Source organism: Streptomyces sp. ITFR-16 (genome assembly GCF_031844705.1).
In the GTDB taxonomy this organism is placed as follows: domain Bacteria; phylum Actinomycetota; class Actinomycetes; order Streptomycetales; family Streptomycetaceae; genus Streptomyces.
This window is the reverse complement of the sequence record NZ_CP134609.1, coordinates 2,169,644-2,631,016: the sequence shown is the minus strand read 5'-3', so window position 1 is coordinate 2,631,016 and position 461,373 is coordinate 2,169,644. Positions and strand designations below refer to the sequence as shown.

Sequence of the window (461,373 nt, the reverse complement as noted above, 5' to 3'; positions counted from 1 at the left end):
CGTGGCCGTACGCAGCACCGACAGGTAGGCACCCGCAGCGGGCAGCCGGACCTCTACGAAGTCCTGATTCCCGGGCTCGCCTGCGATCTGGGACACCCTCACCTCCAAGGTGGCACAAACTCATTCGAGGATCCGGGAAGAGTGCCCGGAGCCATGCGGTACGTCTTCGGTTCTTGGTCCGGCGACGCTATCGCGATCCATGATGCCGTGTCGCCGGGACCCCGCCCTGCGACTGTCACTCATGGTAAGCCCATGAGCACACACGGTGGCTAGAGGTCTGCGGCGGTCAATTACGAACAACAGGCGCCGGTTTGACGTACCCAGGCGTCAGACGATCGAACCGTCCTCGAAGCACCAGCGCCAGCTCTCGCCGGCCTCGAAGCTCCGCATCACCGCGTGACCGGTCTCCTTGAAGTGCCCCGTCGCGTGCTGGAGGGGTGAGGAATCACAGCAGCCGACATGGCCGCAGATCAGGCAGAGTCGCAGCTGCACGGGGTGGGTGCCGGCCGCCCGGCATTCGAGACAGGTCTCACTGAGGGGCGCGGGCTCGGGGCGCGGCAGGTCTGATACATGCGGGCACTCACTCATGATGGCCAGGTTACGACGGATGCGAGGACCGTGAGATGGACGCATTGCCACTGGTGGCACTGGTCGCGGCCAGTGCGGCGATGGCGGGGCTCGCCCGCCGCACGCCGGTGCCGGCCCCCCTTCTGCTGGTGGCCATGGGGCTGATCGGCTCGTACGTGCCGGGGGTGCCGACGTACACGCTGGACGCCCACATCGTGCTGCCGCTGCTGCTGCCGCCCCTTCTGTACACGGCCGCAGTCGACAGCTCCTACCTCGACCTGCGGGCCAATCTGCGGCCCGTGGCGCTCCTCTCGGTCGGCTATGTGCTGTTCGCGACCGTCGCGGTGGGGTGGCTGGCCTACCGGCTGGTGCCCGATCTGCCGCTCACCGCGGCCCTGGTGCTGGGCGCCGTGATCGCCCCGCCGGACGCCGTCACGGCGGCGGCCATCGCCCGCCGGGTCGGGCTGCCCGCCCGGGTCACGACGATCCTCCAGGGCGAGTCCCTGGTGAACGACGCCACCGCGATCACCGCCTACAAGGTGGCACTCGCCGCCGCCGTGGGCGAGGGGATGAGCTGGGGCGCGGGGATCGGCGAGTTCTTCCTCGCCTCGGTCGGCGGCGTCGGCGTCGGCCTGGTGCTCATGGTGCCGCTGCACTGGCTGCGCACCCACCTCAAGGAGCCCCTGCTCCAGAACACCCTGTCGCTCCTGATCCCGTTCGTGGCGTACGCGGCGGCCGAGCGGGTGCACGCCTCCGGGGTGCTCGCCGTGGTCGTCGTCGCGCTCTACCTGGGGCACCGCTCCTGGCAGGTCGACTTCGCCACCCGGCTCCAGGAGGCGGCGGTCTGGAAGATGGTCGCCTTCATCCTGGAGTCCGCCGTCTTCGCCCTGATCGGCCTCCAGCTGCCCTTCGTGCTGAAGGGGCTCGGTACGTACGCCGTCGCGGACGCCCTCTGGTACGCGGTGGCCGTGTTCCTCGCCGTCGTCGTGGTCCGCTTCGTCTGGGTCTATCCGGCGACCTATCTGCCCCGGTGGCTGTCGCGGCGCATCAGGGAGCGCGAGACCGAGACCGACTGGACCGCGCCGCTGATCGTCGGCTGGGCCGGGATGCGCGGGGTCGTCTCGCTCGCCATCGCCTTCTCCATCCCGCTGGTCATGACCGACGGGGAGGACTTCCCGGCCCGCAACCTGGTGCTGTTCCTGACGTTCACCACGGTCATCGGCACCCTGGTCGTCCAGGGGCTCACCCTGCCGCTCCTGGTGCGTGTCCTGAAGCTCCCGGGCCGCGACCGGCAGGCGGAGACGCTGGCCGAGGCGCAGGCCCAGAGCGAGGCGTCCACGGCCGCCGAGGCGCGCCTGGAGGACCTGCTCACCGACGAGCGCAACTGTCTGCCCCAGCCGCTCACGGACCGGCTGCGCACCGTCCTGGAGCGCCGCCGCAACGCGGTGTGGGAGCGGCTCGGCGCGGCCAACCCGGTGACGGGGGAGTCGGCGGACGACACCTACCGGCGGCTGGCCGGCGAGATGATCGAGGCCGAGCGCGAGGTCTTCGTGCGGCTGCGGGACGAGCGCAGGATCGACGACGAGATGATGCGGACCCTGCTGCGCCGCCTCGACCTGGAGGAGGCGGCGGCCTACCGGGAGGAGTCGGACGGCTGATCCCCGGCGGGGGCGTCAGGCCGTCCGGTGACCACGGCCGCGACGGTGGTGCCGGCGGGGAAGGCGCCCTCACCGGCCAGCTCGGTGAGCGCGTAGAGCAGTTTGGCCACATAGAGCCGCTCGACCGGCAGCCCGTGGCGGTCCTCGAAGTCGTCCGCGAAGGCGTGCAGCGCGGGGGTGGTACGGGCGTAGCCGCCGAAGTGGAAGCGCTCCTCCAGCGACCAGTCGCCGGCCGGGCCGCCGAACGCCTCCCGCTGCAGCTTCCGCACCGCGTCGCCCAGGAAGCCGCCGCGCAGGACCGGGACGCCCAGGGCGCGCTGCCCCGGGCCCAGCCCGGCGGCGAGCCCGGCGAGGGTGCCGCCGGTGCCGCAGGCCACCGCAGCCACGTCCACCGCGCCGCGCAGCTCCTCCCCGAGCGCTGTGCAGCCCTGTGCGGCCAGGGCGTTGCTCCCGCCCTCCGGGATCACCTCGCACTCCCCGTGGACGCTCAGCAGCCCCGCCAGGACCCCGGGATCGGTCTTGGCGCGGTAGGTCCCCCGGTCCACGAAGTGCAGCCGCATGCCGTCGGCCGCGCACCGGGCGAGCGAGGGGTTCAGGGGGCGGTGCGCGAGCTCGTCGCCGCGCACGACGCCGATGGTGCGAAATCCCAGCAGCCGCCCTGCCGCCGCCGTGGCCCGCAGATGGCTGGAGTACGCCCCGCCGAAGGTCAGCACGGGGCGCCCGGCCGCCGCGCGCAGGTTCGGGGCGAGTTTGCGCCACTTGTTGCCCGGCAGCTCCGGGTGGATCAGGTCGTCGCGCTTGAGCAGCAGCGTCACGCCGTGACGGGCGAAGCGCTCGTCCTCGGCCGGCCGCAGGGGCGACGGGAGCACCGGCCGCAGCCGGGAGGGGCCGGGGGCGTCGAAGGGCGTGGAGGACATGCCTCCATTGTGGACGCGGCCGGGGCGGGCGCCGGGCCCGGCTACTTCAGGCGGTCGTGGATCCGGGCGCGCATGGAGGTCATCGAGAACCCGCGCGGGTCGACCTTGCCGGGCTGCCACTCCAGGTGCCCGATGACCGAGCGGGAGTTCCACTTGTGGTGGCGGCAGACGGCGGCCGCCGCCTTCTCGATGGCCTCCAGCTGGACGTCCGGCCAGGGGTCCTTGCCGTCGCCGAGGTTCTCGCACTCGAAGCCGTAGAAGTGCCGGTTCCCGTCGGTGTTGGCCTCGTTGTCCGAGGGCAGGCGCTTCTCGGCCACGACCGCGCGCAGGACGTCGTCGTCGCCGAGCCCCGCGTGGTTGGCGCGCCCGTAGCCGACGAGGTGGACCCGGCCGTCCTTGGCGATGACGCCGTGGCACAGGGGGCCCGGGAGGTCGGGATAGCCGTCCCGGCAGATGCGGACGGTGGCATCGGTCCCCTTGGTCACCGTGTGATGGATCATCACGCCGTTGACGGGGCCCCAGGCGCCCTTGTGGTTGCGGTTGTGGGTGCGCCAGTCGCCCACCTGGACGACGGTGAGCCCCTCCTTCTTCAGGGCGGCGAGGAACGCGCTCGCGGACATGGGTGAGGACATGGCCGGCTCCTTCGGTGCGTGGGGGGAGTGGTCCGTACAGCTCTTCCAGACGATGTACCCGACGCGGGGGACCCCGGACCAGTTATGGGACAACTCCGGTGCCTTGTTCGGGTGCTGTGCGAGCCGATCCGGTCAACTCCCCGGACAACGGCCGGGGGCGGCCGCAGGCGGACGGCGGATCGGGCCGTACCTCACAGGGATCGCGCAGCGTGGTGCCCAGCCCAAAGCCCGATTAGTCACACTCTTTTGTGTAATGGCGTGCCCCGTCCTCCTGCTGAAAGGCTTCTTCTCGCAGGTCAGCCGATGAATTGAGAGGACGTCAGATGTCCGTTGGTGAAGAGGTTCAGAACGCGCAGGTGCCGCCGCAGCAGAGTCTTGGCACGGCAGCCGCGCGGAACCTCGCGACGACCACCAAGTCCGCTCCGCAGATGCAGGAGATCACCTCGCGGTGGCTGCTGAAGATGCTCCCGTGGGTGCAGGTGCAGGGCGGCACATACCGGGTGAACCGCCGGCTGAGCTACTCGGTCGGGGACGGCCGGGTGACGTTCGTGCAGACCGGGGACCGGGTCTCCGTGATCCCCGCCGAGCTCGGTGAACTCCCCGCGCTGAGGGACTTCGGGGACGAGGAGGTCCTCGCCGAACTGGCCAGGCGGTGCGAGCAGCGCGACATTCCCGCCGGGCAGCTCCTGGCCACGGCCGGTGAGGCGGCGGACCGGGTCTTCCTGCTGGCGCACGGCAAGGTGGAGAAGATCGGCACCGGCCCCTACGGGGACGAGACGGTGCTCGGGGTCCATGCGGACGGGGCCTACTTCGGCGACCACTCCCTGATCGAGGGCGACGCGCTGTGGGAGTACACGGCCCGCGCCGTCACCGCGTGCACGGTGCTCACGCTGAGGCGGGCCGATGTGCTCAACCTCGCCGAGCGCGCCGACTCGCTGCGCTCCCATCTCGCCGGGCTGCTGGCCATCCCGCACCAGCGCACCAACAAGTACGGCGAGGCGGAGATCGACCTCTCCGCGGGCCATGTCGGCGAAGCGGTCGTGCCGCACACCTATGTGGACTACGACGCGGCGCCCCGCGAGTACGAACTGAGCGTGGCCCAGACCGTCCTGAAGGTCCACAGCCGCGTCGCGGACCTCTACAACCAGCCGATGAACCAGACCGAGCAGCAGTTGCGGCTCACGGTCGAGGCGCTGCGCGAGCGCCAGGAGCACGAGCTGATCAACAACCGCGAGTTCGGCCTGCTCAACAACTGCGACTACGGCCAGCGGCTCCAGCCGCACGACGGGGTGCCCAGCCCCGACGACATGGACGAGCTGCTCTCGCGCCGGCGCGGGTCCAAGCTCTTCCTGGCCCACCCGCGCGCCATCGCGGCCTTCGGCCGTGAGTGCAACAGGCGCGGTCTGGTGCCCGAGAGCGTGGACATCGGCGGACACCATGTGCCGGCCTGGCGCGGGGTCCCGATCTTCCCGTCCAACAAGATCCCGGTCACCGACGCCCGCACCACGTCGATCATCTGCATGAGGACCGGCGAGGCCGAGCAGGGCGTCATCGGCCTCCAGCAGACCGGTATCCCGGACGAGATCGAGCCCAGCCTGTCGGTCCGCTTCATGGGCATCGACGAGCAGGCGATCATCTCCTACCTCGTGACGGCCTACTACTCCGCGGCCGTCCTGGTCCCGGACGCCCTCGGTGTCCTGGAGAACGTCGAGGTCAGCCGCTGGCGGTGAGTTCCGGGGCCCGGACCGGCGAGGTCCGGGCCCCGTGCCGCAGCGTGCGCGACCACAGCAACCCAGCAACCACCCACGTCCCCGGCCCGGCGCGCGAGCGACCGGCGGCCGGGACGGCAACGACCGGGGTGACCGATTGACCATGACCCGCACAGATGCCGCGACCGAGGGCAACGAGGCCGCGGCGCTTCTGGAGTACACCCGGACCCTCGTCGATCCCCACCTGCGCGCCGCGGTGGCCTCCCTGCCCGGATCGATCCGGCGCGTCGCGATGTACCACTTCGGCTGGGAGCACGCCGACGGAAGCCCGGCCGCGGGCGGAGCGGGCAAGGCGATCAGGCCCGCGCTCGTCCTGGCCGCCGCCCGGGCGCTCGGCGGTGACCCCGAGGACGCCGTGCCGGCCGCCGTCGCCGTGGAGCTGGCCCACAACTTCACCCTGCTGCACGACGACGTCATCGACGAGGACCGCACCCGCCGCCACCGGGCCACGGCCTGGACCGTCTTCGGCGTCCCGGACGCGGTGATCGCGGGCGACGCCATGCTGGCGCTCGCCCAGCGCATCCTCGCGGAGGACGCCCGGCCGGTCTCCTCCCGCGCCTCGGCCCGGCTCTCGACCTGTGTCATCGAGCTGTGCGCGGGCCAGCAGGCCGACTGTGCCTTCGAGGAACGCGGCCCGGACGAGGTCACGCTCGACGAGTGCCTCACCATGGCCACGGCGAAGACCGGGGCGCTGCTCGGCTGTGCCTGCGCGCTGGGCGCCCTCTACGCGGGCGTCGAGGAGCGGGCCGTCGGCGCCATGGACGGCTTTGGCCGGGAGGCCGGGCTCGCCTTCCAGCTGATCGACGACCTGATCGGCATCTGGGGGGATCCGGCGCAGACCGGGAAGCCGGTCGGCGCCGACCTCAGCGCCCACAAGAAGTCGCTGCCGGTGGTCGCCGCCCTCACCGCGGGCGGCCCGGCAGCGGCGGAGCTCGCCGCCCTCTACCGGGGCCCGATGAGCACGGCGGCCGAGGTGAGCCGCGCGTCCGGGGCCGTCGACCGGGCCGGCGGCCGCGACTGGGCACAGAGCTGCGCGGCGGACCGGATGGCGCGTGCGGTGCACCATCTGTCCCGGGCCGTGCCCGACCTGTCCGCCGCGGGGGACCTGCTGGCCCTCGCGGAGTTCGTCACCCGCCGGACGCACTGAGCGGGGAAGGAGGCAAAGGCAGGAGGGGAGAGGGCGGCCCCGCCGCGTTCGTACGGCCTCGGCATCCAGTAGTACGCCGGTCGAGGGCGGACGGGCGGGGCGGGGCCGCCCTCGTGCGCGATCGGCCGAGGCCGCACCGCTCATCGGTCGAGGTCACAGGGGCCGCCCGGATAAACCGAGGGCGGCACCGGCGGTGTCCGAGGCACGGGCTACAGTCCGTGCCCATGACAGATGAGTCGTGGGCAGGGTGGTACCGGGACCGACAGGGCTCCGATGCCGTCATCCTCACCACCGACGGACAGCAACTCCGCCTGCGCATCAGGGGCGTGGACTTCGAGGGCGAGAGCTTCGACGCCCTCGTCCCGGTGGCCGGCACACCGCCCGAGAGCGGGATGTTCACCCTCGCCGAAGGGGCGCTCAACGACTGCGTCCTGGAGTGGGACCTGCCGTTCCCGGTGAACGCGGACGGGACGGCCCATCAGGCGACCCTCAGCTGCCTGCTGTCGCTGCGCAGGCCTGATCCGTATCTCTACCTGGAGCTGCAGTTCGGCGGGGCGGCCTTCCGGTCCCACCGGGCCGAGAGCGACTTCGGGTCCGCGCTCGCCACGATCCAGCGGGCGCTGCCGCCGGGCGTCCGGCTCCGGACGTGCATCGCCTGCGCCTTCTCGGACTACTTCCCGGCGCCCGGCCGCGGGCTCTCCGGCGGACTCGCCTGCTTCCGGGGCGCCAAGGAGGCCTACCGGGGCACCGCCGGCGAGGACGACGTCCTGGATCTGTGGGACCGGCGCAGCGGCTTCGTCCAGGAGGTCTGGAGCTGCCGCGAGTTCGAGCCACGCCCGGCCGAGGGCGCGGGCACCGGCCACCGGGGCGCCTTCCCGCTCGAAACGGCCTGACGGCAACAGCCCCGCAGAATCGCACATCTGACGGCACCGCACACCGACAGCACACAGCCCGCCCGGCCCTGGGCGGGCTGTTTCGTTGCCGCGCCTCCGTTGTTCTACTAGCATGCGAACAATGGAGGTTTTCATGAACCGGAAGAACACCGGCCGCACGGCCCTCGCCGCGCTGCCGTTCCTGCTCGCCCTCGCCGTCGACCTGATCCTCTTCGCCGTACGCCGTGACCGGCTGCCCGCCCAGCTGGCCAGCCACTTCGTGGGCAACGGCAGGGTGGACGACCACGCCGGACAGACCTCGTACGTCGTCGTCACCACGCTGCTGCTCGCCGGAATGGGGCTGCTCTGGACGCTGATGGCGGGCAAGGGCGCCTTCCCGGGCCCGGCCCATCGCAAGGTGCTGGCCTCCGGTTACGCCGTGGCCGGATTCCTCGGCTACCTCATGGCGGTCGTCCTGCTCATCAACGTGGACGCCGCCGAGGACGCCCAGGGCCGGGCCCAGGACGTCTCGTTCCCGATGTGGCACCTGGCCGCGGCCGCGGGAGCGGCCGCCCTCGCCTTCGGCCTGGGGCTGCTGCTCGCCGCACTGGCCCCCGTACCCGAGACGGGCGGGACGGGTGCGGCGGCGGAGGAGGGGGAGCGGATCGAGCTCGCCGCCGGCGAGGTCGCCGGATGGGCGCGCGGCGCCGGGACGTGGTGGACGCCGCTCGCCGCGCTCGTGGTGCTGGGCGCCGGTGTCGCCCTGCTGTTCACCGCGGGCTGGGTCTCCGCCCTGCCGGCCCTCGTCGTCGGCCTGCTCCTGGCGAGCTTCGCCCGCCCGTACGTGACCGTCGACCGGCGCGGCATCACCGTCTCCGGGATGCTGCCCTGGCCGCGCGTCCGGGTCCCGCTCGACCGGATAGAGGCGGCCACCAGCCGCGACATCAGCCCGCTCGCCGAGTACGGCGGCTGGGGCTACCGGATCCGTCCCGGGCGCACCGGTGTCATGATCCGTTCGGGCGAGGGCATCGTGGCCCGGCTGGCAGGCGGCCGGGACTTCGCCGTGACCGTCGACGACTCCGCGACCGGTGCCGCGCTCCTCAACACCCTGATCGACCAGCACCGAACGGACAAATGACCATGCTCTTCCGGGTGGATCCCACCTCCACCGTGCCGCTCGGCGACCAGATCGCGGCGTGCGTGCGCCGCGCCGTCGCCGACGGTGCGGCGCTCCCCGGGGAACGGCTGCCCGCCGCCCGGGTCCTGGCCGAATCGCTCGGCGTCAATGTGCACACGGTGCTGCGCGGCTACCAGCGGCTGCGCGAGGAGGGGCTGATCGAACTGCGCCGGGGGCGTGGCGCGGTCGTCGCGGCCGCCGCCTCCCCGCACCGCGCCCGGCTGCTGGAGCGGGTGCGCGAGACGGTCGGGGAGGCCCGTGGGCTCGGGATGTCGGCGGACGAACTGCTGACCCTCGTCCGTACCGAGTTCGGCGCCGGCTGAAGGCCGGTGGGCCACCCCGTCCTGCGAGGCGGCCCACCGGAGGGATCAGGAACCGCTACGGGCGAGAGCCGCCGCGAAGCCGTTCTGCCAGAGGGAGTTCACCCGGCTGCGCTCGTTGGAGTCCGGGTAGGGGTTGGTGCAGGACGGGCCGGGGCCGCCGCCCGACATCAGCTCGCTGCACGGGCCCGAGTAGTGGTCCGGAAGACCGAGGACGTGTCCGGTCTCATGGGTCGTGACGCGGGTCGAGTCGTACTGCTGGTTCTGCGCGTAGTCCAGGAAGATGTAGCCGTTGCCGTGCCCGTCCGTGCTCGCGTACGAGCCACTCGGGTCGTTGCCCTCGTAGTACGAGAAGTCGGCGTTCGAGCCCTCCTGGAGCCGGACGTTGGAGACCGAGCTGTTCCAGATCTGCGCGCTGTTGGCTATCTGGGTGCGGAAGCTCGGGGCGTTGGCCGTGCTGTAGACGATGGTGACGGCCTGCACGCCCGGGTTGGCGGCGCGCTTCTCGGCGACGGACTTCGCGACCGCCTCGAAGAAGGCCTTGTTCGACGCCTCGCTCTCGTGCGATCCGGCGTGCGAGGTGTACGCCACGTGCGCGGATGCCGAGGTGGGGGCGGCGGCAGGCGCGGCGGTGGCGAGGGCGGGGGCGGTGCCGAGGGCGGCGGCGAGCCCGAAGCCGAGGCCGATCACGGCCGACATGACGGTCCTGGGGTGTCTCATGTGGGGGGTCTCCTACCAGTTACCTGTCAGGGAACCCGTCCGATGATCGGACTCGGACGGGGACGGTACGGAGAGAGTGTCGGGGAATCCGGGACCGGGCGGATGATGTCAACCTGCGATAGCGCCGCCCTATCACCCGCGAGTCCCCGCCGGACGTCCGCGCGCTGTCCGGCGCCCCAACAGCCGGGTAATTGCAGGGCTTTGGTGGGGTTGGGTCGTCTGGTGCGGGTGGGCCGGCCGCCCTACTCTCGGCAGCATGGAGCTTGAGGTGAGGCACCTCAGGGCGCTGTGCGCCATCGCCGACACCGGAAGTCTGCACCGGGCGGCCCGAAGACTCGGCGTGAGCCAGCCCTCGCTCACCACCCAGCTGCGCCGGATCGAGAACACGCTCGGCGCCGAACTGTTCAGCCGCGGGCGCACCGGCTGCCGTCCCACCCTGCTCGGCCGCGCCGTCCTGAGCCGGGCCCGCCCCCTCGTCGACGGCATGAGTGCCCTGGTCACCGACGCGAAGGCGGAGGCCGAAGCCGCCCGGGCCGAAGGGCCGCGCCTGCGGATCGGCAGCACCGCCAGCCGGGTCATCGGCGGCTGGCTGCGCCGGCTGCGGCTCCGGCTGCCCGGTACGGACATCTCGCTGCGGGTCGATGTGTCGGCGCACGCGCTGCTGCGCGCGGTCGAGGCGGACCGGCTCGACGTCGCCTTCGTGCACGAGGTGGAGGGCAGCCCGCTGTCCGTCCCGGACGGGCTGGAACAGCGCGTACTCCTGGACCGCGAACCGCAGTTCATCTCCATGGCCCGGGACCACCCGGCCGCCGCGCTGCCCGTCGTCGACCTGCACGACCTGGCCGCCGACCGGTGGATGGTCGACCCCACCGTGGACGGTGAATGGGACGGGCTGCGCCGGGTGTTCGGCGCGGCCGGGGTCGCGCCGCCCGTGCTGCACGGCGACTACCTCACCGCGGCGTCCCTCGTCGTCCTCGGCGAGGCGGTGGCGCCGTGCCAGCCGACCTCGGGCCCGCGCGACGACATGGCGATCCGCCCGCTGCGCGACGACCCGCTCGCGGTCCGGCTGCTGCTGGTCTCCCGGCCGGGCGCCGACATGGCGGCGGTGTACGGGGATCTGGAGGCCGCCTACCGGGAGGCGGCGCGGCAGGCGGCCGGATACCACCAGTGGCTGCTGCGCCACCGCAGCCCGCTGGCCCGCGCCTGAAGCCTCCTGGACGGGGCTCCGCGAGTTCCCGATTCCCGTTCGCCCGTGGTGGATTCCGCCAGAAGCGAGGAACGGTCCGGACCGGGCCGTGAGCGGGCAGAGTCGGTGACATGAGGCTTCTGATGCTGGGTGGTACGCAGTTCGTCGGCCGGTCCGTCACCGAGGCCGCGCTCGCGCGCGGCTGGGAGGTCACGGTGTTCCACCGGGGCCATCACGCGCCCCCGCCCGGCGCGGCCGAACTGCTGGGCGACCGCACCGCGCCCGGCGGCCCGGCCGTACTGGCGGAGGCCGGGGAGCCGGACGGCGGCGGCCTCGCCTGGGACCTGGTCGTCGACACCTGGAGCGGCGCGCCCTCGGCCGTGCGCGACGCGGCCCGGCTGCTGGCGGACCGGGCGGCCCGCTACACGTACGTCTCCAGCCGGTCCGTGTACGACTACCCCGCGCCGGCCGGGCTGCCCGAGGACGGCCCGCTGGTGGCGGGCGCCTCGCCCGACGCCGGTGACGACCAGCCGTACGCGCTGGCCAAGCGGGGCGGTGAGCTCGCGGCGCTGGACGCCTTCGGCGACCGGGCGCTGCTGGCCCGCGCGGGGCTGATCATCGGCCCCCTGGAGAACGTCGGCCGGCTGCCGTGGTGGCTCGGCCGGATAGCCCGGGGCGGCCCCGTGCTCGCACCCGGAACGCCGGACCTGGACCTCCAGTACATCGATGTGCGCGACCTCGCCGGCTGGCTGCTCGACGCGGCGGAGCGCGGGCTGCACGGCCCGTACAACCTGGTCAGCCGGCCGGGGCACACGACGATGGGGGAGTTCCTCGAAGCCTGCGTACGGGTCACCGGTTCGGACGCCGAGCTGCGCTGGACCGACACGGACCGCATCCTGGCGGCGGGGGTCGAGCCCTGGACGGACCTGCCGGTCTGGCTGCCGCCGGGGGAGCTGTACGACACCCTGCACCAGGGCGATGTCAGCCGGGCCCACGCGGCGGGGCTGCGCTGCCGTCCGGTCGAGGAGACGGTCGCCGACACCTGGGCATGGCTGTGCGCACTGGGCGGTGAGGCCCCGCAGCGGCCCGACCGGCCCCTGAAGGGCATCGATCCGCAGACGGAGGCGAAGCTGCTGGCCGGCTGAGGGGCAGTCGGCGGACGGGCGCCGTCCCACCGGCGTGGCACGGCCAGTGAATCCTGAGTAAAGCTGCATATTGCGCTGTATGGGAACGAATACGCGCAGAAGCGGCACAACGCGCCGCGTGGCGGTGACGGTGGCGGCAGCGGCGGCCATGGTGGGGGTTCTCGCGCCCACCGCTGCCGCCGACCCGCTGCCCGGCGGTCTCGGTCCGTGCCTCGGCGACGACTGCCCGGCGACCTGGCCGGACCCGAACAACGGCCCTGTCACCCATCACGACAGCAACATCAACATCTTCGTCGGCGGCGACTATCTCGTCCGGGAGGCCGCCGCCGAGGCCGAGGGGAAGATCGTCACCCTCGGGCGGTTCGACATGATGAAGCGCGAGGGGGCCTCGCAGATCTACAACGTCGGTGTCGCCGGCGTGGGATCGCGGGTCCCGCCGCCCGACGGCTCGGACTATCTGACCGTGGGCGGCGATCTGACCGTCCAGAGCGGAAAGCGGCTGCTGGCCGAGGAAGGGCTCAACAGCGGGGTGGTGCGCTACGCCCAGGGCCTCAGCGGGACGGTGATCCCCACCACCGTCCACGACGCCGGCGCCACCGCTCCGTACACCGCGCTGCGCGACCAGCTGACGGCGGCCAGCCACTGCTACGCGTACGACGACAACGCGGACCACCGGCGTCCGGTGACCGGCACGACGGAGAACTCCGGCTCCGAGACCGTCTTCACCGGCGACGGCACCTCCGCCCTCCAGGTCTTCGCCGTCGACGCCGACCTGGCCACGGCCGCGGGCGGCCAGCAGGGCATCGTGTTCCGGGGCATCCCGGACGGCGCGACCGTCCTGGTCAACGTCTACGGCGACACCCGCACCATCAGCACCTACATGGGCTCGCTGCCGCAGTCCGGCCTTCGCGAGCACCTGATGTGGAACTTCCCCGACGCCACCGCGGTCGGGCTGAAGGGCACCGGCCAGTTCCAGGGCAGCGTGCTGCTCGGGCAGCAGGCGAGCACCACCACCCTGGCGATGAGTGGTGCCAACGGCCGCTTCTACACGGCCGGTTCGCTGACCCACACCTCGGAGGGCGCGTCGGGCGGCCAGGAGATGCACGCCTACCCGTTCGACGGCGACCTGCCCGGCTGCGACGAGCCGTCGCCGACCCCGACCCCCACCGACTCGCCCACCCCGACCCCCACCCCGACGGACTCGCCCACGCCGACGCCGACGGACACCCCCACACCCACGCCCACGGACTCGCCCGGACCGTCCCCGTCGCAGACGACCCCCGGCCCCGAGCCCACGCCCGCCCCCACCCATTCCTGGCCGCACCGACCGCACCCCGGGGGAGAGCTCCCGGACACCGGTTCGCGCGGCGGCGAATGGGTGATCGGCGGGATCGCGGCGGCGCTGCTCGTCGCGGGATCGGCGGCAACGATGCTGGCCCGCAGGACGCGCAGGCGCGGCTGACGCCCCGTCCGCACTAGTTTGGGCCCCATGGCCGAACTGCTGCACCTCACCGAACGCCCACTGTGGGAGGCGGCCCGCGGGACCGGGACATACGAGATGTCCACCCGCGGCCGCACCCTGAGCGAAGAGGGCTTCATCCACTGCTCGCTGCCGCACCAGCTCCCCGGTGTGGCCAGGATGCTGTACGGCGCCGGCGACCACGACCTGGTGGTGCTGGTCATCGACACGGACCGGCTGCCGGCGCCCGTACGGTACGAGCCGGCCGCGCCCGGCGGCGAGGAGTTCCCGCACATCTACGGACCGGTTCCCGTCGAGGCGGTCGTGGACGTGCGCCCCTGGCCACACAAGGAAGGCGACCCCGAATGAGCACCACCGGTTCCGCGGCAGACCCCCACCCCCTCATCGCCGTCACCGGCGCGAGCGGGGCGCTGGGCGGCCGGGTCGCGAGGCGGCTTACCCGCGCCGGAGTCCCCGTGCGGCTCCTGGGCCGGGACCCCTCCCGGCTGCCCGAGCTGCCAGGCGCCGACCCCGCGCCGCCCGCCCCGTACGGCGACGGCGAGGCCATGCGCCGCGCCCTGGCCGGGGCGCACACCCTGTTCCTCGTCTCGGCCCACGAGAGCCCCGACCGGGTGCGCGAGCATGTGACGGCCGTGGACGCGGCGGTCGCCGCGGGCGTCGAGCGGATCGTCTACGTCTCCTTCGTCGGGGCCGCGCCCGATGCCACGTTCACCTTCGCCCGGGACCACTGGGACACCGAGGCGCACATCCGTACCACCGAGGTCCGCCACACCTTCCTGCGCGACAGCTGGTACCTCGCGGGCATCCCCGCGATGACCGGCGCCGACGGCGTGCTGCGCGGGCCGGCCGGCGACGGCCGGGTGGCGGCGGTGGCGCACGAGGACATCGCCGACGCCGCGACCGCCGTGCTGCTCGCGGACACCGACCCCACGGGCCCCTCCCACGACGGGCGGACGTACGACCTGACGGGCCCCGAGGCGTTCACCCTCGCCGAGGCGGCCGAGGAGCTGAGCCGGGCCACCGGACGGACCGTCACCTATGTGCCGGAGACCCGGGAGGAGGCGTACGCCTCACGGTCCGGATACGGCGCCCCCGACTGGGAGGTGGCGGGCTGGGTGACCTCGTACGAGGCCATCGCGACCGGCGAGATGGCCACCGTCTCGGACGCCGTGCCGAGGCTCACCGGCCGGCCCGCCAAGAGCCTGGCCGGCTATCTGCGCGAACACCCCGACAGCTGCCGCCACCTCCTCCTGCCGGGCTGACGGCCGTGCGCACGGAAACACCGTGGGGCCCCTGGGACCCACCGCCGCCGGCCGAGGCCGTCCGGCTGCTCGCCCCGCTGGGCACGCCGTGGTGGATCGCCGGCGGGTACGCGATCGAGCTGGCCGTCGGCCGCGCCTTCCGGGACCACGGCGACATCGACGTACTGCTGCTGCGCCGCGACCAGCAGGCGATCCAGCGCGTCCTGCCGGACTGGGAGTGGTGGGCGGCCGATCCGCCCGGCACGCTGCGGCCCTGGCGCCCCGGCGAGATCCTGCCCGCCGGGGTCCACGACCTCTGGTGCCGGCCGGGCCCGGACGAGCCGTGGCGGGTGCAGTTCATGCTCGACGACGTGGCGGGCGGGGACTGGGTGTTCCGCCGCGACCCCCGGATCCGCCTCCCGCTGGACCGGCTCGGCCGGGTCTCCGGGGACGGGATGCCCTACGTCGCCCCCGAGGTGCAGCTGCTCTACAAGTCCCGGTCCCGGCGGGCCAAGGACGAGCGGGACTTCGAGGCGGCGCTGCCGGTTCTCGACGAGGACGCGCGGTCCTGGCTGACCGAGACGATCACCCTGGCGCAGGGCGCGCAACACCCCTGGGCGGCCCGGCTGCGGGCGCTGCGGGAGGGCTGAGCGGGGCTCAGCGCACGTACGCGCCCGCCTTCGCCGCGACCGTCGCGGCCAGGGCTGCGCGGTCGGCGGCGGCCTCGTCGAGCGGGTCGCCGCTGGCGAGCAGGCGGTAGTAGAGCGGCGCCGAGACGGCACGGACCACCTCGTGCGGATCGGTGCCTGCGGGGGCCTCCCCGCGCTCGACGGCCTCGGTGACACAGCCGGCCCACTCCTCGATGCGGATCGCGTAGAAGCGGTGCAGCGCCTGCGCGGTGCGCGGGTCGCAGGTCGCCGCCGCGATCACGGACCGGAACAGGGCGCCCTGGCGCGGGTCGGTGAGCGTCTTCAGCACGAGCCGGGCGTTGGCCCTCAGATCCTCGTCCAGCGAACCGGTGCGGCTGCGCGGCGAGGACTGCTCCGCCATGTCGTCGAGCAGGTCCGCGATCAGGCCGGTCGGGGTGGACCAGCGCCGGTAGACGGTCGTCTTGCCGACCTCCGCGCGGCGCGCGACATCGGCGAGGTCGAGGCGGTCGAAGCCGTGTTCGGCCAGTGCGTCACCCGCCGCGCGCAGCACGGACTCCCTGACCCGGGCGGTGCGCCCACCGGGCCGGACGGTGCCGGGTTCCACGTTCTCGGATGTCATAACGGGTCTCCAGTTCCATTAATGCGCCCTGCTCTGCTACGGTCGTCCCATCTTAACGGAACCACAGAACCATTAAAGCGTTCTGTCCGAGGAGGCCGACCATGTCCGCGCCCAGCAGCACCCCTTCCCGTACCGCCGGTACCGCCCCCGAACGGCCGCCCGCACCCCGGATGACCGGCCGGCAGAAGACCGTCCTCGCCCTGCTCCTCGGCGCCCAGTTCATGATCGCCGCGGACTTCTCCATCCTGAACGTCGCGCTGCCCGTCGTCGGCGAGGGACTCGGTTTCGCGCTGCGCGACCTCCAGTGGATCGCCACCGCGTTCGCCCTGGCCGCCGCCGGGTTCACGCTCCTGTTCGGCCGGATCGCGGACCTCGTCGGCCGCAAGCGCCTGTTCATCGGAGGCATGGCCGTGCTCGGCCTCTCCTCGGCCCTCGGCGGACTCGCGACCTCCCCCGAGGTCCTGCTCACCGCCCGGGTCCTCCAGGGCCTTGCCACCGCGGCCGTCACCCCGGCCGGACTCGCCCTGCTCACCACGGCCTTCAAGGAGGGACCGCTGCGCGAACGCGCCCTGGGCCTCAACGGCGCCCTGATGTCCGCCGGGTTCACCGCCGGCGCGATCCTCGGCGGACTCCTCACCGACCTGCTCTCCTGGCGCTGGGCCTTCTTCGTCAACGTCCCCGTCGCCGCGCTCGTCGTCGCCCTGGCCCCGTCCGTCGTCACCGACTCGCGCCCGGCCGCGCGCCCCCGGCTCGACGTCCCCGGAGCCGCGACCGTCACCGGCGGCCTCCTGCTCCTGGTCTACGGGCTGACCCAGGCGGGCGCGACCGGCTGGACCACGCCCACCACCCTGGCCGCGCTCCTCGCGGGCCTCGCCTCGCCCTGCTCATCGGCTTCTGGTTCGTCGAGAAGAGGGCGGCCGCGCCGCTCGTCCCCGTACACATCCTCAGGCGGCGCAGCGTCATCTGGGGCAACGCCACCGGGCTGATCGCCTTCGTCACCGAGACCTCGCTGGTCTTCCTGCTGACGCTCTATCTCCAGGAAGTCCTCGGCTACTCGCCGCTCGCCACCGGGCTGGCCTTCGGCGTCCTCGGCATCGGCACGGTGCTCGGCGGCACCCTCGGCGGGCGCGCGGTGGGCCGTTACGGCACCCGCGCGACCATCGTCACCGGCGGCGTCGTCCAGGCGCTCGCCACGCTCTCCCTGGTGGCGCTCGGCACCTCCGGCGGCTGGATCCGGCTCCTGCTCGCCGCCACGTTCGTCGGGGGCGTCGGCAACATGCTGATGATCGTCGGCTTCATGGTCACCGCGACCTCCGGTCTCCCCGACGAGGAACAGGGCCTGGCCACGGGCCTCGCCACCATGACCCAGCAGGTCGGCATCACCCTCGGCATCCCGGTCATGAGCGCCGTCGCCACCGCCCGGATGACCGCGCTCGGCGACACCGGTCCGCAGGGTGTGCTGTCCGGAGTCTCGGTCGCGGTCCTGGTCAACTCCGCGCTGGTCCTGGCCGGGGCGCTGCTCGCCGGTACGTTCCTCGCCCGGCGGCGGACGGATCACCCGGCGTGACACTCGTGAGCGGCGTCGCCGCCCTGGTCGACGAGGTCCTCGTACACCCCGGTCTTGAAGTTGATCAGGTCCAGGGATTCGGTGAGCCCCGCGATCCGGGCGGCGACGCGCGCCTGGTGCTCCCGCATCAGCGCGAGCCGCTCCCGCTCGTTGCCCGCGCCCTCCCTGACGAGTTCGGTGTACCTGCGGAGCACGGGCAGGGGCATGTCGGAGGCGCGCAGGATGATGCAGACGGTCAGCCAGTCCACGTCGTCCTCGCTGTAGACGCGGCGCCCGCCGGCCAGGCGCCGCACGGGGCGGAGGAAGAGCCCCTCGCTCTCGTAGAAGCGCAGTGCGTGGACGCTCAGCCCGGTGCGCTCGGCGACCTGCCCGATGCTCAGACTCGCGGTGATCTCAGCCATGCGGGCCAGCGTAAACGGCGGTTGACCTAGAGCCGGGTCCAGCTCCTAGGGTCCCCCGTGACCGACCCGGTCCACTCGGCAAGGGGCACACCACCATGCGCTATCGCACACTCGGCAGAACCGGCATCGAGGTCAGTACCCACTGCCTCGGGACCATGATGTTCCAGAAGGGCTTCAACTCCGACCACGAGGACTGCGTCCGCATCATCCACGCGGCCCTGGACCGGGGGATCAACTTCGTCGACACCGCCGACATGTACGGCCGGGGCGAGTCGGAGGAGATCGTGGGCAAGGCGCTGCGGGGGCGCCGGGACGACGTCGTCCTCGCCACCAAGGTGCACTTCGCGATGGGCGAGGGCCCCAACTGGGGCGGCAACTCGCGGCGCTGGATCCTCAAGGCGGTCGAGGACAGCCTCCGGCGGCTGGACACCGAGTGGATCGACCTCTACCAGGTCCACTTCCCCGACCACAGCACCGACATCGAGGAGACGCTCGGGGTGCTCACCGACCTCGTGCGCGAAGGCAGGATCCGCGCCTTCGGCTGCTCCAACTACCAGGCCGACGAGATCGTCGAGGCCCACCACGTCTCCGAACGCCGCGCCCTCGGCCGCTTCCGCACCGCCCAGCCGCCCTACTCGGTCCTGGCCCGCGGCATCGAGACCGCACTGCTGCCCGCCTGCGCGCGCCACGGCATGGGGGTCCTGACCTGGAGCCCGCTGGCCTTCGGCTTCCTCACCGGCAAGCACCGCAAGGACCGCCCGGTCGACCTGGACAGCGGCCGCGCCGCGATCCGCCCGGCCTTCTTCGACCCCGCGATCGCCGGCAACGCGGCCAAACTCGACGCCGTGGAACAGCTGATCGACCTGGCCGGGGACATCGGCTGCACCCTCCCGCAACTCGCCGTGGCCTTCACCGTGACCCACCCCGCGGTCACCTCGGCCATCCTCGGCCCGCGCACGCTCCACCAACTGGAGGACCTGCTCTCGGGCGCCGCCCTCACCCTGGACGACGCGGCCCTCGACCGCATCGACGAGATCGTGCCCCCGGGCACGAACCTCTACAACCCGGCCACGGCCCTCCCCCCGAGGTCCCTGACCGAGAAGACGTTGCGCCGCCGCGCGCCGGGGGAGCGGGCGGCGGCCTGAGGGGGCGGGGGGCCGGAACACAAAAGAAGACCGCACCCGGTCCGTCAGGACCGGGTGCGGTCGGATGGGTGGCGTGACCCGTGCACGCACGGGCCGGCCGGGCCCACCGGAGATCAGGCCTTCTTGGTCTCCCAGAAGATCTTGTCGATCTGGGCGATCAGGTCCAGCGCCTTCTGGCCCGTAGCCGGGTCGTTCGAGCCCTTGGCCGCGGAGAGCGCCTTCAGGGTGTCGTTGACCAGCTGGTGCAGCTCCGGGTACTTCTCGAAGTGCGGGGGCTTGAAGTAGTCGCTCCAGAGCACCGAGACGTGGTGCTTCGCGAGCTCGGCGCGCTGCTCCTTGATCAGGATGGCGCGGGTGCGGAAGTCCGCATCCTCGTTGGCCTGGTACTTCTCCTGCACGGCCTTGACGGACTCCGCCTCGATGCGGGCCTGGGCCGGGTCGTACACGCCGCAGGGGAGGTCGCAGTGGGCGCTGACCTTCACCTTGGGGGCAAACAGGCGGGAAAGCATGGAGCTGTCCTTCCTCGTGATCGTCTTCTCAGGTGGGACATTACTCCGTGAGAAGCCTGAATTTGCGGGTGCCCCCAGGGGCTTAGGCCAAAAGTCCGGGGTGAGGATGGGACCAGTGGCCGAATGTACGGAACCCTGGGAGGGACGGTGTACAGGACGGACCGGGGAGGTGCCGGAGAGATGCGGGAGGTGCCGGAGGTGCCGGAGCTGACCGATGAGCAGCCCGCGCGGGGGCTGGCGGCGCGTGTGCCGTTCCAGGTGGTGGAGGTGACGGGGCCCTCGATGGTGCCCACGCTCTACCACGGGGACTGGCTGCTCGTGCAGTACGGGGCGCCGGTGCGCCCCGGTGACGTGGTGATTCTGCGCCATCCGTTCCAGCAGGATCTGCTGGTGGTCAAGCGGGCCGTGGAGCGGCGGGCCGGCGGCTGGTGGGTGCTCGGTGACAACAGCTTCGCCGGCGGTGACAGCACGGACTACGGGACGGTGCCCGAGGAACTGGTGCTCGCCCGGGTACGGGCCCGCTACCGCCCGCTGACGAAGGATCAGCGCTCGGTGCGCGGGGTGGTGGCCTGGGCGTTCTCCGCGCTGCGGCCGGTGTCGGCGGCGCGCTCGGTCTCCAGGCGCTTGCGGGCCCGGTAGGCGGCCACGTTGGCGCGGGTCGCGCAGCGGTCCGAGCAGTAGCGGCGGGACCGGTTCGTCGAGGTGTCGAGGTAGGCGTTGCGGCACGGCGCCGCCTCGCACAGACCGAGCCGGTCCACGCCGTACGAGGTGAGGTGGAAGGCGAGGCCCATCGCCGCGATGGCGGTGTAGCCCGCCGTGGCGTTGGACGGATGGTCGGCCAGGTGCATGTGCCAGTCCGGCTTTCCGTCCGCGTCCCGGAAGTCGTGCCCGGAGATCTGCGGGCTGACCGGGAACTCCAGCAGCAGCGAGTTGAGCAGGTCGACCGCGAGGGTCTCGTCGCCGGTGTCGGCCGCCTCGAAGACGGCGCGCAGCCGCGCCCGTACCGACCGGAAACGTGTCACATCGGCGTCGGTCGCCCGTCGTGCCGCCTGCCCATTGGCGCCGAACAGCTCGCGCACCGCGTCGACCGAGGTGAGGGCGTCCTTGTTGCGGGCCGGCTCCTCGGTGTTGACCAGGCGCACGGCGTAGTCCGAGTAATAGGCCAGTTCCACTTGTAGTCCTTACGGCGTCGGTCTAGGGTCGATGCTGCGATGAAGTAATGGGCTGTTGTGGGTCCAGGGTATTACATGGGAGGGATTCGGGTGACGGAGACAGCGACGGGCGCCGACTGGCGGGCCTGGCAGGAGAGCTGGGACCGGCAGCAGGAGTGGTACATGCCCGACCGTGAGGAGCGCTTCCGGGTCATGCTCGACATGGTCGAGGCCTTCACCGGCCCCGAACCGCGGGTGCTCGACCTCGCGTGCGGTACGGGAAGTATTACGGACCGGCTGCTGCGCCGGTTCCCGAAGGCCACCAGCACCGGCGTCGACCTCGACCCCGCGCTGCTCGCCATCGCCCGGGGCACCTTCGACGGCGACGAGCGGGTCACGTTCGTCACCGCGGACCTCAAGGACCCCGGCTGGACGGCGAAGCTGCCGCACGACACGTACGACGCCGTCCTCACCGCGACCGCCCTGCACTGGCTGCACAGCGAGCCACTCGCCGCGCTCTACGGACAGATCGGCGGTCTGGTCGGGGAGGGCGGGGTGTTCATGAACGCCGACCACATGATCGACACGGACACGCCCCGCATCAACGCCGCCGAACGCGCCCACCGGCACACCGCCATGGACCGGGCCAAGGCCGCCGGCGCCCTGGACTGGGCCGCCTGGTGGGCGCGGGCCGCCGAGGACCCGGTGCTCGCCGGGCCGACCGCCGAGCGGTTCGCGATCTACGGCGAGCACGCGGACGGCGACATGCCGTCGGTGGCGTGGCACGCCGCCACCCTCCGCGCCTCCGGGTTCGCCGAGGCCCGGCCCGTCTGGGCCTCGCCATCGGACAGCCTGGTGCTCGCCGTGAAGTAGGGGAAGCGGGAGCAGGCAAGTCGTAGGAGGGCGGCCGTCGGCCGCCCTCCATTTTTTTCTTCTGCCCCCGCCGCAACCTCCCCCGCCCCCCACCGCACTGGAAGGGTGAGACGGTCCGCGCCCGCGGACCCGGAGAGGGGCGCCGAGGATGCGGAGTGAGGACGAGGCCGCGCTGCACGCCTTCGTCGAGAACAGACGCACCGCGCTGTTCCGCAGCGCGTATCTGCTCTGCGGCGACCGGCACGAGGCCGAGGACCTGGTCCAGGCCACCCTGGTCAAAGTGGTGCTCGGCGGACGGCGGCACGGACGGCTCGACAACATCGAGGCGTACGCACGCAAGACGCTGGTCAACACCTTCATCGCGGCCCGCCGCCGGTTCTGGCGGCGCGAGCAGGCGTACGGCGAACTGCCCGACCGGGCCGTCCACGCGCCGGACACGGACACCGGCCTCGCGGTACGGGCGGCACTCGCCCGGCTCACCGCCCGGCAGCGGGCCGTCCTGGTGCTGCGCTACTGGGAGGACCTGAGCGTCGAGGCCACCGCCCGGCTGCTCGGGATGCGGGAGAACACGGTCAAGAGCCACGCGGCTCGGGGGTTGGCGGCGCTGCGCGCCGAGATGGCGGAGGAACTGGTATGAGCGACGTGCGTGAACTGCTGGGGCGGGCCGCGGAGGACGCGGGCAGCCCCGTGATCAGTACGGAGGCGGTCTACGCCAAGGCGGCCCGGGTGCGGTGGCGGCGCAGGGCGGCGGTGTCGGCGGCCGCGGTCTGCGCGGTCGCGGGGGGCGCGTTCGTCGTGCCGGCGCTCTCCGGGGAACAGCCCTCGCGGACCTCGTCGGTGGCGGCGCCCGCCGAACTCCCCGGCCCCACCGGGCGGGCCGCGCGGCTGGCCGGGCTGCTGCCCCGCGGCGTCGGCTCCATCGAGCAGGTGTCGCTCGCCGTGATCATCAAGCAGGTGACACCCGGGCAGGCGAAGGAACACCTCTACGGCCCGCTGGACGGGCAGTACGCGGTCCGCCGGGACGGCGGGGTCGGCTATCTGACCGTCGGCCTGATGTCAGCGAAGGCGGTGGGCACGAAGCTCGGGGGCAGCCTGCGCGACGAGAACCTCTGCGCGCGGAACAGCGGGGAGCCGCAGCGTGAGGACTGCGTCCGCGAGGAGCTGCCGGACGGACGGGTGCTGACCATCTGGAGCGACGCGATGGACTACGGCGACGGCACCCCGCAGTGGGGACCCCAGCTGACCGCCCGGCTCACCCTGAAGGACGGCGGACTGCTGGCCGTGAACGACAGCACCGGCTTCGAGGCCGCCACCGCGCAGGGTCCGCTGCTCAGGACCCCGCCGCTCACCCGGGCCCAGCTGCGCACGCTGATGCTCAGCCCGGAGCTGGTGCGGGGAAAGTAGGGCGAACGCGCGGGAGGGCGGTACGGGCCACGTGGGTCCGTACCGCCCTCCCGTACGCGCAGGGTCTAGAGGACCTTCGACAGGAACGACTTCGTCCGGTCGTGCTGCGGGTTGCCCAGCACATCGCGCGGGTGGCCCGACTCGACCACCACGCCGTCGTCCATGAAGACCAGCGCATCGCCGACCTCACGGGCGAAGCCCATCTCATGGGTCACGACGATCATCGTCATGCCGTCCTCCGCGAGGCCGCGCATGACGTCGAGGACGTCACCCACCAGCTCCGGGTCGAGCGCCGATGTGGGCTCGTCGAACAGCATCAGCTTCGGCTCCATGGCCAGCGCCCGGGCGATGGCCACCCGCTGCTGCTGTCCGCCGGACAGCTGCGAGGGGTAGTTCTTCGCCTTGTCGCCCAGCCCGACCCGGTCGAGCAGCTTCTCCGCGCGGGCCCGGGCGACCGCCCGGGACTCACGCTTGACCTGCACGGGGGCCTCCATGACGTTCTCGATGGCCGTCATGTGCGGGAACAGGTTGAAGCGCTGGAAGACCATGCCGATGTCCCGGCGCTTCAGGGCGACCTCGCTGTCCTTCAGCTCGTAGAGCTTGTCGCCCTTCTGCCGGTAGCCGACCAGCTCGCCGTCGACGTACAGCCGTCCGGCGTTGATCTGCTCCAGGTGGTTGATGCACCGCAGGAACGTCGACTTGCCGGAACCGGACGGGCCGATCAGGCAGAAGACCTCGCGCGGGGCGACCTCGAGGTCGATGCCCTTGAGGATGTGCGCGGCGCCGAAGGACTTGTGGACGCCCTCGGCCTTCACCATGGCGGTCATGCCATGCCTCCCTTCGGGCGGCCCAGCGACAGCATGTTGGCCTTGATCTTCTGCAGCGGGGTGGGCGGCAGGCTGCGGCTGGAGCCGCGGGCGTAGTACCGCTCCAGGTAGTACTGCCCGACGCTCAGGACCGAGGTCATGATCAGGTACCAGGCCGCGGCGAGGAAGTACATCTCCACCGGGGCCCCGGAGCTCTGCCCGATGTCCTGGGCGTACTTGAACAGCTCGTAGAACTGCACGGCCGCCACCAGCGACGTGGTCTTGAGCATGTTGATGACCTCGTTGCCCGTGGGCGGCACGATCACCCGCATGGCCTGCGGGATCACGACGCGGCGCAGGGTCTTGCCGTGGCTCATGCCCAGCGCGTGCGAGGCCTCCGTCTGGCCCTCGTCGACCGAGAGCAGGCCGGCGCGGCAGATCTCCGCCATGTACGCGGCCTCGTTGAGGCCGAGGCCGAGCAGCGCCGTCAGCAGCGGCGTCATGAAGCTCGACCAGTAGTCCTTGTAGATCGGCCCGAGGTTGATGTACTGGAAGACCAGCCCCAGGTTGAACCACACGAACAGCTGGACCAGGACCGGGGTGCCCCGGAAGAACCAGATGTAGAACCACGCGATCGACGAGGTCACCGGGTTCTTCGACAGGCGCATGACGGCCAGCAGGATGCCGCCGACCACGCCGATGACCATCGACAGGGAGGTCAGCAGCAGAGTCTGGCCGACGCCCTTGATGATGCGGTCGTCGAAGAAGTAGTCCGGGACCGCGCCCCAGTTGATCTTGCCCTGGCTGAAGGCGTAGATGATCGCGACGAGCGCGGCGATGGCGACGACCGCCGAGACGTACCGGCCGTAGTGCCGGACCGGGATGGCCCTGATGGCTTCCGGTCCTGCCGCCGGGGCGGCGGGGGGTGCGGGCGGCTCGTCGGCCGGGCCCGTCTTCTTCTCGATGTCAGTCACGGCTGATGCCTTTCAGCGCCGGATCCGGTCAGGATCCGCCGTTCAGCTTGGCCTCGGTGACCGCACCGGCCTCCACGCCCCACTTGGCGATGATCTTCTCGTACTCGCCGCTCTTGATGATCGCGTCCATGGCCGCCTTGACGGCCTTGGTGAGCTGGTCGTTGCCCTTGGCGACGGCGATGCCGTACGGGGCCGCCTCGACCTGGTCGCCGACGATCTGGAAGTCCTTGCCGCCGCCCGAGGTCTTCACCGCGTACGCGGCGACCGGGAAGTCGGATGAGCCGGCGTCGGCACCGCCGGAGCGCAGCCGGGTCTGGGCCTCCAGGTCGTTGTCGTACGCCTCGATGGCGATCTTCTTGCCGCCCGTACACTTCTTCGACTCGGCCTTGGCCAGGTCGTGCGAGACGGTGTTGCGCTGGACGGCGATCTTCTTGCCGCAGAGGTCGGCCCAGGTCTTGATGCCCTGGTCGTCGCCCTTCTTGGTGTAGATCGAGACGCCGGCGGTGAAGTAGTCGATGAAGTCGACGCCCTCGCCGACCTTCTTCTTCGTCTCCGGGTCGATGCCCTCCTGGCGGTCCTTGGTGTCGGTCATCGCCGACATGGCCAGGTCGTAGCGCTTGGAGCGCAGGCCCGTGATCAGGGTGTCGAAGGTGCCGTTCTCGAACTGGAACTCCACCCCCAGCTCCTTGCCCAGCGCGTCGGCGAGGTCGGGGTCGATCCCGACGGTCTTGCCGGACTTGTCCTTGAACTCGACCGGCGGGTACGCGATGTCCGAGCCGACCTTGATGACGCCCTTGGACTTGATCTCCGCGGGGAGCAGGTCGGCGGGGGAGGTGGTTCCGGTGGAGGCGCCGGCGGTCGTCTTCGCTGCGTCCGGGTCGTTGTTCTTCGTCTGGTCGCCACAGGCGGTCAGCAGCATGGTGCCGGCGACCGCGATGGCGCCGACCGCTGCAATCCGGGACTTAGCGGTCGTACGACGAATGGTGCGTGCGGTCATGATCGGGTTCCTCCGGCAGATGAGGGTGGTGTCGCCAGGCGGGTTGGCACACGGCGTCGGGTGTCGCCGCCTTGTGTGATTACGGCATCTTGCCATTCGGACTAGCCCATTCAGGGGGCCTGTCATGTCAAAATCGGGTAACGGGCGATCCCCGAACCTCTCGAGGCCGGTACATCAAGGCCGGACCTTCTGTGGGGTTTCCTTCTGCCGGCCGGAGATTCTCCGGCGGGTCTCAAGTGATGGACGCTATTCAGTTGTGTGGCTGACTTGTCCAGATATTCGACTATGAGTCACGTCACCGAGCTGATATGGACTCGTCCGTGACCCGGTCCGTCCGGTAAGAAAGACGTTTACACCCCTCATCCGGGGCTCAGGGCGCGTGTGCGGCGCGCCCGCGCGTACGTACCTCACCCCTGCCGGGGCGGGCCAATCGCCCAGTGCGGGGAACGGACGCGGTGCCCGCCCACCCCTCCTCAACCAGGAGTGGCCACCCTCAAACGATGAAGACTTAAGGGGTCAACACCATGGCAGCGGAGATCGTCAATCCTCGCAGCGACAGCAGCACAGACAGCACCACCGACGAGCCGTTCGATCCGGCCTTCGCGCTCCACCGGGGCGGGAAGATGGCCGTGCAGGCCACCGTCCCGATCCGGGACAAGGACGACCTGTCCCTCGCGTACACGCCCGGCGTGGCGAAGGTGTGCAGCGCGATCGCCGAGCACCCCGAGCTCGTCCACGACTACACCTGGAAGTCGCAGGTCGTCGCCGTCGTGACGGACGGCACCGCGGTCCTCGGCCTCGGCGACATCGGCCCCGAGGCGTCCCTCCCGGTGATGGAGGGCAAGGCGATCCTGTTCAAGCAGTTCGGCGGCGTCGACGCCGTGCCGATCGCCCTCGCGACCACCGACGCGGACGAGATCGTCGAGACCGTGGTCCGGCTCGCCCCGTCCTTCGGCGGTGTGAACCTGGAGGACATCTCGGCGCCGCGCTGCTTCGAGATCGAGCGCAAGCTCCAGGAGCGGCTCGACATCCCGGTCTTCCACGACGACCAGCACGGCACCGCCGTGGTCACGCTCGCCGCTCTGCGCAACGCCGCGAAGCTGTCCGGGCGCGAGCTCGGCGATCTGCGGGCCGTGATCTCCGGTGCCGGCGCGGCCGGGGTCGCCATCGCCAAGTTCCTGCTGGCGGCCGGGCTCGGCGATGTCGCGGTCGCCGACCGCAAGGGCATCGTGAGCCGGGACCGCGAGGACCTGACCGAGGTCAAGCGGGAGCTGGCGGAGCTGACGAACAAGGCCGGGATCTCCGGGCCGCTGGACACCGCGCTGGCCGGCGCGGACGTCTTCATCGGCGTGTCCGGCGGTACGGTTCCGGAGCCTGCGGTCGCCTCGATGGCGCCCGGCGCCTTCGTCTTCGCCATGGCCAACCCGAACCCCGAGGTGCACCCCGACATCGCGCACAAGTACGCGGCGGTCGTGGCGACGGGGCGGTCGGACTACCCGAACCAGATCAACAACGTGCTGGCGTTCCCCGGGATCTTCGCCGGGGCGCTCCAGGTGCGGGCGTCGCGGATCACCGAGGGCATGAAGATCGCCGCGGCGAACGCGCTGGCGGACGTGGTGGGCGACGAGCTGGCCGCGGACTACGTGATCCCCTCGCCGTTCGACGAGCGGGTCGCTCCGGCGGTCACGGCGGCCGTCGCGGCGGCGGCGCGGGCGGAGGGTGTGGCCCGGCGGTGATGTGAGGGGGCGCGGGGGTCCGGGCTGAGCCTTTCGGGGGCGCTGCCCCCCCCGGGCCCCTTTGCGGGGGCGCCGCCCCCGCACCCCCACTCCTCGGTCGCCGGAGGGGCTCGATTCCGTCCGTCCGGTCACGCGCGGTGTGGGTCACACCCGCAGACGGTTACGCGAGCGCGGGGCGCGCCCTATCGTCGGGCCCATGTTCGCCGCCTACGCATCCCGCCTCGACCGCGACCACCCCCTCAACGGCCTGGAGCTGGGCGAACGCCCCGCTCCCGGTGCGCGACCGGGCTGGACCACCGTCAACGTCCGGGCCGCCTCCCTCAACCACCACGACCTCTGGTCGCTCCGCGGCGTCGGTCTCGCCGAGGACAAGCTGCCGATGATCCTCGGCTGCGACGCCGCCGGGACCGACCAGGACGGCAACGAGGTCGTCCTGCACTCCGTCATCGGCCAGACCGGGCACGGCGTCGGGCCGGACGAGCCCCGGTCCATCCTCACCGAGCGCTATCAGGGCACCTTCGCCGAACAGGTCACCGTGCCCAGCTGGAACGTGCTGCCCAAGCCGAAGGAGCTCACCTTCGAGCAGGCCGCCTGTCTGCCCACCGCCTGGCTGACCGCGTACCGCATGCTCTTCACCAACGCCGGGGTGCGGCCCGGGGACTCCGTGCTCGTCCAGGGCGCCGGCGGCGGGGTCGCGACCGCCGCGATCGTGCTCGGCCGGGCCGCCGGGCTGCGGGTCTACGCCACCAGCCGCGACGAGGCCAAGCGCAGGCGGGCCGTCGAACTCGGCGCCGTCGAGGCGTTCGAGGCCGGGGCCCGGCTGCCGCACCGGGTCGACGCCGTCATCGAGACGGTCGGCGCCGCCACCTGGTCGCACTCGGTCAAGTCCCTGCGCCCCGGCGGCACGCTGGTCATCTCCGGTGCCACCAGCGGCGACCGGCCCTCGCACGCCGAGCTGACCCGGATCTTCTTCCTGGAGCTGAAGGTCGTCGGCTCGACCATGGGCTCCAAGGACGAGCTGGAGGATCTGCTCGCCTTCTGCGCGACCACCGGGGTGCGGCCCGTCATCGACGAGGTACTGCCGCTGGACCGGGCCCGCGAGGGGTTCGAACGGCTCGCCAAGGGCGACCAGTTCGGGAAGATCGTGCTCACTGTCAACCAGGGTTGACGCCATCGGGGTGTCAATGTACGTTGACACCATGACCGAAGCAACGGATCTCGCCGAGCGCGCCGGCGACCGCGACCCCCGGGTGGGGCTGCGGGCGGTCGCCGCGCTGCGGCGGCTGCTGGAGCAGCTCGAAGCCGTACAAGTCAGAAGCGCCCGTGTTCAGGGCTGGTCGTGGCAGGAGATCGCGGCCGAACTGGGTGTCAGCCGGCAGGCCGTGCACAAGAAGTACGGGAGGCATTGATGTTCGAGCGATTCACCAGAGGTGCCCGCGCCACCGTGACCGGTGCCGTGGAGCACGCGGAGCGGACCGGGGCCGGCCACGTCACCGAGGAGCATCTGCTGCTCGCCCTGCTGGACCAGGAGGGCGGCCGGGTGCCGTTCGCCCTGGCCGCGCTGGGGATCACCGACCGCAGGGCGTCCGTGGCGGCCGCGCTGGCCGAGGCGCGCAGGCGCGGCGGCATGACCAGGGCGGACGCCGACGCGCTCGCGGACATCGGCATCGACCTCACCGCGATCGTCTCCCGGATCGAGGAGGCGCACGGCGAGGGCGCCCTGGTGGGCGACCGCGGTGGCCGGCGCCGACGGGTCGGGGGCCCCGGATTCACGCGGGAGGCGAAGAAGGCCCTGGAGAAGTCGTTGCGGATCGCGCTGGGCCGCGGCGACCGCTTCATCGGCGAGGAACACCTCCTGCTCGCCCTCACCGCGGTCCCCGGGGTCGTCGCGGATGTCCTCGCCGAGCACGGCGCGACCTGCGCGACGGTCGAGCGCGCCCTGTACGGGGAGGGCGGCGCGGGCCGGGAGCGCAAGGCGGGCTGAACGCCGAGCGGCCCGGGGGGCACTCCCCGGGCCGCATGCGCGAGACCGCCCCCAGGGTGTGTCGTCGAACCGGCGTCTGCCGGGCGACGCCATGCACGCACTCTCGCCGCACCGGCCCCGGACCCCGGTACGTCCAGTACAGGGGTCCGGGGCCGGCACGCCGAGAGCACTCACCTGACGCCGCCCGGCCGCCCTCCGGGCGACGACGCCAGTTCGACGACACGCCCTAGCGTGCGTCGTCCCCGCGCAGCAGCGCGCCGATGTGGGCCGCCGCCGTCGCCAGATGACGGCGGGCCTCCGCGAGCTGCTCCTCCGTCACCCCCCGGTCCCTGGCCGCGTCGCGGATGTCGTCGCGGAACCGGTCGAGCAGCCGGTCCAGATCGCGCGCCGGGTCACCGGTGCCACCCGCGTCCTTGCCCCACTCCGGGTCGGCGTCCGCGGCGTCCGGCTTGATGTACGGCGCCCAGCTTCCGGTACGGGCGAAGCCTCCCAGCTGGCCCGTGATCTCGGCGAGCCCCTCCCGTACGCCGGTCGGCCAGTCGCCCCGGGCGAAGTGCTCCTGGACCTGGCGGGCGGCGTTCTGCATCTGCTCGCGCGCCCGCTCCTGGGCCTCCTTGGCCTGGCGGCGGGCCTGCTGCGCCTCCTCACGGGCGCGGCGGGACTCGTCCTTCGCGCGCCGGGCCTGCTCCTTCCACTCCTGCTTGGCCTTGCGCAGCTCCTCCTTCGCGGTGCGCCACGCCTCCTTGTCGCCCAGATCGCCCAGGTCGCCGAAGTCGCCGAGCCCGCCGAAGGGGGACTCCTTGCCGGCCTTGGCGCGAGAGCCGGGCGCGCCGGTGTGGCGGGACTCGTCGGCCGCGGCGCGCATCTCGCTGCGCAGCTTGCCCGCCGCGCCGCGCACGTCGTCGCGCATCTCGGCGGCCAGCTCGGAGACCGACTCCCTGATCTCCAGCTCCAGATCGGCCAGCTCGCCGGTGCGCCCGGCCAGCTCGTCGCGGCCGGCGTCGGTGATCGAGTAGACCTTGCGGCCGCCCTCGGTGGCATGGGTGACCAGCCCCTCGGCCTCCAGCTTGGCCAGCCGGGGATAGACCGTGCCGGCCGAGGGGGCGTACAGGCCCTGGAAGCGCTCCTCCAGCAGCCGGATCACCTCGTAGCCGTGGCGGGGGGCCTCGTCGAGCAGCTTCAGGAGGTAGAGGCGCAGGCGGCCGTGGGCGAATACGGGGGGCATGTCAGAGCACCTTTCCGGTCGGCTCGGCGTCGTGCGGTTCGTCCTCGGCGGCCGGGCGGCGCAGCAGCGCGATCGCTCCCGAGACCGTCGTCGCCCGCAGGGTCCCGGTGCCGGAACCCAGGGTGCCGGTGATCTTCTTCGCCCCCCACTGGCCGCTGACCCGCAGGTCCTCGAAGCCGTTGGAGACGGAGCCGCTCGTGGTGTTCGCCTCGACCCTCGCGTCGGCCGGGTGGGGGAGGCGGATGGCGATCTCGCCGGAGACCGTCACCAGCCGGACGTCGGTGGGCTTCCCCGCCGGGTCCAGGTCGAGCACCATGTCGCCGCTGACCGACTCGGCCTTCACCGACGGACCCGCGCCCTCGACCACCGTCAGATCGCCGGAGACCGAGTGGAAGCGCAGCTCGCCGGTGACGGACTGGGCCTCCACATTGCCGGAGACGGTCTCCGCGCCGACCGGACCGGAGAGGCCGGCGAGCGTGGTGTCGCCGGTGACGCCGCGCACGTCCGTACGGCCGCGGATGCCGGAGACGAAGGCCCCGGCGCCGACCACCCCGACCTCGACCGCCGAGCCGGCCGGGACGGCGAGCGAGACGTCCGCGCGCCGCTGCCAGCCCTTGCGGTCGAGCCACTTCAGAAGGTTCTGCCAGGCCAGGTCCTCGTACGCGACGGTGAGGACGCCGTCCTCCTGCGTCACGACCAGTGGCGGTCCCTCGATCCCGGACACCTCCAGCCGGGCGACCGGCTCGTCGGTGCCGACGACATTGACCGTGCCGTTGACGATGCGCACGTTGAGCGCCGTCACCGGTTCGTCGAAGGTCAGCTTCCGAGGCTCGGCGATGGCCCACGTCGACACAGGCATGGATCTGACCTCCCGGGGAGCGCGGATGACGCAACATATCGCGTCTCTTGGAGAACACGATATATCGCGGATCGTGGAAGTCAAGGCGGGTCACCCGGCGGGCGAAGGGGTGCCCGACCGGATCAAACGCATCAAATGCGGATGATCTGCCCTACGGTGTGAGTCATGGACGCGACATCACCCGTGGGTGCACTCCTGCTGTGCCGGGCCGAACCGAAGGCGGTGCGCCCGGTCGCCCAACTGCTGCGCGAAACGCTGCTGCTCGCGCCCGCCGGGGACGGCTGGAGCGTCCTCGTACCCGAGGGCCGGCCCTGGCGGGACGGGCGGCCCGGGCAGGCGGAGGGCGCCGAGCCCGTCGACCGGGTGCTGGGCGGCTGGGCCACCGCGCTCGCGGTCGGCTCCACCTGGCCGGTGCTCGCGCTGTGGTGGGACGGCGACCGGGCCGGATACACCCTCGCCTCGGGGTTCCGCCGCCCGGTCGGCTACGTCTGGCTGGCGGACGGCACCCCGGCGGGGGAGGACGAGGCGATGCGTACGTTCGCCGAGCGGCTCGGCCTCGACCCCGTGCTCGACGTCCAGTCGCTGGAGGCCCTGACCCGGCCCGAGCCGGAGACGGACGCCCGGGCCCGGCTGCGCGGGCTGCTCGCCGTGCTCACCCGCACCGGGCTGACGCTCCCGGACGGGCTCGACCCCGGTGAGCCCGCCGCCCGGCTGACCGAGGGGGCCGCCGCGCGCCCGGACGCCGGACGCGTGGAGTGGACCGGCTGGCGCGACGCCGTCGAGGCCGAACTCGGCGTGGTCGAGGACAGCCGCGTCGGGCCGTGGATGCGGGGCCCCCGGGCCCGCGCCCTGGCCGGTGCCCAGCTGGCCGCCGGACTTCCGCTCCTCCTGTGGGGAGCGGGCCGGCGCAGCGGAGGCTGGGCCGCCGCCGGGGCGCTGCTGATGGTGCACGGGGCGCTCGGCCTCGCGTACGACCGGATGCGGGACGGCGCACCCGGCGGCTGACGCGGGCCGGGAAGTGCCGGGACTACTCGTCCTCGTCGTCCTCGTCGTCCAGCCGGGCCAGCCAGGTGGCGAGGCGCTCGACCGGCACCTCGAAGTCGGGGTTCAGGTCGACGAACGTGCGCAGCTGCTCGGCGAGCCACTCGAAGGTGACCTCTTCCTCGCCTCGCCGCTTCTCCAGTTCCTCGATACCGCGGTCGGTGAAGTACATGGCCCGAGTTTATCGCCTGGTGACAGCCCTGCGACGGCCCCCCTGGGGCCCTCCCGGGACCTCCCCGGGGCCGGTGGGCGGCCCTCGGCGGGCCCCAGAACCGGTCCGGCGCGCCCCCGCGTCCTCGCTCATGTACCCCGCACCGGCCGTCTACGGCCGTTAATCTGCGGGTACTTGGGGAAACGGGGGGTGTCATGGGTGACAGTGAGGCCCGTATTACGCGCATTGAGATGCCGGACGGCACACCGGTCTGGGCGAGGATCTCCGGGGCCGAGGAGCTGGCGCGACCGGAGCCCGGCGCCGGACCGACGTACACGGACACCGGGTTCGGCGATCTGACCGACCGGGTGCAGGCGCGGGTGGAGAGCCTGCAGTCCGTGGTGACCAGCGTCGCGCGCTCGCTCGCCGTGCCGCTGCGCGCCGTGCGGCCGGACGAGGTGAGCGTCGAGTTCGGGATCGAGCTCACCGCCAAGTCCGGCAAGGTCGTCGGGCTGCTCGCGGACGGCGAGGCGAAGGGCGCCATCAAGATCACGCTCACCTGGAACGGGGAGGGCCCGCCCGTCGACCCGCCCGCGCCGACGCCCGTGCCCGTACCCGCGCAGGCGCCCGCGCCTCCCGTGCAGCCGCCCCCGGTCCCGTTCGCGCCCCCGGGTCCGCCGCCTCCCGCGCCGGCGCCCGCCCCGGCCCCCGCGCCCCCCTCGCCGGCCGGGGGCGCACCCGGCGGCCCTCCGTCCGCCGGGGCATCCCCCGGCGCACCGGCACACCCGGACGGTGCGGACGACACCGACGGCGGCGGGGCATGACCTCCGATGCCGAGGGGGGCGCAGAGGGCGGGCTCGGTCCCGCCCAGGCTGCCCTCATCGACCTCGTGCAGGACGCCACCGTGCGCATCCATCGCCCGCCGTCCGGGTATGCCCAGGACGGGCCGGGAGGGGACTTCCTGGGAAGCGGCTTCTTCGTCGCACCCAGCTGGGTCCTCACGTGTGCGCACGTGGCGACGAGGGGGGAGGGGGGCATGGTGAGCGTGTGGTTCAAGGAGGACCGCTACAGCACCGAACTGACCGAGGTGCCCGGCAAGGTCGTCGCCGCGATGCCCGACACCCGGCCGCCGGGAGCGGGCGGCTGGCCCGCCCCCGACCTGGCCCTCATCCAGCTCCAGCGGCCCGTCGACCACACCTGTGTCTATGTGACCGAGCGGTCCGACGCGATGCTCCGCAGCCGGGAGATCCACTGCGTGGGCTGGGCGCCCGGGCAGGGCGGGGGACTGCAGAACCGCAGCGGTGTCTGCGTGGTGAAGGGCGCCTACGGGGCCTCCGGTGACGCCGAGCAGGTGGTCAGGCTCGACGGAGACTGGGTCGAACTGGGCATGTCCGGCGGCCCGTTGGTCGACCTCGTCCGGGGGGAGGTGGTCGGGGTGATCAAGTCACGGCTCGACGGCCACCAGGGCGGCACGGCCGTGGGGATCGAGCGGCTGCGCACCCTGAAGGTGCCGTCCACCCCCGTCGAGGCCGAGACCGACGACATCTACCAGTCCGTCTTCCACGCCCACGACCGCTACCACGCGGACCGGCACAACAGCTCGGCCGGTGCCGAGCGGACCTGGACCGATGCCCAGAGCGAACTGCCGGTCCCGCCCGGCGGCATCCTCGGCCCCCGGCTGCGGGTGGATCTGCTGGGCCGGCTCGCCGAGCTCACCCCGCCGGCCAGCACCCGCAGCCTGCTCGTCCTGCTCGACACCCTGCCCGGGGTCTACTCCCGCGACCACCGGCCGGCCCCGCGCGGCTGGCGCGACGGGCTGGGCGCCCTGTACGACACCCGCGCCCGCGACCGCGAGGCCCGGTTCGAACTGATCGTGCGCTACTGCATGGGCGTCCTCGCGGCCGACCGCCCCTGCGGACAGCTGTCCGTCCGGAACGCCAAGGCGCTCTGGGGCTGGGTGAAGCGCATCGCCGAGGCCGAACTGCCCCGGGACCTGCGCCGCCGGCTCGACCTGGAGTGGGCCGACATCCGGCCGCGCCTGGAGCAGAACCGGCAGCAGGCAGCCCTGGCCCCGGCGGGCGAACCCGTCCTGTACGGCGCACGCGACTGTGTCGTGCTCCATGTCGACCTCCAGGGCTGGGCCCGCGACCAGTACGACTGGCGGGTCGCCGTCAACCGGCAGGCCGCCGAGGCCGAACCCGTCGACGAGGACAGCCGGGGCGCCCCGCTCGGCACCGTGCCCGACCGGCTCGCCGCCGCGCTCACCGAGGCGTTCCGGCGGTGCGACGAGCCGGGCAGCCCGGCCATGCTCCAGGTCGTCGTGGCCCCCGCGCTGTTCGGGCTGCCGGTCGACGACTGGGTGCTCCCCTCGGACGGGCAGCGCCTCGGAGCCGTACGCCCGGTCGTCCTGCGGACCTCGTACGAGGGTGCGGCCGAGGAGCGCCCGGCCCGCTGGGACGCCGGTCTGGAGCCGGGCATAAGGGCCGAAGTCGTCGACTGCGAGGACGATTTGCGGGTACGTGTACCGGAAGTGACGCGGCTGAGCACCCTCGCCCGGGAAACCGTTCCGGTCCTCTGCCGCCACGGCAGCCGGCCGGACTCCGACATCACGGCCGGGGTGGTGCGGCTGCTCGACACCGGCTTCGGCGTGGCCCTGCTCCAGCGGCGGGCGGCGGAGGCCGACCCGGTCTGCCGGGAGTTCCACCGGCGCGTGGCCGAGGCCGTCGCGGACGCCCGTACCCATGACCGGCTCCCGTGGAAGATCCACCAATTGAGAAGAGGGGTGAGCGCGGGACGTACGGAGATGTACTGGTCCGCGGGCGCGGCCCTCTATTTCGACGATCCGCACCATCCGCTGCCGGACCCCGGCTACTTCCTGGAGGCGCCGTGACCCGTGGAACACATCGCTCCGATGGCCGAATGGGCCTTCCCCTTACGGGAGTTACCCCCGATCGCTACGGTAAGGCACGTTCGACGGCGGCCGCCCCCGGCGGGCGAGTGACAACGAGGAACACGCTATGAGTGAACCCAGCGAGTGGCTCATCTACCGAGGAATCGGCGAACCCCACGACGAGGTGGCGCAACTGCCGCCCCCGCCGCCCTGGCGTGATTTCGCCGGTGGCCGCTCCGGCGCCTCCGGAGGGGACGGCGACGAGTCCGCCGACCGCCGGCTCGGCATCCCCGGGCGCATCGCGGAGGAGCACCGGCCGGGCGCCGAGGAACTCGAAATGATCAACGCGGCGCTGTATCTGCGGCGGCCGCTGCTGGTCACCGGGGTCCCGGGCGCCGGCAAGAGCACGCTGGCGCACTCGGTGGCGCGCGAGCTGGAGCTGGGCAAGGTGCTGCGCTGGCCCGTCGTCAGCCGCACCACCCTGCTCGACGGCCTCTACCACTACGACGCGATCGCCCGGCTCCAGGACGTGCAGATCGCCTCGCACGGGGCGGCCGGCGGGGCGGGCGCCGACTCGGCCCAGAGCGTGGGCAGTTACATCCGGCTCGGCCCGCTGGGCACCGCGCTGCTGCCCTCGGACCGGCCCCGGGTGCTGCTCATCGACGAGCTGGACAAGAGCGACATCGACCTGCCGAATGATCTGCTGAACGTGCTGGAGGAGGGCGAGTTCGCCATCCCCGAGCTGGAGCGGATCGCCGACCGGCTGCCCGACGGCGAGGCGGACGTCCTGGACCACGACGGCAACAAGGTACGGATCAAGGGCGGCCGGGTGCAGTGCCGGGCCTTCCCCTTCGTGGTGCTCACCAGCAACGGCGAGCGGGACTTCCCGGCCCCCCTGATGCGCCGCTGCATCCATCTGGAGCTGGGCCGCCCCGACCACAAGCGGCTGGCGTCCTTCGTCAAGGCCCACCTCGGCGAGGAGGCGGCCCGCTCCAGCGACGACCTCATCGCCCACTTCCTGGAGCGCTCCCGCAGCGAACTCCTCGCCACCGACCAGCTGCTGAACGCCATCTACCTCACCCACGCGGCGGCCCCGGCCGGCCGCGACCGGCTGGCCGACCTGCTCATCCAGCGACTCGACCGGCCGAGGTGAGGCGCTGATGCCCGGGGCCGACCGGACGCCCGCCGACGCGGCGGCGGGCGCGCTGCCCGGCGACGAGGAGGCCGTGGAGGTGTCCGGTGCGCCGGCCGGTGGCGGAGACGTCGTGGCGCTGCCCGGTGACGAGGAGCTCGTGGCGCTGCCCCGCGCGTTGCGTGGCGCAGCGGACCCGCACGACGAGGGACTGCTTCCGGCGCTCGTCGCCCGGCTGCGCGGGGCCGGGCTCGACACCGACGCCGAGCAGCTCTGCGACGCCCTCTGGCTGGCCAGGTGGACGCGCGGCACCGGTGCGCCGGAGGGCCGCGACGCGGTCCCCTCCGCCGGGATTCCGCAGGAGGCCACCGTCCCGGGGTCCACAGGTGCGGCGGACGTACGGGCGGACCCGGTCCCGGACACCCGCCGGGACGACCGGCCCGACGAGGCGCGCGCGGCGTCGGACGAGGAGCGGATCTCCCTGTACCCCTTACCGCGCGGCGCCCGCGGCGGCGGCGAGGAGGAGGACGCCGGCGAGCGCGACGGGAGCGAGGTCCGGGGCGGCGGAAGGCCCGGCGCCCGCACCGCCTCGGTCCTCCCGCTCGGGGTGCCCGCCGCCCCCGTCCTGCCGGCCCCCCTCGAACTCACCCGCGCCCTGCGCCCGCTGCAGCGCTACCACCCGGCCTCCGCCCCCTCCCGCAGCGTCCTGGACGAGACCGCGACCGCGGAGCGCAGCGCCCGCGCAGGCGGCCTGATCATGCCGGTCTTCCGTGGGGTCCGGCGCGGGGACGCCGTCCTCCAGTGCGTGATGGACGCCTCCTCGTCCATGCTGGTGTGGGACCGGATGTTCCGGGAACTCCAGCAGATCTTCGGCCAGTTGGGCGCCTTCCGGGACGTCCAGGTGCGCTATCTCCACCAGGGGCCCGACGGCGGCTGCGCGGTCAGCCGCAGCGCCGACCCCGCCGCCGCCCCCCTGCTCTCGGCGGACCGGCTCAACGACCCGACCGGGCGCCGTGTCACCGTCGTCATCAGCGACTGCGCCGGCCCGCTCTGGCGCAGCGGGCAGGCCCACCGGCTGCTGCACCAGCTGGCCCGGCTCGCCCCGGTCGCCGTCCTCCAGCCGCTGCCGCAGCGCATGTGGAGCCGCACCCGGCTGCCCGTCACCTTCGGCTCGCTGACCCGGGGCGAGGGCCCCGCCGGAGCGGCCCAGCTGAAGGTCACCGGGGACGCCGGAGCCGGCCCCGCCGCCCACCCCGGCGCCCTGGCCGTCCCGGTCCTGCCGCCCGTGGCGGACGCGCTCGCCGCCTGGGCCCGGCTGCTCTCGGGCACGGGCTCGGCGCGGATCTCCGGAGCGGTCGGCTGGGTACGGGCCGACCAGCCCGGGGCCCCCGCCCCGCGCCGGGACGGCGCGCCCTCCTCGCTGCAACTGCTCAGCCGTTTCCGCTCGGCGGCCTCCCCGGTCGCCGGACAGCTGGCCGTCTACCTCGCGGCGGCCCCCCTCTACCTGCCCGTGATGCAGCTCGTGCAGCGCACGATGCTGCCCCAGTCGGGCCCCTCCGAGCTGGCGGAGGTGCTGCTGAGCGGACTACTCCGACGCGCCGACGGCGCCGGGGGGCGCGGACAGTGGTACGCCTTCGAGCCCGAGGTCCAGGACGCCCTGCTCGGACCGCTCGGCCGTGACGAGGCTCTGCTCGTACTCAAGCACTGTTCGCAATACATAGAGCAGCGGTTCGGCAAGGGCGGGCCCAACTTCCCGGCCCTGGCCTTCGCCCAGCTCGGTGACGGCACGGCGCGCGCGTCCTCGTACCGGACGCCCGCCGGGCTCACCGGGCCCGGGCGCACGGACGAGTCCGCCGAGCCCGCCGAGAACACCGACGAAGCCGACGACAGTGAGGAGACCGAGGGGACCGGGGGGAACGAGAGGCGCGGCGGTCCGCGCGTCCCCCACGCCTTTGCCGAGGTCGCAGCCCGCGTACTGGAGCGATTCATGCCCGTGCCCCCCAGATTCGTCACCCGGGAGACGACGGTCCCCGGAACCCCGGCCCCCCTCGACCACCACGCCGTGCAGCGGGCGCGCGAACTCCTGCGCCAGTTCGAGGCCGACAAGATGGTGCAGCGCCTGATCGACGCCGTACAACTGCTGCGGGGCGCCGCCGAGAGCGGCTCACCCGCCGCCGACGACCCCGAGCTGTGGGCTCAGTACGCGCGCTGCGTGCTGCGGCTGTGGGAGGTGCAGGGCGGCGCCGACCTGCTCGGCGAGGCCGAGCACGCCGCCGAACGGGCCGCCGCCCGCCCCGGCGCGGTGCGCGAACGGGCCGTGCTGGCCAAGGTGCTGCACGCGGCGGCCGACGACCGGCGCCGGCGCGGCGACCGGCGCGGCGCGCTGGAGCTGCTGCGGCGCGCCGACCGCGAGTACACGGCGGCCTGCGCCGCCCCCGGTCTCGACCCCGCCGAGGCGCTGCGGCTCACCCTGGAGCGGGTGCGGGCCCTGGAGGCGCAGTGGCGGCTCGACGGCGACAGCGCCCTGCTGCAGAGCGCCTGCGGCATGCTGGAGGCCTTCGCCGACGCCTGGCCCGACCAGGAGAACCGCCCCGCCGTCCTGCCCCTGCAGCGCGGCCGCACACTCCTGAAGCTGGCCCGCGCCACCGAGGACGCCGAGCAGTCCCGGGAGTACGCACGCCGCTCGGCCCGGTCGCTGCGGACCGCCTTCGCCCAGGGCGGCCGGCACACCATGGGCACCGAGGTCCGCATCGTGCTGGACCTCGTGGACGCCCTGCTGGCCTCCGGCGCCGAGCCCGACGAGGCCGCGACCCTCACCGGCCAGGCGCTGGAGACCGTACGCGACCAGCGCCGGCGCGCCCAGCTGCAGATCCGGGCGGGCCGGGTACGGGTCGCCCGCTACGAACACACCGGCGACCCCGCACAGCTCGTGGCCGCCGCCGACTGGTTCGCCCGCGCGGCCCGGGGCATCCCCCGTGACTCCCGGGCCCACACCGATGTGCTCGCCGAGTGGGGCGCCACCCTGCTGCGCCGGGCCGAACTGCCGGACGGGACCGCGCACATCGGCGCCGCCGTGCGGGTGCTGCGCGACTGCCGGTCCGAGACCCCGGCGGGCGGGGCACTCCAGTCTGAGCGGCTGCTGCTGCTCGGCCGGGCCCTGATGCTGCGGCACCGGGCCACCGCCGACCGGGTCGACCTTCGGGAGGCCGAATACCTTTTCAAGCTGGCCGCCGAGGAGGCCGTCGCGCCGATGACCGCGGCGCGCTGCTGGCTGGAGCTGGGCAGGGCGCTGCTCCAGGCGGCCGGGGTGCTGGACCGCCCCGCCCGGCGCGACGAGGCGGCGGAGGCGTTCCGGTCGGCCGCCGAGTCCGCGGCCGAGGCCCAAGTGGAGCGGATGAGTCCACAACAGCTTCAGGAGGCAGTGGAGTTGGGTGCTACAGCCAACCACTGGCGGGGTATGACGTACGAGAGGGCGGGACGCCCCCGGGCCGCGCGGGACGCGTACCGGGCGGCCCGCCAGGAGTGGCGCAAACTGCCGGACGGCGGCGGCGCGGCGGGCGAGTCGACCGCCGAGCGGCTGGCCGTCCTGGAGCGCTGAGTGCTCAACGACGAGCACGACAGGGCGCTCCAAGACCGGTGACGGCCGGGCCACGGACGTCACCGGCCGAGGCGCGCGCGGCAGGACGGAGCGGGTCAGGGACGCGGGACGGCGGTGCGCACTCGACGGCGAGCGCGGCACGGCGGGACCGGTGCTGCAGTACGGGGAGGCGTGATGAGCGAGTCGACACGTAACGACGGGACGGGCGGGACCGGTGGGACCCCCGGTGCCACCGGAGAGCTGCCGGATCTGCTGGGCCTCGACCTGGAGGCGCTGCGGACACTCGACCACCCGGTGCTCGCCGAGGTGGTCGCGGATCTGCGGGGGCGGGCGGAGGAGCCGCAGGAGATGCTCTGGGGTTTCGACGCGGCCTTCTGAGATGGGCCACCCCACAGCACCGGGGCGCGGACCGGGTACCCGGCCGCTCCCGGCGCCCCCTGGTGTGCCCTTCGGGCAGTTCATCGTGAAGGTGCACGGGCGCTGCAACCTCGCCTGCCGTTACTGCTATCTGTACGAGGGCCCCGACCGGACCTGGCGTGCCCGCCCGGCCGCCGCGTCCCCCGAGGTCCTGGACCGGATCGCGGACCGGATCGCCGAACACGCGGCTGCGCACCGGCTGCGCCACATCGCCCTCGTGCTGCACGGCGGCGAACCCCTGCTCGCGGGCCCCGCCCGGCTGGCGGCCCTCGTCGACCGGCTGCGTGAGCGCGCGCCCGACGGCTGCACCGTCCACGCCGTCGTCCAGACCAACGCCACCCTGCTCACCGACGCGCGCGTCAGCACCCTGGCCCGGCACGGCATCCGCATCGGGATCAGCCTGGACGGCGGCCGGGCCGCCCACAACACCCAGCGCGTCGACCACGCCGGCCGCCCGTCCTGGCCCGCGGCCTCGCGCGGCGCCCGGCTCCTGGCCGACCACCACCCCGACGCGTACGCCGGCATCCTCACCGTCGTCGACCCGCGCACGGACCCCGTGGAACTGTACGAGTCGCTGCTCGAACTGCGCCCGCCGTCGGTCAACCTGCTGCTGCCGCACGGCAACTGGACCAGCCCGCCGCCCGGACTGCCGGACCTGACGGACACGCCCAGGGGCCCGGGATCCGGCCGCGCCACCCCGTACGGGGACTGGCTGTGCGCGGTCTTCGACCGCTGGTGGCCCGCCGCCCGGCGGGAGACGCGGATCAAGCTCTTCGAGGAGTGCGTCGGGCTGCTGCTCGGCCTGCCCTCGGCGACCGAGTCGCTGGGTCTCGACCCGCTCAACGCGGTGGTGATCGAGACGGACGGGTCGATCGAACTGGTCGACTCCCTCAAGTCCGCGTACGACGGCGCCACCGCCACCGGCCTCGACGTCTTCCGGCACACCTTCGACGACGCCCTGCGCCACCCCGGCGTCGCCGCCCGCCAGGCGGGCGCCGGCGCGCTTGCCACCGCCTGCCGCACCTGCCCGCTGCTGACCGTGTGCGGCGGCGGGCACTACGCCCACCGCTACCGCGCAGAGAACGGCTTCGCCAACCCCTCCGTCTACTGCGCCGACCTCGAACGGCTGGTGCGCCATGTCGCGGACCGGCTCGCCGACGCAACCGCAGGAGACCCCCCATGAACACCGCCGTCCCCGACCCCGTACTGCGCGAACTCGGCCGGACCGAGGGCGGACCCGCCACCCTCGGTCTGCTCGCCCGCGCCCAGGACACCCGGCGTCTGGTCCTGCTCAGGGCCGTGCTCGACGCGGCCGCCGCCGCGCCCGCGTCCGTGTGCCCGCCCCCGCTGCTCGACCGGCTGCGCGCCGACTGGGCCCTGCTCGAAGCCGCCGAGTTCGCCGACCGCGCGGCCGTGCGGACCGTGCTGTTCCATCCGCTGGCCGGCCCCTGGGCACAGCGGCTCCTGGGCGGCCTCACCGGCCACCGCCCCGCAGGCCCCGGGCTCCTCGACGACCTGGCGCATCTGACCGCACTCGCGGCCTCGGCGGCGATCCGGGCGGGGGAGCCCTGCACCGTCCGCCTCCGCCCCCGGGGCGGCCTGGCCTCTCTGCCCACCCTCGGAGCCGTCAGGGCCGGCCCCGGACCGGTCGAAGTCACCCATGCCGGCGGCGAGGTGACGATCCGCCCGGCCGAGGCCCCGCCCCTGACCGTGCGGGCCCAGCCGGACACCACCCTGACCTCGGCGGACCCCCGCTGGCTTCCCGTACTGGTGCTCCCCGGCGCACTGCCGGGTGCCCACCCGGTCCTCCTCGACGACGTCGACCCCTACGGCACGGAGGGCGACGGGCTCCCGGCCCACGGGCTGAGCGCCACCACCCCCGTCGACGATCCGGCACGCAAGGCCTGGGCCCAGTCCTGGTCCGGGGTGGAGCCCTTACTCCGGATCGGCGGCGGCCACCGCCTGGCCGAAGCGGCCGTGCTGCTGCGCTGCGTCGTCCCGCTGGGCACCCCGCCCGGCTCCGGGGACGAGGGCACCGCCCACTGCAGCGGAACCAGGCGCGAGGCATTCGGCGCCGTCCTCAGCAGCAAGCCCGCCACCTCCCTCTACTTCGCCGCGACCCTCGTCCACGAGCTCCAGCACACCAAGCTGGCTGCCCTCGCCGACCTCGTACCGCTGCACCACGAGGACGCCGCGCCGCGCCACTTCGCTCCCTGGCGCCCGGACCCCCGCCCCTTCGACGGGCTCCTGCACGGCACGTACTCGCATCTCGCGCTCGCCGACTACTGGCAGCGCTACGCACTCCACGCGCGGCGCGTCACTCACCGCGACCTGGCCTGGGCGGAGCACGGCCGCTGCCGGGAACAGGTCGGCGCGGCACTGCCGGTGCTGGCCGGATCGACGGGGCTGACCCGTGAAGGCCGGGCCGTGGTCAACGAGATGATCTCGGTCTACCACCGTCTGGACGATTCTCCGCCTCCCCCGGGGCACCTCGCGCGCGCACAGGCGTACGTGAGCACCGCCAAGGTGATATGGCAGCAGAGGAACGGCCTGCCGAGGCCGTGAGAAGCCTTGGAACACCTGCTGGAGCGGCCATGCTCCGAGGTATGTTGAGAAGGCTCGTATCGAGGCAGGGAGACGGTTGAATGCCGGTAACGCGTAAGCCAGTTGGACCAGCCGGAGAGCAGACCGTCACGATCAGTTTCGCCGGTTTCAACCGCGCCTGGGCGGCGTGGATCACGGACCGTCTGGAACGGCGTGGTGTGACGGTGCGCCAGCAGCGCTGGGACCCTCCGGTGGAGATCCCGCTGGAGGAGTCGCTACGGGACCTCAAGCTCGCCCAGGGCCGCATCCTGGTGATCCTCAGTGACTGGTACTTCCAGCTCGGCCCCCGCAGCCACGACGAGTGGAACCGGGCACTGCGCGCCGAGGTCGCACCGGACCCCGACCGGTTCGCGGCAGTCTGCGTCACCACGTCCGCGCTGCCCGGCGCCACCTCGGCCCTCGGCGCCGCCGACTTCACCAATGTCGGTGCCGACGAGGCCGAACGCCGCTTGCTGGCCCGCCTGGGACTGTCCGACGAACCGCTGCCCGAGTCCGCCCGGGCCCGGCCCGGCCCCCGCTACCCGGCCGAGACCCCCCAGGTGTGGGGCGGGGTGCCGCGCCGCAACATCCGCTTCACCGGACGCGAGGACTGCTCAGCAAGGCCTACCGGGCGCTCCAGGAGTCCGGAGCGGGCGCCGGCGTCGTCACCCTGCACGGCATGTCCGGTGTCGGCAAGACCCAGCTGGCCGCCGAGTACGTCTACCGCTTCGGCTCCGAGTACGACGTGGTCTGGTGGGTGCCCGCAGACCGGCGCGCGCTCTACCGGCAGAAGCTCGCCGAACTCGCCCCCGAACTGGGCCTGTCCACCGGCGCCGAGTACGGCGAACGGCTGCGTGCCGTCCGCGACTCGCTGCGCCGGGGCGACCCGCACTCCCACTGGCTGCTGGTCCTGGACGGCGCGGACGACCCCGACCAGATCTGGGACCTGGTCCCGACCGGTCCCGGGCACGTCCTGATCACCTCACGCAACCCCGAGTGGAGCGAGCACAACAGCGACCTCGTCGAGGTGCCCGTCTACTCCCGCGACGAGTCCGTCGCCTTCATCCGCCGCCGCGCGCCCCGGCTGACCCCGGCCGAGGCCGACCAGTTGGCCGAGGCGCTCGAGGACCTGCCGCTGCTCCTCGACCAGACCGCCGGCTGGCTCAACGACTCCGACCTGTCGGTCGACGAGTACATCGGCCTCCTGGAAGGCGGCATCGACCAGGACGTCGTCAAGGTCTCCGCGGACTTCCCGCTCGCCTTCCAGACCGCCTGGTCGATACTGCTGAACAAGCTCAAGGACACCGTCCCCGAGTCCGTCGACCTGCTGCGCCTGTGCAGCTTCTTCGCGCCCGGATCCATCCCGGTACGGCTGCTGAAGGAAATGCCCCCGGGAGAACTGCCGGAACAGGTCGCGGGCCTGATGAACGACCCCCTGCTGTGGAACAAGGCGATCGGCCAGCTCCGCCAGTACTCCGTGGTCCGGCTGGAGTCCCACGAGTCGGTCGTGGACGCGGCATCGTCCGGCGAATCGCTCTACATGCACCGCATGGTCCACCAGATCGTCGGCCACGACATGGCGCAGCAGGACCGGCAGGAGTTCATCGACGTCGTGCGCCGGGCCCTCGCCGCCGCCGACCCCGGCCGGCCCATCGACACCCGGCTCTGGCCCGCGTACGCCGAGATCACCCCCCACCTCAAGTGGGCCGACGTCCTCAAGAGCACCGACCCGGCCGTCCAGACGCTGGTCCTCAACTGCCTGCGCTACATGTACTTCTCCGGCGAGTACCGGGCCGGCATCAAACTCGGCGAACGCGCCCTGGCCGCCTGGCGCGAACTCCTCGGCGACAGCCACCCCAGGATCTGGGACGTCAGCTACCACTACGCCAACCTGCTCAGGGCCGTCGGCGACTACGCCGGCACCGAGGTCATCGAGCGCGCGGCGGTGGAGCATCTGCGCGCGGAGCGCGGCACCGACGACCTGGAGCATCTGCGGGCGGCCACCGGCCTGGCCGCCGACCTGCGGGGCCTGGGGCGGTACGACGAGGCGCTGGAGATCTCCTCCTGGGTCGTCACCGCGTACCAGGACCTGCTGGGCGACCAGGACTCGCGGACGCTCAACGCGCAGAACAACCTGGCCGTCACCCTGCGGCTGCTGGGCCGGTACCAGGAGTCCCTGGAGCTCAACCGGCGCACGCTGGACTCCCGGCGCCAGCTCCTGCGCCAACGGCACACCTGGACCCTGTCCTCGGAGATCCACTACGCCACCGACCTGCGCCTGCTCGGCCGCTACGGCGACGCGACGTCCCTGCAGAACCAGAGCGCGCAGGTGCACCGGCGCGTCCTGGGACCGGACAACCCGCAGACCCTGCGCGCCGAGTTCAACCTCGCGCTGTGCCACTACCGTTCGGGCGAGCGGACCAAGGCTGCCGCCCTGTTCACGCGGGTCCTGGAGCGGTGCGAACGGGTCCTCGGCGAGGGCGCCCCGCTGACGATGATGTTCGCGGCCGGCCAGAGCTGCTTCGCCCGGGAGCACGCCAACATCGACCAGGCCAGGGCCATAAGCGAGAAGGTCGTTGCCGGGTACGTGGACATGCTCGGCGAGGAGCACCCGTATACCGCCGGGACCCGGGCCAACCACGCCCTGATCCTGCGCAACGTGGGGGAGCGGGAGCACGCCCACGCGCTGCTGGAGGAGTCCCTGGCGGCCATGACCCGGGCCGTGGGGGAGAACCACCCCTGGACGCTCGGCTGTGCGATCAACGCGTCGGCTGTCCGCAATCTGGTGGGCGACCCGGAGTCCGCCGCCGCGCTGACGGACTCGGTCGTCACCCGGGCCGTCGAGGTGCTCGGCCGCACCCATCCGCTGACGCTCTCCGCCCGGATCGCGCACGCCGCCGATCTGCGCGGCCTGCGGGAGCGGCAGAAGGCCGAGAAGATCGAGGGCGAGGCGCTGGGCGACCTGGTCGCGACGCTCGGCGCCCAGCACGTCCACACGGTCTCGGCCCGCTCCCGCAACCGCCCGTACTGGGACTTCGAGCCGCTGATCGTCTGAGCGGCCGCACACCCCGCGACGCCGAGGGGCCCGCCCCGCGATTCACTCGCGGGACGGGCCCCTCGGCGTACGTACAGCGACCGGTCAGGCCTCGAAGACCTCTGCGACCAGCTGTGCCTGCTCGGCCTGGTGGCGCTTGGCCGAGCCGACCGCCGGGGACGAGCCGTGCGGCCGCGAGATGCGGCGCAGGCGCTCACCGTGCGGGATGTCGGCGCCGACGGCCAGGTCCAGGTGGTCGATCAGGTTGAGCGCGATGAACGGCCACGCACCCTGGTTGGCCGGCTCCTCCTGGGCCCACAGGTACTTCGCGGCGTTCGGGTACTTGGCGATCTCGGCCTGGAGCTCGGCACCCGGCAGCGGGTACAGGCGCTCCAGCCGGATGATCGCCGTGTCCGTGACGCCGCGCTTCTCGCGCTCGGCCTCCAGGTCGTAGTAGACCTTGCCGGCGCAGAAGACGACCTTGCGGACGGCGTTCGGGTCGACCGAGTCGTCGCCGATCACCGGGCGGAAGCCGCCGGTGGTGAACTCCTCCACCTTCGACGCGGCCGCCTTGAGGCGGAGCATCGACTTCGGGGTGAAGACGATCAGCGGCTTGTGGTGCGGGTTGTGCACCTGCCACCGCAGGAGGTGGAAGTAGTTCGACGGCAGGGTCGGCATGGCGACCGTCATGTTGTCCTGCGCGCACATCTGGAGGAAGCGCTCCGGGCGGGCGGACGAGTGGTCCGGGCCCTGGCCCTCGTAGCCGTGCGGCAGGAGCAGCGTGACGCCGGAGGTCTGGCCCCACTTCTGCTCGGCCGAGGAGATGAACTCGTCGACGACGGTCTGCGCGCCGTTGACGAAGTCACCGAACTGGGCCTCCCAGATGACCAGCGACTCCGGGCGGGCCAGCGAGTAGCCGTACTCGAAGCCCATCGCCGCGTACTCGCTGAGCAGCGAGTCGTAGACGTTGTAACGGGCCTGCTCGTCGGAGAGGTAGAGCAGCGGTGTGTAGTCCTCGCCGGTCACCTGGTCGACGAGCACCGCGTGGCGCTGGCCGAACGTGCCGCGGCGGGTGTCCTGGCCGGCGAGCCGGACCGGGGTGCCCTCCATCAGCAGCGAACCGATGGCCAGGGTCTCGCCCATGCCCCAGTCGATCGTGCCGTTCTCCACCGAGGCGGCGCGGCGCTGCATCTGCGGGAGCAGACGCGGGTGCACGGTGATCGACTCGGGGATGTTGACCTGGGACTCGGCGATCCGCTTGACGACCTCGGCGGAGACCGCGGTGGTCACGGCCACCGGGAACTCGGCCTGCGGGTCGGAGACATGCGGCTGCGCCGGCTGCGAGGTGGCCTCGCGGACCTCGGCGAACACCTTCTCCAGCTGGCCCTGGAAGTCCTGGAGCGCCTGCTCCGCCTCTTCCAGGGTGATGTCGCCGCGACCGATGAGGGACTCGGTGTAGAGCTTGCGCACCGAGCGCTTCTTGTCGATCAGGGTGTACATCTGCGGGTTGGTGAACTCCGGGTTGTCGCCCTCGTTGTGACCGCGGCGGCGGTAGCAGATGAGGTCGATCACGACGTCCTTGTTGAACGCCTGCCGGAACTCGAAGGCGAGCCGCGCGACGCGGACCACGGCCTCCGGGTCGTCACCGTTGACGTGGATGATCGGCGCCTCGATCATGCGCGCCACGTCGGTGGCGTACATCGAGGAGCGCGAGGATTCCGGGGCGGCGGTGAAGCCGACCTGGTTGTTGATCACCACGTGCACGGTGCCGCCGGTGCGGTAGCCGCGCAGCTGCGACATGTTGAGCGTCTCGGCGACGACGCCCTGGCCGGCGAAGGCCGCGTCGCCGTGGAGCGCGACGGGCAGGACCGTGAAGTCCGTGCCGCCCTTGTTGATGATGTCCTGCTTGGCGCGGGCGATGCCCTCCAGGACCGGGTCGACCGCCTCCAGGTGGGAGGGGTTGGCGGCCAGCGAGACCTTGATCTGCTCGCCGTCCAGACCGGTGAAGGTGCCCTCGGCGCCCAGGTGGTACTTGACGTCGCCCGAGCCGTGCATCGAGCGCGGGTCGAGGTTGCCCTCGAACTCGCGGAAGATCTGCGCGTACGACTTGCCCACGATGTTGGCGAGGACGTTGAGGCGGCCGCGGTGGGCCATGCCGATGACGACCTCGTCGAGGCGGGCCTCGGCGGCGGAGTCGATGACCGCGTCGAGCAGCGGGATGACGGACTCGCCGCCCTCCAGCGAGAACCGCTTCTGGCCGACGTACTTCGTCTGCAGGAACGTCTCGAACGCCTCCGCGGCGTTCAGCCGGCGCAGGATGCGCAGCTGCTCCTCGCGCTCGGGCTTGGGGCGCGGACGCTCCACCCGGTCCTGGAGCCACTTGCGCTGCTTCGGGTCCTGGATGTGCATGAACTCGATGCCGGTGGTGCGGCAGTACGACTCACGCAGCACACCGAGGATGTCGCGGAGCTTCATCATCGTCTTGCCGGCGAAGCCGCCGACCGCGAAGTCCCGCTCCAGGTCCCACAGGGTGAGGCCGTGCTCGGTGATGTCCAGGTCGGGGTGCTTGCGCTGGTGGTACTCCAGCGGGTCGGTGTCGGCCATGACGTGGCCGCGGACCCGGTAGGAGTGGATCAGCTCGAAGACCCGTGCTGCCTTGGTGACGTCGTCGTCGTGCGAGGCGTCGATGTCCTTGAGCCAGCGGACCGGCTCGTAGGGGATGCGCAGCGCCTTGAAGATCTCGTCGTAGAAGTCGTTCTCGCCGAGCAGCAGCTGGGACAGGATCCGCAGGAACTCGCCGGAGGCGGCGCCCTGGATGACCCGGTGGTCGTACGTCGAGGTCAGGGTCATGACCTTGGAGATGCCCAGCTTGTTCAGGGTGTCCTGCGAGGTGCCCTGGAACTCGGCGGGGTAGTCCATCGCGCCGACGCCCATGATGAGGCCCTGTCCGGGCATCAGGCGGGGCACCGAGTGGACGGTGCCGATGCCGCCGGGGTTGGTCAGCGAGGCGGTGACGCCGGTGAAGTCGTCCATGCCGAGCTTGCCGTTGCGGGCCCGGCGGACGATGTCCTCGTAGGCCTGCCAGAACTCGAAGAAGTTGAGCGTCTCGGCCTTCTTGATGGCCGCGACGACCAGCTGGCGGTCGCCGTTCGGCTTCACCAGGTCGATGGCCAGGCCGAGGTTGACGTGCTCCGGCTTGACCAGGGTCGGCTTGCCGTCCTTCACCGCGAAGGAGTAGTTCATCGCCGGCATGGCCTTGAGGGCCTGCACCATCGCGTACCCGATCAGGTGCGTGAAGGAGATCTTCCCGCCCCGGGCGCGCTTGAGGTGGTTGTTGATGACGATGCGGTTGTCGAAGAGCAGCTTCACCGGGACGGCGCGGACGGACGTGGCCGTCGGCAGCTCCAGCGAGGCGTTCATGTTCTTCGCGACGGCGGCCGAGGGGCCGCGCAGCGTCACGTACTCCGGGCCGGCCGGAGCCTCGGTCGCCTCGGCGGCCGGGGCCTTCGCGGCGGGCGCGGGCGCCGGAGCGGACTTCGCCGGAGCCGGTGCGGCGGCCGGAGCCGCCTTCACCGGGGCCGGAGCGGCAGCGGGCGCCGCCTTGGCCGGGGCCGGAGCCTGGGCCGCGGGCTGCGCGGGCGCGGCCGGAGTGCTGTTGTCGGTGGCGGCCGGCGGCGTGGCGGCCGGGGCCGCGGGCACCGCAGCCCCCGCGGCTGCGGCGCCGGGAACGGGCTTGTCCGCCGTGCCGGACGTACCCGGCTTGTAGTCGGCGAAGAAGTCCCACCAGGCGCGATCGACCGAATTGGGATCCTGGAGGTACTGCTGGTAGATCTCGTCGACGAGCCACTCATTGGGGCCGAAAGCGGCAGCCGGGTTGGGACCCGGGCTCACTTGGTCGGTCGAGATGCTCGAGTTACTGGGGGACTGAGACGACACGGCGGCAACCGCCCTCTTCCGCTTCACAAGGTGATGGACAGCGGAAATCAAGGCTACGCCTCCCCGGCCGTTCCATGCAGACCGGGCCGGGGTTCGTCGTGCAAGTCACATCGAAAGTCGGGTTTCGGCGCAGGAAATGGCGGGAAACAAGCTTGGTTCCGCTTCACTCCGGGTACGTGAAGCCGCAGCTGCGGCCCCTTGGACCGTACCCCTTGAACAGAACACGCAGAACGCGCCCTTCCGGTTCGAACCCTATGTCAACCTCGCGGCTGACGAATCCCCGGAAGAGTGACGCGGATGCGGCATCCGCGAGCTGATTCGGCCACACCGATCCGGCCGCCGTGCAGATCCACCGCCCAGCGGGCGATCGCCAGCCCCAGACCCGTGCCGCCATCGCTGCCCGGGCCGTGCGGGGAGGACACCTCGCCCCGGTTGAAGCGCTCGAAGACACGGTGGCGCTCGGACTCCGGGATGCCGGGGCCCTCGTCCAGGACCTCCAGCAGGAGGGACTCGGGCTGCGGGCCGCGCCGGGCGAGCACCGTGACCCGGCCGTGCGGCGGACTGTGCTTCACCGCGTTGTCGATCAGGTTGGCCACCACCTGGTGCAGCCGCTCGGCGTCCGCGTGCGCGGTCAGCTCCGGGGGCGAGACGTCCAGATGCAGATGGACGTCCTTGCGGGAGTGATTGCCGGAGCCGGAGGACAGCCGGCGGTGCGCGGCGGCGAGGTTCGCCTCCTTCAGCACCCCCGACAGATAGGGCCAGACCTCGAAGCGGTTGGCCTTCAGCGTGACGACGCCGTTGTCCAGCCGGGAGAGGTCGAGGAGCGTCTCCACCAGCCGGCCGAGGCGCTCCGTCTGTTTCAGGGCCGTGCGCATGGTCTCCGGATCGGCCGAGGACACCCCGTCCACGACGTTCTCCAGGACCGCTCTCAGCGCCGCGATGGGGGTGCGCAGCTCATGTGAGACATTCGCCACCAGCTCCTTGCGGTGCCGGTCCACGGCCGCCAGGTCGTCGGCCATGAGGTTGATCGTCTGCGCCAGGTCGCCGAGCTCGTCGCGCCGGTCGGCGCCGTTCACCCGTCTGGTGTAGTCGCCGTGCGAGATCGACCGGGCCACCGCCCGCATCTCGTCCAGCGGCGCGGTCAGGCCGTGCGCCACGAACTGGGTGATCAGCAGGGTCGCGATGACCGAGAACACCGTGATGAACCGCAGCTCGGTCCGCGTACGCAGGGCCACCATGAGCAGCCCCGTCGTGATGAAGACGGACACCACCACCAGCGTGCCCAGCTTGGCCTTGATGGAGAACGGCCGCAGCCCCCGCCCGGGCCCGGGCGCGGTCATGGCGCGGGGGTCTCCAGCGCGTAGCCGACACCGTGCACGGTACGGATCCGCTCCGCGCCGATCTTCCGGCGCAGCGCCTTGATGTGGCTGTCGACGGTACGGGTGCCCGAGGCGTCCGCCCAGTCCCAGACCTCGGCCAGCAGCTGTTCGCGCGAGAGCACCGCGCGCGGGGTGTTCGCCAGGCACACCAGCAGGTCGAACTCGGTGGGCGTCAGGTGCACGTCGTCGGCGCGCACCCGCACCCGGCGCTGCGCGTGGTCGATCTCCAGCTCGCCGAGGCGGAGTATGCCGCTGCGCGGGGTCACGGCCGCCAGTGCGGCCCGCTCGACCCGGCGCAGCAGGACGTGGACCCGGGCCGCCAGCTCACGCATCGAGAACGGCTTGGTCATGTAGTCGTCGGCGCCGACCCCGAGCCCGACGAGCATGTCGGTCTCGTCGTCGCGCGCGGTCAGCATCAGCACCGGCACCGGGCGCTGGGCCTGCACCCGGCGGCAGACCTCCAGGCCGTCGAAGCCGGGAAGCATGATGTCGAGCACCATCAGGTCCGGCTGCCAGGCCTCGGCCGCGTCCACGGCCGCCGGGCCGTCCAGCGCGGTCTGCACCAGGAAGCCCTCGGCCCGCAGACGGGCGGAGATGGCATCGACGATCGTGGCGTCGTCCTCGACCACCAGCACCCGGCGCTGGGCGCCCGGGGTGGCCGCGACACCGTTGTGGGTGGTGTGTGTCTGTTCCATCGCCCCGCCCCTGCCCGTTCTCACGGAGGCCATTCCCCCGGACGTACGGTTCTCGCTCGTGAATTTCGTGGGTGATCCCGCTATCGGTCAGCAGCGTAAAGGCAGCGGACGGCTCCCGGCTACGCAGGGTGCAAGGGCGTACGAACGGTTCGGGCGTACGCGGGAGGCGGAGTGTCGCGCTTGTGGGGGCTTGGCCCCCGGGCGTCCCGGGGGCCCGGATACCGGGCGGGGGGATACTGCCCCGCTTCCGGCCTCCTCTCACTCCGATCGAATTGCGAGATGGACCACGTCGGGCACACCTCGGGCAACGCCTACTTCTTCGGTCCTTACCCCATGGAATCCGGCATTCCGCAGGGCTTCCTCGAATGCGGCGGACGGTTGTGCGGACCACACCGCGAGCACCCCGCCCGGGGTGAGCCGCGCCAGGCAGTCGGCGAGCCCGGCGGGGGAGTAGAGATTCCCGTTGTCCTCGGTGACGGTCCAGTCCGGTCCGTTGTCGATGTCCAGACACAAGGCGTCGTAACGGTCCGTAGCCGTACGAAGGTGGGCGACGAGGTCCGTCGTGAGGATCGAGGTGCGGGGATCGGCCAGCGCCGGCCCCGAGATCCCGGCCAGCGGCCCGTCCAGGTGCCAGTCCACGATGGCCTGCTCCCGCTCGGCGACCGCGATCCGCCCCCACCGGGGCTCGGCGGCCGCGCGGGCGAGCGAGAAGCCGACGCCGAGCCCGCCGATCAGGACCGAGGGGGCGGTGCGGGCGGCGGGCAGCGCGGCGAGCGCGGCATCGATCAGCAGCCGCTCCGAGCGCCCGTCCGAGGTGTCCATCAGGAAGCACCCGTTGGCGATGATCTCGTAGTCCTCGCCCCGCCTGCGCAGGACGACCTCCCCGTACGGTCCCTCGCGGCGGTCCAGGGTGACGGGGGCGAGGGCGTCGGGGCCGAACGTGTGGGGCATGGCGCTGAGTCTCCGGTGGATGTCGGACGGTGTCCCCTTCATCCTGTCGCGTCCGCCCGCGCCCGGGCCAGCGGATACCCGGACCCGGACGGTGCCTCGAACACCACGTCCACCGCCGCCGTAGTGACGTCGGCGTCCGCGCTGATCGCCCAGGCGGCGACCCGGGACACCACGGCGGCGGGCACCGCCTCGCTGATGCCGGGGGCCGCCGGGACGTCGTGCGTGGCGTGGGCGTCGTACGGGAGCACGACCCGGTGGCCCCGGGCCAGGGCGGTGCGGGCCGTGGCCTGGACGCACATCTCCGACATGAGCCCGCAGACGGCCAGCGGCCCGACGCCGGCTTCCGTCAGTACCTCGCCCAGGGCGGTCTCCTGGAAGCCGTCGTCCCAGGTCTTGCGGATCACGCACTCGGCGGGTCCCGCCTGCACGGGGAGGTGGAGCGCCCAGCCGGGGGTGTGCGGCGCGTCGTCCGCACCGGGTTCGCCGTCGTTCTGGAGGTGCACGACGAGGGCGCCGGCCGCGCGGGCCCGGGCCAGCAGGTCCGCCGTGCGCTCCAGCAGCACGGCGGCCCCGGGCACGGCGCGGTCGCCGGTCACCCCGGCCTTCTGTACGTCCACGACGAGCAGGGCCTGTGCGGGGAGCGGGGAATCGGTCATGACGCCATCCTGTCCGGCGCGGGGGCCGTCCTCCACGGGGTTTCAGGCCCTGAGCCGCCCGGAAATCGCGGAGCGCCCTGCGGCGTTGCACCGGAGGAACGCGGTGGCCACCGGTTGATCGCTCAGAGCGAACACCCCTCGGGGAACATTGAGGGGCTCACGAGCATTGAGTCTGCATAGCTCAACTTGACTGCCGAAGGGGAGATCATGGCTACTGAGTCCAATGCGGTCACACCGCTCACCTTGCCTGTGCTGCCGCTCGACGACGAGGTCGTGCTGCCCGGGATGGTGGTGCCTCTGGACCTGTCCGACACAGATGTACGTGCCGCCGTCGAGGCCGCACAGGCCGCCGCCCGCGAGGGCGGTGGCAAGCCCGAGGTGCTGCTCGTCCCGCGCATCGACGGCACCTACACCGGGATCGGTGTCATCGGGACCGTCGAGCAGGTCGGACGGCTCTCGGACGGTGACCCCGGCGCGCTCATCCGCGGGCGCGGCCGGGTGCGGATCGGGGCCGGCACCAGCGGGCCGGGCGCCGCGCTCTGGGTGGAAGGGACCCGGGTCGACGTCTCCGTCCCCGAGCCGCTCCCCGGAGCCGCCGCCGAGCTGGTCAAGGAGTACAAGGCGCTGGCCACCAGCTGGCTGAAGAAGCGCGGTGCCTGGCAGGTCGTGGACCGGGTCCAGCAGATCGAGGACGTCTCGGCGCTCGCCGACAATTCCGGGTACTCGCCCTTCCTCACCACCGCGCAGAAGGTGCAGCTGCTGGAGACCGCAGAACCGGTGGCCCGGCTGAAGCTGGCCATCCAGTGGCTCGGTGAGCACCTCGCCGAGCAGGACGTCGCCGAGTCCATCGCCAAGGACGTCCAGGAGGGCGTCGACAAGCAGCAGCGCGAATTCCTGCTGCGGCGCCAGCTCGACGCCGTGCGCAAGGAGCTGTCGGAGCTCAATGGCGACCCGGAAGACGAGTCCGACGACTACCGGGCGCGCGTGGAGGCCGCCGACCTTCCCGAGCACGTCCGCGAGGCCGCGCTCAAGGAGGTCGACAAGCTGGAGCGCTCCTCCGACCAGAGCCCCGAGGGCTCCTGGATCAGGACCTGGCTGGACACCGTCCTCGAACTGCCGTGGACCGAGCGGACCGAGGACGCCTACGACATCAGGGGCGCCCAGGAGATCCTGGACGCCGAGCACGCCGGTCTCCAGGACGTGAAGGAGCGCATCACCGAGTACCTCGCGGTGCGCAAGCGGCGTGCCGACCGGGGGCTGGGCGTCGTCGGCGGGCGTCGCGGCGGCGCGGTGCTGGCCCTGGTGGGGCCGCCCGGCGTCGGCAAGACCTCGCTCGGTGAGTCCGTGGCGCACGCCATGGGCCGCAAGTTCGTCCGCGTCGCGCTCGGCGGTGTCCGGGACGAGGCGGAGATCCGCGGCCACCGGCGTACGTACGTCGGAGCGCTGCCCGGACGCATCGTCCGCGCCATCAAGGAGGCCGGTTCGATGAACCCGGTCGTCCTGCTCGACGAGATCGACAAGGTCGGCTCCGACTTCCGGGGCGACCCGGCCGCCGCCCTCCTCGAAGTGCTCGACCCGGCGCAGAACCACACCTTCCGCGACCACTACCTGGAGGTCGAGCTCGACCTCAGCGACGTCGTCTTCCTGGCCACCGCCAACGTCCTGGAAGCCATCCCGGAGGCGCTGCTCGACCGGATGGAGCTGGTCAGGCTCGACGGCTACACCGAGGACGAGAAGGTCGTCATCGCCCGCGACCACCTGCTCCCGCGCCAGCTGGAGCGGGCCGGTCTGGAGAAGGACGAGGTCACCCTCGACGAGTCGGCGCTGCGCAAGCTGGCCGGCGAGTACACCAGGGAGGCCGGCGTACGGAACCTGGAGCGGGCCGTCGCCCGGCTGCTGCGCAAGGTCGCGGCCCAGCACGAACTGGGCGACCGCGCGCTGCCGTTCACGGTGACCGAGGACGACCTGCGCGGTCTCATCGGCCGTCCGCACCACGTCCCCGAGTCCGCCCAGGACCCGGCCGAGCGCCGGACCGCCGTGCCGGGTGTGGCCACCGGACTCGCGGTGACCGGGGCCGGCGGTGACGTCCTGTTCGTGGAGGCCTCGCTGGCCGACCCGGAGACCGGGGCGTCCGGACTGACCCTCACCGGCCAGCTCGGCGACGTCATGAAGGAGTCCGCGCAGATCGCGCTGAGCTTCCTGCGGTCGCACGGCGCGGAACTGGAACTGCCGGTCGCGGACCTGAAGGACCGCGGCGCGCACATCCACTTCCCGGCGGGCGCGGTGCCCAAGGACGGGCCGAGCGCCGGTATCACCATGACGACGGCACTGGCCTCGCTGCTCTCCGGGCGGCTGGTCCGCACCGATGTGGCGATGACCGGCGAGGTCTCGCTGACCGGCCGGGTGCTGCCGATCGGCGGGCTGAAGCAGAAGCTGCTGGCCGCGCACCGCGCGGGCATCACCACCGTGGTGATCCCCAAGCGGAACGAGGCCGACCTGGACGACGTCCCGGCCGAGGTGCTGGAGACCCTGGAGGTCCACCCGGTCACCGACGTCCGCCAGGTGCTGGAGATCGCTCTCGCCCCGGCCGAGGCCCCGGCGGAGCGGAGGATCCCGGCCGCGGCGTAGGTGCCACGGCGTGACGGGCGTGGCACCACGGACACGGCCGGTGCGGACGGCCCGCCTCCCCCTCGCGGGGCGGCGGGCCGTTTCGCGTACCGCAGGTCCTACGGGCGGTAGATGGTCCCCGGGACGGGCTCGGCCGGAGCCATCAGCTGGGGCACCGTCACCAGGGTGTAGCCCTGCTTCTGCAGTGCGTCGATGATGCCGGGCACCGCGGGCACCGTGCCCTTGTAGATGTCGTGCAGCAGGATGATGCCGTCCCGGCTCGCCTGGTCGAGTATCCGCTTCTTGATCAGCGCGGAGTCGGTCGTCGAGTAGTCCTTGGCGGTGGCGCTCCACAGGATCTGGGAGAGCCCGAGGTCCTTGCTGATCCCGGAGACGGTGTCGTCCGTGCGGCCCTGCGGCGGGCGCATCAGCCGCGGCTTCTTGCCGGTGATCTCCTCTATGGCGTCCTGCGTCTTCTCCAGCTCGGCCCGTATCTCGGCCGGCTTCTTGTCCGTGAGGATCTCGTGCGACCAGGTGTGGTTGGCGACCTCGTGGCCCTCGGCCTCGATGCGGCGCACCGTGCCGGGGTGCTTCCTGACGTGGTTCTTGCCCAGCAGGAAGAAGGTCGCGTGGACCTTCTTCTCCTTGAGGATGTCCAGCAGGTGCGGGGTGTCCTCGGCCGGGCCGGCGTCGAAGGTCAGCGCTATGCACTTCGCCTTGCGGCAGTCCACGGAGCCGAACGAGCCCTTGGCGTCCGAGCCGGCGTCGGAGCGCGCGGAGCCGGGGGCGGTGGTCTCCATCGAGCACCCGCTCAGGGTCAGCGTGAGCGCTGTCACAAGGGCGACGGCCAACCCCGTACCGATCGACTTCCTCTTACTGGGCAAGGCGGGTCACTCCCTCGTACCTGAACGGCGCACGGCGTGTGCGACTGGAAGGACTATACATACGAGGTATACATCAGGTGTATAGGGGGGTGTGGAGTGACTCCGGGGCGCGAAGTGCCTGGTCAGGCGGTACGAACGAGGCGGAGCCCGGTGACGGGGTACGTCACCGGGCTCCGCCGGGTCGAACAAGCGGCCGGGGCTGCCGGCCGGGGGCCGCTAGCCGTTGGCCAGGGCCTGGACGCGGTCGAGGGCGCCGTTGAAGTGGTTGTGGTCGCCGACCGTGGGGCCGGTCGAGGTGTACTGCCAGATCGTGTAGAAGCCCCAGCCGGCCGGGAGTTCGCCGACGGTCGTGTTGTACCGGGCCACCCAGAGCGGGTTCGTGGCGGCGAAGCCCGCGTTGTTGCCCGTGCAGTCCTTCCACCAGCTGGTCGCGGTGTAGATCACCGCGTCCCGTCCGGTGCGGGCCTTGTAGGTGTTCACGAAGTCGCGGATCCAGGAGACCATCGCGGCCGCGGTCTTGCCGTAGCACTGGGCGCCGTACGGGTTCCACTCGATGTCGAGCACGCCCGGCAGGGTCTTGCCGTCCTTGGACCAGCCGCCGCCGTGGTCCACGAAGTAGTTGGCCTGGACGGCGCCGCTCGTGGTGTCCGGCGTGGCGAAGTGGTACGAGCCGCGGATCATGCCCACGTTGTAGGAGCCGTTGTACTGCTGCGCGAAGTAGGGGTTCGTGTAGTACGTCCCCTCGGTGGCCTTGGTGTAGGCCCACTTCACACCGCTGTTCCAGAGCGTCGGCCAGGCGACGTTGCCCTGGTGGCTGCTGACGTCCACGCCCTCGGTCTGCACGGCGCGGGTGTCGGCGGGCAGTCCGCCCCGGCCGTCGTGGGCGACGACGCCCATGCCCATCGTGGCGGTGCCCCGGGCGGGCTTCGTGGGATCGCCGCCGGACGCCTGCGCGGCGCCGGGGAGGGTGATGAGGAGGGAGAGGGCTGCGAGCAGAGTTCCCGCCGCGGCGAAGCGCGAACGGCGGGCTGTCTTGGAGCCGGATCTGTGCACGGGCATTGCGTGCCTCCGAGGCCTCAGTGGGGGGATCGCTGACCCGGGGGGCGCGGGCGCGCCCCGGGGTGGCATGCCATGGTGTGGACATGCCATGCCCTGACGCTACGCACGTAGACCCGGGTGGCGGAAGAGGGCCTGGGCTGTGCCGTTGGTCTACTCCTGCGAAATACTGGCGGAGCTGCGGCGATGACCAGCGGTGAAGGAAACTTTCAGCGGCGGGAAAGCTCATGAGGGGTGTTGACGTGCACGGGAGCGAAAGCGGGAGTGAACCCGGCGCAATCGGGGGAAGTGGTGTGGACCACGAGTTCCTGGCCCTGGAAAGGGAGTTGGCGGTCTTCCTGCGCCGCGCGCGGGCGAACTCCGGTGAGATGGCCCGCGAGGTGCACCCCGAGCTGGAGGCGGCCGCCTACGGACTCTTCGTGCGCCTCGAATCGGCCGGCCGTCAGCGGGCCACCGACCTCGCCTCGTACTTCGGCGTGGGCAAGGCCACCATGAGCCGTCAACTGCGCGCCCTGGAAACACTCGGACTGGTGGCGCGCGAGCCCGATCCGGCCGACGGGCGGGCCTTCCTCGTCCACCTCACCGACGAGGGGCTGGCCCGCTTCCGCAGCGTCCGCGATGCCCGCCGCGACCGCTATGTCCGCAAGCTCGCCGACTGGGACCGCGCCGAGGTGGCGGAACTGGCCCGGCTGCTGCACCACTTGAACGCGCGCGCGGAGGACTGAGCGACCGGCCCCCCGCCGCCTCACAGCTGGGCGTACACCGCCGTCGCGTCGTCGTGCGTCTTGCTCCGCCGCAGCCGGACACGGTCCGTGTCCGCGAGCTCCAGGGCCCGGACCCGGTCGATCAGCCCCTGCGGCCCCTCCTTGTGCAGCACGCCGAGACAGGCCGTCCAGTCGCCCTCGCCGAACATCTCCGTCCAGCGGCTCGCCCCGTCCGTCATCGCGGCGACCGCCCGCACCCCCGCGCGCGGCGTCCGTCCCGTCACCGCGCGCTCCGCCGCGGCCGGGTCGGCGGCGGCCGTGAAGAAGCCGCCCTCCTTGTTCCGCACCAGCGAGTCCGCGATCTCGTCGGAGGCCAGGGAGCCCGGCGGCAGCCGGTCGAGCCGGTCGTCCAGCAGGGCCCTGACATCGCCCGCCGGGGACTCGAACAGGAGCACCGAGTCGGACAGCACCAGGTGTTCGATCTCCTCGTCGTCCCAACGCACCAGGACCACGGTCGCCTGTGGCGTGCGTACGTGAGAAAGGTCACAGAGGGAACGGTGCGTGTCGGCGGTGCGCCGGATGGACTCCGCCAGAATCTCCTGCAAGGTCAGATCCCGGCGCGAACCCGACAGTTCGACCAGGGAGCCGCCCAGCCGCGCGGTGAACCAGGGAACCGAGTGCACACAGCCGTCGTCGCCCCGCGGCGGGGTGACCCCGTCGAGCAGGACGAGCCCTCCGCCCTGACCGGAGGCGGGCAGGACGGTGGCCGCCCAGTCCTCGTTCGGACGGCCGGGAACTCCGGCGGCGGTCGCGAGTTCGATGCGCATCCCGCCAGTCTGCACGATGCCTTCACGGAGCCTGCACGGCACCCGAATTGGCCCGTACCAGCAGGTCAGGAGCGCGGCTCGAGCGGAAGGAATCCCTCCGTCAGGCGTGCGGGCGGGCATCCTGCCAAAGCCTGGCCGGATGTTCCAGTCAGGCGCTCATGTGTGGCTCCGGAGCCCCGGGGGGAGACTTGTTCGCCAACTCCGGAGTGATGTTCACTCGTTCGAGTGGCGGAGCGGTTGATGCGGGCCTCCCTCTCAAAAGCACTGGAATGGTCAGAAGCCGTACCAGGGGTCGGGGCGCTCGTTCCGCGTGACCGTGCGTCACCTCTGCTTCAAGGGCGGACGAGTCGAGATTGCGAGCACCGGTGCAGAAGAAGCGGCCTCGGAGCAAGGGCGGCAACAACAGCGTTTCCGGGGCGGAGTCGTCGGCGCCGGCCGAGGGCGGGCGCCGCGTGCGCGTGCGCAGCCGGCTGGTCGCGGGCGTCGCGGTCGTCGGGATCACCGTCATCGCCGCCGGGGCGCCGGCGGCCCTCGGGGCCTCCGCCGAGCTGACCGATTCGCAGCGGCTGGTCACCCTCGCCGAGCTGAACCAGCAGGCCGTCTCGCTGGCCCACTCCCTCGCCGACGAGCGCGACGAGGTCACCGCGTTCATCGCCGGCGGCCGTGAGGGCGAGCCGGGGAGCCGGGGCGCCCGGGTGGACCAGCAGGTCGACGAGATCCGCGAGGCGGCCCCCGCCGACCTGCGCCGCGATCTGTCCACCATCCCCTCGCTGCGCCGGGACGCCGTCAGCGGCAAGGGCTCGGCGCTGGAGGCCCACCAGGCGTACTCCGAGGTCATCGCCAAGCTCCTGCACCTCGCCGACGAACTCGCGGAGAACACCCCGCCGCGCGCCGCCGAGGCGACCCGCACCCCGCTCGCGCTCGGCCGCGCCGCCGAACAGGCCTCCGCCACCCGGGGGCTGCTCCTCGCCGCGCTCGCCGTGCCCCGCCCGGAGCCGGCGCCGCCGCGGATCGACCCCTTCACCGGCCTGCCCGTGCAGACCCAGGACGAGGGCGAGACCAAGGAGGACCGCGCCCGCGACGAGCTGAGCGCCGCCGCCCAGCAGGCCCGGGTCGGCGAACTCTCCGCCCTCGCCGACTTCGACCAGGCCGCCGGCTCCACCGCCCGCGACAAGCTCGCCTCCACGGTCACCGGCCCCGAGGTCAACAGCGCGGAGAAGTACCTCGCCGAGCTCACCGACCGCCCCGAACTCTCCGACTCCGACCAGAAGGTCAGCGCCAAGAAGGTCGGGGCGGCGCTCTCCGCCCGCGTCGACCGGATGCGCAGTGTCGAGTCCGCGCTCGGCACCGCGCAGGTCCAGCGCCTGGAGCAGCTGCGCGACGACGACGTCACGGCGCTCGAACTGCGGATCGCGCTGCTCGGCGCCTGTCTGCTGGTCGCCGTCGGCGTCTCCACCGCCGTCGCCCGCACCCTGACCCAGCCGCTCGCCGTCCTGCGCATCGGCGCCGCCCGCCTCGCCGCCGAGCCCGCCACCGCCGAACCGGTCCGCTACACCGGCCGCAACGACGAGTTCGCCCAGGTCGTCCGCTCCCTCAACGCCCTGCACGGCCGCCTCCAGGGGCTGCTGCACGAGTTCAACGGACGGTTCGAGAGCCTGGAGACCGAGCGCGCCGAGCTGATCAACGGCCGCGAGACGCTCACCGTCCAGCGCGCCGAACTCCAGGTCCAGGCAGCCGATCTGACGTCCCAGCTGGAGAAGCTGAGGAACACGGTCCACCACACCTTCGTCAACCTCTCGCTGCGCACCCTCGGCCTCGTCGAGCGCCAGCTCGGGGTCATCGAGTCCCTGGAGGAGCGCGAGCAGGACCCGGAGCGGCTCGCCACCCTCTTCAAGCTCGACCACATGGCCACGGTCATGCGCCGCCACAGCGAGAACATGCTGGTCCTCGCGGGCGCCGAGCACGGCCACGGGCACCCGGGACCGATCCCGCTGGTCGACGTCCTGCGCGCCGCCGTCAGCGAGATCGAGCGGTACGAGCGGGTCACCATCCAGTCCCTGCCGCCGCACGCCCAGATCGCCGGCTTCGCGGCCGACGACCTCAGCCACCTGGTCGCGGAACTCCTGGAGAACGCCACCTCGTTCTCCCCGCCCGACTCCCATGTCCAGCTCTCCGGCTGGCTGCTGGAGACCGGCGAGGTGATGCTCTCCGTGCAGGACGAGGGCATCGGCATGTCCTCCGTACGGATGGGCGAGCTCAACACCCGCCTCGCCGACCCGGCCCTCTTCGAGGCCGGCGAGCAGAGCGCGGACGGGGCCGGCCTCGGCCTCCAGGTGACCTCGCTGCTGGCCGCACGCCACGGCGTACGGGTGCAGCTGCGCGAGCAGAAGGGCAGCGGGGTCACCGCCGTCGTCGTGCTTCCGCAGGCCCTGCTGCCGAAGGCGCCCCCGGCCGCGACCCCGCCGCCGGTCACGGCACCGGGCGACGCGCCCACGCTCAACCTGCCGGGCTCGGTCGCCGAGGCCAACTCCAACGCGCTGCCCCGCCGTACGCTCGCACCCGCCGGCGACCCGCTGATCGCGGCGGCCGAACAGGCGATCGCCGCGTCCGGAGCGGAGGCGCCCGCCGCGCCGGCCACCGAGGAGGCGCCCGTACCGGACGCCGCGCCCGTCCCGGAGACCGGGCAGGCGCCGCGGGACCAGCAGGCCGAGGACGCCCCGCAGGACGCGCCGCCCGCCGCGAGCGAGGCCGAGCGCGAGGCCGAGACCACGATGCAGGTCCGGCTGCCGAGGGTGCCCGAATTCGAGGACGTACCCGAGTTCACGCCCGTCCCCGCCTTCGGGGACGGCCCCGCCGCGGCCGCCGCCGGCCCGTACGCCATCGGCCCCGACCGCCATGAGCGCACCGCCGACGAGGGCCCGCGCCCGGACGCCGCGCCGGTGCCCGAGGACGCGCCCTCCGTGGCCGACGCCCTGCCCGGGCCGCGCCGCCCCGAGGCCGGGAGGGTCACCGACAAGGGGCTGCCCAAGCGGACCCCGCAGGTGGTCAAGCCGGCCGCAGCGCCCGTCGCCGAGCGCACGGGCAGCGTCGACAAGGAGGCCCTGCGCCGCCGGCTCGGCGGCTTCCACCAGGGCGCGAAGGACGGCCGCCGGGACGTCGAGGCGGAGATCGCCGAGGGCAGCGCCCCGGCCACAGGCACCACACGTACCGAGCACGCTGAGCCGGCCGGCCGCACGGACGGCCGTTCCGGAGAGACGGGGGACACAGTCGAGGAGGCACGCAGTTGACTGCGCCCAGCACATTCGGGCTGAGCACCGAGGCCCGGAACCTTCACTGGTTGCTGAGCAATCTGGTGGAGGAGGTGCCAGGGGTCCACTCGGTCACCGTCGTCTCGTCCGACGGACTGATGCTGCTCTCCTCCGACCCCGGCCACCAGAGCGCCCCGGCCCCCGGCCGGCAGGGCGGCCCCAAGGGCTCCAGCGCCGACCTGGCCACCATCGTCTCCGGCATCGGCAGCCTCACCGTCGGCGCCGCGAAGCTGATGGACGGCGGCGGCGTCAAGCAGACGATGGTCGCGATGGAGGAGGGCAGCGTCTTCGTCATGTCGATCAGCGACGGATCGCTGCTCGGGGTGCACGCCGCCCCCGACTGCGACATGAGCGTCATCGCCTACCACATGGCGCTCTTCGTCGGCCGTGCCGGACACGTACTCACCCCCGAACTCCGCAGTGAGCTGCGCAAATCGATGGAGAGCGCCCAGTGACCCCCGCCGCCGCCGAACCCGCCCGCAGGCTCCCCGTACGAGGGGCCGGCAAACGGCCCGCACGGGTCCGCCCGTACTCACTGACCGGCGGCCGCACCCGGTTCGGGCACGTCCTGCTCGTCGAGACGTTCGTCGCCGCGCTGGAAGCGCCCGACGAGCGCCGCGAACTGACCAACGGGAACCTGGCCTCCCGCGTCATGCCCGAGCTCCAGGCCATCGTCGAGATCTGCCGCCGGATGCGTACGGTCGCCGAGATCTCGGCCCTGCTGAAGATGCCGCTCGGTGTGGTCAGGGTGCTGCTCAGCGACCTGGCGGACCAGGGAAAGATCCGCGTGTACGGAACCGGTCACGGCACCGGCCAGCCCGACCGCGCGCTGCTCGAAAGGGTGCTCAATGGGCTCCGCCGTCTCTGAGTCGACGCTGTTCACCCCACGCGTCGCGGCCTCCAAGGACCCGGCCGAGGAAGCCCTCCAGCCCTGGCAGCTGGACCACACCAGGGCCCCGATCGCCACGAAGATAGTGGTCGCCGGCGGCTTCGGCGTCGGCAAGACGACCTTCGTGGGCTCGGTCTCCGAGATCACCCCGCTGAAGACCGAAGCGATGATGACCCAGGCCAGCGAGGAGACCGACGACCTCAGCGCGACGCCCGACAAGGTCACCACCACCGTCGCCATGGACTTCGGCCGGCTCACGCTCGACGACGACCTGGTGCTGTACGTGTTCGGCACCCCGGGCCAGCAGCGCTTCTGGTTCATGTGGGACGACCTGGTGCGCGGCGCGATCGGCGCGGTCGTGATGGCGGACACCCGCAGGCTCGCCGACTGCTTCCCCGCCCTCGACTACTTCGAGAGCTGCGGGCTGCCGTACATCGTGGCCGTCAACCACTTCGAGGGAACCCCCGGGTTCGAGGCCGAGGACGTCCGGGAGGCCCTGACGGTCCCGCCGCACATCCCGGTGGTGATCATGGACGCACGCAACAGGATCACCGTCGTCGAATCGCTGCTGGCCCTGGTCGGCCACGCCCTCGACGCCACCCCGGCATAGCCACACACAACGGAGAGACCGCGATGCGGAAGATACTCATAGTCGGAGCCGGTCAGTCCGGGCTCCAGCTCGCCCTGGGACTTCAGTCCAGAGGGTACGAAGTCACCCTCATGTCCAACCGCACGGCCGACGAGATCCGCTCCGGCCGGGTCATGTCGACCCAGTGCATGTTCCACACCGCGCTCCAGCACGAGCGGGACTACCAGCTGAACTTCTGGGAGTCCCAGGCCCCGCGCATCGAGGGCCTCGGCGTCTCGGTCGCCGCGCCCGACTCCTCGCGCGCCATCGACTGGGTCGGCCGGCTGGACGGCTTCGCCCAGTCCGTGGACCAGCGCGTGAAGATGGCCGGCTGGATGGAGACGTTCGCCCAGCGCGGCGGACAGCTCGTCATCCACGGAGCGGCCGTCTCGGACCTGGACTACTTCTCCCGCACCTACGACCTGGTCATGGTCTCGGCGGGCAAGGGCGAGCTCGTCTCCATGTTCGGCCGGGATGCGTCCCGCTCGCCGTTCGACGCCCCGCAGCGCGCGCTGGCCGTCGCGTACGTCCACGGCATGGGCCCGCGCCCCGAGCACCCCGACTTCGACGCGGTGCGCTGCAACCTGGTGCCGGGCGTCGGCGAGCTGTTCGTCATGCCGACCCTCACCACGTCCGGCCGCGCCGACATCCTGTTCTGGGAGGGCATCCCGGGCGGCCCGCTCGACGTCTTCCAGGGCATCAAGGACCCCTCCGAGCACCTCGCCACGACGCTGGAGCTCATGGAGCGGTTCACGCCGTGGGAGTACGCCCGTGCCACCAAGGTCGAACTGACCGACGCCAACGGCACCCTCGCCGGCCGGTACGCCCCCACTGTCCGCAAGCCGATCGGCCGGCTGCCCGGCGGCGGCCTGGTGCTCGGCGTCGCGGACGTGGTCGTCGCCAACGACCCGATCACCGGCCAGGGCTCCAACTCGGCCTCCAAGTGCGCCGACGCGTACCTGGACTCGATCATCGAGCACGGCGACCGGGAGTTCGACGCGGACTGGATGCAGGCCACCTTCGACCGCTACTGGGACACCGCCCAGCACGTCGTGAAGTGGACCAACGCGATGCTCGGGGTGCCGCCGGAGCACGTGCTGAACCTGATCGGGGCCGCCGGCCTGCTCCAGCCGGTCGCGGACCGCTTCGCCAACGGCTTCGACAACCCGGCGGACTTCGAGAACTTCTTCTTCGACCCGGAGAAGACGAACGCGTATCTCGCCTCGGTCGCGGGCCCGGCCGCCTGAGCCCCCGGCACCCGTGCACGCACCGGCCGTCCCGGCCGGTGCGTGTCACTCGGCGGGGGCCGCGCTCTCGGAGTACCCCTCGTCGGAGCCCTCGGAGGCACCCTGGGGGAGCTCCGGGGCCTGGTACGTGGCAAGCGGCGTGCTCTCCGGGTCGGGGCGCACGGCGCCCAGCAGGGGGTTCGACGCCAGCGGGGAGACCTTGACCCGGGCGCCCGGCCGGGGCGCCTGCACCACCAGGCCGTTGCCGATGTACAGCGCGACGTGCGTCGCCTTGGGGAAGTAGATCACCAGGTCGCCCGGGCGCAGCGCGCTGAGCGGGATCTTCCGCAGCTGCCGCCACTGCTCCTGCGAGGTGCGCGGGATGGTCCGGCCGGCGCTCGCCCAGGCCTGCGAGGTCAGCCCCGAGCAGTCGAACGAGCCGGGCCCCTCCGCGCCCCACACATACGGCTTGCCGATCTGCTCGATCGCGTACCGGACCGCCTCGCCGCCCTCCTCGGACGGCGGCCGGGCCGTGGAGAGCGCGCCGGAGGCGACCAGCGCGCCCTGGGCCTTGTCCATGCCCTGCTGTTCGAGGCGGGACAGCTCCGCGAGCTGGTCGGCGGAGAGCGTGGCGAGCAGGGCCTCGACGTCCTTCAGCTTCGTCCGGACCGCGTCGCGCTCCTTCTTCTGCCGCGCGGCCAGCACCTGCTGCTTGTCCAGCACCTTGCGCGACTCCTTCGCCAGCTCGTCGGCCCGCTTCTCGGCACCGCTGAGCCGCCGCACGGTCGCCGCCCGCCCGGCGGCGAGCCGCTGGATGACCTGCCCCTGGTCCAGGGCGTACTCGGGGTCGCGCATCAGGAACAGACGCAGGTACGAGGAGAGGTCGGAGCGGCCCTGGTACTGCTCGCGGGCCAGCCGCCCGGCCTCGTCGCGGCTGCGGGAGAGCGAGAGCCGGGCGGTGACGAGCGCCGCGTCGAGCTTCTTGGCCTGCGCGGTCCGCTTCCTCAGCTCGGCCGCCGTGCCGTTGTAGGTCTCGGTGGCCTCCTCCGCCCGCTGGTACAGCCCCTGCAGCTGGGTCAGCAGCGCGGCCACCCCGCCGGCCGGTGGACCGGGGGCGGGGGCGGAGGGGCCGGCGGGGCCGGGGGAGGGGGCGGCAACGGCGGCGGCCGGTGCGGTCACGACGACGGCGGCCAGCGCCGCCGTGCCGAGGGCGCGCAGCAGTTCACCCGACACGACATCACCTCCGGGAACGGGGTGAATCGTGCGACTACCCCATGAGTGAGCGCAATTCCTCCATACGCTCACCCGCCGTCGGGCGACGCAAGAACCGGCGGGCGTGGCGGCGGGCCGATTCCCCCTAAAGGCGGCGGGGCGGCCCGGCAGCCTGCCCGGTCAGTCCACCGGGAAGGCGTAGAAGACATGGCCGCGCCGGACGACCGCGGTCCTCCCGTAGGCCAGCACCTGGTAGGCGGCGGTGACCGTCGCGCCCTTCGGGTCCTGCACCCCGATGTCCTGGAACTTCCACAGCCGCCGCCCGTCGGCCGCCGCGAACGCGGTGACCTGCCCGGAGCCCGCCGCCAGCAGCGTGCCGCCCGCGCCGCTGACCGTGACCGCGGGGGCCCAGGTGCCGGGGACCGCCTCGGTGGACCGCCGCCAGCGCAGCTTGCCGGTCTCCCGGTCGACCGCGCCCACCTCCTGGTTGCGGTTGGTCGTGTGCAGCGTCGGACCGGCCACGACGGGCCGCCCGAAGAGCGATCCGCTGGCGCCGTTCAGCGTCCACTTCGGCTTGCCCCCGGACGTGTCGAACGCCTGGAGCCGGTCGCCGACCGGCGCGTACAGCACGCCTTCCTCGTCACCCGTGGCCGCCGTGTAGGGGGTGACGGCACCGAACGACTTGGTCCACTGGAGCTTTCCGGTCTCCCGGTCGAAGCTGCGGAAGGAGGCCTTGTTCTTGGCGGCCTTCACATCGGCGGGGGTGAGCGTCAGCCGCTCCTGGAGGACGACGAGGGCGTCGGGCCGGATCGCCATCAGGCGGTACACGGGGGCGACCGGGCCGCGCCCGGTGGGCACGGTGGTGCGCCACAGCTCCTTGCGCGCCACGATGTCGTAGGCGAACAGATACGACGTGACGACCTGCTTGTCCTTGCCGCGCTTCTTGCCCTTCTTGGGCTTGGGCGCCTTCACCGTGACCTCGTGCGATCCGGTGAACCAGACGGTCGGGCCGGACGAGCCGACGAGCGTGCGCACCGTCAGGCCCGGCGCGTCCTCGAAGCCGTCGGCGTACGGCAGCCGGTGGGCCACCCGGCCGTCCTTCGCCGAGAGCCACAGGAACTCGGACGGGCCCGCGACGAAGCAGAACTCCTCACCGGCGGCCACGGCCGCCTGGCCCTTGGCGCCGTCCGCGTTCTCCCAGACGCGGCGGCCGGTGCGCAGGTCGACGGCGGAGGCATGGGTCTCGTCGGTCAGCACCAGCAGCCGGTCGTTCCAGAGCGCGGCGGTGAGCGGCGAGGGTTCGGAGGCCGGGTGGGTGTAGATCCAGCGCGGCTGCGGCGGCAGCCCGGCGACGGTGGGCCCGCTCGCGCTCGGCGAGGGCTTGGCGTCGTCAGCGGCCTTCGTCTCGTCGTCGGACCCCAGCGCGAGGACCGCGCCGCCGCCGACCAGCAGTCCGGCCACCCCGGCGGCGGCCCCGAACAGCAGGGCCCTGCGGTCGACCTTCGCGGCCGGCGGCGCGGGCGGTGCCTGGTGGGGCAGCGGCGCCGGGGGCAGCGGGGCGGGCAGCGCCTGCGGGTTCACCGGCGCCGCGGGCAGCGGCAGCGGGGCGTACGGCTCCTCGCGCATCGCGGCCAGCTGGGTCGTCGGCCGGTCGGGCCGGGGCGCCTGCTGACCGACGGCTCCGAGCTGCGTGGTCCGGGTGTCGTGGTCGGGCGCGGCGGCGGGGGAGGCGGGCGCGGGGAGCGCCGGGAGGTTCTGGGGGACGGCGTCCTGGATGTCGGGGACGACGGGTGCGGCGGCCGGGGTCTGTGCCGCCGGGACCACGGCGTCCTGGATGTCGGGGGCGGGGTCCTGCCGGGCGTCGGGCGCCGCCGGTGCCGGGGCGACCGCGTCCCACACGGCCCCGTACGACGCCGCTCCCGTTGCCTTCGCGGACGCGGGCTCGTCGTAGTCCGGCGGCGACGCCGCCAGTTGGCGGGCCTGCGCGTCCTGTCCGGCCACGGCCGCCGACAGCCGCTCCGGGAGCCAGCCGCCCTTGGCGAGTCCGGCCGCGCCCTCCAGCGCCAGTTCCGCGGCCACCGTTCCGGGGGCGGGGCGGTCGGCCGGGTCCTTCGCCAGGCAGCGGGCGATCAGCCCGCGCAAGTCGTCGGGCACGGCGGTGAGTTCGGGATCCGCCTGGGCGATGCGCTCGGCGGCCTCGTCCACCGGGCCGTCCGCCAGCGGGGTGTTCCCGGTCGCCGCGTACGCGAGCAGCAGGCCGAGCACGAACAGGTCGGAGGCCGGTCCCGCCTCCTCGCCCGCGAGCTGCTCGGGCGTCAGATAGCCCAGCCGGACGGAGAGCCGGCCGCCGGGACGCGCCTCGGCCTCCGCCGCCGCGCCCAGCGGGCCGAACGCGGTGAGCCGGGGCCCGTCCTCGGCCAGCAGCACCGTCCTCGGGGCGAGCCCCTGGAGCACGGCCCCTGTGGCGTGCACCCGGGACAGGGTCTCGGCGATGCCCGCGCCCAGTATCCGCACGGCCCGCTCGGGCAGCGGCCCGGCGATCTCGATCGCCTCGGCGAGGGTCAGCGCCGGGACGTACCCGGACGCGGTCCACGGCCGTTCGTCGTCGGGGCCGTCCGTCGCGGCGCCGGTCCGGGTGTCCAGCTGGGCGCCCACCCAGCCGCCGGCCAGCCGCTCCGCCGTGCGCGACTCCGCCTCGAAGCGGCGCCGGAAGGCGGGCAGCGCGGCGAGCGCGGGCCGGGCGGCGTTGATCACGACGAGATCGTCGGGGGCCGCGCCGCGCGCGAGGTACTGCACCGCCGCGGCCGTCTCACGGAACCGCGCCAGCACCGTGTACGGGCCGAAGCGGCGTGGATCGTCCTGACGCAGCGCCTCCATGGCGCACCCCCCTTGTGACCGTCCCTCGGATCAGACCGTCGATCCTAGTGTCACGGCCGATCCCGTTCCCCGCCCGCCCCGGAGGAGTCACCCGCGCGGGGACCCGGTTTCGACCAGGGCCGGCGCGGGGTGCGGCGTTCCCGGCCGCCGGGGACGTACTCGTACACCCAGCCCCGCTGGATTCCCAGCCGCCTGGTGTGGCCGGCCGGGGCCCTGCGGTACGCGTGGACGGTGGGCGGGCCGCCGTCGGCGTCCGGCACCGGGACCTCGTACCACTTGGGCGGGTGGCCGGTCGCACCGACGAGGACGGGCAGGACCCGGCCGTCCAGCGGGCCGCCGGTGAAGGGGGTGTTCTCGCTTCTCACCCGGCCAGTCTGACCGATCAGTCCGGCGGCAGCAGATGCGAGGCCGCGCCGACCAGCGGGGCCAGCCGGTCCGCCAGCCGTCCGGCCGGGCCCGCCGCGGTCTCCAGGGGCAGCAGGGCGGCCACCGCGGCGGCCGTCTCCGGGTCCGTGGCCGCGGTGACGGCGAGCACTCCGATGAACTGGTCGACCAGCCAGTCGCGCAGATCGGCGGCGGCCGGCTGCTTGCCCTCGTCGAGCCAGATCAGGGAGGCCGCCTCGACCGCCGCGATCCAGGTGCGCACCATCATCCGCAGCCGGGGCGCGGGTTCGCTGTCCTCGCCCCGGCCCAGGTGCAGCAGGATCTGGTCGGCCGCCGCCCGCCGCACCTCGTCGACGATCGTGCTCGTACGGGAGGTCTCGGCGACGCTGCCGCCGCGCAGCAGGGCGCTGAAGCCGGCGTCGTGCTCGTCGACGAAGGCGAGATAGCGGTCCAGGACACGCGTCACCCGCTCCGTGGGCGGGCCCACGGGCGGTTCGGCGAAGCACAGGATCAGCTGCTCGGCGGCGGACCGGAGCGCCGCCTCGTACAACTGCTGCCGTCCGCCGGGGAAGTAGCGGTAGACCAGCGGGCGGGAGACCCCGGCGACCGTCGCGACCTCGTCGAGCGACACCTCGTCGGGGGCCCGGTGGGCGAAGAGGGTGAGCGCCGCACCGAGGAGCTGGGTGCGCCGTTCCTCGACGCTGAGCCTTCGGTACGCACGGCCCGGGGGCGCGGCTGCGGCAGGGGTCATACCCGCCAGCCTAAGCGCTGCCGCGCTCAGGCCAGCAGGCCCGAGCTCTTCCACAGCCTGCGGCCCACCCCGTTGAGCACGCCGATGTCGTCGAAGAAGTCCGTGAGCCGCTTGGCGCCCGACTGCATGACCTGTGCCCGGTGGCCGCTGGCCCGTACCTGGGCCACCGCCTCCCGGCGGTCCAGGCCGACGTTCTCGTACACCTGCGGGTTGACGAAGCAGACCGAGAAGACACGGGCGGCCTCCCCGCAGCTCACCCGGGTCAGTTCGCGCTCCCAGCGCGGTGCCGTCACCATCTGGCGGCGCAGCTCCTCACGGGCGTAGCGGACGTGCCGCGCCTCCTCGATCACATGGATGCGGGTGACCCCGCGCACCAGGGGCTGGACGCGCTCGTCGGGGAAGGTCAGCCGCTGCATCCAGTCCAGGATCTCCTCGCCGAGCAGGGTCGCGGCGAACGAACCGGGCGTCGTGGACACGGTCTTCAGCACGCGCGCCAGATTGTGGTACCTGCGCGGCACCGGGTAGCAGGGCGCCCCGCCCCAGGTGATCATCCGGCCGAACATCATCGAGTGCCGGCACTCGTCGGCGATCTCGGTGAGCGCGTAGCGGACGTGATTGCTGACCACGGGCTTGTCGTAGATGTGCCGCACCAGCAGCTGCATGAGGATGATCTCGAACCAGATGCCGAGCGAGGCCAGCGAGGCCGCCTCGTGCCGCGCCAGGTCGAGCCGCTGCTCCTGCGACATCCGCCGCCACATGGGGGTGTCGTAGAGGGAGAGCAGCTCGGGGGGCCAGAACCACTTGCCCTCCTCGACCGCCGCGTCCCAGTCGAGTTCCTTGTCCGGGTCGAAGGAGTGCTTGGCGGAGGACTCCAGCAGCCGTTCGGCGATCTGCTCGCGGTCGCGGAGCGGGCCGAGCGCGTCACGGAGCAGCTGTACGTCGCGAGCGGTCACGGTCGTCATGGCTGGAGGCACCTCACCCATAGGTTACCGGCGGTCACCCTTTATGAGACTGCCTGTCAGCAAGGCCGTCAATCCCTTGCGCACGACTTGTTGACCCGGCGTCTACCAACGTGTGAACCTGCCAACGGAACGCACCGCCACGGAACTTGAACGACCGCGCCAGGCGAAGGAGCCGTCCGTGTCGACACACGATCTCTACACCACCGCCCCCGACGAACCGCTCTGGCAGGTCCCCGCCAGCGGCGCGGCCCGCTTCAGCTGGGACTACGACGACGGACGCGAACGCCTCCTCGCCCTGTACCAGAAGGGCAAGGACAAGCAGTGGGACGGCAACAAGCGCATCGACTGGAGCCTGGAGGTCGACCCCGCCGACCCCCTCGGCACCCCCGACGAGGCCCTCACCCTGTACGGCACCCCGCACTGGGCGAAGATGACCGAGAAGGACCGGGGCGAGCTGCGCAAGCACTACACCTCCTGGCAGTTCAGCCAGTTCCTGCACGGTGAGCAGGGCGCGATGATCTGCGCCGCCCGCATCGTGGAGTCCGTGCCCGATCTGGACGCCAAGTTCTACTCCGCCACCCAGGCCATGGACGAGGCCCGGCACGCGGAGATATACGGCCGGTTCCTGCACGAGAAGGTCGGGATGCTCTACCCGGTCAACGACAACCTCCAGGGCCTGCTGGGCGACACCCTGCGCGACTCGCGCTGGGACATGCCCTACCTCGGCATGCAGGTCCTCATCGAGGGCCTGGCCCTCGCCGCGTTCGGCATGATCCGCGACACCACGACCAAGCCGCTGCCCAAGCAGATCCTGGCGTACGTCATGCAGGACGAGGCCCGCCATGTCGCCTTCGGGCGGATGGCGCTGCGCGACTACTACAAGCAGCTGAGCGACGCCGAACTGCGCGAACGCGAGGAGTTCGTCATCGAGGGCTGCTACCTGATGCGCGACCGCCTCAGCGGGGTCGAGGTGCTGGAGAACTTCGGCATCGGCAAGCAGGAGGCCAAGGAGCTGTCCGAGCACTCCGAATTCCTCCAGCTCTTCCGCAAGCTGCTGTTCAGCCGCATCGTCCCGTGCGTCAAGGACATCGGCCTGTGGGGCGAGCGGCTGCAGAAGGCGTACGTCGACATGGGCGTCCTCGAACTCGGCGACTCCAGCCTGGACCTGCTCATGGCCCAGGACGAGGAGATAGCCGAACAGCTCGACCGCGACCGCTTCGAGGCGGAGGAGAGCGAGCGCGTCGCGGAGGTCGCCGAGGCGATAGCGGACGGCGGGGCCGGCCCGGCGGTCGCCTGAGCCGGGCGGCGGCGGACGGGAGCGCCGCACTGCGTAGGGTCGGCCGCATGCCCGAGAGAGACGATGCCGCCGACCCGTCCGAGTCCCGGGCGCGCCGGGCCGCCCATCTGGAGGTCTCCACCCGGCTGTCGCTGATGAGCGACCGCAGCCTCGGTGAGGCCGTCGCCGGCGCCGCCCCGCTGGGCTCCGGCATCGGCGGCCGGTCGGCGGAGCTGCACGTGGACGGGGTGCGCGTCTTCGTCAAACGGGTGCCGCTCACCGACCTCGAACTGCGTCCGGAGAACGTCCGGTCGACCGCCAACCTCTTCGGGCTGCCGCTCTTCTACCAGTACGGGGTGGGCTCGGCCGGATTCGGCGCCTGGCGGGAGCTGGCCGCGCACACCCTGACCACCCGGTGGGTCCTGAGCGACGCGTATCCGGACTTCCCGCTGATGTACCACTGGCGGGTCCTGCCCGACACCCCGCCGCAGGGGTTCACCGACGAATTCGGCGGCATTGAGGGCGCGGTGGCCCACTGGGAGGGCTCCGGGGCCGTACGCGGCCGGCTGGAGGCCATCGGCCGCTCGTCGGCGAGCCTGGTGCTCTTCCTGGAACATGTGCCGCACACCCTCGGCGCCTGGCTGGGCGACCGCAGGGCCGCCGCGGCGAAGGGCGGCCAGGCACCGCCGTACGCCCGGCTGGACGCGTCGCTCGCCCGGGGCGCCGCCTTCATGAGCGCGCGCGGATTCGTGCACTTCGACGCCCACTTCGGCAACGTCCTGACCGACGGCCGCTCGATCCGTTTCGCGGACTTCGGCCTCGCGCTCAGCTCCGCGTTCGCGCTCTCCCCGCAGGAGTCCGCGTTCCTGGCCGGTCATCTCGCGTACGACCGCCACTACGTCGCCGGCCATCTGCTGCGCCACCATCTGTTCGACGAGGTGTGCGACGCCGCCTTCCTGCGCGCCTGGATCGCCGGCGACCGGCCCTCCGGTGTGCCGCCCGAGGCCGCCGCGCTCCTCGACCGCCACGCCGGACCCGCCCTCGTCCTGGACGGCTTCCAGCGCCGTCTGATGCAGGTGAGCAAACGGACGCCGTACCCCTCGGCGGACATCGACCGGGCCGCCTAGGGCGTGTCGTCGAACTGGCGTCTGCCGGACGACGCCATGCACGCACTCTCGCCGCACCGGCCCCAGACCCCGGTACGCCCAGTACAGGGGCCTGGGGCCGGCACGCCGAGAGCACGCACCTGACGCCGCCCGGCCGCCCTTCGGGCAACGACACCAGTTTGACGACACGCCCTAGGGCCTGTCCGGACCGGTCACCGTCCGCTCCATGCAGACCAGTTCCGGCCGCTCGTCCCACGACGCGGTGACGGCGAAACCGAACCGCTCGTAGAGCGACAGGGCCCCGGTCCGCCACCGCCACACCGACAGCCGCACGGTGTGCGCCCCGCCGCGCGCCGCCTCGTCGAGCGCGGCGCCGAGCAGGGCGGAGGCGACGCCCAGGCCACGGGAGGACGGGTCCGTCCACAGGCGCTTGACCTCCACCCGCCCGGCCGCGGGAGCGGTCACCACCAGACAGCCCACGGCGTCCTGACCGGCCCGCGCCACCAAGACGGTGTCCCCGGCGAACGCCGTCCCCGGGTCCTCGACCTCCGCCCGGTAGCGCTCGGGCAGCCCGGACACGTCCGCGACGGGCCGCCCCTTCTCCTCCTCCGTCCGCAGGTGGTAGCCGGCGAGCAGTGCGGACAGCCCGTCCGGTGCGGGGGCCGCGGGCGGCCGGCGGACGACGCGGATGCCGGGGCGATCGTTCATGGCACCAGGATCACATCCGTGTCCGGACGGGCGCGTTCCGGCCCATAACGGCTGTACGGCCCCGGCCCTCCGGCGGGAGGATGGCGCCATGGCCCCCACCGCTGTCGCAGCAGACCTCGCCGCCGCCCGCCGCAGCCTCGAAGGGCTGGCGCTCGGCGACGCGTTCGGCGAGCGCTGGTTCCCGCTCTTCCGGACCCCCGAGCAGGCGTACGAGGAGGTCAGGGCGCGGCGCACACCCCCGGAGCCCCGCTGGCCGTGGACCGACGACACGGCCATGGCCCGGGCGCTCCAGCGCGTCCTCGACGACCACGGGCAGGTCGACCAGGACCGGCTCGCGCTCTCCTTCGCCCTGGCCTTCGACGCGGACCAGGCGCGGGGCTACGGCCACGGCATGCACATGCTGCTGCCCGAGCTGCCGGCGTCACCGGGCGCCTGGCGGACGCTGGCGCCCCAGCTGTTCGAGGGCGGCAGCCTCGGCAACGGGGCGGCGATGCGGGTCGCGCCCCTCGGCGCGCGCTTCCACCGGGACCTGGACCACGCGGCCGCACAGGCGGTGCTCCAGGCGGAGGTCACCCACGCCCACCCCGACGGCATCGCGGGCGCGGTGGCGGTGGCGGTCGCCGCGGGTCTGGCGGCGCGGGGCGCGTTCACCCTGGACGCGGTCGTCGCGCTGACGCCCGCCGGGCCGGTGCGCGACGGGCTGGAGCGGGCGGCGGAACTGCCGTTCGCCACCGAGCCCGTGCACGCGGCCGAACTGCTCGGCAACGGGCGGCGCATCCGTGCCGACGACACCGTGCCGTTCGCCCTGTGGACCGCGGCCCGGCACCCGGACGACCTGGAGGCGGCGCTCTGGGCGACGGCCGAGGGATTCGGCGACGTCGACACGACCTGCGCCATCACCGGCGGGGTCGTCGGCGCGGCCGTCGGCGTCGGGGGAGTGCCCGCCGAGTGGCTCGCGCGCCGGGAGCCGCTGGACTGAGCCGCCGGCCCCAGGGCCTCGAAATGGTGTTCGCGTCCATGACGTAGCTTGGGCGCCATGACCACGCCGCCGCCCCAGCCGCCGCAGGGCCCGTACGGAGCGCCGCAGGGCCCCTACGGTCCGCCGCAGCCCCCGCAGAACCCTTATGCCCAGCAGCCGTTGCCCGGGCAGCAGCAGCCGTTCCCGGGGCAGCAGCCGGGCTCCGGGTATCCGCAGACGCCCCCGCCCCAGCCGTGGGGTGCGGTGGGTCCGGGCGGGCCCGGGTTCCCCGGGATGCCGGCCCCGCCGAGGAAGAACCGGACCGGGCTGGTCGTCGGGATCGTCGTCGGCGCCCTGGTGGTGGCCGGCGGCATCGCGTTCGGCGTCTCGCGGCTGATCGACTCGGCGGACGGCGGCGGGCTGCCGGGGGCCGGCTCCTTCCCCGAGGCCGAATACCGGCTGACCGTGCCGAAGACGCTGCTCGAAGACGAGTACACGCTGTTCAAGGACTCCTCGGCGACCGACGGGCGCGACATCGAGGAGACCTACGACCCGAGCATCCGCGATGCCAAGGCCGTCGTCGTCCAGTACACCTCGAAGAGCGGCGGCACCCTGGTCGTCTCGGGTCTGTGGGGCCGCATCAAGGGACCCGATTTCACCCGCGACAAGATCCTCGAAGGAGCCGCCGGCACCGACGGCATGACCGTCGCCGTGCCCGCCCGGGAGTTCAGGCCCGCGGGCTACGACATCACCGTGTCCTGCCAGGTCGTGCGGTCCAAGGAGGGCGCGGTCACCAGCACCCTGCCCATGTGCGCCTGGGGCGACGGCAACACCGCCTCCTTCGTCGCCGTCGTCACGGCCCGGACCGCGCTCCAGGACCCGGACGAGGTCGACCTGGACAAGGCCGCGCTGGACACCGCCAAGGTCCGGTCCGAGATGCGCAAGCCGATCGGCGCCACCGGGACCGGCTGACCACCCGGCCGCCGTCAGGGGCGCGGGAACCCGAGCGCCGCCTCGGCCGCCTCGGCCGCGGCGAGCAGCCAGGCGTCCGCGCCCCGCCGCGCCACGAGTTGGAGCCCGACCGGGCAGCCGTCCGCGGTGAACCCGGCGGGCACGCTCGCCGCCGGGTGCCCGCTCAGATTGAACGCCCAGGTCAGCGCGGTCGAGATCACCTCGCCCGGACCGTCGTGGCCGTGCGGGCGGTTGGGGGTGACGGGGGTGAGCAGCAGCGGGGTGTGCGCGAAGAAGGCGTCCAGCCTGCGGTCGTTCTCCCGCCGCAGCTCCTCGGCCGGCGGCGCCGCGGCTCCCTTCCGTACGGCCTGCCAGGCATCCGCCGGGTCCAGCAGCTCGCAGCCGCCGCCGGTGAGCCGCACCACCCCCGCCGCCTCCAGCCGCCGCACCGCCTCCCGCACCACGGAGGCGACCTCCGGGTCCACGTCCGCGAACCCCAGACCGGTGCTGTGGGCGGCGCGCACGGGCGCTTCGGGCGCCGGCTCGTCCACGTGAGCGTCCAGGACACAGCGCAGATAGGTCCGCGCCTGCGCGGCCGAGCGCGCCAGCACCCCGGCCGCCGCGAGGCCCGAGCGGTCGGGCGAGGGCAGCAGCCCGTGGGTCGTCTTCAGCCCGAACACCCCGCACCAGGCGGCCGGGATGCGCACCGACCCCGCCCCGTCGCTGCCGGTCGCCAGGGGCACCAGGCCCGCCGCGACCGCCACCGCCGACCCCGCCGACGAGCCGCCCGGAGTCCGGTCCGGCCGCCACGGGTTGACCGTCGGGCCCAGGGCGCCGAGCCCCCACGTCTGCCAGGCCGTGCCGGGGCCCGGCACGGAGGTCGAGCCGACCGGCACACCCCCGGCCGCGATCAGCCGGTGTGCGGCGTACGAGCGGATCCCGGCGCGCCCCTTCACCGCGAACGGCAGTCCGCCCAGCGGAAGCCGCCCGGCCGACGGCACCCGGGCCAGCGCCTCCTCGTGCCAGACGTCGAGGAACGCGCACAGCCGGGGATCCTTGCGCCCGATCGCCGCCAGCGCCTCGGCGGCACCCCTGAAAGCCGTCACCGGCTCAGTCTTCCAGCGCGGCCTCCATCACGGAACGGGCGATCGGCGCGGCGCTGCCGCCCCCGCTGATGTCGGCCCGGTCGGCTTCGGCGTCCTCGACGACCACGGCCACGGCGACGGCCGGCCGGGCGGAGCCGTCCGCCTGCGCCCAGGAGACGAACCAGGCGTACGGCAGGCCGGAGTTGTCGATGCCGTGCTGGGCCGTGCCCGTCTTCCCGCCGACCGTCGCCCCGTCGATCGCCGCGTTCGTCCCGGTGCCCTCCTGGACCACGTCGATCATCATCTGCCGCAGCCGCATCGCCGTCATCGGGTTCATTGCCCGGTGGTAGGAACGCGATCCGGTCGTACGGACGGTGGAGCCGCTGTGTGTGGTCGTACGGTCGACCAGGTGCGGGTACATCAGCTCGCCCCCGTTGGCCACGGCGGCGGCCACCATCGCCATCTGGAGGGGGGTCGCCGTGGTGTCGAACTGGCCGATCGAGGACTGCGCCAGCTGGTCGCGGCTCATGTCGGTGTCGAAGTTGCTCTTCGCCACCCCGGACGGGATCTTCAGCCCGGTGTCGTTGAAGCCGAACTTGCCGACCGCCTCCACCATGCCGTCCAGCCCGACCTGAACCCCGAGGTGCGCCATCACGGTGTTGCAGGAGACCCGGATCGCCTCGGCCAGCGACGCCTTGGCGCACCCCCGGGCCTCGTCGGGCAGAACGGTCGAGGTGCCCGGCAGGACGTAGGGGGAGGGGGTGTCGGTCGGCGCGTCCGGATCGGTGACGACCTCCGCGTCCAGCGCCGCGGCGGCCGTCACGATCTTGAACGTGGAGCCCGGCGGATAGGTCTGCCGGATCGCCCGGTTGAGCATCGGCTGGCTCCGGTCCGCGTTCAGCTCCCGCCAGGCGTTGGTGACGGACGAGCCGGTGCCGGAGAGCCGCCCGGGGTCGTACGACGGCGTCGAGACCAGCGCCAGGATCCTGCCGCTCGTCGGCTCGATCGCCGCGACCGCGCCCCGGCGGCCGCCGAGCCCCCGGTAGGCGGCCCGCTGCACCGAGTCCTCGACCGTCGTCGCCACGTCGCCGCCCGGCTGGCGGCTGCGGGTGATCTCGTTCCAGAAGGGGAGCGGCGCGAGCATGGGGTCGGTGCCGGAGAGGACGCCGTCCTCCGCGTTCTCGATCAGGGTGGTGCCGTACGTCTGCGAGGCGTACCCCGTGACCGGGGCGTACAGCGGGCCGTAGCGGTAGGTGCGCTCGTGGGCGAGCTGCTCGCCGGTGTCCTTCGAGCCGGTGACGGACCGGCCGTCGACCAGGATGTTGCCGCGCGGCTGGTCGTAACGGTCGATCGTGTTGCGGCGGTTGGCGGCGTTGTCGTCGAGCTCGTCGGCCTCGAAGACCTGGATGCGGGCGGCGTTGACCAGCAGCGCCACGAGCAGCAGCAGACAGAAGGCGGCGGCGCGCCGGATGTAGCGGATCACTGCTCGTCCTCCAGGGCGGTCGCGATGACACCGGTCTCCACCTGGTCGGGGTGGGGGCGGCGGGCGAGGTCGCTGACCCGGATCAGCAGCGCCACGATGATCCAGTTGGTGACCACGGACGAACCGCCCTGGGCGAGGAACGGCATCGCCATACCGGTCAGCGGGATCAGCCCCGTCACCCCGCCCGCGATCACGAACACCTGGAGCGCCAGGATCGAGGCGAGCCCGATCGACAGCAGCCGCCCGAACGGGTCGCGCAGCGCGAGCCCGGCCCGGTAGCCGCGCGCCACGAGCAGCGCGTACAGCAGGAAGACGGCGGTCAGCCCGGTCAGCCCCAGCTCCTCGCCGGCCGTCGCCAGGATGAAGTCGGACTTGGCGGCGAAGCCGATGAGGATGGAGTGGCCGAGCCCGAGGCCGGTGCCGAGCATTCCGCCCGCGGCGAAGGCGAACAGCGACTGGGCGAGCTGGCTGGGCCCCCGGCCGGCGTCGATGGACGCGAACGGGTCGAGCCAGTCCTGCACCCGGCTGTGGACATGCGGTTCGAACGACCCGACGACGAACGCGCCGACGGCCGCGAGCAGCAGCCCGACCGCGATCCAGCCGGTCCGGCCGGTCGCCACGTACAGCAGGATCACGAACAGGCCGAAGAAGAGCAGCGAGGTGCCCAGGTCGCGTTCCAGCACCAGCACGCCGACGCTGAGCAGCCAGATCGCCACGATCGGGCCGAGCACCCGCCCGGTGGGCAGCTGGAGCTTCCAGATCCTGCGGCCGGTGTACGCGAGGGCGTTGTGGTTCGCGGCCAGGTAGGCGGCGAAGAACACGGCGAGCAGGATCTTGGCGAACTCGCCCGGCTGGAAGGAGAATCCGCCGACCCTGATCCAGATCTTGGCGCCGTTCACCGCAGGGAAGAAGATCGGCACGATCATCAGGACGAGGGCGGCGGCGACCGACAGATAGGCGTACCGCTGGAGCACCCGGTGGTCGCGCAGGAACACCACCACCGCGATGAAGAACGCCACGCCGAGCGTCGACCAGATCAGCTGGGTGGTGGCGGCCTGGTCCCTCGGGGTCTCCAGGTCCAGCCGGTAGATCAGCACCAGGCCGAGGCCGTTGAGCAGCACGGCGATGGGCAGCAGCAGCGGATCGGCGTACGGGGCGCGGAAGCGGACGGCGAGATGGGCCAGGAGCGCGAGCAGCCCGAGCCCGCCGCCGTATCCGGCGACATCGGGCGGGACCGCGTCGTCGTGCGCCAGACCGACGGCGGCGTAACCGTAGACGGAGATGAGGACGGCCCCGATGAGGAGCGAGAGTTCCACGCCGCGCCGCCTGGGCAGGCGCAGCTCGGGCGGGGGTGCGTCCGCCGTCGATGCGGTCATGCCACGCAACGTAGCAAGAGGTGGGGGTTATTTCCCTTATGTCATAGCGCGGGGCGGTCATGGGGCGGTGCCGACGGAGGGTTTGGCGGCTCCTCGGCGCCCTCGTCCGGGCCTGCGTACTCCGGCAGGGTCAGCCGGGCCACCGCCCCGCCGTCCGGCGCGTTCCCGAAGACCAGCGCGGCGCCCATCACCTCCGCCTGCCCGGCGGCGATGGTCAGCCCGAGGCCGTGCCCCTTGGCCCCGCCCTCGGTACGGAAGCGCTGCGGACCGCCCGCCGTCAGATAGTCCGGGAAGCCGTCGCCGTGATCGCGTACGGTCACCACCGGCCCGTCGACCGTCAGCACCACCGGCGGCCGGCCGTGCCGGTGCGCGTTGGTGATCAGATTGCCCAGCACCCGTTCCAGGCGCCTCCGGTCCGTCTCGACGCGCACCGGCGGCCCGTCCCCGGCGGCCTCGACCCCGGTCTCGGTGCCGGAGGCGCGCACCACACCCCGGACGAGCGGCACCAGTTCGTGCACATCGAGGTCGACCTGCTCGGTGCGGGCGTCGAGCCGGGAGATCTCCAGCAGATCCTCCGTCAGGGCGCGCATGGCCCGCACCCGGTCCTGGACCAGCTCCGACGGGCGGCCGGGCGGCAGGAGTTCGGCGGCGGCCGACAGGCCGGTCAGCGGGGTGCGCAGCTCGTGCGCCACATCGGCGGTGAAGCGCTGCTCGGCCTGGAGCTTGCGCTGGAGCGTCGAGGCCATGGTGTCCAGCGCCCCGGCGACGATGGCGACCTCGTCCTGCCGGCGGGCGGGGTCGGCGGTGCGGGGGTCGTTGACCCGGGCGTCCAGATCGCCCGCGCCGATCCTGCGGGCCACCCGCGCGGTCTGGTGCAGCCGCCGGGTGACCCGGGTGACGGCGAACGCCCCGACCAGCAGCGTGGCGCCGATCGCCAGCAGCGAGGAGCCGATGATCGCGCCGTCCAGGCCGTTGATCGTGCGGGCGCTCTGGCTGTAGTCGATCCGGGTGGCCAGCGCGTGTCCGTCGGCCGGGGCGGCGGCCCACATCGTCGGCCGGCCGAGATGACCGGCGACCATCGTGCCCCGCTTCCCGTCCACGGCCAGGGCCCGCAGCGAGGAGGGCAGCCCCGGCGGATCGATCCCGGAACGCGGCGGAAGCGCCTCGCCCGCCTCGTAGGCCGCGGTGACCTCCGTCAGCCGGGCGAGCGCCTTCTCGCGGGCGTGGCCGACCGTCTGGCGGGTGACCGCGGTGTGGACCAGCACCCCGAGGAGCGCGGCGAGCACACAGCACATCACGGTGATGAAGACCGCTGACTTCCAGGTGAGCGTCGCGGTCCAGGCGGGCAGCCGCAGCCGGCGGCGCGGGCGCCCGCCCGCCCGGCGGCTCACCGGCGCTCCGCGGACACGGCGGCCGAGGGGGCCGGAGCGGTCCCGGCCGCCGACGAGGGCGCGGCGGTCCCGGCGGACGGCCGGGCGGTGGGCCGCGCGGGGGCGGCGGTGGAGGGGTGCTCGCCCGGGGTGCGCCGCCGGTCCTGGTCACCGCGCGGCGGCATGCGCAGGATCTCGTCCTGGGTGGGCAGCATGGCGCGCTGGCGGTCGTCCCAGGACCATGCCGTGCGGTACTCGTAGCCCGTGATGGCCGAGGGCGCCCGCATGATCAGGTCCCGGCCGGCCAGCTCCACGCTGATGACGGCGTCCGAGGTGGACATGATCCGGGTCAGCCCGCCGGACTCCGGCATGTAGACGCGTACGGACAGCTGGCGGTCGCCCAGCCGGAGGGCGAGGACCATCTCGTCCTTGCCGTCGCCGGTCAGATCGCGGTAGTAGGGCCGCAGCACCGGGCACTCCTTCGGTGCGGTCCGGCAGGCCTTGATGCGGCGGACGGTCTCGGCCGGGAGATCGGCCGTGCCGCTGGAGCGGTCGGGGCGCGCCGCCAGGCCCGCCTGCACCACCGCCACCGGGTTCAGCCGGTGCACATCGCCGCCGGGCACCGTGATGCCGGGGATGCGCGCGGTCTCGCCCTCGCCGTAGTCGTACGGGGCGGCGGACGCCGGCGGCAGCTCCGGCCACAGCAGGGTGGGGCCGATGGCCTCCGGGGCCGGTCCCGCGCTCCGCAGCTCGCCGCCGGTCCCGCAGCCGGCCAGCAGGGCGGCGCCGCCGGCGACGGTCAGGGCGGCCGCCGCCGCGCGACGGCCCACCCGGTGCTGCGGACGCATGGCTTCCTCCGATCCCGGCACAGGTCGAGCCGGCACCGCGCTCGTGCGCGGCCCGGCTCCGTCGACCTTATTCGGAAGGAAGTCTCTTATGCGTATTTAGTGTTTAGTTCTGGTACGGGTTCTGGCCCTGGCCCTGCGGGCCCGGGGCGTAACCCGGCTGCTGCGGGGCCTGGCCGAACGGGTTGCCGTCCTGCGACGCCACGTGCTGGGCCAGCAGCTGGTCCGCCTGCTCGCGGGGGATCTTCTGCTCACCGCCGCAGAACGTGCACTGGGTGGCGTACTTGGTCGATATCGGGAACAGCGGCACGAAGAACAGCGTGAACTTCGTCACCCGCTTGCGCAGGGTGTGGGCCGCCGGGTTCCCGCACCAGCCGCAGACCAGCGTCAGAACGGCCAATTGGTAGAGATAGCCTCGCGTACCAAAAATGATCATGATGTGGGTCCCTTCCCCGTATTCCCCAGCAGCGCCCGGCGGCAGAGCGCCAGCAGCTTCTCGTCCTCGTATGTGTCATGGCTGCCGTAGCCGCCGTCCATCGCGTTGTGACGGCGTACGGAGGTGAGCTCGGCCAGCAGCACATGTGCCGCGTCCGACCCTGCACCAGCAGCCCCCATCCGCGCCAGGCATTCGGCCACCCGAACCCTGACATGGCGGTTCTTCTCCCAGGCCGTCAGGAGGACCGGTACGGACTCCTCGGCCCGCCCGGAAACCTCCCACAGCGCGATCGCCGCGTCCACCCGCAGCCACAGCTCCTCGTGCCGCAGCAGCGCCCGCAGCCGGGGCGCGGTCACCGCCGCCCGCTCGCCCAGCCGGCCCAGCGCGCTCGCCGCCGTCCGCCGCTCGTGCGCGTGCTCCGCCTGAAGGCCCTCGATCAGCACCGGCAGCACCGTGTCCGCGTCGCCGTCGACCGCCCACAGCGCCTCGGCCGCCTCTGTGGCCCCCGCCGAGCCGGGCCGCCGCACCAGCGCCCGCAGCTCCGGCACCGCGCAGTGGGCCGCGGGGCCGAAGGAGGCCAGCGCCCGCAGCGCCGCCGTCCGCAGCCACTCGCCCCGGTACTCCGGAGCCCCCCGCAGGATCCGCAGCACCTCCGGCGCGGCCTCGCCCGCCCCCAGCGCCGTCAGCCCGGCCAGCAGCGGGCCGGCCCGGTCGTAGGCCCCCTCGTCGAGCCCGACCTCGCCCAGCCTGCGCCGCAGCGCACCGGCCAGCGGACGGGCCTCCTGGCCCATGAAGGCGATGGCGTACCCCACGTCGTGCGGCACCTCGGGGCGCTCCAGGGCCGCCGCGAGCGCGGGCAGCGCGCGGGCGTCGCCCAGCCGGGCCAGCGCCTTCACCGCGCTGCCGAGCCCCGGCGGGCCGCTCGCCCACTCCTGCACCCACGCGCCGGGATCCGCCGCGACCCGCGCCGCCAGCGCGTCCGCCGCCGGGGCGGCCAGCCCGAAAAGCTCCTCCAGAACGTGCGAGGCGGCCTCCGCGAGCGTCGGATCGGCCGACCCGAGCTGCTCGCCCACCAGCCGGACCAGCTCCGCGTAGGAACCCCGCCAGGCCCGTATGAGCCCGCTGCTCATCCGTACCGCGTCGATGCGCTGCCAGCGGTCGGGGCTGCACAGCTGATCGGTCAGCAGCGCCGTCCGCTCCGCGACCCGGTCGTCCAGCCCGACATGCAGGGTGCGCAGCAGATCGGCGGTCCAGGGCGCCGTACGTCCCGCGTTCTCCTCGGCCGACAGCGCCCGCAGCTGGCCCAGCAGCGTGACCGGAGCGGCCTCGGCGGGGGCCGGCTCGGGCGGCTCGACGGCACAGGGGCGGGCCTCCGGGGCGCCGGGGGCCGAGCGCAGCTCGCGCAGCAGCCCCGCCACCACCCGCACCACATCGCCGGGCAGCGACTGCGGGGCGCAGCGCGCCAGCTGGGCCAGGGCCGCGAGCCGCAGCCCCGGCGGATTGGCCTCGGCCGCCAGCCGGCTCAGCCAGTCCGCGACCTGCCAGGCCAGCGGGCCGTGGCGCAGCGCGACCCGCCCGGCGGCCTCGACCAGCGCGAGCCGCACCTCCTCGTCCGGCTCCACGGCCAGCCGCTCCCGCAGCAGGGCGAGCACCCGGTCCGGATCGCCGTGCAGCGTGGCCAGCGCCAGCGGGGCGGAGACCCGCACCCCCGGGTCCTCGTCGGCCAGCAGGGCGAAGAAGACCCCGGCGCCCGCCGAGACGGCCGCCGCCGCCATCGCGTAGTTGGCCGCGCCCTCGGCCTCGTCCTCGTCGATCTCCTCCTCGTCGTCCTCGTCGAGGTCGATGCCGCCGATGCTGGTCAGCAGCTCGACGATGCCGCCGCGGTCCGGGACCGCCGGATCGACGACCAGCTCCAGGAGGAAGGGGATGCAGGCGAGGGTGCACGCGTAGACGTCGCCCTGGTGGTGCACGGCCCCGTACATCCCGTCCAGGGCGCCCTCGCGCTCCGCCGGATCGGCGGAGGCCAGGCCCCGCAGCAGCCCCGGCACATCGTCCGCAGGCCCGTAGGCATGCTCCATCGAGGCCCAGTCGACCTCGTCGATCCCCGCGAACACGCCATCGCCTCCCCACCGACGCCCACGAAGCAGTGTCTGCGCAGAGTGTGCACCACCGCTCGGACATTCCACCCACCCCCTGCCGGCTTTTGCCCTTGCGCATGACAAAAGCGGCGGCGGTGCGGTACGGGCGGGGCCTTTGCCGGGCGTCGGGGCGCCCTCGCCGTCACCGGCGCCCGTCTCAGGTGCCCGGGACCGGCCGTCCCTGCCCCGGGTCGTCGAGCGGCGCGAGCAGATCGCCGTGGCGGGCCAGCCGCCCGGCCATGTCGCCGGCGAGGAAGACCAGCTCCCCGGGGGCACGGCAGCCCTCGATCTCCGCCCAGGTGACCGGCGCGGAGACGGTCGGCTCGGGCCGCGCGCGCAGGGTGTAGGGCGTGGCGGTCGTCTTCGCCGCGGCGTTCTGGCTGAAGTCCACGAAGACCTTGCCCGGCCGCAGCGCCCGCTTCATCCGGTGCACCACCAGCTCCGGCAGCTCCTGCTCCGCCTCCACGGCCAGGCCCTTCGCGTACGCCGACACCTCGGCCGATCCCGTGGGCTCCAGCGGCACCAGCAGATGCAGCCCCTTGGACCCGGACGTCTTCCCGTACGCGACCAGACCGTCCGAGGCCAGCCGCTCGCGCAGCCACAGGGCGACCCGGCAGCACTCCACAACCGTGGCGGGCGCCCCGGGGTCCAGGTCGAACACCAGCCGGTCGGCGATTCCCGGCGCCCCGGCCCGCCACTGCGGGGTGTGGAACTCCACCACCAGGTTGGCCGCCCACATCAGCGAGGCGAGGTCCTGGACGACCACCTGCTCGGCCTGCTCGCTCTCGCGGTGCGGGACCGGCGCGGTCCGTACCCAGGACGGCGTACCGGGCGGCGGGTTCTTGGTGAAGAACAGCTGCCCGTCCGGCCCGTCCGGATAGCGCAGGAAGGACAGGGGCCGGTCCCTCAGCTGGGGCAGCAGCACCGCGGCCGCCGCGGTCGCGTAGTAGTGCAGCACCTCGCCCTTGGTGGTGCCGGTGGCCGGATACAGCACCTTGTCGAGGTTGCTCAGGGTGAGCCGTCGCCCCTCCACCTCTGTGATCGGCGTCATACGATAAGAATCACACGCAAAACGGATCTGTACGGAACATGCGGATGTAAGGGGTGACCGGTGAGGTCCATATGGAACGGCGCCATCTCCTTCGGGCTGGTCAGCATCCCGATCAAGCTGGTCAACGCCACCGAGAACCACTCGATCCACTTCCGGCAGATCCATGTCGCCGACGGCGGCCGGATCCGCTACCGCAAGGTGTGCGACCTGGACGGGGAGGAGGTCACATCCGACGAGATCGGCAAGGCCTACGAGGACGCCGACGGCTCGATGATCCCGATCACCGACGAGGACCTCGGCTCGCTCCCGCTGCCGACCGCCAAGACCATCGAGATCGTCGCCTTCGTGCCGGCCGACTCGATCGACCCGCTCCAGATGGACGCGGCCTACTACCTCTCCGCCAACGGGGTCCCCGCGGCCAAGCCGTACACCCTGCTGCGCGAGGCGCTGAAGCGCAGCCAGAAGGTCGCCCTCGCCAAGTACGCCCTGCGCGGGCGCGAGCGCCTCGGCATGCTGCGGGTGGTCGACGACGTGATCGCGATGCACGGACTGCTGTGGCCCGACGAGATCCGGGCCCCCGAGGGCGTCGCGCCGGAGTCGGACGTGACCGTGCGCGACGCCGAACTCGACCTGGCGGACGCCCTGATGGACACGCTCGGCGAGGTCGACATGGACTCGCTCCACGACGACTACCGCGAGGCGGTCGAGGAGATGATCGCGGCCAAGGCCTCGGGCGAGACCCCGGAACCGGCCGCATCGGGCGACTCCGGCGGCGGCAAGGTCATCGACCTGATCGCCGCCCTGGAGAACAGCGTCAAGGCCGCGAAGGAGTCCCGGGGCGAGGGCGGGGACGAGGGCGAGGACGGCAGCGGGGACGAGGAGAAGCCGGTCGCCGGGGTCACCTCGATCGCGGACCGCAAGCCCTCGGGCGGCCGGTCCGCGAAGAAGTCCGCCTCCTCGCCCAAGTCCTCCGGCGGGAAGAAGTCCGCGGCGAGCGGGGGCCGCACGGCCGCCAGGAAGAGCACGTCGGGCAGCGGCCGTTCGGGCAGCGGTTCCGGCGGCGGCTCGGGCAGCGGTTCCGGCGCGAAGAAAACGGCGTCCAAGAGGGCTTCGGCCAAGAAGACGACGGCCAAGAAGCGGACGGCCTCGTCCTCCGCCCCGAAGAGCACTTCCCGCAAGCGCGCCTCGGCCTGACCAGGGCGGACGGCGCCCGGACCGCGCCCGGACCGCGAAGGACGGCCGCCGCGGGGCCATGTGCACCCGCGACGGCCGTCCGGTCCGTTCCCGTGTCCGCGATCAGCGCCTGCGGTACGAGCTCACATAGCCGGCCGCCGGAGTACCGACACCCGTCACGTCGTCGTAGCCCTTCACCGCCGCGAGCGAGGCGTCCTTGCCCAGGCTCCGCACCGACGTCTTGAGCCCGTCCGTCGCGTCGTACCCGTTGGCGAAGTCCACCCGGGCGACCGCGAGATCACGGTGCGCGCCCAGCGGGTGGTCCGTCACGTCGTGGTACGCCCTGGAGTGGTAGCGGGCGTAGATCGCCGGGTTGGCGAAACCGATGGGCCGGCCGCGCTGGGCCTGCTGCGCGAGGGCCTGGACACCGGCGATGACCGGCGCCGCCAGCGAGGTGCCGCCGATGCGGTACTCGTCGTAGCCCAGCGATCCGTCGGGCAGGGTCTGGGTCTGGCCCACCAGGAAGCCGGTGTTCGGGTCGGCGACGGCCGCGATGTCCGGGGCCGTGCGCATCCGGGTCTTCCCGTTCGCCTCGGCCAGCGCGTCCGGCACGATCCCGCGCTGGTAGAACGGCTGCTTCACGGTGGAGCTGGTGCCGCCGCCCGCGCCCGAGGTGTAGGCGCCGGGGAAGCCCGTCCAGCTCTTGCCGTCCGCCGCCAGCGGTGCGCTCTGCGTGCCCCAGCCGGTCTCCCACTGGTACGACTCGTGCTTGCCGACGGCCAGTGACGTACCGCCGACCGAGGTCACCCAGGCGGAGTTGGACGGGACGTCGATCTGCTTGGTGCCGGTGGACGCGACGTTGTCGCCGGCGTCTCCCGAGGAGAAGTAGAAGCCGATGCCCTCGATGGCGCCCATCTTGAACACCTGGTCGTAGGCGAGTGCCAGGTCGGGGGTCTGGTTGGCCTCGACGTCGCCCCACGAGTTGGAGACGATGTCGGCGAGCCGGTGGTCGACGACCTTGTTCAGCGAGTCCAGCAGGTCGTTGTCGTAGCAGGAGGCGCCGCCCACGTACACGATGTCCGCGGCGGGCGCGACGGCGTGCACGGCCTCGACGTCGAGCGTCTCCTCGCCGTACCAGCCGGAGGCGCCGCACTCCTCGGTCTTCGTGTAGTCCTTCGGCAGCACCTGGCTGAGCTGACCGCGCCGGTAGGGCGCGTCCCCGTTGCGCTTCGCGTACTCGGCGGCGTCCTTGGCGATGGTGGGGGAGGCGTACGCGTCGGTGATCGCGACCGTCACGCCCTTGCCGGTGTAGCTCCCGGCCCCGTACGCGCCGCGCAGCTGCTTGCCGGTGTAGCCCTTGACCGCGTACGGCACCTTGGAGCCGTACGCCGTCGGCAGCGACGAGGCGGTCCGGGAGCCGAAGTACGAGGAGAACGGGCCGGAGTTGCGGAACACCGCGTCCGGCGGCGGCAGCACCTCGTCATGGCTCGACCGGTGCGGGGCGTTGTCCAGACCGGAGACGGCGAGCACCGCATCGCCCAGCGCGGCCGGCACGGACGCCGTCGCGGACGGGGCGCGGTAGGTCCTGCCGCCCTTGCGGTAGTTGCGCAGCTGGGTGCTGAACGCCTTCTCGGCCGCGCCGGCCGCGCCGGTCGCCGAGACGTAGTGCTCGTTGGTGCCGGTCACGGTGAGCCCGCTGGACTCCAGCCACTGGCTGACCCGGTCGATCTGCTCCTGGGTCGCCCCGAACCGGGCCTTCGCCTGCGCGGCGCTCAGATACTTCCCGTACGAGGGCGACTGCGGGTCCGACACAGCTGCGGCATAGGCCGTCAGCCCCTTCGCGTCACGTCCGGCCAGGTGGACCCGGACGGCGACCTTCGTGCTGTCGGCCGTGGCCCCCTGGTCGGCCGTGGCGGTCGCCCAGGCCGGCTTGGTGCCCTGCAGCGCGTCCCGCCCGCCGTGGGCGGAGTCTGCGCTGGCGTCGGGTATCCCGAGGGCGAGCGCACCGGCGAGCAGCGGCAGTGTCACTGCCATGCTCAGCCCGGCGCGTCGTCCGGCGCGGCTGATTCTCAAGGTAACCCCCTGCGATGTGGGTCTCGCGTGCGGAGCATGTGCCGAATGATGTGCACATGTAATGCGCCACTCTGGCGAGGAACACCTCATGCATGGGGCATGCAATCACCAAGACTCGGCCAAGGGGCCTGAGGGCAGGGGTGATTCGCGCCGTATGACCCGGCGAAAGGGCCCCGTGCCCGCAGACACCCGCTGGATCCGGACGCCTGCGGACATACCGGCCCGTTGGGCGTGTGCGGTCCGTGCGGCTCGCTCAGCCCGTGCGGGCGGTCAGCGCGTGGAAACGGTGTCCGTCGTCCCACCCCCGAGCGACGTCGAGGTGGTCACATAGGTGCAGCCGGTGTACCGGTAGCCGGGCTGGATCCGCGAGCCGTCCGCGTAACTGCTCACGCCGGCGGCCGAACTCCCCGTGCTCCCGCGGTGCTTGTACAGGAAGTGGTACTCCCCGGCAGGCAGCCGCAGCGTCGCGTGGGGATAGTTCTTCCCGGTGTCCTTGCAGGCCCGCAGCGCCCCCGCCGTCCACGAGTACGCCGTGCAGCTCCCGCAGCCCCTGATGTCGACGCGGCCCGTGACCGGCCCGGTGTACAGCACCTCCACCCCGTCCGGGGCGTCGTTGGAGATGACGAGCTCCATCCGGGAGCCGCCCGGCGCGTGTTCGGGAGGCAGCCGCTTCCCGGCCGCCGCCCGGGTGTCGGCTATCTCGGCGGCGATCGCGACGTCCCGGGCCCGCGCCCGGCGCTTGTCGTTCCTGTACGTGTCGGCGAACCCGGTCAGCGTCTTGCGGGCCTCACCGAACTGCTTGTCCTTGAACTCGTCGAGCCCGCAGGCATAGACGCCGTTCCTGATGCCCCCGTCGGTGTCCTTGGCCAGCGCCGCCACCTTCCTGTCCGGCAACGCGGCGGTCGTCGTGCGCAGTCGGCGCAGCGCCTCGGTGGCCGTGCACGGACTGCCGCCGCGCACCGCCGCCGTACGCGAGGAGATCTCCTTCGAGACGGCGGGCCCGACCTTCCCGGCCTGCGGCGACTCGGGGAAGGTCCGCAGCAGCTCGCTCAGCGCCCCGCCGCTCGACCCTGCCGAGGCGTCCCGCAACTGCGAGACCCCGCACGCGTACATCGAATCGGCCAGCGGCTCGTCGGGATATCGGACCAGGTCGCCCAGCAGTCCCGGGTCGATCGAGTCCGGCACCGAGCGCAGATAGGTCAGCGGCTCGATCGCCTCGCAGTGCTTCTTCTCCCGGTACGGCGCCGCCACGGCCCGGTAGTACGCGTCCAGCCGGCCCGGCACGAGCTTCCCCGCCCGCGATCCGGCATGGTCCTCACCGAGCTCGCGATAGACGGCGAGCGCCGCGCGGTAGTCCTCCCGGCCCGCCCCGAAGGGCTTCGCCGACGCCGTCTCGACCGCCCGGTCGCCCTCGTCGAGCCGGTCGAGCAGCATCCGCTCGACCGCCTCGTCCCGCGCGGAGCCGTAGTACACCGCGCCGCCGGCCGGCACGGCCAGCAGCAGAAGCCCCACGGCGGCGGCCACCACCGGCCGCCACGATCCGCCCACCGGTGTGCGCCGGGCCGCCCACGCCCCGTCGGCGGCGGCAGCGGCCAGCACCACGAGATACCCGGTGACCAGGCCGCCGGGCACCCCGTCCGGATCGGCGGGCAGCGCCGCGAACAGCAGCCAGCCGGTCGCCGCCCAGCACAGGAGCGCCCGGAACCACCGCCGTATCAGGACATAACCCAGCCCGAGACCCGTGAGATTGAGCAGCGCGACCGCCACCGCCCGCAGCACCGACCCGGGCGGTGGCGGTCCCGCCGGCGGACCGGCAGGCACCTCCGGCGGGCCGTACGACGCACCCGGCGGCGGTCCTGGCGGTCCCGCCGGCGGCCACGGCGGCGGTCTGTCCGCCGGCTCTCCCGCCGACGGCGCGTACGCGGGCACGGGCGGCACCGCGCCGTTCGCCCCGCCCCCTGCGGACGCACCGCCTCCCGCCGCCGCATCCCCGCGCGGCCACTGATCCCCCGACTCCATCGGTCCCCCCAACCGTCGAGCCCACGTTCGTCCCGGACAATCTGCCCGCATCGCTTCCCGCCCACGCTTCCGCGAAGGGGCAATAACCTGGACGGAAGTTGACGCCCGGCCGCGCGAACCCGCGCCCGCGCACGCGTCACCCGGTAAAGTGCGAGACGCCGCGACTGGCGCGCGCCCCTGCCGGGGTGCTCAGTGGAATCGACCACGAGGGAGCGGCACACCCCGGGCGTGCCCGGGGGCGTCATCGCCGGAGAGCCGTCCGCCTGGGCATCCGGGTCCACGCCGCAGCAATGCGACCGACCCGGGAGGATCCCGTGACCGCGTCCGTACCCTCGCACCCCCGCCACCCCGCCCTGGCGGCAGCCGATCCGGAGCTCGCCGCGCTGGTGGCCGCCGAGGAACAGCTCCAGGCCGACACCCTGCGCCTGATCCCCAGCGAGAACTACGTCTCCGCCGCCGTGCTCGAAGCGTCCGGCACCGTGCTCCAGAACAAGTACTCCGAGGGCTACCCCGGCAAGCGGTACTACGAGGGCCAGCAGATCATCGACCAGGTCGAGACGCTGACCGCCGAACGCGCCAAGGCGCTCTTCGGCATGGACCACGCCAATGTGCAGCCCTACTCCGGCTCCCCGGCCAACCTCGCCGTCTACCTGGCCTTCCTCAAGCCCGGCGACACGGTGCTCGGGATGTCGCTCCCCATGGGCGGCCACCTCACCCACGGCTGGGGCGTCTCCGCCACCGGCACCTGGTTCAACGGCGTGCAGTACGGCGTGCGCCGCGACACCGGCCGTATCGACCTGGACGAGGTCCGCGACCTGGCACTCGCCGAGCGGCCCAAGCTGATCTTCTGCGGCGGCACCGCCGTCCCCCGCGAGATAGACTTCGCGGGCTTCGCCTCGATCGCCCGGGAGGTGGGCGCGGTCCTGGTCGCGGACATCGCGCACATCGCCGGCCTGATCGCCGGCGGCGCACACCCCTCGCCCGCCCCGCACGTGGACGTCGTCTCCACCACCACGCACAAGACCCTGCGCGGCCCGCGCGGCGCGATGCTGCTGAGCCGCGCCGAGCACGCCCGCGCCCTCGACCGCGCCGTCTTCCCCGGACTCCAGGGCGGCCCGCACAACCACACCACGGCGGCCATCGGCGTCGCACTCCGCGAGGCCGCCGCGCCGGACTTCCGTACCTACGCCCACGCGGTGGTGGCCAACGCCCGCGCGCTGGGCGAGGAACTCGCGGCCCGAGGCTTCGACCTCGTCTCCGGCGGCACCGACAACCATCTGCTGCTCATCGACCTCACGAGCAAGGACGTCCCCGGCAAGACGGCGGCCAAGGCCCTCGACCGGGCCGGCATCGTCGTCAACTACAACACCGTCCCCTACGACCCCCGCAAGCCCTTCGACCCCTCCGGCATCCGCATCGGCACCCCCGCCCTGACCTCCCGCGGCGTCCCCGCCTCGGAGATGGCCGCGGTCGCGGACTGGATCGACCGCGTGGTCACCGCCACCCGCACCGGCGACGAGTCCGCCGTCACGAAGGTCCGCACCGAGGTGAAGGCCCTGATGGACGGCTACCCGGCCCCGGGACTGACGTTGTCCTGACCGCAGGCGCGCGGCGGGGGCGGGCGGGGCGGCCGGACCGGCCCCCGCCCGTCGTCGCGCCTGCCGCGGCGACGCGGAAATACCTGTTCACGGACACCCCGTGGAAGCTGGTAGTGTTTCACCCGTCGCCAAGCAAGACAGCGATACGCCCCCGTAGCTCAGGGGATAGAGCATCGGCCTCCGGAGCCGGGTGCGCAGGTTCGAATCCTGCCGGGGGCACTTCCGGAATCAGAGACTCTGGCCAGCAGAAATGCTGGCCAGAGCCTTTTTGCGTGTGCGCGGGGCGCGCACTTTGCACCCCGCCCCGGCCGTTCGCACGCACATCCGGCCACCCTCCACCACCACCCGTCCGGGGACGGAAGTGGGCAAAAGCCGGACGCGGCCACTTCTGCCCGCCTACTCTCGAAGGGTGTCAGGCGCGTGCGGCCGTGTGCTTGTTGTCGACGACAACAAGGTCATCCGGCAGTTGATCAGGGTCAATCTCGAGCTGGAGGGCTTCGAGGTCGTGACCGCGGCCGATGGTGTCGAGTGTCTGGATCTGGTGCACCGGGTGCAGCCCGATGTGATCACTCTCGATGTCGTCATGCCCCGGCTGGACGGTCTGCAGACGGCCACCAGACTGCGCTCCGATCCCCGGACCGGCCATCTGCCGCTGGCGATCATCAGCGCCTGCACGCCGTACGAGGTGGACAACGGTGTCGCGGCGGGGGTCGACGCCTTCCTCGCGAAGCCCTTCGAGCCGAGCGAGCTGGTGCGGCTCGTGCGGCAGTTGATGGAGCGCGGGCGGCCGCCCGTACTCGACGGCAGGCAGGGCGCCGGGCGGGCGGAGAGCGCCGCCGGCTGACCGTATGGCGAAACCGGTTCGCGAAACGCCCCCCTCCCTCCCATACGCTTGTCCCGTGACCCCCGTCGATCTCTCCACGACCGTGCTGCACGCCGTGCGCCGCGCGGTCCATGAGAACGTTTTGCGCGCGCCCGTGCCCGCGCGCGTGCGAGTGGAGAGGACACGCCCCGGCGGGCGGGGCGACTACGCCAGCGCGGTCGCCCTCCAGCTGGCCGGACCCGCCGCACTCACCGGCCGGGAAGTGGCCGAAATCCTGCGGGACCGGATCGCCGGTGCCCCCGGGATCGGGCGGGTCGAGATCACCGGCCCCGGGTTCCTCAACTTCACGCTCGACGCCTCCGCCGACACCGCCGCGCACCGCGCCCTCCTCCACGACGTACGGGAGCGGGGACCGCGCTACGGACACAGCGACGCGCTCGCCGGGCACCCGCTGCAATTCAGCCATCCCCGCGAGGTCCGCGCCGCCGTCACCGCGGACGCCGTGCGCCGGCTCGTACGGGCCCAGGGCGCGCCCGTACGGATCAGCTGCGACGAGGCGGCCGACCCGGACTGGGCGCGGCTGGGCGTGAGCGTCGACGCCGAGGGGCGGCCGCCCACCCCCCTGACGGAGATACGGCCCGTCCCGGCCGGGGCCACCGCCGGCGAGCTGCTGGACCGGCTCGGGGCCGACGCCACCCGCTGGGGGCTGCTGCGGCCGGCCGGCCACGACCGGGCCCCCCTCGGTGACGACCTCCTCGTCCAGGGCGAGGCCAACGCGCTCTTCCGGGTCCGCTACGCCCACTCCCGCGCCCTCGCCCTCGGCCGCGGCGCCGAACGGCTCGGCTTCACCGCCGCCACCGGCAGGGACATCGAAGACCTCACCGGGGCCGGGGCGCCCGCGCTCCTCGCCCTCATCGGCGACCACCCCGCCGTCCTCGTCGCCGCCGCGCACCACCGCGCACCCGACCGGCTCGCCCGGCACCTCGAAGCGGTCGCGCTGGCCTTCTTCGACTTCCACGACTCCGTACCGACGCTCCCCCCGGGGGACGAGAAACCCTCGGCCGCCCACCGCTCCCGGCTGGCCCTCGCCGAGGCCGCCGGGACGGTGCTGGCCGGTGGCCTGTCCCTGCTCGGCGTCAGCGCGCCCCGACACCTCTGAGAGACCCGAGAGAGCAACACGATGAGCCGATCCGCACACCCCGCCGGGCCCCGCCACGCCGACGTCATGTCGGAGGGCCACTACACCGCCCCCGCCGAGGACCTCAACGTCCTCGACGAGAAGGTCTGGTCCCGTACCGTCACCCGCGACGAACACGGCGCGCTGACCGTCGGCGGCATCGAAGTCGCCCGGCTCGCCGAGGAGTTCGGCACCCCCGCCTACTTCCTCGACGAGGCCGACTTCCGCGCCCGGTGCCGCGCCTGGTCCGATGCCTTCGGACCGGGCGCCGATGTCTTCTACGCCGGGAAGGCGTTCCTCTCCCGGGCGGTCGTGCGCTGGCTGAAGGAGGAGGGGCTCAACCTCGACGTCTGCTCCGGCGGCGAGCTGACCACCGCGCTGGACGCGGGGATGCCCGCCGAGCGCATCGCCTTCCACGGCAACAACAAGACGGTCGAGGAGATCGAGCGGGCTGTCTCGGCGGGTGTCGGACGGATCGTCCTCGACTCCTTCCAGGAGATCGTCCGCGTCGCCCACATCGCGCAGCGGCTGGGCCGGCGCCAGCCCGTGCAGATCCGGGTCACCGTCGGTGTCGAGGCGCACACCCACGAGTTCATCGCCACCGCGCACGAAGACCAGAAGTTCGGCATCGCGCTGGCCGGGGGACAGGCGGCCGAGGCCGTGCGCCGGGCGCTCACGCTCGACGGGCTCGAACTCATCGGGATCCACTCGCACATCGGCTCGCAGATCTTCGACATGGCCGGCTTCGAGGTCTCGGCCCGGCGCGTGGTGCAGCTGCTCGCCGAGGTGCGCGACGAGCACGGCGTCGAACTGCCCGAGATCGACCTCGGCGGCGGCCTCGGCATCGCGTACACCTCCGAGGACGACCCCCGCGAGCCGCACGAGATCGCCAAGGCGCTCGGCGACATCGTGACCCGCGAGTGCGAGGCCGCCGGGCTCGCCACCCCCCGGATCTCCGTCGAGCCGGGCCGCGCCATCGTCGGCCCGACCGCCTTCACGCTGTACGAGGTCGGCACGATCAAGCCCCTGGAGGGGCTGCGGACGTACGTCAGCGTGGACGGCGGGATGTCGGACAACATCCGCACCGCGCTGTACGACGCCGAGTACAGCGTCGCGCTCGTCTCGCGGACCTCGGACGCCGAGCCGATGCTCGTCCGGGTCGTCGGCAAGCACTGCGAGAGCGGCGACATCGTGGTCAAGGACGCCTTCCTGCCGTCCGACCTGGCCCCCGGCGACCTGATCGCCGTGCCCGCCACCGGCGCGTACTGCCGCTCCATGGCGAGCAACTACAACCACGCCCTGCGCCCGCCCGTCGTCGCGGTGCGCGACGGACGGGCGCGGGTCATCGTCCGGCGCGAGACGGAGGAAGATCTTCTGCGTCTCGATGTCGGCTGATGCCGTATTTCCGGGACAACACCCCCGGACCCCCGTAAACATCTCAGGATCCGGACGGGTGGCAGGAACACCCGTCCGGTGAGTGAGACTGGTCCACACATCAGATGTAAAGGAAACGAGGTCGGATGATGCGTACGCGTCCGCTGAAGGTGGCGCTGCTGGGCTGTGGAGTGGTCGGCTCAGAGGTGGCGCGCATCATGACGACGCACGCCGACGACCTCGCCGCGCGCATCGGCGCGCCGGTGGAGCTCGCCGGTGTCGCCGTGCGCCGGCCCTCCAAGGTGCGCGAGGGCATCGACCCCGCACTGATCACCACGGACGCGACCGCCCTGGTCAAACGGGGCGACATCGACGTCGTCATCGAGGTCATCGGGGGCATCGAGCCCGCCCGTACGCTCATCAGGACCGCCTTCGAGCATGGCGCGAGCGTCGTCTCCGCCAACAAGGCCCTGCTCGCCGAGGACGGCGCCGCCCTGCACGCCGCCGCCGAGCAGCACGGCCGGGACCTCTACTACGAGGCCGCCGTGGCCGGTGCCATCCCGCTCGTACGCCCGCTGCGCGAGTCCCTCGCCGGCGACAAGGTCAACCGGGTCCTGGGCATCGTCAACGGCACCACCAACTTCATCCTCGACAAGATGGACACCAGCGGCGCCGGCTACTCCGAGGCGCTCGACGAGGCCACCGCGCTCGGGTACGCCGAGGCGGACCCCACCGCCGACGTGGAGGGCTTCGACGCCGCCGCCAAGGCCGCGATCCTGGCCGGCATCGCCTTCCACACCCGGGTGAAGATCGGCGACGTGCACCGCGAGGGCATCACCGAGGTCACCGCCGCCGACATCGCCTCCGCATCCCGGATGGGCTGCACCGTCAAGCTCCTCGCCATCTGCGAGCGCGCCGCCGACGGCGCGTCCGTCACCGCCCGCGTGCACCCCGCGATGATCCCGCTCAGCCACCCGCTGGCCTCCGTGCGCGAGGCGTACAACGCGGTGTTCGTCGAGGCCGAGGCCGCCGGGCAGCTGATGTTCTACGGCCCCGGCGCCGGTGGCGCGCCGACCGCCTCCGCGGTACTCGGCGACCTCGTCGCGGTCTGCCGCAACAAGCTCAACGAGGCTCCCGGCCCCGGTGAGTCCGCGTACACGCGTCTGCCGGTGAGCCCCATGGGCGAGGTCGTCACGCGGTACCACATCAGCCTCGACGTGGCCGACAAGCCGGGCGTGCTCGCCCAGGTAGCGACGGTCTTCGCCGAACAGGACGTATCGATCGATACGGTCCGCCAGCAAGGTCGAAATTCAGCCAGCGGCGACGAAGCCGGTGCCGAGCAGGGTGGCGGCGGGCGACGGGTGGGCGGCAGCGGCGAGGCTTCGCTCGTCGTCGTCACCCACCGCGCGCCCGATGCCGCCCTCTCCGGGACCGTCGAGGCGCTGCGCAAGCTCGACACCGTGCGCGGTGTCGCCAGCATCATGCGTGTTGAAGGGGAGTAAGGACCCATGACCACCAAGGGCACCCACCAGTGGCGCGGCATCATCGAGGAGTACCGGGACCGTCTCCCGGTCACGAGCACGACGCCCGTCGTCACGCTCCGTGAGGGCGGTACGCCGCTCGTACCCGCTCAGGTCCTTTCCGAGCGCACGGGCTGCGAGGTGCACCTCAAGGTCGAGGGCGCCAACCCCACCGGGTCCTTCAAGGACCGCGGCATGACCATGGCGATCACCCGGGCCAAGGAGGAGGGTGCGCAGGCCGTCATCTGCGCCTCCACCGGCAACACCTCCGCCTCCGCCGCCGCGTACGCGGTCCGCGCCGGCATGGTCTGCGCCGTCCTCGTGCCGCAGGGCAAGATCGCGCTCGGCAAGATGGGCCAGGCGCTGGTGCACGGCGCCAAGATCCTCCAGGTCGACGGCAACTTCGACGACTGCCTCACGCTGGCCCGCTCGCTGTCCGACAACTACCCGGTGGCGCTGGTCAATTCGGTCAACCCGGTCCGTATCGAGGGCCAGAAGACCGCCGCGTTCGAGATCGTCGACGCGCTCGGCGACGCCCCGGACATCCATGTCCTCCCGGTCGGCAACGCGGGCAACATCACCGCGTACTGGAAGGGCTACACGGAGTACGCCGGGGACGGCCTGGCCACGCACAAGCCGCGGATGTGGGGCTTCCAGGCCTCCGGCTCCGCGCCCATCGTGCGCGGCGAGGTCGTCAAGGACCCGTCGACCATCGCCACCGCGATCCGGATCGGCAACCCGGCCTCCTGGCAGTACGCGCTCGCCGCGCGGGACGAGTCGGGCGGCTTCATTGACGAGGTCACGGACCGTCAGATCCTGGCCGCCTACCGCCTGTTGGCCTCCCAGGAGGGTGTTTTCGTGGAGCCCGCGTCGGCCGCGTCCGTCGCCGGGCTGCTCAAGGCCGCCGAGGAGGGCAAGGTCGACCCCGGACAGAAGATCGTCTGCACGGTCACCGGCAACGGCCTCAAGGACCCGGACTGGGCCGTCGCCGGCGCCCCCCAGCCCGTCACGGTCCCCGTCGACGCGGTCGCCGCCGCCGAGAAGCTGGGCCTCGCCTAGGTCCTGGCGCCGACCGCCGTCTGCCGCGCGGCAGTGTTCCGGGACCCGGGACACTGCCGTGACGACGGACCGTCAGAAAGCCAGCTCAACCGCCCCTTTTCCGGGCGGAGAGCGCACCGGCGGAATGCGACACGCATCGTGCGCCTCCTGTGCGCCCTATGTCGCCACAGAACCTTCCTTCGATAAGCTGTACCCAACCAGCCCCGCCGCATATGCCGGGGTGTACGGGCCGCTGCGGCTCCCCCCATGAAGAATCCCCAGAACCCCGGAAGCCGCAGCTCCCCGAATTCCCCGCCGCCTCACAAGGAGAGTCGTCACAGCGATGGCCGGTCCCGCCTTCCGAGCCGCCGCCGTCCGGGTGCGCGTCCCCGCGACCAGCGCCAACCTGGGCCCCGGTTTCGACGCCCTCGGCCTGTCGCTCGGCCTCTACGACGACGTCGTCGTCCGCGTCGCGGACTCCGGACTGCACATCGACATCGCCGGCGAGGGCGCGGACACCCTGCCCCGCGACGAGAAGCACCTGCTCGTACGGTCCCTGCGCACCGCCTTCGACCTGCTCGGCGGACAGCCCCGCGGCCTGGAGATCGTCTGCGCCAACCGCATCCCGCACGGACGCGGCCTCGGCTCCTCCTCCGCCGCCATCTGCGCCGGCATCGTCGCCGCCCGCGCCGTGACGACCGGCGGTGACGCCCGCCTCGACGACGCGGCCCTGCTGGAGCTCGCCACCGAGATCGAGGGCCACCCGGACAACGTCGCGGCCTGCCTCCTCGGTGGATTCACGCTCGCCTGGATGGACGGCGGGTCGGCCCGCGCCCTCAGGATGGATCCCTCGGATTCCATCGTTCCGGTGGTTTTCGTCCCCGGCAAGCCGGTACTCACCGAGACGGCGCGCGGACTGCTGCCGCGCACCGTCCCGCACGTCGACGCCGCCTTCAACGCCGGCCGTGCCGCGCTGCTCGTCGAGGCCCTGACCAGGCGCCCCGAGCTGCTGCTCACGGCCACCGAGGACCGGCTCCACCAGGAGTACCGCGCCCCGGCGATGCCCGAGAGCGTGGAGCTCGTGAACCGACTGCGCGGCGACGGCGTCCCCGCGGTCATCTCCGGTGCCGGACCCACCGTGCTGGCACTGGCCGAGGACGGTGCGGCCGACAAGGTCGCACGGCTGGCGGGCGAGGGATGGGCGGCCAACCGGCTCACTCTCGACGCCCACGGCGCGAGCGTGCTGCCGCTCGCTCCATAGCGGAGAAGTGATTGCCGGTGCGTGAGAGGGGGAATGTTTGTTGGAGCCGGTAGTGTTAACCTCAAGTCTGCAATCGACGTCCATGAGGCGCGTTGCTTCGTGTCCCTTTCCGGGACCACCATTTCCTCCGGGAGCCTCCCCAACTGCCTGAGCAGCCTGCCTGAGCAGTTGCGAGCACGCTCCGGAACCGGCACGACACCCCTCGCTCGTCCAGGAGTGGGCCGAGCAGGGGGATGCTCGCGCCGGGCCCATGCACACGTTCATCTCTCCGCCGTACCTAACCGGCGGACCACCGCCCCGGCACGGTCCGCACCGAAGACCGCAGTCGGACAGCACAACCGGTCGCCGAGCCAGAAGGCCGACGTCCGCTCCAGGGAAGGACCCTTCGTGAGCGACACCACCGATCTGATGGGCGTGACTGCCGACAAGAGCGTCGACAGCGCCGCGCCCGCCGAAGGTGCTGCCACTGGCACCACCGCACGGCGCCGCCGCTCCGGCACCGGCCTTGACGGCATGGTCCTGGCCGAGCTGCAGCAGGTCGCGTCCGGCCTCGGTATCAAGGGCACCGCGCGGATGCGCAAGAGCCAGCTGATCGAGGTCATCAAGGAGGCCCAGGCGGGTGGCTCGTCCGCGCCCAAGGCCAAGGCCGCCGCCGCCCCCGCCGAGGGGACGGAGACCAAGCCGAAGCGCCGGGCCACCTCCAAGGCGCGCACCGGTGCAGGTGACGAGACGCCGGCCGCCGCGCCCGCCGAGAAGGCCGCCGCGCAGCAGCAGATCGACATCCCCGGCCAGCCGGCCAGCGACGACCAGCCCACGGGCGAGCGCCGTCGCCGCCGTGCGACCGCGCAGGCGGGCAGCCCGGAGAGCAAGCAGGACACCAAGGCGCAGGCCAAGGACCGCACGCAGGACGAGCCGAAGCACGAGGCCCCTGCCGAGGACCGCTCCGAGGCCAAGGCGGAAGCCGCCGCGGACAACGCCGAGGGCCGTCGTGGCGACCGCCAGGACCGCGGCCAGCGCGGTGAGCGGGGCGACCGCGGCGAGCGCCGTGAGCGTCAGCGCGACCGCCGCGGCAAGGGCGACGAGCAGGGCGGCGGCCAGGGCGGCCAGCGCCAGCGCCAGGGTGGCCAGGGCGGCGGCCAGGGCCAGAACCAGGGCCAGGGCGGCGGCGGACCCCAGGACGACGGCTTCGACGACGAGGGCGGCCGGCGCGGCCGCCGCGGGCGCTACCGCGACCGCCGGGGCCGTCGCGGACGCGACGACTTCGCGGGCGACGCGCCCCCGGTCACCGACGACGACGTCCTGATTCCCGTCGCGGGCATCCTGGACATCCTCGACAACTACGCGTTCATCCGGACCTCCGGCTACCTGCCGGGCCCGAACGACGTGTACGTCTCGCTCGCCCAGGTCCGCAAGAACGGCCTGCGCAAGGGTGACCACGTCACCGGTGCGGTGCGCCAGCCCAAGGACGGCGAGCGCCGCGAGAAGTTCAACGCGCTGGTCCGCCTCGACTCGGTCAACGGCATGGCGCCCGAGACCGGCCGCGGCCGTCCGGAGTTCCAGAAGCTGACCCCGCTCTACCCGCAGGACCGGCTCCGTCTGGAGACGGACTCCAACGTCCTGACGACGCGGATCATCGACCTGGTCGCCCCCATCGGCAAGGGCCAGCGAGGCCTGATCGTGGCCCCGCCGAAGACCGGTAAGACCATGATCCTCCAGGCCATCGCCAACGCGATCACGGTCAACAGCCCCGAGTGCCACCTGATGGTCGTCCTGGTCGACGAGCGTCCGGAAGAGGTCACCGACATGCAGCGGTCGGTGAAGGGCGAGGTCATCTCCTCGACCTTCGACCGTCCCGCCGAGGACCACACCACGGTCGCCGAGCTGGCCATCGAGCGCGCCAAGCGCCTCGTGGAGCTGGGTCACGACGTGGTCGTCCTGCTGGACTCGATCACCCGTCTGGGACGCGCGTACAACCTCGCCGCCCCGGCCTCCGGCCGCATCCTGTCCGGTGGTGTCGACTCGACCGCGCTGTACCCGCCGAAGCGCTTCTTCGGTGCCGCGCGCAACATCGAGGACGGCGGCTCGCTGACCATCCTGGCCACCGCGCTCGTCGAGACCGGCTCGCGCATGGACGAGGTGATCTTCGAGGAGTTCAAGGGCACCGGCAACATGGAGCTCAAGCTCGACCGCAAGCTCTCCGACAAGCGCATCTTCCCGGCGGTGGACGTCGACGCGTCCAGCACCCGCAAGGAAGAAATCCTGCTCGGCAGCGACGAGTTGGCGATCGTCTGGAAGCTGCGCCGGGTGCTCCACGCCCTCGACCAGCAGCAGGCGATCGAGCTCCTCCTGGACCGGATGAAGAAGACCCAGTCCAACGCGGAGTTCCTGCTCCAGATCCAGAAGACCACGCCGGCCCCGGGCAACAACGACTAGTCGAAGCCCGCTCGGCAGCGCTGCACAGGGCCGCCCCCGTCACCTCGGTGCCGGGGGCGGCCCTGTGCCGTACCCCGCGGCGGTCCGAGAGCTTCGCCACACGTACGGCAGCCTCCGCACACTGTCCGCATTGCTTGTACCGGGCAAGAAACCGCAGGTGAGCGAGGGGTCACCGGCTGTTCCCGCACTCCTCGCGGGAGCCCGGCGCTTACCCGGAGGCCACAGGCCGCTGTGAAACGCTGGAGTCCGGACCCGCACACCACTGCAGGGGGTAGCCGGGAGCAGCGAGGGAACGAGGAGAGCATGAGCGAGCAGAGCGGGAGCAGCAGCCGAATACGGGCCACCGGCAGACGCCGGAGGAAGCCGTCCCGCCGCCGCAGGGCGACCGTCATAGCCGCGTGGAGTCTCGCCGGCCTCGTCGTCGTCGGCGGATCGGGGCTCGGATACGCCTACTTCCACCTCAACGGCAATCTCAAGGCCGTCGACATCAACAACGCCCTCGGCAAGAACCGCCCGCACAACGTCGACAACGGCTCCGAGGACATCCTCGTGCTCGGCTCCGACTCCCGGTCCGGCGCCAACGCGGAGTACGGCGAGGACGAGGGCGGGGCCCGCTCGGACACCGCGATGGTGGTGCACGTCAACAAGGGCCACAAGAGCGCGAGTGTGGTCTCCATCCCGCGCGACACCCTCGTCACCCGGCCCGAGTGCACCGGCGACGAGAGCGGCCGGCCCGTGGCGGGGCAGCAGCGCGCCATGTTCAACACGGCCTACGAGGTCGGCGGCCCCGCCTGTGCGGTCAAGACCGTCGAGTCGATGTCCGGGATCCGGATGGATCACTACATCGAGGTCGACTTCACCGGTTTCAAGAAGCTGGTCGACAAGCTCGGCGGCGTCGAGATCACCACCAAGCAGGCGATCAACGACCCCAAGAGCCATCTGAACCTGGAACCGGGCACCCACCGCCTCGACGGCGAGCAGTCGCTCGGCCTCGTCCGTACCCGCAAGAGCGTCGGCGACGGCAGCGACCTCGGCCGCATCCAGCTCCAGCAGGCGTTCATCAAGGCGCTGATGCAGCAGGCCAAGAGCGTGGGCGTCCTGGACGGCACCAAGCTGTTCGGGATCGCGGATACCGCCACCAAGGCCATCACCACCGACTCCGACCTCGGCTCGGTCAAGAAGCTCGCGGGCTTCGCGAGCGGCCTCAAGGGGCTCGGCTCGGACGACGTCCACATGGTGACCCTGCCCGTCCAGTACGACCCCGCCGACCCCAACCGGGTCGTCCCGCTGGAGAAGGCCGGGCGGCAGGTGTGGACCGCGCTGCGCGAGGACCGGCCGATCCCGGCCTCCGCCACCGAGAAGTCGGCGGGCGACAAGGGCGACGCGGGGAAGATCGTCCAGTGATCAGGTCCGCCCGGGAATAGCCGGCCGTCCACCCCGGTTTTGGGAGATACGACCGGTCCTGGCAGACTGGTACGTCGGCCCCGGTTCACGGACGCGCAATCCGCGCGTACGACCCGGCGCCCTCCCGAACCTAGGAGACACCCTTGAAGCGCGACATCCACCCCCAGTACGTCGAGACGCAGGTCAGCTGCACCTGTGGCGCGTCGTTCACCACCCGGTCCACGCTGGACACCGGCGCCATCCGCGCCGACGTCTGCTCCGAGTGCCACCCGTTCTACACGGGCAAGCAGAAGATCCTCGACACCGGTGGCCGCGTGGCCCGCTTCGAGGCCCGCTTCGGCAAGGCCGCCGGCTCCGCCAGCAAGTAGCGAGCCGAATGCGCCGGTCCTTGGCGCCCTCTTCCCGGGGGCGCCGGGGCCGGCGTTTTTTTCCGGCCGGGGTACGGCGTCCCCGTATCCCGCCCGGCAGGCATCCGCCGGCCGGCAGGTACGACGAGCGAAGAAACCAGGAGCCCGAAGATGTTCGAGGCGGTCGAGGAACTGATCGGCGAACAGGCCGATCTCGAGAAGAAGCTCGCGGATCCCGCGGTCCACGCCGACCAGGCGAACGCCCGCAAGCTCAACAAGCGTTACGCCGAGCTGACCCCGATCGTCGCCACGTACCGCTCCTGGAAGCAGACCGGCGAGGACATCGAGACCGCCCGCGAGTTCGCCGCCGACGATCCCGACTTCGCCGCCGAGGTCAAGGACCTGGAGAAGGAGCGCGAGGAGCTCACCGAGAAGCTCCGCCTCCTGCTCGTCCCGCGTGACCCCAGCGACGACAAGGACGTGCTCCTGGAGATCAAGGCGGGTGCGGGCGGCGACGAGTCCGCCCTGTTCGCCGGTGATCTGCTGCGCATGTATCTGCGCTACGCCGAGCGCGTCGGCTGGAAGACCGAGATCATCGACTCCACCGAGTCCGAGCTCGGCGGCTACAAGGACGTCCAGGTCGCCGTGAAGACCAAGGGCGGCAACGGGGCCACCGAGCCCGGCCAGGGCGTCTGGGCCCGGATGAAGTACGAGGGCGGGGTGCACCGGGTGCAGCGCGTGCCCTCCACCGAGTCCCAGGGCCGCATCCACACCTCCGCCGCCGGTGTCCTCGTGACGCCCGAGGCGGAAGAGGTCGACGTGGAGATCCACGCCAACGACCTGCGCATCGACGTCTACCGCTCCTCGGGCCCCGGCGGGCAGTCCGTCAACACGACGGACTCCGCCGTCCGCATCACGCACCTGCCCACCGGTGTGGTCGCCTCCTGCCAGAATGAGAAGAGCCAGCTCCAGAACAAGGAGCAGGCCATGCGTATCCTGCGCTCGCGGCTTCTCGCGGCCGCGCAGGAGGCCGCGGAGCAGGAAGCCTCGGACGTCCGGCGCAGCCAGGTGCGCACCGTCGACCGTTCCGAGAAGATCCGTACCTACAACTTCCCGGAAAACCGCATCTCGGACCACCGCGTCGGCTTCAAGGCGTACAACTTGGACCAGGTGCTCGACGGTGACCTGGACGCCGTGATCCAGGCCTGCGTCGACGCCGACTCGGCCGCCAAGCTCGCCGCCGCCTGATCCCACCGCCCCGCCCCGCTCGTGAACCCGTACGGAGAACCGCGATGAACCTGCTGCTCGCCGAGGTGGCCCAGGCCACCCAGCGGCTGGCCGACGCCGGTGTTCCCTCACCGCGATTCGACGCCGAGGAACTCGCCGCGTTCGTGCACGGCGTCAAGCGGGGCGAACTGCACAACGTGCCGGACACCGACTTCGACGCCCGCTACTGGGAGACCATCGCCCGGCGCGAGGCCCGTGAGCCGCTCCAGCACATCACCGGACGCGCCTTCTTCCGCTATCTGGAGCTCCAGGTCGGCCCCGGCGTCTTCGTGCCCCGGCCCGAGACCGAGTCGGTCGTCGGCTGGGCGATAGACGCCGTGCGCGCGATGGACGTCGTCGAGCCGCTGATCGTCGACCTCTGCACCGGATCGGGCGCCATCGCCCTGGCCATGGCCCAGGAGGTGCCGCGCTCGCGTGTGCACGCCGTGGAGCTCTCCGAGGACGCCCTCAAGTGGACCAGGAAGAACGCCGAGGACTCCAGGGTCACCGTGCACCGCGGCGACGCCCTGACGGCCCTTCCCGAGCTCGACGGCCAGGTCGACCTGGTCATCTCCAACCCGCCCTACATCCCGCTCACCGAATGGGAGTATGTGGCCCCGGAAGCCCGCGACCACGACCCCGAGATGGCGCTCTTCTCCGGTGAGGACGGGCTCGACACCATCCGCGGCATCGAGCGCACCGCCCACCGTCTGCTGCGCCCCGGCGGCCTCGTCGTCATCGAGCACGCGGACACCCAGGGCGGCCAGGTGCCGTGGATCTTCACCGAGGAGCGGGGCTGGGCCGACGCGGCCGACCACCCCGACCTCAACCGGCGCCCCCGGTTCGCCACGGCCCGCAAGGCGATGCCGTGACCGGGGCCCGCCACCCGTACGACCCGTACCAGCCCTACCCGTACATGCTTGAGGAGGCCGGCTGATGGCTCGGCGATACGACTGCAACGACGCGACCGACCGTACGACGGGTCTGCGCGAGGCCGCGTCCGCCGTCCGCCGCGGCGAACTGGTCGTGCTGCCCACCGACACCGTCTACGGGATCGGCGCGGACGCGTTCAGTTCGGAGGGCGTCGCCGACCTGCTGGCCGCCAAGGGCCGCGGGCGCAACATGCCCACGCCCGTGCTGATCGGCTCCCCGAACACGCTGCACGGCCTGGTCACCGACTTCTCCGAGCAGGCCTGGGAGCTCGTCGACGCCTTCTGGCCCGGCGCCCTGACGCTCGTCGCCAAGCACCAGCCCTCGCTCCAGTGGGACCTGGGCGACACCCGGGGCACGGTCGCGATCCGGATGCCGCTGCACCCGGTCGCCATCGAACTGCTCACGGAGGTCGGCCCGATGGCCGTCTCCAGCGCCAACCTCACCGGACACCCCTCGCCCGAGGACTGCGACGCCGCCCAGGAGATGCTCGGCGACTCCGTCTCCGTCTACCTCGACGGCGGGCCGACCCCGGGCATCGTGCCGTCCTCGATCGTCGACGTCACCGGCAAGGTGCCGGTCCTGCTGCGCGCCGGCGCGCTCTCCGCAGAGGAGCTGCGCAAGGTGGTACCCGACCTCGAGGTGGCCAATTGACCGCCCCCGAGGGGCGTGGCATAGCGGGGCGAACCGACACTTTCCGCATCCTCCACGTCAGCACCGGCAACGTCTGCCGCTCGCCGATCACCGAGCGGCTGACGCGCCATGCCCTGGTGGACCGCCTGGGCGACCCGCTCCAGGGCGGACTGATCGTGGAGAGCGCCGGCACCTGGGGGCACGAGGGCGCCCCGATGGAGGCCAACGCCGAGGTGGTCCTCGCCGACTTCGGCGCGGACGCCAGCGGGTTCGTCGGCCGTGAGCTGCTGGACGAGCACGTGATCCGCGCGGACCTGGTCCTCACCGCCACCCGCGACCACCGGGCCCAGGTGATCTCGATGGGCCACTCGGCCGGGCTGCGGACGTTCACGCTCAAGGAATTCACCCGGCTGGTCCGGGCCATAGACCCCGCGACGCTCCCCGACGCCCGGGACGAGGGCGTCGTCGAGCGCGCCCGCGCCCTGGTCCGGGCCGCCGCCGCGCTGCGCGGCTGGCTGCTGGCCCCGACCGCGGAGGCCGACGAGGTGTACGACCCGTACGGCGCCCCGATCACGTTCTTCCGCTCCATCGGCGACGAGATCAACCAGGCCCTGGACCCGGTCGTCACCGCGCTGACCGGCGTATCGGCCCCGCACTGACCCGTGCGGGGCCGGCGGCCCTGCACGCCGCGCTGAGGGCCTCCCGGGCGCGGCCCGGGATCAGTGTCCGGACGGGTGTACGGCGGTGCGCAACAGCAGGCAGCAGGCCCGTCGCGGGCCTACATTGGAGCTGACGCCACCCCTCCCCAGGCCCGGAGCCCCCGATGCCGGTCACCAGCGCTGCCGCACCCCTCGCCGTCACCGACCTGCCGCAGGACTTCGGCGCCCTAGTCCGGGAGGACCCGGAGATCGCCGACGTGCTGCTGGGGGAGCTGCGCCGGCAGTCCGGCACCCTCCAGCTGACGGCCGCCGAGAACTTCACCTCGCCCGCTGTCCTGGCCGCGCTCGGCTCACCGCTCGCCAACAAGTACGCCGAGGGATACCCCGGCCGCCGCCACCACGGCGGCTGCGAACTGGCGGACGCCGCCGAACGCATCGCGGTCCGCCGGGCCACCGCCCTCTTCGGCGCCGAGCACGCCAACGTCCAGCCGCACTCCGGCTCGTCCGCCGTCCTCGCGGCGTACGCGGCGCTGCTGCGGCCCGGTGACACGGTGCTCGCGATGGGGCTGCCGTACGGGGGACACCTCACCCATGGCTCGCCCGCCAACTTCTCCGGCCGCTGGTTCGAGTTCATCGGCTACGGGGTGGACTCCGAGAGCGGACTGATCGACTACGACCAGATCCGCGCGCTGGCCCGCGCGCACCGCCCCAAGGCGATCGTCAGCGGCTCCATCTCCTACCCCCGCCATCTCGACCACGCGCTGTTCCGGGAGATCTGCGACGAGGTGGGCGCCTGTCTCATCGCGGACGCCTCGCACCCGATGGGGCTGATCGCCGGGGGAGCGGCGCCGAGCCCGGTCCCGTACGCGGACGTGGTCTGCGCGACCACGCACAAGGTGCTGCGCGGTCCGCGCGGCGGCATGGTCCTGTGCGGCGCGGAGCTGGCGGAGCGGATCGACCGGGCGGTCTTCCCGTTCACCCAGGGCGGCGCCCAGATGCACACGGTGGCCGCGAAGGCGGTGGCGTTCGGTGAGGCGGCGGCCCCGGCGTTCGCCGCGTACGCACATCGTGTCGTCGCGCACGCCCGGGTGCTGGCCTCGGGTCTTCAGGCCGAGGGCTTCGAGGTGACCACCGGCGGCACGGACACGCATCTGATCGTCGCCGACCCGGCTCCGCTCGGCACCGACGGCCCCACGGCGCGGGCCCGGCTGGCGGCGGCGGGTGTGGTGCTGGACACCTGCGCCCTGCCGTACGCGGATGCCCGGGGCATCCGGCTCGGTACCGCGGCCGTCACCACCCAGGGCATGGACGACCGGGACATGGCACGGCTCGCGGTGCTGATCGGGGCGGCGGTGCGCGGGGAGGGCGACGTGCGGGCGGAGGTACGGGAACTGGCGGCGCGGTTTCCGCCGTACCCCGGGTGACATCGCCCCTTGTGTCCGCAATGGCGCCGTCCCGTGCAACCATCGCGGGGACCTCTGTGTCCTCAACCATGAGGCCGACGTAGTTAAGGTGTGGGCTGAGATGGCCGGCGACATTTGTGGGGCAGCCCGTGCGTGATTACTTGCTGACACTCTGTGTCACGGCCGCGGTGACCTATCTGCTCACCGGTCCGGTGCGCAAGTTCGCCATCGCGGTCGGGGCGATGCCCGCGATCCGTGCGCGGGACGTCCACCGCGAACCGACACCGAGGCTCGGTGGCATCGCCATGTTCGGCGGGCTGTGCGCGGGGCTCATCGTCGCCAACCACCTGGCCAACCTCGACGGGGTCTTCGAGCTCTCCAGCGAACCGCGCGCGCTGCTCTCCGGGGCGGCGCTGATCTGGCTGATCGGTGTGCTGGACGACAAGTTCGAGATCGACGCCCTGATCAAGCTCGGCGGCCAGATGATCGCCGCCGCCGTCATGGTCCTCCAGGGCCTGACGATCCTGTGGCTGCCGATCCCGGGCGTCGGCACGGTCGCGCTCACCCCGTGGCAGGGCACGCTGCTCACGGTCGCGCTGGTCGTCATCACCATCAACGCGGTCAACTTCGTCGACGGTCTGGACGGTCTGGCGGCCGGCATGGTGCTCATCGCCTCCGCCGCGTTCTTCCTCTACACCTACCGGCTCTGGTACGGGCACATGATCGAGGCGGCAGCCCCCGCGACGCTCTTCACGGCGATCCTGATGGGCATGTGCCTCGGCTTCCTGCCGCACAACATGCACCCGGCCCGGATCTTCATGGGGGACTCCGGCTCGATGCTGATCGGCCTCGTCCTGGCGGCGGGCGCGATCTCCGTGACCGGGCAGGTGGACCCGGACACCATGAAGATCTTCGAGGGCAGCGAGCGGCAGGCGACCCACGCGATGCTGCCCGTGTTCATCCCGCTGCTGCTGCCGCTGACCATCATCGCGATCCCGGCGGCCGACCTGGTGCTGGCGATCGTGCGGCGCACCTGGAACGGGCAGTCGCCGTTCGCGGCGGACCGCGGCCATCTGCACCACCGGCTGCTGGAGATCGGCCATTCGCACAGCCGGTCGGTGCTGATCATGTACTTCTGGTCGGCCCTGATCGCCTTCGGGGCGGTCGGGTACTCGGTGCACTCGGCCTCGATGTGGATCGTCCTGGTGATCGTGGGGCTGAGCGCGCTGGGGCTGATCCTGCTCCTGATGCCCCGCTTCACACCCCGCGCCCCGCACTGGGCGGAACACTTCGTGCCGCCCCGCTACCGCCGTCGCAGGCGCCGCGGCGGGGACGGCGGCACGGAGCCGGCCAGGGCCGCGGAGGACCAACAGGGGGCCCCGGACACCCAGATGGGGCGGGAGGGCCACGAGCCCGCCGCACAGGCCCCGATTGCCGCGGGAGTCTCGGGCGTCAACGGGGCGACCGCGATCGGCCCCCGTTCGCGTTTCGCGGACCGGCGCAAGGCCGGATCCACGCGCCGGTGAGGTTCGCCGCAGGTCTCGCTGCCGAGCCGTGCCGGACCACTGCCTCGGAATGACCCAATCGGATGCGTGCGGCCACTACCCAGGCGGTCTGCCAGATTCCGGATCCACCTCACCAGCGATCTTCGCTTTCACAAATATCAACTCTGGTGAAGGCCTCTTTGGTGCAAGAGCGGTTTCGGCCATGAGGCCGTTCCCCATGCTTTGCTACAGCCACCACATCCGGGTCTCCGCGTACTAGAAATGCCTACGCAAGGGGGACCCGGCCCGCCGCTGACCATGGCGGGCCGTCCCTGCTCACTCGTGATGGAGGTAGCAGGATGATGAAGTTCCGTGCGATCGCGATTGCGACGGTGGCTCTCGGGGGCTCGCTGGGCCTGATGGGGGCCGAGGCCGTTGCGGCTCCGTCGGCGGCGACCGTGTCGGTGCGGGAGGCCGGTGCGGCGGCCGCAGTGCCGAGCTGCGTCAAGGTGACCAAGACCCACCAGGACGAGGGGTACAAGGCGTACAAGGTCAAGAACAACTGCAGCGGCACCAAGCACCTCAAGGGCATCTTCAAGTACGGCTACGACACGAGCTGCCACGCGGTGAAGAAGGGCAAGACCGACCTGCTCTCCTCCACGCAGCCCTGGGTGGGTTACGACAAGGTCGTCACCTGCTGAGCGGGTCGGCCGTGACCGCTCTCTGAGCTGACGGCGCCCCTGGGCAAGGCACTTGGCGCCTGCCCGGGGGCGCTTCTCGTCGTTCCCGCGGCCGGCCGCGGCCCGGGCGGAGTCGGCGTGTAACTCGTGGGGGGCGCACACGCCTGCATGATGTTGACGGAGCGAGTGGACCCCGAACGGGGTGCGGTGGGAACCGATTTCGCGGCGGACATAATTGCCCATTACAGGGTAATTAGCGGCAACAGGCGCTCACGAGCGCAGGTTCACACTCACGTGTGACAGCAAGCACACTTTCCAGGTAAAGACCTCATCAAATAGTTTGTGATACCGTTCACGAACCCGGTGACAGAGCCGAAGGACCTGAGTAGCACGGTCCATTGGCCCGAAGGCATCGACTCGGACCGGGCCTACGCTCGTCCATGACGACACACTGCCCACCCCCAGCAAGCGGAGCTGCCGCCATGCCGTCCAACGACGTCCGGACTCTCCTCCAGGCCGCCGTGCCCACCGCTGTCGCCGGCGCCGTAGCCGCCGCGGTCAGCGGCGGTGTCGCCGGTGGCAAGGGAGCCCTGGGCGCGGTCGTTGCGACGATCGTGGTCATCCTCTTCATGGGCATCGGACTGGCGGTCCTGCAACGGACCGCCAAATCCCTGCCGCACCTGTTCCAGGCCATGGGACTGATGCTGTACACGGCTCAGTTGCTTCTGCTCTTCATCTTTGTCGCCGCATTCAAGAACACCACGATGTTCAATCCGAAGGCCTTCGCGATCACTCTGGTCGTGACGACCCTCGTGTGGATCGGCGCGCAGGCGCGTGCGCACATGAAGGCCAAGATCCTTTACGTCGAGCCCGAGTCGGAGTCCGACAAGGGTGAGAGGCCCAGGAACACAGGGCCCCGGTCGTGAAGGGTAGGGGCGGGATAAGTGCGGGTCCGGGACCCTGCTATCGTCCGGTTCCAACTGCGGCACTGCGGGCGCGTGCATGTGAGCTGACGCCTGCTCGATCGCGAGGCTCACATGCCTGACCGCCGCTCACACATCCGAAACACCAGTCCAGTGCCGAACCGCGGCTGCGCGCCGCGCCGACACAACGAGGTTGCCGTACCTATGCGCCACGCTGAAGGAGCCCGCGGTGAGTGCTGACCCGACACAGGTGCTCGCCTTCGAGACCGATTGCCACATCTTCGACGGTTGTGGTTTCCCGGCACCCGGCCTGCACTCGTTCCTGTTCGAGCCCCTCTGGGGCGACGCGGACAGCAACCTGTACTTCAACAAGCCGATGCTGCTGGCCCTGCTCGGCTCGATCGTCATCGTCGGTTTCTTCTGGGCCGCCTTCCGCAAGCCGAAGGTCGTCCCGGGCAAGCTGCAGATGGTCGCCGAGACCGGATACGACTTCATCCGCCGCGGCATCGTCTACGAGACGATCGGCAAGCGCGAGGGCGAGAAGTACGTTCCGCTCGTCGTCTCGCTGTTCTTCTTCGTCTGGATGATGAACCTCTGGTCGATCATCCCGGTCGCCCAGTTCCCCGTGACGGCGATCATCGCGTACCCCGCGGTGCTCGCGATCATCGTCTACGTCTTGTGGGTCAGCCTGACCTTCAAGCGCCATGGCTTCGTCGGTGCTCTCAAGAACATCACCGGATACGACAAGTCACTCGGTCCGGTGCTTCCGCTGGCCATGCTCATCGAGTTCTTCTCGAACCTGCTGGTCCGGCCCTTTACTCACGCGGTGCGACTCTTCGCGAACATGTTTGCGGGACACACGCTCCTGCTGCTGTTCACCATCGCCAGCTGGTACCTGCTCAACGGCATCGGTTTCGCGTACGCGGGCGTCTCCTTCGTGATGACCATCGTGATGACGGCCTTCGAGCTGTTCATCCAGGCGCTGCAGGCGTACGTCTTCGTACTGCTGACCTGCACCTACATCCAGGGCGCGCTCGCCAAGCACCACTGAGCACCCGCACCCGTCCCACAGTCGTCCGGTGGCCAACCCCCACCGGTCCGTGAAAGAGAAGGAAGAACTGGCATGTCCCAGACCCTTGCTGCCGTCACCGGCTCCCTCGGCTCCATCGGTTACGGCCTCGCCGCCATCGGCCCCGGCGTCGGCGTCGGCATCATCTTCGGTAACGGCACCCAGGCTCTCGCCCGTCAGCCCGAGGCCGCGGGCCTGATCCGCGCCAACCAGATCCTCGGCTTCGCCTTCTGTGAGGCGCTCGCCCTCATCGGTCTGGTCATGCCGTTCGTCTACGGCAAGTAGAGATCTTCGGATCCCGACCAGCCCCCTAGACGAAAGGCACTGACGTGAGCCAGCTGCTTACGGTCGCGGCCGAGGAGATGGAAAATCCCCTCATCCCGCCGATTCCCGAGCTCGTCATCGGCCTCATCGCCTTCCTCATCGTCTTCGGCTTCCTCGCCAAGAAGCTCCTCCCGAACATCAACAAGGTTCTGGAAGAGCGCCGCGAGGCCATCGAAGGCGGTATCGAAAAGGCCGATGCGGCCCAGACCGAGGCCCAGAGCGTTCTTGAGCAGTACAAGGCTCAGCTCGCCGAGGCCCGCCACGAAGCCGCTCGTATGCGCCAGGAGGCGCAGGAGCAGGGCGCCGTGATCCTGCAGGAGATGCGCGCCGAGGGCCAGCGCCAGCGCGACGAGATCGTCGCCGCCGGTCACGCCCAGATCGAGGCCGACCGCAAGGCCGCCGCTTCCGCACTGCGCCAGGACGTGGGCAAGCTCGCCACCGACCTGGCCGGCAAGCTCGTCGGCGAGTCCCTCGAGGACCACGCCCGGCAGAGCGGCACCGTCGACCGCTTCCTCGACGAGCTCGAGGCGAAGGCCGAGGCAGTCCGATGAACAGCGCGAGCCGCGAGGCACTGGCTGCCGCACGCGAGCGCCTCGACGCACTGACCGACAGCACGTCGGTCGATGCGGCGAAGCTCGCCGAGGACCTGGCCGGCGTCACGGCGCTGCTGCACCGCGAGGTGTCGCTGCGCCGGGTCCTGACCGACCCGGCGCAGCCCGGCGAGGCCAGGGCCGAGCTGGCCGGACGGCTGCTGAGCGGCCAGGTGGGCGGCGAAGCCGTCGATCTGGTCTCCGGCATGGTCCGCTCGCGCTGGTCGCAGTCCCGTGACCTGGTCGACTCGGTCGAGGAGCTGGCGAACACCGCAGACCTCACCGCCGCCCAGCAGAACGGTGACCTCGACGACGTGGAGGACGAGCTGTTCCGGTTCGGCCGGATCGTCGCCTCGGACACCGCCCTGCGCGCCGCGCTCACCAGCCGGACCGCCACCTCCGCCGCCAAGGGCGAGCTGCTGCGCAGCCTGCTCGGCGGAAAGGCCCGGCCCACCACCGAGCGCGTCGTCGTGCGGCTTGTCACCCAGCCCCGGGGACGTAGCCTGGAAGCGGGACTCGAATCCCTGTCCAAGCTCGCCGCGGAGCGCCGGGACCGCTCGGTCGCGATCGTCACCTCGGCCGTGCCGCTCAGTGACCGGCAGAAGCAGCGCCTCGGTGCCGCTCTGGCGAAGATCTACGGCCGGCAGATGCATCTGAATCTCGATGTGGACCCCGAGGTCCTCGGCGGGATCGCGGTGCGGGTCGGTGACGAGGTCATCAACGGCACCATCGCGGAGCGCCTCGACGAGGCGACCCGTCGCATGGCCGGCTGACCGGCGCGGCGTACCAACAGAACAGAGCAAGACCAGCGGCCCGGTTGGGCCGTGCAGAAATTGCAGAAGATTCCTGGGGGTCGGCCCCCAGACCCCCTTAAGAAACTTCGGGCCCAACAAGGAGAGCAGGGAACCCAGATGGCGGAGCTCACGATCCGGCCGGAGGAGATCCGGGACGCGCTGGAGAACTTTGTCCAGTCGTACAAGCCGGACGCGGCCTCGCGCGAGGAGGTCGGTACGGTCAGCGTTGCCGGCGACGGCATCGCGAAGGTGGAGGGCCTGCCCTCCGCCATGGCGAACGAGCTGCTGAAGTTCGAGGACGGCACCCTCGGTCTCGCCCTCAACCTCGAGGAGCGCGAGATCGGTGCGATCGTCCTCGGCGAGTTCAGCGGAATCGAGGAGGGCCAGCCGGTGCAGCGCACCGGTGAGGTGCTCTCCGTCGGCGTCGGCGAGGGCTACCTCGGCCGCGTCGTCGACCCGCTCGGCAACCCGATCGACGGTCTCGGCGAGATCGCGACCGACAGCCGCCGCGCCCTCGAGCTGCAGGCCCCTGGCGTCATGGTCCGCAAGTCGGTGCACGAGCCGATGCAGACCGGCTACAAGGCCGTAGACGCCATGGTGCCCATCGGCCGCGGCCAGCGTCAGCTGATCATCGGCGACCGTCAGACGGGTAAGACCGCGCTGGCCGTCGACACGATCATCAACCAGCGCGACAACTGGCGCTCGGGCGACGTGAACAAGCAGGTGCGCTGCATCTACGTCGCCATCGGTCAGAAGGGCTCCACCATCGCCTCCGTGCGCGGTGCCCTCGAAGAGGCCGGCGCGCTCGAGTACACGACCATCGTCGCCGCCCCGGCGTCCGACCCGGCCGGCTTCAAGTACCTGGCGCCGTACACCGGTTCGGCCATCGGCCAGCACTGGATGTACGCGGGCAAGCACGTCCTCATCATCTTCGACGACCTCTCGAAGCAGGCCGACGCCTACCGCGCCGTGTCGCTTCTGCTGCGCCGTCCGCCGGGCCGCGAGGCCTACCCGGGCGACGTCTTCTACCTCCACTCGCGTCTGCTGGAGCGCTGCGCCAAGCTCTCCGACGACATGGGTGCCGGTTCGATGACGGGCCTCCCGATCGTGGAGACCAAGGCGAACGACGTGTCGGCCTTCATCCCGACCAACGTCATCTCCATCACCGACGGCCAGTGCTTCCTGGAGTCCGACCTGTTCAACGCCGGCCAGCGTCCGGCCCTGAACGTCGGTATCTCGGTCTCGCGTGTCGGTGGCTCCGCCCAGCACAAGGCCATGAAGCAGGTCTCCGGCCGGCTTCGCGTGGACCTCGCCCAGTACCGCGAGCTGGAGGCGTTCGCCGCCTTCGGTTCCGACCTGGACGCCGCCTCGAAGGCCTCGCTGGAGCGCGGTAAGCGCATGGTCGAGCTGCTGAAGCAGGGCCAGTACCAGCCGATGCCCGTCGAGGAGCAGGTCGTCTCCGTCTGGGCCGGCACCACCGGCAAGATGGACGACGTCCCGGTCGAGGACATCCGCCGCTTCGAGAACGAGCTGCTGGAGTACCTGCGCCGCGAGCGCAAGGACCTCCTGACCAGCATCGCCGAGGGCGGCAAGATGTCCGACGACACGCTGCAGTCGATCGCCGACGCGATCGCCGCCTTCAAGCAGCAGTTCGAGACCTCGGACGGCAAGCTCCTGGGCGAGGGCTGATCGATGGGCGCTCAGCTTCGCGTTTACAAGCGCCGCATCCGCTCCGTCACCGCCACGAAGAAGATCACCAAGGCGATGGAGATGATCGCCGCCTCGCGCATCGTCAAGGCGCAGCGCCAGGTGGCGGCGTCGACGCCGTACGCGACCGAGCTCACCCGTGCGGTGACCGCGGTGGCGACCGGCTCCACCACCAAGCACCCGCTGACCACCGAGGCCGAGACCCCGGTCCGGGCCGCGATCCTGCTCGTCACGAGCGACCGCGGTCTGGCCGGCGGTTACTCCTCCAACGCCATCAAGGCCGCGGAGAAGCTGACCGAGCGCCTGCACGGTGAGGGCAAGGAGGTCGTCACGTATGTGATCGGCCGCAAGGGTGTCGCCTACTACGGCTTCCGCGAGCGCAAGGTCGCGGAGTCGTGGACCGGCTTCACCGACAGCCCGACGTACGCGGATGCCAAGCGGGCGGCTGCTCCGCTGATCGAGGCGGTCACCCAGGAGACCGCCGAGGGCGGCGTCGACGAGCTGCACATCGTCTTCACGGAATTCGTGTCGATGATGACGCAGAACCCGGTCGACGACCGGATGCTGCCGCTCAGTCTCGGTGCCACGGAGCAGGAGGACGGCAAGGGCGAGATCCTGCCGCTCTTCGACTTCGAGCCGTCGGCGGAGGACGTCCTCGACGCCCTGCTTCCGCGGTACGTCGAGAGCCGTATCTACAACGCCCTGCTGCAGGCCGCCGCTTCCGAGCACGCTGCCCGCCGCCGCGCGATGAAGTCGGCCACCGACAACGCCGGTGAGCTCATCAAGACGCTCTCCCGGCTTGCCAACGCGGCCCGCCAGGCCGAAATCACCCAGGAAATCAGCGAGATCGTCGGTGGTGCCAGTGCGCTGGCCGACGCGACCGCGGGGAGTGACAAGTAATGACGACCACAGTTGAGACGGCCGTTGCCACGGGCCGCGTCGCCCGGGTCATCGGCCCGGTCGTCGACGTGGAGTTCCCCGTCGACGCGATGCCGGAGATCTACAACGCGCTGACCGTCGAGGTGGCCGACCCGGCCGAGGACGGCAAGCTCAAGAAGCTGACGCTCGAGGTCGCCCAGCACCTCGGTGACGGCGTGATCCGCGCGATCTCGATGCAGCCCACCGACGGTCTGGTCCGCCAGGCCCCGGTGACGGACACGGGCAACGGCATCACCGTGCCGGTCGGCGAGATCACCAAGGGCAAGGTGTTCAACACCCTCGGTGAGATCCTGAACAAGCCCGAGGCCGAGGCCGAGGTCACCGAGCGCTGGCCGATCCACCGCAAGGCGCCCAGCTTCGACCAGCTCGAGTCCAAGACCGAGATGTTCGAGACCGGCGTCAAGGTCATCGACCTGCTCACCCCGTACGTCAAGGGTGGAAAGATCGGTCTGTTCGGTGGTGCCGGTGTCGGCAAGACCGTGCTGATCCAGGAAATGATCTACCGCGTCGCCAACAACCACGACGGTGTGTCGGTGTTCGCGGGCGTCGGTGAGCGTACCCGTGAGGGCAACGACCTCATCGAGGAGATGGCCGAGTCCGGCGTCATCGACAAGACGGCGCTTGTCTTCGGACAGATGGACGAGCCGCCGGGGACGCGTCTGCGCGTCGCCCTGGCCGGTCTGACCATGGCGGAGTACTTCCGCGATGTGCAGAAGCAGGACGTGCTCTTCTTCATCGACAACATCTTCCGGTACACCCAGGCCGGCTCCGAGGTGTCCACCCTGCTCGGCCGTATGCCGTCCGCGGTGGGTTACCAGCCGAACCTGGCCGACGAGATGGGTCTCCTCCAGGAGCGCATCACGTCGACCCGCGGTCACTCGATCACCTCGATGCAGGCGATCTACGTCCCCGCGGACGACCTGACCGACCCGGCGCCGGCCACCACCTTCGCCCACCTCGACGCGACGACGGTGCTCTCCCGTCCGATCTCCGAGAAGGGCATCTACCCGGCCGTGGACCCGCTGGACTCGACGTCCCGCATCCTCGACCCGCGGTACATCGCGGCGGACCACTACGAGGCCGCCATGCGTGTCAAGGGGATCCTGCAGAAGTACAAGGACCTCCAGGACATCATCGCGATCCTCGGTATCGACGAGCTGGGCGAGGAGGACAAGCTCGTTGTCCACCGTGCCCGTCGTGTCGAGCGCTTCCTGTCGCAGAACACCCACGTCGCCAAGCAGTTCACCGGCGTGGACGGTTCGGACGTGCCGCTCGACGAGTCGATCGCCGCGTTCAACGCGATCTGCGACGGGGAGTACGACCACTTCCCCGAGCAGGCGTTCTTCATGTGCGGTGGCATCGAGGACCTCAAGGCCAACGCCAAGGAGCTCGGCGTCTCCTGAGCCCCCGGCTCACCGAGGGGGGGCGGGTGCGTCCCGTCCCCCTCACCACGCCCCGTAGAATTGACCCAACACCCGGCATGACCGCCGGGTGGTGACCCGAGGAGCCACCCTTGGCTGCTGAGCTGCACGTCGAGCTGGTCGCCGCGGACCGCAGTGTCTGGTCCGGCGAGGCCACCCTGGTCGTCGCGCGCACCACGTCCGGCGACATCGGCGTCATGCCCGGTCACCAGCCGCTTCTGGGTGTGCTGGAATCGGGCCCGGTGACGATCCGTACGAGCGACGGCGGGACCGTCGTCGCCGCGGTGCACGGCGGTTTCATCTCGTTCGCCGACGACAAGCTCTCGCTCCTGGCGGAGATTGCCGAGCTGGCGGACGAGATCGATGTCCAGCGCGCCGAGCGTGCGCTGGAACGTGCGAAGTCGGACACGGACGCCGCTTCCGAGCGGCGCGCCGAAGTGCGACTGCGTGCGGTGGCGGCACACTAGCCACCCCGCGAAACGGCTTTACCCTCAGCCGCGGCCCGAGCTGGAGACCTCTCCAGACCGTGTCGCGGCTGAGGCGATGCAGATGCAGGTGAAGTTCGGGCGGTATCCGTTTACTCGACGACGCGAGGAGGTCGGTGGAGATGTTCCTCGCGCTGTGGGTGGGCGGGCTGGTCGTCGCACTGGTCGCGGTGGGTCTCTTCGTCTTCGGTCTGCGCCGGCGGCTGATTCAGCGCTCCGGCGGGACCTTCGACTGCAGCCTGCGCTGGAATGTTCCGGCGGAGCCCGATCTCTCGGGCAAGGGCTGGGTGTACGGCGTCGCCCGGTACAGCGGCGACAAGGTGAACTGGTTCCGGGTCTTCAGCTACTCCCCGCGTCCGCGCCGGGTGCTGGAGCGCTCCGCGATCGAGGTCGTCGCCCGCCGGATGCCGGAGGGCGAGGAGGAGCTGGCCCTGCTCTCCGACGCCATTGTGCTCGGCTGTCTCCACCGGGAGACCCGCCTGGAGCTGGCGATGAGCGAGGACGCCCTCACCGGATTCCTCGCCTGGCTGGAGGCGGCACCGCCCGGCCAGCGCGTCAACGTGGCGTAGCGGCCGGCGCACATCGGCCGTACACGGACGAAAACCGGGGAGACAGGGGGCGGACCTGTCTCCCCGGTGCTTTTCGGGGGTTACACGCGATGCGGTGCGGTGGGGATTACTTCAGACCGTTGCTGATCGCGCCCACGAGTTCACCGTTGCTGGTGTCCCCGCTGAACTCCCAGAAGAACGCGCCTCCCAGACCCTGGTTCCTCGCCCAGGTCATCTTGGAGCCGATGGTGGCGGGGGTGTCGTAGCTCCACCAGTTGGTGCCGCAGTGCGCGTACGCCGTGCCGGCGATGGTGCCGGTGGCCGGGCAGCTGGTCTTGAGGACCTTGTAGTCCTCGATACCCGCCTCGTACGTACCGGGAGCGGCGCCGGTGGCGGTGCCGCCGGGCGCGTCCTGGGTGACGCCGGTCCAGCCGCGGCCGTAGAAGCCGATGCCGAGCAGCAGCTTCGACGCGGGGACGCCCTGGGCCTTCAGCTTGGCGATGGCGTCCGCCGAGTTGAAGCCGGCCTGCGGGATGCCGCTGTACGAGGTCAGCGGGGAGTGCGGGGCCGTCGGACCCTTGGCCTCCCAGGCGCCGAAGAAGTCGTACGTCATCACGTTGTACCAGTTCAGGGACTGTGCGGCGCCCGCGTAGTCGGCCAGGTCGATCTTGCCGCCGGCCGAACCGTCGGCCGTGATGGCGGCGGTCACCAGGTTGTTGCTGCCGAACTTCGCCCGCAGCGCGGAGGTGATGTTCTTCAGCGCGGCGGGGCCGCTGGTGTCACAGGTCAGACCGCAGGCGTTGGGGTACTCCCAGTCGATGTCGATGCCGTCGAAGACATCGGCCCAGCGGGGGTCCTCGACCAGGTCGTAGCAGGACTGGGCGAAGGCGGCGGGGTTCTGCGCGGCCTGGCCGAAGCCGCCGGACCAGGTCCAGCCGCCGAAGGACCACAGAACCTTGATGTGCGGGTACTTCGCCTTGAGCTTGCGCAGCTGATTGAAGCTGCCGCGCAGCGGCTGGTCCCAGGTGTCGGCGACGCCGTCGACGGACTTGTCGGCGGTGTAGGCCATGTCGTAGTCGGCGTAGGAGTCACCGATGGTGCACTTGCCGCCCTGGACGTTGCCGAAGGCGTAGTTGATGTGCGTGATCTTCGCGGCCGAACCGGAGGTGTCCAGGTTCTTGACGTGGTAGTTGCGGCCGTAGACGCCCCAGTCGGTGAAGTACCCGAGGTTGACCTTGTCGCCGCCCGGGCCGCCGGGGTCGGTGCCCCCGCCGCCGGTGGTGTGGACCTTGACCGCGCCACTGACCGGGCCGGTCTGGTCGGCGGTGTCACGGGCCTGCACGGTGTACGAGTAGTCGGTGCCCGCGGTGAGGCCGGTGTTGGTGTACGTGAGGCCGGTGACCGTGGCGACGACCGCGCCGTCCCGCAGGACGTCGTAGTTCTTGATGCCGTGGTCGTCGGTGGCCGCGGTCCAGCTCAGCTTCGCGGAGGTGTCCGTGATCGCGCTCGCGGTCGGGGTGCCCGGCGCGGAGGGGGCGTTGTCCCCGGGGACACTGCCGCCGTCACAGGAGGCGCCGTTCAGCTTGCAGCCGGAGGGGGCGCCGGAGCCGGTGCCGTTGAAGCCGAAGGACACGCTGGCGCCCGGGGCGACCGTGCCGTTCCAGCCGAGGTTCTTGGCGGTCCAGTGGGTGCCGGAGCTGGTGACGCTCGCGTCCCAGGCGGAGCCGACGGCGGTGCCGGCCGGGAAGTCCCACTCGATGGTCCAGGAGCTGAGGGAGGTGGTGCCGGTGTTCTTCACCGTCCACTGGCCCTCGAAGCCGGTGCCCCAGTCGGACTTCTTGAGGTACGTGGCGGTTGCCGAGGTCGCTGCTTCGGCCGGGGAGGCCATGCCGACCATCGCGGCGAGCGGAAGGAGCAGTGCGGTGAGGCCCGCGACGGCTCTGGATCTGGTGGCTTTCCCGGCCCCGAATCTGAATCGGGTCCGGCGGGGGGTCTCAGTGCTCAACGGTGCTCCTCGGGTGAGGTCCGGACAAACGGGGGTGGTCCGTGGACTGCAAACCCTGCGCCGCCCTGAGTCCGCCATTGTCATGGCGGGCTCACCGCAGTGTGTCCGGTGAGATTAGGAAGGTCTGGACCAATCGTCAAGAGGTCCAGACCAAAGATCGGAGCGCGGTGCGGTTAAACCTCAGACCCCCAACTCCTGCGCCAGCACCGCAGCCTGGACCCGGCTGCGCAGATCCAGCTTCCCCAGCAACCGGCTGACGTGCGTCTTCACCGTCGCCTCCGCCATCTCCAGCCGCACCGCGATCTCCGCGTTGGACAGCCCCTCGCCCAGGCACCCGAGCACCTCGCGCTCACGCCTGGTGAGCGCCTCCAGGGCCTCCAGCGCCGCCGCGTCGGGGGACGGGGACTGCCGTACGGGTCCCGACCCGGCGAACTCCGCGATCAGCCGGCGTGTCACCTGCGGCGCGATCAGCCCCTCGCCGCGCGCCACCGTGCGCACCGCGTCGAGCAGTCCGCGCGCCTCGGTGTCCTTCAGCAGGAAGCCCGACGCCCCGGCCCGCAGCGCGCCGAACACATAGGCGTCCAGATCGAAGGTCGTCAGCACCAGTACGTCCGCCAGCCGGTCCGCGACCACCTGCCGGGTGGCCGACACCCCGTCCAGACGCGGCATCTGAATGTCCATCAGCACCACGTCCGGACGCAGTTCGCGCGCGAGGCGTACGGCCTCCTCGCCGTCACCGGCCTCCCCGACGACCTCGATGTCCGGCGCGCTGCCCAGGATGAGCACCAGCCCCGCCCGTACCGCCGCCTGGTCCTCGGCGACCAGCACCCGGATCGTCATGGCCTCATCTCTCCTTCGTCCACGGGCAGTTCCGCCCGCACCCGCCAGATCCTCGTCCCGTCCCCGGTGGTGGGGACAGGACCCGCCTCGAACTCCCCGCCGAGCAGCGCCACCCGCTCCCGCATGCCGACCAGCCCCGCCCCCGAACCCGGCGCGCGCGGCCCGGCGCGCTCCCCGAGGACGCTGCTCACCTCCACCGCGAGCCGCCGCCCGGCGGGCCCGAGCCGCACCGTCACCGGGCCGGGCGCCGCGTGCTTGAGCGCGTTGGTGAGCGACTCCTGCACGATGCGGTACGCGGCCAGCTCGACCGGCGCCGGCAGCTCCGGGTCCCCACTCCGGGTGTCCTCCAGCGTGCAGGTCAGCCCGCTGGACTCGGCGTTGGTGCGGTGCTGCTCGATCAGGGCGTCCAGCGAGGCGAGGGTCGGTGCGCCGACCGGCTCCGGATCGGTGGACCCGGCGCGCAGCAGCCCGATCAGACGGCGCATTTCGGCCAGACCGTCGACGCTGTTCTCGCGGATCACCCCGAGGGCGTCGCGGGAGGTCCCCGGGTCGTCGATGGAGAGCGCCGCGGTGGAGTGGATGGCGATGGCGGAGAGGTGGTTGGCGACCAGGTCGTGCAGTTCGCGCGCCATCCGGGCCCGCTCGGCGGTCACCGCCTGGGTGCGGTCCATCCCGGCGAGCAGAGCGGTCTGGTCGGCGCGCAGCCGGGCGGTGTCGGCGGCGTCGCGGTGGTTGCGCACGCTGACCCCGGTGAGGGCGGGCACGAACGCGACGAGGGCGGTGACGATGCCGATGAGCAGGGCCTCGGGGCTGCGGAACCAGGCCAGGGAGCCGATGGTGACGGCGACCGTGATCAGGAAGGTGACCACCGGGATGCGGCGGGCGGCCGCCGGGGTTCCGTACAGCACGGCCGCGTACATGAGGTCGGTGTACATCACCACCGTCGCCAGGTTGCCGTGTGTGCACTGGTCCCCGATCAGCGCGACCGTGCCGATGGTCAGCGCGGTGCGCGGCGAGGTCCTGCGCAGCAGTTCCAGGGCCGACATCACGACGAGGGGGAGGAGGGCGAGGCGGGTGTCGTCGAGGACGTAACCGGTCCGCATGAAGAGCCCGAGCAGCCACAGGACCAGGCCGCCGAGCAGTCCGGAGACCGCGATGAGGACATCGTCGCGGTGGGGGCGGGACGGGGAGAACACCAGCACCCGTCCATCCAACACGTCCGGCCCGCCACCGCACCTCCGCTCGGTGGGTGATCCGCCACTACATCGAAGGATGCAGTCGGCTTTCGTCACCGGGGCCGATGATCCGCGGCGGTGCGGACGGGAGCCTGGAGGGGAGCGAAAGGAAACGGACCGTGATCGTCACACTGATCGTTCTCTGCGAGATCGCCTTCTGGGTGCTGCTCGCCGCGGGTCTCGCGCTGCGCTACGTGGCGCGCAGGCCCCGGCTGGGCCTGGCCGTACTGCTCTGCGAGCCGGTGCTGGAGCTGGTCCTGCTGGTGGTGACGGCCGTCGACCTGAAGAACGGTGCCGCGCCGGACTGGAAGCACGGGCTCGCCGCGGTGTACATCGGCTTCACGGTGGGACTGGGCCACTCCACGGTCAAGTGGGTCGACGCCCGGGTCGCCCATCGCTTCGCGGGCGGCCCGCCGCCGGTGAGGCCCCCGAAGTACGGGACGGCGCGGGCCGTGCACGAGTGGCGGGTCGCCGGCCGGTGGACCGTGGCCGCGGTGACGGCGCTGGCGCTGCTCCAGGCGGCGGTCTGGTACGTGGGCGGCGACGGGGACGTGGCGTCGCTGCGGTCGTGGCAGCAGACGATGCTGTTCGTGATCGGGATCAATCTGGTGATCGCGGCGAGCTATACGGTGTTTCCGAAGCGGGGCCCTCGGCGGGAGCGGGAGCGGGACACGACGGGGGTGTCGGGCCCGCCCGGGTGAGGGATGTCCTCGGTCGCCGGACGGGCTTGAACGTCTACCGTTCGCCGCCCGGGACCCACAGGACGTCGCCGACCTCCTTGTTGGCCACCCGGGCCAGGATGAAGAGCAGGTCGGAGAGGCGGTTGAGGTAGGTCGCCGTCAGGGCGTTCATCGCCTCGCCGTGCACCTCCAGCGCCGCCCAGGTGGAGCGCTCCGCCCGCCGCACGACCGTGCACGCCTGGTGCAGCAGCGCGGCGCCGGGGGTGCCGCCGGGCAGGATGAAGCTGCGGAGCTTCTCCACCTGCTCCAGGAAGTGGTCGCAGTCCGCCTCCAGCTTGTCGACGTAGGACTGCTCGACGCGCAGCGGCGGGTACTTCGGGTCCTCGACGACCGGGGTGGACAGGTCCGCGCCCACGTCGAACAGGTCGTTCTGTACGCGGACGAGGACCTTCACGATGTCCTCGGAGAGCTGCCCGAGCGCGATCGCCGTACCGATGACCGCGTTGGCCTCGTTGGCGTCCGCGTACGCGGAGATCCGCAGATCGGTCTTGGCGGTCCGGCTCATGTCGCCGAGGGCGGTGGTGCCCGTGTCGCCGGTGCGGGTGTAGATGCGCGTCAGATTGACCATGCGGCCAGCCTAGTTAGGCACCGGCCTTCTTGAAGACGCGTGTGCCCACTGTCACGGCGAGGGCCGCGAAGCCGAGCGAGACCAGGACCCCGTACAGCATGTGTGCGGTGGTGTACGCGCCCACGAACGCGTCCCGGACCGCGTCCACCAGGTAGCGGAACGGCGTGAAGTGCGACAGCACGTCCAGCCAGCCGGGGCCCAGGGTCATCGGCAGCATCAGGCCCGACAGGAGCATCGACGGCATGGTGAGCGAGTTGATCACCGGCCCGAACTCCTGCGGGGTGGTGACCCGCATGGCCAGCGCGTACGAGAGCGAGGCCAGCGAGACGGTCAGCAGGCCCACGAACACGAAGCCGATGAGCACACCGGGCAGCGGCGCCCGCAGCCCCATGAGTACGGCGGCGAGCACCAGCAGCACCGCCTGGAACATGAACAGCAGCGTGTCGCGCAGCACCCGCCCCAGCAGCAGCGCCGCCCGGCTGACCGGGGTGACCCGCATCCGCTCGACGACCCCGGTCGACTTGTCGATGATCAGGGCGAACCCGGTGAAGGAGGCGCCGAACAGCCCGAGCTGGAGCAGCAGTCCCGGCACCAGGATCTGCCAGGAGTCGCCCTCCCGGCCGAGCGGGAGACCGGTGAGCAGCGGGCCGAAGAAGAGCAGGTAGAGCAGCGGCATGAGGATGCCGAAGAGGATCTGGAACTTCGAGCGCAGGGTCTGCCGGGCGTACCGCCCGAAGACGAGCGCGGTGTCGTGGAGAAGCATCGGACTCGATTCCTAGACGGCGACGGGCGCGGTGTCGGCGGGGGCGGGGGAGCGGCCGGTGAGGGCCAGGAAGGCGTCCTGGAGCGAGGCGTCCGGCGAGCCCGCGTACCGGGTCTTCAGCGCGGCCGGGGTGCCCTCCGCCGCCACCAGGCCGTCGTCGACCACCACCAGCCGGTCGGCGAGCGCGTCCGCCTCGTCGAGGTAGTGGGTGGTGAGCACGACGGTCGTGCCCGACGCGTCGCGCAGCCGGCGCACCAGCTCCCAGAGGTCGGCGCGGCTGCCCGGGTCGAGGCCGGTCGTCGGCTCGTCGAGGAAGAGCACGGCCGGGCGGTGGGTGAGCCCCATCGCGATGTCGAGCCGCCGCCGCTGGCCCCCGGAGAGTGTGACGGTCTTCCGGTCGAGCAGGCCGGACAGGCCGAGGTCGGTGGCCAGCTCCCCGGCCCTGGCCACCGCGGCGGCCTTGCCGAGTCGGTACAGCCGGCCCTGGGTGACCAGCTCCTCCCGCACGGTGATGTGCGGGTCGACCCCGCCCGACTGGGCGACGTACCCGCACTTCTCCCGTACGCCCGCCGGGTCGGCGGCCAGGTCGCAGCCGGCCACGGTGGCCGCGCCGCCGGTGGGGGCGAGCAGCGTGGTGAGCATGCGCAGGGTGGTGGTCTTGCCCGCCCCGTTGGGGCCGAGCAGGCCGACGATCTCGCCGGCCGCCACCGTCATGTCGATGGAGCGCACGGCCTCCACCGGTCCTGCCTTGGTCGCGAAGGTCCGGGCGAGCCCGGACGTACTGATGATTGGCATAGCGACCACAAAAACAGAGTCACTGAAAAATTGCAATGACACCAAAGATTCAGAGGCCCCAGTGGAGCCCTAGGATGGGCGCATGGCTGAGGGACTCAGGGAGCGCAAGAAGCGGCAGACCAGGCAGCACCTCTCGGACGTGGCCACCGGTCTCTTCCTGGAGCGGGGCTTCGACGCGGTCACGATCGCCGAGATCGCCCAGGCCGCCGACGTCTCGGCGAACACGGTCTACAACTACTTCCCGACCAAGGAGGACCTCTTCCTCGACCGCAGCCGAGGCATCGTCGACCGCCTCTCGCGGTACGTCCGGGGCCGCGACAAGGGGGAGTCGGCGGCCGAGGCCGTCCTGCGGGAGCTGCGCATCCAGGTGGAGGGCGTCTCGCCCACCGTCGGCCTGATCGAGGGGTACGAGCGCTTCATGCGCGTCATCGAGGGCGCCGACGGCCTCAAGGCCCGCCTCTGGCACGTCCAGCAGGAGGCGCTCCTGCATCTGGAGGCGACCCTCCTGGAGGAGTCCGACGCCGCCCCGGGCGACGCCGCCCCGGTCCTGGTCGCCGGCCAGCTCTCCTGGGTGCACAGCACGCTCATGGCGTACATCGGCCGCGAGATGGTCGCGGGCCGCAAGGCCGCCGAAGTGTCCCGGGACGCCCTCGTCCTGCTCGACGACATCGAGGACCTGCTGGGCGAAAAGGTGCTCAACTACGCCCGGCGCGCCGCCGAATGACGCATCTCGGTGTGATGTCCGTCATTTGAGACGTGACGCGCATCTCTTCACCGCCCCAGCGCCCCTCACGGGTACTAACCTCCGCCGGAGAGCATCGTCAGAACCGTTGAGAAGACATAGGGGTGCCAACGTGGCCAGGAAGCTCGCCGTCATCGGAGCCGGACTCATGGGGTCCGGCATCGCGCAGGTCTCCGCCCAGGCGGGCTGGGACGTCGTGCTGCGCGATGTCACCGACGAGGCGCTGACCCGTGGCCGTGACGGCATCAAGGCCTCCTACGACAAGTTCGTCTCCAAGGGCAGGCTCGACGCGGCCGACGCCGGGTCCGCGCTCGCCCGGATCACCACGACCACCGATCTGGACGCCGTCGCCGACGCCGACATCGTCGTCGAGGCCGTCTTCGAGAAGCTGGAGGTGAAGCACGAGATCTTCCGGACCCTCGACAAGATCGTCCGGGACGACACCGTGCTCGCCTCCAACACCTCCGCCATCCCGATCACCAAGATCGCGGCCGTGACGGAGCGCCCCGAGCGTGTCGTCGGGGTGCACTTCTTCTCGCCGGTCCCGATGATGCAGCTCGTCGAACTCGTCCGCGGCTACAAGACCAGCGACGAAACCCTCGCCACCGCGCGGGAGTTCGCCGAGTCGGTCGGCAAGACCTGCATCGTCGTCAACCGTGACGTGGCCGGCTTCGTCACCACCCGGCTGATCTCGGCGCTCGTCGTCGAGGCCGCCAAGCTGTACGAGTCGGGTGTCGCGTCGGCCGAGGACATCGACATCGCCTGCAAGCTGGGTTTCGGCCACGCCATGGGCCCGCTCGCCACCGCGGACCTGACGGGCGTCGACATCCTGCTGCACGCCACGGGAAACATCTACACCGAGTCGCAGGACGAGAAGTTCGCCGCTCCCGAGCTGATGCGCCGGATGGTCGACGCAGGTGACATCGGGCGCAAGAGCGGGCAGGGCTTCTACACCTACTGATCGTTTTCGGTCCCGGTCCGTCTGATCTGCCGTCAATCAGGGCCCGGGGCCCGGGAGGCCGCCTCCCGGAAACCAGTGGATCCGCGAGGGTCCACGGCGGGCCCGGGTCACTCCACGGAGTGAATTCGGTATCGGTTCGCTTGCAGACGGCAACTTCCCTGTCGTTGCCGCAGTCAGTTGGGGCAGAGACAGTTTCAGACAGACGGACCGTGCCACGGAGCATTCCAGGGGAGCGCATATGCACATCAGGGGCGACCACGCCGAGCTGGTCGTCGGGGGCCGCCTCGACGTCCGAAGCGCGGCGGACGCCCGTACGGTCCTGCACTCGGCCCTCGACGACGGCGTCGGTGATCTGGTGCTCGACCTGACCGAGCTGGATTCGTGGGACGCCACCGGTCTCGGCGTCATCATGGGCGCGCACCGCCGGGCCGGCCGCGCCGGCCGGCGGCTGGTGCTGCGCGGGGTGCCTCCGCAGATGCAACGCCTTCTGGTGGCCACCCGGCTGCACCGCATCCTGGCCATCGAGGGCGGCATCGCCGCGGACTCGCTGCCACGCGTCTGAGCGCGGCGGGCGACGCGGGCCCCGCGGGACCGCACGGCCGAAGGCACACAATCCTCACGAGACCGTGATCTGTGGGGCGGCGCGCCACCCCGGATGTTCGTAGATACTGTGCGAAGGTTTAGGGTTCGGCCGTCTGCCGATTGACGGACCCACCCGGCGGACACCGGACCGTAGGCGACAGCTGGACGTGCGAGGCCGGGAGGGGCAACCGTGCTCGACGCGTCTTGGGGGCTTTGGCGATGGACCCGACACACCGGGGGCCGGAAGAGTTCGGCCACGACAACAACGGCTTCTCCGACGAGGCGGGCCGGCGTCGTCCTTCCCGCGACCCGCTGACCCCCGATTTCGGTCAGCAAACACCGCAGCAGGCGCGCATCGTCACGCTCATATCCGGCGACCTCCTGCTCACCGTCAACCCGGTCGACGGCAGCGAGGTCGAGGCGTGCCCGCCCGGCGAGCAGCCCCCCGCACCCGCCCGGCGCACCCCCGCCGAGCGCGCCGACCGCACCCGCGCCGCCGCACCCCCGGTCCCGCCCGGCCCGCCCCTGCCCCGGCTCCCCCTGCTCCGGCGCGAGGACGAACGCGAGCGGCTGGTCCGCCTGCTGGCCCGCGGCCGGTCCGTCCGGCTCACCGGACCGGCCGGTTCCGGCCGAACCGCGCTGCTGAACGCCGTCGCCGCGGACTGCGCGGAACTCGCGCCCGACGGAGTCGTCCGGCTCAACGGCCACAAGCGGACCGTCACCGATCTGCTCCACGGACTCTTCGACGCCGTCCACGACGCCCCGCTGCACCGCCCGGACCGGGCCCTGCTGCTGGAGAAGCTGCGCACCACCGGAGCCGTCGTCGTCCTCGACGACCTGGAATTCGGCGGCGCCGCCCTGGACGAACTGCTCGACGCCACACCCGAATGCGCCTTCCTGCTGGCCACGACCCCCGAGGTCGCCGCCCCCGGGACCGACTCCCACCTCGAAGAGGTCTTCCTCGCCGGGCTGGACCGCTCCGCCTCCGTCGAGCTGATGGAACGCGTCGTCGAGCGGCCGCTCACCGAGGAGGAGACCAACTGGGCGGGCGACCTCTGGTTCGAGTCCGAGGGCCTGCCGCTGCGGTTCGTCCAGGCCGGCGCCCTGCTGCGCCGGCGCGATCTGCTGCGCACCGACCCCACCGCGTACGACGAGTACGGCTATCTGGAGAACCGGCCCGCCGACGCACCGCCGCCGGCCGAGGACGCACCCGCCACCGAGAGCGCCGATGTGCCGCTGCCCAGCCTCGGCGAGGGGGCGGCCCCGGCCGCCCTGCTCGCCTCACGGCTGAGCGGCGCCGCGCGCGACACCCTGCGCTTCGCGGTGGCGCTCGGCGGCGAGGTCCCGCACCAGGCGCATCTGCCGGCGCTCGTGGGGGACACCCACGCGGACGCCGCGCTCGGCGAACTGGCCGGCTGCGGGCTGCTCTCCCCGGCCGGCTCCCGCTACCGGCTCGCCGCCGGGGTGGTCGCCCAGCTGGAGGCCGCCGGATACGGCGACGACGCCCCGGAGCGGGCCAGGACCGTGGCCCAGCACTACGCCTGGTGGGCCGGGCACCCCTCCGTCACTCCGGCCCGCGCGGCCGCCGAGGCCGACGCGATCCTCGCGGCGATGAGCCGGCTGGTGCCGGGGGAGGAGCCCGGCCAGACCAGCGTCGCCGTCCTGCTGGCCCGCAGCGCCTCGCCCGCCTTCGCGGCGGGGCTGCACTGGAGCGCCTGGGAGCGGTCCCTGCGGGTCGGCCAGGAAGCCGGCCGCATCGCGGGAGAGGTCGCCGAAGAGGCGTACTTCCACCACGAGCTGGGTGTGCTCGCGCTCTGCACCGGACATCTCGACCGGGCCAGGGCCGAGCTGGAGACCTCCATCAGCATGCGCGGGGCGCTCGCCGACAAGAGCGGCGCGGTGGCCGGACGGCGGGCGCTCGCCCTGGTCGAGGACCTCGCGGGACCCGTCGCTGCGGGCCCGGGCACCGATCCGCTCCCTGCCGGTCTCTTCGAGCCGTCGCCCGCGAGCGGTGTGCCGGCCGTCATCCCGGTCTCGATGCCGCGTCCGTACGCCGGTGACACCGCCGTCGTCTCCCTCCAGGGCTCGTCCCCGGACGACAAGGACGGGGCCGGCGGACGCTTGGCGTTCCTGGGCGGGGCGCGGCGCAACCTCGTCGCGGCCGGTGCGGGGGTGCTGCTCGCCGGAGTGCTCGGCACGGTGGTGACGCTCGGGCTGACGTCGAACGCCGACCCGCAGGGCGACCCCGGGGCCTCCACCGAGCAGTCCGTGACGGAGGGCGGCGACCCGGACGAGGAGCTGCCGGCCGAGGAGCCCGCGGACGACGGGGCGACCCCGTCGGCCACGAAGTCGGGCTCCCCGTCCGCGTCCACGCCGGGGCCCTCGGGAAGCGAGTCCGCGCCGGCGGGCGGGGCAGGGACGCCGTCCTCGTCGACCAGCGCGCCGGAGTCCGGTGCGCCGTCGCCGTCCAGGACGCCGTCGGGCCGGCCGAGTTCGCCGCACACGCCGTCCGGGAAGCCGACGCCGACGAAGTCGGCCTCGGCGCCGACGAGTGAGTCGCCGAGCCCGACCGATCCGGAGACGCCCGATCCGACGGAGTCGGAGACCGAGGGGCCGACGCCGCCGGAGACGTCCGACTCGGCCGGCGGGCCGACGGGGTCGGCGTCCGGGACGCCGGATGCGGCCTGAGCGGGGACGTGGCGGCGGGCGCCGTTGGGCCCGGGGGCGTCTTTGAGCTCGGGTACGTCCCGGCGGGCGTCCTTGTCCTCAATCGCCGGACGGGCTTGACTGTGCCGGCCCGAGCCTGATCGTGCCGGCCCGAGCCTGGTGGTGACGGGCGGGCCGGAGAGCCCGTCGGTCAGAACAGGCGGAGCTTGTCGTCCTCGATGCCGCGCATCGCGTCGTAGTCGAGGACCACGCAGCCGATGCCGCGGTCCGTTGCCAGCACGCGGGCCTGGGGCTTGATCTCCTGGGCGGCGAAGATGCCCTTCACCGGGGCGAGGTGGGGATCACGGTTGAGCAGCTCCAGATAGCGGGTCAGCTGCTCCACGCCGTCGATGTCGCCGCGCCGCTTCAGCTCGACCGCCACGGTCTGCCCGTCGGCGTCGCGGCACAGGATGTCGACCGGGCCGATGGCGGTGAAGTACTCGCGGCGGATCAGCGTGTAGCCCTCGCCGAGTGTCTCGATCCGGTCGGCCAGCAGCTCCTGAAGGTGCGCTTCCACGCCGTCCTTGATCAGGCCCGGATCGACACCCAGCTCATGGCTCGAGTCATGGAGGATTTCCTCCATGGTGATGATCAGTTTTTCGCCCGCCTTGTTCACCACGGTCCACACGCCCTCGGCGTCGCCGGTGCCCTCCTTCAGAGTGCAGGGCGGCGACATCCAGTTGAGCGGTTTGTACGCCCTGTCGTCGGCGTGAATCGACACGCTCCCGTCCGCCTTCACCAGGATGAGACGGGGAGCGGAGGGCAGGTGGGCCGTGAGCCGGCCGGCGTAGTCCACGGAGCAGCGGGCGATGACGAGACGCATGGTCGGCAACGCTACTCGACGACAGGTGGTCGACGCGATTCACCCACCCGTCACTCCCTTCACGTCCAGACCTGACGCTTTCTGTCTTGCCCCTCTTTGAACCCCTTCGTTATTGGCCGGTTGTGTTCCCAATCTCCTGGTGCGGCCCGGACTGCGCCCTTACCGTGGATGCAGGAGGTCGCCGCGCGTGCACGCTGCGTCGTCGTCCTTCTTCCCTGCCCGTAAGGCCCCGGCCCTCCGTCGGGGTCGCGAGAGGAGAACCCATGTCGCTCGACGTCTCACCGGCGCTGTTGGAACAGGCCGAGCGAGGCGAGGTCGACGAAGCCGACTTCGTCGACTGCGTCCGGACCTCCCTGCCCTTCGCATGGGAGATGATCAGCTCGTTGGTGGCTCAGCTGAAGGTCGACGGCGGGGAGTTCGCCGACAACCAGACGCCGCCGCCCAACGAGCAGGCACGTGGTCAGCTGCTGCGTGCGCTCGCGAGTGATGCGATACGCGGCGCGCTGCAGCGGCACTTCGGGGTGCGCCTGGCATTCCAGAACTGCCACCGCGTCGCGGTGTTCCCGCTGGACGCCTCGGTCGACGACCGACTGGCCAAGTTCACCTCGATGAGGGGCCAGTTGCTCAACCAGTCGCCCGAACTACGGGACTGCTGAACGCTTCTGCTGTCGTTCCGGGCCGCGGGAGGTGCAACTGGTCCGGGGCGGCAGCACCCGTCCGTACACCGTACGACCGGATCGTGTGGGTCATTCGAGGAGCGGAAGCACCTCGGTGCCCAGCCGCGCTACGTTCTCCTCCGTGGCCACGAGATCTCCGGAACCCTCCACCAGCAGCGCGAAGCGGGTGATGCCCGTACGCTCCGCGGTGGCCGCGAGACGATCCGCGGCGAGCCCCGGCGGGCCGACCGGATGAATCGAGCACAGCAGCTCCGTATAGCCGACCGGATCGCGCATCACGCGGTGCCGGCCGTCGACCGTCACATGCGCGTCGAGCCCCTGGCGCAGCCAGCCGGGCATCGCCTTCACCAGCGTCTCCGCAGCGTCCTCCGCGCGGTCGGCGATCTGCGCCACCCCCGCCGACACATGCGCGGCCCGGCGCACGCTGTCGGGGCAGTGGCCCGCGGCCAGCGCGCAGGACCGCCACAGCGCGACCATCTCGGCCTTCTCCTCGTCCCCGCAGTGCATCCCGAGCAGCATCGGCAGGCCGTGCTCGGCGGCGAGCCTCACGGTCTTCGGCGAGGTGCACGCGACGATCACCTCGGGGCCGGGGTCGCACTCGGTGCCGTCCCGGTCGAGCAGTTCGCCGGCCCGGGGGACGACCGCCACCTCCCGGAAGCCGTACCGCTCGCCGCGGCCCGCCACGCGGGGTTCGCGCAGCCAGTCGAGCAGGAGGCCCAGCGACTCGGGGAAGCCCTTCTCGTAGGCCTCCAGGCCGCCGCCGAAGACCTCCAGGTCGATCCAGGGCCCGCCCCGGCCGACGCCGAGGGTGAAGCGGCCGCCGCTGGTGAGGTGGAGCAGCGCGGCCTGCTCGCCCAGCGCCACCGGATGCTGGGTCGGCAGCACGCTCACCGCCGTGCCGACGCGGATTCTGCGGGTGCGGCCGAGCAGCAGGGCGGCCAGTGTCACGGCGGACGGGCAGACCCCGTACGGCACGAAATGATGTTCGGCCAGCCAGACCGAGTCCAGCCCGGACTCCTCCGCGACCTCGGCGGACCGGATCGCGCGGTGCAGCGCCTCACCCGGGCCCTGGCCCGGAAACTGGGCCGCCAGTACGAACGTTCCCACTCGCATCGCCTATTGCCTCCTTGCGGCCGACGCGGCTTTCCCCTACCGGCAACAACGTCTGACACGTGCCAAAGGCACGGGCCAGAGGCAAGTTGTTGCGATTTTCCGGTAACCCGTCCCGGCTCGGGCCCCGTGATGCGCGGTGCGGGACGTGTACCCCGGCCGAATGGCCCTACGCTGGACGGGAACTGCCCAGCCTGCCCCGTGAGGTGTCCCGTGTCCCCGCGCCGCAACCGCCCCCGAGGCGGCGAAAGTCCCACCGACAGCGCAGGCATGGCGGGGGAGCGGTACGGCGGGGGCGGGCGCTCGGAGGAGTGGCAGGGCGAGGAGTGGTCCGTACGCCCGGTGAGCGGTGCGAGTGCGGCGGGCAAGCGCTACCGGTGCCCCGGCTGCGACCAGGAGATCCCGTCCGGGGTCCCGCACCTGGTGGCCTGGTCCGAGTACGGCGGGATCGACGACCGCAGACACTGGCACAAGGCGTGCTGGAACGCGAAGGACCGCCGCACCACCCGGGTGCAGCGGTCCAGGAACGCGCCTCGGTACTGACTCGGTACCGAGGTGCCTCAGACGTCGCGCTGGTCCATCGCCAGATAGGCGCCGCCCAGGGCCACGACGGTCACCCCGATCATGATCCACAGCGGGTCCCAGCCGGACGGGCCGCCGGACGAGGTCACCGAGTTGTCGTAGAAGATGCTGAGCTGGTTGGGGATCGAGTACTCCAGCAGCCATTCCCGCAGCGACGACAGCGAGTCGGCGAACATGAAGATGGCCAGCACCAGCGGCAGCAGCACCACGCCGATCATGATCGTGATCGCCCCGGCCGAGTGCCGGATCAGCGCGCCGACCGCCAGCGAGAGCAGCCCCAGCGTCGCGATGTAGAGCCCGACGCCGACCGTGGCGCGCAGCCACTCCGCGCCCGTGGGCGCCTCGGCGTCCAGCATCGCCGTCTGGATCAGGGCGACCACCGAGGTCATCACCGTCGTCAGGACGAACGTCAGCAGGAAGAAGACGATCGCCTTCGCGCTGAGCACCCGGGCCCGGCTCGGGCACGCCGTCAGCGTCGTACGGATCATGCCCGTGCCGTACTCCGAGGCGATCGTCATCACACCGAGCGTGATCACGCAGATCGACCCGAGCAGCACCCCGAAGAAGCCGAGACTCAGCACAGGTGTGCCGCCCATGTCGGCGCTGGAGGCGTTGACCGCGACCGCCGAGAGCACCCCGATGGCGAGGAGCAGCACGATCTGCACGCCGAGCGTCCACATCGTCGAGCGCACGGAACGGATCTTGGTCCACTCGGAGGCGATCGCGTCGCCGAGGGTGGCGGGGCGCACCGGGATCGGTGAGGTGTAGCCGGCCTGCACGACCTGCCCGTACTGCTGGGGCGCGGGGGCCTGCTGGTACGCCTGCTGGGGGTGCGGCGCCTGGGGCGTCGGAGGCGTGGACGGCGTCGTCATCGGGAGTCCTCGCTGGTGTCGCGCTTGGTCAGGTCTGCGGGGGCCTCGGCGGGCGCCGCCGGGGCGGGAGCGGCGGGCGGGGCCGCGGGAGCGGGCGGTGCGGCCGCCGGGGCCGCAGGGGCCGGGGCGGTGGCGTACGGGTTCTGTCCGGGCGGCGGCGGGGCGTACCAGCCCTGCTGCGGCACATCGGGCACCTGCTGCTGCGGCGGGGCGTACCCCGGCTGCGGCCCGTACCCGCCGGGCGGCAGCTGCTCCTGCAGATGGGCCTTCTGGTCGACCGTCGAGCGGTAGTCCACGGCGCCCTGCGTCATCCGCATGTACGCCTCCTCCAGCGAGGCCTGGTGCGGCGAGAGCTCCCAGAGGCGGACGTCCGACTCATGGGCCAGATCGCTGATCCGGGGGAGCGGGAGACCGGTGATGCGCAGGGCGCCGTCCGGCTCCGACATGACCTGGCCGCCCGCCTCGGTGAGCGTGGCGGTCAGCTTCTCGCGCTGCTCGGACCCGTTGTCCGGGACCCGGACACGGGCGAAGTCGGCGGAGTTGGCCGAAATGAAGTCCGTGATGCTCATGTCGGCCATCAGCTGGCCGCGCCCGATCACGATCAGATGGTCGGCGGTCAGCGCCATCTCGCTCATCAGATGGCTGGAGACGAAGACCGTGCGGCCCTCGGACGCCAGCATCTTCATCAGGTTGCGGACCCAGAGGATGCCCTCCGGGTCGAGACCGTTGACCGGCTCGTCGAAGAGCAGCACCTGCGGGTCGCCCAGCAGCGCGGCGGCGATGCCCAGGCGCTGCCCCATGCCCAGCGAGAAGCCCTTGGAACGCCTGCGGGCCACGTCCTGGAGCCCGACGACGCCGAGCACCTCGTCCACCCGGGCGTCCGGGATGCCGGCGAGCTGGGCGAGCGAGAGCAGGTGGTTACGGGCGCTGCGGCCGCCGTGCACCGCCTTGGCGTCCAGCAGCGCGCCCACCTGGCGCGGCGCGTTCGGCAGGCTGCGGTAGTTGTGGCCGCCGATGGTCACCCGGCCGGCCGTCGGCCGGTCCAGGCCGAGGATCATGCGCATCGTGGTCGATTTGCCCGACCCGTTGGGACCGAGGAATCCGGTGACGGCACCGGGCCGCACCTGGAAGGAAAGGTTGTACACGGCCGTCTTCGCGCCATAGCGCTTGGTCAGGCCGACTGCCTCGATCATGCTCCAGCCCCATCGACTTATCTGTCGTCGGGGCCCAGGCCGTCCGGCCGCACGCCCCCCGTATGAGTGAGGAGGATATCCAGGCCTTGACGGTTCCGGCCAAGTCGTTACCCGGGCGAGTCCCCGCGCGGGCGGTGGGCCGGGCCCGCCGCCCCCGGGATCAGGCGTCCCGCTTCTTGAGGACGAGGAAGCCGCCGATCACCGCGGCCACCACCCAGGCGACCATGATCAGCAGCCCGGCCCACGGCCCGTAGGGCGCCGGGTCGCTGTTCATCGCGTCCGGCACCACCTGCATGATCTTGGACCCGGCCTGGTCGGGGAAGTAGCGGGCGACGCTCTTGGCGCCCGGGACCGCCGACAGGATCTGCGAGACCAGGAAGAAGAACGGCATCAGGATGCCGAGCGACAGCATGGAACTGCGCAGCATCGTCGCCACCGCCATCGAGAAGACCGCGATCAGCCCCATGTAGAGGCCGCCGCCGATGACCGCCCGCAGCACGTTGTCCGCTCCGATGTCGGTGCGGTGGTCGCCCAGCAGCGCCTGGCCGAGGAAGAACGTGACGAAACTGGTGGCCAGGCCGACCACCAGCGCCAGCACGCCGGCCACCAGCATCTTGCTGAAGAGGAAGGTGGCGCGCTGCGGCACGGCCGCCAGCGAGGTGCGGATCATGCCGGAGCTGTACTCCGTACCCACCACCAGGACGCCGAAGACCACCATCGCCAGCTGGCCGAGAATCATCCCGGAGAAGCTGAGGAAGGTGGGGTCGAAGGTGGCCCGTTCCGCCTCGGAGAGGTCGTCGAACTGGGCGTTCATCACCGCGCAGAGCGCCGCACCCATCGCCACGGTGACGACGAACGCGGAGATCAGTGTCCAGGTGGTCGAGGAGACCGTCCGGATCTTGGTCCATTCGGAGGTCAGGACCGCGGGTACCGATGCCATCGCCGTCACACCCCCGTTCCGGTGCCGGGACCGCCGGGGGCCTCGGGGGAGCCGCCGGGCGGGCGGTTCCACTGCTCGCCCCACTGCGGGCCCGCCGGCGGTGGCGCGGCCCCCCGCTCCGAGTGCGCGTGGTACTCCACCGAATCCGCCGTCATCTGCATGAACGCCTCCTCCAGCGAGGCCCGCTGGGAACTCAGCTCGTGCAGCACGAGTCCGTGCCGGGCGGCCAGCTCACCCAGCGCCTCGGTGGTGGCGCCGTCGATCTCCAGCGTGCCGTTGCCCGACTCGACCGCCACGATGCCCTCCTCGTGCAGGACATCGCGCAGCCGCTCCTGCTGCGGGGAGCGCAGCCGTACGTAACTGCGGGAGTTCTGGTGGATGAAGTCGGCCATCGAGGTGTCGGCGAGCAGCCTGCCCTGTCCGATCACGATCAGATGGTCGGCGGTCAGCGCCATCTCGCTCATCAGATGCGAGGAGACGAAGATGGTCCGGCCCTCCGAGGCGAGCGTCTTCATCAGGTTCCGGATCCAGTGGATGCCCTCGGGGTCCAGCCCGTTGACCGGCTCGTCGAACATCAGGATCTCGGGATCGCCGAGCAGCGCCGAGGCGATGCCCAGGCGCTGGCCCATGCCGAGGGAGAAGCCCTTGGACTTCTTCTTCGCCACCGCGGTCAGGCCGACGGTGTCGAGGACCTCCGCGACCCGGCTCTGCGGGATGCGGTTGCTCTGCGCGAGGCAGAGCAGGTTGTTGTAGGCGCTGCGGCCGCCGTGCATCGACTTGGCGTCCAGCAGCGCGCCGATGTACTTCAGCGGCTCGTCGAGTTCGCGGTAGTGCTTGCCGTCGATCCGCACCGAACCGCTGGTGGGGTTGTCGAGATCGAGCATCATCCGCATCGTGGTGGACTTGCCCGCCCCGTTGGGTCCCAGAAAACCCGTCACCATTCCCGGTCTGATCACGCACGACAACCGGTCGACGGCGACCTTGTTCCCGAAGCGCTTGGTGAGGCCATCAAGCTCGATCATGCGTTCACGCTAGAACGGCCGCGCGCCCGGCGCCACCACAAGGGCGGAACCGGGCGCGTGGGAGTTACTGCTGTGCTGCTGCCTGGCGTCAGCGGGTCTGCTGGGCCGGGACGCCGCGGGAGGCGGGCTCCTCGTCGGCGGGGGCACCGGCGGCGGCCACCGCGGCACCGGTCAGCGTCGCCAGCATCTCGCGGACGTTGGTCAGCTGCGCGTTGATCGAGTCGCGGCGGTTGGTGAGCGCCGCCAGCTCGCGCTCCGACTCGCTGCGGATCCGGTCGGCCTTCGCGTTCGCGTCGGCCACGATGTCCTCGGACTGGCGCTGAGCGGTCTCCACCGTCTGACGGGCGCGGCGCTCGGCGTCCGTACGGAGCTTCTCGGCCTCCAGACGGAGCTGCTCGGCGCGGTGCTCGATCTCGGCCAGACGCTTCTCGGCCTTGGCCTGACGGGACGCGAGGTCGCGCTCCGACTGGTCGCGGCGCTTGGCGAGGTTGGTCTCGAAGTCCGCGGCGGCCTGGGCGGCCTTGGCGCGGGTCTCCTCGAAGAGGGCGTCGGCCTCCTCGCGCTTCTGGGCGGCGTCCTTCTGCGCGTCCGAGCGCAGCGTGGTGGCCTCACCCTTGGCCTTCTCGACGATGCGGACGCCGTCGTCCTCGGCCTTGGCCTTGCGCTCGGCGGCGAAGGTCTCGGCGTCGTTGCGCACCTGCTGCGCGGCGGACTCGGCCAGCTCGCGGTGCTGCTCGGCGGCGCGACGGGCCTCCTCGCGCAGGTCCTTCGCCTCCTCCTCGGCCAGGCGGAGAATCTTCTCCACACGCGCGCCGAGACCGGCGTACGACGGCTCCGCGTCGTTCACCTGGGCCTGGGCGTTCTGCGTTTCGAGGTGGAGTTCCTCGATGCGCTTTTCCAGCGATGTGATGCGGGCGAGAGCACTATCACGGTCGGCGACGAGCTTGGTAATGCGGTCATCCACCTGACCGCGGTCGTAACCACGCCGCACGAGCTCGAAGCCGAAGGGGGAGGAAGGGTCACTCATGGGGTTCCTGTCGAAGTGAGACCGGTGAGGTGATAGAGGGAATCCTAGGGGCCAGAGCGGCGTGTCATCGAGCAGATGCCCGTTTGATCTGGAGAATGACACCCCTTTTGAGTGGCTGACCCCCGTAACCCTTGCCACTCGGAGGACTGAAGGTCCTTGCAGAACCACCCGGACAGGACCTACCCATCGGACGGCTTACCACTCGAACGAGTACCCGCCGCGGCTCCGGCCTTGACGCCGGACGGCGCCGCGCCCGCACTCTTGCCGCCCGCCCCGGGGGTCTCGAAAGACTCCAACGCCTCCAGCACGTCCTGGACACGGGAGATCTCCGTGTTGATGTCCTCGCGCCGGCGCACCAGGACGTCCAGCTCGCGCCGGCCCTCGTCGACCGTCCGCTTGGCCTCCGCCTCGGCGTCCGCCCGCAGCTTCTCGGCCTCGCGCACCAGGGTGGCCTTCTTCTGCTCGGCCTCCTTCAGCAGCGACTCGGCCCGCTTCACGGCGGCGATCCGGACCTTGCTCGCCTCCGAATTCGCGTCCGCCAGCAGCTCCTTGGCCTTGGCCGCGGCCTCCTCGCGCTGCTCGGTCGCCGCCTTCATCAAGTTGTCGACGCGCTCGCCGACCGTCTTGACCTGCTCGGCCGTCTCCCGCCGCGCCCGGTCGTGCAGCTCCTGGACCTCGGCCTCGGCCCGGGTCCTGAGCTCCTCGGCCCGCTCCCGGATCTGGGTGGCGTCCCGGCGCGCACCGACCAGTAGCTCGTCCGCGTCCGTCCGGGCCCGTTCCACCAGGGAGTTGCCCTCGACGGTCGCCTCGGAGGTGATCCGCACGGCCTCCTTGCGGGCCGCGCCGACCATCGTGTCGGCCTGCTCCTCGGCCTCGGTGGCGGCGCGCAGCGCCTCCTCCTGGGCCTTGTTGATGAGCTGGTCCGCCTGCTCGGCGGCGTCCGCCCGGCGCTTGGACGCCGACTCGCGCGCCTCGTCCAGCAGCCGGTCCGCCTCCTGCCGCGCCTCGGCCCGCATCTGCTCGGCCGCCGCCTCGGCGTCCGCGCGCAGCCGCTCCGACTCCTCGCGGGTCCGGGCCGCGTGCTCCTGCGCCGAACCGACGGTCGCCGCCGCCTCCGCCCGCAGCCGCTCGGCCTCACCGGCCGCCTCGTCACCGAGCCGGGCCGCCTGCTGTGCCGCCTCGGTACGGATCCGCTCGGCCTCGCCGCTCGCCTCGGAGACCAGCAGATCGGCCTGGGCCGCCGCCTCGGACCGCATCCGGTTGGCATCCTCGCGGGCCTCCGCCCGGCTGCGCGCGGCGTCCTGCTCGGCCGAGGCCAGGGCGTCGGACGCGTCGGTACGCATCCGCTGGCTGTACTCCGCGGCCTCGGCGCGCAGCCGCTCCGACTCCGTGATCGCCTCGGACACCGTCCGCTCGGCCATGGCCTTGGCGGCGTCGGTCTCCTCCTGCGCCACCCGGCGGACCCGGGCGGCGTCCTCGCCGGCCCGCTCCCGCTCCGCGTAGGCGTCGGCGCGGACCCGGTCCGCCTCCTCCTGCGCCTCGGCCTTCGTCCGCTCCGCGACATGCTCGGCGGTGGAGCGCAGCCCGGCGATCTCCGCCTCGGCCTGCTCCTGGAGCCCGCTGACCGCGTCCCGTACCTGCTGGGCGGTCTGCTCGGCCGCGGCGACCATCTCCGTCGCGCGGGCGTCCGCCTCCTCGACCAGGCGCTGGGCCTCGGCCTGCGCCTCCTCGACCCGCTTGCGGGCGGAGGCGAGAAGCTCCTCGCTCTGCTCCCGGGCCCGCTCGCGCTCCTGGTTCGCCTCGACCCGTGCCGCGTCGAGGGTCTCCTCGGCCTCGCGGCGGCGCCGGTTCGCCTCCTCCTGGGCGGCGGCCAGCGCCTCGGCGGCCTCCGTGCCCACCCGCTCGGCGGATGCCGCCGCCTCCGTCCGCAGCCGGTCGGCGGTCTCCTGCGCCTCGGTCCTGAGCCGCTCGGCCTCGGCGGCGGCCTCGCCGCGCAGCCGTACGGCGACGGCCTCGCCCTCGGCCCGCGACTGGGACGCGTCCGCCGCGGCCTCGTCGCGCAGCCGCTCCGCCTCGGCCTCGGCCTGCTCCTGGAGCGTGCGCAGCCGCTCGGCGGCCTCGGCGCGCAGCCGCTCCGACTCCTCGTTCGTCTCGCGCCGGATGCGCTCGGCCTCGGTGCGGGCCTCGCCCAGCGCCTGTTCGGCCGCGCCGACCCTGGTCTCCGCCTCGGTGTGCAGCCGGGCCAGCTCGTCGGCCGCCTCCGCCTGCCGGGCCGCGACCGCGCGCTCGGTCTCCTCGCGCAGCTCGGCCGCCGCCCGCTCGGCCGCGTCCGTCGTCGACTGCGCCTGCTCCTCGGACTCCGTACGCAGCTGCTCGGCCTCGGCGCGGGCCCGGTCGAGGGCCTCCTCCGCCTGCTTGCGCAGCGCGGCCGCGCGCTCGGCGGCCTCGCCCCGGACCCGCTCGCTCTCGGTGGTCGCGGCGCCGCGCAGCTCCTCCGCGTCGGCCTTGGCCTTCGCGAGCAGCTCCTCGGCGGTCTTCGCGCCCTCCTCGATCTGCTGGACGGCCTCGCGGCGGGCCTCGCCGCGGATCCGCTCGCCCTCGGCGACCGCCTCGGCCCGCAGCTGCTCGGCCTCGCCGCGCAGCCGGCGGGCCTCCTCCTGGAGCTCGACCGTCTTGGCCCGGTACTCCTTGGTGTCGTCCTTGGCCGCGCCCTTGAGCTGGTCGGCCTGCTCGGCGGCCTCGCCGCGCAGCCGGTCCGCCTCGGCCTCCGCCTCGCGGCGGATCCGCTCGGCCTCCTCGCTCGCCGCGCGGGTGGTCGACTTCGCGTCCTCGGAGGCCTTGGTCAGCACCTCCTCGGCGGCACGGGCCGCCTTGGCGAGCTGGGCCGCGGCGTCCTCGGCCGCAGCCGTACGCGCGGCGTCGGCCGCCTCCGAGCGGAGCCGGTCCGCCTCGGCGCGGGCGTCGGCGAGCGCCTGCTCGGCCTCCGCCCTGAGGGCCTCGGCGTCCTTGGTGGCCTCGCCGACCAGCCGGGCGATCTCCGACTTGGCGGTACGGGTGCGCTGCTCGTTCTGCGACTCGGCGCCGGCCAGCCGCTTGACCGCGGCCTCCTTCGCCTCGGAGAGGACCTTCTCGGCCTCCAGCCGGGCCTCGCGCAGCTGGGTCTCGGCCTCCTGCATGCGCTGCTCGGCGGCCCGGTTCAGCTCACTGGTCTGCTGACGGGTCTGCTCGGTCTCGGCGGTCGTCGAGGAACGCAGCTGCTCGGCGTGGGTGGTCGCCTCCTGCGCCTGGCTGGAGGCGGCGGTCAGCAGCCGCTCGGCGTCCTTGCGGGCGCGCAGCAGGATCGACTCGGCCTCGGAGCGGGCGGCCTCGGCCTCGGAACCGAGCCGCTGACGCGTCTCGTCGGCCAGCCGGGCGGCCTCCGCCCGGGCGGCGGCGAGCGCCTGCTCGGCCTCGGCGCGGGACTCCTCCAGGAGCCGGCGGGCCTGGGACTCGGTCCTGGCCCGCAGCTGCTCGGCCCACGCGACGTTCTCGTTGACATGGGACTCGACGGTCTGGCGGCGCTCCGCGAGCTCCTGGTCGAGCCGCTGGCGCCGCTGCACGGCCTCGTTGTGGAGCTCCGCCTGGAGCCGGGCCTGGTGCTCCGCGTGCTCCTGGAGGATCCGCTGCGTCTGCGCACGGGCGTCGCGCAGCTCGCGCTCGGCGTCGTTGCGCAGCTGCTCGGCCTGGATCTGGGCGTTGCGGAGCAGCTGCTCCGCCTGGTAGCCGATGTCCGCGCTGTCGTAGGCGGGACGGGTCGCCAGACTGCGCCGTGCCTCGTGCAGCTTGGCACGCAAGACCTCGACCTGGTAACCGAGGTCCTCGGCGTGCTGGACGGCCTTCTCCCGGTCGGTCTTCAGCCGGTCCATCTCGGCTTCGAACCGCGAGAGATGGTCGTCTTCAGCTCGGTGGCTCTCCTGGCGTTCGTAGCCCCGCACTGCGCGGTCCCATCCTTCCCCGAGCTCTCAACTTCTTCCCCACGCTCTCGACTTCGTTCGAGCAGGGGATGCGCCACTGAGCAGGGGGAGACCCCAACCCTGATCGCAACTCCGCACGAGTACCGTCCACCGGCGAACGGTCCCCCCGGGGAATGGTGACAGATCAACGGCTGAGGACGCGGCGCGGCCCCGACCCGGCCCCGGCCCGGAACCGCCCACTCTACCGGGCCGGGTATGGGTCAGGTCAGTGCTCCGGGCGGGACGTGACCAGTTCGGTCAGGACGCCGTGGCAGTCCTTGGGATGCAGGAAGGTGATCCGGGACCCCATCGAACCCGTCCTGGGCTCGTCGTACAGCACCCTGACGCCCTTCTCGCGGATGTCCGCGGCGTCCGCGTCCACGTCCGCCGTACCGAACGCGATGTGGTGGACGCCCTCCCCATTCTTGGCCAGCCATTTGCCCACGGCGGAGTCCTCGCGGGTCGGTTCCAGCAGCTGGAGGTAGGAGGCGCCGCCGTCGGACGTCTCGTTGATCTTGAGCATGGCCTCCCGTACGCCCTGCTCCTCGTTGATCTCGGAGTGGAAGACCTCGAACCCGTAGGTCGAGCGGTAGAACTCGACGGTCTTGTCGAGGTCGAAACAGGCGATCCCGATGTGGTCGATTCGCGTCAGCATGGGACCAGTGCAGCGCTCCGGGGATGGTTACGCAACGTGCGCGCGATCACACCCGCAGCCGGATGACGGGCAGGGTACTGCTCAGTACATTCAAGTAAACCCTCGTTCACTCCTATTCCAAGGGGCTGTGCCTCATGTCAGGAACGACCGGTACCACCTCCGTGATCGTCGCGGGCGCCCGTACGCCCATGGGCCGGCTCCTCGGCTCCCTGAAGAGCTTCTCCGGAGCCGACCTCGGCGGCATCGCCATCAAGGCGGCGCTGGACCGGGCCGGCATCGGCGGCGACCAGGTCGAGTACGTGATCATGGGCCAGGTGCTCCAGGCCGGGGCGGGGCAGATCCCGGCGCGCCAGGCGGCCGTCAAGGCCGGCATCCCGATGAACGTCCCGGCCCTCACCGTCAACAAGGTGTGTCTCTCCGGGCTCGACGCCATCGCCCTGGCGGACCAGCTGATCCGCGCCGGCGAGTTCGACGTCGTCGTGGCCGGCGGCCAGGAGTCCATGACGAACGCCCCGCACCTGCTCCCGAAGTCCCGCGAGGGCCACAAGTACGGCGCCATCGAGATGCTGGACTCCATGGCGTACGACGGGCTGACCGACGCGTACGAGAACATCCCGATGGGTGAGTCCACCGAGAAGCACAACACCCGTCTCGGCCTGGACCGCGCGGCGCAGGACGCGGTCGGCGCCCTGTCCCACCAGCGTGCGGCCGCCGCCCAGAAGAACGGCCTCTTCGAGGCCGAGATCACCCCGGTCGAGATCCCGCAGCGCAAGGGCGACCCGGTCCTCTTCGCCAAGGACGAGGGCATCCGCCCCGAGACGACCGCCGAGTCGCTCGGCAAGCTGCGCCCGGCCTTCGCCAAGGACGGCACGATCACCGCCGGCACCTCCTCGCAGATCTCCGACGGGGCCGCCGCGGTCGTCGTCATGAGCAAGGCCAAGGCCGAGGAGCTGGGCCTGGACTGGATCGCCGAGATCGGCGCCCACGGCAACGTGGCGGGCCCGGACAACTCGCTCCAGTCGCAGCCGTCCAACGCCATCCGGCACGCCCTGAAGAAGGAGGGCATCGGCGTCGAGGACCTCGACCTCATCGAGATCAACGAGGCGTTCGCGGCCGTCGCGGTCCAGTCCATGAAGGACCTCGGCGTGACCTCGGACAAGGTCAACGTCAACGGCGGCGCCATCGCGCTCGGCCACCCGATCGGGATGTCCGGCGCCCGGGTGGTGCTGCACCTGGCGCTGGAGCTGAAGCGGCGCGGCGGCGGCACCGGTGCGGCGGCGCTGTGCGGCGGCGGCGGCCAGGGCGACGCGCTGATCATCCGCGTGCCCGGCAAGTAGGTCCGGCAGGCGGGACGTAGTACATGTGGAGCACGCGGCGAACGGAGCGGTGATGGTGGACGTCCCCACCCTGGTGGAGCAGGCCCGTGCGGGCAGGCCGCGGGCCGTGGCCCGGCTCATCTCCCTGGTGGAGGGGGCCTCGCCGCAGCTGCGCGAGGTGATGGCCGCGCTGGCGCCGCTGGCGGGCAACGCCTATGTGGTCGGCCTGACCGGTTCGCCCGGTGTCGGCAAGTCGACATCGACGTCGGCGCTCGTCTCCGCCTACCGGCGGCAGGGCAAGCGGGTGGCCGTCCTCGCCGTCGACCCGTCCTCGCCGTTCTCCGGCGGTGCGCTCCTCGGCGACCGGGTCCGGATGTCGGACCACGCGTCCGACCCGGGCGTCTACATCCGCTCCATGGCCACCCGCGGGCATCTGGGCGGGCTCGCCTGGTCGGCCCCGCAGGCGATCCGGGTGCTGGACGCGGCGGGCTGCGACGTGATCCTGGTGGAGACCGTGGGCGTCGGCCAGTCCGAGGTGGAGATCGCCTCCCAGGCCGACACCTCGGTCGTCCTGCTCGCGCCCGGCATGGGCGACGGGATCCAGGCCGCCAAGGCCGGAATCCTGGAGATCGGCGATGTGTACGTCGTCAACAAGGCCGACCGGGACGGCGCGGACGCCACCGCCCGCGAGCTCAACCACATGCTGGGCCTGGGCGAGTCCCGCAAGCCCGGCGACTGGCGGCCGCCGATCGTGAAGACGGTCGCCGCCCGGGGCGAGGGCATCGACGAGGTCGTCGAGGCCCTGGAGAAGCACCGGGCGTGGATGGAGGAGCACGGCGTCCTCGCCGGGCGGCGCGCCGCCCGCGCCGCCCGCGAGGTCGAGACGATCGCCGTCACCCGGCTCCGCGAGCGCATCGGGAGCCTGCACGGCGACCGCCGCCTCGACGCCCTGGCCGAACGCATCGTGGCCGGCCGGCTCGACCCGTACGCGGCGGCGGACGAACTGGTGGCGGGGCTCACCGGCGAGGCCTGAGGCCCGTCCCCTGCCCGGCGCGGCGTGCGGGCCGCGCCGGGCAGGGGGCACCCCGCTGAGGCGGCGTCAGTTGTGCGCCAGGGCGGTGCCGTTCACGTACATCGCCGTGCCCGGCCCGGCCCGCCCGTGGCAGGATTGCCGCCGGTCACGTGTCATGCGCGCACCAGGGGGGAAGTGGCACATGCTGAGTCCGCTGCGGCGGCCGAGCTGCTCTTCGCCGACGGTCGTCTCGTGGCGGTCGGTGACGCCCTCGCCGTGCTGAAGGGCGCGGACGGCTCCCGGCTGGCCGGGGTCGCGGCCGGTGGGATCACCTGCCGTGACCCGGTCTTGAGGGCGAACCAGCTTCTCTGTGCCGGCTCGGACGGTCTGACGGTCGTGGTCGTGACGGATCCGGCGAGGCGGCGCACCCTTGCGCCCGGTGTGGATGTCGCCTACCGCCCCGCGGTCTCGCGGGACGGTATCGTCGTGGCGAGCAGCAAGCACATGGTCTACGCGTTCGGACTGGGCGACGGACAGATGCGCTGGTCGACGTGCGACTGCGGCGAGGGCCTAGAGACGGCGGGGGCGCCGTCCGTCGCCGGGCCCCATGCCGTGATCCTGCAGGGCTACGGGCCGGGCGCCGTCGCGATGGCGTCCGAGGGCGAGGCGAAGCGCGTCGGGACCGACTTGCTCACCGAATGGCCCGCCGAGCCGGGAGCGCCCCTCGACGACGTGTCGGGGATCTCCCTGATCGCCCAGGGGGACGCGCTCTATCTCTCCTTCGAGGACGGGACCGTCCTGTCCGCCTACGCCCCCTGACCCCTCACCTCAGTCGTCGTCCCCGCGGTCGTCGTCCGACGACCGGTCCGCCGAGACCGTGCCCGTCGCCGCGTCGACCCGCAGCCCGTGCTCCTTCGCGTCCTTGCCCCGGACGTCCACCTCCCAGTGGGTGGCCCCGCCGCGTCGGCCGTCGTGGCCGTCCAGTTCGACCGAGGTCACCGTCCCCGGGGTGGACCTCAGAGCGGCGGCGACCGCCTCGTCGAGCGTGACGGAGGTCTTCCGGGGCGCGTGGCGGTCGCGGTCGTCGTCGTGGTCGACGCGCTTGCCGAGCACCCTGCCGTCGTCCGCGTCCACCGTGACGTCGTGCCAGACCTTGTCGGAGCCGTACACATCCAGCTCCCAGACGAGCCCGCCGTCCTCGTCGTCGAGTTCGGCCTCGGTCACCGTGCCCGGGACGGCTGCCACGGCGGCGGCGACCGCGTCACCGACCGCCGTACGGGCGGTGGTGCCGCTCGCCGTGCCGCCGGCCGAACTGCTCCGGTCGTCGGCCCTGTCGTGGCCGTCGTCGTCCGCGAGGGCGACGGCCGTGGCGGCTCCGCCGCCGATGAGCACGGCCGCGGTGACGGCTGCGATGACGATCTTGCGCTTCATGAGGGTTCCTCCCGTATCGGATGGCTGTGGTGCGATGCGGTCCACCCTGCGCGCCTGATGCTGAACGCAGCCTGAAGCGACCTGAAGCCGTCTTCAGCTTCGGTTTGCGACCCTGAGCGCATGCGCCTGTTGATCGTGGAGGACGAGAAGCGGCTGGCGATCTCCCTGGCCCGGGGGCTCACCGCCGAGGGATTCGCCGTGGACGTCGTGCACGACGGCACGGAGGGCCTGCACCGGGCCTCCGAGGGCGTGTACGACCTCGTGGTCCTCGACATCATGCTGCCCGGGACGAACGGCTACCGGATCTGCGCCGCCCTGCGCGCCGCCGGTCACGAGGTGCCGATCCTGATGCTGACCGCGAAGGACGGGGAGTACGACGAGGCGGAGGGCCTCGACACGGGCGCCGACGACTATCTGACCAAGCCGTTCAGCTATGTCGTGCTGGTCGCCCGCGTCCGCGCCCTGCTGCGCCGGCGCGGCGGCTCCGGCTCACCGGTGGTCGCCGTCGGGGCCCTGCGGCTGGACACCGCCGCCCGCCGCGTCCGGCTCGGTGAGGACGAGATCGCCCTCACCGCCAAGGAGTTCGCCGTGCTGGAACAGCTCGCGCTGCGCGCCGGACAGGTGGTGAGCAAGGCCGACATCCTGGAGCACGTCTGGGACTTCGCCTACGACGGCGACCCCAACATCGTCGAGGTGTACGTGAGCACCCTGCGCCGCAAGCTCGGCGCGGGGGCCATCCGCACGGTGCGCGGCGCCGGCTACCGGCTGGAGGCGCTGTGAGATCCGTACGGGCCAGGGCCGCGCTCGGTGCCACGGTGGTGGTCGCCCTCGCGCTGACCGTCGCCGGGCTCGCCGTCCTCCTCGTCCTGCGGGCCAACCTCACCGACCAGGCGGGCCTCCAGGCCGAGGTGGCGGCCCGCGAGGTCGCCGGACAGCTCGCCCTCGACGTGCCGTTCGACCGGCTGGACATGGGCGACGAGGAGGACCACCCGGTCCAGGTGACCGACGAGGAGGGCAGGGTGGTGGCCGTCTCCAAGGACCTGGAGGCGGTCTCCGGCACCGGCACCGACCGCGTCACCCCCCGGCCCGCCCCGTCCCCGGCGGTGGGCGACGACGACGGGGACGGCGATCGGCACGGCGGCGAGGACCGGGACGATGACGACGACGGGGGCGCCGACCCGGGCCGGGGCGAGATCTCCACGGACGAACCGGACTTCTCCAACGGCACCGCCACCGTCGACGGCGACCGGGCCGGCTACCGCTTCGCGGCGGTCGAGGCGACGACCCGCGCCGGTCTCACGCTGACCGTCCACGCGGGCGCCCCGCTCGCCGCCGAGCGGCGGGCCGTCGCCAGTGTGCGCGGGGCGATGCTGACCGGGCTGCCCGTCGTGCTCCTGGTCGTCGCGGGCGTGACCTGGCTGGTGACCCGGCGGGCGCTGCGCCCGGTCGAGGGGATCCGGCGCGAGATGGCCGCGATCACGGCGTCGGAGGATCTGAGCAGGCGCGTGCCGGAGCCCGGTTCGCACGACGAGATCGCCCGGCTGGCCCGTACCACCAACGAGACGCTCACCGCGCTGGAGTCCTCCGTCGACCGGCAGCGGCGGTTCGTCGCGGACGCCTCGCACGAGCTGCGCAGCCCGATCGCCTCGCTGCGCACCCAGCTGGAGGTGGGCGCCGCGCATCCCGAGCTGCTGGACGTGCCGGGCGCGGTCGCCGACACCGTACGGCTCCAGGCGCTCGCCGCCGATCTGCTGCTGCTGGCCCGGCTGGACGCGGGGGAGCGGCCCGGCAGGGCGCGGGTCGATCTGGGCGCGCTGGTCCGCGAGGAGGCCGCGCAGCGCACCGGGGACCGGATCGCGGTCACGGTGTCCGTGCCGGAGGAGGGCGGGCCCGGGGTGACCGGGTCGCGCGGGCAGCTGGCCAGGGTGGTCGGCAATCTGCTGGACAACGCCGAGCGGCACGCGGAGGGTTCGGTGGAGGTCACCGTGCGCGCGGAGGGCGGCGGCGCCGTCGTCGCGGTCACGGACGACGGGGCCGGGGTCCCGGAGGCGGAGCGCGAGCGGATCTTCGAGCGCTTCGTGCGCCTGGACGACGCCCGCTCCCGGGACGACGGCGGGGCCGGTCTGGGCCTCGCCATCGCCCGGGACGTGGCCGCCCGGCACGGCGGCCGGCTGACCGTGACCGCCGGGGCGCAGGGCGGCGCGCGCTTCGAACTGTGGCTGCCGGCCGCGAGGCCGGACGCCGGCGCGCCGGACAGGCCCTAGGGCGTGTCGTCGAACTGGCGTCTGCCGGGCGGCGCCAGTTCGACGACAGGTCCTAGCCCCGCCGTCCCCGCAGATGCTCGGCCACCGGCGCCAGGGCCGCGTGGAGCTGGGTCAGGGCCTCCGGGCTCAGCAGGTCCATGAAGTGCTTGCGGACCGAGGCGACATGGTGCGGTGCCACCTTGCGCATCGTCTCCGCGCCCTCCTCCGTGAGGACGGCATACAGTCCGCGGCGGTCCGACTCGCAGTTCTCCCGGCGGACCAGGCCCGCGCTCTCCATGCGGGTGATCTGGTGCGAGAGCCGGCTCTTGGACTGGAGGGTGGCGCCGGCGAGGTCGCTCATCCGCATGCGCCGGTCCTCCGACTCCGAGAGATTCACGAGGATCTCGTAGTCGTTGTTGGTCAGGCCGAACGGCTGGAGATCCTTCTCCAGCTGGTGCATCAGCAGCCTGCTGACGTCCAGGTGGGTGCGCCAGGCGCACTGCTCAGCGTCGCTCAGCCAGCGGGTGGCCGTCTCGGTCTCCATATATGGATTCTACCTAAGATGTTGAAAGCCGGACGAAGTCGGGTGTGTGACGCCCGGCACGCGCGAGAAGCGCGGGGCGCAGACGTTCGATGTCACACTCCGCAGACTACCGCTCACAAACCGAAGCGACGCTGGAGGTCCCCCAGCTGACCGGGGGCGCGGGGGGTGGACCCCGGCTGACCCGCCCCCGGTACGCCCGCGCCCGCCTGCTGGGGCACTCCGCCCGTCGGCTGCTCGGCCATCAGCTGCTCGGAGGACTGGAGCAGCACCGTGCCCGCGCCCACGAACTCGAACTGGTGCTCCTCGCCCGAGGCGCCGCCGATCCCGGTCAGCGCCCGCAGCCCGCCCATCACGCCCGTCATGTAGCCGTGGTCGTAGTGGTGGCACGGCGAGGGGCAGTCCGCCCAGCCCACCAGCGCCTGCGGGTCGACCCGCAGCGGCGGCTCCATGAAGACCACCGCCCCGTTGGACGCGGCGACGAACTTCCCGGTGCCGATCAGCGTCAGGAACCCCGGCACGATCGACTGCTTCAGCGCCAGCGTCGGCTGGTACGCCAGCAGGTTGCCGGACCGGATCGTCAGGTTCCCGTCGTCCAGGTCGTAGGAGTTCACATCGAAGGCCCGGTCCGCGAGCAGCATCTTGCCGCTGCCCTCGGCCACCACCCAGTCACTGGCGTGCAGCGGCGAGTGGAAGCTCGAACGGACCAGGCGCTCGAAGCGGCCGTGCCCGATGCCGTTGAAGTCGATCCGCCCGTAGTAGGCGATCATCTTGCCCTTCTGCAGGAACCACTGGCTCCCCTTGAGCTCCACACAGAAGGTGTACGCGTTGACGTTGTCGTCCGACGGCAGCGTCATCGGATCGAAGATCACGGGCGTGCTCACAGCTTCTCCTCCGACGCCTGGACGTACACCGCACCACTGCCGCTCAGCTCCAGCTGGAACGCCTCGCCCGAGCCGCGCCCCACCATGTCGCGCCAGCCGATCGCGGTGGAGAGCTTGTTGCGTACGTCGCCGTGGTGCGCCACGTACGCCTGCGGGTCCACGTGCACCTCGCGGCCCGGGGAGATCGGCAGCTCGATGACCCCGCCGTGCGCCATCACCGCCACCGCGCCATGGCCCCTGAGTGTCGTGGTGAACAGGCCCTGCCCGGTCACCTGGCCGCGCACCATGCCCATCACTCCGCCCTGCGAGCCCATGAACATCGTGCCCTGCTCCAGGGTGCCGTCGAAGGCGAGCAGCCGGTCCGCCTCCACGTAGAGGGTGTCCCCGGTCAGCGTGATCACCTGGATGTGGTGGCCGCCGTGGCCGAACATCACCGTGCCGCTGCCCTCGACCGTCATCAGCGGGGTCGCCTCGTTCGCCATCCGGCGGCCGATCATCGACATCACCCCGCCCTGGCCGCCCTGGATGTTCGGGGTGAAGGAGACCTCGCCCCGGTAGGCGAGCATCGCGCCGCGCTGGCTGAACATCTTCTGGCCGGGGACCACCGTCGCCTCGACCATCTTGGAGTTGATCTCACGGAACGGCATCAGACATCGCCCCCGATGGTGTTCCGCTCGCTGGGCTGCACGTACACGAGCCCCTCGCCCTCGAAGCGGATCTGGAAGGACTCGCCAGAACCCTCGCCGATCAGCGTCCGGAAGTTCACCCCGGACTGGAAGTTCTGCTGGAGGTTGCCCTGATGGGCGATGTAGGCCCCCGGGTCGACGAACAGCGGGTACTGGGCGGAGACCCGCAGCACCACGGCGGTGCCGTCCGACATGATCGCCGCCTGTCCGGTGCCCTCCACGGTGGTGGTGAACAGGCCGTTGCCCGACGCCCCGCCGCGCAGCCCGGTGAACGTGGTCCCGGTGCGCAGCCCCGCGTCGGTGCACAGCAGGTTGCTCGCCTCGACGTACAGCTTGTCGCCGTGCAGCGAGACGAGGTTGATCTCGCTCGCGCGGTCGGCGAAGTAGCAGGTGCCCTGCCCGGTCACCTGCATCACGGTCATCTGCTCGCCGGTCAGCCGGCGGGTCACCATGCCGCGCAGTCCCTCACCGCCGCCGGTCATCTTCTTGAACGTCATCCGGCCGTCGTACGCGACCATCGAGCCGTTCTTCGCCTTGACGGCATCGCCGGTCAGATCGACGGCGAGCGTCTTGCTTCCCTGGAGTCGGAACATTGCCACCCGGCGAAGGTAGCGGCAGGTACCCGCGCCGGAACAGGGTCTCCGGCACGATCTCGCCCCTGAACCGGCCCTGATACGCATCCGGTACCGGACCCGGACGCAATCGGGACGTATTCCTTACGGAACGGGCAGGGCCGCCGTCGCTCCGGGCGCCGCCCCGCCGCCGGGCACCCCGGGCGGCGATGCCACAATGGGTGCCGCTTGTGCGTGTGTTCACAAGCAGTCATGATCCTCCCACCGAAGGTGCCCCCGTGGACATCAAGACCGCTACCGCCCTGCACCGGCTGCGCCTCATCTCGATTCCCGAGGCGCTCTCCTTCCCGGCGCTGATCATCTTCGGCTCGGTCCTGAGCCGGGTCTCCGACATCGACTTCCTGATGATGCCGCTCGGCATGCTGCACGGCGTGCTCTTCGTGATCTACGTCGTGCTGCTGCTGGACGTCTGGGCGAAGACCAAGTGGCCGCTCAAGCGCGTCGCCTTCTTCTTCCTGCTCTGCCTGCTGCCGTTCGGCGGGCTGTACGGCGACAAGGTGCTCAAGCGCTACGAGGCCGACGGCGTCATCGCCGCCCGGGCCCGCCGGGAAGGCACGGTCAGCGCATGATCGTCGCCTTCTCCGTCAGCCCGCTGGGGGTCGGCGAGGACGTCGGCGAGTACGTCGCCGACGCCGTCCGGGTCGTCCGCGAGTCCGGGCTGCCGAACCGCACGGACGCCATGTTCACCTCTGCCGAGGGGGAGTGGGACGAGAGTGGGGTCTCCCCCGCTCGAACGTAGTTGAGAGCTTGGGGAAGGACGTCGTCAAGCGCGCCGTCGCCGCCGTCGAGGCGCGCGCCGGACGGGTCTCCCTCGTCCTCAAGGCCGACATCCGCCCGGGCGTCACCGACGGCCTGACCTCGAAGGTCGAGACGGTCGAGCGCTATCTCGCGGACTGACCCATCACGGCCCGGGGCCTTCGCGGCCAGGAGGTTAGGCTAACCTAACTTCATGCTGGCTACAGTCCCGGGCCGTGAGCGCGGCGCGGCGCGCCCGGCGGTCGCGCTCCGCTGGGCCGAGCCGACGGCGGGCGGCGCCGAGGTGTCCGCGCCCTATCTGCTCACCACCGCCGTCTTCGACGGATCGCCGCCGGCCCTGCCGGTCGCCCCCGGGGTGCACACCCACGCCGACGGGCTCCTGGTCTGGCCGCACCACGGCTCGCTCACGCTGCACACGCGCGGCGCCGTGCGCCGCCTCGTGCCCGGCCAGGGGATCTGGCTGCCGCCCGGCACCCCGCACGACTCCTGGTCCGACCCGGGCAGCGTGAGCTGCTACACCTATGTGACCCGGGCCGCGATTCCGCCGCACTGGACCGGACTGCGCCCGCTGCGGGTGCGGCGCGCCCTCCAGGAGATGCTGCTCCACCTCGACGCCACCTCGATGCCCGACGACCTCAGGCTGCGCACCCAGCGTGTCGTCATCGAGCTGCTGGAGGAGGACCCGCACCCCGCCATCGACGTACCCGTCCCCGAGGACGCGCGGATCCGCGCGCTGGCCGACGACGTCATGCGCGACCCGGAGAGCGAACTCTCGCTGGAGGCGTGGGCGGCACGGCACGCGCTGAGCGTGCGCACCGTCAGCCGGGCCTTCGGACGCGATGTCGGGATGTCCTTCGCGCGCTGGCGTGCGCTGGTGCGGATGTCCGCCGCCACGACGCTGCTGGCGCAGGGGCGTCCGGTCAATCTGGTCGCCCACCGCTGCGGCTACTCCACAACGAGCGCGTTCTCCGCAGCCTTCCGCCGGGTGACCGGGGTCAGCCCCACCGGATATCTGCGCGAGCAGACGGTGCCGGCGCAGGGCGAGCGCTGAACGCTGATGTCGCCGCACCCCGCATGGCCGAATCTCGACACAGCATGGCCGGTCCGCGTCCCCCGGGAGTGTTCCCGCTCCTTAGCGTTCCTCTAGGTGAGGGTGCCCTAAGTTGAGTGCGGGGCCGACACGCGTGCCGCCCCGGCCGCCCTCCCCGTACACCCGCCGCCGCTCGACCGCGGGGCGCACAGATCCGAGGAGAACCATGTCCATATCCACTCCGGCCGGCCGCAGACCCGGCGTCGCCGTGCGCCTCGTGGGGCTGGTGGTCGCGGCCGTCGTCGTTTTGGCGGGCTGCGGCAGCGGCGGATCCGGGCCGGACACGGCGAAGGCGAAGACCGGAGCCGCCTCGGGCGCCTTCCCCGTGACCATCAAGCACGGCCACGGAAGCACCACGATCAAGCAGAAGCCCCAGCGGGTCGTGGCCGTCAGCTGGATGTCGCTGGACGTGGTCGCGGCACTGGGCACGGTCCCGGTCGGTGTCGATGAGCAGTGGGGCGGCGACAAGCAGGGCCACACCCCGTGGTTCCGCAGCACGGTCGAGAAGCTCGGCGGGCCGCTCCCGGAGACGCTCAACTACGGCGACGCGGGCGAGATCGACTTCGAGCAGATCCTCTCGCTGAAGCCGGACCTCATCGTCGGCCTGTACTCCGGCATCAGCGATGTCGACTACAAGCGCCTCTCCGAGATCGCCCCCACCATCCCCTATCTGAAGAAGCCCTGGGACGGCGGGACCTGGCAGGAGATGACCCGCACGATCGGCAGGGCGATGGGCGAGACGAAGAAGGCCGAGAGCCTCGTCACCGACGTCCAGGGCCGGCTGGCCGAGGTGACGAAGGAGCACCCGGAGTTCAAGGGCAAGACCTTCACCTACGGACTGGCCCTCACCCCCGGGTCCACCGAGGTCGGGCTGTATCTCAACTACGACGCCCGCGTCCGGCTGCTGACCGAGATGGGCTTCCGCAACACCCCGTCGATGAAGACCATCGCGTCCACCGCGAAGGGCACCAACTGGTACGGCGGCGTCAGCCTGGAGAAGCTCGACACGATCGAGTCCGACATCTTCGTCGCCTGGGCCAACGGCGCCGACGAGGTCCCGTACACCCTCAAGGACCCGCTCTTCTCGCGCTGGAAGCCGATCGCCGGAAAGAACTACGCCTTCGTGCAGGACGCGACGATGGGCATGGCCATCAGCGGCCCCTCGGTGCTCTCCATCCCCTGGGCGCTGAAGCGGTACGTGCCCATGCTCGCCGACGCCGTGGCGGGCAAGGGCAGCACCGGCGCGGGCTCCTGACCGACCTCCGCCGCTTCCCCCGGTGACGCCCTCTTCCAAGGACAACCATGACGACCGCCCCACCCAAGGGTGACCCCACCACCGGCACGGAGCGTGATCTGCCGGTCCCGCGCGAGGACGCGGGATCGGCCCGGCGCACCCGCTCCCGCCTGCTCATCCTGCTGACCGCGATCGGGCTGCTGCTCGTGGTCGCCGTCCTCAGCGTGATGATCGGCGCCCGTTCCATCGCCCCCGGCACGGTGTGGGACGCGCTGTTCCACTTCGACGACTCCGACGAGCACGTGATGGTGCGCGAGCTGCGGGTGCCGCGCACCGTGACCGGGCTGGTCGTCGGCGCGGCCCTCGGCCTCAGCGGCGCGCTGATCCAGGCGTTCACCCGTAACCCGCTGGCCGATCCCGGCATCCTCGGGGTGAACGCCGGCGCGAGCCTCGCGGTGACGTTCGCCGTCGCCGTGCTCGGCTACACCGGCGCCGGCCAGTTCATCTGGTTCGCGCTGGCGGGGGCCTTCGGGCTCACCGTGCTCGTCTACACGCTCGGCTCCGTCGGCGCCGACCGGGGCAGCCCGGCCAAACTCACCCTCGCGGGGGTCGCGTTCACCGCCGTGTGCGGCGGCTTCACCTCCGCCATGGCGCTCAAGAACACGACCACGTTCGACGTCATGCGGTTCTGGGGCGTCGGCTCCATCGGCGGCCGCTCGCTCGACATCCTCCCCGTCGCCCTGCCTCTGATCGGCGCCGGGCTCGTCCTCGGCCTGTGCAGCGCGGGCTCGCTGAACGCCCTGGCCCTGGGCGACGACCTCGCCCGCTCCCTGGGTACCCGGCTCGCCCTGACCCGGGTGGTCATGGTCCTGGCCGTCACCCTGCTGGCCGGGACCTCCGTCGCCGTCGCCGGGCCGATCTCGTTCGTCGGGCTGATGGTGCCCCACATCGTGCGCTGGTTCACCGGACCCGACCAGCGCTGGATCCTGCCCGTCACGGTCGTCGCCGCGCCCGCCTTCCTGCTGGCCGCCGACATCATCGGCCGCGTGATCCTGCCCTCCGGCGAGATGCGGGTCGGGCTCGTCACCGCGCTCGTCGGCGCCCCCGTCCTCGTCGCGCTCGTCCGGCGCCGGAAGGTGAGCACCCTGTGACCGCCGCACCCGCCCCCGCACCGTCCGCCGCACCCGCAACCCCTCCCGCACCGGGCCGGATCGACTTCGGCCGGACCGTCTGGGTCTGGCGGCGGGCCGGAGCGGCCCTGCGCGTCGACCGGCGGGCCGTCCTCGTCTGCGCCGCCATGGCCCTCGCCGTGGCCGCACTCGGCGTCCTCACCCTGGCCACCGGGTCCATCCAGCTCGCCCCGGCGCGGGTGCTGGCCGCCCTCCTCGACCCGGAAGCCGACCCCCGCGACCGGCTGGTGGTCGTGGACTGGCGGCTGCCCCGGCTGCTGTTCGCGATCGTCTGCGGCGCGGCGCTCGCCGTCAGCGGAGCCCTCTTCCAGTCGCTCACCCGCAACCCGCTCGGCTCGCCCGACGTGATCGGCTTCGCCTCCGGTTCGTACGCGGGCGCGAGCGTGGTGATGCTGGTGCTCGGCACCGCCGACTACCTCGCCGTCGCCTCGGGTTCACTGATCGGCGGGGCGCTGACCGCCCTCCTGGTCTATCTGCTGGCCTACCGGGGCGGGCTCGCCCCCTTCCGCCTGATCATCGTCGGCATCGCCGTCGGCGCCTTCCTCGGCTCCTTCACCTCGATGCTGCTCCTCTCCGTCAACCCGCAGCAGGCGATGCTGGCGGCGACCTGGGGAGCGGGCTCCCTCAGCGGACTCGGCTTCGAGCAACTGCGTTTGACCGCCGCCGTCTTCGTGGTCCTGCTGATCTGTTCCGCCGCCGTCGCACGGCCCCTGGTCCAGCTGGAGCTGGGCGACGACGCGGCCGTGGCCCTCGGTGTCCGCGCGCAGCGCACCCGGCTCGCGGCCACCCTCACCGGGGTCGCGCTCACCGCGCTCGTCACCGCGGCCGTCGGTCCGATCTCGTTCATCGCGCTCGCCGCACCCCAGATCGCCCAGCGGCTGACGCGCAGCCCCACCACGGTGCGGATCGTCCCGGCCGCGCTGACCGGTGCCGCCGTCCTGACCGGCGCCGACTTCATCGCCCAGCGCGTCGACCTGCCCGTCGGCATCGTCACGGTGTGCGTCGGCGGGGCCTATCTGGCCTGGCTGCTCGCCCGCCGCTACACGGGGCGGCGCACATGAACACCCCCGCCCCGGCCGCCCGTCCGCGAGGAGTACCCGTGACCAGCACGACGCAGACCACCCGGACCCCGGTCCCGGCCCGGCTGGAGGTGCTCGATGCGTCCATCGGCTACGGCCGGCGGCCTGTCTCGGAGCATCTCGACGTACGGATCCCCGACCGCTCGTTCACCGTCGTCATCGGCCCCAACGCCTGTGGCAAGTCGACCCTGTTGCGTGCCGTGTCCCGGCTGCTGAAGCCCACCGCGGGCCGGGTCGTCCTGGACGGCCGCTCCCTCGCGGACCACGGTTTCCGGGAGGTGGCCCGGACCCTCGGGCTACTGCCCCAGACCTCACCTGCGCCCGACGGGATCACCGTCGCCGACCTGGTCGCCCGGGGACGCCACCCGCACCAGAGGCTGCTGCGCCAGTGGACCGCGCGCGACGAGCAGGCCGTACGGGAGGCCATGGCGGCCACCGCCGTCACCGAGCTCTCCGGCCGGCCGGTCGACGAACTCTCCGGCGGCCAGCGCCAGCGCGTCTGGGTGGCGATGGTCCTCGCCCAGCAGACCCCCGTCCTGCTGCTGGACGAACCGACCACCTTCCTCGACATCGCCCACCAGATCGAGCTGATGGAGCTGTTCACCGATCTCCACCGCGCCGGGCACACCCTCGTCGCCGTACTCCACGACCTGAACCACGCCGCCCGTTACGCGACCCATCTCATTGCCATGCGCGACGGCCGGGTCGTCGCCGAGGGCACCCCGCGGGAGGTCGTGACCGAAGACCTCGTGCGCGAGGTCTTCGACCTGCCCTGCCGGGTCGCCCCCGACCCGGTCACCGGCACGCCCATGGTCATCCCCCTGGGCCGGCAGCGGGACGCCCGGTGAACGCGACCGCCACCGGACCCCACTCCGTCCCGGCCCTGTTCCGGCTCGCTCTGCTGCGCGACGGGCGCGGCCGCAGGCTCGTCCTGGTCACCCTCGCGTTCATGCTCCACCAGCTGTGCGAGGCGCTGGTGCCGGTCCTCATCGGCGTCGTCATCGACCGGGCCCTGGCCCCTTCGGACCGCACCGCGCTGTTCTGGTGGCTCGGGGTGCTCGGGGCGGTCTTCGTCGTCCTGTCCCTGTCCTACCAGCGGGCCTCGACCGCCATGGTGGACGTCTACGGCCACGGCGAACACGCCCTGCGCCAGCGGGTGATGGCCCGGCTGCTGGACCCGCGCTCCCTGCGCCACCGGCCGGGACCCGGCGAGGCACTCTCGCTGGTCTCGTCCGACACCTATCGGGTCGCCGGGGTCTCCTGGAGCGTCGTGCAGCAGGCCTCGACCGTCACCGCGATCCTCACCGCGTCCACCGCGCTGCTCCTGATCTCCGTCCCGCTGGGCCTGGGCGTCATCGCCGGCACGGTCCTGGTGCTCGTCGTGATGCGCCGGGTCTCGATGCCCCTGGAGGCCCGGGGACTGACCGAGCAGCGCGCGGCGGCACGGGCCGGCGAGGTCGCCACCGACCTGATCACCGGGCTCCGGGTCGTCATCGGCATGAACGCCCGGCCGGAGGCCGCCCGCCGCTACCGGGCCGCAAGCGAGGAGTCGCGGCGCGGCGCCGTCGCCACCGCGCGCGCGGTCCTGGCGTACGGCAGCTTCAGCCTGCTGCTGTCCGGGGTGTTCCTCGCCTCGCTCGCGACGGCGTCCGGATATCTCGCCCTGGACGGCAGCATCACCGTCGGGCAGCTCGTCACCGTCCTCGGACTCGCCCAGTTCCTCCAGGGCTCGCTGGCCCATGTCGGTACCTTCGCCTCCAACTGGATCCACAAGCGAGCCTCGGCCCGGAGGCTCGGCGAGCTGCTGGCCGAACCGCCGCTGATCCCGCCCGCCCGGGCCACCACCGCGCCGGCCGTCCCCGCCACCGCGGCCGTGCGCTGGCATCCGCCCGAGCACGGCGAACCCCTCGACCTGCGCCCCGGCGAACTCCTCGGCGTCGTCCCTCGCCACCCCGCCCACGCCCGGCAGCTCAGCGACCGGCTCGGCTACCGCGTCCCGCTCGGCCGCGGCGAACTCCTGATCGGCGGCGTCGACGCGGTCGACCTCGGCCCGGATCCGGTGCGCGCCCGGATCGCGGCACCGCCCCACCACGGCGCGGTGTTCTCCGGCACCCTGCGCGCCAACATCACCCCGTCCGGCGGCGGGGGCGACCCGGCCGTGCTGCGGGCCGCGATGCTCGACGACGTACTCGAACGGGTCGGCGGCGAGCGGGCCGAGGTCGGCGAGCACGGGCGCAGGCTCTCCGGCGGCCAGCGCCAGCGCCTGCTGCTGGCCCGCGCGCTGCACTCCGGCGCCGACCTCGTCGTCCTCGACGAACCCACCACCGCCGTCGACTCAGTGACCGAGCAGCGCATCGCCGAAGGGTTGCGCGCCCTGACCGCCACCACGCTCCTGATCACCAACAGCCGGATCCTGCTCGCCGCCTGCGACCGGGTCGTCGACCTCGGCGGCAACCGCCGCGAACCGAACGGAACCCCCAGGTGACCCCCGCACCCGGCACGCTGCCCGTCGCCGCCGGCCGCCGCACCCGCCAGGAGCTGATCCGCCGGCTCGGCGCCCACCGGGGCCGTCTCGCGCTCTCGCTGCTCACCCTGCTCGCCGGCACGGCCGTCACCCTCGCCACACCCCCGCTGCTCGGGGCCGTCGTGGATGCCGTCACGGACGGGGGCGGCCGGCGCCGCGTCACGGAACTCGGCGCTGCCCTCGTGGCTGTCGCCGTCGTCGGCACCGCGCTCGCCCACGCCGGGGGCCGGATGCTGGTCGTGCTCGTCCAGGGCGTGCTCGCGGCCCTGCGCGAGGACGTGTTCGAGACGGCGGTCCACCTGCCGGCGCGCGTCCTGGAGTCCTCGGACAGCTCCGACGTCGTCTCCCGGGTGACCCGGGACGTCGAGGCGACCTCGGAGGCCGCGTCCGACGTGCTGCCCGACGTCACCGACGCCGGCTTCACCATCGGCCTGAGCCTGGTGGGCCTCGCCGTCCTCGACATCCGGCTGGCCCTGGCCGGCCTGGTCTGCCTGCCCGTCCACATCCTCGCCACCCGCCGCTTCCTCGCCCGCTCGCACCTCGTGTACGCGGACATCCGCCGCCTGGAGTCCGCCCGGGGCCAGTGCGTCATCGAGGCGGTGCACGGTGCCGAGACGGTCCGTGCCTACCGGGCCCAGGAACAGCACCTCGGCGCGCTGGCCGCCCACAGCGAACGGGCCGTCGCCCGCCAGCGCGACGGCGTACGGCTGCGCAACCGGTTCACCGGCCTGCTCAACGCGGCGGAGTTCCTGGGCCTCGCCGCCGTCCTCGTCACCGGTTTCGCGCTCCTGCGCTCCGGGGCCGTCTCGGTGGGCGCCGCCACGGCGGCGGCCCTCTACTTCCACCGCCTCTTCGGCCCGGTCGGGGCGCTCCTGGGGAGCCTGGATGACATCCAGCGGGCGACGGCCGGGCTCTCCCGGCTCGTCGGCATCACCGACTTGGGACGCGAGGCCACCGGCGGGGCAGGGGGCGGGGAACGGGCGGCCGGGCGGGGACCCGCGTCCGTGGACGTCAAGGGCGTCTCGTTCTCGTACGACGGGACCCGCCCGGCCCTGCGCGAAGTCTCGGTGCGGGTGCCGCCGGGCACGAGCCTCGCGCTCGTCGGCGCCAGCGGCTCGGGCAAGAGCACCCTGGCCCATCTGATCGCGGGCCTCGGCGAACCTGACCGGGGCGAGATCACCACCGGGGGAGCGGAGGGCGGACCCGGCCCGTCGCGCTATCTGGTCACCCAGGAGACCCATCTGTTCGGCGGCACCCTCGCGGACAACCTGAGGATCGCCCGGCCCACCGCCACCGACGACGAACTCCGCCGGGCCCTGCGCGAGACCGGGGCCGGCTGGGCGCTGGAACCGCCGGCCGGCCTCGACACCGTGCTCGGCCCCGGCGGAACCCCGCTGGACGACGGGGCGGTCCAGCACCTGGCGCTGGCCCGCGCCCTGATCGCCGACCCGGACGTCGTCGTCCTCGACGAGGCCACCGCCCAGGACGGCCCGCACCGCCGCACCCCGCTGGCGACGGCCCTCGCACGCGTCACCCGGGGACGTACCAGCGTGATCGTGGCGCACCGCCTGGAGCAGGCGCGCGCCGCGGACCGCATCCTCATCCTCCGCGGCGGCGAGGTCGCCGAGCAGGGCACGCACACCGAGCTGCTCGCCGCCGGCGGCGAGTACGCCGCGCTCTGGCACGCGTACACGGGCCCTGCCACCCGCCCCCCGGTCCCGAACCAGCACACTCGTACCCACACGAAGGAGCAGCACCCATGACCATCCACCGCGCCGTGGTGGCCCGTGTCCGGCCACTCACCACGACCATGGCCCGCATCACGTTCCACGGCGAGGGGCTCGCCGCGTTCACGTCCACGGGCGTCGGCGACGAGTACGTCCGCCTGTTCTTCCCGCACGGGCCCGACCGCACCGATGTCTCGCTGCCCGAGGCCACGGACAACGGCGGCTGGCGGACCCCGGAGGGGCAGCCCGAGGCCCCCGTGCGCACGTACACCGTCCGGGCCGTCCGCCCGGAGGCCGGTGAGATCGACATCGACTTCGTGCTGCACGGCCACGGCACGGCGTCCGGCTGGGCCGCCGCCGCCCGGCCCGGCGACGTGATCGGCCTGAACTCGCCCACCGGCCTCTACAGTCCCCCGGCCGACCTCGGCTGGCAGGTCCTGATCTCCGACCTCAGCGGCCTGCCCGCCGTCGGACGCCTCATCGAGAACACCCCGGAGGGCGTCACCACCCGGGCCGTCCTGGAGGTGCCCGACGAGGCGAGCGTCCAGCCGCTCCCGGACCGGCCCGGCGTCCGGGCCACCTGGACCTACGGCGGCAACGGCCGAGGCCCCAGCCGGCTGGCCGAGCTGGTCGACGCCGCGATCCCGCCCGGCACGGACCTGACCGGCGGCTATGTCTGGGTCGCCGGCCGGACGGACGCCCTGCGGGCCGTGCGCCGCTATCTGCGCAAGGAGCTGAAGCTGCCCGCCGACCGCTTCAAGGTCGTCGGCTACTGGATGCCGGACGGCGACTCGTGGACCGAGCGCTACGAGGCGCTGCCCGCGTCCGTACGCGCCGAGCTGGCCTCCATGTGGGAGAACCCGGCCGGCGACCCCGAGGACCTGGCCATTCGGTACGAGGAGCGGCTCAGCACGCTGGGTCTGTGAGCTCCGGGGGCTGGTGCCCCGGTACGGCCAGGGCGATGCCGAGCGGTGTCCGCTCGTACAGCACCTGATGGCCGTACCGCCGCGACGTCAGCAGCCCCGCCGCCCGCAGCACCGACAGATGGGCGGAGACGGAGGACGGTGCCAGGCCCAGCCGGTGGGCGAGCGCGCCGGTCCCGGCCGGTTCGTCCAGCGCGCACAGCACATCGGCCCGCGCCCGCCCCAGCAGCCGCGCGAGCACGTTTGGGGTGCTGGCGCCCGGCTCCGTCCACAGCCCGCCGATGCCCCGGGCCGGATAGATGACCGCGGGCTGCCAGGGGTCCTCGAAACCGCTGACCGCGTCCGGCCAGGCGAAGACGGACGGCATCAGGACCAGGCCCTGCCCGCCGAGCACCCGGGAGTGCCGGGCGCGCGTCGGGGCGATGGTGAGTGTGGAGTCCGCCCAGCTCAGCTGGGGGCTCAGCTCCCCGAGCAGCCGCTCGAAGCCGACCGCCGCCAGCCGCCGCGAGTGGTAGGCCACATCGGCCTCCAGCAGGGCGCGCAGCCGGGGCCAGTGCGGCTCGACCAGCACCCGCCAGACCTCCTCCAGCAGCTCGGCCAGCTCCCGCACGCTCCGCGCGGGGTCGGCCAGCAGCGCCCGCCCGGCGGGGGAGTGCAGCACCTGCGGCCGGTCCGCGAGCGACCGCGCCAGATCCTCCCCGGCCAGCCCCGGATCGACCGCCCGCACCCCCGCGATCTCCTCCTCGAAGGAGGCGAGGGGGCCGATCGGCGGCGGACAGAAGAAGTCCGGACTGTGGCCGCCCTCCCGCATCAGCAGCCACAGCGGGCCGAGATCCAGCCCGGCCGCCGCGTCCCGGATCCGGCGCAGCCACGGCAGGTGGTACCCCTGCCGCTCGGGCCGCCCCAGCACCCGCACGGCCGCCTGCGTCTCCCACAGCGGCGAGACCGCGAAGCGGCAGTGCAGCAGATCGCTCTCGTCGAAATGCAGCTGTACGGGCATGGGAGCGGCCTCGCTCGCGAAGATTCGGCTGGGGCCGAAAGTCTACGGAAGGGCGGCCCCGCTCCTCCAGGCTGCGGCCATGCCGAGAGACACCGATCCCCTGGCGGGCGGCCCCCGCGACGCGACGGATCCACCCCGCGACCGGCCGGTCCCGCCCCGGACCCCGCCGCCCGCCCCGAGCGCCGCGCACCCCGCCCCCACCGGACCGGCCCCCCTCCCGGCCCCGGCCCCGGAGCGCGACGGTCCCCCCGACCCGAGCGAACCGCCCGCGCTCCGGGCCCCGGCGCGGAACACCGCACCCCGCGGCTACCGGGCCGTGTTCGGCGTACGCGAGTTCCGCGCGGTCTTCGCCGCGCACCTGCTCTCGCTGCTCGGCGTCGTCGTCAGCGAACTCGCGCTCACCGTCCTCGTCTACGACCTGACCTCCTCACCCCTGCTCAGCGCCCTCACCTTCGCGCTCGGCATGCTCCCGTACCTCGTCGGCGGCACCCTCTTCGCCGGGATCGCCGACCGCTACCCCGCCCGCCGGGTCCTGGTGACCTGCGACCTGATCTGCGCCGGCTGCGTCGCCGTGATGGTCCTGCCGGGCACCCCGGTCGCCGGACTCCTCGTGCTGCGCTGCCTGGTCGCCGCCGTCTCACCGGTCTTCACCGGGACGCGGATGGCCGCGCTCGCCGACATCCTGGGCGAGGGCGACCTGTTCGTCCTGGGCCGCTCACTGCTGCGGATCGTCTCGCAGAGCGCCCTGCTCGCCGGCTTCGGCGTGGGCGGGCTGCTGCTCGCCGCGGTCCCCCCGCGCGGCGCCATCGCCCTCACCGTCCTCACCTTCCTCTGCTCGGCCGCGCTGCTGCGCCTCGGCACCCGCGACCGGCCCGCCCGCACCGGCGGCGGACGGGGCGCCACCCTGCTGCGGGAGTCGCTCACCGGGGCCCGCCTCGTCCTCGGCCACCGCAGGATCCGGGCGCTGATGCTGCTCTTCTGGCTGCCCCCGGTGTTCGTCGTCGCCCCCGAGGCGCTCGCCGCCCCGTACGCCGACGAGATCGGCGCCGGCACCGCCGCGCTCGGGCTGCTGATGTGCGCGATGCCGGTCGGCCACATCACCGCCGAGCTGTACGCGGGCACCGCGCTGAGCCCCCGGGTCCGCTCGCTGATCGTGCTGCCGTGCGCGGCGGCCGGGCTGCTGCCCCTCGTGCTGTACGGCCTCCGGCCCGGTGTGCCGGTGGCGGCCGTCGCCCTGCTGCTGGCCGGGGCGGGCTCGGCGTACGTCATCGGCCTCGACCAGTGGTTCGTCGACGCCGTCCCCGACGAGCTGCGCGGCCGGGCCATGACCCTGCTCACGGCCGGGCTGATGACCCTCCAGGGCGTCGGCATGGCGCTGGCGGGGCTGGCCGCCGAGTTCTTCCCCGTCCACCAGGTGGTCGCCGGGGCCGGTGTGCTGGGCACGCTGTGCCTGCTCGCGCTCGTCGCGGAGGTCCGCAGGACCGCGCCCGCCCTCCCCGTTCGGACCGAAGTTCGAGACGGTGAGGACCGTCATGTTCCCCATGGGTAAGGTCGTGGCCGTGCCGAAGCCGCTCAGTCTCCCCTTCGATCCCATCGCCCGCGCCGACGAACTCTGGCAGCAGCGCTGGGGCCCCGTGCCGTCCATGGGGGCGATCACCTCGATCATGCGTGCGCAGCAGATCCTGCTCGCCGAGGTCGACGCGGTCGTCAAGCCGTACGGGCTGACCTTCGCGCGCTACGAGGCGCTGGTGCTGCTCACCTTCTCCAAGGCCGGTGAGCTGCCGATGTCCAAGATCGGTGAGCGGCTCATGGTCCACCCCACGTCCGTGACGAACACCGTGGACCGGCTGGTGCGCTCCGGTCTGGTCGACAAGCGCCCCAACCCGAACGACGGCCGCGGCACGCTCGCCTCCATCACCGACAAGGGCCGCGAGGTCGTCGAGTCCGCCACCCGCGACCTGGTCGCGATGGAGTTCGGCCTCGGGGTGTACGACGCCGAGGAGTGCGCCGAGATCTTCGCCCTGCTGCGGCCCCTGCGCATCGCCGCCCAGGACTTCGAGGAGATCTGAGGGACGCGGTTCCGGGTCCCGGCCCGCTGCAAGATCGCCCCGGACGTCCGGTTACGCTCGATGGCATGAAACGCAGTGTGCTGACCCGATACCGGGTGATGGCCTACGTCACCGCCGTCATGTTGCTCGTGCTCTGCACCTGCATGGTTTTCAAGTACGGCTTCGACAAGGGCGAGGGCCTGACCCTCGTCGTCTCGCAGATCCACGGCGTGCTCTACATCATCTACCTGATCTTCGCCTTCGACCTCGGCTCCAAGGCGAAGTGGCCGATGGGCAAGCTGCTCTGGGTCCTGGTGTCCGGCACGATCCCGACCGCCGCGTTCTTCGTCGAGCGCAAGGTCGTCCGCGACGTGGAGCCGCTGCTCGCGGACGCCCCCGCGGTGCCCGCCAAAGCCTGACCGCCGCCTGAGTACCGCCTGACCGAACCGCCCCGTGCCGAGCACCGGGCGGTTTGTCATCGACATTTACTAGGACGTCCTAGTAAATTGGTGGCATGGACGCTGACGCGATCGAGGAAGGCCGCCGCCGCTGGCAGGCCCGTTACGACAAGGCCCGCAAGCGTGACGCGGACTTCACCACGCTCTCCGGGGACCCGGTCGAGCCCGTCTACGGCCCCCGCCCGGGGGACACGTACGAGGGCTTCGAACGGATCGGCTGGCCCGGCGAGTACCCCTTCACCCGGGGACTCCACCCGACCGGCTACCGGGGCCGCACCTGGACCATCCGCCAGTTCGCCGGCTTCGGCAACGCCGAGCAGACCAACGAGCGCTACAAGATGATCCTCGCCGCGGGCGGCGGCGGGCTGAGCGTGGCCTTCGACATGCCGACGCTGATGGGCCGCGACTCCGACGACCCCCGCGCGCTCGGCGAGGTCGGCCACTGCGGGGTCGCCATCGACTCCGCCGCCGACATGGAGGTCCTCTTCAAGGACATCCCGCTCGGCGACGTCACCACGTCGATGACGATCAGCGGCCCGGCCGTCCCCGTCTTCTGCATGTACCTGGTCGCCGCCGAGCGCCAGGGCATCGACCCCGCCGTGCTCAACGGCACGCTGCAGACGGACATCTTCAAGGAGTACATCGCGCAGAAGGAGTGGCTCTTCCAGCCCGAGCCCCATCTGCGCCTCATCGGCGACCTGATGGAGCACTGCGCCCGCGACATCCCCGCCTACAAGCCGCTCTCCGTCTCCGGCTACCACATCCGCGAGGCCGGGGCCACAGCCGCGCAGGAGCTGGCCTACACCCTCGCCGACGGCTTCGGCTACGTGGAGCTGGGCCTGTCCCGAGGCCTCGACGTCGACACCTTCGCCCCCGGCCTGTCCTTCTTCTTCGACGCCCACCTCGACTTCTTCGAGGAGATCGCCAAGTTCCGTGCGGCCCGCCGGATCTGGGCCCGCTGGATGAAGGAGACGTACGGAGCGAAGACCGACAAGGCGCAGTGGCTCCGCTTCCACACCCAGACCGCCGGTGTCTCGCTCACCGCCCAGCAGCCGTACAACAACGTCGTACGGACCGCCGTGGAGGCCCTCTCCGCCGTCCTCGGCGGCACCAACTCCCTGCACACCAACGCCCTGGACGAGACCCTCGCGCTCCCCTCCGAGCAGGCCGCCGAGATCGCGCTGCGCACCCAGCAGGTGCTGATGGAGGAGACCGGCGTCGCCAACGTGGCCGACCCGCTGGGCGGTTCCTGGTTCGTGGAGCAGCTCACCGACCGGATCGAGGCCGAGGCCGAGAAGATCTTCGACCAGATCAGGGAGCGCGGCACCCGCGCCCATCCGGACGGCCGGCACCCGGTCGGGCCGATGACCTCCGGCATCCTGCGCGGCATCGAGGACGGCTGGTTCACCGGCGAGATCGCCGAGTCCGCCTTCCGCTACCAGCAGTCGCTGGAGAAGGGCGACAAGAGGGTCGTCGGCGTCAACGTCGCGCACGGCTCGGTCACCGGCGACCTGGAGATCCTGCGCGTCAGCCACGAGGTGGAGCGCGAGCAGGTCCGGGAGCTGGCCGTCCGCAAGCAGGGCCGGGACGACGCCCGGGTGGGCGCCGCGCTGGACGCGATGCTGGCCGCCGCCCGCGACGGCTCCAACATGATCGCGCCGATGCTGGACGCGGTCCGCGCCGAGGCGACGCTGGGCGAGATCTGCGGGGTGCTGCGCGAGGAGTGGGGCACCTACACGGAGCCGCCCGGCTTCTGACCGCCTCGCGCGGGGCCTGCGGCCGTCACCCGCCGGGGCGTGTCCGCCCTAGCCCGTGGCGGCCGCGCCCAGGCCCGCGAGCAGGAGCAGCGTGAAGCGCCGGGCCCAGTCGGCGTCGACGGGCTCGGCGCTCACGAGCGCCCGGTGCACCACCGCGCCGGCGATCACATCGAAGATCAGGTCGGCCGTCAGCTCCGCCGCGGCCTCGTCCGGCTCGACGGGCAGCTCACCGCGCTCCTGGGCGCGCCGCCTGCCCTGGAGGACGAGCCGCTTCTGCCGGTTCACGATCGAGTCGCGGATCCGGGTCCGCAGCGCCTCGTCCCGGGTCGACTCGGCGACCACCGCCATCAGCGCGGTCTGCGTCTCCGGCCGCTCCAGCAGCGCGGCGAACTGCAGCACCACCGCCTGCACATCCGCCGACAGGCTGCCCAGGTCCGGGAGTTCCAGCTCGTCGAAGAGGACCGCGACCGCGTCCACGACCAGTTCGTTCTTGCCCGCCCAGCGCCGGTACAGCGTCGTCTTGGCGACCCCCGCCCGCGTCGCCACGTCGCTCATCGTCAGCTTCGACCAGCCGAGGTCCACCAGCGAGGCTCTGGTCGCCTCGAGGATCGCCTCGTCGGCCTCGGCGCTGCGAGGGCGTCCCGTTCGCGCGGGTTTGGGGTGGCTGCGGCTCAGCATGCCGTGACCATACCCGCCGGTAAGGAGAACCGACCGGTCCCGTTCCCCGTGAGACAGATCACCGAACACTCTTGTGCAGGAGGGGCCGGGTCCAGTTACGCTACGGGTCGTAGCGTAAGAAACGACGGTCCGCCGTCGTAGCGCCACGAACGGACGACAGTCACAGGCGCCGGGTGGGGACCGGGCGCCGAACCGGGTCTTTCAGGGGCCCAGGGACCGCGATCGATGGGGATCGACCGCGGTTCGAACCGTGTCTGTCCGTGCACCTCGCACTCCGGCGAGGGCTGCGGACGGGCGCGGTTCACCCATCGCTTTCCGGAACAGCGTGCCGAGGGGGGAGGATGTACGTATGCAGCCTAGGAACATGTCCATGAGCGGCGTCGTCGACCTCGCCGCGGTGAAGGCGGCCGGTGAGGCCAAGGCCAAGGCGGAGCAGGCCAGGGCCGAGTCCGCCCGGCAGGGCGGCCCCGCCGGTGTCCCCGCTTCCTCCCTCGTGATCGACGTCGATGAGGCGGGCTTCGAGAGCGATGTCCTCCAGCGCTCCGCCGAAGTCCCGGTCGTCATCGACTTCTGGGCCGAGTGGTGCGAGCCGTGCAAGCAGCTGGGACCGCTGCTGGAGCGCCTGGCCCATGAGTACAACGGCCGTTTCGTGCTGGCCAAGGTCGATGTCGACGCCAACCAGATGCTGATGCAGCAGTTCGGGATCCAGGGCATCCCGGCGGTCTTCGCCGTGGTCGCCGGACAGGCGCTGCCCCTCTTCCAGGGCGCGGCCCCCGAGTCCCAGATCCGCCAGACCCTGGACCAGCTGATCCAGGTCGGCGAGGAGCGCTTCGGGCTCACCGGTATCGCCGTCGACCCGGAGGCGGCCGGCCCCGACGCCGGTGCCCAGGCGGCCCCCGAGGCCCCCGCCGGACCGTACGACGCGCTTCTGGAGGCGGCCGCGCAGGCGCTGGACGCCAATGACTTCGCCGGCGCCGTCCAGGCGTACAGGAACGTCCTGTCGGACGACCCGGCCAACAGCGAGGCCAAGCTCGGCCTCGCCCAGGCGGAGTTGCTGGCCCGGGTCCAGAAGACGGACCCGCAGCAGGTCCGCAAGGACGCCGCCGAGAACCCGGCCGATGTGGACGCCCAGCTCGCCGCGGCCGACCTCGATCTGGTCGGCGGTCATGTCGAGGACGCCTTCGGCCGGCTCGTCGAGACGGTCCGCCGTACGTTCGGCGACGACCGCGACCGGGTACGGGTGCGGCTGCTCGAACTCTTCGAGGTGATCGGCCCCGACGACCCCAGGGTCGGCGCCGCCCGGACCGCCCTCGCGCGCGTCTTGTTCTGATCTGACAACACGGCCGCGGCTCCCGGTGGGAGTCGCGGCCGTTTTCGCGTCGGGCGCTAAGAGAGGCCCTCGCTTTACCAAATCTTGATAAAACAAGCGGCTGTTACTCGCAGTAAATCGATCATCGAGATCTGTCCGCTTTAGCTCCCCCTTGGCGGTATTCGTCTGTCGGCCCGGGGCAACCCTGTGTGGCCGCTCGGTGCCGCCCGGTCGTGGCTCGGTTATCGGGCCGTTACTAGTGAGTAACGAACCCCCTTGTGTCACGGCCGCGAATGGACCACGATCGGCCACGCTCGGTCCAATGACGCCAGTCCGGCTGCCAGTCGGTGCGGCGGCTCCGTTGGGTCCCCACCGAGTGGGCCGGCGGCAGTGGCGCCGGTTCCGGACAGGGGGGTTCCTGCCGACCGGCAGGGCCTGTCCGAACAGGTTGCGCGAACGCGTGGCCAGTGGTTGTCGCTCGGGGGTGATCGCCGGTGATTCGGGCGCGGTTCAAGCCTCCGTCCGCAGGCGCTCTCCTTTCCGAGGACGTAGCACTTCTCCCATCCCAGGTCCGGCAGGATGCCAGACCGGAGATGTACGTCCGAGAAGGAGGAAAAGTATGAGTTCCCAGGTTCGCGGTGGCACGAGATGGAAGCGTTTCGCTGTCGTCATGGTGCCGAGCGTCATAGCCACCGCTGCGGTGGGTGTCGGTCTGGCGCAGGGTGCGCTCGCCGCGTCCTTCAGCGTGTCCGGCCAGGAGTTCAAGGTCAGCGCGGATGAGCTGGTCGGCCAGAACTTCGTCCAGTACGGCAGTGTCGCGACGGGCAAGGACCTCAAGGGCAAGGACCAGGCCGCTCCGGTCGCCGTGTCCGGGTTCAGCGAGGCCACCATCACCAACATGTGCCAGTCGGTCGTCACGCCCGACCTGCCCTTCGGGCTCGGCAGTGTCACGCTGCAGCTCACCGCCGGCACCGGCAAGGACAAGGTCTACGCCAAGGACCTGTACCTCGATGTCTCGAAGCTCGACGGTGACGCCGAGTTCACGAACATCGACATCGGCGTGGCCGCCGGTGGGCTGAAGAACCCGGGCATCCAGCCCGGCACCCAGGCCAACCCCTACGGGTTCTCGCAGCGGGCCGAGGTCGCCAAGCTGACGAAGGTGCGGCAGCAGGCATGGGCCACCACGGCAGGAACGTTCAAGCTGCCGAGCCTGTCGCTGCGGCTGCACAAGGGCGTCAAGGAGTGCTACTAAGCACTCGCCCGGGTGGCCGGGGGCCGCACAGCGGACCCCGGCCACCCACCCTTCTCTTTCTCACAGCAGTACCGGTTCCAGGGAGCTGTTTTCCATGAGCCCCGAATCCCAAGGGCAGAACGAGCACTACGTCCGCGTCCTCCGGCGACGCTTCCGCACCTGGCGGGGTAACCGGCCCTTCTGGGCGGGGCTGTTCACCATGGCGGGCGGTGTACCGATCGCGTACTTCCCGTACGCGAATATGCACCTCGGCAACATGACGCTGGCGATGTCCACCACCGCGGGTGCCGGATCGCTCATCATCGGTGTCCTGCTGATCACGCTGGGCCTGACCATGTGGTTCCACCACATCGTCCGGGTGTTCGCCGGCGTCGCGGCGATCCTGCTCGCGCTGATCTCCATACCCGTCGCCAACATCGGCGGCTTCCTGATCGGTTTCCTGCTGGCCCTGATCGGTGGCGCGCTGTCCATCTCCTGGGCGCCGGGCGAGGCGAAGCCGGAGGGGGCCGAGGCCGAGGAGGCCGCACCGGCCGAGCTCCTGCCCCTGGGGGCCGCCCCCGAACCGGAGGCGGACGGACCCCCGTTCGCCCAGGACGGGCAGAGCGCCGAGGGCGCGCTCCACGGAGCGGGCATCCCCGAGCAGCCGGCGCAGTACGACACGACAGTCGAGGTCGACGGCGGGAGGCATCGTGCGGGGTGACGACAGTCAGGTGAACGCCCTGGGCGAGGGCGGCACCCAGGAGCGAAGAGGACCGCGCCACGCGGCCCCCAGGAAGTCGCTGCTGACGAAGCTCCACATGCCCGCAGGCAAGAAGGCGTTCGCACTCGCGGCGATGCCCACGGCGGTGTTCGTCGGGATGGGGCTCACCCCCAAGCTGGCGATGGCCGACGACAACGCGGACATCCCCTTCGCCCCCGGCCCCTGTGTGACCCGCTCCGACGAGCCGAGCGAGTCGGCGGACCCGTCGCCCTCGGCGTCGAAGACGCCCTCCCCGTCGGCCAGTGCGACCAGCACGCCGGCGCCGGAGACGAGCGACAGGGCGACCCCGAAGCCGACGGCCACCCCGTCGGGCGGCGCGGACGACACGGCGGACAAGAGCACCACGAAGAGCACGCAGAAGGGCTCCGACGCGGCCCCGGCCGCGACGCCGAGCGCCACGCCCTCGCCGGCCAAGTCGACGAACCCGCTCGACCCGCTGGGCCTGGGCGACGCGCTCAAGGACCTCTTCGACGGACCGGACAAGGAGACGGCGAGCCCGTCCCCGAGCGCCACCACGGCCGCCCCGGAGCCGTCGAAGCCCGCCACGACGGCGCCCGCGGACAAGGCCGGCGACAAGGCGGACAAGCCCGTCGAGAAGGCCACCGGCGCGGCGAAGGACACGGCCGACAGGACGGCCGAGGCCATCAGGGACGCGGCGGACAAGGCCGGCAAGCCGGTCGAGGAGCTGGAGAAGGACGTCAAGGGACTCGACCCGAAGAAGGACGAGGACATCCCGGACGGCGCCAAGCCCTCCTTCCCCTGCCCGACCGCCGACCCGAAGGCGCTGGCCGCGGCCGATCTGGAGCAGGGCATCCCCCGCCTCCCGAACGACCCGTGGATCCTGGAGAGTTCGCTGCTCACCCTGAACGGGCTGGACTACAAGGGCATCGTCGAGGTGGAGAAGGGCGACGGCGCCACGAAGAAGGTGCTGAAGTTCACCGCCTCCTCCATCGACATCAAGGACCTCCACCAGCTGACGGTCGGCCCGCAGTCCGGCGTCACCGGCCATGTGAAGGCGCGGAAGGGCTCCACCTCGACCATCCGCAACGGCACGGTGACGATGTACACGGAGGAGCTGAAGGGCAACCTCTTCGGTCTCATCCCGATCACCTTCAGCCCGGCGACCCCGCCCCCGCTGAACGTCCCGTTCGCCTTCTTCACCAACGTGAAGGTGACTCAGGCGGGCCAGTTCGGCGGCACGCTGACGGTCCCCGGCCTGCAGAACTACTTCACCGAAGGCTCCGGCTGACGGTCGAGACCCCTCCGGGAGCCGCACAACGACGGTGGCCCGCACCTCCCTCGCAGGGGGTGCGGGCCACCGTCATGTGCGGGCCGGGCGCCGTCAGTCGCGGCCCTGGCCGCCCACGTGGTGGACGCGGACCATGTTGGTCGTGCCGGGGACGCCGGGGGGCGAGCCGGCCGTGATGACCATCGTGTCGCCGGCGTTGTAGCGGTCCAGCTTCAGCAGCTCCGCGTCGACCAGGTCCACCATCGCGTCCGTGGTGTCCACGTGCGGGACCACATGGGCCTCGACGCCCCAGCTGAGGGCCAGCTGGTTGCGGGTGGACTCGTCCGTGGTGAAGGCCAGGATCGGCTGCGCCGCGCGGTAGCGGGAGAGGCGGCGGGCGGTGTCGCCGGACTTGGTGAAAGCGACCAGCGCCTCGCCGCCCAGGAAGTCCGCGATCTCGCAGGCCGCACGGGCCACCGAACCGCCCTGGGTGCGGGGCTTCTTGCCCGGCACCAGCGGCTGGAGCCCCTTGGAGAGCAGCTCCTCCTCGGCGGCGACGACGATCTTCGACATCGTCTTGACCGTCTCGATCGGGTACGCGCCCACGGAGGACTCCGCGGAGAGCATGACCGCGTCGGCGCCGTCCAGGATCGCGTTGGCGACGTCGGACGCCTCGGCGCGGGTGGGACGGGAGTTGGTGATCATCGACTCCATCATCTGGGTCGCCACGATCACCGGCTTGGCGTTGCGCCGGCACAGCTCCACCAGGCGCTTCTGCACCATCGGGACCTTCTCCAGCGGGTATTCGACGGCGAGGTCGCCACGGGCGACCATCACACCGTCGAACGCCATGACGACGCCCTCCATGTTCTCGACGGCCTGCGGCTTCTCGACCTTGGCGATGACGGGGACCCGGCGGCCCTCCTCGTCCATGATCTTGTGGACGTCCTTGACGTCACTGGCGTCCCGCACGAAGGAGAGCGCGACCAGGTCGCAGCCCATCCGCAGCGCGAAGCGCAGGTCGTCGACGTCCTTCTCGGACAGGGCCGGGACGTTGACCGCCGCACCCGGCAGGTTGATCCCCTTGTGGTCGGAGATCACCCCGCCCTCGATGACGATCGTGCGGACGCGCGGGCCGTCGACGGAGACGACCTTCAGCTCGACGTTGCCGTCGTTGATCAGGATCGGGTCGCCCTTGGCGACGTCACCGGGCAGACCCTTGTAGGTCGTCCCGCAGATCGACTTGTCGCCGGGGACGTCCTCGGCGGTGATGACGAACTCGTCCCCGCGGACCAGTTCGACCGGACCCTCGGCGAACTTCGCCAGACGGATCTTCGGGCCCTGGAGGTCGGCGAGCACGCCGACCGCCCGGCCGGTCTCGGCGGCGGCCTTGCGGACCCGGTCGTAACGACCCTGGTGTTCCGCGTGGGAGCCGTGACTGAAGTTGAATCGGGCCACGCTCATGCCGGCCTCGATCAGAGCGACGAGCTGCTCATGGGAGTCGACGGCGGGGCCGAGGGTGCAGACGATTTTGGAACGGCGCATGAGGCGGATCCTATCGGTTTGTTTCACTGCGGAATATTCCGTCTGGTGGAAGATACAAAGGGGCGCGGGGGTGCTCAGTTGTCGACCAGTGCGAAGGTCTGTTCGGCGATCTCCAGCTCTTCGTCCGTCGGCACCACAGCGACCGCGACCCGTGCGTAATCCGGCGAGATCAGCCGCGGCACCCCGGACCGTACGGCGTTGAGATCCGCGTCCACCACCAGGCCGAGCTCCTCCAGACCGGCGATCGCAGCTTCCCGCACCGCGCTGGAGTTCTCCCCGACCCCCGCCGTGAAGACGACGGCGTCCACCCGGCCGAGCACCGCCGAATAGGCGCCGATGTACTTCTTCAGCCGGTGCACATAGATGTCGAAGGCCAGCGCGGCACGGGTGTCGCCCTCCTCGATCCGGCGGACGATCTCCCGCATGTCGTTGTCCCCGCACAGCCCCACCAGGCCGCTCTTCTTGTTGAGCAGGACGTCGATCTCGTCCGCCGACATGCCTGCCACCCGCTTGAGGTGGAAGGTGACGGCCGGATCGATGTCTCCCGAACGCGTACCCATGACCAGCCCCTCCAAGGGGGTCAGTCCCATCGACGTCTCCACGCACCGGCCGCCCGCGACCGCCGAGGCCGAGGCGCCGTTGCCCAGGTGCAGCACGATGACGTTGACCTCTTCGGGCGCTCTGCCCAGCAGCTCGGCCGTCTTGCGCGAGACGTACGCGTGCGAGGTGCCGTGGAATCCGTAGCGCCGGATGCGGTGCGCGTCGGCCGTCTCCACGTCGATCGCGTACCGCGCCGCGTACTCCGGCATCGTCGTGTGGAACGCGGTGTCGAACACCGCCACCTGCGGCAGATCGGGGCGCAGGGCCATGGCCGTGCGGATGCCGGTGATGTTGGCCGGGTTGTGCAGCGGCGCCACCGGCACCAGGCGCTCGATCTCCTTGAGCACCTCGTCGGTGATCACGGTCGGCTCGGTGAACCGCAGCCCGCCGTGGACCACCCGGTGGCCGATCGCCGCCAGCTCGGGGGAGTCCAGGCCGAGCCCGTCGGCCGCCAGCTCGTCGGCGGCCGCCTCCAGGGCTTCCTCGTGGTCGGCGATCCGGCCCTTGCGCTCCCGGCTCTCGCCCCCGCCGCCGGTCAGCGGGGTGTGGACGAGCCGGGAGGTCTCCTCGCCGATCCGCTCGACGAGCCCGGCCGCCAGCCGGGAGTGGTCGCGCATGTCGAGCAGCTGGTACTTCACGGAGGAGGAGCCGGAGTTGAGGACGAGCACCCGGCTCGCTCCCTCGGCTGCCGCCGCGCCTTCGGTGGTGGTCATGCGGGTCACTCCTCGCCCTGCGCCTGGATCGCCGTAATGGCCACGGTATTGACGATGTCCTGGACGAGAGCGCCCCGGGACAGGTCGTTGACGGGCTTGCGCAGCCCCTGGAGGACCGGGCCGACGGCCACCGCGCCCGCCGAGCGCTGCACGGCCTTGTAGGTGTTGTTGCCCGTGTTGAGGTCCGGGAAGATCAGGACCGTCGCCTGGCCGGCCACCTCGGACCCCGGCAGCTTCGTCGCGGCGACGCTCGGCTCGACCGCCGCGTCGTACTGGATGGGGCCCTCGATCCTGAGGTCCGGGTGGCTCGCGCGCACCCGGTCCGTCGCCTCGCGGACCTTGTCGACGTCCGCGCCCGTGCCCGAGGTGCCCGTCGAGTACGAGAGCATCGCGATCCGGGGCTCCACGCCGAAGCGGGCCGCGGTGACGGCGGACTGGACGGCGATGTCCGCGAGCTGCTCGGCGTTCGGGTCCGGGTTGACCGCGCAGTCGCCGTAGACCAGGACCTTGTCGGCGAGGCACATGAAGAAGACCGAGGAGACGATCGAGGCGTCCGGCTTCGTCCCCCCAGCGCCCGCCGCCCTGCCCGACGAGCTCTGCTCGGCCCCCTTCGTTCTGATGATCTCGAAGGCCGGGCGGATCGTCGCCGCCGTGGAGTGCACGGCCCCGGAGACCATGCCGTCGGCCAGCCCCTCCTGGACCATCAGCGTGCCGAAGTAGTTGACGTCCGAGACGACGTCGTGCGCCAGCTCGACCGTGACCCCGCGATGCGCGCGCAGCTGGGCGTACCGCTCGGCGAAGGACTGGCGCAGCTCGGAGGTCGCCGGGTCGATGAGCTGGGTGGCGGCGAGGTCGATGCCGAGGTCCGCGGCCTTCTTGCGGATCACGTCGGGGTCGCCGAGCAGGGTGAGGTCGCAGACGTCGCGCCGCATCAGGACGTCGGCGGCGCGCAGGACGCGCTCCTCGGTGCCCTCCGGCAGCACCACCCGGCGGCGGTCCGCGCGGGCCTGCTCCAGCAGTTCGTGCTCGAACATCATCGGCGTGACCCGGCCGCTGCGGGCGACCGAGATCCGGTCCAGGAGCGCCGCGGTGTCCACATGGCGCTCGAAGAGGCCGAGCGCGGTCTCCGCCTTGCGGGGGGTCGCCGCGTTGAGCTTGCCCTCCAGGGCGAAGAGCTCCCCGGCGGTGGGGAAGGAGCCGCCGGCCACCGAGACGACCGGGGTGCCCGGTGCGAGCCGTGCGGCCAGCGTGAGTATCTCCTCGCCAGGCCGCTCGTTCAGTGTCAGCAGCACGCCCGCGATGGGCGGGGTGCCCGCGCTGTGCGCGGCGAGCGAGCCGATCACCAGGTCCGAGCGGTCCCCGGGGGTCACCACCATGCAGCCCGGCGTCAGCGCCTTCAGCAGGTTCGGCAGCATCGCGCCGCCGAACACGAAGTCCAGCGCGTCCCGGGCCAGGCCCGCGTCGTCGCCGAGCAGCACCGTACCGTCCAGCGCGGCGGTGATCTGGGCGACCGTCGGCGCCGAGAGGGCCGGGTCGTCCGGCAGCACCGAGCAGGGCACCGGCAGGGTGGCCGAGAGGCGCTCGGCGATGGCGTCGCGGTCACCGGACGCCACCCGGTTCACGATCATCGCGAGGACGTCGCAGCCCAGCCCGGCGTACGCGCGGTACGCGTTGCGCGTCTCGGCCCGCACCGACTCCGCGTTCTGGTCCTGGCCGCCGACCACCGCGATCACCGAGGCGCCGAACTCGTTGGCGAGGCGGGCGTTGAGGGCCAGCTCGTCCGGGAGCTGGGTGGCGGCGAAGTCCGTACCGAGGACGAGCACCACCTCGTAGTCGGCGGCCACCCGGTGGAAGCGGGCGACGAGCCGGGAGACCAGTTCGTCGGTGCCCTGCTCCGCCTGGATCGCGGACGCCTCGTGGTAGTCCATCCCGTAGACCGTGCCCGGGTCCTGGGAGAGCCGGTAGCGGGCCCGCAGCAGCTCGAACAGCCGGTCGGGGTCGTCGTGCACCAGGGGCCTGAACACCCCGACCCGGTCCACCTGGCGCGTCAGGAGCTCCATGACGCCCAGGTCGACGACCTGGCGGCCGTCCCCCCGGTCGATCCCGGTCACGTACACGCTGCGCGTCACGCGTGCTCTCCCGTCATCTCTGGTCCGGTATCTTGTCCGGTTCGAGTGATATCGCCTGTTTGACGATACCTGCGGGGACCGAGAGGCCGCCCGCCGGACGAAAGCCCCAGGTCGCGGCCCTGGGCGCGGCCCCCGCCGCCCGCCGGCCGCCCATGGAGCAGCCGAAAGAGCGAGGTGCGGACCCGGCGTGGGACACTCGTCGTGACTCACGGTACGGGGGATTCGGAAGGTGCCCCGGCCCGCACGGCACAGGACGGCACCGGCAAGGCTCTAGTCGAGCAGGAGATACAGACACCATGCGCATCGGAGTTCTCACCGCAGGCGGCGACTGCCCCGGCCTGAACGCAGTGATCCGCTCGGTCGTGCACCGTGCCGTGGTGGGCCACGGGGACGAGGTCATCGGCTTCGAGGACGGCTTCAAGGGTCTCCTCGACGGTCACTTCCGCCCCCTCGACCTCAACGCGGTCAGCGGCATCCTGGCCCGCGGCGGCACGATCCTCGGCTCGGCCCGGCTGGAGCGCGACCGGCTGCGCGAAGCCGCGGAGAACTGCGCCGAGCTGAGCCGCCGTTACGGCATGGACGCCCTGATCCCGATCGGCGGCGAGGGCACGCTCACGGCCGCCCGGATGCTGTCGGACGCCGGGATGCCCGTCGTCGGCGTCCCGAAGACCATCGACAACGACATCTCGGCCACGGACCGCACCTTCGGCTTCGACACCGCCGTGGGCGTCGCGACCGAGGCCATAGACCGGCTGAAGACCACCGCCGAGTCCCACCAGCGCGTCATGGTCGTCGAGGTGATGGGCCGCCACGCGGGCTGGATCGCGCTGGAGTCCGGCATGGCCGGCGGCGCGCACGGGATCTGCCTGCCCGAGCGGCAGTTCCAGGTCGAGGACCTGGTCAAGATGGTCGAGGAGCGCTTCGCGCGCGGCAAGAAGTTCGCGGTCATCTGTGTCGCCGAGGGCGCGCACCCGGCCGAGGGCTCCATGCCGTACGCCAAGGGCGCGATCGACCAGTTCGGCCACGAGCGCTTCCAGGGCATCGGCAACCGCCTCGCCGTCGAGCTGGAGACCCGGCTCGGCAAGGAGGCCCGTCCGGTCATCCTCGGCCACGTCCAGCGCGGCGGCACGCCCACCGCGTACGACCGGGTGCTCGCCACCCGCTTCGGCTGGCACGCGGTGGAGGCCGCCCACCGGGGCGACTTCGGCCGGATGACGGCCCTGCGCGGCAACGACATCAAGATGGTGCCGCTCGCCGACGCGGTCACCCAGCTCAAGACGGTGCCGCTGGACCGGATGCACGAGGCCGAGTCGGTCTTCTGACCGCCCGGCCCCGGGTCGCGCGAGGGCCCCGCACGGCGGGCCCTCGCGCGGCCGGTGCTACACGTCGGCCGTCTGCCAGAAGCGCTCCACTATCCGCGCCAGGAAGGCACGGCCCTCGTCCCCGGTGCCGCCCGCGCGGTCCGTGCCCGTGCTGCTCCAGCTCAGGGTGGACACCATCAGGGCCTGGTAGTCCGAGTGCAGCTGTTCCAGGACGCCCTGCACCAGCCGCCGGTCCACCGGCGCCAGCTTCGCGACCGGCCGTACGTACGCCTGCCAGCGCGTCTCCACCGCCCGGCGCAGCAGCTCCGCCAGCTCGTCCTCGCGGCCCGTCGCCGTCACGAAGTCGGCGGGCGTCAGCCCGAGGGCCTCGCTCAGCGCCGCGGACTGGCGCTCGTTGCCCCGCCACCGGCCCGACTCCTCCATCCGCAGATACGCGGTGGTGGCCATGCCGACCCGGCCCGCCAGCTCGTCCGCCGCCAGCTCCCGGGAGACCCGGTGCTCGCGCAGGCTCCGCGCGGCCGTGAGCAGTTCGCCCGGGGCGCACCACAGCACCCCGGCCAGGGCGGTGATCTCGTACTCGGATGGGACTTCGAGCCCTCGTTCCCAGGAGGCCACCGTCTCGGCGCTGATCCGTAGTCCGTACTGGGCGCCGAGACCGTAGGCGACATGGCCGGGAGTCATCCCCAGGGCCTCGCGCAGTCTGCGCGCGGCGGGGGCGTTGAAAGGCGGGGTGGGGTGCACGGCCCCACCGTAAGAGGCCGGAGGCGGTCTGACTACGGTGTGTTCGCCCGAGACGACGGCTCGTAGGAACGTCCTAGGCTCAAAGTCGAACAAAAGGGTCGTTCATCGCTCTTCGGCCCTCCATCGGTAGTGCAATTCCGGCCGTCCGATCTGGCCGTACTGCGGACTGCGCACCGCCCGGCCCGCCGTCACCAGGTGCTCCAGATAGCGGCGCGCGGTGATGCGGGAGATCCCCAGCTCAAGCCCGGCGGCCGCCGCCGTCACCCCGTCCGGGGCCGCCCGCAGCGCCCGGGTCACCGCCTCCAGCGTCGGGGCGCTCAGCCCCTTGGGCAGCCGGGCGGGCTGCGGGGCGCGCAGCGAGGCCAGCGCCCGGTCCACCTCGTCCTGGCCGCTCGCCTCACCGGCCGCCGCCCGGAACTCCGCGTAGCGGACCAGCCGGTCGCGCAGGGTCGCGAAGGTGAACGGCTTCAGCACGTACTGGACGACGCCCAGCGACACCCCCTCACGGACCACGGCCAGATCGCGGGCCGAGGTCACGGCGATCACATCCGCCGCGTGCCCGGCCGCGCGCAGCGAGCGGAGCAGCTGGAGGCCGTGGCCGTCGGGCAGATAGAGGTCCAGGAGCAGCAGATCGATCCGGGCGCGCTCCAGCGCCCGCACCGCCCCGGCGCGCGAGTGCGCCACCTCGGCCACCGTGAACCCCGGGACCCGGTCCACGTACAGCCGGTGGGCGTCCGCCGCGACCGGGTCGTCCTCGACGATCAGCACCTGGATCACTGGGTCGCTTCCTTCCGTACGCCACTGGCCTCGGGCAGCGGCAGCCGCACCGTGAACTCCGCGCCGCCGTCCGGGCCCGGTGCCAGCGTCACGGTCCCGCCGTTGCGGTGGGCGGCCTGCCGGACGAGCGCCAGACCGAGCCCGCGCCCGGCGCCGTGTGTCGACCAGCCGCTGCGGAACACCTCGGCGGCGTCGGCCGGATCGACCCCGGCCCCGTTGTCCGCGACCCGCAGCAGAAGTTCGCCGTCGCAGGCGAGCGCGGTGACGGTGACCCGGGCGCGGGCGGGCCTCGGCCGCTCCGGGGCGCGCTGCCCGGGGATGCCGGGCGGACCGGTCACCGCCTCCGACGCCGCGTCCACCGCGTTGTCGATCAGATTGCCTAGCACGGTCACCAGATCGCGCTGCGGCAGCGTCGCGGGCAGCACGCCGTCGTCGATCAGGCTGTCGTCCGCCAGCACCAGCTCCACCCCCCGCTCGTTCGCCTGCGCCGCCTTGCCCAGCAGCAGGGCGGCCAGCACCGGTTCGCCGACCGCGCCGACGACCCGGTCTGTGAGTGCCTGGGCCAGCTCCAGCTCCGCCGTGGCGAAGCCGACCGCCTCGTCGGCCCGGCCCAGCTCGATCAGCGAGACCACGGTGTGCAGCCGGTTCGCCGCCTCGTGCGCCTGCGAGCGCAGCGCCTGGGTGAACCCGCGCTCCGAGTCCAACTCCCCGGACAGCGCCTGGAGCTCCGTGTGGTCGCGCAGGGTCACCACCGTGCCGCGCCGCTCCCCGCCCACCACCGGGCGGGTGTTGACCACGATCACCCGGTCCGCCGTCAGATGCACCTCGTCCACGCGCTCCTCGGAGGCGAGCAGCGCCCCGGTCAGCGGCGCCGGCAGCTCCAGCTCGGCGACCCGGCGCCCGACCGTGCCCGGCGCCAGGCCGAGCAGCTCCCGGCCCGCGTCGTTGATCAGCGCGATCCTGCGCTGCCCGTCCAGCATCAGCAGCCCCTCGCGCACCGCGTGCAGGGTGGCCTCGTGGTAGTCGTGCAGCCGGCTCAGCTCGGCGGCGTTCATCCCGTGGGTGTGCCGCCGCAGCCGGGCGTTGATCACGTACGTGCCGGCGCCGCCGAGCGCCAGGGCCGCGCCCGCCGCCAGGGCCAGCGCGCGCAGCTGGGCCCGCACCTGCGAGGAGACCCGGTCGACGGTGATGCCCGCGCTGACCAGGCCGACGATCCGGCCGCCGTCCCGGATCGGCGTGACCACCCGGATCGAGGGGCCGAGCGTGCCGGTGTACGTCTCCGAGAACGTCTCGCCGCGCAGCGCCCGCGCGGTGTGCCCGAGGAAGGTCTCGCCGATCCTGTCGGTGTCCGGGTGCGTCCAGCGGACCCGGTGCGGGTCCATGACGGTGACGAAGGCGATCCCGGTGTCCTTGCGGACCCGCTCCGCGTACGGCTGGAGCACGGCCGACGGGTCCGGGGTGCGGATCGCCTCCCGTACGGACGGCGCGTCGGCCACCGAAACGGCGACCGCCCTGGCCTGCCGGGCCGCGGTCTCCCGGGCCTGCGCGCTGCCGGAGGCGTACGCGAAGAAGGCGCAGCCCGCCACCACGGCCGCCACCAGCACCACCTGCATCGCGAACAGCTGACCGGCCAGACTGCGCGGCCGGGTACGGGGAAGGCGCATCCCCCCAGTCTGCCTGGCCGAAAACCCAAGAGGTGCCGGCCATCGGGGGGCGGCCCCTCTTGTGAACGAAATGCACGTAAGGGTGACCGGCGTCACAGGTGGCGGAATAGTCGCCGGAGCCCCCAGGGACGGGGGAGGGACAGAGATGAGCCGAGGAGACCCTCGTGGCAGTGGCCGCCGCCAAACGGGACCGTACGAAGTATCTGTATCTCGCCGTGATCGTGGCGGTGGGGCTCGGGATCCTGGTGGGCCTCGTCGCCCCGGATGCCGCCGTCGAGCTCAAGCCGATCGGGACCGGCTTCGTCAATCTCATCAAGATGATGATCTCGCCGATCATCTTCTGCACGATCGTGCTGGGGGTCGGCTCCGTACGCAAGGCCGCCAAGGTCGGTGCCGTCGGCGGTCTGGCCCTCGGCTACTTCCTGGTGATGTCGACCGTCGCGCTCGCCATCGGCCTGGTCGTCGGCAACATCCTGGAGCCCGGCTCCAGCCTCCACATCACCGAGGCGACCCGCGCCGCGGGCGAGGCGCAGGCGGGGGACAGCGAGTCCACCGCGGACTTCCTGCTCGGCATCATCCCCGACACCATGGTGTCGGCCTTCACCTCGGGCGAGGTGCTCCAGACCCTGCTCATCGCCCTGCTCGCGGGCTTCGCGCTCCAGGCCCTGGGATCGGCCGGCGAGCCGGTCCTGCGCGGCATCGGCCACCTCCAGCGCCTGGTCTTCCGCATCCTCGCCATGATCATGTGGCTGGCCCCGGTCGGCGCGTTCGGCGCCATGGCCGCGGTGGTCGGCGAGACCGGCGTGGACGCGCTGAAGTCGCTCGCGGTCATCATGGTCGGCTTCTACGTCACCTGCGGGCTCTTCGTGTTCCTGATCCTGGGCACGATCCTGCGCCTGGTGGCCGGGCTCAACATCTTCACCCTGCTGAAGTACCTCGGCCGGGAGTTCCTGCTCATCCTCTCCACCTCCTCGTCCGAGTCGGCCCTGCCGAGGCTGATCGCGAAGATGGAGCACATGGGCGTGAGCAAGCCCGTCGTCGGCATCACCGTGCCGACCGGCTACTCCTTCAACCTCGACGGCACCGCGATCTACCTCACGATGTCCTCGCTCTTCATCGCCAATGCGACGGGCGACCCGCTGAGCATCAGCGAGCAGATCTCGCTCCTCGTCTTCATGGTGATCGCCTCCAAGGGCGCGGCGGGCGTCACCGGCGCCGGGCTTGCCACCCTCGCGGGCGGCCTCCAGTCGCACCGCCCCGAGCTGGTGGACGGCGTCGGCCTCATCGTCGGCATCGACCGCTTCATGAGCGAGGCCCGCGCCCTGACCAACTTCGCGGGCAACGCCGTCGCCACGGTGCTCGTCGGCACCTGGACCAAGGAGATCGACCGGGAGCGGGTGGACCAGGTCCTCTCCGGGGCGCTGCCGTTCGACGAGACGATGCTCTCGGACGAGGGCCCCGCCGAGCCGCACGTCCCCGAGGCCAGGGACGGCGGCGAGGAGCAGCCCTCGCTCGCGAAGGCGTAAACGCCCCCATGCACCCCGGGCCGGTACGGAGCCTTCCGTACCGGCCCGGGGTGTGTCCGCCCCCGCCGCCCGCCCTTGCCCTGACGCCGACGTCAAGGATTACGGTCGTCCCATGCGAATCGGGGAGCTGGCCGAACGGGCCGGGACGACGCCGCGGGCACTGCGCTACTACGAGTCGCGCGGGCTGCTGCCCGCCCGGCGGGCGGTGAACGGCTACCGCACCTACGACGAGAGCGATCTGCGGCTGCTCCAGCAGATCCGTACCCTCCAGGACTTCGGCTTCGAACTGGAGGAGACCCGCCCCTTCGTGGAGTGCCTGCGGGCCGGCCATCCGGCCGGTGACGCCTGCCCCGCCTCGCTGGCCGTCTACCGGCGCAAGCTCGACGAGCTGGACGCGCTGATCGGACAGCTGCGGACGGTCCGCGAGGAGGTGGGCGCCCAGCTGGCCCGCGCCGAACTGGAGGCCTCCGCCGAGGTGCCCGGCGGCCCCGAGCCACGATGTGAACTGAACTGGGAGGACGGGACATGATCCATGCGCAGGGCGTCGCCGAGGTCACCGACGAGACCTTCGACGCGGAGGTGCTGGGAGCCGCGCTCCCGGTCCTCGTCGACTTCACCGCCGACTGGTGCGGACCGTGCCGCCAGCTGGCCCCGGTGCTCAGCGCCGTCGCGGGCGAGGAGGCCGGCCGGCTCAAGGTGGTGCAGATCGACGTGGACCACAACCCGGGCATCGCGAGTCGCTACGCGGTGCTGTCGATGCCGACCCTGATGGTGTTCCGCGCGGGCGAGCCCGTGAAGTCCATGGTGGGCGCCCGGCCGAAGCGCCGGCTGCTCCAGGAGCTCGGGGACGTGCTTCCGGCGGCGGTCTGAGGGCCCGCCTCAGGAGGGGGTGAGCGCCCCTCAGTTCGCTTCCCCGGTGCGGAGCGTGCCCCCTCCGCACCGCGGAAACATTGATGTACGGTCCACTCGCATGCGTACTCGACATGTACTCGCGTGGACCTCGGCCGTGACGGCCGCACTCGCGGTCGCGGCCGCGGCCGGCCCGGTGGCCGCCGCCCCGGCCGGTCGCGTGTCCGTGACACCGGCGGCCCGCTGCCCCCAGCTCTCCGGCACGCTTCCCTGGTACGGCGACAACCGGGCCCGGCTGCAGCGCGTCATCGACGAGCGCGGCACCTGCCACCGCAAGGGCGGACCGCGCCCGGTCGCGGCGTTCGACTGGGACAACACCATCACCAAGAACGACGTCACCGACGCCACCATCAGCTGGTCCCTGCGGCACGACAAGATCCTCCGGCCCGCCGGCTGGAAGGACACCAGCAAATGGTTGACCGACGCCGCGGACCGGGCCCTCACCGAGGCCTGCGGCACCGATGTCGAGGTGGGGGCGCCCCTGCCCACCTCCACCGACACCCGCTGTGCCGACGAGATCCTCCAGATCCGCGAGGACGGCAGCACCATGAGCGGCGAGGCCGCCTTCGCGGGGGAGTGGAACCACCGGCGTACCGTCCCGCAGTACGCCTGGGTGCCCCAGCTGTTCGCCGGGCACACCGTCCCCGAACTGCGGGCGTACACCGAGGCCGCCCGCAGGGAGGCCCTCGCCGCGCCGGTCGGCGCGACCCGCACCGTCGGCACCCACGTCCTGCCGGCCTACGTCCGGTACTACGAACAGCAGCGCGACCTCGTCCGCACGCTCCGGAAGGCCGGATTCGACGTCTGGATCGTCTCGGCGGGCTCCGAACCGGTCACCGAGGTCTGGTCGCGCGGCATCGGGATCGACCGCGCGCACACCGTCGCCATCCGCTCCGTGCTCGACGGCAGGGGCCGCATCACGACCAGGAACGAGGGCTGCGGCGGGGTGGGCGTCACCGAGGGCGAGGCCATCCCGTACATCGACGGCAAGCGGTGCTGGATCAACCAGGAGATCTACGGGATCCGGGGCCGGGCCGCCTGGAACCGGCAGGCCCCGCAGCGGCGGATCGCGATCGGCGGCGGTGACGCCGACACCGATGTGACGTTCGTCGGCGATGCCACGGGCGCCCACCTCGTGCTCAACCGCAACAAGAACGAGGTGATGTGCCGCGCCTACGACAACGCCGACGGCCGCTGGGTCGTGAACCCCATGTTCATCGAGCCGCTGCCCCGCAGGAGGGCGGCCTACCCCTGCGCGACCGCCGCCTACACCGAGCCGGGAGGCGCCCTCGGCCCCGTGCGGCGGGGCGACGGGAGCGTCGTACCGGACCAGCGGGACACGGTGTACTGACGCGGGACCGCCACGGGAACAACGGGACCGCCACGCGAACAAGCCGTCGGCGGCCCCGGGAAACCACCCGGAGCCGCCGCCTGTGTGACGTCGCGTCAGGCGGGCCGCAGCCACACCGTCGCGAGCGGCGGGAGCGTCAGCGCCAGGCTCGTCGCCCTGCCGTGCGCGGATACGGCCTCCGGCTTCTGCGGGCCCTCGTTGCGCACGTCACCGCCGCCGTACCGGGCCGCGTCCGTGTTCAGGACCTCCTCCCAGGCCGCAGGGCCGTCCGGCACCCCGATCCGGTAGTCGTGCCGCACCACCGGCGAGAAGTTGCAGACGGCCAGCAGCGGGGCCCCCTGCGCGTCATGGCGCAGGAAGGCGAAGACGTTGTCCTCGGCCGCGTCCCCGTCCACCCAGGCGAAGCCCTCCGGCACGGTGTCGCGCTGCCAGAGCGCGGGCGTCGCCCCGTACACCGCGTTCAGATCGCTGACCAGCGTCCGCACACCCCGGTGGTCGCTCTCCGCCGCGTACGAGGGATCGAGCAGCCACCAGTCCGGGCCGTGGCCCTCCGACCACTCCGCGCCCTGGGCGAACTCCTGCCCCATGAAGAGCAGTTGCTTGCCCGGGTGGGCCCACATGAAGCCCAGGTAGGCGCGGTGGTTGGCCCGCTGCTGCCACCAGTCGCCCGGCATCTTGCTGACCAGCGACCGCTTGCCGTGCACCACCTCGTCGTGCGAGATCGGCAGCACGTAGTTCTCGCTGTACGCGTACACCATCGAGAACGTCATCTCGTGGTGGTGGTACTTGCGGTGCACCGGCTCCTTCGACACGTACTCCAGGGAGTCGTGCATCCAGCCCATGTTCCACTTCAGCCCGAAGCCGAGACCGCCGAAGCCGCCCGGGCCCACATGGTGGGTGGCGCGCGTGACACCGTCCCAGGCCGTCGACTCCTCGGCGATGGTGACGACGCCGGGGTTGCGCCGGTAGACCGTCGCGTTCATCTCCTGGAGGAAGGCGACGGCGTCCAGGTTCTCCCGGCCGCCGTGCTCGTTGGGGGACCACTCCCCCTCCTCGCGCGAGTAGTCGAGGTAGAGCATCGAGGCGACCGCGTCCACCCGCAGCCCGTCGATGTGGAACTCCTCGCACCAGTACGTGGCGTTGGCGACCAGGAAGTTGCGCACCTCGGTGCGGCCGTAGTCGAACTCCAGGGTGCCCCAGTCCGGGTGCGCGGCCCGCTGCGGGTCCGCGTGCTCGTACAGCGGACGGCCGTCGAACTCGGCGAGCGCCCAGTCGTCGCGCGGGAAGTGCGCGGGCACCCAGTCGACGATGACCCCGATCCCGGCCCGGTGCAGCGCGTCCACCAGGAAGCGGAAGTCGTCGGGCGAGCCCATCCGGGACGTCGGCGCGTAGAAGCCGGTGACCTGGTAGCCCCACGAGCCGCCGAAGGGGTGCTCGGAGACCGGCATCAGCTCCACATGTGTGAAGCCCAGATCACTGACGTAGGCGGGCAGTTGCTCGGCGAGCTGCCGGTAGGTCAGCCCCGGTCGCCAGGAGCCGAGATGCAGCTCGTAGACCGAGAGCGGCGCCTCGTGCACGGGCACGTCGCCCCGGTGGGCCATCCATTCCTGGTCCTGCCAGACATGGTGCGAGGCCGTGACCACCGAGGCGTTGGAGGGCGGCACCTCGGTGTGCCGGGCCATCGGGTCGGCACGCATGGTGTGCGAGCCGTCCGGGCGGCAGATGTCGAACTTGTACAGCGCGCCCTCACCGATCGCGGGGAGGAACAGCTCCCACACCCCGGTGGAGCCGAGCGAACGCATCGGGAAGCCGGTGCCGTCCCAGTAGTTGAAGTCCCCGCAGACACGGACCCCGCGCGCGTTGGGCGCCCACACAGTGAACCGGGTGCCGGTGACGCCCTGGTGCTCCATCGTCCGGGCGCCGAGCGCGGTCCACAGCTCCTCGTGCCGGCCCTCACCGATCAGATGCAGATCGAGATCGCCGAGCGCCGGCAGGAAGCGGTACGGGTCCTGGACCTCGATCTCGTTGTCCTCGTAGGCCACCAGGAGCTGGTACTCGGGCACCGCCGGCATCGGCAGCAGCCCGGAGAAGAACCCGTCGCCGTCGTCGTGCAGCTGGGTGCGCAGCCCCTTGGCCAGCACGGTGACACTGCGGGCGTACGGGCGCAGCACCCGGAACACCACCCCGCCGCGGATCTGGTGCGCGCCGAGCAGATCGTGCGGCGCGTGGTGCTCGCCCGCCAGGAGCCGTCCCCGGTCCGCGTCGTCGAGGGGCCGGGCCGGGCGCACCCCCTGACCGCCGGCGCTGCGGGGCCTGGGCGGGGCCGACCGCTTGGCGCGCTTGGCCGGGGGCGCGGCCGGAGCGGCGGACGGGGTGTCCGCCTGGGCCGGGGCGATGGTCCCGGTCGCGGGGCCCGCGACGGCCTCCGCGTGCTCGGCGGGGGCCGGGTGGGGGGCTGCGGAGAGGGGGGCCTCGGTGGCGGGGGGAGCCGGATCGGGGGCGTTGCGGGACGGCTTGCGGGCGGTCACAGGGACAGCCTCCTCGGGAGGTGTGGGCGGGGATGGAGCCGGGCGGGCGGAGCCGGGGCGGTGCGGGGGCGCCGGCGGGCGGTCAGTCGGCGACCGATGCCAGACGGTGGATCGCGGCCATCGGGACCGGGAGCCAGTCGGGCCGGTGCCGGGCCTCGTACAGCACCTCGTACACCGCCTTGTCGGTCTCGTGGGCGCGCAGCAGCTCGGGTTCGTCGCGGGGGTCGGCGCCCGCGGCGCGCGCGTAGCCCTCGCAGTAGGCGTCCCGGCAGCGGGCCGCCCACTCGTCGTTCCACGGACGGTGCGAGCGGGCCGCGTAGTCGAAGGAGCGGAGCATCCCGGCGACATCGCGGACCGGTGGCTGCGGGCTGCGGCGCTCCGGGAGCGGCCGGGCCGGCTCGCCCTCGAAGTCGATCAGTGACCAGAAACCGTCGGTCCCGCGCAGCGTCTGGCCGAGATGGAGGTCGCCGTGCACCCGCTGGGTGGCCCAGCTGCGCCCCCGCCGGCCGAGCGCGGCCACCGCGTCGAACGCGGCGCGCAGCCCGGGGACGTACGGCACCAGCTCCGGCACCGCGTGGGCGGCGGCCTCCAGCCGCTGCACCATGGCCGAGGCCAGCTGGTCGGTCCGGGAACCGCGCAGCGCCGGCGTGGGCAGGGCGGCGGCGAGCGAGGTGTGCACCTCGGCGGTGGCCCGCCCCAGCGCGTGCGCCTCGGCGGTGAAGTCCTGGCCGGTGGCGAGCGCACGCAGGGCGAGCTGCCAGCCGTCCTGCGCACCGCGCAGATACGGCTGCAGCACGCCCAGCGTGAGCCGCTCCGGGGTCGCGGCCTCGAACCAGGCGACGGGCGCGGGGACCCGGCCGCAGCCCTCGCCGGAGAGCGCGAGCGGCAGCTCCAGATCGGGGTTGGTGCCCGGGAACACCCGGCGGAAGATCTTCAGGATGTACGCATTGCCGTACACCAGCGAGGAGTTGGACTGCTCGGTGTCCAGGACCCGGGGGGCCAGGCCCTCCGGGACGGAGGCCGTTCCCCGGTCGAAGCGCAGGGCGCCGAGGCGGCCGGGGGTGCGCAGCCGCTCCAGCAGCAGGGTGGCCAGGCGCGGGTCGTGCAGCCCCTCGTAGACGCTCAGTCCGGCCAGCGGCCCGTCCGCCACCCGGCCGATGAGGGCAGGTGCGAGCGGGGGCGGCAGCGCGGGCCGTACGCCGAGCAGCAACTGGTAGCAGTCGATGGGCGGCTGGGCGGGCATGGTGGGCTGGTGGACCCGGACCAGCAGATGCAGGAGTCCGGGCCCGGTGTCGGCGGAGCCGGCGGGATCCACCGGCAGTATTTCGGTCGCCGAGACGAGCGAGAAGGCGGTGATGGGCCGCCCCTTGCCCGCGAACCACCGCTGCCGGGGCAGCCATTCGTGCAGCAGCGGTCCGAGAGACGGGAGCAGGGCTGTGCTGTTCGCCAGGGTGACCTGAGCGGATGCAGCCTCCGACATGGCATCGCGTCCTTTCCCCGGGCACACCACAGGATGCGAAGAGTGTCCCGGATTGCGGCATTGGCTGTCCGGCTGTGCGGGACGTGTCGGGTCAGGATGATCCGTACGGACTCGACATGTGGGGATCGAAACGCCAGGAGGATCCAGGAAGCTTCCTGAACACCCGGTATGGGGGGAGAGTGCCCCGTGCGGGGCGGCGGAAACCGCCCCGCGGTGGCGCCGGTGGCCCGGCGTGGGGTCAGCTCGGCGGCGCGTCCTTGCGCAGCCGGAACCAGTAGAAGCCGTGTCCGGCGAGAGTCAGCAGGTAGGGCCACTGACCGATGGCGGGGAAGCGCACCCCGCCGATCAGCTCCACCGGATGACGCCCGTTGAAGGATCTCAGATCGAGTTCCGTCGGCTGCGCGAACCGCGAGAAGTTGTGGACGCACAGCACGAGATCGTCCCCGTGCTCCCGGGTGAAGGCGAGCACGGCGGGGTTGGAGGAGGGCAGTTCGTTGTAGGAGCCGAGCCCGAACGCCGGGTTCTGCTTGCGGATCTCGATCATCCGCCGCGTCCAGTGCAGCAGCGAGGACGGCGAGGCCATCGACGCCTCGACGTTGGTGACCTGGTAGCCGTAGACCGGATCCATGATCGTGGGGAGGTAGAGCCGCCCCGGATCGCTGGAGGAGAAGCCGGCGTTGCGGTCGGGCGTCCACTGCATCGGGGTGCGTACGGCGTCCCGGTCGCCCAGCCAGATGTTGTCGCCCATCCCGATCTCGTCCCCGTAGTACAGGATCGGGGACCCGGGCAGGGACAGCAGCAGGGCGGTGAACAGCTCGATCTGGTTGCGGTCGTTGTCCAGCAGTGGCGCGAGGCGGCGGCGGATGCCGATGTTGGCCCGCATCCGCGGATCCTTGGCGTACTCCGCGTACATGTAGTCGCGCTCTTCGTCCGTGACCATCTCGAGCGTCAGCTCGTCGTGGTTGCGCAGGAAGATGCCCCACTGGCAGTTCTTCGGGATGGCCGGGGTCTTGGCCAGGATTTCCGAGACCGGGTAGCGGCTCTCGCGCCGTACCGCCATGAAGATCCGCGGCATCACCGGGAAGTGGAACGCCATGTGGCACTCGTCGCCGCCGGCCTGGTAGTCGCCGAAGTAGTCGACGACGTCCTCCGGCCACTGGTTGGCCTCGGCCAGCAGCACGGTGTCCGGGTAGTTGGCGTCGATCTCCTTGCGGACCCGCTTGAGGAAGCCGTGGGTCTCCGGGAGGTTCTCGCAGTTGGTGCCCTCGCGCTGGTAGAGGTAGGGCACGGCGTCGACGCGGAAGCCGTCGATGCCCAGGTCAAGCCAGAAGCGCAGCGCGGAGATGATCTCCTCCTGCACCGCCGGGTTCTCGTAGTTGAGGTCGGGCTGGTGCGAGAAGAACCGGTGCCAGTAGTACTGCTTGCGCACCGGGTCGAAGGTCCAGTTGGACGTCTCGGTGTCGACGAAGATGATCCGGGCGTCCTGGAACTGCTTGTCGTCGTCGGCCCAGACGTAGTAGTCGCCGTACGGCCCGTCGGGGTCCGTGCGGGACTGCTGGAACCAGTCGTGCTGATCGCTGGTGTGATTCATGACGAAGTCGATGATCACGCGCATGCCGCGCTGGTGCGCGGCGTCGACGAACTCGACGAAGTCGGCGAGATCGCCGAACTCCGGCAGCACGGCGGTGTAGTCGGACACGTCGTAACCGCCGTCGCGCAGCGGTGACTTGAAGAACGGCGGCAGCCAGAGGCAGTCGACTCCCAGCCACTGGAGGTAGTCCAGTTTGGAGGTGATGCCCTTCAGGTCTCCGATGCCGTCGCCGTTGGAGTCCTGGAAGGACCGCACGAGGACTTCGTAGAAGACGGCACGCTTGAACCAGTCGGGATCGCGGTCCTTGGCCGGGGTGTCCTCGAACGTGTCGTGGACGGGCTCATTGACGATCATGGTGTGGGTGACCCTCCGGTCGGCGGGGACGGTCGCAGGACGGCGATGTGCGCGGGCGTGACGCCCGGCTCCAGACGCACATAGAAGGTCCTGCCCCAGTGATAGGAAGTGCCGGTGAGCTCGTCGCGCACCGGCACGCTCTCGTGCCGGTCGAGGCCGAGTTGCGGCATGTCCAACGAGACGGTCGCCTCCTGGGTGTGGTGCGGGTCGAGGTTGACGACCATCAGAACGATGTTCGAACCGGAGCGCTTGCTGTAGACGATCAGGGCGTCGTTGTCGGACGAGTGGAAGTGCACGTCGCGCAGCTGCTGAAGCGCCGGGTGGCGGCGCCTGATCCGGTTGAGCGTGGTGATGAGCGGGGCCAGTGAACGGCCCTCCCGCTCGGCGGCGTCCCAGTCCCTGGGCCGGATCTCGTACTTCTCCGAGTCGAGGTACTCCTCACTGCCGTGACGGACCGGGGTGTTCTCGCACAGCTCGTACCCCGCGTACACCCCCCAGGTGGGGGAGAGGGTCGCCGCGAGCACCGCCCGTGCCTCGAAGGCGGGTCTGCCGCCCTCCTGGAGGTATCCCGGAAGGATGTCGGGGGTGTTCACGAAGAAATTGGGCCTCATGTACGAGGCGGTCTCACCGGCCAGTTCCGTCACGTACTCGGTGATTTCCTGACGGCTGTTGCGCCAGGTGAAGTACGTGTACGACTGCTGGAATCCGATGCTCGCGAGGGTGCGCATCATCGCGGGACGGGTGAATGCCTCGGCCAGGAAGATCACATCGGGATCGGTGCGGTTGATCTCGGCGATCACCTTCTCCCAGAAGATCACCGGCTTGGTGTGCGGATTGTCGACCCGGAAGATCCGCACCCCCTGGTCCATCCAGAACCGCAGGATGCGTACGGACTCCGTGACGATTCCGCCCATGTCCTTGTCGAAGGCGATCGGATAGATGTCCTGGTATTTCTTCGGCGGGTTCTCCGCGTAGGCGATGGTGCCGTCCGGGCGGTGGTGGAACCACTCGGGGTGCTTCTCCACCCAGGGGTGGTCGGGCGAGCACTGGAGGGCGAAATCGAGCGCGATCTCCATGCGCAGATTGCGGGCCGTCTCGACGAAGTGCCCGAAGTCCTCCAGCGTGCCGAGATCCGGGTGGACCGCGTCGTGCCCGCCCTCGGCCGAACCGATCGCCCAGGGCACGCCCACGTCGTGCGGGGCGGGGGACAGGGAGTTGTTGGGCCCCTTGCGGTGGGTCGTGCCGATGGGGTGGACGGGCGGCAGATAGACCACGTCGAACCCCATGGCGGCGATCGCCGGGAGCCGTTCGGCGGCCGTACGGAAGGTGCCGCTGATGATCCGGTCCGGGCCGGGGGCCGCCTTGGAGCCCTTGCGCGGCGGCTTCGCCGGTTCGGTCCTCGCGCCCTCGGAGCGGGGGAACATCTCGTACCAGGAGCCGTAGAGCGCGCGCCGGCGCTCGACCACGAGCGGCTGCGGGCGCGACGCCGTGACCAGCTCACGCAGGGGGTGGCGGGCGAGCACCGCGTCCGCCTCGGGGGTGAGCGCCGCGGCCAGCCGGGCGGAGGCGGGCCGGGACTCGTCGCGCAGGGCGTCGACCGCGGCCAGCACCGCCTCGCGCCCGTCCCGCTTCGGCACACCGCCTGCGGCCCGTTCGTACAGCTCGGCGCCCTCGGCGAGGACCAGCGCGGTGTCGATGCCCGCCGGGATCTTGATCTGTGCCGCATGCCGCCAGGTGGCCACCGGATCGCTCCAGGCCTCGACCTTGTACGTCCAGCGGCCCTCCGCGCCCGGCGTCACGTCCGCGCCCCAGCGGTCGGTGCCCGGAGCCAGCTCGCGCATCGGGGTCCACGGGCCCGGCCGTCCGTTCGGATCCCGCAGGACGACATTGGCCGCGACCGCGTCATGGCCCTCGCGGAAGACCGTCGCGGTGACCTGGAAGGTCTCACCGGCAACGGCCTTGGCGGGCCTTCTTCCGCAATCGACGAGCGGGCGGACGTCGAGGACGGGAATGCGACCGATCATGGAATCACCTGGGGACTGGAGCTCGGACTCAACAGGGCGCACAACGGGCGCGGAGGGCTGAACGCGCGCGCCGCGACGGTGGGTTTCCGTCCTTTCTAGCCGCTCTTTGGATGACTGGTGGGGTGGGGGCATGGCCGCTCCTGTCCGCGTTCACTCGAATGGCACTCGAAAGGATGGGGTGCGGGGTGGGAACCGATTGCATACGAACCGTGGGCCGATCGCCGGTGAACGGCGGATGAATCATGCGGTCACCCTTTCCGGGTGCCCTCAGGTGGCATCGGAATGCGTGCGTTCCGGGTACCGGAGAAGCCTTCCCACGGTTCTCGGTAGGCCAATCCGGTGGTGTGTTAACTACTCGGGCGTATCTGTGAAGGTCTCAATGCGCCGGGCTCTCCGCGCATACGCGGGATGACGGGGAGCCGGTGCGCGCGGGGCGCGCCGGGTGCCACAGGGCAGCCTTCCCTGTAGGACGAAGGGCCACAAGGCCGCGTGAGGGGAGGGAATCGGCCATAACCCCTGTGACGGATGTGTCTGGATCTGCGGATGGTGCGTCAGAAGGCCCCCGGGACCGGAGTGCGGGGGCGGCCGGAGTGCGGGGGTCGCACACCCCGGGGCGGCCGTGCGCCGTGTCCGGCGGAGGGCGCGCACCGCTACCGTCGAGGGTGACGGAGCGGCGCACACCGTGGTGCGTCCCCTCGGATTCGTACGTCCCCTGTAAAGGTGGAATACGTGAAGGCCATTCGTCGATTCACCGTGCGTCCCGTCCTCCCCGACTCCCTTCAACCGCTCAGCGACCTCGCGCACAATCTGCGCTGGTCCTGGCACACCGAGACCCGTGAGCTCTTCCGGTCCGTCGACCCGGCGGCCGGCCGGACGGCGGAGTGCGACCCCGTACGCCTGCTCGGTGCCGTGTCCGCCGGCCGGCTCGCCGAGCTGGCCGGGGACGAAGCGTTCCTGCACCGTCTCGGCGAGGTGTCCGCCGACCTCCGGGAGTATCTGGAGGGCCCCCGGTGGTACCAGGAACACCAGGCCGAGACCGGCTCACTGCCCGCAGCCATCGCCTACTTCTCACCCGAATTCGGGGTGACCGCCGCCCTCCCGCAGTACTCCGGCGGGCTCGGCATCCTCGCCGGTGACCACCTCAAGGCCGCCAGCGACCTGGGCGTCCCGCTCATCGGCGTCGGCCTGCTCTACCGGCACGGCTACTTCCGCCAGAGCCTGTCCCGGGACGGCTGGCAGCAGGAGCGCTATCCCGTCCTCGACCCCAACGAACTCCCGCTCACCCTGGTGCGGGAGGCCGACGGCACCCCGAGCCAGGTGGTGCTGTCCCTGCCCGGCGGCCGGACGCTGCACGCCCAGATCTGGCAGGCCCATGTGGGCCGGGTGCCGCTCCTCATGCTCGACTCCGACGTCGAGGACAACGCCCCGGGCGAACGCGAGGTCACCGACCGGCTCTACGGCGGCGGCAGCGAACACCGGCTGCTCCAGGAAATACTGCTGGGCATCGGCGGGGTGCGCGCCGTGCGGACCTACTGCCGGCTCACCGGCCACCCCGCCCCCGAGGTCTTCCACACCAACGAGGGGCACGCCGGCTTCCTCGGCCTCGAACGCATCCGGGAGCTCTCCGACGCCGGCCTGGACTTCGACTCCGCGGTGGAGTCCGTCCGCTCCGGCACCGTCTTCACCACCCACACCCCGGTCCCGGCCGGGATCGACCGCTTCGACCGCGAGCTGGTCGCCCGTCACTTCGGCGACGACGGCGAACTGCCGGGCGTCCCCGCCGACCGCGTCCTCCAGCTCGGCAGGGAGACGTACGAGGGCGGCGATCCCGGTGTCTTCAACATGGCGGTGATGGGGCTCCGGCTCGCCCAGCGGGCCAACGGGGTCTCCACGCTGCACGGCGCGGTCAGCCGGGAGATGTTCGCCGGCCTGTGGCCGGGATTCGACGCCCCTGAGGTGCCGATCACCTCCGTGACCAACGGGGTCCACGCACCCACCTGGGTCGCCCCCGAGGTCTACCGGCTGCGGGCCGGGTCCGGGCCCGCCCCGGGCCGCTGGGACTCCGCCGCGGAGATTCCCGACCGGCAGCTCTGGGAGCTGCGCCGCACCCTGCGCGAACAGCTCGTCAGCGAGGTGCGTGAGCGGCTGCACGCCTCCTGGCGCACCCGGGGCGCCGAGGCCGCCGAGCTCGGCTGGATCGACGGGGTGCTCGACCCCGGCGTGCTCACCATCGGCTTCGCCCGCCGGGTGCCCTCGTACAAGCGGCTGACGCTGATGCTGCGCGACCGCGACCGGCTGCGGGGGCTGTTGCTGCATCCCGAGCGGCCGATCCAGATCGTGGTGGCGGGCAAGGCGCACCCGGCCGACGACAGCGGGAAGCGGCTGGTCCAGGAGCTGGTCAGGTTCGCCGACGACCCCAGGGTGCGCCACCGCATCGTCTTCCTGCCCGACTACGGGATGGCGATGGCCCAGAAGCTCTACCCGGGCTGCGATGTCTGGCTGAACAACCCGCTGCGCCCGCTGGAGGCGTGCGGTACGAGCGGGATGAAGGCCGCGCTCAACGGCTGCCTCAACCTGTCCGTGCTCGACGGCTGGTGGGACGAGTGGTTCGAGCCGGACTTCGGCTGGGCCATCCCGACGGCCGACGGCTCCGCGCTGGACGAGGACCGGCGCGACGACCTGGAGGCGAACGCGCTCTACGAGCTGATCGAGGACCGGGTCGCCCCGCGGTTCTACGACCGGGGGAGCGAGGGGCTCCCCGAGCGCTGGATCGAGATGGTCCGCCGCACGCTGGGCACGCTGGGTCCCAAGGTGCTGGCCGACCGGATGGTCAGGGAGTACGTGGAGCGGCTGTACACCCCCGCCGCCGTCGCCCGGCGCACGCTGGACGCGGCGAAGGCGAGGGAGCTGGCCGGCTGGAAGTCCCGGGTCAGGGCCGCCTGGCCGGGGGTGGCCGTCGACCATGTGGAGGCGGTGACGCCGACCGGGTCCGGCGGCTCGGCGGAGCTGGGCGCCACGCTGGCGCTGCGGGTCCGGATCACGCTCGGGGCGCTGGAGCCCGACGACGTGGAGGTGCAGGCGGTGGCCGGCCGGGTGGACTCGGCCGACGCGATCTCGGACGCCCAGGTCTTCCCGCTGAAGCCGGCGGGCGGTCAGGACCTGGAGGGCCGCTGGCTGTACGACGGTCCGCTCGCGCTCGACCGCACCGGTCCGTACGGCTACACCGTGCGGGTGCTGCCCGCGCACCGGCTGCTGGCCAACGGCGCGGAGCTGGGCCTGGTCGCCCAGCCGACGGAGACGACGGGCGAGGGCGCGGGCGTGCTGATGCGCTGACGCCCCCGGCCCACCGGGCCCGGCACCCCTCGGGGTGCCGGGCCTTCGCGTTCCGGAGGGTCCGCCCATACGTCCGCCACACGGCCGCGTACATGTCCGTGCACAAGTCCGCGCACAAGTCCGTGCACAAGTCCTGAACACACCACCTTGACGTGTCCATGCGATGCCTTTAGGTTCCTCACTCATCGCAGGGTTCACAACTCGGCTCAATGTTCATACCTGTGAACTCATGTGCTCCTGAGCCGAGTTGCCGGACCTCCTCCGCACCGGAAGGCACCCCCACATGCGCACCGGAACCATCGGGCGCGGCCTCGGCCTCGCCACCGCCCTCGCGGCACTGATCACCGGCCTGTTCATGGCCCCGGCCTCGGCCGGCAGACCCGCACCCGCCGCCGCCCCGGCCGAGGCCGCCGCACCCGCGGCCTTCACCCACCCCGGCGTGCTGGTCAGCCGCCCCCAGCTCGACTTCGTCCGCTCCAGGGTGCAGGCCGGCGCCCAGCCCTGGAAGAGCGCCTACGACCAGATGATGGGCAGCAAGTACGCCTCGCTCAGCAGGACGGCCAAGCCGCGCGCGGTCGTGGAGTGCGGCTCGTACTCGAACCCCAACTACGGCTGCACCGACGAGCGCGAGGACGCGATCGCCGCGTACACGCTCTCGCTGGCCTGGTACCTCACCCAGGACAGCCGCTACGCGCAGAAGGCCATCGAGATCATGGACGCCTGGTCGGCCGTGATCCGGGACCACACCAACAGCAACGCCCCGCTGCAGACCGGCTGGGCGGGCTCCTCCTGGCCGCGGGCCGCCGAGATCATCAAGTACACGTACAGCGGCTGGCCGAACTCCGGCCGCTTCGCCACCATGCTGCGCGACGTCTATCTGCCCAAGGTCATCAACGGCTCGAACAGCAACGGCAACTGGGAACTGAGCATGACCGAGGCCGCGATCGGCATCGCGGTCTTCCTGGAGGACCGCACCTCGTACGACAAGGCCGTCGCCAAGTTCCGCGGGCGGGTCCCCGCGTACATCTATGTGACCGCGGACGGTGCGCTGCCGAAGACCGCGCCGGGCAGCGGGCTGGACACCCGCGACAAGATCATCAACTACTGGCAGGGCCAGTCCACGTTCATGGACGGCCTCTCGCAGGAGACCTGCCGCGACCTGACCCACACCGGATACGGCATCTCGGCCGTTTCGCACATCGCCGAGACCAGCCGGATCCAGGGGCAGGACCTCTATCCGGAGATCGCCGAGCGGCTGCGCCAGGCGCTCGGGCTGCACTCCAAGTACCAGGTCGGCAACCCCGTTCCGTCCTCGCTGTGCGGCGGGAGCCTCAAGGACAGCCTGGGGCCCGTCACCGAGGTCGGGTTCAACGCGCTGCACAACCGGATGGGCATCGCGATGACCAACACCCAGACCCTGACCGAGCGGCAGCGGCCCGCCGGGTCCAACAACCTGTTCGTCGCCTGGGAGACGCTGACCCACGCGAACAACCCGAACTGACGCCGAACCGGGCCCGGAGCCAACCCGGCCCGGGCCCGGACGCACAGCCGCCCGGGAGGAGTGGTCTCCTCCCGGGCGGGACGCCGCGTCAGCGGCGCTTCATGCGGTGGGGGGTGGTGCCGCGGGACCGGATCAGAAGGTCAGCTTGAAGCTGTTGATCCGGCCGGTGTCGCCCGCGTAGACGTCCTGGACCTTGAGCTTCCAGGTCCCGTTGGCCGCCACCGCCGAGGCGTTGACGGTGTACGTCGTCTGGACGTTGTCCGCGGAGTCGCTGCTGGAGGAGTTCTTCAGCCGGTAGGTCGTGCCGTTCGGCGCGACCAGGTCGATGACCAGGTCACCGCGGTAGGTGTGGGTGATGTCCACGCCGACCTTGAGGGCGCTGGGCGCGTTGCCCGTACGGCCGGTGACGTTGACCGAGCTGGTGACGGCCGCACCGCGGTCCGGAATGGCCACGGCGGTGGTGTTCTCGAAGACCGTGCCACCGGGGTCGGTGCCGCCGCCGGGGCGCGAGCCGACGTTGATGCCGGCCCAGGCGTCGGCCACGGCCTTGTACTCGGCGCTCGTGGTGCCGTACAGCTCACCGGCCGCCGCGAGGGTGCCCGTGCGGGCGCCCGCGTAGTTCGTGGTGGAGTTGAACTTCGTGGTGAGCGCCTTGAACCAGATCTTCTCGGCCTTGTCGCGGCCGATGCCGGTCACCGGCAGGCCGTCGGAGGTCGGGGAGTCGTAGTTGACGCCGTTGATGGTCTTGGCGCCGCTGCCCTCCGAGAGGAGGTAGAAGAAGTGGTTGGCCGGACCCGACGAGTAGTGCACGTCGACGTTGCCGATGCCCGAGTACCAGGCGTCCTTGGACGCGCCGTCACGGCTCGGCTTGTCCTGGTAGCGCAGCGGGGTGCCGTCGCCGTTGATGTCGATCTTCTCACCGATGAGGTAGTCGCCCTTGTCGGTGGCGTTGTTCGCGTAGAACTCCACGGCGGTGGCGAAGATGTCGCTGGTCGCCTCGTTGAGGCCGCCGGACTCACCGCTGTAGACCAGGCCGGCGGTGTTGGAGGTGACACCGTGGCTCATCTCGTGGGCCGCGACGTCCAGCGAGGTCAGCGGGTTGGCGTTGCCGCTGCCGTCACCGTACGTCATGCAGAAGCAGCTGTCGTCCCAGAAGGCGTTGACGTAGTTGTTGCCGTAGTGGACGCGGGAGTACGCGCCGACGCCGTCGCCCCGGATGCCGGTCCGGCCGTGCACGTTCTTGTAGTAGTCCCAGGTCTCGGCCGCACCGTAGTGGGCGTCGGCCGCCGCGGTCTCCGCGTTCTGGGGGGTCCCGTCGCCCCAGACGTCGTCGGAGCCGGAGAACAGGGTGCCCGTCCCGGAGGTGCCGTGGTTCAGGTTGTACGTCTTGTGGTTGCCGCGGCCGGTGTCGGTCAGCGTGTACGAGGGAGCGGTGCCCAGGGTGACCTGGCCGCTGTACTCGGTGTTGCCGACGCCGTTCTCGATGGCCTGCCACTCGAAGAGCTTGGCGCCGGTGGTGGCGTCCGTGACCACGTGCAGGGCGTTCGGGGTGCCGTCCTCCTGGAGCCCGCCGACCACGGTCTCGTAGGCGAGCTGCGGCTTGCCGGAGGCCATCCAGACGACCTTGCGGGGCGCCTTGTCGGCCACGGCCTTGTCCGAGCCCGCCGCCTTGGCCGCACCGAGCGCCTGCTTCGTGGCCACCGCCGGAGCGACGTCCGCGGCCGTGTCGACGGCCTTCAGCTGCGCGGTGGTGGCCTTCGACGCCTTGATGACGCTCTGGGTCGTGCCGGCCTTCGACTCCTGGACGACCAGGTCGCCGCCGAGTACCGGAAGCCCGCTGAAGGTGCGCTCGTAACGCGTGTGCGTAGTGCCGTCGTTGTCCTGGATGACATCCCGGACGACGAGCTTCTCCTGGGAGCCGAGACCGAGCTCCTTGGCGGTGGCCGCGGTACCCGCGGACGCCTGGCGGATCAGCTCGGCACGCTGCGACGGCGAGAGCTGCTTGGGCAGTGCGCCCGGGTTCTCCTTGGAGGAGGCGGCGGCGGCCTTGGCCGTGCCGGCACCGGGGGTGGCCGTGGCCGTCCCGGTCTGGACTCCTACGGCGAGGAGTGCTGCTGCGGTTATCAGAGCGCCGGTCGCGGTGGTACGACGGCTGTGCGTGGATCTCACGCGGACTCCTTCTGCGAGGGGGGTACCGGCGGCTGGGTGAGCCGTCCGGGCAGAGCAAGCAGTGCGCAGAACGGGGTGAAGAGTGTCAGCAGAGAGCGGCCTCTGTCAGGACCGCGTCAACAAGTTGGCCGGAATTCGTCCGTTGCCGGAATGGTCATGTTCGTTAAGCGGACGTTTCGCCGATCTTCACCGCGACGCCGTTGAGACCCTTTGAAGGCCGAATGTGCAGAGGACGTGCAGGGTGAGTACGAAGTCACCGTGTTCGAAAAGAGTGTGAAGAACCGGAGAGTGACCACCTGGCGAGACGGAGGTGAACTGTGGCTCGTTCCGCGCCATTCGGTGGGGTGCGGAGGGCGCGGCGGACGGGCCCGTGAGCCGGGTCCGTCCGCCGCGGTGTCAGGCCAGGCTCTCGCGCCAGGCGCGGTGCAGACCGGCGAACCGGCCGGTGCCGCCGATCAGGTCGGCCGGGGCGCCGTCCTCCACGATGCGGCCGTGCTCCATCACCAGGACCCGGTCCGCGATCTCCACGGTCGACAGCCGGTGGGCGATCACCACCGCCGTGCGGCCGTGCAGCACGGTGTCCATCGCCCGCTGCACCGCCCGCTCGCCCGGGATGTCCAGCGAACTCGTCGCCTCGTCCAGGATCAGGACCGCCGGATCGGCGAGCAGGGCCCTGGCGAACGCGACCAGTTGGCGCTGGCCGGCCGAGATCCGGCCGCCCCGCTTGCGCACGTCCGTGTCGTACCCCTCGGGCAGACCGGCGATGAAGTCGTGTGCGCCGATCGCCCTGGCCGCCTGTTCGATCTCCTCGCGGCTCGCGTCCGGGCGGCCGATCGCGATGTTCTCCGCGACCGTGCCCGAGAACAGGAACGCCTCCTGCGTCACCATGACGACCCCGCGCCGCAGCTCGGGGGTGGCCAGATCACGCAGGTCGACGCCGTCCAGCAGAATCCGGCCCTCGCTCGGGTCGTAGAACCGGGCCAGCAGCTTGGCCAGCGTCGACTTGCCCGCGCCCGTCGAACCGACCACGGCGACCGTCCGGCCCGCGCGCAGCGTCAGATCGAAGCGGGGCAGCACCTCGCCGCCCGTGCGGTAGGCGAAGCCCACCGAGTCGAAGACCACCTCGCGGCCCCGGTGTCCGCCCCGCAGCGCGGGCAGCTCCCGGGGCTCCAGCGGCTCGGGCACCGTGGGCGTCTGCGCCAGCAGCCCGGCGATCTTGTGCAGGGAGGCCGCTGCCGACTGATAGGAGTTCAGGAACATGCTCAGCCGGTCGATGGGGTCGTAGAGCCGCCGCAGATACAGGACCACCGCGGCCAGCACCCCGAGCGCCAGGCTGCCGGACGCGACGCGGTAGGCACCCCACAGCACGATGCCGGCCACGGCGGTGTTGGCGACCAGCCGGGACCCGACGACATAACGCGCGTTCTCCAGCATCGCGTCGCCGTTCGTGCGCCGGTGCCGCTCGTTCAGCTCCCGGAACGCCTCGTCGTTGACGGGCTCGCGGCGGAAGGCCCGCACGGGACGGATCCCGTTCATCGTCTCCGCGAACTTCACGATGACCGCCGCGATCGCCGTCGACCGGGCCGCGAAGATCACTCCGGCCCGCCGCTGGTAGAGCCGTACCAGCAGATACAGCGGTACGAAGGAGAGCACCGCGACCGCTCCGGTGCCGAGGTCCAGCCAGAGGAGCATCAGCGAGATGGAGACGAAGGAGAGGACGACCCCGATCAGTTCCTGGAGGCCCTCGCTGAGCAGCTCCCGCAGCGACTCCACATCCGTGGTGGAGCGTGAGATGAGCCGCCCGGAGGTGTACCGCTCGTGGAAGTCCACGCTGAGCGACTGCGCGTGGCGGAAGATCCGGCCGCGCAGATCGAGCAGCACGTCCTGGTTGACCCGGGTGGAAGTCCGGATGAAGGCGTACTGCATGGCGCCGGCGCCGGCCGAGCAGAGGGCGTAGCCCAGGGCCACGGCGATCAGCGGCCCGTAGTCCTCGTCCCGGAACGCGGGCACCCCGCTGTCGATGGCGTAGGCCACGAGCAACGGCCCCGCCTGCACCGCCGCCTGCTGGATCAGCAGGAACAGCGCCGCGGCCGTCACCCGGGCGCGCATCGGCCGCAGCAGGGAGGCGAGCAGGTCGCGCGTGGCGCCGCGCGGAGCGGGCAGGTCGTCGCGGTCGAAGGCCCCGCCCGCGGGCTCCTGTGGTGCGCCCGGGGAAGGGGCCCCGTCCGCCGCTGCCGCGGCCGGTCCGGCCCCCTGCTCGTCCCGGTCGCCGCCGCCCGGTTCCGCCGGGCGTCCGGTCGTGGTGCTCGTCATCGGGTGCTGCCCTCCTCGACCGGGGCGTGCGTGCCCAGGACTCCGTCGTCCGCCGCGCGGTCCCCGTCGGCCGGGAGGTCCGCGCCCGACATCAGCCAGGCGTACTCGGCGTTGTCGCGCAGCAGTTCGTGATGGGTGCCGACCGCGCTGATCCGGCCCCCGGACAGCAGGGCGACCCGGTCCGCCAGCATCACGGTGGACGGCCGGTGGGCGACCACGATCGCCGTGGTGTCCTCCAGCACGCGGCGCAGGGCCGCCTCGACCAGCGTCTCGGTGTGCACGTCCAGCGCGGAGAGCGGGTCGTCGAGCACCAGGAAGCGAGGCCGCCCGACGACGGCCCTGGCCAGTGCCAGGCGCTGGCGCTGACCGCCCGACAGACTCAGCCCCTGCTCCCCGACCTGGGTGTCGATCCCGCGCGGCAGGTCGTGGACGAAGTCGGCCTGGGCGACCGACAACGCCCGGCGCAGCTCCTCCTCACCCGCACCGTCCGCGCCCATCAGCACGTTCTCCCCGATGCTCGCCGAGAAGAGCGTCGGGTCCTCGAAAGCCACCGACACCAGCTCCCGCAGCCGTTCGCGCGGCATGGCGGTGATGTCCTCGCCGTCCAGCGTGATCCGGCCCGCCGTGGTGTCGTACAGCCGGGGTACGAGCGAGGTGAGCGTGGTCTTGCCGGAGCCCGTGGCCCCGACCAGGGCCATCGTCTCGCCGGGCCGGATGCGCAGATCGATCCGGGCCAGGACCGGCGGGGAGCCCTCCTCCGCGTCCGGGTAGCGGAACTCGACGCCCTCGAAGACCATGCCGCCGGGGCCGGGGTCCGCGCCCTTCGGGCCGGGTCCCGGGACCGCCGCCTCCTGTGTCTCCTCCGCCACGTCCATCACCTCGAAGAACCGCTCGGTCGCGGTCGCCGACTCCTGGCTCATCGCCAGCAGGAAGCCGATCGACTCGACAGGCCACCGCAGCGCCAGCGCCGTCGAGAGGAAGGCGACGAGGGTGCCCGCCGACAGTCCGCCGTCGGCGACCTGGACCGTGCCGAGCACCAGTGCCGCCCCGATCGCCAGCTCGGGGAGCGTCGTGATGAGGGCCCAGATGGCCGCGAGCAGCCGTCCCTTGCCCAGCTCCGTGCCGCGCAGCCGCAGCGCCAGCGCGCGGAAGGCGTGGGCCTGGCTGCGGTGCCGGCCGAAGCCCTTGACGATGCGGATGCCGAGCACGCTCTCCTCGACCACCGTCGTCAGATCGCCGACCTGGTCCTGGGCCCTGCGCGCCACCACCGAGTACTTCGTCTCGAAGACGGAACAGATGATCACCAGCGGGACGACGGGGGCCAGCAGGATCAGGCCGAGCGTCCACTCCTGGACCAGCAGGATCACGAAACCCACCAGGATCGTGGTGGCGTTGACCAGCAGGAAGGTCAGCGGGAACGCCAGGAACATCCGCAGCAGCATCAGGTCCGTCGTCCCGCGCGACAGCAGCTGGCCCGACGGCCAGCGGTCGTGGAAGGCCGCCGGCAGCCGTTGCAGATGGCGGTAGAGATCGGCCCGCATCGAGGCCTCGACACCGGCCAGCGGACGCGCCACCAGCCAGCGCCGCAGCCCGAACAGCCCCGCCTCCGCGACCCCCAGGAGCAGCAGGTACAGCGCGCCGAGCCAGACCCCGCCCGGGTCCTGACGGGCGACCGGGCCGTCCACGATCCACTTCAGTACGAGGGGGATCACCAGACCGAGACACGAGGCCACCACCGCGACCAGGGCAGCGCCGGCCAGGCGGTTCCGTACCGGCTTCACATACGGCCACAGCCGCAGCAGGGAGCGTGCGACGGACCGGTCCTTGGGCTCTGCATGTTTTTCGGGCATCAGGGGCGAGCCTACGGTTCACCACTGACATCGCTCACGTGGTTTTCCTCCGCCGGCCACCGGAGTCGTAACCCCCCATCAGCCGATCGGCTGATGCCGGTTCGAGCGCGATGGCGCACACGCGACCGGCCATCTGCTCAAGGACGCGCCGCGCGAGGAGCTGTTCACCGCGGTGCGCGCCGCCGCCGAGGGCCGGACCGTTCTGTCACCGGCCGTCGCCTCCCGGCTCGTCTCGGCCGTCCGTGCGCCCGCCGCACCGGGCAACGAGACGCTGTCCGCGCGCGAGCGCGAGGTGCTGGCGCTCGTCGCCAGGGGGACATCGAACCGGGAGATCGCCGCCGAGCTGTTCATCAGCGAGGCCACGGTGAAGACCCATCTCACCCATATGTTCGCCAAATTGGGCGCCAAGGACCGGGCCGCCGTCGCCGTCGGGTACGAGCGGGGCATCCTCGGCTGAGCCCCGGGCTCACTCCCGTACCCGCAGCAGCAGCACCGACCGCGCCGGGACCGTCAGTTCGGCGCCGCCCCGGTGGACCGTGCCCGGCGCCTCGGACTGGTCCTCCCGCGAGGTGTCCAGGACCAGTTCGTACCCCTGCGCCCACGGCGGTCCCGGCAGCAGGAAGGCCGCCGGGCGGTCCCCGGCGTGCAGCACCGCAAGGAAGCTGTCGTCGGTCACCTGCTCGCCGCGCGCGTCCCGGCCCGGGATGTCGCGGCCGGAGAGGTAGAGCCCGACCGTCGCCGCCGGCGCGTACCAGTCCTCCTCCGTCATCTCCGCCCCCTGCCGGGTGAACCACGCCAGGTCCCGCAGCCCGTCCGGGGCCTGCGCCCGGCCGGAGAAGAACGCCCGGCGGCGCAGCACCGGATGGCGGTGGCGCAGCTCCAGCACCCGGGCCGTCAGCTCGGTCAGCGCCCGCCACCGCGGCTGCTCCAGGAGCGACCAGTCCAGCCAGCTGACCTCGTTGTCCTGGCAGTAGGCGTTGTTGTTGCCGCCCTGGGTGCGGCCCATCTCGTCGCCCGCGACGAGCATCGGAACCCCGGTCGACAGCAGCAGGGTGGTCAGCAGATTGCGCAGCTGGCGGCGGCGCAGCGCGTTGACCCCGGGGTCGTCGCTCTCGCCCTCGGCGCCGCAGTTCCAGGAGCGGTTGTCCGAGGTGCCGTCCCGGTTGCCCTCCTCGTTGGCCTCGTTGTGCTTGTGCTCGTAGCTCACCAGGTCGCGCAGGGTGAAGCCGTCGTGCGCGGTGACGAAGTTGACCGAGGCGTACGGGCGGCGCCCGCCCCAGGCGTACAGGTCGCTCGATCCGGTCAGCCGGTAGCCGAGGTCCCGTACGTCGGGCAGGGCGCCGCGCCAGAAGTCCCGCACGGCGTCGCGGTAGCGGTCGTTCCACTCGGTCCACAGCGGCGGGAACGCGCCCACCTGGTAGCCGCCGTTGCCGACGTCCCACGGCTCCGCGATCAGCTTCACCCGGCGCAGCACCGGGTCCTGGGCGATCACCGCGAGGAACGGCGAGAGCATGTCCACGTCGTGCATCGAGCGGGCGAGCGCCGCCGCCAGGTCGAAGCGGAAGCCGTCGACGCCCATCTCGGTCACCCAGTAGCGCAGCGAGTCGGTGATCAGCCGCAGCACCTGGGGCTGGACCACGTGCAGGGTGTTGCCGCAGCCCGTGTAGTCGGCGTACCGGCGGGCGTCGGACTGGAGCCGGTAGTAGCCGCGGTTGTCGATGCCGCGCAGTGAGAGCATCGGGCCCAGCTCGCCCGCCTCCGCCGTGTGGTTGTAGACGACGTCGAGGATCACCTCGATCCCGGCGTCGTGCAGTGCCCGGACCATCCGCTTGAACTCGCCGACCTGCTGGCCCGCCGTGCCGCTCGCGGAGTACCCGGCGTGCGGGGCGAAGTAGCCGATGGAGTTGTAGCCCCAGTAGTTGCGCAGCCCACGCCGCAGCAGATGGTCCTCGTGGGCGAACTGGTGCACCGGCAGCAGCTCCACCGCCGTCACCCCGAGGTGCTTGAGATGCGCGATCGCCGCCGGGTGGGCGAGCCCGGCGTACGTGCCCCGCAGCTCCTCGGGGATGCCGGGGTGGCGCTTGGTGAAGCCGCGCACATGCAGTTCGTAGATGACGGAGTCGGCCCACGGCGTCTTGGGCCGCCGGTCCTCGGCCCAGTCGTCGTCGTCGTGGACGACGACCCCCTTGGGCACGTACGGAGCGGAGTCCCGTTCGTCGCGGACGGTGTCGGCGACCTGCTGCTGGGGCCAGTCCCTCACATGGCCGTACACCTCGGCCGGAAGGGTGAAATCGCCGTCGACGGCCCGGGCGTACGGATCGAGCAGCAGCTTCGCCGCGTTCCACCGGGCGCCCGTCCACGGGTCCCAGCGGCCGTGCACCCGGTAGCCGTAGCGCCGGCCGGGCCGCACCCCGGGGACGAAGCCGTGCCAGATCTCATGGGTCAGCTCGGTCAGCGGGAGGCGGGTCTCGGTGCCGTCCTCGTCGAAGAGGCAGAGGTCGACGGCCTCCGCCCCGCCCGCCCAGAGCGCGAAGTTGGTGCCCGCGACCCCGTCCGGGCCCACTCTGAAGCGGGCGCCGAGCGGCATCGGCGCCCCGGGCCAGACGACGGGCCGGCGCTGCCCGGGGCCGGCGGCGAGCCGCTCCGCCTCCGTCCCGGCCGGTGTCGTATCCGTCTTCGGCACTGTCTCCTGCTCGGCTGCGCTCGACACCTGCTCGCCTCCCGCGGCTCGTGGGACCGGCACCGAAAGGGGGGCGCGCGGCGTCCCGGCCGCGGCTCCCCGAGTGTGGTCGTCCCCTCTGTTCTGCCCACGACGGGGCCCGCACTCACGTTTCCCCCGGCCCGCCCCGTCGTTGGGGGGAACGTGAATCACGTTGCGAAGAAGACAGGGGCGAGCGGAGCCACCGTGCCGGCCCGGTCGGGACTGCTCGCGGTCCTGGCCGTACTGGCTGTTCTGACCGGCTGCTCGGGTACGGATTCGATCATCGGCGGGAAGCCGAGGTCGCCGCAGGAGGCGATCCGGGTCACCCCGCGGGACGGCGCCGACGACGTCGGGGCGGACGACCGGGTGGAGGTGCGGGTCCCCGACGGGCGGCTGGAGAGCGTCCGGGTGACCCGGATCGAGGACGCGCAGAAGCAGGAGGTGCGGGGCCTGATCGCGAAGGACGGCCGCTCCTGGAGCCCGCAGGGCGAGGCGGGCCGGCTCGGGCTCGCCGCCAAGTACAGCGTCGACGCGGTGGCCGTGGACGGATCCGGGCACCGATCGGCCCGGCACACCACCTTCACCACGGCGGTCCCCGAGCACCGCTTCATCGGCTACTTCAAGCCGGAGAACCGCTCGACCGTCGGCACCGGCATGATCGTCTCCTTCGAGTTCAACCGCCCGGTGACCCGTCGGGCGGCGGTGGAGCGCGCCATCCGGATCACCTCCGACCCGGCGGTCGAGGTGGCGGGCCACTGGTTCGGCAAGGACCGGCTGGACTTCCGCCCGGCCGCCTACTGGGCGCCGGGCACCGAGGTCACCGTCGAGGTCGGGCTGCGCGATGTCGAGGGCGCGGAGGGGGTGTACGGCAGCCAGCGCAAGACCGTCAGGTTCACCGTGGGCCGGGAGCAGGTGTCCCGGGTGGACGCGGCCGCGCACACGATGGAGGTGCGTCAGGACGGCCGGCTGGTCTCCACGGTCCCGATCACCGCGGGGTCCCCGACGACGACCACGTACAACGGGAGGATGGTCGTCAGCGAGATGCACGACGTGACGCGGATGGACGGCCGGACGGTCGGCTTCGGCGGCGAGTACGACATCAAGGACGTCCCGCACGCGATCCGGCTGACCAAGTCCGGGACCTTCCTGCACGGCAACTACTGGTCCGACGAGTCCGTCTTCGGCTCGCAGAACGTCAGCCACGGCTGCATCGGGCTGCGCGACGTACAGGGCGGCAGCGGCGCCACCCCGGCCGGCTGGTTCTTCGACCGGACGCTGATCGGGGACGTGGTGGAGGTCGTCAACTCCGAGGACAAGCGGGTCGCCCCGGACAACGGACTGAGCGGCTGGAACCTGAACTGGAGCCAGTGGAAGGCGGGCTCGGCCCTTCGCTGAGCGCCCGCCGCGGTCCTGGGACGACTTGGGACTGAACGGTGACATTCGTGAGGAGATCTGCCCGCAGTCGGTGTGATTATCTTTTTGCTGAGCGCGCATGTGCAGCGCGCGGGGGTAGGAGCCTGCAGGCTCCCAGGGCCTTGGCGGGACCAGGCCGTGTGAGGGGAGACGACCACATTGAACGGGCAGCCGATATCGGGGGCATCGGCCGGGGCGGGCGGCAGGCGGCGTGGCCGTGCGGCCACGGGTCTGCCGGCCCTGGCGTTGGGTGCGCTGCTGATGCTGGTGACGGCATGCGGCGGGGGAGACACCGACGGCGGGAACAAGGACGGCAAGGCCGGGGGAGCCAGGGCGGAGGACACCAGCGCCTCGCAGGCGGTGGTGAACGTCGCGCCCAAGGACGGGTCCGACTCGGTCGCCACGAGCGGGGCGCTGAAGATCTCGGCGGAGCGCGGGAAGCTCTCCACGGTCAAGGTCTCGGACCCCAAGGGGGCCGAGGTCGAGGGGGAGATCGCGGCGGACGGCACGAGCTGGGAGCCGGACCAGCATCTGGCCTCGGCCACCAAGTACAAGGTCCACGCGGTCGCCAAGGACGCGAACGGACGTGAGTCCGCCAAGGACACCACCTTCACCACGCTGGTCCCGAAGAACACCTTCATCGGCCAGTACACGCCGGAGGACGGCTCGACCGTCGGCGTCGGCATGCCCGTCTCCATCCACTTCACCCGGGGCATCACCGACCCCGAGGCCGTGGAGAAGGCCATCAAGGTGACGGCCGAGCCCGCCGTCCCGGTCGAGGGCCACTGGTTCGGCAACGACCGGCTGGACTTCCGCCCCGAGAACTACTGGGCCGCGGGCACCAAGGTGACCGTGAAGCTCAACCTGGACGGTGTCGAGGGACGCCCCGGCGTCTACGGCAAGCAGGCCAAGACGGTGTCCTTCACCATAGGCCGGCGCCAGGTCAGCACCGTCGACGCGAAGTCGCACCGGATGAAGGTCGTCCGCGACGGCAAGCAGATCAAGGACATACCGATCTCGGCGGGCGCCCCGGCCACCACCACCTACAACGGCCAGATGGTCATCAGCGAGAAGCTGCGGGTGACCCGGATGAACGGGGACACCGTCGGCTTCGGCGGTGAGTACGACATCAAGGACGTCCCGCACGCGATGCGGCTGTCCACGTCGGGCACCTTCATCCACGGCAACTACTGGGGCGGCTCCGGCATCTTCGGGACCACCAACACCAGCCACGGCTGCGTCGGCATGCGCGACGTGCGCGGCGGCGGCGACTCGGGCACTCCGGCGGCCTGGTTCTTCAACAGCTCGCTCATCGGTGACGTCGTGATCGTGAAGAACTCCCACGACAAGACGATCCAGCCGGACAACGGCCTCAACGGCTGGAACATGTCCTGGTCGGAGTGGACCAAGTAGGACCTGCCGTACGAAGCCGGTACGGAGCCGGTACGAACCTCGGTACGGGCAGAGGGGCCCGGTGCTGTGACCAACGGCACCGGGCCCCGTCGTGTGAGCGCCGGTTAACCTGCCTCGCATGACCGTAACCCTCGAAGTAAGCGGCGGCGTCGGCACGATCCGGCTGGCGCGCCCGCCGATGAACGCCCTGGACGTCGCGACCCAGGACCGGCTGCGCGAGCTCGCCGAAGAGGCGTCCGGGCGTGACGACGTGCGTGCCGTGGTGCTCTACGGCGGCGAGAAGGTGTTCGCGGCCGGCGCGGACATCAAGGAGATGCAGGCGATGGACCACGCGGCGATGGTCGTGCGGTCCAAGGCGCTCCAGGACTCCTTCACCGCGGTGGCCAGGATCCCCAAGCCCGTCGTCGCCGCCGTCACCGGCTACGCGCTCGGCGGCGGCTGCGAGCTGGCCCTCTGTGCCGACTTCCGGATCGCCGGCGACAACGCCAAGCTGGGCCAGCCCGAGATCATGCTCGGCCTCATCCCGGGCGCGGGCGGCACTCAGCGGCTCGCCCGGCTGGTGGGCCCCGCCAAGGCCAAGGACCTCATCTTCACCGGCCGCCATGTGAAGGCCGAGGAGGCGCTGTCCATGGGGCTGGTGGACCGGGTGGTGCCCGCCGCCGAGGTGTACGAGCAGGCGCGCGCCTGGGCCGCCGCGCTGGCGAAGGGCCCGGCGCTCGCGCTGCGCGCCGCCAAGGAGGCCGTGGACGCCGGGCTGGAGACGGACCTCGACACGGGTCTCACGATCGAGCGGACCTGGTTCGCCGGGCTGTTCGCCACGGAGGACCGCGAGCGCGGAATGCGCAGCTTTGTGGAAGAGGGACCGGGCAAGGCCAAATTCCTCTGACCGAACGCCAGTTGGGAACGGATCAAGGCCCGTTCATCCATGCGGGCGGATTAGCTGGGCCTTAAGGCAACCTTAAGGCCCAGCTCGGCCCCCTCGGCGTCGAACCCCGCGAAAGGTGATATCGGTGCAGGTCAGCCGGTGTGCGTAGGTAGACATTCTGTCAATGGCATATGCCGGATGCCCTCTACGGAGTGTCTGATTCCGGGTCAGGATTCCCTCGGAACGGCCCCGGGGGGCCGTTCTTGCAGCCATGATGGTGTCCATGGCGGGCCTGGAGGGTGTGGAGCAGCCGCGACAGCGCAGCAGCGCGACAGCGGCACGGAGGGTGCCTACCGTCGAGGACGAACAAGCGTTCAAGGCGCTGGAGTTGTTCGGAAATCCGACGGAGGACGAGGTCCGGCTACCCTCCCGCCCGGAGTCCGCGGCCACCGCCCGCCGGCTCACCTCGTGCGTGGTGCTGCACCACTGGGCGCTCTCCGCGCAGACCGCCGAACACGCCGTCCTGCTCGTGTCCGAACTGGTCGGCAACGCGGTGCGGCACACCGGGGCCCGGGTCTTCGGGCTGCGGATGCTGCGCCGCCGCGGCTGGATCAGGATCGAGGTGCGCGACCCCTCGCGCGGGCTGCCCTGCCTCATGCCGGTCCAGGCGATGGACATCAGCGGGCGCGGCCTCTTCCTCGTGGACAAGCTCTCCGACCGGTGGGGCGTGGACCTCTTACCGCGCGGCAAGACCACCTGGTTCGAGATGCGCATCTCCGACCGCTGAATCCCCGGGGGCCCGGCCGCCGGCTCCGCCGGACGCACAGAAGCCCCCGGACCGGCCGTTGTGCGGCGGCTGCGGGGGCTTCTGTGGGAGGCCGTGAAATGGGGGGTGTGTTCACGGCCGCTTGTGACGACCTGGCCCGGGTCAATGGGGGTCGTGTCCCCGACTATGACAGACGGACGACTCCATCGCCAAAGCGGCATAGCGACCATACATGAACATATATGGACATTTTTGCGATGAATCACAGGTGTGCTGAGTCACTTGCCTGTAAATCAACGAGGATCCACCGCCCCGTGCGGCTGATTCATTGATCGTCCAGCATGTGGTCCGGGTGAGCCCCCACGACCCGCTGGGGCCGCCGACGCTGCCAATGGGTATCTTCGCGACATTTCGCCCCTACTGTTCTGCCCATGAACGTCTCCGACGCACCGGTGCACCGCCGAGGCGCCCTGCGCGCCGGAGCCGCGGCCGCCCTCGCCGCCGCTCTCACCGCCGGCTGCGGGGAGCAGGACACCGCCGGGACGTCGGGCAGCACCCTCACCCACGCGGCACCGGGCAAGCCGCCGCCACGGCCACCGGCGCGCACGCCCCCGCACCCGCCCCGCGCAGGTTCCCCGGGCAGCCGGTGCAGATCACGAACGGCCCCCGCGACCGGGCCCGGGTCGCGCTCACCTTCCACGGCCAGGGCGACCCCGCCATCGCCCGCACCGTGCTGGCCGAGGCGGAACGCGCCCGGGCCCGGGTCACCGTCCTCGCCGTCGGCAGCTGGCTCGACGAGCACCCCGAGATGGCCCGCCGGATCCTCGACGGCGGCCACGACCTCGGCAACCACACCCAGCGCCACCTGGACATCTCCTCGATGGACGAGGCGCGGGCGTATGCGGAGATCACCGGCTGCGCCCAGCGGCTGCGCCGGCTCACCGGCTCCATCGGCACCTGGTTCCGGCCCTCGCGCACCCAGTACGCCACGCCTCTCGTCCAGCGGCTCGCCGTCCGGGCGGGCTACCCGCACGTCCTCTCGTACGACGTGGACTCCCTCGACTTCACCTCGCCCGGCGCCGCGGCCGTCACCCGCAAGGTGGCCGGGGAGATCCGCAACGGATCGGTGGTGAGCATGCACTTCGGCTACGCGGACACGGTCGCCGCGCTGCCCCTCCTCCTCACCGAACTCGACCGCCGCGGACTGCGTGCGGTGACGACCACGGAGCTGCTGACGTGATGCTTCCCTCCACCGCACGCACCGCGACCCTGCTCGGGGGTGTCCTGCTCGCCGCGCTCACCGCCTGCGGCACCCCCGCCGGCCCGGCCGCGGACACCGGCGCCACCGAGGCGGCCGCTCCGCCCGCTCGGCCCAAGCACCTCACCCCGCCCGCGCCGCCAGGGCTGGCCGGGATGCCGCCGGTGCTCGACCCGAAGAACGTGTACGCGGCGGACGCCCCCGGAAAGCTGTCGCCCGCCGTCAAGGGCTTCCCCGACCGGGTCTACGTGCCCAACACCAACTCCAACACGGTGTCGGTGATCGACCCCGCCACGTACAAGGTCATCGAGACCATCCCGGTCGGGCGGCAGCCGCAGCACGTGGTGCCGTCCTGGGACCTGAAGACGCTCTGGGTCAACAACGACCTCGGCGACAGCCTCACCCCGATCGACCCGGCGACCGGGAAGCCGGGGAAGACGGTGGACGTCTCCGACCCGTACAACCTCTACTTCACGCCCAACGGCAAGTACGCCGTGGTGATGGCCTCGATGGACCGCGAGCTGGTCTTCCGGGACGCGCACACCATGAAGAAGGCCAAGACCGTCCCGGTCAGCTGCGCGGGCGTCAACCACGCGGACTTCTCGGCCGACGGGCGGTACTTCATCGTCTCCTGCGAGTTCTCCGGCGAACTCCTCAAGGTCGACACCGAGAAGATGAAGATCGTCGGCCAGCAGAAGCTGCCGTTCCAGGGCGCCATGCCGCAGGACGTGAAGCTGTCGCCCGACGGCGGCACGTTCTACATCGCGGACATGATGGCGAACGGCATGTGGGTGCTGGACGGGGAGAAGTTCACCACCCCGAAGCTGCTGCCCACGGGCAAGGGCTGCCACGGCCTCTACGTCAGCCGCGACGCCAAGCAGATGTACATCTCCAACCGGGGCGAGGGCTCCGTCTCCGTCTTCGACTTCGCGCGGAAGAAGCTGGCGAAGAAGTGGCACCTGCCGAACGGCGGCAGCCCGGACATGGGCGGCGTCTCCACGGACGGCAAGGTGCTGTGGCTGTCGGGCCGTTACAACGCCGAGGTGTACGCGATCGACACCGCCACCGGCAAGCAGCTGGCCCGCATCCCCGTCGGCAGCGGACCGCACGGACTCGCCGTCTACCCCCAGCCCGGCCGCTACTCGCTCGGCCACACCGGCGTCTTCCGCTGACCGGGCCCCTGCGGTGGCCGGCGTTCCGTCCACGACCGACGACCGGCCGCCTCCGAGGCCGTCCCCGCTGCCCGTTAATCTGACTTCCGTCAGACAGGCATACGAAGGGGCGGAACAGTGGCGGACATCGAGTCGGCGCGCAAGGCATTCGAGCGGTTCGACCTCAACGGCGACGGACTGATCACGGCTGCCGAGTACAAGAGCGCCATGGCTCAGCTGGGTGACCCCTATGTCACCGAGCCGGTCGCGCAGGCCGTGATCAACTCGCACGACGCGAACGGGGACGGGCTCCTCACGTTCGACGAGTTCTGGGCCGCGCAGAACAAGGGCTGACGCCCGCGCCGCCCCCGGCCCGGCACGGGCCGGGGGGCCGCCGGCGGCGTCAGGGAGCGGCCGGGGCGGCGGGCTCGGCGGCGGGCTCCTCCGTACGGAAGGCCTCGTCCGGCGTCGCCACCGGGCGGAACACGTCGTGCAGCCGCCCCGCCCGCAGCACCCGCAGCGTCCTCGGGCTGCCGCAGACGAGCCAGAACCGCCCGTCGCGGTCCAGCGCACGCCGCCGCGCCCGCTGGAGCAGGGTGAGCCCCGAGCAGTCGAGGAAGCTCACCTCCGTCAGATCGACCACCACATGCGGTGAGCCGTCCGAGGTCGCGACGTCCAGGGCCGGGGTGATCAGGGCGGCGGTGGCGATGTCGATCTCGTTGCGCAGGGCCACCACCGTGCGCCCCTCCCTGCGGTACACCCGGCCGCACGGCTCGGGCAGGGGGACCAGCGCGGGGGATGCCGGGGGGCACGGCGTCTCGGTCAAGGTGCCTCTCCTCGCAGTGGGCGGCGGTGGTGACGTTCGGTGAAGCCAACCCCAGGGTCCGCCCGGCGGGGGTGCAGAAACGTTCGCGCTTTCCCCAATACCCCCTTCCGGGTGAACGTCCGGTACTCCATTGGACTTCGGGGGGCGCGTTGTGTGTTTGTCGGTCCATCGGTCGGCAGGCCGGCCGGAATGCCGGTCAGGAGGGGGTGGGGTGTTGTCCACGTCGGATGCCGCGCCGGTCCGGCGGCGGTCCGTCCCGGCCGTGCTCGCCGCGGCCGCCGCCTGGGTGCCCGCAGTGGCGACCGCCCTGCTGGGCGCGGGCGTGGCCACCCACGGCACCGGTGAACTGCGCATCCCCGGCGCGGGAACCGCCACCCTGCTGCGGTCCGTGCTCTTCGGGGCGCTCGCCGTGCACGCCGGCGCACTCGCGGCCGCCGTGCTGGCCCGCCCGGTGCCCGGCCGCCCGGACGCGGCCCCGCGCGGCTGGGGCACCGCCGCCTCCGTCACCGGGGCCCTCGCGGCGGCGGGCCAGATCGTCCGGCTGGCCCGGGTCAGCGACCTCGGCATCGTCGAGACGTACGGCACGCGCGAGGGCGGGCTGCTCCTGCTCATCGCCAACGGCTTCGTCCTGGCCGCCCTCTGCGCCGCGAGCAGGCGTCCGGGCCTGGCCGCCCTGCCGCTCGCCCTGGTCATCGGCGCCGAGGCGCTGCGCGCGCACCCCGAGGCGTACAGCCCGCTGGCGGGCGCCGCGCTCACCGTCGTCCATCTGACCGCCGCCTCGCTGTGGACCGGCACTCTTCTGCACGTCCTGCGCACCGCGCGGCTGTGGCGGGAGGCACCGGCCGCCGCCCGAGCCCTGCTCGGCCGCTACGCCCGCCTCGCCGCCTGGCTGTACGCGGCGCTCGCGGTCACCGGCACCTGCAGCGCCCTGCGCCGGCTGCCCGCCGACACGGTCCTGACCTCGGCGTACGGGCGCACCCTGCTGGCGAAGCTGGTACTGGTGGCCGTGGTGAGCGCGCTGGCGCTGGCGGCGCGGCGGCGGCTGGCGCGGGATCCCGACCCCGGCGCCGCCCACCGGCCGGCCCGCCGCGAGGCGGTCGCCCTGGTGGCGGTCGTGGTGGTGTCGGCCGTGCTGACCGTCGTCCCCGACCCGCACTGGCTCAGCACCCGCTGACCGCGCGCCGCCGGCGGTACGGCGGCCAGCCGCGCAGCTCGTCGTCGCGCGGGGCGCGCACCAGCTCGGGGGCGCCGGGGCCGAACCGCATCACCGGCCGCGAGGCGTCCCAGGCGGGCCAGCCCGGATCACCGGACGCGGCGAACCGTACCCACGCCGCGTGCATCGCGTCGGCCAGCTCCTGCGGGGCGTCGGGCCCCGCCAGCGCCACCGCGTCCGGTCCCCCCAGGGTGTCGAAGACGAAGCCGATCTCCAGCCCGTGGCAGGCGCCGAGCCCCAGGACGGGGGAGCGCCAGCCGAATTCGTAGAGGCGCGTGGTGCCGGAGGCTCCGGCGCGGGCGTCGGCCAGCCGGTTCAGCGGCACCCGGAGCAGCAGGTCGGTGGCGAGCGCGCCGAGCAGTTCGCCGGGCGTGGCCCCGGGGCGGTTGGCGCGGTACGTGCGGGCCGTGGCGCCCGGTACCCCGGCCTTCAGCCGGGCCAGCCGCAGTTTCGTGCGCGAGAGCCGTTCGGTCAGTCCGCTGGGGACGAACCAGAGGCGGTACTCCTCGGTGGTGGAGCCCATCAGCAGATCGACCCCGGACGCGGCTCCGCCGCGCAGCGCCTCGGCCGGGTCGCGGGGCAGCAGTTCGCCGTCCACCACGATCCGGAAGGAGTTCCCGCCGGTCAGCGGGGAGCCGCCGGCGGTCACCTCGGTCTGGGCGGCCAGCAGCGCGGCGGGGTCCACGGACGCGAGATCCCGGGCCGTCGCCGCGACCCCGAGCCGCTTCGCGATCAGCGCGGTCGTCCGGCGGCCCGCCGCCACGGAGACCGCGTCCGGCGCCCCGCTCTGCAGCACCGCCCGCCGGAACAGCCCCCGGGCGCGCGGCGCGGCGAGCAGGGCCGCGATGCAGACGGCGCCCGCCGACTCCCCGCACACCGTCACCCGGTCCGGATCGCCGCCGAACGCCGCGATGTTGTCCCGCACCCAGCCCAGAGCCGCGAGCTGGTCGAGGAGCCCCCGGTTGGCGGGCGCGTCCGGGAGCACCCCGAACCCCTCGACGCCCAGGCGGTAGTTGACCGACACGAGCACCACCCCGTCGCGGGCGAACGCCGTCCCGTCGTACACGCCCACCGCCGAGGAGCCGTGCAGCAGGGAGCCGCCGTGGATCCAGACCAGGACGGGCAGTCCGGTGCGGGCGGGCGAGGGCGTCCACACATTGAGGTTGAGGCAGTCCTCGCCGGGCACCTCGGGGTCGGGCAGCAGCCGGTCCAGCGGCGGGGCGTAGGGGCGCTTGGGCGCGGTCGGGCCGAAGGCGACGGCCTCCCGCACCCCGGTCCAGCGCTCCGGCGGCTCCGGCGCCCGGAACCGGCGTGCGCCCACCGGCGCGGCCGCGTACGGAATGCCGCGGAAGACCGCGACTCCCCGCTCGTACGCGCCCCGGACGGTGCCGTGGACGGTCTCGGCGCGCGGGGCGGTCCCCTCGGAGCGGGGCCCGGACCGGTCGGGGCCGGCGGGGCCGGGCGCGGATATCGGCGGGGGTGCGCTCATGAGGTGTTCCGGCCCTTCCGCGGTCGTCGGGGGTGTCCACCAGCACAGCACGGCCGGGAGCGCCCGGCCATTCGTGCGGGCGCGGGCTTTCTGGCGGGTGCGGCCGGCAGGGGCCACTTCAGGCGGGACGGGAATCCGGCCGTCGGTGGGGTGCTCCCGGGCCGTCGGCCCTTCCGGGCGAGAAACGTCCGGAAATCGCCGGTGTGGGCCGGCGGCGGGAGGCCCGTCGGCCGGGGCGGGCACGGCCGGGGGCTCCCGGCCGTGCCGTGCGCCCCCGTCAGGCGGCGAAGTTGCGGGACATGGAACCCTCGTCGTCGATCTCCACCAGGTCGGGGCGGGTGTAGCGCTCCGCCCGTGCGTGGTAGTCGAAGTCACCGCGCACGAGCCCCCGGTAGTCCTGGACGCAGCGCTCCAGCGCGACGCGCGGCGGGCCCTCGATCCCCGCCGCCTCCAGTTCCTCGACGAGTTCCTTCTCCGCCCGCTGCACCCGGTCGGCTATCCGGCCCAGCAGGATCCCGGCCTCGTCCACCGCCTCCTGGAGCGTGCCGCCCCGGTCGCGCTGGATCAGCCGGACGGTGTTGTGCTCGTAACCGAGCACGGCTTCCTTCTCGAAGGAGCAGATGTCGTTGCAGAGCCCCGAATGATCGGCCACCGCATTGCGCAGGGCGATATACGCGGGAAGGCTGCGGGCGGATTCCGGGAGGCTGATTCCGGCGGTGATCTCGTGCAGGTCGAGGAACGGCTGCATCGCGACGGAATCGCGGCGGTGCTTCACGAAATCGGCGGTGGTCGGCACATGCCCGGCCGCCCGGTCGACGGCCTCCGCGTAGTACGTCCACAGCCAGGCGGCCGTGTCGCGCCGGAACTGCCGCACCCAGCTCGCGGGCCGGTCCGTGCAGGTCCGCACCAGCAGTTCGTCCAGCGCGTGCTCCATCGGGCCCACGGGGGCACGGGCGCCGTCCAGCACGTCGACCAGCCGGCCGATCGCGCTCTCGCAGAGCCGGGGGTCGCGGCCGGCCGGCCCGTCGTCGAACTCGTCGTCGACGAGGAAGGCCCAGAACAGCCACTGGCAGAACAGGTCCAGATGCTTCTGCGACGCCTCGGGGAATATCAGGGATATCCAGAGCTCGGGGCGGGTCCTGACCATTTTCTTCCGGGCCACGGGGGACAGGACGAGATCGCTCGCCGCCGCCCATTCCCAGGCCGCCTGTTTGGTCTTCTCAACTCCCGGATTACATCCCGCACTTTCGAACGGCATGTGGAATTCTGGAAGCGCGATCTTGCTCATGGTGCACCTCGTCTGAACGGTAAGAACAGGGAAGGGGGATGCGCGAGGCGGATCCGCGCACGCACGGGCCGGGCGGGTGAGCGGTGGGCGGGGAACTGCCGGTCGGCGCTCCGGCAGGGCCGTGCCGTCGGGGGCCGCTGTCCGCGCCGGTGCGACAGAGGGGGGTGCGGTGACGAGCAGGCCGCGACGGGCGCCGCGGCCATGGATCAGGGCCGGCGGGGCGGATGGCCGCTGCGGGGGATCCGGGTCGCTCTCCTGGCACCGGGACCGGGCCGGACGGCCGGATCCCGCCGGGAGTGCGTCACGGGAGGGGCGGCTGTCATCGCTGTCCTCTTTCCTCCGCAGGGACCGGGCCGCCGCAGCGCGGCCCCGGGCAGCGGACCGCCTGACGTGCGCGGCGGTCGCGTCACCACTCGTCACGACCAGTGAACTCCCCGTACGCGAGGGAGGGAAGTCGCCCGTGACCGAAAATGTGTGATCGCCATGAACGCCTGCTCGGTTATGAGCAGTTGAGGTACTCCTGTGGCGAAGAGGCGATCAGGCTCCGAACGAACATATGGCCGATTCGGCTGTACGCGGGGTGAGGTCAGCGGGGCAGCGAGCGGAGCCAGTCCGTCAGCAGCCGACCGACCTCGTCGGGCCGCTCCTGCTGGATCCAGTGGCCGCAGCCGTCCAGGATGTGCGAGGCGCTCAGCCCGGGGAGCGTCGTCGGGTACGCCTCGATCGCCGGGGCCAGCCAGGTGGTGGAGGCGTCGAGCGAGCCGCCGGCGAACAGCGAGGGCTGGGTGACGGGTGCCCCGTCGAAGGCGGCGAGGTCCTCCCAGTCCCGGTCCATGTTGCGGTAGCGGTTGAGCGCGCCGCTCAGCCCCGTACGCTCGAACTCGCCCGCGTAGAAGTCGAGTTCCCGCTCGCCGAGCCAGCCGGGGCGGCCCTCGGGGAAGCGCTCGCGCAGGGGTGCGCCAAGGCCGGCGAAGTGCGGGTCGGGGGCGTCGGGCCCCGGCATGGTGTCGGCGGAGAACGCCGCGTAGAAGCCCGCGAGCCAGCCGCGCACATCCGGCTCGATCTCCGCCTCGGCCCGGCCCGGCTCCTGGAAGCGGGAGACGTAGAACTCCTCGCCGCCGCCCATCCCCGCGAAGATCTCGCTGGGCCGAGGACCCCCGCGCGGGGCGTACGGCACGCTCAGCAGCCCCACCGCGCGGAACACATCGGGCCGCAGCAGCGCGGAGTCCGCCGCGATCGTCGCGCCCCAGTCGTGACCGACGACCACCGCGTCGCCCGCACCGAGCGCGCGCACCACGGCGACGTTGTCCTCGACCAGTTCCGTCATCCGGTACGCGGCCACGTCCCCGGGCCGGGAGGAACGGCCGTAGCCGCGCACATCGATGGCCGTCGCCCGGAACCCGGCGGCGGCGAGCACGGGCAGCTGGTGGCGCCAGGAGTACCAGGACTCCGGGAATCCGTGCACCAGCAGCACCAGCGGCCCGCTGCCCTGCTCGACCACATGGACGCGGCCGGCCGGGGAGGGCACCAGCCGGTGCGTGGGGCCGGGGGAGAGGTCGGACGGCTGGGGCATGATTCCTCCACGGCTGTCGGCCGGAGCCTGTCCGTATCGGGCCCCGGCACCGGCCACGATCATGGGATGCCCGCCGCGTCCGCCGCGAGTCCTGTTGCCGCTCCGGCAAAAGAGGCGGCGCGCCTCAGCACTCGATGATGTTCACCGCGAGCCCGCCCCGGGCCGTCTCCTTGTACTTGACGCTCATGTCGGCGCCCGTCTCCTTCATCGTCTTGATGACCTTGTCGAGGGAGACCTTGTGGCTGCCGTCGCCGCGCAGTGCCATCTTCGCGGCGGTGACCGCCTTGACCGCCGCCATGCCGTTGCGCTCGATGCACGGGATCTGGACGAGCCCGCCGACCGGGTCGCAGGTCAGGCCGAGGTTGTGCTCCATGCCGATCTCGGCGGCGTTCTCGACCTGCTCGGGCGTGCCGCCCAGGACCTCGGCGAGGGCGCCCGCCGCCATGGAGCAGGCGGAGCCGACCTCGCCCTGGCAGCCGACCTCGGCGCCGGAGATGGAGGCGTTCTCCTTGAAGAGCATGCCGATGGCGCCGGCGGCCAGCAGGAAGCGGACGATGCTGTCGTCCTTCTCCGCCTCGGTGGCGCCGCCGGCCGCGAAGTTCATGTAGTAGTGCAGCACGGCCGGGATGATGCCCGCGGCGCCGTTCGTCGGGGCGGTGACCACCCGGCCGCCCGCGGCGTTCTCCTCGTTGACCGCCATCGCGTAGAGGGTGATCCACTCCATCGCGAGGACCTGCGGGTCGCCCTCGGCGCGCAGCTGGCGGGCGGTGTTCGCGGCGCGGCGGCGGACCTTGAGACCGCCGGGCAGGATGCCCTCGCGGGACATGCCGCGCGAGACGCACGCCTGCATGGCGCGCCAGATGTCCAGCAGCCCGGAGCGGATCTCCTCCTCGGTGCGCCAGGCGCGCTCGTTCTCCAGCATCAGGGAGGAGATCGACAGGCCGGTGTCGCGGGCGAGGCGCAGCAGCTCGTCGCCGGTGCGGAAGGGGTACTTCAGGACCGTGTCGTCGAGCACGATCCGGTCCTCGCCCACGGCGTCCTCGTCGACCACGAAGCCGCCGCCGACGGAGTAGTACGTCTTCTCCAGGAGCGGGGCGCCCTCGGCGTCGTACGCGAAGACGGTCATGCCGTTGGCGTGGTATGGCAGCGCCTTGCGGCGGTGCAGGATCAGCTGCTCGTCGGCGTCGAAGGCGATCTCGTGCATGCCGAGGAGGTTGATCCGCCCGGTGGAGCGGATGGCCTCGACGCGGTCGTCGGCCGTCTCGACGTCGACGGTACGGGGGGACTCGCCCTCCAGGCCGAGCAGGACGGCCTTGGGGGTGCCGTGCCCGTGTCCGGTGGCGCCGAGCGAGCCGTACAGCTCGGCGCGTATCGAGGCGGTGTGGGCGAGCAGGCCCTCGTTCTTCAGCCGGCGCGCGAACATACGGGCGGCGCGCATCGGGCCGACCGTATGGGAGCTGGACGGGCCGATGCCGATCGAGAACAGGTCGAAGACCGAGATGGCCACGGGTGACTCCTAAGGGTTGGTAGACGCCGTTGTCTGCCGGGTGGTGCGGGACGGGCCGGATCGCGGCCCGGAGAGCGGGGGCAAGGGATGGGGCACCGCGCTCACTGTTCAGTGTGCGCGGTGCCCCTCCCCGATACGCAAACGTGCCGGTCGGACTACTTGAGACCGGGGTACAGCGGGAACTTCTCGGCGAGCGCGGCGACGCGGGCCTTCAGGTCGTCCGCGTCGTAGGACGGCTTGAGGGCGGACGCGATGATCTCCGCGACCTCGGTGAAGTCCTCCGTCCGGAAACCGCGCGTGGCCAGTGCCGGCGTGCCGATCCGCAGACCCGAGGTGACCATCGGCGGGCGCGGGTCGTTCGGGATGGCGTTCCGGTTGACCGTGATGCCCAGCTCGTGCAGCCGGTCCTCGGCCTGCTGGCCGTCCAGCTCGGAGTTGCGCAGGTCGACGAGGACCAGGTGCACGTCCGTACCGCCGGACAGCACGGAGACGCCCACCTCGGTGACGTCCGGCTGCACCAGACGCTCGGCGAGGATGCGGGCGCCGTCCAGGGTGCGCTGCTGGCGCTCCTTGAACTCCTCGGTCGCCGCGACCTTGAACGAGACCGCCTTGGCCGCGATCACGTGCTCCAGCGGACCGCCCTGCTGGCCCGGGAAGACCGCCGAGTTGATCTTCTTGGCGAGCTCCTGGGTGGAGAGGATCACACCGCCGCGCGGACCGCCGAGGGTCTTGTGCGTGGTGGTGGTGACGACGTGGGCGTGCGGCACCGGGTTGGGGTGCAGGCCCGCGGCGACCAGACCGGCGAAGTGCGCCATGTCGACCATCAGGTACGCGCCGACCTCGTCCGCGATGCGGCGGAAGGCGGCGAAGTCCAGCTGACGGGGGTAGGCGGACCAGCCGGCCACGATGAGCTTCGGCTTGGACTCCTTGGCCAGGCGCTCCACCTCGGCCATGTCCACGACGCCGGTGTCGTCGACGTGGTACGGGACCACGTTGTAGAGCTTGCCGGAGAAGTTGATCTTCATGCCGTGGGTCAGGTGACCGCCGTGCGCCAGGTTCAGGCCCATGATCGTGTCGCCCGGCTTGAGCAGCGCGAACATCGCGGCGGCGTTGGCCTGCGCACCCGAGTGCGGCTGGACGTTCGCGGCCTCGGCGCCGAAGAGCGCCTTGATGCGGTCGATCGCGATCTGCTCGACCACGTCGACGTGCTCGCAGCCGCCGTAGTAGCGGCGGCCGGGGTAGCCCTCGGCGTACTTGTTGGTCAGGACGGAGCCCTGGGCCTCCATGACGGCGACCGGAGCGAAGTTCTCCGAGGCGATCATCTCGAGGGTGGACTGCTGACGGTGGAGCTCGGCGTCGACGGCGGCGGCGACGTCCGGGTCCAGCTCGTGGAGGGAGGAGTTGAGAAGCGACATCAGGTGGTCCCTTGGGGTCTCAGTTGCCGGAGAACTCGGTGTACTCGTCGGCGGAGAGCAGGTCCTTCGGCTCCTCCGCGACGCGTACCTTGAACAGCCAGCCGCCTTCGAACGGCGCGGAGTTCACCAGCGACGGGTCGTCCACCACGTCCTGGTTCGCGGCCGTGACCTCGCCGGTCACCGGCGAGTACAGGTCGCTGACCGACTTGGTCGACTCCAGCTCGCCGCAGGTCTCGCCCGCGGTCACCGTGTCACCGACCTCGGGGAGCTGGGCGTAGACGACGTCACCGAGCGCGTTGGCCGCGTACTCCGTGATGCCGATCGTGGCCACACCGTCCTCGACGGCCGACAGCCACTCGTGCTCCTTGCTGTACCGCAGCTGCTGGGGGTTGCTCATGACCTGAATTCTCCTGTACGCGGGGGAGTGCTGATGAACGATGGTCTTACGGTGTGAGACGGGACTGCGTCACGTGCGCGGTGCCCGCCGCGCCCTACGGTTCTACTTCCGGCGCTTGTAGAACGGCAGCGCCACGACCTCGTACGGCTCGTGGCTGCCCCGGATGTCCACGGCCACACCCGCGGTGCCGGGCGTGGCGTGCGCGGCGTCGACATAGGCCATGGCGATCGGCCTGCCCAGCGTGGGCGAGGGCGCGCCGGAGGTGACCTCGCCGATGACCTCGCCGTTCGCGACGACGGAGAACCCGGCGCGCGGTACCCGGCGGCCCTCGGCGACCAGGCCGACGAGCTTGCGCGGCGGGGCGGTCTCGGCGCGCCCGGCGGCGGCCTCCAGCGCCTTGCGGCCCACGAAGTCGCCGTCCTTCTCGAACTTCACGACCCGGCCGAGACCGGCGTCGAACGGCGTCAGGGAGGTCGTCAGCTCGTGCCCGTACAGCGGCATGCCCGCCTCCAGGCGCAGCGTGTCGCGGCAGGAGAGCCCGCACGGGATCAGGCCGCGCGAGGCGCCCGCATCGGTGAGCGCGCGCCACAGCCGCTCGGCGTGCTCGGGGGCGACGAACAGCTCGAAGCCGTCCTCGCCGGTGTAGCCGGTGCGGGCGATCAGCGCGGGGACCCCGGCGACCGTGCCCGGGAGTCCCGCGTAGTACTTCAGGCCGTCCAGGTCGGCGTCGGTGACGGCGGCGAGAATGGCGGGGGACTCGGGGCCCTGGACGGCGAGCAGCGCGTAGGCGTCGCGGTCGTCGCGCACCTCGGCGTCGAAGCCCTCGGCGCGGGCGGTCAGCGCGTCCAGCACGATCTGCGCGTTGCCGGCGTTGGCGACGACCATGTACTCGGCCTCGCCCAGGCGGTAGACGATCAGGTCGTCCAGGATCCCGCCGTCCTCGGCGCAGATCATCGTGTAGCGGGCGCGGCCCGCGGAGACGGTGCCGATGTTGCCGACCAGCGCGAAGTTCAGCAGGTCGGCGGCGGCCGGGCCGGTGACGGTGATCTCGCCCATGTGGGAGAGGTCGAAGAGGCCGGCCTTCGTGCGCACGGCGTTGTGCTCGTCGCGCTCACTGGCGTAGCGCAGCGGCATGTCCCAGCCCGCGAAGTCGGTCATGGTCGCGCCCAGCGAACGGTGCAGGGCATCGAGGGCGGTGAGGCGGGGGGCGGTGCTCATGGACAAGGACTCCCAGGGCATGACGACGAGGACGATCCCTCCCCATCTGTCATCGGAACCTGAGAGGTTCGCCGAGAGACCCCGCAGGGGTTCGGCTTGCACCTTGGGTGGAGCCGCCGGGCGGCTCGCTTTTCAGATCTGCCTCATCCACGCGGTACGGGGCCTGAGAGATTCAAGGGAGGATCTTGCTCCTTCGGCGCCCGGCACGGTGGCCGGAACTCTCCCGCGCGGATTCAAGCGGCCTATATGCAGTTGGCGGGGCCATCATCGCACGCCGCGCGGGACCGTGGGGGCGGCGGTACGTCACACATCGGCGGCGGTCTCCCCGCCGGGTTCCGGCGAGTCGGACAGTTGTGCCGCATTACCTTTTCTTTACACTTCAGGGGTAGGTGCGGGTCGTTCGATCGGCAGGGGGATGGCGATGACGTTCCAGCGGTACGCGACGGCCGCGGGGGTCGCACCCGGCGCACTGCCCGCACAGCCGGGCTCGCCCGTCAGGGAGGCGGCGGGCCCGCGCCCGCCCGTCGTACGGGACCTGCGGGACCGGGCCGGACACGGTCCCGGGGGCCTGCGCTTCACGGCGGGCGACGTCGTGGTGGTCTCCGGGCTGCCCGGCAGCGGCAAGTCGACCCTGATCGCCCGGACCGCCCCGGCGTACGCCATCGACTCCCAGGACGCCCGGGACCGCTGGGCGGCGCGGCTGCCCCGCTCGGTGCCGTACGCCCTCTACCGGCCGCTCGTCCGCATCGCCCACTACTGGGGGCTGCGGCGGGCGCTGCGCTCCGGGGCCTCCGTCGTCGTCCACGACTGCGGCACCCAGGCCTGGGTGCGCGGCTGGCTGGCCCGCGACGCCCGGCGGCGCGGCCGGAGCCTGCACCTCGTCCTGCTCGACGTCGCCCCCGAGACGGCGCGGGAGGGACAGCGCGCACGGGGCCGGGGCGTCTCCGGATACGCGTTCGCCCGGCACCGCGGGGCCGTGGCGCGCCTGCTGCGGGACACCGGGGCCGGCCTGCTGCCGCCCGGCTGCGCCTCCGCCGTACTGCTGGACCGGGACGCGGCGGACCTGCTGACGCGGATCTCATTCGCAGACGCACAGAGCAAGGACTGAGCGAAGGCCGTCCGAGGGCCGGACACCAGGGGTGCGGCCAGGAGAAGTCCGGCCACGGGCCTGAGGCCGTGTCCGCAAGGTCTCGTCCGGTCCGCGACGCCCGGCACGCACCAGACGCCGCCACCCCGCCCTCCGGGCGGACGACGATACTTTGTGGACACGGCCTAACCTCTTGCTGCACGGCATCGGGGTGAGAGAGGGAGACAGTGGACATTCCGGCACCGGCCCGGAGCCATCCGCAGAGCGGATGGCCGGCCAATGAGCTCGAAGAAGTGCTCGGCGCCTCGCTCGGCAGCCCGGAGGCGGGCGGCCGGCTCGTCGAGGTGCTCGGCCGCAGCAGCCTCTGGGTGCCCCTGCCCAACGGCGGCGGACCCGACGCGACCGACCTCGATCTGCCGACGCTGGACATCGAGGGCGCGCCCTATGTGCCCGTGTTCAGTTCCGAGCAGCAGTTCCTGGCCTGCGTCGGCACGCACCTGTCGTTCACCGTGGCCCCCGCCCGCGAGTTCGCCCGCGGACTGCCCCCGCAGCTCGGCCTGGCGGTGAACCCGGGCGGCGCCGTCGGCATGCCGCTGCCGCCGCCGGCCGTCGCGGAACTCTGCCGGACCGGTCGCACCCCGCTCGACGGCCCGTCCAGCGGCGGCCGGGTCCGGCTGTACGAACCGGACTGGAAGCAGGAGCCGGTCGACTTCCTCGCGGCGGCCGCCGGAGAGTTCGAGGAGAGCGGTGTCGTGCTCACCGCCCGGCGGGTCCTGGCCAGCATCGAGGGCGGCGACCCCGTCCTCTTCGTCGGCGTCGAGTTCTCCACCTGGGACGGAGCCGGGCGCAACGCCCCCATGGACGCCCTGGGCCGGGCGCTGGGCCGTGTCGAGGTGCCGTGGCCGGTCAACCTGGTGCTGCTGGACGTGGCCCAGGACCCGGTCGCCGACTGGATGCGCGACCGGGTGCGGCCCTTCTATCAGCGGGCCGCCGCGCAGGGGCCGGGCATCCCCGCCGGATGACACCGCCGGCCCGCGCCGTCAAGTCGGTGTCAGGGCCGCCGCATAAGCTGGTTTGATGGCTGGTGCCCCGGCACCGCGCCGAACCCGAGTGCCCCGGGAGCGGCAGGCCGACACAGAGGATCGAAGAGGGGCGGGACCCAGGGTGAGTGCGTCAGGCACCGCGGCGGCCGGAAAGGTCGAGCACATGCTGCGCCAAGTCACGCCCGGGCGCTACGACGCGTACGAGGCGCTGCTCCAGGCCCTGGCGGCCGACCGGATCTGGATGCTGCTCTGGCACGGCAGCGCCGGCGCCCCCGACGCCCAGTACGGCAACATGGAGGTCGACGGCCTCGGCTACGCCCCCTGTGTCACCTCCGCCCAGGAGCTCTCCGCCAGCGGCTGGAACAGGGCCCACGAGGTCGTCGGCGGCCTCGACATCGCCCGCGCCCTGTTCCCCGACCGCTGGGGCATCTGGCTCAACCCGCACGCCCCCGGCGGCGGCGTCGGCATTCCCTGGCTGGACCTGCGCCGGATCGCCACCGGCCTCGACCGGATGCCCGCGGGACCGCTGCGCATCAGCGAGCCGGCCGTGGAGATCCCGCAGTTCTACGCCCAGCTCGCGCAGAATGCCCACCACACCCCCGCGATCCGCTCGCTGCGCCGCGCCTGGGTGCAGCCCGCGCTCGGCGTCCCGTACCTCGCCATCGGTCTCGATCTGTACGACACGAGCCGGCCGTCCGTCGACGCCGTGCGGGCGATGATGCAGCAGTCGATCGGCACGGTCCCCGAGGGGCTGCCGGTCTCCACGGTCGCGATGGCCGACGAGTACGACCCGGTCACGATGTGGCTGCGGGCCAACGCCCGGCCGTTCTACGACCGCGACGCGCACGCCCCGGCCGGACGCGGCGCGGCCGTCGCTCCCGGTTACGGATACCCGCAGGCCCCCGGCCCGGCGCCGCGCGCGTACTGAGCCCGGCTGCCGCGCCGCCCGGAGGGGACAAAGCGGCGGCCGACCGGACAAGACGTCCGCTCAGGTCACCCAAATAGCCATGCAATCACGCCCGTTGGGCGTCATGTCCGTTCTGGTGGATTAGCGGCCGAGTGGTCCGCTCAATCGATCAACCTGTCCGGATAACGGAAGCTCACTGACCGCATCACGTTTGAGCAAACATTCCCCGTCAGGTCTGGCGGGTGATCGCAACCGCGTTGAAGACTCCCGGCTAGTGGGGATCGTCGGCCCTTTGTACGAGGTTGCACCGGCGGACATTCCGCAGACGCATTCACCGCATCGAACACATCAGCCGGGTCACAGCGCCCCGGCTGACACGCGCCAGGCCGTTACCGCGGCGAGTAGGGGCCGGCCAACCGCCGGCGGGAGGGGTCAAAGGCACTGTGACCGCACCGATCGAGACCACCGGATCGGCTGCCGAGGCGCAGCCGGAGGCAGTACTCACGGGGGTTAAACAGAGCCAGATCGAGGGCCGTTCGCTCGGGCAGATCGCCTGGTCGCGCTTCAAGCGCGACAAGGTGGCGGTGGCGGGCGGCATCGTTGTCATCCTGCTGATCCTGCTCGCCGTGCTCTCCAAGCCGATCCAGGCCGTCTTCGGTCTGGACCCCAACGAGTTCCACCAGGACCTCATCGACCCCGCGCTGCTCGCCCCCAAGGGCGACTGGGGCGGCATCAGCTGGAGCCACCCGCTCGGCGTCGAGCCGCAGTACGGCCGGGACATCATGACCCGGATCATCGAGGGCTCCTGGGTCTCCCTGGTCGTCGCCGTCGGCTCGACCCTGCTCTCCGTCGTGATCGGCGTCTTCTTCGGCGTCGTCTCCGGCTTCTACGGCGGCTGGGTCGACACCTTCATCAGCCGCATGATGGACACCTTCCTGGCCTTCCCGCTGCTGCTGTTCGCGATCTCCATCTCGGCGGCCCTGCAGGACGGCGCGTTCGGTCTGGAAGGGCTGCCGCTGCGCATCGCCGTCCTGATCTTCGTGATCGGATTCTTCAGCTGGCCGTACATGGGCCGGATCGTGCGTGCCCAGACGATGAGCCTGCGCAATCGCGAATTCGTCGAGGCCGCACGGTCGTTGGGCGCGCGCGGCCCCTTCATCCTCTTCCGGGAGCTGCTGCCGAACCTGGTGGCGCCCGTTCTCGTCTACTCCACGCTGCTCATCCCGTCGAACATCCTCTTCGAGGCGGGACTCAGCTACCTCGGAGTCGGCATCGCACCCCCGCAGGCCTCCTGGGGCGGGATGCTCACCAATGCCATCGACTTCTACGAGAACGATCCGCTGTACATGATCGTGCCGGGCGTGGCCATCTTCGTCACGGTCCTGGCGTTCAACCTGCTGGGAGACGGGCTGCGTGATGCCCTCGATCCCCGTAGCAAGTAGTGCCCGGGTGCTCGTCACAACGGCGTGCGACAAGCCATGGCAACCATCGATTGAGGGGGATTTCCTCAGGTGAAGACCAGAAAAACGACAGCGGTGGTCGCCACAGCTGTGGTCCTGATGCTGGGAGCGTCCGCGTGCAACGGCTCCAAGGACAGCGACAGCAGCGGCAAGGGCGGCAAGGACGGCTCCGCCGCGACTGACGCCGCGCTGACGTCCGTCGTCAACAAGTCGGACAAGAAGGGCGGGACGCTCAAGCTCGAGATGTCCGACGAGCCCGACTCGCTCGACCCCGGCAACACCTACTACGGCTGGGTGCAGAACTTCTCCCGCCTGTACGGCCGTTCGCTCACGTCGTTCAAGCCGGCCGCCGGCAAGGACGGCCTGGAGGTCGTCCCGGACCTCGCCGAGGGCCTCGGCAAGGCGAGCCCGGACGCGAAGACCTGGACGTACAAGCTCAAGAAGGGGCTCAAGTACGAGGACGGGTCCGCGATCACCTCGAAGGACGTCAAGTACGCCGTCGAGCGCTCCAACTTCGCGCCGGAGGCCCTGTCCAACGGTCCGACGTACTTCAAGGCCCACCTCATCGGAGGCGACAAGTACAAGGGTCCGTACAAGGACAAGAACCCGGACGGCATCGCCTCGATCGAGACGCCGGACGACCTGACGATCGTCTTCAAGCTGAAGGACGCCTTCGCGGACTTCGACTACCTGGCGACCTTCACGCAGACGGCCCCCGTGCCGGCCGCGAAGGACAAGGGTGCCGACTACGTCAAGGGCATTGTCTCCTCGGGCCCGTACAAGTTCGAGTCGTACGAGGAGGGCCGCAGCGCGACCCTCGTCCGCAACCCGAACTGGGACCCGAAGACCGACCCGCTGCGTCCGGCCCTGCCGGACAAGGTGACGATCCGGTTCAAGGTCAAGCAGGAGACGGTCGACAACAACCTGCTCGCGGACAACATCGCCGCTGACGCGGCCGGCACCGGTGTCGCCCCGGCGACCCAGCCGAAGGTCCTCACCAAGGCCGACCTGAAGAAGCAGACCGACAACTCGTACGCGGGTGCCACCTCGTACATCGGTCTGAACGTCCACGTGAAGCCGTTCGACAACATCCACTGCCGCAAGGCCGTGCAGTGGGGTCTCGACAAGGCGTCGGTCCAGGCGGCCCAGGGTGGCGACCCGAAGGGTGACGTCGCCACGACCCTGCTGCCCCCGACGGTCAACGGCTACTCGAAGTTCGACCTGTACGAGAGCGCCGGCCACAAGGGCGACGAGGCCAAGGCCAAGGAAGAGCTGAAGGCGTGTGGCAAGCCGAACGGCTTCGACACCAAGATCTCGGCCCGCTCCGACCGCCCCGCCGAGATGTCCATGGTGACCGCGGTGCAGGCCTCGCTCAAGAAGATCGGCATCAACGCCGAGATCAAGAGCTTCCCCGGTGGCAAGTACTTCTCGAACTTCGCCGGCAACCCGAGCTACGTGCACGCCAACAAGCTCGGCATGATCATGACCGCCTGGGGTGCCGACTGGCCGACCGGCTTCGGCTTCCTGGACCAGATCATCAACGGCTCGGCCATCAAGCCGTCCGGTGGCAACAACGTCCAGGAGCTGGACGACCCGAAGATCAACAAGCTGCTCAACGAGGGCATCGCCAACACCGACTCCGCCGCCCGTGAGAAGGCGTGGGGCGAGGTCGACAAGGCCGTGGCCGAAGGCGCGACCGCTGTGCCGCTGATCTACCGCAAGAACCTGCTGCTCCGCCCGGAGTCCGCGACCAACGTCACGGTCACCCAGGCCTACCTCGGCATGTACGACTACGTGCTGATGGGTTCCGCCAAGTAGGAACGGCCCCGCTTCCCGGGCCGCGCGACGCGCGGCCCGGGAAGCGGCCGGACCCCCCAGAATTGTCCCGAAAGGCAGGTGAAGGCACGGTGTCCGACCGCATGGGTCACCCCCGGCGAGCAGATACCGGCGCCGGATAGCTGTGGCTGCGTACATCATCCGACGCGTCTTCGGCGCGGTGCTGCTGCTGTTGATCGTCAGCGCAGTCACCTTCGCGATCTTCTTCCTCGTCCCCCGGATAGCCGGGCAGACGATGGACCAACTGGCAGCCCAGTACGTGGGCAAGGACGCCAACCCGCAGTCCATCCTCGCGGTCAAGCAGAACCTCGGCCTCGACCAGCCGCTGTACTTCCAGTACTGGCACTTCCTCAAGCAGCTGTTCGTCGGCGCCGACTTCCAGTTCGGCCCCGAGGCGACGCACTGCGGGGTGCCGTGCTTCGGCTACTCCTTCAAGCGGCACGTCGAGGTGTGGCCCGAGCTGACCGCGCGTATTCCGGTCACGTTCTCCCTGGCGATCGGCGCCGCGGTGATCTGGCTGATCAGCGGTGTGGCGATCGGTGTCGTCTCCGCGCTCAAGCGGGGCTCGATCCTCGACCGCTTCTTCATGGGCGTCGCGCTCGCCGGTGTCTCCCTGCCGATCTTCTTCACCGGCATGCTCGCGCTGGGTGTGCTGACCGTGCAGTGGCCCGTCTGGGAGGGCGTCAACTACGTCCCCTTCACGGAGAGTCCGCTGGACTGGGCGTGGAACCTGCTGATCCCGTGGTGTTCGCTCGCCTTCCTGTACTCCGCGCTCTACGCCCGCATCACCAGAGCCGGGATGCTGGAGACGATGGGCGAGGACTACATCCGCACGGCCCGCGCCAAGGGCCTGAAGGAGAGCCGCGTCATCGGCAAGCACGGTCTGCGGGCCGCGCTCACCCCGATCGTGACCATCTTCGGCATGGACTTCGGCCTGCTGGTCGGCGGCGCGGTCATCACCGAGACCGTGTTCTCCTTCCCCGGCCTCGGCCAGTACGCCATCAAGAGCGTGCAGGAGAGCGACCTGCCCATCGTGATGGGCGTGACGCTCGTCGCGGCCTTCTTCATCGTTGTCTGCAATCTGCTGGTGGACCTGGTGTACGCCGCCATCGACCCCAGGGTGAGGTACTCGTGACCGAGGTTTCCAAGGCACAGACCGCGGCGGCGGGCGCGTCCGTCCCCGCCGCGCGGGCCGGCGGCGATGACGCCTTCCTCTCCGTACGGGACCTGCGCATCCACTTCCAGACCGATGACGGCCTGGTCAAGTCGGTCGACGGCGTCAGCTTCGACGTGAAGCCCGGACAGACCCTCGGTATCGTCGGCGAGTCCGGCTCCGGCAAGTCCGTCACCTCGCTCGGCGTCCTCGGCCTGCACCGCACGGCCCCCAACGCCCGCATATCCGGCGAGGTCTGGCTGGACGGCGAGGAGCTGATCGGCGCCTCCGACGACCGGGTGCGCGAGCTGCGCGGCCGCAAGATGGCCATGATCTTCCAGGACCCGCTGTCCGCGATGCACCCGTACTTCACGGTCGGCGCGCAGATCGTGGAGGCGTACCGCGTCCACAACAAGGTCAGCAAGAAGATCGCCCGCACCCGGGCCGTCGAGATGCTCGACCGGGTCGGCATCCCCGAGCCGCACAAGCGCGTGGACGCCCATCCGCACGAGTTCTCCGGCGGGATGCGCCAGCGCGCCATGATCGCGATGGCGCTGGTCAACAACCCCGAGCTGCTCATCGCCGACGAGCCGACCACCGCCCTGGACGTCACCGTCCAGGCGCAGATCCTGGACCTGATCCGGGACCTGCAGAAGGAGTTCGGCTCCGCCGTCATCATGATCACCCATGACCTGGGGGTCGTCGCCGAGATGGCCGACGAGCTCCTGGTGATGTACGGCGGCCGGTGCATCGAGCGCGGGCCGGCGGAGAAGGTCTTCTACGAGGCCCAGCACCCGTACACCTGGGGTCTGCTCACCTCGATGCCGCGCATCGACCGCGAGGAGACCGAGCGGCTGGTCCCCGTCAAGGGGCAGCCGCCGTCCCTGATCAACGTCCCGAGCGGCTGCGCCTTCAACCCGCGCTGCCCGTACGCGGACGTCCCCGGGGACAACGTCACCCGCACGACACGTCCCGAGCTGAAGCAGGTCGGCGACGGCCACTTCTCCGCCTGCCACATGGCACCGGAGGAGCGGACCCGGATCTGGACCGAAGAGATTGCGCCGAAGCTGTGAGCGAGGCGAGTGATGTGAGCGACGTGAGCGAGAAGAAGGATCCCCCGGTGCTGGAGAAGGACGTGAAGATCCCGGAGCAGGCCGTCTCCGCGCGCGAGCCGCTGCTCCGGGTCGAGGGCCTGGTCAAGCACTTCCCGATCCGCAAGGGCCTGCTGGGGCGGCAGACCGCCGCGGTCAAGGCCGTCGACGGCATCGACTTCGAGGTGTACCCGGGGGAGACCCTGGGCGTCGTCGGCGAGTCCGGCTGCGGCAAGTCGACGATGGGCCGGCTCATCACCCGGCTGATCGAACCGACCGGCGGCAAGGTCGAGTTCGAGGGCCGCGACATCACGCACCTGTCCATGGGGCAGATGCGGCCGATGCGCCGCGACATCCAGATGATCTTCCAGGACCCGTACTCCTCGCTGAACCCGCGCCACACGATCGGCACGATCGTCAGCGCGCCGTTCAGGCTCCAGGGTGTCGAGCCCGAGGGCGGTCTGAAGGCCCATGTGCAGGAGCTGCTGTCGCTGGTCGGGCTCAGCCCCGAGCACTACAACCGCTACCCGCACGAGTTCTCCGGCGGCCAGCGCCAGCGCATCGGCATCGCCCGCGCGCTCGCCCTGCGCCCGAAGCTGGTCGTCGCCGACGAACCGGTCTCCGCGCTGGACGTGTCGATCCAGGCCCAGGTGGTCAACCTGCTGGACGACCTCCAGGACGAGCTGGGCCTCACGTATGTGATCATCGCGCACGACCTCTCGGTCATCCGCCATGTCTCGGACCGGATCGCGGTCATGTACCTGGGCAAGGTCGTCGAGCTGGCGGACCGCAAGTCGCTGTACTCGGCGCCCATGCACCCGTACACCAAGGCCCTGATGTCCGCGGTGCCGGTGCCGGACCCCCGTCGCCGGGGGGCCAAGAGCGAGCGCATCCTGCTCAAGGGCGATGTGCCCTCGCCGATCTCGCCGCCGAGCGGCTGCCGCTTCCATACCCGGTGCTGGAAGGCGTCGGACATCTGCAAGACGCAGGAGCCGCCGCTGATCGCGCTGAAGACCGGCCACCAGGTCGCCTGCCACCACCCGGAGAACGCCGAGGACCAGGCGCCCGGGCAGCAGGTCCTGGCCGGGGCCCGGGAAGCGGTCGAGCTGGTCACGGTGGCGAAGCCGGAGGCCGGCGAGCCCGTGGCGAAGGGTGAGCCGGACGCCGCGACACCCTCCGGGGCGGCCGAGGACGGCGCCAAGGAGTAGGACCGGCACAATTGCCCGGTGCTCAACGAACTGTTCACGCCCTCCGTCCAGCATGCGCTCGACATCGTCGGGATCTTCGTCTTCGCGATCTCCGGCGCTCTGCTCGCCGTACGCAAGAACTTCGATGTCTTCGGCATCGCGGTACTCGCCGAGGTGACCGCGCTGGGCGGGGGGCTGTTCCGTGACCTGATCATCGGCGCGGTGCCGCCGGCCGCCTTCACGGACCTGGGGTACTTCACCACCCCGCTGTTCGCCGCCGTCCTCGTCTTCTTCCTTCATCCGCACGTCGAGCGCATCCAGGTGGGCGTCAACGTCTTCGACGCGGCCGGCCTCGGCCTCTTCTGCGTCACCGGCACGGTGAAGGCGTACGACTACGGCCTCGGCCTCACCGCGTCGGCGGCGCTCGGCCTGGCCACCGCGGTCGGCGGCGGTGTGCTGCGCGACGTCCTGGCCAACGAGGTGCCGTCGCTGCTGCGCTGGGACCGCGATCTGTACGCGGTGCCCGCCATCGTCGGCGCCACCACGATCGTGCTCTGCATCCGCTTCGACACCCTCAACGCGTTCACCAGCGGCGCCGCCGTGATCGCGGCGTTCGTGCTGCGGCTGCTGGCGCTGCGCTTCCACTGGCGGGCGCCCCGCGCCTACAACCGCCGCTCGGCGACGGCGGAGGAGAACTGAACCGCCGGCCGTCATCTCACGGACCCGAAAAAGCTACCGCTCAGTAATGCAATCGGTGTACCGTCCTTTCCATGGCACAGGCAGCAGCGCAGGCGGCACAGACCGCGCAGGCAACCATCGGCGACAGCGAGTTCGACCGGGACACCGCCGTCACCCTCCGTGAAGAGGGCGTCTACGACGCGGAGCTCTCCGCCGGCTGGACGATCATCCACGCCGTCAACGGCGGCTACCTGCTGGCGATGCTCGGCCGCGCGCTCGGCGAGGCCCTGCCGCACCAGGACCCCTTCTCGGTCTCCGCGCACTACCTGACCGCGTCCGTGCCGGGCCCCGCCGTGATCCGCACCCAGACCGTCCGCACCGGACGCACCCTCTCCACCGGTCAGGCCTCCCTCTTCCAGTACGCCGAGGACGGCACCGAGACCGAGCGCATCCGGGTCCTCGCCACCTACGGCGACCTGGACGCGCTGAGCGACGACGTCCGCACCTCGGCCAAGCCGCCCGCCATCCCGCCGCGCGAGCACTGCCTCGGCCCGAGCGACGGCCCGGCCCCGATCCCCGGCAGCTCCGCCATCACCGGGCGCCTCGACATCAAGCTCGACCCCGCCACGATCGGCTGGGCGGTCGGAGCGCCGTCCGGCAAGGGCGAGATGCGCGGCTGGTTCGGACTGGCGGACGGCCGTGACGCCGACCCCCTCTCGCTGCTGCTCACCGTCGACGCGCTGCCGCCGACCTCGTTCGAGCTGGGCCTCAAGGGCTGGACCCCCACCATCGAGCTCACCACCCACATCCGTTGCCGGCCCGCCCCCGGCCCGCTCCGCGTCTCCATCACCACCCGCAACCTCGCGGGCGGCTTCCTGGAGGAGGACGCGGACGTCTGGGACAGCGCCGACCGGCTGGTCGCCCAGTCCCGCCAGCTGGCCCGGGCCCCGCGCAGCTGACCCCCCGCACCGGCCGGTCCGGGGGATGCTGGTGGAGTGAAATCCGACCGGCTGCTCTCGATCCTGCTGCTGCTCCAGACCCGCCGTCTGGTCCCCGCCACCGAGCTGGCCGAGCGCCTCGACGTCTCCGTACGCACCATCTACCGGGACGTCGAGGCGCTCTCGGCGTCCGGCGTCCCCGTCTACGCGGAACGCGGCCGGTACGGCGGCATCGCCCTGCTGCCCGGGTTCCGCACCGATGTCACGGGGCTGACCGCCGACGAGTCGCGCGCCCTGTTCGTGCTGGCCGCCGACGGCGCCCATGCCGCGCTCGGGCTCGACGAGGCGCTCGGCTCCGCGCTGCGCAAGGTGATGGCCGCGCTGCCCGCCCCGTACCGCCCCGCCGCCGAACTGACCAGCCGCCGCATCCTCGTCGACCCGGTGCGCTGGATGAGCGGCCCGCGCGCCGCCGTCGACATCGCCGACCTGCACGAGGCCGTCTTCGCCGACCGCCGCCTGCGCCTGGACTACCGGCACAGCGGTACGAGGACGGCCCGCACCTACACCGTGGACCCGTACGGCCTGGTGGTGAAGGCGGGCGTCTGGTACCTCGTCGCCGACCGGGACGGGGAGCCCCGGCTCTTCCGCGCCGACCGGGTGCGACGGGCCGTGCTGACCGAGGAGCCGGTGGTGCGCAGGCCCGGCGCCGAACTGGCCGAGGTCTGGGAGGAACTGCGCCGCCAGGTCGAGGAGCGGCAGGGCGAGGTGACCCTGCGGGTCCGGGTGCACCGCTCCCGTCTCGACCTCTTCCTGCGGCTCAACGCGGCGGTGCTCACGGGCGAGCCGAGGCCGGAGGAGCCGGACGGCGCGTGGCTGCGGGCCGAACTGGCCGTGGAGTCCGAGGAGTGGGCGCGCTCCCTGCTCTCCTTCGGTCCGCATGTGGAGGTACTCGCGCCCCCGGGGGCCCGCGCCGCGCTGCGGGCCCGCGCGGTGGCGGTGGCGGAGCTGTACGGGGAGGACGGCTGAGCGGTGCGGCCGGTCCCGTCGCACCGGCGTCCCGTGCGGCGCAGGTCACATCGCCCGTCCATTGACGGCCTCTCCTTCAAACCGGTTTAGTAAGCGCCAGCCGGTCACTTAAACCGGTTTAAGTACTGGGTGAAAGTGGCTGGGAAGCCGCACAGTTGAGCTTTTCGGACGGTGCGGACCCGGGTCCTTCGACGGCCCCGGCCGCCGGCCCTCCCGTCTCGCAGGGAGCTGAACGCGTCATGGCCCGCAAGCCCACCATCGCGGACGTCGCGGAACGCGCCGGGGTCTCCCGGAGCACCGTGTCCTTCGCGCTCAACGACCGGCCGGGCATCGCGCAGGAGACCAAGGTCCGCATCCTCGCGGTCGCCGCCGAACTCGGCTGGACCCCGAGCCGCCCGGCCCGGGCCCTCTCGCTGGGCAAGGCGGGCGCCTTCGGGCTGGTGCTGGCCAGGGATCCCGAACAGATCGGCGCCGACCTCTTCTTCCCCGCCTTCATCGCGGGCGTCGAAGTGGTCCTCGGCGAACGCGGCGACGGGCTCATGGTGCACGTGACCACCCCCGGGCGGGAGCAGGCCGTGTACGAACGGCTGGCCGCCGACCGGCAGGTGGACGGCGTGCTCATCACCGACCTGCGCCACGAGGACCCGCGCCCCGCCCTGATGCACCGCCTCGGCCTCCCGGCCGTGGTGGTGGGGCGGCGCGAGTGGGCCGAGGGGCTGTCGTCGGTGGGCCTGGACGACGAGCCCGCCTATGTCGAGGCGGTCCGCCGGCTGGCCGGCCTCGGGCACCGCCGCATCGCCCATGTCGAGGGCCCCCAGGAGTTCCGGCACGCGCGGCGGCGCCGGGCGGCCTGGGAGACGACGCTGCGGACGCTCGGTCTGCCGGTGGGGCCGGTGCTGCCGGGCGGGTTCTCCGCCGAGGGCGGCGCCCGCGCCACACGCCGGCTGCTCGCGCTGGACGAGCCGCCGACGGCGATCGTCTACGGAAACGACCTGGCCGCGACAGCGGGACTGTCCGTGGCCCAGGAGCTGGGCGTACCGGTCCCCGGACGCCTGTCGGTCGTCGGCTACGACGACACACCGCTGACGCGGTACACCTACCCCCCGCTCGCCTCCGCCCGTGCGGACGCCCGCGGCTGGGGGGAGGCGGCGGCCCGCGCCCTGGACGCGGTGCTCGCCGGCGAGGGTGCGGCCCATGTGGACCTGCCGCCCGCCGAGTTCATCCCTCGTGCCTCGATCGGCCCGGCCCACCACGGGTGACGAGAGGACCAGGAACCGGCCGCGACCAGCGGCCGGGGATTCCCGTCCGGCGACGAGGCCGGGCGTGAACAGTTCGGAGAGCTTTCATGCTGAGGAGAACGGCGTACTCGCTGCTCGTGCTCGCACTCGCGGGGACGGCAACCGCCTGCGGCAAGGCGGCTCCGGATCCGGCCGAGGCCGCGACGGCGCGGGGCCCGATCAAGATCTGGCTGTCCAACAACGCCCAGGAAGTGGCGTGGGGCAAGGACATGGTCGCGGCCTGGAACAGGAGCCACCCGAAGGAACGCGTCACGGCGCAGCAGATACCCGCGGGCAAGACCTCGGAGGAGGCCATCAGCGCCTCGATCATCGCGGGCACCAGCGCCTGCCTGGTCTTCAACACCGCGCCCGCCTCGGTGCCGACCTTCGAGAAGCAGAACGGGCTCGTCGCGCTGAGCGACTTCCCCGACGGGAACGCCTACATCGAGAAGCGGGGCGGCGGCCTCACCGGCCAGTACCGGTCCGCCGACGGCAAGTTCCACCAGCTGCCCTGGAAGAGCAATCCGGTGATGATCCTCTACAACAAGAAGATCTTCCGGAAGGCAGGCCTGGACCCCGAGCACCCGAAGCTCGCGACCTACTCCCAGTTCCTGGAGACCTCCCGCAGGCTGGTGCGCAGCGGAGCGGCGAAGGCCGCCATCTGGCCCGCGCCCAGCAGCGAGTTCTTCCAGTCCTGGAACGACTTCTACCCCGCCTTCGCCGCCCAGAGCGGCGGCAAGCAGCTCGTCGAGGACGGCAAGCCGCAGTTCGACTCGTCCGCCGGCCGGCAGGTCGCCTCGTTCTGGCGGCAGCTGTACGCGCAGAAGCTCGCACCGCAGGAGGCGTACCCGGGGGACGCGCTCAACGACGGCAAGGCCGCGATGGCCACCGTGGGCCCCTGGGCGGTGTCCGCCTACAAGGACAGCGTGGACATCGGCGTGGTGCCGGTGCCCACGGCCGACGGCACCGGCGGCACGTACTCCTTCAGCGACGAGAAGTCCGCCGCGATGTTCAGTTCGTGCGAGAACCGGGCCACCGCCTGGGACGTACTGAAGTTCGCCACCTCGGTGGAGCAGGACGGCAGGTTCCTCGACGCGACCGGGCAGATGCCGATGCGGGAGGACCTGACCGGCCGCTACGCGGACTTCTTCGCGAGGAAGCCGACCTACAAGGCCTTCGCCCGGCAGGCCGAGCGGGTGGTCGAGGTGCCCAACGTGCCGGGTTCCGTCGACATCTGGCAGGCCTTCCGCGACGAGTGGACCAAGTCGGTCGTCTTCGGCCGGCAGTCCACCGACGAGGGCCTGCGCAAGGCCTCGGCCGAGATCACCGACCTTCTCCAGGAGTACGGGGACCCGTCATGACGATGAACCTCCGCGTGACCCCCGCCTCCCGCCACGGACGCGCCCGCTCCCGCACGGGCCAGCTGTTCGTCACCCCGTACGTGCTCTTCCTGCTGGCCGTCTTCGCGGTCCCGCTGGGCTACACGGTGTGGATCTCCTTCCACCGCTTCTACTTCACCGCGCCGGGCACCCACGTCGACTCGCCCTGGGTGGGTCTGTCGAACTACCGGGACGTCTTCACCGACCCGGTGGTCGGGCGGGCCTTCCTCAACATCGTGATCTTCCTGGTCATCAATGTGCCGCTCACGGTGGTCCTGTCCCTGGTGCTGGCCTCCGCGCTGAACGCGAAGATCCGCTTCCGCGCGTTCTTCCGGGCCGCGTACTACCTGCCGTACATCACGGCGAGCGTCGCGCTGGTCGCGGTGTGGCAGTTCCTCTTCGGCTCGGACGGCTTCGTCAACCACCTCCTGGGCTCGCACGCCCCGGACCCCTCGTGGCTGGTCAACTCGGATCTCGCGATGCCGATGATCGCCTTCTTCGTGACCTGGAAGCAGCTCGGCTTCTTCGTGATGCTGTACCTGGCGGCGCTCCAGAACGTCGGCAAGGAGCTGTACGAGGCGGCCTCCGTCGACGGGGCCGGCCGGGTACGGCAGTTCCTCTCGGTCACCGTGCCGGGAGTGCGCCCGGCGACCACGCTCGTCGTGATCTACGCGGTCATCACCGGCGCCAACCTCTTCAGCGAGCCCTATCTGCTCACCGGGGGCGGCGGTCCCGACCACGCCTCCGCCTCGCCGGTGCTGCTGATGTACCAGAAGGGCATCGAGCAGGGGCACCCCGACTTCGCCGCCGCACTGGGCGTCGTGCTGGTGGGCTTCGTGCTCGTCATCTCGCTGGCCGCCCGCAAGCTCACCGAGAGGGGCAACTGACATGAGCGGATCCCTAAGGACCCCGGACACCGCGGCCGCCCGCAGGCGCCCCGCACGGCGGCGGGCCCTGCAGTACACGGTGCTCTCGCTCGGCGCGGTGGCCTTTCTCTTCCCCTTCTACTACATGATCGTCGGATCGCTGCGGGCCACGACGACCGGCGACCTCTCCTCGGCGGTCCCCTCCGGACTGACCGGCGACAGCTACACGGCCGTCAACGGGGCGATCTCGCTGGGCCGTTCGCTGCTCAACTCCGGGATCATGACCATCGGCGTCCTGCTGTGCACCCTGGTCTTCGGGCTGCTGGCCGGATACGCCCTCGCCCAGCTGCACTTCCGCGGGCGGGGCACGCTGTTCGCCTCGCTCCTCCTGGTGCAGATGGTGCCCTTCCAGCTCCTCATGCTGCCGCTGTACGTGCTCGTGGTCCGCGACTACGGCCTCGGCGACAACTACCTGGGCATGATCCTGCCGTTCGCGGTCAACTCGACGGCCGTCTTCCTCTTCCGGCAGTTCTTCCTGCAGATGCCGCAGTCCCTCTTCGAGGCGGCCCGGATCGACGGCGCCGGTGAGCTGCGCATCCTGCTGCGGATCGCCCTGCCGATGGCCCGCCCCGCCGTGCTCACCGCACTGCTGCTGACCTTCATCGGCCCATGGAACGAGTTCCTGTGGCCGTTCCTGGTCACCAAGGACGCCGACATGCAGCCGCTGGCGGTGTCGCTGGCGAGCTTCCTCTCCAACCTCCAGGGCACGGTCGCCAACCCGACCGGCGCCCTGCTGGCCGGCGCCTGTGTGCTGGCCGCCCCCGCCGTGGCGCTGTTCCTCCTGTTCCAGCGCCACTTCACCTCGACCGACATCGACTCCGGAGTAAAGGGCTGATTCCCGCCATGAGCACCACGAGCAACGCCACACGCATCCCCTACCGACTCGTTCGCAAGGGCCTGGTCATGTCCCCGCTGCCCGGCGAGGCCAACGAGACCGAGGGCGTGCTCAACCCCGCCTCCGGCCGCACGCCCGACGGCCGTCTGCACCTGCTGCCCCGGCTGGTCTCCGACGGCAACGTCTCCCGGGTCGGCCTGGCCGAGGTCACCTTCACCGACGGTGTGCCCTCGGGCGTCGAGCGCCGCGGTGTGGTCCTCTCCCCGGACGAGGGCTGGGAGCGCGGCAAGAACAACGCCGGTGTCGAGGACCCCCGCGTCACCTGGATCCCCTCGCTCGGCAAGCACGTCATGTCCTACGTCGCCTACGGGCCGCTCGGACCCAAGCCGGCCCTCGCCGTGTCCGATGACCTGACCGAGTGGACCCGGCTCGGACCGGTCCAGTTCGCCTACCAGCCGGACCTGGACACCGACCTCAACCTCTTCCCGAACAAGGACGTCGTCCACTTCCCCGAGCCGGTGCCGGGCCCCGACGGCGAGCCCGCGTACGCGATGCTGCACCGCCCGATGTGGGACCTGGGCTGGTTCCGCCCGGGGGAGGGTGTCCACCTGCCTGCCGGCCTCACCGACGAGCGCCCCGGCATCTGGATCTCCTACGTGCCGGTGGCCGAGGCCCAGGCCGACATCCGCGCCCTGGTCCGGCCGCGCGACCACCGCCTGGTCGCCCTGTCCGAGCACCCCTGGGAGGAGCTGAAGATCGGCGGCGGCCCCGCCCCCGTCCGGGTCCCGGAGGGCTGGCTGCTCATCCACCACGGCGTCTCCGGTCACATCGAGGACCCCTTCGCGCAGAACCAGCAGGTGTCCTACGCGGCCGGCGCGATGATCCTCGACCCGGCCGACCCGGCGAAGGTCCTGGCCCGCTCCGAGGAGCCGCTCATGGCGCCCGAGACGGAGGAGGAGCGCTCGGGCACGGTGCCCAACGTCGTCTTCCCCACGGCCGTCGAGGAGATCGACGGCGAGCTGTACGTGTTCTACGGCATGGCCGACGCGCACATCGGCGTCGCCCTGCTGGAGCGCACGGCATGACCTCGGCGCCCCCGCCGCTCGGCCTCGGGCTCGTCGGCTGCGGCGGCTTCGGGACGTACGTCCTGGACGCCGTGGCCGGCCTGCCGGGCCTGCGGCCCGTCGCGGTCGCCGACCCCGACCCCGCACGGGCGAGGGCGCTCGGTGACCGGCACGGCCTGCCCTCGGTCACCTCCCTGACGCACTTGCTGGAGCGCCCGGACGTGGCGGCGGTGGCCCTCGCCTCGCCGCCCGCCACCCACGCGGCCATGGCCGTCCAGGCGTTGCGCGCGGGGCGCCATGTCTTCTGCGAGAAGCCCCTGGCCACCACGGCCGAGGACGCCCGGGCGGTCGCCGCCGAGGCCGCCCGCGCCGGCCGGGCCCTGGTCGTGGACCACGTCCTGCGCTACAACCCGCTGCTGAGGGCCCTGGAACTGATCATGGCGCAGGGGTTGCTGGCGCCGCCGCGCCGCTTCCTGTTCGAGAACGACGCGGCGGACGAGGGCCTAGGACCCGGCCACTGGTTCTGGGACCCGGAACACAGCGGCGGCATCTTCGTCGAGCACGGCGTGCACTTCTTCGACGCCGCCCGCGCCCTCATCGGCTCGGAGCCGCTCAGCGTCCGGGCCACCGCCGTACGCAGGCCCGGCGGCCCGGTCGACATGGTCAGCGCCGACGTCCTGCACCCCGGCGGGGTCCTGGCCTCGCATCTGCACTCCTTCACCCACGCCCACCGGGCCGAACGCCAGCTCATGCGGCTGGACCACGGCTTCGCCGAGACCCGGATCAGCGGCTGGATCCCCGTACGGGCGGAGATCTCGGCCTGGGCGGACGAGGCGGACGCCCGCCGCTGGGAGCAACTGCCCTCCCGAGCCGCCGCTGTGCTGCACGTCGACGGCTTCCTTCCGCACGGCGAGGAGCGGATCACGGTCACCGTGGACCGCGACGCCGGCGGCCGGGCACCGGCACGCGGGCGCGGCGAGGAGCGGGTGGTGCCCCACCGCGTGCGCGCCGTGCTCGACCTGGGCGGCGAGGCCCGCAAGCCGTACGTCTGCACCCAGAGCGTCCGGGCGGCGGTCGCCGACCTCGTGCGCGTCGCCCGCGAGGGCGGCACACCGGTGGCGGACGCGGTCGCCGGACTCACGGCCGTCGCCGTCGCCGAGGCCGCCACCCTGGCCGCCGCCACCGGGACGGAGCAGCCCGTGCCGGCCCCCGGCGGCCCGCTCCGCACCCCTGTCCCGCACCTGTAGGAGATCTCCCATGAGCTGGTGGCAGGACACGGTCTGCTACGAGATGTACCCCCGCGCCTTCGCCGACTCGGACGGCGACGGCATCGGCGACCTGCGCGGGGCGGCCGACCGCCTGGAGCACATCAGGGAGCTGGGCGCGGACGCGGTGTGGTGCACCCCCTTCTATCCGTCGCCGCTGGCCGACGGCGGCTATGACATCGCCGACTGGACGGGGGTGGCCCCGGACCTGGGCACCCCGGAGGACTTCGACCGGCTGACCGCCCGCGCCCACGAACTGGGCCTCAAGCTGATCATCGACCTCGTGCCCAACCACACCTCGGACCGTCACCCCTGGTTCCTGGAGGCCGTGGCGGCGGGGCCCGGATCGCCGGCGCGCGAGCGCTATCTGTTCCGTCCGGGGCGGGGCGACAGCGGCGAACTGCCGCCCAACGACTGGGAGTCGGCCTTCGGCGGACCGGCCTGGACCCGGGTCGCGGACGGCGCGTGGTACTGCCATCTGCACGCGCCGGAGCAGCCCGACCTCAACTGGCGCCACCCCGAGGTGCGTTCGGCGTTCGCCCAGGTGCTGCGGCACTGGCTCGACCGGGGTGTGGACGGCTTCCGCGTGGACGTGGCGCACGCCCTGTTCAAGGCCGAGGGGCTGCCCGACGCCGGCCCCGGCCAGCACCGCGACCCGCTGCGCAACCACCTCATGCCCTACTACGACCAGGAGGAGCTGCACCCGCTCTACCGCGAGTGGCGCACCCTGCTGGACACCCACCCCGCACCGCCCGGCGCGGTGGCCCCGCGCGACCGGGTGATGGTCGCCGAGTCGGCCGTGTTCGACCCGGCCAGGCTCGCCCGGTACATCCGGCCCGACGAGATGCACCAGGCCTTCAACTTCGCCTTCCTGGAGGCGCCCTGGGAGGCCCGGGAGCTGCGCCGCGTCATCGACGCCTCGCTCGCCGCGCCCGGCGGCGGCGCGGTGACCTGGCTGCTGTCCAGCCATGACGCGGTGCGCCCGGTGACCCGCTACGGCTCGCCGCTGCGGGCCCGTTCGGCGGCGCTGCTGATGCTCGCGCTGCCCGGATCGGCGTACCTCTTCCAGGGGGAGGAGCTGGGACTGCCGCAGGCGCACGTCCCCGACGAGCGCATCCGCGACCCGCTGTGGGAGCGCTCGGGCCGCACCGAACGGGGCCGTGACGGCGCCCGGGTGCCGCTGCCCTGGTCGGGCCGGAGCGCGCCCTACGGCTTCAGCACGGCGGCCCCCGGACGGACCTGGCTGCCCCAGCCGGACGACTGGGGGCCGCTCACCGTCGCCGCACAGGAGGCGGACCCGGATTCGACGCTCGCGCTCTACCGTGCGGCGCTGCGGCTGCGCCGGAGGTACCCCGCGCCCGACCCGACGGCCGCGCCCCGGTGGTATTCGGCGCCGGGCGACTCCCATCTCGCCTTCCGCCGGTCCGCGCTGACCTGTGTGGTCAACCTCGGCCCGGAACCGCTGCGGCTCACGGCACCGGAGCTGCGCGGCCGGGTCCTGCTCACCAGCGGCCCCCTGGACGGCGACGCCCTCCCGCCGGACACGGCGCTCTGGCTCCTGGCCTCCGACCCCACCTGCCGCGCACCGCACCCCGAAGAAGAGAGACGGCGATGACCGTTCCCACCGGCCCCTCCCCGCGCACCGACCTCTCCGGTCTCGTCAAGGCGTACGACATCCGCGGGGTCGTCCCCGACGCCTGGGACGTGTCGACGGCCGAGCTGTTCGGCGCCGCCTTCGTCGAGGTCCTGCGGGCCGACGCGGTCGTGACGGGCCATGACATGCGCCCCTCGTCACCCGGGCTCGCCCGCGCCTTCGCGCGGGGCGCGGCCTCCCGGGGCGCGGACGTCACGGAGACAGGGCTGTGCTCGACCGACCAGCTCTACTACGCCTCGGGCTCCCTCGGCCTGCCCGGAGCGATGTTCACGGCCTCGCACAACCCGGCCCGCTACAACGGCATCAAGCTGTGCCGCGCGGGCGCGTCCCCCGTCGGCCAGGACACCGGGCTCACCGAGATCCGGGCGCTGGTGGAGCGCTGGACCGACGCGGGCGGCGCCCCGGCCCCCGCGGTGCGGACCGGCACGGTCACGGCCCGGGACACCCTGGCCGGCTACGCCGACTGCCTGCGCGGGCTCGTGGACCTGTCGGGCCTGCGCCCCCTCAAGGCCGTCGTGGACGCGGGCAACGGCATGGGCGGCCATACGGTGCCGACGGTGCTGGCCGGACTGCCCGTGGACCTGGTCCCGATGTACTTCGAGCTGGACGGGACGTTCCCCAACCACGAGGCGAACCCGCTGGACCCGGCGAACATCGTCGACCTCCGGGCCCGGGTGGTGGCCGAGGGTGCCGATCTCGGCCTGGCCTTCGACGGGGACGCGGACCGCTGCTTCGTCGTCGACGAGCGTGGTGAGCCGGTGTCCCCCTCGGCGATCACCGCCCTGGTGGCCGCGCGCGAACTGGTCCGCCACCCCGGCGCCGCCGTCATCCATAACCTCATCACCTCACGCGGGGTGCCGGAGATCATCCGCGAGGCGGGCGGCGTCCCGGTGCGCACGAGGGTCGGCCACTCCTTCATCAAGGCGGAGATGGCCCGTACCGGCGCGGTCTTCGGCGGCGAGCACTCCGCGCACTACTACTTCCGCGACTTCTGGAACGCCGACACCGGGATGCTCGCAGCCCTGCACGTCCTGGCGGCGCTGGGCAGCCAGGAGCGCCCGTTGTCCGAGCTCACCGGCGGCTACGAGCGCTACACGGCGTCCGGGGAGATCAACTCCGCCGTGGACGACCGGGCCGCAGGCCTCGCGGCCGTGCGCGAGGCGTGGAGCGGGCGCCCCGGAGTCCGCCTCGACGAACTCGACGGCCTCACGGTCTCCGGCGCCGACTGGTGGTTCAACCTGCGCCCCTCCAACACCGAGCCCCTGCTGCGGCTCAACGCGGAGGCCCGGGACGAACCGGCGATGCGCGCCCTGCGGGACGAGGTCCTGGCCCTCGTCAGGTCCTGAGCCCGCCCCGCACCCGCCTCACCCGGCGTCGGCCCCGTCCAGCCAGTGCAGCCGCCCCAGTGTGACCAGGCGCAGCCGGCGCCGGGCGACGCGGGCCACCTGGGCGTCGCCGTCCGGGCCCGCGTCCAGCATCGCCGACGCGGTGATCACCATGTGGTCGACATAGAGACCGCCCAGCATCAGCAGATCCTCCTCGTTCCAGCCGTGTGACTCCGGCTCCCCGGCGAGCGCCGCCGCCACCTCCTCGGCGAACAGCCGGAGCTGGGCGGCGATGGCCTCGCGGACCGGGCCGACCCCGCCGTGCTGCTCACGGGCGATGAACCTGAAGTGGGCGGGCTGCTCACGGACATGACGCCTTATCAGCTCGACGCCGCGGTCGAGCCGGACCTCGCTGTCGCCCGTCTCGGCGAGCATCGCGCCGATCATCCCGTGCAGGCTGCCCAGCGTCTGCTCGACCAAAGCCACGCCGAGGGCGGGGATGTCCTCGAAGTGCCGGTAGAAGGCCGTGGGCGTGACGCCCACCGCGCGCGTCACCTCGCGCAGGCCCAGGCTGCTCAGGCTCTGGTGCTCCAGCAGCCCGAGGGCGGCGTCCAGCAGTGCCTGACGTGTTCTCAGCTTCTGGGTCTGGCGGATGCCGGCGATGTGACTCATGCCATTCAGTAAACAACTGTTCTCCGGAGCGGGGAAGAGCAGTGCGGGTCTAGACTCAGGAGTCAGTGAACAGTCGTACTCTCAAAGTGCGCACCGGCGCACGGAAAGGCCGAACATGATCGTCCTCGTCGCCGCCCTGCTCCTGCTGGGGATCGTGCTGGGAGCGGTGGCCCAGATCCCGCTTCCGCTGACCCTCGTCCTCGGCGCCCTGATCGGCTGCTGGCTGCTGGTCTTCGCCGTGCGCGAGCGCACGGGCGCCCGCCGCCGCCCGCAGTGACGGCCGCTCCGCGCGCCGTACCGCGCTTCGATCCGCATCCCGACCTGCCTCACGATCCGCTTTCCGACCCGAAGGAGTCCGCACCATGACGCTCACCGCATTCGCCCGCCGGTCCGCCCCGGAGGCCGCGACCGACGAACCGCGGACCGCTACCGATGCCGCCGCCGCGGCCACCGGCCCGGCCGGCCGCACCGACGCCGGCGGCGACTCCCCGCAGAGCGGCACCCGGCGCCCCACCCGGGACGCCGACGGTCTCGCCGTCGCCTCCTTCGTGCTCGGCCTCGTCGGCCTGCTGGTGATGAACGTCCTGCTCGGCCCGGCCGCCATCGTCATGGCGCTGCTCGCCCTGGTCCGCTCCACCACCCGCCGCGGCCGCGCCTTCCTCGGGCTCGCGCTCGGCATCGCCGATCTGGTGATCCTGGCCTTCCTGGTCACCGGAAACGGCGTCGTCGCCTGGAACTTCGGCGGCTGACCGGCCGGACGCCGCACCGCTCTCCCCGCCGGATCGGGCTCCGGAACGGGGCGGGTGAGACCCCGCCGCACGCGGTGCGCGGGCACCGGGACCCCATGCGCCCGCCGTACGCCCCGCCGCAGGCTCGTAGAATCGAGCCCACCATGGCTTACCTCGACCACGCCGCGACCACGCCGATGCTTCCGGAGGCGATCGCGGCGATGACCGCGCAGCTCGCCGTCACCGGGAACGCGTCCTCACTCCACGCCGCCGGGCGCCGGGCCCGCCGTACCGTCGAGGAGTCCAGAGAGACCCTCGCCGACGCCCTCGGCGCACGCCCCAGCGAGGTGGTCTTCACCTCCGGCGGCACCGAGGCCGACAACCTCGCGGTGAAGGGCCTGTACTGGGCCCGCCGCGACGCCGACCCCCGCCGCACCCGGATCCTGGCCAGCCCCGTCGAGCACCACGCGGTGCTGGACGCCGTCGACTGGCTCGCCGAGCACGAGGGCGCGACCGTCGACCACCTCCCCGTCGACCGCTACGGGCGCGTCCACCCCGACGCGCTGCGCGAGGCGCTCGTCCGGAACCCCGACGACGTCGCGATGATCACCGTGATGTGGGCCAACAACGAGATCGGCACGATCATGCCGGTGCATGAACTTGCCGCCGTCGCCCGCGAGTTCGACGTCCCCATGCACGCCGACGCGGTGCAGGCCTTCGGGCAGCTCGATGTCGACTTCGCCGGGTCCGGGCTGGCCGCGATGACCGTCAGCGCCCACAAGATCGGCGGCCCGCCCGGTGTCGGCGCGCTGCTGCTCGGCCGCGACTGCACCCCCGTACCCGTGCTGCACGGCGGCGGGCAGGAGCGCCATGTGCGCTCCGGCACGCTGGATGTGCCCGGCATCGCCGCGTTCGCCGTGGCGGGACGGCTCGCCGCCGACGGGCGCGAGGACTTCGCCCGGGAGATCGGCACGCTCCGCGACCGGCTCGCCGAAGCCGTCCTGGCGCAGGTCCCCGACGCGATCCTCGGCGGCGACCCGGCCCCCGGCGGGCGCCTGGCGGCCAACGCGCACTTCACCTTCCCCGGCTGCGAGGGCGACTCCCTCCTGCTCCTGCTGGACGCCCAGGGCATCGAGTGCTCCACCGGCTCCGCCTGCACGGCCGGGATCGCCCAGCCCAGCCACGTCCTGCTGGCCACCGGCACCGATCCGGACCTGGCCCGAGGCACCCTGCGCTTCTCGCTCGGCCACACCTCCACCAAGCAGGACGTCGAGGACGTCGCCCGGGTGATCGGCCCGGCGGTGGACCGCGCGCGGACGGCCGGGCTGAGCTGACGGCCCCGGGGCCGTCCTCAGGCCGTCGACGCCGCCCGGACCAGCTTCATGTAGCGGTTCCAGTCCCAGTGCCTGCCGGGGTCCGTGTGATCGGTCCCCGGCACCTCCACGTGCCCGATGATGTGCTCGCGGTCCACCGGGATCCCGTACCGCCCGCATATCGCCGCCGTGAGCCGGGCGGATGCCGCGTACATCGCCGGGGTGAAGCCCTGCGGGCGGTCGACGAACCCCTCGTGCTCGATGCCGACACTGCGTTCGTTGTACGAGCGGTTCCCCGCGTGGAAGGCCACGTCCAGCTCGCGGATCATCTGCGTCACATGACCGTCCTTGCGCACCACGTAGTGCGCGGCCGCCCCGTGCCCCGGGTCCTGGAAGACCCGGACCGCGCTGCTGAAGCTGCCCTGGGTGACATGGATGACCACCCGGTCGATGCCGTAGTCGTCGGGGCGGTCCGCACGCCGCCAGTTCGCCTCGGAGGCCGCCGTCCACTGCGCACGCGCGTAGTCCACGGCGCCCGGGGTGCGCGGCTTCTCCACGCCGGGCAGCCGCCACCAGGCCCGCTTCAGCTGGTCCCGGGCCAGCGCCGCCGTGCCCGCGGCCGTGACGGCGCCGCCGATCAGCACCGACCGCCGGCTGATGCCGCTGCCGGTGCCCGCGGGGCCCTTGGCGCCCGCCGTCCCCTTGGTCCCCATGTGAGCGACAACGCTTATCCGCGAGCTTTCGGTTCCCGCCGCCCCGTACCCTGGTGGAGCTATGACTGAGACCTCCCAGCGCCCCCTCCGTGTGCTCGCCGCCATGTCGGGCGGAGTCGACTCCGCCGTCGCCGCGGCCCGTGCCGCCGAGGCGGGCCACGACGTGACCGGTGTGCACCTCGCCCTCTCCGCGAACCCGCAGTCCTTCCGGACCGGCGCCCGCGGCTGTTGCACCATCGAGGACTCCCGCGACGCCCGCCGCGCCGCGGACGTCATCGGGATCCCCTTCTACGTCTGGGACCTGGCGGAACGCTTCCGCGAGGACGTCGTGGAGGACTTCGTCGCCGAGTACGAGGCGGGGCGCACGCCCAACCCGTGCCTGCGCTGCAACGAGAAGATCAAGTTCGCCGCGCTCCTGGACAAGGCCCTGGCCCTCGGCTTCGACGCGGTGTGCACGGGGCACTACGCCACGGTGGTCCTCGGCGCCGACGGCAGCCGCGAGCTGCACCGCGCCTCCGACATGGCCAAGGACCAGAGCTATGTGCTGGGCGTCCTGGACGAGCGCCAGCTCGCCCACGCGATGTTCCCGCTCGGCGACACCCTCACGACCAAGGACGAGATCCGAGCCGAGGCCGAGCGCCGCGGCCTGGCCGTCGCCAAGAAGCCTGACAGCCACGACATCTGCTTCATCGCCGACGGCGACACCCAGGGCTTCCTGGCGGACCGCCTCGGCGGCCCGGCCGAGGGCGACATCCTCGACGAGTCCGGTACGAAGCTCGGCACCCACGAGGGCGCCTTCGGCTTCACCATCGGCCAGCGCAAGGGCCTGCGCATCGGCCACCCGGCCGCCGACGGCAAGCCGCGCTACGTCCTGGACATCTCCCCGGTGAACAACACGGTCACGGTCGGCCCGGCCGAGGCCCTCGACGTCACCGCACTGACCGCGATCAAGCCCCGCTGGTGCGGCACCCCGCCCGCCGGCCCCGGCACGTACACCGCGCAGCTGCGCGCGCACGGCGGCGAGACCGAGGTGACGGCGGAGCTGACCGACGGCACCCTGCACGTCACGTTCACCGAGCCGGTACGCGGCGTGGCCCCCGGCCAGGCGGTCGTGCTGTACGACGGGACGCGGGTGGTCGGCTCGGCGACGATCGCCACGACCGTGCGCCGGGAGACGGCCGCCGCGAGCTGAGCACCGGGTACCCCGCGCGGATACGCCCGACCCCTGTACGGGCGTGGCCGCGCGGGGTGCGCATGGCCCCCCTGGACCGCCCGCCTGTCCCACGTCGCTCACGACGCCGGGTGCGCGTACACCTCCCGGGCGAAGAACTCCGCCAGGACCGGGGCGACGGCCTGCGGCGCAAGCTCGCGGGTCTGCCCCGTCAGGGTCCGGTGCCGGCCCCGGGGCAGCGCATCCGCCAGCAGCCGCGTCGCCGACCGCGCCGTTGCCGCGCTGAAGCCGCCGCAGACCACCAGCGTCCGCGCCGTGACCCGGGCGAACCGCTCCTGCGGCACCGAGCCGTCGCCCAGCACCGCGTCGTCGTACGCGAGTGTGTGCGCCACGGACACCAGGGTCCGCCACAGCGGCGCCCGCCGCATCCTGGCGATGACATCGCCCGCCACACCCGTCATGGACAGGAACAGCTCCACCGCCCCGTCCCGGTCCCCGGCGGACAGCAGCCGGTGCAGCCGGGCCGTGCAGCCGGCCTTGAAGCGCAGACCGGCCGGCCCCGGGGTGTACGGCGGCTGGTAGACCGCGAGCAGGTCCACGGGCAGCCCCGCCGCCTGCGCCTCCAGGGCCAGCGCACCGCCGGCCCCGGTCCCGAACACCGACGGGCGGCCGCCCGTCACCTCGGCGAGCGCGGCCAGGTCCTCGATCTCGCGCTCCACCGCGTACGGCGACCCGTCACCGCTGGAGCCCCGGCCGCGCCGGTCGTACGTGAGGATGTGGAAGCGCGGCGCGAGCAGCCGGGCGAGCGGCTCCTCGGTCGCCGCCGTGCCCAGCGCGCCGCTCACCAGGATCACCGGCGGCCCTTCGCCGCGGCGCCGGTACGCGATCGGGGTGCCGTCGCGGGAGAGAGTCTTGTCCATGCGAGGGTGGACTGCCGGGCCCCCGGAAACTCATCGCCCGGAGCGAAATGTTTCCGGACTTTCTCTCCGCCCCCGGCCACAGAGGTTGACCGCCGGTCGGGCGTCAGCCCGCGACCGTCTCGGTGGCGTAGAAACAGAAGTGGTCCTTGATCGCGGCCACTTCGTCCTTCGGCTCGGGGTACGCCCAGACGAGATCGTCCGCCCCGGGCAGCGACCAGTAGGAGGCATCCCCCTTGAACGGGCAGTGGGTCCGGGTGCCGGACGCCGTCAGCAGCTCGGTACGGACGTCCTCGGGCGGCAGGTAGTAGCGGACCGGACAGCCCGTCTCGCGCAGGACGAGCGGGCGGCGGCTCTCGGCCAGCAGCAGGCCGTCGCGGACCACGCGCACGTGCTCGGTGCCGGGTTCCACGGTGATGCGGTGTCCTCGGGTGGAAGTCATGTAAATCACAGCCGTCCGGGACGCGCGTTTCTTCCCGCTCCCTTCCCCGGCCGAGGCTCCGCCGCCGGCGGGCTCTACCGTGGCAGTCATGAAGATCTGCGTTTTCCTCTCCGCCGCCGACCTCGACGACCGCTACACCGTCCCCGCCCGTGAATTCGCCGAGCTGCTCGGCCGGGGCGGCCACACCCTGGTCTGGGGCGGCTCGGAGAGCGGGCTGATGAAGGTCGTCGCCGACGGCGTCCAGGAGTCGGGCGGGAAGCTGGTCGGGGTCTCGGTCGACTTCCTGGCCGCCAAGGCGCGTACCAATGCCGACGAGATGGTGATCGCCCGCGACCTCGCCGAGCGCAAGGCGCTCCTCCTGGAGAAGGCCGACGCCGTCGTGATCATGGTGGGCGGCACCGGGACCCTCGACGAGGCCACCGAGATCCTGGAGCTCAAGAAGCACGGCAAGCACACCAAGCCGGTCGTCCTGCTCAACACGGCGGGCTTCTACGACGGGCTGCGCCAGCAGTTCCAGCGCATGGAGGACGAGGGCTTCCTGCCCCTCCCGCTGACCGAGCTGGTGTTCTTCGCCAAGGACGGCGTGGGCGCCCTGGCGTACCTGGAGGAGTGGGCCGGCCTGCAGTGACGCGCCGGCGTGGCGGCGGCGGGTGCGACGATGGGGGCATGCCCACACATCTGATCACCGGTGCCGGTTCCGGCATCGGCGCAGCCGTCGCCCGCCGTCTCACGGAGCGGGGCGACGATCTCGTCCTCCTGGCCCGTGACGCGGGCCGCGCCAAGGAACTTGCCGCGCTCCACCCCGGCTCCCGCACGATTGTCGGCGACCTCTCCAACCCGGACCGGCTCTCCTGGGCCTTCGCCCAGCAGCCGATGCCGGAACGGCTGGACTCGCTGCTGCACATCGCGGGCGTCGTCGAACTCGGCCGGGTCGGCGAGCTCACCCCCAAGGCCTGGCACTTCCAGCTCAACGCCAACCTCGTCGCCCCCGCCGAGCTGACCCGCCTCGTCCTGCCCCAGCTGCGCGTCGCCCAGGGCCACGTCCTCTTCGTCAACTCCGGCGCCGGGCTCGCCGCGCACGCCGAGTGGAGCGCCTACGCGGCCAGCAAGCACGGTCTCAAGGCGCTGGCCGACTCGCTGCGCCACGAGGAGCACGGCAACGGCGTCCGGGTGACCTCCGTCTACCCCGGCCGCACCGCCAGCGCCATGCAGGCCAAGGTCCACCAGCAGGAGGGCAAGGAGTACGACCCCGCGCGCTGGATCGACCCCGAGTCCGTCGCCACCACGATCGTCATGGCGCTGGACCTGCCGCGTGACGCCGAGGTCAACGACCTCACGGTGCGCCCCGGCCGCTGACCGTACGGGCGGCGGACCGCCGTAGGCTTCCCGCGTGAGCGAGAAGAGCAAGTTCAGCGGGTGCCCGGCCACCGGAATCGGTTCGATGCCCGGAGGAGACGCACGGGAGGCGGCCAAAACCGTCACCGGCTCCTTCGGGGACGGGCAGGGCGTGCCGTATCTGGCGGAACTGCCCGCGCGCGGGCCGGGCGCGGACATGATCGGGCGGACCATCGGTCTGCTCGTCGAGATGTACGGACACGTCGAGCCGAGCGGCTGGCGGATCAGCGACCGGCCCGGACGCGACACCCGCCGGGCCCGGTCGTGGCTGGGCGAGGACCTCGACGCCCTGGAGGAGTTCACCCAGGGCTACGAGGGCCCGCTCAAGGTGCAGGCGGTCGGGCCGTGGACGCTGGCCGCCGCCCTGGAACGCCGCGGCGGCGAGGCCGTGCTCGGCGACCCCGGCGCCTGCCGCGATCTGGCGGAGTCGCTCGCGGAGGGGCTGCGCGGCCATCTCGCCGAGGTGCGCCGCCGGACGCCCGGCGCCCGGGTGATCCTCCAGCTCGACGAACCCTCCCTCACCGGGGTCCTGCTCGGCCGGATCAGGACCGCCAGCGGCTACCGCACCTACCGGGCCGTGGACCGCCAGATCGTGGAGGACACCCTGCGCGAGGTGCTGCGCGCGGCCGGCGACGGGGCCACCGCGGTGCACACCTGCGCCCCCGACGTGCCGTTCGCGCTGCTGCGCCGGGCCGGGGCGGGCGGTATCTCGTTCGACTTCTCCCTGCTCACCGAGCGTGAGGAGGAGACGATCGGGGAAGCCGTCGAGGGCGGCACGCAGCTGTTCCTCGGGGTCGTGCCGGGCACGGACCCGGCCTCGGGCCAATTGTCCGACCCGGGCGGTAGCGTCATGGGTGTCAGGACGCTGTGGCGCAGGCTGGGGCTGAATCCGGGGACTCTGACCGAGTCCGTGGCGATCACTCCCTCGTGCGGTCTCGCGGGTGCGTCGCCCGCGTACGCACGGGCCGCGCTCGCCCATTGCGCCCGGGCCGCGAGATCGCTCGCAGACAACCCTGAGTAACGGGGCACTGGGTAACGGGAGGACGGGACGATGGCCGGCGAAGAGCAGACGTCACTGCCAGCACAGGCACAGGAGCGGCACGCCCTGCTCGCCGAGCAGATCGAGGAGCACCGCTTCCGCTATTACGTGAACGACCAGCCGGTCGTCAGCGACGCCGAGTTCGACCGGCTGATGCGTGAGCTGGAGGCCCTGGAGGACGCCCACCCCCAGCTGCGCACCCCCGACTCCCCGTCGCAGAAGGTCGCCGGGCCCTACCGGACGGAATTCACCTCCGTCGAGCACCGCGAGCGGATGCTCTCCCTGGACAACGCCTTCGACGACGAGGAGCTGGCCACCTGGGGCGAGCGGATCGCCCGCGACGTCGGCGCCACCGGCTACCACTTCCTGTGCGAGCTGAAGATCGACGGCCTCGCGGTCAACCTCACCTACGAGCACGGCGTGCTGACCCGCGCCGCGACCCGCGGCGACGGCCGGACCGGCGAGGACATCACGCCCAACGTCCGCACGATCGCCGACATCCCGCACCGGCTGAAGGGCGACCGCATCCCGGCCCTCGTCGAGATCCGCGGCGAGGTCTTCTTCCCGATGGACGGGTTCGAGGAGCTGAACGCCCGGCTGGTCGAGGCGGACGACAAGCCCTTCGCCAACCCGCGCAACGCGGCGGCCGGTTCGCTGCGCCAGAAGGACCCCAAGGTCACCGCGACCCGCCCGCTGCACATGGTGGTGCACGGCATCGGTGCCCGCGAGGGCTTCGACATCGACTGCCTCTCGCACGCCTACGAACTGCTCCACGAATGGGGCCTGCCCACCGCGAAGCACAACCGGGTGGTGGACTCCCTCGAAGGGGTACGGGAGTTCATCGCGTACTTCGGTGAGCACCGGCACTCCGTGGAGCACGAGATCGACGGCGTCGTCGTCAAGCTCGACGAGATCCCGCTCCAGGGCCGGCTGGGCTCCACCTCGCGCGCCCCGCGCTGGGCGATCGCCTGGAAGTACGCCCCGGAGGAGGTCAACACCAAGCTGGTCAACATCAGGGTCGGCGTCGGCCGCACCGGGCGCGTCACCCCGTACGCCCAGGTCGAGCCGGTCGAAGTCGCGGGCTCCGAGGTCGAGTTCGCCACCCTGCACAACCAGAACGTGGTCCGCGCCAAGGGCGTCCTGATCGGTGACACGGTGGTGCTCCGCAAGGCGGGGGACGTGATCCCGGAGATCCTCGGACCGGTCGTCGACCTCCGGGACGGCACCGAGCGCGCGTTCGTGATGCCGACCGAGTGCCCCGAGTGCGGGACACCGCTGCGGCCCATGAAGGAGGCCGACATCGACGTCCGGTGCCCCAACGCCCGCTCCTGCCCCGCGCAGCTGCGGGAGCGGGTCGCCTATCTGGCCGGCCGCAAGTGCCTGGACATCGACCACTTCGGCTATGTGGTGGCCGCCGCGCTGACCAGACCGCTGGAGCCCGCCGAGCCGCCGCTGCGCGACGAGGGCGACCTCTTCGGGCTGACCGTCGAGCAGCTGCTGCCGATCCGCGCCTACGTCCTCGACATGGACAGCGGGCTGCCCAAGCGGGACCCCAAGACCGGCGAGGAGAAGACGGCACTGGTTTTCGCCAATCAGCAGGGCGAGCCGAAGAAGAACGCCGTCGCCATGCTGGACGCCATCGCCGCCGCCAAGGAGGCGCCGCTGGCCCGCATCCTCACCGGGCTCTCCATCCGCCATGTCGGGCCGGTCGCGGCCCAGGAGCTGGCCCGCCAGTTCCGCTCCATCGACCGCATCGACGAGGCCACCGAGCAGGAGCTGTCCGACGCCGACGGGGTCGGGCCGATCATCGCGGCCTCCGTCAAGCAGTGGTTCGCCGAGGACTGGCACCGCGAGATCCTGCGCAAGTGGCGGGAGGCCGGAGTGCGGATGGAGGACGAGGGGGCCGGCGAGGACGAGGGCCCCCGGCCCCTCGAAGGACTCACCGTCGTCGTCACCGGCACGCTGGCCTCGCACACCAGGGACGGCGCGAAGGAGGCCCTCCAGAGCCGGGGCGCGAAGGTGACCGGTTCCGTCTCGAAGAAGACCTCCTTCGTGGTGGTCGGCGACAACCCCGGATCGAAGTACGACAAGGCGATGCAGCTCAAGGTCCCCGTGCTCGACGAGGACGGCTTCGCCGTCCTGCTCGAAGAGGGCCCCGACGCGGCCCGCGAGGCGGCGGTCCCGGGCGGGGACGCGGCAGAGGAGACGGCAGGGGAGACAGCAGGGGAGGCGGCGTCGTCCGGGGAGTGAGAGCGGCCGGCCCACCGCCGGATTCACCCGGTCGGCGCATAGCAGATGCTGACGGACAGTCGGTTCGCATTCGGGCAAGAGCTGTCGACCGCTGCCCGTAGAAGCCTTCTGCGGCCTACTGTTGGGAGATGCGCCCGCGGAACCCGGCCGCCGGGTGGGAGCGTGCGCGGTGGCACGGAACGGAACCATCGGGTGACATCGGCACCGCCGGCTGTGAGAGGGACGGAATGAAACCGACCGAAAACGCCGCACCGGTGTCGCGGCTGCAAGGTTTCGTCGGCCTCACGCCCAAAGTGGGTGCCGTCGTGGTGGCGCTCGCCACCCTCCAGCTCGCGGCCGGCTTCTACCGGGCGCTGAGCGGCGGACACGCCCTCTTCCCCGGCGGCAGGGCCGGCTGGTCGCTCGCCGTCCTCACCGGGATCGTCGTCGGCCATCTCGTCGCGCTCGGCCGCGACCGCTGGTGGGGCGGCACCGGCTCCGGCGCCGCGCTCACCCTGGCCGTGCTGCTGCTCTACGGCTGGGTGCCCGCCGGGCTGGTGAGCCTGGTCGTGGTCGTCCTCGTCGGCGTCGCCCGCAGACACCGCTGGTGGCAGGGGCTGCTGCACGGGGCGGTGGACATCCTCGGGGTGGGGGCGGCGGCCCTGGTGCTGGCCGCGTTCGGCGAGGTGCAGACCGTCGAATCGCCCTGGCAGCCACTCGACTGGGGGATCGACGCCGTCCCGGAAGTCCTGCTGGCCGCCTCCACGTATCTGCTCGTCACCCGGGTCCTGCTGTGGTACGCCCGGGCCCAGCAGAGCGGCGGACTGCCGACGGTCGCCCGGACGGCCCTGCTGCGCCAGGGACTGGTCGCGGTCGCCCTGCTCGGCATCGCCCCGCTGATTTGCGTCGTCGCGATGGCCATGCCCGTCCTGCTGCCGCTCTTCGCGGTCCCGCTCATCGCCCTGGACTCCACGCTCTGGATCGCCCGCGCCCGGGCCGAGGAGCAGCTGCGCGACCCGCTGACCGGGCTGCCGAACCGGCAGTGGCTGCTGGAGCGCACCTGGACGGCGCTGGAGGAGGCCGAGTCCACCGGCAGCCGGGTCGGCCTCGTCCTGATCGACCTCGACCGCTTCCGGGCGGTCAACGACACCCTCGGCCATCTGGCCGGGGACCGGCTGCTGCTGCAGATAGCGGACCGGCTGCGGCTCGCCCTGCCGCGCGGCGCGGAGGCGGCCCGGCTCGGCGGCGACGAGTTCGCCGTCCTGCTGCCGACCGCCGACTCCACCACCAGCGCCCAGCGGGTCGCCCGCCACCTGGTCGCCGCACTCTCCTCCGCCCTCGACCTGGACGGGCTCACGCTGGTCCTGGAGGCCAGCGCGGGCGTCGCCGTCTACCCCGACCACGCGCTGGACGCGGAGGGGCTGCTGCGGCGCGCGGACGTGGCGATGTACCAGGCCAAGCGCGACCGCACGGGCGTGGAGGTGTACGAGTCCAAGCGCGACAGCAACACCCCGGACCGGCTCGGCCTCCTCGGCGACCTGCGCCGGGCACTGGACGCCGGCGAGGTGGAGCTCCACTACCAGCCGAAGGTCCGCTTCGACGGGCAGGTGGCCGGGCTGGAGGCGCTGGTGCGCTGGGTGCACCCGGAGCGCGGACGCGTCCCCCCGGACGAGTTCATCGCCATCGCCGAGTCCTCGGGGCTGATGCCGCACCTCACGGAGTACGTCCTGGAGACGGCGCTCGCGCAGGTCGCCCGCTGGCGGGCGCAGGGCCTCTTCGTCCCGGTCGCGGTCAACGTCTCCCCGCGCGACGTGCACACCCCCGGATTCGCCGGGGGCGTCGCGGCCCGGCTGGCCCGGCACGGCGTCCCGGCCGGCGCGCTCCAGCTGGAGATAACGGAGCACGTGCTGCTGGAGGACCCGCAGCGGGCCGCCGACACCCTGGCCGGGCTGACGGGGCACGGCGTGAAGATGTCCCTGGACGACTTCGGCACGGGGTACTCCTCGCTGGTCCATCTGCGCCGGCTGCCGGTCAGCGAGCTCAAGATCGACCGCTCCTTCGTGGCCCGGCTCGCCATCGACCACGAGGACGCCGAGATCGTCCGCTGCACGATCGACCTGGCGCACTCGCTCGGGCTGCTGGTCGTCGCGGAGGGCGTCGAGGACGACGAGACCTGGGAGCGGCTGCGGGACCTGCGGTGCGACGCGGTGCAGGGCTGGCTGGTGGCGGCCGCGATGCCGGCGCAGGAGACGACGGCGTGGCTGCGGGCGCGGGGCGAGCACGGCTGGCGGCGGCCCGCGGAGCTGGCCGCTGCGGCCGCCGCGGCAGCCGCAGCAGCGGGCGTCACCGCGGCGGTGACGCCGGAGCTGGAGCAGCGCCCGTCCGGGCGGACGGCCGACTCACGGCCCGCGGCGACGTAGGCCGCGACGGGACCGGGCCCGGGACGCCCGGCGGCAGCCGCGGCCGGTGCGGGCGACCGGTTTCCGGACGGTGGCCTCGGCCGGTGGGGGCGACCCCATAGGATTGGGGGCCGACGGCACATTTCCACCTGCCGCGCGACGCCTGGCACGCACGCTCGCCGCGTCGCCGAAACGCCCACGTGGCTCCGTCACGAGGGCGCTCCGGCGCCTTGCGATCGCACGCACCGGACGCCGCGCGGCCCGTCCTTCGGACGGACGGTGGACATGTGCCGCCGGCCCCAGCCAAAACCACACACCAACCCCTGAGGATCGCTGCATGCCTGGCATCACGCGCGAGGAGGTCGCCCACCTCGCCCGGCTGGCGCGTCTGGAGCTGAAGGGCGAAGAGCTCGATCACTTCGCCGGTCAGCTCGACGACATCATCGGCGCGGTCGCCCGCGTCTCCGAGGTCGCCGACCAAGACGTACCGCCGACCTCCCACCCGCTGCCGCTGACCAACGTCATGCGGGCGGACGAGGTCCGTCCGTCGCTCACCCCCGCGCAGGCGCTCTCCGGCGCCCCTGCCCAGGAGCAGCAGCGTTTCAAGGTGCCGCAGATCCTGGGGGAGGACTAACAGCCATGACGGACATCAGCACCATCATCAAGCTCACCGCCGCCGAGGTCGCCGCGAGGATCGCGTCCGGCGAGCTCACGGCCGTCGAGGTCACCGAGGCCCACCTGGCCCGGATCGACGCCGTCGACGAGAAGGTCCACGCCTTCCTGCACATCGACCGCGAGGGCGCGCTCGCGCAGGCCCGCGCCGTCGACGCCAAGAGGGCCGCCGGCGAGAAGCTCGGCCCGCTGGCCGGCGTCCCGCTCGCGCTGAAGGACATCTTCACCACCAAGGACATGCCGACCACCGTCGGTTCCAAGATCCTCGAGGGCTGGGTCCCGCCCTACGACGCCACGCTCACGCAGAAGCTGCGCGCCGCCGACGTCGTCATCCTCGGCAAGACCAACATGGACGAGTTCGCCATGGGGTCCTCCACCGAGAACAGCGCCTACGGCCCGACCGGCAACCCCTGGGACCTCACCCGCATCCCGGGCGGCTCCGGCGGCGGCTCCTCGGCCGCCCTCGCGTCGTTCGAGGCCCCGCTCGCCATCGGCACGGACACCGGCGGCTCCATCCGCCAGCCCGCCGCCGTCACCGGCACCGTCGGCGTCAAGCCCACCTACGGCGGCGTCTCGCGCTACGGCATGGTGGCCTTCTCGTCCTCCCTCGACCAGGGCGGGCCCTGCGCCCGTACGGTCCTGGACGCGGCGCTGCTGCACGAGGCCATCGCCGGGCACGACCCGCTGGACTCGACGTCCATCGACGCCCCGGTCCCGCCGGTCGTCGAGGCCGCGCGCAACGGCTCCGTGCAGGGCATGCGCGTCGGCGTCGTCAAGCAGTTCCGCGGCGAGGGCTACCAGGCCGGTGTGCTCCAGCGCTTCGACGAGTCCGTCGAGCTGCTGAAGTCGCTGGGCGCCGCGGTCGTCGAGCTGGACTGCCCGTCCTTCGACCTCGGCCTGTCGGCGTACTACCTGATCGCGCCGTCCGAGTGCTCCTCGAACCTCGCCCGGTTCGACGCGATGCGCTACGGGCTGCGGGTCGGCGACGACGGCACCAAGTCCGCCGAGGAGGTCACCGCGCTCACCCGCGAGGCCGGCTTCGGCGACGAGGTCAAGCGCCGCATCATCCTGGGCACGTACGCGCTGAGCTCCGGCTACTACGACGCGTACTACGGCTCGGCGCAGAAGGTCCGCACCCTGATCACCCAGGACTTCGAGAAGGCCTTCGAGCAGGTCGACGTGATCGTCTCCCCGACGACGCCCACCACCGCCTTCCCGATCGGCGAGCGCGCCGACGACCCGATGGCGATGTACCTGGCCGACCTGTGCACCATTCCGACCAACCTGGCCGGCAACGCCGCCATGTCGCTGCCCTGCGGCCTGGCGCCCGAGGACGGCCTGCCGGTCGGGCTGCAGATCATCGCCCCCGCCATGAAGGACGACCGGCTGTACAAGGTCGGAGCCGCCGTCGAGGCCGCGTTCGTGGAAAAGTGGGGGCACCCACTGCTCGAGGAGGCTCCGTCGTTGTGAGTGCCATGGCAAAGCAGGCCAAGAACTTCAAGAAGTCGAAGACCGGGCTGTACGTATCGCTCGGCAGCACCGCGTTCGGCGCGATCAGCGTCGCCAAGCAGGCGAAGCTCGCGCGCAACGACAACGACGTGCTGCGGCTCATCGACGCCGCGGTGTCCGCCGCCGCCATCGTCACCGGCCTCGCGATCCTCTATCGCGAACTGAAGCGTCTCGGCGACGACGACGTCCTGCTGGGCTGAGAGGGAAAGTTTCACCGTGACTGTCATCGACCTGGAGTCGTACGAGGACGCCCTCGCGACGTACGACCCCGTCATGGGCCTCGAGGTCCATGTGGAGCTCGGCACCAAGACCAAGATGTTCTGCGGCTGCTCCACCGAGCTCAAGCAGGACGCCAACTCGCAGACCTGCCCGGTCTGCCTCGGGCTGCCCGGCGCGCTGCCGGTGGTCAACGAGATCGGCGTCGAGTCGGCCATCAAGATCGGTCTCGCGCTGAACTGCGAGATCGCCGAGTGGTGCCGCTTCGCCCGGAAGAACTACTTCTATCCGGACATGCCGAAGAACTTCCAGACCTCCCAGTACGACGAGCCGATCGCCTTCGACGGCTATCTGGACGTCCAGCTGGAGGACGGGGAGATCTTCCGGGTGCAGATCGAGCGCGCCCACATGGAGGAGGACACCGGCAAGTCGACGCACGTCGGCGGCGCCACCGGCCGTATCCACGGCGCGTCCCACTCCCTGCTCGACTACAACCGCGCGGGCATCCCGCTCATCGAGATCGTCACCAAGCCGATCGAGGGAGCGGGCGCACGCGCCCCCGAGGTCGCCAAGGCGTACGTCGCCGAGCTCCGCGAGCTCATCAAGGCGCTCGGTGTCTCGGAGGCCCGCATGGAGATGGGCCAGATGCGCTGCGACGTCAACCTGTCGCTGCGCCCGAACGGCACCGAGAAGTTCGGCACCCGCTCCGAGACGAAGAACGTGAACTCCCTGCGTTCCGTCGAGCGGGCCGCCCGCTTCGAGATCCAGCGCCATGCCGCGGTGCTGAACTCCGGCGGCACGATCGTGCAGGAGACCCGGCACTTCCACGAGGAGGACGGCTCCACCACGGCCGGCCGCATCAAGGACAACGCCGAGGACTACCGCTACTTCCCCGAGCCCGACCTCGTGCCGGTCGCCCCGGCCCGGGAGTGGGTCGAGGAGCTGCGCAAGGGGCTCCCCGAGCTGCCGCGGCTGCGCCGTGCCCGGCTCAAGGAGGAGTGGGGCATCTCGGAGCACGACATGCAGTCCATCCTCAACGCGGGCGCGGTCGAGCTGATCGTCGCCACGATCGAGGCGGGCGCGCCGTCGGACCAGGCCCGCAAGTGGTGGATGGGCGAGCTGGCCCGTAACGCCAACGAGACCGGCCGCGGCCTCGACGAGCTGCCCGTCACCCCGGCGCAGGTCGCCCGGGTCGCCGAGCTCGTCGCCGCGGGCGACCTCAACGACAAGCTGGCCCGGCAGGTCCTCGAAGGCGTCCTCGCGGGCGAGGGCGACCCGGACACCGTCGTCGAGAAGCGCGGCCTGAAGGTCGTCTCCGACGAGGGCGCCCTGTCCGCGGCCGTGGACGAGGCCATCGCGGGCAACGCCGCCGTCGCGGACAAGATCCGCGGCGGCAAGGTCGCGGCGGCCGGGGCGCTCGTCGGCGCCGTCATGAAGGCCACCCGGGGCCAGGCGGACGCCGCCCGGGTGCGTGAGCTGATCCTGGAGAAGCTCGGCGTCGAGGGCTGAGCCCCCGCCGCCCCGCGCGTCCCCGAAGGGGCGGTGCACCCGTACTGCGGGCGCACCGCCCCTTCGGGCGTACGGACGCCGTTTGGACTTTCGGTGCCGACCTGTTGGACGTTCACCACGGGTCCGCGCGCAGTCCTTCCCGCCGCCACCTGGGCTGATTAGCTTCCCGGCTGTAACCACCGAATGGGGAGGCTCTTTTGACCACGGACATGTCACGGCGACGGCTCTTCGCCCTGGGCGGCGGTGCGCTCGGCGCCGCTGCGGCCGGATCGTTCCTGCCGCCGTCGCTCCAGGCGGCCATCGCCGCGCAGCCCGCCCACGCGGGGCCCGGCGGGGGAGGGCTGCGGGACATCAGACATGTGGTGATCCTGATGCAGGAGAACCGTTCCTTCGACCACTACTTCGGCACCCTGCGCGGGGTCCGGGGATTCGGTGACCGCAACGCCATCGAGCTGCCCGCCGGCGGGACGGTGTTCGAGCAGCCCGGCGCGGCCGGCTCCACCGTGCTGCCCTTCCCGGTGCGCGGGGCGGCCGAGGAGCAGAAGAAGGACCTCCAGTACATCGGCGCTCTCGACCACTCCTGGAACGGCGGGGCGAAGGCCTGGGGCGGCGGCTGGATGAACGGCTGGATCAGCGCGAAGACCGCGGCGACCATGGCGTACTACGACCGCCGTGACATCCCGCTGCACTACGAGCTGGCCGACACCTTCACCGTCTGCGACGCCTACCACTCCTCGATCCACAGCTCCACCAGCCCCAACCGCAACCACCTGTGGAGCGGGAAGACCGGCTTCGAGCCGAACGGGAAGCGGGCCGTCGGCAACGACGCGTACGACGAGGGCACCCACCCCGGCTACGACTGGTCCACCTATGCCGAACGGCTGGAGAAGGCCGGGCGCAGCTGGCGGACGTACACCGAGTGGGAGAACTTCACCGACAACCAGATCGAGTTCTACGCCACCTTCAAGGCCGTCGCCCGCAAGGCGCTCGCCAGGACGGGCGGGCACACCTACATGGAGTCCTTCTACGCGAAGGTCCGGGGCGCGTCCGCGGCCGAACGGGAGCGGCTGCTCGGACTCCTGGAGGAGGGCGTGGCCACGCTCACCGCGAAGGAGCGCAGCCTGTTCGAGCGGGCGCTGCGCCGGGTGCCGACCGGGACGCTGGCCGAGGAGTTCGCCAAGGACGTGGCGGCCGGCACGCTGCCGGAGGTCTCCTACCTGGTCCCCTCGGCGATCGACTCCGAGCACCCGAGCGTCTCCTCGCCGGTGCACAGCGCCACCGTCGTGTACAAGATCCTCGACGCGCTCGGTAAGCACCCGGACGTGTGGCGGCACACCGCCGTACTGATCAACTACGACGAGAACGACGGCTTCTTCGACCACGTGCCGCCGCCCGTGGCACCGCCCGAGGTGACCGACGAGCAGTGGGAGGGCCGTCCCACCGGGCTCGGGATCCGGGTGCCGCTGCTCGTCGTCTCGCCGTGGACCGTCGGCGGCTACGTCTGCTCCGAGGTCTTCGACCACACCTCGGTCATCCGCTTCCTGGAGCGCTGGACCGGCGTGAAGGAGCCCAACATCAGCGACTGGCGGCGCCGTGTCACCGGCGATCTCACCTCCGCCTTCGACTTCACCCGGCCCCGGCGGCAGCCCGCCGTGGAGCGGCCCGGGGTGATCCCGCCGCTCAGCGGCCGCTGGCAGCCGAAGCCGCCCGCCGTCCAGCACCTGCCCGAGCAGGAGCCCGGCGCCCGCCCGGCGCGTCCGCTGCCCTACCAGCCCGACGCCCAGGCCCGGCGGGCGGGCGGCGGTCTGCGGGTGGAGCTCGGCAACAGCGGCAGGGCCTCGGCGCACTTCGCGCTCTACCCGTACGCGGGTGAGTTCCCGGCCCCGCAGCACCAGGACGTCCGGGGCACCGGGCACTGGACCGTCCCGCTGACGGGGGAGGCGTACCGCTTCACGGTCACGGGTCCCAACGGCTTCCGGCGCGAGTTCGAGGGACCTGCCGACGGCGCGGCGGAGGTCGCCACCCGGATCGACGTCCGCGACCGGGACCTGCACCTCACCCTGCGCAACACCGGCCGCCGGACCCTGACCTTCCTGGTCCGGCCGCTCGGCTACGTCGACGAGGACGACCTGCGGAACTGGACCCGCCGGGTCACCGTCAAGCCCGGCCGCAGCCGTACGGTCGTGCACTCGGCGGCCGACGCCCACGGCTGGTACGACCTCGCCGTCACGGCCGAGGGCGAGGACGGCTTCCGCCGGCGGCTGATGGGACACATCGAGAACGGCCGCGCGAGTGTCTCGGGCTGATCCGGCCGGCGGTCACCGGGCCTGATCCGTCCCGCCCTGTGCGGCAAACGGACCAGGCCCTGTGACCATGGCCACGAAAGGGACAAAGGATCACCTTCTGCTGTCAGAGTGGCGTTCTCAGGTCATGAGGCGTTTACGGGCAGATCACATTATCTGCGGGTAAAGGTCCACGAACCCGCAGGGAGCACGTCCCTTGGCTGCCATCGCCCGCTGGTGCGTCACGCACCGCCTTCTCGCCGTTCTCATCTGGCTGTGCGCCCTCGGCGGCACGGCCGCCGCCGCGGGCTTCGCGGGTTCCGCGTACACCAACGACTACGAGGCGCCCGGCACCGAATCCGGCCGGGCCGCCGAGCTGTTGAAGAGCGGCTTCAAGGACCTCGGCGGCGACACCGACACCATCGTCTGGCACACCGCCGGCTCCACCGTGCGCGCCGCCGACGTCGAGCAGAAGATGACCCGGACCCTGCACGCCGTCGAGCGGCTGCCGGGCGTCGGAGCCGTCGAGGGGCCGTACACCCAGGCCGGCGGCGGACAGATCAGCACGGACGGGCACACCGCGTACGCCACCGTCACCTTCGACCGGCGGGCCGACGACGTACCGGTCGAACAGGCCCGGGCGGTCGTGGACACCGCGAAGGCCGCCGAGAGCGACCACCTCCGCGTCGAACTGGGCGGCTCGGCCATCGCCCTCACCGAGGCGCCCGCCGCTCATCTCAGCGAGGCCATCGGGGTGGTCGTCGCGGCCGTCGTGCTCTTCCTCGCCTTCGGATCGCTCGCCGCCAGCATGCTGCCCATCGCCACCGCGCTGGTCTCGGTCGGCACGGCGTACGCGGGCATCGTGCTGCTCGGTCATGTGATGACCGTCGCCGACTTCGCGCCCATGCTGGGGATGCTGATAGGGCTCGGCGTCGGCATCGACTACGCGCTTTTCATCGTCACCCGGCACCGCAGAGGGCTGCGGCGCGGCATGACCGTGCCCGAGGCCGCGCAGCACGCGGTCGCCACCACCGGCCGGGCGGTCGTCTTCGCCGGTGCCACCGTCTGCATCGCCCTGCTCGGCATGCTGATCCTGCGGCTGAGCTTCCTCAACGGTGTCGCCGTCGCCGCCTCGCTCACGGTCGTGCTGACCGTCGCCGCCTCCGTGACCCTGCTGCCCGCCCTGCTCTCCCTCATCGGGATGCGGGCGCTCAGCAGACGCGAGCGCGCCCGGCTGGCCGCGCACGGCCCGCAGCCCGAACCGCCCACCGGGTTCGCCGCCCGCTGGTCCGCCTTCGTCGAGCGGCACCCCAAGCTGCTCGGCGCCGTCGCCGCCGCGGTGATGCTGGTCCTCGCGCTGCCCACCTTCGCGCTCCACCTGGGCAGCTCCGACCAGGGCAACAACGCGAAGACCTCGACCACCCGGCAGGCCTACGACCTGCTCGCCGACGGCTTCGGTCCCGGCGTCAACGGGCCGCTGACCGTCGCCGCGCACCTCGACGGCGCCGACGACCGGCTCGCCATGGACGCCCTGCCCGCGACCCTGCGGGCCACCGAAGGGGTCGCCTGGGCCTACCCGGTCACCTACAACTCCAGCGGCGACACCGCGTACGTCACCGTCGTCCCGGACTCCGCCCCGCAGTCCCGGCAGACCAGCGCCCTCGTCGACCGGCTGCGCACGGACGTCCTGCCGGAGGCGGCGGACAACACCTCGCTGGAGACCCATGTGGGCGGGGTGACGGCCAGCTACGACGACTTCGCCGGGATCATCGTCGGCAAGCTCCCGCTCTTCATCGGCGTGGTCATAGGGCTCGGCTGTCTGCTCCTGCTGATGGCCTTCCGGTCCGTCGGCATCCCGCTGAAGGCGGCCGCGATGAACGTCGCGGCGGTCGCCTCGTCGTTCGGCGTGGTCGTCGCGATCTTCCAGTGGGGCTGGGGGAGCGAGCTGCTGGGCCTGGGCAGCGCGGGCCCCATCGAGCCCTTCCTGCCGGTGATCATGGTCTCCGTGCTCTTCGGCCTCTCCATGGACTACCAGGTGTTCCTGGTCGGCCGGATGTACGAGGAGTGGCTGGAGACCGGCGACAACCGGCGGGCGGTCCGGGTCGGCCTCGCCGAGACCAGCCGGGTGATCAACTCGGCCGCTGTGATCATGATCTCGGTCTTCCTCGCCTTCGTGCTCAGCGGCGACCGGGTCATCGCGATGTTCGGCATCGCGCTGGCCGCCGCCGTCGCCCTGGACGCCTTCGTCCTGCGCACCCTGCTCGTCCCGGCCCTGATGCATCTGCTGGGCGGGGCCAACTGGTGGCTGCCCGGCTGGCTGGACCGCCGGCTGCCCCGGCTGAGCATCGAGCCGCCCGAGTGCCGGGCCCCGCACGCGCGGATCCCGGAGGCCGCCGCACCCGAGCACGACGAGGCCGCGCAGCGCGTCCACTGACCGGCGCGCCCTCGTTAAGAGGGTTCTCATCTGCGGCACCTAGCGTGCGGCAGATGAACCCCACGACTCCCACCACTCCCACCGCTCCCGTCGCCGAGGGCGACGAGGAGAAGAAGACGACGACGGAGAAGGCCGTCACCGACACCGCCCCCGAGCAGGCGGCGGAGCAGCACGCCGAGGAGAGCCGGGGGGCCGCGTCCCAGAGCGCGGAGCAGGACCCGGACGCCGGACCCGACGCCGCGGACTCCTACGACGACGACAGCGCGGCCGGCCAGGAGTCCGCCGGTCTCGGTGCGGCCGCGGCGGCCGTCGTCGCCGCCGGACTCGGGATCGTCTCGCTCACCGGAGCCTGGAGCGGCCGGGTCGCCGCGGAGCGCGAGACCCTCATCGGCCAGATCAAGACCTCGTCCGGCGGCTCGGCCGCCCAGCAGATCTCCGAGATCTACGGCGACGCCTGGCACGCCACCGCGCTCGTCAACGGCCTCTTCGGCCTGCTCGCCCTGCTGGTCGGCGTCTTCGTCCTGGTCCGTCCGCTGTTCGGCGCCCCCGCCGCGCACCCCCAGGCGGGCTGGGTGCGCGCGGTGGCCAGGGGCGGCATCGCACTCGGTGTCCTCGGCATCCTGATCGCCGTCGGCATGTACTTCGACCTGATCGTCGCCCTGCCCACGGCGGCGACCCCGTCGGCGGGCTAGGAACCCCCGCACCCGCCTAGGGCGTGTCGTCAAACTGGCGTCTGCCGGGCGACGACACCAGTTTGACGACACGCCCTAGGGCGGCCCCGGGCACGGCCTAAGGCATCCGAGGCCCCCTCCTCCGCTCCTCTGCGGCGGCCGGGGCCCCCGCCTAAGGCCCCCGGCCGCCGCAGATGCGGAACTCGCCCGATGCGGCGCACCCCCCTGGGGGACGAGAGTGGTGGCACGGCAGAGGAACTGCCGCCACCGAGGCCCAACGGGCCCGTCACCAGGGGGATTCACATGTACGAGCTGGAGCTGCAGAAGATCCGCGAAGCCGAACTCATCCGCCGCGCCGACCGCGAGCGGCTGGTCCGGGCCGCCCGGCTGGCCCGCCGGGACGCGCGCCGGGCGGCGCGCGGCTCCGTACGCCAGGAAGGCGAGAGGACGGTGAGTACGGACCGGGGCCGGGAGCACTTCACGCACGCCGCGTAAGGGCGACGAAGGTGCCCGCCCCGCTTCCCGGATCCGCGTTGTCGGACCTGTGTGCGATGCTCGGCGACGTGGAGACCAGGTCAGTCAGTCCCGTGTTCGTCGGCCGCGCAGGTGAACTCACCGCGCTCACCGATGCGCTCGCCCGCGCCACCGCCGAGACCGCCGGCCACGCCGGCGGTCTCGGCGGTGAGCCGCAGGCGCTGCTCATCGGGGGCGAGGCCGGGGTCGGCAAGACCCGGCTGGTCGAGGAGTTCCTCGCCTTCGCCGTCCGCAACGAGGCCGTCGTCGCCGTCGGCGGCTGCGTCGAGATCGGCGCCGACGGCCTGCCGTACGCCCCCTTCTCCACGGCTCTGCGCGGCCTGCTGCGCACCCTGCCCGACGAGATGGCCGCCGCCTGCGCCGGCCAGGAGCGCGAGCTGGCCCGGCTCCTGCCCGAACTCGGCGAGGCCCGCCGCGACGCCGCCGACGAGCACGGCACCGCCCGCCTCTTCGAACTCACCGCCCGGCTGCTGGAGCGCATCTCCGCCGACCGCACGGTCGTGCTCGTCCTGGAGGACCTGCACTGGGCAGACTCCTCCACCCGCCACCTCCTGGCCTACCTCTTCCGCACGCTGCGCTCCGGCCGCCTCGTGGTCATCGGCACCTACCGGGCCGACGACATCCACCGCCGCCACCCGCTGCGCCCCCTGCTGGCCGAGCTGGACCGGCTGCGCACCGTCCGCCGCATCGAGCTCGCCCGCTTCAACCGGGCCGAGGTCCGCCGCCAGCTCACCGGCATCCTCGCCGAGACACCCGAACCCGCCCTGGTGGACGAGATCTTCGAGCGCTCCGACGGCAACGCCTTCTTCGTCGAGGAGCTGGCCTGCACCCTGGAGTGCGGGGCCGGTGCCGGACTGCCCGACTCGCTGCGCGACCTCCTGCTGGTCCGTGTCGAGGCACTCTCCGACGACGCCCAGCGGGTCGCCAGGATCGTCGCCGAAGGCGGCTCCACCGTCGAGTACGAGCTGCTCGCCGCCGTCGCCGGCCTCGGCGAGGACGAGCTCATCGAAGCCCTGCGGGGAGCCGTCGGCGCCAACCTCCTGCTCACCACCCCGGAGGGCAACGGCTACCGCTTCCGGCACTCCCTGGTCCGCGAGGCCGTCAGCGACGACCTGCTCCCGGGCGAACGCTCCCGGCTCAACCGCCGCTACGCCCAGGCCCTGGAGGCCGACCCCACCCTCGTACGGGAGGGCGAGCGCGCCACCCGCCTCGCCAGCTACTGGTACGGGGCACACGACCCGGCCAAGGCCCTGCCCGCCGTCCTGAAGGCCTCCGTCGAGGCGCGCCACCGCAACGCCTACGCCGAGCAACTGCGGCTGCTGGAGCGGGCGATGGAGCTGTGGGACGACGCCCCCGAAGAGGTGCGCAGCACCCTGCGCCCCATCGACTACGCCGAGGTCTACCCCGCCTGCGGCTGCGACGGCTCCACCCCGCTGCGGTATCTCGACCTGATGGCCGAGGCCACCGTCGCCGCCCGCTTCGGCAGCGAGCGCGAACGGGCCCTGGCCATCTGCAAGAAGGCCCTGCGCGTCCTGGACAGCGAGGAGGACGCCCTGCGCGCCGCCTGGTTCTGGGTCCAGCGCTCCCGCCTCGTCCAGGACCTCACCCGGGGCGACGGCTGGGAGGAACTGGCCACGGCCGAGCGGCTGGTGCGCGGCCTGCCCCCGTCGGCCGTGCACGCGGACGTGCTGATGAGCGTGGCCGGCTGGGGCGCGCTGCACCGGCCCGGCGCCGAGACCCTGGCCGCCGCCGACCGGGCCGTGGAGTACGCCCGGCTGGTCGGCGACGAGTACATCGAGCTGCACGCGCGGCTCACCCGGGGCTGGCTGAACGCCGACGCCGGGGCCGTCGACGAGGGCATCGCCGAGATGTACAGCGTCCGCGACCGGGCCGACCGGCTGGGTCTCGTCGGCATCATGGGCCGCGCCGGCATCAACCTCCCCTCCACCCTGGAGGCCATGGGCCGTTCCCTGGAGGCGGTGGCCGCCGCCGATCACGGCATCGAGGTCTGCCACAGCCACGGCGTCGCGGACATGGAGGCCTGGGTCCGCACCAACCAGGCGATGTCGCTGTTCTCCCTGGGCCGCTGGGACGAGGCCATCGCCACCACGGACGCCGCGGCCCGCGTGGCGCTCTCCCGCAAGCCGCAGGGGCTGGTGGCGGGCCGCCGCACGGAAGTGGCGCTGGCCCGGGGCGACCTCGCCGAGGCCGAACGGCAGCTGGCCCTGGCCCAGCAGCACTTCGGCCACAGCGATCCGCAGCCGCAGCACTTCATCAACCCCGTCCGGCACACGATCATGCTCGCCGTGCAGCAGGGCCGCCTCGCCGACGCCCGGGCCGCCTTCGAGGCCCAGGCGGAAGAGGGCTTCCCGACCGGCATCCAGCGGTACGCCTTCCCGCTGCTCCATGTCATCGCGGCGGCCGAGGCCGACGCCCGGGGCCTGCCCGCCACCGAGCCGGGCCGGCCGGCCGTCCTGGCCCTCGTCCGGACCCATCTCAAGCGGCTGCCCGCCCTCGTGCCCGTCTGGGCCGCCTACGGGCTGCTCATCGACGCGGAACTCGCCAGGGCCGAGGGCCTGGACACCCCCGATCACTGGGAGCGCGCCGCCCGGGAGTTCGCCCCGCTGCACCGCCCGTACGAACTGGCCCAGATCCGCCACCGCTGGGCGGAGTCCCTGCTCACCGCCCAGGGCGACCGGGCCACGGCCACCTCCCTGCTGCGCGAGGCCCATGGCACCGCCGTACGACTGCGGGCCCGCCCGCTCACCGAGACCATCGAGCTGCTGGCGGGCCGCGCCCGCATCCCCCTCACCGCCGCCGGCACGGCTTCCGGACCGGGGGAGGAGGGCGAGATCCCCGTCGCGGTGCTGGTCCCCGACGGCTCCGGAGCCACCGGGGAGCCGCCGGGCCGGGACCACTCCGAGGAGCAGCTCCGCGCCGCCGCTGCCGCCGCCGTGGAGTCCTTCGGGCTGACCCCGCGCGAACAGGACGTGCACCGGCTCGTCGCCGCCGGCCTCACCAACCGGCGGATCGCCGAGGAGCTCTACATCTCACCCAAGACCGCGAGCGTCCACGTCTCCAACATCCTGGCCAAGCTCGGGGTGGCCGGCCGGGGCGAGGCCGCCGCCCTCGCCCACCGGCTGCGGCTCTACCGGATGCCGGAGAACTCCTGACCCGGACCCCGCGCCCCGGGGCGGCCCGCCCGGCCCACGAGGTCACCCGTCCGTGCCGTCGTCGTCCCCGTCCGCCTCGGCGGGCTCGTCGCCGTCGTCGCGGCGGCGGATGACGACCTTGCCCGAGGTGAGGTCGATCGGGCCCCGGGCGGGGTCGCCGACGCCGAGGTCCACCCGGGTCAGCTCCAGCCGCTTCTGCTCCTCGGCGGCGTGCTTGCGGCCGGGTGCGAAGAGTTCCTCGAAGAAATTGAACACGGGCCGCGCACCCTTCCGCCTGCTGTATTCCGCTAGCGCACCTGGGCCACCAGGATCTTGTCGTCTCCCGGCCCGGGGGTGCCGCGGGTGTCCGTCTCGCTCGTGACGAGCCAGAGCTTGTCGCCGCCCGCCGCGAGCACGGTGCGCAGACGGCCGTACTTCCCTTCCAGGAACGACTGGGGGGCGGCGAGAGGTTCCTTCTCCGCCTCACCGGACAACGGGATCCGCCAGAGCCGTTCGCCCCGCAGACCGGCCATCCAGACCGAGCCCTTGACGAAGGCGATGCCGCTCGGCGACGCCTCGGACGTCTTCCACTGTGCCACGGGATCGCGGAAACCCGCCTTGTGGGCCGTGCCCTCGACATCCGGCCAGCCGTAGTTCCCGCCGGGCACGATCCGGTTCAGCTCGTCCCACGTGTCCTGGCCGAACTCGGACGCCCAGAGCTGCTTGTGGCTGTCCCAGGCGAGCCCCTGCACATTGCGGTGACCGTACGAATACACCACGGAGTCGGCCTGCGGATTGCCGTGCAGCGGCTCGCCGTCCGGCGTCATCCGCAGGATCTTGCCCGCCAGTGAACTCTTGTCCTGGGCGCGGCCGTCGTCCCCGGTCTCGCCCGTGCCCGCGTAGAGCATGTGGTCCGGGCCGAAGGCGATCCGGCCGCCGTTGTGGATGGTGCCCTTGGGGATGCCGCGCAGAATCGTGTCCGGGGCGCCGAGCTGCTGGCCCGGCGTCGTCCCGTTCTCGTCGTAGAGCATGCGGGCGATGCGGTTGTCCGACGCGGTGGTGAAGTAGGCGTACACCAGATGGTCCGTGCCGAAATCGGGGGAGACGGCGATGCCCAGCAGCCCGCCCTCGCCGTCCGGAGCCACACCGGGCACGGTCCCCACCCGGGTCTTCTTCCCGCTCTTCGCGTCGACCCGGGTGATCGTGCCCTTGTCCCGCGAGCCCACCAGCAGATCACCGCCCGGCAGCTCCGCCAGGCCCCACGGCGACTCCAGCCCCTCGGTGAGCGTCGACACCACCTTCACCGAGCCCTTCGCGGGCGGCAGATCGGCCGCCGGGCGCGAGGCGGACGGCGACGCCGTCCGCCCGGACGAGGCGGCGGGCGACCCGGCCGGCGAACTCGCCCCCTGACCCGCCGAGCTCTCCATGCCCTCCTGGGAGGAACACCCCGCGGCCAGCATCAGGGCGCCGGCCGCCAGCACGGCCACCGCACCCCGCCGCGCCCCGCGACCCGTCCCGCCGGGCGCCCCACGACGCCCCACCGGGTCCTGCTCTGATCCGAACACCGCACCGATCCCTTCGACGGCCGCCTGTCTACTGTTCTTACACCGCGGGCGGGCCGCAGGTTCCCGAAGCCCGCCGGATTTCTCGCACGCGGGTGAACGCGGCGGCCGGCGGGCGCCGCGCTCAGTCCCAGGACTCCCGCGCCGCCGGCAGCCGCTCGATCTCCGCCAGGTCCCGCGCCGTCAGCATCAGCCCGGCCGCCCCCGCGTTCTCCACGGCCCACCGCTCCCGCTTGGCCCCCGGCACCGGAACCACCTGCGGCCCCTGCCGCAGCACCCAGGCCAGCGCCACCTGCGCGGGCGTCGCCCCGTGCCGCTCCGCGATCCGCCGCAGCCCCACCACCACCGGCTGGTTCGCCGCCATCATCTCGGCGGTGAACCGAGGATGCCTGGCCCGCAGATCCTCCGGCTCGAAGCCCTGCCCCGGTGTGAGCGTCCCCGTCAGATAGCCGTTGCCCAGCGGCATCGCCGCCAGCACCCCCACCCCGCGCGCCGCACACCACGGAAGCAGCGCCTCCAGCGCCTGCGGCGACCACACCGAGAGCTCCGCCTGCACCGCGCTCACCGGGAAGACCTGCTGCACCCGCTCCAGCTGCCGGATCGTTCCGTCATGCATCCGGGCCCCCGGCCGGCGCGCGGCCCGCGCACCGACCGCGCACAGCCCCAGCGCCCGCACCTTCCCCGCACCCACCAGCTCCGCCATCGCGCCCCAGGTCTCCTCGACGGGCACCTCGGGGTCGGCCCGGTGCAGTTGGTACAGGTCGATCACATCGGTCTGCAGCCGCCGCAGCGAGGCGTCGCAGGCCCGTCGTACGTACCCCGGCCTGCCGTTCGCCACGATGTGCTGATCGCCCACCAGCAGACCGCACTTGGTGGAGACGAAGGCGTCCGCGCGGCGTCCCTTCAGGGCCCGCCCCACCAGCAGCTCGTTGGTGAACGGGCCGTACATGTCGGCGGTGTCCAGCAGATCGACGCCCGCGTCGAGCGCCGCGTGCACCGCACGCAACGCGCGGTCACCGCGCTGCTGGGAGGCGCTGTACGCCCAGCTCATCGGCATGCAGCCGAGACCGACCGCGCCCACGGCGAGCGCCGCCGCACCGAGACTCCTGCGCTCCAACTCCCCGAACCCTCCCTCGCACCGCAGCCCCAAAACTAACCTCTGCGTCGCGCCGGGCTTCGCATAGCCTCCTGACCATGACTTCCACCACGCGCTCCGCCGCCGTCCCCGACGTCTGGCTGCCCGTCCCCGCCGACGAGATCGAGGGCCTTCCCGAGGGCCTCGGCTACCGCCTCTGGGACGGCGGGCAGGACTTCCCCGCCGACCCCGCGCACTGTGCCTTCTACGTCGTCCCGTACATGAAGGGCCCGCAGGTCGCGGTGCGCCCGCTGCGGGAGATGACCGGGGTCCAGGTCGTGCAGACCCTCTCCGCAGGCATCGACCACGTCGAGCCGGGGCTCGGACTGCTGCCCGCCGGGGTGCGCCTGTGCAACGCCAAAGGCGTCCACGAGGCGTCCACGGCCGAACTCGCCCTCGCGCTCGTCCTCGCCTCCCTGCGCGGCTTTCCCGGCTTCGTGCACGGCCAGGACAACGAGGAGTGGCGCTCCGGCTTCTACCCGGCGCTCGCCGACAAGTCCGTGCTGATCGTGGGGTACGGCTCGATCGGATCCGCCATCGAGGACCGGCTCACGCCCTTCGAGTGCGCGCGGGTGGCGCGCGTCGCGCGCTCCGCGCGGACCACCGCACGCGGGCCCGTACACACGCTCGACGACCTTCCCGCACTGTTGCCCGAGGCCGACGTCGTCATCCTGTCCACCCCGCTCAACCCCTCCACACAGGGGCTGGTCGGCGCGGACTTCCTCGCGGCCATGCGGGACGGGGCACTGCTGGTGAACGTCGCCCGGGGCGGCGTCGTGGACACCAAGGCCCTGCTGTCCGAACTCGAGTCCGGCCGGCTGCGGGCCGCTCTCGACGTCACCGACCCGGAACCGCTGCCGTCCGGCCACCCCCTCTGGCATGCTCCGAACGTCCTGATCACTCCGCATGTCGGCGGCAGCACCTCGGCGTTCATGCCGCGCGCCAAGCGTCTGATCGCCGGACAGCTCAGCCGCTTCGCCGCGGGGGAGCCGGTGCACAACGTCGTGCGTACCACCGGCTGAACACGCTCCGAGCGGGATCGAGTGCGCTCCGTACCGACAACACCCCAGGTCGTCACGGAGAGTAGAGGAACTATGTCCCTGCGTGACGAGTCTGGTGTATCGTCCCGAAAGGGGGGCTGCGTCGTGGAAGGGGCGGCGCGGGGGAGGAAGCCACACGCGAGGGGGGCGACGGGCGATGTACGGCCGATGGGCGAACGATCCGACACGGCAGGGCGGCCGACGGCGGCCGGTGGTACGGCCGGTGCGCCGCCGCCGCAGCCGGCCGGCGACCTCGGGGGCACCCCGGTGAGCACGCGCGGAGCGTTCCTGACCCGGCAGCAGGCCGTGGGCCGGGCGCCGGCGCTGCTCCCCCAGCTCCTCCTCGGCCTCGTCTGCGCCGGATACGCGGTGGGTGCGGCCATGGGCTGGGGATCGGAGCAAGTGGCGCTCTTCATGGGCGACTTCGGCCTCAGCGCCGCCGCCCTGGTCGCCGCGGTCTCCTGCTTCCTGTTCGCCCGCTCCGCTGAGAACAGATTCCGGCCCGCCTGGCTGCTGTTCTCCGTCTCCTCACTGATGGCCGCGGGGGGCAACGGGGTCTGGGGCTGGTACGAGTTCGTGCGCGGGGTCGAGGTGCCCAGCCCCTCCCTGGCCGACCTGTTCTACCTCTGCTTCGCGCCGCCCGCCATCGTCGGACTGCTCGTCCTCGCCAAGCGCCCCGTCACCCGGGCCGGCTGGGTGTGCCTGGTCCTGGACTCCTGGCTGATCGGCGGATCGCTCCTCACCCTCTCCTGGAGCCTCGCCCTCGCCCACACCGCGCACATGGCGGACGTCGAGGGCGCCAGCGTGGCCCGCGCGGCGCTCTCGCTGGCCTATCCGCTGCTCGACATCGTGCTCGTCTCCATGGTCCTCGCGCTGCACTTCCGGCGCTCCAGCGTCAACCGCGCCGCGGTGAACACCGCCATCGCCGCGCTCGCCCTGACCGTGCTGTGCGACGCCCTGTTCACCTCGCCCCTGCTGCGCCAGACCTACCACTCCGGCCAGCTGCTCGACGCCGGCTGGTTCGCCGGCTCGCTGCTCCTGGCGTACGCGCCCTGGGGCGCCGGCCGCGAGGAGGACAACGCTGTCCAGGCGCGGCCCGCCGGATCACTCACCGCCAGCCGCCCCATCGCGGGCTCACTGGCCGCGCTGACGCCCTATCTCGCCGCCGCCGTCTGCACCCTGGGCATCCTGTACAACGTGATCGAGGGCCGCCGGGTGGACCGGGTCGTCGTCTTCACCGGGTGCACGGTGGTGCTCGCCCTCGTCGTCCGGCAGGGCATCATGCTCGTCGACAACATCGCCCTCACCCAGGAACTGGCCCAGAAGGAGAACCACTTCCGCTCCCTGGTGCAGGGCTCCAGCGATGTCATCATGATCGCCGCCCCCACCGGCATACTGCGCTACGTCAGCCCCGCCGCCGCCGGTGTCTACGGGCGCGACGCGGACGACCTGGTCGGCGCCGAGCTGTCCTCGATCATCCATCCCGACGACCTGGGGCGGGTGGTCCACGAGGTGCGGCGGTTCCTCGCCGCCCCGCCGGGCGAGGAACCCACCACCCGGATCGAGTGCCGCTTCCGGTCCGGGTCCGGCGACTGGCTGAACGTCGAGTCCACCGTCAACCGCCACCAGGGCGGCCTGATCCTCAACAGCCGCGACGTCACCGAACGGGTCCGGCTCCAGGCCCAGTTGCAGCACAACGCCGAGCACGACCCGCTCACCGACCTGCCCAACCGGGCGCTGTTCACCAACCGCGTCCGCCAGGCACTGGGCGGCCGCAGGGCGGGCGACGCGGGCACCGCCGTGCTCTTCATCGACCTCGACGGCTTCAAGGCCGCCAACGACCGGCTGGGCCACCAGGCGGGCGACGAGCTGCTGATCCAGGCGGCCCGCCGCCTCCAGGACTCCGTACGGGCCGGGGACACCGCGGCCCGCCTCGGGGGCGACGAGTTCGCGGCCCTGATCGTCGGCGACGGCGGCCGCGACCAGGGCGCCCGGGAGTACCAGGTCCACGAGATCGCCGACCGGCTGCGCCTCACGCTCTCCGAGCCGTACCGCATCGGCGCCGGCGAGGTCCGGGTCACCGCCTCCATCGGCGTCGCCTTCGCCGAGCCCGGCATCACCCCCAACGACCTCATGCGCAACGCGGACCTCGCCATGTACCGCGCCAAGGCCGGCGGCAAGGACCGCGTCGAGCTGTACGCCCCGCAGATGCAGGCCGAGGTGGTGCGCCGCTCCGAGCTCACGGCCCGGCTGCGCACCGCCCTGCGCGACGGCGAGTTCGCGCTGCTCCACCAGCCCGTGGTGCACCTCGCCAGCGGTACGGTCGCGGCCGTCGCCGCCCAGGCCCGCTGGCGCTCCGCCCAGGGCATCCTTTTCACCCCCGCCGAGTTCCTCCGTATCGCCGAGGACAGCGACCGCACCGCCGAGCTGGGCCGCTGGCTCCTGGAGGAGGCCGTCGAGCAGGCCGCCGACCGGGCCAGGGCCGGACACCAGGTCTCCGTGGCCGTCCGGCTCTCCGCCCGCCGGCTGCTCGACAAGGGGATGCCGTTCAGCTCCGTGGAGGCCCTGCTCACCCGGTACGGACTGCCGTCCGGGGCGCTCATGATCGAGGTCGCCGACAGCGACTCCCGGGTCTCCTTCGACGACCTGGAACAGCGCCTGGTCGCCCTGCGCCGGCTCGGCGTACGGATCGCGCTCGACGGCTTCGGCAGCGGTTACGCCGCGATCAACGCCCTGCGCCGGCTCCCCATCGACGTACTGAAACTGGACCGCGGCCTGGTCGAGGGCGTCGTCGAGTCCGCCCGGCTGCACAAGATCACCAGCGGCCTGCTGCGGATCGCCTGCGACCTCGGGATGCAGTCCGTGGCCGACGGCGTGGACGTCCCGGAGCAGGTCCTGGCGCTGCGCGCGATGGGCTGTACGCACGGCCAGGGGATGGCCTTCTCCGGGCCTCTGGACGAGTACCGGCTGCGCCGCGCCCTGGCCCGCGGCGAGTTCCCGGTGCCCGGCAGCACGGCCGCCCAGCCGGTCCTGGCGGGCGGCTCGATCCCCCTGCTCAGCGGCTCACATGGTGAGACGTCCGTCCCACCCACTTGACACGCCGAGTGCGTCGGAGAGAGGGTCAATGCCATGCGCACCCGAATTCTCGTACTTGGAAAGCGCGTCGGCTGAAGCAGAGTCCCTCGATGACACTCTGCACCCCGCCCCGACGCGCTCCCCTCGCTTGCCTCCCGGCACGAGGGGTTTTTTGTTGCACCGGCACCACGCAAACCGTCGTAAAACACTCGCAATAACCCTCAGCTTCGAGAAGAGAATGCCGATGACCGAGCAGGCCACCGGGGCCCACCATCCCCAGCCGCGGGCCCGTAACGGCGGACCGTCCTCCGCCTCCGTTGAGCACCTCACGGGCGCGCAGTCCCTCATCCGCTCTCTCGAGGAAGTCGGGGCCGACACGGTATTCGGCCTCCCCGGCGGCTGCATCCTCCCGGCGTACGACCCGCTGATGGACTCCACCCGGGTCCGCCACATCCTGGTCCGCCACGAGCAGGGCGCGGGCCACGCGGCCACCGGCTACGCGCAGGCCACCGGCAAGGTCGGTGTCTGCATGGTCACCTCGGGCCCCGGCGCCACCAACCTCGTCACCCCGATCGCCGACGCGGCCATGGACTCCGTGCCGATGGTCGCGATCACCGGCCAGGTGGCCTCCGGCGCCATCGGTACGGACGCCTTCCAGGAAGCCGACATCTGCGGCATCACCATGCCGATCACGAAGCACAACTTCCTGGTCACCCGCGCCGAGGACATCGCGCACACGATCGCCGAGGCGTTCCACATCGCCTCCACCGGCCGCCCGGGGCCGGTCCTCGTCGACATCGCCAAGGACGCGCTGCAGTCGAAGACCACCTTCAGCTGGCCGCCGGTGATGGACCTGCCGGGCTACCGCCCGGTCACCAAGCCGCACGCCAAGCAGATCCGCGAGGCCGCCAAGCTCATCGCCCAGGCCAAGCGCCCGGTGCTGTACGTGGGCGGCGGCGTCATGAAGGCCGGCGCCACCGCCGAGCTGAAGGTCCTGGCCGAGCTCACCGGAGCGCCCGTCACCACCACCCTGATGGCGCTCGGCTCCTTCCCCGACAGCCACCCGCTGCACGTGGGAATGCCCGGCATGCACGGTTCGGTCACCGCCGTCACCGCGCTGCAGAAGGCCGACCTGATCGTCGCCCTCGGCGCCCGCTTCGACGACCGGGTCACCGGCAAGCTGGACAGCTTCGCCCCGTACGCCAAGATCGTCCATGCGGACATCGACCCGGCCGAGATCGGCAAGAACCGCGCCGCCGACGTGCCGATCGTCGGTGACGCCCGCGAGGTCATCGCCGACCTCGTCCAGGCCGTTCAGGCCGAGCACACGGAGGGCAACACCGGCGACTACGGCGCCTGGTGGAAGGACCTCAACCGCTGGCGCGAGACCTACCCGGTCGGCTACGACCTGCCCGACGACGGCAGCCTCTCGCCGCAGCAGGTCATCCAGCGCATCGGTGAACTCGCCCCCGAGGGCACGATCTTCGCGGCGGGTGTCGGCCAGCACCAGATGTGGGCCTCGCACTTCATCCAGTACGAGCAGCCCGCCACCTGGCTGAACTCCGGCGGTGCCGGGACGATGGGCTACGCGGTCCCGGCCGCGATGGGCGCCAAGGCCGGCATGCCGGACCGCACGGTCTGGGCGATCGACGGCGACGGCTGCTTCCAGATGACCAATCAGGAGCTCACCACCTGCGCCCTGAACAACATCCCGGTCAAGATCGCCATCATCAACAACGGCGCGCTCGGGATGGTCCGCCAGTGGCAGACCCTGTTCTACAACCAGCGGTACTCCAACACCGTGCTGCACTCCGGCCCGGACGCGGACGGCAACGCCGCCAGGGGCACCCGCGTCCCGGACTTCGTCAAGCTGTCCGAGGCCATGGGCTGCTACGCGATCCGCTGCGAGGACCCGGCCGACCTGGACAAGGTCATCGCCGAGGCCAACGCGATCAACGACCGCCCGGTCGTCATCGACTTCATCGTCCACGAGGACGCCATGGTGTGGCCGATGGTCGCCGCCGGCACCTCCAACGACGAGGTCATGGCAGCACGCGGCGTCCGCCCCGACTTCGGCGACAACGAAGACGACTGAGAGACAGAGAGAGACCGACTTCCATGTCCACCAAGCACACGCTCTCCGTCCTGGTCGAGAACAAGCCCGGTGTCCTCGCCCGGATCACGGCCCTGTTCTCCCGCCGCGGCTTCAACATCGACTCGCTCGCGGTCGGCACCACCGAACACCCCGACATCTCCCGCATCACCATCGTCGTGAATGTCGAGGACCTGCCCCTGGAGCAGGTGACCAAACAGCTCAACAAGCTGGTCAACGTCCTGAAGATCGTCGAACTCGAGCCGGCCGCTGCGATCCAGCGCGAGCTCGTCCTGGTGAAGGTGCGCGCTGACAGCGAGACCCGCTCCCAGATCGTCGAGATCGTCCAGCTGTTCCGTGCCAAGACCGTCGATGTCTCCCCCGAGGCCGTCACGATCGAGGCGACCGGCGGAGCCGACAAGCTGGAGGCGATGCTCAAGATGCTGGAGCAGTACGGCATCAAGGAGCTCGTCCAGTCCGGCACCATCGCCATAGGACGTGGCGCGCGCTCGATCACCGACCGGTCCCTGCGCGCTCTCGACCGCACGGCGTAATCACCCGGGATCCGCCCTACCGCTCGTATGGCGAGACCCGCACACGTATCTGACGCACCCCGCCGTACGGTGGGACGCAACACCTGCACACCAAGGAGAAGACCCAGTGGCCGAGCTGTTCTACGACGACGATGCCGACCTGTCCATCATCCAGGGCCGCAAGGTCGCGGTCATCGGCTATGGCAGCCAGGGCCACGCCCACGCGCTGTCGCTGCGCGACTCGGGTGTCGACGTCCGTGTCGGTCTGCACGAGGGCTCCAAGTCCAAGGCCAAGGCCGAGGAGCAGGGCCTGCGCGTGGTGACCCCGTCCGAGGCCGCCGCCGAGGCCGACGTCATCATGATCCTGGTGCCGGACCCGATCCAGGCCCAGGTCTACGAGGAGTCCATCAAGGACAACCTCAAGGACGGCGACGCGCTGTTCTTCGGCCACGGCCTGAACATCCGCTTCGACTTCATCAAGCCGCCGGCCAACGTCGACGTCTGCATGGTCGCCCCCAAGGGCCCGGGTCACCTGGTCCGCCGGCAGTACGAGGAGGGCCGCGGCGTCCCGTGCATCGTGGCCGTCGAGCAGGACGCCTCGGGCAAGGGCCTGGAGCTCGCCCTGTCGTACGCCAAGGGCATCGGCGGCACCCGCGCCGGCGTCATCAAGACGACCTTCACCGAGGAGACCGAGACCGACCTCTTCGGCGAGCAGGCCGTCCTCTGCGGTGGCACCGCCGCCCTGGTCAAGGCCGGCTTCGAGACCCTGACCGAGGCCGGTTACCAGCCGGAGATCGCCTACTTCGAGTGCCTGCACGAGCTGAAGCTCATCGTCGACCTCATGTACGAGGGCGGGCTGGAGAAGATGCGCTGGTCCATCTCGGAGACCGCCGAGTGGGGCGACTACGTCACCGGCCCGCGCATCATCACGGACGCCACCAAGGCCGAGATGAAGAAGGTGCTCGCCGAGATCCAGGACGGCACCTTCGCCAAGAACTGGATGGCCGAGTACCACAACGGTCTGCCCAAGTACAACGAGTACAAGAAGGCCGACAGCGACCACCTGCTGGAGACCACCGGCCGCGAGCTGCGCAAGCTCATGAGCTGGGTCAACGACGAGGACGCGTAACACCGAGGCCCGAAGGGGCGGATCCCCGGATCCGCCCCTTCGGGCTTCCGCCCTGCTTCACCGCTGGAAGAGGCGGCGTCGTACGTGTGTACAAGTCGTCCAGCCTCATGTGGGTGATCCTTCCAACGGGGCGCAGTATGCGTCCTCGCGCATGACTACACTTCTCCACACATACACGCGTCAGGCCCACAGTGTCGTGCGTCTTCCACGCGGCAAGCCCCTCCACCGCCTGCGGCCGTCGGGACGGCCGTCCGCACTGGATCTGTGAGGACTCACGTGAGCTCGAAACCTGTCGTACTCATCGCTGAAGAGCTGTCGCCCGCCACGGTGGACGCCCTGGGCCCGGACTTCGAGATCCGGCACTGCAACGGCGCGGACCGCGCCGAGCTCCTCCCCGCCATCGTTGATGTCGACGCCATCCTGGTGCGCTCCGCCACCAAGGTCGACGCCGAGGCCATCGCCGCCGCGAAGAAGCTGAAGGTCGTCGCCCGTGCGGGTGTCGGTCTGGACAACGTCGACGTCTCCTCGGCCACCAAGGCCGGCGTGATGGTCGTGAACGCACCGACCTCCAACATCGTCACCGCCGCCGAGCTCGCCTGCGGTCTGCTCGTCGCCACCGCGCGCAACATCCCGCAGGCCAACACCGCCCTGAAGAACGGCGAGTGGAAGCGCTCCAAGTACACCGGCGTCGAGCTGAGCGAGAAGACCCTCGGTGTCGTCGGCCTCGGCCGCATCGGCGTCCTGGTCGCCCAGCGCATGTCGGCCTTCGGCATGAAGATCGTCGCGTACGACCCCTACGTCCAGCCCGCGCGCGCCGCGCAGATGGGCGTCAAGCTCCTCTCGCTGGACGAGCTGCTCGAGGTCTCCGACTTCATCACCGTGCACCTCCCCAAGACCCCGGAGACGCTCGGCCTGATCGGTGACGAGGCGCTGCACAAGGTGAAGCCCTCGGTGCGCATCGTCAACGCCGCGCGCGGCGGGATCGTCGACGAGGAGGCGCTCGCCTCCGCCCTCAAGGAGGGCCGGGTCGCCGGCGCCGGTCTCGACGTGTACACCAAGGAGCCCTGCACGGACTCCCCGCTCTTCCAGTTCGACCAGGTCGTCTGCACCCCGCACCTCGGCGCGTCCACGGACGAGGCCCAGGAGAAGGCGGGCATCGCGGTCGCCAAGTCCGTGCGGCTCGCGCTCGCCGGTGAGCTCGTGCCGGACGCGGTCAACGTCCAGGGCGGCGTCATCGCCGAGGACGTGCGTCCCGGGCTGCCGCTCGCCGAGAAGCTCGGCCGGATCTTCACCGCGCTCGCGGGCGAGGTCGCGGCCCGCCTCGACGTCGAGGTCTACGGCGAGATCACCCAGCACGACGTGAAGGTGCTCGAACTCTCCGCGCTCAAGGGCGTCTTCGAGGACGTCGTCGACGAGACCGTCAGTTACGTCAACGCCCCGCTGTTCGCGCAGGAGCGCGGCGTCGAGGTCCGCCTCACCACCAGCTCCGAGTCGCCCGACCACCGCAACGTGGTCACCGTGCGCGGCACGCTGGCGGGCGGCGAGGAGGTCGCGGTCTCCGGCACGCTGGCCGGCCCCAAGCACCTCCAGAAGATCGTCGCGATCGGTGAGCACGACGTGGACCTGGCGCTGGCCGACCACATGGTCGTGCTGCGGTACGAGGACCGCCCCGGTGTCGTCGGTGCGGTCGGCAAGATCCTCGGCGAGGCCGGACTGAACATCGCGGGCATGCAGGTCTCGCGGGCCGACGTGGGCGGCGAGGCGCTGGTCGTCCTCACCGTCGACGACGACGTCCCGCCGTCGGTGCTGGCCGAGATCTCCTCCGAGATCGGCGCGGCCTCGGCCCGCTCGGTGAACCTCACCGACTGAGCCCCGGCCGCCGATCCCTTCGGCACCTTCCGTACCCGGTATGTAGACACGCGTCTTACACAAACGTCTGCATGCCGGGTACGCTGCTGTCATGGGACATCGTGAGGATCTGCTCGAAGGCGCCAAGCGCTGCCTGCTGGAAAAGGGGTACGCCCGGACGACGGCGCGCGACATCGTGGCGGCGTCGGGGACGAACCTCGCCTCCATCGGCTACCACTACGGCTCCAAGGAGGCCCTGCTCAACCTCGCCTTCCTCAAGGTGACGGAGGAGTGGGGCGATGTGCTGACCAAGGAGGGCGGGGAGGCCGAGGCCGCGGAGGCCGTGCCGGCCGCACCGCTCGACCAGTTCCGGGAGACCTGGGAACGGGTGATCGGCAGCTATGAGCAGACCCGGGCCGTCTGGCAGCTCCAGATGGAGGTCATCTCGCGGATCGACTCCGACCCCGAGCTGAAGAAGTCCCTGGCCGGCCCGCAGCGCGAGGGCCGGGACGGGCTCGCCGAGAACATGCTCGGCATCGACCCCGAGGCCGACCCCGAGCGGGCGCGGGTGGCCGGTCTCTTCTGCCAGGCGCTGCTGGCCGGTGTCATGGTCCAGTGGCTGATGGACAGCGACACGGCACCCTCGGCGCAGGATCTGACGGACGGGCTGAAGGCGGTACTGGAGGGGCGGACGCCCACGAGCGAGGGCGCGCGATGACCGTCCGCGCGGGCGAGCCCTTCGACCTCGTACGGGCCGTCGCCGACATCGACGCCCTGCTCGCCTCACCACTGCCCGCCACCGGGCCGACGGTGGCCGAGGGCGACCCGGCCACGGGGGAGTGGGTGGCGAGCGAGGGCGAGGGCTTCCGGATCGTGCCGCTCTGGGAGAGCGACCCCGAGGGCCTGCGCGGCGCCGAGTGGGACGAGGCGGAGGAGGCCGCCGAGGCCCGACTCGCCTCCCTCGTCGCGGAGTTGGAGTCCCGCTGGGGGCCTCACCGGCAGGTGGCCGTGCATGTCGCGCTCCTTCTGGAGCAGGACGGCGACGCGGTGCCGCCGCTCTTCGAGGCGCTCCTGCGCCAGGACTGCTACGGCGACCTCGCCGCCTGGGGTCCGCTGCCCGGACAGGACCGCTGGGTCGGGGTGAGCGTCGGGCGCAGCGACGGGGACGCGCCCCTGGTCATGGCGGCGGTCGTCAGCGACCGCCCGGTCGTCGCCCCCGACCCGCCCTCCTGGCTCTAGGGCGTGTCGTCGAACCGGCGTCTGCCGGGCCGGCCGATTCACAGCCGGGACGCCTTCAGTGCCATGTGGAGCAGGAGCCGGTCCTCGCCGTCGTTCAGGTCCAGGCCGGTGAGCTGCTGGACCCGGGACAGGCGGTAGTACAGCGTCTGGCGGTGGATGCCCAGCTCGGCCGCCGTCCGGGACGCCTGGCCCGCGCAGTCGAGGAACACCTCGGCGGTGCGGGCGAGATCCCGGTGCGGCGGGGTGAGCAGCGGGCGGACCGCGTGGTCCGGCGGGATGTCCGGGGTGAGCGCGGTCAGCAGCCGGTACGGGCCGATGGCCGACCACTCGGCGACCGGCCCGAACCGGGTCTCCGCCCCGGCCGCCCGGGCCGCCGCCGAGGCCTCGTGCCAGGCGTCGGCCAGCTCCGCGAGGCCGCGGCGCGGCACCGCGATCCCGGCGGTGGCGCCCGTCCCCGCGGTGGTGCGCAGCCGGGCGGCGGCGGTCAGCGCCGGATCCAGGACGTCGTGCGAGCGCAGCCGGACCAGGGCGGCCAGGGCCGGCGGCCCCGCCCGGCCCGGGGAGGGGGCGCCGGACAGCGCCGACGCCGACGGGACCGTGCGCGCCGACGGGGGGTCGTCCGGCCACGGGGTCACGCACACCACCGTGTGCAGCCCCTCCGCGTCCGGGCCGAGCGCCTCGGCGAGCGCGGCCACCGCCATGTCGCGCTGCCAGCCGCGCCCGGCGGTGAGGACCGCCCCGAACTCCCGGGACAGGTCCGTGCCCGCCCGCGCCTCGTCGGAGAGCAGCGCGCCGATCCGGGCCGCCACGTCCATCGCCGCGTCGAGCTGCTGGTCGGTCGGCCCGGGGTCGGCGTCCAGCAGCCACACGTAACCGAGCACGACACCCCGATGGCGTACCGGCAGGCAGATGCGGTCCCGGTAGACACCGGCCTCCGGGGCGGCCGGGATGCGGACCGGGCCCGTGGCGCGGGTGATGCCGAAGTTCTCGAACCAGGCGCGGACCGCCGGGGTCGAGCGGCGGGTCAGGATCGAGCGGGTGCGGACCGGGTCCATCGCCGTGTCGTCGTCGCTGTCGTGCGCCCCGAAGGCGACCAGGCCGAAGTCCCGGTTCTCCAGCGTCGCCGGGACGCCGAGCAGCGCGGAGATCTCGTCGACCGGCTCCTGGTAATCGCCCTTCACCCGGCCATTCTCGCACCCCTTCAGACATATGTCTGAGATCCAGGGCACGGATGCGTGACAGCTGTCGATGGCACAGGATCGGAGTGATCCCTAGATTTCACGGTGGTTCTCCGTGCTGTACCGCTTATGTTCGTCATAGAGCCGCGGTACGGCTTTCGTCCGTACTTTCCGTGGAGGTGCCCCGTGCTGGGTCCCGTGATTCTCGCCGCGTCCCGCAGCGACAAGATGCGCCGGTTCATCTCGGCCGCGCCCGGCACCAAGCAGGTCGTCGACCGCTTCATCGCCGGTGAGACGGTCGACCAGGTCGTCCCCGTCATCGAGGACGCCGCCGGCAAGGGCCTGGAGGTCACCCTCGACGTCGTCGGCGAGGACATCACCACGCCCGAGCAGGCCGCCGCCGCGCGCGACGCCTATCTGGAGCTCATCGGCCGGCTGAAGGAACTCGGACTGGGTACCAGGGCCGAGATGTCCGTCAAGCTCTCGATGTTCGGCCAGGCGCTGGAGAACGGCCACGAGCTGGCCCTCGCCAACGTCCGCCCGGTCGTCGAGGCCGCCGCCGGGATCGGCACCACGGTCACCCTGGACGCCGAGGACCACACCACCCTCGACTCGATGTTCGCCATCCACGAGGAGCTGCGGAAGGACTTCCCGCAGACCGGATGCGTCATCCAGGCCTATCTGTTCCGCACGGAGGAGGACGCCCGCCGCCTCGCCGACGCCGGCAGCCGCGTGCGCATCGTCAAGGGCGCCTACAAGGAGCCCGCCTCCGTCGCCCACCAGGACAAGGCCGAGATCGACAAGGCGTACGTCCGCATCCTCAAGACCCTGATGGAGGGCGAGGGCTACCCGATGATCGGGTCCCACGACCCGCGCCTGATCTCCATCGCCCAGGAGCTGGCCCGCAAGGCCGGCCGCAAGCTCGACGAGTACGAGTTCCAGATGCTGTACGGCATCCGCAGCGACGAGCACATCCGGCTCGCGGCCGAGGGCCACCGCATGCGTGTCTACACCGCGTACGGCACCGACTGGTACGGCTACTTCATGCGCCGCCTCGCGGAGAAGCCGGCCAACCTGCTGTTCTTCGGCCGCTCCGTCCTCACCAAGGGCTGAGCCCCCCGAACCCCTCTACTGAAGGAGCAACGGAACCCATGGACGCTGTCACCCAGGTCCCCGCGCCGGTCAACGAGCCGGTTCACTCCTACGCCCCGGGCTCCCCGGAGCGCGCCCGCCTGGAGGTGAAGCTCAAGGAGCTCGCCGAGAACCCGATCGACCTGCCGATGACCATCGGCGGCGAGAAGCGGATGGGTGGCGGCGAGCGCGTCGACGTCGTACAGCCGCACAACCACAAGGCCGTCATCGGCACGTTCGCCGGCGCCACCGAGCAGGACGCGCAGGACGCGATCGACGCCGCCCTCGCCGCCGCCCCGGCCTGGCGCGCGATGGCCTTCGACGACCGCGCGGCCATCATCCTGCGCGCCGCCGAGCTGCTCTCCGGCCCCTGGCGCGAGACGCTGGCCGCCTCCACGATGCTCGGCCAGGGCAAGACCGCCCAGCAGGCCGAGATCGACACCCCCTGCGAGCTCGTCGACTTCTGGCGCTTCAACGTGCACTACGCGCGCCAGATCCTGGCCGAGCAGCCCCCGGCCAACTCCACCGGTGTGTGGAACCGCATGGACCACCGCCCGCTGGAGGGCTTCGTCTACGCGATCACGCCGTTCAACTTCACAGCCATCGCGGGCAACCTGCCCACCGCCCCCGCGCTCATGGGCAACGTCGTCGTGTGGAAGCCGTCCCCGACGCAGACCCACGCCGCCGTGCTGCTGATGCAGCTCCTGGAGGAGGCCGGGCTGCCCAAGGGCGTCATCAACCTGGTCACGGGCGACGGCATCGCCGTCTCCGAGGTCGCGCTCAACCACCGCGACCTGGCCGGTATCCACTTCACCGGCTCGACGCCCACCTTCCAGCACCTGTGGAAGACGGTCGGCAACAACATCGCGAACTACCGCACCTACCCGCGGCTCGTCGGCGAGACCGGCGGCAAGGACTTCGTCGTCGCGCACCCCTCCGCCGACCACGCCGTCCTCAAGACCGCGCTGACCCGCGGCTCCTTCGAGTACCAGGGCCAGAAGTGTTCGGCGTCCTCGCGCGCCTACGTCCCGGCCTCGATCTGGAACGCCGGTTTCAAGGAGAAGTTCGCGGCCGAGGTCGACTCCATCACCATGGGCGACGTCACCGACCTGTCGAACTTCATGGGCGCCGTCATCGACGAGCGTTCGTTCGCCAAGAACAAGGCCGCGATCGACCGGGCCAAGGCCGACCCGAGCTGCACGATCATCGCCGGCGGCAGCTACGACGACTCGGTGGGCTACTTCGTCCGCCCGACCGTCATCGAGTGCTCCGACCCGGAGAACGAGGTCTTCACGACCGAGTACTTCGGCCCGATCCTCGCCGTCCACGTCTACGAGGACGAGAACTACGACGCCATGCTGGAGCAGATGGAGTCGGTCTCCGACTACGCCCTGACCGGTTCGGTCATCGCCAACGACCGCGCGGCAGCCGCGTACACGATGGAGAAGCTGCGGTACGCCGCGGGCAACTTCTACATCAACGACAAGTCGACCGGTGCCGTCGTCGGCCAGCAGCCCTTCGGCGGCGGCCGTGCCTCGGGTACGAACGACAAGGCGGGCGCCCCGCAGAACCTCCAGCGCTGGACCCTGACCCGGGCCATCAAGGAGACGCTGGTCCCGCCGACCGACTACACCTACCCGCACCAGGGCTGAGGGTGGCCCCCGCGGGGCGCCGCCCTCCCGGCGCCCCGCCACGATTCCCGCCTCCCGACCGGTTCCCCTGCCGGCCGGGAGGCGGTTTCCATGTGCGCGCCGGTTTCCGTGTGCGCGCCGGCTCAGCCCCAGCCGTGCACGATCAGCGCGAGCCCGGCCGCGAAGCCGCCGGCCAGCAGCGCCAGATACCGGTCGTAGTGACGGCGGTGGCGGCGCATCAGCAGGCCGAAGCCCGCGAAGGCGAGGCCCACCGTCAGGGTGCGCGAGCCGCGGGCCGCCGCCGAGGCGGTGAGCCAGTCGGACGCCGGGACTCCGGCGCGGCCCGCCTCGGCGCCGTACACCTTGAACGGGACGCCGTTCCAGGGCTGGTGGCGTACGGCCGAGGCGCCCTCCAGCGCGAGTTCCTGCCGGACCTCCGCCCGCATCCGGTCCGTCGTCAGCGGCGCCGGCGGATGGACGCCCGCCGAGGCCAGGTGCAGGGCGAGCAGGCCGCCCGCCAGGCTGCCCGCGAGGGCGCCCAGCGACATTTTCAGGGCCGCGCGCGGCACCGCCACGCATACGACGCCCAGCAGCAGTTCCGGCATCAGCGGCCAGCTCAGCGCCTCCGCGAACGCCCAGCAGAACGCCAGCGGCAGCCCCCAGCGCGAGGTGACCACGGCCGCCACCCGCCGGCGGGCGGCGGAGTCCCGCAGCGGCTCGGCGGCCGTACGGGTGTGCAGCGCCAGCACCGCGTCGCGCGCCTCCTCCGGGGTGACCGACGACGGCAGCGGCGCACCGATCGTGACCCGCACCAGCGAGGAGCGCAGCCGTCCGTGCTTGGGCAGCAGCCGGTCCGTGCCCGCGATCCCGACCGGCACGACGGGGACCCCCGCCTCCTCGGCCAGGACCAGTGCGCCCCGGTGGAAGGAGCCCAGCGCGCCGTCCTTCGCCCGGGTGCCCTCCGGGAACAGCACGACCGCCCGGCCCTCCCGCAGCTCACCGGCCATCGAGAGCAGATCGGCCATCCCGCCGCCGCCCCGGCGCACCGGGAAGCCGGCCGCCAGCCTGCGGCAGATCCGCCGCCGCCACGGAGAGGCGAACCAGTAGTCCGCCGCCGCCCCGATCGCCGGGCTGTGCCGGGCGTCGAGCGCGGCGAGCAGGGCCGCCGTGTCCGCGTGCGAGGAGTGGTTGGCGACGACCACACAGCCGCCGCGCGGCAGCCGGCCGCGCCGCTCGACGCCGCCGGTGAGGCTGAGCACGCCCCACCACAGCCCGCGCCGGAGTGCGGCGGCGACCCGGGAGCGGACCGGGAGGACCCGGTGGCCGGGGGTGCGTACGAGGGTTGTCATCACGTCATCACCATCGCCAGGAGGAGGGCCACCAGCAGGGAGTCGATCCGGTCGAGCAGACCGCCGAAGCCGGGCAGCCAGCTGCCCGCGTCCTTCACCCCGGACTCGCGCTTGACCATCGACTCGATCAGGTCGCCGAGGACGCAGCCGCCGACGACGGCGCCCCACAGCGGGAGGCCGAACTCGCCGAGCACCAGCAGGAGCAGGCCCGTTGCGACGGCCGCGCCCAGGACGCCCGCCCAGGTCTTGTTCGGCGAGAGCGGCGAAAGCGGCCGGGCGAGCGGGCCGCGCCGGCCCAGCGCCGTGCCCCCGCACCAGGCGCCGACGTCGCCGAGCGCCACCGCCAGGCCCACCGCTACCGCCGTCTCGCCGAGTGTCACCAGGCCCGTCAGCGCCACCGGGATCCACAGCAGCCCGAACGCGGTGCGCGCGGTCCGGGTGAAACCGGTGCGGTCGTCCCCGCCCAGCACCGGCGGCAGCGCCGCCGCGACCAGCAGCAGCGCCGCCGCGCGCAGGTCCAGTACGTGCGGCGCCAGCCAGGCGAGCGCAGGGAGGGCCACCGAGGCCGTCGCCAGCACCAGGTGGTCGCCGCGCCGCAGCCCCGCCATCCGGACGAACTCGCTCACCGCCACCACCCCGAGCCCGGCCGCCAGGGCGTACGTCCCGCCGCCGCCCAGGAAGTAGGCACCCAGGAAGACCGGCGCGACCAGCGCCCAGGTCCGCCACCGCCTGCGCAGTTCGGCCCGCATCCGGACCTTCGGGGGCAGGACCGCGACCGCGACCCCGCCCGCCCCCAGCACGCCCGCGACCAGCGGCAGGGCGCGGGCCGCCGCCTCCTCGGCGATCAGTACGGCGCTCATGCCGGCTCCCGCCACAGCCCGGCCAGCCGGAGCACCGCGGTGAGCAGCGAACCGGCGGCGATCACGATCAGTACCGGTACGGCCCAGCCGCTCGCGGCGGCGACCACGACGAGCAGGCACCGCTCGGTCTTGCCGACCGGACCGCCGTTGCGCCGGGGAGCCCCGGCGGCGGCCCCGGCCAGCGACACCCAGGACGGCAGGGTCGCCGCGAGCGCCGTGACCGCGACCAGCCACAGCGGGGCGAGCGCCAGGAAGCCGGCCAGCACGACCAGGTCCGCCACCCGGTCGCCCAGCTCGTTGAGGACCGCGCCGCGCCGGGTGGTGCGGCCCGTGTCGCGGGCCAGCGCGCCGTCCAGGTTGGCGAAGGCGAGCCGGGCCGCGAGCAGCACGGCGACCGGGAGGGCGGCGGGACCGGCGGGCAGCCAGGCGAGCGCGGCCGCCGCGCCGGTCGCGGCGACGACTCCGGCCGCGGTGAGGGTGTCGGGCGACACCTCGTGGCGGACCAGGGAGGCGCGGACGCCGGAGAGCCGGTCCGCGTACCAGGGCTTGAGAGCGTAGAGGCCGTTCATGAGTGCAACTGTCGTGCGTCGCACGTTCCTTCGACACGGGCTGCGTACTCATGTACGGCTGAGTATGTGCGGGCCCCGGCCGCCGGACCGGTCTCAGACGCGGATCAGCATCTTGCCCGTGTTCTCGCCGCGCAGCATTCCCAGGAAGCCGTCCACGGTCCGTTCGAATCCTTCGGTCACCGTGATGTCAGGGGTGATCGCGCCGCTGCGCAGATGCGGGACCAGCAGGGCCTCCAACTCGGCCTGGGCGTCCAGGTGGTTGCGGACCAGGACGCCTTCCAGCCGCAGGCTCTTGCCCACCACGTCGTACAGGTTGCGCGGGGCGGCCGGCGGGCGGTCCGCCGCGTGGTACTGGGCGATCGCGCCCACCCAGGCGATCCGGCCGAAGTCCCGCATCGCGGAGATCGCACCCGCCAGATGGTCGCCGCCCACGTTGTCCACGGCCGCGTCGATGCCGTCCGGCGCCGCCTTCGCCAGCAGCTCGCCCACCGGTCCGTCGTGGTAGTCGAACGCCGCGTCGAAGCCCAGATCCCCCGTCAGCCGGGCGGCCTTCGCGGCCGAGCCCGCGCTGCCGATGATCCGCCCGGCCCCGAGGACCCGCGCGATCCGGCCGGCCGCCGTGCCGACCCCGCCCGCGGCGGCCGAGACGAACAGGTCCTGGCCCGCCCGGAACTCCAGCGTGCGGGTGAGGGCGACATAGGCGGTCAGGCCCGTGCCGCCGAGGATCGAGAGGTGGGCGGTCAGCGGCACCCCCTCGTACGACGGGAGCCGGCGGGTGCCCGAGGTGCCGGCCGTGACCAGGGCGTGGGTGCGCCAGCCCTGCCGGTGGAAGACGAGGTCGCCCTCGGCGAGGCCTGGGTCGCGGGAGGCGGTGACCCGGCCGACCGCGCGGCCCTCCAGCGGGGTGTACAGATCCCAGCCGCTGTCCATCTCCTCGCGGTGGTACGGGTCGACGGAGAGATGGAGGTTCTCCACCAGCGCCTGACCCGGGCCGGGTTCGGGGACCGGGCTCTCGACCAGCGAGAAGAGGTCAGGGGTGGGGAAGCCGTCGGGGCGGCCGGTGAGGTGGAAGGCGCGGGCCGTGCGTGTCGTCGTCATGGCAGTGACCGTAGGAAGGAATCTCCGGGCCCGGCACCGGGTTGCGTCGATGGAAAGACCGTTTCCATGAGCGGCGTTCATGGATCGACCTTTCCCGTGCCGAGCTTTCACGTGTCGAGTTTTCATACAACGAGGGGATCCACGCACGATGACCGATCTCGCCCCGCACGAACTGCGCGTCCTCCTCGCGGTCGAGGAGGCGGGCAGCTTCTCCGGCGCGGCCGCAGCCCTCGGCATGACGCAGTCGGCCGTCTCGCACGCCGTCCGTACCGCCGAGGGCAGGATCGGGGCGGTGCTCTTCGACCGGGGCCGCACGGGTGCCAGGCCCACGCAGGCGGGCACGAGCGCGGTCGGGTACGCCCGGCGCGTCCTGCGGCTGCTGGAGCTGATGGGCGAGGAGGCGCGGGCCGCGGCCGCCGGGCCGGGGGAGTCCGGCGCGGTGACCGGGCCGCTGCGGATCGCCGCCTTCCGCAGCGCCGCACTGCATCTGCTGCCGCCCGCCCTGGAGCGGCTGCGGGCCCGCCACCCGGGGATCCGGCCGGTGGTGCGGGTGGTGCGCGAGGTGGGGCGCGGCACGGCCGGCGAGGTCCTGGACGGGCGCGCCGACCTCGGCATCGCGACGATCGGCACGAGTTCGCCCGTACCGAAGGAACTCGTCGGGGGAGTGCTGCGGGAGGAGGAGTACGCGCTGGTGCACCCGGCCGGTCATCCGGCGCCCCGGACGCTGCCGCTGCTCGACTGGGCGGAGAGCTGCACCTCGTACACCCGGGACTGGTGGGCGGCCCAGGACTGGATCCCGTCCGCGACGGTGGAGGCCGAGGACGACGGAGCGGTGCTCTCGATGGTCTCCCGCGGTCTCGGCATGGCGATCATGCCGGGCCTCTCCCTGGAAGGAGCACCGGACACGGTGGCGGTCACCGCTCTCGGTCCGGAGCGCCCGACGCGTTCGGTGGGCTATGTCACCACCCCTGAGCTGGCACGATCGCTCGCCGTCCGGGCGCTCATCAGGGAGCTGAGAGTGAGCGGCGGGTGAGCTCGCGTAAACCTCCGTCTCAGATAGTAGGAAGTCCGAGTAATTGTGGAGACAGACCGGCGCGGCTGCCCTAGCTTTGTAGAAGCCGAACGTCTCGCTCGATCAAGCGACTGGCGGTCGTGAGCGCGTGCCCCGAAGCAGGCAACCCCTGCGGCGCCTGCTCCCCGCCCCTTCCGGCGCCTCGAAATCCCAGATCTCGTCAGCATGTTCACGCGTGCTCGATCTCGAAATCCTCGCGATCTCAAGGAGTCGATCCATCATGGCCGAGACCACTGTCCGCCGCCGCGTCCGTCACGCCCACCGCCCGACCGAGCCGGAGCGGCAGGCTGCCGCCGCCGCCCTGCAGCGCGCACTCGACCGCAGGGACAACGGCGGCTCCACCGGTCACTGAACCGGGCCTTCGGGCGGCCGGCGGCGCTCAGCCGCGGCTGATCTCGAAGTGGTCGATGCGCTCGCCCGACTCGGCGAGCGCGGTGACCTTCATCCGGGCGTGCCGCCCGGCCTCCACCTCCACCGCGAGGAAGGAGAAGCCGGTGTAGCGCACCCGCGACCACTCCACGGTCTCGGTGGCCTTACCGCCGCCCTTGACCACGTGGTAGGTGTTCACGCTCTCCTGGTCCTTCACGTGCCCCTCGTAGCTGTCGGGCGCGGGGAAGTCGTACAGCGCCTTGCCCGCGCCGCCCGCCGTGACGTAGACGATGCCGTCCCGCGTCGGGTCGGTGCGCTCGCCGATGGGCACCCTGCGCTTGACGGTGTTCCTCAGGATCGCGTCGGTGCGCTCGTAGACGTGGTTGTGGCCGTTGATGACCAGGTCCACCTGGTGCTTCTCGAAGAGCGGCACCCAGGCGTCCCGCACCCCGCCGTCCGAGGCGTGCGCGTTGGTCGTGGAGAAGGCGCAGTGGTGGAAGAAGACCACCAGGAAGTCGATGTCGTGGCGCGCCCGCAGCTCACCGAGGCGCCGGTCCAGCCAACGGGTCTGCCTGCCGTCGCTGATGCCGAAGTTGGCGGGGATCTCGTACGAGACGTCGTTGGCGTCCAGCGCGATCACGCCGACGTTGCCGTGCACGAAGGAGTACGCGCCGGGCTGGTTGACCGGGTCCGGGCCGTTGGCCGGCAGGGTCCAGCGGGCGTTCTGGCCGCCGTAGCCGTCGGGCGAGTACCAGGCCTCCATGTCGTGGTTGCCGGTCGTCACCATCCACGGCACGGTCTTGGAGACCGTCTCCGTCTGTGCCAGGAACTGGTCCCAGGTGCGCGCGTCGTAGGCGTCGCTGCTCTGGCCGGAGCCCGACGGGTCGGCGTAGCAGATGTCGCCCGCGTGCAGGTGGAAGGCGGGGTTCTGGCCCAGGATCAGCTGGTCGTTGCCGAGCGCGTGGTAGCTGACGCCCTGGTCGCCGAAGGCGGTGAAGGTGAACGTCCCGGCGCGCGAGGGGGCGGCGGTGAACGCGCCGAGCGTGCCCAGGTTGCGGGTGTCGGCCGGGTCGAAGCCGTCGTGGCCGACGCCGTAGTAGTACGTGGTGCCGGGCTTGAGCCGCTCCAGGGCCGCGTGCACGTAGAACTGCTCGGCCGCCGCGATCTTGCCGTCGTTCAGCAGCGGCGTCGTGAGGTGGCGGACCTCGGCGTCGATCTTCCGGCTCAGCGCCCAGGGCTTGAGCCCGATCCGGATGTACGGGCGGCGCACCGCGAACGGCACCTGCCAGGAGACCGCCATCTGCGTCTTCGGGTCGGCGCCGTAGGCCAGGTGCCGGCCGAACGGGGCGACCAGCGAGCCGTCGACCCGGGTGGTGCTGTGCGAGCCGAGCACCGTCGGCGCCGCGTACGCGGGGGAGGAGGCGAGCGAGGTCCCGATCCCTGCGCCGGCCACGGCCGCGGTCGCCACGCTCGTACGCAGCACCCCACGACGGGTCAGCCGGGTGCGCAGGTAGTCGTGCTGCTCGGCCATGCTCATGCGGTCGGCGAGCTTCTCGGGGATACCGAAACGGGGGATGTCCATGGGCGACAACCTCCACCCGTTGCCTGACGTGACCCTGTCGGGTAGGTGAACGGTACACGTACAACTCCCCATGTGTCCGTATGGTGGACGTGACGTGTCATGGGGTGGGACGCGCAGTAAGGTGCCGGACATGTCTCGCAGCATCAATCTCGCAGTGATCCCCGGCGACGGTATCGGCCAGGAGGTCGTGGCCCAGGGCCTCAAGGTCCTCAACGCTGTTCTCCCGCAGGATGTGAAGCTGGAGACCAAGGAGTACGACCTCGGCGCCCGGCGCTGGCACCGCACCGGTGAAACCCTCCCGGACGCGGAGCTGGAGGCCCTCAAGGGCCACGACGCCATCCTGCTCGGCGCGATCGGCGACCCCTCCGTGCCCTCGGGCGTCCTGGAGCGCGGGCTGCTGCTCAAGCTGCGCTTCGCCTTCGACCACTTCATCAACCTGCGGCCGTCGAAGCTGTTCCCGAACACCGCGACCCCGCTGGCCGGGCGCCCCGACATCGACTTCGTCGTCGTCCGCGAGGGCACCGAGGGCCCGTACACGGGCAACGGCGGTTCGCTGCGCACCGGCACGGAGCACGAGGTGGCCACCGAGGTCAGCCTCAACACCGCCTTCGGTGTCGAGCGGGTCGTCCGGGACGCCTTCGAGCGCGCCGCCGCCCGCCCGCGCAAGAAGCTGACCCTGGTGCACAAGAACAACGTGCTGGTGTACGCGGGCCATCTGTGGAAGAACACCTTCGACAAGGTCGCGGCCGAGTACCCCCAGGTCACCACCGACTATCTGCACGTCGACGCCGCGACGATCTTCTTCGTCACCCAGCCGGAGCGCTTCGACGTCATCGTCACCGACAACCTCTTCGGCGACATCCTCACCGACCTCGCCGCGGCCGTCTCCGGCGGCATCGGCCTGGCCGCGTCCGGCAACATCAACCCGACGGGTGCCTTCCCGTCGATGTTCGAGCCGGTCCACGGCTCTGCCCCCGACATCGCGGGCCAGGGCAAGGCCGACCCGACCGCCACGATCCTCTCCGTCGCCCTCCTGCTGCGCCACCTCGGCTACGAGGCCCAGGCCGTGCGCATCGAGGACGCCGTCTCCGCCGACCTCGCGGAGCGCGACGGAACCGCTCGCAGCACCGACGAGATCGGCGACGCGCTCGCGGTACGCGTAGCGGGCTGATCCGACGACTCCCTCAGAAGCCGCCGGGTCGCACACGCACCCGGCGGCTTCTCCTGTGCGGCCCCGGGTGTCACCATCGAACCCTGGACCGCATTCGCGTCATTTCGTGCACGGCCCCCGTCGGGCGATAATCGAACGGGACCGTGGTACGCGGTGAAGCTCGGACGTCCTGGCACCTGTCCCGACAGGGAAAGACGTGGACGCGGTCCTCCACACACAAAACCGGTGAAGGACACGTACTCATGACGACGCCCACGATCGAGCTCAAGCCCTCCTCGAACCCGCTGTCCGACGCGGAGCGCGAGGCCATCCTGGCCAAGCCGGGCTTCGGCCGCTACTTCACCGACCACATGGTGACGATCAAGTGGACCGAGGGCCGCGGCTGGCACGACGCCCAGCTCGTCCCGTACGCGCCCCTGTCGATCGACCCCGCCAATATGACGCTGCACTACGGCCAGGAGATCTTCGAGGGTCTCAAGGCCTACCGCCAGCCCGACGGCACGGTCGCCACCTTCCGCCCCGAGGCCAACGCCGAGCGCTTCCGCCGCTCCGCCAACCGGCTCGCCATGCCGGAGCTGCCCGTCGAGACGTTCGTCGCGGCCTGTGACGCGCTCGTCCAGCAGGACGAGGCGTGGGTGCCGGCGCACGGCGGCGAGGAGTCGCTCTACCTGCGCCCCTTCATGATCGCGACCGAGGTCGGTCTCGGGGTGCGGCCGGCCAACGAGTACCTCTTCCTCGTCATCGCCTCGCCCGCCGGCGCCTACTTCCCCGGCGGGGTGAAGCCGGTCTCCATCTGGCTCTCCGAGGACCGCGTGCGCGCCGTCCCCGGCGGCATGGGCGACGCCAAGACCGGCGGCAACTACGCCGCGTCCCTCCTCGCCCAGGCCGAGGCCGCCGCGAAGGGCTGCGACCAGGTCGCCTACCTCGACGCCGTGGAGCACCGCTGGGTCGAGGAACTGGGCGGGATGAACCTCTACTTCGTCTACGGCGACAAGATCGTCACCCCCACCCTCACCGGCTCTCTGCTCGCGGGCATCACCCGTGACTCGCTGCTCAAGCTCGCCGAGGACCTCGGCTACGAGGCCGAGGAGAGCCGCGTCTCCATCGACCAGTGGCGCGACGACTCGGCGGCCGGCACCCTCACCGAGGTCTTCGCCTGCGGCACCGCCGCCGTCATCACCCCGGTCGGCACGGTGAAGAGCGCGGGCGGCGAGTGGGTCCAGGGCGACGGCACCCCCGGCCCGGTCACCCTGAGGCTCCGCGAGCGCCTGCTCGACATCCAGCGCGGCACCGCCGAGGACCCGCACGGCTGGATGCACCCGCTCGGCTAGGGCGTGTCGTCGAACTGGTGTCGTCGCCCGGCAGACGCCAGTTTGACGGCACGCCCTAGGGCGGACGGCACGCCCCAGGCCCCGCACCGCGTCACCAGGCCGCGCCCGGCTCCGGGCGCGGCCTTTCGTGCACCGCAGGCTTGGAGCGCTGCTCGAACCGATGCTGTCAAGGTTCCGTTTCTCCATGGTCTCTGGTTAGAGTGTTGCTCTAAATGTAGAGGACCAGGAGGTGTGACGGCGTGCGACTGACTCCGACCGAACGCGACCGGCTGCTGCTCTTCGGCGCCGCCGAGCTCGCCCGCGCCCGCCGGGCCCGGGGCCTTCGGCTGAACGTCCCCGAGGCGACCGCCCTGATCGCGGACACTGTCTGCGAGGCCGCCCGCGACGGGCGCCGGCTCGCCGAGGCGATCGAGGCCGCCCGCAGTGTGCTCGGCCCGGACGACGTGCTGCCCGGGGTCGCGGACGTGGTCACCGAGGTCCATGTGGAGGCCGTCTTCGACGACGGGTCGCGGCTCGCCGTGGTCTCCCGGCCGCTGGGCGCCGGACTCGGTGACGCGGGGCCCGGAGCGGTCGTCCCCGGCCCGGCCACCCCGGAGCCGGAGCCGGGCGTACGCCTGGACGTCCGCAACACCGCCACCGTGCCGGTCTCCGTGACCTCGCACTTCCACTTCTTCGAGGCGAACCCCCGGCTCGACTTCGACCGCTCGGCCGCCTACGGGATGCGGCTCTGCGTGCCGGCCGGCTCCTCCGTCCGCTTCGGCCCCGGCGAGTCGGTCGAGGTGGGCCTCGTGCCCATCGGCGGCGACCGGGTCGCGATCGGGTTCGCCGGGCTGGTCGACGGACCGCTGGACGCACCCGGCGCTCGCGAGGAGGCCCTGCGGCGCGCGGCGGCCTGCGGCTACCTGGGAGCGGGCCGATGAGCATCGATCCGTACGAGTACGCCTCCGTGCACGGACCGCGCGCCGGTGACCGGGTCAGGCTCGGGGACTCCGGGCTGACCGTCCGCGTCGAGTCCGACGCCCAGAAGCCGGGCGAGGAGTTCCTCGCCGGATTCGGCAAGACCGCCCGCGACGGGCTGCATCTGAAGGCCGCGGCGGTCCGGGAGACCTGTGACGTGGTGATCAGCAACGTGCTGGTCATCGACGCCGTGCAGGGCATCCGCAAGGTGTCCGTCGGCATCCGCGAGGGCCGGATCCACGCGATCGGCCGGGCCGGGAACCCGGACACCCTGGACGGGGTGGACGTCGTCGTCGGCACCGGCACCTCGATCGTCTCCGGCGAGGGGCTCATCGCGACCGCGGGCGCCGTCGACACCCATGTCCACCTGCTCTCGCCCCGGATCATGGAGGCCTCGCTCGCCTCCGGGGTGACCACGGTCATCGGCCAGGAGTTCGGCCCGGTCTGGGGCGTCGGCGTCAACTCGCCGTGGGCGCTGCGCCACGCCTTCAACGCCTTCGACGCCTGGCCGGTCAACATCGGCTTCCTGGGCCGGGGTTCCTCCTCCCACCGAGCGCCGCTCGTCGAGGCGCTCGCCGAGGGCGGGGCCTGCGGTTTCAAGGTCCACGAGGACATGGGGGCGCACACCCGGGCCCTGGACACCGCCCTGCGCGTCGCCGAGGAGTACGACGTCCAGGTGGCCCTGCACAGCGACGGGCTCAACGAATGCCTGTCGGTCGAGGACACCCTGAGCGTCCTGGAGGGCCGCACCATCCACGCCTTCCACATCGAGGGCTGCGGCGGCGGACACGTCCCCAACGTCCTGAAGATGGCGGGTGTGCCGAATGTCATCGGCTCCTCCACCAACCCGACCCTGCCCTTCGGCCGGGACGCGGTCGCCGAGCACTACGGGATGATCGTCTCCGTCCACGACCTGAAGACCGATCTGCCCGGCGACGCCGCCATGGCCCGCGACCGGATCAGGGCCGGCACGATGGGCGCCGAGGACGTGCTGCACGACCTCGGCGCCATCGGGATCACCTCCTCCGACGCCCAGGGCATGGGGCGGGCCGGCGAGACGGTCCGGCGCACCTTCGCCATGGCCGGGAAGATGAAGGCCGAACTCGGCCCGCTGGAGGGCGACGGACCGGGCGACGACAACGCGCGCGTGCTGCGCTACATCGCCAAGCTCACCATCAACCCCGCCATCGCCCACGGACTGGCGCACGAGATCGGCTCCATCGAGACCGGGAAGATGGCCGACATCGTGCTCTGGCGCCCCGAGTTCTTCGGCGCGAAGCCGCAGCTGGTGCTCAAGTCCGGCTTCCCCGCCTACGGGGTCACCGGCGACCCCAACGCCGCCACCGACACCTGCGAACCCCTCGTCCTCGGGCCGCAGTTCGGCGCGTACGGGGCCACCCCCGCCGACATCTCGGTCGCCTTCGTCTCGCAGGCCGCCGCCCAGCTCGGCGCGGACGGCATGCCCACCCGCCGCCGGCGCGTCGGCGTGCGCGGGACCCGGGGCATCGGCCCCGCCGACCTGCGCCTCAACTCCCGTACCGGCGCGGTCGACGTGGACGCCCGCAGCGGGCTCGTCACCCTGGACGGCGACCCGCTCAGCTCGGAGCCGGCCGACTCGGTCTCCCTCAACCGGCTCTACTTCCTGTAGGAGCCCGCCATGACCTTCCGTAAGGACGCGCAGTGACCTTCCGTATGCCGCCCGAGTGGGCCCCGCACGCACGCACCTGGATGGCCTGGCCGGGCCCCAACCCCACCTTCGCCACCGACGCGGAACTCGACGGGGCGCGGCGCGCCTGGGCCGCCGTCGCCCGCGCCGTGCGCCGCTTCGAACCCGTCACGGTGGTCGTGGGCCCCGGCCAGGAGGACGGCGCCCGCGCCCTGCTCGGCCCGGACATCGAGCTGGCGGTGCGCCCGCTCGACGACGCCTGGATGCGCGACATCGGCCCCACCTTCGTCACCGACGGCCGCGAACTGGCCGCCGTGGACTGGACGTTCAACGGCTGGGGCGCCCAGGGCTGGGCCCGCTGGGAGCACGACCGGCACATCGCCCGTTCCGTCGCCGAACTCGCGGGGGTGCCCGTGCACTCCTCGCCGCTGGTCAACGAGGGCGGCGCGGTCCACGTCGACGGCGAGGGCACCGTCCTGCTCACCGAGACCGTCCAGCTCGGCAAGGAGCGCAACCCCGGCTGGACCCGTGAGCAGGTCGAAGCGGAGGTGCACGCCCGGCTCGGGACCGAGAAGGCGATCTGGCTGCCCCGGGGCCTGTCCGGCGACTACGGCACGTACGGCACGCTCGGCCATGTCGACATCGTCGCCGCCTTCGCCCGCCCCGGTACCGTCGTCGCCCATGTCCAGCCGGACCCGGCCCATCCCGACCACGAGATCACCCGCGAGAGCGTCAGGATCCTGCGCGCCGCCACCGACGCGAAGGGCCGCCCGCTGGAGGTCGTCGAGGTCCCGGCGCCCACCGTGCTGCGCGCCGACGGGGAGTGGGTCGACTACTCCTACATCAACCACTACCTCTGCAACGGCGGCGTCGTCCTGTGTGCCTTCGGCGACCCGCGCGACGAGCTCGCCGCCGGGATCTTCCGCCGCCTGTTCCCCGACCGTACGGTGACCCTGGTCGACGCCCGCGCCATCTTCGCCGGGGGCGGCGGCATCCACTGCATCACCCAGCAGCAGCCGAAGGTCTGAACCGTGCCCCCCGCGCCCCGCCGCCGCACCGCCGCCCCGCCCCGTGAGGACGTGCTCGCCGCCGTCATGGCGACCGTCGCCGCCCGCGGCCTCGACGGCCTCACCATGGCCGCGCTCGGCCGCGAGGTCGGCATGAGCAGCGGACACCTCCTCTACTACTTCCGCACCAAGGACGAACTCCTGCTCCAGACCCTGGAGTGGAGCGAGAACCGGCTCGGGGCCGAGCGCCGGCGGCTGCTCGCCCTGCCGGTCCCGGTCCGTGAGCGGCTCGACGCGTACATCGGCCTCTACCTCCCCGACGGACCCGGCGATCCGCACTGGACGCTGTGGCTGGAGGTCTGGAACCGCTCGCGCGACGCCGACGACGACGCCCGCGCCAGGCAGGCCGCCATCGAGGGCGCCTGGCACCGCGACCTGGTGGCACTGCTCGCCGAGGGCGGCTCGCGCGGGGAGCTGCGCGCGGTCGACGCCGAGCGGTTCGCCGCCCGGCTGCGCGCCCTGCTCGACGGCTTCAGCGTCCATGTCGCGGTGGGCCTGCCCGGCACCGGCCGGGACCAAGTCCTGGACCTGGTGGGGGAGTTCCTCGACACCTCGCTGACCGTCCCCGGCTGACCTCACCGGTCCGTGAACACAACGCACGTAAGTACGCGCGATCGTTGCGCCCTGCACCCTTGTTGGGCGGCCCGCCGGTGCGGCACGGTGGCCGACCATGGGACGAGAGCAGTGGAAGAAAATCTGGGTCGGCTCGGCCGGCAACATGGTCGAGTGGTTCGACTGGTTCGTGTACGCGACCTTCGCGGTCTACTTCGCGGACTCGTTCTTCCCCGAGGGCAACGAGACCGCCAACCTCATGAACACGATGGGCATCTTCGCCGTCGGGTTCTTCATGCGCCCGGTCGGCGGCTGGCTGCTCGGCCGGATCGGTGACCGCAGGGGCCGCAAGGCGGCGCTGACCCTGACCGTGACCCTCATGTCGGCCTCCGCGATCCTCATCGCGATCGCGCCGACCTACGCCGTCGCCGGCTACGGGGGCGTCGCCGTGCTGATGGTGGCCCGGCTGCTCCAGGGGCTCTCCGTCGGCGGCGAGTACGCGGCCAGCGCCACCTACCTCACCGAGGCCTCCGCCCCCGAGAAGCGCGGCTTCGCCTCCAGCTTCCAGTACGTCTCGATGACCGCAGGACAGCTCGTCGGCCTCGGCCTGCAGATCGTCCTCCAGCGCAACATGTCGGAGGATGCGCTGCACAGCTGGGGCTGGCGCATCCCGTTCGTCGTCGGCGCGCTCGGGGCCGCCATCGTGTTCTACCTGCGGCGCTCCATGCTGGAGACCGAGGTGTACGCGGAGTCCGGCGCCGCCGAGCAGCAGGACCGGGGCACGCTGAAGGTGCTCTGGCTCCACCGCCGCGAGGCCTTCCTCGTGATGGCGCTGACCATGGGCGGGACCGTCGCCTACTACACGTACACGACGTACCTCACGAAGTTCCTCTCCAAGAGCGCCGGCATGGACAAGTCCACCGCCTCGCTGGTCAGCTTCTGCGCGCTGTTCGTCTTCATGTGCATCCAGCCGCTGGCCGGGATGGTCTCCGACCGGATCGGGCGGCGCCCGCTGCTGATCACCTTCGCGCTCGGCTCGACCTTCCTGACCGTGCCGATCATGACCATGCTCCGGCACGCCGACACCTTCTGGCCGGCCCTGGGCCTCGCGCTCCTCGCCCTGCTGGTGGTCACCGGCTACACGTCGATCAACGCCTGTGTGAAGGCCGAGCTCTTCCCGACCGGCATCCGTGCCCTGGGCGTCGGGCTCTCGTACGCCGTCGCCAACGCCCTGTTCGGCGGCACCGCCGAGTACGTGGCGCTCTGGTTCAAGAACGCCGGGGCCGAGTCCGGCTTCTACTGGTACGTGGCCGGGTGCGCGGCCGTCTCGCTGGTCGTCTACCTGACCATGCGCGAGACCCGCGACATCGACCTCAACCGGGTCGCGGCGCTCAGCGGTGAGGAGCCCGCGCGGCCGGCCGGGGCTACCGGGGTCACGACCGCATCCTGAGACGGCACACGGCACGGAGGCGGTCCTGTGCCAGACTGCCTCCGTGTCCTCGTTCGTCATGATTATTGGCAACAGGCGCGCCGGTCCGCAGTGACCGTCCCGTACCACCACGTACGGCACGGCCACCGTGCCCCAGACCCGCGCGCAGACCTCTCGCACCCGCGAGGGGTTTTTTGTTTTCCGGCCCTCACCACGGCCGGGACGAGGCGCGCGGGATGATGGGGGCAAGTGGAGCCAGACCGTCCGGATCCACTCATCCGACAGGAGTCAGACCAGCATGACCACCAAGGCCAAGCCCACCGACGACAGCTTCCATGTCTTCGACACCACGCTGCGCGACGGTGCACAGCGTGAAGGCATCAACCTGACGGTCGCCGACAAGCTGACCATCGCCCGGCACCTGGACCACTTCGGCGTCGGCTTCATCGAGGGCGGCTGGCCGGGCGCCAACCCCCGCGACACCGAGTTCTTCGCGCGCGCCCGGCAGGAGATCGAGTTCCGCAACGCCGAGCTGGTCGCCTTCGGTGCCACCCGCAGGGCGGGCGGCAGGGCGGACCAGGACCCGCAGGTCAAGGCGCTGCTGGAGTCGGGAGCCCCGGTGATCACGCTGGTCGCCAAGTCCCACGACCGCCATGTGGAGCTGGCCCTGCGCACCACCCTGGAGGAGAACCTGGAGATGGTCCGCGACACCGTCTCCTACCTGCGCGAGCAGGGCCGCCGGGTCTTCGTCGACTGCGAGCACTTCTTCGACGGCTACCGGGCCAACGCCGAGTACGCCAAGTCCGTCGTACGGGCCGCCTCCGAGGCCGGCGCCGATGTCGTCATCCTCTGCGACACCAACGGCGGGATGCTCCCCGCCCAGGTCCAGGCGGTCGTCTCCACCGTCCTCGCCGACACCGGCGCCCGGCTCGGCATCCACGCCCAGGACGACACCGGCTGCGCCGTCGCCAACACACTGGCCGCCGTCGACGCGGGCGCCACCCATGTCCAGTGCACCGCCAACGGCTACGGCGAGCGGGTCGGCAACGCCAACCTCTTCCCCGTCGTCGCCGCGCTGGAGCTCAAGTACGGCAAGACCGTCCTGCCCGAGGGCGCCCTCGCCGACATGACCCGCGTCTCGCACGCCATCGCCGAGGTCGTCAACCTCACCCCCTCCACCCACCAGCCCTATGTGGGCGTCTCCGCCTTCGCGCACAAGGCCGGGCTGCACGCCTCCGCGATCAAGGTCGACCCGGACCTCTACCAGCACATCGACCCCGCGCTGGTCGGCAACAGCATGCGGATGCTGGTCTCCGACATGGCAGGCCGCGCCTCCATCGAGCTCAAGAGCGAGGAGCTCGGCATCGACCTCGGGGGCGACCGCGAGCTGGTCGGCCGGGTTGTCGAGCGGGTCAAGGAGCGCGAACTCAAGGGCTACACCTACGAGGCGGCCGACGCCTCCTTCGAACTCCTGCTGCGCGCCGAGGCCGAGGGCCGGGTGCGCCGCTACTTCCGTACCGAGTCCTGGCGCGCCATCGTCGAGGACCGCCCCGACGGCACGCACGCCAACGAGGCGACCGTGAAGCTCTGGGCCAAGGGCGAGCGCATCGTCGCCACCGCCGAGGGCAACGGCCCCGTCAACGCCCTGGACCGGGCGCTGCGCGTCGCCCTGGAGCGGATCTACCCGCAGCTCGCCAAGCTGGAGCTGGTGGACTACAAGGTCCGCATCCTGGAGGGCCGTACGGGCACCGACTCCACCACCCGCGTGCTGATCACCACCGGTGACGGCGCCGCGGACTGGTCGACCGTCGGCGTCGGCGAGAACATCATCGCCGCGTCCTGGCAGGCCCTGGAGGACGCGTACACCTTCGGTCTGCTGCGGGCGGGCATCGAGCCGACCGAGTAACCGGCGGCAGAGCCCACCGGGCAGCACGGCGCGCGCCCCGGCAGCGGACCCTTTCCGGTCCGCCGCCGGGCCGTTGCAGTTGTACAGCAGGACCCGCGCTCCGGCCTTGTGTGCCGTCGAGCCTGTGACATCCGGGCAGTGGCCCGACGCCTGTGAAAGCGATGCCCCTGCCCCCGCCGCGGAGCCGCTGCGGCCCGTACGGCCGCCCCATGGATCATGTGCGACCGGGAAGCCGGCGAACGGAACGACGCCCCGGCCGGACCCTTCGGATTGTGTACGGCCGAGAGCCCGCCGCCCTGCGCGCGGGCGGACCGCGCGTATCGGCACCTTCGGCCAGAGTGCGTTCAGGACTTGAACGAAAGCGCCTTCCCTGCCCGTCCGGAGATGGGTACGGACCAATCTCGACGTGAAGTATTGACGACGATGTTCCAGCGGGGTTAACTCACGCCACCAACGCCGGTACCGGTTCCGGAACCGGTTGCGGTACCGGTTCCGTCACCGGTCGTTCCCTCTGTCCCGGTGTGTCCTGGAGGCCCCCGATGCGAGTCACCATCGCTGATGTCGCCCGTGAGGCCGGCGTCAGCAAGACGACCGTGTCACGGGTCATCAACACCAAGGGCGAAGTGGACGGTTCCACGGCGGCCCGTGTTCGTGAAGTGATCGCACAGCTCGGCTATGTGCCCAGCTCGGGCGCCGTAGGACTGGCCCGCGGCAGCAGCCGCACGGTCGGCATGCTGGTGCCCTCGCTGACCTGGCCGTGGATGGGCGAGGTGCTTCAGGGCGTCGTCGACACCGTCGAGGCCGCCGACTACGGGCTGCTGCTGTTCACCTGCAACCGCGGGGCCGAGTCCGTGGAGCGCTTCACCAGCCAGGTGTCGGCGCGCGCCTTCGACGGACTGGTCGTGGTCGAACCCGAGAACACCCTCGACCACCTCACCGCACTGCACCGCGACGGCCTGCCGATCGTGCTGATCGACGATCGCGGCCATCACCCCGAATTCCCCTCCGTCGTGACCACCAACCACGAAGGAGGCGCGTCGGCCGCCCGTCATCTGCGGGCCGGCGGACGCACCAGGCCCCTGGTCATCACCGGACCCCAGGACTTCGGCTGCGTACGCGACCGGCTGGCGGGATTCGTCTCGATCCTGCCCACCGACCTCGTCGTGCGCGGAGACTTCACCGAGAGCTGCGGCCGGCTGGCCGTGGAGCAACTCCTCGCCACCGGCGTCGAGTTCGACTCGGTCTTCGCGCACAACGACATCACCGCGGCCGGCGTGCTGCGGGCGCTGCGCGCCGCGGGACGGACGGTGCCCGGCGATATCGCGGTGGTCGGCTTCGACGACATCCCGATGTCCGAGCACACCGAACCCCCGCTGACCACCGTGCGCCAGCCCACCCGGCAGATGGGTGAGACGGCCGCACGGATGCTGCTCTCCCACCTGGGGGGCACGCCGGTACCCGACGCACCGGTCGTGCTGCCCACCGAACTGGTCGTGCGCCACTCGGCGCCCTAGCGGCGCGGGCCACGCCCGCACCGCACCCGTAACGCCCGTACCGCACCCGCACCGCCCGTACCCGGCGCGCCGAGCGCTGCCCGTTTCCGGATCTCCCAGACCCGCCAGTCCCTCCTGGAGTCGTTATGTCCGCACGCCGTCACACGCTCAGAGCGGCCGCGCTCGCCACCGCGGTGGTCGCCCTCGCCGCCGGCTGTTCGTCCGCCAACTCGAACCACAACAAGAGCGGCGGCAGCGCCACCGGCATCCTGAACATCGGCAAGCCGGATGGACCGCAGACCAACAACAGCAACCCGTTCCTGAACACCTCGGCGGGCGCCACCCTCGGCTACCGCTGGATGATCTACGAGCCGCTGGCGATGGTGAGGCAGATCAAGCCCGCCGAGAAGGCCGACCCGTGGCTGGCGACCGACTGGAAGTGGGACCTCAACTTCACCAAGGTCACCTTCACCCTCGACCCCAGGGCCGAGTGGGCCGACGGCAAGCCCCTGACCGCCGAGGACGTGGCGTTCACCTTCAACCTGCTGAAGAAGCACCCGGCGCTCAACGCCGACGGCATCGCGTGGGGCGGTGTCGAGGTCAAGGGCAAGCAGGTCGTCCTGACCTTCGACGACTCGCAGTACGTCAACCAGAACAAGATCATCCAGCAGTACATCGTGCCCAAGCACATCTGGGAGAAGGTCAAGAACCCGGAGACCTGGCCCAACCGGACGCCCGTCGGCTCGGGTCCGTACAAGCTGAAGACCTTCACCCCGCAGACCACCACGCTGACCGCCACGCCGACCTACTGGAAGGGGTCGACGAAGGTCAAGGAGCTGCGCTACAGCACGTACAACGACAACAACGCCGCCACCACCGCGCTGGCCAGCGGCAAGCTCGAGTGGTCGTTCGTCTTCATGCCGGACTACAAGAAGCTGTTCATCGCCAAGGACCCGAAGAACCACAAGCTGTGGTTCCCCTCCGGCCTCGGCATCCACGGCCTGTGGTTCAACACCACCCGCAAGCCGTTCGACAACCCGGCGCTGCGCAAGGCCATGGCGATGGTCGTCGACCGCAACGCGATCTACACGCAGGCCGAGGCGACGCTCTACCCGGAGATCACCAACCCCACCGGCATCCCGCTGCCGGCCGGTGAGTCCTTCATCTCCCCCGACTACAAGAACGCCACCACCAAGCCCGACGTCGAGGGCGCCAAGAAGGTGCTGGACGAGGCCGGCTTCACGCTCAGCGGCGGCGTCCTCAAGGACCCGAGCGGCAAGCCGGTGAAGCTCACCTTCACCGACCCGGCCGGCTGGAACGACTACATCACCGGCCTGTCGATCATCAAGGACAACATCAAGAAGATCGGCATCGACGCCAAGGTCAAGACGCAGACCGCCGACGCCTGGGGCGCGGACGTCGCCAACGGCAACTTCGACGCCACCCTGCACTGGACCAACAGCGGCGCCACCCCGTACGACATGTACCAGAACATCATGGACGGCGCGCTGCTCCAGCCCATCGGCAAGCCCTCCCAGTCCGGCAACTTCGGCCGCTTCAAGAGCACCGAGGCCACCGAGGCGCTGAAGGACTTCGCCCAGTCCACCACGGACACCGCGCGCACCCAGGCGATGAACACCCTGCAGAAGATCATGGTCGAGCAGGCGCCGATGATCCCGACCGCGGCCGCGCCCGTCGGGGCGGAGTACTCCACGAAGAACTGGGTGGGCTGGCCCACCGAGGCCGACCCGTACGCCGACCCGCAGCACACCCAGCGCTCGTCGCTGGCGATCGTGCTGAAGCTCAAGCCCGCCAAGTAGGACGCAGGGATCCAGGTACCGGCCATGTCTGAACAGTTCGAAAAGAACCAAGTCGTGCTCGAAGCACGCGGAGTCACGAAGCACTTCGCCGTGCGGCGCACCGGCCGCGATCTCCTCGCGGGCAAGCGCCGTACCGTCCACGCCGTCGACGACGCCTCGCTGCAACTGCGGCGCGGCACCGTCACGGCACTGGTGGGGGAGTCGGGCTCCGGGAAGTCCACCGTCGCCAGACTGCTCGCACAGCTGTATCCGCTCACCTCGGGCGAGATCCACCTGGGCGGACAGCCGGTGAAGGCCGGACGTGGCCGGTCCTTCCGCAGTTACGTACGCCGGGTCCAGCTCATCTTCCAGGACCCGTTCGCCTCGCTGAACCCGGTGCACACCGTGCGCTACCACCTCACCCGGTCGCTGAAGATCCACGGCCGGGCGGGCAGCGGCGAGGCGGAGCTCGAAGAGAACCTGACCGCTCTGCTGAACCGTGTCCAGCTGACTCCTCCTCATCAGTATCTGGACAAGTTCCCGCACGAGCTGTCGGGCGGTCAGCGCCAGCGCGTGGCCATCGCCCGCGCGCTCGGCGCCGACCCCCAGGTCCTGCTGGCCGACGAACCGGTCTCGATGCTGGACGTCTCGATCCGGCTCGGGGTCCTGAACCTGCTCAAGGACCTCAAGGACCGCCTCCACCTCGCGATCCTCTACATCACCCACGACATCGCCTCCGCCCGCTACTTCGCGGACACCACGCTGGTGATGTACGCGGGCCGGATCGTCGAGGGCGGGGACAGCGAGACCGTCACCCAGCGCCCCGCCCACCCCTACACCCAGCTGCTGATCGCCTCGGCGCCCGACCCGGACCGGGTGGTCGCCCAGGAGGAGCAGGAGGAGACCGGCAGCGGCGAGCCGCCGTCGCTCATCGCCCCGCCGGCCGGCTGCCGCTTCCACCCCCGCTGCCCCAAGGCGATGGAGCGCTGCCGCACCGAGCTGCCGCCGCGCTTCGACCTGGCCGACGGCCAGTGGGCCGCCTGCTGGCTGTACGAGGGAACCGGCGCCGCCCCCACCGACGACCACGAGAAGGAGGCTGCGAAGTGAAGTTTCTGCTCCAACGGCTCGCCTTCTACCTGGTCACGGCCTGGGCCGCCATCACCATCAACTTCCTCATCCCGCGCATGATGCCGGGCGACCCCGTCCAGTCGCTCATCGCCCGCTTCCAGGGCCAGCTGGACACCAACGCCATCGCCTCGCTCAAGGCCCTGTTCGGCCTCGACAAGAAGCAGTCGCTCTGGCAGCAGTACACCGACTACTGGTCGCACCTCTTCCACGGCGACCTCGGGCTGTCCTTCACCTTCTTCCCCACCCCGGTGAGCGAGGTGATCGCCCAGTCGCTGCCGTGGACGCTCGCGCTCGTCGGTATCACCACGCTGATCAGCTTCGTGCTCGGCACCGGCATCGGGGTCTTCACCGGCTGGCGGCGCGGCTCCTGGATGGACAGCCTGCTGCCCGTCACCACGTTCATCTCCGCCATCCCGTACTTCTGGCTCGGGCTCATCGCGATCTCGCTGTTCGCCGTGAAGTGGCCGCTCTTCCCGGCCGACGGCGGCTACGACAACTCGCTGGTGCCCGCCTTCGACTGGCCGTTCATCTCCAGCGCGCTGTACCACGGGGTGCTGCCCGGCTTCACGATCGTCCTCAGCGCGGTGGCCGGCTGGATCCTCGGCATGCGCAACATGATGGTGACGGTCTCCTCCGAGGACTACGTCATGGTCGCCCAGGCCAAGGGGCTCTCCGAGCGCCGGGTGATGTTCGGCTACGCGGCCCGCAACGCGATCCTCCCCAACATCTCCGGCTTCGCCCTCTCGCTCGGCTTCATCGTCGGCGGCACGCTCCTGGTGGAGATGGTCTTCTCCTACCCGGGCATCGGCTACCAGCTCTTCCAGGGCGTGGGAGCCAAGGACTACCCCCTCATGCAGGGCGTCTTCCTGATCATCACGCTCTCCGTCCTCGCGGCGAACCTCCTCGCCGACGTGCTCTACATGCTCCTCGACCCCCGAACCCGAAGGGAGGCGTAGGAGATGGCCGTCACCGCCACCGAGGTCGCCGTACTCGACGCCGCCGAGACGCCGGCCGCCGGCAAGCGCAGGTTCCGGTTCCTGCGCGGCCGCAAGACCGTCGTCGGACTCGCGATCCTGCTGTTCTTCGTGCTGATCGCCGTCATCGGCCCGTGGATCGCCCCGTACGACCCCGACACGATGAGCAACGAACTGCTCCAGCCGCCGTCCGGCTCGCACTGGTTCGGCACCACCCAGACCGGTCAGGACGTCCTCTCGCAGATCCTCGTCGGGACCCGCGGCGTCCTCGTCGTCGGCTTCATCGCCGGGATCATCGCCACCGTCCTGTCCGTGCTGATCGGCGTCAGCGCCGGCTTCCTCGGCGGCACCGCCGACGAGGTGCTCTCGCTGCTGTCCAACGTCTTCCTGGTCATCCCCGGACTGCCGCTGATCATCATCATCGCCAGTTTCGTGTCCGACACCGGCGACCTGCTGATCGCCTTCGTCATCGCCCTGACCTCCTGGGCCTGGGGCGCCCGGGTGCTGCGCGCGCAGACGCTGTCGCTGCGCCGCCGGGACTACGTCGAGGCGGCCCGCGCCACCGGCGAGTCGACCTGGCGGATCATCTTCTTCGAGGTGATGCCCAACCTGACCGCCGTCATCGCCTCCGGCTTCGTCGGCACGGTCATCTTCGCGATCCTCTCCGAGATCACCCTCGCCTTCATCGGTGTCGCCGACATCTCCAACTGGAACTGGGGCACCGTCCTGTTCTGGGCCCAGTCCAACCAGGCCCTGGCCCAGGGCGCCTGGTGGTGGTTCGTCCCGGCCGGGCTCTGCATCGCCCTGCTCGGCATGTCGCTGGCCCTGATCAACTTCGGCATCGACGAATTCGTCAACCCGCGTCTGCGCACCGAGAACGGCGGCTCCCGCAAGGTCCGGATGCGCGTCGGCTTCACCCCCGTGGCCCGCACCGCCCCGGCCCCGGCCGAGCGCGGCCGGCACCACCGCACGCACGACAAGGAGTCCCGCTCATGAGCGAGCCCGTCCTCACCATCAGCGGCCTCAACGTGGACTACGGGACCGGCGACGACGCCGTGCACGCCCTGCGCGACATCGACCTCACTCTGCACCGGGGCGAAGTCCTCGGCCTCGCGGGCGAGTCGGGCTCCGGCAAGTCCACCCTGGCGTACGCGGTCACCCGGCTGCTCTCCCCGCCCGGCGTGATCACCGGCGGCGAGGTCCACTACCACCAGCGCGACGGCCAGGCCCTGGACCTGCTGACCCTGTCGGCGCCGGAGCTGCGGGCCTTCCGCTGGCAGGAGCTGTCGATCGTCTTCCAGGGCGCGATGAACTCCCTCAACCCCGTGCACACGGTCCACAGTCAGCTCACCGACGTCCTCCAGGCCCACCGGCCGGAGATGCGCAAGCCCGAGCGGACCGCCCGGGCCAAGGAGCTGCTCGGCCTGGTCGGCATCTCCGCCGACCGGCTCGGCGCCTACCCGCACCAGCTCTCCGGCGGGATGCGCCAGCGCGTGATGATCGCCATGGCGCTCGCGCTGGAGCCCGAGATCGTCATCATGGACGAGCCCACGACGGCCCTGGACGTCGTCATGCAGCGCCAGATCCTGCGCCAGCTGGTCAAGCTCCGCGAGGAGCTGGGCTTCTCGGTCGTCTTCATCACCCACGACATCTCGCTGCTGATCGAGTTCTCCGACCGGATCGCGATCATGTACGGCGGCCGGATCGTCGAGGAGGCCGGCGCGGCCGACATCTACCGGGACCCCCGCCACCCGTACAGCGACGGACTGCTGCACTCCTTCCCGGCGCTGCACGGCCCCCGCCGCGAGCTCACCGGCATCCCGGGCTCGCCCCCGCACCTGTCCGCGATGCCGGCCGGCTGCGCCTTCCACCCCCGCTGCGCCAAGAAGGTCGAGGGCTGCGACACCCATGTCCCGGTGCTCGCCCGGCCCGACGGGGACGGCAACCGCTCGGTGGCCTGCTGGCTCCACCGGGAAGCCCCGGCCGCCGCCGCCCGCGCCTAGGGCCTGTTCGCACCGCACACCACAGGAGAACCATGAACCTCGTCACCCCCCAGGCCTACGCCCGCGAGATCGCCGCCCAGGCCGTACCGGGCCTGCCCGCCGACTTCCGCTGGGGCGTCGCCACAGCCGCCTACCAGATCGAGGGAGCGGCGGCCGAGGACGGCAGAACGCCGTCCATCTGGGACACGTACTGCAGGGTGCCGGGCATGGTCGTCCGCGGCGAGAACGGTGACGTGGCGTGCGACCACTACCACCGGATGCCCGAGGACGTGCAGCTGATCGCGGACCTCGGCGTCGACACGTACCGCTTCTCGCTGGCCTGGCCGCGCATCCAGCCGGGCGGCCGGGGCCCCGCCAACGCCAAGGGCCTGGACTTCTACAAGCGCCTGGTCGACGAGCTGGACGCCAAGGGCGTCACCCCGTGGATCACGCTCTACCACTGGGACCTGCCGCAGGAGCTGGAGGACGCGGGCGGCTGGCCGGCCCGGGACACCGCCTACCGCTTCGCCGAGTACGCCGCCCTCGCCTACGACGCCCTGGGCGACCGGGTGAAGCACTGGACCACGCTGAACGAGCCGTGGTGCTCGGCGATGCTCGGCTACGCCTACGGCAACCAGGCCCCCGGCCGGCAGAACTTCGGCGAGGCCATCCACGCCGTCCACCACCTGCTGCTGGGCCACGGCCTCGCCTCCCGGTACCTGCGCGAGCAGGCCGCCGCCCGGGGCAACGAGCTGGAGCTCGGCATCACCCTCAACCTGGGCACCGCGACCCCCGAGACCGACAGCCACGAGGACGCCGAGGCCTGCCGCCGCGCCGACGGACTCGGCGCCAGGATCTACCTGGACCCGGTCGTCAAGGGCGTCTACCCCGAGGACATCGTCACCGACCTCGCCGCCCAGGGCATCGAACTGCCCGTCCAGGACGGCGACCTGGCCGCCATCTCCACCCCGCTGGACGTCCTCGGCGTCAACTTCTACCGGGGCACGCTCTTTTCCGGTGTGACCGAGGAGGGCGCCGTGCTCGACGCCGACGGGCTGCCCGTCACCCGGGCCGTGGAGCGGGAACTGCCGCGCACCGCGATGGACTGGGAGATCACCCCCTCCGCCCTCACCGACCTGCTGGTCCGTCTGGAGAAGGACTACGGACTCCCGACGGTCATCACCGAGAACGGCGCCGCCTTCGACGACACCGTCTCCCCGGACGGCGAGATCCACGATGCCGACCGCACCACCTATCTCGCCGACCACATCGCCGCCGTCGCCGCCGCCCGCACCCAGGGGGCCGACGTCCGGGGGTACTTCGCCTGGTCGCTGATGGACAACTTCGAGTGGTCCTACGGCTACGACAAGCGATTCGGCATCGTCCGCGTCGACTACGACACGCAGGTGCGGACGCTCAAGGACAGCGCCAAGTGGTACCGCGACACCATCCACCTCACCCGCAACGCGTAGCCGCGCCCGCGCGCGTGGTCGCGCAGCCCCCATGGATACGAACGGGAGCCCCACCGTGCCCTCTCGTACGACTCTGGCAGCCACCACCGCCGCTCTGATCGCCCTCGCCGCCCCCATGGCCTTCGCCGCCCCGGCCCCCCGGCCGGCGGCGGCGCAGGCCGCCGCCTGGGACACCGACCGGGCGGCCGCCGCCCACGCCGCCGACCCCGGCTCCGTCACCGCCTCCGGCAGCGAGAACGACGCCACCGCCCCGGGCAACGCCGCCGACGGCGACGGCACCACCCGCTGGTCCAGCAACGCCGCCGACGACGCCTGGATCCGGGTCGACCTGGGCTCGGTCATCCGGGTCAGCCGGGTCACCCTGGACTGGGAGGCCGCCTACGGCAAGAAGTACGTCCTGGAGGTGTCCAGGAACGGCACCGACTGGACCACCTTCTACACCGAGGACGACGGCACCGGCGGCAGCGTCACCGCGCACACCTACCCGCAGGAGGTCACCGGCCGCTACGTCCGGATGCGCGGCATCCAGCGTGCCACCGCCTGGGGCTACTCGCTGTACTCCTTCAAGGTGTACGGAGGGGAGCAGGCCGGCGCCTCCGCCACCCGCGCCAACCTCGCCCTGAACCACCCCGCGTACGGCGACCTCTACCAGCACGCGGGCAACTCACCGGCGTTCGTCACCGACGGCGGCTGGCCGGCCGACCTCAAGGCGGACCAGTCGCGCTGGTCCAGCGACTGGAACGCCAACCGCTGGGTCGGCGTCGACCTCGGTGCCACCTCCACCATCGACAGCGTCGACCTGTACTGGGAGGCCGCCTACGCCGTCGACTACCGCATCCAGGTCTCCGACGACAACCGCACCTGGCGCACCGTCTACCAGCCCTCCGCCGCCGACGTCGCCGCCCGCCGCGCCGATGTGAAGGCACCCGGGGACGCCGTCGGACGCCATGACACCGTCACCCTGCCCACCCCGGCGACCGGCCGCTACGTCCGGATGCTCGGCGTGGAGCGCCGCTCGTTCTACAACCCGGCGCCCTCGACCGCCCAGTTCGGCTACTCGCTCTACGAGTTCCAGGTCTGGGGCACCGGCGGCAGCGCGGACGCCGCCTACCCGGCCCTGCCCAAGGATCCCGGCGGCGCGTACAGCACCACGTTCTTCGACGACTTCACCGGCTCGGGCCTGGACCGCTCCAAGTGGCGGGTGGTGCGCACCGGCACGGAGATGGGGCCCGTCAACGGCGAGTCCCAGGCGTACGTCGACTCGCCGGACAACATCCGTACCGAGAACGGCTCGCTCGTCCTGGAGTCGAAGTACTGCAAGGGCTGCACCCCGACGCCCAACGGCACCTTCGACTTCACCTCCGGACGGGTCGACACCAACACCAAGTTCGACTTCACCTACGGCAAGGTCAGCGCCCGCATGAAGCTGCCCGTCGGTGACGGCTTCTGGCCCGCGTTCTGGCTGCTGGGCAGCAATGTCGACGACCCGGACGTCTCCTGGCCCGGCTCGGGCGAGACGGACATCATGGAGAACATCGGCTACGGCGACTGGACCAGCTCCGCCCTGCACGGCCCCGGCTACTCCGCCGACGGCAACATCGGCAAGCAGCAGACCTACCCGGGCGGCGGCCGCGCCGACGAGTGGCACACCTACGGCGTCGAGTGGACACCCGAGGGCATGACCTTCACGGTCGACGACCGGGTCGTACAGACGACCTCCCGTCAGAAGCTGGAGTCCACCCGCGGCCAGTGGGTCTTCGACCACAACCAGTACGTCATCCTCAACCTGGCTCTCGGCGGCGCCTATCCGGCCGGCTGGAACCAGGTCACCCAGCCCTACTGGGGCCTCCCGCAGTCCAGCGTCGACCGCGTCGCGCAGGGCGGCATCAAGGCGGAGATCGACTGGGTCAGGGTCGAGCAGAAGAAGTAGCCCCGACCCATCCAGCCACCCAGCCCCCAGGCACCTCCCGGTCCCACCCGCACCCCGCGCGCGGCACAACAGCACCGCACCCGCTGTGCCGCGCGCGGCCACCGCACCAAGGAGCCGCACATGCCACCCCGCACCCGTCACCGCGCGAGACCCGCGACCGCCGCCCTGGCCGCCGCCGCGGTCCTGGCCGGCCTGCTCGCCGGGGCCGTCCCCAGCTCGGCCGCCCCCGCCGCCGACGAACCTGCCCCCGTCGCCATCGACCGCTTCGAGGGCGAGGTCCCCTTCGCCAACCAGCCCGCCGAGGGCATCTTCACCTGGGGCGGCGACGCCGATGACCCGCCCGCCCTGGAACTGAAGGAGCGCGCGGACGCCCCCGAGGGCGCCAAGGTCCTCGAAGGCACCTACGACATCAGCGGCTACGGCGGCCTCAGCCACGACTACGCCGCCGACCAGCCGGCCCACGACTGGTCCGCCCACAAGGGCATCCGCTTCTGGTGGTACGGCCAGAACACCGCGCCCCTGCCGCCCGGTTCGGGCAAGAAGATCAACTTCGAGATCAAGGACGGCGGCGCCAACGGCGAGGCCTCCGAACTGTGGACCACCTCCTTCACCGACGACTGGGAGGGCTGGCACCAGGTCGAGATCCCGTTCGCGGACTTCGTCTACCGGGGCGACTACCAGCCCGTCGGCGGCATCGACCAGGTCCTCGGCCTGAACGAGATGTGGGGCTGGGCCCTCACCCTGCCGACCGGCGCCCCCGGCACCTTCGCCATGGACGGCGTGGAGCTGTACGGCAAGGCCGACGCGGCCCTGAAGGCGAGCGTCGTCACCGACGCGGCCGTGCACCCGGTCCAGCAGGGCGGCACCGCCCGCCTCGACCTCTCCGTCGCCACCACCGGCTCCCTCCCGCTGGAGGAGCCGGTCACCGTCGCGTACGAGACCAAGGGCGGCAGCGCGGCCCCCGGCACCGACTACACCCCGGTCAGCGGCACGTACACCTTCCCGGCGGGCACCGCCTCCGGCACCACGCACCGGGTCACCGTCACGACGAAGAAGGTCACCGGGGCCGCCTCAGCGAAGACGGTCCCGCTCGAACTGACCGTCACCGGCGCCAAGCCGCCGAAGGAGAACCCGCAGGTCGTCATCGACGCCCACGGGCTGCCCTACCAGAACGCCGGGCTGCCGGTGAAGAAGCGGGTCGCCGACCTGCTCGCCCGGATGTCGCCCGCCGAGAAGGCGGGCCAGATGACCCAGGCGGAGCGCAACGCGCTCGCCTCGCAGGGCGACATCGCCGCCTACGACCTCGGCTCGCTGCTCTCCGGCGGCGGCTCGGTCCCCACGCCCAACACGCCGGCGGCCTGGGCGAAGATGATCGACTCCTACCAGCTGCGCGCCCGGGCGACCCGCTTCCAGATCCCGCTGATCTACGGCGTGGACGCGGTGCACGGCCACAACAACGTGATCGGCTCGACGATCATGCCGCACAACGTCGGGCTGGGGGCCACCCGCGACCCGAAGACCGTCGAGAAGACCGGCGCCGTCACCGCGAGCGAGGTGCGTGCCACGGGCATCCCGTGGGACTTCGCGCCCTGCCTGTGCGTCTCGCGCGACGACCGCTGGGGCCGCGCCTACGAGTCCTACGGTGAGGACCCGGCGCTGGTGGAGTCGCTGGAGACGGTGATCCAGGGCATGCAGGGTGCCGCCTCCGGCAAGGACCTGGCCCGCAACGACAAGGTGCTGGCCACCGCCAAGCACTTCGTCGGCGACGGTGGTACGGAGTACGGCTCCTCGACCACCGGTTCGTACCCGATCGACCAGGGCGTCACCAAGGTCACCCGGCAGGAGCTGGAGGCCGTCCACCTCGCCCCGTTCGGCGAGGCGGTCAAGCGGGGGATCGGCACGGTCATGCCGTCGTACTCCTCGCTCGACATCCTCGGGGACGACCGGGGCCCGGTGAAGATGCACGCCGACGCCGAGATGATCAACGGTGTGCTGAAGGACCGGATGGGGTTCAAGGGCTTCGTCATCAGCGACTGGCAGGCGATCGACCAGATCCCCGGCGACTACGCGAGCGACGTGCGGACCTCCGTCAACGCCGGACTCGACATGATCATGGTGCCGACGGCGTACAAGGACTTCACCAGGACGCTCCAGGACGAGGTCACCGCGGGCCGGATTCCGCAGGCCCGGATCGATGACGCGGTCTCCCGCATCCTCACGCAGAAGTTCGAGCTGGGCCTGTTCGAGAAGCCGTACGCGGACACGTCCAACCTGGACAAGGTCGGCTCGGCCGAGCACCGCGCGGTGGCCCGCCAGGCCGCCGCCGAGTCCCAGGTGCTGCTGAAGAACGACGGCGGTGTGCTGCCGCTGAAGTCCTCGCAGAAGGTGTACGTCGCCGGCTCCAACGCCGACGACATCGGCAACCAGGCCGGCGGCTGGACCGTCAGCTGGCAGGGCTCGTCCGGGAACATCACCCCGGGCACCACGATCCTGTCCGCGATGAAGAAGGACGCCGCGTCCGTCACGTACTCCAAGGACGCCTCGGCCGCCACGGACGGCTACGACGTCGGTGTCGTGGTCGTCGGCGAGACCCCGTACGCGGAGGGTGTCGGCGACGTCGGCAACGGTCACGACCTGGAACTGTCCGCCGCCGACAAGGCCGCGGTGGACAAGGTCTGCGCCGCGATGAAGTGCGCCGTCCTGATCGTCTCGGGCCGCCCGCAGCTCATCGGCGACCGGCTCGGTGACATCGACGCCCTGGTGGCCTCCTGGCTGCCGGGCACCGAGGGCGACGGCGTGGCCGACGTGCTCTTCGGCAAGCGGGCCTTCACCGGACAGCTCCCGGTGACCTGGCCCAGGTCCGAGGCGCAGCTGCCGATCAACGTGGGCGACGCGGCGTACGACCCGCAGTTCCCCTACGGCTGGGGCCTCACCACGCTGAGGAAGCCCCCGGCGGGCGGCGAGCTGACGCTCACCGCGCTCGCGCTGGCCGCTCAGGTGGCCCAGAAGACCGGTCTCGGCCGGACCGAGGTGGGCCGCGCGATCGTCGGCCAGGCCCGGCTGCTGGTCCAGCAGAAGATCGGCGGGAAGCTGACGGAGAAGGTGTCCAAGCCGTTCGCGGACGCCGACCACCTGCTGCTGACCGGTGACCTGACCGGCGCGGTGGCGAAGCTGAGGGCGGCGTACCGGGCCGCGTGAGGCAGCTGAGCGGGCGGGTGGCGAGGGTTGCCGCCCGCCCGTTCTTCACCCTTTTGGGTTAACTTGGGAGTATGCGGAACAGGCCGTTCCCCACCGTCCCGGTCCCGGCCTTCCTGGCGGGACTCCTCCTCATGATGTCGGCGCTGGCCCTGGTCCTGGCGCCCGCCGCACCCGCCGCCACCGGCGCCTCGACCGTCGACGAGGTCGCCCAGGCGCTGCGGAGGGGTCCGGTCTACGTCGACCCCGCCGCGTCCGCCGCCCTCTCCAGGGGCCAGGCCGACGCGCTCACGAAGAAGATCAAGGACGCGGACAAGCCGGTCTTCGTGGCCGTGCTGCCGCAGAGCCCCGCCTTCCCCGAGGACAGCGTCCTGCGCACCCTGCGCACCGACACCGGGATCACCGGCGTCTACGCCGTCCGCCTCGGTGACGGCTTCAACGCGGGCGCCGACCCGCAGGTGATGTCCACCCAGGCCGTCCGCAATCTGACCGACGCCGTGAAGGCCCCCGGCGCGGACACCGACGCCGCGACCCAGCTGAACGCCTTCGTCGACCGTGCCGTCGAACAGGCCAGGGGCCACGCCCCCGCATCCTGGGGCGGCTCCTCCTCCGACGGCGGCCGGGGATCGGCGGCGGGCGGCCTGATCGCGCTCGGCGCGGTGGCCGTCCTCGGCGGCGCCGGCGCGTACACGGTCGTGCGCCGCAACCGCAAGCGCCGGGAGGCCGAGGAGCAGGCCTCCCTGGACAAGCTGCGGGTGGTCGTGGACGAGGACATCACGGCGTACGGCGAGACACTGGAACGGCTCGACTTCCACCCGGCACAGGCGGGCGCCGACGACACGATGCGCGCGGACTACGAACGCGCCCTCGACTCGTACGAGAGCGCCAAGTCCCGTATGGAGAAGGCCCGGCACCCCTCGGATGTGCGCGGGGTGACCCAGGCGCTGGAGGACGGGCGCTACTCGCTCGCCGTCCTGGACGCCCGGCGCACCGGCGGCACCCTTCCGGCCCGCCGCCCGCCCTGTTTCTTCGACCCGCGCCACGGCCCCTCGGTCGCCGATGTCCGCTGGGCCCCGTCCGGCGGCACGGCCCGCGAGGTCCCGGTGTGCGGCGCGGACGAGGTGCGGCTCGGCAACGGCGAGGACCCGATGAGCCGCACGGTCGACATGGGCGACGGCAGCCGCCGCCCCTACTGGGAGGCCGGTCCGGCCTACGGCCCCTGGGCGGGCGGCTACTTCGGCGGCGGCCTGCTCCCCGGCCTGCTGGTGGGCACCATGCTCGGCTCGATGCTCTCCACCCCGGCGTACGCGGCGGAGTACGGCGGGGGCGACTTCGGCGGCGGAGGCTTCGGGGACGGCGGCTTCTCGGGCGGCGACTTCTCCGGGTCCGACTTCGACGCCTCGGGCTTCGGCGGCGGCGGAGGCTTCGGCGACGGAGGCGGCTTCGGCGGGGGCGGGGACTTCGGCGGCGGCGGGTTCTGACGTCGGACCGATGGCTTCCGGGCGCCTGGGCGGTCTCCCCCCGTGCTCCGGGGGCGGTGGGTGCCCCGCGAGACAGGTAAGGCTAGGCTTACCTTTATGTCGCGGGTCCACTGTTTGTCCGGCGAGCTCGGGTCGCCCGATCAGGAGCGCCAGTACGCCTCCTACTACGCCGCGATCGCGACCGAGGACAGGGGGCGGGTCGCGCCGCACGTCACCACGTACACGCTGCGTCCCGAGGCCGGCCAGGGGTCGATCGAGGTGACACGGCTGCAGGGCGGGCTGCGCGTAGTGCGGTACGACGTGAGCTTCGCGGCCGACCACCGGGTCGGGTACAGCTTCTCCGAGGACCGTTTCGAGCTGGAGGTCTGCCTTGACGGCGGGCTGCGTCTTGTCGAGGAAGGCGCGGGCCAGGGGGAGTTGGGGCGGTTCTCGTTGTCGCTGACGCCTCCCCGTCCAACCAGGGGGATGCTCGTCCACTCCGCGGGCCGACCCTACCGCGGAGTCTCGCTGACCGGACACCGGGCCGCGCTCTCACCGTATCTGGGCAGCGTCGGTGCGGATGCGTTCGCCTCGTCGCTCAAGCGGCTGGACTCCTCCCGAGGTGATGATCTCTACCTGGGCCGGGGAGCGCAGCTTCACGGTGTGCCGAGCCTGCTGGCGGATGTGTTCGGGTCGCGTGCGGAGACTGCCGGCAAGACGCTGTTGATGGAGTCGCGGGTGATGGCGGCCCTCGCCCTCCTCATCGACGCGTCATCGAGCGCGACCGAAAACGGACTGGCCGATCATGAGGCCGATGCCCTGCGCACTGTTCCGCTGATCCTGTGGCGGGAGCGTCATGCGCTGCCGGCCCTCGCCGAGGTGGCGCGCTTGCTGTCGATGAGCCCGAAGCGTCTGGCGCGTGGGTTCAAGACGCTGTTCGGGGTGCCGCCCATGGAGTACCACCGCCGGCAGTGCCTGGAGCGCGCGGCCGATCTGCTCGTCGACACGGACTGGACGGTCGAGCGCATCGGAGGGGAGGTCGGGTACGCGACCGCGAGCAACTTCGTCTACGCCTTCCGCCGGCGCCTCGGGTGCACTCCCGCCGAGTACCGGCGCACGCACACCTAGGCCACGCCGCCCGGCTGCCGCGACGGAGGGCGACATCCCCGGAGGAGGCCGCTCGCTCCACACGGACGGGCCTCCTGCTCCACACTCCGCCCGGCGTCCCGGCGAGACGATCGGTACGGGCCCGCTTCGTCGCGGCCCTGCCGATCGTCCCCAAGAAGGGTCCGGGCCGCATGTCCGCTTGTCAACCGCATTCCGGTCCATGGCACAGGCCGGTGGCGCCCGCCGTCCTGACCGCCATCGTCGGCTTCTTCGACCTCACGGCGTGTTCGAGTGAGCCGGCCTCTCCCTCGGTCGCTGCCCCACCCGCCCAGGAACCGAGGTTCCTGATCCTGGACGGACCCACCGACCCCCTCGACGTCCGCCATCGGCGCCAGGTCCTGAACATCGTGCGCGGACTCGGCATCGGCGTCCTCGCGGCGCTGCACGACCTGCACTTCGCGGCCCGATACCGCGACACGAGCCACGTCATCGGCCACGGCCGGGTCGTCGCCGGCGGAGAACCGCAGAGGGTCCTGGCCCCCGGTCTGATCCGCGACGTCCACCACGTCGGGTGCGAGACGTTCACCGACCCGCGAGGCGGCCTCGCCTCCGCCTGCGCCAGCCCGGCCACGGCACCGACCCCGCGAAGGACAGGAGCATGAGACGACAGATACCGCTGATCATCTCCAGCACGGCAACATTCCTCCTGCTCGCGTACTCCACGATCGTCACCGTCGCGATGCCCGTGATCGCCGACGACCTCCACACCGGCTTCGGTGCCCTGCAATGGGTCATCGACATCTACACCATCGCGCTTGCCGCGCTCCTCGTCCCGCTGGGCACCATCAGCGATCGCCTGGGCAGACGCCCCGTCCTCATCTGGAGTCTGGTCGCGTTCGCCGCCGCATCACTGGCCTGCGCACTGGCCCCGAACGTGCTCGCGCTCGTCCTCGCCCGGTTCGTGCAGGGGATCGCCGCCGCGGCGCTGTTCGCCACCACCCTGCCATTGCTGGAAGCCGCCTACAGCGGCCGGGCCAAGCACCGTGCCTTCGCCGTCTGGGGCGCCGTATCGGGCCTGGCAGCCGCCGCTGGCAACGTCTCGGGCGGCCTGCTGTCCACGCTCGGCTGGCGCACCGTCTTCGCAGCCGCAGTCCCCATCGCCCTTGCTGCCGCGGTTCTGACCGCGGTGTTCATCCCTGCCGACCGGGCGAGAGAACCCGGCCCGCTGAACGTGCCGGGGATGGTCCTGCTCGCGGCCGCCGTCGGCGGGTTCGTCATCGCCACCCTCGTCTTCGCCGACCAGGGCCTGAGCCCGACCGCTGCCCTCATGCTCGCCGTATCCACGGCACTGTGCGCCGGATTCATCGCCCACGAGCGAAGCCACCCGGCCACCGCTCTCATCGGCCCCGCGCTGGTCCGCAACCGGGTGTTCGTCGTCGCGGCCGTCGTCGCCGTCGCGTACTACTTCGCCGCCTTCGGGGCACTCCCGTCCATTTCCTCCTGGCTCCAGGACGCCCTCGGCCTCACTCCTGTGGAGACCGCGCTGGTCCTCTCCGCCCAACCGGTGGTCTTCTTCCTCACCTCCGCACTCCTGGGTGCTCTCGTCGGCAGACTCCACCGGCGAATCCCCTTCGCCGTCGGCCTGGTGGTCTGCGGACTCGGATGCCTCGGCCTCGCCCTCCCCGCGGCGGCGCCCGGATGGCAAGCCATCATGCCCGCGATGGTCCTGACCGGAATCGGCGCCGGGATCATCTCGCCGGTCCTTCCGGCCGCCGCCATGCACGGTGTGGCCCCGTCGCGGACCGGTATCTCGTCCAGCGCCGTCAACGCGGCACGTCAGCTGGGGATCAGTCTCGGCATCGCGGCCTGCGCCACCGCCGTACGCATCCACCGACCGGGTCACGACCATGCGCTGTGGTCGCACACCCTCCTCGCCGTCGCGCTCGTCACCACCACCGTCTGCGCAGGGGCGACCGGGATCGTGCTCGTCGTCCTCGGCCGCCGCAGGTCCCCCAGCACATGCGCGTAGCACCCGTCCATGCTGTCTCCGGGGCCCTTGGTGCCGGCCGATCCGATGCGGCGTGAACAGCCGGACGCCGCGCCCCTGTTCGCGCCTGTCGCCGTAGGGGTGCGGGGCCGGAGCCCCGCACCCGTACCGGCTTGTCAGCGGCGGCCGCCGTGGGCGCGTTCGAAGGCGGCGAAGGCCGTCTCCTGGCGCCACTCCGTCGCCGCCTTCGGGCTGGCGGCGAGGTAGCGGGCGCAGCGCGGGCTCGGGCGGACGGCCCCGGGGCGGTCGCTCCGGCAGGCCGCGACCGGCTGGTAGCCGGAGGGCGCGGAGCCCGGGACCCAGAGGCTGCGGCCGTCGCGGAAGGCGTACTCCAGCGAGGCGCGGGCCAGGTCCTTCAGCTCGGTGTAGGAGAGGCTGTACGTCTTCGCGGCGTACTGGTACTCGTGGCTGATGTCGATCCGCGAGACGCCCGGGTCGTCGGTGGACAGGACCACCGGCACGCCGTAGCGGCGGTAGGCGTTGAACGGGTGGTCGTCGCCCGCGATGCCGAGGATCTGCTTGTTGCTGGAGAACGGCACCTCGACGGCGACGCCGCGCCGCGCCATCGTCCGGGCGAGCCCGCGCCAGTCGTCCTCGTGGACCAGGTCCACGCCGTGGCCGATGCGCTCGGCGCCGGCGACGCGCACGGCCTCGTTGATGTGGAAGGTCAGGTCCTCGGGCTTGACCAGGCCGGGGGCCAGCTCACCGGCGTGCAGGGTGAGATGGGCGCCGGGGTACTGGCCGCGCAGGTACTTCAGCATCCGCATCTGGAGGCTGTAGTTGCTCAGCGCGCTCTCGCCGTCCTCGGGCTGGACGAGGTTGACCGCGACGAACCTCGGGTCGCGCTCCGCCAGCCGCATGCCGACGGCGATCTGGGTGAACACGCGGGCCGGTGAACTGCCCCGGGACACCTGGGAGATCCACCGGACGGGCAGCCGGCAGCCCGGGGCGGGGCGCGGGGTGTCGCAGTGCGCGGTGGCCCGGAACTGGGCGTCGGCGTCATCTGCCTCCTTGACCGCCTCGTCCACGACCCGGTCGAGCTGTCCGCCCGCCAGCAGTTTGCGGTGCAGGGCCGCGAGATCGGCGTCGTACCCCACCGCGTCCGCGAGCTTCTTGGCGCTGTCCGACGCCGGGGTGACCATGGTCTCCAGATAGAACTGGTTCTGCTCGACGGCGGTGTCGGCGACGTTCGCCAGCAGCTTGCCCCGGTCCCAGGTCGCCAGGCCGAACTTGCCGAACGTGTCGAAGAAGTGGTCGTGCCCCGACTGGTCCGCCGGGAAGTCCTGCATGGACCAGGCCCGGATGATCTGCTGCCGGAAGGCGGGGTCCGTCCGGGCGTCGGAGGCGGGCCGTGTGCCCGTTCCGCACGGCGGCGCCACCGCCGTCATCGTGGCGTCGATGCACAGGCCCCGCTCGATCGCGAGCTTGATCAGGAACTCGGTGGTGGCGGCGCCCGACAGGTGGTTGTGGAGGTCGCCGCCCTTGGGCAGCGCCTTGAAGAACGCCTTCAGCCGCTCGGGCCTGTCCTGCGAGGCCCTGAGGAACGCGGAGGTCGCACGCTCGGCCGGGGTCACCGGGCGGGGCGAGGCGTCCCGGACGGGCGCGGCGGCGGCCGGGACGGCCGGAAGCAGGGTCAGTACGGCGAGTGCGCCGCCGATCCCTGCCAGGAGCGGGGACTTGGGACGGCGTGCCGTCCGAATGGGAGAGATGATCACCGCCGAATGATCGCGTCCCGGGAGGGCATTTCTCATCGAATCCCGCATATCACCGGAAACGTCCACTCGATCGAGTGCGCTGGCGTACCCGTCAGTTCGGAAAACTTCCGTCAAGCGCCGGTCGTTTGCACAGCTCACCAAGGCGGAGAGAGGTCTATACCACTAACGAAACCGGAAAACTATTTACCCCGCACCCGCTCCTGTGGCTGACTATGTCGTGTTCGCGACAACTGGACGCGCGTAGACCGTCGTCGAACCGCAACTCCCCCCACAAGCAGGAGGCCCCATGTTCCCCCGGAGCATTTCCCTCAGGTCCACCCAGAAGAGACTCACCGTGGCCGGTGTCGTCGGCACGAGTGCCGCGCTGCTGTTCAGCCTGATGTCCGGCACCGCCTCGGCGAAGCCCGTGCCGGACAACCCCGTGCCGCTCGGCCACGGGTACATGGGCGTCGGCTACATCCAGGACGGCAAGGACTTCACGTCCGACACCCGCCAACTGCACCTCGGCGCCCAGCCGGACGCCGGCCTGAAGGCCAACCCCGAGGGCATCGACGTCTCCAGCTGGCAGGGAGGCATCAACTGGAGCTCCGTGCGCGGCGCGGGCATCGAGTTCGCCTGGATGAAGGCGACCGAGGGCCTCACGTACAAGGACCCGACGTTCAGTGACAACTACCTGAACGCCTACAACGCCGGTGTGATCCGGGGCGCGTACCACTACGCGCGCCCCGACGTCTCCGGCGGCGCCGCCCAGGCGGACTTCTTCGCCAGCAACGGCGGCGCCTGGTCCCGCGACAACCTCACGCTGCCGGGCGTGCTGGACATCGAGGGCACCTGCTACGGCTACTCCCAGGCGTCCATGCGCCAGTGGGTCCTCGACTTCTACAACACGTACAAGGCCCGCACCGGCCGCGACGTCGTGATCTACACCAGCCCGAGCTGGTGGAACGAGTGCACCGGTGGCTGGGACGGCATGGCCGCCCTCAGCCCGCTGTGGGTCGCGAACTGGACCACCGGCACGCCCAGCATCCCGTCGGGCTTCCCCTTCTACACGGTCTGGCAGTACACCTCCACCGGCTCGGTGAGCGGTGTCTCGGGCAACGTCGACCGCGACCGCTTCAGCGGTGACCGCTCCCGCCTGCTGGCGCTGGCCAACAACACCCCGTGACGGCGGGCGCCGGACCGTCCCGCCCCCACCGGGCGTAGCCTCCGCGAGAGGGGTACGCGGGCCGGAGCGGCCCTCCCCGGCCGCTCCGGCCCGCGCGCGTTCCCGCCCCGAGGCCCCGCCCGGCTCCACGACCGTTCACGAAGGAGCAAGTCATGCGCTCGACACCACCCCTCAGCAGGCGCGGGGCCCTGATCGCCGGAGCCGCGGCCCTGGCCGGCGGACTGGGCACGGCGGCCGGCGCGGAAGCGGCCGTACGGATGCCCGAGAGCTCGCGCCCCCGCTTCTCCGCCCTGACCCCCCAGCAGCGCGCCGGGCAGTGCGTCATCCACTCCTACCCCGGGCTCACGCCGCCCTCCTCGCTGATGAACGCCATCAAGCAGGGCCACACGGCCGGCGTGATCTTCTTCGGCGAGAACATCCAGAACCTGAGCCAGATCGAGAGCGTCATCCAGTCGATGAACGCGGCGCACGCCTCGTCGCCCGTGAAGGCCCCGCTGCTCCTGATGACCGATCAGGAGGGCGGCGTGATCCGCCGGCTGCCCGGTGAGCCCGTCATGTCCGCCAAGGATGTCGGCGCCTCCGCCGACCCGCACCAGTGGGCGGACTTCACCGGCCAGGGCGCGGGCCTGAACCTGGCGGGCATCGGCATGAACGTGAACCTCGCGCCGGTGCTGGACGTCTACCGCGCGGACGGCGACTTCACCGACCAGTACGAGCGGTCGTACAGCAAGTCCGCCGCGGCCGTGGCCAGTTGCGGCAAGACCTTCATCACCTCCCAGCAGGCCGTCGGGGTCGCGGCCACCGCCAAGCACTTCCCCGGCCTCGGCCCCGCGACCGCCAGCCAGAACACGGATCTGCGCGCCGTCACCATCGCCACGTCCGCCGCCACCCTGCGCAGCGTGGACGAGGCGCCGTACCGGGACGCGATCTCGGCCGGGGTCAAGCTCGTCATGCTGTCCTGGGCCACCTACACCGCGCTGGACTCCGCCCGCCCCGCCGGTCTCTCCCCGACCGTCGTCGGCGAGCTGCGCAACCGGCTCGGCTACCAGGGCGTCACGATCACCGACGCCCTGGAGGCCGGTGCCCTCCAGTCCTTCGGCAGCACGTCGCAGCGTGCCGTCGCGGCTGCCTCCGCGGGCATGGACCTCCTGCTCTGCTCGGCCCGCAGCGTCTCCCAGGGCGACGAGGCGGTGACCGCCCTGAGCGATGCCCTGGGGTCCGGCCTGCTCGACGCGGCTGCCTTCGAGGCCGCCGCCGCCCGCGTCAACGCGCTGCGCGCCGGACTGTGAGGGGCGGGGAGACGCAGGTCACACACCCCCGTGTCACATCGGTGCCGGCCGCCCCGTCAGAGAGGTGTAGCAACCACTCGACACAAGGCAGGAACCGATCATGGAAGCTCGTCTCAACCTCTTCACCAACGCGGTCTCGGCCAAGGCCATGAAGCACGTCGTCGCGGCGGGCAGGGCGCTCGCGGACTCGACACTGCCGCTCGCCACCCAGGAGCTGGTACGGCTGCGCGCCAGCCAGATCAACGGCTGTGCGTTCTGCGTCGACATGCACACCAAGGAGGCCGCACACGCCGGGGAGACCGCGACCCGGCTCCACCTGGTCGCGGTGTGGCGCGAGGCCACCGTCTTCACCGACGCCGAACGCGCCGCCCTGGAACTGACCGAACAGGCCACCCGCATCGCGGACGCGGCCGGCGGGGTCCCGGACGAGGTCTGGGCCAACGCCGCCAAGTACTACGACGAGGACCAGCTCGCGGCCCTGGTCTGCGGGATCGCCCTGATCAACACCTTCAACCGCCTGAACGTACTGGTCCAGCAGCCGGCGGGCGACTACGTTCCGGGGCAGTTCGCCTGAGGGCAGCGGCGTTCGGGGACCCGTGCATGCGGGTCCCCGAACGCCGCTGCCCGTCTCGACGCCAGAACCGGACAGGGTGCCGGATGCAGGATTCCCCGCATGTGATGAACAGAGCTCAGATCCACCTCAAGAAACGGTAGATCGGGTTCTGTGTACACGAGTTCCATCGTAGTTTTGTGATTCCCCCCGGGGGAATTCGGGGGGCGACCAGTTGACCATGGGGGATTCGCGCATCATTCAACAAGGGTGACCGTCATCACGATGGCTTCACTCGTGCTGGGGTTCGCAGCATCAACGCCGGCACTGGCGGTCGACGAAGAAGCGCAGCTCTCTAAGGGCGTGCAGCAGGAGACCTTCGAGCCCGGCCCGAATACCTTGGTGAAGTTCAATCAGGACTACTCGGGGCCTGTCGATTCAGCAGAGGAATCCGAGAGCGGGCCAGCTTCTCCGATATCGCCCAGAAGTGGTCCCAGGCCTCCGGTCGTCAAGAACGTGAAGCATATGGGACAGGTCTGTTCGACCAAGCTGATCCAGCAGACGAGCGGTCATGGCAAAACTACGCTCGTCCTGACGGTCGACAAGAGCGTATCTGCAACCACCAAGGCGGAGATGAGTGTTTCCAAGGGGGTGATTTCGGCGGGCGTGGGGTGGGATACGACCAAGTCGTACACCATCTCCAACCAAACCCGATACGAAGTCCCCAAGGGTAAGTTCGGAACGGTGGAGGCGTATGCTCTGATGGACCTGTACGACGGTCAGATCTACCTGGACGGCGGCTCGCTGAAGACGGGGAAGCACGTCCTGGCCAGCAAGCCGGTGGGGGTCTGTTTCAATCAGTATCTGAGTTAACAGGCCAACCCGCACGGATGAGGGAGCAGTTGCATGACTTGGAGCGCACGTCTGGCAGGCGTCGGGGCTGCTCTTCTGGTGTCATGTGTGGGATGCACGGAGGGTGGTGGCCACGAAAGGGCCGCCACCACCGTCGCTGACGACTATTCTCCGTTGGGTGGCCTTGCTGCTATCAGCGTGAGTGGCGACCCACTTGCTGACGTGGATGATGCGTCAAAGTCCGGAACCCCCCGCGTGCTTGGTGAAGTCCGCAATGGCGGGAATCGCCTGATCGCATACGTTCATGGAGATTCCTGCGGAGTAGCAGTGGTCGGCCGAGCGGCCGGCGGGCGATCGATCGTCCACCTCGTTTCTGATTGGCCGGGCAAGGGCTCCGGCAGTAGTGAATATGCTGCAGGCCCGTACAACTTTGCCTCCGGGGCCGGATCGAATGATGGAACCGACCCCTGGGCCTCCCTGTCCTGCAGCAAGAAAGCCATGGTGATCGAGTACGCATCGAAAGATGCTGCCAGGCCGGTCAGTTCTCGTGGGGAAGTCTCAGTCGTGAGGGTGCAGGACCCTGAGCCCTCGATCTTCGCTGTTGTCGGTTCGACTGAAACCCGACGGGCAGTCGTGGCTCAGATCAAGAAAAAGTCGCGTGATGGCTGATGCGCCGATTTCCTCGCCGGAACCCGGCAGTGGAGCCGACGTCGTCCGTACGTGGGACGCCCGCGCCGACGACTACCTCCGGCTCTTCCGGCACGAGCTGGCCGGCAAGCCCTACGACCTGGAGGCCCTGCACGCGTTCGCGGGCCGGGTCCGTCCGGGCGGCAGGGTGTACGACGCAGGCTGCGGGCCCTGCGGCCATGTGACGGCGTTGCTCGCGGCGAGGGGGCTCGATGTGCTCGGCATCGACCTCTCGCCGCGCTGCGTCGCCCTCGCGCGGCGGGAGCAGCCCGGCTGCCGGTTCGCGGTGATGGACCAGCGGGCCGTCGCGGAGCCGCTCGACGGGCTGGTCTCGTACTACTCGTTGCACGACCAGCCCAGGAGCGGGCTGCCCGCCACGCTCGCGTCCTGGGCCGCCGCGATCCGCCCCGGCGGCCGGCTGCTGATCGTGGCGAAGGAGGGGACCGGTGACGGGGTGATCGGCGACCCACTGGGCAGTGATCTCCGCGTGTACTGGGCGGAGTTCACGGCGGATGAGCTGTGCGCGGCGGCCGGCGCCGCCGGGTTCCGTGTCGACGGCCGCACGGTCCGCGAGGCGTACGCGGACGAGATTCCCACCCGGCGGATCTACCTCGCGGCCACGCGCGACCGGCTCACGGCTCGATGACGAGACGGTCGACGAGGCCGTCGCGGAGTGTGAACCGGTAGTGCAGATCGACCGTCCCGCCGGGGAAGTCGCCCTCCAGGTGGTGGGTGGCGGTGTAGTGGTCCGTGCCGGTCCGCCGGGCCCCGGTGAGCCGGCTGGTGTACGTGTACTCGGTGGCGGACCGGTCCAGCCACGCCCTGATCTCCTCGGTGCCCGCGTAGGTCCTGCCGTCGTCGGTCACCGCGGCCCCGGCGTTGAACGCCGTGATCGCGGTGGCGCCGTCGTGGGCGCGGTGCGCGTCCAGGTAGCGGGTGATCACCTCCGGCAGGGTGTCCGTGGAGGTGGTCGCGGGCCGGCTGTCGGACATGATGCTCCTCGGGATGGTGTGGGTTCGGGCGGTGGCGGCGGTCCCGGTGACCGGAGCGCGCCGCCCTTACTGCTAAAATAGAAGTCACTCACTTCGACTTTAGCAGTAACTGAGGGGGCGGTCGCCGTGGCAAGCCGGATCAGGCTGGAGGACCGGGAGTGCCCGTTGTCCACGACGGTGCAGCACGTCGGCGAGTGGTGGACGCTGCTGATCCTTCATGACGCCTTCGACGGCTACACCCGCTTCGACCAGTTCCAGGAGAGCCTGGGGATCTCCTCCAGCATGCTCACCACACGGCTCAGGACCCTGGTCGCGGACGGGCTGCTGGAGCGGCGGCCCTACCGGACCGGCCCCGTACGCCATGAGTACGTGCTCACCGAACTCGGGCGCTCCCTGCGGCCGGTGGTCGTCACGCTGGCCGCCTGGGGCAACTCCCGTCTCGCGCCCGCCGAGCGCAGCATGATCCTCGTCGACGCGCGGAGCGGCGAGGAGGTCGAGCCCGTCGTCGTCGACGCCAGGACGGGCAGTCGTCTGGATGACAGTGACGCCTACGTCTTCACCGCCGGCCCCGCCGCCAGTGACGGCATGCGCCGGCGTTACGAGGGGCGGCCGGCCGCCCCCGCGCAGGCGTAGACCGGGCGAATTTGCTGTCCCGGCAAAGATGTTTGCCGGGACTTCGGTGGGGCGCGCACCATCTCCGTCCATGGAGGTGTTTCGCATGAGCGACATGACGCAGATGTACGACGTGGTGGTGGTCGGGGGCGGGGCCGCCGGTCTGAGCGGGGCGCTCGCCCTGGGGCGGGCCCGGCGCTCGGTGCTGGTGATCGACGGGGGCTCCCCGCGCAACGCACCCGCGTCCCACATGCACAACTACCTGGGCCGGGAGGGCACCCCGCCCGCCGAGTTCCTGGCGGGCGGGCGCCAGGAGGTGGCCGGCTACGGGGTCGAGATCGTCGAGGGCGAGGTCGCACAGGCGCGGCGGCTGCCCGGCGACGCGGGATTCCGGGTCGTACGGGAGGACGGGACCGCCGTCACGGCGCGCCGGCTCCTGGTCACCACCGGGCTGACCGACGCACTGCCCCCGATCGCCGGACTGGCCGAGCGCTGGGGGCAGGACGTGCTGCACTGCCCGTACTGCCACGGGTGGGAGGTGCGGGACGCGGCGATCGGCGTGGTGGCGCTCAGCCCCATGGCCGTCCATCAGGCGCTGCTCTGGCGCCAGTGGAGCGATGACGTCACTCTCTTCCTGCACACCGCGCCGGAGCCCGGTGACGAGGAGTACGAGCAGCTGGCCGCGCGCGGGATCTCCGTGGTGGACGGCGAGGTGGCCGGGCTCGAAACGGCCGGCGACCGGCTCACCGGGGTGCGGCTGGCCGGGGGCCGGGTGGTCCCGCGCGACGCGGTGGTGGTCCAGCCGGTCTTCACCGCACGGTCCGCGGTCCTCGAAGGACTCGGGCTGCGGCCGGCCCCGCTGGAGATCGGCGGCCACCAGGTCGGTACGTACGTCGAGGCCGACCCCGCGGGCGCCACCGAGGTGCCCGGGGTGTGGGCGGCCGGCAATGTCACCGGCCTGATGGAGCAGGTCATCGGCGCCGCCGCGGCGGGGCTGAAGACCGGGGCCGCGATCAACGCCGACCTCGTCACCGACGACACCGCCCGCGCGGTGGAGGCCCGCCGCGCGGCCGAGGCCTGGGACGCGCGCTACCGCGAGAGCGACCGGATCTGGAGCGGCAACCCCAACACCGTGCTCGTCCGCGAGGTCGAGGGCCTGAAGCCGGGCCGCGCCCTGGACCTCGGCTGCGGGGAGGGCGCCGACGCGGTCTGGCTGGCCCGCTGGGGCTGGCAGGTCACCGCCACCGACATCTCGCGCGTGGCGCTGGAGCGGGCCGCCGAGCACGCCGCCGACGCGGGTGTCTCCGACCGGATCGACTGGCAGTTCCACGACCTCGGGATCTCCTTCCCCGAGGGGGAGTTCGACCTGGTGTCCGCCCAGTTCCTGCACTCCATGAGCGAGCTGCCGCGCGAGCGGATTCTGCGCCGGGCGGCCGGGGCGGTCGCGCCCGGCGGGGTGCTGCTCGTCGTCGGGCACGCCGGCTTCCCCGCCTGGGACCACGACCACCAGGACATGAAGCTGCCCACCCCGGACGAGGTGCTGGCCTCTCTCGTGCTTCCCGAGGGGGAGTGGGAGGTGCTCCTGAGCGAGGAGCACGAGCGCGTCCAGAACGACCCGGACGGCAACCCCACCACCCGCAGGGACAACGCGCTCAAGGTACGGCGTCGCTGACGGGGGAGCCGTATAGGACCCGGCCCGTCCTATACGGCTCCTAGCGTCGTTCCCGACGGCGGAACGAGAACGACGAAGGGCAGAGCCATGAGCGTCACCGGGACGGACACCCGCGACACCGGCACGACGGCCGCCACGGCCACCACGGCCTCCGGGGCCGACGAACGCGCGGATCTGCTGGAGGCACTGGCCAAGCAGCGGCACTTCCTGCGGTTCACCGCCCGCGGTCTGACGGACGAGCAGGCCGGGCAGCGGACCACGGCGAGCGCGCTGTGCGTGGGCGGACTCATCAAACACGTCACGGAGGTCGAACGGAGCTGGGCCGGCTTCCTGGTGGAGGGAGCGGCGAGCATGCCGGACTTCACCCAGATGACGGAGGCCGACTTCGCGAAGCGGGCCGACGACTTCGCGATGGGGCCTGGGGACACCCTGGCCGGGGTGCTGGACGCGTATGCCGAGGCGGCCCGCCGTACCGACGAGGTGATCGCCTCGCTGCCCGACCTGGGCGTCACGCACCTGCTGCCGAAGGCGCCGTGGTACGAGGGCCGGGCGCGGTGGTCGGCCCGCCGGGCGGTGCTGCACATGCTCACCGAGACCGCGCAGCACGCCGGGCACGCCGACATCATCCGTGAGTCGCTGGACGGCGCGCAGAGCATGGCCTGACCGGGAGCCGCACGCCGAGCGCCCGCCGTCCGCCCCCTTTTTCGTCCGGGGGCGGACGGCGGGCGCTCGGGTGGTTCAGGGGTCAGGCCTGCGGAGCGGCGGCCTTGATCGCGGAGATGTCGAAGTTCAGCTTCACCTTGTCGCTGACCATCACACCGCCGGTCTCCAGCGCAGCGTTCCAGGTCAGGCCCCAGTCGGAGCGCAGGATCTCGGCGCTGCCCTCGAAGCCGACGCGCTGGTTGCCGTAGACGTCGGTCGCGGAGCCGTTGAACTCCAGGTCGATGGAGAGCGGGCGGGTGACGTCCTTGATGGTCAGGTCGCCGGTGACGCGGTAGGTGTCGCCGCCGAGCTGCTCGGCGCCCGTCGAGCGGAAGGTCATGAGGGGGAACTTCTCGGCGTCGAAGAAGTCGCCGCTGACGAGGTGGCCGTCACGGTCCGCGATGCCGGTGTCCACGCTGGCGATCTTCACGTCGATCGAGGCGGTGGAGTTCGCCGGGTCGGCGCCGTCGAGCTTCAGGCTGCCCTCGTGCTCACCGAAGGAGCCGCGCACGTTGGTGACCATGGCGTGACGCACGGTGAAACCGATGCTGCTGTGGGCCGGGTCGATCGTGTAGTCGCCGGTGAGGGCGGCCAGGGCGGGGTCGACGGCGACGGTGGTGGCGGCGGTCGGGGCGTCGTTGTTCTTGCGGTTGAACAGAGCCATGGCTCCTCCTCGGGGACGCGACCGGGCGGGGCCCGATCTGTTTGTTTAACCTTCAACGAGATTCACCCTAGACCCATCTTGTTCAAAGTTCAACATCTACGCCCGGGACTGTTACGGGTGGGGCGATCTGTTCATGCCGTCGTTACGTCGGGCCCTCTGGCGGACGCGCGTAGAACTCGGGCACTATCTCCCTGCCCCATTGTCATGCACAGGAGGAGTCCCCCCATGGTGTCCCGTATGACGCTGCGCCCCGTCCTGACCGCTCTCGCTCTCGTCCTCGGCGTTCTCTTCGCCCCCGGCATCGGTGTCGTCTCCGGTACGACGGACGCGTACGCCGTCACCAAGCTCACCCACAGCCAGGCGACCTCCCGGTTCAGCTCGTCCGGGATCACCTGGTCGTCCTCCGGCGGCTGTTCCAACCGCAACGTCTCCACCTGCACCTCGTTCGACCAGCTCAACCTGCCGACCGCCCAGGGGGCCCAGACCCTCAAGAGCGCCACGGGCTGCGCGCTCAACATCACCGGCGGCACCGAGACCGGGCACGCCGGCGGCACGTACTCGCACTGGAACGGCTACAAGCTGGACTTCGGCAAGACCACATGCCTCACCAACTACGTGCACGGCGTGTTCGCCTACATCGGCCTGCGCGGCGACGGCGCCCCCCAGTACCAGTCCGGCTCCGGCAACATCTACGCGGACGAGGGCAACCACTGGGACGTGACCTACTACAACTGCGGCGGCTGCTGACCCCGGGCCCCGCGAACGCCGGCGCCCCCGTCCTCGCGGACGGGGGCGCCTGTGCGTGGGGGCAGCGGCAGAGGCCGGGCGGGCGGTCTCAGTAGATCGGGTCGACCGTGGGCCCCTCCTGGGCCAGCAGATCGCGGGCGAACTGCTCCCACTGGGCGTACCGGTCGGGATACGCGGACACCTGCACCGCCTGGCACACCTCGCCCGGCGGCCGGTTCTGCCAGTCGGGTATCTGGATCAGTCCCGGGTTGCTGCCGAACGGGGCGACGCCGTAGAAGGACTTGGACGACGTGGGGACGTCCGTGATCTGTTCCGGGGTGCCCCAGCCGGTGCTGGGCCGCTGCTGGAAGATGCCGAGCGAGTCGTGGTCCACGGGCGTCGTGTAGTTGACGAACTTGGACTCCTGCATGGCCGTCATCAGGGCGATGACCTGTCCCTGCTCGGGGATCTGCGCTCCCTTGCCGACGCCGATGACCGTACGGGCGTTGGCGAGTTCGGCGGGTCCGAGGTCGGCGGCGACCGTGAAGACCGTCCGCAGTTCGCTGTCCGGCGCCGTCCGCAGTGACCGCGCGGTGGCGGCGTCGACGGTGCCGGTGGGCGGCAGCCCGTGGGACACCTGGAAGGAACGCAGACCGTGGGGGGTGGGTGCCGCGTGGGCGGTCGCCGGGACGGAAACGAGTATTCCGGCGGTGGCCGCGACGGCGGCAATGAGCTGAGCCATTCTCTTCTGTCGCATGACGGCACGGTGTCGCGGCCCCGAATACGGCGTCAAGAGCCGTGTTCCTCGCGGCATTTGGTCATTCCCGCAGGACGTGGCCGTCGTCCCAGGTCGGGAACGTGCCCGCGAAAGGGCAAAGAGCCGGAATTCACGCCGGCGCATGACGCGCCGTCAACGGTTCGACCAATGACGCAATTCCCTTTTGTTGCCCGTTGTCACAAGTGCTTGACATGAGCCTCTGTCGCGGCCGTCCATTCCGGTCCTATGCTCCGCGCAGCGCCCCCTCCCCACAGGAGCTGCCATGCATGCGATGAACCCGAGCCGCCGCGCGCTGCTGCGCTCCGGCGCCGCCCTCGCCGTCACCGGACTGGCGGCCGGCGCCCCGGCCGCCGCCGCACGCGAGCGCGCCGCGCCGCTCGTCACCGGCGGCAAGGTGCGCAACCTCACCGGTCCCGCCGAGACGGGCCGCTTCGCCGCTCCCTGGACCGACCTGGGCATCCCGGCCCGCTGCCCCGACGGCTCGGTGCTCCTCGTGTGCGGCGACACCTTCGACGGCGGCGGCGTCGGCGGCCCGGACTGGCGGGCCCCCGTCGGCCTGCGCGCCTCGAACGCCGCCCCGGGCTCGCTCGTCGTCGACGGCAGCGTCGGCGGCGCCCACGCGGTGGGCCTGGTCCCCGAAGGGCACGACGGCGGCACCACGGCCATTCCCTCCGACGTGTTCACCGTCGGCTCCACGATGTATATGCATCTGATGCGCGGCGTCATCTACCGGACGCACCACTCGGACTTCTGGCGCTCCGACGACAACGGCGAGACCTGGCAATACCTCTGCCAATGGCCCGGCGACCAGTACGGCGGCCAGTTCCAGCAGAAAACCTATGCGGTCGCGGACGACGGATACTGCTATGTCCTGTCGACGGCCTTCAACCGGGACACCGCCTCCGGTCTGCTGCTGCACCGCGTTCCGCAGAACGCCCTGGGAAATCCCGCGGCCTACGAACCCTGGGGTTATGCCGGCGGCGCCTGGGCCTGGGGAAACCCGCCGACCTCCGTCACCGGGGCGCGCCGCTGGGGCGAGATCTGTTTCCGCGCCATGGACGGAAAATACGCGCTCACCTGGCTCAACATGTCCCCGCTCGACATCAGGGCCCAGATCTTCCCGCTGCCCACGTCGAACCTCTTCACCACCCCGGAACAGACCATGATCATCCCCACGGTCCCGGGCCTGGAGACCGGCAACGCGGTGGCGAGCCCGTACGGCGGCTTCATCCTCCCGGGCTCGACGTTCGCGGACTTCCACATCGCGGTCAGCCAGTGGTTCGACAACCAGAACTACCGGGTGATGCAGTACCGCATCAACGGGCTGGCGGCCTGAGCGGAACAGGCGTGTGCCCCCGTCCCGCCCGGACGGGGGCACACGCGGTCTCAGGGAGAGGCGGTCAGGAGCCCACGCTCACCGTGAAGCGGCGGGGGTTGCCGTCGTTCGCGGCGCCCGAGACGTCCGGTTCGCCGTCCGGGCGTACGTCGTCGTACGGGAAGGCGTAGCCGATCGGGCTGTTGGCGTGGACGATCCGGGACCAGTGGTTGGTCACCGCGGTCTGGTAGTAGTCGGACACCGAGGTGCCGTTCGGCTGGTCCGGGTGGCTGAGCATGATCGAGCGGTTGAAGCCCGCCGCCAGCCGGGCCAGGAGGCCCTTCTTGTCGTCCGAGTCCGACGGGTTGTTGGTGAACGGCCCGTGGTTGCAGGTGAAGATGTCCTTGGAGACGGGCTTGCTGAAGGTGTGGCCGCCGTTGAAGGTCAGCGTGTCGCCGCTGACCCGGCCCGTGAAGACGCCGCGTCCGCCCTGGAGGTCGATGCGCAGGTCCGTCGAGCGGTACTTCTCCCAGACCTCGTCGATCTGCGCGGTGAACAGGTCCCGGAACGGCATCTCGTCCGGGCGGTCGAAGTACGGTGCCATCAGGTTCTGCGGCGAGATGACCCGCAGCACGTTGCCGTCCGAGCCGCGCGTGACCAGCTGGTCCCAGGGCTGTCCGTCGGCGGCGGCCTGGGCGGTGAGGCCGTCGGCGATCTTCTGGACGGCGCCGTCCGGGAGCGGGGCCACCGTGTGGGTGGAGTCGCCCTCCAGGGTCAGCCCGATCGGCAGGGCCGTCACCAGGTCGACGTAGCTGATGTTCGCGTACAGCTGCTGCGGGTTGAACGTGAACTCGCAGAACGACCAGGTGCGCCCGTAGTTGGGGTCCGTGGACGTGGCGAAGGCCGGCTCGACCAGCGAGGGGCCCGGGTTCAGATAGAAGTCCAGGGTGTCGTCGCGGACGAAGTAGACCCGGGCGCCGTACATCTGGGGGAGCGTCAGGACCACTGGCGCGCCGCCCGCCGCGTTCAGCGGGATCGCGCAGTCCACCGGCAGCGGGGTCTGCGGTGCCGACGGGGAGTCGGGGTGGTAGACGCTGCCGTCGGCCCGCAGCAGCACCCAGCGGTCCGTGCCCTGCTCGTGGCCGGTGACGTACGCGTTGATCCGGCCCGGCAGCGACTTGTTCTCCAGGGCCAGTTCGCAGGTCGCCGCGGCCGCCGAGGCGCCGGGGCTCAGGGCACTTCCCCAGAGCGGGTAGGTGAGTGCGGTCGCGGAGGCGGCGGCGCCGCCGGTCAGGAACTTTCTGCGCGAAATCACGAGGGGACTCCTGAGGCGTGGGGGTGTGGGGGGTGGGGAGGTGTGGGGGAGTGGGAGTGGGGGGTGGACGTGGGGGAGAGGCGGGGGACGCCTTCGGACAGGTGGCGCGGACGGCTGGCAGGTGCGGGGAGGTGGAACCGGCCCGTCCGCGGTGCGACCACTCTCGCGAGGGGCGCGGCGAGCGTCAAGACTTGTGACTGAGAGCGCTCTCAAAAATTCCGGGTCTTCACAACTCGACGCTCATTTCGGCTACTTGGCGTGTCCGTTCGCCTCCCTTCCGTCTCTCGTGATCACTACCTGAACGCGGCGGAGCCACACGGCCGGACGCGCCCCGTCCGCCCCACTTGGACTAACCGCATGCGGTTGTTGGACTGGAGGGGCCCTCGGAGCCGTACGTCGTTGACGGTGTCCGGACACGGCGACTACGCAGAGCACATGTCGCCAAGATTCAGTACGGCGGGCGCTGCTGCCGCCGCCTCAGCCGCCGTCCTGGCCCTGGTGGGGACCGCCCTTCCCGCCTCGGCCGCCGCTCCCGCGCCGCCCGCCGCCGCACCGGCCGTCCCGGCGGGCGCCGTCCTCGCCTCCGCGCAGCTCGCCGTCGCCGTCGCGGACGACTTCCCGCGCGTGCTCACGTACACCGACCGGGCCTCGGGCAAGGAGCTGTCCGGCAGTACGAAGCCGGTCGCCGCCGTGACCCTGAACGGCACCGCGCATCCCGTACGGCTCAAGGGCAAGCCGTCGTTCACCGCGTCGGCCGCCCGCTACACGCTGGCCTTCACCGATCTGCCCGGCGTCGAGATCGACGCCTCGCTCTCGGTCTCCGGGCGCACCACCACCTTCAGGGTGACCGCCGTCCGGGACACCGCGGCCTTCCGGGTCGGGACCATCGACATCCCCGGCCACGACCTGGTCTCCGTCGCGAGCACGGACGCGGGCGCCGCGACCGCCTTCACCCGGCTGGACCCCGACTCGACGAAGACCGCCGACGTCTTCGCGAAGGTCACCGCGGACACCCCGGCCGAGGCCGCGCCCTCCGGTGCCACGTACGCGATCCTCAACACCGGGGCGCTCGCGGCCGCCGTCGAGTCCAACTCCTCGTACGACAAGCCCTCCGGCGCCACCGGCGGCGACGACGCCCGCTTCTGGCACCAGGCGCGCGAGGACGACGACGGCTCCACCCGGGTCGGCGTCTGGTCGGGCCAGTGGACCTACCGGGGCGAGGGCGCCCCGAAGCCGGAGAGCGGCGACAACCTGCCCTGGGCGAAGGTCGTCGTCACGCCCGACGCCAACGGGGACAGGACCGTCGACTGGCAGGACGGCGCCGTCGCCTTCCGCTCCATCGGCGTGGTCGCGCCCGGCAGCGAGGACACCGCGGACCGGGTCATCACCCACATCCCGTTCAACTTCGCCAGCCAGGCCACCCACCCCTTCCTGCGCACCCTCGACGACGTCAAGCGGATCTCCCTGGCCACCGACGGCCTCGGACAGCTCGCGCTGCTCAAGGGGTACGCCTCCGAGGGCCACGACTCCGCCCACCCCGACTACGGCGGCAACTACAACAAGCGCGCCGGCGGGCTGAAGGACCTCAACGCGCTCCTGAAGGCGGGCAAGAAGTGGGGCGCCACCTTCGGCGTCCACGTCAACGCCACCGAGGCGTACCCGGAGGCCAGGGCGTTCGACGAGAACCTCGTCGACAAGACCAAGCCGGGCTGGAACTGGCTCAACCAGAGCTACTACATCGACCAGCGCCGCGACATCAACAGCGGCGACCTGGCCAAGCGCTTCCAGCAGCTGCGCGACGAGACCGACCGCAACCTCGGCATGCTGTACATCGACGTGTACTACACACACGGCTGGATCGCGGACAAGACCCTCCAGTCCCTCCAGAAGCAGGGCTGGAACGTCTCCAGCGAGTGGGCCGACAAGTTCGAGCGGGGCTCGCTCTGGTCGCACTGGGCCAATGACCTCGACTACGGCGGCGCCACCAACAAGGGCCTCAACTCGAAGATCATCCGGTTCATCCGCAACGACGAGAAGGACGTCTGGAACAACGACCCGGTCCTCGGCCAGAGCGCCATCGACGAGTTCGAGGGCTGGACCGGCGAGACCGACTGGAACGCCTTCTACGACAACGTCTGGCAGCGCGACCTGCCCGCCAAGTACCTCCAGCAGCAGAAGATCACCCGCTGGGACGGCAACGACATCACCTTCACCGGCGGGGTGAGCGGCACCGTCGAGGACGGCAGGCGGACGTTCTACGACCACGGCCGCAAGGTGCTCAGCGGCACCGACTACCTGCTGCCGTGGGACGACGGCAAGAAGCTGTACCACTACAGCAGGACGGGCGGTACGAGCAGCTGGGCGGTGCCCTCCAAGGGCCCGTACACCGTCTACCGGCTCACCGACAACGGCCGGGTGAAGACCGGCACGGTCCGGCCCGTGAACGGGAGAATCACGCTGACCGCCGAGGCCGGGCAGCCGTACGTCCTCTACCCGGACAAGGCGCCGAAGGCCGCCGACGCCCGATGGGGCGAGGGCACCCTCGTCGACGACCCCGGCTTCAACGACAAGGGGCTCACCGGCTGGTCGAGGACCGGCACCGCCGTCCGCGACACCGACGGCCAGGGCCGCAACAGCGCGAAGCTCTCCGGCACCGGTACGGCCGCGCTCGCCCAGTCCATCGGCGGACTGCGGCCCGGCGCCCGCTACACCGCCTCCGCGCTCATCGAGGTCCAGCCCGGCAGGACCCGGCACACGGTCCTCTCGGCCGGCGGGAAGTCCGTCGCCGTGGACCGCTCCACCGCCAGGGACCAGGTCGCCGCGTCCGACTGGCACGGCACCTATTTCCAGCGGGCGAAGGTGAACTTCACCGCCCCGGCCGACGGCCGCACCACCCTGCGCATCGAGGCCGCGAAGGGCAGCGCGGCGAGCGTGCGCGCCGATGACGTACGGATCGTGGCCAACGCCCCCGCCACCAGGAAGAACACCCTCGTGTACGAGGACTTCGAGGACGTCGACCAGGGCTGGGGCCCCTTCCTGAAGGGCGACGCGGGCGGCGCCACGGACCCCCGCACCAGCGTCTCCCAGCTGCACGCCCCGTACACCCAGGCCGGCTGGAACGGGAAGCTCACCGACGACGTGCTCGGCGGCAAGGAGTCCCTCAAGGCCCATGAGGAGAACGCCGGACTCGTCTACCGCACCGCCCCCTGGACCGTGCCGATGACCGACGGCCACCGCTACACCGTCGCCTACGACTACCAGTCCAGCCACGCCGGCGCCTACGAGTGGGTCGACGGCTACGACCGGATGACCGCCGACGGCAAGCCCGGCTCCGTCGAGACCCGGACCACCCCCATCGGCGCCCAGCACACCACCGGCCGCTTCACCGAGACCGTCACGGCGGGCTGCGGCGACACCTGGACCGGGCTGCGCAAGCGCGAGGACGCCCCCGAGGGCGCCGACTTCGTCCTCGACGGCTTCACCGTGACCGACCTCGGCCCGGCCCCCGCCGGCGAGCAGGCCGCCTGCGGCACGCTCTCGGTCGAACCGGCCGCCGAGACCCTGGAGCCGGGCAGGGCCAACGTGGTGAAGGCGTCCTTCACCAACTACGAGGCCACCGAGGCCACCGGCGTCACGGTCGGCCTCACCGTCCCCGAGGGCTGGCGGGCCGAGCCCGTGGGCGCGGTCTCCTTCGACTCGGTCGCGGCGGGCGCCGGGGCCACCGCGAGCTGGCGGGTCACCCCGCCGGTGGACACCGCGTACGGCACGTACCCGCTGCGCTCCGAGGCGTCGTACACGGCCGGCGGCACGCAGCGGAAGCTCGGCGCGCAGACCTCCGTACGGACCCTGCCGCCGCCGCCCACCACGGACAGCTGGGCCAGTGACCTCGACTGGACGGCCTCCGAGAACGGCTGGGGACCCGTCGAGCGCGATCTGTCCAACGGCGAGACCGGCACCGGCGACGGCACCCCGCTGACCATCGGCGGCACGGTCTACGCCAAGGGCCTGGGCACCCACGCCCCGGCGAAGGTCCGCTACTACCTGGGTGGGAAGTGCACCTCGTTCACCGCCGATGTGGGCGTCGACGACGTGCAGAAGAGCGCCGGCAGCGTGCAGTTCTCCGTCTCGGCCGACGGCACCGAGAAGGTGAAGTCGCCGGTGCTCAGGGCCGCCGACTCCGCCTGGTCGCTGACGGCGGACCTCACCGGCGCCACGTACGTCGAGCTGACCGCCGGTGACGGCGGCGACGGCAACGGCAACGACCACGCCGACTGGGGCGACGCCCGCTTCCACTGCGGGAGCTGAGCCGCACCGACCGGGGAGGGGCGGGGTCCTGGCGGACCCGCCCCTCCCCGCACCATCCTTTGCAGGTCCCCCACCCCGCGCACACCGGAGGTACCCCGTGTCACTCCTGCCCGCCTGGTCCCGCCGTGCCTTCCTCGCCACCACCGGCGCCACCGCGCTCGGTCTGGCGCTCGCCCCGGCCGCTCGCGCGGCCGGCGACGAGGACGAGTTCGAGACGCTCCGGCTGCGCTGGAACGACCTCTCGCTCGGCACCGGCTACGACCCCACCGCGCAGCCCTACGCCGCCAAGCTGGCCGCCACCGGTGAACTCGCCGCGCAGTTCCGCGCGTCCATGGCACCCGCCGCCGACTCCCTCTGGGCCGGGCACACCTTCGACCCGCCGGCCGGGATCACCTGGAGCTACAACCGGCTGTGGACGATGACCCAGGCCTACGCCCAGGAAGGCACCGGCCACACCGGGGACGAGGCGCTGCTCGCCGACATCGTCCGCGGCCTGGACCACCTCTCCACGACCGTGTACAACGCCTCCACCACCCCGTACGGCAACTGGTGGGAGTGGCAGATCGGCAGCCCCCGCCTGCTCATGGACATCGTCGCCGTCCTGCGCCCCGGCCTCGGCGAGGACCGGGTCCACGCGGCGTGCGCCGCCGTCGACCACTTCATCCCCGACTCCGTCCTCACCGACTACAGCGGCACCTCCACCGGCGCCAACCGCGTCGACCTCTGCCGCTCCGTCGCCCTGCGCGGTGTCCTCGGCCGCGACCCCGCCAAGACCGCGCTCGCCCGCGACGCCCTCTCGCCCGTCTTCCCGTACGTGACGAAGGGCGACGGCCTCTACGCCGACGGCTCGTTCGTCCAGCACACCTGGATCGCCTACTCCGGGACGTACGGACAGGTCATGCTGGACGGGCTCGGCCGGCTGTTCGCCCTGCTGGCCGGTTCGACCTGGGCCGTCACCGACCCGGGCCGGCAGATCATCCTGGACAGCGTCGAGCACGCCTACGCGCCGCTCGTCCACGACGGGCTGATGATGGACAGCGTCAACGGCCGCGCCATCAGCCGGGGACTCCTCAAGAGCGACGAACTCCAGGTCATGCGCAGCGACCACTTCCACGGCCAGGGGCTGATCGCCGCCGTCGCCCTGCTCGCCAACGGTGCGTCGGCCGCCGAGCGCGACCGGTGGAACGGCATGATCAAGGGCTGGATCGAACGGGACACCGTCAGCCCGATCCTTGCCGCCCCGCAGTTCGGCGTCGCGGACCTGTCCCGGCTGCACGCCGCCGCCGCCTCGCCCGTCCCCGCCGCCCCCGAACCCGTCGGCCACACCCTGTTCGCCGCGATGGACCGGGCCGTGCACCGCCGCCCCGGCTGGGCCGCCAGCCTCGCCATGTCCTCGGAGCGGATCAGCTCCTACGAATGCGGCAACGGCGAGAACCCGCGCGGCTGGCACACCGGGGCCGGAATGCTCTACTGGTGGCAGGGCCGGGACGGCGGCGGCCAGTACACCGACTGGTTCTGGCCCACCGTCGACTGGTACCGGCTGCCCGGCACCACCGTGTCCACCAAGCGCCTCGCGGACCGGGCCGGCGGCGAATGGGGCGCGCACCGGCCGGACGTGCGGTGGGTCGGCGGGACGCACGACGGCGAGTTCGCCGCCGTCGGACAGCATGTGAAGGGCCTCGACTCCACCCTGGAGACGCGCAAGTCCTGGTTCTGCGCCGCCGACACGGTCATCTGCCTCGGCGCCGGGATCACCGCCACCGACGGCGTCCCCGTCGAGACCGTCGTCGACAACCGCAACCTGGGCCCGGACGGCGGGCAGACCTTCACCGTCGAGGACCGCGAACGGCCCCGCTGGGCCCATCTGGACGGGCACGGCGGCTGGGTGCTGCCGGGCGGCGCCGCCCTGCACACCCTGCGCGAGGCCCGCACCGGCGCCTGGTCCGACATCAACACCACCAGTTCCACCGAGCCGCGCACCCGCCACTGGCAGACGCTCTGGATCGACCACGGCACCGACCCGGCCGACGCCGCCTACCTCTATCTGCTGATGCCCGGGGCCTCCCGGCGCACCGTCGCCGCCCGCGCCGCCGACCGGAACTGGCTGACCCTGCTGGCCAACACCTCCGCCGTCCAGGGCGTCGCCGTGCGCTCGCTCGGCCTGACCGCCGCCAACTTCTGGCAGCCGGGCGAGGCCGGACCGCTCCGCTCGACGGGCGCGGCCAGTGTGCTCGTACGGGAACGGCGGGGCACCGCGGCGGTGCGCGTCAGCGCGCCCGACCGCAGCGGCACGCCCTTCGAGGTGGTCTGGGACCGGCCGGTGCGCGAGGTCGTCTCGGCGGACCCCGGGATCGAGGTCCGCGCCACCGGCCGGCGCCTCGTCCTCGGCGTCGACCCGGGCACGGCGGGCGCCACCCTGGGGTGTGACGTCCGGTAGCGGAGTCTGCCGGGAGTCTGGGAAGGACGGACGGTGCACGCGTACGCTCGTGCGCTATGGGGGAGTTGAGAGCGGACTGGCGGATCCGGCTGCGCAGGGGCGGTGCGCGGGGCGAGGTGTGCGGGGCCGGCGTGCTCCTCACCCAGGACCGGGTCCTGACCTGTGCGCACGTCGTCGACGAAGTCGCCGCCACGGCTGAACCGGACACCCGGATGTGGGTGGAGTTCGCCGAGAACCCCGGCATCCCGCCGGTCGCCGCCCGGGTCGCCCCGGGCGGCTGGCTTCCCGCCCTCGAAGGCCGCGACCGCGAGGACATCGCCGTGCTCGCCCTGGAGAGCCCCCGCCCGCAGGCCGAACCCGCACCGCTGGGCCGGGGCCTGGAGCGCGGCCGCGAGGTGTGGATCGGCGGCTACTCCCAGGCCTTCGACGACGGCATGTGGCTGACCGGCCGGATCAGCGGGCTGCACGGCGCCTGGGTGCAGCTCGACGCCGGGAGCAACGCCGAGGTGGTGCGCCCGGGATTCAGCGGCGCCGCCGTGCAGACCAGGGACGAGGCCCGGCGCGTCGAACACGTCGTCGGCCTGGTCGTGAGCTGGCGCGGCGATCTGGAACTGGAACTGCCCACCGACAACGACCTCGCGTTCTCGTACATGATCCCCGTCGACCGGATCGCCGAACTCGTGCCGCTGGTGGCCGAGCTGAGCGGCCCCGACGGCTGGGACAGCGGGCTGTCCGAGCGGCTGCGCACCTGGTTCGCGGGCGAAGGCCGGCCCGCCGTGCGCTTCGCCGTCGTGCGGCACGGCGGCGGACGCGACCGCACGCTGCGCAGTCTGGAGAAGCTGTACGAGCCCGCCGAGTACGGCAGGCCGTGGCGGCCCGAGGCGGAGGGCATGGACAAGGATCTGTGGGTCCCGCTCAAGGTCGACCTCAAGTCCATCGTCTGGTACCGCGAGGGCGAGAAGCCGCAGCCCTATCCGGCGCCGCTGTCGTCCTGGTGCATGGCCATGGGCGACGACGGCGCGTCGGGCTGGCCCGGCAGCGACTGGATCGAGGACCTGATCCTCCAGCAGGCGGGCCAGGGGCTGTACGAGCGCTGGGCGACCGGCGACCTGGAGTGGACGGCGCCGCAGATCGTCCACGCCTGGAGCACCTGGGCCGCCCTGCTCGCCCAGGGGACGCGGAAGCGGCGCGACGCGCTCCTGGACGACGACCACCGGGGCCCGGCCGGCGGGCACGGGCTGCTCTTCGGCGGCGGGTGCGCGCTCGAACACCAGGGGTCCTTCGCCCGCTCGTTCTACGGGGACCGGGGCAAGGACGCCGCCTTCACGGACTCGGCGCGGCTGCTGCCCGGAGGCGCGTATACGGTGAAGGCCCACGAGGTCTCGGCCGACTTCGCCGCGCTCTTCGGCGACGGCAGGCAGGCCCGCGACCTGATCCGGCGGCTGGCCTCCGAGGAGGCCCAGGCGGACTGGGGCCGCAGGGGCGGCGTCTTCTCCGTGAACTCGGCGGTCCCGGCCGAGGGCGGCCCGGTCGAGAAGGAGATCGGCGACCGCCTCACGGGCCGGCGGGTGCCGCTGTGCCTGGACGCGTCGGACGTCATGCCGGCGGCGGTGCGGGACGCCTTCTACGAGGCGGTGCTGCTGACGGTCGCGCATCCGGACGCGCCGGTGCGGGAACGGCTCGAGGACATCCAGAAGGTGCAGGACGCCCAGCCGCCCACCCTGCCCCGGCTGACCGGGGTGTGCGGCAGACCACAGTGAACCTTTGTGGAACTCCCACAAACGGGGACCGGTACTGGCTGGTACTTCGCCTGCATGGGCCAACGCTTCTGTCAGGCTCCACCAGTAAACCGGGCAGGAGACTGTACGGAGTCGACGGCAGGGTTTTCTTGGTCGGGTTCGTAGGGTCGATACATGACCGTTGTGGACGAAACCCAGGGCGAGCCGAGCGACACCCGCGGCCGCGTGGCCGAACTGCTGGCTCTGCGCGAGCAGGCCCGGCGTGGCCCCAGTGACCGGGCGACCGAGGCGCAGCACGCCAAGGGCAAGCTGACCGCGCGCGAGCGCATCGAGCTGCTCGTGGACCCGGGTTCGTTCAAGGAGGTCGAGCAGCTGCGCCGGCACCGGGCGACGGGCTTCGGCCTGGAGGCGAAGAAGCCGTACACGGACGGTGTGATCACCGGCTGGGGCACGGTCGAGGGCCGCACGGTCTTCGTCTACGCGCACGACTTCCGGATCTTCGGCGGCGCGCTGGGCGAGGCCCACGCCACCAAGATCCACAAGATCATGGACATGGCCATCTCGGCCGGTGCCCCGCTGGTCTCGCTCAACGACGGCGCCGGCGCCCGTATCCAGGAGGGCGTCTCGGCCCTCGCCGGCTACGGCGGCATCTTCCAGCGCAACACCCGCGCCTCCGGCGTCATCCCGCAGATCAGCGTGATGCTCGGCCCGTGCGCGGGCGGCGCCGCCTACAGCCCCGCCCTGACCGACTTCGTCTTCATGGTCCGTGAGACCTCGCAGATGTTCATCACCGGACCGGACGTCGTGAAGGCGGTCACCGGCGAGGAGATCACCCAGAACGGCCTCGGCGGCGCCGATGTGCACGCCGAGACCTCGGGCGTCGCGCACTTCGCGTACGACGACGAGGAGACCTGCATCGCCGAGGTCCGCTACCTCATCGGGATGCTGCCCTCCAACAACCGCGAGAACCCGCCCACGGTCGAGAGCGACGACCCGGCCGACCGGCGCGGCGACGTCCTGCTGGACCTGGTCCCGGCCGACGGCAACCGCCCGTACGACATGCACAAGGTCATCGAGGAGCTCGTCGACGACGGCGACTACCTGGAGATCCACGAGCGCTGGGCCCGCAACATCATCTGCGCGCTGGCCCGCCTCGACGGCAAGGTCGTCGGCATCGTGGCCAACCAGCCGCAGGCCCTCGCGGGCGTCCTGGACATCGAGGCGTCCGAGAAGGCGGCCCGCTTCGTCCAGATGTGCGATGCATTCAACATCCCCATCGTCACTCTTCTGGACGTACCCGGCTTCCTGCCCGGCGTCGATCAGGAGCACGGTGGGATCATCCGGCACGGCGCGAAGCTGCTGTACGCGTACTGCAACGCGACGGTGCCGAGGATCTCGCTGATCCTGCGCAAGGCCTACGGCGGTGCCTACATCGTCATGGACAGCCAGTCCATCGGTGCGGACCTCACCTACGCCTGGCCCACCAACGAGATCGCCGTGATGGGCGCCGAAGGTGCCGCCAACGTCATCTTCCGCCGGCAGATCGCCGACGCCGAGGACCCGGAGGCCATGCGGACCCGCATGGTCAAGGAGTACAAGGCCGAACTGATGCACCCCTACTACGCCGCCGAGCGCGGTCTGGTCGACGACGTCATCGACCCGGCCGAGACCCGCGAGGTCCTGATCGCCTCGCTCGCGATGCTCCGCACCAAGCACGCCGATCTGCCGGCCCGCAAGCACGGCAATCCCCCGCAGTAGAAGACGGAGACACATCCATGACCACCACTGCCGCCGAGTCCGTGCTGCGCGTCGAGAAGGGTCTCGCCGACCCCGAGGAGCTGGCCGCCATAACGGCCGTCCTGCTCGCCCGCGCCGCGTCCCAGCCCGTCGACGCCCCTGCCCGCCGAGGCCACAACACAGCAGGCTGGCGCCGCCTGGAGCGCACCCCCGGCTTCCGCGCCCCGCACAGCTGGCAGGGCTGACCGAATCAAGCCCGTCCGGCGATTGAGGACAAGGCCCGCACGGCAAAGGCCCCGCACTCCCAAGGAGTGCGGGGCCTCTCGCGTACCTCCTAGCGCAGCCGCGCCATCAGCGCATGCTCCACGAGCGTGATCAACGCGCTCTTCGCATCCGCGCGGTGCCGCGCGTCCGTCGTGAGAATCGGCGTGTCCGGCCCGATCTGAAGCGCCTCACGGACCTCGTCGGGGGTGTAGGGCTGGTGTCCGTCGAAGCCGTTGAGGGCGATGACGAACGGCAGCCCGCTGTTCTCGAAGTAGTCGACCGCCGGGAAGCAGTCGGCGAGGCGGCGGGTGTCGACCAGGACCACCGCGCCGATCGCGCCGCGTACCAGGTCGTCCCACATGAACCAGAAGCGGTCCTGGCCCGGTGTACCGAAGAGGTACAGGATCAGGTCCTGGTCCAGGGTGATGCGGCCGAAGTCCATGGCCACCGTCGTGGTGGTCTTGTCCCCGGTGTGCGTCAGGTCGTCGATGCCCGCCGATGCGGACGTCATCACGGCTTCGGTACGCAGCGGATTGATCTCCGAAACGGCACCGACAAACGTGGTCTTACCCACGCCGAAGCCCCCTGCCACCACGATCTTCGCCGAGGTAGTGGAGCGGGCCGCTCCGCCGCTAGAGCTTGCGAAGTCCACTGAGCACCCTTTCGAGCAGTGTCACATCTGGCTGGCCGCCGGCGGACTCGTCGCCGCCGGGCTGGTGGATAGCGACGAGTCCGGCCTCTGCCAGGTCGGCTACGAGGATCCGGGCAACGCCGAGGGGGATCGAGAGCAGGGCCGAGATCTCGGCCACCGACTTGATCTCGAAGCACAGCCGGCAGATCCGCTGGTGCTCGGGCAACTGCCCTTGCAGCCGGGACGGATCGGCCGTGGTACTGACCAACGCCTCAATGGCGAGTTGGTAGCGCGGTCGGGTCCGGCCGCCGGTCATGGCGTACGGACGGACCAGCGGGTTGTGCGCGACCGGCGCCGGCTCTGCGGCCCGCCGCGGCTGCACCGGCTGGATGCGAGGCGGCGGCTGCGGGGAGTCGTACCGGTGGGGACGCTGCGGGCGCTGCGGCTCCTGCGGCCAGTCCGAACCCTGGCGGTGCTGGGGCTGCTGCGGCTGCTGATACGGCTGATAAGGCTGTTGTGCGCCCTGTCTGCCGGGTGTGGAGGGGAAGTTGAACCGATCGTCCCCGTGCTCACCCGGTACCTGCTGGCCACCGTTGAACTGGTGCCCGCCTGGGGGTGTACCCACGATTCCTCCTCCGCCTGCCGGTCCCGATCCCAATGGGTCCGCGCCACCGCACCTTATGGCGCGGTGACGCGAAACGCACTGTCTGTCTACTAGTTAAGAAGACTTCCCTGAAGTTCGGCACGGAGGTCCGGGGTGAGGACGCTGCCGGCACGGTCGACCAGAAGGGCCATTTCGTACCCAACCAGACCGATGTCGGCGTCCGGGTGTGCGAGAACGGCCAACGAAGATCCGTCGGAAACGGACATGATGAAGAGGAACCCTCGCTCCATCTCCACAACTGTCTGATTCACCGCGCCGCCCTCGAAGATCCGGGAGGCACCCGCGGTCAGCGAGGTCAGACCGGAGGCGACAGCCGCCAGCTGGTCCGCACGGTCACGCGGGAAACCTTCGGACATCGCCAGCAGGAGTCCGTCGGCGGAGACCACCACCGTGTGGGACACCCCGGGGGTGTTGTCCACGAAGTTGGTGATCAACCAGTTCAGATTCTGCGCCGCCTGGCTCATCGGGCTCACACTAACGCTCCTGGTTGTAGGTATTACTGGTGTCCGAACCCGCGTTGCGTCCCCGCAGGACACCGCGTCGCAGGTTGCTCAACCTGCCACGCACGTCCTCCGGCGCGCGGGAGACCTGGGGGCCGCCCTGCTGGGTCTGCTCGGCCGTGCCCTCGACCAGATTGGCCTTGGGCACCCGCCGGGGAAGACCGGACGGGGTGACCCCGCCGGCCTTCGGCTCCCGGAGCTTCTCGGCCCGCTCCCAGCGCTCGTCGTTCGCCGAGCGCCAGTCGTCGGAACCGTCGTTTCCGTCGTTGTCCCGCTGTGCGGGCGCCGGCCGCTGCGGCAGTTCCTGCTGCTGCGGCTGCTCCTGCGTGGCGGCGGGCCGGTCGTTGCCGCGGCCCGTGGGCTGCCAGTGCTGCTGGCCGCCCCGGCGCGGCAGACCCGCTTCGGTCAGCTCGTGGCCGGCGTTCGGGACGGGGCCCGAACGGTCGAAGCCTACGCGCTCCTGAGGCTCTGCGGGAGCGCTCGGAACAGATTCCGGTTCCGGCTGCGCCACCGGCTCGAAGCCACCCTGGTACGCGCCCTGATCTGCCCACTCTTCCTGCTGGGGCTGGGGGGCGTACTGCTCGTCGTAGCCCTGCTGGGGCAGCTCGGGAGAGGCATATGCCGCCTCCGCATAGCTGCCCTGGGGCGCGCTGTAGCCGGACTGGCCGTCATAGCCGGTGTCGCCGCGGTACGGGTCGTAGCCGGCCTCGTACGAGGACGAGGGCTGCTCGTACTGCTGCTGCTCCGGCTGCTCGCCCTGCTGCGGCTCCTGGGCGTACTGGTTCGTGGCGTAGGGGTCCTCGCCGTACGCGGACGCCTCGGCGTACCCCTGCTGGGGCTGCTGCTCCTGCTGGAACGCCGGGCGCTCGCCGCCGGTCTGGGCCTCCAGCGCGGCACGGCGCTCCTCGCGCATCAGCGAGCGGCCGACCGGGTCGAGCTGGGCCGGGTCCGCCGGGTCCTCGTAGCGCGAGTCGTCGAAGCCGAGCTCCTCCGCCGTCCGCAGCTGCGGCTGCTGCGGGACCGCGTCGAACGCCTGCTGCTGCGGGATGATCGAGGAGACGGTGAAGTCGTCCGGCGTGGGGGCGCTGTCGCCGCCGCCACCGTGGGTGATGGCGTCCGGCAGCATGACCAGCGAGGTCGTCCCCGCCTGCTCGCCCGAGGGGCGCAGCTGGACCCGGATGCCGTGCCGGTCGGCCAGCCGGCCGACCACGAACAGGCCCATGCGCTGGGAGACCGCGGCGTCCACCGTCGGCGGGTTGGCCAGCTTGTGGTTGATGTCGGCGAAGTCCTCGGCGGTGAGGCCGATGCCCTTGTCGTGGATCTCGATCATCACGCGGCTGTCGGGCAGCCGGGTCGCGGTGACCCGCACCTTGGTCTGCGGCGAGGAGAACGTGGTGGCGTTCTCCAGCAGCTCGGCCAGCAGGTGCACGAGGTCGGTGACGGACTGGCCGTGGATGTCGGTCTCCGGGACGCCGGAGAGCTCGATGCGCTCGTAGGACTCCACCTCGGACGAGGCGGCCCGCAGGACGTCCACCAGCGGCACCGGCTGGTTCCAGCGGCGGCCGGGCTCCTCGCCCGCGAGGACGAGGAGGTTCTCGCCGTTGCGGCGCATACGGGTCGCGAGGTGGTCCAGCCGGAAGAGGCTCTCCAGCTGGTCCGGGTCGGCCTCGTTGTTCTCCAGGTCGGTGATGAGGGTCAGCTGGCCCTCGATGAGCGACTGGTTGCGGCGCGAGAGGTTGGTGAAGATCGCGTTGACGTTGCCCCGCAGCATGGCCTGCTCGGCCGCCAGCCGGACCGCCTCGCGGTGCACCTGGTCGAAGGCGCGGGCGACCTCGCCGATCTCGTCCTGGCTGTTGATCGGGATCGGCTGGACACGGGTGTCGACCCGGCCCGGGTCGGTCCGCGAGAGCTGGTCGACGAGCGAGGGCAGCCGCTGCTCGGCGATACCGAAGGCGGCCGTACGCAGCCGGCGCATCGAGCGGCTCATCTGGCGGGCCATGAGCCCGGCCAGGAGGAAGGCGGCCAGCAGCGCGATGATCACGACGGCGGCGTTGACGATGGCGTCGGTGCGGGCGTCGGCGGAGATGTCCGCGGCCTCGGTCACCGCCTTGTCGACGAGCTCGTCCTCGACCGTGGTGTAGCCGTCGAGCTTGGCCGTGGCGGCCGCCATCCAGGTGTCGGGGGTGATCCCCTTCGCCTTCAGCTCATCGGGGCTGCCGCCCTGGCCGATCTGCTGGGCCATGCCGTCGTAGACCGAGCCGTCGATGGTGGGCGGCGTCACGAACGGCACCCCGGCCGCCTCGGCCTGCTCCTTGGCGGCCTTGAGCTTGGCGGCGCCCTCGGCGGCCTTGTCGCCCATGACCTTCTTCAGCCGGGCGGCGTCGGCCTCCGTACCGCCGGAGACGAACTCGCCGAGTGCGATCTGCTCCAGGTAGTTGTACGAGCCGAAGGCCTTGACCTGGTCGTTGAACTTGCCGGTCTCCCGGCTGGGGCGCACCAGGAGGTGCATGCCGATGGAGCGCTGAAGCGATTCTGCAGCCTTGGCCAGCTCGAGCGCGTACACGGTGCGGCCGTAGCTGGTGATGTTGCCGGTGCCGAGGCCGAGTTCGTTGCAGAACTCCATGAGGGAGTGCTGGACCTTGACGTAGCCCTCTTCGGTCTTCACCGGGTCCATGGCGGCGGTGTAGGCGGCCTTGCGCAGCTGCGGAAGCTTCGGCTCCTCCAGCTTGAACAGCTTGAGGCGGCGCTCCAGACCCTGCTTCGCCGGCATGTCCTCAACGGCCGCGTCGAACTTCTTCGCCGCGGCGTCGGTGGTGGCCTGGACCTGGGCGACGGACTCGTCGTCGCGCTTGTTGGACAGCAGGGGCCGGGCGGTGAGGTCGCGCTCGTTGAGCAGCGCCTGCCCGTACTCGGCCGCCGCCCGCACGATGAGCGCGGTCTTCTCGGCGTCCTGGGCCTCCTGCCAGGTGTCGATCGAGCCCTTGACCTGGAAGCCGCCCATGACGAGGCCGACCAGGACGGGGATCAGGAGGATCGCGTTCAGCCGGGTGGGCACCCGCCAGTTGCGCGGGGACAGCCGGCTGGTGCTGCCACCGGCCGGTATCCCTTCGGACACATCGGCGGACGGCGCCGCGGTGCGCTGCGGCGGGGTGAAGTTGCCCCGCTCCGCCTGCGCCGTGGAGCCCTCGTTGTTACGCCTCACTCGACCAACAACCTCTCGGCGTCGGCACCTACGTTGTGCCGTGTTTGTTTCAGGGCCGTACTACTCGGGAGTTCGACGAATTGCAGCACGGCTACCGGTCGCGTTCCAAACAGTCGGAATGGGCGATTCCGAGTGGCCCACGCCTCAGATAAAACGGGCATAAAGAACGAGCCCCGTCAAAAGGCGGGGCTCATGTGAGCGCAGTGGTACCGAACGTGCGCATCGGGTGTCGACCGTGGGGTAATTCTCTTTCGAAACGTTATGAATACGGGGGCGGATCGTGTCAAAGGACACAGTCCGCCCCCGATTGACTACTGTAACTGCCGTACGGCAATACCGACTTGTGCCTACTTGAGCCGGGCCATCAGAGCGTGCTCCACCAGCGTGATCAGGCCACTCTTGGCATCGCCGCGGTGCCGCGCGTCCGTCGTGATGATCGGGGTGTCGGGCCCGATCTGGAGGGCTTCGCGGACCTCGTCGGGGGTGTAGGGCTGGTGTCCGTCGAAGCCGTTGAGGGCGATGACGAACGGCAGTCCGCTGTTCTCGAAGTAGTCGACGGCCGGGAAGCAGTCGGCGAGGCGGCGGGTGTCGACGAGGACGACGGCGCCGATGGCGCCGCGTACGAGGTCGTCCCACATGAACCAGAAGCGGTCCTGGCCCGGTGTACCGAAGAGGTACAGGATCAGGTCCTGGTCCAGGGTGATGCGGCCGAAGTCCATGGCCACCGTCGTGGTGGTCTTGCCGCCGGTGTGGGTGAGGTCGTCGATGCCCGCCGATGCGGACGTCATCACGGCTTCGGTACGCAGCGGATTGATCTCCGAAACGGCACCGACAAACGTGGTCTTGCCCACGCCGAACCCACCCGCCACCACGATCTTCGCCGAGGTGGTGGCCCGGGCAGCACCGCCACTAGAGCTTGCGAAGTCCACTGAGCACCCTTTCGAGCAGTGTCACATCCGGCGCGCCGCCGGCCTCTCCGTTGCCCGGCTGGTGGATGGCCACCATGCCGGCTTCCGCCAGGTCCGCGACGAGGATCCGGGCCACGCCGAGCGGCATCGACAGCAGGGCCGACACCTCCGCCACCGACTTGACCTCACGGCACAGGTGGCAGATTCGCTGGTGCTCGGGGAGCAGGGTCCCCAGGTGCGCGGGGTCGGCCGTGGTGCTGACCAGCGCCTCTATCGCTAGCTGGTAGCGCGGACGGGTCCGTCCGCCGGTCATGGCGTAGGGACGGACCAGCGGCTGGTCGCCTTCACCTTCGTACGACGCGTGGTTCAACGCGCCGTACGGATCGGGTGAGGCGGGTGGCGGGGTCATGAATCCTCCGGGCGTGACAGCAGGGTGTCGGCTTGCCGTCTGAAGGGGCCGGTGGGGGGTTCTAAGCGGCCGGACGGGCGAGGGATGGGAGCGGTACCTGAATATGTCGTCTGTGTCACCGGTTCACGGCCGCCTAATGGAGCAGGCTGCCCTGGAGCTCGGCACGGAGGTCCGGGGTCAGGACAGTGCCCGCCCGGTCCACCAGCAGAGCCATTTCGTACCCCACCAGACCGATGTCGGCGTCCGGGTGGGCCAGCACGGCCAGCGAGGAGCCGTCCGAGATGGACATGAGGAACAGGAATCCGCGTTCCATCTCCACCACGGTCTGGCTGACTGCGCCGCCTTCGAAGATCCGGGAGGCTCCCGCGGTCAGCGAGGTCAGACCGGAGGCGACAGCCGCCAGCTGGTCGGCGCGGTCACGCGGGAAACCTTCGGACATCGCCAGCAGCAGGCCGTCTGCGGAGACCACCACCGTGTGCGACACCCCGGGGGTGTTGTCCACGAAGTTGGTGATCAACCAGTTCAGATTCTGCGCGGCCTGACTCATCGGGCTCAACTAACGCTCCTGCTGGTGAGTGGGGCCGAGTGGGAAACTGCCGGTCGACTGGCCGTTGTTGGCCTGACGTCCCTGCTGGATGCCCCGGCGGAGATTGGTCAGCCGCCCGCGCACATCATCGGGCGCACGCGACACCTGGGGACCGGACTGGTGGTTCTGCTGCTGGGCGGTGCCCGGCACCAGATTGGCACGTGGGACCCGGCGAGGCAGACCGGACGTGGTAATTCCGCCTGCCGCGGGCTTCTTCACCCGCTCCGCCTGCCGGACGAGTTCGTCGTTCGGCGAGGCGCGCCAGTTGCTCGTGGCGGCGGCGGAGTCGCCCGTGCCGCGGATGGGCGCGGCGGGAGCGGGCGGCTCCTGGGCGGGCTGCTGCTGGGGGTAGGCCGGTGCCTGGGGCGCGGCGGGGGGCTGCTGGCCGCCCTGCTGCGGACCGTGGAACCAGTTGGTCTCCAGGGTGTCGTACAGCGGGGTACGGCCGTCGCCGGGCCCGGAGACCGGCGGCAGCGCCTCGGGCTGCGGCTGCTGGGGCAGGACGGGCCGGTACTGCTGGTCCGGCGCCGGAGCGGCCGGCGGACGCCGGTCACCGAAGTCCCCGTTGTCGCGGGGGCGCGGCGCGGGCCGGCCCTGGTCCTGCGGGCGGCCGAAGTCAGGCCGGGCGAACTGCGAGGTGCTCGTCACGTCCGGGCTCTGCGGCTGCTGCTGCCCGGGCCGCTGCTGCGGCGAGGGAGCGGGCCCCGAGAAGTCCGGGCGGGCGAACTCGGCGGTGGAGCCGGGGCCCTGCCGGTCGTCGACCGGGCGGCGCGGGGCGAGCGGCGGCGGGTTCAGCGGCTGGAACTGGCCGGTGGAGCCGTGCTCGTCGTGGCCGCGGGGCGCGTCGAGCGGGGAGCGCCGCGGTGCGGACGGCTCCTCGCTGCCCCAGCTGGTGGTCTGCGGGCGCTGCGGTGCCTGCGGGCCGTTGCCGCCGGGCAGTTCGGCACGGGGGCCGCCGACCGGGGGCAGCTGGCGGTCGTTCTGACCGGGTCCGCCGGGCTGCTGGAAGCCGCCCTGGTCGTTGCGCGCCTGCTGAGGCTGCGGCTGTGGCGCCTGGCGTCCGGGACCGTTCTGCCCGGGGCGCCGCTGCTCGAACAGGCTCGGCTGACCCGAGTCCGTACGGCCGCCGTCGCCCTGGCCGCGTGCGCCCAGCCGGGCGGCGCCGCCGAAGGCGCCGGAGAGCCCGCCGCCCTGGCGGGGCGGCTCCTGGCGCGAGCCGTCCTGCGGCCGGCCCTGGGGACCGGGGCCGCTCTGGAAGGCGGAATTCTGACCGGGCTGTCCGGGCTGGCCCTGCTGGTTCGGGGGCCGGCCGGGGCCGCCGTCGCGGGAGGGCAGCGCGGCCCGGGGACCGGCGCCCGCGCCGACCTGGCCGCGTGCGCCCTGACCCGTTGGGATGCGGCCGGAGGGTGCGCTGTCCAGACCGGGGCGCGGGGCGTTGCCGCCCGCGAGCAGCCCGCCGGGTGCGGGGGACTGCTGGCCCGGAGCCTGCTTGGGGGCCGGCTGCTTGCCGCCGTGGGCGACGTCGACCGGCAGCATGACCAGCGCGGTCGTACCACCGGAGTCGGAGGGGCGCAGCTGGATGCGGATGCCGTGCCGGAGCGAGAGCCGGCCGACCACGAACAGACCCATGCGGCGCGAGACCGAGACGTCCACGGTGGGCGGCGAGGCGAGCCGCTCGTTGATCGCCGCGAGGTCCTCGGGCGAGAGGCCGATACCGGTGTCGTGGATCTCCACGAGCACCCGGCCGTCGGGCAGCGCGTGACCGGTGACCCGGACCTTCGTCTGCGGCGAGGAGAACGACGTGGCGTTCTCCAGCAGCTCGGCCAGCAGGTGCACGAGGTCGTTGACGACCCGGCCGGCGACCTCGGTGGCGGGCACCGCGGCCAGTTCGATGCGCTCGTACTGCTCCACCTCGGAGGCGGCGGCACGGAGCACGTCGACCAGCGGCACGGGGCGGGTCCAGCGGCGGCCCGGCTCCTCGCCCGCGAGGACGAGGAGGTTCTCGCCGTTGCGGCGCATACGGGTCGCGAGGTGGTCGAGCTTGAAGAGCGAGGACAGCTGGTCCGGGTCGGCCTCGCGCGACTCCAGCTCGGAGATGAGCGAGAGCTGGCGCTGGATGAGGCCCTGGGAACGCCGCGAGAGGTTGGTGAACATCGCGTTGACGTTGCCCCGGAGGAGGGCCTGCTCGGCGGCGAGGCGGACGGCCTCGCGGTGCACGTCGTCGAAGGCCGCGGCCACCTTGCCGATCTCGTCCCGGGAGTGGACACCGACCGACTCGACCGAGGTGTCGACGTCCTGCGGGTCGGCCTCGGAGAGCTGCTTGACGAGCTCGGGCAGCCGGTCCTGGGCGACGCGCGTGGCGGTGTCCTGGAGGCGGCGCAGCGAGCGGATCATGGACCGGGCGACGACGAAGGCGCCGACCAGGGAGACACCGAGCACCAGCAGGATGAGCGCACCGGAGATGATCGCCTCGCGCTGCGACTCGTCGCGCAGCTCGCGGGCCTTGCCCTCCATGTCGCTGAGGAGGGTCTCCTCCACCAGCTTCATGGCCTGGATCTTGATCGAGTCCTGGTCGTACCAGTCCATGTACGAACGGCGCGCGGTCGGACCGCTCATGCCGTTCGGGTTCTCGAGCATCTTCTTGGCGTAGGTGTCCGCCGCCTTGATGTCCGGATGGCCCTCGTCCAGCGTGGACGTCAGCTCGTCGGCGCTCTTGCCCGTGGTCGTGTAGATCGCCTCGAAGGAACGGCGGGCCGCGTCCTCCTTGCGCTGCGCGGCCAGACCGAACTGCTGGTCGTTGCGGTCGAGATGGGGCTGCTTGTCGTCGCCGCCCGGCAGCGCGGCGGCGATGATCGCGCGCTGGACCGAGGCGTACTCCTTGGCGGAGGAGAAGGCCGCCAGGGCGCGGGTCCGCTTGATCATCTCGGGGCTGCTGGTGGCCTGCGCCATGTCCTGGGAGAGGCTCAGCAGCGAGGTGATCAGCTGGCTGTACGCGTCGACGGTCTGCAGACTCGGGCTGTCCTTGACATACGCCTGCTTGCGGATGTCGCGGATGCTGCCGAGCTGCGAGGCGATCTGCTGGACGCTGGCGTGGATGCTCTCCAGCGTCTCGTCGCCCGTGGTGTCGCCGATGTCGTTCGTCGCGGCGAAGAACGCCTTCTTCGCCCGGTCGGTCTTCTTGCGCGGCTCGGTGACCTTGAAGTCGGTCGCCGGGACTCCGTTGGACAGCGGGCCGGCCGAGCGGTCGCGCTCCTCCTGGAGCGCCTGGGCCAGCGACGTCGCCTGCTTCGTCATCTTGGTCAGCAGCTGCATGTGCTCCAGCTGCTGGATGTCGTTCATGGAGTCGTTGATACGGAGACCGCCCAGCGTGGTCGCGGCGACCACGGGGAGGGCGAGCAGGGAGACCAGGCGCGTGCTGATGCGCCAGTTGCGGAGAGCTACGCGTGATCCCGTGTTGACCGGGCCGCGCGGCTTGGGCGCGGTGGCCGTGTCGGCCCCGCCGCCCGCCGCGGCTCCGGGCCGCCGGTCACGGTCGCTATTGTCGCCGGCCGCGGCCGGTCCGGGGTTCTGGGCGTGCTGGGGCGAGGAACCGCGGCCGGTCCCGCCGCGCGGCTCCTGTTCCGCCGCAGCGCTGCCATCCCTCTTGAAACGTCCCTGCACTAGCGTCGCAACCTCTGGACCAGGCGTTCCTCCGTGGTGAACGGAGGGAACGGTGTCGGCGTCGTGGGGCGTTGTACCGCCCCATGGTGGTCGTGAGTGACCGGCGCTCTTCCCCTTCCCGCCGCCACTCGGCGCTGCGTTGCGCCCCTGCGCGCCGGCTTGAAACCCGCGGCGGTGCGTGGAATTCCAGCACAGTGGAGGATCTCCAACAAGGGCCAGGTACCGGGCTGTGACCTGCGTGACACGTTGTGATGGCTGGGTAACAAGCCGTGGAACCCGTTCACTGTCATAACGGACTATTGCGGGCGATTCAGGTGGGGGTCGCGGGTGTCCCAGTCGACATGATCAGGAGCGGAATGGCTGATTCAGTGGTGCAATGTCCGTTTCTTCGACCCCTGTCGGCGGCCCGAATTGGGCCGATTGTCGACCTCTTCGTGAGCAAACTCACATGATGATCGCCGTCTCTTCCGGGCGTCCGGAGGGAATCGGATGTTTAGCCTGACGCTTTACAGGGATGGCGAAACCGACAACCGGCGCCCCGTTCGGGTGGCGCCCCTACCGACAGGGTCCGTACGGCAGATGAAGACGACGATGATGTTCCGCAACATTGCCAACCCCCGGCGCACCACGCTGGCGCACCTCAAGGATGCCGAAGCGCTGCACACGCCGGAGCAGCCGGAGCACGCAGTCGACCTGCCGACGCAGACGGCCAACCCGCGCCGCACCATCCTCATGACGGCCCCCGCGGCCGCCACCGCCGCCGCGGAGTAATCCCGCGCATCAGGGCCCCCTCACCCGCGCTAGCCTGGAGCATCAGTCTTCAGGCCACCAGCAAGTGAGGGGCGACAGCAACCCGTGCGCATCGCCAGGTTCTCCATCGACGGCAATGTCGCCTTCGGCGCGGTCGAGGGCGACGGGCCCGACGGTCTCGTCCTCGACATCATCAAGGGCATCCCGTACGCCGAGTTCGAGCTCTCCGGGACCAAGGTCCCGCTGAACAAGGTCCGGCTGCTGCCGCCCGTGCTCCCCAACAAGGTCGTGGCCATCGGCCGCAACTATGCGGAGCACGCCGCCGAGCTCGGCAACGAGGTCCCCGACGTCCCCGTCGCCTTCTTCAAGCCCACCACCTCGGTGATCGGCTCCGGCGACGCCATCGAGTACCCCTCCTTCTCGGACGACGTGCACTACGAGGGCGAGCTGGCCGTGGTCATCGGCCGCATGTGCCGCGAGGTGCCGCGCGAGCGGGTCAAGGACGTCATCTTCGGCTACACCTGTGCCAACGACGTCACCGCCCGCGACGCCCAGAAGCGCGAGAAGCAGTGGGCCAGGGCCAAGGGCTTCGACACCTCCTGCCCGCTCGGCCCCTGGGTGGAGACCGACCTCGACCCCGCCGACCTCGCCCTCCAGACCACCGTCAACGGCGAGCAACGCCAGCTCGGCCGGACGAGCGAAATGATCCGGGGCATCGAGGACCTGGTCGTTCACATCACCGAAGCGATGACGCTGCTTCCGGGCGATGTGATCCTCACGGGTACTCCCGCAGGGGTCGGACCCCTCCATGTCGGCGACGAGGTCGCCGTCACCATCGAAGGCATCGGCACTCTCACCAACAAGGTGATCAAGCGTGGCTAACGCACCTTTCCCCAAGCTCTCGACCTCGCTCGACCAGGGGAGGCCCCATCGCGTACGTTTCTGTCCCTCCCCGACCGGCAACCCCCACGTCGGCCTGGTCCGGACGGCCCTCTTCAACTGGGCCTTCGCCCGGCACCACCAGGGCACCCTGGTCTTCCGCATCGAGGACACCGACGCGGCGCGCGACTCCGAGGAGTCGTACGAGCAGCTCCTCGACGCGATGCGCTGGCTCGGCCTCGACTGGGACGAGGGCCCCGAGGTGGGCGGCCCGCACGCCCCGTACCGCCAGTCGCAGCGCATGGACCTCTACCGGGACGTCGCCGAGAAGCTGCTCGCGGCCGGCCACGCGTACCGCTGCTACTGCACCACCGAGGAGCTGGACACCCGCCGCGACGCCGCGCGCGCCGCGGGGAAGCCGTCCGGCTACGACGGCCACTGCCGCGACCTCACCGCCGAGCAGACCGCCGCGTACGAGGCCGAGGGGCGCAGCTCCATCGTGCGCTTCCGGATGCCCGACGAGGCGATCACCTTCACCGACCTGGTCCGCGGCGACATCACCGTCCAGCCGGAGAACGTCCCGGACTACGGCATCGTCCGGGCCAACGGCGCTCCCCTCTACACGCTGGTCAACCCGGTCGACGACGCGCTGATGGAGATCACCCACGTCCTGCGCGGCGAGGACCTGCTCTCCTCCACCCCGCGCCAGATCGCGCTGTACCGGGCGCTCATCGAGCTGGGCATCGCCAGGGGCGTCCCGGAGTTCGGGCACCTGCCGTACGTGATGGGCGAGGGCAACAAGAAGCTCTCCAAGCGCGACCCGCAGTCCTCGCTCAACCTCTACCGCGAGCGCGGCTTCCTGCCCGAGGGGCTGCTCAACTACCTCTCGCTGCTCGGCTGGTCGATCGCCGAGGACCGGGACATCTTCGACATCGACGAGATGGTCGCCGCGTTCGACATCAAGGACGTCAACGCCAACCCGGCCCGCTTCGACCTCAAGAAGTGCGAGCACGTCAACGCGGAGCACATCCGCCGGCTGGACGTGAAGACGTTCACCGAGGCGTGCGGCCCGTGGCTGAAGGCGCCGTTCGCCCCGTGGGCCCCGGAGGCCTTCGACGCGGAGGTCTTCGCCGAGATCGCCCCGCACGCGCAGACCCGGGTCACGGTCCTCTCCGAGATCACCGCCAACGTCGACTTCCTCTTCCTCGACGAGCCGGCGACCGACGAGGCGTCCTGGGCCAAGGCGATGAAGGAGGGCTCCGACGCCCTGCTGGTGACGGCCCGCGCCGAGCTGATCGCCGCCGAGTGGAACGCCGACGCCCTCAAGGCCGCCGTCCTCGCCGCCGGCGAGCAGCACGGCCTGAAGCTCGGCAAGGCGCAGGCCCCGGTCCGCGTCGCGGTCACCGGCCGCACGGTGGGTCTGCCGCTCTTCGAGTCCCTGGAGATCCTGGGCCGGGAGAAGACGATCGCCCGTATCGACGCGGCCCTGGCCAAGCTGGCCGCGTAACCGGACGCACGCCGTACGGATGCCGTACGGACGAAAGGGGCCCGGCCACCTCGGTGGCCGGGCCCCTTCGCGTGCGCACGGGCCCGCGTAGAGTCGGAGCCATGCCGATCAGGGCCGTCCTCTGGGACATCGACGACACGCTCTTCGACTACACGACGGCCGCCACCACCGGCATGGCCCGGCATCTCGCCGCGGAGGGCCTGCCCGGCGGATACAGCACGCCGGACGAGGCCGTGGACGCCTGGCACCGGCTCACCCGGCGCCACTGGGAGCGGTTCGCGGCGGGGGAGACCGACTGGGAGGGCCAGCGCCGCGACCGGGCCAGGGACTTCCTCGGCCGCCCCATGGAGGACGCCGAGGCCGACGCCTGGTTTGAGCGCCACATCTCCCACTACGAGGCAGCCTGGTCGCTCTTCCCGGACGCCGTCCCCGTGCTCGACGCCCTGGCGGGGACGTACCGGCACGCCGTGCTGTCCAACTCGGCCCTGGAGCAGCAGCACCGCAAGCTGACCGTGCTCGGGGTGCGCGACCGGTTCGAGTCCCTGCTCTGCGCGGCGGAGCTGGGCGTCTCCAAGCCCGCCGCCGGAGCCTTCCTCGCCGCCTGCGAGGCGCTGGCCCTGCCGCCGTCCGACGTCGTCTACGTGGGGGACGAACCCGACATCGACGCCCGGGGTGCGACGGCCGCCGGTCTCACCGGAGTCTGGCTGGACCGGGGCGGCCGGGGCGGACGTCCCGAACTCGTCCGGATCACGGCCCTCGACCAGCTTCCCGGCCTGCTGGCAGGCAATACCCGTTTTGGAGCGCCGGACACCTTCGGGTAATGTTCTTCCTGCGCCGAACGAACGGGCCGAAAGATCCGGGCGGGCGGTGCAGCAGAAATGAGGCCCCACAAGGGGTTGCGTTTCAGTGGGCTATGGTGTAATTGGCAACACTACGGTTTCTGGTACCGTCATTCTAGGTTCGAGTCCTGGTAGCCCAGCGCAAGACCAGCACGATGTAACAACAAGCCCCCGTTGTGTAGCGGCCTAGCACGCTGCCCTCTCACGGCAGTAGCGCCGGTTCGAATCCGGTCGGGGGTACAGATCCTTCCCGCGAGATCATCTGGGTCGCACCCACGCTCTCGATGCAGGATCGCTAGGGCCCCCGTTGTGTAGCGGCCTAGCACGCTGCCCTCTCACGGCAGTAGCGCCGGTTCGAATCCGGTCGGGGGTACTTGTAACACCATGGGCTATGGTGTAATTGGCAACACTACGGTTTCTGGTACCGTCATTCTAGGTTCGAGTCCTGGTAGCCCAGCGCAGGTCAAGCAAGTTGCAGGAACAAGCCCCCGTTGTGTAGCGGCCTAGCACGCTGCCCTCTCACGGCAGTAGCGCCGGTTCGAATCCGGTCGGGGGTACAACACAGCACCAGACAGAGGCCCTTCACTTCGGTGAGGGGCCTTCTGCCTGTGCCCGCAGGTCCGTTCAGATTCCGTAGCGCCGGGCCGACTCCTCCTCCTGGGCCAGTCGACGCAGGGATGCCAGCAGCGGTTCGTACAGCACCGCCGAGGCCACCGCCATCTCCACCTGCTCCGACCCGGACGGATACGTCTCCATCATGTCCAGGTCGTGGACGGCCACTTGGTGCATGAGCCGCGCCTGCTCGGCCAGGAAGTCGCTCTCGCAGGGATAGCCGAGCCGGATCAGGGTCGCGAGCGAGGACACCAGCGCCCGGTGGACGGGGGAGAGCGAGCCGATCTCCCGTGCGGTGCTCCATCCCAGCCGGTCGAGGAGGCGGTCCACTTCGGCGCGGGCGGCCGCCGTCTCCGGGGCCTCCTCGTCGGGGTCCGGCCCGTGCGGGAGCGACCAGAGTGCGGCGCCCAGCCGGATCGTGCGGCCCAGCGAATCGTCGTCGACATGGCCCAGCACCTCGCGGGCCGTGGCCACCGGCAGCCGGCCCACCTGGAGCAGCGCCCGCACCAGGCGCAGCCGGCGCAGATGGCTCTCGCCGTACTCGGCCTGGGTCGCGCTCACCCGCTCGCCCGGGGGCAGTAGCCCCTCGCGCAGGTAGTACTTGATCGTCGCGGTCGAGACGCCGCTCCGCTCGCTGAGTTCGGAGAGTCGCATCCGGTGCCTTCCCTTGCGTCCGCCGCGTGAGCGGTGTCACTATCCAACCATTGGATAGTGGCACTCTCCAACAACCTTCCGGGGGACCCGTATGTTCGCGAAACCGATGCCGGGACGGACGACCGCCGCGGCCGAGGGCGATGTGGTGGTTCTGCTGATCGGCATGCGGATCAACCACTTCCGGGGCGTGCACCACTGGCTGCCGGTGTTCGTCGGCATGCTGCGCATGCTGCGGGAGTTGAAGAAGGACAGGGCCCGGGGGCTGCTCGGCCACGTCCTGCTGACCGGCTCGCCGAGGACGTACTACGTCGTCCAGTACTGGGAGTCCAAGGAGAAGCTGTACGCGTACGCGTCGGCGCCGGACATGTTCCACCGCAAGGCGTGGGCGACGATCAACCGCAAGGAGAAGAAGTCCCGGCAGCACGTGGGGCTGTGGCACGAGACCTACATCGTGCCCGAGGGCGGCTACGAGTCCATCTACGCGGATATGCCGGCGTACGGACTGGCCGAGGCGACGGGGTCGCTGCCGATCGAGGGGCGGGGCCGCCGCGGGGCGGACCGGCTCGCGCATCGCTCCGGCGCGAGGAGCACCCGCTGAGAGGCGGGGTCGAAAGGGGCCGCCACGACGCTGGGGCGGCCTGAGGGGGAGCGGGGTGCGAGGGGGCCCGGTCAGCCCGTGCGGCGCAGGGCCTCGCTCAGCCGGGCGGCCGAGTCGATGACGGCCTGGGCGTGCATCCGGCCCGGGTGCCTGGTCAGCCGCTCGATCGGTCCGGAGACCGAGACGGCGGCGACCACCCGGTTGGAGGGGCCGCGCACCGGGGCGGAGACCGAGGCGACGCCCGGCTCGCGCTCGCCGATCGACTGGGCCCAGCCGCGCCGCCGTACGCCGGAGAGCGCCGTCGCCGTGAAGCGGGCGCCCTGGAGGCCGCGGTGCAGGCGCTCCGGCTCCTCCCAGGCCATCAGGATCTGGGCGGAGGAGCCCGCCTTCATCGTGAGCGTGGAGCCCACCGGCACGGTGTCCCGCAGACCGGACAGCCGCTCCGCCGCCGCCACGCAGATACGCATGTCGCCCTGCCGGCGGTAGAGCTGAGCGCTCTCGCCGGTGATGTCGCGCAGGTGGGTGAGCACCGGCCCGGCCGTGGCCAGGAGCCGGTCCTCGCCCGCCGCCGCGGCGAGCTCGGAGAGGCGGGGGCCGAGAATGAACCGGCCCTGCATGTCCCTCGCCACCATGCGGTGATGTTCCAGTGCCACGGCCAGTCGGTGAGCCGTGGGTCGTGCGAGCCCGGTCGCCGCGACCAGCCCGGCGAGGGTGGCCGGCCCGGACTCCAGGGCGCTCAATACCAGAGCTGCCTTGTCGAGAACGCCGACGCCGCTAGAGTTGTCCATACGACGATACTCGCGTCTCACTCTGTGAAACGCAAGTTCAATTTTCCGGGGAAGTTGCGAACCTGTACGGGCGGCCCCACAACGGCCCGTAGCCACCGCCCCGCACGGGGGTCCGGACGGGGGCGCACCGAATCTCTAGTTGGGCCGGCGATGACGCCGGCCGGAGGGAAAGCGATGGGTAGGACACTCGCGGAGAAGGTTTGGGACGACCATGTCGTCCGGCGCGCCGAAGGTGAGCCCGACCTCCTCTTCATCGATCTGCACCTGCTGCACGAGGTGACCAGCCCGCAGGCCTTCGACGGTCTCCGGCAGGCCGGACGCCCGGTACGGCGCCTCGACCTCACCATCGCCACCGAGGACCACAACACCCCGACCCTCGACATCGACAAGCCGATCGCCGACCCGGTCTCCCGCGCACAGCTGGAGACCCTGCGCAAGAACTGCGCGGAGTTCGGCGTCCGCCTGCACCCGCTGGGCGACGTCGAGCAGGGCGTCGTGCACGTGGTGGGCCCGCAGCTGGGCCTGACCCAGCCCGGCACCACAGTCGTCTGCGGCGACTCCCACACCTCCACGCACGGCGCGTTCGGCGCCCTCGCGTTCGGCATCGGCACCAGCCAGGTCGAGCACGTGCTGGCCACCCAGACGCTGCCGCTGGCCCGTCCGAAGACGATGGCGATCACCGTCGACGGCGAACTGCCCGACAGCGTCACCGCCAAGGACCTGATCCTCGCGATCATCGCGCGGATCGGCACCGGCGGCGGCCAGGGCTACATCCTCGAATACCGCGGCTCCGCCATCGAGAAGCTCTCGATGGAGGCCCGGATGACCATCTGCAACATGTCGATCGAGGCCGGTGCGCGGGCGGGCATGATCGCCCCCGACGAGACCACCTTCGACTATCTGCGCGGCCGGGACCACGCCCCGCAGGGCGAGGACTGGGACGCGGCGGTCGCGTACTGGAAGACGCTGCGCACCGACGACGACGCGGTCTTCGACGCCGAGGTGGTCATCGAGGCCGCCGAACTGGCGCCGTTCGTCACCTGGGGCACCAACCCCGGCCAGGGCGCGCCTCTGTCGGCCAACGTCCCCGACCCCGCTTCGTACGAGGACGCCTCGGAGCGCAACGCCGCCGAAAAGGCCCTGGAGTACATGGGGTTGACCGCCGGACAGCCGCTGCGCGAGATCGGTGTCGACACCGTCTTCGTAGGTTCGTGCACCAACGGACGCATCGAGGACCTGCGCAACGCGGCCGCCGTCCTGGACGGCCGCAAAGTCGCCGACGGCGTACGGATGCTGGTCGTCCCGGGCTCCGTCCGGGTCGCCCTGCAGGCCGTGGCGGAGGGCCTGGACAAGGTCTTCACCGCCGCCGGCGCCGAATGGCGGCATGCGGGCTGCTCGATGTGCCTCGGCATGAACCCCGACCAGCTGGCCCCCGGCGAGCGCTCCGCCTCGACCTCGAACCGCAACTTCGAGGGCCGGCAGGGCAAGGGCGGCCGTACGCACCTGGTCTCCCCGCAGGTCGCCGCCGCCACCGCCGTGCTGGGCCATCTGGCCTCGCCGGCCGACCTGTCCGACGACCGCACGCCCGCCGGAGTCTGAGAATCATGGAAGCTTTCACCGCACACACCGGCCGGGCCGTCCCGCTGCGCCGCAGCAACGTCGACACCGACCAGATCATCCCCGCCCACTGGCTGAAGAAGGTCACCCGGGACGGCTTCGAGGACGGGCTCTTCGAGGCCTGGCGCAAGGACGAGAACTTCGTCCTCAACCGTCCGGAGCGCCAGGGCGCCTCCGTCCTGGTGGCCGGCCCCGACTTCGGCACCGGGTCCTCCCGTGAACACGCCGTCTGGGCCCTGCAGAACTTCGGGTTCAAGACCGTCATCTCCTCCCGGTTCGCCGACATCTTCCGCGGCAACTCGCTGAAGAACGGTCTGTTGACCGTGGTCCTGGACCAGAAGGTCGTCGACGCGCTCTGGGAGCTGAGCGAGGCCGACCCGACGGCCGAGATCACCGTCGACCTGGAGAAGCGGCAGGTGCTCGCCGAGGGCATCACGGCCGACTTCGAGCTCGACGAGAACGCCCGCTGGCGCCTGCTGAACGGGCTGGACGACATCAGCCTCACCCTTCAGAACGAAGCGGACATCGCGGCTTACGAGGCGGCCAGGCCGGCCCACAAGCCCCGTACAATTCAGGCCTGAGCAGCGCGTTTCCCGTACTGCGCCCCCTGCCTTCTGGTAGGGGGCGCAGTCGCTTGTTGAGCCCCCGTCGGGCGACAACTCGCCCCAGATGGCACAATCGGTGCATGGAACGCGACAGCCAACTCAAGCTTTACGGCCAAGTCGCCGACCGATTGAAGGAAGCGCACTCACGAGTGCGTGCACTGCAAGTCCCGGCGGGCGTACGGATGGCGCTGAACCGGAAGCTGCTGGTCGTCACGGCCGCGGCGAAGCACGATCTGCCGGATGCGGCAAGGCGTCTGGACCGTTTGATGAAGGACCTCGACGAGGGCCGATTCCCCGAAGGTGACTGACTCTGCGGAACTGCGCAGCGGTCGACTTCGTTGCGGCACTAGGGTGATTAGCCCGTTTCGTGTTTGATTTGCGGTATATATCTGCCTAACGTGCGAAAAAGCCTGAACAGATTCGTTCCGGCAATGTCTCCGAAGGGGAAGACGTGAACAAGGCGCAGCTCGTAGAAGCGATTGCCGACAAGGTCGGCGGCCGTCAGCAGGCCGCTGACGCCGTCGACGCGGTGCTCGACGCGATCGTCCGTGCGGTTGTCGCGGGTGACCGGGTCTCGGTCACCGGCTTCGGCTCGTTCGAGAAGGTCGACCGCCCCGCCCGCTACGCCCGCAACCCGCAGACGGGTGAGCGCGTACGGGTCAAGAAGACCTCGGTGCCCCGTTTCCGTGCGGGACAGGGCTTCAAGGACCTGGTGAGCGGCTCGAAGAAGCTCCCCAAGAACGATGTGGCCGTGAAGAAGGCGCCCAAGGGCAGCCTCTCGGGCGGTTCTTCCACCCGTACGACGGCGAAGGCCGCCGCCAAGAAGGCCACCGCGAAGAAGGCCGTGGCGAAGAAGGCGACCGCCAAGAAGACCGTGGCAGCGGCGAAGAAGACCACGGCCACCGCCAAGAAGACCACCGCGAAGAAGACGTCCGCGGCGGCCAAGAAGACCACGGCGGCCGCGAAGAAGGCGACCCCCGCGGCGGCGAAGAAGACGACGACCGCCAAGAAGGCCGTCGCCAGCAAGACCGCGCCCGCCAAGAAGACCACGGCGAAGAAGGCGCCCGCGAAGAAGACCACGGCGCGCAAGACCACGGCCAAGAAGGCCACCGCACGCAAGAAGTGAGACCGAGCAGCGCAAGGCTCCTCACACGCGCCGGGCCGGGCTCCCCTCGGGGAGCCCGGCCCGCGGGCTGTCCGGGGGAGCCGGGGGCTCAGAACGTCTGCAGCGTCACCAGGGTGATCCTGAGCGCGGCGCCCTCGCCCTCGCCCTCGATCCGCACCCGCTGACCCGGACGCAGCAGCCGCAGGCCGCCGGCGTCGAAGGCCGCGGCGTCGAAGTCCACCGGGGTGCCGTCGTCGAGCAGCACGCTGCCGCTGCGGGTCTCGGGGTCGTACGTGTACGAGGTCGCCTGCATGCCCGGCAGCCTATCGGTCCATCGCGGGAACCCCGGCGGCCCAGCGCCCGGCCGTGAACGGGCCGACGCCCAGGGCCAGCGCCACCCGCAGATCGTCGCCGGTGTCCACGTCCCGGCGCACCGAATCGATGCCCGCCAGCGTGATTTCCCTGGCCCCCGACGCGAGGTGCCGGGCCCGGGACGGACCGCCGAAAGCGGGGCGGAATTCCACTCCTGGCCCAGCGGACAGAAATGTTGTTCCGATTCCCGCGGCGTCGGGCACAAATGCACGGGGGAAAGCGGCAGAAAATTCGAGTACCCGGGACAATTCCGCCGGACGCAGTGCGGGCAGATCGGCGTTGAGCGCGGCGACCGGGGCGCCGGGCCGCGAGGCCCGGACCGTACGCTCACCGTGCGCGAGGGCGGCGTTGAGTCCGGCGGCCGGGGTGTCGGCCACGATCCGGGCGCCGAGCGCCGCCAGCGCGGCCCCCGCGGCCCGGTCGTCCGTGACGACCACCACATCGGCCACCGCCGGGCAGGAGAGCGCGGCGGCCACCGTGTCCTGGGCGAAGGCCAGGGCCAGCCGGGGCCGCAGCAGGGCGCCCGACGCGGGCACCAGCCTGCTCTTGGCCCGCGCCAAGGGCTTCAACGGGACGACCAGGGACCAGCGGCCGGTCGGGTCGGTGTTCGTGGCGGTCTCCCCCTCGATGCGCATCGCCGCCTATTCTCGCCTGCCGGTGCGACAACCCGGAGGGTCCCTCCCCAAGGCGAGGCGTACGGTGTTCTCGACAGAGCAGGGGCCTGGGGCGAGACTTGACCGTCGGTAGTCAGGTAGCAATGAGCTCCACAGTCACGTTCATAGAGGAAGGTGTCCGAGTGTCCCGCCGCAGAATCGGCTTCTGGTACCGCCTGGCCGCGGTCATCGCGAAACCGCCGCTGGTGGTTCTGTTCAAGCGCGACTGGCGGGGAATGGAACACATTCCGGCCGACGGTGGATTCATCACCGCGGTCAACCACAACTCGTATCTGGACCCGCTTTCCTACGGGCATTTCCAGTACAACACCGGACGGGTGCCGCGGTTCCTGGCCAAGGCGGGCCTGTTCAAGACCCCCTTCGTCGGCATGATGCTGCGCGGCACCGGCCAGATCCCGGTGTACCGCGAGACCACCAACGCGCTGGATGCCTTCCGGGCCGCCGTCGCCGCCATCGAGCGCGGCGAATGCGTCTGCTTCTACCCCGAGGGCACCCTCACCCGCGACCCCGAGATGTGGCCGATGGCCGGCAAGACCGGCGCCGCCCGGGTCGCGTTGATGACCAGGGCCCCGGTCGTCCCCGTCGCCCAGTGGGGCGCCAACCAGGCGATGCCGCCGTACGCCACCGACAACAAGGTGCGCCTCTTCCCCCGCAAGACCCTCCAGGTCCAGGCCGGTCCGCCCGTCGACCTCTCCCGGTTCTACGACAAGGAGCCGACGCCCGAGGTGCTGCGCGAGGCCACCGAGGTCATCATGCACGCGGTCACCGCGCAGCTGGAGGAGATCCGCGGGCAGCAGGCGCCCGCCGAGCCCTACGACCACCGCAAGGCCCGCGCCGAACAGCGGCGCAGGGCCGAAGGAGAGGGACCCAAGTGACGCACCCCGTCAAGGCAGCCGTCTTCGGAACCGGCTCATGGGGTACGGCCTTCGCGATCGTCCTCGCCGACGCGGGCTGCGAGGTCACCCTCTGGGGCCGCCGGGCCGAGGTCGCCGAGACCGTCAACACGACCCGTACCAACCCCGACTACCTCCCGGGCATCGAACTGCCCGCATCGGTCCGGGCCACCACGGACGCGGCCGAGGCCCTGCGCGGCGCCGACTTCGCCGTCCTGGTCGTGCCGTCCCAGACGCTGCGCGAGAACCTCGCCGCCTGGGCCCCGCACCTGGAGCCGCAGACCGTCCTGGTCTCCCTGATGAAGGGGGTCGAACTCGGCACCGCGAAGCGGATGAGCGAGGTCATCGAGGACGTCACCGAGGTCTCCGCCGACCGCATCGCCGTCATCACGGGGCCCAACCTCGCCAAGGAGATCGCCGAACGCCGTCCCGCCGCGGCCGTCGTCGCCTGCCGGGACGAGTCCGTCGCCCAGCGCCTCCAGGCCGCCTGCCACACCTCGTACTTCCGCCCCTACACCAGCACCGACGTGGTCGGCTGCGAACTCGGCGGCGCCGTCAAGAACGTCATCGGGCTCGCCGTGGGCATCGCCGACGGCATGGGGCTCGGCGACAACGCCAAGGGCTCGCTCATCACCCGCGGCCTCGCCGAGACCATCCGGCTGGGCCTGGCCATGGGCGCCGACCCGCTCACCTTCTCCGGACTCGCCGGCCTCGGCGACCTCGTGGCCACCTGCTCCTCGCCGCTCTCGCGCAACCACACCTTCGGCACCAACCTCGGCCGGGGCATGACGCTGGAGGAGACCATCGCGGTCACCAAGCAGACCGCCGAGGGCGTCAAGTCGTGCGAATCCGTGCTCGACCTGGCCCGCAGGCACGGCGTCGAGATGCCCCTCACCGAGACGGTCGTCGGCATCGTCCACGAGGGCAAGCCGCCCATGGTCGCGCTCAAGGAACTCATGTCCCGCAGCGCCAAGGCCGAGCGGCACTGAGCGGCTTCACCCCCTGGGCGGCCCCGGCCACGCTGACGGAGCCCGTACCAGCAGGTACGCTCATCGCGATATGAGCAGCGAGAACCTCCCCCAGAGCACGGAGCAGCAGCTCCGCAAGCCGCGTGTGGCCGTCGTGTTCGGCGGCCGCAGCTCCGAACACGGCATTTCGGTGGTCACGGCCGGCGCCGTCCTGAACGCCATCGACCGGACCAAGTACGACGTCCTGCCGATCGGCATCACGACGGACGGCCGCTGGGCGCTCACCGCCGACGAGCCCGAACGCATGGCCATCACGGACCGGAAGATGCCCGACGTGGCGCAGCTGGCCGAGTCCGACGAGGGCGGCGTGGTGCTCTCCGTCGACCCCGGCAGCCGCGAAGTGGTCTACAGCGAGCCCGGGTCCGTCCCCAAGGCGCTCGGCGAGGTCGACGTCGTCTTCCCCGTCCTGCACGGCCCCTACGGCGAGGACGGCACGCTCCAGGGCCTGCTGGAACTCTCCGGAGTGCCGTACGTCGGCGCGGGTGTCCTCGCCTCGGCCGTCGGCCAGGACAAGGAGTACATGAAGCGGGTCTTCACCTCCTTCGGGCTCCCCGTCGGGCCGTACCTCACCGTCCGCCCCCGTGAGTGGGACAACGACCGCGCCGCCGCCCGCGCGCGCATCACGGAGTTCGCCGCCGAGCACGGCTGGCCGCTCTTCATCAAGCCCGCCCGGGCCGGCTCGTCCATCGGCATCACCAAGGTCGACGACGCCTCCGGGCTCGACGAGGCGATCGAGGAGGCCCGCAGGCACGACCCGAAGTTCCTCGTCGAGTCGCTGCTGCGGGGCCGCGAGATCGAGTGCGGGGTCCTGGAGTTCGAGGACGGGCCGCGCGCCAGCGTGCCCGCCGAGATCCCGCCGGTCACCTCGCACGACTTCTACGACTTCGAGGCCAAGTACATCGACGCGGCGTCCGGGATCGTGCCCGCGCCGCTCACCGAGGAGCAGACCGCCGAGGTCCAGCGGCTCGCGGTCGAGGCCTTCGAGGCGACCTCCTGCGAGGGGCTGGTGCGCGCCGACTTCTTCCTCACCGAGGACGGCGGCTTCGTCATCAACGAGGTCAACACCCTGCCGGGCTTCACCCCGATCTCCATGTACCCGCGCATGTGGCAGGAGAGCGGCGTCAGCTACCCGCAGCTGGTGGACCGGCTCATCCAGGCGGCCCTGGACCGGCCGACCGGACTGCGCTGAGACCTGCGGGGCCAGGGCGTGCGCTCCCGGTGGGGCGCACGCCCTACAGGCGGTTGGGGACCGTCTTCCTGACGGCCGGGGCGAACGCGGCGAGGGGGGTCGCGTCGTGCGCGTACTCCACCGAGAACGTGACCTCGACATACGCCTTGCGCAGCGTGGTCGTGAAGCGCGGACCGTTGTCGTCGCGCTGCTCCAGCATCCAGTTGACGCCGTCCGCGTCGGTCCCCTTGGACTGGTCGTCGTCCATCTTCGCGGGGCGCGGCACACCGCAGCGCAGTACGATCGCCCCGTCCCCCCACCCGGCGGTCAGATCGGAACCGGGACCGGGGTCACTGCGCTCCAGACCGGCGACGGTGTCCGGCAGTTCCTTGTGCAGCGCACGGCAGTAGGCTGCGGCTTCCGGGGACGGAGAGGGAACCGTGACCGACGCCTGGGCGTCGCCCGAGGAACAGCCCGCCGCGGCCATCAGCAGCAGGGCGGCGGACGGACCGAGGAACACGGGGTGGGGGAGCCGGCGGCTGGATGAGGTCACCGGCCCAGCGTAGACGGGGGCTACAGGTGAACGACCGGGCAGGTCAGGGTGCGGGTGATCCCGTCCACTTGCTGGACCCGCGCGACCACCATGCGGCCGAGCTCGTCGACCGTGTCCGACTGGGCGCGCACGATCACGTCGTAGGGGCCGGTGACGTCTTCTGCCTGGATCACTCCCGGAATCTTGGCGATGGTCTCGGCGACGGTCGACGCCTTGCCCACCTCGGTCTGAATAAGGATGTACGCCTGTACCACGGAACCTCCAGGGCGGCCACGAGGATCATGTGGGGGAAAGGGACGCCACGTTATCGCGTCGCCGCGGGCCGCGGGGAGACCTGCGGGCCGGATGACGCCCACAGCGTGGCGTACAGAACGCACAAGTTGACGTATCTCTTGACAGTACCGACAGCAGTGAAGGCCCGCGACCGCAAGCGGAGCGGCGCGGACGGGGGACAGGCGGAACAGGCGTGCCCGTGACCACCTGGGCGGCCGTGCTCCACAGCTGGGCCGGACGCCCGTCCGGCCCCATAGATGAGAGGTGACACTCGGTGAAGGGAACCGTGGGCGAGTTGGGGGAGTTCGGGCTCATCAGAGAGCTGACGTCCCGGCTCACCACCACTCCGGCGGTACGGCTCGGACCCGGCGACGACGCCGCGGTCGTGACGGCTCCCGACCGCAGGGTCGTGGCCAGCACGGACATCCTGCTGGAGGGGCGGCACTTCCGGCGCGACTGGTCGACGGCGTACGACGTCGGGCGCAAGGCCGCCGCACAGAACCTCGCCGACATCGCCGCGATGGGAGCCGTGCCGACCGCACTGCTCCTCGGCCTGGTCGTGCCCGCCGAACTCCCGGTCACCTGGGCCGGGGAGCTGATGGACGGCATCCGCGACGAGTGCCAGGTCGCGGGGGCGGCCGTGGTCGGCGGCGATGTGGTGCGGGGGGACACCATCACCGTCGCGATCACCGCGCTCGGCGATCTGCGCAACCACGAACCCGTCACCAGGGCGGGTGCCCAGCCCGGCGACGTCGTCGCGGTCACCGGCTGGCTCGGCTGGTCCGCCGCCGGGTACGCCGTGCTCTCCCGGGGCTTCCGCTCGCCCCGCGCCTTCGTCGAGGCCCACCGGCGGCCCGAACCGCCGTACCACGCGGGCCCCGCGGCCGCCGGGCTCGGTGCCACCGCGATGACCGACGTCAGCGACGGGCTCGTCGCGGACCTCGGGCACATCGCCGAGGCCAGCAAGGTCCGCATCGACCTGCGGTCCGGGCTGATCGACATCCCCTCCCAGATGTCCGACATCGGGCAGGCCGTCGGCGTGGACCCGCTCCAGTGGGTGCTGACCGGGGGCGAGGACCACGCGATCGTCGCGACGTTCCCGCCGGACGTGAAGCTGCCGGCCCGCTGGAAGGTGATCGGCGAGGTCCTCAACCCCTCGGCGCTGCCGCAGGTGACGGTGGACGGGGCGCCCTGGACCAGCAAGAGCGGCTGGGACCACTTCGGCGACATCGAGGACGCCCAGTAGATTGCGGCGTATGCCGATACCTGCTGCCGTACCTCCCCGTGTGCTCACCGTCGCCGGATCCGACTCCGGCGGCGGTGCGGGCATCCAGGCCGATCTGAAGACGATGCTGGCGCTCGGTGCGCACGGCATGAGCGTGCTCACCGCGGTCACCGCGCAGAACTCCCTGGGCGTCCAGGGCGCCTGGGAGCTGCCCGCCGAGGCCGTGCGCGCCCAGTACCGCAGCGTCGTGGACGACATCGGGGTCAGCGCGGTCAAGACCGGCATGCTGTCGTCCGCCCTGCTCGTCGAGACCGTCGCCGGGCTCCTCGCCGGGACGGACGCGCCCGCCGTCGTCGACCCGGTCGGCGTCTCCAAGCACGGGGACCCGCTGCTGGCCGCCGAGGCGCTCGACTCGGTCCGTACGAAGCTGCTGCCCGTGGCGACCGTGGCGACCCCGAACCTCGACGAAGTGGCGCAGCTCACGGGCATCACCGTCACCGACGAGGCCGGCATGCGCCGCGCCGCGGCCGAACTGCTGGGGTACGGGCCCCGCTGGGTGGTGATCAAGGGCGGGCACCTGCCGGGCGAGCCCGTGGACCTGCTCACCGACGGCAGCGAGGAGCACTGGCTGCGCGCCCCCCGTCACGACAACCGGCACACCCACGGCACGGGCTGCACCCTCGCCTCCGCCATCGCCTGCGGTCTGGCCCGGGGCGAGGACGTGCCGACGGCGGTCCGGGCCGCGAAGGCGTACGTCACCGGGGCGATCGCGGCGGGCTTCCCGCTGGGCACGGGCATCGGCCCGGTCGACCACGGGTGGCGGCTGCGGGACGCCGGCTGAGGCCCGGCCCGCACGGGCCCGGCAAAGGCCGGCGGGCACAGCAAAAAGCCGGTCCACCGAGGTGGACCGGCTTTTTGGGCAACCGGTAGGGCTGCGCTACGACGGGAACGTCAGCGCGCGACCTTGCCGGCCTTGATGCACGAGGTGCAGACGTTGAGCCGCTTCGGCGTCCGCCCGACCACGGCACGCACGCGCTGGATGTTGGGATTCCAGCGACGGGACGTACGGCGGTGCGAGTGCGAAATGCTGTTGCCGAAGCTCGGCCCCTTGCCGCAAACGTCGCAGTTGGCAGCCACGGGTCACTCCAAAACTTCAGATGCACTTACAGTGAATTCCGGCACGCCGGATTCATTGACTGAAGTGGCGGTACCGGGGGAATGTCCCGACTCTCGTCGGGCAACCGAAGCAGCATACAACGGCTGCGTCGGAGATACGAAACTACCATGGGTCGCACAGCCCCTCGCCCCGCCCCTGAGCCCGCCCGGCCCGACGGCCGGGGGCTACCCTGCGGTGCGGCCGGCCGCACCGGTCCGTATCCCGACCCGTGTTCCGCTCCGTGTTCCGCTCCGTGTTCCGCTCCGTGTTCCGATCCGTTTTCCGAGGAGGACCGACAGGTGCCGCAGACCGCCGACGCACCGGACGCCGTCGCGGTGCGCACCTGGTGCTCACTGGCCCTGGACGCGCTCGGCCGGGAGCGCGAGGCGATCGACGCCATCAACGTGTATCCCGTCGCCGACGGGGACACCGGGACGAACCTCTATCTGACCGTGGAATCCGCGGCGGCGGCCGTCGAGGCGGTGTTCGCCGCCCATGAGACCGGCACATCGGTGCCCACCACGGCGGACGCGGTACGGGCCATGGCCCACGGGGCGCTCATCGGGGCGCGCGGCAACTCCGGCACCATCCTGGCGCAGCTGCTGCGCGGCATGGCCGGGGTGCTGGCCGAATCGGCGGGCCCGGACCGGCTGGCCCTCGCGCTGGAGCGGGCCGCCGCCTCCGCCCGCGAGGCGGTCGCCCACCCCGTCGAGGGCACGGTCCTGACGGTGGCCGCCGAGGCCGCCGCCGCAGCCCGGCGCACGCAGCCCGGCGCGAGCGCGGGCGCGGTGGCGCGAGCGGCGTACGAGGGGGCGCGCACCGCTCTGGAAGCGACCCCCGGACAGCTCGCCGTCCTCGGCAGGGCCGGGGTGGTCGACGCCGGCGGACGGGGACTCGTGGCGGTGCTCGGAGCGCTGGTCCAGGCGGTCTCGGGCCGGGCCCCGGAGCGGCCGTACGAGGCCCCCGCACCGGCCGCCGCCTTCCTCGCCGGGGCCGACGCGGGGGACTGCCCGGCGGAGGCCGGCCCCGAGGGCGGCCCGGCCTTCGAGGTCATCTACCTGCTGGAGGCCCGCGACGAGGCCGTGGAACGGCTGCGGACCCGGCTGGACGGTCTCGGCGACTCCCTGGTGGTCGTGGGCGGCGACGGCCTGTGGAACGTCCATGTGCACGTGGACGACGCGGGGGCCGCCGTGGAGGCCGGGGTCGAGGCCGGACGGCCGTACCGCATCCGGATCACCCACTTCGCCGCCGACCGGCTGCACGCCCGCCCCGAACCCGCCCAGCGCGCGGTCGTGGTGGTCGTCCCGGGCGACGGGCTGGCCGGGCTGTGCGCCCAGGCCGGTGCGACGACGGTGCTCGCGCGGCCCGGGGAGCCGCCGGCCAGCGGTGAACTCGTGGACGCGATCCGCCGGGCGCACGCCCGCGAGGTGGTCCTCCTGCCCAACGACGGAGAGCTGCGGCACACCGCCGCGGCCGCCGCGGAACAGGCCAGGACCGAGGGTGTCCGGGTCGCCCTGATCCCGACCCGGGCCGCCGTCCAGGGCATCGCGGCCCTGGCCGTCCACGAACCGGACCGCAGCTTCGACGAGGACGTGGTCGCGATGACCGCGGCGGCCGGCGCGACCCGCTACGCCGAACTCGCCGTCGCCGAACGGCAGTCCTGGACCATGGCGGGCATCTGCCAGGCCGGCGACATCCTCGGCCTGATCGACGGCGATGTGGCCGTCATCGGCGAGGACGTCCCCGGCACGGCCCGCAAGGTGCTGGACCGGATGCTCGCGGCGGGCGGCGAACTGGTCACCCTGGTCCTCGGCGAGGACGTCCCCGACACCCTGGCCGACGCCCTGGAGGAACACGTCCGCGAGGGCTACCTGGCGGTCGACACGACGGTCTACCGGGGCGGCCACCAGTGCGCGCCCCTGCTGATCGGGGTGGAGTAGCGGCACCTGCGTGGGGTCCGGCCCGTCCGGCGACCGAGGACAAGTCGGCACGCCGGACGCCCCGGCGCTACGCGTCCGTGCCCGCCGCCCTCGCCACGTACGCCCGCACCGACTCCACCTCCGCCCGCCGCGCGTCCACCGTCTCGTCCGTGCCCGCCGCCACCCCGTCGTACGCGGCGAGCACCCCCGCCACCCGCCCCAGCGCGGCGTCACCGCGTCCCAGGTCCGCCTCCAGCCAGGCGGCCATCAGTTCGGCCGCCGTGCGCTGGCCGAGCAGTTCGGGGCCCGCCTCGCGGAACGCCGCCGACGCCCGGCCGACGTACCCGAGCGCCTCCTCGTACGCCAGCCGCGCGGGATCGTCCGCCGCCTCACCCGGCTCGCCCTCGCAGGCGCGCGCGACCAGTTCGGCGGTCTGGCGCCAGGTGTCGGCCAGCTCCGCCAGCATCTTCGGCCCCGCCGCCTCGCACTCGCGTTCCGCCTCGGCCATCAGCGCCCGGGCCGCACCGATCCCCGGCTGCCCCTCGCGGACCGCGATCCAGGCCCGCACCCGCAGCGTCCGCACCAGCGCCGCGACATCGCCCAGCTCCCGCCACAGCTCCCCGGCCCGGGCGTAGGCCTGCTCCGCCTCCGGGTTCAGCTCGGCCCGGTAGAGCGCCTGACCGGCGAGATGCGCGAGCATCGCGTGGTCCTGCTGCTCGGGCCAGCCGCGCGCGATGTCCGCCGCCCGCAGCCAGTGCTCCGCCGCCGGCCGGGGCTCCTCCAGCGAGGACAGCGCGTCGCCCAGCCACCACAGCGTCTGGACGACCATGCCGTCCCCGTGGTCCTCGGCCGAGAGGTCGGGCAGGACGGCCTCCAGCACCGCCGCCGCCTCCGCCGCCCGGCCCAGCCGGAGCAGCCAGCCGCCGAGCTGATGGCGGGCATGGGCGCCCAGGAAGGTGCCCTCGCCCGCCTCGTCCGCCCAGTGCGAGGCGTCCAGGGCCTGTTCCGTCGCCTCGGCGAACCGGCCGGTGGCGCCGAGCACTTCGGCGAGCTGGAGATGCAGCCGGGCCCGCCCGGACGCGCCCACGAACGACTCACCGTGCTCCAGCGCGGCCCGCGCGGCCCGTTCCGCCGTCGTGTGGTCGCCGAGCCGCGCCGCGATCCGCGCCCTCTTGGCGTCGTACTCGACCGCGCACCACGGCAGCCCCGCCTCCGTCACCCCGGCGGAGGCCCGCGCATACAGCTCGGCGGCGGCCGGCCCGTCACCCCGGTAGGCCGCGACGTCCCCGAGGAAGTGGTGCGCCTCCGCGATCCGGGTGACGACCCCGGCCCTGTCCCGCAGCGGCTCGCTGAACGCCAGCACCTCGCGCGCGCCCTCCTCGAGCGCGGTGAGCGCGGCCTCCAGCGCCTCCTCGTCCCCCGCCTCGTGCAGCCGCTGCTGGAGGACCCGGGCCCGGCCGGCCAGGACCCCGCTCGCCTGCCGCGCCGTGGCCTCGCCCCGGGCGTGCAGCTCCAGCACCCGGGCCACCAGCGGCGCGATCTCCTCCAGCGCTCCGTCCGCACCCCCGTCGGCCAGCGCATGCGCATAGGCGCACCGGGCCGCCGCGGCGACGGCCTCACCCGGATCGCCCGCCTCCGCGTACAGCCCGGCCGCCGCGGCGAACGCCTGCGCGGCCTCGGCGGGCGGCAGCGAACCGGCCATCGCCCGGTGGTCCTCCAGGCTCGCCCGGTCACCGGGCACGAGGACGGCCCCGTCCGCCTCGGCCCGCTCGGCGGCGGCCAGCCACGCGGCCCCCGCCTCCGGGCGCAGGGCATCCGACAGCCGGCGCGCCTCGGCCAGCAGCCCGGCCAGATCCGGGGCGTCGGCCGCCGGGGGACGCACGGGGGCCGGGGGCGCCGCCGGGGCAGACGGGCGCACGGCCCGTACCCCCAGCGGCAGCCGCTCCAGCAGCGGGACGCGCGCCATGCGCTCCCGTATCTCCTGCCCCACATAGCCGTTGCCGTTGCGCGCGTCGAACCGGGCTCCCAGGGCGAGCGCCTGGGCCCGGGCCTCGACGGCCAGCGACGCGGCGGTCCACTCGGTGCCCGCCGGGCCCGGCACCCGCTGCCCGCCGTGCCCCAGCGCGGTCAGCCGGTCCATCAGCAGCGCGGTGACGGCCAGGAAGCCCATCAGGCTGCCCGGATTCCCGCTGTCGGTGAAGTACGCCGGGCGCTCCGCGAGGATCTCGAGCCCCCGGGCCTCGTTGCCGGTCAGCGCGCAGAACTCGATGTGCAGCGCCACCGAGTAGCGCATGCTCTCCATCGGCCTCACCAGCCGGTACCCGCGCAGATGATGCGCGCGCGCCTGCTCCGGGCGCCCCGTCCGCAGCAGCGGCAGCAGCGAGGAGGCCAGCACGGCATGCGGCTCGTGCGCGCAGACGTGCTCGCCCTCCAGCACCGGTGCCCAGGTCTCCAGCGCCTGCTCGTCCAGCCCGCGCTGCACCTGCCAGCCGCCCTGCTCGTGCAGCTCGCAGGCGTGGCAGTTGGCCATCAGGTCCCGCTCGGCGGCCTGCCAGGCGGTGTACGCCCGGTCGCCCCGCTCCAGGTCGCCCAGATGCCGGGCGATCTCCAGCTCGCCCTGGCGCACGGCCCGCTCGGAGTGGCCCGCCAGCCGGTAGCGGTGCTCCATCTCGGCCTGCCACTTCTCGATGGAGGCGAGCGGGATGTGCGGCTGGTCGACCATGGAGCTGGAGACCCACTTGAACATCCAGAACAGATGGTGGGTCATGAAACGGTCGAAGTCGCCCGGCCGTTCGTCCCACAGCCGCAGCAGCCGCGCGAAGGGGACGAACATCTTGTCCTTCTCGGAGCTGTAGTTGTAGACCTGCAGCTGATGGACGAGCGCCTCGACCACCAGCGCGGCGTCCCCGCTCGCCTCCGCCTCGCCCAGCAGCCGCTCGGCGCGGGCGTTGCGCGCGGGCCCCTCCGGCTCCTCCATGTTGTTCTGCAGGGCCTGGCGGATCGTCGTGGCGTCGGCGCTCATCGGCCGTCCTCCTCGGGGTTCACGGGCGGCTGCCCCGGTACGGCGGGCGGTGCGGCCCACTCCAGCAGGCCCAGGAACGCCCGGTTCAGCAGCGCCGAGTCGGCCGGCCGCAGCGGCCGCTGCGCCATCAGCAGCGCCTGCCCGTACAGCGCCTCCGTCGCGGTCACCGCGAGCTCCGGGCTCCGCAGTGCGCCGATCCGGCGGATCAGCGGGTTGAGATGGTTCAGGACGAGCCGGGCGCGCGGCGCACTGCCGCGCAGCGAGCCCAGAATGCCCGCCCACAGGTCGTCCGCCCGCTCCTCGGCCTCCGCCCTGGCCTGCTCATGGCGGGCCGAGCGGTCGTCCAGGTGCAGCGCGGGCACCGTCAGCGGATGGAAGGCGCGCAGCACCACATCGCAGCCCAGCGGGTCCAGCCGGGCGCGCGCCGCCGCGAGGAACGCCCCGAGCGCCAGCTCCTCGCCCGGCTCCACGGCGTCCAGGTGCGCGGTGACCGTGTCGGCGTCCAGCTCCGCCACCACCGCCCCCGGCCGCGCCACCGGAAGCCGCTCGACCAGCTCGGTGTCGTAGGTGTAGCCGCCGTTGACCACCCCGATGCCCTGCGCGGAGGCGATCGGCGCGACCTGCCGGAACTCCTCCACGCTCCGAGTGAAGTGCACCACCGGGTGGCGCCGGGCGAACTCCTCCAGCGACAGCCGCCCGTCCGTCGTCTCGAACGGCAGCCACGGCAGCATCGTGCGCAGCATGGCGTCGTCGTGCCGGGCGAGCGACTTCACTCCCAGGTGGTGCACGGCGAGGAACCGCTCCAGCCGCTCCGGATCGCCCGCCGCCAGCCCCGTGAGCCAGTCCCTGATCCGCTCGCCCAGCGCGTCCCGTACGGCCGCCAGCGTCTCGTCCGCGTACAGCGCCTCGCGCGAGGCGGTCGGCCGCAGGCTGTCCGTGTCGATGACGCACCGCACGAAGAACGCCCAGTCCGGCAGCAGTTCGTCGGCCCGGTCCGTCAGCAGCATGCCCTTGAGATGGACCCGGTGGCCCGCGCGCTGCGCCGGACTGACGGCGGACGGCAGGACATGGGCGACCCCGCGGATCCCGGCGAGCGGCAGATCCAGATCGATGGTGTCCAGGGGGGTGAAGCCGAACTGCTCGTGGCAGTGGCGGGCCAGCGCGACCCGCCGCGCGGCCGGACTGGGGTGGGCCCGGTCCCACGGCGCCGGCAGATCGGTGACGGCCGCCCCGCCGACCCGGATGTCGTACGGCAGCAGCGAGCCGAAGTCCCGGGCCAGCGCGAGCACCCGCTCCTCGTCCAGCCACTCCGCACTGCCCGGCCGGGCAGTGAGATGCACGGTGGTGCCGGGCTCCGGGCGCGCGCTGTCGGGGAGCGTACGGACGGTGTACGAACCGTCCGCCCGGGCGCTCCACTCCACCGGCGGCTCACCGGGCGTCCGCGCCGAGCGGCTCACCACCCGTATCCCGTCCGCGACGACGAAGCACGCCAGCAGCCCGATCCCGAACCGGCCGAGGAACCCGGCCCGCGCCGAGGCGATCTGCTCGGCGCCGTCCCGCTTGGAACTGGAGCCGATCGTGGCCAGCAGGCTGTGCACATCGGTCTCGGTCAGACCGATGCCGCTGTCCTCGATCCGCAGCCGCCCGTCCTCGGCGTACAGCCGGATCAGCGCGGGCGCGTCCGGCCGCTCGGCGCGCCGGGCGGTGACCGCGTCCACCGCGTTCTGCAGCAGCTCGCGCAGATAGACGCGGGGCGAGGAGTAGAGGTGATGGGAGAGGAGATCGACCAGCCCGCGCAGATCCACCTGGAAGGTGTGCGGCGCCTGGGCGGCGGAGGAATCGGGGTACGCGGAGTGCGCGGAGGTCTCAGATGTCATCGTCGCAGCGCCGGTGGGGGGACTTGCGACAGCGCGGGTCGGGCGATCCCTCGGGAGGCGATCGCGAACGAGAGGCGGAGGAGCCGATCCTAGGGTCGCGGCACGATTCTGACCAGGAGTTTCCGGGGCCCGGTGGCGCCCGCCGGACAACTGTCAGTGGTGTGGTGTGCAATGGATCGCGTGTCTGCGTTCGACGAACCCCTCAAGAAGCTGCTCGGTGGCGCCACCGCGAAGGTGATGGCCGAGCACCTCGACCTGCACACGGTCGGTGATCTGCTGCATCACTACCCGAGGCGGTACGAGGAGCGCGGCCGGCTCACGGCGCTCAGCGACCTCCCGCTCGACGAGCACGTGACCGTCGTCGCCCAGGTCGCTGACGCCCGCGTGATGATGTTCAACAACGGCCGGGGCAAGCGCCTCGAAGTGACCCTCACCGATGGCCACGGCCGGCTCCAGCTGGTCTTCTTCGGGCACGGCGTCCACAAGCCGCACAAGGAACTCCTGCCGGGCCGCCGCGCCATGTTCGCCGGCAAGGTCTCCGTCTTCAACCGCAAGATGCAGCTGGCCCACCCCACCTACCAGCTCCTGGACGCCGAGGCCGGCGACGAGGCGGCCGAGGCCGTGGACGCCTTCGCGGGCCGGCTGCTGCCGATCTACCCGGCCTGCAAGCAGCTCGACTCCTGGCGGATCGCCAAGGCGGTCGACGCCGTGCTGCCGAGCGCCCAGGAGGCCGTGGACCCGCTGCCGGCCGCCCTGCGCGAGGGCCGCGGCTTCACCTCGCTGCCCGAGGCCCTGCTCAAGATCCACCGCCCGCAGACCAAGGCCGACGTCGCGGCGGCCAGGGACCGGCTGAAGTGGGACGAGGCCTTCGTCCTCCAGGTCGCCCTGGCCCGCCGCAGGTACGCCGACACCCAGCTCCCGGCCGTCGCCCGCCGGCCGGCCCCCGACGGCCTGCTGGACGCCTTCGACGCCGAGCTCCCGTTCACCCTCACCGACGGCCAGCTCAAGGTCTCCAAGGAGATCTTCGACGACCTGGCCACCGAACACCCCATGCACCGGCTGCTCCAGGGCGAGGTGGGTTCCGGGAAAGCACAGCCGCTCGACTCGCTGGTTCTGACCCCCGAGGGCTACAAGCCCATGGGGAACGTCGTACGGGGCGACGAGGTAGTGGTGCCCACCGGCGAGGTAGCCGCGGTCGGCGGGGTCTTCCCTCAGGGCGAGAGGGATGTCTGGCGGCTTGTTCTGTCCGATGACACCGTGGTGGAAGCCGATGACGAGCATTTGTGGATCGTTGGGACCAGTTCTGCCTGGGCACGAGGGGACATGCCCAAGGTGATGACGACGCGCGAGATCAGGATGGACACATACAAGGCCGACGGGTCGCCCAAGTGGTATCTCCCCCCTGCCGCACCGGTCGATCTCACATCGGGGTCGGAACCGCCCCTCGACCCCTACGTTTTCGGAATGCTGCTCGGGGACGGCTCATTCCGCCACAACCTCCGTCTGTCCACGGCCGACGACGAGATCCTGAACGCGGCGCGATCCGCACTCGGACCTGACTGCGAGCTGGTGCCCGTGCCCGGCTCTACGTGTGACTACACGATCCGGATGACGGGACCGAGGGGTGGATCACAGAGGAACCCGGTCATCAGCGTGCTGCGCGCGCTGAAACTGTGGGGTTCCGCATCGCACCACAAATTCATCCCGCCCGTATTCAAGAACACGTCGATCAAGCATCGACTCGCTGTCCTGCAGGGGCTCATGGATACGGACGGGACCGTGGACGCTCAGGGGATGTGTGTCTCGTTCTGCTCGGCATCACGACAGCTGGCCGATGACGTGGCCTGGCTCGTTCGTTCACTGGGCGGGCGTGCCAGGGTGCAGCCGAAGCGGGCGGCATTCAGCGTGTCGATCGCCATGCCCGCCGAGTACGTGCCGTTTCGGCTTGCTCGCAAGGCATCTCGCATTCGGACCCGGCCGAAGTACAACACGTTCCGGCGTGGAATCCGCTCGGTCGAGTACGTCGGTCGCAAGCCGGTCCAGTGCATCAGTGTTGCGCACCCGAGCCGTGCCTACGTCACCGATCACTTCACGGTCACGCACAACACGATGGTCGCCCTGCGCGCCATGCTCGCCACCGTCGACGCCGGGGGCCAGGCCGCCATGCTCGCGCCCACCGAGGTCCTCGCCCAGCAGCACCACCGGTCGATCACGGAGATGATGGGGGAGCTGGCCGAGGGCGGCATGCTCGGTGGGTCCGAGCAGGGGACCAAGGTCGTCCTGCTCACCGGTTCCATGGGCACGGCGGGCCGTCGGCAGGCGCTGCTCGACCTGGTCACCGGCGAGGCCGGGATCGTCATCGGGACGCACGCGCTGATCGAGGACAAGGTCCGGTTCCACGATCTGGGCCTGGTCGTCGTCGACGAACAGCACCGCTTCGGGGTCGAGCAGCGCGACGCCCTGCGCTCCAAGGGCAAGCAGCCGCCGCATCTGCTCGTCATGACCGCCACCCCCATTCCCCGTACGGTCGCCATGACCGTCTTCGGCGACCTGGAGACCTCGGTCCTGGACCAGCTGCCGGCCGGCCGTTCGCCGATCGCCAGCCATGTCGTCCCCGCCAAGGACAAGCCCCACTTCCTCAGCCGCGCCTGGGAGCGGGTCCGGGAGGAGGTGGAGAGCGGCCACCAGGCGTACGTGGTCTGCCCCCGCATCGGCGACGAGGACGAGACCGCCGGGAAGAAGGCCAAGAAGGCAGCCGAGGAGGACGGCGACAAGCGGCCGCCGCTCGCCGTCCTGGAGATCGCCGGGCAGCTCACCGAGGGCCCGCTGAGCGGCCTGCGCGTCGAGGTGCTGCACGGCAGGATGCACCCCGATGACAAGGACGACGTGATGCGCCGCTTCGCCGCCGGCGAGGTCGACGTCCTGGTCGCCACCACCGTCATCGAGGTCGGGGTCAACGTCCCCAACGCCACCGCGATGGTGATCATGGACGCCGACCGCTTCGGCGTCTCCCAGCTCCACCAGCTGCGCGGCCGGGTCGGCCGGGGCTCGGCCCCCGGGCTCTGCCTGCTGGTCAGCGAGGCCCATGAGGCAAGCCCCGCCCGCGCCCGGCTCTCCGCCGTCGCCGCCACCCTGGACGGCTTCGAACTGTCCCGGATCGACCTCGAGCAGCGCCGCGAGGGCGATGTCCTCGGCCAGGCCCAGTCCGGCGTCCGCTCCTCGCTGCGGGTGCTGAGCGTCATCGACGACGAGGAGGTCATCGCCGCCGCCCGCGAGGAGGCCGTCGCCGTGGTGGCCGCCGACCCGGAGCTGGCGCACCTGCCCGAGCTGCGCACCGCCCTGGACGCGCTGCTCGACAAGGACCGCGAGGAGTACCTGGACAAGGGGTGAGGACGGGGGCGGCCGGGGCGCCCCGGCCGCCCCGACGCCATATCGTGGGAGGCACGGCGCCCGCAGCACCCTGCGCGCCGCCCCGACCCGAGGACCAGACACCCATGACCCGCGTGATCGCCGGCTCGGCCGGCGGACGCCGCCTGGCCGTCCCGCCCGGCACCGGCACCCGCCCCACCTCCGACCGCGCGCGCGAGGGCCTGTTCTCCACCTGGCAGGCGCTCCTCGGCACCCTCGACGGCATCCGGATCGCCGATCTCTACGCGGGCTCGGGAGCCGTCGGCCTCGAAGCGCTCTCCCGGGGAGCGGCCCACGCCCTGCTCGTGGAGGCCGACGCCAAGGCCGTCCGCACCGTCCGGGACAACGTCCGCACCCTGGGCCTGCCCGGCGCCGAGGTCCGTGCCGGCAAAGCGGAGCAGATCGTGACAGGACCGGCGCCCGATGAGCCGTACGACGTGGTCTTCCTGGACCCGCCCTACGCCGTCACCGACGACGATCTTGGCGAGATCCTGCTCACACTCCGTGCTCAGGGGTGGCTCACGGGCGATGCGCTCGTCACGGTGGAACGCAGCACCAGAGGCGGAGAATTCGGCTGGCCAGAAGGATTCGAGCCACTGCGGGCCCGTCGCTACGGCGAGGGAACGCTTTGGTACGGTCGCGCCGCCGCTCCGTGCGAAGACGCACGATGACCGGACCGGAGAGCGAGGGAATCAAGTTGCGCCGCGCCGTCTGCCCGGGGTCGTTCGACCCCATCACCAACGGACATCTCGACATCATCGGCCGAGCCTCCAAGCTCTACGACGTCGTCCATGTGGCGGTGATGATCAACCAGTCCAAGAAGGGCCTGTTCACGGTCGACGAGCGGATCGAGCTGATCCGCCAGGTCACCGCGGACTTCGGCAACGTCCAGGTCGAGTCGTTCCACGGCCTCCTGGTCGACTTCTGCAAGCAGCGCGACATCCCGGCGATCGTGAAGGGCCTGCGGGCCGTCAGCGACTTCGACTACGAGCTCCAGATGGCCCAGATGAACAACGGGCTCTCCGGCGTCGAAACGCTCTTCGTGCCGACCAACCCGACCTACAGTTTCCTGTCGTCCTCCCTGGTCAAGGAGGTGGCGACCTGGGGTGGCGACGTCTCGCACCTGCTGCCGCCAGTGGTCCACGAGGCCCTGACGGAACGCCTCGCTCAGCAGTGAGGCACTGACAGTCCGTCACCAGGTGTCGGGCGGGCGCCGACTGGCCGTACAGTCGTCCCGTCCGTCTCCAATCGGCAGTAGAGAGTGGCGAGCACACGGTGGACGTGCAGAAGAAGCTCGACGAGATCGTCGAAGCGGTCGGGAACGCCCGGTCCATGCCCATGTCGGCATCCTGCGTGGTCAACCGCGCCGAACTGCTCTCGATGCTCGAAGAGGTGCGCGAGGCCCTGCCCGGCTCGCTCGCCCAGGCCGCCGAGCTCATCGGCGGCCACGAGCAGCTGGTCGAACAGGCCCGCCAGGAGGCCGGGCGGATCATCGAGACCGCCCACGCCGAGCGCGGCTCGCTGATCTCCGACACCGAGATCGCCCGGCGCTCCCAGGCCGAGGCCGACCGGATCCTCGGGGAGGCCCGCAAGGAGGCCGACGAGATCCGCGCCGAGGCCGACGAGTACGTCGACAGCAAGCTCGCCAACTTCGAGGTCGTCCTCACCAAGACCATCGGCTCCGTCGACCGGGGCCGCGAGAAGCTCCTCGGCCGTGGCCAGGGCTACGACGAGCAGGGCTACGAGGACCCGGACTTCGCCGAGGCCCCCGAGCGCAGCGCCGACCCCGCCACGCTCCAGCGCCGGGCCGACGAGTACGTGGACACCAAGCTCGGCGCCTTCGAGGCGGTGCTCGCCAAGACCCTGGAGGCCGTCGGCCGGGGCCGGCAGAAGCTGCACGGCCGGGTCGCCACCGATGAGCTCGGCGCGCACATCGCGGCCCAGGACGCGGCGGGCAGCCAGGGGCACACCAGCGACGAGGACCACTGGGCCGGTCTGGCCGAGATCGCCACTCCGGAACCGCTCCAGATGCCCCAGCAGCAGACGGAGTCCCCCTACCCCGCGCAGAGCGAACCGCAGTACGCGCAGACGTACGCCTACCAGGACCAGCCGCACCAGGACGTCTACGGCTACCAGCAGCAGCCCGACCCGTACGCGGCCTACCAGCAGCAGGGCTACGACCAGGGCCAGGTCCAGGTCCAGGGACACGGCCAGGCGCAGATGCCGGCCCAGGGCTACGACGCCTGGCAGCAGCAGCCGCAGGCCCCGCAGCAGCCGCTCCCGCAGCACGGCGAGAGCGCCCTGGACGAGACCAGCCTGTTCGACACGAGCATGATCGACCTGGACCAGCTCCGCCGGTACGAACAGGAGCGCTGACCCGCTCCGGGGCGGCGGGGGCGGGCCCCCGGGGGTCCGTTCCGGGCCGGATTGGGAGCTGGGCGGTGTGTCCAGTATCCTGGTTCTTCGGTCGCGCGTATGTCCGCGATTCCGGCTGCCCGCTTCGGCTCCGAACCGGTCGGCCCCACCCCACCACGCGTGATGCGCATGATTTCGAAAGCAGGAAAAGCCCTGAACGGCAGCCTCGACCACCGCAACCCCCTCGTGTTCGATACGCACGAGCTGGGTCGGCGTCCTGGTGCCCTCAAGCGGCTGACCCGCTCGGTGGACGCTCCCAAGGATCTCGGTATCGACGGGGTCATCGGTGTGCCGGAAGGCGCACCCGTGGAGCTGGACGTCCGCCTCGAATCGGTCATGGAAGGTGTGCTTGTCACAGGCACCGCCCGTGCGACCGCCGAGGGGGAGTGCGTAAGGTGTCTGGAGCCGCTGAGCCTTGAGGTCGAGGCGGACTTCCAGGAAATGTTCTCGTACCCTGACGCCGATGACCGGAACCGCAGCAGGACCGCGGACCCGGTCGACGACGCCGAGGACGACGAGGACAGGTTCTTCCTCGAGGACGGCTTGTTCGACCTCGAGTCAGTGCTGCGTGATGCGGTGGTGCTCGCACTGCCGATGCAGCCGGTGTGCAAGGAGACCTGTGCCGGTCTGTGTTCCGAATGCGGAATCAGGCTGGACGAGAATCCCGGCCACCACCACGATGCCGTCGACATCCGTTGGGCGGCACTGCAAGGACTCGCCGAGACCGTTCAGGACGGCGAGAAGGACAACATGGGCGGCGCCGAACCTGGCGTCGACGAGAAGCAGGAGAAGTAGCCGTGGCTGTTCCGAAGCGGAAGATGTCGCGCAGCAACACGCGCCACCGCCGGTCGCAGTGGAAGGCTGCGGTCCCCACCCTGGTTTCGTGCGAGCGTTGCCAGGAGCCGAAGCTGCAGCACATCGCGTGCCCCAGCTGCGGCACGTACAACAAGCGCCAGGTCCTCGAGGTCTGAGCGGCTGGTGAGAGGCCCGATGTCTGAGTTGTCCCACGCCAAGAAGCAGGCAGACAACGTCAACACAGCCTCGTCCCACACGCTTCTGGAAGGGCGGCTCGGGTATCACCTCGAGTCCGCCCTTCTGGTGCGTGCGCTGACCCATCGTTCGTACGCGTACGAGAACGGCGGTCTGCCCACCAACGAGCGGCTCGAATTCCTCGGGGATTCGGTGCTCGGCCTGGTGGTCACGGACACGCTGTACCGCACCCACCCCGACCTGCCTGAAGGCCAGCTGGCCAAATTGCGGGCCGCGGTGGTCAACTCGCGTGCGCTTGCGGAAGTGGGCCGCGGCCTCGAACTCGGCTCCTTCATCCGGCTCGGCCGCGGTGAAGAGGGCACGGGTGGCCGGGACAAGGCGTCCATCCTCGCCGACACCCTTGAAGCGGTGATCGGTGCGGTCTATCTCGATCAGGGCCTCGACGCGGCATCGGAGCTGGTTCACCGGCTCTTCGACCCGCTGATCGACCGGTCCTCGAACCTCGGTGCCGGCCTGGACTGGAAGACCAGCCTCCAGGAGCTCACCGCGAGCGAGAGCCTCGGAGTCCCCGAGTACCTCGTCACGGAGACCGGCCCGGACCACGAGAAGACCTTTACTGCTGCTGCTCGCGTCGGTGGTGTCTCGTACGGCACCGGCACCGGCCGTAGCAAGAAGGAAGCGGAGCAGCAGGCGGCCGAGTCCGCCTGGCGCGAGATCAGCGCCGCCGCGGAGGCGCGGGAGGCAGCGGCCAAGGCCGCCGCCGACGGAGGGGCCGCCGACACCCCTGCCGACCCGTCGTCGTCCACGGACGTCGCTCCGGCCTGAACCCCGAGAACCCCTCGGTGCCCTGTGCACCGGGGGGTTCTCTCTGCCCTGACACCGATGCCGTACCCACACATCCAGGAGCCGCACCGTGCCCGAACTGCCCGAGGTCGAAGTCGTCCGGCGCGGTCTCGAGCGCTGGGTCGCCGGCCGTACGGTCGGCGAGGCCGAGGTCCTGCACCCGAGGGCCGTGCGCCGCCATCTCGCGGGCGGCAAGGACTTCTCGGCCCGGCTCGCAGGCGCCCGGTTCGGGACGGCGATGCGCCGCGGCAAGTATCTGTGGGTGCCGCTCGACGAGGCGGCCGGCTCGATGCTCGGCCATCTCGGTATGAGCGGTCAGCTGCTCGTACAGCCCGAGGGCGCGGCGGACGAGAAGCATCTGCGGATCAGGATCCGCTTCGACGACTCCGTCGGCACCGAGCTGCGCTTCGTCGACCAGCGCACCTTCGGCGGGCTCTCCCTGCACGAGAACACCCCCGACGGGCTGCCCGACGTCATCGCGCACATCGCCCGCGACCCGCTGGACCCGGCCTTCGACGACGCCGCGTTCCACACCGCGCTGCGCCTGCGCCGTACGACGGTCAAGCGCGCCCTGCTCGACCAGTCGCTGATCAGTGGCGTCGGCAACATCTACGCGGACGAGGCGCTCTGGCGCGCCCGGCTGCACTACGACCGGCCGACCGCGACCCTGACCCGCCCCAAGTCCGCCGAGCTGCTGGGCCATGTCCGCGCGGTGATGAACGCGGCGCTGGCGCAGGGCGGCACGAGCTTCGACAGCCTCTATGTGAACGTCAACGGGGAGTCGGGCTACTTCGACCGGTCGCTGGACGCCTACGGGCGCGAGGACGAGCCCTGCCACCGCTGCGGCACCCCGATGCGGCGGCGCCCCTGGATGAACCGGTCCAGCTACTTCTGCCCGCGCTGCCAGCGGCCGCCCAGGCCCTAGCTGGTCTCCGCAGGGGCCGGATGCGCCGCGTCGTAGCGCTCGCGGGCGGCGAGGACCTCGGACATCCGGCCCTCCACGAGGTGGATCAGGCCGAGCAGCCGTTCGGCGACCTCGCGGCCGAGCGGGGTGAGCTCGTAGTCGACGCGGGGCGGATTGACGGGCTGGGCCTCGCGGTGGACCAGCCCGTCACGCTCCAGCGCGTGGAGCGTCTGCGAGAGCATCTTCTCGCTGACCCCGTCGACCCGGCGGCGCAGGGCGTTGAAGCGGAGGCTGCCCTCGTACAGGGCGCCGAGCGTCAGGCTGCCCCAGCGGCCGGTGGCGTGCTCCAGCGTGCCGCGCGAGGGGCACCGCCGGGAGAACACGTCGAAGGCCAGCTCCGCGAACTCCTCCTGACAGGGGCGCGATGCGCCGGTCTCGTCCATGAAAACAGCGTACGCCCGCACAGCGCTTTCCCTGAGAGAGCGTGTGGGGCGTACGCGACGGGCGCGGGACCGTCGGCTCAGAAGCCGAAGTCCTGGGTCCACCAGGGGCCGCCGGCGCCGAAGTGGACGCCGACGCCGAGGGTCTTGTAGTCGCAGTTGAGAATGTTTGCACGGTGGCCGTCGCTGTTCATCCAGGCGTCCATCACGGCCTGTGCGTCGGCCTGCCCGCGGGCGATGTTCTCCCCGCCGAGGCCCGAGACGCCGGCCGCGTCGGCCCGGTCCCAGGGGGTCTTGCCGTCGGGGTCCGTGTGGTCGAAGAAGCCGCGCGCCGCCATGTCGTCGCTGAAGTTCTGGGCGAGCGAGGCCAGCGAGGAGCTCGCCGTCACGGGGCTGCAGCCGACCTTGGCGCGCTCCTGGTTGACCAGGGCCAGCACGGCGGCCTGGGCCGAGGTGTCGGCGGGCGGCTTGCTGGTCTTGCGCGGGGCCGGGACGGAGGCCGAGGTGGAGGGCTTGGGCGCGGCCGAGGTCGAGGGCGCGGCCGGTGCCGAGCTCTTCGCGGCCTCGGTGGCGGGGGCCTTCGACGACGGGGTCCTCGCCGACGGGGACTTCGAGGCGCCGGTCCGCTTCTTGGCTGCCGCCGACTTCGAGGGCGAGGCGGTCTTCGAGGGTGAGGCGGAGGGCGACCCGGTCCTGGGGGAGCCCGACTTCGTGGGGCCCTCGGCGCGGTCGGTGCCTCGGCCGGCCGCGGCCGACGCGGAGGCGCGGTCGGCGGGCGCGGTGGTGGAGCCGCCCTGGGTCAGCAGGTCCGGGGCCCCGTCCGCGCGCACCTGGTCGGCGGCAGGACCGCCGCCCACGTGGTAGCTGTCGCCGCCGGGCAGCAGACCGGAGGCGACGGCGACGGCTCCGACGGCCATGGCCGCGGAGACGCCGAGCAGTCCCGTGCGCAGGGGTATGCCGGACCGCTTCCTGCGGCGCCCGCTCCGGTGCTGGCCCGCGGCCCCGTCCGTGAACTCTTCGGCGGCGGGAGCTGCGGCGCCGCGTCGATGGCGTCCCATCTGCTGTGCCCTTCTGACGACCTGGACGCCGTTTTCGGCGCCGCCTTTGCTCACCCGATCGAGTGAAGCTTTTGCGAGGGGACTGTAGCCCATGGCCCATCGGCGAGAAGTGCTCCGCGAGCAATTGGCCGGTTAGCGTTCGGGCATGAACGAAGATGTACGGCTCACCGCTTGGGTACGCGGCCGAGTACAGCAAGTAGGGTTCCGCTGGTTCACCAGGGCAAATGCTTTGGAGATCGGTGGCCTCACCGGATTCGCCCTCAATCTCGACGACGGCAGAGTGCAGGTCGTGGCCGAGGGCCGGCGTGACAATTGCCACCGTCTGCTGGATTGGCTCCGCTCGGACGACACACCCGGCCGCGTTGACGGAGTCACTGAGATCTGGGACACGCCGCGGGGCGGATACGACGGATTCGCGATCCGCTGATCCGGCTTTCCTACGGAGGAGTAACACGGCCCGTGTTCGGACGGTGTTCGAGGTGCGTCGCGGGGTGACGGCGGAGGGCGACATCTCCCGTACACATGAAATGACCTGCGGAATGACCCGGTGGTTGCCAAGATCCGGCCGACGTGCCAGGCTGCGGCGGTAAGGATGATCCACGCGCCCCCGAGGGCCCCGCTGGAGAGTCGCGCCGCATGATCGTCAAGCCGCGCGCCCCCGGGACGCCCGCCTCTACGGGGTGTGATCGTGTTGACCGTCAAACTTTTTGGTGAGACGCTGAAAACCCCGCGCACCTTAGCTGTTCGGCAGAGCTGTTTGGCAGCAGAACAGCAGTGAACACAGAGCACTGCCGAACACCGCGGGTGCGATTCCCTCACGACCCACACCGCATCGGTCGGTCACTCAGTGTGGAGGACCATCCATCATGGCAAAGGCGCTTCTCGGTTACGTCGGCGGTTCCGACCCGCGACTCCTCGCCGAGATGCGACGGCTTCAGCAGCGCGTCCAGGATCTTGAGTCCGAGCTCGTACGGATTCAGGACGAGAACGACGCGCTCAACGCCGCCGCTCAGCACCAAGAGTCGCTGCTCGACAGCATCGACATCGACGTACCTCAGGCGGAGCCCGCGCTGACCTGACCCATGGCCCTCAGGGGCCGGTCGGGCTGCACGCGTCAGCCGCACGGGAACATCGCCGGATCGTCACCGGATCATTGAAGATCAATCGCTGTTGATCTGCTTCTCGACTGCCTTGTCACTGATCCGGGCACGCGCGTCCTCATGGGGACGCGTGATCCGTCGACGCAGCATTGCACAAGATTTGCAAGGGACGCTTCGGCGTCCCTTCTTTCTTTTCCCCTCCGGCCTGCGCCGGTCCCGCCCCCGGACGTACACCCCTTCCCTTACCGTCTGATGTGCCCTGCACTTTCAGCAGCGAAACCGAGAGCGAAAGGTAGAGTCCGGCGGCGTGCACCTCAAGGCCCTGACCCTGCGTGGTTTCAAATCGTTCGCCTCCGCCACGACCCTGCGGTTCGAACCGGGGATCACCTGCGTGGTCGGTCCCAATGGGTCGGGCAAGTCCAATGTGGTGGACGCGCTCTCCTGGGTCATGGGGGAGCAGGGGGCCAAATCCCTGCGTGGCGGCAAGATGGAGGACGTGATCTTCGCCGGGACCACCGGGCGGCCGCCGCTCGGCCGGGCCGAGGTGTCGCTGACCATCGACAATTCCGACGGCGCGCTGCCCATCGAGTACGCCGAAGTCACAATCACCCGGATCATGTTCCGCAACGGCGGCAGCGAATACCAGATCAACGGGGACACCTGCCGGCTGCTGGACATCCAGGAACTGCTGTCGGACTCCGGGATCGGCCGCGAGATGCACGTCATCGTCGGCCAGGGCCAGCTGGACTCCGTCCTGCACGCCGATCCGATGGGACGCCGCGCGTTCATCGAGGAGGCCGCGGGTGTCCTCAAGCACCGCAAGCGCAAGGAGAAGGCGCTGCGGAAGCTGGACGCGATGGGGGCGAACCTGGCCCGGGTGCAGGACCTCACCGACGAACTGCGGCGGCAGCTCAAGCCGCTGGGCCGGCAGGCGGCCGTGGCCCGCCGGGCCGCCGTCATCCAGGCCGATCTGCGCGACGCCCGGCTGCGCCTGCTGGCCGACGACCTGGTGCGCCTGCGCACCGCGCTGCGCAGCGAGATCGCCGACGAGGCCGCGCTCAAGCAGCGCCGGGAGGCGGCCGAGGCCGAACTGAAGGCCGCCCTCGCGCGCGAGGCCGAACTGGAGGACGAGGTGCGGCGGCTGACCCCGCGCCTCCAGCGGGCCCAGCAGACCTGGTACGAGCTGTCGCAGCTCGCCGAGCGGGTACGCGGCACGGTCTCGCTGGCCGACGCCCGGGTGAAGAGCGCCACCGCACCGCCCGAGGAGGAGCGCCGGGGCCGCGACCCGGAGGACATGGAGCGCGAGGCGGCCCGGATCCGTGAGCAGGAGGCGGAACTGACCGCGGCCCTGGAGGCGGCGGAGCACGCGCTGGAGGACACCGCGGCCCACCGCGCCGAGCTGGAGCGCGCGTTGGTGGCGGAGGAGCGCCGGCTCAAGGACGCGGCCCGCGCCCTGGCCGACCGCCGCGAAGGGCTCGCCCGGTTGCACGGCCAGGTCAACGCGGCGCGCAGCCGGGCCGGTTCGGCACAGTCGGAGATCGACCGGCTGGCCGCCTCCCGTGACGCGGCTCAGGAGCGGGCGGTCGCGGCCCAGGAGGAGTACGAGCAGCTGAAGGCCGAGGTCGACGGGCTCGACGCGGGGGACACGGAGCTCGGCGAACAGCACGAGGCGGCCAGGGCCGAGCTGAAGGAGGCGGAGCGCGCGCTCTCCGCGGCCCGGGAGGAGGCCACCGCCGCCGAACGCGAGCGCGCGGCGGTCTCGGCCCGCCATGACGCCCTGGCCCTCGGGCTGCGGCGCAAGGACGGGACCGGGGTGCTGCTCGGGGCGAAGGACCGGCTCGCGGGGCTGCTCGGGCCCGCCGCCGAACTGCTCACGGTCGCCCCGGGGCACGAGATCGCGGTGGCGGCGGCGCTGGGCGCGGCGGCGGACGCCGTCGCGGTGACGGACCCGGCGACGGCGGCCGAGGCCATCCGGCTGCTGCGCAAGCAGGACGCGGGCCGGGCGGCGCTGCTGCTCGGCGCCGGCCCGGCGGATGCGGATGCCGCCGGCACCGTCTCCCTGGACCACGTGCCGGGCCAGAGCCCCGAGCCGCACCCCGCGCCCCGTACCGGCGTCGCCCAGGTCCCGGGCCAGGGCACGGAGCCGGCGCACGCCGACGGGTCCGCAACGGGCGGTGCGGCGACGGACGGGGGCGCCCCCGCCGTGCCAGGACCCGGATCGCTCACCTCCTCAGTGGCCTCCGCCGAGCCCGCGTCCGTACTGGCTCCGGCCGGTCCGGACACCGGTCCGGACACCGGTCAGGGGCCGGACGCGGCCGCCGTCGCCGGGCTCGTCAGTGGTCCCGCCGGGCTCGTGGCCGCCGTGCGCCGGCTGGTCCGGGACATGGTCGTCGTCGGGACGCTGGAGGACGCCGAGGATCTGGTGGCCGCCCGTCCGGAGCTGACCGCGGTGACCGCCGATGGCGATGTGCTGTCGGCCCACTTCGCGCACGGCGGCTCGGCCGGGGCGCCCAGCCTGCTGGAGGTCCGGGCATCCGTGGACGAGGCCGCCGCCGAGCTGGACGAACTGGCCGTGCGGTGCACGCGGCTGGCCGAGGCCCAGCGGCTCGCGGCCGAACGGCGCGGCGCCTGCGCGGCCCTGGTCGAGGAGCTGGGGGAGCGCCGCAGGGCCGCCGAGCGGGAGAAGTCCGGGGTGGCCCAGCAGCTGGGACGGCTGGCCGGCCAGGCCCGGGGCGCGGCGGGCGAGGCCGAGCGGATGGCCGCGTCCGCCACCCGCGCCCAGGAGGCCCTGGAGCGCGCCACCGAGGAGGTCGAGGAGCTGGCCGAGCGGCTGCTCGTCGCCGAGGAGGCGGCGGGGGACGGCATGGACGAGGAGCCGGACACCGCCGTGCGCGACCGGCTCTCCGCCGACGGTGCCAACGCCCGCCAGACCGAGATGGAGGCCCGCCTGCAGGTCCGTACGCACGAGGAGCGCGTCAAGGCGCTCGCCGGGCGCGCCGACTCCCTGGACCGGGGCGCCCGCGCCGAACGCGAGGCACGGGCCCGGGCGGAGCAGCGCCGCGCCCGGCTGCGCCGCGAGGCCGAGGTGGCCTCCGCCGTCGCCGCCGGGGCCCGTCAGCTGCTCGCCCACGTCGAGGTGTCCGTCGTACGGGCGGAACAGGAACGGGCACTCGCCGAGGCGTCGAAGGCGGAGCGCGAGCGCGAGCTGGCGGCCGAGCGGAACCGGGGGCGCGATCTCAAGGGCGAGCTCGACAAGCTGACGGACTCGGTCCACCGCGGCGAGGTCCTCGGCGCGGAGAAGCGGCTGCGGATAGAGCAGATCGAGACGAAGGCCCTGGAGGAGCTGGGCGTGGAGCCGGCCGGGCTGACGGCGGAGTACGGCCCCGACCAGCTGGTGCCGCCGTCCCCGGCCGCCGAGGGCGAGGAGCTGCCGGAGGATCCGGAGCACCCGCGCAACCTCCCGAAGCCGTTCGTCAGGGCCGAGCAGGAGAAGCGGCTGAAGTCGGCCGAACGGGCGTATCAGCAACTCGGGAAGGTGAATCCGCTCGCTCTGGAGGAGTTCTCGGCGCTGGAGGAACGGCACAAGTTCCTCTCCGAGCAGCTGGAGGACCTGAAGAAGACCCGGGCCGATCTGATGCAGGTCATCAAGGAGGTCGACGAGCGGGTCGAGCAGGTCTTCACCGAGGCCTACCGGGACACCGCCCGCGAGTTCGAGGGCGTCTTCTCGCGCCTCTTCCCGGGGGGCGACGGGCGGCTGATCCTGACCGATCCGGACAACATGCTGACCACCGGTGTGGACGTCGAGGCGCGCCCGCCGGGCAAGAAGGTCAAGCGGCTCTCCCTGCTGTCCGGCGGGGAAAGGTCGCTCACGGCCGTGGCGTTGCTGGTCTCGATCTTCAAGGCCCGGCCCAGTCCGTTCTATGTGATGGACGAGGTCGAGGCGGCGCTCGACGACACCAATCTGCAGCGGCTGATCCGGATCATGGAGGAGCTCCAGGAGAGCTCGCAGCTCATCGTGATCACGCACCAGAAGCGGACGATGGAGGTCGCCGACGCGCTGTACGGCGTCTCGATGCAGGGTGACGGGGTCTCCAAGGTCATCAGCCAGCGCCTCCGCTGAGCCTCGACCAAATCTTCAAGACTTCAACGTGCCTTTTGAGTGCACCTGGGTGGATCTCGCTCTGTTACGGGTGTGCACCCCGGTATTAACTTCAAAACTTGAACGAATAGTGTCTGCAACGTCGTTTTTAGCTTCAAGTGGTGGCAGTGAAGAAGTTATGCGCCACTGGGAGCAGCTCACCCCCCACGCCTGACGTTGCGGCCAGGCATCAGGAGTTCACGTGACCAGCACATCGCAGGGACCAGAGCCCGGAGCCCGGGCGGCTCATCCGGACCACCTCGGCCATGTCATCTTCATCACCGCCGCGGCCGCCATGGGCGGCTTCCTCTTCGGCTACGACAGCTCCGTGATCAACGGCGCCGTCGAGGCGATCCGGCACCGGTACGACATCGGCTCCGGCACCCTCGCCCAGGTCATCGCCATCGCGCTGATCGGCTGTGCGATCGGCGCGGCCACGGCGGGCAGGATCGCCGACCGCATCGGCCGCATCCGCTGCATGCAGATCGCGGCGGTCCTGTTCACCATCAGCGCCGTGGGCTCCGCGCTCCCGTTCGCGCTCTGGGACCTGGCGATGTGGCGCATCATCGGCGGCTTCGCCATCGGCATGGCCTCGGTGATCGGCCCGGCGTACATCGCCGAGGTCTCCCCGCCCGCCTACCGGGGCCGGCTCGGCTCCTTCCAGCAGGCGGCCATCGTCATCGGCATCGCCATCTCCCAGCTGGTCAACTACGGCATCCTGCAGATCGCCGACGGGGACCAGCGCGGCAAGATCGGCGGGCTGGAAGCCTGGCAGTGGATGCTCGGCGTGATGGTCGTGCCCGCGGTCCTCTACGGGCTCCTCTCCTTCGCGATCCCCGAGTCGCCGCGCTTCCTGATCTCCGTGGGCAAGAAGGACCGCGCCCGGCAGATCCTGGAAGAGGTCGAGGGCAAGGGCGTCGACCTCGACGCCCGGGTCACCGAGATCGAGACCGCAATGCACCGCGAGCACAAGTCCTCCTTCAAGGACCTGCTCGGCAGCCGCTTCGGCTTCCTGCCCATCGTCTGGGTCGGTATCGGCCTGTCGGTCTTCCAGCAGCTCGTCGGCATCAACGTGGCGTTCTACTACTCGGCGACGCTGTGGCAGTCCGTCGGCATCGACCCGACCGACTCGTTCTTCTACTCGTTCACCACGTCGATCATCAACATCATCGGTACGGTCATCGCGATGATCCTGGTCGACCGGGTGGGCCGCCGCCCGCTGGCCCTCGTCGGCTCCTGCGGCATGGCCGTCGCCCTCGCCTTCGAGGCCTGGGCCTTCTCCGCCGACCTGGTCGACGGCAAACTGCCCACCGCCCAGGGCACGGTCGCGCTCATCGCCGCCCATGTCTTCGTGCTCTTCTTCGCCCTGTCGTGGGGTGTCATCGTCTGGGTCTTCCTGGGCGAGATGTTCCCGAACCGGATCCGCGCCGCCGCCCTCGGCGTCGCCGCCTCCGCCCAGTGGATCGCCAACTGGGCGATCACCGCGAGCTTCCCGAGCCTCGCGGACTGGAACCTGTCGGGCACGTACATCATCTACGCATGCTTCGCCACGCTCTCGATCCCCTTCGTCATCAAGTTCGTCAAGGAGACCAAGGGCAAGGCACTGGAGGAGATGGGCTAGGGCGGGTCCGGGCGGCCGGGGCCACCCCGCCCCCGCTGCCCCTCCCCTCGAAGACCGTACGGCCCCGGATCGCGCCCGCGATCCGGGGCCGTACGCGTCTCAGGCGCCGACGGCCCCGCAGAACAGCCGCAGGCTGCGCCACCCCTCCTCGACCGGCATGCCGCCGCACAGCGGATGCAGCACCAGGCTGTCCAGCCGGCCGGCCAGGTCCGTGCACTCCTGGGGGGTGACAATCCGGTAGACGCCCTCCGCCCGCAGCTGCGCCACCGTCGTCGCCCCGGAGCGGACGGCCGAGCGGATGTCCTTGGACTGCCAGGAGGCGTACGTACGCGCCTCGTGCAGGAAGTGCTCGCCGTACTCGGCCCACGTACGGTCCGGGTCCTCGGACACGTGCAGCAGCGGGGTCTCGGCCGCGGGCATCATGCAGAAACCCTCCGTGCCGTGCTCCGCCCGCTGCTCGTGGTAGTACGCCTCCAGCTCCGGCAGATGCGCGCTCGGGAACAGCGGCAGCCCCAGCCGGGCCGCCCGCCGCGCCGCCGCCCGTGAGCTGCCGCCCACCAGCAGCAGCGGATGCGGGCGGGTGTACGGACGCGGGGTGACTGTCACCGTACGGCCCCGGAACTCGAACGGCTCCCCGGTCCACGCCGTCAGCAGCGTCTCCAGCAGCTCGTCCTGGAGCCGGCCGCGCCTGCCCCACTCGACGCCCGCCCGCTCGTACTCCTCGGGCCGGTAGCCGATGCCCGCGACCGTCACCAGCCGGCCCCCGCTCAGCAGGTCCAGCACCGCGATGTCCTCCGCGAGCCGCAGCGGGTCGTGCAGCGGCCCGATGACCGCCGAGACCGTGACCGCGATCCGTCGGGTGGCCCCGAACACGGCTCCGGCGAGCACGAAGGGGGAGGGCAGCCAGGAGTTGGCGGCGCCGTGGTGCTCCTCGGTCTGCAGGGTGTCGATGCCGTGCGCGTCGGCGTACGCGGCCATCTCCAGCGTCGCCCGGTAGCGCTCCGAGAGGGAATCGGGCGTGGCGGCGGGATCGACGAGGTTGAACCGGACGACTGTGAAGGCCATGACGCTGTCCCCTTCGCCGGGCGGGCTGGGCGAGCCCGGACATTAGCTGACGCAGCGTCAGAAGTGTAGGGGTGCGGAGCGCACGGGCGCCGCCGGCCGGGGCAGGGCCGCGTACAGGCCGCCCGAGACGACGATGGTGACCGCCCAGCCCAGACCGCTGCGGCCGGGCCAGGTGGCGGCGAGCGGGCCGTTGAACCACTCCACGCCGGTGAAGAGCAGCCCCACCGCGAGCCCGACGGCCCAGGCCGTCACCGCGGGCGGGGAGAAGCCGCCCGTGTACCAGTACGCGCTGGTGGGAGTGGTGTCCATCAGCGCCACCGGGTCGTAGACGCGCCCCCGCAGCAGATCCGCGCCGAACACGCCGATCCACGCGGAGAACGTCACCGCGAGCAGATTCAGAAAGGAGACGAACGAGTCGAGGAAACTGCTCGCCACCAGCATCAGCAGTGATCCCAGGAACAGGCTGATCGCGGCATTCACCCCGACGGCCCAGGCGCGCGGGATCGTGAATCCCAGGGTCTGCGCGGTGAATCCCGCCGAATACATCGACATCGCATTGATCAGCACCATGCCGACGACCGCGACGACCAGATAGGGAACGGAGATCCAGTCCGGCAGCAATGCGCCGATGAACGAGACCGGATCACGCGTGACGGCCAGCCCCGGAGTTCCCACCGCCATCACCGCCCCCATCAGCACCAGCGGCAGAAAGACGATGCCCGCTCCGCCGACGGCCGCCGCGACCATCGCCCCGCCGGACGCGGTGCGTGGCAGATAGCGCGTGAAGTCCGGCCCCGCGGGCGCCCAGCTCATGCCGCCGGCCGCCAGGGTGCCGACCCCCGCGATCATCATCGACGTCGTCCCGGCCGGCCGGTCCAGCACCGCCCGCCACGGGGCGGTGGCGGCCAGATGCGCCAGGACCAGGACGCTGAACCCGCCGAAGAGATACGCCGACCAGGTGCAGCACACCCGCAGCGCGCGCAAGCCGAGCCCCGACAGCAGGAAGCTGCTCGCGACGAAGGCGAGCAGCGTCACCATGATCAGCGCCGAGGTGGAGCGGATACCGAAGAGCAGGTCCAGCACCGCCAGCAGGGCGTACGCCCCGGTGACGGCGTTCACCGTCTCCCAGCCCCAGCGGGCGACCCAGATCAGGGCGCCCGGGGCCAGATTGCCCCGCTGGCCGAAGACGGCACGGGAGAGCGCCATGCCGGGGACCCCGCCACGCTTCCCCGCGACCGAGATCAGCCCCACCAGGCCGAACGAGACGAGGGGCGCGGTGACCGCGACGGCCAGCACCTGCCAGAAGCCCAGCCCGTTGAAGACGACGAGCCCCGCGCCGATGGTGAGCAGCAGCACGGTCATATTGGCCGCCGCCCAGGTGGGGAAGAGAGTCCGGACCCGGCCGGTGCGCTCGCTGTCGGGCACGGGGTCCAGGCCACGGGTCTCCACGGCGAGGATCGTACCTTTACCGGCATACGGTGCATAACACCCGGCCGCATTCCGTGGCGCGGCCCGTACCCCGATTGCCGCCGCACGTGACTGATACTGGGTGGGTTATGGAATTCGTCATCCTTGCTGTAGTCATCGCCCTGGTCGCGGTCGGCGTGATCAGCGGGCTCGTGGTCAGCAGCCGCAAGAAGAAGCAGCTGCCCCCGGCACCGTCGAGCACGCCGACCATCACTCCTCCCGCCGAGCCCCATGTCGGCGAGGAGGCCGAGACGCCGCGCGACGAATCGCGCCGCACCATCGAGGAGGTCGGCCTTCCGCCGGCCGAGGAGGGCGCCGGGCAGGCCCCGGAGACCGCCGAGCCCCAGGCGCCCGAGGCGCCCGCGCTCGACGTCCCCGAGCCCACGGCCGGCCGGCTCGTCCGGCTGCGGGCCCGGCTCGCCCGCTCGCAGAACTCCCTCGGCAAGGGGCTGCTCACGCTCCTGTCCCGGGACAACCTCGACGAGGACACCTGGGAGGAGATCGAGGACACCCTCCTGACCGCCGACGTCGGCGTCGCCCCCACCCAGGAGCTGGTGGAACGGCTCCGCGAGCGCGTGCGCGTCCTCGGCACCCGTACCCCCGAGGGGCTGCGCGCCCTGCTGCGCGAGGAGCTCCTCACCCTGCTCGGCACCGACTTCGACCGCGCCGTGAAGACGGAGAGCGGCGTCGACACCCCCGGTGTCGTGATGGTCGTCGGCGTCAACGGCACCGGCAAGACCACCACCACCGGCAAGCTCGCCCGGGTGCTCGTGGCCGACGGCCGCAGCGTCGTGCTCGGCGCGGCCGACACCTTCCGGGCCGCCGCCGCCGACCAGCTCCAGACCTGGGGCGAGCGCGTCGGCGCCCGCACCGTGCGCGGCCCCGAGGGCGGCGACCCGGCGTCGATCGCCTTCGACGCCGTGAAGGAGGGCATCGCCGAGGGCGCCGACGTCGTCCTGATCGACACCGCCGGCCGGCTGCACACCAAGACCGGTCTGATGGACGAGCTGGGCAAGGTCAAGCGGGTCGTGGAGAAGCACGGACCGCTCGACGAGATCCTGCTCGTCCTGGACGCCACCACCGGGCAGAACGGCCTGGTGCAGGCGCGCGTCTTCGCCGAGGTCGTCGACATCACGGGCATCGTCCTCACCAAGCTCGACGGCACCGCCAAGGGCGGCATCGTCATCGCCGTCCAGCGCGAGCTGGGCGTGCCGGTGAAGCTCGTCGGACTCGGCGAGGGCCCGGACGACCTGGCCCCCTTCGAGCCGGAGGCGTTCGTGGACGCCCTGATCGGGGACTGAGCCCCCGACCGGAACCCGCGTTCCGCGGAGACGACGAGGAGCCCGGCCGCACACCCTGTGCGGCCGGGCTCCTCGCTGTCGGGGCGGCGGGTCCGCTCCGGCTCAGCCGCAGGGCGTGCAGCGGTGGCAGACGTACGCCAGAGTGCCCAGCAGCAGCCGTGCCTCCGGGGGCGAAGCCGCCGTGTCCAGGGCCGGCGGGCGCAGCCAGCGCACCGGGCCGAGGCCGCCCTCGTCGCACGGCGGCGCGGTGATGTGGCACCCCGGGCCGAGCGCGCGCAGGTCGAGGCCCGCGTCGTCCCAGCCCATCCGGTAGAGCAGCCCGGGGAGTTCGTCGGCGGCGCCCGGGGCCACGAAGAACTGCGCCCGGCCCGACGGGGTCACCGCGACCGGCCCCAGCGGCAGGCCCATCCGCTCCATCCGCACCAGCGCCCGGCGCCCCGCCGCCTCGGCGACCTCCAGCACATCGAAGCTGCGGCCCACGGGCAGCAGCATCGAGGCGCCCGGCACCTCGGCCCAGGCGGCCGCCGCCGTGCCGAGTGTCGCCCCGGCGGGCACCTCGTCCGCGAAGCCCAGCGGATGGGCGCCGGGGGAGGGGCAGCCGGCGTCCCCGCACGAGCAGGTGCCGTCCGCCGCGCGGGCGCCGGGCATGACGGCCCAGCCCCACAGTCCCGTGCCCTCGGCCGCACGGCCGCGGCGCCGTGAGCCGGGTCGCATCTCACGGATGCCGCCGATCGTGAAGCCCATGCCCCCTCCAACGGGTCCAACTCACCGGTGGTTACGGACCGCAGTGCGGTCGCCGCACTCCGCCGCCCCTCGTGGTCCGGTTGCGCGGGGCGCCCGACCGGGAGTGCGGACCGGTCCGCGCGCCCCTGGGTGCAACCCTGCGCCTGCCGCTGATCGCTGTCTGTCAAGTGAATCGCGCCCCGCCGCGGTGGCGTTCATTCGAAGGGGTGGCGAATGGTGGCGTTTCCGCGATCGCCCTCGCCGGACGGGTGATCGTAGGATTACCGTCGGTACACGAACCATGGAAGTATGTGTGCTCGAGGGTATGCCGGAGGCAACCCGATTTTCTGTTCGATCGCGCGCAACATCCGTACACGCCGCATCGGTTCGCGGCATTCTGATAGTGGTTCGCGCGACAGTATTCGGCGGGATGGGGGCGTTCCAGTGAGTGGCAGCGGCGCAGGCGATGCGAATGCCGGCAAGCGCCCGAACGGGCAATTGGGATCGTGGTTCGTGCGCAGCGGCTGGTCGAAGGGTGAGCTGGCCCGCCAGGTCAACCGCCGCGCCCGTCAGATGGGCGCGCACCACATCAGCACCGACACCTCCCGGGTGCGGCGCTGGCTCGACGGCGAACAGCCGCGCGAGCCGATCCCGCGCATCCTGTCCGAGCTGTTCTCGGAGCGCTTCGGCACCGTCGTCGCCGTCGAGGAGCTGGGGCTGCGCACCGCGCACCAGGCGCCCTCCGTGGCCGGGGTCGACCTGCCCTGGGCCGGACCGCAGACCGTCGCCCTGCTCAGCGAGTTCTCCCGCAGCGACCTGATGCTCGCCCGGCGCGGATTCCTCGGCAGCTCCCTCGCCCTGGCCGCCGGGCCCGCCCTCATCGAGCCCATGCAGCGCTGGCTGGTGCCGGTCGCCTCCACCGGGTCCGCCGAGCCCGAGTCGGCCGCCGCCGCCCGCCGCCCCTCGCGCCTCTCCGGCCCCGAGCTCGACCTGCTGGAATCGACCACCGCGATGTTCCGCCAGTGGGACGCGCAGTGCGGCGGCGGACTGCGCCGCAAGGCCGTCGTCGGCCAGCTCCACGAGGTCACCGACCTGCTCCAGGAGCCCCAGCCGGCCGCCACCGCCAAGCGGTTGTTCCGCTGCGCCGCCGAACTGGCCGAGCTGGCGGGCTGGATGAGCTACGACGTCGGCCTCCAGCCCACCGCCCAGAAGTACTTCGTGCTCGCCCTGCACGCCTCCAAGGAGGCCGGTGACAAGCCGCTCGGCTCGTACGTCCTGTCCAGCATGAGCCGCCAGATGATCCACCTCGGCCGCCCCGACGACGCGCTCGAACTGATCCACCTCGCCCAGTACGGCAGCCGCGACTGCGCCACCCCGCGCACACAGGCCATGCTGTATGCGATGGAGGCCCGCGCCTACGCCAACATGGGCCAGCCCAGCAAGTGCAAGCGGGCCGTGCGGATGGCCGAGGACACCTTCCTCGACGCGGGCATCGACGGCGAGCCTGAGCCCGACTGGATCCGCTTCTTCTCCGAGGCCGAGCTCAACGGGGAGAACTCCCACTCCTTCCGCGACCTGGCCTATGTGGCCGGCCGCAGCCCCACCTACGCCTCCCTCGCCGAGCCCGTGATGCAGAAGGCCGTCCAGCTCTTCGGCGAGGACGACGAGCACCAGCGGTCGTACGCGCTCAATCTGATCGGCCTCGCCACGGTCCATCTCCTCAAGCGCGAGCCGGAGGCCTGCACCGCACCGGCCGAGAAGGCGCTGCGGGTCGCCAAGAAGGTCCGCTCCGAGCGCGTCAACACCCGGCTGCGCAAGACCGTGGACACCGCGGCCAGGGACTTCGGGGACGTTCCCGAGGTGGCCCGGCTCACCGAACTTCTCATCGAACAGCTGCCCGAGACCGTCGAAGCGGTCTAGGCACCCTCTGCCCCGGCCACGACGACCACCCCGCACAGACCGACTTCGGCTCCCCCCCCATTGCCAGGTCACCGGGTGGTCGCCGTGGCCGGTTCGTGTGGTCGTTCCCCCGACGGTGCGTCGTAACCGCGCCGTATGCGGCTCCGGCCGCAGAGTAGGCGCCAGCGTGGGTACGCCACGGGCGGTTCATGGGGACGTAACACGTCCGTCCCCTTCGTCACTGCGGTGAAACATCGTGCGGCATCGGCCGAAACGGCGCTGGGCGAATCTCATGGCGCATAACCGGCCCGCACCTTTTCCCCAGTGGTCCCGCACGTGGTTGTGCCCCCACCGCCCGCACGCGGCCGCACCGACGACGAGGAGACGCCGATGCCCCCAGGCATCACGACGCTTGCAGCAGACGCCCCGACGCTGTCTGCCGCCAACACCGGGTTCATGCTCATCTGCTCGGCCCTGGTGATGCTCATGACCCCGGCCCTGGCCTTCTTCTACGGAGGCATGGTCCGGGTCAAGAGCACCCTCAACATGCTGATGATGAGCTTCATCAGCCTCGGGATCGTCACGATCCTGTGGGTGCTCTACGGATTCAGCCTCGCCTTCGGCACCGACGCCGGTTCCGTCATCGGCTGGAGCCAGGACTTCGTCGGCCTCAGCGGGATCGGCGTCACGGAACTCTGGGACGGCTACACCATCCCGGTCTACGTCTTCGCCGTGTTCCAGCTGATGTTCGCCGTGCTCACCCCGGCCCTGATAAGCGGTGCCCTCGCCGACCGGGTCAAGTTCACCTCCTGGGCGCTCTTCATCACCCTCTGGGTCACCGTCGTCTACTTCCCGGTCGCCCACTGGGTCTGGGGCTCGGGCGGCTGGCTCTTCGAGCTCGGCATCATCGACTTCGCCGGTGGTACCGCCGTCCACATCAACGCCGGTGCCGCGGCCCTCGGCGTGATCCTCGTCATCGGCAAGCGCATCGGCTTCAAGAAGGACCCGATGCGGCCGCACAGCCTGCCGCTCGTCATGCTCGGTGCCGGTCTCCTCTGGTTCGGCTGGTTCGGCTTCAACGCCGGGTCCTGGCTCGGCAACGACGACGGCGTCGGCGCGGTCATGTTCGTCAACACCCAGGTCGCCACGGCCGCCGCGATGCTCGCCTGGCTCGGCTACGAGAAGCTCCGCCACGGCTCCTTCACCACCCTCGGTGCCGCCTCCGGCGCCGTCGCCGGACTCGTCGCCATCACCCCGGCCGGCGGTGCGGTCAGCCCGCTCGGCGCCATCGCGGTCGGCGCCATCGCCGGTGTCCTGTGCGCCATGGCCGTCGGCCTCAAGTACAAGTTCGGCTACGACGACTCCCTGGACGTCGTCGGCGTCCACCTCGTCGGCGGTATCGTCGGCTCCCTGCTCATCGGCTTCTTCGCCACCGGCGGGGTCCAGTCCGACGCCAAGGGCCTCTTCTACGGCGGCGGTCTCGACCAGCTCGGCAAGCAGGCCGTCGGTGTCTTCGCCGTCCTCGCGTACTCTCTGGTCGTCTCCGCGATCCTCGCCTTCCTGGTCGACAAGACCATCGGGATGCGGGTCACGGAGGACGACGAGGTCTCCGGCATCGACCAGGTCGAGCACGCCGAGACGGCGTACGACTTCAGTGGCGCCGGCGGCGGTTCGTCCGCCCGCTCCACGGCCCCCGCGCCCGGCACCACGGCAGCCCCGACGAACAAGAAGGTGGACGCATGAAGCTCATCACCGCAGTCGTGAAGCCCCACCGGCTTGACGAGATCAAGGAGGCCCTCCAGGCCTTCGGCGTCCAGGGCCTCACGGTCACGGAAGCCAGCGGCTACGGGCGTCAGCGCGGCCACACCGAGGTCTACCGGGGCGCCGAGTACACCGTCGACCTCGTCCCGAAGATCCGCATCGAGGTCCTCGTCGAGGACGAGGACTCCGAACAGCTCATCGATGTCGTCGTCAAGGCCGCCCGGACCGGCAAGATCGGTGACGGCAAGGTCTGGAGCGTCCCGGTCGAGACCGCGATCAGGGTCCGCACCGGCGAACGCGGCCCGGACGCACTCTGACCGACAGTTCCGCACACGGAAAGGCAGCTGGGTGACGAGCACCGAAGTGACCACCGAATCCGAGGACTCGGGACCCAGCGGCTACGCGGCGGCCCGGCTGCGCCTTCTCCAGGAGAAGGAGCGGTCCGGGCCGCCGCGCCGTGCGGCCCTCGCCGCGCTCACCGACGCGTGGCTGACCGCCCTCTTCGCCTCCGCCGCCGAACACGCGGGCGTCCGCGGCGCCGCCCTCGTCGCCGTCGGCGGCTACGGCCGCGGCGAACTCTCCCCGCGCAGCGACCTCGACCTCCTGCTCCTGCACGACGGCACCGCCGACGCCGGAGCCGTCGCCGCCCTCGCCGACCGCATCTGGTACCCCGTCTGGGACCTCGGCCTGGCCCTCGACCACTCCGTACGCACCCCCGCCGAGGCCCGCAAGACCGCGGGCGAGGACCTCAAGGTCCAGCTCGGGCTGCTCGACGCCCGGCCCGTCGCCGGAGACCTCGGCCTCGTCGCCTCCCTGCGCACCGCGATCCTCGCCGACTGGCGCAACCAGGCCCCCAAGCGCCTGCCCGCCCTCGACGAACTCTGCCGCGAACGGGCCGAACGCCAGGGCGAGCTGCAGTTCCTCCTCGAACCCGACCTCAAGGAGGCCCGGGGCGGCCTGCGCGACGCCACCGCCCTGCGCGCCGTCGCCGCCTCCTGGGTCGCCGACGCCCCGCGCGAGGGCCTCGCCGAGGCCCGCCGCGTCCTCCTCGACGCCCGCGACGCCCTCCACCTCACCACCGGCCGCGCCACCGACCGCCTCGCCCTCCAGGAACAGGACCAGGTCGCCGCCTCGCTCGGCCTCCTCGACGCCGACGCCCTGCTGCGCCAGGTGTACGAGGCCGCCCGCACCGTCTCGTACGCCACCGACGTCACCTGGCGCGAGGTCAACCGGGTGCTGCGCGCCCGCCAGGTGAGGCCCCGGCTGCGCGCCATGCTCGGCGGCGGCAGGGCCCCGGCCACCGACCGCACCCCGCTCGCCGACGGGGTCGTCGAGGCCGACGGCGAGGTCGTGCTCGCCCGCACCGCCCGCCCGGAGCGCGACCCGGTCCTGGTCCTGCGGGCGGCCGCCGCCGCGGCCCAGTCCGAACTCCCGCTCTCCCGCCATGTCGTACGCCACCTCGCCACCGCCGCCAAACCGCTCCCGGTGCCGTGGCCCGCCGAGGCCCGCGAGGAACTCGTCACACTCCTCGGCGCCGGCGAGGCCACCGTCCCGGTCTGGGAGGCCCTGGAGGCCGAGGGGCTGATCACCCGCCTGCTGCCCGACTGGGAGCGGGTGCACTGCCGGCCCCAGCGCAACCCCGTCCACACCTGGACCGTCGACCGCCACCTCGTCGAGACGGCCGTCCGCGCCTCCTCCCTCACCCGCCGCGTCGGCCGCCCCGACCTGCTGCTCGTCGCCGCCCTGCTGCACGACATCGGCAAGGGCTGGCCCGGCGACCACTCCGTCGCCGGCGAGGTCATCGCCCGCGACATGGCCGCCCGGATCGGCTTCGACCAGCACGACGTGGGCGTCATCGCCACCCTCGTACGCCACCATCTGCTGCTCATCGAGACCGCCACCCGCCGCGACCTCGACGACCCGGCCACCGTGCGGTCCGTCGCCGGCGCGGTCGGCACCGCCTCCACGCTGGAGCTGCTGCACGCCCTGACCGAGGCCGACGCGCTCGCCACCGGCCCCGCCGCCTGGTCCACCTGGCGCGCCTCCCTCGTCACCGAGCTGGTCAAGCGGGTCGCGGCCGTCCTCGCGGGCGAGGCCCCCGAGGAACCCGAGCCCGCCGCCCCCAGCGCCGAACAGGAGCGGCTGGCCGTCGAGGCCCTGCGCACCGGCGAACCCGTCCTCGCCCTGCACGCCCAGACCGAGACCCCGCCCGAGGACGGCGCCCCCGAACCCGTCGGCGTGGAACTCCTCATCGCCCTCCCCGACCGGCCCGGCGTCCTGCCGGCCGCCGCCGGGGTCCTCGCCCTGCACCGCCTCACGGTCCGCGCCGCCGACCTGCGCGCCGTGGAGCTGCCCACCGAGCTGGGCGACACCGCTGACCTGCTGCTCCTGAGCTGGCGGGTGGCCGCCGAGTACGGCTCCCTGCCCCAGGCGGCCCGGCTGCGCGCCGATCTCGTCCGCGCCCTGGACGGCTCCCTGGACATCCGGGCCCGCCTCGCCGAACGGGAGGCGGCCTATCCCCGCAGGCGCGGGGTGAAGGCCCCGCCGCCCCGGGTCACGGTCGCGGCGGCCGGCTCCCGGCTGGCCACGGTGATCGAGGTACGCGCCCAGGACGCCCCGGGCCTGCTGCACCGCATCGGCCGCGCGCTGGAGCAGAGCACGGTACGGGTGCGCAGCGCCCATGTCTCCACGCTGGGGGCGAACGCCGTGGACGCCTTCTACGTCACGGACACGGACGGCGAGCCGCTGGCCGCGGCCCGTGCCGCGGAGCTGGCCCGGGAGGTCGAGAAGGCCCTCGGCTGAGCCCGCCCCCGCGCGAATAGGCTCTCGCCCGTCGGGTAAACCGGGCGAGGGCTTTGCGTTTCCCGGCGTCCGGATACCCTGGGGAACGACTGACCCGACCCGCCCCCGACCCTGAGGACCGACGAGCGCCGTGTTCGATACTCTCTCCGACCGCCTTGCCGCGACTTTCAAGAACCTCAGGGGCAAGGGCCGCTTGTCCGAGGCCGACATCGACGCCACGGCTCGCGAGATCCGTATCGCCCTGCTCGAGGCCGATGTCGCCCTGCCCGTGGTGCGGTCCTTCATCGCCAACGTCAAGGAGCGGGCGCGCGGCGTCGAGGTCTCCCAGGCGCTGAACCCCGCCCAGCAGATGATCAAGATCGTCAACGAGGAGCTCGTCTCCATCCTCGGTGGCGAGACCCGCCGGCTGCGGTTCGCCAAGACCGCGCCCACCGTGATCATGCTCGCCGGTCTCCAGGGTGCCGGTAAGACGACCCTCGCCGGAAAGCTCGGTGTCTGGCTCAAGGGGCAGGGCCACTCCCCACTGCTGGTCGCCTGTGACCTCCAGCGCCCCAACGCCGTCAACCAGCTGAGCGTCGTCGCCGACCGCGCAGGGGTCGCGGTCTACGCACCCCAGCCGGGCAACGGCGTCGGTGACCCGGTCCAGGTCGCCAAGGACTCGATCGAGTTCGCGCGCTCGAAGCAGTACGACGTCGTCATCGTCGACACCGCAGGCCGTCTCGGTATCGACCAGGAGCTGATGCGGCAGGCCGCGGACATCCGCGACGCCGTCAGCCCGGACGAGATCCTCTTCGTCGTCGACGCCATGATCGGCCAGGATGCGGTCAACACCGCCGAGGCCTTCCGCGACGGCGTCGGCTTCGACGGCGTCGTCCTCTCCAAGCTCGACGGCGACGCCCGCGGTGGTGCGGCCCTGTCGATCGCCCATGTCACGGGCAAGCAGATCATGTTCGCGTCGAACGGTGAGAAGCTCGAGGACTTCGACGCCTTCCACCCCGACCGCATGGCCTCCCGCATCCTCGACATGGGTGACCTGCTCACCCTGATCGAGCAGGCGGAGAAGACGTTCAGCCAGGAAGAGGCCGCCAAAATGGCCTCCAAGCTGTCGTCGAGCAAGGGCGGCAAGGACTTCACGCTCGACGACTTCCTGGCCCAGATGGAGCAGGTCCGCAAGATGGGCTCCATCTCCAAGCTGCTCGGGATGCTGCCCGGCATGGGGCAGATCAAGGACCAGATCAACAACATCGACGAGCGCGACGTCGACCGCACCGCCGCGATCATCAAGTCGATGACCCCGAAGGAGCGCGCCGAGCCGACGATCATCAACGGCTCGCGGCGGGCCCGTATCGCCAAGGGTTCCGGCGTCGAGGTCAGCGCCGTGAAGAACCTGGTCGAGCGGTTCTTCGAGGCCCGCAAGATGATGTCGAAGATGGCGCAGGGCGGCGGCATGCCGGGGATGCCCGGGATGCCGGGCATGGGCGGCGGCCCGGGCCGGCAGAAGAAGCAGGTCAAGCAGGCCAAGGGCAAGCGCAAGAGCGGTAACCCGATGAAGCGCAAGGCCGAGGAGCAGGCCGCCGCGGCCCGGCGCGAGCAGGCGGCCCAGGGCGGCGCCCTCGGACTGCCGGCCGGCCAGGACGACAAGAACTTCGAGCTGCCGGACGAGTTCAAGAAGTTCATGGGCTGACCCTCCGGCCGGCCCGCATCACGTCCCCGAGGGGGGCGCCCGCTTCACGGCGGGCGCCCCCTCGGGCGTGTATGCGGTGCGGTGTCCCCCCATGGGCCCAGCGGCCCCCCGCTCCGAGGGCTTCGCCCGTATTTCTCCCTTAATGTCGGCTCAACGGCTGTCGGCGAAGGAGCGCGTGTGACCAGTTCCGTACCTCCCCGCGACCGGCCCGACCAGCCCTGGCGTTCCGAGGGCGCCCCACCGCCCCCGCCGCCCGGCCGGAAGATGCCGGGAGGCTGGGGCGGACTGCTGCTCATGGCGCTCGCCGTCTATCTGATCGCCAATCTGGTGCTGTCCTTCTTCAACGGGGACGAAGAACCGACGATCGCGTACACGGAGTTCGGCAAGCAGGTCACCGCGGGCAACGTCTCCAAGATCTACTCCAAGGGCGATGCCATCCAGGGGCAGCTCAAGAAGGAGGCGAAGGTCCCGGGAAAGGGCGACAAGTACACCAAGTTCACCACCCAGCGCCCGGCCTTCGCCGACGACGACCTCTGGGCCGAGCTGGTCAAGGACGACGTCACGGTCACGGCCGAACCCGTCGTCAAGGAGCGCAGCTTCCTCGCCAACCTGCTGATCTCGCTGGCCCCGATGCTGCTGCTGGTCGTGCTCTGGGTGTTCATCGCCCGGCGGATGTCGCGCGGCGGACTGGGCGGCGGGATGGGCGGCTTCGGCCGCAAGGCCCCGCCCAAGCCGGTCGAGCTGGAGGGCGGCCGGCGCACCACCTTCAAGGACGTGGCGGGCATCGACGAGGTCGAGGGCGAGCTCAACGACGTCGTGGACTTCCTGAAGAACCCGGACGCCTACCGGGCGATGGGCGCCCGGATGCCCGGGGGAGTGCTGCTGGCCGGTCCTCCGGGCACCGGCAAGACGCTGCTGGCCCGGGCGGTCGCGGGGGAGGCGGGGGTGCCGTTCTTCTCGGCCTCGGCCTCCGAGTTCATCGAGATGATCGTCGGGGTGGGCGCGGGCCGGGTCCGCGAGCTGTTCGCCGAGGCCCGCAAGGTCGCCCCGGCCATCGTGTTCATCGACGAGATCGACACCATCGGGCGGGCCCGGGGCGGGGGCTCGGGCATGGGCGGCCACGACGAGCGCGAGCAGACGCTCAACCAGATCCTCACGGAGATGGACGGCTTCTCCGGGTCGGAGGGCGTGATCGTGCTCGCCGCGACCAACCGCGCCGACGTCCTCGACCCGGCGCTCACCCGGCCCGGCCGCTTCGACCGCATCGTCCAGGTCAGCCCGCCGGACAAGGCGGGCCGGGAGGCGATCCTGAAGATCCACACCCGGCAGATCCCGATGTCCAAGGACGTGGACCTCGCCCAGGTGGCCCGTACGACCCCCGGAATGACCGGCGCCGATCTCGCCAACCTGGCCAACGAGGCCGCGCTGCTCGCCGTGAAGCGCGGACAGCCGCAGGTCAACGGGGCCGATCTGTCGGACGCCCTGGAGAAGGTCCAGCTCGGTGCGGAGCGCTCGCTCGTCATGTCGGACGAGGAGCGCCGCAGGACCGCGTACCACGAGAGCGGCCATGCGCTGCTGGGCATGCTCCAGCCGGGTGCCGACCCGGTCCGCAAGGTCACCATCGTGCCGCGCGGCCGGGCGCTCGGGGTCACGCTCTCGACGCCGGACGCCGACAAGTACGCCTACACCGAGGGGTACCTGCGGGGCCGGATCATCGGGGCGCTCGGCGGGATGGCGGCCGAGCAGGTGGTGTTCGGGGTCGTCACCACGGGGGCGGAGAGCGATCTGGAGCAGGTGACCCAGCTGGCCCGGGGCATGGTGGGGCGCTGGGGGATGAGCCACAGGGTGGGCCGGCTGACGGCCGTCCCGGCCGATGCCCAGCAGCCGTACGGGCTCTCGGCCGCGCCCGCGACGCTGGACGCGGTGGACGGCGAGATGCGGCGCATCGTCGACGAGTGCTACGAGGACGCGTGCCGGCTGCTGGGGGAGAACCGGGAGCGGCTGGACTCGCTGGCCGGGGCGCTTCTGGAGCACGAGACGCTGGAGGAGGCGGCTGCCTACCGGGCCGCCGGGATCACCCGGCAGCCCGGCTAGGCGTCACGCGGAAATCCCTAGACCGTGCAGACGAGGTAGCGGAACACATTGGGCATCCAGACCGTGCCGTCCCGGCGCCGGTGCGGATGCAGGGCCTCCGCGACCTCCTTCTCCACCTGGGTCCGGTCCGTCGCCCGCACCGCCGCGTCGAAGAGCCGGGTCGAGAGCAGGCCGCGGACCGCGCTGTCCATGTCGGCGTAGCCGAACGGGCAGGCCACCCGTCCCGAGCCGTCCGGCTTCAGTCCGGAGCGGAACGCCACGTCCTCCAGGTCGTCCCGCCGGGGCCCGCGCCAGCCGCCGGAACCGGGCCCCCGCCCGCCCTCGGCGAGGCGGGACGCCACCCGGAGCACCGCCTCGGTCGCGCACCGCTCGGGCGGTCCCCAGCCGGTCAGTACGACCGTGCTGCCCCGGGCGGCCGACGGCACCGCCGTGCCGAGCGTCCGCACCAGCTCCTCGCCGTCGTCGGCGGCGCAGCCGATGGGGGTGAAGGCGGTGATCAGGTTGTGGGGCGCGCCGTCGGCCGAGGCGGCCGGAACGGTGTCCAGGAGCCGCGCGGGGGTGTCCTGGCGGCCCCCGTCCTCGGGCCCGGGCAGCAGCCGGGTCCGGGCGAGCGCGAGCCGTTCCGGGTCGGTGTCGACGCCCGTGACCCGGGCGCCCCGGCCGACGGCCATGAGCAGCGCGAGTCCGGAGCCGCAGCCGAGCGAGAGCATCCGTGTGGCGGATCCCACTTCGAGTCGCGTGTACACCGCCTCGTACAGCGGTGCCAGCATCCGTTCCTGGATCTCGGCCCAGTCACGGGCGCGCGAGCCGGTGCCCGCCGGGGCGGACGGCTCCGCGTGCCTGTGGTGCCGGACGAGCGTTGGTGTCATGGAATGCGCCCCAATCCGCCGAGGTTCCGGTCTTGCCGATCGGTCGTGCCCGAGTGGACGGCCCGGCCGTCTTCCGTACGCGCGCTCCCCCGTATGTCAGAGAACTGCGCATCCGCCGCCGCGTCCAGGGGTCTGCGGGCAATGGTTGTCCGCGTTCCGGCCCGCTCCGGTCCCAGTCTCACCCGACAGGCGGGGGCGGGCACGTCGGGGAGGTTCGGGGGCGGTCAGGGCCGGCCGAGGACCGGCGGGGGCGGGGAGAGGCGGTGACGGGGTGCCCGGGTGCTCCCGGTACCCTCGGCTCCTGCGCGGCGTGCGCGCCGGAGTTCCCGGCGCACGGTGCCCCGGGCGTACGCGCCGCCTGCGCGCCGGGCGTACACGTCGCTACGTACCACCTTGGTGCGAGCTGTGAGGCTTCTCCGCAGATCAGCGCACCCGCCCTCGTCAGGACGCATCAAGGGCAACTGACTGGTACGTGCAAAATATTTGGGATGGCCCGGAATCGGAACACCGAGGGCCCCGCGCTCGTTGGTCACGACGTGAGCACGACACCACCTGTACTTGCCGCAGAGCTGGCGCAGGCGTGGGCCGACATTCAGCGGTACCACCCCGAGCTGCCCGATCTCGCCGCACCCGAGTCCCTGATCGGAGAGTCCTCGTCCGCCTGTGGCGCCGAGCTCTCCTTCGAGCGACTGCTCCATGAGGCAGTCCACGGCATCGCCGCCGCGCGAGGTGTCCGGGACACCTCGCGCGCCGGCCGCTACCACAACCGACGATTCCTCGCGATCGCCGAGGAGCTGGGCCTCGATCATGCCGAGGAGCCCCATCCCAGCAGTGGCTTCTCGCTGGTCACGCTCAATCCCGAGGCCAAGCGCCGGTACCGCCCGACGATGGAACGGCTGCAGCGCGCCCTCAAGGCGCACACCGTCGCCACCGCCGCCGACACCAAGCGCTCCTTCCGCGGCCCCGCCGCCCGGCACGGCTCCTCCGGAGGGGGCGTGCGGGTCAAGGCCGTCTGCGACTGCGGGCGCAATGTGCGCGTGGTCCCCTCGGTCCTCGCGCAGGCCCCGATCGTCTGCGGCGGCTGCGGAAAGCCGTTCCGGATCCCGGAGGCAGTGGTAGCGGTGGGGTGAGCCGATGTGGTGTGGCACAATGGCTAGCTGTACTCGACAGTCGCACAGGACCCCTCTCTCCTCCGGCTGACGCGTCCATCGGGCACCCGAGTACCGCAACCCCACGTGGCATCTTCGTTGTGCCCAACCACGTCATAGACCAGGAGACACCACTTCCGTGGCAGTCAAGATCAAGCTGAAGCGTCTGGGCAAGATCCGTTCGCCTCACTACCGCATCGTCGTCGCCGACTCCCGTACCCGCCGTGACGGCCGGGCCATCGAGGAGATCGGCCTGTACCACCCGGTGCAGAACCCGTCGCGCATCGAGGTCAACTCGGAGCGTGCGCAGTACTGGCTGTCCGTCGGCGCCCAGCCGACCGAGCCGGTTCTCGCGATCCTGAAGCTCACCGGTGACTGGCAGGCGCACAAGGGCCTCCCGGCCCCCGCGCCGCTGCTGCAGCCGGAGCCCAAGGCCGACAAGCGCGCCCTGTTCGAGGCCCTCACCAAGGACGCCGGCGAGGAGTCCAAGGGCGAGGCCATCACGCAGAAGGCGAAGAAGGCCGACAAGAAGGCGGACGAGGCTGCTGACGCTGCCGCGCCCGCCGAGCCGACCGAGGCCTGAGCATGCTCGAGGAGGCTCTCGAGCACCTCGTGAAAGGCATCGTCGACAACCCCGACGACGTGCAGGTCGCCTCGCGCAACCTGCGGCGTGGCCGTGTGCTCGAGGTCCGGGTCCATCCCGATGACCTCGGCAAGGTGATCGGCCGCAACGGCCGCACCGCACGCGCGCTGCGTACCGTCGTGGGCGCCATCGGCGGCCGCGGTATCCGCGTCGACCTCGTCGATGTGGATCAGGTTCGCTGACAGAGTTGAACACCGGCACGGGCCGGGGAGGGCCATGCGCCCGCCCCGGCCCGTCGTCGTACGACAGGAGAGACACAAGGTGCAGTTGGTAGTCGCGCGGATCGGTCGCGCCCACGGCATCAAGGGCGAGGTCACCGTCGAGGTGCGCACGGACGAGCCGGAGCTCCGGCTCGGACCCGGCGCCGTGCTGGCCACCGAGCCGGCCTCGACCGGACCGCTGACCATCGAGACCGGCCGGGTGCACAGCGGCCGGCTGCTGCTGCGTTTCGAGGGCGTCCGCGACCGTACGGGCGCCGAGGCGCTCCGCAACACCCTGCTGATCGCCGACGTCGACCCGGCGGAACTCCCCGAGGACCCCGAGGAGTTCTACGACCATCAGCTGATGGACCTCGACGTGGTCCTCGCGGACGGCACCGAGATCGGCCGGATCACCGAGATCAGCCATCTGCCGTCCCAGGACCTCTTCATCGTGGAGCGCCCGGACGGCACCGAGGTGATGATCCCGTTCGTCGAGGAGATCGTCACCGAGATCGACCTCGAGGAGCAGCGCGCGGTGATCACCCCGCCGCCGGGGCTGATCGACGAGAGCGAAGCCGTCGTGGTCTCCACGCGCGACGAGGAGGCGGCGGAGGCCGACGCCGCCGAGGGCGGGAAAGACGCCTGATGCGCCTCGACGTCGTCACGATCTTCCCCGAGTACCTGGAACCGCTGAACGTCTCGCTGGTCGGCAAGGCCCGCGCCCGCGGCCGGCTCGACGTCCATGTGCGTGATCTGCGGGACTGGACGTACGACCGTCACAACACGGTCGACGACACCCCCTACGGCGGCGGTCCCGGCATGGTCATGAAGACCGAGCCCTGGGGCGACGCCCTGGACGAGGCCCTGGCGGACGGCTACGAGGCCGGGGCGCACTCCCCGGTGCTCGTGGTGCCCACCCCGAGCGGCCGGCCCTTCACCCAGGCGCTCGCCGTCGAGCTGTCCGAGCGGCCCTGGCTGATCTTCACCCCGGCCCGCTACGAGGGCATCGACCGGCGGGTCACCGAGGAGTACGCGACCCGGATGCGGGTCGTCGAGGTGTCCATCGGCGACTACGTGCTGGCCGGCGGGGAGGCCGCGGTGCTGGTGATCACGGAGGCGGTGGCCCGGCTGCTGCCCGGCGTGCTCGGCAACGCCGAGTCGCACCGGGACGACTCCTTCGCCCCCGGCGCGATGGCCGACCTCCTGGAGGGGCCCGTCTACACCAAGCCGCCCGAGTGGCGCGGCCGCGGGATCCCGGAGGTGCTGCTCAGCGGCCACCACGGGCGCATCGCGCGCTGGCGCCGGGACGAGGCCTTCCGCCGCACGGCGGCCAACCGGCCCGATCTGATCGAGCGTTGCGACGCGTCCGCCTTCGACAAGAAGGATCGCGAGATGCTCTCCATCCTCGGCTGGTCACCGGAGCCCGGCGGCCGATTTTGGCGCAGGCCCGAGGCCGTGGAAGAATAGGCCGCTGCTGTACGTCCGCGTGCGCCCCTGCCACAGGGGGAAAGACGCCCGTCCGACGCGATCAGCACCCCGAACTCATCACTCTTCCCGTCGATGACCTGTGGCATCGGCGAAGAAAGCAGACAACATGGCTTCCCTGCTCGATGGCGTCAACGCCGCCTCGCTGCGCACCGACGTCCCGGCGTTCCGCCCCGGCGACACCGTCAACGTCCACGTCCGCGTGATCGAGGGCAACCGCTCCCGTATCCAGCAGTTCAAGGGCATTGTCATCCGCCGCCAGGGCGCGGGCGTCAGCGAGACCTTCACGGTCCGCAAGGTCTCCTTCAGCGTCGGCGTCGAGCGCACCTTCCCGGTGCACAGCCCGATCTTCGAGAAGATCGAGCTCGTCACCCGCGGTGACGTCCGCCGCGCCAAGCTGTACTTCCTCCGTGAGCTGCGCGGCAAGGCCGCGAAGATCAAGGAGAAGCGCGACCGCTGAGCTGACTCCCTGGTCCACAGGACGGCCGGATAAGCTCTGGCCCCGATGGACACGGAAGCAAGGCCCCAGGAGCGCGACCGCTCCTCCGCACCCGCTACGGGTCCGGAGGAGGGGTCGCGCTTCTCGCGTGTCGGCCGACGTTTCGCCGCCTCCCCGTCCTGGCGGCGCGTCCTCGCACTCGGTGCGGTCTGCGCGGTCTTCGTCCTTCTCTTCAGCACCTTCGTGGTGCAGCCCTTCCTGATCCCCAGCGGCTCGATGGAGTCCACGCTGCGGGTCGGGGACCGGGTGCTCGTCAACAAACTGGCGTACCGTTTCGGCTCCGCGCCCCGGCGGGGCGATGTGGTGGTCTTCGACGGCACGGGCTCCTTCGTGCGGGAGAGCCCGCGACAGAACCCGGTGGCCCGGCTGCTGCACGGCGCGGCGGCCTCCCTGGGGCTCGCGGAGCCCGCCGAGACCGACTTCGTGAAGCGGGTGGTGGGCGTGGGGGGAGACCGGGTGGTCTGCTGCGACAAGCGGGGGAGGGTCGAGGTGAACGGCCGGCCGTTGGACGAGGACTACCTGTTCGCCGGGGACGAGCCCTCGCGGGCGCCCTTCGACATCGTGGTGCCCGACGGGACGCTGTGGATGATGGGCGACCACCGCAGTCATTCGCGCGACTCCCGTGACCATCTGGGCGAGCCCGGCGGCGGCATGGTGCCCGTCGACAAGGTGATCGGCCGCGCCGAGTGGCTCGGCTGGCCGCTGAACCGCCTCGGCTCGCTGCCGGACACCGCGGCCTTCGACGGCATTCCGGCGCCCGGGAAGGCCCATGGGTAACCGGGGGCGCAGCCGCGGGGCGGCGGATCCCGCGATACCGCTGCCCACCGGCACCCGGCCGACGGCCGCGCGCTCCCTGCCCACCCGGGCCGAGCGGCGCAAGCTGGCCCGCAAGGTGAAGCGGCGGCGGCGCAGATCGGCCGTCAAGGAGATCCCGCTCCTGATCACGGTGGCGCTGCTGATCGCGCTGGTGCTCAAGACGTTCCTGGTGCAGGCCTTCGTGATCCCGTCCGGGTCGATGGAACAGACCATCCGGATCGGCGACCGGGTGCTCGTGGACAAGCTGACGCCCTGGTTCGGATCCAGGCCGCAGCGCGGCGACGTCGTCGTGTTCAGGAACCCCTCGGACTGGCCGCCGCCGAACCCGGTGACGTCCAAGGAGTCGCCCGTCGGCGTCAAGCAGGTGAAGGAGGCGCTGACCTTCATCGGGCTGCTTCCCTCCGACGACGAGCAGGACCTGATCAAGCGGGTCGTCGCCGTCGGGGGCGACACGGTGAGGTGCTGCGAGCAGGACGGCAGGCTCATCGTCAACGGGGTGGCGGTCGACGAGCCCTACATATTTCCCGGCGATTCCCCCTCCACCATCAAATTCGAAGTAAAGGTTCCGGCCGGACGCCTCTTCGTGATGGGCGACCACCGCTCCAATTCCGCCGATTCACGCTTCCACCTCGACAAGACGGCCGACGGCACGATCTCCGAGGACGCCGTCGTGGGACGGGCCAAGTGGATCGTCTGGCCCTTCGGGCACTGGAGCTCGCTGGAGCACCGGTCGGCGTTCTCCTCGGTCCCGGACGCGCGCGCCGGTACGGCGGCGGCCCCGGGCCGGTCGAATAGTGTGTCCCAGGATCCCAACGGAATGATCCGGCTCCCGACCCCTGCGGAACTCCCGCTCGTTATGGGAGTGGTGGGCCTGCATCGGCTAGGGCGCAGGCGGTGGCACGGAGTGAGGAGTGGATGTGGGGGATTTGGCGGTCGGCGCACGATCCGGACACGAGGAGCCCGAGGACCGGCCGGGCGTTCCGGGGAACGCCGAGCCCGCCGGGACGGCGGACGCAGCGGCGGCGGACGGGGCGGAGAGTGACGGCGGCTCCACGCGCGGCGGCAGCACGGCCCGGAAGAAGCCCCGCCCCCTCTGGAAGGAACTGCCCCTTCTCATCGGTGTCGCGCTGATCCTGGCACTGCTGATCAAGACGTTTCTGGTGCAGGCGTTCTCGATTCCGTCGGATTCGATGCAGAACACGCTCCAGCGGGGCGACCGGGTGCTGGTCGACAAGCTGACGCCGTGGTTCGGCGCGGAGCCGGAGCGCGGCGAGGTCGTCGTCTTCCACGACCCGGGCGGCTGGCTGGAGGACACCCAGGCACCCGATCCCAACGTGGTGCAGAAGTTCCTCAGCTTCATCGGGCTGATGCCGTCCGCCGAGGAGAAGGACCTGATCAAGCGGGTCATCGCGATCGGCGGCGACACCGTGGAGTGCAAGAAGAACGGACCGGTGAAGGTCAACGGCAAGGCGCTGGACGACAAGTCGTTCATCTTCGAGGGCAACAGCGCCTGCGACGACGAGCCGTTCGGCCCGGTCAAGGTCCCCAAGGGCCGCATCTGGGTGATGGGCGACCACCGGCAGAACTCGCTCGACTCCCGGTACCACCAGAACCTGCCGGGCGGCGGCACGGTCTCCAACGACGAGGTGGTCGGCCGGGCCATCGTGATCGCGTGGCCGGTCAACCGCTGGGCGACCCTTCCGGTGCCCAAGACCTTCGACCAGCCGGGGATCAACGCCGCGGCCGCGATGGCGCCGGGCGCGCTCGGCATCGCCGGTGCCCTGCCGCTGGTGCTGTGGCGCAGGCGGAGCCGGACCAGGGCCCTGGTCCGGCAGGAGTAGTAGCCCTGCGGAACCCCCGCTCGTTATCGGGACGGCGGGCCGGTACGCGATACGGCCCGATGGGCAGGCGTTGGCGCGGAGTGAGGAATGAATGTGAGTGACGTGGCAGGCGGAGCCCGTTCCGACCAGGGACCGTCCACGACGCGGCCCGGACCGGCCGCCGGGTACGGCTCCGATCCCGAGGGCGAGGCACCGGAGGCGGCCGGCGCGCGGAGCACCCGCGCCAAGGCGAAGAAGCCCGGCTCGTTCTGGAAGGAACTGCCGCTGCTGATCGGTGTCGCGCTGGTTCTGGCGCTGCTGATCAAGACGTTTCTGGTGCAGGCGTTCTCGATTCCGTCGGATTCGATGCAGAACACGCTTCAGCAGGGCGACCGGGTGCTGGTCGACAAGCTGACGCCGTGGTTCGGCTCCGAGCCGGAGCGCGGCGAGGTGGTCGTCTTCCACGATCCGGCCGGCTGGCTGGACGGCGAGCCGACGCCCAGTTCCAACGCGGTGCAGAAGTTCCTGAGCTTTGTCGGGCTGATGCCGTCCGCCGAGGAGAAGGACCTGATCAAGCGGACGATCGCGGTCGGCGGCGACACCGTGGAGTGCCGGAAGGGCGGCCCGGTGAAGGTCAACGGGAAGGCGCTCGACGAGCCGTACATCTACCCGGGCAACAGCGCCTGCGACGACATGCCCTTCGGCCCGTTCAAGGTGCCCGACGGCAAGATCTGGGTGATGGGCGATCACCGCCAGGACTCCTCGGACTCCCGCTACCACATCAACGACGCGAACAAGGGGTTCGTGCCGGTGGACAAGGTCGTGGGCCGGGCCGTGGTGGTGGCCTGGCCGCTCAACCGCTGGGCCACGCTGCCGGTCCCGGACACCTTCGACCAGCCGGGTATCAGTGCCGCGGGCGCGGTCGCGCCTGGTGCGCTGGGGCTGGCCGGTGCGGTGCCCCTCGTCCTGTGGCGGCGACGGAGGCTGACCGCCGGGCGTACCGCCGGGTAGGGTGCCCACTCGGATCAGCGATTGTCGATCTCCGATGGGGGACGCTGGGATGAGTGGGACAGGACAAGACAGTGACGGCCACGGCCGGCTCGGCAGCATGCTGTCCGGACTGGCCGTGGCCGTCGGCTGTGTGCTCTTCCTCGGCGGCTTCGCCTGGGGAGCCGTGGTCTACCGGCCCTACACGGTGCCGACCGAGTCGATGACGCCGACGGTGAACGCCGGCGACCGGGTCCTCGCCCAGCGGGTGGACGGTGACGAGGTGCGCCGCGGCGACGTGGTCGTCTTCACCGACCGGCAGTGGGGCGACATGCCCATGGTGAAGCGGGTCGTCGGGACCGGCGGCGACAAGATCGCCTGCTGTGACAAGGACGGCCGGCTCACGGTGAACGGGATACCCGTCGACGAACCGTATCTGCGGGGCTCGGGCCCGGCCTCCGTGAACGACTTCACGGCCGAGGTGCCCAAGGGCCAGCTCTTCCTCCTGGGCGACGACCGCACGGTCTCGCTGGACTCCCGGGTCCATCTGGAGGACGGCGGGCACGGCTCGGTGCCCCGCAGCGCCGTGCAGGCCCGCGTGGACGCCGTCGCCTGGCCGCTGGGCGGGATGATCGGACGGCCCCGGGCCTTCGCCGCGCTCCCGGGCGGGGTGTCGTCCGCCGGGCCGCTGAGGCTCCAGCTCGGCGCGATGGGCGTGGGCGTGCTGCTCATCCTGGGCGGTGCGGTGTACGGGCCGATCGCGGCCCGCTCGAAGCGGAACCGGCGGACGAAGGCGGCCACCGGTGCCCGATGAGATCCGCAAGGTCTCCCGGCTGGTCCTCCTCGACCCGGACGACCGCATTCTCCTGATGCACGGCTTCGAACCGGGGGACCCGTCGAGCACCTGGTGGTTCACCCCGGGCGGAGGGCTGGAGGGCGACGAGACCCGGGAGCAGGCCGCACTGCGCGAGCTGGCCGAGGAGACCGGGATCACGGAGGTCGAACTGGGCCCGGTGCTCTGGCGGCGGACCTGCTCCTTCCCGTTCGACGGGCGCCGCTGGCACCAGGACGAGTGGTACTTCCTGGCCCGGACGGACCGGACCGCGACGGACACCAGCGGGCAGACCGGGCTGGAACTCCGCAGCGTCTCGGAGCTGAGGTGGTGGACTTCCGCCGAACTGTCGGCGGCGCGTGAGACGGTGTACCCGACCAGACTCGCCGGGCTGCTGCGCACGCTGCTCGACGAGGGTCCTCCGCGTACGCCATTGGTTCTCGACCCCGAAAACGCCTGAGCGCCCGGGGCGCCGGAGCCTGGCGCACAATGGGGGAACGCACGGCTGAAGGGGAACATGCCAATGAGCGCCGAGGACCTCGAGAAGTACGAGACCGAGATGGAGCTGAAGCTCTACCGGGAGTACCGCGATGTCGTCGGTCTGTTCAAATATGTGATCGAGACCGAACGGCGCTTCTACCTCACCAACGACTACGAGATGCAGGTCCACTCGGTCCAGGGTGAGGTGTTTTTCGAGGTGTCCATGGCGGATGCCTGGGTCTGGGACATGTACCGGCCCGCACGGTTCGTCAAGCAGGTACGGGTACTGACGTTCAAGGACGTCAACATCGAGGAGCTCAACAAGAGCGATCTCGAACTTCCGAGTGGCTGAGTTATCCACAATCGCCCGCTTGTCCACCAAGATCCACTGAGGTGAGGGAAAAGCGTCAGAGTCGGTGCCGGAGGTGGTGCCGAAATGAACGCACGGGGGGCACTCGGGCGGTACGGCGAGGACCTGGCGGCGCGGCTGCTGGCCGACGCCGGCATGTCCGTACTGGAACGGAACTGGCGCTGTCGCGCCGGTGAGATCGACATCGTCGCGATGGACGGCGACGCGCTCGTCATCTGCGAGGTCAAGACCCGCAGGGCGGGTGTCTTCGAGCATCCGATGGCCGCGGTCACCCCGGTCAAGGCGGACCGGCTGCGCCGGCTGGCCGGACTCTGGCTGGACCGCCACGGCGGCCCGCCGCCGCCCGGCGGGGTGCGCATCGACCTGGTCGGCGTGGTGCTGCCCCGGCGCGGCGCGCCCCTGGCCGAGCATGCGCGGGGGGTGGCGTGATGGCGTTCGCGCGGGCCTGCTCGGTGGCCCTGGTGGGCGTCGAGGGCGTGGTGGTGGAGGTCCAGGCGGACCTGGAGGCGGGGGTGGCCGCGTTCACCCTCGTCGGCCTGCCGGACAAGAGCCTGGTGGAGAGCCGGGACCGGGTCAGGGCGGCCGTGGTCAACTCCGGGGCCGAGTGGCCGCAGAAGAAACTCACGGTCGGGCTGTCCCCGGCCTCGGTGCCCAAGGGCGGATCGGGCTTCGACCTCGCTGTTGCCTGCGCGGTGCTGGGCGCCGCCGAGCGGATCGACCCCGCGTCGATCGCCGATGTGGTGATGATCGGGGAGCTGGGGCTCGACGGCCGGGTCCGCCCGGTACGGGGGGTGCTGCCCGCCGTCCTGGCGGCAGCGGAGGCGGGCTACCGGCAGGTCGTCGTGCCGGAGCAGACGGCCGGCGAAGCGGCCCTGGTGCCCGGGATCTCCGTGCTCGGGGTGCGCAGCCTGCGGCAGCTGATCGCCGTGCTGTGCGACGAACCCGTGCCCGACGAACCGGCGGCCCATGACGAGGGCTGCCCCGACACGATGCTGGCCGGGCTGATGGTGCCCGGCGCCGGGATGGGCACCGGCTTCGCCCGGAGCGCCGCACCGGGCGAGGGGGCCCGGCCGGACCTGGCCGACGTCGCGGGGCAGGAGCGGCCGCGCAAGGCTCTGGAGATCGCCGCGGCCGGCGGCCACCACCTTCTGCTGACCGGTCCGCCGGGAGCGGGCAAGACCATGCTGGCCGAGCGGCTCCCCGCGATCCTGCCGCCGCTGACCAGGCAGGAGTCCCTGGAGGTGACCGCCGTGCACTCGGTGGCGGGCATTCTGCCACCGGGCCAGCCCCTGGTGTCCCGGGCGCCGTACTGCGCCCCGCACCACTCGGCGACGATGCAGTCACTGGTCGGCGGGGGCAACGGACTGCCGAGGCCGGGCGCGGTCTCGCTGGCGCACCGGGGGATTCTCTTCCTCGACATTACCGACCGCATGTAGCCCTGTCCGGGACGTCCGTCTGGCCTGTGCCCGTCGACGCCCCGTGCCCTTTTACCGACCGTGCCCGGAGCGTCGATAATGTCCGGAATAGTTCGGAGGGCACGTGGTAAGCAAGACAGTGATTGGCCAGCTCAGAGTGCAGGAAATGAGGCACAAGGACGGAAAGAAGTCTTGGACGATCGTCTGGCCCGAGGGGACGGTCCATCGGGAGGCGGACGGCTATCTGCGGCAGTACGAGGGATCTGGCACGCAGAGGACGTACGCGTACTACCTCGTCGATCACCTGCGCTGGTTGGAACGCGAATGCCTACAGCGGGAGGCAGTCACCTTCCGCGATCTTGAGCGCTACATGGGAATCGTCGGCGCCGAGGTCCGCATGCCGCTCGGCGAGCCCTGGCGGGTGGGCAAGCGGCCCTATCGTGACGCGGCCTTGTCGACGGCTGCTGCCTGCCTGAAGGGCTTCTACCTGCGGCAGGCATCGCTCGGGATCAACACCGACTTGAAGCGGGATCTCGACAAGGATCGCCTGCCGACCCGTGCTGACCGCACACGATCCTTCCTGGGCCACCTCGGCGCCGTCCAGCAAGCGAATCCGCTTGCCCCGGTGCGGGTCCGGCGGAGGCATCCGAAGATGCTCCCCGAGGGCACCCGGGAACGTCTGGACGCCGTGGTCAACACCGCCCGCGACCGCCTCCTGGTCAGCTGGCTGTCGGACGGCGGGTTCCGAATAGGTGAGATGTGCGGTCTGCATCTCTCGGACCTGCACCTTCGGGACGGGGCGGCCTGCGGCGAGTGCCGGACGCCACACGTCCATATCTGCCACCGGCCAGGCAACGAGAACGACGCCGCGGCGAAGACGAAGTACGAATGGAAAGTCGAGGCCGGAACGGTTACCGGCGGACTGATCAAGAGGGTCAGCCGGGACATGATCCGCACCTACGTCGAGTACATGACCACCGAGTTTCCCCGCCAGCAGGCGACCCACGGGATGCTGATGGTCCAGCTGCGCGGCGAGGACTACGGCCGGCCGTGGGCTCCGGTCGGCGCCCGGCGCATGCTCGGCCGGGCCGGAGTCCGGGCCGGGCTCGGCAAGATCAAGCCCCATGCCTTCAGGCACAGCTTCACGACTGCCGTGCTCGACGCGGCCAAGGGCAATCTCCTCATCGCCAGGGATGCTGGCGGATGGGCGTCAGCCACGACCGTGGACGAGGTCTACGGGCACGTCGACGTGCACGACCCAGACTTCGATCTTGCCCTGCGGACCGTCTGGGGTGAGCAGGCATGAGCACGAGCATGCTGTTCAAGCTGCACAGCGACCCCGCCCCGCGGGCGGCCAGGGACCGCCTTGAGGTGCTGACCGCTCTCATCAACGGCCCGACCGTCGACGCGTTCTACCGCCCCGACGTCATCTACTTCCCCGCAGGTCACTCCACCTACGGATGGGAGTGCCACGTCCCGGACTGCGAACGAACACGACGTCAGGCCTACGAATTCTGCACCGTCCACCTTGACCAGTGGAGGGCCATCCGGGACACCACCATCAGTGCCGCGGAGTTCACCCGCACCGCAGAGCCGGGCGAACGCATGTCCTGGGCCAAGGAGGTGACCTGCCGGATCTGCCCGGACCGCCCCGCGTCCAGCACCGCGATGAGGCTCTGCCACCGCCACCAGGACCGCTGGCACAAAAAGCCAGCCGCCGACTTCGATCAATGGCTCGCCGAACAGACCACTCTTGCCGGCTATGGCAACTGCCTTGTGACACCGTGCCCGGACTTGGCCAGCTCGCCTCTACGGCTCTGCCACAAGCACCGGATGCGCTACAACGCGCAGGGTGCCCCCGGCCAGGCCGAACTGCCGCGTGAGTGGTGGCACGCCTTCGAGAACCGGGGACTGCCCGTCATCGTCGAGTACGACGACGAAGCAGCGTTCCGGCAGTGGTGCCACGAAGAGCCGCCGATCCTTCTGCCGGGCCGGGTCATCCTGACCGGACTCCGCCCCTTGCTCAAAGCCGAGGTCCGGTGGGGCCTGTTCGCCCATACCGACGGCGATCGCAGCGAGTGGCCCCTCACTCAGATTCAGAACATGATCAACCTCTGCCGGGGCCAGGACCTGCACTCCCTGTCAGAACTGGACCCCGACGAGTGCCCGCATGTCGTCGGAATGATCGTCCGAGAAATGCGCAACGAACTGCGGCTGATCTACTTCAGCCGTTCCGACACCCGCGACGCCGGCTTCATCGAGACCGATCACTTCGGGCGTCGGTTCCCCGGCCGCTTCAGCCACTTCGACCTGACCGCAGTGTCCCAGCGCTGGCTCCGCGATCTCCTCTGGGACTACATGGCCAGGACGATGGAGTCTCCGAAGTGCCCCCGCACCTCCGGTGTCTTCGACAACGCGCGTCGCGCCTGCACCGAACTGAGTGCCTTCCTTGAAGTCGAGGCGCCCGCCGGCGGGCATGATCCCCACCAGCTGGACGAGCGATACATGTCCCGCTTCGTTGCCGACCAGCGGCACCGCGAGCGTCACCGGCTCCCGTCACTGGCCATGAAACGTGCAGGCGGGAAGTCATCCACAGTCACGGAGAACACCCGGCGAGCGGTGTTCAACTCCACCCGCCAGGTGCTGCGGGGGTCTCTGGACTCCGGCGAGTCCGAACGGATCGGGCTGAGCCGGACCTTCATCACGGCCATGCCCCACGCCGGCGGGATGACGCGACGCTCGCGAGCCCCGTTCTCCGACGACGTCGCCAAAGCCCTGGCCGACGAGACCAACCTCCGCCACCTCGCCGAGAACTACGACCCCGACGACCAGGGCCTGCGCGATATCTGGGAAGCGATCGTCCTCACCGGCCGCCGATGCAGCGAAATCCTGAATCTGCGGATGGACTGCGTCGGTCGGTACGGCGAACTGCCCATGATCTGGCACGACCAGACCAAGGTCGGCAACTACGACGAAGCGATCAGAATCCCCGACACGCTCTACAACCGCATCCAGGAAAGGCAGAAGAGATCCCTCGCCCGCTTCGAGCGGCGACACGGCTACACACCGACGGGCCGGCAACAGGCGGAAATGGCCCTGTTCCCCACCCGGGTCCGCAACCCGTCCGGGAACGCTTCGATGTCCTACGGGTGGTTCCACAGCAACTACAAGCTATGGATCGAGGGACTCGACCTCGGCCACGTCGTCCCCCACCAGGCTCGTCACACGCTGGCGACCAACCTCCTGCGGGCCGGCGCCAACCTCACCCACATCCGCCGCTACCTCGGACAGATTTCAGACCGCATGGCCGAGCACTACGTCAAGGTCGCCCACTCCGACCTCGAAGAAGTACTTCACCACGTCTGGGTCTCCGGCCCCGGCGCCGCCCAGCCAGGCGAACTTCTGTCTGGCGGCACGACGCCCATGACACGCGCACAGGCCCAAGCCCTCGCCGTGGATCTCTCCCGCCGCAGCACCCCCTCGGAGGGCGGCTTCTGCACCTTCCAGCCCGTGGTCGACGGCGGAGCCTGCCCCTGGAAGCTGGACTGCCACAACTGCGACAAGTTCGTCATGTCGGGAGCCGATCTCCTCTACTGGCGCCGAAAGCAGGAGCAGTGGACGACTCTCGCCGAGCGAGCACCGGACGACGCGACTGCCGACTACCTCCACAGCTACTTCGAGCCGACCGCCCGAGCCATCGACGGCCTGGAGAAGGCACTCGCCGGCCTCGGCCTCCTGGACGAGGCCCTCGCCCTCGATCTGCGCAGGCCGCAGGACTACTTCCATCGGATCTGGAGCACCTCGTTCAAGGCCGCTGATCTCGCCGACGCCGTCGACCTCGACGACGACGTGGACGACCTCGAAAGCGGGAACGCATGAGCATGGCAGTTGACGCCCACCAGCAGACCGCCGCTGCGAACGAGACACGTCGTCGCAGCTCGGAGGCAGCCGTCCGCCGCGTCCAGGACGCGCTGAAGCGGTTGCGCCGCGAGAAGACTCCCATCACGTTCGCGGCTGTCGCACGCCGGGCGTCGGTCTCCCGGACATTCCTCTACTCCAACCAACAGGCTCGTTCCCTTGTCACCGCGGCTGCCGAAATCGCGGTCGACCAGCGCGTGACTGCTGGAAACGCGGAAGCGACGGCGCAGGAGGCGTCCTGGCGGGAGCGGGCACTCAACGCCGAGGATGCGCTGAAATCCGCCTTCGACGAGATACGACTCCAGCGCGGCCGCATCGGCGAGCTCATGGGGCAGGTCCGCGATCTCGAAGCGGAGTGGACCGAGGAAGCGATCCAGCGGATCACCAGCGAGAACACCAACCTCAAGCAGCGCGTCCGGAGACTGAGTGAGGAGAACCGAGCTCTCGACGAGCGGCTGAAGGCGGCGCGGTCCACATTGCGCTTCCAGGACAAGCGTCTGTCCGATCTCGAAGTGCAGCTGCTGGATCGCACTTCGAACGACTGACCAAGACCTCTACCGGCAAGTCCTGTTGATCACAACGAGGCTGCGTCGCTGACATGTAAGCTATGCATTAGCGCAGGTCAGCGGCGCAGCCTCGACATCAACGGTCGGTAATCTCGACGAGGCGCCGGAATTCTCCGTCCGGGCGCTGGACTCGCTGCGCCAGCCGCTGGAGTCGGGCCATGTGGTGGTGGCACGCAGCGCCGGGGTGGTGCGGCTGCCCGCCCGATTCCTGATGGTGCTCGCCGCCAACCCCTGCCCATGCGGACGCCACACCCTGAGCGGGGCCGGCTGCGAGTGCCCGCCCTCGGCGGTGCGCCGCTACCAGGCCAGGCTGTCAGGCCCGCTGCTCGACCGGGTCGATCTGAGGGTGGTCGTCGATCCCGTCCGACGGGAGGACCTGATGGGGCGGGGCGGCCGGGGCGAGTCGACCGAGACCGTCGCCGCCCGGGTGCGGGAGGCACGGGAGCGGGCGGCCGAGCGGCTGGCGGGCACACCGTGGACCACCAACAGTGAGGTGCCGGGCCATGAGCTGCGGACCCGGCTGGCGGCGGCACCGGGTGCCCTGATGGCGGCCGAACGGGACATGGAGCGGGGCCTGCTCACCGCGCGAGGCCTGGACCGGGTGCTGCGGGTGGCGTGGACGGTCGCGGACCTGCGCGCGGCCGACCGGCCGGACGCCTCGGACATCGCGGTGGCCCTGGAGCTGCGCAGCGGCATTCCCCGGGGGGTCCCGATGGAGGCGGGGGCGGTATGACGGGGGAGGGAGCCGTGTGCGCGGGGGCGGGGGAGCGGCCGGCCCCGCGCGGGGCGAGCGCGCGGGAGCGGCTGGCGCGGGCGGCACTGACCCGGGTGCTGGAGCCGGGGGACGAGCGGGCCGGGCGCTGGCTGCGGGAGTGCGGCGGCGTGGAGCTGATGCGCCGGATCACGGCCCGGGACGGGTCGGCCGAGCGGCTGAGCGGGATGACGGCGCGGCGGCTGGCCGGCTACCGGCTGCGGGCCGACGGCGCCGATCCGGAACGGGACCTGGCGGCGGTCGCCGAGGCCGGCGGGCGGTTCGTCGTCCCCGGCGACCGGGAGTGGCCGACCCAGCTGGACGATCTGGGCGATGCCCGGCCGACCGGGCTGTGGGTGCGGGGGAAGCCCGATCTCCGGCTCTGGGCGCTGCGCTCGGTCGCCGTGGTCGGGGCGCGTGCCTGCACACCGTACGGAGCGCACATGGCGACGACCATGGGCGCGGGGCTCGCGGAGCGGGGCTGGGTGGTCGTCTCCGGGGCGGCCTTCGGCGTCGACGGGGCGGCCCACCGGGGCGCACTGGCGGCCGACGGCGCGACGATGGCGGTGCTGGCCTGCGGGGTGGACGTCCCCTATCCGCGCGGACACGCCGAGCTGATCGGACGGGTGGCCGAACAGGGGCTCGTGATCGGCGAACTGCCCCCGGCCGACCACCCCACGCGCAGCAGATTCATCCTGCGGAACAGGGTGATCGCCGCGTTGACGCGGGGGACCGTGGTGGTCGAGGCCGAGTACCGCAGCGGTTCCCTGGTCACGGCACGCAGTGCCCAGCGTCTGGGCCGCTTCACCATGGGCGTTCCGGGACCGGCCACCAGCGGGCTCTCGGCGGGCGTCCATGAACTCCTGCGCGGTGAAGGCGTGCTGGTGACGGACGCGGCGGAAGTCGCCGAACTGGTCGGTGACATGGGAGAACTCGCCCCCTCCCGACACGGTCCCGTACTGCCGCGAGACCTGCTGGACCTCGTCTGCGGCAGGGTCCTGGACGCCCTGCCGTCGCACGGCACGGTGGACGCCCGGGAGGCCGCCCGTACCGCCGGAACGAGCGCTGACGAGGCCCTCGGCAAGCTGTACGAACTGCACTCACTGGGGTTCGTCGAACGCGATGGCGAGGGATGGCGGTTGACGCGGAGGCCGAGTTGTCATGACGACGCGCGGCGAGGCGGTTCTTGACCTGGGGCATTCGGGTGAAAAGGTGATGCCGATGACCTCGGCGCATCCGTCAGTGACGCCTCCGGGGCCGGCGCAGGTGGCGGTGGCCCCGGGCATCCGCCATGTCGCCGGCCGGGTGCGCTGTCATGTCCGCCGCCGGGTCGCGCGTCATGTCCGTTCGCCCGGAAGCGCACAGGATCCATCCTCTATCCTGCGCGCACCGCGACAACTCAGTCACGCTACGCTCACAAGGATTCCGCCCCAGAGACAAGTCCCAGTACTTCACGGCAGAACGGCTCAAGGCACCACATGCCCCAGCACACCTCCGGGTCTGACCGCGCGGCAGTACCACCGGCTGCGCGTGGCACGGTGCGCCCTCCCGCCCCGTCCTCGCTCGACGAGTTGTGGCGGTCGTACAAGACCACCGGCGACGGACGGCTGCGGGAGCAGCTGATCCTGCACTACTCGCCCCTGGTGAAGTACGTCGCGGGCCGGGTGAGCGTGGGCCTGCCGTCCAACGTCGAGCAGGCGGACTTCGTCTCCTCGGGGGTCTTCGGGCTGATCGACGCGATCGAGAAGTTCGACATCGAGCGCGCGATCAAGTTCGAGACCTACGCGATCACCCGCATCCGCGGCGCGATGATCGACGAGCTGCGGGCGCTGGACTGGATCCCGCGCTCCGTGCGGCAGAAGGCCCGGGCGGTGGAACGCGCCTACGCCACGCTGGAGGCCCAGCTGCGGCGCTCCCCGTCGGAGGCGGAGGTCGCCGCCGAGATGGATGTGACGCTGGAGGAACTGCACGCGGTTTTCAGCCAGTTGTCGCTGGCCAACGTCGTCGCGCTGGAGGAACTGCTCCATGTCGGCGGCGAGGGCGGCGACCGGCTGAGCCTGATGGACACGCTGGAGGACACCGCCGCGGACAACCCGGTGGAGGTGGCCGAGGACCGGGAGCTCAGACGGCTGCTCGCCCGGGCGATCAACACCCTGCCCGACCGCGAGAAGACGGTCGTCACGCTCTACTACTACGAGGGCCTGACCCTCGCCGAGATCGGCAACGTCCTCGGGGTCACCGAGAGCCGTGTCAGCCAGATCCACACCAAGTCGGTGCTCCAGCTGCGCGCGAAGCTGGCGGACGCCGGACGCTGAGTCCGCGCCTCCGGAGCCCCACCCGTCCCACCTCTCCCCTCGCCTCCTGCCCCGTCCCTCCGGGCCGCTTCGGCCATACCGGGGCCACCCGCACCCTCCCGGCGGCGGCCCGCCGTAGAGTGGAGGCGTGCCCAGGATTCGAGCGGCCTCCGTGGCCGAGCACCGGACCATGCAGCGCGGCGCCCTCCTGGACGCAGCGCGCTCCCTGCTGTCCGAGGGAGGCACGGAGGCCTTGACCTTCCCCGCCCTCGCCGAACGCACGGGCCTCGCCCGGTCCTCCGTCTACGAGTACTTCCGTTCGCGCGCCGCCGTCGTCGAGGAGCTGTGCGCCGTCGACTTCCCGGTCTGGGCGGCCGAGGTCGAGCACGCGATGGAGCGTGCGGGGACGCCCGAGGAGAAGATCGAGGCGTACGTCCGCCGGCAGCTCGACCTCGTCGGCGACCGGCGCCACCGGGCCGTGGTCGCGATCTCCGCCAGCGAGCTGGACGCGGGCGCCCGCGAGAAGATCCGCGCCGCGCACGGCGGCCTCATCGCCATGATCGTCGAGGCGCTCGGCGACCTCGGCCACGCGCAGCCCCGGCTCGCGGCCATGCTGCTCCAGGGTTCGGTGGACGCCGCGGTCCGGCGTATCGAGCTGACCGTGGCGGAGGAGCCCGGCGTGATCGCCGACACCGCCGTCGCCATGATCCTGCACGGCGTCCGGGGCATCCCCGCCGAGCAGGCCTGACGCCGCTCCCGGCCCCGCCGCCCCCGCGCGAGAGCGGCCGCAGTCACCACCGCCCCGCCGCCCGTCGGCACCGAAGGACCTCCGCCCGGACCGTCGCCCGTGACGCCGCCCGGCAGCGGTACGCCGAAGACCGGGAGCAGGCGGGAGGGGCCGCGGCGCAGCAGTGCGGGCGGCAGGAGCGACAGGGGGTCCAGGTACGCCTTCGCCCGGCGCAGGCCCCAGTGCAGACAGCCCGACGGGCAGTGGAACGGCCCCTCCGCCACAACGGCCACCACCTGCCCCGCCACGACGTCGTCGCCCTCGGTGACCAGCGGGCGCACCGGCTCGTACGTGGTCCGCAGCGGCGGATCACCCGTCCCGGCCACCTCGATCGCCAGCACCCCGCGACCGGCCACGGCGCCCGCGTAGGAGACCCGGCCGGACGCGGCGGCGCGCACCTGCGTACCGGGCCCGGCGGCCAGGTCCACGCCCCGGTGTCCCCGTCCGTAGTCGGTCGCGGGCGGTTCCCAGCCCCGTACCACCGTCGGGCGGCCCGCCAGCGGCCAGACGCGGGCGCCTGCCGGGGCCACCGGCGAGGGTGCGCCGGCCCGTGCGGGAACGGCCGCGGCGGCCGGCCGGGTCGGCCCCGCCGTCACCAGCAGCAGCCCCGCGAGGACCGCCGCCGCCCACCACGCCGCCCTGCCGTTCGGGGTCCGGGCAGCCGCCCGGTCTGATGTGCGTCGCATGGCCCCACCGTCCCCCGAGGGCCCGTTCCGCGGGGATCATGGACCGGTTCTGTGGACTACCGGCCGGTTGTGGACAGCGCCGTCACCCGGGACCCGGCGGGTCCCGTACACTTCTTCTGGCGATCCGGGTCACCGGGTCGACTTCGCACGCCCCGCCACCTCCCGCTCTGCGGAGGTGGCCGCGCTCCTCGGTCCCTCGTGGCACGGCGCGTCGGGGCGTCAGGCGCGACAGCAATCCTGCGGTCGCGATAACCGAGTACCTCAAGGAGTACGGCCATGGCCGTCGTCACGATGCGGGAGCTGCTGGAAAGCGGCGTCCACTTCGGTCACCAGACCCGCCGTTGGAACCCGAAGATGAAGCGCTTCATCTTCACGGAGCGCAACGGCATCTACATCATCGACCTGCTCCAGTCGCTGTCGTACATCGACCGCGCCTACGAGTTCGTCAAGGAGACCGTCGCCCACGGCGGCTCCATCATGTTCGTGGGTACGAAGAAGCAGGCCCAGGAGGCCATCGCCGAGCAGGCGACGCGCGTCGGCATGCCGTACGTCAACCAGCGTTGGCTCGGTGGCATGCTCACCAACTTCTCCACCGTCTACAAGCGCCTTCAGCGTCTGAAGGAGCTCGAGCTCATCGACTTCGAGGACGTGGCCGCCTCCGGCCTCACCAAGAAGGAGCTCCTGGTCCTCTCGCGCGAGAAGGCCAAGCTGGAGAAGACCCTCGGTGGTATCCGCGAGATGCAGAAGGTGCCGAGCGCCGTCTGGATCGTCGACACCAAGAAGGAGCACATCGCCGTCGGTGAGGCGCGCAAGCTCCACATCCCGGTCGTCGCGATCCTGGACACCAACTGTGACCCCGACGAGGTCGACTACAAGATTCCGGGCAACGACGACGCGATCCGCTCCGTCACCCTGCTCACCCGCGTGATCGCCGACGCCGTCGCCGAGGGCCTCATCGCCCGCTCCGGCGCCGCGACCGGCGACTCGAAGCCGGGCGAGAAGGCCGCCGGCGAGCCGCTCGCCGAGTGGGAGCGTGACCTGCTCGAGGGCGACAAGAAGGCCGACGCCGAGGTCCAGACCTCCGCCGAGACCGAGAAGGTCGCGGACGCCGAGGCCGCCGACGCCCCGGCCGCCGAGGCTGCTGCCGAGGCCCCCGCCGCCGAGGCCCCGGCCGCGGACGCCGAGCAGGCCTGACACCCGTCACGGCTCAAGACGGCGGGGGCCGGTGCCACAAGCACCGCCCCCGCCGTTGACCCGTAGATCTTTCAGACTTCGAGAGAGAAATACAGACTCATGGCGAACTACACCGCCGCTGACGTCAAGAAGCTCCGTGAGCTCACCGGCGCCGGCATGATGGACTGCAAGAAGGCGCTCGACGAGGCCGACGGCAACGTCGAAGGCGCTGTCGAGGCCCTCCGCATCAAGGGTCAGAAGGGCGTCGCCAAGCGCGAGGGCCGTTCTGCCGAGAACGGTGCGGTCGTCTCCCTCGTCTCCGACGACAAGACGTCCGGCGTCCTGCTCGAGCTGAAGTGCGAGACGGACTTCGTCGCCAAGGGCGACAAGTTCCAGGCCGTCGCCAACACGCTCGCCGCGCACGTCGCCGCGACCTCCCCGGCCGACATCCAGGCGCTGCTCGCGTCCGAGATCGAGCCCGGCAAGACCGTCCAGGCGTACGTGGACGAGGCCAACGCCAACCTCGGCGAGAAGATCGTCCTGGACCGCTTCGCGCAGTTCACCGGCGCCTACGTCTCCGTGTACATGCACCGCACCATGCCCGACCTGCCCCCGCAGATCGGTGTCCTGGTCGAGCTGGACAAGGCCGACGCCGAGCTGGCCAAGGGCATCGCGCAGCACATCGCCGCCTTCGCGCCGAAGTACCTCTCCCGCGAGGACGTCCCGGCCGAGGTCGTCGAGGCCGAGCGCCGCGTCGCCGAGGAGACCACGCGCGCCGAGGGCAAGCCCGAGGCCGCGCTCCCGAAGATCGTCGAGGGTCGCGTCAACGGCTTCTTCAAGGAGGCCACCCTCCTCGGCCAGCCGTACGCGCTGGACAACAAGAAGTCCGTCCAGAAGGTCCTGGACGAGGCCGGTGTCACCCTGAAGCGCTTCACGCGCATCAAGGTCGGCATCTGAGTCCGTCCGCGAAAAACGGTGGACCCCGATAGGGTCTGGTGCAGTCGACGGCCGCACACCGCCGTACGACCGCAGATCTGACGAGGAGGCCATTGCCGCTGAGGGACACCAGACCCACCGGCAATGGCCTTCTTCGTATGTGCACGAGGAGAATTCCCATGAACAAGGGCGCGGACGCCGCACACGGTGACCACAAGCGCGACGACGGCAAGGTGCCCGGACGCTTCATGCTGAAGCTGTCCGGCGAGGCGTTCGCCGGTGGCGGGGGTCTCGGTGTCGATCCCGATGTCGTGCACGCCATCGCCCGCGAGATCGCGGCCGTCGTCCGGGACGGCGCGGAAATCGCGGTCGTCATCGGCGGCGGCAACTTCTTCCGCGGCGCCGAGCTCCAGCAGCGCGGCATGGACCGGGCGCGCTCCGACTACATGGGCATGCTCGGCACCGTCATGAACTGCCTCGCCCTCCAGGACTTCCTGGAGAAGGAGGGCATCGACTCCCGCGTCCAGACCGCCATCACCATGGGGCAGGTCGCGGAGCCGTACATCCCGCTGCGTGCCGTACGGCACCTGGAGAAGGGCCGCGTCGTCATCTTCGGCGCCGGCATGGGCATGCCGTACTTCTCCACCGACACCACCGCGGCCCAGCGCGCCCTGGAGATCGACGCCGAGGGCCTGCTGATGGGCAAGAACGGCGTGGACGGCGTCTACGACTCCGACCCGAAGACCAACCCCGGAGCCGTGAAGTTCGACGCGCTGGAGTACAGCGAGGTGCTCGCCCGCGATCTCAAGGTCGCCGACGCCACCGCCATCACGCTCTGCCGTGACAACCAGCTGCCGATCCTCGTCTTCGAGCTGACCGCCGCCGGCAATATCGCCCGCGCCGTCAAGGGTGAGAAGATCGGCACGCTCGTGAGTGACCAGGGCACCCGGGCCTGACAAACCGGGCGACGCAGGATCCGCCGGGCCCGAGCACTCCGGGCCCATTCAAGACACGCAGGAGCACGTGGTGATCGAAGAAACCCTCCTCGAGGCCGAGGAGAAGATGGAGAAGGCCGTCGTCGTCGCGAAAGAGGACTTCGCCGCGATCCGCACCGGCCGTGCGCACCCGGCGATGTTCAACAAGATCGTCGCCGACTACTACGGCGCGCTGACCCCGATCAACCAGCTGGCCTCGTTCTCGGTGCCCGAGCCCCGTATGGCCGTCGTGACGCCGTTCGACAAGAGCGCGCTGCGCAACATCGAGCAGGCCATCCGCGACTCGGACCTCGGTGTCAACCCGAGCAACGACGGCAACATCATCCGGGTGACCTTCCCCGACCTCACCGAAGAGCGCCGTCGCGACTACATCAAGGTCGCGAAGACCAAGGCCGAGGACTCCAAGATCTCGATCCGGGCCGTCCGCCGCAAGGCCAAGGAGACGCTCGACAAGCTGGTCAAGGACAAGGAGTCCGGCGAGGACGAGGTCCGCCGCGCCGAGAAGGAGCTCGACGACACCACCGCGAAGTACGTCGCGCAGGTGGACGAGCTGCTGAAGCACAAGGAAGCCGAGCTGCTCGAAGTCTGATGAACGACTCCTCCTGGGGCGTCCCGCAGGGCGCCGGCCACCGGGCCGCTCCCGAGATGCGGGCCGCTCCGGCGGGTCCTGCATACGATGTGCATGACGCCCAGCAGACTCGGCCCATGCCCATCGTGCCGGACGTTCCCGACGCAGGTAGAGACGCTGACGACCGTGATGACCGGGACCAGGGGGCCGGACGCCTGAGCGGCGGCCCCCTGTTCCGTGACGAGAAGCCGCAGGAGCCCATGTCCACCGCGCCGCCACCCCCGCAGAAGAAGCGTGCGGGCCGTGATCTGGGAGCCGCCATAGGGGTCGGCCTGGGGCTCGGCGTCGTCGTCGCGGCCTCGCTCTTCATCGTGAAGGCCGTCTTCGTCGGGGTGATCGCCGTCGCCGTCGTCGTCGGCCTGTGGGAGCTCACCTCCCGGCTCGAGGAGCGCAAGGGCATCAAGGCGCCGCTGGTGCCGCTCGCGATCGGTGGCGCGGCGATGGTCGTCGCCGGGTACGCGCGGGGCGCCGAGGGTGCCTGGGTCGCGATGGCGCTGACCGCCCTGGCGGTGCTCGTCTGGCGGATGACCGAACCGCCGGAGGGCTACCTCAAGGACGTCACGGCAGGCGTCTTCGCCGCGTTCTACGTGCCTTTCCTGGCCACCTTCGTCGCGATGATGCTGACCGCCGACGACGGACCGCAGCGGGTCCTGACCTTCCTGCTGCTGACCGTGGTCAGCGACACCGGCGCGTACGCCGTCGGCTGGCGGTTCGGCAAGCACAAGCTCGCACCCCGCATCAGCCCCGGGAAGACCCGGGAGGGCCTGTTCGGAGCCGTGGCCTTCGCGATGGTGGCCGGCGCGCTGTGCATGCAGTTCCTGATCGACGACGGTTCCTGGTGGCAGGGGCTGCTGCTCGGCCTCGCCGTCGCCGCCAGCGCCACCCTCGGCGACCTGGGCGAGTCCATGATCAAGCGGGACCTCGGGATCAAGGACATGGGCACGCTGCTGCCCGGCCACGGCGGGATCATGGACCGGCTGGACTCCCTGCTGCCGACCGCGCCGGTGGTCTGGCTGCTGCTGGTCGTCTTCGTCGGCTCCGGCTGAGCATTTGCCGGCACGGCAACGCGTGAGGGCCCCCGTCCGCGGACGGGGGCCCTCACGCGTGTTTCTCCGGTGTCAGCCGCGCTCGCGCAGGGCCGAGCGCATGTGGTGGTGCATCTCCATGGCCCGGCGGCGCATCCACAGGATCCAGGTGCAGAACACGACCACCCCGACGGCGAAGACCACGGGGAAGGCCGGCGAGCCGGTGGTGGCACCGAGGACGAGCATGCCGACGGCGACCAGGCCCAGCCAGTACGGCAGCCACCGGCCGCCCCGCTCCATCTTCCCGAGCTGCTCGTCGACCAGCCGCCGCATCATCGCGCGCTCCTCGGGGTCCCGGGGCACCTCACGGCGGCGGATCCTGCGGTTGAGGTCGACGACCGCACTCGGCCGCGCCCCGGTCGCCCGGCTGGTCCTGCGCCGCTGGTACGCCAGGATGCCGATGACCACGGCGGTGCAGAGCAGGCTCTGCACCGCCCATAACGCCGGATGATCGTCCCGGCGGAACACGGCACCGAGGCCCAGCCCCAGGACGAAGAGCACGAGGGCCTGCGCGGCCAGGCTGTGGTTGAACCAGTGCTTCACGGTGTGCACGACGGATACCTCCTGCGAAGTCGGCGGGCTGTCCCTGTCTCTCCGGATACCCCGTCGGGGCCCGCGCAGCGGTACCGCGAGGGCCCCGGCCGACGAGGGGCAGGGGCACCTCCGCGTGTCTGCGACACTGGAAGAACCATGCCTAAGCCCGGAGAACTCACTTTCGTCGCGCCCCGCGGAGCCAAGAAGCCGCCGCGGCATCTCGCCGACCTCACGCCCGCCGAGCGCAGGGAGGCCGTCGCCGCGATCGGCGAGAAGCCCTTCCGCGCCCAGCAGCTCTCGCAGCACTACTTCGCGCGGTACGCGCACGACCCGGCGGAGTGGACCAACATCCCGGCCGGATCGCGGGACAAGCTCGCCGAGGCGATGTTCCCCGACCTGATGTCGGTGGTCCGGCACATCAGCTGCGACGACGACACCACCCGCAAGACGCTGTGGAAGCTGCACGACGGGACGCTGGTCGAGTCCGTCCTGATGCGCTATCCCGAGCGCGTCACGATGTGCATCTCCTCGCAGGCCGGCTGCGGGATGAACTGCCCGTTCTGCGCCACCGGACAGGCCGGTCTCGACCGCAACCTGTCCACCGCCGAGATCGTCCACCAGATCGTGGACGGCATGCGGGCGCTGCGCGACGGCGAGGTCCCGGGCGGTCCGGCCCGGCTCTCCAACATCGTCTTCATGGGCATGGGCGAGCCGCTGGCCAACTACAACCGCGTGGTCGGCGCGATCCGCCGGCTGACCGACCCCGAGCCCGACGGCCTGGGGCTCTCGCAGCGCGGGATCACCGTCTCCACCGTCGGCCTCGTCCCCGCGATGCTCCGGTTCGCCGACGAGGGCTTCAAGTGCCGTCTCGCCGTCTCGCTGCACGCCCCGGACGACGAGCTGCGCGACACCCTCGTCCCGGTCAACACCCGGTGGAACGTCAACGAGGTCCTGGACGCCGCGTGGGAGTACGCGGAGAAGTCCGGCCGCCGCATCTCCATCGAGTACGCCCTGATCCGCGACATCAACGACCAGGCGTGGCGGGGCGACCGGCTCGGCCGCCTCCTCAAGGGCAAGCGCGTCCACGTCAACCTGATCCCGCTGAACCCGACCCCGGGCTCGAAGTGGACCGCCTCCCGGCCCGAGGACGAGAAGGCGTTCGTCGAGGCCATCGCCGCCCACGGCGTGCCCGTCACCGTCCGGGACACCCGCGGCCAGGAGATCGACGGGGCCTGCGGACAGCTGGCGGCATCCGAGCGCTGAGGCCCACGGGGGCCGTGTAGCCTGGGGCCGAAATCAACTTCATATTCCGACAGGGGAGCGCCACAGCGCTGAGAGTGCGGCACCAAGGACAGGTTGGCCGCAGACCCTCTGAACCTCGCCCGGGTCATTCCGGGTAGGAAGTTCGGACCTTACTCAAGCTGTTGCGCCCTGCCCGCTTCCGGTTTCCACCGGCGCGGGCAGGGCCGCGTCTCTTCCTGGTCACTCCAGGAGGAATCACATGAGCACCACCCAGAAGATCGCGGTGACGGCCCTCGCCGCCGCGCTCGGCGCGACCGCGCTGGCCGGCTGCGGAAGCTCCGACGACAAGGCCTCCGGTACCGGCGGCACCAACGGCACCGGCTCCAAGACCGTCACGCTCGTCAGCCACGACTCCTTCAACGCCTCCAAGGGCGTGCTGAAGGAGTTCACCCGCGAGACCGGCTACACCGTCAAGGTGCTGAAGAGCGGTGACGCCGGCGCCGCCCTCAACCAGGAGATCCTGACCAAGGGCTCGCCGCGCGGCGACGTGTTCTTCGGCGTCGACAACACCCTGCTCTCCCGCGCCCTCGACAACGGCCTGTTCACGCCGTACGAGGCCAAGGGCATCGACAGGGTCGCGGCCGACGTCCAGCTGGACGCGGACAAGCACCGGGTCACCCCGGTCGACACCGGCGACATCTGCGTCAACTACGACAAGAAGTACTTCGCCGACAAGAAGCTCGCGCCGCCGCGGACCTTCGCCGACCTGGCGAAGCCCGCGTACAAGGACCTGCTGGTCACCGAGAACGCCGCGACCTCCTCGCCCGGCCTCGGCTTCCTCCTCGGCACGGTCGCCACGTTCGGCGAGGACGGCTACCAGGGCTACTGGAAGAAGCTCAAGGACAACGGCGTCAAGGTCGTCGACGGCTGGGAGCAGGCGTACAACGAGGAGTTCTCCGGCTCCGCCGGAGGCAGGAAGGCCAAGGCCGACCGGCCGCTCGTCGTCAGCTACGCCTCCAGCCCGCCCGTCGAGGTGCTGTACGCGGATCCGCAGCCGAAGACCGCCCCGACCGGCGTCGCCACCGGCACGTGCTTCCGCCAGATCGAGTTCGCCGGGCTGCTGGACGGCGCGAGGAACGAGGCGGGCGGCAAGGCCCTGCTGGACTTCCTGATCAGCAAGAAGTTCCAGGAGGACATGCCGCTCAACATGTTCGTCAGCCCGGTCGCGAAGGATGCGAAGGTGCCCGCGCTCTTCACGAAGTTCGGTGCCACCGCCGAGAAGCCGGCGACCGTCGCCCCGGACACCATCGCCAAGAACCGTGAGCAGTGGGTCCAGTCATGGTCCTCGCTCGTAGTGAAGTAGCGAAGACACCCGTACGCGGACCGGGCGCGCGCGGGAGGTCCGCACGCGCCCGGGCCCGGCGCGGGAGCGCGGTGCGGCTCGGCCTGATGGCCGTGCCCGTCGCGTTCTTCGCGCTGTTCTTCGCCTATCCCGTCGCCGCGATCGTCGGACGCGGCCTCAAGGCGGACGGGGTCTGGCAGTTCGGCCGGTTCGGCGAGGTGCTGGCCCGGCCGGACATCCGCGACGTCCTCTGGTTCACTCTCTGGCAGGCGCTCGCCTCGACCGCGCTGACCCTCCTGATCGCCCTGCCGGGCGCGTATGTCTTCGCCCGGTTCGACTTCCCCGGCAAACAGCTGCTGCGGGCCGTCGTCACGGTGCCGTTCGTGCTGCCGACCGTCGTCGTCGGCACGGCCTTCCTCGCCCTGCTGGGGCGCGGCGGCTTCCTCGACGAGCTGTGGGGCGTCCGGCTGGACACCACGGTGTGGGCGATCCTGCTCGCCCATGTGTTCTTCAACTACGCGGTCGTCGTCCGCACCGTCGGCGGGCTCTGGTCGCAGCTCGACCCGCGCCAGGAGGAGGCCGCGCGGGTCCTGGGGGCCGGACGGTTCGCCGCCTGGCGGCGCGTCACCCTGCCCGCGCTCGGCCCGGCCGTGGCCGCCGCCGCGCTGATGGTCTTCCTGTTCACCTTCACCTCCTTCGGCGTCGTTCAGATCCTCGGTGGCCCCGGCTACTCCACGCTTGAGGTGGAGATCTACCGGCAGACCGCCCAGCTGCTCGCCCTGCCCACGGCCGCCGTGCTGACGCTCGTGCAGTTCCTCGCGGTCGGCGCCGTCCTCGCCGTGCATGCGTGGACCGTGCGGCGCAGGGAGAGCGCGCTGAAACTGGTCGACCCGGCGCAGACGGCCCGCAGACCGCGCGGTCCGGGCCAGTGGGCGCTGCTCGCCGGTGTCCTGCTGACCGTGCTGGTCCTGATCCTGCTGCCGCTCGCCGTCCTGGTGGAACGCTCGCTCGACGTCTCCGGCGGCCATGGCCTCGCGTACTACCGCGCGCTGGCGTCGGCGGACGCGAACAGCGGTACGTTCCTGGTCGCGCCCATCGAAGCCATCGGGAACTCGCTGCGCTACGCCCTGGTCGCGACCCTCATCGCGCTGGTCGTCGGGGGACTGGCAGCCGCCGCCCTGACCCGGCGGGCGGGACGGCTCGTCCGGGGCTTCGACGCGCTCTTGATGCTGCCGCTCGGGGTCTCCGCCGTCACCGTCGGCTTCGGCTTCCTGATCACCCTGGACAAGCCCCCGCTCGACCTGCGGACCTCCTGGATCCTGGTGCCGCTCGCCCAGGCCCTGGTCGGGGTGCCCTTCGTCGTACGGACCATGCTGCCGGTCCTCAGGGCGGTGGACGGGCGGCTGCGCGAGGCGGCGGCGGTGCTCGGCGCCTCACCGCTGCGGGCCTGGCGCGAGGTGGACCTGCCACTGGTGCGCCGGGCGCTGCTGGTCGCCGCCGGGTTCGCGTTCGCCGTGTCGCTCGGGGAGTTCGGGGCCACCGTCTTCATCGCGCGGCCCGACAACCCGACGCTTCCGGTGGCCGTCGCCCGGCTGCTGGGGCGGTCCGGGGAGCTCAACTACGGCCAGGCGATGGCCCTCAGCACCATTCTGATGCTGGTGTGCGCGGTGTCGCTGCTGCTGCTCGAACGTATCCGCACGGACCGATCCGGGGAGTTCTAGAGATGCTGACACTCGAATCGGCCACCGTCCGCTTCGGCGAGCGGGCGGCGCTGGACCGGGTGGACCTGGAGGTCGCCGACCACGAGATCGTCTGTGTCCTCGGGCCGAGCGGCAGCGGGAAGTCCACCCTGCTGCGGGTGGTGGCCGGACTCCAGGAGGCGGACGGCGGCCGGGTGCTGCTCGACGGCGCGGACCAGGCCGGGGTGCCCGTGCACCGGCGCGGGCTCGGCCTGATGTTCCAGGACCACCAGCTCTTCCCGCACCGGGACGTCGGCGCCAACGTCGCCTTCGGGCTGCGGATGCACGGCGTGAACCGCGCCGAGCAGGACCGCAGGGTCGCCGAACTCCTCGATCTGGTGGGCCTGCCCGGCGCCGGACGGCGTGCCGTCGCCGCGCTCTCCGGCGGGGAGCAGCAGCGCGTCGCCCTCGCCCGCGCGCTCGCCCCGAGCCCCCGGCTGCTGATGCTGGACGAACCGCTCGGCCAGCTCGACCGCAGCCTGCGCGAACGGCTCGTCGTCGAACTGCGCACGCTCTTCGGCCGGCTGGGCACGACCGTGCTCGCCGTCACCCACGACCAGGGCGAGGCCTTCGCACTGGCCGACCGGGTCGTCGTGATGCGCGACGGACGCATCGCCCAGGTGGGCACCCCGCTGGAGGTCTGGCAGCGCCCCGCCTCCGCCTTCGTCGCCCGCTTCCTGGGCTTCGACAACGTGGTGGAGGCGACCGTCACCGGGGAGGCGGCGGACACGGACTGGGGCAAGGTGCCGGTCCCGGCCGGTTCCGCGCAGGGGGCGTGCGATCTGCTGGTACGCCCGGCAGGGGTACGGATCGGTTCCCCGCAGGACGGGCTGCGCTGCACCGTGGGCGCGCGCACCTTCCGGGGCACCCATGTCGCCGTGAAGCTGCACCCCGAGCACGGGCCGGTCCTGGACGCCGAGTGCTCGCTGCGCGGCACGCCCGACGAGGGAGCGAGGGTCGGGGTCACCTTCGACCCGGCGGAGAGCGTCGTCCTGCCCGCCCTCTTCTGACTCATGGCTCATGACTCATGACTCGTGACCGGCAGCCGGCCGGGGGAGCGCCCCCGGCCGGCCGCCGGTCACGGGGTCAGCGGCAGCGCGGCCAGTTCGGCGATCGCCCAGGTGAGCGGGGCGAAGACCAGCAGCAGCGCGGCGGCCCGCAGGGCGGTGGCCGCGCGCAGCGCCGAGGCGGGCGCGCCGAGCCGCAGCAGCGCCCTGGCGGTCTCGGCACGGGCCTGCTTCGCCTCCAGGGCGGAGGTCAGCAGCGTCGCCGTGGTGCAGCCGATGACGAGCACCGCGCCGAGCGCGGTGAGCGGGCCGAAGGGCCGGGGCCCGGTCCCGTACAGCGCGAAGGCGGCGATGACGGCCGAGAGGACCGCGCAGACGACGCCCAGCGGGCGGCCGATCCTGCGCGCCTCGTCCATCAGGACCCGGCCCGCCAGCAGGCGTACGGCTCCGGGGCGGGCCGTCTGGAGCAGCCGGCCGCAGAGGTGGGTCAGGCCGGGGCCCGCCGTGGCCAGCCCGATCGCCGTCAGCGTCCATCCCACGAGCACCCAGGCGGGGGTCGAGTCGAGCTTGCCCGGGAGCGGGAAGGGGCTGCCGGGCGCGCCCCGGCTCGCGTACGCCTCGACGGCGAGACCGGCGGCGGTCAGGGCCACACCCCAGGGCAGCCCGGTCGGCGGGGCGGCCGGGGCGGCGGGGGCCTCCTCGGCCGGCACCAGGTCCTCGGTGTCGTCCGGCGCGCCCGCGGCCCGCACGGGACGGGTGCGCAGTGCCAGCGCGCTCGCGGTGGCCGCCGCCGCGGGCACCAGGGTCAGCAGCAGGAGAACGGCGGCCGGCGGCAGCGGGGCGTCCGCGCCGAGCAGTTCGGCGGCCGCGCCGTCGAACGGCAGTCCGTACAGGTCGCCGCGCAGATGGAGGAAGAAGAGCAGCGCCACCATCGAGCCGAGGGTGCACGAGACGGCCGTGGAGACCGCGGCGAGCACGCTCAGCCGCACCGGGCCGAGGCCGACGGCGGACAGGCCGGATCGGGGCCGGGTGCTCGGGTCCGTGCGGGCCACCGCGACGGCGAACTGCACCGTGGCGGCCAGCGGGACGAGGCACCACAGCAGCCGCAGCACCGAGCCGGCCGAGTGCGCGGGGTGCCCGGCGGCGTAGCCGAGGGTGCACAGCAGCAGGAAGCCGACTCCGGCGGACGCGGCGGCGACCATCAGCCGCCGGACCAGGACCAGGGGATGGGAGCCGCGGGCTAGACGGAGAGCGAGCACGCCGCGCGGCCCTCCGGATCGGATACGGCGGGCAGGGCGACCGTGGCGACCCGGCGTCCGTCCAGCAGTGGCACCGCGCGGTCGGCGAGCGCGGCGATCTCGGCGTCGTGGGTGGCGAGGACCACCGTGATGCCGTGCGAGCGGGCCGCGCTGGTCAGGGTCCGCAGGACGTGGGTGCGGTCCGTGCGGTGCAGCGTGGCGGTCGGCTCGTCGGCGAAGATCACCGTGGGGGCGGCGGCCAGCGCGCGGGCCACCGCGATCCGCTGGCGCTGGCTCTGCTGGAGGGTGTGCGGGCGCTTCTTGGCGCACATGCCGATGTCGAGGCGCTCCAGCCACTCCATGGCGGCCTTCTTGGCCTCCCGGTGCGAGGAGCCGCGCAGCAGCAGCGGCAGCGCGGTGTTCTCCCAGGTGTTCAGCTCCGGGACGAGCTGGGGTTCGGGGGCGATCCAGCCGAACCGGTCGCGGCGCAGCCGCTCGCGGAGCCGGGGGCCCATGGTGTGGACGGGGACGCTGTTGAACCACACCTCGCCCTGCTGGGGCACCAGCTGCCCCGAGAGGCAGTGCAGCAGGGTCGTCTTGCCGCTGCCGCGCGGCCCGGTCACGGCGAGGATCTCGCCGTCCCGGATCCCCAGGGACACTCCGCCGAGCGCGGGTGAGCCGTTGTGGGAATGCTGCAGGGAACGCGCCCAGATCACGTCGTTGTCCGGCGGGGCCACCATGGCGTACACCTCGGTTCAGATCAGATATCCCGTTCCCCCGTACGGGGGAACGAAGAGGGGGCCGATCGGTCACTCGGCACCGTAAGGATTCGGATCGCGGTGTGCGCACAGCACGCGGCCCGGGTGCGCCTCTTCCCACTCGAATGGGCGCATCCGGGCCGCGTGGACCGTATGAAATGACCGCTGCGGGACCGACGGGGGACGGTCAAGCGGAGGTCAAGCCGGGGTCGGTCGATCACCCGGCCGAGTGCTCGCTCAGAGCTTCGTCCAGGCCTCCGTCAGCACGGACCGCAGGATGCCCTCGATCTCGTCGAACGTGGCCTGGTCGGAGACCAGCGGCGGCGCGAGCTGGACGACCGGGTCGCCCCGGTCGTCGGCCCGGCAGTACAGCCCGTTGTCGTACAGCGCCTTGGAGAGGAAGCCGTACAGGACGCGCTCGGTCTCCTCGTCGGTGAAGGTCTCCTTGGTGGCCTTGTCCTTCACCAGCTCGATGCCGTAGAAGAAGCCGTTGCCGCGGACGTCGCCGACGATCGGCAGGTCGAGCAGCTTCTGGAGCGTGGTGAAGAACGCGTTCTCGTTGTCGAGGACGTGCTGGTTGAGGCCCTCGCGCTCGAAGATGTCGAGGTTGGCGAGGCCGACCGCGGCGGAGACCGGGTGGCCGCCGAAGGTGTAGCCGTGCAGGAAGGTGTTGTCGCCCTCGTAGAACGGCTCCGCGAGCCGGTCCGAGACGATGCAGGCGCCGATCGGCGAGTAGCCGGAGGTCATGCCCTTGGCGCAGGTGATCATGTCCGGTACGTAGCCGAACTTGTCGCAGGCGAACATCGTGCCGAGACGGCCGAAGGCGCAGATGACCTCGTCGGAGACGAGCAGCACGTCGTACTGGTCGCAGATCTCGCGGACCCGCTGGAAGTACCCGGGCGGCGGCGGGAAGCAGCCGCCGGCGTTCTGCACCGGCTCCAGGAAGACCGCGGCGACGGTCTCCGGGCCCTCGAAGAGGATCTCCTGCTCGATCTGGTCGGCGGCCCAGCGGCCGAAGGCCTCGGGGTCGTCGCCGTGGATCGGGGCGCGGTAGATGTTGGTGTTCGGCACCTTGTGCGCGCCGGGGACCAGCGGCTCGAAGGGGGCCTTGAGGGCCGGCAGACCGGTGATGGACAGGGCGCCCTGCGGGGTGCCGTGGTAGGCGACCGCGCGCGAGATGACCTTGTACTTGGTCGGCTTGCCCCTGAGCTTGAAGTACTGCTTGGCCAGCTTCCAGGCGGTCTCGACGGCCTCGCCGCCACCGGTGGTGAAGAAGACCTTGTTGAGGTCGCCCGGCGCGTAGTCGGCGAGGCGCTCGGCGAGCTCGACGGCCTTCGGGTGGGCGTAGGACCACACCGGGAAGAAGGCCAGCTCCTGGGCCTGCTTGTACGCGGCCTCGGCGAGCTCGTGGCGGCCGTGGCCGGCGTTGACCACGAACAGGCCGGACAGCCCGTCGAGGTAGCGCTTGCCCTGGTCGTCGTAGATGTAGGTGCCCTCGCCACGCACGATGGTGGGAACGGGCGCGTTCTCGTAGTCCGACATGCGGGTGAAGTGCATCCACAGGTGGTCGTACGCGGTCCGGCTCAGGTCCTTGCTCACGGCTATCGGGTTCCCCACATGTAGGTCTGCTTCTTGAGCTTGAGGTAGACGAAGCTCTCCGTGGAGCGCACGCCGGGAATGGCCCGGATGCGTTTGCTGATCGTCTCCAGCAGGTGGTCGTCGTCCTCGCAGACGATCTCCACCATCAGGTCGAAGGAGCCCGCGGTCATGACCACGTACTCGCACTCGGCCATGGCCGACAGGGCCTCGGCGACGGGGTCGAGGTCGCCCTCGACATTGATCCCGACCATCGCCTGCCGCCGGAACCCCACGGTGAGCGGGTCGGTGACGGCGACGATCTGCATCACGCCCTGGTCCAGCAGCTTCTGGACGCGCTGGCGCACGGCCGCCTCGGAGAGGCCCACGGCCTTGCCTATCGCGGCGTACGGGCGGCGCCCGTCCTCCTGGAGCTGCTCGATGATTGCGAGGGACACGGCATCGACCGCTGGGGACGATCCGCTCCCGTTCCTGGAGTCTGCGCTGCGACTGGCCACGGGGCCACTCTGCACCGGGACGGCCCGTCTCGCAACCCTCGATCGATGAAATTCGTTGTCGAAGGGCTCAAAAGTCACCGAATCCGAAGTTCGCGGCGGGTAGGTATGTCGAAAGCGACACCCGAACGACTAGGCTGGGCTGTCTCACCCATTGGACTTCAGATCAGGAGGGGTGGCTGTGACCGCCGAGGTACGCCGTCTGCGCAACTACATCAACGGGGAGTTCCGGGACGCCGCCGACGGGCGGACGATCGACGTGGTCAACCCGGTGACGGAAGAGGTCTACGCGACCTCGCCGCTCTCCGGCCCCGCCGACGTCGATGCCGCCATGGAGGCCGCCGCGGCGGCGTTCCCCGCCTGGCGCGACGCCACGCCCGCCGAGCGCCAGCGCGCCCTGCTCAAGATCGCCGACGCCTTCGAGGAGCGGGCCGAGGACCTCATCGCGGCCGAGTCCGAGAACACCGGCAAGCCGCTCGGGCTGACCCGCACCGAAGAGATCCCGCCGATGGTGGACCAGATCCGCTTCTTCGCGGGTGCCGCCCGGCTGCTGGAGGGCCGCTCGGCCGGCGAGTACATGGAGGGGCTCACCTCCATCGTCCGCCGCGAGCCGGTCGGGGTCTGCGCGCAGGTCGCGCCGTGGAACTACCCGATGATGATGGCCGTCTGGAAGTTCGCCCCGGCGCTCGCCGCGGGCAACACCGTCGTGATCAAGCCGTCCGACACCACCCCGGCGTCCACGGTGCTGATCGCCGAGATCATCGGGCAGATCCTGCCCAAGGGCGTCTTCAACGTCATCTGCGGCGACCGGGACACCGGCCGCGCGATGGTCGAGCACCGGACCCCGGCGATGGCCTCCATCACCGGCTCGGTACGGGCCGGGATGCAGGTCGCCGAGTCGGCGGCCAAGGACGTCAAGCGGGTCCACCTGGAGCTCGGCGGCAAGGCGCCCGTCGTCGTCTTCGAGGACATCGACATCGCCAAGGCCGTCGAGGACATCTCGGTCGCGGGCTACTTCAACGCCGGACAGGACTGTACGGCCGCGACCCGCGTCCTGGTCCACGAGTCCATCCACGACGAGTTCGTCACCGCGCTGGCCAAGGCCGCCGCCGACACCAGGACCGGGCTGCCGGACGACGAGGACGTGCTCTACGGCCCGCTCAACAACGCCAACCAGCTGGCCCAGGTCAGCGGCTTCATCGAGCGCCTCCCGGCCCACGCCCGGGTCGAGGCGGGCGGCCACCGCGTCGGCGACAAGGGCTACTTCTACGCCCCGACCGTCGTCTCCGGCCTCAAGCAGGACGACGAGATCATCCAGCACGAGGTCTTCGGTCCGGTCATCACCGTCCAGTCCTTCACGGACGAGGCCCAGGCGCTGGAGTGGGCCAACGGCGTGGAGTACGCCCTGGCCTCCTCGGTGTGGACCAAGGACCACGCCCGCGCCATGCGCATGTCCAAGAACCTCGACTTCGGCTGTGTGTGGATCAACACCCACATCCCGCTCGTCGCCGAGATGCCGCACGGCGGGTTCAAGAAGTCCGGCTACGGCAAGGACCTCTCCGCCTACGGCTTCGAGGACTACACCCGTATCAAGCACGTCATGACCTCCCTCGACGGCTGACCGTCGCGGCAGCGGTACCAGGTACGGCCCCGGGCGCACTGTGCGAGTGCCCGGGGCCGTATCCGTGTCCCGGCCCCGCCGTCCTCGACAGGGTGTGCGCCGCCGGGGGCCTCGGCTGGACGGTTGGTCCATTGCCCGCCGCACCGGCCGGCGCGCATGCTGCGCGGGTGCGAGCGATCCCGAACCACCCCATGTCCCGCCGGTCCCTGCTCCGCGCCCTCGGGGCGGGGGCGGCCGGTGTCACGCTGGCCGGCTGCGGGGTGCCCGCCGCCTATGTGCAGCCCGGTGACCGCGCCGGACGCGACGACTCCGCGGGCGACCACACCCTGCACTTCGCCAACTGGCCGCTCTACATCGACACCGACGACGACAACACGTCGAAGCGGCCCACCCTCGACGCGTTCAGCAAGCGGACCGGGATCTCCGTCACGTACACCGAGGAGATCAACGACAACGACGAGTTCTTCGGCAAGATCAGCCCGGCGCTGATGAACCACCAGCAGACCGGCCGCGACCTCGTCGTCATCAGCGACTGGATGGCCGCGCGCTTCGTCCGGCTCGGCTGGGTCCAGGAGATGGACCGGGCCAAGCAGCCCAACGTGGCCAAGTACCTCGACCCGCAGCTGCGCTCGCCCGCCTTCGACAAGGGCCGCAGGCACAGCGTGCCGTGGCAGTCCGGGATCACCGGCATCGCGTACAACCGCAAGAAGCTCGGCCGCGAGATCAAGCACATGAGCGACCTGTGGGCGGACGACCTGCGCGGCAAGGTCACCCTGCTGTCCGGGCTCGACGAGGCGTTCGCCCTGCTCATGCAGGGCAACGGCGTCGACATCACCCGCTGGAAGGGTGACGACTTCTATGCCATGTGCGACCAGGTGGAGAAGCTGGTGAAGACCAAGCACATCCGCCGCTTCACGGGCAACGACTACATCAAGGACCTGTCCACCGGTGATGTGCTGGCCTGCCAGGCCTACTCCGGCGACGTCATCCAGCTCCAGGCGGACAACCCCGAGATCGAGTTCGTGGTGCCCGAGGAGGGTGCCGAGCTCTGGGCCGAATCGCTGATGATCCCCAACCTCGCCCGCCACAAGCGCAACGCCGAGAAGCTCGTCGACTACTACTACGAGCCCGAGGTCGCCGCCGAACTCGCCGCCTGGGTCAACTACGTCTGCCCGGTGCCCGCCGCCCGCGACATCCTGGCCTCCTCCAAGGACGAGGACACGGCCGCGCTCGCCGAGGACCCGCTGATCTTCCCCGACGACGCGATGCGCAAGCGGCTGGCGATCGCCCGTGACATCACGTCGGAGGAGCGCACCGAATTCGCCAAGAAGTGGAACAGCGTCGTCGGCCTGTGAGGCCGCGCCCGGAGCGCCCGTGACGAGGGGCGTCTGCCGGTACGCACGAGGATGAACGGCACCACGCGGAACGCGCGTGGTGCCGTTTCGCTGTGGGGTGGCCGGGCTCCTTTCGCCGGCCCGGCCGACGCGCGCCTCCCTGGCAGTTGGTTGTTTCAGCTCCCTGTCGAGAATTTGCATTATCCGCGCGACATCTTGTGTTCACGTGTTCGTGATGCTTGAGTGTCAGGCGCTTCCCTCTCCTCCCACAGCCCCCACCAGGAAGCGCGGTCACAGATGAATTGGAGTGTCATGCGCACGTCATCCCCCACGACAACCCCCACACGCGGTGCGTACGTTCTCGGCGTCGCGGTCGCCCTCGTGGCCACCGTCATCGGCGTCACCGGTCCGGCCTCCGCCCAGCGGGCCCCGGAGCCCCGGGCGGCCGCCGCGGCAGGCGCCACGCTTCCCTTCGGCTCCACCGAGGCGGAGTCCGCCACCACCACCGGGCAGAAGATCGGCCCCGACCACACCCAGGGCACCCTGGCCTCCGAGGCCTCGGGCCGGCAGGCGGTACGCCTGGACGCCGGGCAGAACGTGGAGTTCACCCTCGACCGGGCGGCCAACGCCGTGAACGTCGCCTACAACGTGCCCGACGGACAGAGCGGTTCGCTCGCCGTCTACGTCAACGGCACCCGGCTCGACGCTTCCCTGGCCGTCACCTCCAAGTACAGCTACGTCGACACCTCCTGGATCGCCGGCGCCAAGACCCATCACTTCTTCGACAACGCCCGCCTCCTGCTCGGGCGCGACCTCCAGGCGGGCGACACGGTGCGGCTGGAGGCCGTCTCCACCGAGGTCACCGTCGACGTCGCCGACTTCGAGCAGGTCGACGGGCCCGCCGCCGCACCCCCGGGCGCGGTCTCCGTCGTCGGCAAGGGCGCCGACGCCACCGGACAGCAGGACTCCACGCAGGCCTTCCGCGACGCGATCACCGAGGCGAAGGCC

Annotated in this window: 394 protein-coding genes, 6 tRNA genes, 7 pseudogenes and 2 riboswitches (2 of these 409 only partly in view); of the genes and pseudogenes, 277 read left to right on the top strand and 130 right to left on the bottom strand. The window is 71.7% G+C overall.

Annotated features, from left to right (window positions below; genetic code table 11):
* Nucleotides 1–96: the beginning of an ATP-binding protein gene (locus RLT58_RS11525; protein WP_067163834.1), read on the bottom strand. 318 nt of this gene lie to the left of the window's left edge; the window shows 96 of its 414 coding nt (coding positions 1–96); the start codon lies at nt 94–96; its stop codon lies off the left edge, out of view.
* A 231-nt stretch (nt 97–327) separates the two neighbouring features.
* Complete coding sequence (locus tag RLT58_RS11520) at nt 328–588, bottom strand: UBP-type zinc finger domain-containing protein (protein WP_311310305.1); 261 nt, start codon at nt 586–588, stop codon at nt 328–330.
* A gap of 35 nt (nt 589–623) precedes the next feature.
* On the opposite strand from RLT58_RS11520, the gene RLT58_RS11515 reads away from it, so the two are divergent.
* Nucleotides 624–2,225, top strand: coding sequence for a Na+/H+ antiporter (locus RLT58_RS11515; RefSeq protein WP_311310304.1), 1,602 nt, complete (start codon nt 624–626; stop codon nt 2,223–2,225).
* Here RLT58_RS11515 and RLT58_RS11510 read toward each other — a convergent pair.
* On the bottom strand, nt 2,201–3,142 hold the full coding sequence (locus RLT58_RS11510) for a 1-aminocyclopropane-1-carboxylate deaminase/D-cysteine desulfhydrase (protein WP_311310303.1): 942 nt from the start codon (nt 3,140–3,142) through the stop codon (nt 2,201–2,203). The genes RLT58_RS11515 and RLT58_RS11510 overlap by 25 nt on opposite strands.
* A gap of 41 nt (nt 3,143–3,183) precedes the next feature.
* The gene (locus RLT58_RS11505) at nt 3,184–3,774 is read right to left on the bottom strand and encodes an N-acetylmuramoyl-L-alanine amidase (RefSeq protein ID WP_311310302.1); all 591 of its coding nucleotides are present in this window, start codon (nt 3,772–3,774) and stop codon (nt 3,184–3,186) included.
* A 323-nt stretch (nt 3,775–4,097) separates the two neighbouring features.
* Between RLT58_RS11505 and RLT58_RS11500 the strand changes: the two genes are divergently transcribed.
* The 5 genes from RLT58_RS11500 to RLT58_RS11480 all read left to right on the top strand — a co-directional run bounded on the left by RLT58_RS11500 (nt 4,098) and on the right by RLT58_RS11480 (nt 9,062).
* Nucleotides 4,098–5,504, top strand: a complete 1,407-nt coding sequence (locus RLT58_RS11500; RefSeq protein ID WP_311310301.1) for a family 2B encapsulin nanocompartment shell protein — start codon at nt 4,098–4,100, stop codon at nt 5,502–5,504.
* 142 nt (nt 5,505–5,646) lie between these two features.
* The gene (locus RLT58_RS11495) at nt 5,647–6,690 is read left to right on the top strand and encodes a family 2 encapsulin nanocompartment cargo protein polyprenyl transferase (RefSeq protein WP_311310300.1); all 1,044 of its coding nucleotides are present in this window, start codon (nt 5,647–5,649) and stop codon (nt 6,688–6,690) included.
* A 224-nt stretch (nt 6,691–6,914) separates the two neighbouring features.
* Nucleotides 6,915–7,583 carry a DUF6304 family protein gene (locus tag RLT58_RS11490; protein WP_311310299.1) on the top strand — a complete coding sequence of 223 codons (669 nt, stop codon included), beginning with the start codon at nt 6,915–6,917 and terminating at the stop codon, nt 7,581–7,583.
* A gap of 133 nt (nt 7,584–7,716) precedes the next feature.
* A complete protein-coding gene (locus RLT58_RS11485) occupies nt 7,717–8,700 on the top strand; it encodes a DUF1648 domain-containing protein (protein ID WP_311310298.1) in 984 nt (327 codons plus the stop codon).
* 2 nt (nt 8,701–8,702) lie between these two features.
* Nucleotides 8,703–9,062, top strand: a complete 360-nt coding sequence (locus RLT58_RS11480) for a GntR family transcriptional regulator (RefSeq protein ID WP_311314483.1) — start codon at nt 8,703–8,705, stop codon at nt 9,060–9,062.
* A 45-nt stretch (nt 9,063–9,107) separates the two neighbouring features.
* Here the strand turns inward: RLT58_RS11480 and snpA are convergent, their stop codons facing one another.
* The gene (gene snpA, locus RLT58_RS11475) at nt 9,108–9,779 is read right to left on the bottom strand and encodes a snapalysin (RefSeq protein ID WP_311310297.1); all 672 of its coding nucleotides are present in this window, start codon (nt 9,777–9,779) and stop codon (nt 9,108–9,110) included.
* A gap of 256 nt (nt 9,780–10,035) precedes the next feature.
* On the opposite strand from snpA, the gene RLT58_RS11470 reads away from it, so the two are divergent.
* From RLT58_RS11470 to RLT58_RS11445, 6 genes are all read left to right on the top strand, one after another.
* Complete coding sequence (locus tag RLT58_RS11470) at nt 10,036–10,986, top strand: LysR family transcriptional regulator (RefSeq protein ID WP_311310296.1); 951 nt, start codon at nt 10,036–10,038, stop codon at nt 10,984–10,986.
* A gap of 122 nt (nt 10,987–11,108) precedes the next feature.
* A complete protein-coding gene (locus RLT58_RS11465) occupies nt 11,109–12,110 on the top strand; it encodes an NAD-dependent epimerase/dehydratase family protein (protein ID WP_311314482.1) in 1,002 nt (333 codons plus the stop codon).
* A gap of 118 nt (nt 12,111–12,228) precedes the next feature.
* A complete protein-coding gene (locus RLT58_RS11460) occupies nt 12,229–13,572 on the top strand; it encodes a choice-of-anchor A family protein (protein ID WP_311310295.1) in 1,344 nt (447 codons plus the stop codon).
* A 27-nt stretch (nt 13,573–13,599) separates the two neighbouring features.
* On the top strand, nt 13,600–13,938 hold the full coding sequence (locus RLT58_RS11455; protein WP_311310294.1) for a DUF952 domain-containing protein: 339 nt from the start codon (nt 13,600–13,602) through the stop codon (nt 13,936–13,938).
* A complete protein-coding gene (locus RLT58_RS11450; protein ID WP_311310293.1) occupies nt 13,935–14,852 on the top strand; it encodes an SDR family oxidoreductase in 918 nt (305 codons plus the stop codon). Before RLT58_RS11455 ends, RLT58_RS11450 begins: the two co-directional genes overlap by 4 nt.
* A 5-nt stretch (nt 14,853–14,857) precedes the next feature.
* Nucleotides 14,858–15,481 carry a nucleotidyltransferase domain-containing protein gene (locus RLT58_RS11445; protein ID WP_311310292.1) on the top strand — a complete coding sequence of 208 codons (624 nt, stop codon included), beginning with the start codon at nt 14,858–14,860 and terminating at the stop codon, nt 15,479–15,481.
* A gap of 7 nt (nt 15,482–15,488) precedes the next feature.
* On the opposite strand, the gene RLT58_RS11440 is transcribed toward RLT58_RS11445, so the two are convergent.
* Nucleotides 15,489–16,100: a TetR/AcrR family transcriptional regulator gene (locus RLT58_RS11440; RefSeq protein ID WP_311310291.1), complete on the bottom strand. Its 612-nt coding sequence runs from the start codon at nt 16,098–16,100 to the stop codon at nt 15,489–15,491.
* Nucleotides 16,101–16,201: 101 nt separating this feature from the next.
* Between RLT58_RS11440 and RLT58_RS11435 the strand changes: the two are divergent.
* Nucleotides 16,202–16,825 (top strand): annotated as a pseudogene (locus tag RLT58_RS11435) (MFS transporter); the annotation flags it as partial.
* On the top strand, nt 16,750–17,667 hold the full coding sequence (locus RLT58_RS11430) for an MFS transporter (RefSeq protein WP_311314481.1): 918 nt from the start codon (nt 16,750–16,752) through the stop codon (nt 17,665–17,667). The pseudogene RLT58_RS11435 and the gene RLT58_RS11430, both read left to right, overlap by 76 nt.
* On the opposite strand, the gene RLT58_RS11425 is transcribed toward RLT58_RS11430, so the two are convergent.
* Nucleotides 17,655–18,068 carry a MerR family transcriptional regulator gene (locus tag RLT58_RS11425; protein WP_311310290.1) on the bottom strand — a complete coding sequence of 138 codons (414 nt, stop codon included), beginning with the start codon at nt 18,066–18,068 and terminating at the stop codon, nt 17,655–17,657. The two genes, RLT58_RS11430 and RLT58_RS11425, sit on opposite strands and share 13 nt — an antisense overlap.
* A gap of 95 nt (nt 18,069–18,163) precedes the next feature.
* Here RLT58_RS11425 and RLT58_RS11420 point away from each other — a divergent pair, with 95 nt between their 5' ends.
* Nucleotides 18,164–19,213 (top strand): aldo/keto reductase, encoded by a 1,050-nt coding sequence (locus tag RLT58_RS11420; protein WP_311310289.1) that lies wholly within the window; start codon nt 18,164–18,166, stop codon nt 19,211–19,213.
* Between the two features lie 113 nt (nt 19,214–19,326).
* Here the strand turns inward: RLT58_RS11420 and sodN are convergent, their stop codons facing one another.
* Entirely contained in the window at nt 19,327–19,722 is a 396-nt protein-coding gene (gene sodN, locus RLT58_RS11415; RefSeq protein ID WP_136203216.1) for a superoxide dismutase, Ni, read from the bottom strand.
* Between the two features lie 123 nt (nt 19,723–19,845).
* Here sodN and sodX point away from each other — a divergent pair, with 123 nt between their 5' ends.
* On the top strand, nt 19,846–20,361 hold the full coding sequence (gene sodX, locus RLT58_RS11410; RefSeq protein ID WP_399131333.1) for a nickel-type superoxide dismutase maturation protease: 516 nt from the start codon (nt 19,846–19,848) through the stop codon (nt 20,359–20,361).
* Here sodX and RLT58_RS11405 read toward each other — a convergent pair.
* The gene (locus tag RLT58_RS11405; RefSeq protein WP_311310287.1) at nt 20,265–20,894 is read right to left on the bottom strand and encodes a CGNR zinc finger domain-containing protein; all 630 of its coding nucleotides are present in this window, start codon (nt 20,892–20,894) and stop codon (nt 20,265–20,267) included. The genes sodX and RLT58_RS11405 overlap by 97 nt on opposite strands.
* Before the next feature lie 75 nt (nt 20,895–20,969).
* On the opposite strand from RLT58_RS11405, the gene RLT58_RS11400 reads away from it, so the two are divergent.
* The 3 genes from RLT58_RS11400 to RLT58_RS11390 all read left to right on the top strand — a co-directional run bounded on the left by RLT58_RS11400 (nt 20,970) and on the right by RLT58_RS11390 (nt 23,150).
* Nucleotides 20,970–21,746 (top strand): class I SAM-dependent methyltransferase, encoded by a 777-nt coding sequence (locus RLT58_RS11400; protein ID WP_311310286.1) that lies wholly within the window; start codon nt 20,970–20,972, stop codon nt 21,744–21,746.
* A gap of 148 nt (nt 21,747–21,894) precedes the next feature.
* Nucleotides 21,895–22,383 carry a SigE family RNA polymerase sigma factor gene (locus RLT58_RS11395; protein WP_311310285.1) on the top strand — a complete coding sequence of 163 codons (489 nt, stop codon included), beginning with the start codon at nt 21,895–21,897 and terminating at the stop codon, nt 22,381–22,383.
* The gene (locus RLT58_RS11390; RefSeq protein ID WP_311310284.1) at nt 22,380–23,150 is read left to right on the top strand and encodes a hypothetical protein; all 771 of its coding nucleotides are present in this window, start codon (nt 22,380–22,382) and stop codon (nt 23,148–23,150) included. Before RLT58_RS11395 ends, RLT58_RS11390 begins: the two co-directional genes overlap by 4 nt.
* Nucleotides 23,151–23,215: 65 nt before the next feature.
* Here the strand turns inward: RLT58_RS11390 and RLT58_RS11385 are convergent, their stop codons facing one another.
* Genes RLT58_RS11385 through RLT58_RS11375 form a run of 3 tightly spaced genes read right to left on the bottom strand, consistent with a single transcriptional unit; the run spans nt 23,216 to nt 25,927 of the window.
* Entirely contained in the window at nt 23,216–23,977 is a 762-nt protein-coding gene (locus tag RLT58_RS11385; protein WP_311310283.1) for an amino acid ABC transporter ATP-binding protein, read from the bottom strand.
* Nucleotides 23,974–24,930 (bottom strand): amino acid ABC transporter permease, encoded by a 957-nt coding sequence (locus RLT58_RS11380; RefSeq protein WP_311310282.1) that lies wholly within the window; start codon nt 24,928–24,930, stop codon nt 23,974–23,976. Before RLT58_RS11380 ends, RLT58_RS11385 begins: the two co-directional genes overlap by 4 nt.
* A gap of 28 nt (nt 24,931–24,958) precedes the next feature.
* A complete protein-coding gene (locus RLT58_RS11375) occupies nt 24,959–25,927 on the bottom strand; it encodes an ABC transporter substrate-binding protein (RefSeq protein WP_311310281.1) in 969 nt (322 codons plus the stop codon).
* A gap of 524 nt (nt 25,928–26,451) precedes the next feature.
* Here RLT58_RS11375 and RLT58_RS11370 point away from each other — a divergent pair.
* From RLT58_RS11370 to RLT58_RS11355, 4 genes are all read left to right on the top strand, one after another.
* A complete protein-coding gene (locus RLT58_RS11370; RefSeq protein ID WP_311310280.1) occupies nt 26,452–27,663 on the top strand; it encodes an NAD(P)-dependent malic enzyme in 1,212 nt (403 codons plus the stop codon).
* Between the two features lie 196 nt (nt 27,664–27,859).
* Nucleotides 27,860–28,831 carry a zinc-binding dehydrogenase gene (locus RLT58_RS11365; RefSeq protein WP_311310279.1) on the top strand — a complete coding sequence of 324 codons (972 nt, stop codon included), beginning with the start codon at nt 27,860–27,862 and terminating at the stop codon, nt 28,829–28,831.
* A 31-nt stretch (nt 28,832–28,862) separates the two neighbouring features.
* On the top strand, nt 28,863–29,072 hold the full coding sequence (locus RLT58_RS11360) for a sigma factor-like helix-turn-helix DNA-binding protein (RefSeq protein ID WP_254374538.1): 210 nt from the start codon (nt 28,863–28,865) through the stop codon (nt 29,070–29,072).
* Nucleotides 29,072–29,647, top strand: coding sequence for a Clp protease N-terminal domain-containing protein (locus tag RLT58_RS11355; protein ID WP_311310278.1), 576 nt, complete (start codon nt 29,072–29,074; stop codon nt 29,645–29,647). Before RLT58_RS11360 ends, RLT58_RS11355 begins: the two co-directional genes overlap by 1 nt.
* A 226-nt stretch (nt 29,648–29,873) precedes the next feature.
* On the opposite strand, the gene RLT58_RS11350 is transcribed toward RLT58_RS11355, so the two are convergent.
* Both RLT58_RS11350 and RLT58_RS11345 read right to left on the bottom strand, forming a co-directional pair.
* Entirely contained in the window at nt 29,874–30,872 is a 999-nt protein-coding gene (locus tag RLT58_RS11350; RefSeq protein ID WP_311310277.1) for a PadR family transcriptional regulator, read from the bottom strand.
* 1 nt (nt 30,873) lies between these two features.
* Entirely contained in the window at nt 30,874–31,731 is an 858-nt protein-coding gene (locus tag RLT58_RS11345; protein ID WP_311310276.1) for a DUF4097 family beta strand repeat-containing protein, read from the bottom strand.
* A gap of 165 nt (nt 31,732–31,896) precedes the next feature.
* Here RLT58_RS11345 and RLT58_RS11340 point away from each other — a divergent pair, with 165 nt between their 5' ends.
* Nucleotides 31,897–32,736 carry a hypothetical protein gene (locus RLT58_RS11340; RefSeq protein WP_311310275.1) on the top strand — a complete coding sequence of 280 codons (840 nt, stop codon included), beginning with the start codon at nt 31,897–31,899 and terminating at the stop codon, nt 32,734–32,736.
* A gap of 22 nt (nt 32,737–32,758) precedes the next feature.
* Here the strand turns inward: RLT58_RS11340 and RLT58_RS11335 are convergent, their stop codons facing one another.
* Complete coding sequence (locus tag RLT58_RS11335) at nt 32,759–32,944, bottom strand: DUF6104 family protein (protein ID WP_010061466.1); 186 nt, start codon at nt 32,942–32,944, stop codon at nt 32,759–32,761.
* Nucleotides 32,945–33,138: 194 nt separating this feature from the next.
* On the opposite strand from RLT58_RS11335, the gene RLT58_RS11330 reads away from it, so the two are divergent.
* The 8 genes and pseudogenes from RLT58_RS11330 (at nt 33,139) to fxsT (ending at nt 46,598) form a co-directional block, all read left to right on the top strand.
* Complete coding sequence (locus RLT58_RS11330) at nt 33,139–33,747, top strand: CU044_2847 family protein (protein WP_311310274.1); 609 nt, start codon at nt 33,139–33,141, stop codon at nt 33,745–33,747.
* A complete protein-coding gene (locus RLT58_RS11325) occupies nt 33,744–35,813 on the top strand; it encodes a VMAP-C domain-containing protein (protein ID WP_311310273.1) in 2,070 nt (689 codons plus the stop codon). Before RLT58_RS11330 ends, RLT58_RS11325 begins: the two co-directional genes overlap by 4 nt.
* A 127-nt stretch (nt 35,814–35,940) precedes the next feature.
* Nucleotides 35,941–36,966 (top strand): AAA family ATPase, encoded by a 1,026-nt coding sequence (locus RLT58_RS11320; RefSeq protein ID WP_311310272.1) that lies wholly within the window; start codon nt 35,941–35,943, stop codon nt 36,964–36,966.
* A gap of 7 nt (nt 36,967–36,973) precedes the next feature.
* Nucleotides 36,974–40,543: an SAV_2336 N-terminal domain-related protein gene (locus RLT58_RS11315; RefSeq protein ID WP_311310271.1), complete on the top strand. Its 3,570-nt coding sequence runs from the start codon at nt 36,974–36,976 to the stop codon at nt 40,541–40,543.
* A 174-nt stretch (nt 40,544–40,717) separates the two neighbouring features.
* Nucleotides 40,718–40,921 (top strand): FxSxx-COOH cyclophane-containing RiPP peptide, encoded by a 204-nt coding sequence (gene fxsA / locus RLT58_RS11310; RefSeq protein WP_311310270.1) that lies wholly within the window; start codon nt 40,718–40,720, stop codon nt 40,919–40,921.
* Nucleotides 40,922–40,985: 64 nt separating this feature from the next.
* The gene (locus RLT58_RS11305) at nt 40,986–42,143 is read left to right on the top strand and encodes an FxsB family cyclophane-forming radical SAM/SPASM peptide maturase (protein WP_311310269.1); all 1,158 of its coding nucleotides are present in this window, start codon (nt 40,986–40,988) and stop codon (nt 42,141–42,143) included.
* A complete protein-coding gene (locus RLT58_RS11300) occupies nt 42,140–43,525 on the top strand; it encodes an HEXXH motif domain-containing protein (protein ID WP_311310268.1) in 1,386 nt (461 codons plus the stop codon). Before RLT58_RS11305 ends, RLT58_RS11300 begins: the two co-directional genes overlap by 4 nt.
* A gap of 80 nt (nt 43,526–43,605) precedes the next feature.
* A pseudogene (gene fxsT / locus RLT58_RS11295) lies at nt 43,606–46,598 on the top strand (FxSxx-COOH system tetratricopeptide repeat protein).
* Nucleotides 46,599–46,682: 84 nt separating this feature from the next.
* On the opposite strand, the gene RLT58_RS11290 reads toward fxsT, so the two are convergent.
* The 5 genes from RLT58_RS11290 to RLT58_RS11270 form a co-directional block, all read right to left on the bottom strand.
* Nucleotides 46,683–50,513, bottom strand: coding sequence for a multifunctional oxoglutarate decarboxylase/oxoglutarate dehydrogenase thiamine pyrophosphate-binding subunit/dihydrolipoyllysine-residue succinyltransferase subunit (locus tag RLT58_RS11290; protein WP_311310267.1), 3,831 nt, complete (start codon nt 50,511–50,513; stop codon nt 46,683–46,685).
* A 257-nt stretch (nt 50,514–50,770) separates the two neighbouring features.
* Complete coding sequence (locus RLT58_RS11285) at nt 50,771–51,853, bottom strand: HAMP domain-containing sensor histidine kinase (RefSeq protein ID WP_311310266.1); 1,083 nt, start codon at nt 51,851–51,853, stop codon at nt 50,771–50,773.
* Complete coding sequence (locus RLT58_RS11280) at nt 51,850–52,587, bottom strand: response regulator transcription factor (RefSeq protein ID WP_014154105.1); 738 nt, start codon at nt 52,585–52,587, stop codon at nt 51,850–51,852. The genes RLT58_RS11285 and RLT58_RS11280 overlap by 4 nt, the downstream gene beginning before the upstream one ends.
* Nucleotides 52,588–52,845: 258 nt before the next feature.
* Entirely contained in the window at nt 52,846–53,538 is a 693-nt protein-coding gene (locus RLT58_RS11275; protein WP_311310265.1) for a spermidine synthase family protein, read from the bottom strand.
* Nucleotides 53,539–53,576: 38 nt separating this feature from the next.
* Nucleotides 53,577–54,194, bottom strand: coding sequence for an isochorismatase family protein (locus RLT58_RS11270; RefSeq protein WP_311310264.1), 618 nt, complete (start codon nt 54,192–54,194; stop codon nt 53,577–53,579).
* A 207-nt stretch (nt 54,195–54,401) separates the two neighbouring features.
* Here RLT58_RS11270 and lon point away from each other — a divergent pair, with 207 nt between their 5' ends.
* Complete coding sequence (gene lon, locus RLT58_RS11265) at nt 54,402–56,822, top strand: endopeptidase La (RefSeq protein WP_311310263.1); 2,421 nt, start codon at nt 54,402–54,404, stop codon at nt 56,820–56,822.
* A 98-nt stretch (nt 56,823–56,920) separates the two neighbouring features.
* Here lon and RLT58_RS11260 read toward each other — a convergent pair whose 3' ends face one another.
* Both RLT58_RS11260 and RLT58_RS11255 read right to left on the bottom strand, forming a co-directional pair.
* Nucleotides 56,921–57,601: a polysaccharide deacetylase family protein gene (locus tag RLT58_RS11260; protein ID WP_311314480.1), complete on the bottom strand. Its 681-nt coding sequence runs from the start codon at nt 57,599–57,601 to the stop codon at nt 56,921–56,923.
* 300 nt (nt 57,602–57,901) lie between these two features.
* Nucleotides 57,902–58,744 (bottom strand): lysozyme, encoded by an 843-nt coding sequence (locus RLT58_RS11255; RefSeq protein ID WP_311310262.1) that lies wholly within the window; start codon nt 58,742–58,744, stop codon nt 57,902–57,904.
* Between the two features lie 224 nt (nt 58,745–58,968).
* Between RLT58_RS11255 and RLT58_RS11250 the strand changes: the two genes are divergently transcribed.
* Nucleotides 58,969–59,466 (top strand): MarR family winged helix-turn-helix transcriptional regulator, encoded by a 498-nt coding sequence (locus RLT58_RS11250; protein ID WP_399131323.1) that lies wholly within the window; start codon nt 58,969–58,971, stop codon nt 59,464–59,466.
* Between the two features lie 20 nt (nt 59,467–59,486).
* On the opposite strand, the gene RLT58_RS11245 is transcribed toward RLT58_RS11250, so the two are convergent.
* Nucleotides 59,487–60,272: a protein phosphatase 2C domain-containing protein gene (locus tag RLT58_RS11245; protein WP_311310260.1), complete on the bottom strand. Its 786-nt coding sequence runs from the start codon at nt 60,270–60,272 to the stop codon at nt 59,487–59,489.
* 365 nt (nt 60,273–60,637) lie between these two features.
* Between RLT58_RS11245 and RLT58_RS11240 the strand changes: the two genes are divergently transcribed.
* The 5 genes from RLT58_RS11240 to RLT58_RS11220 are packed head-to-tail and all read left to right on the top strand — an operon-like array spanning nt 60,638 to nt 66,344.
* The gene (locus tag RLT58_RS11240; protein WP_311310259.1) at nt 60,638–63,559 is read left to right on the top strand and encodes a sensor histidine kinase; all 2,922 of its coding nucleotides are present in this window, start codon (nt 60,638–60,640) and stop codon (nt 63,557–63,559) included.
* A complete protein-coding gene (locus RLT58_RS11235; protein ID WP_311310258.1) occupies nt 63,556–64,035 on the top strand; it encodes a roadblock/LC7 domain-containing protein in 480 nt (159 codons plus the stop codon). The genes RLT58_RS11240 and RLT58_RS11235 overlap by 4 nt, the downstream gene beginning before the upstream one ends.
* Nucleotides 64,032–64,448 (top strand): DUF742 domain-containing protein, encoded by a 417-nt coding sequence (locus RLT58_RS11230; RefSeq protein ID WP_311310257.1) that lies wholly within the window; start codon nt 64,032–64,034, stop codon nt 64,446–64,448. Before RLT58_RS11235 ends, RLT58_RS11230 begins: the two co-directional genes overlap by 4 nt.
* A complete protein-coding gene (locus RLT58_RS11225) occupies nt 64,429–65,079 on the top strand; it encodes a GTP-binding protein (protein ID WP_311310256.1) in 651 nt (216 codons plus the stop codon). The genes RLT58_RS11230 and RLT58_RS11225 overlap by 20 nt, the downstream gene beginning before the upstream one ends.
* 23 nt (nt 65,080–65,102) lie before the next feature.
* Complete coding sequence (locus RLT58_RS11220) at nt 65,103–66,344, top strand: styrene monooxygenase/indole monooxygenase family protein (protein ID WP_311310255.1); 1,242 nt, start codon at nt 65,103–65,105, stop codon at nt 66,342–66,344.
* A gap of 45 nt (nt 66,345–66,389) precedes the next feature.
* Here RLT58_RS11220 and RLT58_RS11215 read toward each other — a convergent pair whose 3' ends face one another.
* The 5 genes from RLT58_RS11215 to RLT58_RS11195 all read right to left on the bottom strand — a co-directional run bounded on the left by RLT58_RS11215 (nt 66,390) and on the right by RLT58_RS11195 (nt 72,509).
* On the bottom strand, nt 66,390–67,556 hold the full coding sequence (locus RLT58_RS11215; protein ID WP_311310254.1) for a C40 family peptidase: 1,167 nt from the start codon (nt 67,554–67,556) through the stop codon (nt 66,390–66,392).
* A gap of 159 nt (nt 67,557–67,715) precedes the next feature.
* Nucleotides 67,716–70,412 carry a BamB-related PQQ repeat family beta-propellar protein gene (locus RLT58_RS11210; protein ID WP_311310253.1) on the bottom strand — a complete coding sequence of 899 codons (2,697 nt, stop codon included), beginning with the start codon at nt 70,410–70,412 and terminating at the stop codon, nt 67,716–67,718.
* Nucleotides 70,413–70,462: 50 nt separating this feature from the next.
* Nucleotides 70,463–70,777, bottom strand: a complete 315-nt coding sequence (locus tag RLT58_RS11205; RefSeq protein WP_311310252.1) for a DUF8847 domain-containing protein — start codon at nt 70,775–70,777, stop codon at nt 70,463–70,465.
* Between the two features lie 17 nt (nt 70,778–70,794).
* The gene (locus RLT58_RS11200; protein ID WP_311310251.1) at nt 70,795–71,547 is read right to left on the bottom strand and encodes a TetR/AcrR family transcriptional regulator; all 753 of its coding nucleotides are present in this window, start codon (nt 71,545–71,547) and stop codon (nt 70,795–70,797) included.
* Between the two features lie 26 nt (nt 71,548–71,573).
* A complete protein-coding gene (locus RLT58_RS11195) occupies nt 71,574–72,509 on the bottom strand; it encodes an AurF N-oxygenase family protein (protein WP_311310250.1) in 936 nt (311 codons plus the stop codon).
* Nucleotides 72,510–72,687: 178 nt separating this feature from the next.
* On the opposite strand from RLT58_RS11195, the gene RLT58_RS11190 reads away from it, so the two are divergent.
* Entirely contained in the window at nt 72,688–73,806 is a 1,119-nt protein-coding gene (locus tag RLT58_RS11190; RefSeq protein WP_311310249.1) for a ferritin-like domain-containing protein, read from the top strand.
* Nucleotides 73,807–73,853: 47 nt separating this feature from the next.
* Entirely contained in the window at nt 73,854–74,912 is a 1,059-nt protein-coding gene (locus RLT58_RS11185) for a protein kinase family protein (RefSeq protein ID WP_311310248.1), read from the top strand.
* Between the two features lie 171 nt (nt 74,913–75,083).
* On the opposite strand, the gene RLT58_RS11180 is transcribed toward RLT58_RS11185, so the two are convergent.
* Nucleotides 75,084–75,599 (bottom strand): GNAT family N-acetyltransferase, encoded by a 516-nt coding sequence (locus RLT58_RS11180; RefSeq protein ID WP_311310247.1) that lies wholly within the window; start codon nt 75,597–75,599, stop codon nt 75,084–75,086.
* Between the two features lie 88 nt (nt 75,600–75,687).
* On the opposite strand from RLT58_RS11180, the gene RLT58_RS11175 reads away from it, so the two are divergent.
* Together RLT58_RS11175 and RLT58_RS11170 are read left to right on the top strand one after the other, a co-directional pair.
* Nucleotides 75,688–76,578 (top strand): ADP-ribosylglycohydrolase family protein, encoded by an 891-nt coding sequence (locus RLT58_RS11175; RefSeq protein WP_311310246.1) that lies wholly within the window; start codon nt 75,688–75,690, stop codon nt 76,576–76,578.
* Nucleotides 76,579–76,635: 57 nt separating this feature from the next.
* On the top strand, nt 76,636–77,529 hold the full coding sequence (locus tag RLT58_RS11170) for a hypothetical protein (RefSeq protein ID WP_311310245.1): 894 nt from the start codon (nt 76,636–76,638) through the stop codon (nt 77,527–77,529).
* Between the two features lie 14 nt (nt 77,530–77,543).
* Here the strand turns inward: RLT58_RS11170 and RLT58_RS11165 are convergent, their stop codons facing one another.
* The 8 genes from RLT58_RS11165 to ligD all read right to left on the bottom strand — a co-directional run bounded on the left by RLT58_RS11165 (nt 77,544) and on the right by ligD (nt 87,292).
* A complete protein-coding gene (locus RLT58_RS11165) occupies nt 77,544–78,614 on the bottom strand; it encodes an amidase family protein (protein WP_311310244.1) in 1,071 nt (356 codons plus the stop codon).
* Nucleotides 78,615–78,618: 4 nt separating this feature from the next.
* Complete coding sequence (locus tag RLT58_RS11160) at nt 78,619–80,076, bottom strand: penicillin-binding transpeptidase domain-containing protein (protein ID WP_311310243.1); 1,458 nt, start codon at nt 80,074–80,076, stop codon at nt 78,619–78,621.
* Entirely contained in the window at nt 80,073–81,452 is a 1,380-nt protein-coding gene (locus RLT58_RS11155; RefSeq protein WP_311310242.1) for an FtsW/RodA/SpoVE family cell cycle protein, read from the bottom strand. The genes RLT58_RS11160 and RLT58_RS11155 overlap by 4 nt, the downstream gene beginning before the upstream one ends.
* A gap of 41 nt (nt 81,453–81,493) precedes the next feature.
* The gene (locus RLT58_RS11150; RefSeq protein WP_311310241.1) at nt 81,494–82,843 is read right to left on the bottom strand and encodes an ATP-binding protein; all 1,350 of its coding nucleotides are present in this window, start codon (nt 82,841–82,843) and stop codon (nt 81,494–81,496) included.
* Nucleotides 82,840–83,670: a hypothetical protein gene (locus RLT58_RS11145; RefSeq protein ID WP_311310240.1), complete on the bottom strand. Its 831-nt coding sequence runs from the start codon at nt 83,668–83,670 to the stop codon at nt 82,840–82,842. The genes RLT58_RS11150 and RLT58_RS11145 overlap by 4 nt, the downstream gene beginning before the upstream one ends.
* A 103-nt stretch (nt 83,671–83,773) precedes the next feature.
* Nucleotides 83,774–84,103 (bottom strand): zinc ribbon domain-containing protein, encoded by a 330-nt coding sequence (locus RLT58_RS11140; RefSeq protein WP_311310239.1) that lies wholly within the window; start codon nt 84,101–84,103, stop codon nt 83,774–83,776.
* The gene (locus RLT58_RS11135) at nt 84,100–86,217 is read right to left on the bottom strand and encodes a HEAT repeat domain-containing protein (protein ID WP_311310238.1); all 2,118 of its coding nucleotides are present in this window, start codon (nt 86,215–86,217) and stop codon (nt 84,100–84,102) included. Before RLT58_RS11135 ends, RLT58_RS11140 begins: the two co-directional genes overlap by 4 nt.
* Before the next feature lie 181 nt (nt 86,218–86,398).
* Nucleotides 86,399–87,292 (bottom strand): non-homologous end-joining DNA ligase, encoded by an 894-nt coding sequence (gene ligD / locus RLT58_RS11130; RefSeq protein WP_311310237.1) that lies wholly within the window; start codon nt 87,290–87,292, stop codon nt 86,399–86,401.
* A 60-nt stretch (nt 87,293–87,352) separates the two neighbouring features.
* Between ligD and RLT58_RS11125 the strand changes: the two genes are divergently transcribed.
* Nucleotides 87,353–88,486 carry a non-homologous end joining protein Ku gene (locus RLT58_RS11125; protein WP_311310236.1) on the top strand — a complete coding sequence of 378 codons (1,134 nt, stop codon included), beginning with the start codon at nt 87,353–87,355 and terminating at the stop codon, nt 88,484–88,486.
* A 102-nt stretch (nt 88,487–88,588) separates the two neighbouring features.
* Here the strand turns inward: RLT58_RS11125 and RLT58_RS11120 are convergent, their stop codons facing one another.
* Both RLT58_RS11120 and RLT58_RS11115 read right to left on the bottom strand, forming a co-directional pair.
* Entirely contained in the window at nt 88,589–90,499 is a 1,911-nt protein-coding gene (locus tag RLT58_RS11120) for a S53 family peptidase (protein ID WP_311310235.1), read from the bottom strand.
* A gap of 309 nt (nt 90,500–90,808) precedes the next feature.
* Nucleotides 90,809–92,305, bottom strand: a complete 1,497-nt coding sequence (locus RLT58_RS11115; protein ID WP_311310234.1) for a hypothetical protein — start codon at nt 92,303–92,305, stop codon at nt 90,809–90,811.
* On the opposite strand from RLT58_RS11115, the gene RLT58_RS11110 reads away from it, so the two are divergent.
* From RLT58_RS11110 to RLT58_RS10970, 29 genes are all read left to right on the top strand, one after another.
* Complete coding sequence (locus RLT58_RS11110; RefSeq protein WP_311310233.1) at nt 92,286–92,543, top strand: hypothetical protein; 258 nt, start codon at nt 92,286–92,288, stop codon at nt 92,541–92,543. The genes RLT58_RS11115 and RLT58_RS11110 overlap by 20 nt on opposite strands.
* 328 nt (nt 92,544–92,871) lie before the next feature.
* Entirely contained in the window at nt 92,872–94,155 is a 1,284-nt protein-coding gene (glyA, locus tag RLT58_RS11105; RefSeq protein ID WP_311310232.1) for a serine hydroxymethyltransferase, read from the top strand.
* 147 nt (nt 94,156–94,302) lie between these two features.
* Nucleotides 94,303–94,374, top strand: a tRNA-Arg gene (locus tag RLT58_RS11100).
* Between the two features lie 211 nt (nt 94,375–94,585).
* A complete protein-coding gene (locus RLT58_RS11095) occupies nt 94,586–94,999 on the top strand; it encodes a response regulator (protein WP_311310231.1) in 414 nt (137 codons plus the stop codon).
* A gap of 55 nt (nt 95,000–95,054) precedes the next feature.
* The gene (nrtL, locus tag RLT58_RS11090) at nt 95,055–96,137 is read left to right on the top strand and encodes an ArgS-related anticodon-binding protein NrtL (RefSeq protein WP_311310230.1); all 1,083 of its coding nucleotides are present in this window, start codon (nt 95,055–95,057) and stop codon (nt 96,135–96,137) included.
* Between the two features lie 21 nt (nt 96,138–96,158).
* Nucleotides 96,159–97,550, top strand: a complete 1,392-nt coding sequence (lysA, locus tag RLT58_RS11085; protein ID WP_311310229.1) for a diaminopimelate decarboxylase — start codon at nt 96,159–96,161, stop codon at nt 97,548–97,550.
* A gap of 125 nt (nt 97,551–97,675) precedes the next feature.
* Complete coding sequence (locus RLT58_RS11080) at nt 97,676–99,031, top strand: homoserine dehydrogenase (RefSeq protein WP_311310228.1); 1,356 nt, start codon at nt 97,676–97,678, stop codon at nt 99,029–99,031.
* Between the two features lie 6 nt (nt 99,032–99,037).
* On the top strand, nt 99,038–100,108 hold the full coding sequence (gene thrC, locus RLT58_RS11075; RefSeq protein ID WP_311310227.1) for a threonine synthase: 1,071 nt from the start codon (nt 99,038–99,040) through the stop codon (nt 100,106–100,108).
* Nucleotides 100,109–100,430: 322 nt separating this feature from the next.
* On the top strand, nt 100,431–101,348 hold the full coding sequence (thrB, locus tag RLT58_RS11070; protein ID WP_311310226.1) for a homoserine kinase: 918 nt from the start codon (nt 100,431–100,433) through the stop codon (nt 101,346–101,348).
* A 387-nt stretch (nt 101,349–101,735) separates the two neighbouring features.
* Nucleotides 101,736–103,781 carry a transcription termination factor Rho gene (gene rho, locus RLT58_RS11065; RefSeq protein ID WP_311310225.1) on the top strand — a complete coding sequence of 682 codons (2,046 nt, stop codon included), beginning with the start codon at nt 101,736–101,738 and terminating at the stop codon, nt 103,779–103,781.
* A gap of 303 nt (nt 103,782–104,084) precedes the next feature.
* Nucleotides 104,085–105,185 (top strand): LCP family protein, encoded by a 1,101-nt coding sequence (locus RLT58_RS11060; RefSeq protein ID WP_311310224.1) that lies wholly within the window; start codon nt 104,085–104,087, stop codon nt 105,183–105,185.
* A 143-nt stretch (nt 105,186–105,328) separates the two neighbouring features.
* Entirely contained in the window at nt 105,329–105,553 is a 225-nt protein-coding gene (gene rpmE, locus RLT58_RS11055) for a 50S ribosomal protein L31 (RefSeq protein ID WP_311310223.1), read from the top strand.
* A gap of 150 nt (nt 105,554–105,703) precedes the next feature.
* Nucleotides 105,704–106,780, top strand: a complete 1,077-nt coding sequence (gene prfA / locus RLT58_RS11050; protein ID WP_311310222.1) for a peptide chain release factor 1 — start codon at nt 105,704–105,706, stop codon at nt 106,778–106,780.
* Between the two features lie 44 nt (nt 106,781–106,824).
* Nucleotides 106,825–107,670 carry a peptide chain release factor N(5)-glutamine methyltransferase gene (prmC, locus tag RLT58_RS11045; RefSeq protein WP_266782894.1) on the top strand — a complete coding sequence of 282 codons (846 nt, stop codon included), beginning with the start codon at nt 106,825–106,827 and terminating at the stop codon, nt 107,668–107,670.
* 64 nt (nt 107,671–107,734) lie between these two features.
* The gene (locus RLT58_RS11040) at nt 107,735–108,382 is read left to right on the top strand and encodes an L-threonylcarbamoyladenylate synthase (protein ID WP_311310221.1); all 648 of its coding nucleotides are present in this window, start codon (nt 107,735–107,737) and stop codon (nt 108,380–108,382) included.
* On the top strand, nt 108,379–109,020 hold the full coding sequence (locus RLT58_RS11035) for an arsenate reductase/protein-tyrosine-phosphatase family protein (protein ID WP_311310220.1): 642 nt from the start codon (nt 108,379–108,381) through the stop codon (nt 109,018–109,020). The genes RLT58_RS11040 and RLT58_RS11035 overlap by 4 nt, the downstream gene beginning before the upstream one ends.
* A gap of 164 nt (nt 109,021–109,184) precedes the next feature.
* Nucleotides 109,185–110,444, top strand: coding sequence for a serine hydroxymethyltransferase (gene glyA / locus RLT58_RS11030; RefSeq protein ID WP_311310219.1), 1,260 nt, complete (start codon nt 109,185–109,187; stop codon nt 110,442–110,444).
* Between the two features lie 116 nt (nt 110,445–110,560).
* On the top strand, nt 110,561–111,949 hold the full coding sequence (locus RLT58_RS11025) for an MraY family glycosyltransferase (protein WP_311310218.1): 1,389 nt from the start codon (nt 110,561–110,563) through the stop codon (nt 111,947–111,949).
* A gap of 317 nt (nt 111,950–112,266) precedes the next feature.
* On the top strand, nt 112,267–112,608 hold the full coding sequence (locus RLT58_RS11020) for an alpha-amylase inhibitor (protein ID WP_311310217.1): 342 nt from the start codon (nt 112,267–112,269) through the stop codon (nt 112,606–112,608).
* A 461-nt stretch (nt 112,609–113,069) separates the two neighbouring features.
* Nucleotides 113,070–113,513 carry a Cg1360 family ATP-synthase-associated protein gene (locus RLT58_RS11015; protein WP_311310216.1) on the top strand — a complete coding sequence of 148 codons (444 nt, stop codon included), beginning with the start codon at nt 113,070–113,072 and terminating at the stop codon, nt 113,511–113,513.
* A 211-nt stretch (nt 113,514–113,724) separates the two neighbouring features.
* A complete protein-coding gene (atpB, locus tag RLT58_RS11010) occupies nt 113,725–114,561 on the top strand; it encodes a F0F1 ATP synthase subunit A (protein WP_311314479.1) in 837 nt (278 codons plus the stop codon).
* 72 nt (nt 114,562–114,633) lie between these two features.
* The gene (atpE, locus tag RLT58_RS11005; RefSeq protein WP_030784624.1) at nt 114,634–114,864 is read left to right on the top strand and encodes an ATP synthase F0 subunit C; all 231 of its coding nucleotides are present in this window, start codon (nt 114,634–114,636) and stop codon (nt 114,862–114,864) included.
* 44 nt (nt 114,865–114,908) lie between these two features.
* Nucleotides 114,909–115,454, top strand: coding sequence for a F0F1 ATP synthase subunit B (locus RLT58_RS11000; protein ID WP_311310215.1), 546 nt, complete (start codon nt 114,909–114,911; stop codon nt 115,452–115,454).
* Nucleotides 115,451–116,266 (top strand): F0F1 ATP synthase subunit delta, encoded by an 816-nt coding sequence (locus tag RLT58_RS10995; protein ID WP_311310214.1) that lies wholly within the window; start codon nt 115,451–115,453, stop codon nt 116,264–116,266. Before RLT58_RS11000 ends, RLT58_RS10995 begins: the two co-directional genes overlap by 4 nt.
* Before the next feature lie 138 nt (nt 116,267–116,404).
* Complete coding sequence (gene atpA / locus RLT58_RS10990) at nt 116,405–117,976, top strand: F0F1 ATP synthase subunit alpha (protein WP_311310213.1); 1,572 nt, start codon at nt 116,405–116,407, stop codon at nt 117,974–117,976.
* Nucleotides 117,977–117,979: 3 nt separating this feature from the next.
* Nucleotides 117,980–118,894 carry a F0F1 ATP synthase subunit gamma gene (locus RLT58_RS10985; protein ID WP_311310212.1) on the top strand — a complete coding sequence of 305 codons (915 nt, stop codon included), beginning with the start codon at nt 117,980–117,982 and terminating at the stop codon, nt 118,892–118,894.
* The gene (atpD, locus tag RLT58_RS10980) at nt 118,894–120,336 is read left to right on the top strand and encodes a F0F1 ATP synthase subunit beta (protein WP_311310211.1); all 1,443 of its coding nucleotides are present in this window, start codon (nt 118,894–118,896) and stop codon (nt 120,334–120,336) included. The genes RLT58_RS10985 and atpD overlap by 1 nt, the downstream gene beginning before the upstream one ends.
* Nucleotides 120,337–120,446: 110 nt before the next feature.
* Complete coding sequence (locus tag RLT58_RS10975; RefSeq protein ID WP_018521150.1) at nt 120,447–120,821, top strand: F0F1 ATP synthase subunit epsilon; 375 nt, start codon at nt 120,447–120,449, stop codon at nt 120,819–120,821.
* A 140-nt stretch (nt 120,822–120,961) separates the two neighbouring features.
* A complete protein-coding gene (locus RLT58_RS10970; RefSeq protein ID WP_311314478.1) occupies nt 120,962–121,408 on the top strand; it encodes a DUF2550 domain-containing protein in 447 nt (148 codons plus the stop codon).
* A gap of 106 nt (nt 121,409–121,514) precedes the next feature.
* Here the strand turns inward: RLT58_RS10970 and RLT58_RS10965 are convergent, their stop codons facing one another.
* From RLT58_RS10965 to RLT58_RS10955, 3 genes are all read right to left on the bottom strand, one after another.
* Entirely contained in the window at nt 121,515–123,392 is a 1,878-nt protein-coding gene (locus RLT58_RS10965) for a glycosyl hydrolase family 18 protein (RefSeq protein WP_311310210.1), read from the bottom strand.
* Nucleotides 123,393–123,572: 180 nt separating this feature from the next.
* The gene (locus RLT58_RS10960) at nt 123,573–124,232 is read right to left on the bottom strand and encodes a response regulator (RefSeq protein WP_311310209.1); all 660 of its coding nucleotides are present in this window, start codon (nt 124,230–124,232) and stop codon (nt 123,573–123,575) included.
* Nucleotides 124,229–125,428 carry a sensor histidine kinase gene (locus tag RLT58_RS10955; RefSeq protein WP_311314477.1) on the bottom strand — a complete coding sequence of 400 codons (1,200 nt, stop codon included), beginning with the start codon at nt 125,426–125,428 and terminating at the stop codon, nt 124,229–124,231. The genes RLT58_RS10960 and RLT58_RS10955 overlap by 4 nt, the downstream gene beginning before the upstream one ends.
* A 158-nt stretch (nt 125,429–125,586) precedes the next feature.
* Here RLT58_RS10955 and RLT58_RS10950 point away from each other — a divergent pair, with 158 nt between their 5' ends.
* Nucleotides 125,587–126,168: a hypothetical protein gene (locus RLT58_RS10950; RefSeq protein ID WP_311310208.1), complete on the top strand. Its 582-nt coding sequence runs from the start codon at nt 125,587–125,589 to the stop codon at nt 126,166–126,168.
* A 34-nt stretch (nt 126,169–126,202) separates the two neighbouring features.
* Here the strand turns inward: RLT58_RS10950 and RLT58_RS10945 are convergent, their stop codons facing one another.
* From RLT58_RS10945 to RLT58_RS10935, 3 genes are read right to left on the bottom strand one after another with little or no spacing between them, the layout of a single operon-like run.
* Nucleotides 126,203–126,775: a cob(I)yrinic acid a,c-diamide adenosyltransferase gene (locus RLT58_RS10945; RefSeq protein ID WP_311310207.1), complete on the bottom strand. Its 573-nt coding sequence runs from the start codon at nt 126,773–126,775 to the stop codon at nt 126,203–126,205.
* A gap of 13 nt (nt 126,776–126,788) precedes the next feature.
* Nucleotides 126,789–127,538: an ABC transporter permease gene (locus RLT58_RS10940; RefSeq protein WP_311310206.1), complete on the bottom strand. Its 750-nt coding sequence runs from the start codon at nt 127,536–127,538 to the stop codon at nt 126,789–126,791.
* Nucleotides 127,539–127,550: 12 nt separating this feature from the next.
* Nucleotides 127,551–128,333, bottom strand: coding sequence for an ABC transporter ATP-binding protein (locus RLT58_RS10935; RefSeq protein WP_311310205.1), 783 nt, complete (start codon nt 128,331–128,333; stop codon nt 127,551–127,553).
* Nucleotides 128,334–128,415: 82 nt separating this feature from the next.
* Between RLT58_RS10935 and RLT58_RS10930 the strand changes: the two genes are divergently transcribed.
* The 4 genes from RLT58_RS10930 to RLT58_RS10915 all read left to right on the top strand — a co-directional run bounded on the left by RLT58_RS10930 (nt 128,416) and on the right by RLT58_RS10915 (nt 133,306).
* Complete coding sequence (locus tag RLT58_RS10930) at nt 128,416–129,057, top strand: TetR/AcrR family transcriptional regulator (RefSeq protein ID WP_311310204.1); 642 nt, start codon at nt 128,416–128,418, stop codon at nt 129,055–129,057.
* A gap of 130 nt (nt 129,058–129,187) precedes the next feature.
* Nucleotides 129,188–130,036 (top strand): 3-hydroxyacyl-CoA dehydrogenase family protein, encoded by an 849-nt coding sequence (locus tag RLT58_RS10925; RefSeq protein WP_311310203.1) that lies wholly within the window; start codon nt 129,188–129,190, stop codon nt 130,034–130,036.
* A 238-nt stretch (nt 130,037–130,274) separates the two neighbouring features.
* Nucleotides 130,275–130,598 (top strand): STAS domain-containing protein, encoded by a 324-nt coding sequence (locus RLT58_RS10920; RefSeq protein WP_250967584.1) that lies wholly within the window; start codon nt 130,275–130,277, stop codon nt 130,596–130,598.
* A 239-nt stretch (nt 130,599–130,837) separates the two neighbouring features.
* Entirely contained in the window at nt 130,838–133,306 is a 2,469-nt protein-coding gene (locus RLT58_RS10915; protein ID WP_311310202.1) for an ATP-binding protein, read from the top strand.
* 169 nt (nt 133,307–133,475) lie between these two features.
* Here RLT58_RS10915 and nucS read toward each other — a convergent pair whose 3' ends face one another.
* Nucleotides 133,476–134,147 carry an endonuclease NucS gene (gene nucS, locus RLT58_RS10910; RefSeq protein ID WP_311310201.1) on the bottom strand — a complete coding sequence of 224 codons (672 nt, stop codon included), beginning with the start codon at nt 134,145–134,147 and terminating at the stop codon, nt 133,476–133,478.
* Between the two features lie 263 nt (nt 134,148–134,410).
* Between nucS and RLT58_RS10905 the strand changes: the two genes are divergently transcribed.
* Entirely contained in the window at nt 134,411–134,803 is a 393-nt protein-coding gene (locus RLT58_RS10905; protein WP_311310200.1) for an SCO5389 family protein, read from the top strand.
* A gap of 90 nt (nt 134,804–134,893) precedes the next feature.
* On the opposite strand, the gene RLT58_RS10900 is transcribed toward RLT58_RS10905, so the two are convergent.
* A complete protein-coding gene (locus tag RLT58_RS10900) occupies nt 134,894–135,937 on the bottom strand; it encodes an LLM class flavin-dependent oxidoreductase (protein ID WP_311310199.1) in 1,044 nt (347 codons plus the stop codon).
* A gap of 210 nt (nt 135,938–136,147) precedes the next feature.
* On the opposite strand from RLT58_RS10900, the gene RLT58_RS10895 reads away from it, so the two are divergent.
* Entirely contained in the window at nt 136,148–136,477 is a 330-nt protein-coding gene (locus tag RLT58_RS10895) for an Rv1322 family protein (RefSeq protein ID WP_311310198.1), read from the top strand.
* A gap of 17 nt (nt 136,478–136,494) precedes the next feature.
* Here RLT58_RS10895 and RLT58_RS10890 read toward each other — a convergent pair whose 3' ends face one another.
* The 7 genes from RLT58_RS10890 to mce all read right to left on the bottom strand — a co-directional run bounded on the left by RLT58_RS10890 (nt 136,495) and on the right by mce (nt 146,217).
* Nucleotides 136,495–137,388: an ABC transporter permease gene (locus RLT58_RS10890; protein ID WP_311310197.1), complete on the bottom strand. Its 894-nt coding sequence runs from the start codon at nt 137,386–137,388 to the stop codon at nt 136,495–136,497.
* Nucleotides 137,385–138,581, bottom strand: a complete 1,197-nt coding sequence (locus tag RLT58_RS10885) for an ABC transporter ATP-binding protein (RefSeq protein ID WP_311310196.1) — start codon at nt 138,579–138,581, stop codon at nt 137,385–137,387. The genes RLT58_RS10890 and RLT58_RS10885 overlap by 4 nt, the downstream gene beginning before the upstream one ends.
* Nucleotides 138,582–138,741: 160 nt before the next feature.
* Nucleotides 138,742–139,521 (bottom strand): ABC transporter permease, encoded by a 780-nt coding sequence (locus tag RLT58_RS10880; RefSeq protein WP_311310195.1) that lies wholly within the window; start codon nt 139,519–139,521, stop codon nt 138,742–138,744.
* Between the two features lie 5 nt (nt 139,522–139,526).
* Nucleotides 139,527–140,543 (bottom strand): ABC transporter ATP-binding protein, encoded by a 1,017-nt coding sequence (locus tag RLT58_RS10875; protein WP_311310194.1) that lies wholly within the window; start codon nt 140,541–140,543, stop codon nt 139,527–139,529.
* A gap of 88 nt (nt 140,544–140,631) precedes the next feature.
* On the bottom strand, nt 140,632–141,570 hold the full coding sequence (locus RLT58_RS10870; RefSeq protein WP_311310193.1) for a coiled-coil domain-containing protein: 939 nt from the start codon (nt 141,568–141,570) through the stop codon (nt 140,632–140,634).
* Nucleotides 141,571–141,749: 179 nt separating this feature from the next.
* A complete protein-coding gene (gene scy / locus RLT58_RS10865) occupies nt 141,750–145,544 on the bottom strand; it encodes a polarized growth protein Scy (RefSeq protein ID WP_311310192.1) in 3,795 nt (1,264 codons plus the stop codon).
* 244 nt (nt 145,545–145,788) lie between these two features.
* On the bottom strand, nt 145,789–146,217 hold the full coding sequence (gene mce / locus RLT58_RS10860; protein ID WP_311310191.1) for a methylmalonyl-CoA epimerase: 429 nt from the start codon (nt 146,215–146,217) through the stop codon (nt 145,789–145,791).
* Nucleotides 146,218–146,351: 134 nt separating this feature from the next.
* Between mce and RLT58_RS10855 the strand changes: the two genes are divergently transcribed.
* The 3 genes from RLT58_RS10855 (at nt 146,352) to RLT58_RS10845 (ending at nt 149,364) form a co-directional block, all read left to right on the top strand.
* Nucleotides 146,352–147,554: an acetyl-CoA C-acetyltransferase gene (locus RLT58_RS10855; RefSeq protein WP_311310190.1), complete on the top strand. Its 1,203-nt coding sequence runs from the start codon at nt 146,352–146,354 to the stop codon at nt 147,552–147,554.
* Nucleotides 147,555–147,606: 52 nt separating this feature from the next.
* Nucleotides 147,607–148,566 (top strand): methylmalonyl Co-A mutase-associated GTPase MeaB, encoded by a 960-nt coding sequence (gene meaB, locus RLT58_RS10850; protein ID WP_311310189.1) that lies wholly within the window; start codon nt 147,607–147,609, stop codon nt 148,564–148,566.
* Nucleotides 148,567–148,740: 174 nt separating this feature from the next.
* On the top strand, nt 148,741–149,364 hold the full coding sequence (locus RLT58_RS10845; protein WP_311310188.1) for a hypothetical protein: 624 nt from the start codon (nt 148,741–148,743) through the stop codon (nt 149,362–149,364).
* 9 nt (nt 149,365–149,373) lie between these two features.
* Here RLT58_RS10845 and RLT58_RS10840 read toward each other — a convergent pair whose 3' ends face one another.
* On the bottom strand, nt 149,374–149,976 hold the full coding sequence (locus RLT58_RS10840; RefSeq protein ID WP_311310187.1) for a PepSY domain-containing protein: 603 nt from the start codon (nt 149,974–149,976) through the stop codon (nt 149,374–149,376).
* A gap of 120 nt (nt 149,977–150,096) precedes the next feature.
* On the opposite strand from RLT58_RS10840, the gene RLT58_RS10835 reads away from it, so the two are divergent.
* Nucleotides 150,097–150,756: a response regulator transcription factor gene (locus RLT58_RS10835; protein WP_311310186.1), complete on the top strand. Its 660-nt coding sequence runs from the start codon at nt 150,097–150,099 to the stop codon at nt 150,754–150,756.
* The gene (locus RLT58_RS10830; protein WP_311310185.1) at nt 150,753–152,240 is read left to right on the top strand and encodes a sensor histidine kinase; all 1,488 of its coding nucleotides are present in this window, start codon (nt 150,753–150,755) and stop codon (nt 152,238–152,240) included. Before RLT58_RS10835 ends, RLT58_RS10830 begins: the two co-directional genes overlap by 4 nt.
* Nucleotides 152,241–152,292: 52 nt before the next feature.
* On the opposite strand, the gene RLT58_RS10825 is transcribed toward RLT58_RS10830, so the two are convergent.
* From RLT58_RS10825 to RLT58_RS10810, 4 genes are all read right to left on the bottom strand, one after another.
* On the bottom strand, nt 152,293–152,763 hold the full coding sequence (locus RLT58_RS10825) for a MarR family winged helix-turn-helix transcriptional regulator (RefSeq protein WP_311310184.1): 471 nt from the start codon (nt 152,761–152,763) through the stop codon (nt 152,293–152,295).
* 113 nt (nt 152,764–152,876) lie between these two features.
* On the bottom strand, nt 152,877–153,644 hold the full coding sequence (locus tag RLT58_RS10820) for an AIM24 family protein (RefSeq protein WP_311310183.1): 768 nt from the start codon (nt 153,642–153,644) through the stop codon (nt 152,877–152,879).
* Nucleotides 153,641–154,291: an AIM24 family protein gene (locus RLT58_RS10815; protein WP_311310182.1), complete on the bottom strand. Its 651-nt coding sequence runs from the start codon at nt 154,289–154,291 to the stop codon at nt 153,641–153,643. The genes RLT58_RS10820 and RLT58_RS10815 overlap by 4 nt, the downstream gene beginning before the upstream one ends.
* The gene (locus RLT58_RS10810; protein WP_311314476.1) at nt 154,291–154,923 is read right to left on the bottom strand and encodes an AIM24 family protein; all 633 of its coding nucleotides are present in this window, start codon (nt 154,921–154,923) and stop codon (nt 154,291–154,293) included. Before RLT58_RS10810 ends, RLT58_RS10815 begins: the two co-directional genes overlap by 1 nt.
* 257 nt (nt 154,924–155,180) lie before the next feature.
* On the opposite strand from RLT58_RS10810, the gene RLT58_RS10805 reads away from it, so the two are divergent.
* The 10 genes and pseudogenes from RLT58_RS10805 (at nt 155,181) to RLT58_RS10760 (ending at nt 165,488) form a co-directional block, all read left to right on the top strand.
* Entirely contained in the window at nt 155,181–155,531 is a 351-nt protein-coding gene (locus RLT58_RS10805; RefSeq protein ID WP_311310181.1) for a DUF3817 domain-containing protein, read from the top strand.
* Nucleotides 155,528–155,859: pseudogene (locus RLT58_RS10800) on the top strand (MTH1187 family thiamine-binding protein). The gene RLT58_RS10805 and the pseudogene RLT58_RS10800 overlap by 4 nt, the downstream one beginning before the upstream one ends.
* 52 nt (nt 155,860–155,911) lie before the next feature.
* On the top strand, nt 155,912–156,769 hold the full coding sequence (locus tag RLT58_RS10795; RefSeq protein ID WP_311310180.1) for a helix-turn-helix domain-containing protein: 858 nt from the start codon (nt 155,912–155,914) through the stop codon (nt 156,767–156,769).
* Nucleotides 156,770–156,974: 205 nt separating this feature from the next.
* Entirely contained in the window at nt 156,975–158,063 is a 1,089-nt protein-coding gene (locus RLT58_RS10790; RefSeq protein ID WP_311310179.1) for an iron-siderophore ABC transporter substrate-binding protein, read from the top strand.
* Nucleotides 158,064–158,110: 47 nt separating this feature from the next.
* Nucleotides 158,111–159,193 carry a FecCD family ABC transporter permease gene (locus RLT58_RS10785; RefSeq protein WP_311310178.1) on the top strand — a complete coding sequence of 361 codons (1,083 nt, stop codon included), beginning with the start codon at nt 158,111–158,113 and terminating at the stop codon, nt 159,191–159,193.
* Nucleotides 159,190–160,293, top strand: coding sequence for a FecCD family ABC transporter permease (locus tag RLT58_RS10780; RefSeq protein ID WP_399131295.1), 1,104 nt, complete (start codon nt 159,190–159,192; stop codon nt 160,291–160,293). The genes RLT58_RS10785 and RLT58_RS10780 overlap by 4 nt, the downstream gene beginning before the upstream one ends.
* On the top strand, nt 160,290–161,159 hold the full coding sequence (locus RLT58_RS10775; RefSeq protein ID WP_399131293.1) for an ABC transporter ATP-binding protein: 870 nt from the start codon (nt 160,290–160,292) through the stop codon (nt 161,157–161,159). The genes RLT58_RS10780 and RLT58_RS10775 overlap by 4 nt, the downstream gene beginning before the upstream one ends.
* Entirely contained in the window at nt 161,156–162,796 is a 1,641-nt protein-coding gene (locus RLT58_RS10770; RefSeq protein WP_311310176.1) for an ABC transporter transmembrane domain-containing protein, read from the top strand. The genes RLT58_RS10775 and RLT58_RS10770 overlap by 4 nt, the downstream gene beginning before the upstream one ends.
* Nucleotides 162,793–164,598, top strand: a complete 1,806-nt coding sequence (locus tag RLT58_RS10765) for an ABC transporter ATP-binding protein (RefSeq protein WP_311310175.1) — start codon at nt 162,793–162,795, stop codon at nt 164,596–164,598. The genes RLT58_RS10770 and RLT58_RS10765 overlap by 4 nt, the downstream gene beginning before the upstream one ends.
* On the top strand, nt 164,595–165,488 hold the full coding sequence (locus tag RLT58_RS10760) for a siderophore-interacting protein (protein WP_311310174.1): 894 nt from the start codon (nt 164,595–164,597) through the stop codon (nt 165,486–165,488). The genes RLT58_RS10765 and RLT58_RS10760 overlap by 4 nt, the downstream gene beginning before the upstream one ends.
* Here RLT58_RS10760 and RLT58_RS10755 read toward each other — a convergent pair.
* Nucleotides 165,469–166,485 carry an ArsR/SmtB family transcription factor gene (locus RLT58_RS10755; RefSeq protein WP_311310173.1) on the bottom strand — a complete coding sequence of 339 codons (1,017 nt, stop codon included), beginning with the start codon at nt 166,483–166,485 and terminating at the stop codon, nt 165,469–165,471. The two genes, RLT58_RS10760 and RLT58_RS10755, sit on opposite strands and share 20 nt — an antisense overlap.
* A gap of 79 nt (nt 166,486–166,564) precedes the next feature.
* Between RLT58_RS10755 and RLT58_RS10750 the strand changes: the two genes are divergently transcribed.
* The 4 genes from RLT58_RS10750 (at nt 166,565) to RLT58_RS10735 (ending at nt 170,748) form a co-directional block, all read left to right on the top strand.
* Nucleotides 166,565–168,034 carry an MFS transporter gene (locus RLT58_RS10750; RefSeq protein WP_311310172.1) on the top strand — a complete coding sequence of 490 codons (1,470 nt, stop codon included), beginning with the start codon at nt 166,565–166,567 and terminating at the stop codon, nt 168,032–168,034.
* 10 nt (nt 168,035–168,044) lie between these two features.
* Complete coding sequence (locus RLT58_RS10745) at nt 168,045–168,554, top strand: MarR family winged helix-turn-helix transcriptional regulator (protein ID WP_026171455.1); 510 nt, start codon at nt 168,045–168,047, stop codon at nt 168,552–168,554.
* A 65-nt stretch (nt 168,555–168,619) separates the two neighbouring features.
* On the top strand, nt 168,620–168,952 hold the full coding sequence (locus tag RLT58_RS10740; RefSeq protein WP_311310171.1) for a DUF3817 domain-containing protein: 333 nt from the start codon (nt 168,620–168,622) through the stop codon (nt 168,950–168,952).
* Nucleotides 168,953–169,047: 95 nt separating this feature from the next.
* On the top strand, nt 169,048–170,748 hold the full coding sequence (locus RLT58_RS10735) for a coenzyme B12-dependent isobutyryl-CoA mutase large subunit (protein WP_311310170.1): 1,701 nt from the start codon (nt 169,048–169,050) through the stop codon (nt 170,746–170,748).
* Nucleotides 170,749–170,796: 48 nt separating this feature from the next.
* Here the strand turns inward: RLT58_RS10735 and RLT58_RS10730 are convergent, their stop codons facing one another.
* Nucleotides 170,797–171,426, bottom strand: a complete 630-nt coding sequence (locus RLT58_RS10730) for a TetR/AcrR family transcriptional regulator (RefSeq protein WP_311310169.1) — start codon at nt 171,424–171,426, stop codon at nt 170,797–170,799.
* A 349-nt stretch (nt 171,427–171,775) separates the two neighbouring features.
* On the opposite strand from RLT58_RS10730, the gene RLT58_RS10725 reads away from it, so the two are divergent.
* The 4 genes from RLT58_RS10725 (at nt 171,776) to RLT58_RS10710 (ending at nt 175,996) form a co-directional block, all read left to right on the top strand.
* The gene (locus tag RLT58_RS10725) at nt 171,776–172,756 is read left to right on the top strand and encodes a tetratricopeptide repeat protein (RefSeq protein WP_311310168.1); all 981 of its coding nucleotides are present in this window, start codon (nt 171,776–171,778) and stop codon (nt 172,754–172,756) included.
* Nucleotides 172,757–173,354: 598 nt separating this feature from the next.
* Nucleotides 173,355–173,987 (top strand): DUF6230 family protein, encoded by a 633-nt coding sequence (locus tag RLT58_RS10720; protein ID WP_311310167.1) that lies wholly within the window; start codon nt 173,355–173,357, stop codon nt 173,985–173,987.
* 94 nt (nt 173,988–174,081) lie between these two features.
* Nucleotides 174,082–174,687 carry a DUF6114 domain-containing protein gene (locus RLT58_RS10715; protein ID WP_311310166.1) on the top strand — a complete coding sequence of 202 codons (606 nt, stop codon included), beginning with the start codon at nt 174,082–174,084 and terminating at the stop codon, nt 174,685–174,687.
* Complete coding sequence (locus RLT58_RS10710) at nt 174,677–175,996, top strand: hypothetical protein (protein ID WP_311310165.1); 1,320 nt, start codon at nt 174,677–174,679, stop codon at nt 175,994–175,996. The genes RLT58_RS10715 and RLT58_RS10710 overlap by 11 nt, the downstream gene beginning before the upstream one ends.
* A gap of 93 nt (nt 175,997–176,089) precedes the next feature.
* Here the strand turns inward: RLT58_RS10710 and pyk are convergent, their stop codons facing one another.
* The 3 genes from pyk to pta form a co-directional block, all read right to left on the bottom strand.
* On the bottom strand, nt 176,090–177,520 hold the full coding sequence (pyk, locus tag RLT58_RS10705; RefSeq protein WP_311310164.1) for a pyruvate kinase: 1,431 nt from the start codon (nt 177,518–177,520) through the stop codon (nt 176,090–176,092).
* 74 nt (nt 177,521–177,594) lie between these two features.
* Complete coding sequence (locus RLT58_RS10700) at nt 177,595–178,833, bottom strand: acetate kinase (RefSeq protein WP_311310163.1); 1,239 nt, start codon at nt 178,831–178,833, stop codon at nt 177,595–177,597.
* Nucleotides 178,834–178,838: 5 nt separating this feature from the next.
* Nucleotides 178,839–180,962: a phosphate acetyltransferase gene (gene pta / locus RLT58_RS10695; RefSeq protein WP_311310162.1), complete on the bottom strand. Its 2,124-nt coding sequence runs from the start codon at nt 180,960–180,962 to the stop codon at nt 178,839–178,841.
* Between the two features lie 296 nt (nt 180,963–181,258).
* Between pta and RLT58_RS10690 the strand changes: the two genes are divergently transcribed.
* Nucleotides 181,259–182,284, top strand: a complete 1,026-nt coding sequence (locus RLT58_RS10690) for an ATP-dependent 6-phosphofructokinase (RefSeq protein WP_311310161.1) — start codon at nt 181,259–181,261, stop codon at nt 182,282–182,284.
* Nucleotides 182,285–182,341: 57 nt separating this feature from the next.
* On the opposite strand, the gene RLT58_RS10685 is transcribed toward RLT58_RS10690, so the two are convergent.
* The 3 genes from RLT58_RS10685 to RLT58_RS10675 form a co-directional block, all read right to left on the bottom strand.
* A complete protein-coding gene (locus RLT58_RS10685; protein WP_311314474.1) occupies nt 182,342–182,965 on the bottom strand; it encodes a helix-turn-helix domain-containing protein in 624 nt (207 codons plus the stop codon).
* A gap of 162 nt (nt 182,966–183,127) precedes the next feature.
* The gene (locus tag RLT58_RS10680; RefSeq protein ID WP_311310160.1) at nt 183,128–183,802 is read right to left on the bottom strand and encodes a response regulator; all 675 of its coding nucleotides are present in this window, start codon (nt 183,800–183,802) and stop codon (nt 183,128–183,130) included.
* Nucleotides 183,799–185,466 carry a sensor histidine kinase gene (locus RLT58_RS10675; protein ID WP_311310159.1) on the bottom strand — a complete coding sequence of 556 codons (1,668 nt, stop codon included), beginning with the start codon at nt 185,464–185,466 and terminating at the stop codon, nt 183,799–183,801. The genes RLT58_RS10680 and RLT58_RS10675 overlap by 4 nt, the downstream gene beginning before the upstream one ends.
* A 164-nt stretch (nt 185,467–185,630) precedes the next feature.
* Here RLT58_RS10675 and RLT58_RS10670 point away from each other — a divergent pair, with 164 nt between their 5' ends.
* The 4 genes from RLT58_RS10670 (at nt 185,631) to RLT58_RS10655 (ending at nt 189,252) form a co-directional block, all read left to right on the top strand.
* Complete coding sequence (locus RLT58_RS10670) at nt 185,631–186,992, top strand: cation:dicarboxylate symporter family transporter (protein WP_311310158.1); 1,362 nt, start codon at nt 185,631–185,633, stop codon at nt 186,990–186,992.
* Nucleotides 186,993–187,104: 112 nt separating this feature from the next.
* Nucleotides 187,105–187,521 (top strand): MerR family transcriptional regulator, encoded by a 417-nt coding sequence (locus RLT58_RS10665; RefSeq protein WP_311310157.1) that lies wholly within the window; start codon nt 187,105–187,107, stop codon nt 187,519–187,521.
* Nucleotides 187,518–187,862, top strand: coding sequence for a thioredoxin (trxA, locus tag RLT58_RS10660; RefSeq protein WP_311310156.1), 345 nt, complete (start codon nt 187,518–187,520; stop codon nt 187,860–187,862). Before RLT58_RS10665 ends, trxA begins: the two co-directional genes overlap by 4 nt.
* Nucleotides 187,863–187,962: 100 nt before the next feature.
* Nucleotides 187,963–189,252, top strand: coding sequence for a haloacid dehalogenase-like hydrolase (locus tag RLT58_RS10655; protein WP_311310155.1), 1,290 nt, complete (start codon nt 187,963–187,965; stop codon nt 189,250–189,252).
* A gap of 95 nt (nt 189,253–189,347) precedes the next feature.
* On the opposite strand, the gene glgB is transcribed toward RLT58_RS10655, so the two are convergent.
* The 4 genes from glgB to RLT58_RS10635 all read right to left on the bottom strand — a co-directional run bounded on the left by glgB (nt 189,348) and on the right by RLT58_RS10635 (nt 197,229).
* Nucleotides 189,348–191,780: a 1,4-alpha-glucan branching enzyme gene (gene glgB, locus RLT58_RS10650; RefSeq protein ID WP_311310154.1), complete on the bottom strand. Its 2,433-nt coding sequence runs from the start codon at nt 191,778–191,780 to the stop codon at nt 189,348–189,350.
* Nucleotides 191,781–191,862: 82 nt separating this feature from the next.
* The gene (locus tag RLT58_RS10645; RefSeq protein WP_311310153.1) at nt 191,863–193,260 is read right to left on the bottom strand and encodes a maltokinase N-terminal cap-like domain-containing protein; all 1,398 of its coding nucleotides are present in this window, start codon (nt 193,258–193,260) and stop codon (nt 191,863–191,865) included.
* A gap of 238 nt (nt 193,261–193,498) precedes the next feature.
* Entirely contained in the window at nt 193,499–195,205 is a 1,707-nt protein-coding gene (gene treS, locus RLT58_RS10640; protein WP_311310152.1) for a maltose alpha-D-glucosyltransferase, read from the bottom strand.
* On the bottom strand, nt 195,202–197,229 hold the full coding sequence (locus RLT58_RS10635) for an alpha-1,4-glucan--maltose-1-phosphate maltosyltransferase (RefSeq protein WP_311310151.1): 2,028 nt from the start codon (nt 197,227–197,229) through the stop codon (nt 195,202–195,204). The genes treS and RLT58_RS10635 overlap by 4 nt, the downstream gene beginning before the upstream one ends.
* A 729-nt stretch (nt 197,230–197,958) precedes the next feature.
* On the opposite strand from RLT58_RS10635, the gene glgP reads away from it, so the two are divergent.
* A complete protein-coding gene (glgP, locus tag RLT58_RS10630) occupies nt 197,959–200,562 on the top strand; it encodes an alpha-glucan family phosphorylase (RefSeq protein WP_311310150.1) in 2,604 nt (867 codons plus the stop codon).
* Nucleotides 200,563–200,845: 283 nt separating this feature from the next.
* Nucleotides 200,846–202,063 carry an alginate lyase family protein gene (locus RLT58_RS10625; RefSeq protein WP_311310149.1) on the top strand — a complete coding sequence of 406 codons (1,218 nt, stop codon included), beginning with the start codon at nt 200,846–200,848 and terminating at the stop codon, nt 202,061–202,063.
* Nucleotides 202,064–202,195: 132 nt separating this feature from the next.
* On the opposite strand, the gene RLT58_RS10620 is transcribed toward RLT58_RS10625, so the two are convergent.
* The 3 genes from RLT58_RS10620 to RLT58_RS10610 form a co-directional block, all read right to left on the bottom strand.
* A complete protein-coding gene (locus RLT58_RS10620) occupies nt 202,196–204,232 on the bottom strand; it encodes a M4 family metallopeptidase (protein WP_311310148.1) in 2,037 nt (678 codons plus the stop codon).
* A gap of 396 nt (nt 204,233–204,628) precedes the next feature.
* Nucleotides 204,629–206,545 carry an ABC transporter ATP-binding protein gene (locus RLT58_RS10615; protein ID WP_311310147.1) on the bottom strand — a complete coding sequence of 639 codons (1,917 nt, stop codon included), beginning with the start codon at nt 206,543–206,545 and terminating at the stop codon, nt 204,629–204,631.
* Entirely contained in the window at nt 206,542–208,395 is a 1,854-nt protein-coding gene (locus tag RLT58_RS10610; protein WP_311310146.1) for an ABC transporter ATP-binding protein, read from the bottom strand. The genes RLT58_RS10615 and RLT58_RS10610 overlap by 4 nt, the downstream gene beginning before the upstream one ends.
* A 115-nt stretch (nt 208,396–208,510) precedes the next feature.
* On the opposite strand from RLT58_RS10610, the pseudogene RLT58_RS10605 reads away from it, so the two are divergent.
* A pseudogene (locus RLT58_RS10605) lies at nt 208,511–208,852 on the top strand (LuxR C-terminal-related transcriptional regulator); the annotation flags it as partial.
* Nucleotides 208,853–208,861: 9 nt separating this feature from the next.
* Here the strand turns inward: RLT58_RS10605 and glgX are convergent.
* Nucleotides 208,862–211,105, bottom strand: coding sequence for a glycogen debranching protein GlgX (gene glgX / locus RLT58_RS10600; RefSeq protein WP_311310145.1), 2,244 nt, complete (start codon nt 211,103–211,105; stop codon nt 208,862–208,864).
* A 153-nt stretch (nt 211,106–211,258) separates the two neighbouring features.
* Here glgX and RLT58_RS10595 point away from each other — a divergent pair, with 153 nt between their 5' ends.
* From RLT58_RS10595 to RLT58_RS10565, 7 genes are all read left to right on the top strand, one after another.
* A complete protein-coding gene (locus RLT58_RS10595) occupies nt 211,259–212,491 on the top strand; it encodes a L,D-transpeptidase (protein WP_399131282.1) in 1,233 nt (410 codons plus the stop codon).
* Nucleotides 212,492–212,668: 177 nt separating this feature from the next.
* Nucleotides 212,669–213,922, top strand: coding sequence for a L,D-transpeptidase (locus RLT58_RS10590; protein ID WP_311310143.1), 1,254 nt, complete (start codon nt 212,669–212,671; stop codon nt 213,920–213,922).
* 118 nt (nt 213,923–214,040) lie between these two features.
* Complete coding sequence (locus RLT58_RS10585; RefSeq protein ID WP_311310142.1) at nt 214,041–214,808, top strand: enoyl-CoA hydratase/isomerase family protein; 768 nt, start codon at nt 214,041–214,043, stop codon at nt 214,806–214,808.
* A 250-nt stretch (nt 214,809–215,058) separates the two neighbouring features.
* The gene (locus tag RLT58_RS10580) at nt 215,059–215,574 is read left to right on the top strand and encodes an ATP-binding protein (RefSeq protein WP_311310141.1); all 516 of its coding nucleotides are present in this window, start codon (nt 215,059–215,061) and stop codon (nt 215,572–215,574) included.
* A 625-nt stretch (nt 215,575–216,199) separates the two neighbouring features.
* Nucleotides 216,200–216,793, top strand: a complete 594-nt coding sequence (locus RLT58_RS10575) for a polysaccharide deacetylase family protein (RefSeq protein WP_311310140.1) — start codon at nt 216,200–216,202, stop codon at nt 216,791–216,793.
* Nucleotides 216,793–217,983 (top strand): YncE family protein, encoded by a 1,191-nt coding sequence (locus tag RLT58_RS10570; RefSeq protein ID WP_311314473.1) that lies wholly within the window; start codon nt 216,793–216,795, stop codon nt 217,981–217,983. Before RLT58_RS10575 ends, RLT58_RS10570 begins: the two co-directional genes overlap by 1 nt.
* Nucleotides 217,984–218,100: 117 nt before the next feature.
* Nucleotides 218,101–218,316, top strand: a complete 216-nt coding sequence (locus tag RLT58_RS10565; protein ID WP_311310139.1) for an EF-hand domain-containing protein — start codon at nt 218,101–218,103, stop codon at nt 218,314–218,316.
* A gap of 49 nt (nt 218,317–218,365) precedes the next feature.
* Here RLT58_RS10565 and RLT58_RS10560 read toward each other — a convergent pair whose 3' ends face one another.
* Nucleotides 218,366–218,788, bottom strand: coding sequence for an STAS domain-containing protein (locus RLT58_RS10560; protein WP_311310138.1), 423 nt, complete (start codon nt 218,786–218,788; stop codon nt 218,366–218,368).
* 211 nt (nt 218,789–218,999) lie between these two features.
* On the opposite strand from RLT58_RS10560, the gene RLT58_RS10555 reads away from it, so the two are divergent.
* A complete protein-coding gene (locus tag RLT58_RS10555) occupies nt 219,000–219,962 on the top strand; it encodes a CopD family protein (RefSeq protein WP_399131278.1) in 963 nt (320 codons plus the stop codon).
* On the opposite strand, the gene RLT58_RS10550 is transcribed toward RLT58_RS10555, so the two are convergent.
* The 7 genes from RLT58_RS10550 to gcvT all read right to left on the bottom strand — a co-directional run bounded on the left by RLT58_RS10550 (nt 219,949) and on the right by gcvT (nt 228,888).
* Nucleotides 219,949–221,490 (bottom strand): carboxylesterase/lipase family protein, encoded by a 1,542-nt coding sequence (locus RLT58_RS10550; RefSeq protein WP_311310137.1) that lies wholly within the window; start codon nt 221,488–221,490, stop codon nt 219,949–219,951. The genes RLT58_RS10555 and RLT58_RS10550 overlap by 14 nt on opposite strands.
* A 277-nt stretch (nt 221,491–221,767) precedes the next feature.
* A complete protein-coding gene (locus RLT58_RS10545; RefSeq protein ID WP_311314471.1) occupies nt 221,768–222,748 on the bottom strand; it encodes a terpene synthase family protein in 981 nt (326 codons plus the stop codon).
* 616 nt (nt 222,749–223,364) lie between these two features.
* Nucleotides 223,365–224,351: an alpha/beta fold hydrolase gene (locus tag RLT58_RS10540; RefSeq protein ID WP_311310136.1), complete on the bottom strand. Its 987-nt coding sequence runs from the start codon at nt 224,349–224,351 to the stop codon at nt 223,365–223,367.
* Between the two features lie 124 nt (nt 224,352–224,475).
* Entirely contained in the window at nt 224,476–225,858 is a 1,383-nt protein-coding gene (locus tag RLT58_RS10535) for an L-serine ammonia-lyase (protein ID WP_311310135.1), read from the bottom strand.
* 155 nt (nt 225,859–226,013) lie between these two features.
* On the bottom strand, nt 226,014–227,273 hold the full coding sequence (gene glyA, locus RLT58_RS10530) for a serine hydroxymethyltransferase (protein WP_311310134.1): 1,260 nt from the start codon (nt 227,271–227,273) through the stop codon (nt 226,014–226,016).
* Between the two features lie 19 nt (nt 227,274–227,292).
* The gene (gene gcvH, locus RLT58_RS10525) at nt 227,293–227,670 is read right to left on the bottom strand and encodes a glycine cleavage system protein GcvH (RefSeq protein ID WP_311310133.1); all 378 of its coding nucleotides are present in this window, start codon (nt 227,668–227,670) and stop codon (nt 227,293–227,295) included.
* A gap of 102 nt (nt 227,671–227,772) precedes the next feature.
* A complete protein-coding gene (gene gcvT / locus RLT58_RS10520) occupies nt 227,773–228,888 on the bottom strand; it encodes a glycine cleavage system aminomethyltransferase GcvT (RefSeq protein ID WP_311310132.1) in 1,116 nt (371 codons plus the stop codon).
* A 142-nt stretch (nt 228,889–229,030) separates the two neighbouring features.
* Nucleotides 229,031–229,124, bottom strand: a riboswitch (glycine riboswitch).
* A 185-nt stretch (nt 229,125–229,309) separates the two neighbouring features.
* On the opposite strand from gcvT, the gene RLT58_RS10515 reads away from it, so the two are divergent.
* From RLT58_RS10515 to RLT58_RS10425, 19 genes are all read left to right on the top strand, one after another.
* On the top strand, nt 229,310–229,996 hold the full coding sequence (locus RLT58_RS10515; protein ID WP_311310131.1) for an AAA family ATPase: 687 nt from the start codon (nt 229,310–229,312) through the stop codon (nt 229,994–229,996).
* A gap of 206 nt (nt 229,997–230,202) precedes the next feature.
* Nucleotides 230,203–230,997 (top strand): enhanced serine sensitivity protein SseB, encoded by a 795-nt coding sequence (locus RLT58_RS10510; RefSeq protein ID WP_311310130.1) that lies wholly within the window; start codon nt 230,203–230,205, stop codon nt 230,995–230,997.
* A 142-nt stretch (nt 230,998–231,139) separates the two neighbouring features.
* Nucleotides 231,140–231,946, top strand: coding sequence for an enhanced serine sensitivity protein SseB C-terminal domain-containing protein (locus RLT58_RS10505; protein WP_311310129.1), 807 nt, complete (start codon nt 231,140–231,142; stop codon nt 231,944–231,946).
* A 422-nt stretch (nt 231,947–232,368) separates the two neighbouring features.
* The gene (locus RLT58_RS10500) at nt 232,369–233,367 is read left to right on the top strand and encodes an ABC transporter permease (RefSeq protein WP_311310128.1); all 999 of its coding nucleotides are present in this window, start codon (nt 232,369–232,371) and stop codon (nt 233,365–233,367) included.
* 69 nt (nt 233,368–233,436) lie between these two features.
* Nucleotides 233,437–235,203, top strand: a complete 1,767-nt coding sequence (locus tag RLT58_RS10495; protein WP_311310127.1) for an ABC transporter substrate-binding protein — start codon at nt 233,437–233,439, stop codon at nt 235,201–235,203.
* A 142-nt stretch (nt 235,204–235,345) separates the two neighbouring features.
* Nucleotides 235,346–236,356 (top strand): ABC transporter permease, encoded by a 1,011-nt coding sequence (locus tag RLT58_RS10490; RefSeq protein ID WP_311310126.1) that lies wholly within the window; start codon nt 235,346–235,348, stop codon nt 236,354–236,356.
* Nucleotides 236,353–237,447, top strand: a complete 1,095-nt coding sequence (locus RLT58_RS10485; RefSeq protein ID WP_399131272.1) for an ABC transporter ATP-binding protein — start codon at nt 236,353–236,355, stop codon at nt 237,445–237,447. The genes RLT58_RS10490 and RLT58_RS10485 overlap by 4 nt, the downstream gene beginning before the upstream one ends.
* Before the next feature lie 50 nt (nt 237,448–237,497).
* Nucleotides 237,498–238,673 (top strand): ABC transporter ATP-binding protein, encoded by a 1,176-nt coding sequence (locus tag RLT58_RS10480; RefSeq protein ID WP_399131862.1) that lies wholly within the window; start codon nt 237,498–237,500, stop codon nt 238,671–238,673.
* 18 nt (nt 238,674–238,691) lie between these two features.
* On the top strand, nt 238,692–239,351 hold the full coding sequence (locus RLT58_RS10475) for a trimeric intracellular cation channel family protein (protein ID WP_311310125.1): 660 nt from the start codon (nt 238,692–238,694) through the stop codon (nt 239,349–239,351).
* 71 nt (nt 239,352–239,422) lie between these two features.
* Entirely contained in the window at nt 239,423–240,289 is an 867-nt protein-coding gene (locus tag RLT58_RS10470) for a thioesterase family protein (RefSeq protein ID WP_311310124.1), read from the top strand.
* A 36-nt stretch (nt 240,290–240,325) separates the two neighbouring features.
* Nucleotides 240,326–241,294: a helix-turn-helix transcriptional regulator gene (locus RLT58_RS10465; RefSeq protein WP_311310123.1), complete on the top strand. Its 969-nt coding sequence runs from the start codon at nt 240,326–240,328 to the stop codon at nt 241,292–241,294.
* Nucleotides 241,295–241,533: 239 nt separating this feature from the next.
* Complete coding sequence (locus RLT58_RS10460; RefSeq protein WP_311310122.1) at nt 241,534–242,553, top strand: LacI family DNA-binding transcriptional regulator; 1,020 nt, start codon at nt 241,534–241,536, stop codon at nt 242,551–242,553.
* An 86-nt stretch (nt 242,554–242,639) separates the two neighbouring features.
* Nucleotides 242,640–243,932 (top strand): extracellular solute-binding protein, encoded by a 1,293-nt coding sequence (locus tag RLT58_RS10455; RefSeq protein ID WP_311310121.1) that lies wholly within the window; start codon nt 242,640–242,642, stop codon nt 243,930–243,932.
* A complete protein-coding gene (locus RLT58_RS10450; RefSeq protein WP_399131267.1) occupies nt 243,929–244,837 on the top strand; it encodes a carbohydrate ABC transporter permease in 909 nt (302 codons plus the stop codon). The genes RLT58_RS10455 and RLT58_RS10450 overlap by 4 nt, the downstream gene beginning before the upstream one ends.
* Before the next feature lies 1 nt (nt 244,838).
* Nucleotides 244,839–245,711 (top strand): carbohydrate ABC transporter permease, encoded by an 873-nt coding sequence (locus tag RLT58_RS10445; protein ID WP_311310120.1) that lies wholly within the window; start codon nt 244,839–244,841, stop codon nt 245,709–245,711.
* A gap of 8 nt (nt 245,712–245,719) precedes the next feature.
* A complete protein-coding gene (locus tag RLT58_RS10440; protein WP_311310119.1) occupies nt 245,720–246,796 on the top strand; it encodes a glycoside hydrolase family 130 protein in 1,077 nt (358 codons plus the stop codon).
* Nucleotides 246,793–248,022 carry a Gfo/Idh/MocA family protein gene (locus tag RLT58_RS10435; RefSeq protein WP_311310118.1) on the top strand — a complete coding sequence of 410 codons (1,230 nt, stop codon included), beginning with the start codon at nt 246,793–246,795 and terminating at the stop codon, nt 248,020–248,022. Before RLT58_RS10440 ends, RLT58_RS10435 begins: the two co-directional genes overlap by 4 nt.
* 10 nt (nt 248,023–248,032) lie before the next feature.
* Complete coding sequence (locus RLT58_RS10430; protein ID WP_311310117.1) at nt 248,033–249,655, top strand: glycoside hydrolase family 13 protein; 1,623 nt, start codon at nt 248,033–248,035, stop codon at nt 249,653–249,655.
* Nucleotides 249,652–251,040: a phosphomannomutase/phosphoglucomutase gene (locus tag RLT58_RS10425; RefSeq protein ID WP_311310116.1), complete on the top strand. Its 1,389-nt coding sequence runs from the start codon at nt 249,652–249,654 to the stop codon at nt 251,038–251,040. Before RLT58_RS10430 ends, RLT58_RS10425 begins: the two co-directional genes overlap by 4 nt.
* 18 nt (nt 251,041–251,058) lie before the next feature.
* Here the strand turns inward: RLT58_RS10425 and RLT58_RS10420 are convergent, their stop codons facing one another.
* Entirely contained in the window at nt 251,059–251,691 is a 633-nt protein-coding gene (locus RLT58_RS10420; RefSeq protein ID WP_311310115.1) for a TetR family transcriptional regulator, read from the bottom strand.
* Between the two features lie 115 nt (nt 251,692–251,806).
* Between RLT58_RS10420 and RLT58_RS10415 the strand changes: the two genes are divergently transcribed.
* The 3 genes from RLT58_RS10415 (at nt 251,807) to RLT58_RS10405 (ending at nt 253,753) form a co-directional block, all read left to right on the top strand.
* Complete coding sequence (locus RLT58_RS10415) at nt 251,807–251,968, top strand: hypothetical protein (protein WP_311310114.1); 162 nt, start codon at nt 251,807–251,809, stop codon at nt 251,966–251,968.
* 85 nt (nt 251,969–252,053) lie between these two features.
* On the top strand, nt 252,054–252,440 hold the full coding sequence (locus RLT58_RS10410; RefSeq protein ID WP_311310113.1) for a DUF4190 domain-containing protein: 387 nt from the start codon (nt 252,054–252,056) through the stop codon (nt 252,438–252,440).
* A 143-nt stretch (nt 252,441–252,583) separates the two neighbouring features.
* Complete coding sequence (locus tag RLT58_RS10405) at nt 252,584–253,753, top strand: cysteine desulfurase family protein (protein WP_311310112.1); 1,170 nt, start codon at nt 252,584–252,586, stop codon at nt 253,751–253,753.
* A gap of 17 nt (nt 253,754–253,770) precedes the next feature.
* Here RLT58_RS10405 and RLT58_RS10400 read toward each other — a convergent pair whose 3' ends face one another.
* A complete protein-coding gene (locus RLT58_RS10400; RefSeq protein WP_311310111.1) occupies nt 253,771–254,445 on the bottom strand; it encodes an N-acetylmuramoyl-L-alanine amidase in 675 nt (224 codons plus the stop codon).
* A 61-nt stretch (nt 254,446–254,506) separates the two neighbouring features.
* Between RLT58_RS10400 and mnmA the strand changes: the two genes are divergently transcribed.
* A complete protein-coding gene (gene mnmA / locus RLT58_RS10395) occupies nt 254,507–255,637 on the top strand; it encodes a tRNA 2-thiouridine(34) synthase MnmA (RefSeq protein WP_311310110.1) in 1,131 nt (376 codons plus the stop codon).
* Between the two features lie 98 nt (nt 255,638–255,735).
* Here mnmA and RLT58_RS10390 read toward each other — a convergent pair whose 3' ends face one another.
* Both RLT58_RS10390 and RLT58_RS10385 read right to left on the bottom strand, forming a co-directional pair.
* Nucleotides 255,736–256,536 (bottom strand): alpha/beta fold hydrolase, encoded by an 801-nt coding sequence (locus RLT58_RS10390; protein ID WP_311310109.1) that lies wholly within the window; start codon nt 256,534–256,536, stop codon nt 255,736–255,738.
* 103 nt (nt 256,537–256,639) lie between these two features.
* Nucleotides 256,640–256,975, bottom strand: coding sequence for a DUF427 domain-containing protein (locus RLT58_RS10385; protein ID WP_311310108.1), 336 nt, complete (start codon nt 256,973–256,975; stop codon nt 256,640–256,642).
* Between the two features lie 88 nt (nt 256,976–257,063).
* Between RLT58_RS10385 and RLT58_RS10380 the strand changes: the two genes are divergently transcribed.
* The 14 genes from RLT58_RS10380 to RLT58_RS10315 all read left to right on the top strand — a co-directional run bounded on the left by RLT58_RS10380 (nt 257,064) and on the right by RLT58_RS10315 (nt 277,037).
* Nucleotides 257,064–257,603 (top strand): LOG family protein, encoded by a 540-nt coding sequence (locus RLT58_RS10380; RefSeq protein ID WP_311310107.1) that lies wholly within the window; start codon nt 257,064–257,066, stop codon nt 257,601–257,603.
* Nucleotides 257,604–257,641: 38 nt separating this feature from the next.
* Nucleotides 257,642–258,331, top strand: a complete 690-nt coding sequence (locus RLT58_RS10375; protein WP_311310106.1) for an SDR family oxidoreductase — start codon at nt 257,642–257,644, stop codon at nt 258,329–258,331.
* A gap of 34 nt (nt 258,332–258,365) precedes the next feature.
* Entirely contained in the window at nt 258,366–259,391 is a 1,026-nt protein-coding gene (locus RLT58_RS10370; protein ID WP_311310105.1) for a methionine synthase, read from the top strand.
* Nucleotides 259,392–259,421: 30 nt separating this feature from the next.
* Nucleotides 259,422–261,659: an NAD-dependent DNA ligase LigA gene (ligA, locus tag RLT58_RS10365; protein WP_311310104.1), complete on the top strand. Its 2,238-nt coding sequence runs from the start codon at nt 259,422–259,424 to the stop codon at nt 261,657–261,659.
* Nucleotides 261,660–261,886: 227 nt separating this feature from the next.
* A complete protein-coding gene (locus tag RLT58_RS10360; protein WP_311310103.1) occupies nt 261,887–264,058 on the top strand; it encodes a putative bifunctional diguanylate cyclase/phosphodiesterase in 2,172 nt (723 codons plus the stop codon).
* Between the two features lie 316 nt (nt 264,059–264,374).
* Nucleotides 264,375–264,671 carry an Asp-tRNA(Asn)/Glu-tRNA(Gln) amidotransferase subunit GatC gene (gatC, locus tag RLT58_RS10355; protein WP_003966094.1) on the top strand — a complete coding sequence of 99 codons (297 nt, stop codon included), beginning with the start codon at nt 264,375–264,377 and terminating at the stop codon, nt 264,669–264,671.
* A 5-nt stretch (nt 264,672–264,676) separates the two neighbouring features.
* Complete coding sequence (gatA, locus tag RLT58_RS10350; protein WP_311310102.1) at nt 264,677–266,179, top strand: Asp-tRNA(Asn)/Glu-tRNA(Gln) amidotransferase subunit GatA; 1,503 nt, start codon at nt 264,677–264,679, stop codon at nt 266,177–266,179.
* Nucleotides 266,180–266,184: 5 nt separating this feature from the next.
* Entirely contained in the window at nt 266,185–266,418 is a 234-nt protein-coding gene (locus RLT58_RS10345; protein WP_311314467.1) for a hypothetical protein, read from the top strand.
* 16 nt (nt 266,419–266,434) lie between these two features.
* Nucleotides 266,435–267,943 (top strand): Asp-tRNA(Asn)/Glu-tRNA(Gln) amidotransferase subunit GatB, encoded by a 1,509-nt coding sequence (gene gatB / locus RLT58_RS10340; RefSeq protein ID WP_311310101.1) that lies wholly within the window; start codon nt 266,435–266,437, stop codon nt 267,941–267,943.
* A 197-nt stretch (nt 267,944–268,140) separates the two neighbouring features.
* On the top strand, nt 268,141–270,249 hold the full coding sequence (locus RLT58_RS10335; RefSeq protein WP_311310100.1) for a phosphocholine-specific phospholipase C: 2,109 nt from the start codon (nt 268,141–268,143) through the stop codon (nt 270,247–270,249).
* Between the two features lie 193 nt (nt 270,250–270,442).
* Nucleotides 270,443–272,659: an MMPL family transporter gene (locus tag RLT58_RS10330; RefSeq protein WP_311310099.1), complete on the top strand. Its 2,217-nt coding sequence runs from the start codon at nt 270,443–270,445 to the stop codon at nt 272,657–272,659.
* Nucleotides 272,660–272,712: 53 nt separating this feature from the next.
* Entirely contained in the window at nt 272,713–273,351 is a 639-nt protein-coding gene (locus RLT58_RS10325; RefSeq protein ID WP_311310098.1) for a hypothetical protein, read from the top strand.
* 282 nt (nt 273,352–273,633) lie between these two features.
* Complete coding sequence (locus RLT58_RS10320) at nt 273,634–273,825, top strand: hypothetical protein (RefSeq protein WP_311310097.1); 192 nt, start codon at nt 273,634–273,636, stop codon at nt 273,823–273,825.
* A gap of 56 nt (nt 273,826–273,881) precedes the next feature.
* The gene (locus tag RLT58_RS10315) at nt 273,882–277,037 is read left to right on the top strand and encodes a helix-turn-helix transcriptional regulator (RefSeq protein WP_311314466.1); all 3,156 of its coding nucleotides are present in this window, start codon (nt 273,882–273,884) and stop codon (nt 277,035–277,037) included.
* Nucleotides 277,038–277,079: 42 nt separating this feature from the next.
* On the opposite strand, the gene RLT58_RS10310 is transcribed toward RLT58_RS10315, so the two are convergent.
* The 3 genes from RLT58_RS10310 to RLT58_RS10300 form a co-directional block, all read right to left on the bottom strand.
* A complete protein-coding gene (locus RLT58_RS10310; RefSeq protein ID WP_311310096.1) occupies nt 277,080–277,292 on the bottom strand; it encodes a DUF6191 domain-containing protein in 213 nt (70 codons plus the stop codon).
* 32 nt (nt 277,293–277,324) lie between these two features.
* A complete protein-coding gene (locus RLT58_RS10305) occupies nt 277,325–278,503 on the bottom strand; it encodes a PQQ-dependent sugar dehydrogenase (RefSeq protein ID WP_399131859.1) in 1,179 nt (392 codons plus the stop codon).
* Nucleotides 278,504–278,702: 199 nt separating this feature from the next.
* Nucleotides 278,703–279,659 carry an aldo/keto reductase gene (locus tag RLT58_RS10300; protein WP_311314464.1) on the bottom strand — a complete coding sequence of 319 codons (957 nt, stop codon included), beginning with the start codon at nt 279,657–279,659 and terminating at the stop codon, nt 278,703–278,705.
* Nucleotides 279,660–279,772: 113 nt separating this feature from the next.
* Here RLT58_RS10300 and RLT58_RS10295 point away from each other — a divergent pair, with 113 nt between their 5' ends.
* The 8 genes from RLT58_RS10295 to RLT58_RS10260 all read left to right on the top strand — a co-directional run bounded on the left by RLT58_RS10295 (nt 279,773) and on the right by RLT58_RS10260 (nt 290,669).
* Complete coding sequence (locus RLT58_RS10295) at nt 279,773–280,735, top strand: 2-hydroxyacid dehydrogenase (protein WP_311310095.1); 963 nt, start codon at nt 279,773–279,775, stop codon at nt 280,733–280,735.
* A 285-nt stretch (nt 280,736–281,020) separates the two neighbouring features.
* Nucleotides 281,021–283,849, top strand: a complete 2,829-nt coding sequence (locus RLT58_RS10290) for a putative bifunctional diguanylate cyclase/phosphodiesterase (RefSeq protein WP_399131856.1) — start codon at nt 281,021–281,023, stop codon at nt 283,847–283,849.
* A 217-nt stretch (nt 283,850–284,066) separates the two neighbouring features.
* The gene (locus RLT58_RS10285; protein ID WP_311310093.1) at nt 284,067–285,923 is read left to right on the top strand and encodes an acetolactate synthase large subunit; all 1,857 of its coding nucleotides are present in this window, start codon (nt 284,067–284,069) and stop codon (nt 285,921–285,923) included.
* A 23-nt stretch (nt 285,924–285,946) separates the two neighbouring features.
* Nucleotides 285,947–286,474 (top strand): acetolactate synthase small subunit, encoded by a 528-nt coding sequence (gene ilvN / locus RLT58_RS10280; protein WP_148020972.1) that lies wholly within the window; start codon nt 285,947–285,949, stop codon nt 286,472–286,474.
* A gap of 106 nt (nt 286,475–286,580) precedes the next feature.
* A complete protein-coding gene (gene ilvC / locus RLT58_RS10275; protein ID WP_311310092.1) occupies nt 286,581–287,582 on the top strand; it encodes a ketol-acid reductoisomerase in 1,002 nt (333 codons plus the stop codon).
* A 276-nt stretch (nt 287,583–287,858) separates the two neighbouring features.
* Entirely contained in the window at nt 287,859–289,451 is a 1,593-nt protein-coding gene (gene serA / locus RLT58_RS10270; protein WP_311310091.1) for a phosphoglycerate dehydrogenase, read from the top strand.
* 91 nt (nt 289,452–289,542) lie between these two features.
* The gene (locus RLT58_RS10265) at nt 289,543–290,148 is read left to right on the top strand and encodes a TetR/AcrR family transcriptional regulator (protein WP_311310090.1); all 606 of its coding nucleotides are present in this window, start codon (nt 289,543–289,545) and stop codon (nt 290,146–290,148) included.
* Complete coding sequence (locus tag RLT58_RS10260; RefSeq protein ID WP_311310089.1) at nt 290,145–290,669, top strand: hypothetical protein; 525 nt, start codon at nt 290,145–290,147, stop codon at nt 290,667–290,669. Before RLT58_RS10265 ends, RLT58_RS10260 begins: the two co-directional genes overlap by 4 nt.
* Before the next feature lie 38 nt (nt 290,670–290,707).
* Here the strand turns inward: RLT58_RS10260 and RLT58_RS10255 are convergent, their stop codons facing one another.
* Nucleotides 290,708–291,850: a PucR family transcriptional regulator gene (locus RLT58_RS10255; RefSeq protein ID WP_311310088.1), complete on the bottom strand. Its 1,143-nt coding sequence runs from the start codon at nt 291,848–291,850 to the stop codon at nt 290,708–290,710.
* Between the two features lie 183 nt (nt 291,851–292,033).
* Between RLT58_RS10255 and RLT58_RS10250 the strand changes: the two genes are divergently transcribed.
* Complete coding sequence (locus RLT58_RS10250; protein WP_311310087.1) at nt 292,034–292,960, top strand: proline dehydrogenase family protein; 927 nt, start codon at nt 292,034–292,036, stop codon at nt 292,958–292,960.
* A 38-nt stretch (nt 292,961–292,998) separates the two neighbouring features.
* Nucleotides 292,999–294,630, top strand: a complete 1,632-nt coding sequence (gene pruA, locus RLT58_RS10245; protein ID WP_311310086.1) for an L-glutamate gamma-semialdehyde dehydrogenase — start codon at nt 292,999–293,001, stop codon at nt 294,628–294,630.
* Nucleotides 294,631–294,752: 122 nt separating this feature from the next.
* Here pruA and RLT58_RS10240 read toward each other — a convergent pair whose 3' ends face one another.
* The 4 genes from RLT58_RS10240 to RLT58_RS10225 form a co-directional block, all read right to left on the bottom strand.
* On the bottom strand, nt 294,753–295,958 hold the full coding sequence (locus tag RLT58_RS10240) for a lysophospholipid acyltransferase family protein (protein ID WP_311310085.1): 1,206 nt from the start codon (nt 295,956–295,958) through the stop codon (nt 294,753–294,755).
* Nucleotides 295,958–296,818 (bottom strand): phosphatidate cytidylyltransferase, encoded by an 861-nt coding sequence (locus RLT58_RS10235; RefSeq protein ID WP_311310084.1) that lies wholly within the window; start codon nt 296,816–296,818, stop codon nt 295,958–295,960. Before RLT58_RS10235 ends, RLT58_RS10240 begins: the two co-directional genes overlap by 1 nt.
* Complete coding sequence (locus tag RLT58_RS10230; protein ID WP_311310083.1) at nt 296,815–297,387, bottom strand: CDP-alcohol phosphatidyltransferase family protein; 573 nt, start codon at nt 297,385–297,387, stop codon at nt 296,815–296,817. The genes RLT58_RS10235 and RLT58_RS10230 overlap by 4 nt, the downstream gene beginning before the upstream one ends.
* Nucleotides 297,388–297,480: 93 nt before the next feature.
* Complete coding sequence (locus RLT58_RS10225) at nt 297,481–298,485, bottom strand: zinc-binding dehydrogenase (RefSeq protein ID WP_311310082.1); 1,005 nt, start codon at nt 298,483–298,485, stop codon at nt 297,481–297,483.
* 148 nt (nt 298,486–298,633) lie between these two features.
* Between RLT58_RS10225 and RLT58_RS10220 the strand changes: the two genes are divergently transcribed.
* Both RLT58_RS10220 and RLT58_RS10215 read left to right on the top strand, forming a co-directional pair.
* Complete coding sequence (locus RLT58_RS10220) at nt 298,634–299,518, top strand: LysR family transcriptional regulator (protein WP_311310081.1); 885 nt, start codon at nt 298,634–298,636, stop codon at nt 299,516–299,518.
* A 259-nt stretch (nt 299,519–299,777) separates the two neighbouring features.
* A complete protein-coding gene (locus tag RLT58_RS10215) occupies nt 299,778–299,909 on the top strand; it encodes a hypothetical protein (RefSeq protein WP_311310080.1) in 132 nt (43 codons plus the stop codon).
* A gap of 27 nt (nt 299,910–299,936) precedes the next feature.
* Here the strand turns inward: RLT58_RS10215 and RLT58_RS10210 are convergent, their stop codons facing one another.
* Nucleotides 299,937–301,508, bottom strand: a complete 1,572-nt coding sequence (locus RLT58_RS10210; RefSeq protein ID WP_311310079.1) for a purple acid phosphatase family protein — start codon at nt 301,506–301,508, stop codon at nt 299,937–299,939.
* A gap of 130 nt (nt 301,509–301,638) precedes the next feature.
* Here RLT58_RS10210 and RLT58_RS10205 point away from each other — a divergent pair, with 130 nt between their 5' ends.
* The 21 genes from RLT58_RS10205 to RLT58_RS10105 all read left to right on the top strand — a co-directional run bounded on the left by RLT58_RS10205 (nt 301,639) and on the right by RLT58_RS10105 (nt 330,156).
* On the top strand, nt 301,639–302,679 hold the full coding sequence (locus RLT58_RS10205; protein WP_311310078.1) for a 3-isopropylmalate dehydrogenase: 1,041 nt from the start codon (nt 301,639–301,641) through the stop codon (nt 302,677–302,679).
* A 242-nt stretch (nt 302,680–302,921) separates the two neighbouring features.
* On the top strand, nt 302,922–304,010 hold the full coding sequence (locus RLT58_RS10200; RefSeq protein ID WP_311310077.1) for a branched-chain amino acid aminotransferase: 1,089 nt from the start codon (nt 302,922–302,924) through the stop codon (nt 304,008–304,010).
* Between the two features lie 239 nt (nt 304,011–304,249).
* Nucleotides 304,250–304,930 carry an urease subunit gamma gene (gene ureA / locus RLT58_RS10195; RefSeq protein WP_311310076.1) on the top strand — a complete coding sequence of 227 codons (681 nt, stop codon included), beginning with the start codon at nt 304,250–304,252 and terminating at the stop codon, nt 304,928–304,930.
* Nucleotides 304,927–306,615 (top strand): urease subunit alpha, encoded by a 1,689-nt coding sequence (locus RLT58_RS10190; RefSeq protein WP_311310075.1) that lies wholly within the window; start codon nt 304,927–304,929, stop codon nt 306,613–306,615. Before ureA ends, RLT58_RS10190 begins: the two co-directional genes overlap by 4 nt.
* Nucleotides 306,616–306,659: 44 nt before the next feature.
* Nucleotides 306,660–307,661 (top strand): agmatine deiminase family protein, encoded by a 1,002-nt coding sequence (locus RLT58_RS10185; protein WP_311314463.1) that lies wholly within the window; start codon nt 306,660–306,662, stop codon nt 307,659–307,661.
* A gap of 3 nt (nt 307,662–307,664) precedes the next feature.
* On the top strand, nt 307,665–308,273 hold the full coding sequence (locus tag RLT58_RS10180) for a TetR/AcrR family transcriptional regulator (RefSeq protein ID WP_311310074.1): 609 nt from the start codon (nt 307,665–307,667) through the stop codon (nt 308,271–308,273).
* Between the two features lie 97 nt (nt 308,274–308,370).
* Nucleotides 308,371–309,702 (top strand): MFS transporter, encoded by a 1,332-nt coding sequence (locus tag RLT58_RS10175; RefSeq protein WP_311310073.1) that lies wholly within the window; start codon nt 308,371–308,373, stop codon nt 309,700–309,702.
* Between the two features lie 277 nt (nt 309,703–309,979).
* A complete protein-coding gene (gene cimA / locus RLT58_RS10170) occupies nt 309,980–311,587 on the top strand; it encodes a citramalate synthase (protein ID WP_311310072.1) in 1,608 nt (535 codons plus the stop codon).
* Between the two features lie 539 nt (nt 311,588–312,126).
* Nucleotides 312,127–313,101, top strand: a complete 975-nt coding sequence (locus tag RLT58_RS10165; RefSeq protein ID WP_311310071.1) for a LacI family DNA-binding transcriptional regulator — start codon at nt 312,127–312,129, stop codon at nt 313,099–313,101.
* Between the two features lie 125 nt (nt 313,102–313,226).
* The gene (locus RLT58_RS10160) at nt 313,227–314,900 is read left to right on the top strand and encodes an ABC transporter substrate-binding protein (protein ID WP_311310070.1); all 1,674 of its coding nucleotides are present in this window, start codon (nt 313,227–313,229) and stop codon (nt 314,898–314,900) included.
* Nucleotides 314,901–314,924: 24 nt separating this feature from the next.
* Nucleotides 314,925–315,986, top strand: a complete 1,062-nt coding sequence (locus RLT58_RS10155; RefSeq protein WP_311310069.1) for an ABC transporter ATP-binding protein — start codon at nt 314,925–314,927, stop codon at nt 315,984–315,986.
* The gene (locus RLT58_RS10150) at nt 315,983–316,963 is read left to right on the top strand and encodes an ABC transporter permease (protein ID WP_311310068.1); all 981 of its coding nucleotides are present in this window, start codon (nt 315,983–315,985) and stop codon (nt 316,961–316,963) included. Before RLT58_RS10155 ends, RLT58_RS10150 begins: the two co-directional genes overlap by 4 nt.
* 3 nt (nt 316,964–316,966) lie before the next feature.
* Nucleotides 316,967–317,977 carry an ABC transporter permease gene (locus tag RLT58_RS10145; protein WP_311310067.1) on the top strand — a complete coding sequence of 337 codons (1,011 nt, stop codon included), beginning with the start codon at nt 316,967–316,969 and terminating at the stop codon, nt 317,975–317,977.
* Nucleotides 317,974–318,984, top strand: coding sequence for an ABC transporter ATP-binding protein (locus tag RLT58_RS10140; RefSeq protein ID WP_311310066.1), 1,011 nt, complete (start codon nt 317,974–317,976; stop codon nt 318,982–318,984). Before RLT58_RS10145 ends, RLT58_RS10140 begins: the two co-directional genes overlap by 4 nt.
* Nucleotides 318,985–319,016: 32 nt before the next feature.
* Nucleotides 319,017–320,435, top strand: coding sequence for a GH1 family beta-glucosidase (locus RLT58_RS10135; protein ID WP_311310065.1), 1,419 nt, complete (start codon nt 319,017–319,019; stop codon nt 320,433–320,435).
* A 55-nt stretch (nt 320,436–320,490) separates the two neighbouring features.
* The gene (locus RLT58_RS10130; protein WP_311310064.1) at nt 320,491–322,365 is read left to right on the top strand and encodes a discoidin domain-containing protein; all 1,875 of its coding nucleotides are present in this window, start codon (nt 320,491–320,493) and stop codon (nt 322,363–322,365) included.
* Nucleotides 322,366–322,485: 120 nt separating this feature from the next.
* Nucleotides 322,486–325,563 carry a glycoside hydrolase family 3 protein gene (locus RLT58_RS10125; protein WP_311310063.1) on the top strand — a complete coding sequence of 1,026 codons (3,078 nt, stop codon included), beginning with the start codon at nt 322,486–322,488 and terminating at the stop codon, nt 325,561–325,563.
* A 71-nt stretch (nt 325,564–325,634) separates the two neighbouring features.
* The gene (locus RLT58_RS10120; protein ID WP_311310062.1) at nt 325,635–327,041 is read left to right on the top strand and encodes a hypothetical protein; all 1,407 of its coding nucleotides are present in this window, start codon (nt 325,635–325,637) and stop codon (nt 327,039–327,041) included.
* A 96-nt stretch (nt 327,042–327,137) separates the two neighbouring features.
* The gene (locus RLT58_RS10115; protein ID WP_311310061.1) at nt 327,138–328,148 is read left to right on the top strand and encodes a helix-turn-helix domain-containing protein; all 1,011 of its coding nucleotides are present in this window, start codon (nt 327,138–327,140) and stop codon (nt 328,146–328,148) included.
* A gap of 212 nt (nt 328,149–328,360) precedes the next feature.
* Nucleotides 328,361–328,789 (top strand): ATP-binding cassette domain-containing protein, encoded by a 429-nt coding sequence (locus RLT58_RS10110; protein WP_311310060.1) that lies wholly within the window; start codon nt 328,361–328,363, stop codon nt 328,787–328,789.
* Entirely contained in the window at nt 328,786–330,156 is a 1,371-nt protein-coding gene (locus RLT58_RS10105) for an MFS transporter (protein WP_311310059.1), read from the top strand. The genes RLT58_RS10110 and RLT58_RS10105 overlap by 4 nt, the downstream gene beginning before the upstream one ends.
* Before the next feature lie 134 nt (nt 330,157–330,290).
* Here RLT58_RS10105 and RLT58_RS10100 read toward each other — a convergent pair whose 3' ends face one another.
* Nucleotides 330,291–331,889 carry an adenosine deaminase family protein gene (locus RLT58_RS10100; protein ID WP_399131246.1) on the bottom strand — a complete coding sequence of 533 codons (1,599 nt, stop codon included), beginning with the start codon at nt 331,887–331,889 and terminating at the stop codon, nt 330,291–330,293.
* A gap of 286 nt (nt 331,890–332,175) precedes the next feature.
* Here RLT58_RS10100 and RLT58_RS10095 point away from each other — a divergent pair, with 286 nt between their 5' ends.
* The 5 genes from RLT58_RS10095 to RLT58_RS10075 all read left to right on the top strand — a co-directional run bounded on the left by RLT58_RS10095 (nt 332,176) and on the right by RLT58_RS10075 (nt 337,078).
* The gene (locus tag RLT58_RS10095) at nt 332,176–333,054 is read left to right on the top strand and encodes a GH25 family lysozyme (protein ID WP_311310057.1); all 879 of its coding nucleotides are present in this window, start codon (nt 332,176–332,178) and stop codon (nt 333,052–333,054) included.
* Nucleotides 333,055–333,206: 152 nt separating this feature from the next.
* Nucleotides 333,207–334,343 carry a glycoside hydrolase family 3 N-terminal domain-containing protein gene (locus tag RLT58_RS10090; RefSeq protein WP_311310056.1) on the top strand — a complete coding sequence of 379 codons (1,137 nt, stop codon included), beginning with the start codon at nt 333,207–333,209 and terminating at the stop codon, nt 334,341–334,343.
* Between the two features lie 100 nt (nt 334,344–334,443).
* The gene (locus RLT58_RS10085; RefSeq protein ID WP_311310055.1) at nt 334,444–334,917 is read left to right on the top strand and encodes a carboxymuconolactone decarboxylase family protein; all 474 of its coding nucleotides are present in this window, start codon (nt 334,444–334,446) and stop codon (nt 334,915–334,917) included.
* 246 nt (nt 334,918–335,163) lie between these two features.
* Nucleotides 335,164–335,766 (top strand): hypothetical protein, encoded by a 603-nt coding sequence (locus tag RLT58_RS10080; protein ID WP_311310054.1) that lies wholly within the window; start codon nt 335,164–335,166, stop codon nt 335,764–335,766.
* A gap of 640 nt (nt 335,767–336,406) precedes the next feature.
* Nucleotides 336,407–337,078: a class I SAM-dependent methyltransferase gene (locus tag RLT58_RS10075; protein ID WP_311310053.1), complete on the top strand. Its 672-nt coding sequence runs from the start codon at nt 336,407–336,409 to the stop codon at nt 337,076–337,078.
* On the opposite strand, the gene RLT58_RS10070 is transcribed toward RLT58_RS10075, so the two are convergent.
* Entirely contained in the window at nt 337,065–337,424 is a 360-nt protein-coding gene (locus tag RLT58_RS10070; protein ID WP_311310052.1) for a nuclear transport factor 2-like protein, read from the bottom strand. The genes RLT58_RS10075 and RLT58_RS10070 overlap by 14 nt on opposite strands.
* 126 nt (nt 337,425–337,550) lie before the next feature.
* On the opposite strand from RLT58_RS10070, the gene RLT58_RS10065 reads away from it, so the two are divergent.
* The 3 genes from RLT58_RS10065 (at nt 337,551) to RLT58_RS10055 (ending at nt 340,371) form a co-directional block, all read left to right on the top strand.
* Nucleotides 337,551–338,057, top strand: coding sequence for a winged helix-turn-helix transcriptional regulator (locus tag RLT58_RS10065; protein ID WP_311310051.1), 507 nt, complete (start codon nt 337,551–337,553; stop codon nt 338,055–338,057).
* An 85-nt stretch (nt 338,058–338,142) separates the two neighbouring features.
* Nucleotides 338,143–339,708, top strand: coding sequence for an FAD-dependent oxidoreductase (locus RLT58_RS10060; protein WP_311310050.1), 1,566 nt, complete (start codon nt 338,143–338,145; stop codon nt 339,706–339,708).
* 87 nt (nt 339,709–339,795) lie between these two features.
* Nucleotides 339,796–340,371 (top strand): DinB family protein, encoded by a 576-nt coding sequence (locus tag RLT58_RS10055; RefSeq protein ID WP_311310049.1) that lies wholly within the window; start codon nt 339,796–339,798, stop codon nt 340,369–340,371.
* An 82-nt stretch (nt 340,372–340,453) separates the two neighbouring features.
* Here RLT58_RS10055 and RLT58_RS10050 read toward each other — a convergent pair whose 3' ends face one another.
* Nucleotides 340,454–341,074 (bottom strand): YceI family protein, encoded by a 621-nt coding sequence (locus RLT58_RS10050; protein ID WP_311310048.1) that lies wholly within the window; start codon nt 341,072–341,074, stop codon nt 340,454–340,456.
* A gap of 225 nt (nt 341,075–341,299) precedes the next feature.
* On the opposite strand from RLT58_RS10050, the gene RLT58_RS10045 reads away from it, so the two are divergent.
* Nucleotides 341,300–341,821, top strand: a complete 522-nt coding sequence (locus RLT58_RS10045; protein ID WP_311310047.1) for a hypothetical protein — start codon at nt 341,300–341,302, stop codon at nt 341,819–341,821.
* Between the two features lie 88 nt (nt 341,822–341,909).
* Here the strand turns inward: RLT58_RS10045 and RLT58_RS10040 are convergent, their stop codons facing one another.
* On the bottom strand, nt 341,910–342,557 hold the full coding sequence (locus RLT58_RS10040; RefSeq protein ID WP_311310046.1) for a peptidoglycan-binding domain-containing protein: 648 nt from the start codon (nt 342,555–342,557) through the stop codon (nt 341,910–341,912).
* 283 nt (nt 342,558–342,840) lie between these two features.
* Here RLT58_RS10040 and RLT58_RS10035 point away from each other — a divergent pair, with 283 nt between their 5' ends.
* A complete protein-coding gene (locus tag RLT58_RS10035) occupies nt 342,841–343,914 on the top strand; it encodes a DUF4185 domain-containing protein (RefSeq protein ID WP_311310045.1) in 1,074 nt (357 codons plus the stop codon).
* Between the two features lie 64 nt (nt 343,915–343,978).
* Here RLT58_RS10035 and RLT58_RS10030 read toward each other — a convergent pair whose 3' ends face one another.
* Nucleotides 343,979–345,208 (bottom strand): glycoside hydrolase family 64 protein, encoded by a 1,230-nt coding sequence (locus RLT58_RS10030; protein ID WP_311310044.1) that lies wholly within the window; start codon nt 345,206–345,208, stop codon nt 343,979–343,981.
* A 435-nt stretch (nt 345,209–345,643) separates the two neighbouring features.
* Between RLT58_RS10030 and RLT58_RS10025 the strand changes: the two genes are divergently transcribed.
* The 5 genes from RLT58_RS10025 (at nt 345,644) to RLT58_RS10005 (ending at nt 355,671) form a co-directional block, all read left to right on the top strand.
* On the top strand, nt 345,644–349,513 hold the full coding sequence (locus RLT58_RS10025; RefSeq protein ID WP_311310043.1) for an endo-alpha-N-acetylgalactosaminidase family protein: 3,870 nt from the start codon (nt 345,644–345,646) through the stop codon (nt 349,511–349,513).
* Between the two features lie 97 nt (nt 349,514–349,610).
* Nucleotides 349,611–351,950 carry a polysaccharide lyase 8 family protein gene (locus RLT58_RS10020; RefSeq protein WP_399131238.1) on the top strand — a complete coding sequence of 780 codons (2,340 nt, stop codon included), beginning with the start codon at nt 349,611–349,613 and terminating at the stop codon, nt 351,948–351,950.
* Between the two features lie 56 nt (nt 351,951–352,006).
* Nucleotides 352,007–353,710 carry a S1 family peptidase gene (locus RLT58_RS10015; protein WP_399131236.1) on the top strand — a complete coding sequence of 568 codons (1,704 nt, stop codon included), beginning with the start codon at nt 352,007–352,009 and terminating at the stop codon, nt 353,708–353,710.
* 153 nt (nt 353,711–353,863) lie between these two features.
* Complete coding sequence (locus tag RLT58_RS10010) at nt 353,864–355,447, top strand: acyl-CoA carboxylase subunit beta (RefSeq protein WP_311310042.1); 1,584 nt, start codon at nt 353,864–353,866, stop codon at nt 355,445–355,447.
* Nucleotides 355,448–355,464: 17 nt separating this feature from the next.
* The gene (locus tag RLT58_RS10005; RefSeq protein WP_311310041.1) at nt 355,465–355,671 is read left to right on the top strand and encodes an acyl-CoA carboxylase subunit epsilon; all 207 of its coding nucleotides are present in this window, start codon (nt 355,465–355,467) and stop codon (nt 355,669–355,671) included.
* An 89-nt stretch (nt 355,672–355,760) separates the two neighbouring features.
* Here RLT58_RS10005 and RLT58_RS10000 read toward each other — a convergent pair whose 3' ends face one another.
* The 8 genes from RLT58_RS10000 to RLT58_RS09965 all read right to left on the bottom strand — a co-directional run bounded on the left by RLT58_RS10000 (nt 355,761) and on the right by RLT58_RS09965 (nt 366,250).
* Entirely contained in the window at nt 355,761–356,342 is a 582-nt protein-coding gene (locus RLT58_RS10000) for a GTP-binding protein (protein WP_014048542.1), read from the bottom strand.
* Nucleotides 356,323–356,946, bottom strand: coding sequence for a DUF742 domain-containing protein (locus RLT58_RS09995; protein WP_311310040.1), 624 nt, complete (start codon nt 356,944–356,946; stop codon nt 356,323–356,325). The genes RLT58_RS10000 and RLT58_RS09995 overlap by 20 nt, the downstream gene beginning before the upstream one ends.
* Nucleotides 356,947–357,035: 89 nt before the next feature.
* A complete protein-coding gene (locus tag RLT58_RS09990) occupies nt 357,036–357,449 on the bottom strand; it encodes a roadblock/LC7 domain-containing protein (RefSeq protein ID WP_018551717.1) in 414 nt (137 codons plus the stop codon).
* 10 nt (nt 357,450–357,459) lie between these two features.
* Entirely contained in the window at nt 357,460–360,687 is a 3,228-nt protein-coding gene (locus RLT58_RS09985; RefSeq protein ID WP_311310039.1) for a nitrate- and nitrite sensing domain-containing protein, read from the bottom strand.
* Nucleotides 360,688–361,034: 347 nt separating this feature from the next.
* Entirely contained in the window at nt 361,035–361,616 is a 582-nt protein-coding gene (locus RLT58_RS09980) for a GTP-binding protein (RefSeq protein ID WP_073738725.1), read from the bottom strand.
* Nucleotides 361,597–362,004 (bottom strand): DUF742 domain-containing protein, encoded by a 408-nt coding sequence (locus tag RLT58_RS09975; RefSeq protein WP_073738726.1) that lies wholly within the window; start codon nt 362,002–362,004, stop codon nt 361,597–361,599. Before RLT58_RS09975 ends, RLT58_RS09980 begins: the two co-directional genes overlap by 20 nt.
* Nucleotides 362,005–362,137: 133 nt before the next feature.
* Entirely contained in the window at nt 362,138–362,551 is a 414-nt protein-coding gene (locus RLT58_RS09970) for a roadblock/LC7 domain-containing protein (RefSeq protein WP_006127850.1), read from the bottom strand.
* Between the two features lie 9 nt (nt 362,552–362,560).
* Complete coding sequence (locus RLT58_RS09965; RefSeq protein ID WP_311310038.1) at nt 362,561–366,250, bottom strand: sensor histidine kinase; 3,690 nt, start codon at nt 366,248–366,250, stop codon at nt 362,561–362,563.
* 579 nt (nt 366,251–366,829) lie between these two features.
* Between RLT58_RS09965 and RLT58_RS09960 the strand changes: the two genes are divergently transcribed.
* From RLT58_RS09960 to RLT58_RS09920, 9 genes are all read left to right on the top strand, one after another.
* Nucleotides 366,830–367,021 (top strand): hypothetical protein, encoded by a 192-nt coding sequence (locus RLT58_RS09960; protein WP_311310037.1) that lies wholly within the window; start codon nt 366,830–366,832, stop codon nt 367,019–367,021.
* Between the two features lie 84 nt (nt 367,022–367,105).
* On the top strand, nt 367,106–367,882 hold the full coding sequence (locus RLT58_RS09955) for a fumarylacetoacetate hydrolase family protein (RefSeq protein WP_311310036.1): 777 nt from the start codon (nt 367,106–367,108) through the stop codon (nt 367,880–367,882).
* Nucleotides 367,875–369,386, top strand: a complete 1,512-nt coding sequence (gene gltX / locus RLT58_RS09950; RefSeq protein ID WP_311310035.1) for a glutamate--tRNA ligase — start codon at nt 367,875–367,877, stop codon at nt 369,384–369,386. The genes RLT58_RS09955 and gltX overlap by 8 nt, the downstream gene beginning before the upstream one ends.
* Nucleotides 369,387–369,487: 101 nt before the next feature.
* Nucleotides 369,488–370,207: an HAD family hydrolase gene (locus RLT58_RS09945; RefSeq protein ID WP_311310034.1), complete on the top strand. Its 720-nt coding sequence runs from the start codon at nt 369,488–369,490 to the stop codon at nt 370,205–370,207.
* 86 nt (nt 370,208–370,293) lie between these two features.
* Nucleotides 370,294–370,365 (top strand) — tRNA-Gln (locus RLT58_RS09940).
* A 27-nt stretch (nt 370,366–370,392) separates the two neighbouring features.
* A tRNA-Glu gene (locus RLT58_RS09935) sits at nt 370,393–370,465 on the top strand.
* A gap of 60 nt (nt 370,466–370,525) precedes the next feature.
* Nucleotides 370,526–370,598: transfer RNA gene (locus RLT58_RS09930), tRNA-Glu, on the top strand.
* A gap of 12 nt (nt 370,599–370,610) precedes the next feature.
* Nucleotides 370,611–370,682, top strand: a tRNA-Gln gene (locus RLT58_RS09925).
* Nucleotides 370,683–370,709: 27 nt separating this feature from the next.
* A tRNA-Glu gene (locus RLT58_RS09920) sits at nt 370,710–370,782 on the top strand.
* Between the two features lie 67 nt (nt 370,783–370,849).
* Here the strand turns inward: RLT58_RS09920 and RLT58_RS09915 are convergent.
* Entirely contained in the window at nt 370,850–371,491 is a 642-nt protein-coding gene (locus RLT58_RS09915) for a MerR family transcriptional regulator (protein WP_311310033.1), read from the bottom strand.
* A 91-nt stretch (nt 371,492–371,582) separates the two neighbouring features.
* Between RLT58_RS09915 and RLT58_RS09910 the strand changes: the two genes are divergently transcribed.
* Entirely contained in the window at nt 371,583–372,089 is a 507-nt protein-coding gene (locus RLT58_RS09910; protein WP_311310032.1) for a DUF4188 domain-containing protein, read from the top strand.
* A 71-nt stretch (nt 372,090–372,160) separates the two neighbouring features.
* Here the strand turns inward: RLT58_RS09910 and ndgR are convergent, their stop codons facing one another.
* A complete protein-coding gene (gene ndgR / locus RLT58_RS09905; RefSeq protein WP_003966003.1) occupies nt 372,161–372,877 on the bottom strand; it encodes an IclR family transcriptional regulator NdgR in 717 nt (238 codons plus the stop codon).
* Nucleotides 372,878–373,051: 174 nt separating this feature from the next.
* Here ndgR and leuC point away from each other — a divergent pair, with 174 nt between their 5' ends.
* From leuC to RLT58_RS09885, 4 genes are all read left to right on the top strand, one after another.
* Nucleotides 373,052–374,476 (top strand): 3-isopropylmalate dehydratase large subunit, encoded by a 1,425-nt coding sequence (gene leuC / locus RLT58_RS09900; protein ID WP_311310031.1) that lies wholly within the window; start codon nt 373,052–373,054, stop codon nt 374,474–374,476.
* A 5-nt stretch (nt 374,477–374,481) separates the two neighbouring features.
* Nucleotides 374,482–375,075 carry a 3-isopropylmalate dehydratase small subunit gene (leuD, locus tag RLT58_RS09895; RefSeq protein ID WP_311310030.1) on the top strand — a complete coding sequence of 198 codons (594 nt, stop codon included), beginning with the start codon at nt 374,482–374,484 and terminating at the stop codon, nt 375,073–375,075.
* Between the two features lie 104 nt (nt 375,076–375,179).
* Nucleotides 375,180–375,407, top strand: a complete 228-nt coding sequence (locus RLT58_RS09890) for an SCO5555 family protein (protein WP_311310029.1) — start codon at nt 375,180–375,182, stop codon at nt 375,405–375,407.
* Nucleotides 375,408–375,550: 143 nt separating this feature from the next.
* Nucleotides 375,551–376,225, top strand: a complete 675-nt coding sequence (locus RLT58_RS09885) for an HU family DNA-binding protein (protein ID WP_311310028.1) — start codon at nt 375,551–375,553, stop codon at nt 376,223–376,225.
* A gap of 88 nt (nt 376,226–376,313) precedes the next feature.
* Here the strand turns inward: RLT58_RS09885 and RLT58_RS09880 are convergent, their stop codons facing one another.
* On the bottom strand, nt 376,314–376,517 hold the full coding sequence (locus tag RLT58_RS09880; protein WP_311310027.1) for a hypothetical protein: 204 nt from the start codon (nt 376,515–376,517) through the stop codon (nt 376,314–376,316).
* Between the two features lie 10 nt (nt 376,518–376,527).
* Nucleotides 376,528–377,211: a 2-phospho-L-lactate guanylyltransferase gene (cofC, locus tag RLT58_RS09875; RefSeq protein WP_311310026.1), complete on the bottom strand. Its 684-nt coding sequence runs from the start codon at nt 377,209–377,211 to the stop codon at nt 376,528–376,530.
* A gap of 161 nt (nt 377,212–377,372) precedes the next feature.
* On the opposite strand from cofC, the gene RLT58_RS09870 reads away from it, so the two are divergent.
* The 3 genes from RLT58_RS09870 to RLT58_RS09860 all read left to right on the top strand — a co-directional run bounded on the left by RLT58_RS09870 (nt 377,373) and on the right by RLT58_RS09860 (nt 380,360).
* Nucleotides 377,373–378,125 (top strand): lysophospholipid acyltransferase family protein, encoded by a 753-nt coding sequence (locus tag RLT58_RS09870; RefSeq protein ID WP_311310025.1) that lies wholly within the window; start codon nt 377,373–377,375, stop codon nt 378,123–378,125.
* A complete protein-coding gene (locus RLT58_RS09865; RefSeq protein ID WP_311310024.1) occupies nt 378,122–379,132 on the top strand; it encodes an NAD(P)H-dependent glycerol-3-phosphate dehydrogenase in 1,011 nt (336 codons plus the stop codon). The genes RLT58_RS09870 and RLT58_RS09865 overlap by 4 nt, the downstream gene beginning before the upstream one ends.
* Before the next feature lie 70 nt (nt 379,133–379,202).
* Complete coding sequence (locus RLT58_RS09860) at nt 379,203–380,360, top strand: D-alanine--D-alanine ligase family protein (RefSeq protein WP_311310023.1); 1,158 nt, start codon at nt 379,203–379,205, stop codon at nt 380,358–380,360.
* A gap of 43 nt (nt 380,361–380,403) precedes the next feature.
* Here the strand turns inward: RLT58_RS09860 and RLT58_RS09855 are convergent, their stop codons facing one another.
* Nucleotides 380,404–380,859: a DUF3515 domain-containing protein gene (locus RLT58_RS09855; RefSeq protein WP_311314460.1), complete on the bottom strand. Its 456-nt coding sequence runs from the start codon at nt 380,857–380,859 to the stop codon at nt 380,404–380,406.
* A 53-nt stretch (nt 380,860–380,912) separates the two neighbouring features.
* Complete coding sequence (locus tag RLT58_RS09850) at nt 380,913–381,146, bottom strand: Lrp/AsnC family transcriptional regulator (RefSeq protein WP_311310022.1); 234 nt, start codon at nt 381,144–381,146, stop codon at nt 380,913–380,915.
* 293 nt (nt 381,147–381,439) lie between these two features.
* Between RLT58_RS09850 and RLT58_RS09845 the strand changes: the two genes are divergently transcribed.
* A complete protein-coding gene (locus RLT58_RS09845) occupies nt 381,440–382,411 on the top strand; it encodes a thiamine-phosphate kinase (RefSeq protein ID WP_311310021.1) in 972 nt (323 codons plus the stop codon).
* Nucleotides 382,412–382,421: 10 nt separating this feature from the next.
* Nucleotides 382,422–383,231 (top strand): bifunctional hydroxymethylpyrimidine kinase/phosphomethylpyrimidine kinase, encoded by an 810-nt coding sequence (gene thiD / locus RLT58_RS09840; RefSeq protein ID WP_311310020.1) that lies wholly within the window; start codon nt 382,422–382,424, stop codon nt 383,229–383,231.
* Nucleotides 383,232–383,341: 110 nt separating this feature from the next.
* On the opposite strand, the gene rpmB is transcribed toward thiD, so the two are convergent.
* Nucleotides 383,342–383,527, bottom strand: a complete 186-nt coding sequence (gene rpmB, locus RLT58_RS09835; protein ID WP_003965989.1) for a 50S ribosomal protein L28 — start codon at nt 383,525–383,527, stop codon at nt 383,342–383,344.
* Nucleotides 383,528–383,845: 318 nt separating this feature from the next.
* On the opposite strand from rpmB, the gene RLT58_RS09830 reads away from it, so the two are divergent.
* Complete coding sequence (locus tag RLT58_RS09830) at nt 383,846–385,486, top strand: fatty acid kinase ATP-binding subunit FakA (protein ID WP_311310019.1); 1,641 nt, start codon at nt 383,846–383,848, stop codon at nt 385,484–385,486.
* A 67-nt stretch (nt 385,487–385,553) separates the two neighbouring features.
* On the opposite strand, the gene RLT58_RS09825 is transcribed toward RLT58_RS09830, so the two are convergent.
* Entirely contained in the window at nt 385,554–388,487 is a 2,934-nt protein-coding gene (locus RLT58_RS09825) for a tetratricopeptide repeat protein (RefSeq protein WP_311310018.1), read from the bottom strand.
* Nucleotides 388,484–390,364 (bottom strand): HSP90 family protein, encoded by a 1,881-nt coding sequence (locus RLT58_RS09820; RefSeq protein WP_311310017.1) that lies wholly within the window; start codon nt 390,362–390,364, stop codon nt 388,484–388,486. The genes RLT58_RS09825 and RLT58_RS09820 overlap by 4 nt, the downstream gene beginning before the upstream one ends.
* Nucleotides 390,365–390,535: 171 nt before the next feature.
* Here RLT58_RS09820 and RLT58_RS09815 point away from each other — a divergent pair, with 171 nt between their 5' ends.
* The 8 genes from RLT58_RS09815 (at nt 390,536) to mutM (ending at nt 398,945) form a co-directional block, all read left to right on the top strand.
* Nucleotides 390,536–393,754 carry a helicase-related protein gene (locus RLT58_RS09815; RefSeq protein ID WP_311310016.1) on the top strand — a complete coding sequence of 1,073 codons (3,219 nt, stop codon included), beginning with the start codon at nt 390,536–390,538 and terminating at the stop codon, nt 393,752–393,754.
* 104 nt (nt 393,755–393,858) lie between these two features.
* Nucleotides 393,859–394,443: a 16S rRNA (guanine(966)-N(2))-methyltransferase RsmD gene (gene rsmD, locus RLT58_RS09810; protein ID WP_311310015.1), complete on the top strand. Its 585-nt coding sequence runs from the start codon at nt 393,859–393,861 to the stop codon at nt 394,441–394,443.
* Nucleotides 394,444–394,469: 26 nt separating this feature from the next.
* Entirely contained in the window at nt 394,470–394,949 is a 480-nt protein-coding gene (coaD, locus tag RLT58_RS09805) for a pantetheine-phosphate adenylyltransferase (protein ID WP_311314459.1), read from the top strand.
* A 98-nt stretch (nt 394,950–395,047) separates the two neighbouring features.
* A complete protein-coding gene (locus RLT58_RS09800; RefSeq protein ID WP_311310014.1) occupies nt 395,048–396,148 on the top strand; it encodes an ATP synthase subunit B family protein in 1,101 nt (366 codons plus the stop codon).
* A 168-nt stretch (nt 396,149–396,316) separates the two neighbouring features.
* Nucleotides 396,317–396,982, top strand: a complete 666-nt coding sequence (locus RLT58_RS09795) for a YceD family protein (RefSeq protein WP_311314458.1) — start codon at nt 396,317–396,319, stop codon at nt 396,980–396,982.
* Between the two features lie 2 nt (nt 396,983–396,984).
* Nucleotides 396,985–397,158 carry a 50S ribosomal protein L32 gene (gene rpmF / locus RLT58_RS09790; RefSeq protein WP_003965982.1) on the top strand — a complete coding sequence of 58 codons (174 nt, stop codon included), beginning with the start codon at nt 396,985–396,987 and terminating at the stop codon, nt 397,156–397,158.
* 19 nt (nt 397,159–397,177) lie between these two features.
* The gene (gene rnc / locus RLT58_RS09785; protein WP_311310013.1) at nt 397,178–398,002 is read left to right on the top strand and encodes a ribonuclease III; all 825 of its coding nucleotides are present in this window, start codon (nt 397,178–397,180) and stop codon (nt 398,000–398,002) included.
* An 88-nt stretch (nt 398,003–398,090) separates the two neighbouring features.
* On the top strand, nt 398,091–398,945 hold the full coding sequence (gene mutM / locus RLT58_RS09780) for a bifunctional DNA-formamidopyrimidine glycosylase/DNA-(apurinic or apyrimidinic site) lyase (protein WP_311310012.1): 855 nt from the start codon (nt 398,091–398,093) through the stop codon (nt 398,943–398,945).
* Here mutM and RLT58_RS09775 read toward each other — a convergent pair.
* Entirely contained in the window at nt 398,942–399,367 is a 426-nt protein-coding gene (locus tag RLT58_RS09775) for a winged helix-turn-helix transcriptional regulator (protein ID WP_311310011.1), read from the bottom strand. The genes mutM and RLT58_RS09775 overlap by 4 nt on opposite strands.
* Before the next feature lie 77 nt (nt 399,368–399,444).
* The gene (locus tag RLT58_RS09770; RefSeq protein WP_311310010.1) at nt 399,445–400,422 is read right to left on the bottom strand and encodes a CAP domain-containing protein; all 978 of its coding nucleotides are present in this window, start codon (nt 400,420–400,422) and stop codon (nt 399,445–399,447) included.
* Between the two features lie 145 nt (nt 400,423–400,567).
* Here RLT58_RS09770 and RLT58_RS09765 point away from each other — a divergent pair, with 145 nt between their 5' ends.
* The 4 genes from RLT58_RS09765 (at nt 400,568) to RLT58_RS09750 (ending at nt 407,281) form a co-directional block, all read left to right on the top strand.
* Nucleotides 400,568–400,849 (top strand): acylphosphatase, encoded by a 282-nt coding sequence (locus RLT58_RS09765; RefSeq protein WP_311310009.1) that lies wholly within the window; start codon nt 400,568–400,570, stop codon nt 400,847–400,849.
* Nucleotides 400,850–401,288: 439 nt separating this feature from the next.
* The gene (locus tag RLT58_RS09760; RefSeq protein WP_018551753.1) at nt 401,289–401,501 is read left to right on the top strand and encodes a hypothetical protein; all 213 of its coding nucleotides are present in this window, start codon (nt 401,289–401,291) and stop codon (nt 401,499–401,501) included.
* 328 nt (nt 401,502–401,829) lie between these two features.
* Nucleotides 401,830–405,642 (top strand): AAA family ATPase, encoded by a 3,813-nt coding sequence (locus RLT58_RS09755; protein WP_311310008.1) that lies wholly within the window; start codon nt 401,830–401,832, stop codon nt 405,640–405,642.
* A gap of 220 nt (nt 405,643–405,862) precedes the next feature.
* The gene (locus RLT58_RS09750; RefSeq protein ID WP_311310007.1) at nt 405,863–407,281 is read left to right on the top strand and encodes a sugar porter family MFS transporter; all 1,419 of its coding nucleotides are present in this window, start codon (nt 405,863–405,865) and stop codon (nt 407,279–407,281) included.
* 99 nt (nt 407,282–407,380) lie between these two features.
* Here RLT58_RS09750 and RLT58_RS09745 read toward each other — a convergent pair whose 3' ends face one another.
* Complete coding sequence (locus RLT58_RS09745; RefSeq protein ID WP_311310006.1) at nt 407,381–408,346, bottom strand: LLM class flavin-dependent oxidoreductase; 966 nt, start codon at nt 408,344–408,346, stop codon at nt 407,381–407,383.
* Nucleotides 408,347–408,403: 57 nt separating this feature from the next.
* Entirely contained in the window at nt 408,404–409,795 is a 1,392-nt protein-coding gene (locus RLT58_RS09740; RefSeq protein WP_311310005.1) for a purine-cytosine permease family protein, read from the bottom strand.
* A 107-nt stretch (nt 409,796–409,902) separates the two neighbouring features.
* Between RLT58_RS09740 and ftsY the strand changes: the two genes are divergently transcribed.
* Nucleotides 409,903–411,114 (top strand): signal recognition particle-docking protein FtsY, encoded by a 1,212-nt coding sequence (gene ftsY, locus RLT58_RS09735; RefSeq protein ID WP_311310004.1) that lies wholly within the window; start codon nt 409,903–409,905, stop codon nt 411,112–411,114.
* 102 nt (nt 411,115–411,216) lie between these two features.
* Here ftsY and RLT58_RS09730 read toward each other — a convergent pair whose 3' ends face one another.
* On the bottom strand, nt 411,217–411,858 hold the full coding sequence (locus tag RLT58_RS09730) for a bifunctional DNA primase/polymerase (RefSeq protein WP_311310003.1): 642 nt from the start codon (nt 411,856–411,858) through the stop codon (nt 411,217–411,219).
* A 423-nt stretch (nt 411,859–412,281) separates the two neighbouring features.
* Here RLT58_RS09730 and RLT58_RS09725 point away from each other — a divergent pair, with 423 nt between their 5' ends.
* The 6 genes from RLT58_RS09725 (at nt 412,282) to ftsH (ending at nt 422,077) form a co-directional block, all read left to right on the top strand.
* Nucleotides 412,282–413,757 (top strand): transcriptional repressor NsdA, encoded by a 1,476-nt coding sequence (locus RLT58_RS09725; protein ID WP_311310002.1) that lies wholly within the window; start codon nt 412,282–412,284, stop codon nt 413,755–413,757.
* A gap of 369 nt (nt 413,758–414,126) precedes the next feature.
* On the top strand, nt 414,127–415,479 hold the full coding sequence (locus RLT58_RS09720) for an ammonium transporter (RefSeq protein WP_311310001.1): 1,353 nt from the start codon (nt 414,127–414,129) through the stop codon (nt 415,477–415,479).
* Nucleotides 415,476–415,814, top strand: coding sequence for a P-II family nitrogen regulator (locus RLT58_RS09715; RefSeq protein WP_136330688.1), 339 nt, complete (start codon nt 415,476–415,478; stop codon nt 415,812–415,814). The genes RLT58_RS09720 and RLT58_RS09715 overlap by 4 nt, the downstream gene beginning before the upstream one ends.
* 31 nt (nt 415,815–415,845) lie before the next feature.
* Nucleotides 415,846–418,299, top strand: a complete 2,454-nt coding sequence (locus RLT58_RS09710) for a [protein-PII] uridylyltransferase (RefSeq protein ID WP_311310000.1) — start codon at nt 415,846–415,848, stop codon at nt 418,297–418,299.
* A 130-nt stretch (nt 418,300–418,429) separates the two neighbouring features.
* Complete coding sequence (ffh, locus tag RLT58_RS09705; RefSeq protein WP_311309999.1) at nt 418,430–419,983, top strand: signal recognition particle protein; 1,554 nt, start codon at nt 418,430–418,432, stop codon at nt 419,981–419,983.
* A 177-nt stretch (nt 419,984–420,160) separates the two neighbouring features.
* The gene (gene ftsH, locus RLT58_RS09700; RefSeq protein ID WP_311309998.1) at nt 420,161–422,077 is read left to right on the top strand and encodes an ATP-dependent zinc metalloprotease FtsH; all 1,917 of its coding nucleotides are present in this window, start codon (nt 420,161–420,163) and stop codon (nt 422,075–422,077) included.
* A 17-nt stretch (nt 422,078–422,094) separates the two neighbouring features.
* Here the strand turns inward: ftsH and RLT58_RS09695 are convergent, their stop codons facing one another.
* Nucleotides 422,095–422,946, bottom strand: a complete 852-nt coding sequence (locus RLT58_RS09695; RefSeq protein WP_311309997.1) for a class I SAM-dependent methyltransferase — start codon at nt 422,944–422,946, stop codon at nt 422,095–422,097.
* Between the two features lie 536 nt (nt 422,947–423,482).
* Here RLT58_RS09695 and RLT58_RS09690 point away from each other — a divergent pair.
* From RLT58_RS09690 to RLT58_RS09585, 22 genes and pseudogenes are all read left to right on the top strand, one after another.
* On the top strand, nt 423,483–424,076 hold the full coding sequence (locus RLT58_RS09690; protein WP_073739095.1) for a hypothetical protein: 594 nt from the start codon (nt 423,483–423,485) through the stop codon (nt 424,074–424,076).
* 157 nt (nt 424,077–424,233) lie between these two features.
* Nucleotides 424,234–424,677 carry a 30S ribosomal protein S16 gene (gene rpsP, locus RLT58_RS09685; RefSeq protein ID WP_311309996.1) on the top strand — a complete coding sequence of 148 codons (444 nt, stop codon included), beginning with the start codon at nt 424,234–424,236 and terminating at the stop codon, nt 424,675–424,677.
* 2 nt (nt 424,678–424,679) lie between these two features.
* Entirely contained in the window at nt 424,680–424,919 is a 240-nt protein-coding gene (locus RLT58_RS09680) for an RNA-binding protein (protein WP_005311361.1), read from the top strand.
* Nucleotides 424,920–424,998: 79 nt separating this feature from the next.
* A complete protein-coding gene (rimM, locus tag RLT58_RS09675; RefSeq protein ID WP_311309995.1) occupies nt 424,999–425,583 on the top strand; it encodes a ribosome maturation factor RimM in 585 nt (194 codons plus the stop codon).
* Complete coding sequence (gene trmD / locus RLT58_RS09670; RefSeq protein ID WP_311309994.1) at nt 425,583–426,404, top strand: tRNA (guanosine(37)-N1)-methyltransferase TrmD; 822 nt, start codon at nt 425,583–425,585, stop codon at nt 426,402–426,404. Before rimM ends, trmD begins: the two co-directional genes overlap by 1 nt.
* 127 nt (nt 426,405–426,531) lie before the next feature.
* Nucleotides 426,532–426,882, top strand: a complete 351-nt coding sequence (gene rplS / locus RLT58_RS09665; RefSeq protein ID WP_311309993.1) for a 50S ribosomal protein L19 — start codon at nt 426,532–426,534, stop codon at nt 426,880–426,882.
* A gap of 45 nt (nt 426,883–426,927) precedes the next feature.
* Nucleotides 426,928–427,698, top strand: a complete 771-nt coding sequence (gene lepB / locus RLT58_RS09660; protein WP_311309992.1) for a signal peptidase I — start codon at nt 426,928–426,930, stop codon at nt 427,696–427,698.
* A complete protein-coding gene (gene lepB / locus RLT58_RS09655; protein WP_311309991.1) occupies nt 427,691–428,779 on the top strand; it encodes a signal peptidase I in 1,089 nt (362 codons plus the stop codon). The genes lepB (RLT58_RS09660) and lepB (RLT58_RS09655) overlap by 8 nt, the downstream gene beginning before the upstream one ends.
* Nucleotides 428,664–429,578 carry a signal peptidase I gene (lepB, locus tag RLT58_RS09650; protein WP_311314457.1) on the top strand — a complete coding sequence of 305 codons (915 nt, stop codon included), beginning with the start codon at nt 428,664–428,666 and terminating at the stop codon, nt 429,576–429,578. The genes lepB (RLT58_RS09655) and lepB (RLT58_RS09650) overlap by 116 nt, the downstream gene beginning before the upstream one ends.
* A gap of 87 nt (nt 429,579–429,665) precedes the next feature.
* Nucleotides 429,666–430,568 carry a signal peptidase I gene (lepB, locus tag RLT58_RS09645; RefSeq protein ID WP_311309990.1) on the top strand — a complete coding sequence of 301 codons (903 nt, stop codon included), beginning with the start codon at nt 429,666–429,668 and terminating at the stop codon, nt 430,566–430,568.
* Between the two features lie 49 nt (nt 430,569–430,617).
* Nucleotides 430,618–431,358 (top strand): signal peptidase I, encoded by a 741-nt coding sequence (lepB, locus tag RLT58_RS09640; protein WP_311309989.1) that lies wholly within the window; start codon nt 430,618–430,620, stop codon nt 431,356–431,358.
* Complete coding sequence (locus RLT58_RS09635) at nt 431,348–431,836, top strand: NUDIX hydrolase (RefSeq protein ID WP_311309988.1); 489 nt, start codon at nt 431,348–431,350, stop codon at nt 431,834–431,836. Before lepB (RLT58_RS09640) ends, RLT58_RS09635 begins: the two co-directional genes overlap by 11 nt.
* Before the next feature lie 63 nt (nt 431,837–431,899).
* Entirely contained in the window at nt 431,900–432,208 is a 309-nt protein-coding gene (locus RLT58_RS09630) for a DUF2469 domain-containing protein (protein ID WP_003993268.1), read from the top strand.
* Nucleotides 432,209–432,292: 84 nt separating this feature from the next.
* Nucleotides 432,293–432,655 carry a YraN family protein gene (locus RLT58_RS09625; protein WP_311309987.1) on the top strand — a complete coding sequence of 121 codons (363 nt, stop codon included), beginning with the start codon at nt 432,293–432,295 and terminating at the stop codon, nt 432,653–432,655.
* Nucleotides 432,655–433,644, top strand: a pseudogene (locus tag RLT58_RS09620) (YifB family Mg chelatase-like AAA ATPase); the annotation flags it as partial. The gene RLT58_RS09625 and the pseudogene RLT58_RS09620, both read left to right, overlap by 1 nt.
* Nucleotides 433,645–433,807: 163 nt before the next feature.
* Nucleotides 433,808–434,947, top strand: coding sequence for a tyrosine-type recombinase/integrase (locus tag RLT58_RS09615; RefSeq protein ID WP_311309986.1), 1,140 nt, complete (start codon nt 433,808–433,810; stop codon nt 434,945–434,947).
* Nucleotides 434,944–437,520, top strand: coding sequence for a tyrosine-type recombinase/integrase (locus tag RLT58_RS09610; protein WP_311309985.1), 2,577 nt, complete (start codon nt 434,944–434,946; stop codon nt 437,518–437,520). Before RLT58_RS09615 ends, RLT58_RS09610 begins: the two co-directional genes overlap by 4 nt.
* A 2-nt stretch (nt 437,521–437,522) precedes the next feature.
* Nucleotides 437,523–438,104: a DUF6262 family protein gene (locus RLT58_RS09605; RefSeq protein WP_311309984.1), complete on the top strand. Its 582-nt coding sequence runs from the start codon at nt 437,523–437,525 to the stop codon at nt 438,102–438,104.
* Nucleotides 438,105–438,216: 112 nt separating this feature from the next.
* A pseudogene (locus RLT58_RS09600) lies at nt 438,217–438,858 on the top strand (ATP-binding protein); the annotation flags it as partial.
* On the top strand, nt 438,855–440,066 hold the full coding sequence (gene dprA / locus RLT58_RS09595; RefSeq protein WP_311309983.1) for a DNA-processing protein DprA: 1,212 nt from the start codon (nt 438,855–438,857) through the stop codon (nt 440,064–440,066). The pseudogene RLT58_RS09600 and the gene dprA, both read left to right, overlap by 4 nt.
* Nucleotides 440,067–440,354: 288 nt before the next feature.
* On the top strand, nt 440,355–441,191 hold the full coding sequence (whiG, locus tag RLT58_RS09590) for an RNA polymerase sigma factor WhiG (RefSeq protein ID WP_311309982.1): 837 nt from the start codon (nt 440,355–440,357) through the stop codon (nt 441,189–441,191).
* Between the two features lie 151 nt (nt 441,192–441,342).
* Complete coding sequence (locus RLT58_RS09585; protein WP_311314456.1) at nt 441,343–441,918, top strand: TetR/AcrR family transcriptional regulator; 576 nt, start codon at nt 441,343–441,345, stop codon at nt 441,916–441,918.
* Between the two features lie 245 nt (nt 441,919–442,163).
* On the opposite strand, the pseudogene RLT58_RS09580 reads toward RLT58_RS09585, so the two are convergent.
* Nucleotides 442,164–442,643, bottom strand: a pseudogene (locus tag RLT58_RS09580) (peptidoglycan DD-metalloendopeptidase family protein); the annotation flags it as partial.
* Nucleotides 442,644–442,919: 276 nt separating this feature from the next.
* On the opposite strand from RLT58_RS09580, the gene rpsB reads away from it, so the two are divergent.
* The 5 genes from rpsB to RLT58_RS09555 all read left to right on the top strand — a co-directional run bounded on the left by rpsB (nt 442,920) and on the right by RLT58_RS09555 (nt 447,421).
* Nucleotides 442,920–443,837: a 30S ribosomal protein S2 gene (gene rpsB, locus RLT58_RS09575; protein WP_311309981.1), complete on the top strand. Its 918-nt coding sequence runs from the start codon at nt 442,920–442,922 to the stop codon at nt 443,835–443,837.
* A 99-nt stretch (nt 443,838–443,936) separates the two neighbouring features.
* Nucleotides 443,937–444,773 (top strand): translation elongation factor Ts, encoded by an 837-nt coding sequence (gene tsf / locus RLT58_RS09570; protein WP_311309980.1) that lies wholly within the window; start codon nt 443,937–443,939, stop codon nt 444,771–444,773.
* 158 nt (nt 444,774–444,931) lie between these two features.
* On the top strand, nt 444,932–445,708 hold the full coding sequence (pyrH, locus tag RLT58_RS09565; RefSeq protein ID WP_311309979.1) for a UMP kinase: 777 nt from the start codon (nt 444,932–444,934) through the stop codon (nt 445,706–445,708).
* Nucleotides 445,709–445,778: 70 nt separating this feature from the next.
* Entirely contained in the window at nt 445,779–446,336 is a 558-nt protein-coding gene (frr, locus tag RLT58_RS09560; RefSeq protein WP_093899080.1) for a ribosome recycling factor, read from the top strand.
* Entirely contained in the window at nt 446,336–447,421 is a 1,086-nt protein-coding gene (locus tag RLT58_RS09555) for a phosphatidate cytidylyltransferase (RefSeq protein WP_311309978.1), read from the top strand. Before frr ends, RLT58_RS09555 begins: the two co-directional genes overlap by 1 nt.
* 72 nt (nt 447,422–447,493) lie before the next feature.
* On the opposite strand, the gene RLT58_RS09550 is transcribed toward RLT58_RS09555, so the two are convergent.
* Entirely contained in the window at nt 447,494–448,012 is a 519-nt protein-coding gene (locus RLT58_RS09550) for a hypothetical protein (protein ID WP_311309977.1), read from the bottom strand.
* Nucleotides 448,013–448,150: 138 nt separating this feature from the next.
* On the opposite strand from RLT58_RS09550, the gene rlmN reads away from it, so the two are divergent.
* The 4 genes from rlmN (at nt 448,151) to RLT58_RS09530 (ending at nt 453,327) form a co-directional block, all read left to right on the top strand.
* Nucleotides 448,151–449,257, top strand: coding sequence for a dual-specificity RNA methyltransferase RlmN (gene rlmN / locus RLT58_RS09545; RefSeq protein ID WP_311309976.1), 1,107 nt, complete (start codon nt 448,151–448,153; stop codon nt 449,255–449,257).
* Nucleotides 449,258–449,298: 41 nt separating this feature from the next.
* Nucleotides 449,299–449,415, top strand: a riboswitch (TPP riboswitch).
* 80 nt (nt 449,416–449,495) lie between these two features.
* The gene (locus RLT58_RS09540; RefSeq protein WP_311309975.1) at nt 449,496–450,599 is read left to right on the top strand and encodes a thiamine ABC transporter substrate-binding protein; all 1,104 of its coding nucleotides are present in this window, start codon (nt 449,496–449,498) and stop codon (nt 450,597–450,599) included.
* 86 nt (nt 450,600–450,685) lie between these two features.
* On the top strand, nt 450,686–452,299 hold the full coding sequence (locus tag RLT58_RS09535) for an ABC transporter permease (protein WP_311314455.1): 1,614 nt from the start codon (nt 450,686–450,688) through the stop codon (nt 452,297–452,299).
* Nucleotides 452,300–452,301: 2 nt separating this feature from the next.
* A complete protein-coding gene (locus tag RLT58_RS09530) occupies nt 452,302–453,327 on the top strand; it encodes an ABC transporter ATP-binding protein (protein ID WP_311309974.1) in 1,026 nt (341 codons plus the stop codon).
* Nucleotides 453,328–453,395: 68 nt separating this feature from the next.
* Here the strand turns inward: RLT58_RS09530 and RLT58_RS09525 are convergent, their stop codons facing one another.
* The 4 genes from RLT58_RS09525 to RLT58_RS09510 all read right to left on the bottom strand — a co-directional run bounded on the left by RLT58_RS09525 (nt 453,396) and on the right by RLT58_RS09510 (nt 457,413).
* Complete coding sequence (locus RLT58_RS09525) at nt 453,396–454,583, bottom strand: hypothetical protein (RefSeq protein WP_311309973.1); 1,188 nt, start codon at nt 454,581–454,583, stop codon at nt 453,396–453,398.
* Nucleotides 454,565–455,302 (bottom strand): ABC transporter ATP-binding protein, encoded by a 738-nt coding sequence (locus RLT58_RS09520; RefSeq protein WP_311309972.1) that lies wholly within the window; start codon nt 455,300–455,302, stop codon nt 454,565–454,567. The genes RLT58_RS09525 and RLT58_RS09520 overlap by 19 nt, the downstream gene beginning before the upstream one ends.
* A gap of 255 nt (nt 455,303–455,557) precedes the next feature.
* Nucleotides 455,558–456,937 (bottom strand): aspartate aminotransferase family protein, encoded by a 1,380-nt coding sequence (locus tag RLT58_RS09515; protein WP_311309971.1) that lies wholly within the window; start codon nt 456,935–456,937, stop codon nt 455,558–455,560.
* Nucleotides 456,922–457,413: an Lrp/AsnC family transcriptional regulator gene (locus RLT58_RS09510; RefSeq protein ID WP_311309970.1), complete on the bottom strand. Its 492-nt coding sequence runs from the start codon at nt 457,411–457,413 to the stop codon at nt 456,922–456,924. The genes RLT58_RS09515 and RLT58_RS09510 overlap by 16 nt, the downstream gene beginning before the upstream one ends.
* Nucleotides 457,414–457,591: 178 nt before the next feature.
* On the opposite strand from RLT58_RS09510, the gene RLT58_RS09505 reads away from it, so the two are divergent.
* From RLT58_RS09505 to RLT58_RS09495, 3 genes are all read left to right on the top strand, one after another.
* Nucleotides 457,592–459,031 (top strand): gamma-aminobutyraldehyde dehydrogenase, encoded by a 1,440-nt coding sequence (locus tag RLT58_RS09505; RefSeq protein ID WP_311309969.1) that lies wholly within the window; start codon nt 457,592–457,594, stop codon nt 459,029–459,031.
* A gap of 191 nt (nt 459,032–459,222) precedes the next feature.
* Complete coding sequence (locus tag RLT58_RS09500) at nt 459,223–460,386, top strand: ABC transporter substrate-binding protein (protein ID WP_311314454.1); 1,164 nt, start codon at nt 459,223–459,225, stop codon at nt 460,384–460,386.
* 291 nt (nt 460,387–460,677) lie between these two features.
* Nucleotides 460,678–461,373, top strand: the beginning of a protein-coding gene (locus RLT58_RS09495; RefSeq protein WP_399131207.1) for a glycosyl hydrolase family 28-related protein. 1,083 nt of this gene lie beyond the right edge of the window; the window shows 696 of its 1,779 coding nt (coding positions 1–696); the start codon lies at nt 460,678–460,680; its stop codon lies off the right edge, out of view.

Excerpts from the sequence above, each read along its gene's own strand:
- RLT58_RS11520 (WP_311310305.1), bottom strand. The coding sequence starts at position 588 with ATGAGTGAGTGCCCGCATGTATCAGACCTGCCGCGCCCCGAGCCCGCG.
- RLT58_RS11515 (WP_311310304.1), top strand. The coding sequence starts at position 624 with ATGGACGCATTGCCACTGGTGGCACTGGTCGCGGCCAGTGCGGCGATG.
- RLT58_RS11510 (WP_311310303.1), bottom strand. The coding sequence starts at position 3,142 with ATGTCCTCCACGCCCTTCGACGCCCCCGGCCCCTCCCGGCTGCGGCCG.
- RLT58_RS11505 (WP_311310302.1), bottom strand. The coding sequence starts at position 3,774 with ATGTCCTCACCCATGTCCGCGAGCGCGTTCCTCGCCGCCCTGAAGAAG.
- RLT58_RS11500 (WP_311310301.1), top strand. The coding sequence starts at position 4,098 with ATGTCCGTTGGTGAAGAGGTTCAGAACGCGCAGGTGCCGCCGCAGCAG.
- RLT58_RS11495 (WP_311310300.1), top strand. The coding sequence starts at position 5,647 with ATGACCCGCACAGATGCCGCGACCGAGGGCAACGAGGCCGCGGCGCTT.
- RLT58_RS11490 (WP_311310299.1), top strand. The coding sequence starts at position 6,915 with ATGACAGATGAGTCGTGGGCAGGGTGGTACCGGGACCGACAGGGCTCC.
- RLT58_RS11485 (WP_311310298.1), top strand. The coding sequence starts at position 7,717 with ATGAACCGGAAGAACACCGGCCGCACGGCCCTCGCCGCGCTGCCGTTC.
- RLT58_RS11480 (WP_311314483.1), top strand. The coding sequence starts at position 8,703 with ATGCTCTTCCGGGTGGATCCCACCTCCACCGTGCCGCTCGGCGACCAG.
- snpA (WP_311310297.1), bottom strand. The coding sequence starts at position 9,779 with ATGAGACACCCCAGGACCGTCATGTCGGCCGTGATCGGCCTCGGCTTC.
- RLT58_RS11470 (WP_311310296.1), top strand. The coding sequence starts at position 10,036 with ATGGAGCTTGAGGTGAGGCACCTCAGGGCGCTGTGCGCCATCGCCGAC.
- RLT58_RS11465 (WP_311314482.1), top strand. The coding sequence starts at position 11,109 with ATGCTGGGTGGTACGCAGTTCGTCGGCCGGTCCGTCACCGAGGCCGCG.
- RLT58_RS11455 (WP_311310294.1), top strand. The coding sequence starts at position 13,600 with ATGGCCGAACTGCTGCACCTCACCGAACGCCCACTGTGGGAGGCGGCC.
- RLT58_RS11450 (WP_311310293.1), top strand. The coding sequence starts at position 13,935 with ATGAGCACCACCGGTTCCGCGGCAGACCCCCACCCCCTCATCGCCGTC.
- RLT58_RS11440 (WP_311310291.1), bottom strand. The coding sequence starts at position 16,100 with ATGACATCCGAGAACGTGGAACCCGGCACCGTCCGGCCCGGTGGGCGC.
- RLT58_RS11425 (WP_311310290.1), bottom strand. The coding sequence starts at position 18,068 with ATGGCTGAGATCACCGCGAGTCTGAGCATCGGGCAGGTCGCCGAGCGC.
- RLT58_RS11420 (WP_311310289.1), top strand. The coding sequence starts at position 18,164 with ATGCGCTATCGCACACTCGGCAGAACCGGCATCGAGGTCAGTACCCAC.
- sodN (WP_136203216.1), bottom strand. The coding sequence starts at position 19,722 with ATGCTTTCCCGCCTGTTTGCCCCCAAGGTGAAGGTCAGCGCCCACTGC.
- sodX (WP_399131333.1), top strand. The coding sequence starts at position 19,846 with ATGTACGGAACCCTGGGAGGGACGGTGTACAGGACGGACCGGGGAGGT.
- RLT58_RS11400 (WP_311310286.1), top strand. The coding sequence starts at position 20,970 with ATGGGAGGGATTCGGGTGACGGAGACAGCGACGGGCGCCGACTGGCGG.
- RLT58_RS11395 (WP_311310285.1), top strand. The coding sequence starts at position 21,895 with ATGCGGAGTGAGGACGAGGCCGCGCTGCACGCCTTCGTCGAGAACAGA.
- RLT58_RS11390 (WP_311310284.1), top strand. The coding sequence starts at position 22,380 with ATGAGCGACGTGCGTGAACTGCTGGGGCGGGCCGCGGAGGACGCGGGC.
- RLT58_RS11385 (WP_311310283.1), bottom strand. The coding sequence starts at position 23,977 with ATGACCGCCATGGTGAAGGCCGAGGGCGTCCACAAGTCCTTCGGCGCC.
- RLT58_RS11375 (WP_311310281.1), bottom strand. The coding sequence starts at position 25,927 with ATGACCGCACGCACCATTCGTCGTACGACCGCTAAGTCCCGGATTGCA.
- RLT58_RS11370 (WP_311310280.1), top strand. The coding sequence starts at position 26,452 with ATGGCAGCGGAGATCGTCAATCCTCGCAGCGACAGCAGCACAGACAGC.
- RLT58_RS11365 (WP_311310279.1), top strand. The coding sequence starts at position 27,860 with ATGTTCGCCGCCTACGCATCCCGCCTCGACCGCGACCACCCCCTCAAC.
- RLT58_RS11360 (WP_254374538.1), top strand. The coding sequence starts at position 28,863 with ATGACCGAAGCAACGGATCTCGCCGAGCGCGCCGGCGACCGCGACCCC.
- RLT58_RS11355 (WP_311310278.1), top strand. The coding sequence starts at position 29,072 with ATGTTCGAGCGATTCACCAGAGGTGCCCGCGCCACCGTGACCGGTGCC.
- RLT58_RS11350 (WP_311310277.1), bottom strand. The coding sequence starts at position 30,872 with ATGCCCCCCGTATTCGCCCACGGCCGCCTGCGCCTCTACCTCCTGAAG.
- RLT58_RS11345 (WP_311310276.1), bottom strand. The coding sequence starts at position 31,731 with ATGCCTGTGTCGACGTGGGCCATCGCCGAGCCTCGGAAGCTGACCTTC.
- RLT58_RS11340 (WP_311310275.1), top strand. The coding sequence starts at position 31,897 with ATGGACGCGACATCACCCGTGGGTGCACTCCTGCTGTGCCGGGCCGAA.
- RLT58_RS11335 (WP_010061466.1), bottom strand. The coding sequence starts at position 32,944 with ATGTACTTCACCGACCGCGGTATCGAGGAACTGGAGAAGCGGCGAGGC.
- RLT58_RS11330 (WP_311310274.1), top strand. The coding sequence starts at position 33,139 with ATGGGTGACAGTGAGGCCCGTATTACGCGCATTGAGATGCCGGACGGC.
- RLT58_RS11325 (WP_311310273.1), top strand. The coding sequence starts at position 33,744 with ATGACCTCCGATGCCGAGGGGGGCGCAGAGGGCGGGCTCGGTCCCGCC.
- RLT58_RS11320 (WP_311310272.1), top strand. The coding sequence starts at position 35,941 with ATGAGTGAACCCAGCGAGTGGCTCATCTACCGAGGAATCGGCGAACCC.
- RLT58_RS11315 (WP_311310271.1), top strand. The coding sequence starts at position 36,974 with ATGCCCGGGGCCGACCGGACGCCCGCCGACGCGGCGGCGGGCGCGCTG.
- fxsA (WP_311310270.1), top strand. The coding sequence starts at position 40,718 with ATGAGCGAGTCGACACGTAACGACGGGACGGGCGGGACCGGTGGGACC.
- RLT58_RS11300 (WP_311310268.1), top strand. The coding sequence starts at position 42,140 with ATGAACACCGCCGTCCCCGACCCCGTACTGCGCGAACTCGGCCGGACC.
- RLT58_RS11285 (WP_311310266.1), bottom strand. The coding sequence starts at position 51,853 with ATGACCGCGCCCGGGCCCGGGCGGGGGCTGCGGCCGTTCTCCATCAAG.
- RLT58_RS11280 (WP_014154105.1), bottom strand. The coding sequence starts at position 52,587 with ATGGAACAGACACACACCACCCACAACGGTGTCGCGGCCACCCCGGGC.
- RLT58_RS11275 (WP_311310265.1), bottom strand. The coding sequence starts at position 53,538 with ATGCCCCACACGTTCGGCCCCGACGCCCTCGCCCCCGTCACCCTGGAC.
- RLT58_RS11270 (WP_311310264.1), bottom strand. The coding sequence starts at position 54,194 with ATGACCGATTCCCCGCTCCCCGCACAGGCCCTGCTCGTCGTGGACGTA.
- lon (WP_311310263.1), top strand. The coding sequence starts at position 54,402 with ATGGCTACTGAGTCCAATGCGGTCACACCGCTCACCTTGCCTGTGCTG.
- RLT58_RS11260 (WP_311314480.1), bottom strand. The coding sequence starts at position 57,601 with ATGGAGACCACCGCCCCCGGCTCCGCGCGCTCCGACGCCGGCTCGGAC.
- RLT58_RS11255 (WP_311310262.1), bottom strand. The coding sequence starts at position 58,744 with ATGCCCGTGCACAGATCCGGCTCCAAGACAGCCCGCCGTTCGCGCTTC.
- RLT58_RS11250 (WP_399131323.1), top strand. The coding sequence starts at position 58,969 with ATGAGGGGTGTTGACGTGCACGGGAGCGAAAGCGGGAGTGAACCCGGC.
- RLT58_RS11245 (WP_311310260.1), bottom strand. The coding sequence starts at position 60,272 with ATGCGCATCGAACTCGCGACCGCCGCCGGAGTTCCCGGCCGTCCGAAC.
- RLT58_RS11225 (WP_311310256.1), top strand. The coding sequence starts at position 64,429 with ATGGGCTCCGCCGTCTCTGAGTCGACGCTGTTCACCCCACGCGTCGCG.
- RLT58_RS11220 (WP_311310255.1), top strand. The coding sequence starts at position 65,103 with ATGCGGAAGATACTCATAGTCGGAGCCGGTCAGTCCGGGCTCCAGCTC.
- RLT58_RS11210 (WP_311310253.1), bottom strand. The coding sequence starts at position 70,412 with ATGGAGGCGCTGCGTCAGGACGATCCACGCCGCTTCGGCCCGTACACG.
- RLT58_RS11200 (WP_311310251.1), bottom strand. The coding sequence starts at position 71,547 with ATGACCCCTGCCGCAGCCGCGCCCCCGGGCCGTGCGTACCGAAGGCTC.
- RLT58_RS11195 (WP_311310250.1), bottom strand. The coding sequence starts at position 72,509 with ATGACGACCGTGACCGCTCGCGACGTACAGCTGCTCCGTGACGCGCTC.
- RLT58_RS11185 (WP_311310248.1), top strand. The coding sequence starts at position 73,854 with ATGCCCGAGAGAGACGATGCCGCCGACCCGTCCGAGTCCCGGGCGCGC.
- RLT58_RS11180 (WP_311310247.1), bottom strand. The coding sequence starts at position 75,599 with ATGAACGATCGCCCCGGCATCCGCGTCGTCCGCCGGCCGCCCGCGGCC.
- RLT58_RS11175 (WP_311310246.1), top strand. The coding sequence starts at position 75,688 with ATGGCCCCCACCGCTGTCGCAGCAGACCTCGCCGCCGCCCGCCGCAGC.
- RLT58_RS11170 (WP_311310245.1), top strand. The coding sequence starts at position 76,636 with ATGACCACGCCGCCGCCCCAGCCGCCGCAGGGCCCGTACGGAGCGCCG.
- RLT58_RS11155 (WP_311310242.1), bottom strand. The coding sequence starts at position 81,452 with ATGACCGCATCGACGGCGGACGCACCCCCGCCCGAGCTGCGCCTGCCC.
- RLT58_RS11145 (WP_311310240.1), bottom strand. The coding sequence starts at position 83,670 with ATGCGTCCGCAGCACCGGGTGGGCCGTCGCGCGGCGGCGGCCGCCCTG.
- RLT58_RS11140 (WP_311310239.1), bottom strand. The coding sequence starts at position 84,103 with ATGATCATTTTTGGTACGCGAGGCTATCTCTACCAATTGGCCGTTCTG.
- ligD (WP_311310237.1), bottom strand. The coding sequence starts at position 87,292 with ATGACGCCGATCACAGAGGTGGAGGGGCGACGGCTCACCCTGAGCAAC.
- RLT58_RS11120 (WP_311310235.1), bottom strand. The coding sequence starts at position 90,499 with ATGGCAGTGACACTGCCGCTGCTCGCCGGTGCGCTCGCCCTCGGGATA.
- lysA (WP_311310229.1), top strand. The coding sequence starts at position 96,159 with ATGAGCCGATCCGCACACCCCGCCGGGCCCCGCCACGCCGACGTCATG.
- RLT58_RS11080 (WP_311310228.1), top strand. The coding sequence starts at position 97,676 with ATGATGCGTACGCGTCCGCTGAAGGTGGCGCTGCTGGGCTGTGGAGTG.
- thrC (WP_311310227.1), top strand. The coding sequence starts at position 99,038 with ATGACCACCAAGGGCACCCACCAGTGGCGCGGCATCATCGAGGAGTAC.
- thrB (WP_311310226.1), top strand. The coding sequence starts at position 100,431 with ATGGCCGGTCCCGCCTTCCGAGCCGCCGCCGTCCGGGTGCGCGTCCCC.
- RLT58_RS11060 (WP_311310224.1), top strand. The coding sequence starts at position 104,085 with ATGAGCGAGCAGAGCGGGAGCAGCAGCCGAATACGGGCCACCGGCAGA.
- prfA (WP_311310222.1), top strand. The coding sequence starts at position 105,704 with ATGTTCGAGGCGGTCGAGGAACTGATCGGCGAACAGGCCGATCTCGAG.
- prmC (WP_266782894.1), top strand. The coding sequence starts at position 106,825 with ATGAACCTGCTGCTCGCCGAGGTGGCCCAGGCCACCCAGCGGCTGGCC.
- RLT58_RS11040 (WP_311310221.1), top strand. The coding sequence starts at position 107,735 with ATGGCTCGGCGATACGACTGCAACGACGCGACCGACCGTACGACGGGT.
- glyA (WP_311310219.1), top strand. The coding sequence starts at position 109,185 with ATGCCGGTCACCAGCGCTGCCGCACCCCTCGCCGTCACCGACCTGCCG.
- RLT58_RS11020 (WP_311310217.1), top strand. The coding sequence starts at position 112,267 with ATGATGAAGTTCCGTGCGATCGCGATTGCGACGGTGGCTCTCGGGGGC.
- RLT58_RS11015 (WP_311310216.1), top strand. The coding sequence starts at position 113,070 with ATGCCGTCCAACGACGTCCGGACTCTCCTCCAGGCCGCCGTGCCCACC.
- atpE (WP_030784624.1), top strand. The coding sequence starts at position 114,634 with ATGTCCCAGACCCTTGCTGCCGTCACCGGCTCCCTCGGCTCCATCGGT.
- RLT58_RS10995 (WP_311310214.1), top strand. The coding sequence starts at position 115,451 with ATGAACAGCGCGAGCCGCGAGGCACTGGCTGCCGCACGCGAGCGCCTC.
- atpA (WP_311310213.1), top strand. The coding sequence starts at position 116,405 with ATGGCGGAGCTCACGATCCGGCCGGAGGAGATCCGGGACGCGCTGGAG.
- RLT58_RS10985 (WP_311310212.1), top strand. The coding sequence starts at position 117,980 with ATGGGCGCTCAGCTTCGCGTTTACAAGCGCCGCATCCGCTCCGTCACC.
- atpD (WP_311310211.1), top strand. The coding sequence starts at position 118,894 with ATGACGACCACAGTTGAGACGGCCGTTGCCACGGGCCGCGTCGCCCGG.
- RLT58_RS10970 (WP_311314478.1), top strand. The coding sequence starts at position 120,962 with ATGTTCCTCGCGCTGTGGGTGGGCGGGCTGGTCGTCGCACTGGTCGCG.
- RLT58_RS10960 (WP_311310209.1), bottom strand. The coding sequence starts at position 124,232 with ATGACGATCCGGGTGCTGGTCGCCGAGGACCAGGCGGCGGTACGGGCG.
- RLT58_RS10945 (WP_311310207.1), bottom strand. The coding sequence starts at position 126,775 with ATGGTCAATCTGACGCGCATCTACACCCGCACCGGCGACACGGGCACC.
- RLT58_RS10940 (WP_311310206.1), bottom strand. The coding sequence starts at position 127,538 with ATGCTTCTCCACGACACCGCGCTCGTCTTCGGGCGGTACGCCCGGCAG.
- RLT58_RS10935 (WP_311310205.1), bottom strand. The coding sequence starts at position 128,333 with ATGCCAATCATCAGTACGTCCGGGCTCGCCCGGACCTTCGCGACCAAG.
- RLT58_RS10930 (WP_311310204.1), top strand. The coding sequence starts at position 128,416 with ATGGCTGAGGGACTCAGGGAGCGCAAGAAGCGGCAGACCAGGCAGCAC.
- RLT58_RS10920 (WP_250967584.1), top strand. The coding sequence starts at position 130,275 with ATGCACATCAGGGGCGACCACGCCGAGCTGGTCGTCGGGGGCCGCCTC.
- RLT58_RS10915 (WP_311310202.1), top strand. The coding sequence starts at position 130,838 with ATGGACCCGACACACCGGGGGCCGGAAGAGTTCGGCCACGACAACAAC.
- nucS (WP_311310201.1), bottom strand. The coding sequence starts at position 134,147 with ATGCGTCTCGTCATCGCCCGCTGCTCCGTGGACTACGCCGGCCGGCTC.
- RLT58_RS10905 (WP_311310200.1), top strand. The coding sequence starts at position 134,411 with ATGTCGCTCGACGTCTCACCGGCGCTGTTGGAACAGGCCGAGCGAGGC.
- RLT58_RS10900 (WP_311310199.1), bottom strand. The coding sequence starts at position 135,937 with ATGCGAGTGGGAACGTTCGTACTGGCGGCCCAGTTTCCGGGCCAGGGC.
- RLT58_RS10890 (WP_311310197.1), bottom strand. The coding sequence starts at position 137,388 with ATGACGACGCCGTCCACGCCTCCGACGCCCCAGGCGCCGCACCCCCAG.
- RLT58_RS10885 (WP_311310196.1), bottom strand. The coding sequence starts at position 138,581 with ATGATCGAGGCAGTCGGCCTGACCAAGCGCTATGGCGCGAAGACGGCC.
- RLT58_RS10880 (WP_311310195.1), bottom strand. The coding sequence starts at position 139,521 with ATGGCATCGGTACCCGCGGTCCTGACCTCCGAATGGACCAAGATCCGG.
- RLT58_RS10875 (WP_311310194.1), bottom strand. The coding sequence starts at position 140,543 with ATGATCGAGCTTGATGGCCTCACCAAGCGCTTCGGGAACAAGGTCGCC.
- RLT58_RS10870 (WP_311310193.1), bottom strand. The coding sequence starts at position 141,570 with ATGAGTGACCCTTCCTCCCCCTTCGGCTTCGAGCTCGTGCGGCGTGGT.
- mce (WP_311310191.1), bottom strand. The coding sequence starts at position 146,217 with ATGCTGACGCGAATCGACCACATCGGGATCGCCTGTTTCGACCTCGAC.
- RLT58_RS10855 (WP_311310190.1), top strand. The coding sequence starts at position 146,352 with ATGTCAGGAACGACCGGTACCACCTCCGTGATCGTCGCGGGCGCCCGT.
- meaB (WP_311310189.1), top strand. The coding sequence starts at position 147,607 with ATGGTGGACGTCCCCACCCTGGTGGAGCAGGCCCGTGCGGGCAGGCCG.
- RLT58_RS10840 (WP_311310187.1), bottom strand. The coding sequence starts at position 149,976 with ATGAAGCGCAAGATCGTCATCGCAGCCGTCACCGCGGCCGTGCTCATC.
- RLT58_RS10835 (WP_311310186.1), top strand. The coding sequence starts at position 150,097 with ATGCGCCTGTTGATCGTGGAGGACGAGAAGCGGCTGGCGATCTCCCTG.
- RLT58_RS10825 (WP_311310184.1), bottom strand. The coding sequence starts at position 152,763 with ATGGAGACCGAGACGGCCACCCGCTGGCTGAGCGACGCTGAGCAGTGC.
- RLT58_RS10815 (WP_311310182.1), bottom strand. The coding sequence starts at position 154,291 with ATGCCGTTCCGTGAGATCAACTCCAAGATGGTCGAGGCGACGGTGGTC.
- RLT58_RS10810 (WP_311314476.1), bottom strand. The coding sequence starts at position 154,923 with ATGTTCCGACTCCAGGGAAGCAAGACGCTCGCCGTCGATCTGACCGGC.
- RLT58_RS10795 (WP_311310180.1), top strand. The coding sequence starts at position 155,912 with ATGCTGGCTACAGTCCCGGGCCGTGAGCGCGGCGCGGCGCGCCCGGCG.
- RLT58_RS10790 (WP_311310179.1), top strand. The coding sequence starts at position 156,975 with ATGTCCATATCCACTCCGGCCGGCCGCAGACCCGGCGTCGCCGTGCGC.
- RLT58_RS10785 (WP_311310178.1), top strand. The coding sequence starts at position 158,111 with ATGACGACCGCCCCACCCAAGGGTGACCCCACCACCGGCACGGAGCGT.
- RLT58_RS10775 (WP_399131293.1), top strand. The coding sequence starts at position 160,290 with ATGAACACCCCCGCCCCGGCCGCCCGTCCGCGAGGAGTACCCGTGACC.
- RLT58_RS10760 (WP_311310174.1), top strand. The coding sequence starts at position 164,595 with ATGACCATCCACCGCGCCGTGGTGGCCCGTGTCCGGCCACTCACCACG.
- RLT58_RS10755 (WP_311310173.1), bottom strand. The coding sequence starts at position 166,485 with ATGCCCGTACAGCTGCATTTCGACGAGAGCGATCTGCTGCACTGCCGC.
- RLT58_RS10750 (WP_311310172.1), top strand. The coding sequence starts at position 166,565 with ATGCCGAGAGACACCGATCCCCTGGCGGGCGGCCCCCGCGACGCGACG.
- RLT58_RS10740 (WP_311310171.1), top strand. The coding sequence starts at position 168,620 with ATGAAACGCAGTGTGCTGACCCGATACCGGGTGATGGCCTACGTCACC.
- RLT58_RS10735 (WP_311310170.1), top strand. The coding sequence starts at position 169,048 with ATGGACGCTGACGCGATCGAGGAAGGCCGCCGCCGCTGGCAGGCCCGT.
- RLT58_RS10730 (WP_311310169.1), bottom strand. The coding sequence starts at position 171,426 with ATGCTGAGCCGCAGCCACCCCAAACCCGCGCGAACGGGACGCCCTCGC.
- RLT58_RS10725 (WP_311310168.1), top strand. The coding sequence starts at position 171,776 with ATGCAGCCTAGGAACATGTCCATGAGCGGCGTCGTCGACCTCGCCGCG.
- RLT58_RS10720 (WP_311310167.1), top strand. The coding sequence starts at position 173,355 with ATGAGTTCCCAGGTTCGCGGTGGCACGAGATGGAAGCGTTTCGCTGTC.
- RLT58_RS10715 (WP_311310166.1), top strand. The coding sequence starts at position 174,082 with ATGAGCCCCGAATCCCAAGGGCAGAACGAGCACTACGTCCGCGTCCTC.
- pyk (WP_311310164.1), bottom strand. The coding sequence starts at position 177,520 with ATGCGCCGTTCCAAAATCGTCTGCACCCTCGGCCCCGCCGTCGACTCC.
- RLT58_RS10700 (WP_311310163.1), bottom strand. The coding sequence starts at position 178,833 with ATGACCACCACCGAAGGCGCGGCGGCAGCCGAGGGAGCGAGCCGGGTG.
- RLT58_RS10690 (WP_311310161.1), top strand. The coding sequence starts at position 181,259 with ATGCGCATCGGAGTTCTCACCGCAGGCGGCGACTGCCCCGGCCTGAAC.
- RLT58_RS10685 (WP_311314474.1), bottom strand. The coding sequence starts at position 182,965 with ATGACTCCCGGCCATGTCGCCTACGGTCTCGGCGCCCAGTACGGACTA.
- RLT58_RS10675 (WP_311310159.1), bottom strand. The coding sequence starts at position 185,466 with ATGCGCCTTCCCCGTACCCGGCCGCGCAGTCTGGCCGGTCAGCTGTTC.
- RLT58_RS10665 (WP_311310157.1), top strand. The coding sequence starts at position 187,105 with ATGCGAATCGGGGAGCTGGCCGAACGGGCCGGGACGACGCCGCGGGCA.
- trxA (WP_311310156.1), top strand. The coding sequence starts at position 187,518 with ATGATCCATGCGCAGGGCGTCGCCGAGGTCACCGACGAGACCTTCGAC.
- RLT58_RS10655 (WP_311310155.1), top strand. The coding sequence starts at position 187,963 with ATGCGTACTCGACATGTACTCGCGTGGACCTCGGCCGTGACGGCCGCA.
- RLT58_RS10645 (WP_311310153.1), bottom strand. The coding sequence starts at position 193,260 with ATGTCGGAGGCTGCATCCGCTCAGGTCACCCTGGCGAACAGCACAGCC.
- treS (WP_311310152.1), bottom strand. The coding sequence starts at position 195,205 with ATGATCGTCAATGAGCCCGTCCACGACACGTTCGAGGACACCCCGGCC.
- RLT58_RS10635 (WP_311310151.1), bottom strand. The coding sequence starts at position 197,229 with ATGATCGGTCGCATTCCCGTCCTCGACGTCCGCCCGCTCGTCGATTGC.
- RLT58_RS10625 (WP_311310149.1), top strand. The coding sequence starts at position 200,846 with ATGCGCACCGGAACCATCGGGCGCGGCCTCGGCCTCGCCACCGCCCTC.
- RLT58_RS10615 (WP_311310147.1), bottom strand. The coding sequence starts at position 206,545 with ATGACGAGCACCACGACCGGACGCCCGGCGGAACCGGGCGGCGGCGAC.
- RLT58_RS10610 (WP_311310146.1), bottom strand. The coding sequence starts at position 208,395 with ATGCCCGAAAAACATGCAGAGCCCAAGGACCGGTCCGTCGCACGCTCC.
- RLT58_RS10585 (WP_311310142.1), top strand. The coding sequence starts at position 214,041 with ATGACCGTAACCCTCGAAGTAAGCGGCGGCGTCGGCACGATCCGGCTG.
- RLT58_RS10580 (WP_311310141.1), top strand. The coding sequence starts at position 215,059 with ATGATGGTGTCCATGGCGGGCCTGGAGGGTGTGGAGCAGCCGCGACAG.
- RLT58_RS10570 (WP_311314473.1), top strand. The coding sequence starts at position 216,793 with ATGCTTCCCTCCACCGCACGCACCGCGACCCTGCTCGGGGGTGTCCTG.
- RLT58_RS10550 (WP_311310137.1), bottom strand. The coding sequence starts at position 221,490 with ATGAGCGCACCCCCGCCGATATCCGCGCCCGGCCCCGCCGGCCCCGAC.
- RLT58_RS10545 (WP_311314471.1), bottom strand. The coding sequence starts at position 222,748 with ATGCCGTTCGAAAGTGCGGGATGTAATCCGGGAGTTGAGAAGACCAAA.
- RLT58_RS10540 (WP_311310136.1), bottom strand. The coding sequence starts at position 224,351 with ATGCCCCAGCCGTCCGACCTCTCCCCCGGCCCCACGCACCGGCTGGTG.
- glyA (WP_311310134.1), bottom strand. The coding sequence starts at position 227,273 with ATGTCGCTTCTCAACTCCTCCCTCCACGAGCTGGACCCGGACGTCGCC.
- gcvH (WP_311310133.1), bottom strand. The coding sequence starts at position 227,670 with ATGAGCAACCCCCAGCAGCTGCGGTACAGCAAGGAGCACGAGTGGCTG.
- gcvT (WP_311310132.1), bottom strand. The coding sequence starts at position 228,888 with ATGAGCACCGCCCCCCGCCTCACCGCCCTCGATGCCCTGCACCGTTCG.
- RLT58_RS10515 (WP_311310131.1), top strand. The coding sequence starts at position 229,310 with ATGACGTTCCAGCGGTACGCGACGGCCGCGGGGGTCGCACCCGGCGCA.
- RLT58_RS10470 (WP_311310124.1), top strand. The coding sequence starts at position 239,423 with ATGGCACAGGCAGCAGCGCAGGCGGCACAGACCGCGCAGGCAACCATC.
- RLT58_RS10460 (WP_311310122.1), top strand. The coding sequence starts at position 241,534 with ATGGCCCGCAAGCCCACCATCGCGGACGTCGCGGAACGCGCCGGGGTC.
- RLT58_RS10455 (WP_311310121.1), top strand. The coding sequence starts at position 242,640 with ATGCTGAGGAGAACGGCGTACTCGCTGCTCGTGCTCGCACTCGCGGGG.
- RLT58_RS10450 (WP_399131267.1), top strand. The coding sequence starts at position 243,929 with ATGACGATGAACCTCCGCGTGACCCCCGCCTCCCGCCACGGACGCGCC.
- RLT58_RS10445 (WP_311310120.1), top strand. The coding sequence starts at position 244,839 with ATGAGCGGATCCCTAAGGACCCCGGACACCGCGGCCGCCCGCAGGCGC.
- RLT58_RS10440 (WP_311310119.1), top strand. The coding sequence starts at position 245,720 with ATGAGCACCACGAGCAACGCCACACGCATCCCCTACCGACTCGTTCGC.
- RLT58_RS10435 (WP_311310118.1), top strand. The coding sequence starts at position 246,793 with ATGACCTCGGCGCCCCCGCCGCTCGGCCTCGGGCTCGTCGGCTGCGGC.
- RLT58_RS10430 (WP_311310117.1), top strand. The coding sequence starts at position 248,033 with ATGAGCTGGTGGCAGGACACGGTCTGCTACGAGATGTACCCCCGCGCC.
- RLT58_RS10425 (WP_311310116.1), top strand. The coding sequence starts at position 249,652 with ATGACCGTTCCCACCGGCCCCTCCCCGCGCACCGACCTCTCCGGTCTC.
- RLT58_RS10420 (WP_311310115.1), bottom strand. The coding sequence starts at position 251,691 with ATGAGTCACATCGCCGGCATCCGCCAGACCCAGAAGCTGAGAACACGT.
- RLT58_RS10415 (WP_311310114.1), top strand. The coding sequence starts at position 251,807 with ATGATCGTCCTCGTCGCCGCCCTGCTCCTGCTGGGGATCGTGCTGGGA.
- RLT58_RS10410 (WP_311310113.1), top strand. The coding sequence starts at position 252,054 with ATGACGCTCACCGCATTCGCCCGCCGGTCCGCCCCGGAGGCCGCGACC.
- RLT58_RS10405 (WP_311310112.1), top strand. The coding sequence starts at position 252,584 with ATGGCTTACCTCGACCACGCCGCGACCACGCCGATGCTTCCGGAGGCG.
- RLT58_RS10400 (WP_311310111.1), bottom strand. The coding sequence starts at position 254,445 with ATGGGGACCAAGGGGACGGCGGGCGCCAAGGGCCCCGCGGGCACCGGC.
- mnmA (WP_311310110.1), top strand. The coding sequence starts at position 254,507 with ATGACTGAGACCTCCCAGCGCCCCCTCCGTGTGCTCGCCGCCATGTCG.
- RLT58_RS10390 (WP_311310109.1), bottom strand. The coding sequence starts at position 256,536 with ATGGACAAGACTCTCTCCCGCGACGGCACCCCGATCGCGTACCGGCGC.
- RLT58_RS10385 (WP_311310108.1), bottom strand. The coding sequence starts at position 256,975 with ATGACTTCCACCCGAGGACACCGCATCACCGTGGAACCCGGCACCGAG.
- RLT58_RS10380 (WP_311310107.1), top strand. The coding sequence starts at position 257,064 with ATGAAGATCTGCGTTTTCCTCTCCGCCGCCGACCTCGACGACCGCTAC.
- RLT58_RS10375 (WP_311310106.1), top strand. The coding sequence starts at position 257,642 with ATGCCCACACATCTGATCACCGGTGCCGGTTCCGGCATCGGCGCAGCC.
- ligA (WP_311310104.1), top strand. The coding sequence starts at position 259,422 with ATGGCCGGCGAAGAGCAGACGTCACTGCCAGCACAGGCACAGGAGCGG.
- RLT58_RS10360 (WP_311310103.1), top strand. The coding sequence starts at position 261,887 with ATGAAACCGACCGAAAACGCCGCACCGGTGTCGCGGCTGCAAGGTTTC.
- gatC (WP_003966094.1), top strand. The coding sequence starts at position 264,375 with ATGCCTGGCATCACGCGCGAGGAGGTCGCCCACCTCGCCCGGCTGGCG.
- gatA (WP_311310102.1), top strand. The coding sequence starts at position 264,677 with ATGACGGACATCAGCACCATCATCAAGCTCACCGCCGCCGAGGTCGCC.
- RLT58_RS10345 (WP_311314467.1), top strand. The coding sequence starts at position 266,185 with ATGGCAAAGCAGGCCAAGAACTTCAAGAAGTCGAAGACCGGGCTGTAC.
- RLT58_RS10325 (WP_311310098.1), top strand. The coding sequence starts at position 272,713 with ATGAACCCCACGACTCCCACCACTCCCACCGCTCCCGTCGCCGAGGGC.
- RLT58_RS10320 (WP_311310097.1), top strand. The coding sequence starts at position 273,634 with ATGTACGAGCTGGAGCTGCAGAAGATCCGCGAAGCCGAACTCATCCGC.
- RLT58_RS10315 (WP_311314466.1), top strand. The coding sequence starts at position 273,882 with ATGCTCGGCGACGTGGAGACCAGGTCAGTCAGTCCCGTGTTCGTCGGC.
- RLT58_RS10295 (WP_311310095.1), top strand. The coding sequence starts at position 279,773 with ATGACTTCCACCACGCGCTCCGCCGCCGTCCCCGACGTCTGGCTGCCC.
- RLT58_RS10285 (WP_311310093.1), top strand. The coding sequence starts at position 284,067 with ATGCCGATGACCGAGCAGGCCACCGGGGCCCACCATCCCCAGCCGCGG.
- ilvN (WP_148020972.1), top strand. The coding sequence starts at position 285,947 with ATGTCCACCAAGCACACGCTCTCCGTCCTGGTCGAGAACAAGCCCGGT.
- RLT58_RS10265 (WP_311310090.1), top strand. The coding sequence starts at position 289,543 with ATGGGACATCGTGAGGATCTGCTCGAAGGCGCCAAGCGCTGCCTGCTG.
- RLT58_RS10260 (WP_311310089.1), top strand. The coding sequence starts at position 290,145 with ATGACCGTCCGCGCGGGCGAGCCCTTCGACCTCGTACGGGCCGTCGCC.
- pruA (WP_311310086.1), top strand. The coding sequence starts at position 292,999 with ATGGACGCTGTCACCCAGGTCCCCGCGCCGGTCAACGAGCCGGTTCAC.
- RLT58_RS10240 (WP_311310085.1), bottom strand. The coding sequence starts at position 295,958 with ATGACAACCCTCGTACGCACCCCCGGCCACCGGGTCCTCCCGGTCCGC.
- RLT58_RS10235 (WP_311310084.1), bottom strand. The coding sequence starts at position 296,818 with ATGAGCGCCGTACTGATCGCCGAGGAGGCGGCGGCCCGCGCCCTGCCG.
- RLT58_RS10230 (WP_311310083.1), bottom strand. The coding sequence starts at position 297,387 with ATGAACGGCCTCTACGCTCTCAAGCCCTGGTACGCGGACCGGCTCTCC.
- RLT58_RS10225 (WP_311310082.1), bottom strand. The coding sequence starts at position 298,485 with ATGACGACGACACGCACGGCCCGCGCCTTCCACCTCACCGGCCGCCCC.
- RLT58_RS10220 (WP_311310081.1), top strand. The coding sequence starts at position 298,634 with ATGACCGATCTCGCCCCGCACGAACTGCGCGTCCTCCTCGCGGTCGAG.
- RLT58_RS10215 (WP_311310080.1), top strand. The coding sequence starts at position 299,778 with ATGGCCGAGACCACTGTCCGCCGCCGCGTCCGTCACGCCCACCGCCCG.
- RLT58_RS10210 (WP_311310079.1), bottom strand. The coding sequence starts at position 301,508 with ATGGACATCCCCCGTTTCGGTATCCCCGAGAAGCTCGCCGACCGCATG.
- RLT58_RS10205 (WP_311310078.1), top strand. The coding sequence starts at position 301,639 with ATGTCTCGCAGCATCAATCTCGCAGTGATCCCCGGCGACGGTATCGGC.
- RLT58_RS10200 (WP_311310077.1), top strand. The coding sequence starts at position 302,922 with ATGACGACGCCCACGATCGAGCTCAAGCCCTCCTCGAACCCGCTGTCC.
- RLT58_RS10190 (WP_311310075.1), top strand. The coding sequence starts at position 304,927 with ATGAGCATCGATCCGTACGAGTACGCCTCCGTGCACGGACCGCGCGCC.
- RLT58_RS10185 (WP_311314463.1), top strand. The coding sequence starts at position 306,660 with ATGCCGCCCGAGTGGGCCCCGCACGCACGCACCTGGATGGCCTGGCCG.
- RLT58_RS10175 (WP_311310073.1), top strand. The coding sequence starts at position 308,371 with ATGGGACGAGAGCAGTGGAAGAAAATCTGGGTCGGCTCGGCCGGCAAC.
- cimA (WP_311310072.1), top strand. The coding sequence starts at position 309,980 with ATGACCACCAAGGCCAAGCCCACCGACGACAGCTTCCATGTCTTCGAC.
- RLT58_RS10165 (WP_311310071.1), top strand. The coding sequence starts at position 312,127 with ATGCGAGTCACCATCGCTGATGTCGCCCGTGAGGCCGGCGTCAGCAAG.
- RLT58_RS10160 (WP_311310070.1), top strand. The coding sequence starts at position 313,227 with ATGTCCGCACGCCGTCACACGCTCAGAGCGGCCGCGCTCGCCACCGCG.
- RLT58_RS10155 (WP_311310069.1), top strand. The coding sequence starts at position 314,925 with ATGTCTGAACAGTTCGAAAAGAACCAAGTCGTGCTCGAAGCACGCGGA.
- RLT58_RS10145 (WP_311310067.1), top strand. The coding sequence starts at position 316,967 with ATGGCCGTCACCGCCACCGAGGTCGCCGTACTCGACGCCGCCGAGACG.
- RLT58_RS10140 (WP_311310066.1), top strand. The coding sequence starts at position 317,974 with ATGAGCGAGCCCGTCCTCACCATCAGCGGCCTCAACGTGGACTACGGG.
- RLT58_RS10135 (WP_311310065.1), top strand. The coding sequence starts at position 319,017 with ATGAACCTCGTCACCCCCCAGGCCTACGCCCGCGAGATCGCCGCCCAG.
- RLT58_RS10125 (WP_311310063.1), top strand. The coding sequence starts at position 322,486 with ATGCCACCCCGCACCCGTCACCGCGCGAGACCCGCGACCGCCGCCCTG.
- RLT58_RS10120 (WP_311310062.1), top strand. The coding sequence starts at position 325,635 with ATGCGGAACAGGCCGTTCCCCACCGTCCCGGTCCCGGCCTTCCTGGCG.
- RLT58_RS10115 (WP_311310061.1), top strand. The coding sequence starts at position 327,138 with ATGTCGCGGGTCCACTGTTTGTCCGGCGAGCTCGGGTCGCCCGATCAG.
- RLT58_RS10105 (WP_311310059.1), top strand. The coding sequence starts at position 328,786 with ATGAGACGACAGATACCGCTGATCATCTCCAGCACGGCAACATTCCTC.
- RLT58_RS10095 (WP_311310057.1), top strand. The coding sequence starts at position 332,176 with ATGTTCCCCCGGAGCATTTCCCTCAGGTCCACCCAGAAGAGACTCACC.
- RLT58_RS10090 (WP_311310056.1), top strand. The coding sequence starts at position 333,207 with ATGCGCTCGACACCACCCCTCAGCAGGCGCGGGGCCCTGATCGCCGGA.
- RLT58_RS10085 (WP_311310055.1), top strand. The coding sequence starts at position 334,444 with ATGGAAGCTCGTCTCAACCTCTTCACCAACGCGGTCTCGGCCAAGGCC.
- RLT58_RS10075 (WP_311310053.1), top strand. The coding sequence starts at position 336,407 with ATGGCTGATGCGCCGATTTCCTCGCCGGAACCCGGCAGTGGAGCCGAC.
- RLT58_RS10070 (WP_311310052.1), bottom strand. The coding sequence starts at position 337,424 with ATGTCCGACAGCCGGCCCGCGACCACCTCCACGGACACCCTGCCGGAG.
- RLT58_RS10060 (WP_311310050.1), top strand. The coding sequence starts at position 338,143 with ATGAGCGACATGACGCAGATGTACGACGTGGTGGTGGTCGGGGGCGGG.
- RLT58_RS10055 (WP_311310049.1), top strand. The coding sequence starts at position 339,796 with ATGAGCGTCACCGGGACGGACACCCGCGACACCGGCACGACGGCCGCC.
- RLT58_RS10050 (WP_311310048.1), bottom strand. The coding sequence starts at position 341,074 with ATGGCTCTGTTCAACCGCAAGAACAACGACGCCCCGACCGCCGCCACC.
- RLT58_RS10045 (WP_311310047.1), top strand. The coding sequence starts at position 341,300 with ATGGTGTCCCGTATGACGCTGCGCCCCGTCCTGACCGCTCTCGCTCTC.
- RLT58_RS10040 (WP_311310046.1), bottom strand. The coding sequence starts at position 342,557 with ATGCGACAGAAGAGAATGGCTCAGCTCATTGCCGCCGTCGCGGCCACC.
- RLT58_RS10035 (WP_311310045.1), top strand. The coding sequence starts at position 342,841 with ATGCATGCGATGAACCCGAGCCGCCGCGCGCTGCTGCGCTCCGGCGCC.
- RLT58_RS10025 (WP_311310043.1), top strand. The coding sequence starts at position 345,644 with ATGTCGCCAAGATTCAGTACGGCGGGCGCTGCTGCCGCCGCCTCAGCC.
- RLT58_RS10015 (WP_399131236.1), top strand. The coding sequence starts at position 352,007 with ATGGGGGAGTTGAGAGCGGACTGGCGGATCCGGCTGCGCAGGGGCGGT.
- RLT58_RS10010 (WP_311310042.1), top strand. The coding sequence starts at position 353,864 with ATGACCGTTGTGGACGAAACCCAGGGCGAGCCGAGCGACACCCGCGGC.
- RLT58_RS10005 (WP_311310041.1), top strand. The coding sequence starts at position 355,465 with ATGACCACCACTGCCGCCGAGTCCGTGCTGCGCGTCGAGAAGGGTCTC.
- RLT58_RS09990 (WP_018551717.1), bottom strand. The coding sequence starts at position 357,449 with ATGAGCCAGGCGGCGCAGAATCTGAACTGGTTGATCACCAACTTCGTG.
- RLT58_RS09975 (WP_073738726.1), bottom strand. The coding sequence starts at position 362,004 with ATGACCCCGCCACCCGCCTCACCCGATCCGTACGGCGCGTTGAACCAC.
- RLT58_RS09970 (WP_006127850.1), bottom strand. The coding sequence starts at position 362,551 with ATGAGTCAGGCCGCGCAGAATCTGAACTGGTTGATCACCAACTTCGTG.
- RLT58_RS09960 (WP_311310037.1), top strand. The coding sequence starts at position 366,830 with ATGAAGACGACGATGATGTTCCGCAACATTGCCAACCCCCGGCGCACC.
- RLT58_RS09945 (WP_311310034.1), top strand. The coding sequence starts at position 369,488 with ATGCCGATCAGGGCCGTCCTCTGGGACATCGACGACACGCTCTTCGAC.
- RLT58_RS09915 (WP_311310033.1), bottom strand. The coding sequence starts at position 371,491 with ATGCGACTCTCCGAACTCAGCGAGCGGAGCGGCGTCTCGACCGCGACG.
- RLT58_RS09910 (WP_311310032.1), top strand. The coding sequence starts at position 371,583 with ATGTTCGCGAAACCGATGCCGGGACGGACGACCGCCGCGGCCGAGGGC.
- ndgR (WP_003966003.1), bottom strand. The coding sequence starts at position 372,877 with ATGGACAACTCTAGCGGCGTCGGCGTTCTCGACAAGGCAGCTCTGGTA.
- leuC (WP_311310031.1), top strand. The coding sequence starts at position 373,052 with ATGGGTAGGACACTCGCGGAGAAGGTTTGGGACGACCATGTCGTCCGG.
- leuD (WP_311310030.1), top strand. The coding sequence starts at position 374,482 with ATGGAAGCTTTCACCGCACACACCGGCCGGGCCGTCCCGCTGCGCCGC.
- RLT58_RS09890 (WP_311310029.1), top strand. The coding sequence starts at position 375,180 with ATGGAACGCGACAGCCAACTCAAGCTTTACGGCCAAGTCGCCGACCGA.
- RLT58_RS09880 (WP_311310027.1), bottom strand. The coding sequence starts at position 376,517 with ATGCAGGCGACCTCGTACACGTACGACCCCGAGACCCGCAGCGGCAGC.
- cofC (WP_311310026.1), bottom strand. The coding sequence starts at position 377,211 with ATGCGCATCGAGGGGGAGACCGCCACGAACACCGACCCGACCGGCCGC.
- RLT58_RS09860 (WP_311310023.1), top strand. The coding sequence starts at position 379,203 with ATGAGCAGCGAGAACCTCCCCCAGAGCACGGAGCAGCAGCTCCGCAAG.
- thiD (WP_311310020.1), top strand. The coding sequence starts at position 382,422 with ATGCCGATACCTGCTGCCGTACCTCCCCGTGTGCTCACCGTCGCCGGA.
- RLT58_RS09825 (WP_311310018.1), bottom strand. The coding sequence starts at position 388,487 with ATGAGCGCCGACGCCACGACGATCCGCCAGGCCCTGCAGAACAACATG.
- RLT58_RS09820 (WP_311310017.1), bottom strand. The coding sequence starts at position 390,364 with ATGACATCTGAGACCTCCGCGCACTCCGCGTACCCCGATTCCTCCGCC.
- RLT58_RS09815 (WP_311310016.1), top strand. The coding sequence starts at position 390,536 with ATGGATCGCGTGTCTGCGTTCGACGAACCCCTCAAGAAGCTGCTCGGT.
- rsmD (WP_311310015.1), top strand. The coding sequence starts at position 393,859 with ATGACCCGCGTGATCGCCGGCTCGGCCGGCGGACGCCGCCTGGCCGTC.
- RLT58_RS09795 (WP_311314458.1), top strand. The coding sequence starts at position 396,317 with ATGATTTCGAAAGCAGGAAAAGCCCTGAACGGCAGCCTCGACCACCGC.
- rnc (WP_311310013.1), top strand. The coding sequence starts at position 397,178 with ATGTCTGAGTTGTCCCACGCCAAGAAGCAGGCAGACAACGTCAACACA.
- RLT58_RS09775 (WP_311310011.1), bottom strand. The coding sequence starts at position 399,367 with ATGGACGAGACCGGCGCATCGCGCCCCTGTCAGGAGGAGTTCGCGGAG.
- RLT58_RS09770 (WP_311310010.1), bottom strand. The coding sequence starts at position 400,422 with ATGGGACGCCATCGACGCGGCGCCGCAGCTCCCGCCGCCGAAGAGTTC.
- RLT58_RS09765 (WP_311310009.1), top strand. The coding sequence starts at position 400,568 with ATGAACGAAGATGTACGGCTCACCGCTTGGGTACGCGGCCGAGTACAG.
- RLT58_RS09760 (WP_018551753.1), top strand. The coding sequence starts at position 401,289 with ATGGCAAAGGCGCTTCTCGGTTACGTCGGCGGTTCCGACCCGCGACTC.
- RLT58_RS09745 (WP_311310006.1), bottom strand. The coding sequence starts at position 408,346 with ATGGCCTTCACAGTCGTCCGGTTCAACCTCGTCGATCCCGCCGCCACG.
- ftsY (WP_311310004.1), top strand. The coding sequence starts at position 409,903 with ATGGAATTCGTCATCCTTGCTGTAGTCATCGCCCTGGTCGCGGTCGGC.
- RLT58_RS09730 (WP_311310003.1), bottom strand. The coding sequence starts at position 411,858 with ATGGGCTTCACGATCGGCGGCATCCGTGAGATGCGACCCGGCTCACGG.
- RLT58_RS09720 (WP_311310001.1), top strand. The coding sequence starts at position 414,127 with ATGCCCCCAGGCATCACGACGCTTGCAGCAGACGCCCCGACGCTGTCT.
- RLT58_RS09715 (WP_136330688.1), top strand. The coding sequence starts at position 415,476 with ATGAAGCTCATCACCGCAGTCGTGAAGCCCCACCGGCTTGACGAGATC.
- RLT58_RS09695 (WP_311309997.1), bottom strand. The coding sequence starts at position 422,946 with ATGACACCAACGCTCGTCCGGCACCACAGGCACGCGGAGCCGTCCGCC.
- RLT58_RS09680 (WP_005311361.1), top strand. The coding sequence starts at position 424,680 with ATGCTCGAGGAGGCTCTCGAGCACCTCGTGAAAGGCATCGTCGACAAC.
- trmD (WP_311309994.1), top strand. The coding sequence starts at position 425,583 with ATGCGCCTCGACGTCGTCACGATCTTCCCCGAGTACCTGGAACCGCTG.
- rplS (WP_311309993.1), top strand. The coding sequence starts at position 426,532 with ATGGCTTCCCTGCTCGATGGCGTCAACGCCGCCTCGCTGCGCACCGAC.
- lepB (WP_311309992.1), top strand. The coding sequence starts at position 426,928 with ATGGACACGGAAGCAAGGCCCCAGGAGCGCGACCGCTCCTCCGCACCC.
- lepB (WP_311309991.1), top strand. The coding sequence starts at position 427,691 with ATGGGTAACCGGGGGCGCAGCCGCGGGGCGGCGGATCCCGCGATACCG.
- lepB (WP_311309990.1), top strand. The coding sequence starts at position 429,666 with ATGAATGTGAGTGACGTGGCAGGCGGAGCCCGTTCCGACCAGGGACCG.
- lepB (WP_311309989.1), top strand. The coding sequence starts at position 430,618 with ATGAGTGGGACAGGACAAGACAGTGACGGCCACGGCCGGCTCGGCAGC.
- RLT58_RS09630 (WP_003993268.1), top strand. The coding sequence starts at position 431,900 with ATGAGCGCCGAGGACCTCGAGAAGTACGAGACCGAGATGGAGCTGAAG.
- RLT58_RS09625 (WP_311309987.1), top strand. The coding sequence starts at position 432,293 with ATGAACGCACGGGGGGCACTCGGGCGGTACGGCGAGGACCTGGCGGCG.
- RLT58_RS09615 (WP_311309986.1), top strand. The coding sequence starts at position 433,808 with ATGAGGCACAAGGACGGAAAGAAGTCTTGGACGATCGTCTGGCCCGAG.
- RLT58_RS09610 (WP_311309985.1), top strand. The coding sequence starts at position 434,944 with ATGAGCACGAGCATGCTGTTCAAGCTGCACAGCGACCCCGCCCCGCGG.
- RLT58_RS09605 (WP_311309984.1), top strand. The coding sequence starts at position 437,523 with ATGGCAGTTGACGCCCACCAGCAGACCGCCGCTGCGAACGAGACACGT.
- dprA (WP_311309983.1), top strand. The coding sequence starts at position 438,855 with ATGACGGGGGAGGGAGCCGTGTGCGCGGGGGCGGGGGAGCGGCCGGCC.
- whiG (WP_311309982.1), top strand. The coding sequence starts at position 440,355 with ATGCCCCAGCACACCTCCGGGTCTGACCGCGCGGCAGTACCACCGGCT.
- rpsB (WP_311309981.1), top strand. The coding sequence starts at position 442,920 with ATGGCCGTCGTCACGATGCGGGAGCTGCTGGAAAGCGGCGTCCACTTC.
- tsf (WP_311309980.1), top strand. The coding sequence starts at position 443,937 with ATGGCGAACTACACCGCCGCTGACGTCAAGAAGCTCCGTGAGCTCACC.
- pyrH (WP_311309979.1), top strand. The coding sequence starts at position 444,932 with ATGAACAAGGGCGCGGACGCCGCACACGGTGACCACAAGCGCGACGAC.
- RLT58_RS09555 (WP_311309978.1), top strand. The coding sequence starts at position 446,336 with ATGAACGACTCCTCCTGGGGCGTCCCGCAGGGCGCCGGCCACCGGGCC.
- rlmN (WP_311309976.1), top strand. The coding sequence starts at position 448,151 with ATGCCTAAGCCCGGAGAACTCACTTTCGTCGCGCCCCGCGGAGCCAAG.
- RLT58_RS09540 (WP_311309975.1), top strand. The coding sequence starts at position 449,496 with ATGAGCACCACCCAGAAGATCGCGGTGACGGCCCTCGCCGCCGCGCTC.
- RLT58_RS09535 (WP_311314455.1), top strand. The coding sequence starts at position 450,686 with ATGGCCGTGCCCGTCGCGTTCTTCGCGCTGTTCTTCGCCTATCCCGTC.
- RLT58_RS09530 (WP_311309974.1), top strand. The coding sequence starts at position 452,302 with ATGCTGACACTCGAATCGGCCACCGTCCGCTTCGGCGAGCGGGCGGCG.
- RLT58_RS09520 (WP_311309972.1), bottom strand. The coding sequence starts at position 455,302 with ATGGTGGCCCCGCCGGACAACGACGTGATCTGGGCGCGTTCCCTGCAG.
- RLT58_RS09500 (WP_311314454.1), top strand. The coding sequence starts at position 459,223 with ATGTCCCGCCGGTCCCTGCTCCGCGCCCTCGGGGCGGGGGCGGCCGGT.